This is a genomic window from Mycobacterium sp. NGS26 (assembly GCF_059813025.1).
The window spans coordinates 56,702-513,856 of the sequence record NZ_JCALDU010000001.1; the positions used below are offsets into that span (position 1 = coordinate 56,702).

Annotated in this window: 410 protein-coding genes, 3 tRNA genes, 8 pseudogenes and 2 riboswitches (2 of these 423 only partly in view); of the genes and pseudogenes, 197 read left to right on the top strand and 224 right to left on the bottom strand. The window is 68.4% G+C overall.

The features are described 5' to 3' along the window. On the top strand, position 1 holds a 1-nt sliver of the coding sequence (locus AC5Y6X_RS00295; RefSeq protein WP_499983385.1) for a PaaI family thioesterase. Its footprint begins 407 nt before the window's first position; only 1 of the gene's 408 nt is visible here; the start codon falls outside the window, past its left edge; the stop codon is cut by the window's left edge — 1 of its three bases falls inside, at position 1. Between the two features lie 74 nt (positions 2-75). Here the strand turns inward: AC5Y6X_RS00295 and AC5Y6X_RS00300 are convergent, their stop codons facing one another. Next, the gene (locus AC5Y6X_RS00300; RefSeq protein WP_324676342.1) at positions 76-567 is read right to left on the bottom strand and encodes a beta-class carbonic anhydrase; all 492 of its coding nucleotides are present in this window, start codon (positions 565-567) and stop codon (positions 76-78) included. Positions 568-702: 135 nt separating this feature from the next. Between AC5Y6X_RS00300 and AC5Y6X_RS00305 the strand changes: the two genes are divergently transcribed. Genes AC5Y6X_RS00305 through AC5Y6X_RS00320 form a run of 4 tightly spaced genes read left to right on the top strand, consistent with a single transcriptional unit; the run spans position 703 to position 6,077 of the window. Beyond that, a complete protein-coding gene (locus AC5Y6X_RS00305) occupies positions 703-1,677 on the top strand; it encodes an ABC transporter permease (protein ID WP_499983388.1) in 975 nt (324 codons plus the stop codon). Positions 1,678-1,709: 32 nt separating this feature from the next. Then, a complete protein-coding gene (locus AC5Y6X_RS00310) occupies positions 1,710-2,591 on the top strand; it encodes an ABC transporter permease (protein ID WP_499985141.1) in 882 nt (293 codons plus the stop codon). After that, on the top strand, positions 2,588-4,420 hold the full coding sequence (locus tag AC5Y6X_RS00315) for a dipeptide ABC transporter ATP-binding protein (protein WP_499983389.1): 1,833 nt from the start codon (positions 2,588-2,590) through the stop codon (positions 4,418-4,420). Before AC5Y6X_RS00310 ends, AC5Y6X_RS00315 begins: the two co-directional genes overlap by 4 nt. After that, complete coding sequence (locus tag AC5Y6X_RS00320) at positions 4,413-6,077, top strand: ABC transporter family substrate-binding protein (protein WP_499983391.1); 1,665 nt, start codon at positions 4,413-4,415, stop codon at positions 6,075-6,077. The genes AC5Y6X_RS00315 and AC5Y6X_RS00320 overlap by 8 nt, the downstream gene beginning before the upstream one ends. Here the strand turns inward: AC5Y6X_RS00320 and AC5Y6X_RS00325 are convergent. From AC5Y6X_RS00325 to AC5Y6X_RS00340, 4 genes are read right to left on the bottom strand one after another with little or no spacing between them, the layout of a single operon-like run. After that, positions 6,064-7,311: an alpha/beta hydrolase gene (locus AC5Y6X_RS00325; RefSeq protein ID WP_499983392.1), complete on the bottom strand. Its 1,248-nt coding sequence runs from the start codon at positions 7,309-7,311 to the stop codon at positions 6,064-6,066. The two genes, AC5Y6X_RS00320 and AC5Y6X_RS00325, sit on opposite strands and share 14 nt — an antisense overlap. Positions 7,312-7,353: 42 nt before the next feature. Then, positions 7,354-8,967: a GMC family oxidoreductase gene (locus AC5Y6X_RS00330; RefSeq protein WP_499983394.1), complete on the bottom strand. Its 1,614-nt coding sequence runs from the start codon at positions 8,965-8,967 to the stop codon at positions 7,354-7,356. A gap of 52 nt (positions 8,968-9,019) precedes the next feature. Next, complete coding sequence (locus AC5Y6X_RS00335) at positions 9,020-11,647, bottom strand: AAA family ATPase (RefSeq protein WP_499983396.1); 2,628 nt, start codon at positions 11,645-11,647, stop codon at positions 9,020-9,022. Further along, a complete protein-coding gene (locus AC5Y6X_RS00340; RefSeq protein ID WP_499983398.1) occupies positions 11,644-12,783 on the bottom strand; it encodes a metallophosphoesterase family protein in 1,140 nt (379 codons plus the stop codon). Before AC5Y6X_RS00340 ends, AC5Y6X_RS00335 begins: the two co-directional genes overlap by 4 nt. A 231-nt stretch (positions 12,784-13,014) precedes the next feature. Between AC5Y6X_RS00340 and AC5Y6X_RS00345 the strand changes: the two genes are divergently transcribed. The 3 genes from AC5Y6X_RS00345 (at position 13,015) to AC5Y6X_RS00355 (ending at position 15,862) form a co-directional block, all read left to right on the top strand. Beyond that, entirely contained in the window at positions 13,015-14,388 is a 1,374-nt protein-coding gene (locus AC5Y6X_RS00345) for an HNH endonuclease signature motif containing protein (protein WP_499983400.1), read from the top strand. 153 nt (positions 14,389-14,541) lie between these two features. Then, positions 14,542-15,336: an alpha/beta hydrolase gene (locus tag AC5Y6X_RS00350; protein ID WP_499983402.1), complete on the top strand. Its 795-nt coding sequence runs from the start codon at positions 14,542-14,544 to the stop codon at positions 15,334-15,336. A gap of 22 nt (positions 15,337-15,358) precedes the next feature. Next, the gene (locus AC5Y6X_RS00355) at positions 15,359-15,862 is read left to right on the top strand and encodes a SixA phosphatase family protein (protein WP_499983403.1); all 504 of its coding nucleotides are present in this window, start codon (positions 15,359-15,361) and stop codon (positions 15,860-15,862) included. Between the two features lie 65 nt (positions 15,863-15,927). Here AC5Y6X_RS00355 and AC5Y6X_RS00360 read toward each other — a convergent pair whose 3' ends face one another. Together AC5Y6X_RS00360 and AC5Y6X_RS00365 are read right to left on the bottom strand one after the other, a co-directional pair. Next, positions 15,928-16,425: a DUF3558 domain-containing protein gene (locus AC5Y6X_RS00360; RefSeq protein ID WP_499985142.1), complete on the bottom strand. Its 498-nt coding sequence runs from the start codon at positions 16,423-16,425 to the stop codon at positions 15,928-15,930. Between the two features lie 38 nt (positions 16,426-16,463). Then, positions 16,464-17,012: a DUF3558 domain-containing protein gene (locus AC5Y6X_RS00365; RefSeq protein WP_324676374.1), complete on the bottom strand. Its 549-nt coding sequence runs from the start codon at positions 17,010-17,012 to the stop codon at positions 16,464-16,466. A 185-nt stretch (positions 17,013-17,197) separates the two neighbouring features. On the opposite strand from AC5Y6X_RS00365, the gene AC5Y6X_RS00370 reads away from it, so the two are divergent. From AC5Y6X_RS00370 to AC5Y6X_RS00385, 4 genes are all read left to right on the top strand, one after another. Then, positions 17,198-18,952 carry an ABC transporter ATP-binding protein gene (locus tag AC5Y6X_RS00370; protein ID WP_499983405.1) on the top strand — a complete coding sequence of 585 codons (1,755 nt, stop codon included), beginning with the start codon at positions 17,198-17,200 and terminating at the stop codon, positions 18,950-18,952. Continuing rightward, complete coding sequence (locus AC5Y6X_RS00375) at positions 18,949-20,868, top strand: ABC transporter ATP-binding protein (RefSeq protein WP_499983407.1); 1,920 nt, start codon at positions 18,949-18,951, stop codon at positions 20,866-20,868. Before AC5Y6X_RS00370 ends, AC5Y6X_RS00375 begins: the two co-directional genes overlap by 4 nt. A 62-nt stretch (positions 20,869-20,930) precedes the next feature. After that, positions 20,931-22,073 (top strand): ATPase/transcriptional regulator EmbR, encoded by a 1,143-nt coding sequence (gene embR, locus AC5Y6X_RS00380; RefSeq protein WP_499983411.1) that lies wholly within the window; start codon positions 20,931-20,933, stop codon positions 22,071-22,073. A gap of 185 nt (positions 22,074-22,258) precedes the next feature. Further along, on the top strand, positions 22,259-24,130 hold the full coding sequence (locus AC5Y6X_RS00385; protein WP_499983413.1) for a serine/threonine-protein kinase PknH/PknJ: 1,872 nt from the start codon (positions 22,259-22,261) through the stop codon (positions 24,128-24,130). A gap of 72 nt (positions 24,131-24,202) precedes the next feature. Here AC5Y6X_RS00385 and abmR read toward each other — a convergent pair whose 3' ends face one another. Then, the gene (abmR, locus tag AC5Y6X_RS00390) at positions 24,203-24,772 is read right to left on the bottom strand and encodes an ATP-binding transcription factor AbmR (protein ID WP_324676384.1); all 570 of its coding nucleotides are present in this window, start codon (positions 24,770-24,772) and stop codon (positions 24,203-24,205) included. A gap of 293 nt (positions 24,773-25,065) precedes the next feature. Then, positions 25,066-26,229 (bottom strand): adenylate/guanylate cyclase domain-containing protein, encoded by a 1,164-nt coding sequence (locus tag AC5Y6X_RS00395; protein WP_499985144.1) that lies wholly within the window; start codon positions 26,227-26,229, stop codon positions 25,066-25,068. Positions 26,230-26,237: 8 nt separating this feature from the next. Here AC5Y6X_RS00395 and AC5Y6X_RS00400 point away from each other — a divergent pair, with 8 nt between their 5' ends. Then, complete coding sequence (locus AC5Y6X_RS00400; protein ID WP_499983414.1) at positions 26,238-26,732, top strand: DNA-deoxyinosine glycosylase; 495 nt, start codon at positions 26,238-26,240, stop codon at positions 26,730-26,732. Between the two features lie 18 nt (positions 26,733-26,750). Here AC5Y6X_RS00400 and AC5Y6X_RS00405 read toward each other — a convergent pair whose 3' ends face one another. Then, positions 26,751-28,148 carry an amidase gene (locus AC5Y6X_RS00405; protein ID WP_499983416.1) on the bottom strand — a complete coding sequence of 466 codons (1,398 nt, stop codon included), beginning with the start codon at positions 28,146-28,148 and terminating at the stop codon, positions 26,751-26,753. A 182-nt stretch (positions 28,149-28,330) separates the two neighbouring features. Here AC5Y6X_RS00405 and AC5Y6X_RS00410 point away from each other — a divergent pair, with 182 nt between their 5' ends. From AC5Y6X_RS00410 to AC5Y6X_RS00420, 3 genes are all read left to right on the top strand, one after another. Beyond that, a complete protein-coding gene (locus AC5Y6X_RS00410; RefSeq protein WP_499983417.1) occupies positions 28,331-28,759 on the top strand; it encodes an HIT family protein in 429 nt (142 codons plus the stop codon). 10 nt (positions 28,760-28,769) lie between these two features. Next, complete coding sequence (locus tag AC5Y6X_RS00415; protein ID WP_499983419.1) at positions 28,770-29,216, top strand: nitroreductase family deazaflavin-dependent oxidoreductase; 447 nt, start codon at positions 28,770-28,772, stop codon at positions 29,214-29,216. A 103-nt stretch (positions 29,217-29,319) separates the two neighbouring features. Beyond that, positions 29,320-33,237: a diguanylate cyclase domain-containing protein gene (locus tag AC5Y6X_RS00420; protein ID WP_499983421.1), complete on the top strand. Its 3,918-nt coding sequence runs from the start codon at positions 29,320-29,322 to the stop codon at positions 33,235-33,237. A 3-nt stretch (positions 33,238-33,240) separates the two neighbouring features. Here AC5Y6X_RS00420 and AC5Y6X_RS00425 read toward each other — a convergent pair whose 3' ends face one another. The 3 genes from AC5Y6X_RS00425 to AC5Y6X_RS00435 form a co-directional block, all read right to left on the bottom strand. Further along, positions 33,241-34,272, bottom strand: a complete 1,032-nt coding sequence (locus AC5Y6X_RS00425; protein WP_499985145.1) for an LLM class flavin-dependent oxidoreductase — start codon at positions 34,270-34,272, stop codon at positions 33,241-33,243. 133 nt (positions 34,273-34,405) lie between these two features. After that, positions 34,406-35,524: an FAD-binding protein gene (locus AC5Y6X_RS00430; RefSeq protein WP_499983423.1), complete on the bottom strand. Its 1,119-nt coding sequence runs from the start codon at positions 35,522-35,524 to the stop codon at positions 34,406-34,408. A gap of 6 nt (positions 35,525-35,530) precedes the next feature. Continuing rightward, on the bottom strand, positions 35,531-36,358 hold the full coding sequence (locus tag AC5Y6X_RS00435; protein WP_499983425.1) for a uracil-DNA glycosylase: 828 nt from the start codon (positions 36,356-36,358) through the stop codon (positions 35,531-35,533). A gap of 72 nt (positions 36,359-36,430) precedes the next feature. On the opposite strand from AC5Y6X_RS00435, the gene tap reads away from it, so the two are divergent. Further along, entirely contained in the window at positions 36,431-37,663 is a 1,233-nt protein-coding gene (gene tap, locus AC5Y6X_RS00440) for a multidrug efflux MFS transporter Tap (RefSeq protein WP_499983427.1), read from the top strand. Between the two features lie 13 nt (positions 37,664-37,676). Here tap and AC5Y6X_RS00445 read toward each other — a convergent pair whose 3' ends face one another. Continuing rightward, a complete protein-coding gene (locus tag AC5Y6X_RS00445; RefSeq protein ID WP_499983428.1) occupies positions 37,677-38,273 on the bottom strand; it encodes an SHOCT domain-containing protein in 597 nt (198 codons plus the stop codon). Positions 38,274-38,338: 65 nt separating this feature from the next. On the opposite strand from AC5Y6X_RS00445, the gene AC5Y6X_RS00450 reads away from it, so the two are divergent. The 6 genes and pseudogenes from AC5Y6X_RS00450 to AC5Y6X_RS00475 form a co-directional block, all read left to right on the top strand. Then, positions 38,339-39,706 (top strand): FAD-binding oxidoreductase, encoded by a 1,368-nt coding sequence (locus AC5Y6X_RS00450; protein ID WP_499983430.1) that lies wholly within the window; start codon positions 38,339-38,341, stop codon positions 39,704-39,706. 42 nt (positions 39,707-39,748) lie between these two features. Then, positions 39,749-39,976, top strand: a complete 228-nt coding sequence (locus AC5Y6X_RS00455; RefSeq protein WP_499983432.1) for a ribbon-helix-helix protein, CopG family — start codon at positions 39,749-39,751, stop codon at positions 39,974-39,976. Beyond that, on the top strand, positions 39,973-40,275 hold the full coding sequence (locus AC5Y6X_RS00460; RefSeq protein ID WP_324676408.1) for a toxin: 303 nt from the start codon (positions 39,973-39,975) through the stop codon (positions 40,273-40,275). The genes AC5Y6X_RS00455 and AC5Y6X_RS00460 overlap by 4 nt, the downstream gene beginning before the upstream one ends. Before the next feature lie 202 nt (positions 40,276-40,477). Then, the gene (locus AC5Y6X_RS00465) at positions 40,478-41,722 is read left to right on the top strand and encodes a cytochrome P450 (RefSeq protein WP_499983434.1); all 1,245 of its coding nucleotides are present in this window, start codon (positions 40,478-40,480) and stop codon (positions 41,720-41,722) included. Further along, positions 41,713-42,297 carry a TetR/AcrR family transcriptional regulator gene (locus AC5Y6X_RS00470; RefSeq protein WP_499985147.1) on the top strand — a complete coding sequence of 195 codons (585 nt, stop codon included), beginning with the start codon at positions 41,713-41,715 and terminating at the stop codon, positions 42,295-42,297. Before AC5Y6X_RS00465 ends, AC5Y6X_RS00470 begins: the two co-directional genes overlap by 10 nt. 154 nt (positions 42,298-42,451) lie before the next feature. Continuing rightward, positions 42,452-42,985 (top strand): annotated as a pseudogene (locus AC5Y6X_RS00475) (PPE family protein); the annotation flags it as partial. A 22-nt stretch (positions 42,986-43,007) separates the two neighbouring features. On the opposite strand, the gene AC5Y6X_RS00480 reads toward AC5Y6X_RS00475, so the two are convergent. Continuing rightward, positions 43,008-44,147 (bottom strand): acyltransferase family protein, encoded by a 1,140-nt coding sequence (locus tag AC5Y6X_RS00480; RefSeq protein WP_499983435.1) that lies wholly within the window; start codon positions 44,145-44,147, stop codon positions 43,008-43,010. Continuing rightward, the gene (locus AC5Y6X_RS00485; protein ID WP_499983437.1) at positions 44,144-45,817 is read right to left on the bottom strand and encodes a DEAD/DEAH box helicase; all 1,674 of its coding nucleotides are present in this window, start codon (positions 45,815-45,817) and stop codon (positions 44,144-44,146) included. The genes AC5Y6X_RS00480 and AC5Y6X_RS00485 overlap by 4 nt, the downstream gene beginning before the upstream one ends. Positions 45,818-45,887: 70 nt before the next feature. Between AC5Y6X_RS00485 and AC5Y6X_RS00490 the strand changes: the two genes are divergently transcribed. Together AC5Y6X_RS00490 and AC5Y6X_RS00495 are read left to right on the top strand one after the other, a co-directional pair. Then, on the top strand, positions 45,888-46,526 hold the full coding sequence (locus AC5Y6X_RS00490) for an LppP/LprE family lipoprotein (protein WP_499983439.1): 639 nt from the start codon (positions 45,888-45,890) through the stop codon (positions 46,524-46,526). Between the two features lie 41 nt (positions 46,527-46,567). Further along, entirely contained in the window at positions 46,568-49,978 is a 3,411-nt protein-coding gene (locus AC5Y6X_RS00495; RefSeq protein ID WP_499983440.1) for a TM0106 family RecB-like putative nuclease, read from the top strand. Here the strand turns inward: AC5Y6X_RS00495 and AC5Y6X_RS00500 are convergent. Beyond that, on the bottom strand, positions 49,975-51,906 hold the full coding sequence (locus AC5Y6X_RS00500; protein ID WP_499983442.1) for an MFS transporter: 1,932 nt from the start codon (positions 51,904-51,906) through the stop codon (positions 49,975-49,977). The two genes, AC5Y6X_RS00495 and AC5Y6X_RS00500, sit on opposite strands and share 4 nt — an antisense overlap. 256 nt (positions 51,907-52,162) lie before the next feature. Between AC5Y6X_RS00500 and AC5Y6X_RS00505 the strand changes: the two genes are divergently transcribed. From AC5Y6X_RS00505 to AC5Y6X_RS00515, 3 genes are all read left to right on the top strand, one after another. Beyond that, positions 52,163-52,954: a hypothetical protein gene (locus tag AC5Y6X_RS00505; RefSeq protein ID WP_499983443.1), complete on the top strand. Its 792-nt coding sequence runs from the start codon at positions 52,163-52,165 to the stop codon at positions 52,952-52,954. Between the two features lie 177 nt (positions 52,955-53,131). Beyond that, a complete protein-coding gene (locus AC5Y6X_RS00510; RefSeq protein WP_499983445.1) occupies positions 53,132-56,818 on the top strand; it encodes a multifunctional oxoglutarate decarboxylase/oxoglutarate dehydrogenase thiamine pyrophosphate-binding subunit/dihydrolipoyllysine-residue succinyltransferase subunit in 3,687 nt (1,228 codons plus the stop codon). Between the two features lie 103 nt (positions 56,819-56,921). Further along, the gene (locus AC5Y6X_RS00515; protein ID WP_499983447.1) at positions 56,922-57,749 is read left to right on the top strand and encodes an SDR family NAD(P)-dependent oxidoreductase; all 828 of its coding nucleotides are present in this window, start codon (positions 56,922-56,924) and stop codon (positions 57,747-57,749) included. On the opposite strand, the gene AC5Y6X_RS00520 is transcribed toward AC5Y6X_RS00515, so the two are convergent. The 3 genes from AC5Y6X_RS00520 to AC5Y6X_RS00530 are packed head-to-tail and all read right to left on the bottom strand — an operon-like array spanning position 57,746 to position 60,851. Continuing rightward, positions 57,746-58,615: a glycine betaine ABC transporter substrate-binding protein gene (locus tag AC5Y6X_RS00520; protein WP_499983448.1), complete on the bottom strand. Its 870-nt coding sequence runs from the start codon at positions 58,613-58,615 to the stop codon at positions 57,746-57,748. The genes AC5Y6X_RS00515 and AC5Y6X_RS00520 overlap by 4 nt on opposite strands. After that, positions 58,612-59,811 (bottom strand): NAD(P)-dependent malic enzyme, encoded by a 1,200-nt coding sequence (locus AC5Y6X_RS00525; protein ID WP_499983449.1) that lies wholly within the window; start codon positions 59,809-59,811, stop codon positions 58,612-58,614. Before AC5Y6X_RS00525 ends, AC5Y6X_RS00520 begins: the two co-directional genes overlap by 4 nt. A 50-nt stretch (positions 59,812-59,861) precedes the next feature. Continuing rightward, the gene (locus AC5Y6X_RS00530) at positions 59,862-60,851 is read right to left on the bottom strand and encodes a malate dehydrogenase (protein ID WP_499983451.1); all 990 of its coding nucleotides are present in this window, start codon (positions 60,849-60,851) and stop codon (positions 59,862-59,864) included. Between the two features lie 177 nt (positions 60,852-61,028). On the opposite strand from AC5Y6X_RS00530, the gene corA reads away from it, so the two are divergent. Then, on the top strand, positions 61,029-62,132 hold the full coding sequence (gene corA / locus AC5Y6X_RS00535; protein WP_499983452.1) for a magnesium/cobalt transporter CorA: 1,104 nt from the start codon (positions 61,029-61,031) through the stop codon (positions 62,130-62,132). A gap of 76 nt (positions 62,133-62,208) precedes the next feature. Here corA and AC5Y6X_RS00540 read toward each other — a convergent pair whose 3' ends face one another. The 6 genes from AC5Y6X_RS00540 to AC5Y6X_RS00565 are packed head-to-tail and all read right to left on the bottom strand — an operon-like array spanning position 62,209 to position 67,644. Beyond that, the gene (locus AC5Y6X_RS00540) at positions 62,209-62,793 is read right to left on the bottom strand and encodes a suppressor of fused domain protein (RefSeq protein ID WP_499983453.1); all 585 of its coding nucleotides are present in this window, start codon (positions 62,791-62,793) and stop codon (positions 62,209-62,211) included. Beyond that, positions 62,790-63,962, bottom strand: coding sequence for an ABC transporter ATP-binding protein (locus tag AC5Y6X_RS00545; RefSeq protein ID WP_499983454.1), 1,173 nt, complete (start codon positions 63,960-63,962; stop codon positions 62,790-62,792). The genes AC5Y6X_RS00540 and AC5Y6X_RS00545 overlap by 4 nt, the downstream gene beginning before the upstream one ends. Positions 63,963-63,966: 4 nt before the next feature. After that, positions 63,967-64,791, bottom strand: a complete 825-nt coding sequence (locus AC5Y6X_RS00550) for a carbohydrate ABC transporter permease (protein WP_499985148.1) — start codon at positions 64,789-64,791, stop codon at positions 63,967-63,969. 1 nt (position 64,792) lies between these two features. Further along, complete coding sequence (locus AC5Y6X_RS00555; RefSeq protein ID WP_499983456.1) at positions 64,793-65,692, bottom strand: carbohydrate ABC transporter permease; 900 nt, start codon at positions 65,690-65,692, stop codon at positions 64,793-64,795. After that, a complete protein-coding gene (locus AC5Y6X_RS00560; protein WP_499983458.1) occupies positions 65,689-67,098 on the bottom strand; it encodes an extracellular solute-binding protein in 1,410 nt (469 codons plus the stop codon). Before AC5Y6X_RS00560 ends, AC5Y6X_RS00555 begins: the two co-directional genes overlap by 4 nt. 18 nt (positions 67,099-67,116) lie before the next feature. Continuing rightward, positions 67,117-67,644: a YflT domain-containing protein gene (locus AC5Y6X_RS00565; protein WP_499983460.1), complete on the bottom strand. Its 528-nt coding sequence runs from the start codon at positions 67,642-67,644 to the stop codon at positions 67,117-67,119. A gap of 16 nt (positions 67,645-67,660) precedes the next feature. Here AC5Y6X_RS00565 and AC5Y6X_RS00570 point away from each other — a divergent pair. From AC5Y6X_RS00570 to AC5Y6X_RS00590, 5 genes and pseudogenes are all read left to right on the top strand, one after another. Next, positions 67,661-68,155, top strand: a pseudogene (locus tag AC5Y6X_RS00570) (DUF4190 domain-containing protein); the annotation flags it as partial. A gap of 64 nt (positions 68,156-68,219) precedes the next feature. Further along, positions 68,220-69,527, top strand: a complete 1,308-nt coding sequence (locus AC5Y6X_RS00575) for a magnesium transporter MgtE N-terminal domain-containing protein (protein ID WP_499983462.1) — start codon at positions 68,220-68,222, stop codon at positions 69,525-69,527. Further along, entirely contained in the window at positions 69,524-70,066 is a 543-nt protein-coding gene (locus tag AC5Y6X_RS00580) for a DUF1003 domain-containing protein (protein ID WP_499983464.1), read from the top strand. Before AC5Y6X_RS00575 ends, AC5Y6X_RS00580 begins: the two co-directional genes overlap by 4 nt. A 123-nt stretch (positions 70,067-70,189) precedes the next feature. Further along, the gene (locus AC5Y6X_RS00585) at positions 70,190-71,479 is read left to right on the top strand and encodes a lytic transglycosylase domain-containing protein (RefSeq protein WP_499983465.1); all 1,290 of its coding nucleotides are present in this window, start codon (positions 70,190-70,192) and stop codon (positions 71,477-71,479) included. Positions 71,480-71,514: 35 nt separating this feature from the next. Next, the gene (locus AC5Y6X_RS00590) at positions 71,515-72,672 is read left to right on the top strand and encodes an Mrp/NBP35 family ATP-binding protein (RefSeq protein WP_499983467.1); all 1,158 of its coding nucleotides are present in this window, start codon (positions 71,515-71,517) and stop codon (positions 72,670-72,672) included. Positions 72,673-72,681: 9 nt separating this feature from the next. Here AC5Y6X_RS00590 and tatB read toward each other — a convergent pair whose 3' ends face one another. From tatB to sigE, 4 genes are all read right to left on the bottom strand, one after another. Further along, the gene (gene tatB / locus AC5Y6X_RS00595) at positions 72,682-73,074 is read right to left on the bottom strand and encodes a Sec-independent protein translocase protein TatB (protein WP_499983470.1); all 393 of its coding nucleotides are present in this window, start codon (positions 73,072-73,074) and stop codon (positions 72,682-72,684) included. Between the two features lie 8 nt (positions 73,075-73,082). Beyond that, positions 73,083-74,594: a serine protease HtrA gene (gene htrA / locus AC5Y6X_RS00600; RefSeq protein ID WP_499983472.1), complete on the bottom strand. Its 1,512-nt coding sequence runs from the start codon at positions 74,592-74,594 to the stop codon at positions 73,083-73,085. A gap of 93 nt (positions 74,595-74,687) precedes the next feature. Beyond that, positions 74,688-75,080, bottom strand: coding sequence for an anti-sigma E factor RseA (gene rseA / locus AC5Y6X_RS00605; protein WP_499983475.1), 393 nt, complete (start codon positions 75,078-75,080; stop codon positions 74,688-74,690). Between the two features lie 108 nt (positions 75,081-75,188). After that, the gene (sigE, locus tag AC5Y6X_RS00610) at positions 75,189-75,995 is read right to left on the bottom strand and encodes an RNA polymerase sigma factor SigE (RefSeq protein ID WP_499983479.1); all 807 of its coding nucleotides are present in this window, start codon (positions 75,993-75,995) and stop codon (positions 75,189-75,191) included. 203 nt (positions 75,996-76,198) lie between these two features. Between sigE and AC5Y6X_RS00615 the strand changes: the two genes are divergently transcribed. The 6 genes from AC5Y6X_RS00615 to AC5Y6X_RS00640 all read left to right on the top strand — a co-directional run bounded on the left by AC5Y6X_RS00615 (position 76,199) and on the right by AC5Y6X_RS00640 (position 82,555). Continuing rightward, positions 76,199-76,870, top strand: a complete 672-nt coding sequence (locus AC5Y6X_RS00615; protein ID WP_324676462.1) for an O-methyltransferase — start codon at positions 76,199-76,201, stop codon at positions 76,868-76,870. An 84-nt stretch (positions 76,871-76,954) separates the two neighbouring features. Then, positions 76,955-77,593: a TetR/AcrR family transcriptional regulator gene (locus AC5Y6X_RS00620; RefSeq protein WP_499983481.1), complete on the top strand. Its 639-nt coding sequence runs from the start codon at positions 76,955-76,957 to the stop codon at positions 77,591-77,593. Beyond that, complete coding sequence (locus AC5Y6X_RS00625; RefSeq protein ID WP_499983483.1) at positions 77,583-78,539, top strand: ABC transporter ATP-binding protein; 957 nt, start codon at positions 77,583-77,585, stop codon at positions 78,537-78,539. The genes AC5Y6X_RS00620 and AC5Y6X_RS00625 overlap by 11 nt, the downstream gene beginning before the upstream one ends. Continuing rightward, positions 78,536-80,179, top strand: coding sequence for an ABC transporter permease (locus tag AC5Y6X_RS00630; RefSeq protein WP_499983485.1), 1,644 nt, complete (start codon positions 78,536-78,538; stop codon positions 80,177-80,179). Before AC5Y6X_RS00625 ends, AC5Y6X_RS00630 begins: the two co-directional genes overlap by 4 nt. Then, entirely contained in the window at positions 80,176-80,850 is a 675-nt protein-coding gene (locus AC5Y6X_RS00635) for a methyltransferase family protein (protein ID WP_499983487.1), read from the top strand. Before AC5Y6X_RS00630 ends, AC5Y6X_RS00635 begins: the two co-directional genes overlap by 4 nt. A gap of 22 nt (positions 80,851-80,872) precedes the next feature. After that, a complete protein-coding gene (locus AC5Y6X_RS00640; RefSeq protein ID WP_499983489.1) occupies positions 80,873-82,555 on the top strand; it encodes a CocE/NonD family hydrolase in 1,683 nt (560 codons plus the stop codon). Positions 82,556-82,622: 67 nt separating this feature from the next. On the opposite strand, the gene glgC is transcribed toward AC5Y6X_RS00640, so the two are convergent. Next, positions 82,623-83,837 carry a glucose-1-phosphate adenylyltransferase gene (glgC, locus tag AC5Y6X_RS00645; protein ID WP_324676475.1) on the bottom strand — a complete coding sequence of 405 codons (1,215 nt, stop codon included), beginning with the start codon at positions 83,835-83,837 and terminating at the stop codon, positions 82,623-82,625. A 164-nt stretch (positions 83,838-84,001) separates the two neighbouring features. Between glgC and glgA the strand changes: the two genes are divergently transcribed. After that, entirely contained in the window at positions 84,002-85,165 is a 1,164-nt protein-coding gene (glgA, locus tag AC5Y6X_RS00650; RefSeq protein ID WP_499983491.1) for a glycogen synthase, read from the top strand. Positions 85,166-85,200: 35 nt separating this feature from the next. On the opposite strand, the gene AC5Y6X_RS00655 is transcribed toward glgA, so the two are convergent. The 7 genes from AC5Y6X_RS00655 to log all read right to left on the bottom strand — a co-directional run bounded on the left by AC5Y6X_RS00655 (position 85,201) and on the right by log (position 91,017). Next, positions 85,201-85,368 carry a DUF3117 domain-containing protein gene (locus AC5Y6X_RS00655; protein WP_003406247.1) on the bottom strand — a complete coding sequence of 56 codons (168 nt, stop codon included), beginning with the start codon at positions 85,366-85,368 and terminating at the stop codon, positions 85,201-85,203. Between the two features lie 166 nt (positions 85,369-85,534). Continuing rightward, positions 85,535-86,122, bottom strand: coding sequence for a DNA-3-methyladenine glycosylase I (locus tag AC5Y6X_RS00660; protein ID WP_499983493.1), 588 nt, complete (start codon positions 86,120-86,122; stop codon positions 85,535-85,537). Between the two features lie 2 nt (positions 86,123-86,124). Beyond that, entirely contained in the window at positions 86,125-86,484 is a 360-nt protein-coding gene (locus AC5Y6X_RS00665; protein WP_499983496.1) for a DivIVA domain-containing protein, read from the bottom strand. Positions 86,485-86,516: 32 nt separating this feature from the next. Next, positions 86,517-87,455: a glucosyl-3-phosphoglycerate synthase gene (locus tag AC5Y6X_RS00670; protein ID WP_499983497.1), complete on the bottom strand. Its 939-nt coding sequence runs from the start codon at positions 87,453-87,455 to the stop codon at positions 86,517-86,519. Beyond that, complete coding sequence (gene folP / locus AC5Y6X_RS00675) at positions 87,452-88,426, bottom strand: dihydropteroate synthase (RefSeq protein WP_499985149.1); 975 nt, start codon at positions 88,424-88,426, stop codon at positions 87,452-87,454. Before folP ends, AC5Y6X_RS00670 begins: the two co-directional genes overlap by 4 nt. Positions 88,427-88,619: 193 nt before the next feature. Beyond that, the gene (gene fadD6, locus AC5Y6X_RS00680) at positions 88,620-90,401 is read right to left on the bottom strand and encodes a long-chain-acyl-CoA synthetase FadD6 (RefSeq protein ID WP_499983500.1); all 1,782 of its coding nucleotides are present in this window, start codon (positions 90,399-90,401) and stop codon (positions 88,620-88,622) included. 52 nt (positions 90,402-90,453) lie between these two features. Continuing rightward, entirely contained in the window at positions 90,454-91,017 is a 564-nt protein-coding gene (log, locus tag AC5Y6X_RS00685; protein ID WP_324676485.1) for a cytokinin riboside 5'-monophosphate phosphoribohydrolase, read from the bottom strand. A gap of 59 nt (positions 91,018-91,076) precedes the next feature. Here log and AC5Y6X_RS00690 point away from each other — a divergent pair, with 59 nt between their 5' ends. Beyond that, a complete protein-coding gene (locus tag AC5Y6X_RS00690) occupies positions 91,077-93,227 on the top strand; it encodes an AAA family ATPase (RefSeq protein ID WP_499983502.1) in 2,151 nt (716 codons plus the stop codon). A gap of 12 nt (positions 93,228-93,239) precedes the next feature. Here AC5Y6X_RS00690 and dapE read toward each other — a convergent pair whose 3' ends face one another. Further along, a complete protein-coding gene (gene dapE / locus AC5Y6X_RS00695) occupies positions 93,240-94,304 on the bottom strand; it encodes a succinyl-diaminopimelate desuccinylase (RefSeq protein WP_499983504.1) in 1,065 nt (354 codons plus the stop codon). A gap of 86 nt (positions 94,305-94,390) precedes the next feature. Between dapE and dapD the strand changes: the two genes are divergently transcribed. After that, the gene (gene dapD / locus AC5Y6X_RS00700) at positions 94,391-95,344 is read left to right on the top strand and encodes a 2,3,4,5-tetrahydropyridine-2,6-dicarboxylate N-succinyltransferase (protein ID WP_499985150.1); all 954 of its coding nucleotides are present in this window, start codon (positions 94,391-94,393) and stop codon (positions 95,342-95,344) included. Between the two features lies 1 nt (position 95,345). Here the strand turns inward: dapD and AC5Y6X_RS00705 are convergent, their stop codons facing one another. The 5 genes from AC5Y6X_RS00705 to AC5Y6X_RS00725 all read right to left on the bottom strand — a co-directional run bounded on the left by AC5Y6X_RS00705 (position 95,346) and on the right by AC5Y6X_RS00725 (position 102,918). Next, complete coding sequence (locus AC5Y6X_RS00705) at positions 95,346-96,668, bottom strand: MFS transporter (protein ID WP_499985152.1); 1,323 nt, start codon at positions 96,666-96,668, stop codon at positions 95,346-95,348. A gap of 174 nt (positions 96,669-96,842) precedes the next feature. After that, positions 96,843-98,264 (bottom strand): acyl-CoA synthetase, encoded by a 1,422-nt coding sequence (locus tag AC5Y6X_RS00710; RefSeq protein WP_499983507.1) that lies wholly within the window; start codon positions 98,262-98,264, stop codon positions 96,843-96,845. A 9-nt stretch (positions 98,265-98,273) separates the two neighbouring features. Next, positions 98,274-99,179: an alpha/beta fold hydrolase gene (locus tag AC5Y6X_RS00715; protein WP_499983511.1), complete on the bottom strand. Its 906-nt coding sequence runs from the start codon at positions 99,177-99,179 to the stop codon at positions 98,274-98,276. Between the two features lie 59 nt (positions 99,180-99,238). Further along, positions 99,239-101,452 carry a CaiB/BaiF CoA transferase family protein gene (locus tag AC5Y6X_RS00720; RefSeq protein ID WP_499983514.1) on the bottom strand — a complete coding sequence of 738 codons (2,214 nt, stop codon included), beginning with the start codon at positions 101,450-101,452 and terminating at the stop codon, positions 99,239-99,241. Beyond that, on the bottom strand, positions 101,449-102,918 hold the full coding sequence (locus AC5Y6X_RS00725) for an aldehyde dehydrogenase family protein (RefSeq protein ID WP_499985153.1): 1,470 nt from the start codon (positions 102,916-102,918) through the stop codon (positions 101,449-101,451). The genes AC5Y6X_RS00720 and AC5Y6X_RS00725 overlap by 4 nt, the downstream gene beginning before the upstream one ends. Before the next feature lie 203 nt (positions 102,919-103,121). On the opposite strand from AC5Y6X_RS00725, the gene AC5Y6X_RS00730 reads away from it, so the two are divergent. The 9 genes from AC5Y6X_RS00730 to AC5Y6X_RS00770 are packed head-to-tail and all read left to right on the top strand — an operon-like array spanning position 103,122 to position 110,876. After that, the gene (locus AC5Y6X_RS00730) at positions 103,122-104,297 is read left to right on the top strand and encodes a cytochrome P450 (RefSeq protein ID WP_499983516.1); all 1,176 of its coding nucleotides are present in this window, start codon (positions 103,122-103,124) and stop codon (positions 104,295-104,297) included. A gap of 3 nt (positions 104,298-104,300) precedes the next feature. Further along, positions 104,301-105,503 (top strand): acyl-CoA dehydrogenase family protein, encoded by a 1,203-nt coding sequence (locus tag AC5Y6X_RS00735; protein WP_499983519.1) that lies wholly within the window; start codon positions 104,301-104,303, stop codon positions 105,501-105,503. Further along, positions 105,500-106,042, top strand: a complete 543-nt coding sequence (locus tag AC5Y6X_RS00740; RefSeq protein ID WP_499983522.1) for an FAS1-like dehydratase domain-containing protein — start codon at positions 105,500-105,502, stop codon at positions 106,040-106,042. Before AC5Y6X_RS00735 ends, AC5Y6X_RS00740 begins: the two co-directional genes overlap by 4 nt. After that, the gene (locus AC5Y6X_RS00745; protein WP_499983524.1) at positions 106,042-106,440 is read left to right on the top strand and encodes a Zn-ribbon domain-containing OB-fold protein; all 399 of its coding nucleotides are present in this window, start codon (positions 106,042-106,044) and stop codon (positions 106,438-106,440) included. Before AC5Y6X_RS00740 ends, AC5Y6X_RS00745 begins: the two co-directional genes overlap by 1 nt. A 9-nt stretch (positions 106,441-106,449) precedes the next feature. Beyond that, positions 106,450-107,571 (top strand): acyl-CoA dehydrogenase family protein, encoded by a 1,122-nt coding sequence (locus tag AC5Y6X_RS00750; protein ID WP_499983527.1) that lies wholly within the window; start codon positions 106,450-106,452, stop codon positions 107,569-107,571. Beyond that, positions 107,568-108,026: a MaoC family dehydratase gene (locus AC5Y6X_RS00755; RefSeq protein ID WP_499983529.1), complete on the top strand. Its 459-nt coding sequence runs from the start codon at positions 107,568-107,570 to the stop codon at positions 108,024-108,026. Before AC5Y6X_RS00750 ends, AC5Y6X_RS00755 begins: the two co-directional genes overlap by 4 nt. Continuing rightward, positions 108,023-109,192 carry a lipid-transfer protein gene (locus AC5Y6X_RS00760; protein ID WP_499983531.1) on the top strand — a complete coding sequence of 390 codons (1,170 nt, stop codon included), beginning with the start codon at positions 108,023-108,025 and terminating at the stop codon, positions 109,190-109,192. The genes AC5Y6X_RS00755 and AC5Y6X_RS00760 overlap by 4 nt, the downstream gene beginning before the upstream one ends. Before the next feature lie 11 nt (positions 109,193-109,203). Beyond that, positions 109,204-110,274 carry a zinc-binding dehydrogenase gene (locus AC5Y6X_RS00765; protein WP_499983534.1) on the top strand — a complete coding sequence of 357 codons (1,071 nt, stop codon included), beginning with the start codon at positions 109,204-109,206 and terminating at the stop codon, positions 110,272-110,274. Further along, complete coding sequence (locus AC5Y6X_RS00770; protein ID WP_499983538.1) at positions 110,271-110,876, top strand: TetR/AcrR family transcriptional regulator; 606 nt, start codon at positions 110,271-110,273, stop codon at positions 110,874-110,876. Before AC5Y6X_RS00765 ends, AC5Y6X_RS00770 begins: the two co-directional genes overlap by 4 nt. Before the next feature lie 131 nt (positions 110,877-111,007). Here the strand turns inward: AC5Y6X_RS00770 and AC5Y6X_RS00775 are convergent, their stop codons facing one another. Beyond that, complete coding sequence (locus tag AC5Y6X_RS00775) at positions 111,008-111,964, bottom strand: proline dehydrogenase family protein (RefSeq protein ID WP_499983542.1); 957 nt, start codon at positions 111,962-111,964, stop codon at positions 111,008-111,010. Beyond that, positions 111,964-113,595: an L-glutamate gamma-semialdehyde dehydrogenase gene (pruA, locus tag AC5Y6X_RS00780; RefSeq protein WP_499983547.1), complete on the bottom strand. Its 1,632-nt coding sequence runs from the start codon at positions 113,593-113,595 to the stop codon at positions 111,964-111,966. Before pruA ends, AC5Y6X_RS00775 begins: the two co-directional genes overlap by 1 nt. A gap of 83 nt (positions 113,596-113,678) precedes the next feature. Here pruA and AC5Y6X_RS00785 point away from each other — a divergent pair, with 83 nt between their 5' ends. Continuing rightward, a complete protein-coding gene (locus AC5Y6X_RS00785; RefSeq protein WP_499983549.1) occupies positions 113,679-115,277 on the top strand; it encodes a PucR family transcriptional regulator in 1,599 nt (532 codons plus the stop codon). A 27-nt stretch (positions 115,278-115,304) separates the two neighbouring features. Here the strand turns inward: AC5Y6X_RS00785 and AC5Y6X_RS00790 are convergent, their stop codons facing one another. Continuing rightward, complete coding sequence (locus tag AC5Y6X_RS00790) at positions 115,305-116,690, bottom strand: NHL repeat-containing protein (RefSeq protein ID WP_499983552.1); 1,386 nt, start codon at positions 116,688-116,690, stop codon at positions 115,305-115,307. Between the two features lie 13 nt (positions 116,691-116,703). Next, on the bottom strand, positions 116,704-116,985 hold the full coding sequence (locus AC5Y6X_RS00795; protein ID WP_499983555.1) for a hypothetical protein: 282 nt from the start codon (positions 116,983-116,985) through the stop codon (positions 116,704-116,706). 216 nt (positions 116,986-117,201) lie between these two features. Between AC5Y6X_RS00795 and cysD the strand changes: the two genes are divergently transcribed. Further along, positions 117,202-118,119: a sulfate adenylyltransferase subunit CysD gene (cysD, locus tag AC5Y6X_RS00800; RefSeq protein ID WP_499983558.1), complete on the top strand. Its 918-nt coding sequence runs from the start codon at positions 117,202-117,204 to the stop codon at positions 118,117-118,119. Next, on the top strand, positions 118,119-119,999 hold the full coding sequence (gene cysC / locus AC5Y6X_RS00805; protein WP_499983561.1) for an adenylyl-sulfate kinase: 1,881 nt from the start codon (positions 118,119-118,121) through the stop codon (positions 119,997-119,999). Before cysD ends, cysC begins: the two co-directional genes overlap by 1 nt. Here the strand turns inward: cysC and AC5Y6X_RS00810 are convergent. The 3 genes from AC5Y6X_RS00810 to fdxA all read right to left on the bottom strand — a co-directional run bounded on the left by AC5Y6X_RS00810 (position 119,996) and on the right by fdxA (position 123,934). Further along, entirely contained in the window at positions 119,996-122,362 is a 2,367-nt protein-coding gene (locus AC5Y6X_RS00810) for an APC family permease (protein WP_499983563.1), read from the bottom strand. The two genes, cysC and AC5Y6X_RS00810, sit on opposite strands and share 4 nt — an antisense overlap. Before the next feature lie 109 nt (positions 122,363-122,471). Continuing rightward, on the bottom strand, positions 122,472-123,581 hold the full coding sequence (gene dapC, locus AC5Y6X_RS00815) for a succinyldiaminopimelate transaminase (protein ID WP_499983565.1): 1,110 nt from the start codon (positions 123,579-123,581) through the stop codon (positions 122,472-122,474). 26 nt (positions 123,582-123,607) lie between these two features. Then, the gene (gene fdxA / locus AC5Y6X_RS00820; protein WP_007168467.1) at positions 123,608-123,934 is read right to left on the bottom strand and encodes a ferredoxin; all 327 of its coding nucleotides are present in this window, start codon (positions 123,932-123,934) and stop codon (positions 123,608-123,610) included. Between the two features lie 458 nt (positions 123,935-124,392). On the opposite strand from fdxA, the gene AC5Y6X_RS00825 reads away from it, so the two are divergent. Continuing rightward, the gene (locus AC5Y6X_RS00825) at positions 124,393-124,716 is read left to right on the top strand and encodes a hemophore-related protein (protein WP_324676694.1); all 324 of its coding nucleotides are present in this window, start codon (positions 124,393-124,395) and stop codon (positions 124,714-124,716) included. An 11-nt stretch (positions 124,717-124,727) separates the two neighbouring features. Here AC5Y6X_RS00825 and AC5Y6X_RS00830 read toward each other — a convergent pair. The 4 genes and pseudogenes from AC5Y6X_RS00830 to mshB form a co-directional block, all read right to left on the bottom strand. Continuing rightward, a pseudogene (locus AC5Y6X_RS00830) lies at positions 124,728-125,000 on the bottom strand (maleylpyruvate isomerase N-terminal domain-containing protein); the annotation flags it as partial. A 105-nt stretch (positions 125,001-125,105) separates the two neighbouring features. Further along, positions 125,106-127,691, bottom strand: coding sequence for a bifunctional FO biosynthesis protein CofGH (locus AC5Y6X_RS00835; RefSeq protein WP_499983567.1), 2,586 nt, complete (start codon positions 127,689-127,691; stop codon positions 125,106-125,108). Between the two features lie 109 nt (positions 127,692-127,800). Next, positions 127,801-128,262 carry a hypothetical protein gene (locus AC5Y6X_RS00840; protein WP_499983572.1) on the bottom strand — a complete coding sequence of 154 codons (462 nt, stop codon included), beginning with the start codon at positions 128,260-128,262 and terminating at the stop codon, positions 127,801-127,803. A gap of 91 nt (positions 128,263-128,353) precedes the next feature. Beyond that, entirely contained in the window at positions 128,354-129,256 is a 903-nt protein-coding gene (mshB, locus tag AC5Y6X_RS00845) for an N-acetyl-1-D-myo-inositol-2-amino-2-deoxy-alpha-D-glucopyranoside deacetylase (protein WP_499983578.1), read from the bottom strand. 86 nt (positions 129,257-129,342) lie between these two features. Between mshB and AC5Y6X_RS00850 the strand changes: the two genes are divergently transcribed. Next, a complete protein-coding gene (locus tag AC5Y6X_RS00850) occupies positions 129,343-129,951 on the top strand; it encodes a TetR/AcrR family transcriptional regulator (RefSeq protein WP_324676539.1) in 609 nt (202 codons plus the stop codon). 23 nt (positions 129,952-129,974) lie between these two features. On the opposite strand, the gene AC5Y6X_RS00855 is transcribed toward AC5Y6X_RS00850, so the two are convergent. The 8 genes from AC5Y6X_RS00855 to AC5Y6X_RS00890 form a co-directional block, all read right to left on the bottom strand. Further along, positions 129,975-131,888, bottom strand: coding sequence for an ABC transporter family substrate-binding protein (locus AC5Y6X_RS00855; RefSeq protein WP_499985155.1), 1,914 nt, complete (start codon positions 131,886-131,888; stop codon positions 129,975-129,977). 46 nt (positions 131,889-131,934) lie between these two features. After that, positions 131,935-133,809 (bottom strand): translational GTPase TypA, encoded by a 1,875-nt coding sequence (typA, locus tag AC5Y6X_RS00860; RefSeq protein WP_499983582.1) that lies wholly within the window; start codon positions 133,807-133,809, stop codon positions 131,935-131,937. Positions 133,810-133,860: 51 nt separating this feature from the next. Then, positions 133,861-134,592 carry a respiratory nitrate reductase subunit gamma gene (narI, locus tag AC5Y6X_RS00865; protein ID WP_499983588.1) on the bottom strand — a complete coding sequence of 244 codons (732 nt, stop codon included), beginning with the start codon at positions 134,590-134,592 and terminating at the stop codon, positions 133,861-133,863. 11 nt (positions 134,593-134,603) lie between these two features. Further along, positions 134,604-135,278 carry a nitrate reductase molybdenum cofactor assembly chaperone gene (gene narJ, locus AC5Y6X_RS00870; protein WP_499983590.1) on the bottom strand — a complete coding sequence of 225 codons (675 nt, stop codon included), beginning with the start codon at positions 135,276-135,278 and terminating at the stop codon, positions 134,604-134,606. A gap of 2 nt (positions 135,279-135,280) precedes the next feature. Continuing rightward, on the bottom strand, positions 135,281-136,969 hold the full coding sequence (gene narH / locus AC5Y6X_RS00875; RefSeq protein ID WP_499983593.1) for a nitrate reductase subunit beta: 1,689 nt from the start codon (positions 136,967-136,969) through the stop codon (positions 135,281-135,283). After that, the gene (locus AC5Y6X_RS00880) at positions 136,969-140,649 is read right to left on the bottom strand and encodes a nitrate reductase subunit alpha (protein ID WP_499983597.1); all 3,681 of its coding nucleotides are present in this window, start codon (positions 140,647-140,649) and stop codon (positions 136,969-136,971) included. Before AC5Y6X_RS00880 ends, narH begins: the two co-directional genes overlap by 1 nt. Positions 140,650-141,057: 408 nt before the next feature. Beyond that, entirely contained in the window at positions 141,058-141,450 is a 393-nt protein-coding gene (locus AC5Y6X_RS00885) for a (deoxy)nucleoside triphosphate pyrophosphohydrolase (RefSeq protein WP_499983599.1), read from the bottom strand. 38 nt (positions 141,451-141,488) lie between these two features. Continuing rightward, the gene (locus AC5Y6X_RS00890) at positions 141,489-141,737 is read right to left on the bottom strand and encodes a hypothetical protein (protein ID WP_499983601.1); all 249 of its coding nucleotides are present in this window, start codon (positions 141,735-141,737) and stop codon (positions 141,489-141,491) included. A gap of 170 nt (positions 141,738-141,907) precedes the next feature. Here AC5Y6X_RS00890 and AC5Y6X_RS00895 point away from each other — a divergent pair, with 170 nt between their 5' ends. After that, positions 141,908-142,192 (top strand): 4a-hydroxytetrahydrobiopterin dehydratase, encoded by a 285-nt coding sequence (locus tag AC5Y6X_RS00895; protein WP_499983603.1) that lies wholly within the window; start codon positions 141,908-141,910, stop codon positions 142,190-142,192. On the opposite strand, the gene AC5Y6X_RS00900 is transcribed toward AC5Y6X_RS00895, so the two are convergent. Continuing rightward, positions 142,179-143,507, bottom strand: a complete 1,329-nt coding sequence (locus AC5Y6X_RS00900; protein ID WP_499985156.1) for a mannosyltransferase — start codon at positions 143,505-143,507, stop codon at positions 142,179-142,181. The genes AC5Y6X_RS00895 and AC5Y6X_RS00900 overlap by 14 nt on opposite strands. A gap of 88 nt (positions 143,508-143,595) precedes the next feature. On the opposite strand from AC5Y6X_RS00900, the gene AC5Y6X_RS00905 reads away from it, so the two are divergent. Further along, positions 143,596-144,216: a hypothetical protein gene (locus AC5Y6X_RS00905; protein WP_499983606.1), complete on the top strand. Its 621-nt coding sequence runs from the start codon at positions 143,596-143,598 to the stop codon at positions 144,214-144,216. Between the two features lie 43 nt (positions 144,217-144,259). Then, positions 144,260-145,270 carry an Rv1157c family protein gene (locus AC5Y6X_RS00910; protein WP_499983608.1) on the top strand — a complete coding sequence of 337 codons (1,011 nt, stop codon included), beginning with the start codon at positions 144,260-144,262 and terminating at the stop codon, positions 145,268-145,270. A gap of 99 nt (positions 145,271-145,369) precedes the next feature. Here AC5Y6X_RS00910 and AC5Y6X_RS00915 read toward each other — a convergent pair whose 3' ends face one another. Genes AC5Y6X_RS00915 through AC5Y6X_RS00930 form a run of 4 tightly spaced genes read right to left on the bottom strand, consistent with a single transcriptional unit; the run spans position 145,370 to position 147,487 of the window. Next, a complete protein-coding gene (locus AC5Y6X_RS00915; protein WP_007776396.1) occupies positions 145,370-145,516 on the bottom strand; it encodes a hypothetical protein in 147 nt (48 codons plus the stop codon). Then, positions 145,513-146,094, bottom strand: coding sequence for an HhH-GPD-type base excision DNA repair protein (locus tag AC5Y6X_RS00920; RefSeq protein ID WP_499983611.1), 582 nt, complete (start codon positions 146,092-146,094; stop codon positions 145,513-145,515). The genes AC5Y6X_RS00915 and AC5Y6X_RS00920 overlap by 4 nt, the downstream gene beginning before the upstream one ends. Before the next feature lie 43 nt (positions 146,095-146,137). Then, positions 146,138-146,848, bottom strand: coding sequence for an adenylate/guanylate cyclase domain-containing protein (locus AC5Y6X_RS00925; RefSeq protein ID WP_499983614.1), 711 nt, complete (start codon positions 146,846-146,848; stop codon positions 146,138-146,140). A gap of 45 nt (positions 146,849-146,893) precedes the next feature. Then, complete coding sequence (locus tag AC5Y6X_RS00930; RefSeq protein ID WP_499983615.1) at positions 146,894-147,487, bottom strand: alpha/beta fold hydrolase; 594 nt, start codon at positions 147,485-147,487, stop codon at positions 146,894-146,896. Between the two features lie 129 nt (positions 147,488-147,616). Between AC5Y6X_RS00930 and AC5Y6X_RS00935 the strand changes: the two genes are divergently transcribed. Further along, the gene (locus AC5Y6X_RS00935; RefSeq protein ID WP_499983617.1) at positions 147,617-148,270 is read left to right on the top strand and encodes a nitroreductase family protein; all 654 of its coding nucleotides are present in this window, start codon (positions 147,617-147,619) and stop codon (positions 148,268-148,270) included. A 42-nt stretch (positions 148,271-148,312) separates the two neighbouring features. Here the strand turns inward: AC5Y6X_RS00935 and AC5Y6X_RS00940 are convergent, their stop codons facing one another. Together AC5Y6X_RS00940 and AC5Y6X_RS00945 are read right to left on the bottom strand one after the other, a co-directional pair. Further along, a complete protein-coding gene (locus AC5Y6X_RS00940) occupies positions 148,313-148,489 on the bottom strand; it encodes a DUF5302 domain-containing protein (RefSeq protein WP_499983619.1) in 177 nt (58 codons plus the stop codon). Positions 148,490-148,531: 42 nt separating this feature from the next. Continuing rightward, positions 148,532-148,975: a PPOX class F420-dependent oxidoreductase gene (locus AC5Y6X_RS00945; RefSeq protein ID WP_499983620.1), complete on the bottom strand. Its 444-nt coding sequence runs from the start codon at positions 148,973-148,975 to the stop codon at positions 148,532-148,534. Between the two features lie 75 nt (positions 148,976-149,050). Between AC5Y6X_RS00945 and AC5Y6X_RS00950 the strand changes: the two genes are divergently transcribed. Continuing rightward, on the top strand, positions 149,051-149,581 hold the full coding sequence (locus AC5Y6X_RS00950) for a DUF1697 domain-containing protein (RefSeq protein WP_499983622.1): 531 nt from the start codon (positions 149,051-149,053) through the stop codon (positions 149,579-149,581). Further along, on the top strand, positions 149,578-150,411 hold the full coding sequence (locus AC5Y6X_RS00955; protein WP_499983623.1) for a class I SAM-dependent methyltransferase: 834 nt from the start codon (positions 149,578-149,580) through the stop codon (positions 150,409-150,411). Before AC5Y6X_RS00950 ends, AC5Y6X_RS00955 begins: the two co-directional genes overlap by 4 nt. On the opposite strand, the gene AC5Y6X_RS00960 is transcribed toward AC5Y6X_RS00955, so the two are convergent. After that, complete coding sequence (locus AC5Y6X_RS00960) at positions 150,408-150,785, bottom strand: Rv1152 family transcriptional regulator (RefSeq protein ID WP_499983625.1); 378 nt, start codon at positions 150,783-150,785, stop codon at positions 150,408-150,410. The genes AC5Y6X_RS00955 and AC5Y6X_RS00960 overlap by 4 nt on opposite strands. 37 nt (positions 150,786-150,822) lie before the next feature. Here AC5Y6X_RS00960 and AC5Y6X_RS00965 point away from each other — a divergent pair, with 37 nt between their 5' ends. Continuing rightward, on the top strand, positions 150,823-151,536 hold the full coding sequence (locus AC5Y6X_RS00965; RefSeq protein WP_499983626.1) for an NAD-dependent deacylase: 714 nt from the start codon (positions 150,823-150,825) through the stop codon (positions 151,534-151,536). 27 nt (positions 151,537-151,563) lie between these two features. Here the strand turns inward: AC5Y6X_RS00965 and AC5Y6X_RS00970 are convergent, their stop codons facing one another. Together AC5Y6X_RS00970 and AC5Y6X_RS00975 are read right to left on the bottom strand one after the other, a co-directional pair. Then, on the bottom strand, positions 151,564-152,211 hold the full coding sequence (locus AC5Y6X_RS00970) for a methyltransferase domain-containing protein (RefSeq protein WP_499983627.1): 648 nt from the start codon (positions 152,209-152,211) through the stop codon (positions 151,564-151,566). A gap of 32 nt (positions 152,212-152,243) precedes the next feature. Beyond that, positions 152,244-154,541, bottom strand: coding sequence for an MMPL family transporter (locus tag AC5Y6X_RS00975; RefSeq protein ID WP_499983628.1), 2,298 nt, complete (start codon positions 154,539-154,541; stop codon positions 152,244-152,246). A 258-nt stretch (positions 154,542-154,799) separates the two neighbouring features. Between AC5Y6X_RS00975 and AC5Y6X_RS00980 the strand changes: the two genes are divergently transcribed. Further along, entirely contained in the window at positions 154,800-154,931 is a 132-nt protein-coding gene (locus tag AC5Y6X_RS00980) for a hypothetical protein (RefSeq protein WP_139329413.1), read from the top strand. A gap of 194 nt (positions 154,932-155,125) precedes the next feature. Here AC5Y6X_RS00980 and AC5Y6X_RS00985 read toward each other — a convergent pair whose 3' ends face one another. Beyond that, a complete protein-coding gene (locus AC5Y6X_RS00985; protein ID WP_499983630.1) occupies positions 155,126-155,878 on the bottom strand; it encodes a 3-hydroxyacyl-CoA dehydrogenase in 753 nt (250 codons plus the stop codon). A gap of 52 nt (positions 155,879-155,930) precedes the next feature. After that, the gene (locus AC5Y6X_RS00990) at positions 155,931-157,010 is read right to left on the bottom strand and encodes a CaiB/BaiF CoA transferase family protein (protein ID WP_499983631.1); all 1,080 of its coding nucleotides are present in this window, start codon (positions 157,008-157,010) and stop codon (positions 155,931-155,933) included. A 98-nt stretch (positions 157,011-157,108) separates the two neighbouring features. Between AC5Y6X_RS00990 and AC5Y6X_RS00995 the strand changes: the two genes are divergently transcribed. Further along, positions 157,109-157,915 carry an enoyl-CoA hydratase gene (locus AC5Y6X_RS00995; RefSeq protein WP_499983632.1) on the top strand — a complete coding sequence of 269 codons (807 nt, stop codon included), beginning with the start codon at positions 157,109-157,111 and terminating at the stop codon, positions 157,913-157,915. Between the two features lie 15 nt (positions 157,916-157,930). On the opposite strand, the gene AC5Y6X_RS01000 is transcribed toward AC5Y6X_RS00995, so the two are convergent. The 3 genes from AC5Y6X_RS01000 to AC5Y6X_RS01010 are packed head-to-tail and all read right to left on the bottom strand — an operon-like array spanning position 157,931 to position 160,354. After that, the gene (locus AC5Y6X_RS01000; RefSeq protein WP_499983634.1) at positions 157,931-158,653 is read right to left on the bottom strand and encodes a CPBP family intramembrane glutamic endopeptidase; all 723 of its coding nucleotides are present in this window, start codon (positions 158,651-158,653) and stop codon (positions 157,931-157,933) included. Further along, entirely contained in the window at positions 158,650-159,798 is a 1,149-nt protein-coding gene (locus AC5Y6X_RS01005; protein WP_499983635.1) for an NAD(P)H-binding protein, read from the bottom strand. Before AC5Y6X_RS01005 ends, AC5Y6X_RS01000 begins: the two co-directional genes overlap by 4 nt. A 10-nt stretch (positions 159,799-159,808) precedes the next feature. After that, complete coding sequence (locus tag AC5Y6X_RS01010; RefSeq protein WP_420715859.1) at positions 159,809-160,354, bottom strand: gamma carbonic anhydrase family protein; 546 nt, start codon at positions 160,352-160,354, stop codon at positions 159,809-159,811. A 121-nt stretch (positions 160,355-160,475) separates the two neighbouring features. Between AC5Y6X_RS01010 and AC5Y6X_RS01015 the strand changes: the two genes are divergently transcribed. Further along, complete coding sequence (locus AC5Y6X_RS01015) at positions 160,476-160,976, top strand: isoprenylcysteine carboxyl methyltransferase family protein (protein ID WP_499983637.1); 501 nt, start codon at positions 160,476-160,478, stop codon at positions 160,974-160,976. Positions 160,977-161,025: 49 nt separating this feature from the next. Beyond that, a complete protein-coding gene (locus AC5Y6X_RS01020; protein WP_499985158.1) occupies positions 161,026-162,042 on the top strand; it encodes an NAD(P)/FAD-dependent oxidoreductase in 1,017 nt (338 codons plus the stop codon). Here the strand turns inward: AC5Y6X_RS01020 and AC5Y6X_RS01025 are convergent, their stop codons facing one another. Further along, on the bottom strand, positions 162,043-162,834 hold the full coding sequence (locus AC5Y6X_RS01025; protein ID WP_499983639.1) for a crotonase/enoyl-CoA hydratase family protein: 792 nt from the start codon (positions 162,832-162,834) through the stop codon (positions 162,043-162,045). It abuts the gene before it with no gap. Next, positions 162,831-163,976 carry a thiolase family protein gene (locus tag AC5Y6X_RS01030; RefSeq protein WP_499983640.1) on the bottom strand — a complete coding sequence of 382 codons (1,146 nt, stop codon included), beginning with the start codon at positions 163,974-163,976 and terminating at the stop codon, positions 162,831-162,833. The genes AC5Y6X_RS01025 and AC5Y6X_RS01030 overlap by 4 nt, the downstream gene beginning before the upstream one ends. A 147-nt stretch (positions 163,977-164,123) precedes the next feature. On the opposite strand from AC5Y6X_RS01030, the gene AC5Y6X_RS01035 reads away from it, so the two are divergent. Next, entirely contained in the window at positions 164,124-164,483 is a 360-nt protein-coding gene (locus AC5Y6X_RS01035; RefSeq protein WP_499983642.1) for a hypothetical protein, read from the top strand. A gap of 88 nt (positions 164,484-164,571) precedes the next feature. Here the strand turns inward: AC5Y6X_RS01035 and AC5Y6X_RS01040 are convergent, their stop codons facing one another. The 7 genes from AC5Y6X_RS01040 to AC5Y6X_RS01070 form a co-directional block, all read right to left on the bottom strand. Then, positions 164,572-166,056, bottom strand: a complete 1,485-nt coding sequence (locus tag AC5Y6X_RS01040; RefSeq protein ID WP_324676605.1) for an aldehyde dehydrogenase family protein — start codon at positions 166,054-166,056, stop codon at positions 164,572-164,574. A gap of 79 nt (positions 166,057-166,135) precedes the next feature. Beyond that, positions 166,136-167,353, bottom strand: coding sequence for a cytochrome P450 (locus AC5Y6X_RS01045; protein ID WP_499983647.1), 1,218 nt, complete (start codon positions 167,351-167,353; stop codon positions 166,136-166,138). A 2-nt stretch (positions 167,354-167,355) separates the two neighbouring features. Continuing rightward, positions 167,356-168,345 carry an SDR family oxidoreductase gene (locus AC5Y6X_RS01050; protein WP_324676608.1) on the bottom strand — a complete coding sequence of 330 codons (990 nt, stop codon included), beginning with the start codon at positions 168,343-168,345 and terminating at the stop codon, positions 167,356-167,358. Beyond that, the gene (locus AC5Y6X_RS01055; RefSeq protein ID WP_499983651.1) at positions 168,338-169,465 is read right to left on the bottom strand and encodes a spirocyclase AveC family protein; all 1,128 of its coding nucleotides are present in this window, start codon (positions 169,463-169,465) and stop codon (positions 168,338-168,340) included. Before AC5Y6X_RS01055 ends, AC5Y6X_RS01050 begins: the two co-directional genes overlap by 8 nt. 1 nt (position 169,466) lies before the next feature. Next, positions 169,467-170,585: an ABC transporter substrate-binding protein gene (locus AC5Y6X_RS01060; RefSeq protein WP_499983653.1), complete on the bottom strand. Its 1,119-nt coding sequence runs from the start codon at positions 170,583-170,585 to the stop codon at positions 169,467-169,469. A gap of 84 nt (positions 170,586-170,669) precedes the next feature. Continuing rightward, positions 170,670-171,515 (bottom strand): CbbQ/NirQ/NorQ/GpvN family protein, encoded by an 846-nt coding sequence (locus tag AC5Y6X_RS01065; protein ID WP_499983655.1) that lies wholly within the window; start codon positions 171,513-171,515, stop codon positions 170,670-170,672. Positions 171,516-171,584: 69 nt separating this feature from the next. Continuing rightward, entirely contained in the window at positions 171,585-173,357 is a 1,773-nt protein-coding gene (locus AC5Y6X_RS01070) for a nitric oxide reductase activation protein NorD (RefSeq protein WP_499983657.1), read from the bottom strand. A gap of 98 nt (positions 173,358-173,455) precedes the next feature. Between AC5Y6X_RS01070 and AC5Y6X_RS01075 the strand changes: the two genes are divergently transcribed. From AC5Y6X_RS01075 to metE, 8 genes and pseudogenes are all read left to right on the top strand, one after another. Then, positions 173,456-174,607, top strand: coding sequence for an acyl-CoA dehydrogenase family protein (locus AC5Y6X_RS01075; protein WP_499983660.1), 1,152 nt, complete (start codon positions 173,456-173,458; stop codon positions 174,605-174,607). Further along, on the top strand, positions 174,604-175,704 hold the full coding sequence (locus AC5Y6X_RS01080; RefSeq protein WP_499983662.1) for an acyl-CoA dehydrogenase family protein: 1,101 nt from the start codon (positions 174,604-174,606) through the stop codon (positions 175,702-175,704). The genes AC5Y6X_RS01075 and AC5Y6X_RS01080 overlap by 4 nt, the downstream gene beginning before the upstream one ends. Continuing rightward, positions 175,701-176,630, top strand: coding sequence for an SDR family NAD(P)-dependent oxidoreductase (locus tag AC5Y6X_RS01085; RefSeq protein ID WP_499983664.1), 930 nt, complete (start codon positions 175,701-175,703; stop codon positions 176,628-176,630). Before AC5Y6X_RS01080 ends, AC5Y6X_RS01085 begins: the two co-directional genes overlap by 4 nt. Next, complete coding sequence (locus AC5Y6X_RS01090; RefSeq protein WP_499983667.1) at positions 176,630-177,277, top strand: nitroreductase family protein; 648 nt, start codon at positions 176,630-176,632, stop codon at positions 177,275-177,277. Before AC5Y6X_RS01085 ends, AC5Y6X_RS01090 begins: the two co-directional genes overlap by 1 nt. A 135-nt stretch (positions 177,278-177,412) precedes the next feature. Then, positions 177,413-178,717 (top strand): TetR/AcrR family transcriptional regulator, encoded by a 1,305-nt coding sequence (locus tag AC5Y6X_RS01095; protein ID WP_499983669.1) that lies wholly within the window; start codon positions 177,413-177,415, stop codon positions 178,715-178,717. A gap of 104 nt (positions 178,718-178,821) precedes the next feature. Further along, on the top strand, positions 178,822-179,664 hold the full coding sequence (locus AC5Y6X_RS01100) for an SDR family oxidoreductase (protein WP_499983671.1): 843 nt from the start codon (positions 178,822-178,824) through the stop codon (positions 179,662-179,664). Between the two features lie 88 nt (positions 179,665-179,752). Continuing rightward, positions 179,753-179,941 (top strand): annotated as a pseudogene (locus tag AC5Y6X_RS01105) (NAD-dependent dehydratase); the annotation flags it as partial. A gap of 93 nt (positions 179,942-180,034) precedes the next feature. Continuing rightward, positions 180,035-180,201: riboswitch (cobalamin riboswitch) on the top strand. 131 nt (positions 180,202-180,332) lie between these two features. Further along, the gene (gene metE, locus AC5Y6X_RS01110; protein ID WP_499983674.1) at positions 180,333-182,627 is read left to right on the top strand and encodes a 5-methyltetrahydropteroyltriglutamate--homocysteine S-methyltransferase; all 2,295 of its coding nucleotides are present in this window, start codon (positions 180,333-180,335) and stop codon (positions 182,625-182,627) included. Between the two features lie 55 nt (positions 182,628-182,682). Here metE and AC5Y6X_RS01115 read toward each other — a convergent pair whose 3' ends face one another. Next, positions 182,683-184,422: a DUF3556 domain-containing protein gene (locus AC5Y6X_RS01115; RefSeq protein WP_499983677.1), complete on the bottom strand. Its 1,740-nt coding sequence runs from the start codon at positions 184,420-184,422 to the stop codon at positions 182,683-182,685. A gap of 122 nt (positions 184,423-184,544) precedes the next feature. Between AC5Y6X_RS01115 and AC5Y6X_RS01120 the strand changes: the two genes are divergently transcribed. Then, positions 184,545-184,766 carry a hypothetical protein gene (locus AC5Y6X_RS01120; protein WP_499983680.1) on the top strand — a complete coding sequence of 74 codons (222 nt, stop codon included), beginning with the start codon at positions 184,545-184,547 and terminating at the stop codon, positions 184,764-184,766. 88 nt (positions 184,767-184,854) lie between these two features. Here the strand turns inward: AC5Y6X_RS01120 and prpD are convergent, their stop codons facing one another. Next, positions 184,855-186,348 carry a 2-methylcitrate dehydratase PrpD gene (gene prpD, locus AC5Y6X_RS01125; protein WP_499983685.1) on the bottom strand — a complete coding sequence of 498 codons (1,494 nt, stop codon included), beginning with the start codon at positions 186,346-186,348 and terminating at the stop codon, positions 184,855-184,857. A gap of 125 nt (positions 186,349-186,473) precedes the next feature. Here prpD and AC5Y6X_RS01130 point away from each other — a divergent pair, with 125 nt between their 5' ends. Then, the gene (locus AC5Y6X_RS01130) at positions 186,474-187,850 is read left to right on the top strand and encodes a flavin monoamine oxidase family protein (RefSeq protein ID WP_499983689.1); all 1,377 of its coding nucleotides are present in this window, start codon (positions 186,474-186,476) and stop codon (positions 187,848-187,850) included. Between the two features lie 17 nt (positions 187,851-187,867). Here the strand turns inward: AC5Y6X_RS01130 and AC5Y6X_RS01135 are convergent, their stop codons facing one another. Next, positions 187,868-188,377, bottom strand: a complete 510-nt coding sequence (locus tag AC5Y6X_RS01135; RefSeq protein ID WP_324674947.1) for a DoxX family protein — start codon at positions 188,375-188,377, stop codon at positions 187,868-187,870. Positions 188,378-188,456: 79 nt separating this feature from the next. Here AC5Y6X_RS01135 and AC5Y6X_RS01140 point away from each other — a divergent pair. The 4 genes and pseudogenes from AC5Y6X_RS01140 to AC5Y6X_RS01155 form a co-directional block, all read left to right on the top strand. After that, a pseudogene (locus AC5Y6X_RS01140) lies at positions 188,457-188,693 on the top strand (NAD(P)-binding domain-containing protein); the annotation flags it as partial. 33 nt (positions 188,694-188,726) lie between these two features. Further along, positions 188,727-189,059 (top strand): NADPH-dependent F420 reductase, encoded by a 333-nt coding sequence (locus tag AC5Y6X_RS01145; RefSeq protein ID WP_499983694.1) that lies wholly within the window; start codon positions 188,727-188,729, stop codon positions 189,057-189,059. A 64-nt stretch (positions 189,060-189,123) separates the two neighbouring features. Then, positions 189,124-190,695 (top strand): pyruvate, phosphate dikinase, encoded by a 1,572-nt coding sequence (locus AC5Y6X_RS01150; RefSeq protein WP_499983696.1) that lies wholly within the window; start codon positions 189,124-189,126, stop codon positions 190,693-190,695. Continuing rightward, positions 190,692-191,261, top strand: a complete 570-nt coding sequence (locus tag AC5Y6X_RS01155; protein WP_499983698.1) for a MarR family transcriptional regulator — start codon at positions 190,692-190,694, stop codon at positions 191,259-191,261. Before AC5Y6X_RS01150 ends, AC5Y6X_RS01155 begins: the two co-directional genes overlap by 4 nt. Before the next feature lie 16 nt (positions 191,262-191,277). Here the strand turns inward: AC5Y6X_RS01155 and AC5Y6X_RS01160 are convergent, their stop codons facing one another. The 3 genes from AC5Y6X_RS01160 to AC5Y6X_RS01170 form a co-directional block, all read right to left on the bottom strand. Further along, complete coding sequence (locus AC5Y6X_RS01160; protein WP_499983700.1) at positions 191,278-192,528, bottom strand: WS/DGAT domain-containing protein; 1,251 nt, start codon at positions 192,526-192,528, stop codon at positions 191,278-191,280. Further along, positions 192,529-193,434, bottom strand: a complete 906-nt coding sequence (locus AC5Y6X_RS01165; protein ID WP_499983702.1) for an alpha/beta fold hydrolase — start codon at positions 193,432-193,434, stop codon at positions 192,529-192,531. 94 nt (positions 193,435-193,528) lie between these two features. Then, positions 193,529-194,005: a VOC family protein gene (locus AC5Y6X_RS01170; protein WP_499983704.1), complete on the bottom strand. Its 477-nt coding sequence runs from the start codon at positions 194,003-194,005 to the stop codon at positions 193,529-193,531. A gap of 137 nt (positions 194,006-194,142) precedes the next feature. On the opposite strand from AC5Y6X_RS01170, the gene AC5Y6X_RS01175 reads away from it, so the two are divergent. After that, the gene (locus AC5Y6X_RS01175; protein WP_499983707.1) at positions 194,143-195,000 is read left to right on the top strand and encodes an alpha/beta fold hydrolase; all 858 of its coding nucleotides are present in this window, start codon (positions 194,143-194,145) and stop codon (positions 194,998-195,000) included. On the opposite strand, the gene gnd is transcribed toward AC5Y6X_RS01175, so the two are convergent. Both gnd and AC5Y6X_RS01185 read right to left on the bottom strand, forming a co-directional pair. Next, the gene (gene gnd, locus AC5Y6X_RS01180) at positions 194,997-196,019 is read right to left on the bottom strand and encodes a phosphogluconate dehydrogenase (NAD(+)-dependent, decarboxylating) (RefSeq protein WP_499983711.1); all 1,023 of its coding nucleotides are present in this window, start codon (positions 196,017-196,019) and stop codon (positions 194,997-194,999) included. The two genes, AC5Y6X_RS01175 and gnd, sit on opposite strands and share 4 nt — an antisense overlap. Before the next feature lie 13 nt (positions 196,020-196,032). Then, positions 196,033-197,442: a glucose-6-phosphate dehydrogenase gene (locus tag AC5Y6X_RS01185; protein WP_499985159.1), complete on the bottom strand. Its 1,410-nt coding sequence runs from the start codon at positions 197,440-197,442 to the stop codon at positions 196,033-196,035. Between the two features lie 131 nt (positions 197,443-197,573). On the opposite strand from AC5Y6X_RS01185, the gene AC5Y6X_RS01190 reads away from it, so the two are divergent. Further along, entirely contained in the window at positions 197,574-198,404 is an 831-nt protein-coding gene (locus AC5Y6X_RS01190) for an adenylate/guanylate cyclase domain-containing protein (RefSeq protein ID WP_499983713.1), read from the top strand. On the opposite strand, the gene AC5Y6X_RS01195 is transcribed toward AC5Y6X_RS01190, so the two are convergent. Next, positions 198,380-198,565, bottom strand: coding sequence for a hypothetical protein (locus tag AC5Y6X_RS01195; RefSeq protein ID WP_499983714.1), 186 nt, complete (start codon positions 198,563-198,565; stop codon positions 198,380-198,382). The two genes, AC5Y6X_RS01190 and AC5Y6X_RS01195, sit on opposite strands and share 25 nt — an antisense overlap. Before the next feature lie 332 nt (positions 198,566-198,897). Here AC5Y6X_RS01195 and AC5Y6X_RS01200 point away from each other — a divergent pair, with 332 nt between their 5' ends. Beyond that, positions 198,898-199,581, top strand: a complete 684-nt coding sequence (locus AC5Y6X_RS01200) for a guanylate cyclase (protein ID WP_324674925.1) — start codon at positions 198,898-198,900, stop codon at positions 199,579-199,581. On the opposite strand, the gene AC5Y6X_RS01205 is transcribed toward AC5Y6X_RS01200, so the two are convergent. The 6 genes from AC5Y6X_RS01205 to ychF all read right to left on the bottom strand — a co-directional run bounded on the left by AC5Y6X_RS01205 (position 199,574) and on the right by ychF (position 203,224). Beyond that, on the bottom strand, positions 199,574-199,897 hold the full coding sequence (locus AC5Y6X_RS01205; protein ID WP_499983717.1) for a putative quinol monooxygenase: 324 nt from the start codon (positions 199,895-199,897) through the stop codon (positions 199,574-199,576). The genes AC5Y6X_RS01200 and AC5Y6X_RS01205 overlap by 8 nt on opposite strands. Positions 199,898-200,144: 247 nt before the next feature. Continuing rightward, complete coding sequence (locus AC5Y6X_RS01210; RefSeq protein ID WP_499985160.1) at positions 200,145-200,774, bottom strand: peptidoglycan endopeptidase; 630 nt, start codon at positions 200,772-200,774, stop codon at positions 200,145-200,147. A 100-nt stretch (positions 200,775-200,874) separates the two neighbouring features. Then, on the bottom strand, positions 200,875-201,228 hold the full coding sequence (locus tag AC5Y6X_RS01215) for a hypothetical protein (RefSeq protein ID WP_499983719.1): 354 nt from the start codon (positions 201,226-201,228) through the stop codon (positions 200,875-200,877). 129 nt (positions 201,229-201,357) lie between these two features. Then, entirely contained in the window at positions 201,358-201,798 is a 441-nt protein-coding gene (locus tag AC5Y6X_RS01220; RefSeq protein WP_324674919.1) for a PIN domain-containing protein, read from the bottom strand. Further along, a complete protein-coding gene (locus tag AC5Y6X_RS01225; protein WP_324674917.1) occupies positions 201,795-202,034 on the bottom strand; it encodes an AbrB/MazE/SpoVT family DNA-binding domain-containing protein in 240 nt (79 codons plus the stop codon). The genes AC5Y6X_RS01220 and AC5Y6X_RS01225 overlap by 4 nt, the downstream gene beginning before the upstream one ends. A gap of 116 nt (positions 202,035-202,150) precedes the next feature. Next, on the bottom strand, positions 202,151-203,224 hold the full coding sequence (gene ychF / locus AC5Y6X_RS01230) for a redox-regulated ATPase YchF (protein ID WP_499983722.1): 1,074 nt from the start codon (positions 203,222-203,224) through the stop codon (positions 202,151-202,153). 200 nt (positions 203,225-203,424) lie between these two features. On the opposite strand from ychF, the gene AC5Y6X_RS01235 reads away from it, so the two are divergent. Continuing rightward, positions 203,425-204,597, top strand: a complete 1,173-nt coding sequence (locus tag AC5Y6X_RS01235) for a DUF6542 domain-containing protein (RefSeq protein WP_499983723.1) — start codon at positions 203,425-203,427, stop codon at positions 204,595-204,597. A 23-nt stretch (positions 204,598-204,620) separates the two neighbouring features. Here the strand turns inward: AC5Y6X_RS01235 and AC5Y6X_RS01240 are convergent, their stop codons facing one another. Then, positions 204,621-205,628, bottom strand: a complete 1,008-nt coding sequence (locus AC5Y6X_RS01240; protein WP_324674911.1) for a 4-hydroxy-3-methylbut-2-enyl diphosphate reductase — start codon at positions 205,626-205,628, stop codon at positions 204,621-204,623. 96 nt (positions 205,629-205,724) lie between these two features. On the opposite strand from AC5Y6X_RS01240, the gene AC5Y6X_RS01245 reads away from it, so the two are divergent. The 5 genes from AC5Y6X_RS01245 (at position 205,725) to AC5Y6X_RS01265 (ending at position 210,199) form a co-directional block, all read left to right on the top strand. Then, complete coding sequence (locus tag AC5Y6X_RS01245) at positions 205,725-206,324, top strand: lipid droplet-associated protein (protein ID WP_324674909.1); 600 nt, start codon at positions 205,725-205,727, stop codon at positions 206,322-206,324. Continuing rightward, positions 206,321-207,583: an exodeoxyribonuclease VII large subunit gene (gene xseA, locus AC5Y6X_RS01250; RefSeq protein ID WP_499983726.1), complete on the top strand. Its 1,263-nt coding sequence runs from the start codon at positions 206,321-206,323 to the stop codon at positions 207,581-207,583. Before AC5Y6X_RS01245 ends, xseA begins: the two co-directional genes overlap by 4 nt. Continuing rightward, complete coding sequence (locus tag AC5Y6X_RS01255) at positions 207,573-207,821, top strand: exodeoxyribonuclease VII small subunit (protein WP_499983728.1); 249 nt, start codon at positions 207,573-207,575, stop codon at positions 207,819-207,821. The genes xseA and AC5Y6X_RS01255 overlap by 11 nt, the downstream gene beginning before the upstream one ends. A gap of 63 nt (positions 207,822-207,884) precedes the next feature. Further along, positions 207,885-208,988, top strand: a complete 1,104-nt coding sequence (locus AC5Y6X_RS01260) for a 3-beta-hydroxysteroid dehydrogenase (RefSeq protein ID WP_499983729.1) — start codon at positions 207,885-207,887, stop codon at positions 208,986-208,988. Positions 208,989-209,050: 62 nt separating this feature from the next. Continuing rightward, positions 209,051-210,199 (top strand): AI-2E family transporter, encoded by a 1,149-nt coding sequence (locus AC5Y6X_RS01265; RefSeq protein WP_499983731.1) that lies wholly within the window; start codon positions 209,051-209,053, stop codon positions 210,197-210,199. On the opposite strand, the gene AC5Y6X_RS01270 is transcribed toward AC5Y6X_RS01265, so the two are convergent. Genes AC5Y6X_RS01270 through AC5Y6X_RS01280 form a run of 3 tightly spaced genes read right to left on the bottom strand, consistent with a single transcriptional unit; the run spans position 210,200 to position 213,249 of the window. After that, complete coding sequence (locus AC5Y6X_RS01270) at positions 210,200-211,744, bottom strand: carboxylesterase/lipase family protein (RefSeq protein WP_499983732.1); 1,545 nt, start codon at positions 211,742-211,744, stop codon at positions 210,200-210,202. 15 nt (positions 211,745-211,759) lie between these two features. Then, complete coding sequence (locus AC5Y6X_RS01275) at positions 211,760-212,557, bottom strand: dienelactone hydrolase family protein (RefSeq protein ID WP_499983734.1); 798 nt, start codon at positions 212,555-212,557, stop codon at positions 211,760-211,762. A 23-nt stretch (positions 212,558-212,580) separates the two neighbouring features. After that, positions 212,581-213,249 carry a DUF4245 domain-containing protein gene (locus AC5Y6X_RS01280; protein ID WP_499983735.1) on the bottom strand — a complete coding sequence of 223 codons (669 nt, stop codon included), beginning with the start codon at positions 213,247-213,249 and terminating at the stop codon, positions 212,581-212,583. A gap of 80 nt (positions 213,250-213,329) precedes the next feature. On the opposite strand from AC5Y6X_RS01280, the gene glpX reads away from it, so the two are divergent. Genes glpX through AC5Y6X_RS01295 form a run of 3 tightly spaced genes read left to right on the top strand, consistent with a single transcriptional unit; the run spans position 213,330 to position 216,792 of the window. Further along, a complete protein-coding gene (gene glpX / locus AC5Y6X_RS01285; RefSeq protein ID WP_499983737.1) occupies positions 213,330-214,400 on the top strand; it encodes a class II fructose-bisphosphatase in 1,071 nt (356 codons plus the stop codon). Positions 214,401-214,423: 23 nt separating this feature from the next. Then, entirely contained in the window at positions 214,424-215,827 is a 1,404-nt protein-coding gene (locus tag AC5Y6X_RS01290) for a class II fumarate hydratase (protein WP_499983740.1), read from the top strand. Beyond that, on the top strand, positions 215,824-216,792 hold the full coding sequence (locus AC5Y6X_RS01295; RefSeq protein ID WP_499983743.1) for a hypothetical protein: 969 nt from the start codon (positions 215,824-215,826) through the stop codon (positions 216,790-216,792). Before AC5Y6X_RS01290 ends, AC5Y6X_RS01295 begins: the two co-directional genes overlap by 4 nt. 94 nt (positions 216,793-216,886) lie before the next feature. Here the strand turns inward: AC5Y6X_RS01295 and AC5Y6X_RS01300 are convergent, their stop codons facing one another. From AC5Y6X_RS01300 to glyA, 5 genes are all read right to left on the bottom strand, one after another. Beyond that, the gene (locus AC5Y6X_RS01300) at positions 216,887-218,347 is read right to left on the bottom strand and encodes an adenylate/guanylate cyclase domain-containing protein (protein ID WP_499985162.1); all 1,461 of its coding nucleotides are present in this window, start codon (positions 218,345-218,347) and stop codon (positions 216,887-216,889) included. A 55-nt stretch (positions 218,348-218,402) separates the two neighbouring features. Next, on the bottom strand, positions 218,403-219,278 hold the full coding sequence (locus AC5Y6X_RS01305) for a polysaccharide deacetylase family protein (protein ID WP_499983745.1): 876 nt from the start codon (positions 219,276-219,278) through the stop codon (positions 218,403-218,405). 90 nt (positions 219,279-219,368) lie between these two features. After that, positions 219,369-220,670, bottom strand: a complete 1,302-nt coding sequence (gene phoH2 / locus AC5Y6X_RS01310) for an RNA 5'-3' helicase PhoH2 (RefSeq protein ID WP_499983746.1) — start codon at positions 220,668-220,670, stop codon at positions 219,369-219,371. Positions 220,671-220,923: 253 nt separating this feature from the next. Continuing rightward, the gene (locus AC5Y6X_RS01315; protein ID WP_499983748.1) at positions 220,924-221,751 is read right to left on the bottom strand and encodes an acyl-ACP desaturase; all 828 of its coding nucleotides are present in this window, start codon (positions 221,749-221,751) and stop codon (positions 220,924-220,926) included. 110 nt (positions 221,752-221,861) lie between these two features. Continuing rightward, entirely contained in the window at positions 221,862-223,142 is a 1,281-nt protein-coding gene (gene glyA / locus AC5Y6X_RS01320; RefSeq protein WP_499985163.1) for a serine hydroxymethyltransferase, read from the bottom strand. 112 nt (positions 223,143-223,254) lie between these two features. Here glyA and coaA point away from each other — a divergent pair, with 112 nt between their 5' ends. Then, positions 223,255-224,193, top strand: coding sequence for a type I pantothenate kinase (coaA, locus tag AC5Y6X_RS01325; protein WP_324674873.1), 939 nt, complete (start codon positions 223,255-223,257; stop codon positions 224,191-224,193). A 29-nt stretch (positions 224,194-224,222) separates the two neighbouring features. On the opposite strand, the gene AC5Y6X_RS01330 is transcribed toward coaA, so the two are convergent. From AC5Y6X_RS01330 to AC5Y6X_RS01345, 4 genes are all read right to left on the bottom strand, one after another. Beyond that, positions 224,223-224,636, bottom strand: coding sequence for a hypothetical protein (locus tag AC5Y6X_RS01330; protein WP_499983752.1), 414 nt, complete (start codon positions 224,634-224,636; stop codon positions 224,223-224,225). A gap of 198 nt (positions 224,637-224,834) precedes the next feature. Continuing rightward, complete coding sequence (locus AC5Y6X_RS01335) at positions 224,835-225,920, bottom strand: methyltransferase (RefSeq protein WP_499983753.1); 1,086 nt, start codon at positions 225,918-225,920, stop codon at positions 224,835-224,837. Between the two features lie 12 nt (positions 225,921-225,932). Next, entirely contained in the window at positions 225,933-227,303 is a 1,371-nt protein-coding gene (locus AC5Y6X_RS01340; RefSeq protein WP_499983754.1) for a hypothetical protein, read from the bottom strand. A gap of 30 nt (positions 227,304-227,333) precedes the next feature. After that, on the bottom strand, positions 227,334-228,122 hold the full coding sequence (locus tag AC5Y6X_RS01345; RefSeq protein WP_324674865.1) for a (2Z,6E)-farnesyl diphosphate synthase: 789 nt from the start codon (positions 228,120-228,122) through the stop codon (positions 227,334-227,336). A gap of 106 nt (positions 228,123-228,228) precedes the next feature. On the opposite strand from AC5Y6X_RS01345, the gene trhA reads away from it, so the two are divergent. Beyond that, a complete protein-coding gene (gene trhA, locus AC5Y6X_RS01350) occupies positions 228,229-228,966 on the top strand; it encodes a PAQR family membrane homeostasis protein TrhA (RefSeq protein WP_324674863.1) in 738 nt (245 codons plus the stop codon). Between the two features lie 11 nt (positions 228,967-228,977). On the opposite strand, the gene AC5Y6X_RS01355 is transcribed toward trhA, so the two are convergent. The 4 genes from AC5Y6X_RS01355 to mca are packed head-to-tail and all read right to left on the bottom strand — an operon-like array spanning position 228,978 to position 232,572. Next, positions 228,978-229,361, bottom strand: a complete 384-nt coding sequence (locus AC5Y6X_RS01355) for a nuclear transport factor 2 family protein (protein WP_324674861.1) — start codon at positions 229,359-229,361, stop codon at positions 228,978-228,980. Positions 229,362-229,383: 22 nt separating this feature from the next. Further along, complete coding sequence (locus AC5Y6X_RS01360) at positions 229,384-231,405, bottom strand: thioredoxin domain-containing protein (protein ID WP_499983760.1); 2,022 nt, start codon at positions 231,403-231,405, stop codon at positions 229,384-229,386. Next, positions 231,392-231,703, bottom strand: coding sequence for a hypothetical protein (locus AC5Y6X_RS01365; RefSeq protein ID WP_324674857.1), 312 nt, complete (start codon positions 231,701-231,703; stop codon positions 231,392-231,394). Before AC5Y6X_RS01365 ends, AC5Y6X_RS01360 begins: the two co-directional genes overlap by 14 nt. Then, positions 231,700-232,572, bottom strand: coding sequence for a mycothiol conjugate amidase Mca (gene mca, locus AC5Y6X_RS01370; protein WP_499983767.1), 873 nt, complete (start codon positions 232,570-232,572; stop codon positions 231,700-231,702). Before mca ends, AC5Y6X_RS01365 begins: the two co-directional genes overlap by 4 nt. A gap of 106 nt (positions 232,573-232,678) precedes the next feature. Between mca and AC5Y6X_RS01375 the strand changes: the two genes are divergently transcribed. Both AC5Y6X_RS01375 and greA read left to right on the top strand, forming a co-directional pair. Beyond that, a complete protein-coding gene (locus tag AC5Y6X_RS01375; RefSeq protein ID WP_499983769.1) occupies positions 232,679-233,122 on the top strand; it encodes a DUF4307 domain-containing protein in 444 nt (147 codons plus the stop codon). 204 nt (positions 233,123-233,326) lie between these two features. Continuing rightward, positions 233,327-233,821: a transcription elongation factor GreA gene (gene greA / locus AC5Y6X_RS01380; RefSeq protein ID WP_324674851.1), complete on the top strand. Its 495-nt coding sequence runs from the start codon at positions 233,327-233,329 to the stop codon at positions 233,819-233,821. A 79-nt stretch (positions 233,822-233,900) separates the two neighbouring features. On the opposite strand, the gene AC5Y6X_RS01385 is transcribed toward greA, so the two are convergent. From AC5Y6X_RS01385 to AC5Y6X_RS01400, 4 genes are all read right to left on the bottom strand, one after another. Further along, positions 233,901-235,067: a cystathionine gamma-synthase gene (locus tag AC5Y6X_RS01385; protein WP_499983772.1), complete on the bottom strand. Its 1,167-nt coding sequence runs from the start codon at positions 235,065-235,067 to the stop codon at positions 233,901-233,903. Positions 235,068-235,121: 54 nt separating this feature from the next. After that, complete coding sequence (locus AC5Y6X_RS01390) at positions 235,122-235,766, bottom strand: RDD family protein (RefSeq protein WP_499983773.1); 645 nt, start codon at positions 235,764-235,766, stop codon at positions 235,122-235,124. A gap of 116 nt (positions 235,767-235,882) precedes the next feature. After that, positions 235,883-237,274 carry a cystathionine beta-synthase gene (locus AC5Y6X_RS01395; RefSeq protein ID WP_499983774.1) on the bottom strand — a complete coding sequence of 464 codons (1,392 nt, stop codon included), beginning with the start codon at positions 237,272-237,274 and terminating at the stop codon, positions 235,883-235,885. 74 nt (positions 237,275-237,348) lie between these two features. After that, positions 237,349-238,416, bottom strand: a complete 1,068-nt coding sequence (locus AC5Y6X_RS01400) for an alpha/beta hydrolase (RefSeq protein WP_499983776.1) — start codon at positions 238,414-238,416, stop codon at positions 237,349-237,351. A 244-nt stretch (positions 238,417-238,660) separates the two neighbouring features. Here AC5Y6X_RS01400 and AC5Y6X_RS01405 point away from each other — a divergent pair, with 244 nt between their 5' ends. Next, positions 238,661-239,599, top strand: a complete 939-nt coding sequence (locus tag AC5Y6X_RS01405; RefSeq protein ID WP_499985165.1) for an SGNH/GDSL hydrolase family protein — start codon at positions 238,661-238,663, stop codon at positions 239,597-239,599. A gap of 85 nt (positions 239,600-239,684) precedes the next feature. Beyond that, a complete protein-coding gene (locus AC5Y6X_RS01410; protein ID WP_324674841.1) occupies positions 239,685-240,902 on the top strand; it encodes an acetyl-CoA C-acetyltransferase in 1,218 nt (405 codons plus the stop codon). A gap of 77 nt (positions 240,903-240,979) precedes the next feature. Here the strand turns inward: AC5Y6X_RS01410 and AC5Y6X_RS01415 are convergent, their stop codons facing one another. Beyond that, positions 240,980-241,825 (bottom strand): Bax inhibitor-1/YccA family protein, encoded by an 846-nt coding sequence (locus tag AC5Y6X_RS01415; protein WP_324674837.1) that lies wholly within the window; start codon positions 241,823-241,825, stop codon positions 240,980-240,982. Positions 241,826-242,038: 213 nt separating this feature from the next. On the opposite strand from AC5Y6X_RS01415, the gene AC5Y6X_RS01420 reads away from it, so the two are divergent. Genes AC5Y6X_RS01420 through AC5Y6X_RS01430 form a run of 3 tightly spaced genes read left to right on the top strand, consistent with a single transcriptional unit; the run spans position 242,039 to position 245,616 of the window. Continuing rightward, positions 242,039-243,097 (top strand): enoyl-CoA hydratase/isomerase family protein, encoded by a 1,059-nt coding sequence (locus AC5Y6X_RS01420; protein ID WP_499983780.1) that lies wholly within the window; start codon positions 242,039-242,041, stop codon positions 243,095-243,097. Positions 243,098-243,108: 11 nt separating this feature from the next. Next, positions 243,109-243,882, top strand: coding sequence for an enoyl-CoA hydratase (locus tag AC5Y6X_RS01425; RefSeq protein ID WP_324674833.1), 774 nt, complete (start codon positions 243,109-243,111; stop codon positions 243,880-243,882). Positions 243,883-243,891: 9 nt separating this feature from the next. After that, entirely contained in the window at positions 243,892-245,616 is a 1,725-nt protein-coding gene (locus AC5Y6X_RS01430) for an alpha/beta hydrolase (protein ID WP_324674831.1), read from the top strand. Here the strand turns inward: AC5Y6X_RS01430 and AC5Y6X_RS01435 are convergent, their stop codons facing one another. Both AC5Y6X_RS01435 and AC5Y6X_RS01440 read right to left on the bottom strand, forming a co-directional pair. Continuing rightward, positions 245,617-246,063 carry a rhodanese-like domain-containing protein gene (locus AC5Y6X_RS01435; protein ID WP_324674829.1) on the bottom strand — a complete coding sequence of 149 codons (447 nt, stop codon included), beginning with the start codon at positions 246,061-246,063 and terminating at the stop codon, positions 245,617-245,619. Further along, positions 246,060-246,638, bottom strand: coding sequence for a cupin domain-containing protein (locus AC5Y6X_RS01440; RefSeq protein WP_499983786.1), 579 nt, complete (start codon positions 246,636-246,638; stop codon positions 246,060-246,062). The genes AC5Y6X_RS01435 and AC5Y6X_RS01440 overlap by 4 nt, the downstream gene beginning before the upstream one ends. Before the next feature lie 157 nt (positions 246,639-246,795). On the opposite strand from AC5Y6X_RS01440, the gene AC5Y6X_RS01445 reads away from it, so the two are divergent. Both AC5Y6X_RS01445 and AC5Y6X_RS01450 read left to right on the top strand, forming a co-directional pair. Then, positions 246,796-247,197, top strand: coding sequence for a lipoprotein LpqV (locus AC5Y6X_RS01445; RefSeq protein WP_499985168.1), 402 nt, complete (start codon positions 246,796-246,798; stop codon positions 247,195-247,197). A 101-nt stretch (positions 247,198-247,298) separates the two neighbouring features. Beyond that, positions 247,299-248,369, top strand: coding sequence for a patatin-like phospholipase family protein (locus AC5Y6X_RS01450; RefSeq protein WP_499983788.1), 1,071 nt, complete (start codon positions 247,299-247,301; stop codon positions 248,367-248,369). 5 nt (positions 248,370-248,374) lie between these two features. Here the strand turns inward: AC5Y6X_RS01450 and AC5Y6X_RS01455 are convergent, their stop codons facing one another. The 11 genes from AC5Y6X_RS01455 to AC5Y6X_RS01505 form a co-directional block, all read right to left on the bottom strand. Then, a complete protein-coding gene (locus AC5Y6X_RS01455) occupies positions 248,375-249,244 on the bottom strand; it encodes a patatin-like phospholipase family protein (RefSeq protein WP_499983790.1) in 870 nt (289 codons plus the stop codon). 29 nt (positions 249,245-249,273) lie between these two features. Continuing rightward, positions 249,274-249,963: a cutinase family protein gene (locus AC5Y6X_RS01460; protein ID WP_499983794.1), complete on the bottom strand. Its 690-nt coding sequence runs from the start codon at positions 249,961-249,963 to the stop codon at positions 249,274-249,276. 80 nt (positions 249,964-250,043) lie between these two features. Further along, on the bottom strand, positions 250,044-250,370 hold the full coding sequence (locus AC5Y6X_RS01465) for a hypothetical protein (protein WP_499983798.1): 327 nt from the start codon (positions 250,368-250,370) through the stop codon (positions 250,044-250,046). Positions 250,371-250,566: 196 nt separating this feature from the next. After that, positions 250,567-251,451, bottom strand: coding sequence for a class II glutamine amidotransferase (locus tag AC5Y6X_RS01470; RefSeq protein WP_499983800.1), 885 nt, complete (start codon positions 251,449-251,451; stop codon positions 250,567-250,569). A gap of 4 nt (positions 251,452-251,455) precedes the next feature. Then, positions 251,456-251,929 (bottom strand): SRPBCC family protein, encoded by a 474-nt coding sequence (locus AC5Y6X_RS01475; RefSeq protein WP_499983801.1) that lies wholly within the window; start codon positions 251,927-251,929, stop codon positions 251,456-251,458. Positions 251,930-251,943: 14 nt separating this feature from the next. Then, positions 251,944-253,008 carry an NAD(P)H-dependent amine dehydrogenase family protein gene (locus AC5Y6X_RS01480; RefSeq protein WP_499983805.1) on the bottom strand — a complete coding sequence of 355 codons (1,065 nt, stop codon included), beginning with the start codon at positions 253,006-253,008 and terminating at the stop codon, positions 251,944-251,946. Positions 253,009-253,041: 33 nt separating this feature from the next. Continuing rightward, positions 253,042-254,673, bottom strand: a complete 1,632-nt coding sequence (locus AC5Y6X_RS01485; protein WP_499983808.1) for a fatty acid--CoA ligase — start codon at positions 254,671-254,673, stop codon at positions 253,042-253,044. 132 nt (positions 254,674-254,805) lie between these two features. Continuing rightward, positions 254,806-255,933: a YncE family protein gene (locus tag AC5Y6X_RS01490; protein ID WP_499983810.1), complete on the bottom strand. Its 1,128-nt coding sequence runs from the start codon at positions 255,931-255,933 to the stop codon at positions 254,806-254,808. Positions 255,934-256,371: 438 nt separating this feature from the next. Next, entirely contained in the window at positions 256,372-257,151 is a 780-nt protein-coding gene (locus AC5Y6X_RS01495; protein ID WP_499983814.1) for a DUF427 domain-containing protein, read from the bottom strand. Positions 257,152-257,158: 7 nt separating this feature from the next. Next, positions 257,159-257,431, bottom strand: coding sequence for a DUF6295 family protein (locus AC5Y6X_RS01500; RefSeq protein WP_499983815.1), 273 nt, complete (start codon positions 257,429-257,431; stop codon positions 257,159-257,161). A gap of 12 nt (positions 257,432-257,443) precedes the next feature. After that, complete coding sequence (locus AC5Y6X_RS01505; protein ID WP_499983817.1) at positions 257,444-258,199, bottom strand: dienelactone hydrolase family protein; 756 nt, start codon at positions 258,197-258,199, stop codon at positions 257,444-257,446. A 101-nt stretch (positions 258,200-258,300) separates the two neighbouring features. Between AC5Y6X_RS01505 and AC5Y6X_RS01510 the strand changes: the two genes are divergently transcribed. After that, complete coding sequence (locus AC5Y6X_RS01510) at positions 258,301-258,813, top strand: nitroreductase family deazaflavin-dependent oxidoreductase (protein WP_499983820.1); 513 nt, start codon at positions 258,301-258,303, stop codon at positions 258,811-258,813. Between the two features lie 11 nt (positions 258,814-258,824). Here AC5Y6X_RS01510 and AC5Y6X_RS01515 read toward each other — a convergent pair whose 3' ends face one another. Together AC5Y6X_RS01515 and AC5Y6X_RS01520 are read right to left on the bottom strand one after the other, a co-directional pair. Next, complete coding sequence (locus AC5Y6X_RS01515; RefSeq protein ID WP_499983823.1) at positions 258,825-259,619, bottom strand: hypothetical protein; 795 nt, start codon at positions 259,617-259,619, stop codon at positions 258,825-258,827. Positions 259,620-259,665: 46 nt separating this feature from the next. Then, complete coding sequence (locus AC5Y6X_RS01520; protein ID WP_499983825.1) at positions 259,666-260,331, bottom strand: winged helix-turn-helix transcriptional regulator; 666 nt, start codon at positions 260,329-260,331, stop codon at positions 259,666-259,668. A gap of 79 nt (positions 260,332-260,410) precedes the next feature. Between AC5Y6X_RS01520 and AC5Y6X_RS01525 the strand changes: the two genes are divergently transcribed. Next, positions 260,411-260,914: a methyltransferase family protein gene (locus tag AC5Y6X_RS01525; protein ID WP_499983826.1), complete on the top strand. Its 504-nt coding sequence runs from the start codon at positions 260,411-260,413 to the stop codon at positions 260,912-260,914. 16 nt (positions 260,915-260,930) lie between these two features. Here AC5Y6X_RS01525 and AC5Y6X_RS01530 read toward each other — a convergent pair whose 3' ends face one another. Next, the gene (locus AC5Y6X_RS01530) at positions 260,931-261,431 is read right to left on the bottom strand and encodes an Rv2253 family sensor-like surface protein (protein ID WP_499983828.1); all 501 of its coding nucleotides are present in this window, start codon (positions 261,429-261,431) and stop codon (positions 260,931-260,933) included. A 125-nt stretch (positions 261,432-261,556) separates the two neighbouring features. After that, a tRNA-Leu gene (locus tag AC5Y6X_RS01535) sits at positions 261,557-261,630 on the bottom strand. Positions 261,631-261,987: 357 nt separating this feature from the next. Between AC5Y6X_RS01535 and AC5Y6X_RS01540 the strand changes: the two genes are divergently transcribed. The 13 genes from AC5Y6X_RS01540 (at position 261,988) to AC5Y6X_RS01600 (ending at position 275,700) form a co-directional block, all read left to right on the top strand. Further along, on the top strand, positions 261,988-262,890 hold the full coding sequence (locus AC5Y6X_RS01540) for a PPE family protein, SVP subgroup (protein WP_499983831.1): 903 nt from the start codon (positions 261,988-261,990) through the stop codon (positions 262,888-262,890). Between the two features lie 50 nt (positions 262,891-262,940). Then, positions 262,941-264,110: a PPE family protein gene (locus AC5Y6X_RS01545; RefSeq protein ID WP_499983833.1), complete on the top strand. Its 1,170-nt coding sequence runs from the start codon at positions 262,941-262,943 to the stop codon at positions 264,108-264,110. Between the two features lie 151 nt (positions 264,111-264,261). Continuing rightward, positions 264,262-264,558, top strand: coding sequence for a WXG100 family type VII secretion target (locus AC5Y6X_RS01550; RefSeq protein ID WP_324674753.1), 297 nt, complete (start codon positions 264,262-264,264; stop codon positions 264,556-264,558). 50 nt (positions 264,559-264,608) lie between these two features. Then, positions 264,609-264,893, top strand: a complete 285-nt coding sequence (locus tag AC5Y6X_RS01555) for a WXG100 family type VII secretion target (RefSeq protein ID WP_324680932.1) — start codon at positions 264,609-264,611, stop codon at positions 264,891-264,893. Between the two features lie 196 nt (positions 264,894-265,089). Beyond that, entirely contained in the window at positions 265,090-265,863 is a 774-nt protein-coding gene (locus AC5Y6X_RS01560) for a response regulator transcription factor (RefSeq protein ID WP_499983838.1), read from the top strand. After that, the gene (locus tag AC5Y6X_RS01565) at positions 265,860-267,374 is read left to right on the top strand and encodes a sensor histidine kinase (protein WP_499983840.1); all 1,515 of its coding nucleotides are present in this window, start codon (positions 265,860-265,862) and stop codon (positions 267,372-267,374) included. Before AC5Y6X_RS01560 ends, AC5Y6X_RS01565 begins: the two co-directional genes overlap by 4 nt. Before the next feature lie 182 nt (positions 267,375-267,556). Then, positions 267,557-267,640, top strand: a complete 84-nt coding sequence (locus tag AC5Y6X_RS01570) for a potassium ABC transporter ATPase (RefSeq protein WP_499985169.1) — start codon at positions 267,557-267,559, stop codon at positions 267,638-267,640. Next, a complete protein-coding gene (kdpF, locus tag AC5Y6X_RS01575; RefSeq protein ID WP_324674745.1) occupies positions 267,637-267,726 on the top strand; it encodes a K(+)-transporting ATPase subunit F in 90 nt (29 codons plus the stop codon). The genes AC5Y6X_RS01570 and kdpF overlap by 4 nt, the downstream gene beginning before the upstream one ends. Continuing rightward, entirely contained in the window at positions 267,726-269,396 is a 1,671-nt protein-coding gene (gene kdpA / locus AC5Y6X_RS01580; RefSeq protein ID WP_499983843.1) for a potassium-transporting ATPase subunit KdpA, read from the top strand. Before kdpF ends, kdpA begins: the two co-directional genes overlap by 1 nt. After that, complete coding sequence (gene kdpB, locus AC5Y6X_RS01585) at positions 269,396-271,558, top strand: potassium-transporting ATPase subunit KdpB (protein ID WP_499983846.1); 2,163 nt, start codon at positions 269,396-269,398, stop codon at positions 271,556-271,558. The genes kdpA and kdpB overlap by 1 nt, the downstream gene beginning before the upstream one ends. A gap of 1 nt (position 271,559) precedes the next feature. Next, positions 271,560-272,444 carry a potassium-transporting ATPase subunit C gene (locus AC5Y6X_RS01590; protein WP_499983848.1) on the top strand — a complete coding sequence of 295 codons (885 nt, stop codon included), beginning with the start codon at positions 271,560-271,562 and terminating at the stop codon, positions 272,442-272,444. An 11-nt stretch (positions 272,445-272,455) separates the two neighbouring features. Then, positions 272,456-275,023, top strand: coding sequence for an ATP-binding protein (locus tag AC5Y6X_RS01595; protein ID WP_499983849.1), 2,568 nt, complete (start codon positions 272,456-272,458; stop codon positions 275,021-275,023). Beyond that, the gene (locus tag AC5Y6X_RS01600) at positions 275,020-275,700 is read left to right on the top strand and encodes a response regulator (RefSeq protein ID WP_324674735.1); all 681 of its coding nucleotides are present in this window, start codon (positions 275,020-275,022) and stop codon (positions 275,698-275,700) included. Before AC5Y6X_RS01595 ends, AC5Y6X_RS01600 begins: the two co-directional genes overlap by 4 nt. Positions 275,701-275,710: 10 nt before the next feature. On the opposite strand, the pseudogene AC5Y6X_RS01605 reads toward AC5Y6X_RS01600, so the two are convergent. The 9 genes and pseudogenes from AC5Y6X_RS01605 to AC5Y6X_RS01645 form a co-directional block, all read right to left on the bottom strand. Then, positions 275,711-276,038: pseudogene (locus AC5Y6X_RS01605) on the bottom strand (hypothetical protein). 101 nt (positions 276,039-276,139) lie between these two features. Continuing rightward, positions 276,140-277,084, bottom strand: a complete 945-nt coding sequence (locus AC5Y6X_RS01610) for a Ppx/GppA phosphatase family protein (RefSeq protein WP_499983852.1) — start codon at positions 277,082-277,084, stop codon at positions 276,140-276,142. Continuing rightward, on the bottom strand, positions 277,078-277,566 hold the full coding sequence (locus AC5Y6X_RS01615) for a DUF501 domain-containing protein (RefSeq protein WP_499983854.1): 489 nt from the start codon (positions 277,564-277,566) through the stop codon (positions 277,078-277,080). Before AC5Y6X_RS01615 ends, AC5Y6X_RS01610 begins: the two co-directional genes overlap by 7 nt. Then, positions 277,559-278,155, bottom strand: coding sequence for an FtsB family cell division protein (locus AC5Y6X_RS01620; protein WP_499983856.1), 597 nt, complete (start codon positions 278,153-278,155; stop codon positions 277,559-277,561). The genes AC5Y6X_RS01615 and AC5Y6X_RS01620 overlap by 8 nt, the downstream gene beginning before the upstream one ends. 1 nt (position 278,156) lies before the next feature. Continuing rightward, the gene (gene eno / locus AC5Y6X_RS01625) at positions 278,157-279,446 is read right to left on the bottom strand and encodes a phosphopyruvate hydratase (protein WP_499983858.1); all 1,290 of its coding nucleotides are present in this window, start codon (positions 279,444-279,446) and stop codon (positions 278,157-278,159) included. Between the two features lie 44 nt (positions 279,447-279,490). Beyond that, complete coding sequence (locus AC5Y6X_RS01630; protein ID WP_499983859.1) at positions 279,491-280,231, bottom strand: lytic transglycosylase domain-containing protein; 741 nt, start codon at positions 280,229-280,231, stop codon at positions 279,491-279,493. A gap of 124 nt (positions 280,232-280,355) precedes the next feature. Beyond that, a complete protein-coding gene (locus AC5Y6X_RS01635; protein WP_499983861.1) occupies positions 280,356-281,366 on the bottom strand; it encodes a nucleoside triphosphate pyrophosphohydrolase in 1,011 nt (336 codons plus the stop codon). Continuing rightward, the gene (gene mfd / locus AC5Y6X_RS01640; protein ID WP_499983862.1) at positions 281,363-285,034 is read right to left on the bottom strand and encodes a transcription-repair coupling factor; all 3,672 of its coding nucleotides are present in this window, start codon (positions 285,032-285,034) and stop codon (positions 281,363-281,365) included. Before mfd ends, AC5Y6X_RS01635 begins: the two co-directional genes overlap by 4 nt. A gap of 53 nt (positions 285,035-285,087) precedes the next feature. Then, on the bottom strand, positions 285,088-285,681 hold the full coding sequence (locus AC5Y6X_RS01645) for a TetR/AcrR family transcriptional regulator (RefSeq protein ID WP_324675078.1): 594 nt from the start codon (positions 285,679-285,681) through the stop codon (positions 285,088-285,090). A 137-nt stretch (positions 285,682-285,818) separates the two neighbouring features. On the opposite strand from AC5Y6X_RS01645, the gene AC5Y6X_RS01650 reads away from it, so the two are divergent. The 5 genes from AC5Y6X_RS01650 (at position 285,819) to AC5Y6X_RS01670 (ending at position 289,564) form a co-directional block, all read left to right on the top strand. Next, positions 285,819-285,890 (top strand) — tRNA-Gln (locus AC5Y6X_RS01650). Positions 285,891-285,979: 89 nt separating this feature from the next. Continuing rightward, on the top strand, positions 285,980-287,467 hold the full coding sequence (gene glmU, locus AC5Y6X_RS01655; protein ID WP_499983864.1) for a bifunctional UDP-N-acetylglucosamine diphosphorylase/glucosamine-1-phosphate N-acetyltransferase GlmU: 1,488 nt from the start codon (positions 285,980-285,982) through the stop codon (positions 287,465-287,467). A 97-nt stretch (positions 287,468-287,564) separates the two neighbouring features. Further along, positions 287,565-288,545: a ribose-phosphate diphosphokinase gene (locus tag AC5Y6X_RS01660; RefSeq protein ID WP_324674718.1), complete on the top strand. Its 981-nt coding sequence runs from the start codon at positions 287,565-287,567 to the stop codon at positions 288,543-288,545. Further along, complete coding sequence (gene arsC, locus AC5Y6X_RS01665) at positions 288,546-288,902, top strand: arsenate reductase (glutaredoxin) (protein WP_499983868.1); 357 nt, start codon at positions 288,546-288,548, stop codon at positions 288,900-288,902. Next, positions 288,899-289,564: an LpqN/LpqT family lipoprotein gene (locus AC5Y6X_RS01670; protein ID WP_499983870.1), complete on the top strand. Its 666-nt coding sequence runs from the start codon at positions 288,899-288,901 to the stop codon at positions 289,562-289,564. Before arsC ends, AC5Y6X_RS01670 begins: the two co-directional genes overlap by 4 nt. Before the next feature lie 76 nt (positions 289,565-289,640). Here AC5Y6X_RS01670 and AC5Y6X_RS01675 read toward each other — a convergent pair whose 3' ends face one another. Continuing rightward, complete coding sequence (locus AC5Y6X_RS01675) at positions 289,641-292,889, bottom strand: LuxR C-terminal-related transcriptional regulator (RefSeq protein WP_499983872.1); 3,249 nt, start codon at positions 292,887-292,889, stop codon at positions 289,641-289,643. Between the two features lie 200 nt (positions 292,890-293,089). Here AC5Y6X_RS01675 and AC5Y6X_RS01680 point away from each other — a divergent pair, with 200 nt between their 5' ends. The 4 genes from AC5Y6X_RS01680 to pth all read left to right on the top strand — a co-directional run bounded on the left by AC5Y6X_RS01680 (position 293,090) and on the right by pth (position 296,714). Further along, positions 293,090-294,322 carry a cytochrome P450 gene (locus AC5Y6X_RS01680; RefSeq protein ID WP_499983875.1) on the top strand — a complete coding sequence of 411 codons (1,233 nt, stop codon included), beginning with the start codon at positions 293,090-293,092 and terminating at the stop codon, positions 294,320-294,322. A gap of 23 nt (positions 294,323-294,345) precedes the next feature. Beyond that, positions 294,346-295,215 carry an oxidoreductase gene (locus AC5Y6X_RS01685; RefSeq protein WP_499983877.1) on the top strand — a complete coding sequence of 290 codons (870 nt, stop codon included), beginning with the start codon at positions 294,346-294,348 and terminating at the stop codon, positions 295,213-295,215. A gap of 242 nt (positions 295,216-295,457) precedes the next feature. Further along, a complete protein-coding gene (locus tag AC5Y6X_RS01690) occupies positions 295,458-296,126 on the top strand; it encodes a 50S ribosomal protein L25/general stress protein Ctc (RefSeq protein WP_499983880.1) in 669 nt (222 codons plus the stop codon). A gap of 12 nt (positions 296,127-296,138) precedes the next feature. Then, the gene (pth, locus tag AC5Y6X_RS01695; protein WP_499983882.1) at positions 296,139-296,714 is read left to right on the top strand and encodes an aminoacyl-tRNA hydrolase; all 576 of its coding nucleotides are present in this window, start codon (positions 296,139-296,141) and stop codon (positions 296,712-296,714) included. Between the two features lie 72 nt (positions 296,715-296,786). On the opposite strand, the gene AC5Y6X_RS01700 is transcribed toward pth, so the two are convergent. From AC5Y6X_RS01700 to AC5Y6X_RS01715, 4 genes are all read right to left on the bottom strand, one after another. Continuing rightward, on the bottom strand, positions 296,787-298,421 hold the full coding sequence (locus tag AC5Y6X_RS01700) for a fatty acyl-AMP ligase (RefSeq protein WP_499983884.1): 1,635 nt from the start codon (positions 298,419-298,421) through the stop codon (positions 296,787-296,789). A 367-nt stretch (positions 298,422-298,788) separates the two neighbouring features. Beyond that, entirely contained in the window at positions 298,789-299,748 is a 960-nt protein-coding gene (locus AC5Y6X_RS01705) for a 4-(cytidine 5'-diphospho)-2-C-methyl-D-erythritol kinase (RefSeq protein ID WP_499983886.1), read from the bottom strand. Positions 299,749-299,757: 9 nt separating this feature from the next. Further along, complete coding sequence (gene rsmA, locus AC5Y6X_RS01710) at positions 299,758-300,726, bottom strand: 16S rRNA (adenine(1518)-N(6)/adenine(1519)-N(6))-dimethyltransferase RsmA (protein WP_324674698.1); 969 nt, start codon at positions 300,724-300,726, stop codon at positions 299,758-299,760. Then, the gene (locus AC5Y6X_RS01715; RefSeq protein WP_499983890.1) at positions 300,690-301,778 is read right to left on the bottom strand and encodes a resuscitation-promoting factor; all 1,089 of its coding nucleotides are present in this window, start codon (positions 301,776-301,778) and stop codon (positions 300,690-300,692) included. The genes rsmA and AC5Y6X_RS01715 overlap by 37 nt, the downstream gene beginning before the upstream one ends. Positions 301,779-302,363: 585 nt before the next feature. Between AC5Y6X_RS01715 and AC5Y6X_RS01720 the strand changes: the two genes are divergently transcribed. Together AC5Y6X_RS01720 and AC5Y6X_RS01725 are read left to right on the top strand one after the other, a co-directional pair. Then, positions 302,364-304,046 (top strand): endo-1,3-alpha-glucanase family glycosylhydrolase, encoded by a 1,683-nt coding sequence (locus tag AC5Y6X_RS01720; RefSeq protein WP_499983892.1) that lies wholly within the window; start codon positions 302,364-302,366, stop codon positions 304,044-304,046. A gap of 75 nt (positions 304,047-304,121) precedes the next feature. Further along, a complete protein-coding gene (locus AC5Y6X_RS01725; RefSeq protein WP_499983894.1) occupies positions 304,122-305,741 on the top strand; it encodes a glycoside hydrolase family 71 protein in 1,620 nt (539 codons plus the stop codon). Between the two features lie 93 nt (positions 305,742-305,834). Here AC5Y6X_RS01725 and AC5Y6X_RS01730 read toward each other — a convergent pair whose 3' ends face one another. Then, on the bottom strand, positions 305,835-307,040 hold the full coding sequence (locus tag AC5Y6X_RS01730; RefSeq protein WP_499983896.1) for an MATE family efflux transporter: 1,206 nt from the start codon (positions 307,038-307,040) through the stop codon (positions 305,835-305,837). Positions 307,041-307,208: 168 nt separating this feature from the next. Here AC5Y6X_RS01730 and AC5Y6X_RS01735 point away from each other — a divergent pair, with 168 nt between their 5' ends. Next, on the top strand, positions 307,209-307,952 hold the full coding sequence (locus AC5Y6X_RS01735) for a class I SAM-dependent methyltransferase (RefSeq protein WP_499983899.1): 744 nt from the start codon (positions 307,209-307,211) through the stop codon (positions 307,950-307,952). Positions 307,953-307,962: 10 nt separating this feature from the next. Here AC5Y6X_RS01735 and AC5Y6X_RS01740 read toward each other — a convergent pair whose 3' ends face one another. Next, a complete protein-coding gene (locus AC5Y6X_RS01740) occupies positions 307,963-308,805 on the bottom strand; it encodes a class I SAM-dependent methyltransferase (RefSeq protein WP_499983901.1) in 843 nt (280 codons plus the stop codon). A 20-nt stretch (positions 308,806-308,825) separates the two neighbouring features. Continuing rightward, positions 308,826-310,241 carry a glycosyltransferase family 4 protein gene (locus tag AC5Y6X_RS01745; protein ID WP_499983904.1) on the bottom strand — a complete coding sequence of 472 codons (1,416 nt, stop codon included), beginning with the start codon at positions 310,239-310,241 and terminating at the stop codon, positions 308,826-308,828. 237 nt (positions 310,242-310,478) lie between these two features. Here AC5Y6X_RS01745 and AC5Y6X_RS01750 point away from each other — a divergent pair, with 237 nt between their 5' ends. From AC5Y6X_RS01750 to AC5Y6X_RS01770, 5 genes are read left to right on the top strand one after another with little or no spacing between them, the layout of a single operon-like run. Beyond that, a complete protein-coding gene (locus tag AC5Y6X_RS01750; protein ID WP_324674682.1) occupies positions 310,479-311,213 on the top strand; it encodes a hypothetical protein in 735 nt (244 codons plus the stop codon). Between the two features lie 3 nt (positions 311,214-311,216). After that, on the top strand, positions 311,217-314,027 hold the full coding sequence (locus AC5Y6X_RS01755) for an MATE family efflux transporter (RefSeq protein WP_499983907.1): 2,811 nt from the start codon (positions 311,217-311,219) through the stop codon (positions 314,025-314,027). Further along, on the top strand, positions 314,014-314,763 hold the full coding sequence (locus AC5Y6X_RS01760) for an SGNH/GDSL hydrolase family protein (protein ID WP_499983912.1): 750 nt from the start codon (positions 314,014-314,016) through the stop codon (positions 314,761-314,763). Before AC5Y6X_RS01755 ends, AC5Y6X_RS01760 begins: the two co-directional genes overlap by 14 nt. Then, on the top strand, positions 314,760-316,139 hold the full coding sequence (locus AC5Y6X_RS01765) for a hypothetical protein (protein WP_499983914.1): 1,380 nt from the start codon (positions 314,760-314,762) through the stop codon (positions 316,137-316,139). The genes AC5Y6X_RS01760 and AC5Y6X_RS01765 overlap by 4 nt, the downstream gene beginning before the upstream one ends. A 19-nt stretch (positions 316,140-316,158) precedes the next feature. Continuing rightward, the gene (locus AC5Y6X_RS01770; protein WP_499983917.1) at positions 316,159-317,424 is read left to right on the top strand and encodes a YveK family protein; all 1,266 of its coding nucleotides are present in this window, start codon (positions 316,159-316,161) and stop codon (positions 317,422-317,424) included. On the opposite strand, the gene AC5Y6X_RS01775 is transcribed toward AC5Y6X_RS01770, so the two are convergent. The 3 genes from AC5Y6X_RS01775 to AC5Y6X_RS01785 all read right to left on the bottom strand — a co-directional run bounded on the left by AC5Y6X_RS01775 (position 317,415) and on the right by AC5Y6X_RS01785 (position 320,233). Further along, positions 317,415-318,140, bottom strand: a complete 726-nt coding sequence (locus AC5Y6X_RS01775; protein WP_499983920.1) for an FkbM family methyltransferase — start codon at positions 318,138-318,140, stop codon at positions 317,415-317,417. The two genes, AC5Y6X_RS01770 and AC5Y6X_RS01775, sit on opposite strands and share 10 nt — an antisense overlap. Continuing rightward, positions 318,137-319,306 carry a glycosyltransferase gene (locus AC5Y6X_RS01780; protein ID WP_499983923.1) on the bottom strand — a complete coding sequence of 390 codons (1,170 nt, stop codon included), beginning with the start codon at positions 319,304-319,306 and terminating at the stop codon, positions 318,137-318,139. Before AC5Y6X_RS01780 ends, AC5Y6X_RS01775 begins: the two co-directional genes overlap by 4 nt. A 99-nt stretch (positions 319,307-319,405) precedes the next feature. After that, entirely contained in the window at positions 319,406-320,233 is an 828-nt protein-coding gene (locus AC5Y6X_RS01785; protein ID WP_499983927.1) for a class I SAM-dependent methyltransferase, read from the bottom strand. Positions 320,234-321,129: 896 nt separating this feature from the next. On the opposite strand from AC5Y6X_RS01785, the gene AC5Y6X_RS01790 reads away from it, so the two are divergent. The 4 genes from AC5Y6X_RS01790 (at position 321,130) to AC5Y6X_RS01805 (ending at position 328,723) form a co-directional block, all read left to right on the top strand. Further along, entirely contained in the window at positions 321,130-322,497 is a 1,368-nt protein-coding gene (locus AC5Y6X_RS01790) for a PPE family protein (protein WP_324674666.1), read from the top strand. Between the two features lie 82 nt (positions 322,498-322,579). Further along, positions 322,580-323,164: a dTDP-4-dehydrorhamnose 3,5-epimerase family protein gene (locus AC5Y6X_RS01795; protein ID WP_324674664.1), complete on the top strand. Its 585-nt coding sequence runs from the start codon at positions 322,580-322,582 to the stop codon at positions 323,162-323,164. Between the two features lie 54 nt (positions 323,165-323,218). Further along, positions 323,219-324,781 (top strand): sugar transferase, encoded by a 1,563-nt coding sequence (locus AC5Y6X_RS01800; protein ID WP_499983931.1) that lies wholly within the window; start codon positions 323,219-323,221, stop codon positions 324,779-324,781. Further along, positions 324,782-328,723 carry a non-ribosomal peptide synthetase gene (locus AC5Y6X_RS01805; RefSeq protein ID WP_499983933.1) on the top strand — a complete coding sequence of 1,314 codons (3,942 nt, stop codon included), beginning with the start codon at positions 324,782-324,784 and terminating at the stop codon, positions 328,721-328,723. Positions 328,724-328,752: 29 nt separating this feature from the next. Here the strand turns inward: AC5Y6X_RS01805 and AC5Y6X_RS01810 are convergent, their stop codons facing one another. Next, positions 328,753-329,637 carry a methyltransferase domain-containing protein gene (locus AC5Y6X_RS01810; protein ID WP_499983934.1) on the bottom strand — a complete coding sequence of 295 codons (885 nt, stop codon included), beginning with the start codon at positions 329,635-329,637 and terminating at the stop codon, positions 328,753-328,755. 364 nt (positions 329,638-330,001) lie between these two features. Here AC5Y6X_RS01810 and AC5Y6X_RS01815 point away from each other — a divergent pair, with 364 nt between their 5' ends. Next, a complete protein-coding gene (locus tag AC5Y6X_RS01815) occupies positions 330,002-331,279 on the top strand; it encodes an MATE family efflux transporter (RefSeq protein WP_499983936.1) in 1,278 nt (425 codons plus the stop codon). Here AC5Y6X_RS01815 and AC5Y6X_RS01820 read toward each other — a convergent pair. Next, entirely contained in the window at positions 331,243-332,106 is an 864-nt protein-coding gene (locus AC5Y6X_RS01820) for a TatD family hydrolase (protein WP_499983938.1), read from the bottom strand. The genes AC5Y6X_RS01815 and AC5Y6X_RS01820 overlap by 37 nt on opposite strands. A 24-nt stretch (positions 332,107-332,130) precedes the next feature. Between AC5Y6X_RS01820 and metG the strand changes: the two genes are divergently transcribed. Beyond that, positions 332,131-333,684, top strand: a complete 1,554-nt coding sequence (gene metG, locus AC5Y6X_RS01825; protein ID WP_499983940.1) for a methionine--tRNA ligase — start codon at positions 332,131-332,133, stop codon at positions 333,682-333,684. A 163-nt stretch (positions 333,685-333,847) separates the two neighbouring features. Next, the gene (locus AC5Y6X_RS01830) at positions 333,848-334,210 is read left to right on the top strand and encodes a PAS domain-containing protein (protein ID WP_324674650.1); all 363 of its coding nucleotides are present in this window, start codon (positions 333,848-333,850) and stop codon (positions 334,208-334,210) included. Positions 334,211-334,222: 12 nt separating this feature from the next. Here the strand turns inward: AC5Y6X_RS01830 and AC5Y6X_RS01835 are convergent, their stop codons facing one another. Next, positions 334,223-334,927, bottom strand: a complete 705-nt coding sequence (locus AC5Y6X_RS01835; RefSeq protein ID WP_499983941.1) for a TetR family transcriptional regulator — start codon at positions 334,925-334,927, stop codon at positions 334,223-334,225. Between the two features lie 102 nt (positions 334,928-335,029). Then, on the bottom strand, positions 335,030-335,707 hold the full coding sequence (locus AC5Y6X_RS01840) for a TetR family transcriptional regulator (protein WP_499983943.1): 678 nt from the start codon (positions 335,705-335,707) through the stop codon (positions 335,030-335,032). A 396-nt stretch (positions 335,708-336,103) separates the two neighbouring features. Here AC5Y6X_RS01840 and AC5Y6X_RS01845 point away from each other — a divergent pair, with 396 nt between their 5' ends. After that, a complete protein-coding gene (locus AC5Y6X_RS01845; RefSeq protein WP_499985171.1) occupies positions 336,104-338,074 on the top strand; it encodes a hypothetical protein in 1,971 nt (656 codons plus the stop codon). Positions 338,075-338,083: 9 nt separating this feature from the next. On the opposite strand, the gene AC5Y6X_RS01850 is transcribed toward AC5Y6X_RS01845, so the two are convergent. After that, on the bottom strand, positions 338,084-339,754 hold the full coding sequence (locus AC5Y6X_RS01850; protein ID WP_324674644.1) for a hypothetical protein: 1,671 nt from the start codon (positions 339,752-339,754) through the stop codon (positions 338,084-338,086). Positions 339,755-339,761: 7 nt separating this feature from the next. Next, on the bottom strand, positions 339,762-341,627 hold the full coding sequence (locus AC5Y6X_RS01855) for a putative bifunctional diguanylate cyclase/phosphodiesterase (protein WP_324674642.1): 1,866 nt from the start codon (positions 341,625-341,627) through the stop codon (positions 339,762-339,764). A 228-nt stretch (positions 341,628-341,855) separates the two neighbouring features. Between AC5Y6X_RS01855 and AC5Y6X_RS01860 the strand changes: the two genes are divergently transcribed. The 3 genes from AC5Y6X_RS01860 to AC5Y6X_RS01870 are packed head-to-tail and all read left to right on the top strand — an operon-like array spanning position 341,856 to position 345,215. Continuing rightward, positions 341,856-343,025, top strand: a complete 1,170-nt coding sequence (locus AC5Y6X_RS01860) for an NAD(P)/FAD-dependent oxidoreductase (RefSeq protein ID WP_324674640.1) — start codon at positions 341,856-341,858, stop codon at positions 343,023-343,025. Next, complete coding sequence (locus AC5Y6X_RS01865) at positions 343,022-343,918, top strand: RNA polymerase sigma-70 factor (protein ID WP_499983948.1); 897 nt, start codon at positions 343,022-343,024, stop codon at positions 343,916-343,918. The genes AC5Y6X_RS01860 and AC5Y6X_RS01865 overlap by 4 nt, the downstream gene beginning before the upstream one ends. A gap of 49 nt (positions 343,919-343,967) precedes the next feature. After that, the gene (locus AC5Y6X_RS01870) at positions 343,968-345,215 is read left to right on the top strand and encodes an aminodeoxychorismate synthase component I (RefSeq protein ID WP_324674636.1); all 1,248 of its coding nucleotides are present in this window, start codon (positions 343,968-343,970) and stop codon (positions 345,213-345,215) included. Here the strand turns inward: AC5Y6X_RS01870 and rsmI are convergent. Further along, the gene (gene rsmI / locus AC5Y6X_RS01875; RefSeq protein ID WP_499983950.1) at positions 345,212-346,054 is read right to left on the bottom strand and encodes a 16S rRNA (cytidine(1402)-2'-O)-methyltransferase; all 843 of its coding nucleotides are present in this window, start codon (positions 346,052-346,054) and stop codon (positions 345,212-345,214) included. The two genes, AC5Y6X_RS01870 and rsmI, sit on opposite strands and share 4 nt — an antisense overlap. A 25-nt stretch (positions 346,055-346,079) precedes the next feature. Here rsmI and AC5Y6X_RS01880 point away from each other — a divergent pair, with 25 nt between their 5' ends. Beyond that, positions 346,080-347,666 carry a dolichyl-phosphate-mannose--protein mannosyltransferase gene (locus AC5Y6X_RS01880; protein ID WP_499983951.1) on the top strand — a complete coding sequence of 529 codons (1,587 nt, stop codon included), beginning with the start codon at positions 346,080-346,082 and terminating at the stop codon, positions 347,664-347,666. A gap of 102 nt (positions 347,667-347,768) precedes the next feature. Here AC5Y6X_RS01880 and arcA read toward each other — a convergent pair whose 3' ends face one another. Continuing rightward, positions 347,769-348,977, bottom strand: a complete 1,209-nt coding sequence (arcA, locus tag AC5Y6X_RS01885; RefSeq protein ID WP_499983953.1) for an arginine deiminase — start codon at positions 348,975-348,977, stop codon at positions 347,769-347,771. A gap of 58 nt (positions 348,978-349,035) precedes the next feature. Between arcA and AC5Y6X_RS01890 the strand changes: the two genes are divergently transcribed. Next, entirely contained in the window at positions 349,036-349,632 is a 597-nt protein-coding gene (locus AC5Y6X_RS01890; protein WP_499983954.1) for an alpha-ketoglutarate-dependent dioxygenase AlkB, read from the top strand. A gap of 6 nt (positions 349,633-349,638) precedes the next feature. Here the strand turns inward: AC5Y6X_RS01890 and AC5Y6X_RS01895 are convergent, their stop codons facing one another. From AC5Y6X_RS01895 to pat, 3 genes are read right to left on the bottom strand one after another with little or no spacing between them, the layout of a single operon-like run. After that, positions 349,639-350,295 carry a DUF5642 family protein gene (locus tag AC5Y6X_RS01895; protein WP_499983957.1) on the bottom strand — a complete coding sequence of 219 codons (657 nt, stop codon included), beginning with the start codon at positions 350,293-350,295 and terminating at the stop codon, positions 349,639-349,641. A gap of 27 nt (positions 350,296-350,322) precedes the next feature. Continuing rightward, on the bottom strand, positions 350,323-351,003 hold the full coding sequence (locus AC5Y6X_RS01900) for a DUF5642 family protein (RefSeq protein ID WP_499983960.1): 681 nt from the start codon (positions 351,001-351,003) through the stop codon (positions 350,323-350,325). 11 nt (positions 351,004-351,014) lie between these two features. Continuing rightward, positions 351,015-351,965 (bottom strand): acetyltransferase Pat, encoded by a 951-nt coding sequence (pat, locus tag AC5Y6X_RS01905; protein WP_499985173.1) that lies wholly within the window; start codon positions 351,963-351,965, stop codon positions 351,015-351,017. Positions 351,966-352,209: 244 nt separating this feature from the next. Here pat and AC5Y6X_RS01910 point away from each other — a divergent pair, with 244 nt between their 5' ends. Beyond that, the gene (locus tag AC5Y6X_RS01910) at positions 352,210-352,950 is read left to right on the top strand and encodes a class I SAM-dependent methyltransferase (RefSeq protein WP_499983962.1); all 741 of its coding nucleotides are present in this window, start codon (positions 352,210-352,212) and stop codon (positions 352,948-352,950) included. A 13-nt stretch (positions 352,951-352,963) separates the two neighbouring features. Here the strand turns inward: AC5Y6X_RS01910 and AC5Y6X_RS01915 are convergent, their stop codons facing one another. Further along, positions 352,964-353,215 carry a hypothetical protein gene (locus AC5Y6X_RS01915; RefSeq protein ID WP_324674620.1) on the bottom strand — a complete coding sequence of 84 codons (252 nt, stop codon included), beginning with the start codon at positions 353,213-353,215 and terminating at the stop codon, positions 352,964-352,966. A 254-nt stretch (positions 353,216-353,469) separates the two neighbouring features. Here AC5Y6X_RS01915 and AC5Y6X_RS01920 point away from each other — a divergent pair, with 254 nt between their 5' ends. Beyond that, on the top strand, positions 353,470-353,778 hold the full coding sequence (locus AC5Y6X_RS01920; RefSeq protein WP_324674618.1) for a hypothetical protein: 309 nt from the start codon (positions 353,470-353,472) through the stop codon (positions 353,776-353,778). A 110-nt stretch (positions 353,779-353,888) separates the two neighbouring features. Here AC5Y6X_RS01920 and AC5Y6X_RS01925 read toward each other — a convergent pair whose 3' ends face one another. After that, entirely contained in the window at positions 353,889-355,811 is a 1,923-nt protein-coding gene (locus AC5Y6X_RS01925; protein WP_499983969.1) for a chloride channel protein, read from the bottom strand. A gap of 173 nt (positions 355,812-355,984) precedes the next feature. Further along, positions 355,985-356,461, bottom strand: a complete 477-nt coding sequence (locus AC5Y6X_RS01930; protein ID WP_499985174.1) for a MarR family winged helix-turn-helix transcriptional regulator — start codon at positions 356,459-356,461, stop codon at positions 355,985-355,987. A 216-nt stretch (positions 356,462-356,677) separates the two neighbouring features. Here AC5Y6X_RS01930 and AC5Y6X_RS01935 point away from each other — a divergent pair, with 216 nt between their 5' ends. Together AC5Y6X_RS01935 and AC5Y6X_RS01940 are read left to right on the top strand one after the other, a co-directional pair. Then, positions 356,678-357,493 carry a class I SAM-dependent methyltransferase gene (locus tag AC5Y6X_RS01935; protein WP_499983971.1) on the top strand — a complete coding sequence of 272 codons (816 nt, stop codon included), beginning with the start codon at positions 356,678-356,680 and terminating at the stop codon, positions 357,491-357,493. A gap of 110 nt (positions 357,494-357,603) precedes the next feature. Continuing rightward, positions 357,604-357,993, top strand: coding sequence for a nitroreductase family deazaflavin-dependent oxidoreductase (locus tag AC5Y6X_RS01940; protein WP_499985176.1), 390 nt, complete (start codon positions 357,604-357,606; stop codon positions 357,991-357,993). 300 nt (positions 357,994-358,293) lie between these two features. On the opposite strand, the gene AC5Y6X_RS01945 is transcribed toward AC5Y6X_RS01940, so the two are convergent. From AC5Y6X_RS01945 to AC5Y6X_RS01970, 6 genes are all read right to left on the bottom strand, one after another. After that, positions 358,294-358,593, bottom strand: coding sequence for a PE family protein (locus tag AC5Y6X_RS01945; protein WP_324674612.1), 300 nt, complete (start codon positions 358,591-358,593; stop codon positions 358,294-358,296). A gap of 17 nt (positions 358,594-358,610) precedes the next feature. Beyond that, positions 358,611-359,999, bottom strand: coding sequence for a PPE family protein (locus tag AC5Y6X_RS01950; RefSeq protein ID WP_324674610.1), 1,389 nt, complete (start codon positions 359,997-359,999; stop codon positions 358,611-358,613). 78 nt (positions 360,000-360,077) lie between these two features. Continuing rightward, positions 360,078-360,350: a hypothetical protein gene (locus AC5Y6X_RS01955; RefSeq protein WP_499983974.1), complete on the bottom strand. Its 273-nt coding sequence runs from the start codon at positions 360,348-360,350 to the stop codon at positions 360,078-360,080. Positions 360,351-360,401: 51 nt separating this feature from the next. Next, positions 360,402-361,640 (bottom strand): PPE family protein, encoded by a 1,239-nt coding sequence (locus tag AC5Y6X_RS01960; protein WP_499985178.1) that lies wholly within the window; start codon positions 361,638-361,640, stop codon positions 360,402-360,404. 1,846 nt (positions 361,641-363,486) lie between these two features. After that, the gene (locus tag AC5Y6X_RS01965) at positions 363,487-364,011 is read right to left on the bottom strand and encodes a lipoprotein LppJ family protein (RefSeq protein WP_499983977.1); all 525 of its coding nucleotides are present in this window, start codon (positions 364,009-364,011) and stop codon (positions 363,487-363,489) included. A gap of 45 nt (positions 364,012-364,056) precedes the next feature. After that, positions 364,057-365,916 (bottom strand): putative alpha/beta hydrolase, encoded by a 1,860-nt coding sequence (locus AC5Y6X_RS01970; protein ID WP_499983979.1) that lies wholly within the window; start codon positions 365,914-365,916, stop codon positions 364,057-364,059. A gap of 426 nt (positions 365,917-366,342) precedes the next feature. Here AC5Y6X_RS01970 and AC5Y6X_RS01975 point away from each other — a divergent pair, with 426 nt between their 5' ends. Continuing rightward, positions 366,343-367,038, top strand: a complete 696-nt coding sequence (locus tag AC5Y6X_RS01975) for a hypothetical protein (protein ID WP_499983980.1) — start codon at positions 366,343-366,345, stop codon at positions 367,036-367,038. 194 nt (positions 367,039-367,232) lie between these two features. Here AC5Y6X_RS01975 and AC5Y6X_RS01980 read toward each other — a convergent pair whose 3' ends face one another. After that, the gene (locus AC5Y6X_RS01980) at positions 367,233-367,718 is read right to left on the bottom strand and encodes a zinc ribbon domain-containing protein (protein WP_499983981.1); all 486 of its coding nucleotides are present in this window, start codon (positions 367,716-367,718) and stop codon (positions 367,233-367,235) included. Positions 367,719-368,286: 568 nt separating this feature from the next. Between AC5Y6X_RS01980 and AC5Y6X_RS01985 the strand changes: the two are divergent. After that, a pseudogene (locus AC5Y6X_RS01985) lies at positions 368,287-368,361 on the top strand (DUF2510 domain-containing protein); the annotation flags it as partial. 42 nt (positions 368,362-368,403) lie between these two features. Here AC5Y6X_RS01985 and AC5Y6X_RS01990 read toward each other — a convergent pair. Both AC5Y6X_RS01990 and AC5Y6X_RS01995 read right to left on the bottom strand, forming a co-directional pair. Continuing rightward, positions 368,404-368,832, bottom strand: a complete 429-nt coding sequence (locus AC5Y6X_RS01990; RefSeq protein WP_499983984.1) for a hypothetical protein — start codon at positions 368,830-368,832, stop codon at positions 368,404-368,406. Between the two features lie 3 nt (positions 368,833-368,835). Further along, positions 368,836-369,048, bottom strand: coding sequence for a hypothetical protein (locus AC5Y6X_RS01995; RefSeq protein ID WP_499983987.1), 213 nt, complete (start codon positions 369,046-369,048; stop codon positions 368,836-368,838). 190 nt (positions 369,049-369,238) lie between these two features. Here AC5Y6X_RS01995 and AC5Y6X_RS02000 point away from each other — a divergent pair, with 190 nt between their 5' ends. Then, on the top strand, positions 369,239-369,469 hold the full coding sequence (locus tag AC5Y6X_RS02000; RefSeq protein ID WP_499983991.1) for a helix-turn-helix domain-containing protein: 231 nt from the start codon (positions 369,239-369,241) through the stop codon (positions 369,467-369,469). Positions 369,470-369,784: 315 nt separating this feature from the next. Here the strand turns inward: AC5Y6X_RS02000 and AC5Y6X_RS02005 are convergent, their stop codons facing one another. The 3 genes from AC5Y6X_RS02005 to AC5Y6X_RS02015 form a co-directional block, all read right to left on the bottom strand. Beyond that, positions 369,785-370,852 carry a PQQ-binding-like beta-propeller repeat protein gene (locus AC5Y6X_RS02005; protein ID WP_499983993.1) on the bottom strand — a complete coding sequence of 356 codons (1,068 nt, stop codon included), beginning with the start codon at positions 370,850-370,852 and terminating at the stop codon, positions 369,785-369,787. A 99-nt stretch (positions 370,853-370,951) separates the two neighbouring features. Beyond that, positions 370,952-371,185, bottom strand: coding sequence for a hypothetical protein (locus AC5Y6X_RS02010; protein WP_499983997.1), 234 nt, complete (start codon positions 371,183-371,185; stop codon positions 370,952-370,954). 106 nt (positions 371,186-371,291) lie between these two features. Continuing rightward, entirely contained in the window at positions 371,292-371,933 is a 642-nt protein-coding gene (locus tag AC5Y6X_RS02015; protein ID WP_499984000.1) for an 8-oxoguanine DNA glycosylase OGG fold protein, read from the bottom strand. 198 nt (positions 371,934-372,131) lie between these two features. On the opposite strand from AC5Y6X_RS02015, the gene AC5Y6X_RS02020 reads away from it, so the two are divergent. Next, a complete protein-coding gene (locus tag AC5Y6X_RS02020) occupies positions 372,132-373,940 on the top strand; it encodes a protein kinase domain-containing protein (RefSeq protein ID WP_499984002.1) in 1,809 nt (602 codons plus the stop codon). Positions 373,941-374,080: 140 nt separating this feature from the next. Further along, positions 374,081-374,674, top strand: coding sequence for a recombinase family protein (locus tag AC5Y6X_RS02025; protein ID WP_499984003.1), 594 nt, complete (start codon positions 374,081-374,083; stop codon positions 374,672-374,674). Between the two features lie 196 nt (positions 374,675-374,870). On the opposite strand, the gene AC5Y6X_RS02030 is transcribed toward AC5Y6X_RS02025, so the two are convergent. Beyond that, complete coding sequence (locus tag AC5Y6X_RS02030; RefSeq protein ID WP_499984005.1) at positions 374,871-375,200, bottom strand: hypothetical protein; 330 nt, start codon at positions 375,198-375,200, stop codon at positions 374,871-374,873. Positions 375,201-375,658: 458 nt separating this feature from the next. After that, positions 375,659-375,770, top strand: a riboswitch (SAM riboswitch). A 36-nt stretch (positions 375,771-375,806) separates the two neighbouring features. Between AC5Y6X_RS02030 and AC5Y6X_RS02035 the strand changes: the two genes are divergently transcribed. Next, complete coding sequence (locus AC5Y6X_RS02035; RefSeq protein ID WP_499984007.1) at positions 375,807-376,319, top strand: hypothetical protein; 513 nt, start codon at positions 375,807-375,809, stop codon at positions 376,317-376,319. 36 nt (positions 376,320-376,355) lie between these two features. Beyond that, positions 376,356-377,507, top strand: coding sequence for an AlbA family DNA-binding domain-containing protein (locus AC5Y6X_RS02040; protein ID WP_499984009.1), 1,152 nt, complete (start codon positions 376,356-376,358; stop codon positions 377,505-377,507). A 389-nt stretch (positions 377,508-377,896) separates the two neighbouring features. Here AC5Y6X_RS02040 and AC5Y6X_RS02045 read toward each other — a convergent pair whose 3' ends face one another. After that, positions 377,897-378,949, bottom strand: a complete 1,053-nt coding sequence (locus AC5Y6X_RS02045) for a hypothetical protein (RefSeq protein WP_499984013.1) — start codon at positions 378,947-378,949, stop codon at positions 377,897-377,899. Positions 378,950-379,126: 177 nt separating this feature from the next. Here AC5Y6X_RS02045 and AC5Y6X_RS02050 point away from each other — a divergent pair, with 177 nt between their 5' ends. After that, positions 379,127-379,318, top strand: coding sequence for a hypothetical protein (locus AC5Y6X_RS02050; RefSeq protein WP_499984017.1), 192 nt, complete (start codon positions 379,127-379,129; stop codon positions 379,316-379,318). A 451-nt stretch (positions 379,319-379,769) separates the two neighbouring features. Here AC5Y6X_RS02050 and AC5Y6X_RS02055 read toward each other — a convergent pair whose 3' ends face one another. The 7 genes from AC5Y6X_RS02055 to AC5Y6X_RS02085 form a co-directional block, all read right to left on the bottom strand. Further along, on the bottom strand, positions 379,770-381,836 hold the full coding sequence (locus AC5Y6X_RS02055; protein ID WP_499984019.1) for a bifunctional DNA primase/polymerase: 2,067 nt from the start codon (positions 381,834-381,836) through the stop codon (positions 379,770-379,772). Between the two features lie 938 nt (positions 381,837-382,774). Further along, positions 382,775-383,914 (bottom strand): tyrosine-type recombinase/integrase, encoded by a 1,140-nt coding sequence (locus tag AC5Y6X_RS02060; protein WP_499984021.1) that lies wholly within the window; start codon positions 383,912-383,914, stop codon positions 382,775-382,777. Between the two features lie 88 nt (positions 383,915-384,002). Next, a tRNA-Ala gene (locus tag AC5Y6X_RS02065) sits at positions 384,003-384,075 on the bottom strand. A 50-nt stretch (positions 384,076-384,125) separates the two neighbouring features. Beyond that, positions 384,126-385,172 (bottom strand): divisome protein SepX/GlpR, encoded by a 1,047-nt coding sequence (sepX, locus tag AC5Y6X_RS02070; protein ID WP_324674606.1) that lies wholly within the window; start codon positions 385,170-385,172, stop codon positions 384,126-384,128. Positions 385,173-385,349: 177 nt separating this feature from the next. Next, a complete protein-coding gene (locus tag AC5Y6X_RS02075) occupies positions 385,350-386,003 on the bottom strand; it encodes a GNAT family N-acetyltransferase (protein ID WP_324674604.1) in 654 nt (217 codons plus the stop codon). Between the two features lie 21 nt (positions 386,004-386,024). Next, entirely contained in the window at positions 386,025-387,314 is a 1,290-nt protein-coding gene (gene glp / locus AC5Y6X_RS02080; RefSeq protein ID WP_324674602.1) for a molybdotransferase-like divisome protein Glp, read from the bottom strand. A 43-nt stretch (positions 387,315-387,357) separates the two neighbouring features. After that, positions 387,358-388,266: a UTP--glucose-1-phosphate uridylyltransferase gene (locus AC5Y6X_RS02085; protein WP_324674600.1), complete on the bottom strand. Its 909-nt coding sequence runs from the start codon at positions 388,264-388,266 to the stop codon at positions 387,358-387,360. Positions 388,267-388,342: 76 nt separating this feature from the next. Here AC5Y6X_RS02085 and AC5Y6X_RS02090 point away from each other — a divergent pair, with 76 nt between their 5' ends. The 3 genes from AC5Y6X_RS02090 (at position 388,343) to AC5Y6X_RS02100 (ending at position 390,081) form a co-directional block, all read left to right on the top strand. Further along, entirely contained in the window at positions 388,343-388,933 is a 591-nt protein-coding gene (locus AC5Y6X_RS02090; protein WP_324674598.1) for a 5-formyltetrahydrofolate cyclo-ligase, read from the top strand. 74 nt (positions 388,934-389,007) lie between these two features. Then, complete coding sequence (locus AC5Y6X_RS02095; RefSeq protein ID WP_324674597.1) at positions 389,008-389,334, top strand: FmdB family zinc ribbon protein; 327 nt, start codon at positions 389,008-389,010, stop codon at positions 389,332-389,334. 66 nt (positions 389,335-389,400) lie between these two features. Then, complete coding sequence (locus AC5Y6X_RS02100) at positions 389,401-390,081, top strand: SAF domain-containing protein (protein ID WP_324674595.1); 681 nt, start codon at positions 389,401-389,403, stop codon at positions 390,079-390,081. Between the two features lie 34 nt (positions 390,082-390,115). On the opposite strand, the gene AC5Y6X_RS02105 is transcribed toward AC5Y6X_RS02100, so the two are convergent. The 7 genes from AC5Y6X_RS02105 to rpmF all read right to left on the bottom strand — a co-directional run bounded on the left by AC5Y6X_RS02105 (position 390,116) and on the right by rpmF (position 395,496). Beyond that, positions 390,116-390,538, bottom strand: coding sequence for a large conductance mechanosensitive channel protein MscL (locus AC5Y6X_RS02105; RefSeq protein WP_324674593.1), 423 nt, complete (start codon positions 390,536-390,538; stop codon positions 390,116-390,118). Between the two features lie 158 nt (positions 390,539-390,696). Then, positions 390,697-390,852 (bottom strand): hypothetical protein, encoded by a 156-nt coding sequence (locus AC5Y6X_RS02110; RefSeq protein WP_324674591.1) that lies wholly within the window; start codon positions 390,850-390,852, stop codon positions 390,697-390,699. 22 nt (positions 390,853-390,874) lie between these two features. Next, positions 390,875-391,432, bottom strand: coding sequence for a MogA/MoaB family molybdenum cofactor biosynthesis protein (locus AC5Y6X_RS02115; RefSeq protein ID WP_324674589.1), 558 nt, complete (start codon positions 391,430-391,432; stop codon positions 390,875-390,877). Continuing rightward, positions 391,432-392,880 (bottom strand): S1C family serine protease, encoded by a 1,449-nt coding sequence (locus tag AC5Y6X_RS02120; protein WP_324674587.1) that lies wholly within the window; start codon positions 392,878-392,880, stop codon positions 391,432-391,434. Before AC5Y6X_RS02120 ends, AC5Y6X_RS02115 begins: the two co-directional genes overlap by 1 nt. A 102-nt stretch (positions 392,881-392,982) precedes the next feature. Further along, the gene (locus tag AC5Y6X_RS02125; RefSeq protein WP_324674585.1) at positions 392,983-394,527 is read right to left on the bottom strand and encodes a HAMP domain-containing sensor histidine kinase; all 1,545 of its coding nucleotides are present in this window, start codon (positions 394,525-394,527) and stop codon (positions 392,983-392,985) included. Then, on the bottom strand, positions 394,527-395,213 hold the full coding sequence (mprA, locus tag AC5Y6X_RS02130; RefSeq protein ID WP_324674583.1) for a two-component system response regulator MprA: 687 nt from the start codon (positions 395,211-395,213) through the stop codon (positions 394,527-394,529). Before mprA ends, AC5Y6X_RS02125 begins: the two co-directional genes overlap by 1 nt. 109 nt (positions 395,214-395,322) lie before the next feature. After that, positions 395,323-395,496: a 50S ribosomal protein L32 gene (gene rpmF / locus AC5Y6X_RS02135; RefSeq protein WP_324674581.1), complete on the bottom strand. Its 174-nt coding sequence runs from the start codon at positions 395,494-395,496 to the stop codon at positions 395,323-395,325. A 319-nt stretch (positions 395,497-395,815) separates the two neighbouring features. Here rpmF and AC5Y6X_RS02140 point away from each other — a divergent pair, with 319 nt between their 5' ends. The 10 genes from AC5Y6X_RS02140 to AC5Y6X_RS02185 all read left to right on the top strand — a co-directional run bounded on the left by AC5Y6X_RS02140 (position 395,816) and on the right by AC5Y6X_RS02185 (position 407,243). Next, a complete protein-coding gene (locus AC5Y6X_RS02140; RefSeq protein WP_324674579.1) occupies positions 395,816-397,525 on the top strand; it encodes an acyclic terpene utilization AtuA family protein in 1,710 nt (569 codons plus the stop codon). Continuing rightward, the gene (locus tag AC5Y6X_RS02145) at positions 397,522-398,670 is read left to right on the top strand and encodes an acyl-CoA dehydrogenase family protein (RefSeq protein ID WP_324674577.1); all 1,149 of its coding nucleotides are present in this window, start codon (positions 397,522-397,524) and stop codon (positions 398,668-398,670) included. Before AC5Y6X_RS02140 ends, AC5Y6X_RS02145 begins: the two co-directional genes overlap by 4 nt. After that, complete coding sequence (locus tag AC5Y6X_RS02150; protein WP_499984032.1) at positions 398,667-400,262, top strand: acyl-CoA carboxylase subunit beta; 1,596 nt, start codon at positions 398,667-398,669, stop codon at positions 400,260-400,262. Before AC5Y6X_RS02145 ends, AC5Y6X_RS02150 begins: the two co-directional genes overlap by 4 nt. 5 nt (positions 400,263-400,267) lie before the next feature. After that, entirely contained in the window at positions 400,268-402,250 is a 1,983-nt protein-coding gene (locus AC5Y6X_RS02155; RefSeq protein ID WP_499984035.1) for an acetyl/propionyl/methylcrotonyl-CoA carboxylase subunit alpha, read from the top strand. Then, positions 402,247-403,413 carry an acyl-CoA dehydrogenase family protein gene (locus AC5Y6X_RS02160; protein ID WP_499984037.1) on the top strand — a complete coding sequence of 389 codons (1,167 nt, stop codon included), beginning with the start codon at positions 402,247-402,249 and terminating at the stop codon, positions 403,411-403,413. The genes AC5Y6X_RS02155 and AC5Y6X_RS02160 overlap by 4 nt, the downstream gene beginning before the upstream one ends. Further along, positions 403,413-404,195: an enoyl-CoA hydratase family protein gene (locus tag AC5Y6X_RS02165; protein ID WP_499984039.1), complete on the top strand. Its 783-nt coding sequence runs from the start codon at positions 403,413-403,415 to the stop codon at positions 404,193-404,195. Before AC5Y6X_RS02160 ends, AC5Y6X_RS02165 begins: the two co-directional genes overlap by 1 nt. A 112-nt stretch (positions 404,196-404,307) precedes the next feature. Continuing rightward, positions 404,308-404,907: a DUF1707 SHOCT-like domain-containing protein gene (locus AC5Y6X_RS02170; RefSeq protein ID WP_324674567.1), complete on the top strand. Its 600-nt coding sequence runs from the start codon at positions 404,308-404,310 to the stop codon at positions 404,905-404,907. Between the two features lie 112 nt (positions 404,908-405,019). Next, on the top strand, positions 405,020-405,349 hold the full coding sequence (locus tag AC5Y6X_RS02175; protein WP_499984042.1) for a hypothetical protein: 330 nt from the start codon (positions 405,020-405,022) through the stop codon (positions 405,347-405,349). Then, the gene (locus tag AC5Y6X_RS02180) at positions 405,346-405,975 is read left to right on the top strand and encodes an Rv0964c family protein (protein ID WP_499984045.1); all 630 of its coding nucleotides are present in this window, start codon (positions 405,346-405,348) and stop codon (positions 405,973-405,975) included. The genes AC5Y6X_RS02175 and AC5Y6X_RS02180 overlap by 4 nt, the downstream gene beginning before the upstream one ends. A gap of 92 nt (positions 405,976-406,067) precedes the next feature. After that, positions 406,068-407,243 (top strand): LLM class flavin-dependent oxidoreductase, encoded by a 1,176-nt coding sequence (locus AC5Y6X_RS02185; protein WP_499984048.1) that lies wholly within the window; start codon positions 406,068-406,070, stop codon positions 407,241-407,243. Positions 407,244-407,324: 81 nt separating this feature from the next. Here AC5Y6X_RS02185 and AC5Y6X_RS02190 read toward each other — a convergent pair whose 3' ends face one another. From AC5Y6X_RS02190 to AC5Y6X_RS02215, 6 genes are read right to left on the bottom strand one after another with little or no spacing between them, the layout of a single operon-like run. After that, positions 407,325-409,313, bottom strand: a complete 1,989-nt coding sequence (locus tag AC5Y6X_RS02190) for a VWA domain-containing protein (RefSeq protein WP_499984051.1) — start codon at positions 409,311-409,313, stop codon at positions 407,325-407,327. Continuing rightward, positions 409,306-410,691: a sigma 54-interacting transcriptional regulator gene (locus AC5Y6X_RS02195; protein ID WP_499984054.1), complete on the bottom strand. Its 1,386-nt coding sequence runs from the start codon at positions 410,689-410,691 to the stop codon at positions 409,306-409,308. Before AC5Y6X_RS02195 ends, AC5Y6X_RS02190 begins: the two co-directional genes overlap by 8 nt. Positions 410,692-410,732: 41 nt before the next feature. Then, positions 410,733-412,304 (bottom strand): bifunctional phosphoribosylaminoimidazolecarboxamide formyltransferase/IMP cyclohydrolase, encoded by a 1,572-nt coding sequence (gene purH / locus AC5Y6X_RS02200; protein ID WP_499985179.1) that lies wholly within the window; start codon positions 412,302-412,304, stop codon positions 410,733-410,735. 8 nt (positions 412,305-412,312) lie between these two features. Continuing rightward, positions 412,313-412,942 carry a phosphoribosylglycinamide formyltransferase gene (gene purN / locus AC5Y6X_RS02205; protein WP_499984057.1) on the bottom strand — a complete coding sequence of 210 codons (630 nt, stop codon included), beginning with the start codon at positions 412,940-412,942 and terminating at the stop codon, positions 412,313-412,315. Positions 412,943-412,986: 44 nt separating this feature from the next. Continuing rightward, a complete protein-coding gene (locus AC5Y6X_RS02210; protein WP_499984060.1) occupies positions 412,987-414,318 on the bottom strand; it encodes a cell division protein PerM in 1,332 nt (443 codons plus the stop codon). Between the two features lie 39 nt (positions 414,319-414,357). Beyond that, on the bottom strand, positions 414,358-415,224 hold the full coding sequence (locus AC5Y6X_RS02215) for a DUF5336 domain-containing protein (protein WP_324674551.1): 867 nt from the start codon (positions 415,222-415,224) through the stop codon (positions 414,358-414,360). A gap of 242 nt (positions 415,225-415,466) precedes the next feature. On the opposite strand from AC5Y6X_RS02215, the gene AC5Y6X_RS02220 reads away from it, so the two are divergent. Further along, positions 415,467-416,315 carry an LLM class F420-dependent oxidoreductase gene (locus AC5Y6X_RS02220; protein WP_499984064.1) on the top strand — a complete coding sequence of 283 codons (849 nt, stop codon included), beginning with the start codon at positions 415,467-415,469 and terminating at the stop codon, positions 416,313-416,315. 55 nt (positions 416,316-416,370) lie between these two features. Here the strand turns inward: AC5Y6X_RS02220 and AC5Y6X_RS02225 are convergent, their stop codons facing one another. From AC5Y6X_RS02225 to sucC, 3 genes are read right to left on the bottom strand one after another with little or no spacing between them, the layout of a single operon-like run. Further along, positions 416,371-417,900, bottom strand: a complete 1,530-nt coding sequence (locus AC5Y6X_RS02225) for an acetyl-CoA acetyltransferase (RefSeq protein WP_499984067.1) — start codon at positions 417,898-417,900, stop codon at positions 416,371-416,373. 15 nt (positions 417,901-417,915) lie between these two features. Then, positions 417,916-418,818: a succinate--CoA ligase subunit alpha gene (gene sucD, locus AC5Y6X_RS02230; protein ID WP_324674548.1), complete on the bottom strand. Its 903-nt coding sequence runs from the start codon at positions 418,816-418,818 to the stop codon at positions 417,916-417,918. 15 nt (positions 418,819-418,833) lie between these two features. Next, complete coding sequence (gene sucC, locus AC5Y6X_RS02235) at positions 418,834-419,997, bottom strand: ADP-forming succinate--CoA ligase subunit beta (protein ID WP_324674546.1); 1,164 nt, start codon at positions 419,995-419,997, stop codon at positions 418,834-418,836. 328 nt (positions 419,998-420,325) lie between these two features. Between sucC and AC5Y6X_RS02240 the strand changes: the two genes are divergently transcribed. Together AC5Y6X_RS02240 and AC5Y6X_RS02245 are read left to right on the top strand one after the other, a co-directional pair. After that, complete coding sequence (locus AC5Y6X_RS02240) at positions 420,326-421,372, top strand: M23 family metallopeptidase (RefSeq protein WP_499984074.1); 1,047 nt, start codon at positions 420,326-420,328, stop codon at positions 421,370-421,372. Position 421,373: 1 nt separating this feature from the next. Beyond that, the gene (locus tag AC5Y6X_RS02245) at positions 421,374-421,967 is read left to right on the top strand and encodes a hypothetical protein (RefSeq protein WP_499984077.1); all 594 of its coding nucleotides are present in this window, start codon (positions 421,374-421,376) and stop codon (positions 421,965-421,967) included. Here AC5Y6X_RS02245 and pcrA read toward each other — a convergent pair. Continuing rightward, entirely contained in the window at positions 421,964-424,288 is a 2,325-nt protein-coding gene (gene pcrA / locus AC5Y6X_RS02250) for a DNA helicase PcrA (protein ID WP_499984083.1), read from the bottom strand. The two genes, AC5Y6X_RS02245 and pcrA, sit on opposite strands and share 4 nt — an antisense overlap. A 314-nt stretch (positions 424,289-424,602) precedes the next feature. On the opposite strand from pcrA, the gene AC5Y6X_RS02255 reads away from it, so the two are divergent. Next, positions 424,603-424,920 (top strand): chorismate mutase, encoded by a 318-nt coding sequence (locus AC5Y6X_RS02255; protein ID WP_324675059.1) that lies wholly within the window; start codon positions 424,603-424,605, stop codon positions 424,918-424,920. Positions 424,921-424,998: 78 nt separating this feature from the next. After that, a complete protein-coding gene (pgi, locus tag AC5Y6X_RS02260) occupies positions 424,999-426,663 on the top strand; it encodes a glucose-6-phosphate isomerase (RefSeq protein ID WP_499984090.1) in 1,665 nt (554 codons plus the stop codon). A gap of 82 nt (positions 426,664-426,745) precedes the next feature. Here pgi and AC5Y6X_RS02265 read toward each other — a convergent pair whose 3' ends face one another. Continuing rightward, positions 426,746-427,315 carry a TetR/AcrR family transcriptional regulator gene (locus tag AC5Y6X_RS02265; protein ID WP_499985181.1) on the bottom strand — a complete coding sequence of 190 codons (570 nt, stop codon included), beginning with the start codon at positions 427,313-427,315 and terminating at the stop codon, positions 426,746-426,748. A gap of 96 nt (positions 427,316-427,411) precedes the next feature. Here AC5Y6X_RS02265 and AC5Y6X_RS02270 point away from each other — a divergent pair, with 96 nt between their 5' ends. Continuing rightward, on the top strand, positions 427,412-428,737 hold the full coding sequence (locus AC5Y6X_RS02270) for an oxygenase MpaB family protein (protein ID WP_499984093.1): 1,326 nt from the start codon (positions 427,412-427,414) through the stop codon (positions 428,735-428,737). A 79-nt stretch (positions 428,738-428,816) separates the two neighbouring features. On the opposite strand, the gene AC5Y6X_RS02275 is transcribed toward AC5Y6X_RS02270, so the two are convergent. The 4 genes and pseudogenes from AC5Y6X_RS02275 to cobF all read right to left on the bottom strand — a co-directional run bounded on the left by AC5Y6X_RS02275 (position 428,817) and on the right by cobF (position 431,202). Further along, positions 428,817-429,566: an SDR family oxidoreductase gene (locus AC5Y6X_RS02275; protein WP_499984097.1), complete on the bottom strand. Its 750-nt coding sequence runs from the start codon at positions 429,564-429,566 to the stop codon at positions 428,817-428,819. 16 nt (positions 429,567-429,582) lie between these two features. Then, the gene (locus AC5Y6X_RS02280) at positions 429,583-430,050 is read right to left on the bottom strand and encodes a zinc finger domain-containing protein (RefSeq protein WP_499985183.1); all 468 of its coding nucleotides are present in this window, start codon (positions 430,048-430,050) and stop codon (positions 429,583-429,585) included. Between the two features lie 153 nt (positions 430,051-430,203). Further along, a pseudogene (locus AC5Y6X_RS02285) lies at positions 430,204-430,446 on the bottom strand (DNA-formamidopyrimidine glycosylase family protein); the annotation flags it as partial. 3 nt (positions 430,447-430,449) lie between these two features. After that, entirely contained in the window at positions 430,450-431,202 is a 753-nt protein-coding gene (gene cobF, locus AC5Y6X_RS02290; RefSeq protein ID WP_499984100.1) for a precorrin-6A synthase (deacetylating), read from the bottom strand. A gap of 110 nt (positions 431,203-431,312) precedes the next feature. On the opposite strand from cobF, the gene AC5Y6X_RS02295 reads away from it, so the two are divergent. The 4 genes from AC5Y6X_RS02295 to AC5Y6X_RS02310 all read left to right on the top strand — a co-directional run bounded on the left by AC5Y6X_RS02295 (position 431,313) and on the right by AC5Y6X_RS02310 (position 435,696). Further along, a complete protein-coding gene (locus AC5Y6X_RS02295) occupies positions 431,313-432,218 on the top strand; it encodes an AurF N-oxygenase family protein (protein WP_499984105.1) in 906 nt (301 codons plus the stop codon). A 281-nt stretch (positions 432,219-432,499) separates the two neighbouring features. After that, positions 432,500-433,477: a DUF4873 domain-containing protein gene (locus AC5Y6X_RS02300; RefSeq protein WP_499985185.1), complete on the top strand. Its 978-nt coding sequence runs from the start codon at positions 432,500-432,502 to the stop codon at positions 433,475-433,477. Between the two features lie 467 nt (positions 433,478-433,944). Next, positions 433,945-434,718 carry an STAS domain-containing protein gene (locus AC5Y6X_RS02305; RefSeq protein ID WP_499984109.1) on the top strand — a complete coding sequence of 258 codons (774 nt, stop codon included), beginning with the start codon at positions 433,945-433,947 and terminating at the stop codon, positions 434,716-434,718. Between the two features lie 108 nt (positions 434,719-434,826). After that, a complete protein-coding gene (locus AC5Y6X_RS02310) occupies positions 434,827-435,696 on the top strand; it encodes an LLM class flavin-dependent oxidoreductase (RefSeq protein WP_499984114.1) in 870 nt (289 codons plus the stop codon). Positions 435,697-435,699: 3 nt separating this feature from the next. On the opposite strand, the gene AC5Y6X_RS02315 is transcribed toward AC5Y6X_RS02310, so the two are convergent. The 3 genes from AC5Y6X_RS02315 to AC5Y6X_RS02325 all read right to left on the bottom strand — a co-directional run bounded on the left by AC5Y6X_RS02315 (position 435,700) and on the right by AC5Y6X_RS02325 (position 440,839). Then, a complete protein-coding gene (locus AC5Y6X_RS02315; protein ID WP_499984116.1) occupies positions 435,700-436,506 on the bottom strand; it encodes an enoyl-CoA hydratase/isomerase family protein in 807 nt (268 codons plus the stop codon). 125 nt (positions 436,507-436,631) lie between these two features. Beyond that, on the bottom strand, positions 436,632-438,572 hold the full coding sequence (locus AC5Y6X_RS02320) for a fumarylacetoacetate hydrolase family protein (protein WP_499984117.1): 1,941 nt from the start codon (positions 438,570-438,572) through the stop codon (positions 436,632-436,634). Continuing rightward, complete coding sequence (locus AC5Y6X_RS02325) at positions 438,569-440,839, bottom strand: ATP-dependent DNA ligase (RefSeq protein WP_499984121.1); 2,271 nt, start codon at positions 440,837-440,839, stop codon at positions 438,569-438,571. The genes AC5Y6X_RS02320 and AC5Y6X_RS02325 overlap by 4 nt, the downstream gene beginning before the upstream one ends. Before the next feature lie 150 nt (positions 440,840-440,989). Between AC5Y6X_RS02325 and AC5Y6X_RS02330 the strand changes: the two genes are divergently transcribed. The 7 genes from AC5Y6X_RS02330 to AC5Y6X_RS02360 all read left to right on the top strand — a co-directional run bounded on the left by AC5Y6X_RS02330 (position 440,990) and on the right by AC5Y6X_RS02360 (position 450,231). Continuing rightward, positions 440,990-442,528 (top strand): mannitol dehydrogenase family protein, encoded by a 1,539-nt coding sequence (locus AC5Y6X_RS02330; protein WP_499984125.1) that lies wholly within the window; start codon positions 440,990-440,992, stop codon positions 442,526-442,528. A gap of 8 nt (positions 442,529-442,536) precedes the next feature. Continuing rightward, positions 442,537-443,373, top strand: a complete 837-nt coding sequence (locus AC5Y6X_RS02335) for an HAD family hydrolase (protein ID WP_499985187.1) — start codon at positions 442,537-442,539, stop codon at positions 443,371-443,373. A gap of 66 nt (positions 443,374-443,439) precedes the next feature. After that, positions 443,440-444,837 carry a mannitol dehydrogenase family protein gene (locus tag AC5Y6X_RS02340; protein ID WP_499985189.1) on the top strand — a complete coding sequence of 466 codons (1,398 nt, stop codon included), beginning with the start codon at positions 443,440-443,442 and terminating at the stop codon, positions 444,835-444,837. Continuing rightward, positions 444,834-445,766, top strand: coding sequence for a carbohydrate kinase family protein (locus tag AC5Y6X_RS02345; RefSeq protein WP_499984127.1), 933 nt, complete (start codon positions 444,834-444,836; stop codon positions 445,764-445,766). The genes AC5Y6X_RS02340 and AC5Y6X_RS02345 overlap by 4 nt, the downstream gene beginning before the upstream one ends. 61 nt (positions 445,767-445,827) lie before the next feature. Beyond that, on the top strand, positions 445,828-446,763 hold the full coding sequence (ku, locus tag AC5Y6X_RS02350) for a non-homologous end joining protein Ku (RefSeq protein ID WP_324674512.1): 936 nt from the start codon (positions 445,828-445,830) through the stop codon (positions 446,761-446,763). 18 nt (positions 446,764-446,781) lie between these two features. Then, the gene (gene pstS / locus AC5Y6X_RS02355) at positions 446,782-447,900 is read left to right on the top strand and encodes a phosphate ABC transporter substrate-binding protein PstS (RefSeq protein ID WP_324674511.1); all 1,119 of its coding nucleotides are present in this window, start codon (positions 446,782-446,784) and stop codon (positions 447,898-447,900) included. A gap of 270 nt (positions 447,901-448,170) precedes the next feature. Next, positions 448,171-450,231 carry a serine/threonine-protein kinase PknD gene (locus AC5Y6X_RS02360; protein WP_499984129.1) on the top strand — a complete coding sequence of 687 codons (2,061 nt, stop codon included), beginning with the start codon at positions 448,171-448,173 and terminating at the stop codon, positions 450,229-450,231. On the opposite strand, the gene pstA is transcribed toward AC5Y6X_RS02360, so the two are convergent. The 3 genes from pstA to pstS (AC5Y6X_RS02375) are packed head-to-tail and all read right to left on the bottom strand — an operon-like array spanning position 450,228 to position 453,239. Then, the gene (gene pstA / locus AC5Y6X_RS02365; protein ID WP_499984131.1) at positions 450,228-451,130 is read right to left on the bottom strand and encodes a phosphate ABC transporter permease PstA; all 903 of its coding nucleotides are present in this window, start codon (positions 451,128-451,130) and stop codon (positions 450,228-450,230) included. The two genes, AC5Y6X_RS02360 and pstA, sit on opposite strands and share 4 nt — an antisense overlap. After that, the gene (gene pstC / locus AC5Y6X_RS02370) at positions 451,127-452,113 is read right to left on the bottom strand and encodes a phosphate ABC transporter permease subunit PstC (RefSeq protein WP_499984134.1); all 987 of its coding nucleotides are present in this window, start codon (positions 452,111-452,113) and stop codon (positions 451,127-451,129) included. Before pstC ends, pstA begins: the two co-directional genes overlap by 4 nt. A 10-nt stretch (positions 452,114-452,123) precedes the next feature. Beyond that, the gene (gene pstS, locus AC5Y6X_RS02375; RefSeq protein ID WP_499984137.1) at positions 452,124-453,239 is read right to left on the bottom strand and encodes a phosphate ABC transporter substrate-binding protein PstS; all 1,116 of its coding nucleotides are present in this window, start codon (positions 453,237-453,239) and stop codon (positions 452,124-452,126) included. A gap of 279 nt (positions 453,240-453,518) precedes the next feature. On the opposite strand from pstS (AC5Y6X_RS02375), the gene AC5Y6X_RS02380 reads away from it, so the two are divergent. The 4 genes from AC5Y6X_RS02380 to AC5Y6X_RS02395 all read left to right on the top strand — a co-directional run. After that, the gene (locus AC5Y6X_RS02380) at positions 453,519-454,310 is read left to right on the top strand and encodes an SDR family oxidoreductase (RefSeq protein WP_499984139.1); all 792 of its coding nucleotides are present in this window, start codon (positions 453,519-453,521) and stop codon (positions 454,308-454,310) included. Between the two features lie 10 nt (positions 454,311-454,320). Beyond that, a complete protein-coding gene (locus AC5Y6X_RS02385) occupies positions 454,321-455,397 on the top strand; it encodes an NAD(P)H-dependent amine dehydrogenase family protein (protein WP_499984141.1) in 1,077 nt (358 codons plus the stop codon). Between the two features lie 57 nt (positions 455,398-455,454). Continuing rightward, positions 455,455-456,696, top strand: coding sequence for an Nramp family divalent metal transporter (locus tag AC5Y6X_RS02390; RefSeq protein ID WP_420715823.1), 1,242 nt, complete (start codon positions 455,455-455,457; stop codon positions 456,694-456,696). Positions 456,697-456,799: 103 nt separating this feature from the next. Beyond that, positions 456,800-457,155: the 5' portion of a hypothetical protein gene (locus AC5Y6X_RS02395; RefSeq protein WP_499984143.1), read on the top strand. The gene runs 283 nt beyond the window's last position; the window shows 356 of its 639 coding nt (coding positions 1-356); the start codon lies at positions 456,800-456,802; its stop codon lies beyond the right edge, outside the window.

Below are 457,155 nucleotides of genomic sequence, written 5' to 3' on the forward strand. Positions count from 1 at the left end.
AATCGTCGCCGAAAGTGAAACTGCTGCGAAACTTGTGCCGATTTTTCGCGACGGCTTCACTCTCGGCGAAACGTTCTAGAGGGTGACCTCGTTGAGCTTGCCGGTGGCGACGTCGAAGACGAACCCGCGCGCCGAAACGTGCTTGGTCACGAACGGGCTGCTTTCGATGCGCCGCAACGACTGCCGGACATCCTCCGCGGGATCCGGGAACGCCTCGGCGGCCCACGGCGGGCGGATCCCGGTCTCGTCCTGAATGCTGCGCCTGAAGTCGTCGTCGGTGAACGTGAGCATCCCGCAGTCGGTGTGGTGAATCAGGATGATCTCCCGCGTGCCCAGCAATCGCTGGCTGATGGCCAGCGAGCGGATGGCGTCGTCGGTGGCCACCCCGCCGGCGTTCCGGATGACGTGGGCCTCACCCTCGTTGAGGCCCAGCATGCGATACACGTCGAGCCGGGCATCCATGCACGCGAGGACCGCGACATGCTTGCTCGGCGGCATGGGCAGCGGTCCGTTGAAAGTGCTCGCATACTGTGCGTTGTTGGCCAAGTAGTCATCGGTAACCGTCACACCAGCCTCCTGGGGTATCGCGTGGATCCTAATTGCGGGCCATCCCCAATTCACCCATGAAAATCAGCCGGATCACAAGGACCGCCCCGAGACGCTTTAGCCTGTCCCAATGCGGCACGGGCGGCTCGGTCGGGCATGATTCGCTTCCTGGCGCGCCGGCTGCTCAACTACCTGGTGCTGCTCGCGCTGGCGTCGTTTCTGACCTACTGCCTGACTTCGCTCGCGTTCTCGCCGCTGGACAACCTGTTGCAGCGCAATCCGCGCCCACCGCAGGCCGTCATTGACGCCAAGGCCCACGCGCTCGGCCTGGACCAACCGATACCGATCCGCTACGCGCACTGGGCCTCGCACGCCGTCCGGGGCGACTTCGGCACGACCATCACCGGCCAGCCCGTCGCGACCACGCTGTGGCGCCGCATCGGAGTCAGCCTGCGGCTGCTGATCATTGGCTCCGTGGCCGGCACCGTGCTGGGCATCGCCGCCGGGGCGTGGGGCGCGATCCGGCAGTACCGGATCAGTGACCGCGTCGTCACCACGCTGGCGCTGCTGGTGCTGAGCACCCCGTCGTTCGTCATCGCGAACCTGCTGATACTCGGTGCCCTGCGGGTCAATTGGGCCGTCGGCATCCAGCTGTTCGACTACACCGGGGAGACGTCACCGGGCGTGGTGGGCGCGGGGCACGAGCTGCTGGACCGGTTGCGGCATTTGATCCTGCCGACGCTGACGCTGGCGCTGATCGGCGCGGCCGGCTACAGCCGATATCAGCGCAACGCGATGCTCGACGTCCTGGGCCAGGATTTCATTCGCACCGCCCGCGCCAAGGGGCTGACCCGCCGGCGCGCGCTGCTGAAGCACGGGCTGCGCACCGCGCTGATCCCGCTGGCCACCCTGTTCGCCTACGGGGTGGCCGGGCTGGTCGTCGGGGCGGTGTTCGTCGAGAAGATCTTCGGCTGGCACGGCATGGGCGAATGGCTGGTGCAGGGCATCTCGACGCAGGACACCAACATCATCGCCGCGATCACCCTGTTCTCCGGCGCCGTGGTGTTGCTGGCCGGCCTGCTGTCCGACGTCATCTACGCGGCGCTCGACCCGAGGGTGCGGGTGTCGTGACCTCTGGTACCGAAACGACTGCCGCCCAAGGGATCTCCGGCCCGGAGTTCGCCTCGCGCCGCACCCTGGTGCTGCGCAGGTTTGCCCGCAACCGGCTCGCGGTGGCGTCGCTGACGCTGCTGGTGCTGCTGTTCGCGGGCTGCTACCTGCTGCCGTCGCTGCTGCCCTACTCCTACGACGACCTCGACTTCAACGCGCTGCTGCAGCCGCCGAACGCCCGGCACTGGCTGGGCACCAACGCGCTGGGGCAAGACCTGCTGGCGCAGATCCTGCGGGGCATGCAGAAGTCGATGCTGATCGGTGTCTGCGTGGCGTTCATCTCCACCGGCATCGCGGCCACCGTCGGGTCCATCGCCGGCTATTTCGGCGGATGGCGGGACCGGGTGCTGATGTGGGTGGTGGACCTGCTGCTGGTGGTGCCCGCCTTCATCCTCATCGCCATCCTCACGCCGCGGGTCAAGAAGTCGTCCAGCATCCTGCTGCTGGTGCTGCTGCTGGCCGGCTTCGGCTGGATGATCAGCTCGCGCATGGTCCGCGGCATGACCATGAGCCTGCGCGATCGCGAATTCATCAGCGCCGCACGGTACATGGGGGTCACCAGCCGCCGCATCATCCTCGGCCACGTGGTGCCCAACGTGGCGTCCATCCTGATCATCGACGCCACGCTCAACGTCGCCTCGGCCATCCTGGCCGAAACCGGCCTGAGCTTCCTCGGTTTCGGCATCCAGCCGCCCGACGTGTCGCTGGGGACCCTGATCGCCAACGGCACCCAGTCCGCGACCACCTTCCCCTGGGTGTTCCTGTTCCCGGCCGGCGTCCTGGTGCTGATCCTGTTGTGCGCCAACCTGACCGGCGACGCGCTGCGCGACGCGCTGGACCCGGGCAGCGCGACGCTGCGGGGTGGCGCCCGGTGAGCCCGCTGCTGGAAGTGGCCGACCTGGCCGTCACCTTTCCCACCGACAGCGCACCGGTGACCGCGGTGCGCGGCATCGGCTACCACATCGAGCCCGGCGAAGTGGTGGCCATGGTCGGCGAATCGGGGTCGGGCAAGTCCGTTTCCGCGATGGCGGTGGTGGGCCTGCTGCCCGAGTACGCCAGGGTGCGCGGCTCGGTGCGGTTGCACGGCACGGAGCTGCTGGGGCTCGGTGACGACGCGATGTCGCGCTTCCGCGGCAAGGCGGTCGGCATGGTGTTCCAGGATCCGATGTCCGCCCTGACACCGGTCTACACCGTCGGCGACCAGATCGCCGAGGCGATCGAGGTCCACCAGCCGGACGTGAGCCGCAGGGCGGCCCGTCGGCGCGCCGTGGAACTGCTTGAGCTGGTTGGCATCTCGCAGCCGGAGCGACGGGCCCGCGCCTTTCCGCACGAGCTGTCCGGCGGCGAACGGCAACGGGTTGTCATCGCGATTGCGATCGCCAACGACCCGGACCTGTTGATCTGCGACGAGCCGACCACCGCCCTGGACGTCACCGTACAGGCGCAGATCCTCGAGGTGCTCAGGACCGCGCGCGACGTCACCGGCGCCGGGGTGCTCATCATCACCCACGACCTCGGCGTGGTCGCCGAGTTCGCCGACCGGGCGCTGGTGATGTATGCCGGCCGGGTCGTCGAGTCCGCCGGCGTGACCGACCTCTACCGCAACCGCCAGATGCCCTACACCGTGGGACTGTTGGGATCGGTTCCCCGGCTGGACGCCGCGCAGGGCACCCGGCTGGTGCCCATACCCGGTGCGCCCCCGTCGCTGGCCGGGCTCGACCCCGGATGCCCGTTCGCGCCGCGCTGCCCGCTGGTGATCGACGAATGCCGCAGTGCGGAACCGGATCTGATCGAGGTCGGCGTGAACCATCGGGCGGCCTGCATTCGCACCGACCAGGTCGGCGAGCGCAGCGCCGCGGACATCTACGGGGTCAACACCGCCGCGCGTGCGGCGCCGGCGGGCGATTCGTCGGTGGTGGTGCGGGTGCGCGACCTGGTCAAGACCTACCGGCTGACCAAGGGCGTGGTGTTGCGCCGCGCCGTCGGCGAGGTCCGCGCCGTCGACGGCGTCAGCTTCGAGCTGCGGCGGGGCCGCACCCTGGGCATCGTCGGTGAGTCCGGCTCGGGCAAGTCGACCACCCTGCACGAGATCCTGGAACTCGTTGCGCCGCAATCGGGTTCGATCGAGGTGCTGGGCAACGACGTCGCCGTGTTGAGCCCGGCGAGCCGGCGCTCGCTGCGGCGCGACATCCAGGTGGTCTTCCAGGACCCGGTCGCGTCGCTGGACCCGCGGCTGCCGGTCTTCGAGCTGCTCGCCGAGCCGTTGCGGGCCAACGGGTTCGGCAAGGCCGACACCAACGCGCGGGTCGCCGAGCTGCTCGAGACCGTCGGATTGCGCCGCGCGGACGCGGCCCGCTACCCGGCGGAGTTCTCCGGTGGGCAGAAGCAGCGCATCGGCATCGCGCGGGCGCTGGCGCTGCGGCCCAAGATATTGGCCCTCGACGAGCCGGTGTCGGCCCTCGACGTGTCCATCCAGGCCGGGATCATCAACCTGCTGCTCGACCTGCAGGAGCGGTTCGGCCTGTCGTATCTGTTTGTCTCTCACGATCTTTCGGTGGTCAAACATCTGGCCCACCGGGTGGCGGTGATGTATGCCGGTACCATTGTGGAGCAGGGCGACAGTGACCAACTCTTCGGCAATCCGCAACACGACTACACGCGGCGGCTGCTGGGCGCGGTGCCGCACCCGGGGAAGTATGTCTAGGGCGGCGGTTCTGTTGGTGGTCGCCGGCTTGGCGCTCACCGGGTGCTCGCCGGCCATAGACCTCGCGCCGTTGACCGGCAACGCCGCGTCGATCGGCACCACCAGCGATGTCAATCCGCGGGATCCCGCCACGCTGCGGGACGGCGGCGACCTGCGGCTGGCGCTCAGCGACTTTCCGCCGAACTTCAACATCCTGAGCATCGACGGCAACTCGGCCGAGGTCGCCGCGATGATGAAGGCCACGCTGCCGCGGGCGTTCGTCATCGGGCCGGACGGCTCGACGACCGTCGACACCGACTACTTCACCAGCGTCGAGCTCACCGGGACCAACCCGCAGGTGGTGACCTACACCGTCAATCCCAAGGCCGTGTGGTCGGACGGCACACCGATCACGTGGCGCGACATCGCCAGCCAGATCCACGCCCTCAGCGGTGCCGACAAGGCCTTCGAGATCGCGGGCCTGTCCGGCGCCGACCGGGTGGCGTCGGTGACCCGGGGTGTCGACGACCGGCAGGCCGTCATGACCTTCGCCAAGCCGTATGCCGAGTGGCGTGGCATGTTCGCCGGCAACGGGATGCTGCTGCCGGAGAGCATGACCGCCACGCCCGAGGTGTTCAACAAGGGCCAGCTCGACGGTCCCGGCCCGTCGGCCGGCCCGTTCATCGTGTCGTCTCTGGACCGGACCACGCAGCGGATCACGTTGACCCGCAACCCGAAATGGTGGGGGCCGCGGCCGCGCCTGGACTCCATCACCTTCCTGGTGCTCGACGACGCCGCGCGGCTGCCGGCCCTGCAGAACAACACGATCGACGCGACGGGCGTCGGCACGCTGGACCAGCTGACCATCGCGCAGCGGACCAAGGGCATCTCGATCCGGCGCGCGCCGGCCCCGAGTTGGTCGCATTTCACGTTCAACGGGGCCCCGGGTTCCATCCTCGCCGACGAGAGGCTGCGCGTCGCGGTGTCCAAGGGCATCGACCGGCAGACCATCGCCAAGGTGGTCCAGTACGGCCTCACCGGCACCCCGGTGGCCCTCGGCAACCACATCTACGTCGCCGGTCAGGAGGGCTACCAGGACAACAGCGCCGTCGTCCCGTACGACCCCGCGGCGGCCAACCGCGAGCTCGACGCCCTGGGCTGGAAGCGCAACGGCCAGTTCCGGGAGAAGGACGGCCGCCAGCTGGTCGTCCGGGACTTGTTCTACGACGCGCAGGGCAGCAAGGTGTTCGCCCAGATCGCCCAGCACAGCCTGGCCCAGATCGGGGTCAAGCTCGAGCTGGTGGCCAGGTCCGGCAGCGGCTTCTTCACCAACTACATCAACGTCGGCGCCTTCGACATCGCGGCGTTCGGCTGGCAAGGCGACGCGTTCCCCCTGTCGGGGCTGACCCAGATCTACCAGTCCGACGGGGCGAGCAACTTCGGCAAGATCGGCAGCCCGGAGATCGACGCCGCGATCGAGCGCACGCTGGAAGAACTCGATCCCGTCAAGGCCCGGGCGCTGGCCAACGACCTCGACAAGCTCATCTGGGCCGAGGGGTTCAGCCTGCCGCTGACCCAGTCCCCGGGCGACGTCGCCGTGCGCAGCACGCTGGCGAATTTCGGCGCGCCGGGGCTGGCGGACCTGGACTACACGGCGATCGGGTTCATGCGGACCTGAGCCGCCGCAACGGAGCCACCGCCGGCGGCGGCAGGGCGCCCTCGGCGATGGCGGCCACCTCGATTGCCTTCCACAGCAAGCGCACCGTGGCGCGCGGGGGCATCTCGTCCAGCGCCGGCGCCTGGGCGGCCAGCCCGTCGAGCTCGCCGCGGAACGCGGCGCCGGCGATGGCCAGCGCGGCGGGCTCGCGGAAGTCCAGTGCGCTGTGCGCCATGGTGGGCAGCTTCAGCAGCGCGGCGTTCGGCACCAGCGACGCCACCCGCTCGGCCACCGCGGGTGGGGTGATCAGGTCGCGGCCGCCGGAAACCACGACGGTAGGCCACCCGAAGTTCGGCATCTCGGCCGCCAGGTCGTACGGCTCGTCTTCGAAACTGACTCGCTGCGTGCGGATTTCGCGTTCGGCCACGGCCGGGTCGAGCGGGAGGCCGTCGGGTTCGGCGGCGTAGTCCAGCTCGCGGAACGCGATGCGGCTCACCAGGTCTTCCTCGTAACGGTATGGGAGGTTGGACAGCGTGGTGAATCGGGATAGGGCCCACCACAGCAGCTTTCGCCCGTCCAGCAGCAGATCCAGTTGACGGTCCAGCAGGGTGGGGCCGCCGTGCCCGTAGATCGTCGCGACGATCTGCGTCGCCGACGCGGTCATCACGCCGGCATCGACGAGCTTGCGCACCTTCGGCGCCAACGGCGCGGTTTCGGGGCTGTCGCCCCGCAGTAGGAGCCGACGAATCGCGCGGCGCACGATCACGATGTCGTGCCGCGACAGCAGCGGTGAGTCGAGGACCATCGCCCGCACCCGGCCCGGATGGCGCACGCCGACGCCGGCCGCGATGTAGGTGCCGTACGACGTGCCGTAGAGGACGGCGGTGTCCGCGCGGGCGTCGTCGAGCACGGCGGCCACGTCGTCGACGACCTGGTTCACGGTGAGCGCGCGCGGCGGCAGGTCCGCGCCGGAGTCGTCGTGGCGCGACATCCCCACCCCGCGGTGCTCGATCATGATCACGTCGAGGCCGGCGGCGACCGCCCGCCGTCGCAGCCCCTTGTACATCTGCACCGACGCCACCCCCGGGCCGCCGGGGATGATCACCAGCGGGTGGGCGGACCGGCGCCCGGCGCGCACGTAGAACAGGTCGAACTCGTCGCTGCTGCCCGGCGACACCGGCCGCCGCACCGGGCGCACGCCGGGCAACCCCGCCAGCTTTTCCTGCATCCGGCGCCGCTTCGCGTCCATGGTCATCGGTGTCGGCCCGCCATGGACCCATTCTGCCGACACGCAGGGTCAGCCGCGGATCAGGTCGGCCGCCACCTCGCCGATGAGCACCGACGGCGCGTGGGTGTGCCCGCGGACGGTGCTGGGCATCACCGAGGCGTCGGCCACCCGGAGCCCGTAGACCCCGCGGACGCGCAGCTGCGGATCCACCACGCTCGCTTCGTCGTTGCCCATACGGCAGGTGCCCAGCGGGTGATACAGGGTGTGCGAGTTGGCGCTGAGCGCCAGCTCCAGGGTGGCCTCGTTCAGCTCGGTGCAGCCGCGCGGCCGGGCGATGGGGCCGAGCAGGTTTTTGAGGGCGGGGGCCGCCGCGATCCGCGCGCATATCCGCAGCCCCTCCATCATCGCGGCGCGGTCGACGCCGCCGGGGTCCGACAGGTAGCGCGGTTCGATGACCGGCTTGTCGTGCGGGTCGGCGGACCGCAGCGTGATCTGGCCGCGGCTTTCCGGTGCGACGAGGATCGGCCCGAAGACCACCCCGTGGCCCGGCGGCTTGGCCAGCAGGCCCTCGTCGTAGAACGGCGCCGGGGCGAAGATCAGCTCGAGGTCGGGAAGGTCCAGCTCGGGTCGGCTGCGCACGAATCCGTAGGCCTCGCCGACGTTGGAGGTGAGCATCCCGCGGCGCCGCAGCAGGTATTTGAGCATCTGCGTGGGCTTTTGGGCGGCGGCGAGGCTGTCGCCGTCGACGTCGAAGCCCAGCGGCGTGACCAGGTGGTCGAGCAGGTTCTGCCCCACCTCGGGCGAGTGGTGGACGGTGTCGATGCCGAGATCGGCGAGGTGGTCGCGATTGCCGATGCCGGAAAGCATCAGCAGCTGGGGGCTGTTGACGGCGCCGCCGCAGAGCACCACCTCGCGGCGGGCATGCGCGACGCAGCGTTCGCCGTGCCGTTTGGCGCGCCGCCCGCCGCGCCGCTCGAATTCGACGCCGACCGCGCGGGGCCCGTCGAAGACCACCCGGGTGACGGTGGCCCCGGTGAGCACGGTGAGGTTCTTGCGGCGCATCGCGGGCTTCAGGTATGCGTCGGCGGCGCTGAATCGGGCGCCCCGCCGCTGGGTGACCACCGTTTCGCAAAAGCCCTCCGGCCGAGGCGAATTCGGTTGTGCCGGAGGAAAGCCACACTCGCGGGTCGCGGCCAGCCAGGCCGCCGTCGAGGGACGCGGGCTGCGTTGCCGCGAGATCTGCAGCGGGCCGGTGACCCCGCTGTCGTCACCGCTGACGAAGTGCCACGCCGCGGTGACGTCCTCGATGCGCCGGAAGTACCCGAGCACGTCGGAGTAGGACCACTGCTGTCCGGCTCGCACCGCCCACTCGTCGTAGTCGGCGGCGAATCCGCGCACCCACATCATCGCGTTCATCGACGACGACCCGCCGAGCACCTTGCCTCGGGGCCAATAGATCTCGCGGCCGCCGAGCTCGGCCTGCGGTTCGGTCAGGTAGTCCCAGTCGATCTCGCTGCGGAAGAGCTTGGAGAAGGCCGCCGGGATCGGAATGAATCGGTTGTTGTCCGGCGGGCCCGCCTCGAGCGCGACGACCGAGGTGGCCGGATCGCTGCTGAGCCGATTCGCCACGACCGCCCCGGCCGAGCCGGTGCCGACCACTAGGTAGTCGCACTGAATGTCCATGGTGCACTCCCGTTTCGGGGTGAGTGTAAGACGGTCGGGACCGCCGACGGCGCTAAACGTTCAGATCGATGCGCAGCGCGCCCTTGACGCCGTCGTAGCGGTCGGGGCTGCATGTCAGCACGATCACCTGACCGTCCGCGCCCACGGTGTCGAACACCTCACCCATCTTGGCCAGCCGATCCGGATCGGTGAAACCCAGCGCGTCGTCGACGACGACCGGAACGGAATCCTCCTTGGCCACCAGCGCCGCGCCGGCCAGCCGCGCCAGGATGCCGAGTTGCTCCTTGGCTCCGCCGGAAAGCGATTCGTACGGCACCGTGACGCCGTCCAGGGTGCGGCTGCGGATGCACAGGTCGCTGTCGATGTCGACCTCGAACGTGGGCCCGAACACCGGACGCCCCAGCCGCTGCAGCTCCGCGCGGTAGGGCTCGACGTAGCGCAGCCGGGTGGTGTCGCGGTGGCGGGACATCACCGACCGCAGCAGCTGCGCCGCGCGGGCCCGCTGGCCGACGCGGGTGTGCTCGCCGGCGGCGTGCTCGCGTTCCGTCTCCGCCGCGTCGAGCTTGCCCTGACGGCCCTCGCCGCCGATGACCGAGAGCTCGATGCTGATCTGGCGCAGGGCGCCCGCGCGATCCTCGTAGCGGTCGCGCAGCGCCTCGTCCGCGGCGGCGGCCTCGGCCAGCTCGGCGGCCACCGCGTCCGGCGCGGCGGCGGCCAGTTCGTCGGCCAGCTCGGCGGCCCGTTGCTGCGCGGCGGTCGCGGCCCGCTCGCTCGACTCCGCCGCGGCCGACAGGTCTTCGTCGCCGACCGACGCGCGCTCGCGGGCCAGCTGGTCGGTGACGCTTTTCAGCTCGGCGCGTTGGGTCGTGAGCTTGTCGAGTAAAAGCGTTGTCCGGGTGGTTGTTTCGGCGAGCCGGGACGCGGCTTCGGCCGCCGTTTGACGGCGGGTCTCGCAGTCGGCTTCCGCGGCCACCCGAGCGGCCTCCGCCGCGTCGAGCTCGGCGCGGGCCGCGGTGATGTCCGTTGCGACGAGCTCGGGTTCCGCCTGGCCCGTCTGCAACGCCGCCAACCGTTCGCGCAGTTGGTCTTGTGACTCGTCGCCGCACAGGCCGGACAGCGTGGCGCTCAACTGGTCCCGGCGGCTCTGCAGTTCGCGACGCCGTTGGTCGGCGCGGCGTGCCGCGTCGAGGTCGGCGACACCGGCCGCGGCCTGCGCTGCCGCCAGCGCTTGTTGTGCCGCAGCGTGTTTGGCATGAACATCGAGCGCGGTCGCGCCCGGGGTGATCCGGGCGGTCAGGATCCCGGGCACGTCGACCTCGGTCGGGCCGGTGGCGGTCGTGGACCAGGCTTGCCCTGCCGACAACATCACCCGCTGGTCGCCGGCGACGAGCTCGATGTCGGTTGCGGCGGTGAACTCGACGGCCGCCGACATCGACGCGAGCTGGTCGGCGGTGCGATCGACCGCCGCCGCGGCGTCCTCGACGCGCTGCAGCAGCTCGTCGGTCAGCACGACCGCGGAGAGCTCTTCGCAGACCGCGTCGCGGTCGCTCTGGGTCACGTCGATCCTGGCGAGCCGGGCGCTCAACCGGTCGGCCTCCTCGCGGTCGGCCAACCGGTCTACCGTGCGCCGGGCGGATTCGACGCGGCGGTGCAGGTCCGCCAGGGCCCGCGCGGCCTCCTCGACCGCCGCGGCGGACGCCTCGGCGGCGGTCCGCGCCCCCGCCTGCGCGTCGGCGGCCCCCTGCGCCTCCGCCTCGGTGGCGGCCACAGTCGCTGTGCGGGTTTGGATTTCGGCGAGCAGCCTTCGCCGTCCGGTGTGCGCCGCGGTCGCCGCGGCGCTGGTGGCCGCCGCGGCCTCGGCGACCAGCTTGGCCTCACGCGCCTGGCGGGTGAGTTCCTCGATGTTCTCGGCGGTGGCCCGAGCGGCGGCCAGCCGCGGGCCGGCGGCCAGCCTTAGCTGCGACAGCTCGGCCACTTCCTCGGTCAGGGCGGCGTGGCGACGGACGCGGTCGTCGACCTCGGCGACCGCCGCGGCGCATTCGTCGACCGCGGCCTCGGCGTCCTCCAGCCGGGAGATGGCCGACGACCACTCCCCGGTGGGTCGGCCGGTGGGGGTGAAGTAGCGCGCATACTCGGCGTCGATCCGCTCGATCAGCAACGGCTCGGCGCCGGACAGCGCCGCGGCGCTGTCGGATTGCGCGGCCGCGACGTCGAGGGCGCGCGACAGCGCGTCGCAACCGGACAGGTCCACCGCGGCGGTCGACGCGGCCTGCAGGACCCGCTGGGCGCGCCACAGTTCGGTGTCCACCGTCTCGGCGAGCATCGACCGGACGCGCTCGTGGGCCTCGTCGCCGGTCAGCTGCTCGCGGCGCGGCGCCAGCACCGTCAATTCCGTCTCGCACTTCTTGTGGAACCGCTTGCGGTAGATGAAACGGTAAGTGCCGCAGCTTATTTCGGCGGTGACCTCGGAGCCGACGTCGCTGTGGGTCGGTTTGACCTGCTTGACCTCCTTCTTCGTCGAGCGGTCCCTGGCCTCCAGCAGCAGGTCCAGCGCCTCGATCATCGACGACTTGCCGACCTCGTTGGCGCCGTTGACCACGACCACGCCGTGGTCGGGAAACTCGATCTCCCGGTGCGCGATGCCGCGGTAATTCGTCAGGACCAGCCGATGCACCTTCATGCGGCACCCCTGTCGGCCAGTCGCAGCAGCAGCGCCAGCGCCGCCTGCGCGTCGACCGCCGAGTCGGCGTCGCCGTCGCGCGCGGTGGCCACCAGCTCGTCGACGGCCGCCGCGGCGAACCCGCCGATGCCGAGGTCGCTGAACTCGCCGTCGGCCGGTATCACGGCCAGGTCCGTGTGGCTGTCCCAGGTGCGCAAGTGCGCGAACAGCCGCGCGTATCTGTCCAGGCACGCATCCAGCGACGCGCGGTCGGTGACCGTCAGCGAACCGGTCAGCGCCAGCCGCACCACGGTCCGGTCCTTCTCGGTCATCAGGTCCAGGTTCATGTCGAGATCGGCGATGTCGCGGCTGGAGTCGACCTGGCGCTGCAAGGTCACGAACCGCCAGCGGCCGACGCGCCGCGATTGCACACTGACGCCGTTGTCGTCGATGTCGACGACGAGGACGTGGCCGGGGTCGGACTCGACGTCGTCGAAGTTGGTGACCTCCGGCGACCCGGAGTACCAGACTCGGCCGCTGTCGCCGACCCGGGTGAGCGAATGCTTGTCGCCCAGCGCCACATAGTGAACCGCGCCGCGGGCCAGCGCGTCGTCGAGCCGTGCGAGCCGAATCAGCGAGGGCTTGTCCTTGTCGGGGTCCAGCACGTCGACGCCGCCGTGCGCGACGAGCACGCGGGTGACGGGGCCCGGGTCGAGGCCCTCGAGGACCTCGGCGACCAGGTCGGTGGTCGGGGCCTTGGACCGCCACGGCGCGGCCACGATCTCCACGCCGGGCCGAACCTCGTGGACGCCGGGCCGATCGAGGACGACGACGTTGTCGGGGCGTTCTTTGGTGAACAGCGCGCTGGTGTACACCGACGACGCGTCCAGCGGGTCGTGGTTGCCCGGAAGCAGGTACACCGGAATCCTGATGGCGCGCATGGCTTCCAGTGACTGGCTGATCACCTTGGGGGCGAGCTGGTTGTGTTCGAAGACGTCGCCGGCCACCACGACGAACTCGGCGCCCACCTCGGCCGCCAGCGCGCCCAGGCCGGCGACCGCGTCCCGGCGGGCGGCCGAATACCGCGGCTGGGCGTCGCCGGCAAGGAAGTGCCTGGTCATTCCCAGCTGCCAGTCGGCGGTGTGCAGGAATCGCATCCCGGCGGCCCCCTTCCGAAACTGCGTGGCTATCAAGGCACCGCGAGTCTAGGTCTGGACACCGACAAGTCCTGGGACGCGCACCGGCATGCCTCGAGTCGGGATTTCGACTTGGTGTCGTTTTGTCCACCTTCGCGCGACAAGTGCAGCTCCTGAAATCTTTTGTGTCACTTTGGTTTCTGTGGTCACAGGGCGGGGTTTTGTGTCGGTGGCCGTGTCTAGGTTCGCCTTATGGGTTCCAGCGGTGTCGATCGTGAGGCGGTGACGGCGGCTTTCGATGCCGCCGAGGCCGCGCTCGACGGTCTGGCCGCGCTGGACAGCGACGCGTTGACCACCCCGGAGTGGCTGGCCTGGCTGGCGCGCTGCGAGCGGCTGCGCCGGCGGCTGCCCGCCCTCGAACACCAACCGATCAACCACCTGGCCCGCCAGGCCAGCCCCGAAGAACTGGGCGGCCCGCTTTCGCACGCGATCGCCGAGCACACGTTGATCAGCCGCGCCGAAGCCGGGCGACGGATTAAAGAGGCCGCCGATCTGGGGCCGCGGCACACCCTGACCGGTGAGCCGCTGGCGCCGGTGTTGGCCGCCACCGCGGCCGCCCAGCGCGACGGCACGCTCGGCGCCGGGCAGGTCGCGGTGATCCGCCGTTTCCACCACCGGCTGCCCGGCTGGATCGACCAGACCACCCGCGAGCACGTTGAAGCCAAGCTGGCGCACGAGGGCACCCAGTATCGGCCCGAGCAACTCGCGGCCCTGGCCGACACGCTGGCCGAGTGCCTCAACCCCGACGGCACCTACACCGACGACGACCGCGCCCGGCGCCGCGGCCTGACCCTGGGCAACCAGGGCGCCGACGGCATGTCGCAACTGCGCGGCTGGCTGACCCCCGAGGCCCGCGCCACCCTGGAAGCGGTGTGGGCCAAGCTGGCCGCCCCTGGCATGTGCAATCCGGACGACGACACCCCGACCGTGGACGGCGCCCCCTCTCAAGAGGCCATCGACGGTGATGCCCGCTCGACCGCTCAGCGTCAGCACGACGCGCTGAACGCCGCGCTGCGCGCCCTGTTGGCCTCGGGCGAACTCGGTCAACACAACGGGCTGCCGGCCGCCATCATCGCGTCCACCACCCTGGCCGAACTCGAAGCCGCCGCCGGGCGCGCCCTGACCGGCGGCGGCACCATCCTGCCCATGAGCGACGTGATCCGCCTGGCCCGCCACGCTCACCACTACCTAGCGATTTTTGACAAGGGCAAGGCCGTGGCGCTCTACCACACCCGACGGCTTGCCTCGCCCGGACAGCGAATCGTGTTGTATGCGAAGGATCGCGGCTGCACCGCCCCGGGGTGTACCGTGCCCGGCTACTACAGCGAAGTCCACCACATCACCGACTACGCCACCTGCCACACCACCGACGTCAACGACCTCACCTTCGGCTGCGGCCCCCACCACCGCCTACTTCAACCCGGCGGCTGGACCACCCGCCGACGCCACAACGGCGACACCGAATGGATCCCACCCCCGCACCTCGACCGCGGCCAACCCCGCACCAACACCTACTGGCACCCCGAAAAACTCCTCCGCGATGGGGACGACGATGACGCACCGTAACGGCTATCGCCTGAGCCCGCCACGCGCACTGCGCAAGTCGTCGACCAACGACGTGTATGCCTGCTCGCGGTAAGGAGAACTTGCGAATTAGACAAACCGAGAGCACAAATGGCTAGCACCTGAGAAGATTTCAAGCGGTGTTCAGCGGGCCGAATGGCGAGACAAGTGCTTGAAGTGGTCGAGAAGGGTGCTTGCAGCAAATCGCACCCCGTACCGCTGCTCTTCGTCCACGGCGCTGCCGTCGCGGCGTGGTGCTGGGACGAGCATTTCCTGGACTTCTTCGCCGACAGGGGCTACCGCGCCGCGGCGCTCAGCCTTCGCGGCCACGGTGCCAGTACCCTGGCCAAGCCCCTCAATTCTTGTTCCGTTGCCGACTACGCCGATGACGTAAACGCTGTTGTCGCCGAGCTGGGTTCTTCCCCAGTGCTCATCGGACATTCTCTGGGCTGTTGGGTCGTGCTCGATTACCTTGTGACGCACGGTGCCCCGGCCGGGATTCTCATGGCGCCCGGCACACCGCAGGGACTACGGCGTTGGGTGTTCCGCTCAATCCGCCGTCACCCGTGGAAATTTCTACGCGCCAACATCGTCGGCAGCCCAGAAGATCTCTTCAACACTCCGGCCCTTGCTCGTGAATTCTGCTTCAGCGCGAGCACCCCAGAAGCCACCGTTAGTGCCTGTGCGGCCCGTTTGGAATCCGAAAGCACGGGCGTCAGACGAGATTTGATGAAGCGCCTTCCCGACGCCGGCCTCGTCAAGGCGCCGATGCTTGTTCTCGGAGCACAGGATGACGGCATGCGAATCGACGGGGACGCGTCTGCCGTGGCCGACATCTATAAGGCAGACGTGGAGATCTTTCCCGACATGGGCCACATCATGATGCTCGAACCAGGATGGCAAGCAGCCGCCGACAGGATCGACAGCTGGCTCACGGCCCGAGGGCTGTGAGGGCGAGACTAGCGTGGGTCGGATGATCCCCCGGCGCACCCTGCTGCTGATGCGGCACGCGAAGTCGTCGTACCCGCCGGGCGTGGCGGACCACGACCGGCCGCTGGCGCCGCGCGGCATCCGCGAGGCCGGGCTAGCCGGTGACTGGTTGCGGGCCAACGCGCCCGCCGTCGACGAGGTGCTGTGCTCGACGGCGACGCGTGCGCGGCAGACGTTGGCCGACACGGGAATCGACGCCCCGGTGCGCTACGACGAGCGGCTCTACGGCGCGACGCCGGGCACGATGCTCGACGCAATCAACGGCGTCGCCGAGGCGGTCAACACGCTGCTCGTCGTCGGGCACGAACCGACGATGTCGGACCTGGCGATCGGACTGGCGGGCGCGGATGGCACCGATGCGGCAGCGGTGCAACGCATTTCGGAAAAGTTCCCGACGTCGGCGATCGCGGTGCTCAACGTCGCCGGCGACTGGAAGGGCCTGGAACTCAACGGCGCCGCGCTGATCGGCTTCCAGGTTCCGCGCTGAGTCTCGATTGACCGGCTCCTCCTCGGCCCGCTGCACGGGCCGCATCGTCGCCGCGCTGAACCCGGCTAAGAGTTGGTGGCCAGCGTCAACTCCATGAGCTTGATGGCCTGCCCGCACGCGTCGATGCCGGGCGCCTGCGGGTTGACCCACCAGCCGACCACCCCCGCGGCGTCACTGGCCACCCCGCACGCGCCGTTGGGGTCGTCGGGACGCATCACGATGGAGTTGATGCCCGCGATCTGACGGCTCTCGACCTTGTACTTGAGGAACTCGGCAACCTTGCGCTCGTTGCTGAGGCCGCCCTGTTCGAACCAGAACCGGGTGATGTCGATCAGGCCGGCCGGGTTGGCCGCCTGCCACCGGCAGATCGCGCCGACAAACGTGCTCTGGATGTCGAGCGGATCTGCGCCCACGGTTTTGGCCAGGATGTCGGTGGTCAGGACCTCGCATTCCTTGAGCAGGTTCGGGTATTGCTGCTGGGAGTTGTTGTTGCGCGACGGCCCGCCCGCCTTGACGGCGGTGCCCCCGATCGACCTCGAGCAGCCCGTCATCACCAGGGCCATGACCAGCAGAGCCACACCCGCGCGGAGGATTCTTCTGCTCATTTCGCGTTCGCAATCGACTGGCGGGTCAGTTCTTTGGCTATGTCGCACGGCGGCGGGAAGGGCTTCTGGCTGAAGCTGATCGACCACTCGATGAAGTCGTCCTGGAACTGGATGCCGACCTCGCACAGCGAGTCACCCAGGTTCGGCTCGTTGCCGACGGCGATGAACCCGCCGTGGCCGTTGATGTTGATGTCGTCGACGCTCGCCCGCGACAGCTCCTCGGTCTTGCGTTCGCGCCCGATCGGGCTGCCGCGGTACCACGAGAAGGAAAAGTGCGGGCCGAGAATTCCGCCGCCGGCCAGCCACTGACACCCGACGGAATTGCGGGCGGTGTTGATCAGTCCGTTCACCTTGGTCAGTTCGGCCACCGTCTGATCGCTGACTCCCCCGCATTGCGGGAACATCGGCCCGTGGTGCCCCTCGGCGTTTCCCGACTCCGACGACGTCGTCGCCCCCGGTTTGTTGTCGCCGGAACCCGAACACCCCGCAGAAACCAGAATCGCGGCCGATGCCGCAAGCGCCAGCGCCGTCACGTTACGCCGCACCGATACCCCGCCTCGCCCGCGCCTGCTGCTGGTCCACACGATGCACTGTAGCGGCAGCCCAGCGGGTCAACCACCGACGCGCCCCCTGAGCAGGCAATTCAACGCCCTCGCCGCATCGGCCTCGAGCGCGCAACCATCCGGCGGTGCTCGGCACCGGGACGCCCGCCATGTGCGACAGTTACCAAATGCTCCTGGCACTGCTGCGCCAGTACATCCGGCCGTACCGCCGGCTGGTCGCGGTGCTGTTGGCGCTCCAGCTGATCAGCATCCTGGCGACGCTGTACCTGCCGACGGTCAACGCGGCGATCATCGACGACGGCGTCGCCAAGGGCGACACCGCCACCATCGTCCGGCTCGGCATGCTGATGCTCGCGGTCACCGGGGTGCAGGTGCTGTGTTCGGTCGGCGCCGTCTACTTTGGCTCGCGGACCGGGATGGGGTTCGGCCGCGACCTGCGCCGGGCGATGTTCGAACACGTCACGACCTTCTCCGAGAGCGAGACCGCCCGGTTCGGCGCGCCGACACTGCTGACCCGCAGCACCAACGACGTCCGGCAGATCCAGTACCTGGTCCAGATCGGGGCCACCGTGCTGGTCACCGCGCCCATCATGTGCGTCGGCGGCATCTTCATGGCCTTCCACCAGCAGGCCGCGCTGACGTGGCTACTGCTGGTCAGCGTCCCGGTCCTGGCCGTGACCAACTACTGGATCATGTCGCACATGCTGCCGCTGTTCCGCAGCATGCAGAGCCTGATCGACGGGATCAACCGGGTGATGCGCGACCAGCTCGCCGGGGTGCGGGTGGTCCGCGCCTTCACCCGCGAGCACTTCGAGCGCGACCGGTTTGCCCGGGCTAACGCGGCGCTGTCGAATGCGTCGCTGGGCGCCGGCAACTGGCAGGCGCTGATGCTGCCGGTGACCACGCTGACCATCAACGTGTCCAGCGTCGCGCTGATCTGGTTCGGCGGGTTGCGCATCGATCGCGGCCAGATGCAGGTCGGCTCGCTGACCGCCTTCCTGGCCTACTTCACCCAGATCCTGATGGCGGTGTTGATGGCGACGATGACGCTGGTGGTGCTGCCCCGGGCGTCCGTGTGCGCCGAACGAATCACCGAGGTGCTGTCCACCCGCCCCGCGATCGGCGATCCGCCGCGCCCCCGATTCCCCGGCGGCGGCGTCACCGGCGTGGTGCGCCTGGACAACGCCACATTCACCTATCCGGGCGCGGAGCGCCCAGTGCTGCAAGACATTTCGTTCACCGCGCTGCCCGGAACCACCACCGCCGTCGTCGGGAGCACCGGCTCGGGCAAGTCGACGCTGGTGTCGCTGATCTGCCGGCTCTACGACGTGACCGCCGGTGCCGTCCTGGTCGACGACGTCGACGTCCGCGACTACCACACCGAACGACTCTGGTCGGCCATCGGGCTGGTGCCGCAGCGCGGCTACCTGTTCTCCGGGACCGTCGCGGACAACCTGCGCATCGGCGCCGCCCCCGGCCGGGTGGTGACCGACGACGAGATGTGGGAGGCGTTGCGGGTGGCCGCGGCCGACGGCTTCGTGCGCGCGCACGACGACGGCCTGGACATGCGCGTCGCGCAGGGCGGAATCAATTTCTCCGGCGGGCAGCGGCAGCGGCTCGCCATCGCCCGCGCGGTGATCCGCCGCCCGGCCATCTACCTGTTCGACGACGCGTTCTCCGCGCTCGACGTGCACACCGACGTGCGGGTCCGCGCCTCGCTGCGCGAGATATCCGCCGATGCCACGATCATCGTCGTCACGCAACGGATCTCAGCCGCCGCCCAGGCCGACCAGGTGATCGTCGTCGACGACGGGAAGCTGGTGGGCGCCGGCACGCACGAATCGCTGCTGGCCGACTGCGCCACCTACGCGGAATTCGCCGACTCGCAAACGGTCGGCGCCGGGGTCGGGGACGCGCCGTGACGACGGTGACCAGCAGGCCCACCCGCGGCGCCGCCCCGGCTCCGGCGGGGCGGTCCCGCGACTTCTGGGGTTCGGCGGCCCGGCTGGTGAAACAGCTTGCGCCGCAACGCGGGCCGGTCATCGCGGTGATCACGCTCGGCATCACCGGCACGGCGATCGGCGTGGTCGTTCCGCGGATCCTCGGCCACGCCACCGACCTGCTGTTCAACGGCGTGATCGGCCGCGGGCTCCCCGCGGGAATCACCAAGGCCCAGGCCGTCGCGGCGGCCCGGGATCGCGGCGACAAGGCCTTCGCCGACCTGCTGTCCGGAATGAACGTGGTGCCGGGCCGGGGAGTGGACTTCGACGCGGTGGCAAGGACGCTGGCCGTGGCGTTGGCCCTGTATGTGCTTGCCTCGCTGCTGATTTGGGTGCAGGCGCGGCTGCTCAACGTCATCCTGCAGCGCACCATGGTCGCGCTGCGCTCCGATGTCGAGGACAAGGTGCACCGGCTGCCGCTGGCCTACTTCGACGGTCGCCAGCGCGGCGAGCTGCTGAGCCGGGTCACCAACGACATCGACAACCTCCAGTCGTCGTTGTCGATGACGATCAGCCAGCTGCTGACGTCGGCCCTGACCGTGGTGACCGTGCTTGCGATGATGGTGTCCATCTCGCCGCTGCTGGCGCTGATCACCCTGCTGACCGTGCCGGTCTCGCTGCTGGCCACCCGCGCGATCGCGCGCCGCTCGCAACGCCTGTTCGCGGCCCAATGGCAGAGCATCGGGCGGCTCAACGCCCACATCGAGGAGACCTACAGCGGGTTCACGGTGGTCAAGACGTTCGGCCACCAGGCCGCGGCGCGCGAACAGTTCCGCATGCTCAACGACGACGTCTACCACGCCAGCTTCGGTTCGCAATTCTTCTCCGGGCTGGTGGCGCCGGCGACGACGTTCATCGGGAACCTGGGCTACGTCGCGGTCGCCGTGGTGGGCGGCGTGCAGGTCGCCACGGGGCAGATCACCCTCGGCAGCATCCAGGCGTTCATTCAATACGTGCGGCAGTTCAACGCGCCGCTGAGCCAGGTCGCCGGGATGTACAACACCCTGCAATCCGGAGTGGCCAGCGCCGAGCGGGTTTTCGACCTGCTCGACGAGCCGGAGGAACCGCCGGATCCCGTGCCGGTGCCCGAACCGGCGCGGCGAACCGGTCGGTCGGGCGTGAGCGGGCGGGTCGAGTTCGAACGCGTGAGCTTTGCCTACCGCCCAGGCGTCCCGGTGATCGAGGACCTGTCGATGGTGGCCGAGCCGGGCAGCACGGTGGCGATCGTCGGGCCGACCGGGGCCGGCAAGACCACGATGGTGAACCTGCTCATGCGGTTTTACGACGTCGACTCCGGCCGGATCCTGATCGACGGTGTCGATATCACCACGGTGAGCAGGCAGGCGTTGCGGTCGCGCATCGGCATGGTGCTGCAGGACACCTGGCTCTTCGACGGGACCATCGCGGAGAACATCGCCTACGGGCGACCCGGGGCCGGCGAAGACGAGGTGGTCGAGGCCGCCAAGGCGGCCTATGTCGACCGGTTCGTGCACACCCTGCCGGCCGGTTACGACACCCGGATCAGCTGGGACGGCGGCAACATCAGCGCCGGCGAGAAGCAACTCATCACCATTGCCCGCGCCTTCCTGGCTCGCCCGCGGCTGTTGATCCTGGACGAGGCGACCAGCTCGGTCGACTCCCGCACCGAGGCCCTCATTCAGCGCGCCATGTGTGAGCTTCGTCAGGATCGAACGAGTTTCATTATCGCGCATCGTCTTTCGACCATCCGCGATGCCGATCGCATTCTGGTGGTGCAGGCGGGCCGGATCGTCGAGCAGGGCAGTCACGCCGAACTGCTGGCCCGCCGGGGTGCGTACTACGCGATGACCCTGGCGTAGCTCGCCCTGGCGTGTATCACAATGACGTGTAACGACCCTTACCGGAAGGGCTGGTAAGCGCGATGGCGGACAAGCGTCTCGAACTGGGTCTGCTCGGACCGTTGGAGATGAGCGTCGACGGCGCCCTGGTGCCGTTGGGCACGCCCAAGCAGCGAGCGGTGTTGGCCATGCTGCTGATCAACCGCAACAGTCCGGTCGGCGTCGACAGGCTCATCAACGCCGTGTGGGACGAATGGCCTCCGTCGGGGGCGAGGGCGAGCATTCACTCCTACGTGTCCAACCTGCGCAAGCTGCTGAGCGGCGCCGGGATCGATCCGCGCACGGTGTTGGCGGCGGCGCCGCCGGGTTACCGGCTCAGCATCGACGAGAACGCTTGCGATCTCGGGCGGTTCATCACCGAGAAAACCGCGGGCGTGCACGCCGCGGCCGCCGGCCGCTTCGAACAGGCCAGCCGCCACCTGACCGCCGCGTTGGCGCAGTGGCGCGGATCGGTGCTCGACGACCTGCGCGACTTTCAGTTCGTCGACACCTACGCCACCTCGCTGGCCGAGGAGAAGATGCTTGCCCACACCGCACGGGCGGAGGCCGAAATCGCTTGCGGACGCGCGGCGAACGTCATCGCCGAGCTCGAGGCGCTGACGGCCGAGCATCCCTATCGCGAGCAACTGTGGGCCCAGCTGATCACGGCCTACTACCTCACCGACCGGCAATCCGACGCGTTGGCCGCCTATCGCCGCGTGAAGACGACACTCGCCGACGACCTCGGCATCGACCCGGGCCAAACCCTGCGCGACCTCAACGAGCTCATCCTGCGTCAGGAGCCGTTGGACGCCGAGAAATCGGCCAAGACCACCGCCGTCGGCACGATCAGCGCGCTCGGTCAGCGGGTGTCGGGCCAGGAAGCCGTGGCGTATCTGGACGACGCCTCGGGCCGCCGCTACCCGCTGCGGGCCGCGGCGACACGGATTGGGCGGCAACGAGATAACGACATAGTCCTGGACAGCCCCAACGTCAGCCGGCACCACGCCGTCATCGTCGACACGGGCACCAGCTACATCCTCAACGACCTCCGGTCGTCGAACGGCGTGCACGTGCAGCGGCGGCGGATCCGCTCGGCGGCCACCCTCAACGACGGCGACCACATCCGCATCTGCGACCACGAGTTCACGTTTCGGATCGCCGCGGGCGACAAGACCGAGGTCTAGGTTCCGAATACTTCTGCCGTGCAGTGCTTTCCGCCGGGGAGGCGGCCGCCCTGCCACACGGCGGGGCTGGAACGGCCCTACCGCATGGTTGCTGGGGCCGCCGGTGGCAACGCGTGGATCCGGGCAGATTCGGGCGAATTTGTTGGTATGGTCGGCGGGTCTGGGGTTGGTTTGGAGGTTTTTTGATGAGCGACGGTCAGGCCTCGCGGGTGGGGTCGATGTTTGGGCCGTATCACCTGAAGCGGCTGTTGGGCCGTGGTGGCATGGGTGAGGTGTATGAGGCCGAGCACACCGTCAAGGAGTGGACGGTGGCCGTCAAGTTGATGTCGGACAGCTTTAGCCGTGATCCGGTGTTTCGGGAGCGGATGAAGCGCGAGGCGCGCATCGCCGGGCGTTTGCAGGAACCCCATGTGGTGCCCATTCATGACTACGGCGAGATCGATGGGCAGATGTTCATGGAGATGCGCCTGATCGAGGGCACCGATCTGGATTCGGTGCTCAAGCGGTTTGGGCCGCTGACCCCGCCGCGCGCGGTGGCCATCATCACCCAGATCGCCTCGGCGCTGGACGCCGCGCATGCCGCGGGGGTGATGCATCGTGACGTCAAGCCGCCCAATATCTTGGTCACCCGCGACGATTTCGCCTATCTGGTTGATTTCGGGATTGCCAGTGCGACCACCGATGAGAAGCTGACCCAGTTGGGCACGGCGGTGGGCACGTGGAAATACATGGCGCCGGAACGGTTTTCCAATGATGAGGTCACCTACCGCGCCGACATCTATGCGTTGGCGTGCGTGTTGTATGAGTGCTTGACCGGGTCGCCGCCGTATCGGGCCGACAGCGCGGGCACGCTGGTCAGCGCGCATCTGATGGAGCCGATCCCGCAGCCCAGCGCGACGCGTTCGGGCATCCCGAAGGCCTTTGACGCCGTGATCGCGCGGGGCATGGCCAAAAAGCCCGAGGACCGTTTCGCCAGCGCCGGTGATCTGGCCCTGGCCGCTCACGAGGCGCTGTCGGATCCCGACCAGGACCACGCCGCCAACATTTTGCGGCGCAGCCAAGAGGCCACCCTGCCGGTGGGCACGCCCACCGAGGCGCCGGCCACCCCGACCGAGGCGCCCCCCAGCACGCCACCGCCGTCGTCACCCACACCGGCACCACCGTCGTCACCCACACCGGCACCGCCGTCGTCACCGGCGGCGCCGACCGCGGCGGCCCAGCCGGCGGCCGGGCAAAGCGGCCAATCCTGGGGGCCGCCGAGCGGGCCCATCCCGGCATCCGGCCAACCCACCCCGGCCCCCGGGTATTACCAAGCCGCCGGCCCCACCTGGGGGGCCACCCCCTGGCAGCAACCACCCAAACCCAAACGCAACCCCTGGCCCCTCATCGCCGCCGCCATCGCCGCCGTCGTCCTCCTCACCGCCGGCGGTGTGGGCGTCTGGCTGATCGCCCGGCCCAAGCCGGCGCCGCCACCTCCCGACCCGATCCCGGCGCAGCGTCTCAGCGCGCTCCTGTTGAGCCCGTCGGAGATCAACGCGATCATGGGTTCGTCGACCATGGAGCCCGGTAAGCCCATCCAGTCGATGGACACCTCGTCGGTGACGCTGTCGTCGCCGGACTGCCAGGGCGCGCTCTACACCAGCCAGGACCCGGTGTACGCGGGGTCGGGCTATACCGGTGTGAGCGGGCTGGTTTCGTCCGAGCCCGGCGACAACTACGACCACTGGGTCAACCAGGCCGTGATCCTGTTCCCCTCGGCCGAGAAGGCCAAGTCGTTCATGCAGACCGCGGCCGGCAAGTGGAAGGGCTGCGCCGGCAAGACGGTGACCGTGACGAACAAGGGCAAGACGTACAGGTGGACGTTCGCCCAAATCAACGGCGCCCCACCGAAAATGACGGTGCTGGACACCCAGGAAGCCGCCGACGGCTGGGAGTGCCAGCGCGCGATGAGTCAGGCGAACAACGTGATCGTCGACGTCAACGCGTGCGGCTATCACATCAGCGATCAGGGCGGCGAAATCACCGACAAGATCGTCGCGAAGATCGACAACGAGTAGCCGGACCGTCGGCCGGCCGACACCGCGTCAATGCCGAAGCGGCACTGCGTCTTTCGTGAAGGCTAGTGAAGGCTAGAGGTCCGGACCCTGCGCGCGCAGATCGTCCACCGCAGACATCGCGCTGCGCAGCTTGGCGAGCCACTCCTCGGTGTGCTCGCCGACCAGCTTGACCGCCCAGGCCAGCGCGTCGGCGCGGGACCGGGCGACCCCGGCGTCGACCAGGGTGTCGAGCACTTGGCGTTCCGGCTGCTTCAGGCGCGTCATCACCGGTACCGCGATGTGCGTGAACAGGATTCGCTCCGTGCCGTCTTTGGTGCCGACCTCGACGCCCCAGGAAACCTTGCGCCGGTAGCGATCCTGCGCCTCGTCGGCGATGCGCATCCGCTCGGAGCGGGTCTCCTCGCGGAACCGGGACACCCGGCCTTCGACGCGGGCGTCGCTCTCCTCGCCATCGGGCTCGGGCAGCTTGCCGATGACCGTGATCTCCTCGCGGTCGACGATCACCGTGGGATCGCCGTCGAACCACTTTTCGGGCAGTCGTCCGGCGAACCATTCCGCGGCGCCGCTGGCATCGGGTTGCTGGGCCTGCTGCCAGCCCCCGGGGCGGCCGTAGCGCCGGCCGCCGGTGTGATGTGATTTCATAATTACATGATTACATCTTTGCACGCTTAATGGAATCGCGTTCACTCGCAGCGAACCGAGTCTCGGCTTCCGGGCGGCCCGCCCCCGGCGATACGCACGCGAAAATCGCTGGCGCGGCGCCGTTATCCGCCGCGGAAAAGCGTTGATATGCATCGTCGGAGGGCGTATTTTTGGGAGCTGAAGCAGGCCCGGAAGCGACCGTGTCGAAGTGCCGGAACAAGGGGTTAGAAACCGGCCGCGTGGACAAAAGTCCAACGCCCCCCAAGAGTCGCCCGGGCCTGCCCCTATTCGTGCTATGTCGTTGAGGTCGCGCGGTTGCGCGAGGCGTCGGGGTCACCGCCGCGACGAATCCGGAACAGCTTGACCTCGTTCTTGATGCCCTTGAGGCGGCGCGCCCCGGCGAACGACCCGTCGAAATCGCCGGCATCGCCGAGGGCCTCCCAGACCGAGTCGGCGACCAGCACGGTGCCCGGGCGCGCCACTCCGGTCACCCGGCTGGCGATGTTGACCGGACTGCCGAACCAGTCCCCGGCCCGGCTGACCGCCATCCCCGAGGCGACTCCCGCCCGCAACCGGGGAAAGTCGTTGTCGCTGTCGACGGTGTCGACGAGCTTCAGCACGACATCCAGCAGTGGCTCCGGTTCGGGACAGACGAACATCACCGCGTCGCCGATCGACTTGATGAATCGGACCGGCGGTGCGGTCACGTCACGGGCGAGGTGGCCCAGCCGGCTGGCGAGGTGACCCAGGTCTTCGGCCGGGATCGCCTCGCCGAGCCGGGTGAAACCGACGAGATCGGCGAAAGCGACGGTGACCTGGCGCGCGCCCGGCAGCGGCTTGCCGGCGGCCCGCTCCGCGGCGTTGACCGCCTCGGTTTCCATCGTGTGGCGCAGCTGCATGAACAGCATGTTCTCGACCAGCGGTCCGAGCAGCGGCGCGATCCGGCCGACCAGCGCCTTGGATCCCTTGGCGATTTCCAGCTCGGTGGCTCCGGGCCGCATGATCGCCGACAACGCGGTGAAACGCATGACCTCAGCGGTGCGCGACAGGCCTTCGGCGAGCACCCGGACCACGAGCACCAGCTTGTCGGGGTCCAGCCCGAGTTCGAGGAATCGCTGGGTCAACGCGGCGGCCTCGCCGTCGGCGCGCATGTGCACGGCCGCATCGGGATCGTCGACGCGGGCCAGGCCGATGGCGCGCTGCACTCGCTGCAGCAGCTCCAGGTCGATGCCATAGGTTTCGCTGATCTCCCGCGTGGACACGTAGGTGCCGTCGTCGCCGATCAGGTGGCGGCTGGCCAGCAGCAGCGGGGGGTTGGTCGTCCGGATCTCGTCCGCGGTGATGCCCTGCTCGAGCAGCCACTCCACGAGTTCCGCACGCTCTGCGCGCGCTGTGCCCTCGAGCCCGTCGAGCAGATCCTCGTCCACGTGGCCAACGTACAGCGCCTGCGCGATGATGTGCAGCGATGAGCGCACCGCTGCTTCGGGGACTCCCGCCGGTCGTCGACGACCACGCCTCGGTGTTGATCCTGGGCTCGTTTCCGAGCGCCCGATCGCTGTCGGCCGGACAGTATTACGCGAACCCGCGAAATGCGTTCTGGCCGATCGTCGGTGAGCTTTTCGGGATCGACGCCAACGCGGCGTACGACTCGCGGCTGGCCGCGTTGCGATCCCACGGCATCGCCCTCTGGGATGTGCTGCGCGCGTGCCATCGGGTCGGCAGCGCCGACTCGGCAATCGACCCGAAAACCGTGGTAGTCAACGACTTTGGCGAGTTCTTCGCCGACCACCCGGCCATCGCGCGGGTCTACTTCAACGGCGCCAAGGCCGCGGACCTGTACCGCAGGCTGGCCCGTCCCGTCGAGCGCGTCCACTATCAGCGGCTGCCGTCGACCAGCCCGGCCCACGCCATGGGGCCCGGCGCCAAGCTGGCCGCCTGGCGGGTGATTTCGGCGCGTTAGGCAGGCGTCATGACACCGTCATGACACGGGCGGTCGGCGATGGGCCCACGGCCTCGCCGCCTCGATCTGCGCGGACAGCGACAGCAGCGTCGCCTCGTCGTAGGGCCGGCCGACCAGCTGCACCGCCAGCGGCAGCCCGTCGCCGTCGAAGTCCCACGGCACGGCCGCGGCCGGCTGGCCGGTCAGGTTCCAGACCTGTTGGTAGGGAACCCGCTGCGACACCGCCATCAGCGTCCACACCGCGCCGTGGCGTTGGTAGGCGCCGATGCGCGACGGGCCCGCCGCGTTGCCGGGGGTCACGACGACGTCGACGTCGTCGAAGATCGACTGGACGCGGTTGGCGAGCGAAGCCTCCCGGGTGCGCAGCGCGGCCATCCGCCGGTCGGAGAAGAACGATCCCGCGCGGGCCATGTTTCGGGTTCGCGCCTCGAGCCGGTCCGGGTGGGGCTGAGCGTCCGCGTCGTCGCAAATGCCGCGCAGATAGCGGGGCAGGTAATTCGAGTAGAGCGCGGCCGGATATGCGGGGTCGCGCGTGACGACCTCGTGGCCCAGGTCGCGAAGCAGCGCGCCGGCCTCGTCGACCGCCGCACACTGTCGCGTCCCCACTCGGGCGGGCAGCGGCGTTGGGACCTTGGTGCTCAAGGCGATTCGCAGCCTGGCGGGATCACGCGCCGCCGCGGCCACGAACTCGCCACTCGGGCCGGATACTTCGGGAACCGTGGCCGTCGCGTCCAGGAACAGCGCGGCGTCCATCACCGACCGGGCGAGCGGGCCGTTGACGCTCAGCCCGTACCACGCGTCGTCGTGCGGCTCCAGCGAGATCCGATCGCGTTGCGGCTTCAGCCCGAACAACCCGCACCACGTCGCCGGGATCCGGATCGAGCCGCCGCCGTCGGATCCCAGCGCCAGCGGAGCCAGCCCGGCAGCTACCGCGGCGGCGCTACCCCCGCTGCTGCCGCCCGGGGTGCGCCTGGGGTTCCACGGATTGCGGGTCGCCCCGAACGTCAGCGACTCGGTGTAGGGGAACATCATCAGCTCGGGCACATTGGTCTTGCCGAGGATGACCGCGCCCGCCGCGCGCAGCCGGCGAACCACCTCCGCATCGGAGGTCACGGCCGGGCCGTGAGCGCCGGTGCCATACGTCGTCACCTCGCCGGCGACGTCCACGTCGTCCTTGATCGCGACCGGCACACCCAGCAGGGGCAGCCGCTCACCGGCGTCGAGCCGGTCCTGCGCCGCCGCGGCCTCGTGGCGGGCGCTGTCCGACAAGACGACGCGGTAGCAACGGAGCTGGCTGTCCAGGCGCGCGATGCGTTCCAGGTAAACCTCGAGCAGCTCCGGTGCGGTCAGTTCGCCGTCGGCCAGCATCCGGGCCTGCGCGGCCGCGCCGGCGAAGGCGAGATCGCGAGCATCCACTGCGGCAGCGTATCCCGCCGTCCCCTGGCCCCGGCATTGACTGTGAGCCCACGGCTTTGAAAGTGAAGCCTGGGCGCAAATCCGGCGGGCGACTTCAGCCGTTGGCTCACTGCCAAAGCCGTGGGCTCACAGTCAAAGCCCTGGCCGCACGCCCAGACCGGGCGAACCAGTACCGTGGCGGCATGTCCTGCGTATTCTGTGCGATCGTCGCCGGGGAAGCACCGGCCATCCGGATCTACGAGGACGAGGACCATCTCGCGATCCTGGATATCCGCCCGTTCACTCGCGGCCACACCCTGGTGCTGCCCAAACGCCACACCGTCGACCTCACCGACACCCCGGCGCAGACGCTGGCCGAGATGATCGGCATCGGCCAGCGCATCGCCCGCGCGGCCCGCGCGACCGAGCTGGCCGACGCGACGAACATCGCGATCAACGACGGCCCGGCGGCCTTCCAGACGGTGATGCACATTCATCTGCACGTGCTGCCGAGGCGCAACGGCGACAAACTCACGGTCGCCAAGGGAATGCTGCTGCGCCGCGACCCGGACCGGGACGCCACCGGCCGGATCCTGCGCGAGGCCCTGGCCCGGATCGACGCCAGTCAGTAAGACTGGGCGGATGACCAACCCGTTAGAGCAATTCGTGGGCGTGCCGTTATTGCGTCTGCACGACATGATCTACCGAAAGACCAACGGCCGGATCGGGCATCGCATACCGGGCGCGCCACCCAGCCTGCTGCTGCACACGGTCGGCGCCAAAACCGGGCAGCCGCGCACCACCTCGCTGACGTATGCGCGCGACGGCGACTCGTATCTGATCGTCGCATCCAACGGCGGCGCCGAGCGCTTCCCGGGCTGGTACCACAACCTGCGCAAGCGCCCGGAGTGTGAAATCAACGTCGGCCCCAAGCGGTTCGGAGTGACCGCACGCCGGCTCACCCCGGACGACGCCGACTACCCGCGGCTGTGGGAACTGGTCAACAAGAACAACTCGGATCGCTACACCAGCTACCAACGCCGGACGTCGCGGCCGATTCCGATCTTCGCGCTGACCCCGCATCGGTAGACCTGGTAGTGGCCCCCGAGCGCGTCCGGCGGTTTATTCTGCACTAGCGCGCAGTGACGCTTTTCCGGCGTCCACCGCAAAGCAAAGACGGGTTTGGGCGGCTATGAATCGCTGGACGGGAAGTCCGTGGCGGCGCCTCGGGCTGCCCGCGCGCGTCGGCTGGCTCGTCGTCGGGGGGTACGGCGCCGCGGCGGCGCTGATCGCGGCCTCGTCGATGTCGGGGTGGAACGACGCGCACATATCTCGGCCGGTCGACGAGATGGTGTTGGTGGGCTGCCTCGTGGTCGCGGCGGCCGCCGCCGGCCATGCGGCTCGCGCAGCGGTCGAACGTCGCCGCAGACTCGGCTGGCTGACGCTGATGACGGGCCTCCTGGGCTGGGCGGCGGGCACGGTGATCTGGGCGGTTTACGAGGTTCGCCCGGAAGTGGAGCACGCCATGCACCCGGCCACGGCCGAGGCCGCGTCGCTCCTCTATCCGATCGGCGCGCTGGCGTCCTTGGCGCTGTTGTCCCATCTCTCCCGCCACAGTCCGCGCCGGGTGGTGCTGGACGGTCTCATCCTGGCGACGTCGTTGTTCGTCATCTCGTGGGCATTCGTCCTCGACAAACAATTGCGCGTGGACACCGGCTCGCGGCTCGCGACGATCACGCAGGTTTTCGCCGACGTCGTTCTGATGACGACCGCGATCCTGATGCTGTCGAGGGCGCGTCCCGGCGACCGGCCGAGCCGAAGCCTGCTGGCCGGCGGAATCGGCACGATCGGCGTCGCCGACATCGCGATGGTGTTCGAGACCGGGATCGGCAGCTATCACGGCGGCACCCTCGCCGACCTGGGCAGGGTCGCCGGACTGGGAATGATGACGCTGGCCGGCCTGGCCAGCGTCACCGAGTCGCCCACGGCGGAACCGCGGAAACACACGTTGGCACCCGCGCTGCTGTGGTTGCCTTACCTGCCGCTGCTGCTGGCCGTCGGGGTCGGTTGGCGCTACACGGTGAACCAGGCGGGGCACGGGCCGCTGCCCATCCTGGCGGGGATCCTGGTCGCCGCGGTGCTCGCCCGGCAGTTCGTGGTGCTCGTCGAAAACCAGAGTCTGCTTTCCGAAGTCGCGCGGGAGGCCTTTCGCGACAGCCTGACCGGCATCTCCAATCGCGCGCACTTCATCCAGCGAATGGAACAGGCCGTTGCCCGCCAACGGCACGACGCGGCGCCGATCGCGGTGTTGTGCCTCGACCTCGACAACTTCAAGTTGGTCAACGACGCCCTGGGCCATCCGGCCGGCGACGAGCTGCTCATCCGGGTCGCCGGGCGGATCACCGCCGCGCTGGGCGAAACGGGCACCGTCGCGCGCCTCGGCGGCGACGAATTCGCGGTGCTGATCGAGGGTTCCGTCGAGGAATCGCAGGCGGCGGCGCAGCGGGTTCTCGACGCGTTCGCACCGGCGATCGTGATCGACGGCGTTCCGGTGGCGGTGCGCCCGAGCATCGGGTTCACGGCGGCCACCGCCGCGTCCGGCTGCACCGTCGACCAGCTGCTCCGGCACGCCGACCTGGCCATGTACGCCGCGAAACGCGAAGGCGGCCAATGCATCCGGAGCTTTGTTCCCGATCTGCCCTTCCCCTACAGGTTCCCGCAGGTGACCGGCTCACCGGCGGCGGGCGGCGAGCGGGCGCCGGCGTCCACGTTGATCCCCGAAGCCGCACCGGCAAAACCGGAGCGAACCACCGATGCGTCGAAAGGCGTTCCGCGGACCCCCACAGCAATCCGGATCGCCTTCGCAATCCTGGCGATCGGTGTGATCGCCTTCGCCACGACGAGCATTCTCAACCCGAGCGCGGGCCACAGCATCTTCTCCAAGTCCGCGTACGCGGCGTTGAACCTGTTGGCGGCGGCGCTGATTGCGGTTCGCGCGTACCGCATCGCGGCCGACCGGTTGGGTTGGGTTCTGATCGCGGCCGGTATGGCATGTTCGGCGATGGGCGACGTCGCTTACGACCTCTGGGTGCCCGAAGGTCAGTCACCATCGGTGGCCGATCCGGCGTACCTGATGTTCTACCCGTTGGTGTTTGCCGGGCTGATGCTGGTCCTGCGGGAACGCCTGACGCGGGTGCCGACCCCGATCCGGCTGGATGCGCTGGTGTGCGGGCTGACCACCGCCGCGGTGGCCGTGGCGCTGTGGGCGGGACCCATCCACGCGGCCGCGACCCGCGTACCGGCGACCGTGCTGATGGGTTTGGTCTATCCGTGCGGTGATCTCGTGCTGTTGGCCGTGGCCGCCGGGATGCTGCCGATACTCGGCCGGCGCAACGGGTTTCGCTGCGGTCTCCTCATCGCGGGCTTCATCGGTTTCGCGATCGCGGATACGGCGTATCTCTTCCAGACCTCCGCGGGCTCATACCGGGTCGGCAGCGCGCTCGACGCCCTGTGGCCCGCTTCGTCCTTACTGGTGGCGATGGCCAGTTGCCCACCCGGCTCTGCCGCAACAGCCGTGCCGCGGCGCGGGCTGGGCTCCTACGCCACGCCGGTGGCGTGCACGGTCGTGGCGCTGGGGGTCGTCGTCCTGAGTCACCGCTCGGGCCTGGCGGCGACGCTGGCCGCGTTGAGCCTGATCGCGGTGACCGCGCGATTTTCGGTGACCTTCCGGGACGTGAGCATGCTGGCCGAAAGCCACAAGCGCGCGATGACCGACGAGCTGACCGCGCTGCCCAATCGGCGATCACTGGCGACGGCGCTGACCGCGCTGTCCGCCGAATCGGCGGCGCCCGCCCCGGCCCGCGCGTCGACGCGGGGGACGCCGGCACGTCAAGCGCTGCTGATCGTGAAGCTCTGCGAGTTTCACGAGATCAACGACTCGATCGGCCGCCACTTCGGCGACGAGCTGTTGTGCCACATCGCAAATCGCCTGTCGCGGTGCGTGCGTCGCGAGGATCTGCTCGCCCGCACCGGCGACGACGAGTTCGCAATCCTGATGAGCGAGGGTTCCGACCTCATCGCCGCACGCGCGCAGGCGGGTCGCCTGCTCGAGGCCCTGAGCGAACCGTTCGCGCTGGATCCTATCACCATGCAAGTCGACGCCTGCATCGCCATCGCGCTCTGCCCGGACCATTGCGACCATCCGCAGGAGCTGCTGAGTCGGGCCGAGACGGCCGTGCCGCAGGCCAAGACCGCCAAAGGCAAGATCGCGGTGTATGACACGGCGTTCGAGCTGTACCGCGACAACGACCCCAACCTGATCGAGGAGCTGCGCGCCGCGCTGCTCGACGGCGACGAGCTGACGTTGTATTACCAGCCGAAGATCAACGCGAGCGATGGCAGCGTGCACAGCGTCGAGGCGCTGCTGCGCTGGCATCATCCGACCCGCGGATTGCTGCTGCCGGAGGAATTTCTGCCCGCCGCCGAACGCGCCGGGCTGATGCGGAAGGTGGCCAAGCGCACCGTCAGCCGCGCCCTCGAACGGATCGATTCCTGGCGCGCGCAGGGCATGCCGCTGACCGTCGCGGTGAACCTTTCGACGACGAACCTGCTCGACCTCGAGTTGGTCGGCACCATCGAGGGGCTGTTGCGAGCCCACAACCTGCCCGCCGACGCCCTGATCGTCGAGATCACCGAGAGCGCGCTCGTCGACTCGGTGCGATCCCGAAACACCGTGGCCGAGCTGCAGCGCATCGGCGTTCGCATCTCGATCGACGACTACGGCACCGGGTGGTCGTCGCTGGCGCGCCTGCAGGATGTCTCGGTCGACGAGCTGAAACTCGACCGGATATTCGTGGCGCGGCTGGCCCAGGACCCGCGGTCGGTGGCCATCGTGCGGTCCACGGTGGCGTTGGCCCGCAGCCTCGGCGCCGAACTCGTCGCCGAGGGAGTCGAAGACGAGATCACGCTGAGCGCACTGCGGCGCTACGGCTGCACGATCACGCAGGGCTTCGTGCACAGCCCGCCGTTGCCCGCCGACGAGTTGCGGCGGTGGATCGTCAGCCACGTTCCCGGCTCGGATTCGAAATCCGAAGCGGGAGTGAGCGACTGATCATCAGAAGAGCTCTTTGGCCAGCAGCTCCAGCGTGGCCACCCGCGCCGGCGCCGTGGCGGGTGCCGTGCCGCGGTGGGCCGAGGCGACCGGGTGCACCATCACCTCGTCGACGCCGAAGCGTTCGGCAAGCGTCCGCATCTGCTCGGCGGCCTCCGCGGGCGTGCCCAGCACGGCGCGTTGCAGCCCGCTTTCCACGATGCGCTGCTGCTGCGGCGTCAGCTCCGCGACCTGGGCCTCCTCGACCAGCGGCACCGGTCCGAGCGGTTCCCCGGTCCGCAGCCTGGCCATCATCTGCAGGTTGGGCAGCATCAAAGCCGTTGCCTCGTCGTGGGTTTCGGCCACGGCGGCGTTGACCGTCAAGAATGTCACCGGCTCGGCCGCCAGCTTGCTGGGCACGAAGCGGGATCGGTAGAGCTCGAGCGCCTCTTCGGTGCCCTTGCCGGAGAAGTGGTGGGCGAACACGTACGGCAGCCCCTTGGCCGCCGCCAGGTGCGCCGAGTACATCGACGATCCCAGCAGCCACAGGCGCGGTTCGGTCGCGGCGGCCGGGGTTGCCTTGAGGACGTAGTCCCCGGAGCGCAGCGGCACCCGCACCCCGCGCGGGCTCATCAGTGCGGCCACGTCGTCGAGGTATTCGGGGAAGTTCTCGATGTCGCGATCGTCCCGCCCGCCGCGCAGCGCGTACGACGTCACCGGGTCGGAGCCCGGCGCCCGGCCGATGCCCAGGTCGATCCGGCCCGGGGCGGCGGCCTCCAGCAGCGCGAACTGCTCGGCCACCGCGAGCGGCGCGTGGTTGGGCAGCATCACGCCGCCCGACCCGAGCCGCACCCGCGAGGTCTGCGCGGCGAGGTAGGCGATCAGCACCGGCGGGCTGGTGGCCCCCACGGACGGCATGTTGTGGTGTTCGGCGACCCAGTAGCGGGTGAAACCCAGCCGGTCGGCGGCCTGCGCCAGCGCCACGGTGGCCGCCAGCGCGTCGGAGGTCGTCTGGTCGGTGCGCACCGGGACGAGGTCGAGGACGGAGAGTCGCACGATGACGTCAACGCCCGCGGCCGTGCGAACGTTCCCGCGGGCGCCCGGCACCTGCGGCTTTGACTCTGCGGTCAGGGCGGACCCCACTCGCAAAACTCCTCCCTGAGCGCAGAGTCAACGCCGTGGATAGCGGTCAGTAGTCCTTGAGCGCGATCGAGCCGACGACGGCGTCGAACTGCTCCTGCGAGATGGGCGCGCCGCCCGGAATGTTGTCGGTGGCCAGCCACTGGGTGCGTTTGACGTAGCCGTTGAACTCCCTGAAATAGCTGGCGAAGCCGAGGCCGTGGTCGTCGCCGGCGGCCGCGAGCTCGCCGGCCAGGATGTAGGCGCCCAGCAGCGCGACGCTGGTCCCCTGGCCCGACAACGGTGAGCAGCAGTAGGCGGCGTCTCCCACCAGGGCCACCCTGCCGATCGACCAGTGGTCCAGCACGATCTGCGACATCTCGTCGAAGTAGAAATCCGGTGCCGCACGCATGTACTCGAGCAGTTGCGGGCGCACCCAGCCGTCGCCGGTCATCCGTCGTTCCAGCTCGGCGAACTGGGCCTCGGTGTCGCGGTAGTCGATGCTCAGCTCGGGGTCCATGAAGCCCAACATGGCCCGCGCCTCGGTGTTGTCGCGCGCGCTGTAGACCCCGGCCAGCGAGGCGTCCCCGTAGTGCCAGACCTGCCAGTGGTCCAGGTTCAGGAAGTTGGGCACCGTGAAGATCGCCGCGAATGTCCCCAGCCGCTTGATGAACCGCTCCTCCGGGCCGAAGACCAGCCCGCGCACGTTGGAATGCAGGCCGTCGGCGCCGATGACCAGGTCGAAGCTGCGGTCGGGCGCGCGTTCGAACCTCACGTCGACCGATGCGCCTCGGTTGTCCAAATCGACGATGCTGTCGTCGAACACGTACTCGGCCCCCGATTGGCTTGCCCCGTACAGCAATTCGACCAGGTCGTCGCGCAGCAGCTCGATGTCGGGGTTGTCGATGGGACCACCCGTCGGGGTCGACTCGGTGTCCCGGGACAGCTCGTTGCCGTCCCGGTCGACGACGGAGGCACCGCGGATTCGCGTCTTGCGCTCCTCGGCGGCGGCCAGCAGGCCCATGCGGTCCAGCACGGTCAGCGCGGGGCCGCGCACGTCGATCGCCTGACCTCCCGGGCGCAGGCCCGGATGGCGCTCCACGACGGTGACCGAATGGCCATGGCGGGCAAGCCAATACGCCAACGTCGTGCCGGCGACGCTGGCTCCCGAGACCAGCACCTCAGACATGCGGGATCACTTGATTCCTGCCAGCCTCTTGGCGTCGATGAAGATGTCGTCGAGCATCGAGGGAGTCAGCCTACCGGTGAACATGTTTTGCTGGCTCGGGTGGTAGCAGCCGAGCAGGCGCACGCCCGACGGCAGCTCCGCGACGGCGCCGTGGCCGAATTTCGGCTTGGGCCGCGCGGCCGCACCCGACATGCGCAGGGCGACCTGCCAGCCGAACCCGCCCAGGGCGACGATGGCGCGGACGTCGTCGGACACCAGGCCCCATTCGGCGTCGAGCCAGGGCGAGCAGGTGATGCGCTCATCCGGCGTCGGGGCGTTGTCCGGTGGCGCGCACCGCACCGGCGCGGTGATGCGGATCCGATTGGCGCGCAAGCCATCCGCGGCGTCGACACTGGTCGGCTGGTTGACCAGACCGGCCCGGTGCAGCGCCGCATAGAGCTGATCGCCGGACCGGTCGCCGGTGAACATCCGTCCGGTCCGGTTGGCGCCGTGGGCGGCGGGCGCCAGGCCGACGATCAGCAGCCGCGGGTGCTCCGATCCCCAGCCCGGCACCGGCCGCCCCCAATACGGCTGGTCGGCGAAGGCGCGCCGCTTGACGACGGCGACCTCCTCGCGCCAACGGACCAGCCGAGGGCAGGCCCGGCACACGCTGATCACGGCGTCGAGCTCCGGTATGGAGCCGGCCCGGGCCGCCAGCGTGACGACCTGGGCGGGATCGGCCGCCACCGGGGTCCGCGGCGTGGCCGGGTCGCCGGGCCAACCGCTGCCGGGCGCGACGGGAGAGCCGAACCGCTGGCCGGTGTTCGGATGGGCGAGCACATGAACATCCTGCATTCACGCGCGGACGGCGGCGAAATTCGGTGGTGGCTGGTATCGGTTTGGCGCTACATTCAGCCGCGATATCCCATGAAGAGCAGCGGGCCGGCGTTACTGATCCTGTTCGCCACGCTGATGGCGACGGCGGGTACCGGCATCTCGATCGTCGCGTTCCCGTGGCTGGCGCTGCAGCACCAGCACAGCGCGCGCGACGCGTCGGTCGTGGCCGCCGCCATGACGCTGCCGCTGGTGGTCTCCACGCTGGTCGCCGGCGCGGCGGTCGACTTTTTCGGGCGCCGCCGGGTTTCGCTGGTCTCCGACTCGCTGTCGGGCACCGCGGTGGCCGCCGTCCCGCTGAGCGCCTGGTTGTTCGGGCCCGGGGCGATCAATCTGGCGATGCTGGCCGTATTGGCCTTCTGCGCGGCCGCTTTCGACCCGGCCGGGACGACGGCGCGCCAGTCGATGCTGCCCGAGGCCGCCGCCCGCGCGGGCTGGTCGCTCGACCGGATCAACAGCGGCTACGAGGCGATTCTCAACCTGGGCTTCATGGTGGGCCCCGGCATCGGCGGCCTGATGATCGCCACGGTCGGCGGCGTCAACACGATGTGGGTCACGGCGGGCTTTTTCGGGTTGTCGATCCTGGCGATCGGGGCGCTGCGGCTCGAGGGCGCCGGCAGGCCGCACCACGCGACCCGGCCCGACGGGTTGGTGTCCGGCATCGCCGAGGGGATGCGATTCGTCTGGAATCTGCGGGTGCTGCGCACCCTCGGGTTGATCGACCTGACCGTCACCGCGCTCTACCTGCCGATGGAAAGCGTGCTGTTCCCAAAGTATTTCGCCGACCGGCACCAGCCCGCGCAGCTGGGCTGGGCGCTGATGGCGCTGGCGATCGGCGGCGTGGCGGGCGCGCTGGGCTACGCCGTGCTGTCGAGGCACACGCGGCGACGCTCCGCCCTGCTGACCGCGACCCTCACCTTCGGCGCCGCGACGGCCGGCATCGCGTTCCTGCCGCCGCTGCCGGTGATCCTGGCGCTGTGCGCGCTGACCGGCCTGGTCTACGGTCCGATCCAGCCGATCTACAACTACATGATCCAGACGCGCGCCCCGCACCGCCTGCGCGGCCGAGTGGTCGGGGTGATGACGGGGCTGACCTACGCCGCCGGCCCGGTGGGCTTGCTGGTGGCGGGTCCGCTGGCCGACGCCGCCGGGCTGAAGGCGACGTTCTTGACGCTGGCGGTGCCCATCCTGGTGCTCGGGCTCGTCGCGTGCGGGCTGCCGTCGCTGCGCGAGCTGGACCGCGCACCGGTACGCGACAAAGCCTGAATTCCCCGCCGGGTCAGTCGCCGAGGATCCTGCGCTTCTGCTGTTCGAATTCCTCGTCGGTGAGCAGCCCACGGTCTTTCAGCGCGGCCAGTCGCTCAAGCCGATCGACCGGATCAGCGGCCGGTTGGGCCTGCGCCGCCTGCATCGCGCCGAACGCCTGCTGTTGCATCTCGGCGCCGCGCCGCATCATCTCTTCGCGGAACGCGGTGGGGTCGGCGATGGCCCGGCGGATGACATCGGTCATCGGCATGCCCATGACCTGACCACCCGCCAGGTCGGGGCGGGCCGAGGTCACGGCGTCAATGGCCGCATCGGCCGTGGCGCCCGGCCGGCGATCGAGTTGCACGCGGCTGTGGTCATTCGGGTCGTAGAGCACCGGCAGCCTCAGGCCCGGGCGCGGCGGGCTCAGCTGTGGTAGCAGCGCCGCGACGGTGGCCTCGAACGGCGCGTCGGCCTCGGGGATGACCCGCAGCAGCAGCTTCCAGCGAACCTCGGTGTTGCCGACCAGGTTCGGGTTGCCGACGGTGACCGAGACCGCCGACTGCTCGGCGGCCAGAACCTCCGCGAACGCGCGGGCGCCGACTTTGCTGAGATCTCTGCGTCCGAACACCGTTGACCCGACCTTTCGGAGAATCGCTCAACTGTACAGCGCCGACAGGCCCGTAGGATCGGGTCGTGACTGCTGACGTCCTGGCCGAGCTGATCGCCGGGCTGCCCGACGGGACCGTCGTCACCGATCCCGCCATCACCGAGGGCTACCGCCAGGACCGCGCCTTCGACCCGTCGGCCGGCAAGCCGCTGGCCGTCGTCCGGCCGCGGAGCACCGAGGAGGTGCAGACGGTGCTGCGCTGGGCCACCGCCAACCGGGTGCCGGTGGTGCCCCGGGGCGCCGGCAGCGGCCTGTCGGGCGGGGCGACCGCGCTGGACAACGGGATCGTGCTGTCGACGGAGAAGATGCGCGGCATCACCGTCGACCCGGTCACCCGCACCGCGGTATGCCAGCCCGGGCTGTTCAACGCCGAGGTGAAGAAGGCCGCCGCCGAGCACGGCCTGTGGTATCCGCCCGATCCGTCGTCGTTCGAGATCTGCAGCATCGGCGGCAACATCGCCACCAACGCGGGCGGGTTGTGCTGCGTCAAGTACGGCGTCACCACCGACTATGTGCTGGGCGTGCAGGTGGTGCTGGCCGACGGCACCGCGGTCCGGCTGGGCGGACCGCGGCTCAAGGACGTGGCGGGACTGAGCCTGACCAAGCTGTTCGTGGGCAGCGAGGGCACGCTCGGCGTCATCACGGAGGTGACGCTGCGGCTGCTGCCCGCGCAGAACACCTCGAGCGTCGTGGTGGCCACCTTCGCCTCCGTCGAGTCGGCGGTCGACGCGGTGCTCGGGGTCGCCGCGCGGATGCGGCCGGCGATGCTGGAATTCATGGACTCGGTGGCGATCAACGCCGTCGAGGACACGATGCGCATGGACCTGGACCGCGGCGCGGCCGCCATGCTGGTGGCCGGCTCCGACGAAAGGGGGCGCGCGGCGTCGCAGGACGCCGAGCTGATGGCCGCGATATTCGCCGAAAACCATGCGACGGAAGTGTTTTCGACCGACGACCCCGACGAGGGCGAGGCATTCGTCGCCGCCCGCCGGTTCTGCATCCCGGCGGTGGAGGCCAAGGGGTCGCTGCTGCTCGAAGACGTCGGCGTGCCGCTGCCGGCGCTGGGCAAGCTGGTCACCGGGATCGCCCGCATCGCCGCCGAGCGCGACCTGATGATCTCGGTCATCGCCCACGCCGGTGACGGCAACACCCACCCGCTGATCGTGTACGACCCCGCCGACGCCGCGATGACCGAGCGCGCCCACGTCGCGTTCGGCGAAATCATGGACCTGGCCGTCGGCCTCGGCGGCACCATCACCGGTGAGCACGGCGTCGGCCGGCTGAAGCGACCCTGGCTGGACGGCTACCTGGGACCCGAGGCGATGGACCTGAACCGGCGCATCAAGCGGGCGCTGGACCCGTTGGGCATCCTCAACCCGGGCGCGGCGATCTAGTTCGCGCATGATGATTGTCCTACTCAAAGTAGGATATTTGGTATGGCGAAAGACAAGATTTCAGTGACGATCGATCAGGCCGTACTGGCGGCGGCCGATGCGGACGCCCAGGCGGCCGGGCTGAATCGCTCAGAGATGATCGAACGAGCCCTGCGCAATGAGCATCTCCGAATCTCGCTGGAGAACTACACCGCACACACTGTGCCAGCCCTCGAGATCGACGCCTACGCGGAGAAGGTTTATCGGGCGAATCGGGCCGCCGGGCTGTGATCACGCCCGGAGACATCACGCCACGTCGCGACACCGACCAGGAGCTGTATGTGATCGTCCTCTCTAACGCGATTCACCTCGCAGCCGCTACCGGGCGAGTCATCACCTGCCCCTTTGTTCCCGGTGAAATCCCCAGCGGCACAATGGCTATGATCGTGACGGTGCAGCAACCCAAAGGGGTTGTCTTACCGGAGCTCATCCAGTGGCTCCCTGTCGCCGCCCTCGATGAACCCATCGGTAATATCGGCGCCCCGGCGCTCGCTGAAACGACTACGACCGTCACAGCACTCGTTACCTGACAACTCAGCGCAATCGGATATCGGCGGCATTGTCGCCACAACCATGGGACCCTGCTTTCGCACAACTGGCCTTCGACGCCGCGGCAACAGCCGGACCCCAGCTTTGCGGCTGACCGCGGGCATCTAGATCATCGGGCCGGCGGATTCGGGCAATGGGGCTGGCAGCGTTGACATATCTATCGGGATGCCTTACATATAAGACATGTCGGTAGATATGTCTCACAGCGCACCGGTTCGGTTCGAGCTGGCAACCGCCGACACCTGGCCTAACCCGTGGCCGATGTACCGCGCGCTGCGCGACCACGACCCGGTACACCACGTCGTTCCCCCGAGACACCCCGGGGACGACTACTACGTGCTGTCCCGGCACGCCGACGTGTGGGCGGCGGCGCGGGACCACGAGACGTTCTCGTCGGCGCAGGGGCTGACGGTCAACTATGGCGACCTGGAAATGATTGGGCTGCAGGACAATCCGCCGTTCGTCATGCAGGATCCGCCGGTGCACACCGAGTTTCGCAAGCTGGTGTCGCGCGGGTTCACGCCGCGTCAGGTGGAGGCGGTGGAGCCCAAGGTGCGCGAGTTCGTCGTCGAGCGCATCGAGAGGCTGCGCGCCGACGGCGGCGGCGACATCGTCACCGAGCTGTTCAAGCCGCTGCCGTCGATGGTGGTCGCGCACTATCTGGGTGTGCCCGAGGAGGATCGGTCGCAATTCGACGGCTGGACCCAGGCCATCGTCGCCGCCAACACCGCAGAGGGCGGCGTCGCCGGGGCGCTGGACACCCTCGGCGACGCGGTCGGGTCGATGATGGCGTACTTCACCCGGCTGATCGAGCGGCGCCGGACGGAACCCGAGGACGACACCGTCTCGCACCTGGTCGCCGCCGGGGTCGGCGCCGACGGCGACATCTCCGGCACCCTGTCGATCCTTGCGTTCACGTTCACGATGGTCACCGGCGGCAACGACACCGTGACCGGCATGCTGGGCGGGTCGATGCCGTTGCTGCACCGGCGTCCCGACCAGCGAAAGCTGTTGGTGGACAACCCCGAACTGATCCCCGACGCCGTCGAGGAGCTGCTCCGGATGACCTCGCCGGTGCAGGGGCTGGCGCGCGCGGCCACCCGCGACGTCACGATCGGCGACACGACGATCCCGGCCGGCCGCAAGGTGCTGCTCCTCTACGCGTCGGCCAATCACGACGAACGCCAATACGGCTCGGACGCCGGCGAGCTGGACGTCACCCGGTGCCCGCGCAACATCCTGACGTTCAGCCACGGCGCGCACCACTGCCTCGGCGCGGCCGCGGCGCGGATGCAGTCCCGGGTGGCGCTGACCGAATTGCTGGCCCGCTGCCCGGATTTCGAGGTGGACGAGTCCGCGATCGTATGGGCCGGGGGCAGCTACGTGCGGCGTCCGCTGTCGGTGCCGTTCACGGTGAAATCCCGATGACCGACTGGCTGGCCTCGCACCGCGGCGAAGCGGCCGTGGACCGGATCCTCGATGCCGCCGAGGAGCTCTACACGCTGCGCGACCAGGCGTCGATCGGAATGAACGAAATCGCCAGGGCCGCAGGCTGTTCCCGCGCGACGCTGTACCGCTACTTCGAGAACCGCGAGGCGCTGCGCACCGCGTACGTGCATCGCGAGGCGCGCCGCCTCGGCCGCGCGATCAGGGAGAAGATCGACGGCGTCGACGACCCGCGCGAGCGACTGGTCGCCAGCATCACCGCGACGTTGCGGATGGTCCGCGAGAGCGCGGCGCTGGCGTCCTGGTTCGCCACCACCCGCCCCCCGATCGGCGGCGAGGTGGCCGAAAAGTCGGAGGTGATCACCGCCCTGGCCGCCGCGTTCCTCAGCTCGCTCGGTCCCGAAGATCCCGCGACCGTCGAACGCCGGGCTCGGTGGGTGGTGCGGGTGATCACCTCGCTGCTGATGTACCCGGGCCGGGACGAGGCCGACGAGCGGGCGATGATCGAGGAGTTCGTCGTCCCGATCGTCACGCCGGCCGGCGCCCGTCGTCGCTAGCTTGGCATCTCAAATCGGGCGATTCCGCCAAACCGCCCAACTGGGCGGCGGGGCCGCGCTATGTTGACCAATTGACCGTCGCAGAACGGTCGGTGGGGACAAGACCTGGAAGTTGCAGTGGTCTTTTGCGCGCGCCACTGAGGAAGGACGGGCAGTGACTTATCCCTGTTTGCCGCCCGAGGTGAATTCGGCACTCATACAAACCGGTGCGGGTTCGGCGCCCATGCTCGCGGCCTCGTCGGCCTGGAGTGGCCTGGCCGCCGAACTGCGGGCGGCGGCGAACGCGTTCGGGTCGGTGACGTCGAACCTGTCGGGACAGACATGGCAGGGACCCGCCGCGGCGGCGATGGCGGCCGTGGCCGCGCCCTACACCGCATGGCTGATCGCGGCGGCCGGCCACACCGAGCGGGCGGCCGCCCAGGCCGCGGCGGTGGCGGCCTCGTTCGAGGCGGCGCAGGCCGACACCGTGCCCACGCAGGCGGTCGCGGCCAACCGGACCCTGCTGGCGACGCTGGCGAGCACGAACTTCTTGGGGCTCAACACCCCGGCGATCGCGGCCACCGAGTCCCACTACGAGGAGATGTGGGCCCAGGACGTGACGGCGATGACCAACTATCACGCCGGCGCCTCGTCAGCCTGGGCCGGCCTGGCCCCGCTGGAGCCGCTGCGGGAGAACCTCCCCACATTGGTGGCCGTGTAGCCGACCGCGCTCAGTCCCGCACGCGGGTGAACCGGTGCAGCAGCCAGGCCAGTGGGACGGTCACGACCAGCGTCGCGACGAACAGGTACAGCATCGAGCCGGTGTAAACGCGGGCGCGCACCACGTAGTCCATGGCGAATTCCATGGTCACCAGGTGGATCAGGAAGATCTCGTAGGAGATCTCGCCCAGCCACACCATCGGCCGGCTGGCCAGCAGCCGCGAATACAGCCCCTGGTTGCCCAGGGCCAGGGGCGCCACCGCCAACACGGCGATCACCGCGTAGAAGCACGTCTTGTACAGCGCCTCCCCCAGCGTCGCCGGCGACGTGGTGGGCGCCCCCGCGATCGGGGTGGAGACGATGAAGTAACAGATGATTGCCAGCGGTATCGCCATGAACGCGTAGCACCGCACGCCCATCCGCTGCAGCACCGTCAGCAGCATGCCGCCGAGGAACCAGGCCAGGTAGGTCGGCAGCCACAGCCGGGCACCGTCGGGGAACCAGTGGTCGGTGTGCACCAGGACCAGCCAGGCCGGGCTGATCAACGCCATCGCCGCCAGGGCGCCGATCACCAGCCTCGGCTGCCAGCGCCGCCGGGAGACCAGCACCAGCAGCACGTATGCCAGCGCGGGCAGCACGAGGTAGAACGCCGCCTCCACGGCCAGGCTCCACATCTGGGTCAGGCCCTGATGCAGGTATTTGCCGAGGTAGCCGTCGGTGTAGATCTGCGTCAGGGTGAGGTTGCGCAGCAGCCCCATCCACGAATGTCCGGGGTTGGGTCCGGCCTCGCGGAAGTGGTACAGGACGTAGGCAATCAGCACGGTGATGACGTAGGCGGGCATGATGCGGCGAACCCGGTGGCGCGCATAGCGACTCAGCGAAGGTGGCGGTCCAGCCGTCGCCGCCGATTTCACCCACGGACCAAACAGCAGGAAGCCGGACAGCACGAAAAAGATCGGCACGCCGATCTCCATCCGGGAACCGACCAGGCCCCAATAGCCGTGGGTGTACTTGCCGGTGGTGTATGCGGCGTGAGTGCCGACGACCAGGATGGCGGCGACCGCGCGGATGCCGGTCAGCGACGCGACCCGGTCCACGTGGGCGACCTGTTCGAGGCCGCCCTGGGCGTCTCTTTCCTCGGACAGGGTCATCCGGCACGTTTTCCGCGTTGTTTGGTCTTGCCGGGCGACCGGTCGGGCCGAAGGTCGATGAGAACGCCCGAGATGCGGGTGCGTTCAAGCTTTTTCAGCGTCGCCTTCGGCAGTTTCGCCGGCAGCTCCACCAGCGAGAAATCCGGCCCGATGGCGATGTGGCCGAAATCGCTGCGGTGCAGGCCGCCCTCGTTGGCAATGGCGCCGACGATCGCGCCCGGCCCGATCTTGTGCCGCTTGCCCACCGAAATGCGGTAGGTGCTGAATAGCCGTGTCTGCCTTGGCTTCTCGCGGCGATCCCGATGTTCGCTGCGCCGCTCGGGCGGCGGGTCGGGCGCCATCAGGAACTCCTCGCCGTCGCGGGACTGCAGCGCCAGCGCCGCGGCGATGTCGGCCATCGGGACGTCGTGCTCACGTCCGTAGTCCTCGACCAGCTTGCGAAACAGTTCGATTCCCGGGGCGCCGAGCGCGTCGGTGATGGAATCGGCGAATCTCGCCACCCGCTGCGCATTGACGTCCTCGACGGTGGGCAGCGCGGCCTCGGTCAGCGTTTGCCGCGTTGCCTTTTCGATCGCCTTGAGCAGGTGGCGTTCCCGCGGGGCGACGAACAACAGCGCCGTCCCCGAACGCCCGGCCCTGCCGGTGCGCCCGATGCGGTGCACATAGGACTCGGTGTCGTGCGGGATGTCGTAGTTGACCACATGCGATATCCGCTCCACGTCCAGCCCGCGGGCGGCCACATCCGTGGCGACCAGGATGTCGATGCCGCCGTCCCTCAGCGCGGCTATGGTCCGCTCGCGCTGCGCCTGCGGGATGTCGCCGTTGATGGCGGCCGCGGAAAACCCTCGGGCACGCAGCTTTTCGGCGACCTCCTCCGTCGCCTGCTTGGTGCGCACGAACACGATCATCGCCTCGAACGGCTCCACCTCGAGGACGCGGGTGAGCGCGTCCATCTTGCGCGGCCCGGCGACCTGGATGTAGCGCTGCGAAATGTTCTCGGCGGTGGCGGTTTTCGCCTTTGTGCTGACTTCCAGCGGATCGTGCAGGTACTTGGCGGTGAGCTTGCGGATCGGTGCCGGCATGGTCGCGGAGAACAGCGCGACCTGCTTGTATTCCGGGGTTTCGGAAAGGATGCGCTCGACGTCGTCGGCGAAGCCCATGGCGAGCATCTCGTCGGCCTCGTCGAGCACCAGGTAGTCCACCCGCGACAGGTCGAGCGTGCCGCGTTCCAGGTGATCGATGACCCGTCCGGGGGTGCCCACCACCACCTGGGCCCCGCGCCTAAGCCCGGCCAGCTGCACTCCGTACGACGACCCGCCGTAGATCGACAGCACGTTGACCTTGGGGAGGTGGGCCCCGTAGCGGCTGAACGCCTCGGCGACCTGCAGCGCCAGCTCCCGGGTGGGCGCCAGCACCAGGGCCTGGGTCGCGTTGCTGGTGGCGTCGATCCTGGACAGGATCGGGATCGCGAAGGCCGCCGTCTTGCCGGTGCCGGTCTGGGCCAGTCCCACCACGTCGGAACCCGCCATCAGCGCCGGGATCGTCGCCGCCTGGATGGCCGTCGGTGACTCGTAGCCGACGTCGGCGACCGCCCGCAAGACGGAGGGATGGATCTGCAGGTCGGCAAATGTCGTAGAAACAGCCTCGGCCGGGCTGTCGGGGAAGGTCATCGTCCATGAAGTCTAGTGGGGATCGCGAGCTCAGCGGACCCGAGCGCGGGCGAGCGCGGCCGGGCGCGGCATGCCTGCCACACCCGCGAGCCCGGTGACGGTACGGTGCGCGATTGTGTGGTCGCTGCGTTGCCCCGTCGAGCCGCTGTCCGCCCTGTCCGTTGCGGCCGTGATCGGCGCGACGTTGACCGGCTGCGGTTCGGGGGACTCGACGGTCGCGAAGACCCCGCAGGCGACGACCCCGACCACCTCGGCCGCGGCCGGCGGCGCGCCCGGCCAGCCGTCGGGTGCGGCCGCCTCGCCCGGCGGCGGCGCCCCGGCGGACCCGTGCGCGGTCAACCTGAGCTCGCCCACCATCGCGAAGGTGGTGTCGGATCTGCCCCGCGACCCGCGCAGCCAGCAGCCCTGGAACCCGGAGCCGCTGGCCGGCAACTACAACCAGTGCGCCCAGCTGTCGGCGGTGATCGTCAAGGCCAACACCAACGCCGTCAATCCGACCACCCGGGCGGTGCTGTTCCATCTGGGCCAGTTCATCCCGCAGGGGGTGCCCGACACCTACGGTTTCAACGGCATCGACGCGTCGCAGACCACCGGCGACACGGTGGCGCTGACCTACCCCGGCGGCATCAACGGCCTGAACACCGTTGTGCGGTTCCATTGGAACGGCAGCACGGTCGAGCTCATCGGCAACACTCCCGCCGGCCGCTGAGCGCGGCGTCGCTGTCACCCGCCTCACCTACAGTTGCTGCTGTGTTCGTCACCGGCGACAGCATCGTTTACAGCGCCTCGGATCTCGCGGCCGCGGCGCGCTGCGAGTACGCCCTGCTGCGCGATTTCGACGCGAAGCTGGGCCGGGGCCCCGCCGTCGCCGTGGAGGACGACCTGCTCGAACGCACCGCCGCCCTGGGGCGGGAACACGAGCGGCGCGAGCTGGACCGGCTCCGCGGGGAGTTCGGCGACGACGTCGCGGTCATCGGCCGTCCCGCACACACGCTCGCCGGGCTGACCGCGGCGGCCGAGGCGACCCGGCGCGCCATCGCCCACCGCGCTCCCGTGGTGTATCAGGCCGCGATGTTCGACGGCCGCTTCGTGGGATTCGCCGACTTCCTGCTCCGCGACGGCGAGCGCTATCGGCTCGTCGACACCAAGCTGGCCCGCTCCCCCAAGGTCACCGCGCTGCTGCAGCTGGCCGCCTACGCCGACGCGCTGGAGGGCATGGGCGTCCCGGTCGCGCCCGACGCCGAGCTGCGGCTGGGCGACGGGTCGGTGCTGCGGTACCGCGTCTGCGACCTGATCCCCGTCTACCGATCCCAGCGCGCGCTGTTGCAGCGCCTGCTCGACGAGCACTACGCCGCGGGCGCCGCGGTGCGCTGGGAGGACGAGGGGGTGCGGGCCTGTTTTCGCTGCCCGTCGTGCGAGGAACAGGTGCGCGGCACCGACGACCTGCTGCTGGTCGCCGGCATGCGGGTCAGCCAGCGGGACAAGCTCATCGACGCCGGCGTCGCCACGGTCGCCGACCTGGCCGTCCACCGCGGGCCGGTGCCCGACCTGGCGCCGAGCGCACTGGCCAAGCTGACCGCGCAGGCCAAACTGCAAGTCCTGCAACGCGAGACCGGCGAGCCGGTGTTCGAGATCGCCGACCCGCAGCCGCTGGCCCTGTTGCCCGAGCCCGACCCGGGTGACCTGTTCTTCGACTTCGAGGGCGATCCGTTGTGGACCGCCGACGGCCGCGACTGGGGGCTGGAATACCTCTTCGGTGTCCTGGAAGCCGGGCCGCAGGGGTGCTTTCGACCGTTGTGGGCCCACAACCGGGCCGACGAGCGCAAGGCGCTGACCGATTTCCTTGCGATGGTGGCCAAGCGCCGCAGGCGCCACCCCAACATGCACATCTACCATTACGCGCCCTACGAGAAGACGGCCCTGCTGCGCCTTTCCGGGCGGTACGGGGTCGGCGAGGACGAAGTCGACGAGTTGCTGCGCAGCGGGACGCTTGTCGACCTGTATCCGTTGGTGCGCAAGAGCATTCGGGTGGGCGCCGAGTCGTTCGGCCTCAAGGCGCTGGAGCCGCTCTACATGGGGGCGCAGCTGCGCTCCGGTGACGTCACCACCGCCGCCGACTCGATCACCTCCTACGCCCGGTACTGCGAGCTGCACGACGACGGCCGCGCCGACGAGGCCGCCACCGTGCTCAAGGAGATCGAGGACTACAACCACTACGACTGCCGGTCGACCCAGGAGCTGCGCAACTGGCTGCTGGTGCGTGCGTGGGAATCCGGTGTCACACCCGTTGGCGCCCAACCGGTTCCCGACGGTGGCCCCGCCGAGGAGCACGACCGGGTGGCGACGGTGCTGGCGGCGTTCGCCGGCGACGCCGCCGTCGGCGAACGCACCGCCGAGCAGACGGCGGTCGCGCTGGTGGCCGCGGCGCGCGGCTACCACCGGCGCGAGGACAAGCCGTTCTGGTGGGCGCACTTCGACCGGCTGAACTTCCCGGTCGAGGAGTGGGCGGACAACACCGACGTCTTCGTCGCCGATCACGCGTCGGTCGACGCCGACTGGCAGCTGCCCCCTCGCGCGCGAAAGCAGCAGCGGCGGGCGCGGCTGCGCGGCGAGCTGGCCCGCGGCGACCTGCTGACGAACGTGTTCGCCCTCTATGACGCCCCGGCCCCGCCGGGCATGACCGACAACCCCGACCGCCGCGCGGCCGGGCGGGCCGTGATCGTCGAGGCCGACGATCCCGTGGTGCCCACCGAGGTGGTCATCCTTGAGCGAGTCGGCAACGACGGCAACACATTTCACCAGCTGCCCTTCGCGCTCACCCCGGGACCGCCCGTCCGCACCACGGCGCTGCGGGACTCGATCGAATCGACCGCCGCCGCGGTGGCCGCCGGGCTGCCGCAACTGCCGCGCACCGCGATGATCGACATCCTGCTGCGCCGCCCGCCCCTAACCCGCAGCGGCGCTCCGCTGCCGCGCGGCGCCGACGCGATCGCCGACATCACGGCCGCGGCGCTGGACCTGGACTCGTCGTATCTCGCGGTGCACGGGCCGCCGGGGACCGGCAAGACGTACACCGCCGCCCAGGTGATCCAGCGCCTGGTAACGCAGCGTTCGTGGCGCATCGGCGTGGTCGCGCAATCACACGCCGCGGTGGAGAACCTGCTGGACGCCGTGATCGATGCCGGGCTGGACGCCGCCCGGGTCGCCAAGAAGGCCCACGACCACCACGCCCCGCGCTGGCAGGAGATCGACAGCGGCGACTACGCCGCGTTCATCGTGAACACCGCCGGATGCGTGATCGGCGGTACCGCATGGGATTTCGCGAATCCCGCGCGGGTGCCGACCGGCAGCCTGGACCTGCTGGTGATCGACGAGGCGGGCCAGTTCTGTTTGGCCAACACGATCGCCGTGGCACCGGCGGCCGCGAATTTGTTGCTGCTCGGCGACCCGCAACAGCTACCGCAGGTCAGTCAGGGCACCCATCCGGAGCCGGTGGACACGTCGGCGCTGGATTGGCTGGTCGACGGTCGGCGCACGCTGCCCGACGAGCGCGGCTACTTCCTGGGCCGCTCGTACCGGATGCACCCGGCGGTCTGCGCCGCGGTCTCGGCGCTGTCCTACGAGGGCAGGCTGCGGCCCCACGCCGAGCGCACCGCCGCGCGCCGCCTCGATGGACACGAGCCCGGTGTGCGCGTGCTTTCCGTTCGGCACCAAGGGAACTCGACCGAGAGCCGGGAGGAGGCCGATGCGATCGTCGTCGAGATCCGGCGGTTGGTCGGCGCCCGTTGGACCGACGAGTGCGGAACCCGGCCGCTGGCCGCCTCCGACGTGCTGGTGCTGGCGCCGTACAACGCGCAGGTGGCGCTGGTGCGCCGCCGGTTGGCGTCCGCCGGCATGGGCTCGGTCCGGGTCGGAACGGTCGACAAGTTCCAGGGCGGGCAGGCACCGGTGGTCTTCGTCTCGATGACGGCCTCGTCCGTCGACGAAGTGCCGCGCGGAATCTCGTTCCTGCTCAACCGGAATCGGCTCAACGTCGCCGTCAGCCGCGCGCAGTACGCGGCGGTGATCGTTCGGTCCGAGCAGCTGACCGAGTACCTGCCCGGCACGCCCGCGGGCCTGATCGACCTGGGCGCCTTCCTGGCGCTGACGGAGCGGGCCTAGCGACCGGACGAGTGCCGGCCGTAGCCGGTGGGGTCGTCGTCCGGATCGGCACGGTAGTGCTGCCCTCCCGGCGCCTCGCCCGCAGACTCGAATGCACGCCGCGCGACCTCGGCGATGGGACGGAACCGCCGCTCGTGGTCGACATGAGAGCCGTTGTGCGCGAAGCCAATCGGTTGTGCACGCGGCGGCGGGTCGGCGAACGCTTTGCGCGGTGCGTCGACAGGGTCGTCGTCGCTTTCCGGTTGGTACCCGAGGCTCACCGGCGCTTCCCGCGGGGGCGCGACATCGGGTTCGCGACGCAGGATGAACTCGACGTAGTCCTCGTAGTCGTCGTCGTAGCCGTCGTCGTCGTCATAGCCGTCGTAGTAGTCGTGGTGGCCGAGGCGAGCGTCGGACGATGGCGACGGCGCAAAACCGACCAGGAACAGCGCGGCAACGATCCCGAACAGCGCGACGAACGCGGGCAGCAACATCGATTGCGACATCGCGGCGGAGAACGGCTCGCGGAAGAATTCGGGCAGCTGCAGGCCGACGGCGCCGTCGGCGGCGCCGCCGACGACTCCCGGCATCTGGGCACTGATCCGCCATGTCATGAACGCGGCCATGGCGGCGCTGCCCAGCACGGCGCCGAGCTGGCGCACCGAGTTGTACACGGCCGAACCCGCGCCGGCCAGGTGTGGCGGCAGGTTGCGCGTCGCGGTGGCGGTCAATGGCGACCACACGAACGCGCTCCCGGCGCCGATGACGGCGAACGGCAACAACAACCGCCAGATCGGCGTGTCCGGGGCCATCTCGAAGACGAGCCACGTCAGCCCGATCGCCAGCAGCGAAAAGCCGAAGCCCAGCACGGGCCGCGGGTGGTATCGGTCGACGAGCACGCCGACGAACGGCGCGAGCACGCCGTTGGCGACCGCCATCGGCGCGATCACCAGGGCCGAACGCATCGGCGACAGGCCGCACACCGCCTGTGTGTAGAACATCAGCGGCAGCATCGTGGCCGTCGTCGCGAACGCGATGACGCCCACTCCGGCGTTGCAGAGGCTGAAGTCGCGGTCGCCGAAGATGTCCAGCGGGATCAGCGGCTCGCGGGTGTTGACGGCCTGCCAGTAGACGAACACCGACATGCAGCCGACGCCGGCGACGATCGTCGCCCAGATCCACGGTTCCCAGTGCGCGGCCTGGCCCTGCTGCAGGCCGAACACGATCAGGAACATGCCCACCCCGGACAGCGCCACCCCGACCAGGTCGAAGCGGTGCGCCTGGGTCGGCAACACCGGCACCAGCCAGTGCGCCATCCCCAGGCCGACGACGCCGATGGGGACGTTGACGAAGAAGATCCACTGCCAACCCAGCCCGTCGACCAGCGCGCCGCCGGCCAGCGGCCCGACCAGGGTGGCGACCCCGGCGGTGGCGCCCCACAGGCTGACCGCGACGCCGCGCCGCTCGGGCGGGAAGGTCCGGGTGATCGTCGACAGGGTCTGCGGGGTGAGCACCCCGGCGCCGACGCCCTGCACCGCGCGCGCGGCGATCAGCATGGCGGCGCTGCCGGACAGCCCGCACCACAGCGAGGCGGCCGTGAACACCGCGAGGCCGGCCAGGTAGAGGTTCTTGGTGCCGAACCGGTCGCCGAGCCGCCCGGCGACCAGCAACACCACCGCGTACCCCAGCAGATAGGAGCTGGTCACCCAGACCACGGTGTCGTACCCGGTGTGCAGGTCGACCATGATGGTCGGGTTGGCGACGGCGACGATGGTCGAGTCGACCATGATCATGAAGAAGCCGATCATCATCGCCCATAGCGCGTTCCACGGGTTCGCGGAATGCGACGGGCTCGACGGGACGGTGAGTTTCCAGCGCCCGGCGAGGCCGGCACGGCTCTGCCCCGGCCGCCGGGTTCCCCCGGCCCACCTGGGCGTCGCCGTGGTCATGCACTCACCTCGCTTCAGCTCCGGGACGATGCTCTCCGGCGTACGTGGCTGAATCCCTATCGGGCCGACAAACGGGCCGCCGCCGACTGCATCCAGCCTGCATTATCCCGGCCGGCGCAATCGGCTGCGCGGCCGCTGACCGAATGCGCGGCCGAAACGTCCCACTCGGCCGGTGTTCAGCAAAACGCGCGTTAGCCTGAAAGGGACGCCAAACGGGAGAGGCAGGCGGGAGAGGCAAGAGGTCAGGGAGTTGATCTTGAAAAGATCCGGGAAACGATCCGAGCAAAGGTCCCCGAACGCGCCCGGGCGCAGGTCCGCGCCGGACCCGCTGGCGGCCCCGGCGGACGGGCGGCCCAAGGCGTCCGCGCGGGCATTGGCGCAGGTCATCGAGCGCAGCTCGCGGCTGCAGGGCCCGGCCGCGGAGGCCTACGTGGCCCGGCTGCGGCGGGCCCACCCCGGCGCCGGCCCGGCCGAGATCGTCGCCAAGCTGGAAAAGCGCTACCTGGCCGCGCTGACGGCCAGCGGCGCCGCGGTGGGCTCGGCGGCGACGTTCCCCGGGATCGGGACGCTGACGGCGGTGTCCGCGGGCGCCGGCGAGACGGTGTTCTTCCTGGAGGCCACCGCGGTCTTCGTGCTGGCGCGCGCCGCGGTCCACGGCATCCCGGCCGACCACCGCGAACGGCGCCGCGCGCTGGTGCTGTCCGTGCTGGTCGGCGACGACAGCAGGCGAGCCGTCGGCGAGCTGATCGGACCCGGGCGCACCAACGGCGGCTGGCTGGCGGAGGGCATGGCCTCGCTGCCGCTGCCGACGCTGTCGCGGTTGAACACGCGGATGCTCAAGTACTTCGTCAAGCGGTACACGGTGCGACGCGGCGCGCTGATGTTCGGCAAAATGCTGCCGGTCGGCATCGGCGCCGCCGTCGGCGGGGCCGGCAACCGCATCGTGGGCAAGAAGATCGTCCGCAACGCCCGTCAGGCATTCGGCACCCCGCCGGCGCGCTGGCCGGGCACCCTGTACGTGTTGCCCCCCGTCCACGAGGCCGGCTAGCCGTTCGCCCCGGTTGGGCGGTCCGTCTGGCGAATTGCCGGGGAAGCGATAGCCTTTATGGGGCGAAAACGTCGAGGAGCGCCACGGGTGTGAAGTGTCCCCTCAACCGAGGTGCAAGAAGTCGCAGGCGCCGGGCAATGCGCTTGCAAAACAAAGGAATTGAGGCGAACAGCGGCCGTGAGCAATATAAGTTCACCATTCGGGCAAAACGAATGGCTGGTCGAGGAGATGTACCGCAAGTTCCGCGACGACCCCTCGTCGGTGGACCCGAGCTGGCACGAGTTCCTGGTTGACTACAACCCCGAACCCACCGCCCAATCGACCCAGGAGACCGCGAGCCCCGGCGACGGCCAGGCCGCCGCGACCGCCCCACAACCACAACCACAGCCGACCGCCCCCGTTGAGCCACAGCCAAAGCCCGCCGAGCCGCCCGCCCAAACTTCCGCACCCGCCAAGGCTCCCACTCCCCCGCCGGCCGAGGGCGACGAGCTACAGGTACTGCGGGGCGCCGCCGCGGCCGTCGTCAAGAACATGTCCGCATCCCTCGACGTGCCGACCGCGACCAGCGTGCGGGCCATTCCGGCCAAGCTGCTGATCGACAACCGGATCGTCATCAACAACCAGCTCAAGCGAAATCGCGGCGGCAAGATCTCGTTCACGCATCTGCTGGGCTACGCGCTGGTGCAGGCGGTCAAGAAGTTCCCGAACATGAACCGGCATTACGCCGAGGTCGACGGCAAGCCCACCGCGGTCACCCCGGCCCACACAAACCTGGGCCTGGCGATCGACCTGCAGGGCAAGGACGGCAAGCGCTCGCTGGTGGTGGCCGGCATCAAGAACTGCGAGAACATGCGCTTCGCGGAGTTCGTCTCCGCCTACGAGGACATCGTGCGCCGCGCCCGCGACGGCAAGCTGACCGCCGAAGACTTTGCGGGCGTGACGATTTCGCTGACCAACCCCGGGACCATCGGCACCGTGCACTCGGTGCCGCGGCTGATGGCCGGCCAGGGTGCCATCATCGGCGTCGGAGCGATGGAATACCCCGCCGAGTTTCAGGGCGCCAGCGAGGAGCGCATCGCCGAACTGGGCATCGGCAAGCTGATCACCCTGACGTCGACCTACGACCATCGCATCATCCAGGGCGCGGAATCCGGCGACTTCCTGCGCACCATCCACGAGATGCTGCTCTCGGATGCGTTCTGGGACGAGATCTTCCGCGAGCTGGGCAACCCATACCTGCCGGTGCGCTGGAGCACCGACAACCCGGACTCGATCGTCGACAAGAACGCCCGCGTCATGGAGTTGATCGCGGCCTACCGCAACCGCGGGCACCTGATGGCCGACATCGATCCGCTTCGCTTGGACGGCACCAGGTTCCGCAGCCACCCGGACCTCGAGGTGCTGACCCACGGCCTGACGTTGTGGGATTTGGATCGGGTGTTCAAGGTCAACGGCTTCGCCGGCTGTGAGTACAAGAAGCTGCGCGACGTGCTGGGCCTGTTGCGCGACGCCTACTGCCGCCACATCGGCGTCGAGTACACCCACATCCTCGAACCCGAACAACAGCAGTGGCTGGAAGAGCGGATCGAGACCAAACACGTCAAACCGACTGTGGCCGAACAGAAATACATCCTGAGCAAGCTCAACGCCGCCGAGGCCTTCGAAACGTTCCTGCAGACCAAGTACGTCGGGCAGAAGCGGTTCTCGCTGGAGGGCGCCGAAAGCGTGATCCCGATGATGGACGCCGCGATCGACCAGTGCGCCGAGCACGGCCTGGACGAAGTCGTGATCGGGATGCCGCACCGCGGCCGGCTCAACGTGCTGGCCAACATCGTCGGCAAGCCGTACTCGCAGATCTTCACCGAGTTCGAGGGCAACCTGAACCCGTCGCAGGCGCACGGCTCCGGCGACGTCAAGTATCACCTCGGCGCCACAGGCGTGTACCTGCAGATGTTCGGGGACAACGACATTCAGGTGTCGCTGACCGCCAACCCGTCACACCTCGAGGCCGTCGACCCGGTGCTGGAGGGTCTGGTGCGGGCCAAGGAGGACCTGCTGGACAAGGGCGACAGCGAGGACGGCTTCTCGGTGGTGCCGATGATGCTGCACGGGGATGCCGCGTTCGCGGGCCAGGGCGTGGTCGCCGAGACGCTGAACATGGCCCTGCTGCCGGGGTATCGCGTCGGCGGCACGATCCACATCATCGTCAACAACCAGATCGGGTTCACCACCGCGCCGGAGTACTCCCGGTCCAGCGAGTACTGCACCGACGTCGCGAAGATGATCGGCGCGCCGATCTTCCACGTCAACGGCGACGATCCGGAGGCGTGCGCGTGGGTGGCGCGGCTGGCCGTGGACTTCCGGCAGAGGTTCAAGAAGGACGTCGTCATCGACATGCTGTGCTACCGCCGGCGCGGGCACAACGAGGGCGACGACCCGTCGATGACCAACCCGGCCATGTACGACGTCGTCGACACCAGGCGCGGCGCCCGCAAGACCTACACCGAGGCCCTGATCGGCCGCGGCGACATCTCGATGAAGGAGGCCGAGGACGCGCTGCGCGACTACCAGGGCCAGCTGGAGCGGGTGTTCAACGAGGTCCGCGAGCTGGAGAAGCACGGCGTGCAGCCGAGCGAATCGATCGAGTCCGACCAGATGGTCCCCGCGGGGCTGTCCACCGCGGTGGACAAGGCGCTGCTGGCCCGCATCGGCGACGCGTTCCTGGCGGTGCCGGAGGGCTTCACCGTGCACCCGCGGGTGCAGCCGGTGCTGGAGAAGCGCCGGGAGATGGCCTACGAGGGCAAGATCGACTGGGCCTTCGCCGAGATGCTGGCGCTGGGGTCGCTGGTGGCCGAGGGCAAACTGGTGCGGCTGTCCGGCCAGGACACCCGGCGCGGCACCTTCTCCCAACGCCACTCGGTGATCATCGACCGCCACACCGGCAAGGAGTTCACGCCCCTGCAGCTGCTGGCGACCAACCTCGACGGCACCCCGACGGGCGGCAAGTTCCTGGTGTACGACTCGCCGCTGTCCGAGTACGCCGCCGTCGGCTTCGAATACGGCTACACCGTGGGCAACCCGGACGCGGTGGTGTTGTGGGAGGCGCAGTTCGGCGACTTCGTCAACGGCGCGCAGTCCATCATCGACGAGTTCATCAGCTCCGGCGAGGCCAAGTGGGGGCAGCTGTCCAACGTGGTGCTGCTGCTGCCGCACGGCCACGAGGGGCAGGGGCCCGACCACACATCGGCGCGGATCGAACGCTTCCTGCAGCTGTGGGCGGAGGGTTCGATGACCATCGCGATGCCCTCGACGCCGTCGAACTACTTCCACCTGTTGCGCCGGCACGCGCTCGACGGCATCCAGCGCCCGCTGATCGTGTTCACGCCGAAGTCGATGCTGCGCAACAAGGCGGCGGTCAGCGACATCAAGGACTTCACCGAGATCAAGTTCCGGTCGGTGCTGGAGGAACCCACCTACGAGGACGGCATCGGCGATCGCGGCAAGGTCCGGCGGATCCTGCTGACCAGCGGCAAGCTCTACTACGAGCTGGCGGCCCGCAAGGCCAAGGACGGCCGCGACGACGTCGCGATCGTGCGCATCGAGCAGCTGGCGCCGCTGCCGAAACGCCGGCTGGGCGAGACGCTCGACCGCTACCCGAACGTCGGGGAGTTCTTCTGGGTGCAGGAGGAGCCGGCCAACCAGGGCGCCTGGCCGCGGTTCGGCCTGGAGCTGCCCGAGCTGCTGCCGGACAAGCTGACCGGCCTCAAGCGCATATCGCGCCGGGCGATGTCGGCGCCCTCGTCGGGCTCGTCCAAGGTGCACGCCGTCGAGCAGCAGGAGATCATCGACACCGCGTTCGCTTGATCGGCGCGGCCGCGGCGGGCGTCGCGAGCGTGCGTAGAGTGTCAGCGATATCGGCGTGCCGCTGGACAAACACGCACGCTCGCGAGGGGAAAGGGAGGCGCTCATGCGGGGATTCGCCGGCAAGGTCGCGGCGGTGACGGGCGCGGGTTCGGGTATCGGGCAGGCGCTGGCCGTCGAACTGGCCCGGTCGGGCGCCAAGGTGGCGATCAGCGACGTCAACCTCGAGGGCCTCGCCGACACCGAGCAGCAGCTCAAGGCGATCGGCGCGCAGGTCAAGACGGACCGGCTCGACGTCACCGAGCGCGAGGCGTTCCTGCTCTACGCCGACGCCGTCAAGGAGCACTTCGGCAAGGTGAACCAGATCTACAACAACGCCGGCATCGCCTACACCGGCGACGTCGAGGTCACCCCCTTCAAGGACATCGAGCGGGTGATGGACGTCGACTACTGGGGCGTCGTCAACGGCACCAAGGCCTTCCTGCCGCACCTGATCGCCTCCGGGGACGGCCACGTCGTCAACGTCTCCAGCGTGTTCGGGTTGTTCTCGGTGCCCGGGCAGGCGGCCTACAACTCGGCCAAGTTCGCCGTCCGCGGCTTCACCGAGGCGCTGCGCCAGGAGATGATCCTGGCCCGCCACCCGGTGGCGGTGACCACGGTGCACCCCGGCGGCATCAAGACCGCGATCGCCCGCAACGCCACCGCCGCCGAGGGTCTCGACCGCGACGAGCTGGCCAAGCTGTTCGACAAGCGGCTCGCCACGACCAGCCCGCAAAAGGCCGCCCAGGTAATCCTGGACGCCGTCCGGAAAAAGAAGGCGCGGGTGCTGGTCGGCAACGATGCCAAGGTCTTGGACCTGATGGTGCGGGTGGCCGGCCCGTACTACCAGCAGCTGTTCGGGCCCGTGATGGGCCGGCTGATGCCGAAGGTCTAGCGACCCAGCGGGTGCTCGGCCAGCCACCCGCCCGCCACGGCCTGCGGGTCGGCGCCGCCGGCCACCTGCCGGCGCATGTCGGCCAGGGCCGCGGTGTCCAGCACGCCGGCCACCTCGTTGATCGCCAGCAGTTGCCGGTCGGTCAGCGCGTTGCGCCGATACAGCGGCACCACGTTCTCGGCCTGGATCAGCGCGGGTTTTCCGTCGGCCAGCGATACCAGGTCACCCGGAATGGCGGGGTCGGCGGTGGTGGCCCAGCCCGCGGTCAGTTGTCCGGCCCGCACTGCGGCGAACATCGTTGTGCCGTCGCCAAATTCGCGCGGCGCGGGCAGCCGGCAGGAGCCGACCGACGCGGGTGCTTGGTGGCCGGCGACGATCCCGACCGTCAGCCCGTCGCAGTGTTTGGGCAGCGCGCTCAGGTCGGCGCTGAGGTCGGTGCCGGCCCAGGCCTTGGCGGTGGGCTGGCTCACCAGCAGCACGGGTTTGTCCTCGGCGGCGGTGGTGTAGTCGCCCGCCAGGATGCCCTCGGGCAGCGCCGCGATCATGGCGCGGTAGACGGCGGGGTCGGAGAGGGCCGACGCGCCGGGCTGCAGGGCGCGCAGCACCTGACCGGTCAGCGCGGGGACGATGGTGACCGCGCCCGAGTCCAGCCGCGCCATCGGGTCGTCGGCGGTCTCGGTTTTCGCCCCGAAGCCGTAGGAATGCAGGGCGGCGGCGTAGATCGCGGACAGCAGCACCGACTGGGAGTCGCGCCCGGACCCGACCACCAATTCGGCTGTGGGCCGGTGATTCTCGGTCGCGCAGCCGGCCGCTCCGAAAACGAGTGCGGCGGCGACCAGCGGCACGACCAGCCGGCCGGCTCTCACCCCGGGCTGTCGGCGGCGCCGGCCACCGCGGCGGCCACCGCCTCCCCGACGCGCAGGTCCAGGGGGCTGGGCACGATCCGGTCGGGCGCCAGGTCGTCGCCGGCCACCGAGAAGATCGCCTCCGCTGCGGCCACCATCATCTTCTCGGTGATCCGGCGTGCCCCGGCGTCCAGCGCGCCGCGGAATAGCCCCGGGAAGGCCAGCACGTTGTTGATCTGGTTGGGGAAGTCGCTGCGGCCGGTGGCCACCACCGCCGCGTATTTGGCCGCGACGTCGGGGGGTATCTCCGGGTCCGGGTTCGACAGCGCGAACACGATCCCGCCGGGCGCCATGGTGGCGATCAGTTCCTCGGGAACCACGCCGGCCGACAGCCCGAGGAACATGTCGGCCCCGTCGAGCGCTTCCACCATGCCGCCGGTGCGGCCGTCGGGGTTGGTGCTGCGCGCCAGGTCCGCCTTGACGGTGTTCATGTCGTCCCGGCCGGCATGCAATATGCCGCGCGAGTCCAGCACCGTGATGTCCGAAACTCCCATTACAAGAAGGAGTTTCGAGCATGCGACGCCCGCCGCCCCGGCGCCCGAGACCACCACCCGCAGCGAGGACATGTCACGGCCCAGCACCTTGGCGGCGCCCATCAGCGCCGCCAGCACGACGATCGCCGTGCCGTGCTGGTCGTCGTGCATCACGGGGCAGTCCAGCGCCTCGACGGCGCGGCGTTCGATCTCGAAGCAGCGCGGCGCGGAGATGTCCTCGAGGTTGACCGCGCCGAAGGTCGGGCGCAGCCGCACCAGCGTCTCGATGATCTCGTCGGGGTCCTTGGTGTCCAGCACGATCGGGATCGCGTCCAGGCCGGCGAACTCCTTGAACAGCCCGCACTTGCCCTCCATCACCGGCAGCGACGCGGCGGGCCCGATGTCGCCGAGGCCGAGCACCGCGCTGCCGTCGCTGACCACCGCCACCAGCCGGCTCGCCCAGGTGTAGCGCGAGGCCAGGGTGTGGTCGGCGGCGATCGCGCGGCTGACCTGCGCCACGCCCGGGGTGTAGGCAATCGACAGCCCGCGCTGCGTGTCCAGCGGGGCCGTCGGACCCACGGAAAGCTTGCCGCCCATGTGTGCCTCGAAGATGTCGGCGTCGCTGATGACGCCCTCCTCGCCCTCCTCGGTGGGAGTCTGTATCGATTCAAGCAATTCGGACACGCGCCTCAGGGTACTGACTACTCGTTTAGTGGGCCTAATCGACGGGGATCTCAGATCAGGCCGAGCTCGGTGACCGCCTTGCGCTCGTCGGCCAACTCCGCGGTCGACTTGTCGATCCGGCCGCGGGAGAAGTCGTCGATCTCGAGGCCGGTGACGATCTTCCAGTTGCCGTCCTTCGTGGTCACCGGGAACGAGGAGATCAGGCCCTCGGGCACGCCGTACGAGCCGTCGGAGATGACCGCCATCGAAACCCAGTCGCCGTCCGGGCTGCCCAGCAGCCAGTCCCGGGCCGCGTCGATGGTGGCCGACGCGGCCGAGGCGGCCGACGAGGCGCCGCGCGCGTCGATGATCGCCGCGCCGCGCTTGGCGACCGTCGGGATGAAGTCGTTCTCGATCCAGTTCTGGTCGCCCACGACCTCGGCCGCGTTCTTGCCCTTGACCTCGGCGTGGAAGATGTCGGGGTACTGGGTGGCCGAGTGGTTGCCCCAGATGGTCATCTTCCTGACGTCGGTGACGGCCGCGCCGGTCTTGCGGGCCAGCTGCGAGATCGCCCGGTTGTGGTCGAGGCGGGTGAGCGCCGAGAACCGCTCGCGCGGGATGTCCGGCGCGTTGGACATCGCGATCAGCGCGTTGGTGTTGGCGGGGTTGCCGGTGACGCCGATGCGGATGTCGTCGGCGGCAACCGAGTTGAGCGCCTTGCCCTGCGCGGTGAAGATCGCGCCGTTGGCCTCCAGCAGGTCGCCGCGCTCCATGCCCGGTCCGCGCGGGCGGGCGCCGACGAGCAGCGCCAGGTTCACGCCGTCGAAGATCTTGTTGGGATCCGCGCCGATCTCGACGCCCGCCAGCAGGGGAAATGCGCAGTCGTCGAGTTCCATCACCACGCCCTCGAGCGCCTTGAGCGCCGGCTCGATCTCCAGCAGACGCAGCTCGATCGGGCGCTCGGGCCCCAGCAGCGAACCGCTGGCCAGGCGGAACAACAGGCTGTAGCCGATCTGGCCGGCAGCGCCGGTGACGGCGACCTTCAGGGGACTTGCACTCACTTCTGCTACTCCTAGGGAGTCGGGATGTAGGAATTCGGTCCGCGTCGAAACTAGCGCACCCCCACCCGGCGGCAGTCATGCACCCGCGGCTGCCAGGCACTTTCCCTGCCGTGCCGGGCCCGGACGCGTAGCATTGACCACCGCTCGACCAGGCCTGCGCTGTGATGGGAGGTTGCGGTGTTCCAGGGATTCGACGCATTGCCGGAAGCGCTGCGACCGATCGCAAAGCCGCGGCCGGCCCCGCACCACGAACACCCCGACCCCCCACCCGCCGAGCCCCTGGTCGACTGCGGCGTCTACGTCGACGGCCACCGGATCACGGGCAAGTACGGCTACTCCTCCGCACTGGACAAGGTCCGCGAGATCGAGGCCGGCGGGCAGGCGGCGTTCGTCTGGGTCGGGCTCTACGAGCCCGACCAAACCCACATGCAGGACATCGCCAACGTTTTCGGCCTGCACCCGTTGGCGGTCGAGGACGCGGTGGTGGCCCAGCAGCGCCCCAAGCTGGAGCGCTACGACGACCTGCTGTTTCTCGTCTTGAAGACGGTCAATTACGTCCCGCACGAGTCGGTGGTGCTGGCCCACGAGATCGTCGAAACCGGCGAGGTGATGATCTTCGTCGGCAAGAACTTCGTCATCACCGTCCGCCACGGCGAGCACGGCGGCCTGTCGGATGTGCGCAGGCGGCTCGACGCCGACCCCGAGCATCTGCAGCTGGGTCCCTACGCGGTGATGCACGCCATCGCCGACCATGTCGTGGATCACTACCTCGAGGTGACCGCGCTGATGGAGACCGACATCGACGGCGTCGAGGTGGTGGCGTTCGCGCCCGGCCGCAAGATCGACGTCGAACCGATCTACCTGCTCAAGCGGGAGGTCGTCGAGCTACGCCGGTGCGTGAACCCGTTGTCGGCCGCGTTCCAGCGGTTGCAGACCGAGGGCAAGGACCTGATCTCGAAGGAAGTTCGGCGCTACATGCGCGACGTGATCGACCACCAGACGTCGGCCGCCGACCAGATCGCCAGCTACGACGACATGCTCAACTCGCTGGTGCAGGCCGCGCTGGCCCGGGTCGGCATGCAGCAGAACAACGACATGCGCAAGATGGCGGCGTGGGCCGGTATCTTGGCGGTGCCCACCATGATCGCCGCCATCTACGGCATGAACTTCCATTTCATGCCCGAGCTGAACTGGACGTGGGGCTACCCGGGCATCATGGCGTTGATGATCCTGTCCTGCCTGGCCCTGTACTTCCAATTCCGCAGGAACAACTGGCTTTAGCGCGCTCTCGCGCGCTTCGCCCCCCTCGCCGAGAGTGAAGCCGTTGCGAAATCTCGGCGAGGAACTCGCAACAGCTTCACACTCGGCGAAGGGCCGGGCGATTCGGGTCCAGCACGTCGACGCCGTCGTCCCGCCACGCTCGCCGCATCGCCTCGGCGCCCTTGAGTCGCACCCAGGCCGCCTCGGTCGCGGTGATGGGCGTGACCGACAAGAAGCTCACCGGGTCACGCGGCGGCTCCAGCGGAAGATCCGGAATGTCGCTGCGGCCCAACAGCATCGCGGTGAACGACGCCCGCCCCGACGGCCGCGCCCACAGCGGCGTGCCGAGGTCGATCAGCGCGTCGGCGGTCAGCACCACACCGTCGACCGCCGGCGTGGCCGCCAGCACGGCCAGGCTGCGGGCGATCCCGGTGACCGGACCGGGATCTCGCAGCCGCAGCACGACCTCGGCGCGCGGACCGCGCAGCGGGTCGACGAGGATCTCGGTCGGATCGCCCATCGGGTGACGCGAGCAGCCCAGCGACACGTAGTGCACCAACCCGTCGCAACGGAATCGCAGCACCTCGATGGTCTCGGTGCCCAGAAACGTCACGCTCGCCGAATCGGGCTCGGCACCCGCGAAGTGCCCGCGCACATGCGCGCGCACGAGGTCGGTGATCACTCGTCGGGCGGAATCGTCAGATTGGCCCCGGAGTCCCCGTCGAACACGGCGAGCTTGGTGGTGTCGAGCGCCAACTCGACCGACTGGCCCATGGCCGCCTTCGATTCGGCGGGAACCCTTGCCACGAAATGGTTTTCGTGCGCCTCGCCCTCCGCCTCCAGCTCGTCCAGCTGCGCGGCGTGCACGGCCGGACCGGGGCTGGTGAAGTACAGGTACTTGTCGGCGCCCAGCGATTCGACCAGGTCGACCTTGACCTCGAAGGTCAGCGCCCGGATGCGTTGGTAGCCGTCGATCAGCGCGGCGTCGGACAGGTGCTCGGGCCGCACCCCGACGACGACGTTCTCCGGCTCGGGGTGCTGCGCGATCACCTCCTGGACGTCCGGGGTCAGCGTCACCTCCCCCAGCGGCAGCGTCAGGCCGATCGGCGTCAGGGTGGCGGGGAAGAAATTCATTGCGGGCGAGCCGATGAATCCCGCGACGAACAGGTTGGCCGGGCGCTCGTAAAGCTCGTCGGGCGTGCCGATCTGCTGGGCGACGCCGCCGTGCATCACCACGACGCGATCACCCAGCGTCATCGCCTCGGTCTGGTCGTGCGTGACGTAGACGGTGGTGGCGCCCAGCTTGCGCTGCAGCCGGGCGATCTCGCCGCGCATCTGCACCCGCAGCTTGGCGTCCAGGTTGGACAGCGGCTCGTCCATCAGGAAGGCCTTGGGATGGCGCACGATCGCCCGGCCCATCGCCACGCGCTGCCGTTGCCCGCCGGACAACTGGGAGGGCTTGCGGTCCAGGAGTTCGTTCAGGTCAAGGATTTTCGCGGTCTCCTCGACCTTGCGCGCGATCTCGGGCTTCTTCATCTTCGTCAGGGTCAGCGGGAAGGCGATGTTCTGCCGCACCGTCATGTGCGGGTAGAGCGCGTAGGACTGGAACACCATGGCGATATCGCGGTCCTTGGGCGCCTTCTCGTTCACCCGCCGGCCGTCGATGCGCAACTCGCCCGACGAGATATCCTCAAGCCCGGCAATCATGTTCAGCGTCGTGGTCTTGCCGCAGCCGGAAGGCCCGACCAGGATCAGGAATTCGCCGTCGGCGATGGTGACGTTCAGGTCGCGCACCGCGGTCGACCCGTCGGGGTAGGTCTTGGTGACGTGCTCCAGCACAATCTCGGCCATCGCGCTATCCCTTCACCGCGCCAGAGGTCAGCCCGGCGACGATCCGTCGTTGGAAGATTAGAACAAACACGATGATCGGGATCGTAATCACGACCGCGCCGGCAGCGATCGATCCGGTCGGCTCCTCGAACTGCGAACTGCCGCTGAAGTTCACGATCGCCACCGGCGCGGTGATCGCGGCCTTGGTGGCGGTCAGCGACAGCGCCAGCAGCAGGTCGTTCCAGGCGAAGATGAACACCAGGATCGCCGCGGTCACCAGCCCGGGCGCCGCCAGCGGGACGATCACCTTGCGAAAGGCCTGACCGGGCGTGGCGCCGTCCATCTTGGCCGCCTTCTCCAGGTCCCATGGAACCTCGCGGAAGAACGCCGTCAGCGTGTAGATGGCAAGGGGCAACGCGAAAGTGATGTAGGGCAGGATCAGCCCGGGCCAGGTGTCGAACAGGCCGAGGAAGCGTTCGATGTTGAACAGCGGGGTGACCAGAGAGATCGCCGGGAACATGGTGATCAGCAGCGCCGCGCCGATGAGCGCCCGCTTGCCGGGAAAGGTCAGCCGGGCGATCGCGTAGGCCGCCATCGCGCCCAGCACGACCGCGATCGCGGTGGTGATCAATCCGATCCCGATGGAGTTGATCAGCGCCGAGCTGAAGACGTCGCCGCGGAAGATGCCGCGATAGTTGGCCAGGGTCACCGACGACGGAATCAGCTTGCCGTCCTTGATGGTTGACGTCGGTTTGAGCGACAGGCCGAGGATCCACAGCACCGGAAGCAGCGCGTACACCACCACCGCCGCGTCGATGACGGCCCACGCGGCGGCGCGCCGCCCGCCCAGCTCAGCGGCCATCGACGTCACCACCCGGCGCCGCGGCGCCGAAGACCTTGATGTAGATCAGCGCGATGATGCCCACGCAGACGAAGATCAGCACGCTGATGGCTGAGCCGACCCCGACGTTGAAGCCCTTGAACAGGTTGTCGTAGCCCAGGATCGACACTGAGCCGGTGTTGTTGTTGCCGTTGGTCAGGACGTAGATGTTGTCGAAGATGCGGAACGCGTCCAGCGTGCGGAACAGCAGCGCGACCACGACGGCGGGCTTGATGATCGGCAGGGTGACCCGCGTCAGCCGCCGCCACGCGCCGGCGCCGTCGACCTGGGCCGCCCTGAGCAGATCCTCGGGAACCAGCGCCAGGCCGGCCAGCAACAGCAGCGACATGAACGGCGTGGTCTTCCAGACCTCGGCGAGGACGACGATGGCCAGCGACGGGATCTGTGCGGTCAGCGGCGCGCTCCCCTGCGGCAGCAGGTTGGCCAGGTATCCGGTGCCGGGCGTCCAGGCGTAGTACCAGCTGTACGACGCGACCACCGTGACGATGCCGTACGGGATGAGCACCGCGGTGCGCACCACGCCCCTGCCCACCAGCGTGCGGTGCATCACCAGCGCCAGCGCCAGGCCGACCACGAATTCGATGGACACCGAAACCACCGTGATCGCCAGCGTCACGGCCAGCGCCGTCCACCAGTACCGGTCGGTCAAGATCGTCTGGTAATTGCCCAGGCCGATGAACGCGGTGTCGTTGGGCGTGGCCAGGTTGTTGCGCTGCAGGCTGAGCCAGACCGCGTAGCCGATCGGGTAGGCCGTCACCGCCAGCATGAGCGTCGCCGCGGGCGCGACGAGCAGGAACGCCAGGCGCCGTTCCGGCGGCCGGCTCCGGGCGCGCGCGACGAGGGCGGTCACGGCAGCAACCCCTTGCCGTCGATGGCCTTCTGCACCTGGGCGGTCAGCTCGTCGGCCGTCCGGTCCGGGTCGATCGCGGTGATCGGGCTCAGCACCGACGCGAGCCGGATGGCCACCGCCTGATACACCGGCGTCGCCGGTCGCACCGCCGCGTCGGTGAGCTGCTGGCGGATGACCGTGTACATCGGGTACTTGGCCTGGAACTGCGGGTCGGAATACAGCGAGGTGCGCACGGCAGGCAGGCCGCCCGCTATCGAAACGTACTTCTGGCTTTCCAGGCTGCGCAGGCAGCGGACGGCCTCGAACGCCTCGGCGCGGTGCCGGGTGGTGGCGGCCACCGCCAGGTTCAGCCCGCCGAGCGTCACCTTGGCCGGCCGGCCGGGCGCCACGCCGGGATAGCGCGCGAAACCGAACACCTTCTGGCTGGCGTTGTAGGCGATGCGGAACTGCTCGTCGTTGGGCACGAACGCGCCGGCGCTGTCGATGGCGCCGGCCACCTCGGGATTGCGGTTGAGCGGCAGGAAGTCCACACCGCCCTTCACCGCGTTCTCCAGCATGGACGCCAGCACGAACGGCCAGTTCACCTCGAGCGCGGCCCTACCCTGTTCAACCGCCAGCCGCGCGGTGCCCTCGTCGGTGCGGGTGATCGACGGATCGGCGCCGGGGGCGGTGGCCACCGACTTGAGGATGCGCAGCGCGTTGACGGTGGCGGCGCGGTGGGCGGGGGTGTCGGTCAGGGTGACCTGCCGGCCGTCCTCCGAGAGCACCTGGCCGCCCCCGCTCACGAGCAGCGTGTTGAACCACACCACCAGCCCCTCGCCCTCGTTGGCCTGCACGGCGATCCAGCCGGGCTTGCCCGCGGCGTGCAACCGCGTCGCCTCGGCCACCATGCCGTTCCAGTCGCGCGGCGGAGAAGCGACCAAATCCGGTCTGTACCAAAGCAATTGGGTGTTGGTGGTGACGGGCGCGGCGTAGATTTTGTGCTTCCAGCGCGCCGTCGCCAGCGGCCCGGGCAGGGTGTCGACGGTCGCATCGTCCTCGGCCTGCCCGGCCGGGTCGTCGGACAGCGGCAGCGCCCACCCCGCCTCCGCGAACTCCGCGGTCCAGATGACGTCCAGCGCCATCACGTCCAGGCTCCGGTCGTGGGCGGTCAGCCGGCGGGCCAGCTGCAAGCGTTCCTCGCCCGGCGCCCTGGCCAGGCTCGTCTGCGCGATCGCGAACCGGCCGCCGAATTCCTCGGTACACCGGCGAGCCACCTGGGTCCAGGTCCCGCCGTCGGTGGCCGGCGTGTAGAAGCTGATGACCAGCTGGTGGCCGCCCGAGCCGCAGCCCGACACCGATGCGATGGTCAGCGTCGCGAGGGCGAGCGCGCCCAATCGGCTTGCGCGCCGGCGACGACTCACCACAAGACCAGCCTCCGCGCGTCAGATCGCCAGGCGCGCCAACAGATCCCGCGCTTTCTCCGCGTTCTGGGGGTCGCAGAGTACGTCGTAGCGGCCCGCCACCAATTGCATCGTCGAGCTGAAATCCCTTGTGCCACGGGCCATTGCGTACGGAACCGCCGAGGTGATCAGGCCGAAGAACACCCCGGCCACCAGACCGGTGGCCAGCGCCGCCCACGGGTTCGGGCTGAAGAAGCCGAGCACCAGCCCGATGAACAGCCCGAGCCAGGCGCCGCTGAGCACCCCGCCGCCGAGCACCTTGGGCCAGGTCAGCCGGCCGGTGACCCGCTCGACCTGCATCAGGTCGACGCCGACGATGGTCACCTGCTGGACCGGGAACTGCTGTTCGGACAGGTAGTCGACGGCACGCTGCGCCTCGGCGTAGGTGGGATACGACCCGACCGGCCAGCCCTTCGGGGGAGTCGGCAATCCGGGCACACCGCGCCGTCCCGCGCCGGCGCCGGTCGGCGTCGCGCCGGGAACCTGCCCGGGCTGGAAAGGACTAGTCATCGACGCTCATTCTCCTCCGCCTGCAACGGCTTTACCCCCACCCTATCGAGGCGGCCATCGAGGTGGCCGCCGAGCGACCGCGCCCGCTACCAGCGCGGAGGCTAGATTGAACACCATGACGGCTCCCGGCGGCCCCGGCGACGAGAGCGCCCGCGGCGGCGGGCAGCCGCCCTGGCAGCCGCCCTGGGGTGTACCGGCACCGCCGCCCTCCCATCCGGGTTATCCGGGCTATCCGGGCGGCTACTACCCGCCGCTGGACTACCCGGGAGGCTACGGGCCGCAGCTGCAGCCGGGCATGAACGGGCTGGCGATCGGCTCGCTGATCTCGTCGTTCACCGGAGTGTTCTGCTGCATCGGCGGGATCCTGGCCATCGTGCTGGGCGCGCTGGCGATCGGCCAGATCAAGCGGACTCGCCAGGAGGGCTACGCGTTGGCCGTCGCCGGCATCGTGATCGGGGTCGCGACCATGATCGTCAACCTGGTCGTCGCGATCTTCGCGCTGCAGCGGTAGCGGCGCCGCTCGGGGCCGATACCTTCGGCTGCCATGCGGCCCCCGGCTGCCTAGGCTCTCTTTCATGGGATCGGTCAACAGGGTGTACATCGCGCGGCTCGCGCGAATGTTGGTGCTGGGTCCGCTCGGTGAGAACTTCGGCCGCGTCCGCGACGTCGTGATCAGCATCAGCATCGTCCGTCAGCAACCGCGGGTGCTGGGCCTGCTGGTCGACCTGGCCACCCGCCGCAGCATCTTCATCCCGATCCTGAGGGTCGCCGCGATCGAGCCCGACGCGGTGACCCTCAACACCGGCAACGTGTCCCTGCGGCACTTCGAGCAGCGGCCGGGCGAGGTGCTGGCGATCGGCCAGGTGCTCGACACCCCGGTGAAGGTCAACGATCCGGAACTGCCGGAGCTGGCCGGCCTCGACGTCGTGATCACCGACCTGGGCATCGAGCAGACCCGAACCCGCGACTGGATGGTGAGCCGGGTGGCCGTGCGCGCCCAGCGCCGGCTGGGACGGCGCGGCCCGGTGCACGTCGTGGACTGGCAGAGCGTGCAGGGGCTTACCCCGTCGGCGCTGGCCCTGCCTGGCCAGGGGGTGGCCCAGCTGCTGGAGCAGTTCAACGGGCGAAAACCGGTCGACGTGGCCGACGCCATCCGCGCGCTGCCGCCCAAACGGCGCTACGAGGTGCTCAAGGCGCTCAACGACGACCGGCTGGCCGACATCCTGCAGGAGCTGCCCGAGCTGGATCAGGCCGACGCGCTGTCCCAACTGGGCACCGAACGGGCGGCCGACGTGCTGGAGGAGATGGATCCCGACGACGCCGCCGACCTGCTCGGGGTGCTGAATCCCACCGACGCCGAGATCCTGCTGACCCGGATGGACCCCGGCGAATCCGACTCGGTGCGACGGCTGTTGACGCATTCGCCCGACACCGCCGGCGGCCTGATGACCTCGGACCCGGTGGTGCTCACCCCCGACACCGCCGTCGCCGAGGCGCTGGCCCGGGTCCGGGACCCCGACCTGACCCCCGCCCTGTCGTCCATGGTGTTCGTGGCCCGCCCGCCGACGGCCACCCCGACCGGTCGCTACCTGGGCTGCGTGCAACTGCAGCGGCTGCTGCGCGAGCCGCCGGGCGCGCTGGTCGGCGGGATCGTCGACAACGACCTGCTCACCCTGACGCCGGAAACCCCGCTGGGTGGCGTGACGCGCTACTTCGCCGCCTACAACCTGGTGTGCGGGCCGGTGGTGGACGACCAGAACCACCTGCTGGGCGCCGTGACCGTCGACGACCTGCTCGACCACCTGCTGCCCCACGACTGGCGCGTGGACATGCAGGGGCCGGAGCCCGCCGCCCGCCTGGAAGCACTTGGAGGATCCGCGTGAGCAAATCCACGGCGCCGCGGCGGCTGTACACCCCGCGCACATCGCGCAGGTACTCGCCGCGCATGGACCCCGAGACCGTCGGGCAGATCACCGAGTCCATCGCGCGCTTCTTCGGCACCGGCCGCTACCTGCTGCTGCAGACGATCGTGGTACTGGTCTGGATCGCGGTGAACCTGCTCGCGGCCAGCGTGCGGTGGGACCCGTACCCCTTCATCCTGCTCAATCTGGCCTTCTCCACGCAGGCCGCGTACGCGGCGCCGCTGATCCTGCTGGCCCAGAACCGTCAGGAGAACCGGGACCGGGTGGCGCTCGAAGAGGACCGTCGTCGCGCCGCACAGACCAAGGCGGACACCGAGTTCCTCGCCCGCGAGCTGGCCGCGCTGCGGCTGGCCGTCGGCGAGGTGGCCACCCGGGAATACCTGCGTCACGAGCTCGAGGACCTGCGCGCGTTGCTGGTCCAGCTGCAGCCGGAGATGCCGGACGCCGACGCCGCGCGGGCGGCCGATGACCTGGAGCGGACGGCCAAGAAATCGCGGTGAATGGCAAATCAACCATTGCGCCACTCCCGTCACGGGAGTTATGTATGGTGAGCAAGTTCACGAAGCTGAGATGAGGTTTCCGGCAGCTCACGTACAACCGGTAGCTCACATAAGGACGGTCGAGTGCGCATTGGGGGACGCTGGGGTGCACGCCCGGCCGCTACGGCGGTCCGGAAGCGGGCCGTCGGCGTAACGCGGACACCGGCATTCGGGGTAGCGGTGATCACGCCGCTGGTGCTGGCCGGAGCGGTTGGCGGGGCGCCTTCCCCGTCGCACGGAAAGAACCCGATCCCGTCGGTGCATGCCGTGGTCAGTCCGGTGGCCGCCGTATCGCCCACCGTCCCCGACCTTTCCGGCCCGTCGGTCATCGCCATCGAGCACGCGCCGACGGCCTTCCACGTCGCCGCGGGCTCCGCTTCGGCGCCGCCGCCGCCGATGATCGTGAACGCGCCGGGTGCGCTGGGCATCCCGATGATCGCGCTGTCGGCCTACCGCAGCGCCGAACAGAAGATGGCCCTCGAGGCGCCGGGCTGCGGTGTCAGCTGGAACCTGCTGGCCGGGATCGGGCGCATCGAGTCCGGCCACGCGGGTGGCGGCGCGGTCGATGCGCGCGGCACCGCGGTCGTCCCGATCTACGGCCCGGCGCTGGACGGCACGCTGCCCGGCAACGAGGTCATCCTGCAGAGCAGCGTCGGCAACCGGGTCACCTACGCCCGCGCGATGGGCCCGATGCAGTTCCTGCCCGGCACCTGGGCGCGCTACGCCTCGGACGGCAAGGGCGACGGCACGGCCGATCCGCAGAACCTGTTCGACGCCACGCTGGCGGCCGCCCGGTACCTGTGCGCCGGCGGGCTCAACCTGCGCGACCCGGCGCAGGTGATGGCCGCGATCCTGCGCTACAACAACTCGATGCCGTATGCGCAGAACGTGCTGGGCTGGGCGGCGGCGTATGCGACCGGCGTCGTCCCGGTCGACCTGCCGCCGATCACCGGGCCGCCGCCGCCGCTGGGCGACGCCCACGACGAGCACCCGGAGGGGCTGGGTCCCGGTCTGCCGATGAACATCAACGGCCTGTCGGTCGACGATCCGATGGCGCGGATGCCGCTGATCGACTTCGGCCCGCCGCAGCCGCTCGGGCAGCCGCCGATGTTCCCGTGGATGCCGGCCAACACCCCGGTGCCGGGGCAGACGCGACAGCCCGGCTGCACGCTGATCTGCATCGGCCCGCAAAGCCAGCCGCAGCCCGGGCAGTTCCCGCCGCCTGCCCCGCCACCCCCGCTGGCGCCGCCACCGCCTGAGCCCGCCCCGCCGGCCGCGCCGCCGCCCGCCGCGCCGAACCCGGCCGGCCCGACGCCGAACGCGGCGGCCGGTTCCCAGGCGCACCACCAGCCCGCGCCCGCCCCGGCGGCCTGACCCGTCGGCCGACCGGCCGCCTACACTCGGCGGTGATGTCCAGTCATGACGCCGCCGATCCGCAAACCGACCTGAGCGCGGCCATCCGCGCCGCCCTGGGCAAGGTGATCGACCCCGAATTGCGGCGTCCCATCACCGAACTCGGCATGGTCAAGAGCATCGACATCGCCCCCGACGGCGGTGTGCACGTGACGATTTACCTGACCATCGCCGGCTGCCCGAAGAAGAGCGAAATCACCGAGCGGGTGACCAGCGCGGTCGCCGACGTTCCCGGCACCGGCGCGGTGAAGGTCAGCCTGGACGTGATGAGCGACGAGCAGCGCACCGAGCTGCGCAAGCGGCTGCGCGGGGACGCCGGCGAGCCGGTCATCCCGTTCGCCCAGCCGAGCTCGCTGACCCGCGTGTACGCCGTCGCGTCGGGCAAGGGCGGGGTCGGCAAGTCGACCGTCACGGTCAACATCGCCGCGGCGATGGCCGCGCGCGGCCTGGCGGTGGGTGTGCTCGACGCCGACATCCACGGCCATTCCATCCCGCGGATGATGGGCACCACCGACCGGCCCACCCAGGTGGAGTCGATGATCCTGCCGCCGATCGCCCACGAGGTGAAGGTCATCTCGATCGCGCAGTTCACCCAGGGCAACACGCCGGTGGTGTGGCGGGGGCCGATGCTGCACCGGGCGTTGCAGCAGTTCCTGGCCGACGTGTACTGGGGCGACCTGGACGTGCTCCTGCTCGACCTGCCGCCGGGGACCGGTGACATCGCCATCTCGGTGGCCCAGCTGATCCCGAACGCCGAGATCCTGGTGGTGACGACGCCGCAGCTGGCCGCCGCCGAGGTCGCCGAGCGGGCCGGCAGCATCGCGCTGCAGACCCGGCAGCGCATCGTCGGCGTGGTGGAGAACATGTCGGGGCTGCAGCTGCCGGACGGCTCGACGCTGCAGGTCTTCGGCGAGGGCGGCGGCCGCCAGGTCGCCGAGCGGCTGTCGCGGGCGACCGGCGCGGACGTGCCGCTGCTGGGCCAGGTCCCGCTGGACCCCGCGCTGGTGGCCGCGGGCGACGCCGGCACACCGATCGTGCTGAGCGCGCCCGACTCGCCGGTGGGCAAGGCGCTGGCCGGCGTCGCCGACGGACTGTCGACGCGGCGGCGCGGGCTGGCCGGGGTGTCGCTGGGCCTCGACCCGACCAAGCGCTGAGCGCCCGGTTCAGGTCGCGTCGGTGTCGAACGGCGCCGGACCGTGCTGCGGCGTCGGCTCCGGCGTTGAGGGCGTTGACGGCTTCGGCGGCGCGCCGTTGACCGGCCGGTCGAAATTCCCGGTGAAAAAGGAGTCGTCGCCGTCGAGCAGGTGCTTGGTCAGCGCCGCGCGCGGCGTCATGCCGCGCAGCCTCTGCAACTCACTCAGCGGGGCGCGCAGCTCGTCGAACTCGGGCCCGAGGTCCTGGCGCAGCTGGCTCGTCATGCCGCTGAGGTAGTCGCGGGCCTGCCGCAACGCGTTCGACGTCCACCGGATGGCGCCCGGCAGCCGCTCCGGGCCGAGGATCACCAGCCCGACCACGACGAGGACGGCGATGTGCTCCCAGCTCAGGTTCCCCAGCACCCAGCCCCCTAGCCGTTGTCCCCGTCCGGCTTCACCGTCAGCGTGACGTGCCGGCCGTCGCGGACCACCTCCACCGGGGCGTCCTGCCCGATGTTGAGCTGCCGGACCGCGACGACGAACTCGTCGGAGTCGGCGACCTTGCGGTTGCCGATCTTGACGATCACGTCGTTCTCCAGGATCCCGCCCTTCTGCGCGGGGCTGCCGGCCTTCACGTTGGCGACCTGGGCGCCGGACGCGATCGCGTTGCTCACCGAGCGGGTGCTGACGCCCAGCGTCGGGTGCACGATCTTGCCGTCCTTGATCAGGGTCTGCGCGACCTCTTTGACCTCGTTGATCGGGATCGCGAAGCCCAGCCCACTTGCGCTGTCCGACAACGACTTTCCGGCGGTGTCGATGCCGATCACATCGGAGTTCATGTTGATCAGCGGGCCGCCGGAGTTGCCGTGGTTGATCGAGGCGTCGGTCTGCAGCGCATCGATGACGGTGTCGGTGTCGGAGCCCTCCCCCGACAGCGGGACCGGGCGGTGCAGCGCGCTGATGATGCCGTGGGTCACGGTGCTGCGCAGGCCCAGCGGCGCGCCCGCGGCCAGGACCTCGTCGCCGACCCGCATCTTGTCCGAGTCACCGAGCCGGGCCACGCTCAGGTTGTCGACGTTGTCGACCTTGAGCACGGCCAGGTCCGTCTTGGGGTCGCGCCCGACGAGGTTGGCGGGCACCTCCTTGCCGTCGTTGAACACCACCGTGGTCTTGAACTGGCTGGGGTTGTTGGCCGCCTCGGAGATCACGTGGTTGTTGGTGACGATGTAGCCGCGGCCGTCGATGACGACGCCGGAGCCCTGCATCCCCTCCTGGTCGCTCTTCGACTCGATGGTCACGACGGAGTCGGCCGTCGCGGCGGCGACCTTGGCGAACCGGCCCGCCGGCCCCTCGCCGTTGCCGGTGGTCGACAGCGTCACCTTCGAGGTGGTGAACGCCTCGACGACCTCGGCCGTCTTGCGGCCGATCACCCCGCCGAGCAGCCCGATCACCAGGGCGATCAGCATCAGCACGGCCAGCGCGAGGTAGGAAACCTTGCCGCCGAACAGCACGTCGCGCACGCCCAGCTTGCCGCCGTGGCCGAGCGCGGAGCGCGGCGGCGCCGGGGTGACCGCCGGGGATCCCAGCCCGGCCGGGGCCCCGGGGTCTCGCCACGGGTCGTCGAGCTCGTCCGGCCCGGCACCGTCCCTCTCCGCGGTCAGCGCGCCGGCGTCGACCGGGTGGCGCTGCAGCGACTCGCCGACTCCCACGGGACGGCTGAACGCCTCCTCCAGGACGGGGTCGGCCGGTTCGTCGTGCGGCCTGAACTCGGACTGCTCCCGGTACTTCTGCGGGCGCACACGCTCCGCCACGAAGGACCCCCGCAGCCCGGCGGGACGGCCGAAGGCCTGCCGCGACGCGGGGTCGACGGGCGGCCGGGAGATGGGGCGCGGCGCCAGGCGGTTGCCGCCGTCGTTGCCGCCGTCGTTCTGGTCGGAGGTCACGTGATCCTCTTTTAAATCCTCGTCCGAGCGCTCGAGACGCGCCTGATACAGGCCACCCTAGTATCCACGGTTTCGTGGTCGCGGGATCCCAAGCTACCGGCGCTTACGCCGGTCGCGCGCGTCGCGGTCGAGCAGGCCGTCGGGCATCCGGGAGGTGTCGTCGGGCGAACTGTGCGGAATGTCGGCGAGCATCCCCAGCAACGCGGTGGGGATGCGGATCGGCTGCGAGTCGCGCAACGCGGTGCGCGCCCGGCTCTGATCCTCCACTTCGGCCGCGCACTGCGGGCACAGCGAGAGGTGATGGGCGGCGCGCAGGTGTGCGTTCATCCGCAGCTCGCCGTCCACGAAGGCGGCGATCGCCTCGACGGACAAGTGCTCGGTGGAACCGAACTGGCGCGGCGCGCCGACCGGTGCGTCACTTTGGGAGGCGAATTGGGCGGGCAGCCAGGAGAACGCGCGGCGGAACACATGTCCTCGGTCGGCCATCGCCGGCTCCTTTCGCTGCCACGTACACCTCGAATGTAGCGCGGCGAGCCGCCCGACACCCGTCGCGAGCGCGCAAAACCGCCCGATTGTTGCCTGGGGACCGGGGGGCTACGCCGACTTGCTGTGCAACGTTTCGGGCCGGCCGCCGTGTTCCGGGTGCGCGGCGAGGTAGTCGCGCAGCGCCTGGCGCCCGCGGTGGATGCGGCTGCGCACGGTGCCCAGCTTCACTCCCAGGGTGGCGCCGATCTCCTCGTAGGACAGGCCCTCGATGTCGCACAGCACCACCGCGGCACGAAATTCCGGCGGCAGCGAATCCAGGGCGGCCTGCAGGTCGGGGCCCAGCCGCGCGTCGTGGTAGATCTGCTCGGGGTTGGGCTCGTCGGCGGGCACCCGGTCGTAGTCCTCGGGCAGCGCCTCCATCCGGATGCGCGCGCGCCGGCGCACCATGTCCAGGAACAGGTTGGTGGTGATGCGGTGCAGCCAGCCCTCGAAGGTCCCGGGCTGATAGTTCTGCACCGACCGGAACACCCGGATGAACGTCTCCTGCGTCAGGTCCTCGGCGTCGTGCTGGTTGCCCGAAAGCCGGTAGGCCAGCCGGTAGACCCGGTCGGCATGCTGGCGGACCAGCTCGTCCCACGACGGCATGGTCGACTTGTCCCCCGTCGCGTCGAACACCGCGGTTCCCTGCAACGCGTCGGGAACCTCCACCCACTCGTCGTCTCGGCACTCCTGGGCATGAGACATGCTGGTCGGGCTCAAAAGCGTGGTGATGATCGGATCCTCCGGGTTTTCCCTGACGTTGTCCCTGGCGTTTACCGTGGCGTTTCCCGTGGCGTCAGGGCCTGACAATTCGTCGCAAGCGGCAACGCGAAGCGGCCACTGCCTATTCCCGGACCAGTACCCGCCGCGTTCCATACGGAAACCGTCGCGCATCGGCGTATGCGCGACATAGGAGCAGACTGAAGTTTGCCTGAGAAACAATATCGTTACCTGTGTTAAGCAGGGCGAATTCGTCTCGGAGTGAGCTTCGTCGCGTTGCGCCGCCCGGGCGTGTCGCGGCGGCCCGGCTCAGGCGCGCCTGACGTATCGCGCCGCGAATCCGGCATACGCTGCGGGACATGGACGGTACCGACAACGGTTCGATGACACTGGACCAGGCGGCCCCCGGCGCCGAGGCGCTGTGCGCGCACGCCGAGGGATCGATTTCGGAGGACGCGATCTTGGCGGACGCCCGCGAGCGCGCCGTGGACATCGGCGCCGGCGCGGTGACGCCCGCGGTCGGCGCGCTGTTGAGCCTGCTGGCCAAGCTCAGCGGCGGCAAGGCCGTCGCCGAGGTGGGGACCGGCGCGGGGGTCAGCGGGCTCTGGTTGCTGTCGGGCATGAGCGACGACGGCGTCCTGACGACGATCGACATCGAGCCCGAGTATCTGCGGCTGGCCAAGCAGGCGTTCACCGAGGCCGGCATCGGACCGTCCCGCACCAGGCTGATCAGCGGCCGCGCCCAGGAGGTGCTGACCCGGCTCGCCGACGAGTCGTACGACCTGGTGTTCGTCGACGCCGACCCGGTCGACCAGCCCGATTACGTCGTCGAGGGGGTGCGGCTGCTGCGCCCCGGCGGGGTCATCGTCGTGCACCGGGCCGGGCTGGGCGGGCGGGCCGGCGATCCCGCGGCGCGCGACGCCGAGGTGGTCGCGGTTCGCGAGGCGGCCCGGCTGATCGCCGAGGACGAGCGGCTCACCCCCGCGCTGGTGCCGCTCGGCGACGGCGTGCTGGCCGCGGTCAGGGACTAACTCCCTCTAGCTCCCGAACCTTTACGGATCCTTAGCGGCGTGTCCCATTGACCTTCGGCTGAACGTGCGTTTAATGTACTGAACATGCGTTCAGCCGACCTGACCGCCGCCGCCCGGATCCGCGACGCGGCCATCGAGCAGTTCGGCCGGCGCGGCTTCGACGTCGGGCTGCGCGCGATCGCCGAGGCCGCCGGGGTGAGCGCCGCGCTGGTGATCCACCACTTCGGCTCCAAGGACGGCCTGCGCAAGGCGTGCGACGACTTCATCGCCGAGGAGGTCCGCAGCGGCAAGACCGAGGCGATGCGCTCGACCGACCCCGCGACGTGGTTCGGGCAGCTGGCCGAGATCGAGTCCTACGCCCCGTTGATGGCCTACCTGGTGCGCAGCATGCAGACCGGTGGCGACCTGGCGAAGACGTTGTGGCAGAAGATGATCGACGACGCCGAGCAGTACCTCGACGACGGCGTGCGAACCGGATTGCTCAAGCCGAGCCGCGACCCGCAGGCCAGGGCGAAGTACCTGTCGATCACCGGCGGCGGCGGCTTCCTGCTCTATCTCCAAATGCACGAGAACCCAACGGATCTGCGGGCGGTCCTGCGCGACTATGCCCGCGATATGGTGCTGCCCGCCCTCGAGATCTACACGGACGGGTTGATGGTCGACAGCACCATGTACGACGCATTCCTGGCCGCAGACGATCAAGGAGAATCACATGCCAGCTGAACACTCCGCGAATTCCGCACCGATCGAGATCCGGAACCTCACCAAGAATTTCGGAGCCGTGCGGGCGCTGGACGGCCTCGACCTGACGGTGCGCGCCGGGGAGGTGCACGGGTTCCTCGGGCCCAACGGGGCCGGCAAGTCCACCACCATCCGCATCCTGCTGGGCCTGGTGAAGGCCGACGGCGGCAGCGTGCGGTTGCTGGGCGGCGACCCGTGGACCGACGCGGTCGAGCTGCACCGCCAGATCGCTTACGTGCCGGGCGATGTCACGCTGTGGCCCTCGCTCACCGGCGGCGAGACCATCGACCTGCTGGCCCGGATGCGGGGCGGCATCGACGTCAAGCGCCGCGACGAGCTGATCGAGCGCTTCGACCTCGACCCGCACAAGAAGGCACGCACCTACTCGAAGGGCAACCGCCAGAAGGTCTCCCTGATCTCGGCCTTCTCGTCGCGGGCCGGGTTGCTGCTGCTGGACGAGCCGAGCAGCGGCCTGGACCCGTTGATGGAGAACGTGTTTCAGCAGTGCGTCGCCGAGGCGCGAGACCGCGGCGCGACGGTCCTGCTGTCCAGCCACGTCCTGGCCGAAACGGAGGCGCTGTGCGAGCGGGTCACCATCATCCGCGCCGGCCGGACCATCGAGAGCGGTTCGCTGGACTCGATGCGCCACCTCAGCCGCACCTCGATCAAGGCCGAAATGACCGGGGACCCCGGCGATCTCAGCCGGATCAAAGGGGTCGAGGACGTCAGCATCGACGGCAACACGCTGCGCGCCCAGGTCGACAGCGAAAGCCTCGGGGAGCTCATCCGGGTGCTCGGCGACGCCGGCGTGCGCAGCCTCGTCAGTCAGCCGCCGACCCTCGAGGAGCTGTTCCTGCGCCACTACGACACCACCGAGACCGCCAACGGCCAGCCTGAGCACAGCACCGGGAAGGTCTCCGCGCGATGAGCACCACGATCCTGGAACGGCCACGGCCTCCGGCGCGGCCCGGACCGCAACGCGGTTCGAATTTCTCCGGAACGCTTGGGATGCTGCGGCTCTACCTGCGCCGCGATCGCATCTCGTTGCCGCTGTGGGTGCTGCTGCTGTCGCTCCCGCTGGCGTCCGTTTACGTCGGCAGCATCGAAAAGGTCTACCCCACCCAGGCCGGGCGCGCCGGATTCGCGGCCTCCATCATGGCCAGCCCGGCCCAGCGCGCGCTCTACGGGCAGATCTACAACGACAGCCTTGGCGCCGTTGGCATTTGGAAGGCGGGCATGTTTCATACGCTGATCGCGGTGGCCGTCATCCTCACCGTGATCCGGCACACCCGCGCCGACGAGGAGACCGGCCGGACCGAGTTGCTCGACTCGACCGCGGTCGGTCGGTACGCCAGCCTCACCGCGGCGCTGATGCTGTCGTTCGGGGCGTCCATCGCGACCGGCGCCATCGGCGCGGCGGGATTGCTGCGCACCGACATCCCGGCCGGCGGGTCGGTGGCGTTCGGGGCGGCGCTGGCCGGCTCCGGCGTGGTGTTCACCGCCGTCGCCGCGGTGGCCGCGCAGCTGTCACCGAGCGCGCGGGTCGCCCGCGGCACCGCGTTCGCCGTGCTGGCCGCCGCGTTCACGCTGCGCGCCATCGGTGACGCCGGTTCGGGCACGCTGTCGTGGCTCTCACCGCTGGGCTGGTCGCTGCAGGTCCGGCCCTACGCGGGCGAGCGCTGGTGGGTGCTGCTGCTGCACCTGGCGACCGCGGCCGTGCTCACCGCGCTGGCCTATCGGCTGCTCGCCGGCCGCGACGTCGGCGCCGGACTCATCGCCGAACGCGCCGGCCCGGCCACCGCCGCACCGGCGCTGGGCAACGTGTTCGGGTTGGCGTGGCGGCTGGACCGCGGGGCCCTGGTGCTGTGGACCGTGGGCCTGTGCCTGTACGGCCTGGTGATGGGCAGCGTGGTGCACGGCATCGGCGACGAGATCGGCGACAGCACCGCGGTGCGCGACATCGTCGCGCGGATGGGCGGCACCAGCGCCCTGGAGGAGGCGTTCATCGCGGTGGCCTTCGCCATGATGGGCATGGTGGCCGCCGCGTTCGCCGTCTCGCTCACGCTGCGGCTACACCAGGAGGAATCCGGTCAGCGGGCCGAGACCACCCTGGCCGGTGCGGTGTCGCGGACCCGTTGGCTGGCAAGCCATTTGATCGCCGCGCTGGCCGGGTCCGCGTTCGCGATGCTGGCCTGCGGCGTGGTGGGCGGACTCGTGTACGGCGCCGCGGCCGGCGATATCGGCGGCAAGTTGGCCACCGTGGTGGCGACCGCGGCCGTGCAGCTGCCGGCGGTCTGGCTGCTGTCGGCGGTGACGGTCGCATTGTTCGGTGTGGCACCGCGGTTCACGCCGGTGGCCTGGGGCGTGCTGGTGGGATTCGTCGCGCTGTACCTGATCGGTTCGTTGGCCGGCTTCCCGCAGTGGGTGCTCGACCTGGAGCCGTTCGCCCACGTTCCGCGGGTCGGCGGCGACTTCACCGCCGTGCCGCTGGTGTGGCTGCTGGTGATCGATGCCGCGTTGATTGCGCTGGGGGCCATGGCATTTCGACGGAGGGACCTGCGATCGTGAAGACCGGTGTTCGAGCGGCCACCGCCTCGGTGTACGGACTCGCCGTACTGGGTCTGATCCTGTTTCTGCCGGCCGGCACGGTGAAGTATTGGCAGGGATGGGCTTTCGCGGCCACGTTCGTCGCGGTGACGATCCTGCCGACCGTTTACCTCGCGCGGAAGAACCCGGCGGCACTGGAGCGCCGCATGCACGGGGGGCCACTGGCGGAGGCCAGGACGCTGCAGAAGGTGTTGATCATCGGCGCGTTTCTGGCGCTGTTCGCGATGGTGGTGCTCAGCGCGTACGACCACCGGATGGGCTGGTCGTCGGTGCCCGCCTGGGTGTCGGTGCTCGGTGACGTCCTGGTGGCGACCGGGCTCGGTCTCGCGATGGTGGTGGTCTTGCAGAACTCCTATGCGGCAGCGACTGTCACGGTCGAGACCGGTCAGACGCTGGCCTCGGGCGGTGTCTACAAATTGGTGCGGCACCCGATGTATGCCGGCAACCTGATCATGATGATCGGCATTCCGCTGGCGCTCGGCTCCTACTGGGGGCTGCTGTTCGTCATACCCGCCCAGGCGGTGATCACCCTCCGCATCCTGGACGAGGAGAAGCTGCTCACCCAGCAGCTGGCGGGCTACCGCGAATACACCCGACGAGTTCGCTATCGGCTGGTGCCTTACGTGTGGTGACCGGGCGCCGTAAGGTATCGGCGTGGCGCGAAACCCGGCACCCACTCTGGACCGGCCCTGGCGACGACGCGGCGCGCTGCGATACGCGCTGGCCCGGCTTCGCGGCATCGCCAAGCCCCCGGTTACCGTCACCGACCCGCCGCGCGGCCTGCTCATCGACGTCGACGTCACCGTGCCCACCCGCGACGGAACGGCGTTGCGGATCAACGTCTTCCGGAAAAGTAACGATGCCGCCCGGCCGGTCGTCCTGAGCATCCACCCCTACGGCAAGGACAACCTGCCGAAGCGGCGGGGCAACAGGTGGGCGTTCTCGGCGCAGTACCGGATATTGCGCCAGCCGGCGCCGGTGCGGTTCTCGGCGCTGACCGGATGGGAGGCGCCGGACCCGGCGTGGTGGACGGAGCGGGGTTTCACCGTGGTGAACGCCGACTCGCGCGGCTGCGGCCATTCGGAGGGCACCGGGAACCTGCTCTCGCACCGGGAGGCCGAGGACACCTACGACCTCGTGCAGTGGATCGCCGACCAGCCGTGGTGCGACGGCAACGTCGTGATGCTCGGCGTCTCCTACCTGGCGATCAGCCAGTACGCCGTCGCCGCCCTGCGGCCGCCGGCGCTGCGGGCGATCTGCCCGTGGGAGGGCTTCACCGACGCGTATCGCGACCTGACCTTTCCCGGCGGCGTGCGCGAGACCGGCTTCACCAAGATGTGGTCGCGCAACGTGCGTCGCGACACGCGGCAGTCCTACGACCTCGAGCGGATGCAGGACGAACATCCGCTGCGCGACGACTTTTGGCGCTCGCTGGTGCCCGACCTGTCGGCCATCACCGTCCCGATGCTGGTCTGCGGCAGCTTCTCGGACAACAACCTGCACAGCCGCGGCTCGGTGCGGGCGTTCGCGCGCGCCGGCTCAGCCCACGCCCGCCTCTACACCCATCGCGGCGGCAAATGGGCGACGTTCTACTCCGACGCCGCGCTGGCCGAGCAGCTGAACTTCTTTCGCGCCGTGCTGGACGGCGCGCCCGCCTCCCGCAGCGTTCGCCTGGAGGTCCGCGAGGACCGCGACACCGTCGCCGCGGTGCGCGAGGAGGCCGAGTGGCCGCTGCACCGAACCCGTTGGCGGCCCTTGTATCTGTGTGCGCGCGGGCTGCTGACACACGATCAGCCCGCGGACGCTGGCAGCGTGAGGTTCGAAACGCATTCCAGCGCAGCATGTTTCAGCTGGACCGTGCCCGAAGACGTCGAGCTGACCGGCCCGATGGCCGCGCGACTGTGGGTGGAGCTGGACGGCTGCGCCGACGCGAACCTGTTCGTCGGCGTGGAGAAGTGGCGCCGGGGCCGGTTCGTCGAATTCGAGGGGTCCTATGGCTACGGCCGCGACCGGATCACCACCGGCTGGCAGCGCGTCGCGCTGCGCGCGCTGGACCCCGAGCTCTCGCAGCCCTGGGAGCCGGTCGCGGCCTGCACCGAGCCGCGGCCGCCATCGGCCGGCGAGGTTGTCGCCGTCGAGGTCGCGTTGGGCCCGTCGGCGACGCTGTTCCGCGCCGGCGAGCAGCTGCGGCTGGTGGTCGCCGGACGCTGGCTGTGCCCACGCAACCCGCTCACCGGCCAGATCCCGGCGGCCTACCAGAACTCGCCGCGCGGCCGGGTCAGGTTGCACTGGGGCCCGGGCCACGACGCGCACCTGCTGATCCCCGAGATCCCGTAGCCCTGCCGAGCAGACGCAAAAGCCCCCAATTTCGTGCCGAAATGGGGGCTTTTGCGTCTGCTCGCCGCTAGATCCAGACGCCCTTGCCCACCGCGACCACGCCGCCGGCGCTGATCGCGAAGCGTTCGCGGTCCTTCTCGAGATCCACCCCGACCATCTCGCCGGGGCCGACGACGACGTTCTTGTCCAGGATGGCGTGGCGCACCACCGCTCCGCGGCCGACCCGGGTGCCCGGCATGATCACGCTGCCCTCCACGATCGCGCCGTCGTCCACCACGACGTTCGACGACAACACCGAGTTGCGCACCGAGGCGGCCGAGATGATGCTGCCCGCGCCGACCACCGACTCCTGGGCCGAGCCGCCGTTGACGAACTTGGCCGGCGCCAGGTTCTCGGTCGCGCCGCGGATGGGCCAGCGCCGGTTGTACAGGTTGAACACCGGGTGCACCGACACCAGGTCCATGTGCGCGTCGTAGAACGCGTCCAGCGTCCCGACGTCGCGCCAGTAGGCCCGGTCCCGGTCGGTGGCCCCGGGCACCTCGTTGTCGGAGAAGTCGTAGACCGCGGCCATCCCGTCGTCGACCAGTCGCGGGATGATGTCACCGCCCATGTCGTGATCGGAGTGGTCGTCGTCGGCGTCGGCGCGAATCGCGTCGATGAGCACCTTGGTGGTGAAGATGTAGTTGCCCATCGACACGAACGCCGTCTCCGGGTCATCCGGGGTTCCCGGCGGTTCCAGCGGCTTCTCCAGGAAACCGCGGATGCGGCCGGAGTCGTCGGCATCGATGCAACCGAACGCGGTGGCCTCGGCGCGCGGCACCCGGATGCCGGCCACGGTGGCGCCGGCCCCGCTGTCGATGTGGAACCGCACCATCTGCTCGGGATCCATCCGGTACACGTGGTCGGCGCCGAAAACCACTATGTAGTCCGGGTCTTCGTCGTAGATCAGGTTGAGCGACTGGTAGATCGCGTCGGCGGAGCCGGTGTACCAGCGCGGGCCGAGGCGCTGCTGCGCCGGCACCGGGGTGATGTACTCGCCGGCCAGGCCCGACAGCCGCCAGTTCTGCGAGATGTGGCGGTCCAGCGAGTGCGACTTGTATTGGGTGAGAACGCAGACCCGCAGATAACGGGCGTTGACGAGGTTGGAGAGCACGAAATCGATCAGCCGGTAGGCGCCGCCGAAGGGAACCGCGGGCTTGGCCCGGTCCGCGGTCAGCGGATACAGCCGCTTGCCCTCACCGCCGGCCAGGACGATGCCCAGCACGTGTGGCGCTTCCCTCATGGGTTCAAACCTATCGGCCACCGCGGGCCGCGGCCAGGGGAAACCGCCGATCGGCCCGCGCTGACGGGCTGTCCGTCAAGGTATTTGGCCCGGTTGGGTGCGCCGACGACGGATCGCCGCGCCCGACTCGCGGGAGGTGCCGTCACCGAACTACCGTGCGGTGTATGCGGGTGGCGATGATGACGCGGGAGTACCCGCCGGAGGTGTACGGCGGGGCCGGCGTGCACGTCACCGAACTCGTCGCGCAGCTGCGCCGGCTGTGCGCGGTCGACGTGCACTGCATGGGCGCCCCGCGCCCCGGCGCGTTCGCCTATCAGCCCGACCCGCGGATCCACGGCGCCAACGCGGCCCTGTCCACCCTGTCCACCGACCTGGTGATGGCCAACGCGGCATCCGCGGCCACCGTCGTGCACTCGCACACCTGGTACACCGCGCTGGCCGGGCGCCTGGCCGCGTTGCTCTACGACATCCCGCACGTCATGACCGCGCATTCGCTCGAGCCGATGCGGCCGTGGAAGGCCGAGCAGCTCGGCGGCGGCTACCGGGTGTCGACGTGGGTCGAGCACACCGCGGTGCTCGCCGCCGACGCGGTGATCGCGGTCAGCTCCGCGATGCGCGAGGACGTGCTGCGGGTCTACCCGGCGCTGGATCCCAGCCTGGTGCACGTCATTCGGAGTGGGGTCGACACCGACGTGTGGTATCCGGCGGGCCCGGCGAGCACCGGGTCGGTGCTGGCCGAGATCGGCGTCGACCCGGGCCGGCCCAGCGTGGCCTTCGTCGGGCGGATCACCCGGCAGAAGGGCATGGCACACCTGCTGGCCGCCGCGCACCGATTCGCTCCCGAGGTGCAGTTGGTGTTGTGCGCCGGCGCGCCCGACACCCCGGAGATCGCCGACGAGATCCGCTCGGCCGTAGCCGCATTGGCCCGCGACCGCACCGGCGTGTTCTGGATCCGGGAAATGCTGCCCATGGTTCAGCTACGCGAGATACTTTCGGCGGCAACCGTTTTCGTGTGCCCGTCGGTGTACGAGCCGTTGGGCATCGTGAACCTGGAGGCGATGGCCTGCGCCACCCCGGTGGTGGGCTCCGACGTCGGCGGCATACCCGAGGTGGTCGCCGACGGCGTCACCGGATCGCTGGTGCATTACGACGCCGACGACGCGGGCGGCTACCAGGCCGGGTTGGCCGAGGCGGTCAATGCGCTCGTCGCCGACCCCGAGAGGGCGGAGCGCTACGGCCGCGCGGGGCGCCAGCGCTGCATCGACGAATTCTCCTGGGCCCGCGTCGCGGAGCAAACGCTGGAGATCTACCGGAAGGTGGGTGCGTAACTCACCCGGCAGACCTCAACCGGTCCTAGCCGGTCCTAGCTGGTGACGCCCTTGAGTTCGTCGCCCAGCGCGGCGGCCTCGTCCGGCGTCAGCTCTACGACAAGACGACCACCGCCCTCAAGTGGTACCCGCATCACGATGCCGCGCCCCTCCTTGGTTGCTTCCAGAGGACCGTCGCCGGTCCGGGGCTTCATCGCCGCCATCGAGTGCTCCCTCCAGGTTCGAACTGGCCCGCCCTCACGGACCGGGTCGGCGCCGAGCACGCCCCGCCGGTGGATTTCCAGCCATACCCGACATTGAACTGCCAAATCACTCCCCCATTGTTCCCTATTCGGGTCGGCAGTCACACAAAGACCCGGCCCTGGGGCCTCACCGGGCTTGCGCGGGCACCCAGCAATCGCGGATGTGGTCGTCCACCATGCCGGTCGCCTGCATCAGCGCATAGGCGGTGGTCGGCCCGACGAAGCGGAACCCTCGCCGTTTCAGCTCGCGCGCCATGGCCGTCGATTCGTCGGTGGCCGAGGGGATTTCGGACGCGTCGGCGGGCCGGGGCCGCGGCGGCGGCGCGAACGACCACAGCAGCTCGGACAGGTCCTGCGGCGTTCCCAGGTCGGCCGCCGCGCGGGCGTTGGCGATCGTCGCGTCGATCTTGGCCCGGTTCCGGACGATCCCCGCGTCGCCCATCAGCCGTTGCACGTCGGCATCGGTGTAGCGGGCGACCTTCTCGATGTCGAATCCGGAGAAGGCGCGCCGAAAGTTCTCCCGCTTGCGCAGGATCGTCAGCCACGACAGGCCGCTCTGGAAGGCCTCCAGGCTCATCCGCTCGAACAGCGCCACCCCGTCTTGCACGCGCCGGCCCCACTCCCGGTCGTGGTAGTCGCGGTACAGCTCGGCGTGGGGTCCCGGCCGCACACCCGCCCAGCCGCAGCGAACCAGCTCTTCACTTGAGTCGCTCACACCTAGTCCTGACGATCCTGGCCGCCCTCGGGTTCCACGGCCTCGGGCCCGGTTTCGGTCTTTGTCTCGGGTTGGGGCTCGGCGTGCGCCGCCGCCAGCTGGCCGCGCAGCGCCTCCAGCTCGCGGGCCAGCCGGTCCAGCACCCAGTCCACCTCGCTGGTCTTGTAGCCGCGCAGGGCCTGGGTGAACTTGACGGCGTCGACGTCGGCGCCCGTGACGCCGTAGGCGGGCAGCACGGTCGCCGTCGTCCCGCGGGGCAGCGGCGGCAGCTGCTCGCCGCGACCGAACAGCAGGCTGGCGGCGCCGAACAGCACGATCGCCACCAGCACCAGCACCACCAGGTAGAGCAAGACCAACGCCACGTGAACGATATTGCCCTATGCGGCCGACAAACCTAGCGCGGCCGCAGCCCGTTCATCGGCGGCCGGTCGTTCAGCGACACCGGGCTGGTGTGCGGGGTGTAGCCGTCGCCGTCGGGGCCGTCGGCGAAGAACTGCGTCAGCCCGGCCCCCGAGTCGGGGATGCCGCACCGCGCGAACAGCGTCGCGATGACCTGCCGGCTCATCGCGCCCAGCTCGGACAGCGGCCGGTTGCGGTGGGCCCGTACGCCCAGGTTGACCTGAGCGATCGCGTCCAGGCCCAACCGGTCGAAGGTGTCGACCAGCAGGCCGATCTCCACGCCGTAGCCCGGGGCGAACGGCAGCGACGTCAGCAGCTCCCGGCTGGCCGCGTACTCGCCGCCCAGCGGCTGCAAGATGCAGCCCAGCTCCGGCCGCAGCGCGGCCAGCAGCGGCCGGGCGACCAGTTCGGTGACGCGCCCGCCACCGGTGGCGCCGGCGTTGAGCGGCCGTCGGTAGAAGCTCTTTACCAGGTGGATGCCGTCGCCCGTCAGCAGCGGGCCGACCAGCCACGGCACGAACATCGGGTGCGGGTCGATAAGGTCGGAGTCGACGAACACCACGATGTCGCCGCTGGTGGCCGCCAGCGAGCGCCACAGCGCCTCGCCCTTGCCGGGCCGCGCCGGGACCTCGGGCAGGGCCTGTTCCCGGCTGACGACGCGGGCCCCGGCGGCGATGGCGCGGATCTCGGTGTCGTCGGTCGAGCCGGAGTCCAGCACGATCAGCTCGTCGACCAGACCGTCGGGGCCGTCGACCAGCGGCGTGATGCTGTCGATCACCGATTCGATGGTGTCTTCCTCGTTGAGGGCGGGCAGCACCACCGAGATCGTCCGCCCGGCCTTGGCGGCGACCAGTTCGGCGACCGTCCAGGTGGGGCGGTTCCACAGCAGCCTGTCGTTGCCGAGATCGGCGGCGATCAGCTCGGATGCGGTCATGCAAGTCCCCTCACGGTGCGCGCCGGTGCGCGCACGCCCTGGATCGAGGCCACCATTTCCAGCACCCGGCGGGTGGCCGCGACCTCGTGCACCCGGAACATGCGGGCCCCGGCGGCGGCCGCCAGCGCGGTGGCCGCCAGCGTGCCCTCCAGGCGTTCGGTCAATCCCACCCCCAGAGTCTCCCCTACGAAGTCCTTGTTGCTCAAAGCCATCAGGACGGGCCACCCGGTCTTAACAAGATCGCCAACGTGGCGCAACAACGCCAGCCCGTGGAAGGTGTTCTTGCCGAAGTCGTGGGTCGGGTCGATCAGTATCGCCTCGCGGGCCACGCCGGCCGCGACGGCCCGCTCGGCGGCCGCGGTGACCTGGCGAATCACGTCGTCGACCACGCCGCGGGTGGTGGTGCCGTAGCTCACCCGGAAGGGACGCGTGCGGGGCCGCGCCCCGCCGGTGTGCGAACACACCAGGCCCGCGCCGAACTCCGCGGCCACCTCGGCCAGGGCGGGGTCGTGGCCGCCCCAGGTGTCGTTGATCAGGTCCGCCCCCGCCGTGCACGCCACCCTGGCCACGTCCGAGCGCCAGGTGTCCACGCTAATCAACTGGTCGGGGTATTCGCGGCGGAGCCACTCGATGAACGGCACCAGCCGGGCGGTCTCGGTGGCGGCGTCGACGTCGTCGCCCGGGCCCGCCTTGACGCCGCCGACGTCGATGACGTCGGCGCCCTCGTCGACGGCCCGGCGCGCGGCGGCCCTGGCGTCGTCGTCGCTGAAGGTCGCACCCTTGTCGTAGAACGAGTCCGGGGTGCGATTGACGATCGCCATGATGAGCGGGCGATCCGCGGCGACCGGCCGGCCGCACAGGGTTGACTGCACACGTATATGGTGCCTGGCCACCGGCGCGGGCGCGGCCCGGGGACCGAGTGTGAAGCCCGGGCTTTGAGTGTGAACTGTGGGCTTTGGGTGTGAACGCAGGGCTTTGGGTGTGAACGCAGGGCCGGATTCGCGGCCTTATCTGCGCCGACGCTTCACAGTCAAAGCCCACACTTCACAACCGAAGCCCACGCTTCACAATCAACGCCAAGGGGCGGCGGCTGAGCCTTTGGGTGTGCACTCAGGGCGGGATTCCGTCCTGTCTTCACCGTCAGCCCATACCGCCAGCGCACCCTCAGCCCTGCGGCCGCTTACCCGCCGCGACCTCGTCGGGATATTCGTCGTAGTAGGGCACGTAGCCCTCGTCGCGGCCGGCCAGCACGTACAGCGGGTCGTCGACGTCGGGGCCGTAGGCCTGCTCGCGCAACTCGACCTTGCGGCTCTTGAACGTCGTGGTGTGCTGCAGGGCCGGCACCACCCGCACGAACAAGGGCAGGGCGTAGCCGGGCAGCTGCTCGTAGACGGCGTCGGCCAGCGACTTGCCGTCGAACTCGGCGCCGTCGCGCAGCTTGATCGCGGCCATCCCGGCGCGGCCCCCGGTGCGGGGAATCTCGACGCCGAAGACCGTGCAGTCCTCGACCGACCCCTCGGACGTCAGCGCCGCCTCGACCTGGGTGGTGGCGACGTTCTCGCCCTTCCAGCGGAAGGTGTCGCCGAGCCGGTCGACGAACGCGGCGTGCCGCATGCCCTGCGGGCTCATCACGTCGCCCGAGTTGAACCAGCAGTCGCCCTCACGAAAAGCGTTGCGCACCAACTTCTTTTCGCTCGACTCCTGGTCGGTGTAGCCGTCGAAGGGCTGCAGCCGGTTGACCGGGCTGATCAACAGGCCGGGCTCGCCGGGGGGCACCTTGCGCACCCGTCCGTTCTCGTCGCGCAGCGGGGCGCCGGTGTCGGGGTCGTACTCCACGTAGGCCAGCTGCGTCGGCGAGATGCCCGTCGTCCGGGGCACATTGAAGATGTTGATGAACGCGGTGTTGCCTTCGCTGGACGCGTAGAACTCACACACCCGCGGGATGCCGAACCGGTCGGTGAACTCGTGCCAGATCTCCGGCCGCAGCCCGTTGCCGGCGATCAGGCGCACCTGGTGCGCGCGGTCGGTGGACTTGGGCGGCTGGTTGAGCAGGTAGCGGCAGATCTCGCCGATGTAGATGAACGCCGTGGCCCGGCTGGCGATCACCTCGTCCCAGAACCGCGACGCCGAGAACGACTTGCCCAGCGCGAGCGTCGCCCCCGAGTTGATCACCGACGACAGCGCGACCGTCAGCGCGTTGTTGTGATACAGCGGCAGGCAGCTGTACAGGGTGTCGGAGCCCTTCAGCCGCAACCCGAGCCCGCCGAACGCCGCCAGCGCGGCCAGCCACCGGCGATGGGTCATCACGCTGGCCTTGGGGAACCCGGTGGTGCCCGAGGTGAAGATGTAGAACGCGGTGTCCTTGGCCAGCACCGCCGAGGCCGAGGCCGGGTTGGTGGCCGGGGCGCTCACCGCGAAGCGCTCCACGTCCTCGATGGTCAGCGTCTCCGTGGCGCCCGGGGACTCGCACTCGGCGACGTAGCTGACCAGGTCGGTCTCGGCGACCAGCACCTTGGCGTCCAGCAAGCCCAGGCTGTGGGCCAGCACCTCGCCGCGCTGGTGGTAGTTGAGCATCCCGGCGATGGCGCCGCACTTGACGGCGGCCAGCATCGCCAGCACCGCGTTGGGCGAGTTGCGCAGCATGATCGCGACGACGTCGCCGTGGCCGACACCCCGGGCGGCCAGCACCGCCGCGTAGCGGTTGGCGGCCGCGTTGGCGTCGCGGTAGGTCAGTTGCTGGTCGCCGAAGCGCAGGAAGACCCGGTCGCCGTAGCGGGCGGCCCGGTCGGCGAACACCGTGCCGATCGACTTCTTCGAGTTCGGAAAGGCCAGCAGCCCGGTCAGCACGCCGCGCACGATCGACGGCAGGTCGGCCAGTACGCCCGGCGCCTTGACGGCGATGTCGGTCAGGCCGACCGCCGCGCGCGTTCCCCCGTCACTCGACACCTGATCCCTCGATTCCCCTCGGCAGTGTGCCCTTCGAGCCAAGCCCCCGACGTCAGGCGGGGGCGCACGCCTCCACTGCGGCACCCACCTTATCGACCAGGACCAGCCGGTCCATCGCGACCTGCGAGATGTAGCCCGCGTCGAGCAATCCGTTCAGCCAGATCCACAGGCCCTCGTAGTGCCCCCACGGGTCGAGCAGCACCACGGGCTTGTGGTGCATCCCGAGGTAGCCCGTCGTCCAGGCCTCGAAGAGCTCGTCGAGGGTGCCCACGCCGCCCGGCAGCACGATGAACGCGTCGGAGCGGTCCTCCATGATCTGCTTGCGCTCGCGCATGGTCTCGCTGACGATCAGCTCGTCGGCCTCGGTGTCGGCCAGCTCGCTGCGCATCAGCTGCTGCGGGATCACCCCGACGGTCCGGCCGCCGCGCGCCCGCGCCGCGCTGGCCACCGCGCCCATCGCCGAGACGTGGCCGCCGCCCCACACCAAGGTCCAGCCGCGGTCGGCGATGGCCTCGCCGAGTTCGGTGGCCAGCTCCAGCAATTCGGGATGCGTCGGGACGGAGGCGCAGTACACGCACACCGCCCACGCGCTCGGCGAATCGCGTTCCACGGGCATAACCGAAAGGTAGACCACGCCCGGTGCGGCACGCACACCGCGCGCACTAAAATCCGGCGGTGCCGATTCGATGGAACGTCCCCCAGCACGCGGCCGCCCTCGAACAGCTCGACGCCACGCTCGGTGACGCGGCCCGCGGCGGGGCGGCGGTGCTCGGACCGGACGGCTGCGGCAAGTCCACCCTGGCGCGATTGGCCGCCGAGCGGTTCGCCGGCCGGCACCCGGCCACCGTCACCCGCTGGGTCACCGGCACGCCGACCGAGCGGCTGGTGCCGTTCGGGGCCTTCGGCCACCTGCTCGACTCCTCCAGTTTCGGGCACGACATCGGCAAGCCGGCCGCGATGTTGCGGGCGGCGCGGGCGGCGCTGGGCCGGCCCGATTCGCCGGGCGATCTGCTGTTCATCGTCGACGACGCCCACGACCTCGACATCCTGTCGGCCACCCTCGTGTACCAATTGGCGCTGGCGGGCACCGCGCGGATGATCGTCACCGCCCGCGGCCCGGACTCCGGGGCCGCGCCCGAGGCCATCGCGGCACTGTGGACCGACGGGCTGCTGGAGCGCATCGACATCGAGGCGCCCGGCGGGGCGACCACCCCGGGGGAGGTCGACGCGTTCATCGCCGAGCTGCCCGCCCCGGCGCGCGCGGTGCTGGACTACCTCGCCGTGCAGGAGCCGCTGTCGCTCGCGGATCTGACCGCCCTCGCCGGCGACGGCGCGGTCGGCGAGGCGGTCGAGTGGGGCGCGGCCGAAACCCGGGTGCGCGACGCGCACGCGAGCGACCCGGTGGTGTACACGGCGCACCCGTTGTTCGCCGAACGCGCGCTCGCGGCGCTGGGCGGCGACAGCGCGCGCCGGCGGCGCACCGAGCTGGTCAAGCTGCTGTCCGAGCATCCGCCGGACCACCTCATCGACCGGCTGCGGCTGGCGTCGCTGGCGCTCGACAGCGACGCCCCGCAGCCGACGGCCGAGGTCGCCGCCGCCGCGCAGCAGGCGCTGCGGCTGGGCGACCTCGCCCTGGGCGAGCGGCTGGCCCGGTCGGCGCTGGAGCGGTCCGGCGGCCTGGCGGCGCGGCTGGCGCTGGCGAATGCGCTGGGGTGGCAGGGACGCGGCCGCGAGGCCGACGCGGTGCTGGCCGCCGTCGACGCCTCGGCGTTGACCGAGCCGGCGCTGATGGACTGGGCGCTGCTGCGGGCGGCCAATCAGTTCTGGATGCTCGGCGAGCCGGAGCGGGCCACCGCGTTTCTGCGGACCACCCGCAATCGGGTTTCCGACGCAGGGCTGCGGACCACGCTGGACGCGCTGGGCGCGACCTTCGCGATGAACGCGGGCAATGTCGGGCACGCCGTCAAGGTCGCGGGCGACGTGCTGGCCTCGCCGTCGTCCGGCGACCAGGCGGTGGCGTGGGCGGCCAGCGCCGCCGCGCTGTGCGCGGCGCGGCAGGGCCGTTTCGGCGACGTCGAGCCGCTGGCGCAGCGCGCCCTGGCCGCCGAGCATCCCGGGCTGCTGCGCTTCACGATCGGGCTGGGCCAGACCACCGCGCTGTTGATGGCGGGCCGGCTCGACGCGGCGCGGGAGCTCGCGCAGCAGTTCACCGACTTCGCGGAGCTGCAGCAGCCGGGACGCGCGATCGGCGAGGTGCTGCTGGCGCACGTGTTGATCGCCGACGGCGAATTCGCCCGTGCCGCAGCGCTACTCGGCCCCGCGGCCGCCACGCTGGAACGCACCGGCTACTCGTGGGGGCCGTTGTCGCTGATGCTGCTGGCGACCGCGCTGGCCCAACAGGGCGACACCGCCGCCGCGGCAAAAGCGTTGAGCCGGGCCGAATCTCGGCACGGGACCAAGTCGGCGCTGTTCGCCCCGGAGCTCGGCGTGGCCCGGGCGTGGCGGCTGGCCTCGGCGCGCGATTCGCACGAGGCGGTGGCCGCCGCCCGCGACGCCGCCCGGGCGGCCGAACGCGGCGGGCAGTCGGGGGCGGCGCTGCGCGCGTGGTACGAGGCCGTCCGGCTCGGCGACATCCGGGCGGCGGATCCGCTGGCCCGGCTGGCCGGCGAGATCGACTGCGTCGTGGGCGGTCTCGCGCTGGCCCATGCGCGGGCGTTGGCGAGCGGTGACGGCGCGGCGCTGGCCGCGGTGTCGCGGCAACTGGCCGACGTCGGGATGCGCGCCGCCGCCGCCGATGCCGCCGCGCAGGCGCAGCGCTGCGGCTGACGCGTCAGACCGTCAACCGGCCAGGTAGGGCCGCAGCATCGCCGCGGCGGCGGTGATCGCGGCGACCGGCACCCGTTCGTCGCGCCGGTGTGCCAGGTTCGGGTCGCCCGGCCCGAAGTTCACCGCGGGGATGCCCCGGGCGGCGAACCGGGACACGTCGGTCCACCCGTATTTCGCCCTGACCTGCCCGCCCGCGGCCTCGACCAGGGCCTTGGCGGCGGGTTGCGACAGGCCCGGCAGCGCGCCCGCGGCGGCGTCGGTCTGCTCGATCCGCACGTCGAGCCCGTCGAACACCTCGCGGACGTGTCGCAGCGCCGCGTCCACCGAACGATCGGGGGCGAAGCGGTAGTTGACGGTCACCGAGGCGGCGTCGGGGATCACGTTGCCGGCCACCCCGCCGTCGACCCGCACCGCCGACAGGCCCTCGCGGTAGGTGCAGCCGTCGATCTCGACGGTGCGCGCGGTGTACGACGCGAGCCGGTCCAGCACGGCGCCCAGCTTGTGAATTGCGTTGTCGCCCAACCAGGGACGCGCCGAATGCGCGCGGGTTCCGGTCGCGCCGATCACCACGCGCAGGGTGCCCTGGCAGCCGGCTTCGATGTAGCCGCCGGTGGGCTCGCCCAGGATGGCCACGTCGGCGGACAGCCAGTCCGGCAGCTCCCGCTCGATGCGCCCCAAACCGTTTGCGGCCGCGTCGATTTCCTCGCAGTCGTAGAACACCAGGGTGAGATCGTGCGCGGGTTCGGCGATGGTGGCGGCCAGGTGCAGAAAGACCGCGTCGCCGGATTTCATGTCCGCGGTGCCGCAGCCGTGCAACTCCCCGTTCTCGCGGCGGCTGGGCAGGTTGTCGGCGACCGGGACGGTGTCCAGATGCCCGGCCAGCAGCACCCGTGACGGCCGGTTCCGGTGGGTGCGCGCCAACACCGCGTTGCCGTTGCGGACGATCTCGAAGCCGGACGTCTGGGCGCGCAGCGCGGCCTCCACCTCGTCGGCGATGCGGGCCTCGTCCCTCGACTCGCTGGGGATGTCGACCAGCGCCGCGGTCAGCTCGATCGGGTCCCCGCGCAAGTCCAGCACGCCACCAGTATGCCGAGCAGACGCAAAAGCGCCCATTCTTGGCCCAAAAAGGGGGCTTTTGTGTCTGCTCGCCAAAGGAAAGTAACCTGTGCGCCGTGACTGGAGCTGCGGGCATCGGGCTGGCGACGATCGCGTCCGACGGATCGATCCTCGACACCTGGTTCCCGGCACCGGAACTGACCGGACCGGGCACCGGCGGCACGTCGCGCCTGGCGCTCTCCGACGTTCCCCCCGAGCTGGCGGCGCTGGTCGGCCGCGACGACGACCGCGGCACCGAGACCGTCGCGGTGCGCACGGTCATCGGCTCCCTGGACGCTGTCGCCGCCGACGCACACGACGCCTACCTGCGGCTGCATCTTCTGTCGCACCGGCTGGTGGCGCCGCACGGGCTGAACGCCGGCGGCTTGTTTCCGGTATTGACCAATGTGGTCTGGACTAATCACGGGCCCTGCGCGATCGACGGATTCGAGACGGTCCGGGCGCGGCTGCGCCGCAAGGGGCCGGTGACCGTGTTCGGCGTCGACAAGTTCCCCCGGATGGTCGACTACGTCTTGCCCACCGGCGTGCGGATCGCCGACGCCGACCGGGTGCGGCTGGGCGCCCACCTGGCCCCGGGCACGACGGTGATGCACGAGGGCTTCGTGAACTACAACGCCGGCACCCTGGGCGCGTCGATGGTCGAGGGCCGCATCTCGGCCGGCGTGGTGGTGGGTGACGGGTCCGACATCGGCGGCGGGGCGTCGATCATGGGCACGCTGTCCGGCGGTGGAACGCAAGTCATTTCGATCGGCAAGCGGTGCCTGCTCGGCGCCAACGCGGGTTTGGGCATCTCGCTGGGCGACGACTGCGTCGTCGAGGCCGGCCTCTATGTCACGGCGGGCACCAAGGTCGTCACGCCGGACGGCAAGTCGGTCAAGGCCCGGGACCTCTCGGGCGCCAACAACGTACTGTTCCGGCGCAATTCGGTCACCGGCGCGGTCGAGGTGGTCGCCCGCGACGGTCAGGGCATCACGCTCAACGAGGACCTGCACGCCAACTGAGCTAACGGTCGCCGCTGGGCAGTTCGACCTCCGCCCGCCCATGCCCGACGTGCACGCCCTGCGTGGTTCGAAGCGCCGTTCCGTTTGTCTCCGGAAGCAGAAACGTGCACACCAGGCTGGTCGATGCGAGGGCGGCCAACATCAGACCGATCGCCCAGCTGCCGTAGGTTGCCAGCAGCGTTCCGGCGATCAACGGCGGCAGGGCGCCACCGATGACACCGGCGAGGTTCACCGACAGCGCCGATCCGCTGTAGCGGTTGCGGGTGGAGAACAGCTCGGGGATGAATGCTGCCGTCGGCCCGGCGCCGGTCGCGGCGGCGGCGTACATCCCGACGACGGCCACCGCATACAAAATTGGTTGGCCGGTGTCGATCAGCGGGATCGCCACGAACGACCAGGCAAGGCACGCGGCCCACGCCACCAACATCATCCTGCGGCGCCCGACTCGATCGCTCATGGTGGCGGAGAACGCGACGGACCCGATGCTCGCCAGTCCGCCCAGCACACCGACGAACAGGACGACGTTGCGGGAGTACCCCAGGTGGGAGTGGGCATAGGTGGTCAGATAGGTGCCGGCCATGTAGACGAAGCCGAAACCGCAGATGACGCCTCCCGCGGCCAGGGCGATCTCCCGGCGATGAAGCTGTAGCACCTCCCTGAGCGGCGCTTTTGGCACCGAGTGTTGGGCCTTTTCCTCGGCGAACAGCGGGGTCTCGTCGATCTTGAGCCACACGTACAGGGCGATGACGATCAGCGCCGCGCTGATCAGGAACGGAAGCCGCCACCCCCATTGCATGAACGTGGAGCTGTCTTCGCCGATGGTGTAGTTCACGCCCAGGAAGGTCGAGCTGTTCAGCACCAACGCGGTGCCGCCGCCGAGCGCGGTGAACATGCCGTACCGGCCACGTTTGGCGGGCGGCGCATATTCGGCGCTCAGCAGCGCGGATCCCGCCCAATGGCCGCCAACGGCAAACCCTTGCAGCAGGCGCAGCGCGACCAGGATCAACGGGGCCGCGGTCCCGATGGCCGCCGTGCTGGGAACCAGCCCGACGCTGATGGTGGACACGGCCATGAGCAGCAGCGTGGCGATCAATGTTTTTTTGCGGCCCAGCCGGTCCCCGAAGTTCCCGAACACGGCGGCGCCGACGGGTCGGGACAGAAAAGCCGCGCCAAAGGTCCCCATCGAAGCGATCGTGGCCACGGTGTTGCTGAGGTGCGGGAAGAACACGGTGGGAAACACCAGCGCGGCCGCGGTGCCGTAGATCAGGAAGTCGTAGAACTCGATGGCGGAGCCGACGAGGCAGGCGGCCGCGACTCGCCGCATCGGTGTGGGCCCGGGAGTGGCGACAATCGTCGCAGCGGGTCTCTCGCGTCCAGTCACGCCTACGACGGTAGGGGAAGGTTCGTGGTCTCGCCCACCTGGCGAGCGTGCGTGTCCGTACGGCGGCACGCCGCGCCGGGTGTACAACTGCGCACGCTCACCACAGTCGGCAGACCGTCAGCCGTCGGCGAGCAACCGCTTCTTGAGGACCTTGCCCATCGCGTTGCGCGGCAGCGCCTCCACGATGCGCACCTCGCGCGGTCGCTTGTGCACCGACAGCTCCCGGGCGACGTGGTCGATCAGCTCGTCGGCGCTCAATTCGGAGGAGCCGACGACGAACGCGACGATGCGTTGGCCCAGGTCCTCGTCCGGCAATCCGACGACGGCCGCCTCCTGCACACCGGGATGCCCGAGCAGCGACGTCTCGATTTCGCCCGCGCCGACGCGGTATCCGCCCGACTTGATCAGGTCGACCGACTCGCGGCCGACGATGCGGTGCATGCCCTCGCCGTCGACCACCGCGACGTCGCCGGTGCGATACCAGCCGCCGGGCTCGAACGCCTCGGCCGTGGCGTCGGGCCGATTCAGGTAGCCGTCGAACATCGTCGGGCCCCGAACCTGAAGCCTGCCAACGGTTTCCCCGTCGCGGGGCACGGGGCCGCCGTCGTCGTCGACCAGCCTGGTTTCCACCCCGGCGACCGGTAGGCCCACCCAGCCCGCGCGGCGTTCACCGCCCACCCGGGTGGAGATCGTGATCAACGATTCCGAGGTGCCGTACCGTTCGATGGGCCGGTGGCCGGTGAGTTGCGTCAGCCGGTCGAACACGGGCACCGGCAGCGGCGCGCTGCCGGACACCAGCAGCCGCGCCGGCCGCAGCGCCTCGGCCGCCGACTCGTCCGCCACCACCCGCGACCACACCGTGGGGACCCCGAAATACAGCGTCCCCCCGGCCTCGGCGCGGGCCCGGGCGTAGCCCTCCGGCGTCGGTCTTCCGGTGTGCACGAAGCGATTTCCGATCCGCAGCGACCCGAGCAGTCCCAGCACCAGGCCGTGCACGTGAAACAACGGCAACCCGTGCACCAGGACGTCGTCGGCGGTCCACTGCCAGGCCTGCGCCAGCGCGTCGAGGTCCGCGGCGATCGCCCGCCGGCTCAGCACCACCCCCTTGGGCAGCCCGGTGGTGCCCGAGGTGTAGATCACCATCGCGGTGGACTCGGGCGCCGGCTCCGGGTAGCGGTGCCAGGAGCGGGCGTGCGGCCGAACCGGGATGTGCGGCAAGCCTTCCAACTCGTCGGGCTGCGGGCCAAGCCAGGCCTGCGCGCCGGAGTCGGTGAGCATGTGCCGGCGTTCGGCCGCGCCGACGTCGGAGGGCACCGGCACGAAGGGCACGCCGGCGATCAGGCATCCGGTGACGGCCAGCACCGTCGACGCGGTCGGCTTGGCCAGCACCGCGACCCGCTGGCCGCCGGCGACGCGCTCGGCCACCGACGTCGCGGCGCCCACCAGGTCGCTGCGGCTCAGCACCGCGCCGTCGATGCGCACCGCGTCGGGAATGTCGGTGGCGGTGACCGCCGAGGTATTCAGGGAAGCCAGCAGCACCTGAGCAGGTTACTGCTCGTCCCAGATCTTCATCAGGGTGGACAGGATCTCCTCGCCGCGGCCCAGCCCCGCCAGATGGCTTTCGCCGGGCAGCACGAACAGCTCGGCGTCGGGCAGCAGGGACACGACGTGCTGGCCGTGGGCGAACGGGACGATGTGGTCGCTGTCGCCGTGCCACCAGCGGACCGGGACCTTGACCTCGTCGAGCCGGAAGCCCCAGTCGCGGGTGAACAGGATGACGTCGTTGAACGGGGCCGCCAGCTGCTTGCGGCTGCCGTTGAGCAGGTCGTCGAGGAACATGGCCTTGAACTCGGGCCGGGTGAGCAGGCGCCGGTCGGCCTCGGGGGAAATCGCGGCATACAGATACAACGCGGGATTGGCGACGGGCCGGATCATCCGGATCATCAGGCTCGCGCCGATACGCAGCGGGTCGCCGCCCAGCCGCAGCAGCGGCGCCGCCCGCTTGCCCAGGTTCATCAGGCCGCTGGTGATCCCCTCGTCGCCGAGGAACGGCGCGACGCCGCCCAGCACGCCGGCGGCGACGACGCGGTCAGACAGAACCGCGGCGGACGCCAGCGCGTACGGGCCGCCGCCGGACAGGCCGATGACCGCCATCTTGTCGATGCCCAGCGTGTCCGCGATCGTCCGCAGGTCGTCGCCGAACGCCCGGATGTTCTTGTAGCGATGGGGCGTCGACGAGCCGATGCCCGGCCGGTCGATGCCGATCAGGCGGATGTTGTGCTGCTCGGAGTAGACCCGCGCCTCGATCGGGATCTGCCGGCGGGCGCCGGGAGTCCCGTGCAACCAGAAGACCGCGCGGCCCCAGGGGGCACCGAACTCGGCGAAACCGATTTGCCGGTCCTCACCGACCGCGATGTTGCCTTCGAGCTTGGGACGGGCGATCGCGATGGCCATACCCGGCAGCTTTCCATGTGACCTGTCGTTTGCGGAAGGCGCCTGGGTGCCGCGGCCCGTCACGCGTTCAGCGGCCGCTCGCCGACGACCCGTTCGGCCCGCAGCGCGGCCACCTCGTCGCCGGACAGGCCCAGCCCGCGCAGGATCTCGTCGTTGTGCTGGCCCAGCGTCGGCGGCGCGGTGCGGTGGTGGCGGCCCGGCCCGGGGGTGATGCGAAACGGCCAGCCGGGATAGCGGTGCGGTCCGGTGATCGGGTGCTCGAGCTCCTCGTAGTATCCGCGCGCGTCGAGTTGACCGATCTCGTACATCCGGTCGCCGGTGATCACTTCCTCCGCCGGGATTCCTTGTGCCCGAAGGGTTTCCACGACCTCCGCGGCGGTCTGGGTGCGGGTCCAGGCGGCGACCGCCTCGTCGAACGCGTCGTGGTCGACCTGCCCCTCGTCGGGCACCGACAGCGCCACCCACGAATCGCTGGTCGGGTAGACGCCCTGCAGGTAGCCGCGCCGGCGGTTGCCCTCGCGCGGTTGGACGACGCCGTTCATCGAGTACTCGATCACCGGCTCGGCGGTCACGCACGCCGCGACCTCGATCTGGGCGACCTCGACGAGTTGGCCCGCGCCGGTGCGGGCGCGGTGCTCGAGCGCGGCCAGCAACGCGACGCCGGCGTGCACGCCGACGACGGGGTCGGCGGGCCCCTGCGGGTTGCACGGCGGCCCGTCGGGATAGCCGGTGACGGCGGACATCCCCGAGGTCTGCTCGATGTTCAGCGCCCAGCCCACGTAGTCCCGCCACGGGCCCTGCAACCCGAAACCCGGCATCCGGGCCACGATCACGTCGGGCTTCACCGATGCCAGCGAGCCGTAGTCCAGGCCGAACTGCTCGACCACGCGCGGCGAGAAGTTCTCCACGACGACGTCGGCCTGCGCGGCCAGCCGCCGCGCGATGTCCAGGCCGGCCCGCGAGGTCAGGTCCAGCGTGAGGTCGCGCTTGTTGAGGTTGGTGGCCTGCCAGAGCGCGCTGCGCTCGTACCAGTCGTCCCCCTCGAAGGGAAACGCGCCCGAATACCGAAACCCGTCGGGCCGCTGGATGGACTCGACCTTGACGATGTCGGCGCCGAACGCGCCGAGGTAGCACGTCAGATACGCCCCCGCCCAGAACGTGGTCAGGTCGAGCACCTTGAGTCCCGCGAACGGTTCGGTCGGCGAGTGTGACGGTGCGACCTCCGGCGCGGAATCTCGCGGTGCCGTTACGCTCGCGCCCAACCGGAAGGGCGCCCCCGGGCGCCGGAAGCCGGCCTGCTCGACGAAGAATCCCCGCTTGGCATATTGCGGGCAGTCCAGCACGGTGGCGCCGTCGTTGACCGGGGCGGTCGGAATGCGCAGCGCCTGGCCCAGTTCGACGATCTCCGCGACGGTTTGGCCGGCCAGCACCGGCTCGGCCTTGGCGAAGAACTCGGCGCGCTCGGGCCCGCCCATCATGATCGCGATCTGATGCTCGCCGAACTCGGGCAGGCCGAGCATCGCGCACACGTCGAGCCAGTGCTGTCCCGTCAGGCAGTTGATCCCCACCCAGCCGTCGGCGGCGCGGACGACACCCAGCATTGGGGCCGACCGCGCGTCGGCGGGCAGGCCCAGCCGTCGCATTCGCTGCGCCATCAGCATCGGGTACGGCAGCGTGGACAGCAGCGCCTCCAACTCGGAGACGTCCACCACCGTGACGCGGCCCGCGGTCCGGCACCGCAGTGCGGTGAGCGCGCCCAGCGCGCCGTAGGCGCCCGCGACGTACTCGGAGATCCTGGCGCCGACCTGGACCGGTGCACGCTGCGGATCCCGGGCGCTGACCCAGCCCGACGCCGCCTGCATGGTCAACGGCGTGGCCCGACGGTCCCGCCAAGGCCCGGACTGGCCGAAGTGAGATATTCGGAGCCACACCAGGTTTGGGTTGAGCCGTTGCAGTTCCTCGATGCCGAGCCCCCGGCCCTCCAGCGTTCCGGGCGGAAGGTTCTCGACGAGCAGGTGTGCGTCCGCGATGAGCTCACGGACGTCCGCGGGGCCGGCGCCGCGCTTGCCGGCGTTGAGGTACTCGAACAGGCCGCCGCGCTTCGGGTCGACAACTCCACCGGGGAACGGGCCCCACCGGCGCAGCGGGTCCCCGCCGGGCGGCTCGACCCTGGTGACCTCGGCGCCGAGATCGACGAAAAGCTTTGTGGCGTAAGGACCCGAGATCTCGCTGGCGATTTCGACGACGTGCAGCCCGGCGAGGGGACCCGTCATGCCGGGATCCCGATGGCCTTCACCTCCATGTACTGATGAAGTCCGCTGACCCCGCCGCTCTCCCGGCCGAACCCGCTCAGCTTGAAGCCGCCGAACGGCGCGTCCCCGGGACCGCAGCCGTTGACCGCCACCTGGCCGGTGCGGATGCGGCGGGCGACGTCGACGGCCCGGTCCACGTCGTCGCCCCACACGGCGCCGGAAAGCCCGTAGCGGGAGTTGTTGGCGATCGACACCGCCTCATCGTCGTCGCGATAGCGGAACACCGTGAGCACCGGCCCGAAGACTTCTTCCTGCGCGATGGCCGAATCCGGGTCGACGTCGGTGAGGATCGTCGGTTCGAAGTAGAAGCCGACGTCCAGGCCCGCCGGGCGGCCGCCGCCGGTCACCAGCTTCGCCCCGTCGTGCACCGCGCCGTCGACGTGCGCCTGCACCCGCTGCCGCTGCGCCGCACTGATCAGCGGACCCATCTGCGTCGCTGGGTCTTTCGGGTCGCCGACCTTGATGTCGCGGGCCAGCGCGACCAGCCGATCGACGACGTCGTCGTGCAAAGCGTCGGGCAGCAGGAGCCGGCTGTGCAGGATGCAGGCCTGCCCCGCGTGCAGCGAGCAGCAGTCGAACAGCATCTGCTGCAGCATTTCGTCGGTCACCCGCGCGTCGTCGAGAATGATGCTCGCCGACTTCCCGCCGCATTCCAGGAGGAGCCGCTTCATGGCGTCGCCCGCGGCCCGCATCACCTCGCAGCCGACGGCCGAGCTGCCGGTGAAGCTGATCATGTCGATGCGCGGATCGGTGGTCAGCAGCTTGGCGGCCTCGAGGCCGGACGGCGTGACGACGTTGACCACCCCCGGTGGGATGTCGGTGTGCTCGTCGATGATGCGGGCGAGCGCCAGCCCGGCCAGCGGGGTCAGCGGCGACGGCTTGAGCACCACGGTGTTGCCCGCCGCCAGCGCGTTGTTCGCCTTCATGACGTTGAGGCAATGCGGGAAGTTCCACGGCGTCAGGATCGACACCACGCCGAGGGCCTCCCGGCGAAGCACCGTCGTTCCGGCGCCGATGCCGGTCACGGGCTCGTCGACCAGCTTGGTGGCGAGCTGGGCCGCGTGCATGGACATGTACCCGGCACCGTCGATCTGCATCATGCGTTCGTTGGCGACGCAGCCCCACTCGACCTGCGAGAGGGCGAAGAACTCGTCGGCGTGCTTGACCAGGGCGTCGCCGAGCTGATTGAGGCAGCCGGCCCGGTCCTCCGGGGTCGCGGACGCCCACGGTCCCTCGTCGAACGCCCGGCGCGCGGCGGCGATCGCCTCGCCGACCTGCGCGACGCTCGCGTCCGGCGCGGTGGCGATGGCCCGTTCGGTGGCCGGGTCGATGTCGTCGTAGCGGCCGTCGGCCGGCTCGACCCATCTGCCGTCGATGTAGAGCTGATAGGTGTCGACAAGGGATCCCGGAGGTGGTTTCTCGGCCATCTGCTTCCTCACCCGAACGTCGGTCATCTAGTCGATCAGTGTTCACCGCCCGCGCTCCGGCGTCAATCGTCAATTGAGCGAATCCCACTTTGTTTCATTGCGTTGTCGGTGTATTGACACGGACGGCCGTGGCGGAGTAGACACAACGTCGCAAGACACATTGCTGCGATGTGTCGGATCGCCCCGGTCGAGGGAGGCTCGCCGTGCAGACCACCTTTCCCCTGCACTCCCCCGACTTCTACGCGGGCGATCCCTACCCCGCCTACCGGGAGCTGCGCGCGACCTCGCCGGTGTGCTGGAACGACGTCACGAACTTCTGGGCGCTGCTGCGCTACGAGGACATCCGCTTCGTGTCGAGCAACCCGGCGCTGTTCTCCTCGACCAAGGGCGTCACCATTCCGGATCCGCACGTGCCCAGCCCGGTCCAGCCGGGCAGCCTCATCTTCACCGACCCGCCGCGGCACCGGCAGATGCGCAAGCTGATCAACTCGGGGTTCACCCGGCGGCGGGTGGCCGTGCTGGAGCCGAAGATCCGCGAGATCGTGCGCGGGATCCTCGATGGCGTGCAACCCGATTCGGTTCACGAATTCGCCGAGGAGATCGCCGCTCCGCTGCCCACCCGGATGATCGCCGAGCTGATCGGCGCCCCGCCCGATGACTGGGAGCAGTTCCGGGCGTGGTCGGACGCCGCCACCGGAACCGCCGACCCGGAGATCGAACTCGACCCGTTGGTGGCCATGGGGCAGCTCTTCGAGTATTTCCAGAAGCTGATCGCGGCCCGGCGCGCCCAGCCGCGCGACGACCTGCTGTCGGTGCTGGCCGGCGCCGAGATCGACGGGCAGCGGCTCACCGACGAGGATCTGCTGAACTTCGCGTTCCTGCTGCTGGTCGCGGGCAACGAAACCACCCGCAACCTGATCGCGCTGGGCACGCTGGCGCTGATCGCGCATCCCGCCCAATGCCGTTTGCTGATCGAGGATTCCACGCTGATCCCCGGCGCCGTCGAGGAGATGCTGCGGTGGAACAGCCCCGTGGTCCACATGGCGCGCACCGCGACGGCCGACGTCGAGATTCGCGGTCAGCGGATCGCCGAGGGCGACGTGGTGGTGATGCTGTACGGATCCGCCAACCGGGACGAGGAGATTTTCGGCCCGGACTCCGAGGAGTTCAAGGTGACCCGGCACCCGAACCCGCACATCGCGTTCGGGTGCGGCGAACATTCCTGTGTCGGTGCGCAATTGGCGCGCCTGGAGGCATCCGTCATGTTCGACGAGCTGCTGCGCCGCTTCCCCCGTATCGAATTGGTGGGTGAGGTGGACCGGATGCGGGCCACCATGGTGCCCGGGGTGAAGCGCATGCCGGTACGGCTGGGAACCTGACGGATGGACCTGGAGTACACGCCGGAACAGGAGCGGCTGCGCACCGAGATTCGCGCCAGCCTCGAACGGGTGATGACACCGGAACGCATCGCCGCGCTGGACGGACGCATCGAGGGCGGCCCCGAGGTCCGCGACTGCGTCCGCGCCCTGGCCGCCGAGGGCCTGCTCGGCGTGGGCTGGCCCAAAGAGTATGGCGGACGGGGGTTCTCGGCGATCGAGCAGTTCATCTTCTCCGAGGAGGCGCGCCGGGTCAACGCGCCCATCCCGCTGGTGACGCTCAACACGGTCGGGCCGACGCTCATGCAGTGCGGCACCGAGGAACAGAAGCAGAAGTTCTTGCCGGCGATCCTCAACGGCAGCGTCGAGTTCGCGATCGGCTATTCCGAGCCGGGCGCGGGAAGCGATTTGGCATCGCTGCGCACCGTCGCGGTGCGCGAGGGTGACGAGTGGGTGATCAACGGCCAGAAGATGTTCACCAGCGGGGCCGCGTACGCCGACTACGTCTGGCTCGCCGCGCGCACCGATCCGAACGCCAAGAAGCACAAGGGCATCTCCATCTTCATCGTTCCGACGTCGTCGGCGGGATTCTCCTGGCGGCCGCTGCACACCATGCCGGGCATCTCGACCTTCTACACCTTCTACGACAACGTGCGCGTTCCGGCGAGCGCGCTGGTCGGCGGGGAGAACCGGGGCTGGCAGCTGATCACCACGCAGCTGAACTTCGAGCGCGCGGCCCTGGGCAACCTCGGCGCGCTCGAGCCGCTGTTCGAGCAGACGCTGGACTGGGCCCGCACGACCGAACGCGACGGGGGCCGCGTCATCGACCAGGGCTGGGTGCAGCTCGCGCTCGCCCGGGTCGAGGCCCAGGTCGCCGCATACAAATTGGTCAACCTGAGGGTCAACGCGGCCATGGCCAAGGGCGTGCTCAACATGGGGGAAGCCTCGGCCGCGAAGGTGTTCGGCACCGAGCTGACCCAGCTGGTCGCCCGCCAACTGCTGGAGGTGCTCGACCACAACGGGTCCCGCCGCGGCGCCGACGCCCCGCTGCGCGGGGCCCTGGAATCCGCGTACCGGTTCGCGGTGATCAACACGTTCGGCGGCGGCGCCAACGAAATCCAGCGTGACATCATCGCCATGGCAGGCTTGGGCATGCCGCGAGCCCCACGTGATCTCCGAGCCCCGGATAAAGGAGGAGTAGCCAAGTGAGCGACCAAGAGCTCCGCGACAAGCTGCGCGCGCTCGTCGGCCAGCCCACCGGCGGCACCGGAAAGCCCTCGGTGGCACCGGATCCGGTGAACCAGCCGATGATCCGGCATTGGGCGTACGCGCTGGCCGACATGAACCCGGTGTACCTCGACCCGGAGTTCGCCGTCGCGTCGCGGTTCGGCGGCATCGTGTCACCGCCGGTGATGCTGCAGACCTGGACGATGCCGTCGCCGAAACTGGAGGGCATCGGCGAGCGCGGCGGCGCTCCGATGGAGATCACGAACAACCCCACGGCGTTCCTCGACGAGGCCGGCTATACCAGCACCGTGGCGACCAACTCGGAGTTCGAGATCGAGCGCTATCCCCGGCTCGGCGACGTCATCAGCGCGACAGCGGTCTACGAGTCGGTCTCCGACGAGAAGAAGACCGCGCTGGGCACCGGCTTCTTCCTCACCTGGTTGACGACCTACACCGACCAAAACGGTGAAGTGCTGGGGCGCCAGCGATTTCGGGTGCTGCGATTCAGGCCGGAACGCTGATGGCGAGCCGACTGGCACCGGCGATCAGCCCGGACACCGAGTTCTTCTGGAACGGGCTGCGCGAGCACAAGCTGCTGATCCAGCGGTGCGGCGGCTGCGGAACGCTGCGCCACCCGCCCCGGCCCATGTGCCCCAACTGTCGCTCCCTGGACTGGGCGGCCATCGAGTCGTCCGGCCGCGGCACCGTCTACAGCTACGTGATGCCGCACGAACCCCGGTTTCCCTTCTTCGAATATCCCTACATCGTCGCGCTGGTGGAGCTCGACGAGGGGGTTCGGCTGGTCTCGAACCTGTGCGGCATCGACCCGGCGGACGTCACCGTCGGGATGCCGGTCGAGGTCTTTTACCAGAGCTTCGATGGCGACCTTGTGCTGCACCAGTTCCGGCCCCGCAGCTAGGAATTCGCCGTGGACTTCACCTTCACCGAAGAACAAGAGACCATCGCCAAGCTGGCGCGCGAACTGTTCGAACGACGCGCCACCCCCGAGCGGCTCACCGAAGTCGAGGCCGGAGAGGTCCGCTACGACACCGCGCTGTGGAAGGAGCTCGCGGACGTCGACCTGCTGGGCACCGGGTTGCCGCAAGAGTTCGGCGGTAACGGCGGTGGCTTCGTGGAACTCGGGGTCCTGCTGGCCGAGGTGGGGTGGGCCGTGGCTCCCGTGCCGGCCTACCCGACCCTGGTGCTCGGCGCGGAAACGATCGCCCGCCACGGAAGTCCGGAGCAACAGCAGCGGTTCCTGCCCGGCGTCGTCGCGGGAGCCCGCATCCTGAGCGCGGGCCTGGCCGAACCCGGGCGCTCCGACCCGACGGCGCCGTCGACCACCGCGCGTCGCGACGGCCCGAACTGGCGGCTGGACGGGGTCAAGGAGCTGGTGCCCGCCGCCCAACTCGCCGACACCGTGGTGATCCCCGCCGCCACCGGCGGCGGCGACGTCGGGCTGTTCCTGCTGCCGACCGACGCCCACGGCGTCGAGGTTCGGCCCGTGCCGACCACCAACCACGAGCCGCACGCGGACGTATTCCTCGACGGCGCAATGGTTTCCGGCCAGGACCGGCTCGCCGGCGGCACGATCGAATCGCTCCACACCCGCGCCCTGGTCGGGCTGTGCGCCATCCAGCTCGGCGTCTCGGACCGCGCGTTGCGGATGGCCGCCGAATACACCAGCGGCCGTGAGCAATTCGGCCGACCGATCGGCAGCTTTCAGGCGGTGCAGCAGCGGATGGCCGACGCCTTCATCGACGTGGAAGCGATCCGGTGGACCACCTGGCATGCGGCGTGGCTGATCGCGCAGGGCCGGCCCCTGGAAGAGGCGCGACGGGCGGCCCGGATCGCGAAGTTCTGGGCCGCCGAGGCCGGCGCGCGCGTCGCCGCCACCACCCAACACGTGCACGGCGGGATCGGGATCGACACCACCTATCCCCTGCACCGCTACTTCCTGTGGGCCAAGCACAACGAGCTCACGCTCGGCCCCGCCACCGCGCAGCTGGCCGCGATCGGCGGCACCTACCCGACAGAAGGAAACCGATGACGACCACCAAAGCTGAGAACTTGAAGACCCTGAAGTGGGCCGACATCAACGTCGGCGACGAGGTGAGCCCGCTCGAGATCCCCATCACCACAACGATGATCGTCGCCGGCGCGATCGCCTCGCGCGACTTCATGCCCGTGCACCACGACCGCGACTACGCGAACAAGCAGGGCTCGCCCAACCTGTTCATGAACATCCTGACCAGCAACGGGTATTGCGTGCGCTTCCTCACCGACTGGGCCGGGCCCGAGGCGATGGTCAAGAACCTGTCGATCCGCCTCGGGGTGCCCTGCTTCCCCGACGATCCGCTGCGGTTCACCGGCGCGGTGAGCGCCAAGACCGAGGGGTCGGGCGGCGAAAACTTCGTCGAGGTGACCTTCAAGGCGTCCAACAGCCTCGGCGATCACGTCTCCGGCACCGCGGTCCTGAGCCTGCTCGACGGGGTGGGCGCATGAGCAGTTCGCTGGGCGGCGCGGCGGCCATCGTGGGGATCGGCCAGACCGAGTTCTCCAAGGAATCCGGGCGCAGCGAGCTGCAATTGGCCTGCGAGGCGGTCAGCGCCGCGCTCGACGACGCCGGCCTGACGCCCGCCGACGTCGACGGCATGGTGACCTTCACCATGGACGCCAGCGACGAGATCGACATCGCCCGCAACGTGGGGATCGGGGACCTGAGCTTCTTCTCCCGCGTGCACCACGGCGGCGGCGCCGCGGCCGGCACGGTGGTGCACGCGGCGATGGCCGTCGCCACCGGCGTCGCCGACGTGGTGGTGTGCTGGCGCGCGTTCAACGAACGCTCCGGCTTCCGGTTCGGCGGCAGCGGACGCACCAGCGCCGAAACCCCGTTGTTCATGGCGCATTACGCGCCGTTCGGATTGCTCACTCCCGCGGCCTGGGTCGCGCTGCACGCCCAGCGCTACATGTCGACCTACGGGGTCACCAACGAGGACTTCGGCCGCATCGCCGTCGTCGACCGCGCGCACGCGGCCAAGAACCCCGACGCGTGGTTCTACCGGCGCCCGATCACCCTGGAGGACCACCAGAACTCGCGCTGGATCGTCGAACCCGTGCTGCGGCTGCTGGATTGCTGCCAGGAAAGCGACGGCGGCGTCGCGCTCGTGGTCACCAGCGCCGAACGCGCCCGCGACCTACGCCAGCCGCCGGCGATCATCACCGCGGCCGCGCAGGGCGCCGCCGCCAACGGCGAGATGATGACCAGCTACTACCGCGACGACATCACCGGCCTGCCCGAGATGGGGGTGGTGGCCCGGCAGCTGTGGCGCGACTCGGGCCTCAAACCGCAGGACATCCAAACCGCCTTCATCTACGACCATTTCACGCCGTTCGTGTTCACCCAGCTCGAGGAGCTCGGCTTCTGCGGGCGCGGCGAGGCCAAGGACTTCGCCAGCGTCGAGCGGCTTACGCTAGGGGGTGAATTCCCGATCAACACCAACGGCGGGCTGCTCGGCGAGGCGTACATCCACGGCATGAACGGCATCACCGAGGGCGTCCGGCAGGTGCGCGGCACCTCCTGCAACCAAGTCGACAACGTCGAGCACGTCCTGGTCACGTCGGGCACCGGCGTGCCCACCAGCGGCCTGATTCTCGCACCCGCCGACTGAGGAGGACCGTCATGCCCAAGCTCGCACTGTTGACCGCGCACGGCGGGCCGATCGAGCTCGCCGAATTCCCGCTCACCACCCCCGCGCCCGGGACCGCCGCGCTGAAGCTGCGCATGGCCGGGATCTGCGGATCCGACCTGCACATCTTCCGCGGCGAGCTGCCGCTGCCGTGCCCGCTCGCCATGGGTCACGAGATGGTCTGCGAGATAGCCGAACTCGGCGACGGGCTGAGCACCGACGCGGCCGGCCAGCCGCTGGCGGTGGGTGACCGCGTCGTCACGCCGTACTTCTGGTTCTGCGGGCAGTGTCACGCGTGCGTGCGTGGCAGGTCGTACGCGTGCCAGAACCTGATGGGCGGCGAGTACCGCACGCACGACCAGGCGCCGCACTTCGTCGCCGCCTACGGCGAGTACTACTACACCACCCGCCGGCAGCCGCTGTACAAGGTGCCCGACGATCTGCCCGACGAGGCCGTCACCCCGCTCAATTGTGCGCTGGCCCAGGTGTTGTTCGCGCTGCGCGACGTGCGGCTGGGCGACACCGTCGTCATCCAGGGCGCGGGTGGGCTGGGCATCAACGCCGCGGCCGTGGCGCGCACCGCCGGGGCCGCCGAGGTCATCGTCATCGACAAGATCGCCGAACGACTCCATGTGGCAGCTGATTTCGGCGCCACCAGGTGCATCGACGCCAGCGGCCTGTCGACCTGGGAGGTCACCGAGCAGGTGCACAAGCACACCGACGGGATCGGGGCCGACTGGGTGCTCGAGGTCGTCGGCGTACCCGGCGTGATTCCCGACGGCGTCGGCCTGCTCAACAACGGCGGCACCCTGCTCGAACTCGGCAACGTCGGGATGGGCCGGACCTTCGAGATGGATCCCAGCGTTCTCGTCTACGGCAACAAGTCGATCCGCGGCGTGGCTTTCTACGAGCCGGTCACGCTGGCGATCGGCCTGTCGTTCCTGCAGCACACCAACTTTCCGTTCGACCGGCTGATGCCCAAGCCGTTCCGGCTGGCCGACGTGAACGATGCGTTCGCCTCGGCCGATGCCGGGCTGGTGCCCAGGGGTGCTCTGGTGCCGTGACTCACGCGTTGACCACCGACACCCGCGAGCTCATCGTGGAGTCCGCGTACGCCTGTTTCCGCAAGCATGGAATGCAGAAGGCGACGATCGTGGACATCGCCAGGACGGCCGGCGTCTCGCGCAGCACGATCTACGAGTACTTTTCCGACAAGGCCGCCATCGTCGAGGCGTGCGCGGAACACGCCTCCGAGCGCTTCTATCGGGAGATGTCCAAGGCGATGGAACGGGGCAGCACGCTGGAGGAAAAGCTCAGCTGCGCAGCGGTATTCGTGACCCAGGCGCGCCGGGCCATCGCCTCCGAGAAGTACTTCGACGAGGAGGCCATCAGCCTGCTGCTGACCAAGGACGCCGCGGTGCTGCTGCGCGAGTGCGTCGACTTCTTCGCGCCCTACCTGTCCGCCGCGCGGCTCACCGGCGAGGTCCGCAAGGACCTCGACGTCGAGGCCGCCGGCGAATGGTTCGCGCGGATACTGTTCTCGCTGTTCAGCACGCCGTCGTCGACGCTGGACATGGACGACCCGGAAGTGGCGGCCGAGTTCGTGCGGGCACACGTGGTGCGCGGATTCGCCAGCGAGCGCCCGCGGACGCGGCGCGCACAGTGACCGAGTTGGGACGGCGTCGAGTGTGAATCCTGGGCGTTGAGCGTGAATCCTGGGCTTTCGGTGTGAACCGTTGGCGGGCCTGATCGGCGTGTCGCCTACCGGTGTTCACACTCAATGCCGAGAATTCACACTCAACGTCGCGCCAGGGCCCGCAGGAAGAACGCCAAATTCGCCGGCCGCTCGGCCAGGCGCCGCATGAAGTATCCGTACCACTGCGAGCCGAACGGCACGTACACCCGGACCTGGTTGCCCGCGGCGGCCAGCCGTCGCTGCTCACCGTCGCGGATGCCGTACAGCATCTGGTATTCGAAATCGGCGGCACCGCGGCCGGTTTCGCGGGCCAGGGCGGGAACGGCGCCGATGATCGTCGGGTCGTGCGAGGCCACCATCGGATAGCCCGATCCGGCCATCAGCACCCGCAGGCAGCTCAGGTAGGACTCGGCGATCGCGGCGCCACCGCGATATGCCACCGACGCCGGTTCGTCGTAGGCGCCCTTGCACAACCGGACCCGTGCCCCGGCGGCGGCCAGATCCTTGCAATCGCCGAGCGTGCGACGCAGGTAGGCCTGCACAACCGTGCCCAGCCAATCGAAGTCGACGCGCAGGTCACCCGAGATCGACAGCGTGGAGTCGGTGGTGGTGTGGTCCTCGGCGTCGACGGTGACCCAGACGCCCACCCGCTCGGCGCGCTCGCAGATGGTGCGGGCGTTCTCCAGCGCGATCTTGTCCCCGTCGCGATCCAGCGCCTGCCCGAGCGCGGAAAGCTTCACCGACACCTCCAGCGGCCGCACGCTCGACACATCGGCCCGCCGGCCCAGCGCATCGAGCAGCCGCAGGTACGCCCGCACCGTCGCCGCGGCGTCGTCGGCGTCGGTGACGTTTTCGCCCAGGTAGTCGATGCTGACATAGCGACCGGAATCCCGCAGCGCCGCAACGATGTCCAGCACGCCCTCGAGCGTTTCCCCGGGCACGAAGCGGCGCACCACCTTGCGGGTGACCGGGGACCGTTCGACGGTGCGACGCAGCCGGTCGGCCCGGCTGGCCGCCAGCATCGCCGGCCGCAGGGTATGGGCGAACACGCCGGCCATCAATCGGCTTCCATGTGCGGGTAGCTGTGGTCGGTGGCGGGGACGAACGTCTCCTTGATGGTGCGGGCCGACGTCCAGCGCAACATGTTCAGCATCGAGCCCGCCTTGTCGTTGGTGCCCGAGCCGCGCGATCCCCCGAACGGCTGGCGGCCGACCACGGCGCCGGTGGGCTTGTCGTTGACGTAGAAGTTCCCGGCGGCGAACCGCAGCCGGTTCTGCGCGGTCAACACGGCGTCGCGGTCGTCGGCGATGACGGCGCCGGTCAGCGCGTAGCGGGACCCGGTGTCGATGACGCCGAGGATCCGCTCGTACTGCTCGTCGGGGTAGACGTGCAGCGACAGCAGCGGGCCGAAGTACTCGGTCGAAAACGATTCGTCGGTCGGGTCGTCGGACAGCAGCACGGTCGGGCGGACGAAATAGCCGACGCTGTCGTCGTATTCGCCCCCGACCGCGATGGTGACGCCGGGCGCGCCCTTGGCCCGCTCGATGGCGTCGACGTTCTTGATGAACGCGCGGCGGTCGATCAGCGCGCCGCCGTAGTTGGTCAGGTCGGTGACGTCGCCGTAGCGCAGCGCGGCCGTCGCACCCAGGAAGTCGTCACCCATCCGCTGCCACACCGAATGCGGGATGAACGCCCGCGACGCCGCCGAGCATTTCTGGCCCTGGTAGTCGAACGCCCCGCGAATCAGCGCCGTGCACAACACATCCGGGCGCGCCGAGGCGTGCGCGACCACGAAGTCCTTGCCACCGGTCTCGCCGACCAGCCGCGGATAGCTGTGGTAGTGACCGATATTGGTGCCCACCTGGTACCACAGCCGCTGGAATGTCGCCGTCGATCCGGTGAAGTGGATACCGGACAGCCGCCGATCGGCCAGTGCCACATCGGAAACCGCGAAGCCGTCGCCGGTGAGCAGGTTGATCACCCCGGGCGGCAACCCTGCGGCCTCGAGCAGCTGCATGAGCAGATACGCCGACAGGGTCTGGGTGATCGACGGCTTCCACACCACGGTGTTGCCCATCAGCGCCGGCGCGGTCGGCAGGTTGCCCGCGATCGAGGTGAAGTTGAACGGCGTTATCGCATAGACGAATCCGTCCAACGGGCGGTAGTCGCTGCGGTTCCACTCCCCGGGCCCGCTGACCGGCTGCTGGGCCAGGATCTGGCGGGCGAAAGCCACGTTGAACCGCCAGAAGTCGATCAGCTCGCAGGGCGCGTCGATCTCGGCCTGGTAAACCGACTTGGACTGGCCGAGCATCGTCGCGGCGGCGATCCTCTCCCGCCACGGCCCCGCCAGCAGGTCGGCCGCCCGCAGGAACACCGCGGCGCGCTCGTCGAACGGCATCGCCGCCCAATCGGGTTTCGCCGCCAGCGCGGCCTCGATGGCCGCGGTCGCGTCGGCGTGCACCGCGTTGGTCAGGGTGCCCAGCCGCGCGGCGTGCCGATGCGGCTGGACGACGTCGATGCGCTCGCCGTCGCCCATGCAGTGTTTGCCGCCGATGACGTGCGGGAGGTCGATCGGGTGGTCGGCCAGCGCGGTCAGTTCGGCCCGCAGCCGAGTGCGTTCGGGGGATTTGGGGGCGTAGTCGTGGACCGGCTCGTTGGCCGGCAATGGCACCTGGGTGATCGCGTCCATGTTGCCAGGATCCTCGCCACACCACCCGTTCTTATTAGCTGATCGGACAAGATAGAGCGGATTGTGTAGTAGGATCGAACAACATGCGACTCTCTGGTGTCGGGCTGGGTCGGCTGCTGCTGGCGCTGGACGCGACGCTGGTCAGCCTCGTGGACGCGCCGCGGGGCCTGGACCTTCCGGTGGGCTCGGCGGCGCTGATCGATTCCGACGACGTGCGGCTGGGCCTGGCGGCCGCCGCGGGCTCGGCCGACGTCTTCTTCCTGCTGGGCGTCACCGACGACGAGGCGCGGCGGTGGATGGACAAGCAGGCGCGCGAGCGGGTGCCGGTGGCGATCTTCGTCAAGGCGCCGTCGGACGCCCTGGTGGCCGCGGCGGTCGCGGCCGGGTCGGCGGTGGTGGCCGTGGAGCCGCGGGCCCGCTGGGAACGGCTCTACCAGTTGGTCAACCACGTCCTGGAACACCACGGGGACCGCGACGACCCGGTGGACGACTCGGGCACCGACCTGTTCGGCCTGGCGCAGTCGCTGGCCGACCGCATCCACGGCATGGTCAGCATCGAGGACGCCCAGTCGCACGTGCTCGCCTACTCGGCCTCCAACGACGAGGCCGACGAGCTGCGCCGCCTGTCCATCCTGGGCCGGGCCGGCCCACCCGAGCATCTGAAGTGGATCGGCCAATGGGGCATCTTCGATGCGCTGCGGGCCGGCGGCGAGGTGGTGCGCGTCGCCGAGCGACCGGAGTTGGGCCTGCGCCCGCGGCTGGCCATCGGGATCCATCGGCCCGACGCCCGGCGGCCGCCCGCGTTCGCCGGCACGATCTGGGTGCAGCGGGGCTCGGCGCCCCTGGCCGACGACGCCGAGGAGATGCTGCGGGGCGCGGCGGTGCTGGCCGCGCGGATCATGTCGCGGCTGGCGGCCCGGCCGTCCACGCACGCGCGGCGCGTGCAGCAGCTCCTCGGCCTGACCGACGACGAACCGGCCGACGTGGCCGCCGTCGCCGCCGAACTCGGTCTCGCGACGCACGGCAACGCCGCGCTGATCGGCTGGGACACCACCGACATCCCGGACACCGGCGCCCGTCCCGCCCGCCTGGCCGACGTCTTGGCGTTGAGCGCCAGCGCTTTTCGGCGCGACGCTCAGGTCGCATCGCACGGCTCGCGGATCTATACGCTGCTGCCGCAGACCCAGCCGCGGTCGGTCACCTCGTGGGTTCGCGGCACGATCGGCGCGCTGCGCACCGAGCTCGGCGTCGAGCTGCGGGCCGCGATCGCCGCGCCGGTTGCGAGCCTGGCGGAGGCCGCCGCGGCGCGCGTCGAGGTGGACAGGGTGCTCGACAGCGCTGAGCGACACCCGATTTCGGTCGGGCAGGTGACCTCGCTCGCCGAGGCGCGCACGACGGTCCTGCTCGACGAGATCGTCACCCTGGTCGGAGCCGACGAGCGGCTGGTCGATCCGCGGGTGCGCGAGCTGCGTGAGCGCGATCCGGTGCTGGCCGAGACGCTGCTGGTATACCTGGACAGCTTCGGCGACATCGGCGCCGCCGCGCAGCGGCTGCGAGTGCATCCGAACACCGTTCGCTATCGGGTGCGGCGCATCGAGAAGCTGTTGTCGACCTCGCTGGCCGACCCCGAGGCGCGGCTGCTGTTCTCGCTGGGGCTGCGGGTGCTGGAACGCTCGGCCTGAGTCCTGAGGCCGGCTATCCGGGCCGGCCTATCCGGCGGTCAACTTCACCACACGGTTGTTGCCATAGTCGGTGACGTAGATGCTCCCTGCGGAATCAACCGCCACGCCGCTCGGGCCATCAAGACCGGTGAACGGTAGCAGCCGGTGCGTCCCATTCCGCGCCGCCAGTTCCATGACCTGATAACCCTTGTGATCAAAGGACTGGGTTGCATAGAGATTGCCTATCGAATCGACCGCCACCGCACCAGGATTGAACAGGTTTGGGAACCGCAACGTGCGCTGACCCGCCGAATCGGGCGCCAACACCTCCACCCGATCGGTGAGTTGCTCAACGACATAGACGTTTCCGGCCGAATCAACGGCCACACTTCCGGGACAGTTGAGTCCGGTGAACCCCAATACTTGCTGCGCGCCCGATCCCGCCGCCAACTTCACCACCCGATGAAGAAGACATTGCGCAATGTAGAGGTTGCCGGCCGAATCGACAGCCATCCCGGTGGGTGACTCGGGGCCAGCCAACGGGATCACCCGCTGTGTGTTGTGCCCCGCCACCAACTCCACCACCCGATCGCCTTTATCGAAGGCGTACACGTTTCCGGCGGAATCGACGGCCACCGAGAAAGGCTTGTTGAGGTCGCGGAAAGCGAGCACCTGCTGTGCGCCCGATTCGGGCGCCAACTTCACCACCCGGTTGTTGGCGCCGTCGGCTACATACACGTCGCCGGCTGAATCCACTGCCAACCCTTCTGGGCCAGAAAGACCTCTGAAGGGCAACGCGGTCTGCGACTGGACGTTGGTTCGCGCCGAATGATCATTGTCCGAGGACCGCGGTAGCTTTTGATGCCGGTCGTACACCACCAACCCGGCGATGACCGCCATGCTTGCGACCAGCACCAGTAGGAAGATGCGAATGCGGTTGCGGCCGATCCGTGGTGAAACGTGCACTTGCCGATACCGTTGACGCCGCAACTCAGCGGGCTGGTGTCGGGGTCGGCGCCGGCGTCGTGGACTTTGCGATGTCTTCGGGATCGCATTTCGGAGTTGGAGGCGGGGTCGTGGTCGTAGTCGTCGGATCATCTTCAGGGAAGGTGATATTGCCGATTCCGTTGAGGGCGGTAGCGGTTCGGCGTGCGACTTGCTGGTCCACGCCGACCAATTGCACCGCGCTTTGGCGGCGTGCAACTGCTCGATCAACCCGCCGACTTTCATCTTGTCGCCGTAGGTCCGGGTGTGCAGCGCCTCAGCGGCTTTGCCGCTCCAATCGATGGACACGCTGTCACGCCAGATTCCCGTGAAGACCTCATCGCATTGCTCGCCGGTGGCACGCCAAGACTCGGCCGCTTGGATGAGATGCTCAGTGGGCCAGGCTAAAAGCTCTGACAAACTCGGAAACGATCCGCTGGTGGCCGCCATAGCTACACCAGGATCATGGACCGGCGAGGGCGGCGAGTTTCGCCGACGAGCCGACCTCATTGGCGACGAAGCGGGCATCGGCTTCGGCGACTTTGGTCGCGCCGGACTGCACCCGCTGTCTCAGCGACGCCGCCGCGACTTCGATGGCGAGGTGCCCCGCGTTGACCGTCACGGCGGTGGGCTGACACGGCAACCCCGACGTCGGTGGCGCACTAACGCCCAGCGTGGCGGCCTGTGCCTGCCAGCGGACCGACATCGTCTGCAGGTCCTCTACACCCACCCGCAGGTCCTCCATGCGAGGAGTGTACGACTTGTCGGGGTTTCGCGTATTCGCTCGCTTTCGGATGCTGGCATGAGTGCCATTGGTCGATCGACCCCCTCAAATGGCGGCAAGCCGGCGAGGCACAAGATTTGTTCTCAGCGTGAACGTAATTCACGGCGTCACTCCGGTTTTCCGGGGCGGTTAGTCTTTCTTGATGGCACCCGGATCGTCCGGCCCCACCAGCCGGAAATGAGCTCGCCGAACGGGGAGCGGCGCGTCGACGAACTGCGCCTGCTGGAAGCCGAGGCGGTGCACATCATCCGCGAGGTCGTCGCCGAGCTGGAGCGGCCGGTCCTGCTGTTTTCCGCCGGCAAGGACTCGATCGTGCTACTGCGCCTGGCGGAAAAGGCCTTTCGGCCGCTGCCGCTGCCATTTCCGGTGATGCACGTCGACACCGGCCACAACTTCGACGAGGTGATCGAATTCCGGGACCGCAGGGTCACCGGCCACGGGCACAAGCTGATCGTCGCCTCCGTGCAGGAATCCATCGACAGCGGACGCGTGCCCGACCCGGGGCCCGGGGCTTCGCGCAACCGGGCGCAGACCCGCACGCTGCTCGACGCGTTGGACGCCGGCGGCTTCGACGCGGCCTTCGGCGGCGCGCGCCGCGACGAGGAACGCGCCCGCGCCAAGGAACGAATCCTGAGCTTCCGCGACGAGTTCGGCCAGTGGGATCCCCGCGCTCAGCGACCCGAGCCCTGGTCGCTGTACAACGGCCGGATCAAAAAGGGCGAGCAGGTGCGGGTGTTCCCGCTGAGCAACTGGACCGAGCTCGACGTCTGGCGCTACATCCAGCTGGAGGGTCTCGAGCTGCCGTCGATCTACTTCGCCCACGAACGCGAGGTGTTCGAGCGCGACGGGATCCTGCTGGCGGTGTCGCAGTACGCCGGGCCGCGGCCCGGGGAAACCTCCGCCGTGGAGTGGGTGCGCTACCGCACCGTCGGCGACCTGACGATCACGGGGGCGGTGCGCTCGCACGCCACCGACATCGGCCGGGTCATCGTCGAGATCTCGGCGGCGACGGTGTCCGAGCGCGGCGAGACCCGCGCCGACGACCGCACCTCGGCGGCCGCGATGGAAGACCGCAAGCGGGAAGGCTACTTCTGATGGCCGCCGTAACGCGCCAGCTGCTGCGCATCGCCACCGCGGGATCGGTGGACGACGGCAAGAGCACCCTGATCGGGCGGCTGCTGCACGACACCGACAGCCTGCCGCTGGACCACCTGGAAGCCGTCACCGACGACGAGGGCATCGCCGACCTCGCGGCGCTGTCCGACGGCCTGCGCGCCGAACGCGAACAGGGCATCACCATCGACGTCGCCTACCGCTTCTTCGCCACCGACACCCGCAGCTACATCCTGGCCGACACCCCCGGCCACGAGCGCTACACCCGCAACATGTTCACCGGCGCCTCCAACGCGCACGTGGCCATCCTGCTCGTCGACGCGCGCGCCGGGGTGCTGCGCCAGACCCGCAGGCACGCCCGCATCGCAAAGCTGTTGGGCATCAAGCACTTTGTCGCCACGGTCAACAAGATCGACCTCGTCGAATTCGACCGGGACAGGTTCACCGCGGTGGAGGACGAGCTGCAACAGCTCGCGGCGCGCCTCGGCGGGGTGGACATCACCGTCGTCCCGATCGCCGCCAAGCACGGGGACAACGTCGTGCACCGCTCCGAGCGCACGCCGTGGTACACCGGTCCCACGCTGCTGCAGTACCTGGAGGGCGTCGAACTGGCCGCGCCGCAGGCCGAGCCCTCGCGCCTGCGGCTCCCCGTGCAGTGGGTGTCGCGCCCGACCGCCCAGGCGCGCCGCCGCTACACCGGGCGCCTCGCGGCGGGAACGCTCGCCGTCGGCGACCCGGTGGTGACACTGCCCGCCGGCACCCGTTCGACGGTCACCGCGCTGGACACCCTCGACGACGAGCGCACGACAGCGGTTGCGCCGCTGTCGGTTTCGATCGAGCTGGCCGACGACATCGACGTGGGCCGCGGCGACGTGTTCGTCAGCGGCGCCGACGACGCGGTCCCGCCGGTGCTGGCCCGCGAGCTCGACGCGACCGTGTGCTGGTTCGCGGACTCGCCGGTGCGGGCGGGCGATCGGCTGGCGCTCAAGCAAACCACCAAGACCGTGCGGACCACCGTGCAGGAACTGCACACGAGGCTGGACCCGGAGACGCTCGACGAGCTCGACGGGCCGGTCGAGCTGGCGCTCAACGACATCGGCACCGTGACCCTGCGAACCAGCTCCGTCGTCATCGCCGACAGCTACACCGACAATCGCGACAGCGGCGCGTTCATCCTGATCGACGAGGCCACCAACGACACCGTCGGCGCCGGCACCATCGTCGAGGCGCGCGAGGTCAAGCCGGGCACCCATCCGCGCACCGATATCCGTTGGCATCCCTCGTCGCTGGACCGCGGCTACCGGTGGCGGGCCACCGGGCAGCCGGGCGCGACGATCTGGTTCACCGGCCTGCCCGCGTCGGGCAAGTCGACGATCGCGGTGGCCGTGGAGCGCGCCCTGGTGGAGTCGGGGCGGGTGGCCTACCTGCTCGACGGCGACAACCTGCGCCACGGCCTGTCCGACGACCTGGGCTTCTCCCCCGGCGACCGCGCCGAAAACATCAGGCGGGTGGGCCATTTGACGCGGCTGCTGGCCGACGCGGGCGTCGTCGCGCTGGCATCGCTGGTGTCACCGCTGAAGTCGGATCGCGAAATAGCCCGCGCCCTCAACGAGGCGGCCAGGCTGCCCTTCATCGAGGTCTACGTCGCCACCTCGCTGGCCGAGTGCGAAAAGCGCGACCCCAAAGGTCTTTACGCGCGCGCCCGCAGCGGCCAGCTGTCCGGCATGACGGGTGTGGACGCCCCGTACGAGCCGCCGGAGAACCCGGACCTGATCCTCGACACCACCAGCGCCGGCATCGACGACCTCGCCGCCCGGGTCATCGACCTGCTCAACCAGCGTAGTCCGCGCCCGCCGGTCTAACCGCCGTCCCCGGACTCGGCCGAGGCACCGGGCCTGCCGGCCTTCGCCGGGTCCTCGATGATCTGATACATGGGATCGACCAACGACATCGGCCGGTTGCCGGTCTGCTTGGGCTTGCCGGTGATTCGCAACAGCTGGCCGGGCTGGATGTCGCCGCCGCCGTGCCCGGGACGGAACGTCACGCTGATCTCGCCGCTGTTGTCGCCGACGACGATCCACCGCAGCGTGCGCCGGCGTTTGGTGATGTCCTCCACCTGGTTCACCCGTCCCTCGAAGGTGGCGCGCTGCCCCGGGATCAGGCCGGCCACGGTGATCACCGACGGCGGCCGTTCGGGATGCTCGTAGGCCGCGACTTCCTGGTCCTCGCTTTCGGAAACCCACGCCTCGACCTTGTCGAGTTCGCGCACGATGCGTTGCTCGAAGCGTTCCGGGAACGCCTCCTTGATCCGCGACTGCACGTCGTACGGCACGATGGTCGCGGCGGCGTCGGGGATCATGCTGACCGCCCGCGCGATCTTGTCCGCGGTGCGGTCGTGCAGCAGCCGCCCCAGCAGCGGGGCGTATGTGCGACGCGGCAGCAGCACCGTCACGTTGGTGTCCGGATGCTCCTGGCGCGCCTTGGCGACGAGCAGCTGCGCGGCCCGGTTGACCCGCCGGTCCGGGCAGTCCACGACCCGCAGCCGGGTGTCGAGTTCGTAGTGATCCCAACGCTTTCGCAACTGCGCGGCATGTGCGGCGTCCACCATGAAATGCACGGCGATGAGCTCGTCGGACCGTAGTCCCTTGCCGTATCGCAGCGCCTCGATCACCGCGAGGTCGACGGAGTTCACCAACACGAACACCCGGTGCCGGGCGTACTTCACCAGCTCTGGGTGGTCGGTGCGGAACATCTCGAGAATGGCTGCCTCCGCGCGATATTCGCGGTTCAGCCGTATCAGGATGAAGACCAGCACCGGAAAGACGACGACCACCAGCCACGCGCCCTCGGTGAACTTGGCGACCGCGAAGATGCCGACCACGATCGTCGACAGGATCGCCGCGGACAGGTTGATCGCCAATCGGTGGCGCCATCCCGGTTCGCGCTGTGTCAGATGGTGTCTGGTCATGCCGTAGCCGGCCATCGAGAACCCGGTGAACACGCCGATCGCATAGAACGGCACCAGTGCGCTGACCGAACCGCCGGTAGCCACCAGCAACGCCACCGACAGCGCGGTGAGGGTGATGATCCCGTTCGAGAACACCAAGCGGTGACCGCGTTTCATCAGCTGCCGCGGCAGGAATCGGTCCTCGGCGACGAAGCTGGCCAACGCCGGGAACCCGTTGAAGCTGGTGTTCGCGCCGGTGAAAAGGATTGCGGCGGTGGCCCCCTGGACCAGGACGAAGAAGATGTTGCCGATGGGTCCCTGGCCGAAGACCGCGCGCCCGACCTGCGACAGGACCGACGGATACTCGCTGACGTACGGCGTCGCGTGGGTGACGTACGCGAGGTAGGCGACGCCGGCCAGCAGGAACCCGAGGATGGCGGCCATCGCGGTAAGCACCCGGCGTGCGTTGACGCCCTGCGGCTTTCGGAAGACGTCGACGGTGTTGGAGATCGCCTCGACCCCCGTCAACGACGAGCCCCCGTTGGCGAACGACCGCAGCAACACCAGAACCGTTGCGCCCATTACCAACCCGTTGCCCTGGTGCACCGGCACCGTGCCGGGCATCTGATGCGGGTCGTATACCGGTAGATCGCCGAAGATCACGCGCGCAACGCCGACCACGATGGTCAGGCCGATCATGATGATGAACGAATACGTCGCGATCGCGAACGGCATGCCCGCTTCCTTCAGGCCGCGCAGGTTCGCGTAGCAGATGAAAAGCACGACACCGACAGTGATTTCCAGGCTGTAAGGCCCCAGCACGGGGACCGCCGACACCACCGCGACCGTCCCGGCCGCCGACTGGACGGCGACGGTCACGACGTAGTCGATCAGCAGCGCCGCGGCGGCGACCTGCGCCACCCGCGGCCCGAAGTTCTCCCGCGCCACGATGTAGGAACCGCCGGCCCGGGTGTAGGCCATCACGACCTGCCGATACGACGCGGCCACCAGCACCAGGATCAGCAGGATGACACCGGTGACGGGGAGCAGCAGGGCGAACGCCGCCAGCCCGGCGTGCGGCAGCAGCTCGATCAGGATCTGCTCCGGGCCGTACGCGGTCGACGAGATCGCATCGGGCGAAAGTGCGCCGAGCGCAACCGGGTTAGACAGTTTTTCGGACGTCAGCTCCTCGGTGATCAGTGGCTTGCCCAGGAAGATCCGCTTTGCCACGTCGCCGACCGTCAGTGGGATGCGCAGCTTGGCAGTCGAAGTTGTCACAACCACATTCCTTACCCGAGGTCGAAGCGCTGGCACTTGGTCTCGCCTGCGATGAATCCTGCGATGAATTCTGCCGCCCGCCCCCGCCGGCGCGACAGGGAATGGACGATCAGGCCGCGACGGGCGCGGTGAGCCGGCCCACGGCGGCGGAAATGCGCTCGTCGGTGGCGGTCAGCGCGACGCGCACATGCTGCGCGCCGGCCGGGCCGTAGAACTCGCCGGACGCCACCAGGATGCCGCGCCGGGCCAACCACGCGACGCTGTCCCGGCACGGCTCGCCGCGGGTGGCCCACAGGTACAGGCCGCCTTCCGAATGGTCGATCACGAAACCGGCCGAGCGCAGCGCGGGTGCCAGCGCGGCCCGCCGCCGGGCGTATCGCTCGCGCTGCAGCCTGTCGTGCGCGTCGTCGTCCAGCGCGGCCACCATCGCGGCCTGCACCGGCGTCGGCACCATCATGCCGGCGTGCCTGCGCACCGCCAGCAGCTCGGCGACCAGGCCGGGATCCCCCGCGACGAAGCCGGCCCGGTATCCCGCCAGCGACGAGCTCTTGGACAGCGAGTGCACCGCCAGCAGCCCGGTGTGGTCGGCGTCGCAGACCGACGGGTGCAGCACCGACACCGGAGGTTCCGGTCCCCAGCCCAAACCGAGGTAGCACTCGTCGGAAGCCACCACCACACCGCGCTCGCGCGCCCAGCCGACCACCTTGCGCAGATGGTCGGGGCCGAGCACGCGCCCGGTCGGGTTGCTCGGCGAATTCAGGTAGATCAACGCCGGGGATTGCGGGCCGAGCTGGGTCAGCGAGTCCGCGCGCAGCACCTGCGCTCCGGCCAGCCGGGCGCCGACCTCATAGGTGGGATACGCCAGCTCCGGCACCACGATCGCGTCGGCGGCGCCCAGGCCCAGCAGGGTCGGCAACCAGGCGATGAACTCCTTGGTGCCGATCACCGGCAGCACGGCACCCGCGCCGAGCCCGGTGACGCCGAAGCGGCGGCCGAGGGCCGCCACCGCCGATTCCCGCAGCCGCGCGGTGCCGGCGGTGGCCGGGTACCCGGGCGCGGCGCTCGCGGCCGCCAGCGCCTCCCGGATCACGGGGGCGACCGGGTCCACGGGGGTGCCGACGGACAGGTCGACGATGCCGTCCGGATGCGCCCCGGCCAGCGCCTTCGCGTCGGCCAGGGTGTCCCAGGGGAACTCCGGCAGGGACGCCGAAACCGGCATCCCGGGCTGCCGCGGCACCGGCCCGCTCAGTCGCCCTCGCCCTGCGGGGGCAGGTCCTTGACCACTTGCGGGTCGTTCTCGGTCATGCCGACCTTGGCCGCACCGCCCGGCGAGCCCAGCTCGACGAAGAAGTCCGCGTTGATCTGCGTGTATTGGCTCCACTGTTCGGGCACGTCGTCTTCGTAGTAGATCGCTTCGACGGGGCAGACGGGTTCGCAGGCCCCACAGTCGACGCACTCGTCGGGGTGGATGTAGAGCATGCGGGCGCCCTCGTAGATGCAGTCGACCGGGCACTCCTCGATGCATGCCTTGTCCTTGATGTCGACGCAAGGTTCGGCGATCGTGTACGTCACAGACGTCTCCTCAAGTCTTCTCCGGGTACTGCTTCCAGTACTGCTCGATGTGGGCTGCCGTTCGCCTCGCCGCGGCGCGTGAAGGCCCGCAACAAGCAAAGCTTTCGGTTACTGATACTAGACGTTGCACATACACGTCAACTACTCGGCACGCCCTGGAGGACTGGCGTTCTGAAAAACCTAGTTTGCCTGGAGGCCCGGGGCGGCATCAAAGCGCCGTCGAAGCGGGCGCCGCAGTGGTGGCCAAGCTGTGAGTCGGATTAGCGTTTTCGCCCAATATCGCGATGCCACTGGGTCTTTGACCTGCAAAGAGTTACATGCCGGGCATGACGCTCGATAATTATCGCGATGGGAGAGTGCTCAGCGGGCCTGGTAGCCTCAACGAAGACGGCAAACCGCTGAGCAGATGTCGTCGCCGTCAATAGCGGTGCACTAACTGGGGAAGGTGTCCATAAATGATGAGGCTGTCGTTGGGCAAGTTGGCTGCCGCAGTTGGCGGCGCGGCCGTGGCGCTGAGCGCCGCGACCGGGGTCGCATCGGCCGATCCGATCATCGATACAACTTGCAACTACGGGCAGGTGATGGCGGCGCTGAACGCGACCGATCCGGCCACTGCCGCGCAATTGAACCAATCGCCGGTGGCGCAGAACTACCTGCGCCAGTTCCTGGCGTCACCGCCGCCCAAGCGCGCGCAGATGGCCGCGCAGATCCGGGCCATGCCGCAGGCGCAGCAGTTCATGGGCACCATCGAGAACGTCGCCGGCGTCTGCAACAACTACTGAGCCGAGATAGTTCAGTAGCCGCCCAATAGCCGGCGCACGCGACCCAGGGTCGCGGCGCCGGCTCGGCTGCAGATCCTGGACGGGTCGCCGGGCCGGCGGCCCCACAGCAGCAGGACTCGCGCCGCCGCATCGGTTTCCAGCGTCGCCGCGCCCACCGCGTCGGTGAATTCGACGGTGGTGCGCCCCGCGTCCGCGCTGAGGAAGACGTCGTCGGTGTCGGGAACCCGCAACCGGGCCTCGATTCGTTCACCCGGCTCCAGCTCCTTGGCGCCCTTGGCGAGCAAACGGGCGCGTACCCACCCGCGCGCGGAGAACGCCGCGAGCGTGCACAGAATGCCGCGTTTACCCGCGTGTCGCTGTGCGGACGCGCACGCTCGGCGAAAGGGCGGTCAGGCCGCCCGCGGCGCGTAATCGGTGGTGCGCTGGCGCGCGGGGCGTCCGATGCCCGCGGCGATCGCGGTCAGCTCGGCCACCGTTTTGGCCGACCCGTGTTCCGAGCCGGCCATCCGGGAGATGGTCTCCTCCATCAGCGTGCCGCCCAGGTCGTTGGCCCCGCCGTTGAGCATCACCTGCGTGCGCGTCACGCCGAGCTTGACCCAACTGGTCTGGATCTGGGAGATGCGGCCGTGCAACATGATTCGCGCCAGCGCGTGCACCGCCCGGTTGTCGCGGTGGGTGGGCCCGGGACGGGCCGCGCCGGCCAGGTACAGCGGCGAGCTCTGATGCACGAACGGCAGCGGCACGAACTCGGTGAAACCGCCCGTGCGGTCCTGGATTTCGCGTAGCACGTTGAGGTGGCCGACCCAGTGCCGTGGGCTGTCCACGTGCCCGTACATCATCGTCGACGACGACCGCAGACCCACCTCGTGCGCGGTGGTCACGATCTCGATCCACAGCGACGTCGGCAGCTTGCCCTTGGTGAGCACCCAGCGCACCTCGTCGTCCAGGATCTCGGCGGCGGTGCCGGGGATGGTGTCCAGGCCGGCCTCCCGCAGGCTGATCAGCCACTCGCGGATGCTCAGCCCGCTCTTGGTCACGCCGTTGGCAATCTCCATCGGGGAGAACGCATGCACGTGCATCGACGGCACCCGGGCCTTGACGGCGCGGACCAGTTCGGCGTAGCCGGTGACCGGCAGCTCGGGGTCGATGCCGCCCTGCATGCAGACCTCGGTGGCGCCCGCGACGTGCGCCTCCCAGGCGCGGTCGGCGACCTCCTCGGTGGACAGCGAGTACGCGTCGGCGTCGCCCTTGCGCTGCGCGAACGCGCAGAACCGACAGCCGGTGTAGCAGATGTTGGTGAAATTGATGTTGCGGTTCACCACGAAGGTGACGTCGTCGCCGACCGCGTCGCGTCGCAACGAATCGGCCAGCGCCGCAACCGCTTCCAGCGCGGGACCGTCGGCGGTCGCCAACGCCAGGTACTCGTCGTCGGTGCAGCCGGCGGGGTCACGTTCGGCCGAGCGCAGCGCGGCCAGCACATCGGTGTCCAGGCGTTCCGGCGCTTTGGCGCCTTGCGCGGCGAGCTCGTGCACGTGGGCGCGTATCGATTCCCAATCACCGAACGCGCTGTCGAGGTCGCTGCGGGTTTCGGTGTTGCGCCCCTCGGTGTCGATCGCCGCGTTGAGGTCGATCCGGCCGGCGGACTCGACGTCGTCGGGCTCCTGCCAGGGCATGCCGACCGGGTTGACATCGCGGGCCAGCCCGGTCGCCGGATCGGCCAGCGCCGCAACGTGCCCGCGCACCCGGGGGTCGATCCACGCCGCGCCCGCCTGCACGTATTTGGGCTGCGCGGTCAACCGCTGCACCAGGTCGTATCCGGCCTCGGCGGTGACGGCGGCCAGCTCGTCCAGGGCGGGCCAGGGCCGTTCCGGGTTGACATGGTCGGGCGTCAACGGTGAGACCCCGCCCCAGTCGTCGACGCCGGCGGCCACCAGCGCCAGGCACTCGTCGCGGGACACCAGGTTCGGCGGCGCCTGGATGCGCATGCCGGGACCCAGCACCAGCCGCGCGACGGCGATCGTGGCCAGGTAGTCCTCGATCCCGGCGTCGGGGTAGCCGGCCATCGCAGTGTGTTCCTTGGCCCGGAAATTCTGCACGATCACTTCTTGGACATGCCCGAATTCCTTGTGCGACTTGCGTATCGCGTGCAGGGTGTCGGCCCGCTCGGGCAGCGTCTCGCCGATGCCGACCAGCAGCCCGGTGGTGAACGGAATCGACAGCCGCCCCGCGTCGGTGAGGGTGCGCAGCCGGACGGCCGGATCCTTGTCCGGGCTGCCGTGGTGCGCAAGGCCTTTCGTCTCGAACAGCCGCCGCGACGTCGTCTCGAGCATCATGCCCATCGACGGCGCGACCGGCTTGAGCCGCGACATCTCCGACCAGCTCATCACGCCCGGGTTCAGGTGCGGCAACAGCCCGGTTTCCTCCAGCACCCGGATCGCCATCGCCCGCACATAGGACAGCGTGGAGTCGTAGCCTCGTTCGCCGAGCCAGTCGCGGGCCTCCGGCCACCGGTCCTCGGGTCGGTCCCCCAGCGTGAAAAGCGCTTCCTTGCAACCGAGTTCGGCCCCCCGCCGGGCGACGTCGAGGATCTCGTCGGGCTCCATGTACATGCCGGCGCCCCGGGCCCGCAGCCTGCCCGGCACCGTGACGAACGTGCAGTAGTGGCAGCTGTCGCGGCACAGGTGGGTGACCGGGATGAACACCTTGCGCGAATAGGTGATCGGCAGCCGGCCGCCGGGGCCGCGGCGCCCGGCCGACTCCAGGCCCGCGTCGCGCACCCGCGCGGCGCTGGCGCACAGGTCGGCCAGGTCGGCGCCGCGCGCGGTCATCGCGACGGCCGCCTCGTCGATGTTCAGGGCGACGCCGTCGCGGGCGCGCCGCAGCACCCGTCGCAGCGCCGACGGGCTGGGCGCCGAAATGGCCGCAGCCGGAACGACAGGGCTTGGCAAAGCGGTGGACTCCGGAGTCAGCGGCACGTTGGTGTAACTTCCCCACGATCGAATTTCATCCGCGCGTCCCAACAACAGTAGCCCCAGGCCGCGCCCGGCCCGCGCCCGCGGTCCCGGCGGGAAACCCCATCGCCCGTCAGCGCCGCAGGCCGTACCGCCCCAGCACCATTACCGGCGGCACGACACCCAGCACCAGCAGTATCAAAGCCCCGTAGGCCATCAGCCCCTTGCCGCCCAGGATGACGTCGTCGGCGGGACCGCCCATGCTGATCGCCGCCACCGTGAGCAGCCACGTCCACAGCGGCAGCGCGGCCACCCGCGGCGACGTGGTCCACCGCCCGGCGGCCCAGACCAGGGCGGCGTTGACCAATCCGCTGATCAACCCGCTGATGGGAAACGGGATGGTGCCGATATAGATCGGCAGCAGCAGTGCCCCGGCCAGGGCGGACAGCACCCCGTCGACAGCCAGGAGCGCCAGGACGACGACGCGAATTGCGGGGTCTGTGGTGCCGCTGTCTTCGACGGACGCGGCGCGCGGTTTCGTTTCGGTCAGGTCGGGACGCTGTCGATATTGGAGAGGATGGAGCCGATAACCCATTGCAGGCTGTCCAGCCGGTCCTGCCAGTGCTGCAGGTTAGGGTCCAGGTCGGGGTCCATGCGAAGTCCTTCCGTGGCTGCCTTGTCGCAGCCTACCGCGTGCCGGATCCGTTGAGACCCAGTCCCGCGAGCAGATCCGTCTCCCAGCCGCGCTCGTCGCGATCCCCCGCCGTGCCCGCGACCAGGACGTAATGCTCGTCGGCCAGGATCGGCAGCGCCATGTTGTTCGACAGGGCGCAGGCCCGGCCGGTCGGGCCGACCACCACCTGGGTTTCGTGCGCGGCGAGCGCCGCGGTCTTGGCAGCGAGGGCGCCCGGGCCGGCCTCCACCACGGCGTCGATGTCGGAGTCCGGATAGCCGAAGTCGAACTCGTCGGCGGGCGGGATCGTCCACCCGGGCAGCAGGTCGTCGCGGCTCAGCGCCCGCCAGCCCGCCGTGAACGCGTTTTCCGCGATGACCGACCAGTAGAACTTCGGCACCGTCCACGGCTCGCCGGGGTAGTCACCGGTGCCGGCGGCGGCCACCGCGGCCGTGGTGACCGCGTGGGTGTGGACGTGATCGGGATGCCCGTATCCGCCGTTGGGGTCGTAGGTCGCCACGACGTGCGGGCGCCGCTCGCGAATGATGGCGACCAACGCGCCGACCGCCTCGCGTTCGTCGGCGTCGACGAACCTCTGCTGTCGCCGTGGCGCGGTCCCGGCCATCCCGGAGTCGCGCCAGCGGCCCGCACCGCCGAGGTAGACGGGCCCGGCGACGCCGAGCGCGCGCAGCGCCGCGGTCAGCTCGCCGACCCGGTATCCGCCGAGTTGGTCCGCGTGGTCGACGGCGAGCCGGGCCCAGCGGTCGCCGATGACCTCGCCCTCCTCGCCGAGGGTGCAGGTGACCACGCTGACCTGCGCGCCGCGGGCGGCGTAGTGCGCGATGGTGGCCCCGTTGCTGAGGCTCTCGTCGTCGGGATGCGCATGAACGAACAGCAGCCGCGGGGTCTCGGGCATTAACGCACCCTACCCGCGGGCCGATTCGGCGACCGTTCCTCGGCGTTAGCGCAGTGGATAGGAACGCGTGCGGCTACTATCGAGAAATGCCGCAGCTCACACAGAAGAACGGCAGCCGAAGCCGCCGCAGGGGCGAGGTCCTCGAACGCGCGCTCTACGAGGCCACGCTGGCCGAACTGACCGAGGTCGGATACGGCGGGCTGACGATGGAAGGGATCGCGGCGCGCGCCCACACCGGCAAGGCCGCGCTGTACCGCCGCTGGGCCACCAAGTGCGAGCTGGTGCACGCCGCGCTGGTCTTCGCGCTGCCGCCGGTGCCCGAGCCGCGCTCGGGGCGCTCCCCCAGGGAAAACCTGCTGGCGATGTTCACCGCCCACCGCGACATGCTGGCCGGCAAGACCGCCTTTCCCGGCCTGGACATCATCCAGCAGCTCCTGCACGAACCCGAGATGCGTGCCATCTTCGCCGACGCCGTGGTGGCCCCGCGCCTGAAGATCGTCGAGGCGATCCTGCGATCCGCCGTCGACTGCGGCGACATCGACCCGGCCACCGTCACGCCGCTGACCGCGCGCGTCGGGCCGGCGCTGATCAACCAGCACTTCCTGCTCACCGGGGAACCGCCGAATCGGCGAGAGCTCGCGCTGATCGTCGACACGGTGATCCCGCCCCGAGCGACGCAGGCACCCGCCGGCTAACAGCCCACCGGCGAAAAGCCTTGTCAGGGCCCGGTTTTGATCCACTGCCCGGCGTCGCCGACGATGCCGACCGGGACCGCGCCGGACAGGCTGACGTTCTGCACGCTGGGCCCCGCCGCGACGATCGTCGTGTCCTGCAGGATCGGCAACACGGTCGACATGTTCCACAGCCGCGGTTCGACGGCCGTGATCACGTCGTTGATGCTCTTGGTGCCGTTGAGGGCGGCGTCGATGTTCGACTGGATGCTGCGATCGCAGATCCCGGTGAGGTTCGACGGGGCCTGCAGCAGCGCGCCGGGGTCGGGCGGGCGGCTGGGCGGGGTCGACGTCGGCGTCGTGGCGGGGGTGCCGGGCCCGGCGGGTTGCGGCGGGGCGGCGGGTGAGGGAGCCGGAGCGTTGGCGGTCGGCACCGCCGTCGCCTCCAGCCCGGGGCAGCCGTAGCGCGAGGCCAGCAGGGTCGCCAGGTTCCCGCCCGCCGGGTGCCATCCGACGATCGCGTCCACCTCGTTGTTGTTGAGCGCGTCGCGGTACAACTTCACCGGGTCCAGCGCCAGCACCGTCGCGGCGATGCCGACGTTGCGCAGCTGGTCGGCGGCCGTGTTGGCCACCGCGACCGCGGTCCCGTCATTCGCCGCCACCCCGATGACCAGCGACAGCTGCTGGCCGTCCTTGCTGATCCGGCCGCGGATGACTTCCGGCGGCCCGGTGCTCGCAGGCGGCGTCGCGCTGGGCGGCGGCGGCACCGGTGACGCCGACGTGCTGCTCTCGACCTGGTATCCGGACGCCGTCAGCAACGCCAGCGCCGCCGGCGTCGTCATCGCGGGCGGCGCCGTCGGCTCGTAGCCGGGGTCGCTGGGCGACCGGATCTGGGCCTGGTCCAGCGTGACGGTGTTGTCGCTGCCGGCGCCGACGGCGGCGAGCAGGTCGACGTCGAGCAGCCCCAGGATCGCCTTGCGGACCTGCGCGTCGGCCAGCTTGGGCACATTGGCGCGCAGCGTCAGCTGCATCACCCGCGGTGTCACGATCCGCGCGGTCCGCACGTCGGGAATGGCGGACAACTGCGCGAACGCCGCGGACCCGCCGTGCACCTGGGCCACCTGGGTGTCGCCGTTGCGCACCGAGTCGGCCAGCGCCGCCGGGGCCCCGGCGCGGCGGAACAGGATCAGCGCCGGCTTGGCCGGCGGGCCCCAGTAACGGTCGTTGCGGGCGATCAGGATCTCGTCGCGCTGCGGGTCGATGTTCTCGACCCGGAACTGCCCGCCGGTCACGGGCAGCGCCCGCGCCAGCCCGGCGGCGAAACCGCCCGGCACGTCCTTGACGATGTGCGCCGGCAGGATGTTGCTGAACAGCTCCTTCCACGCCGGGTAGGGCTGCGCGAAGGTCACCACCGCCTGTTTGCCGCCCTCGAGCGACTGCACGCCGGTGATGAGGTCGTACCCGGCCGGGTCGACCACCCCCGGCTGGCTGACCATCTGGTGCCACAGGTACCAGAAGTCGTCGGCCGCGATCGGGGCGTTGTCGGTCCACTGCGCCTCGGGCCGGATCTTGTAGGTGACCGTGAACGGGTTCTGGTTGGTCACCTCCGCCGACACCAGCAGGGTGGGATCCATCTCCCAGCGCGAACCCGTCGGCGTCCCGGGATCGGGCACCGGCCGAAACGCGCTGGGCAGCACCAGCGCACTGATCGCGGCGTTCACCGGGGACAGGTCGGACAGCAGGTGCGGGTTGAACCCGGCCCCGATCGAGTCGATGCCCATGATGATCTGGGTGGGCCGCTGCGGCGGCGGCGGCGAGTTGTGGGGCGTATCGGTGCTTTGCGGCGCCGGCGGGGGGCTGACCGTGCACGCCGCAACCGCAAACCCAATCACCGAGACCACACCGACCATCGTGGAGCCGACCCTCACGAAGAAGCGGCGTGGTCGTCTCGGCACGCCCAACAGGGTATCGAGCACCCGCACAGCAACGCGCCCGACCACGCGCGGCCTAACCCCTGGCCTTCGCCCGCGCCCGGCTGCGCGCCCGGGCGGTGGCGTCCAGCTCGACCTTTCGGACCCGCACCACCTCGGGGGTCACCTCGACGCATTCGTCGGGCGCGCAGAACTCCATGGCCCGCTCCAGGTCGAGCTCGAGCGGCTTGGCCAGCGTCTCGATGACGTCGGCCGTCGACGACCGCATGTTGGTGAGCTTCTTCTCGCGGGTGACGTTGATGTCGAGATCCTCTGGGCGCGGGTTGATTCCGACGACCATGCCCTCGTAGGTCTCCTGGCCGGGCTCGACGAAGAACTGCCCGCGATCGGCGAGCTGCAGCAGCGCGAACGGCGTGATGGTGCCGGACCGGTCGGACACCAGCGACCCGGTGTGCCGGGCCCGGATCTCCCCCGCCCACGGCCGGTACCCGTCGAACACGGCGTGGCCGACGCCGGTGCCGCGGGTCTCGGTGAGGAAGTCGGTGCGCCAGCCGATCAGGCCGCGGCTGGGCACGACGAAGTCCATGCGGACCCAGCCGGTGGTGTGGTTGGCCATCTCCACCATGCGGCCCTTGCGTGCGGCCATCAACTGCGTGACCGCCCCGACGTACTCCTCCGGGCAATCGACCGTCATCGCCTCGAACGGCTCGTGCAGCCTGCCGTCGATGGTCTTGGTGACCACCTGCGGCTTGCCCACGGTCAGCTCGAAGCCCTCCCGGCGCATCTGTTCGACGAGCACGGCCAGCGCCAGCTCGCCGCGGCCCTGCACCTCCCACGCGTCGGGCACGCCGATGTCGACGACGCGAATCGACACGTTGCCCACCAGTTCTTGGTCGAGCCGGTTGCGCACCATCCGCGCGGTCAGCTTGTGGCCGGCCACCTTGCCGGCCAGCGGCGAGGTGTTGGTGCCGATGGTCACCGAGATCGCCGGCTCGTCGACGGTAATGCGCGGCAGCGCAACGGGATTCGTCAGGTCGGCCAGGGTGTCGCCGATCATGATCTCCGGCAGGCCGGCGACGGCGACGATGTCGCCGGCGACGGCCTCGTCGGTGGGGCTGCGTTCCACCCCCTCGGTGGCCAGCAGCTCGGTGATCTTGGCCGTGGCGGTGCCCCCCTCGCGGATCCACGCGACCTGCTGGCCCTTGCGGATGCGCCCGTTGTAGATGCGGATCAGCGCCAGCCGGCCCAGAAAGCTCGACGCGTCGAGGTTGGTGACCAGCGCCTGCAGCGGCGCGTCCGGGTCGCCCTTCGGCGGCGGCACATGCTTTTCCAGCACCGCGAACAGCGGGTCCAGGTTGGTCCCGTCGGGAACCTGGCCGTCCGGCGGCCGCGTGGTGCTGGCCACCCCGGCCCGCCCGGACGCGTACAGAGTGGGCAGGCCCAGGGCGTGCTCGGCGGCCGCGGCCGCCTCGTCGTCCAGGTCCGACGCGACGTCGAGCAACAGGTCGTGGCTGGCCTCGACGACCTCGTCGATGCGGGCGTCGGGCCGGTCGGTCTTGTTGACGACGAGGATCACCGGAAGGTGGGCGGCCAGCGCCTTGCGCAGCACGAACCGCGTTTGCGGCAGCGGGCCCTCGGACGCGTCGACCAGCAACAGCACCCCGTCCACCATGGACAGGCCGCGCTCCACCTCGCCGCCGAAATCGGCGTGCCCCGGGGTGTCGATCACGTTGATCACCGTCACGGTCCCGTCCGGGTCGTGACGGTGCACGGCGGTGTTCTTGGCCAGGATGGTGATGCCCTTCTCCCGCTCCAGGTCGCCGGTGTCCATCACGCGTTCCTGTACCTCGCCGCGCTCGTGCAGCGCGCCGGACTGCCGCAGCATCGCGTCGACCAGCGTGGTCTTGCCGTGGTCGACATGGGCGACGATGGCGACATTGCGGAATGGCACGTCGGTGATTCTGGCAGCGGGGGCGTCAGATAGCGAACCGGCCCAGCGGCGTCACCAGCCGCGGCGGCGCGGCACCGAGCCGACCAGTTCCGGTTTGTCGGCCACTTCCCGGCTGCGGTACACGATGTAGGGCCGGAACAGGTAGGCGATCGGCGCGCTGAAGGCGTGCACCAGGCGGGTGAAGGGCCACAGGGCGAACAACGCGAGCGCGATGAACACGTGAATCTGGTAGTAGAACGCCGCGTGCGCCATCAGGTCCCCGCGCGGGTCGAGGATCCAGATCGACCGGAACCAGACGGACACCTTCTGCCGGTAGTCGTGCAGCTCGCCGAAGTGGGTGGCGCCGGCGAGGGTGCAGCACATGCCCGCCACCAGCGCGCACCCCAGCACCACGTACATCAGCTTGTCGTTGCGGCTAGTGGCCAGGTAGACCGGCGCGTTCTTGCGCCGCCGGTAGATCAGCAACCCGATGCCGAGCAGGGTGGCGAACCCGGCGGGCACGCCGAGCAGCAGCGCCTGCAGGTGATAGATGTGATCGCTCATCCCGGCCGCGCGCGTCCAGGATTCCGGGATGAACAGCCCCATGACGTGGCCCATGATGACCGCCAGGCTGCCGAAGTGGAACAGCGGGCTGCCGATCGACAGCAGCTTCGACTCGTAGAGCTGCGACGAGCGGGTGGTCCAACCGAACTTGTCGTAGCGATACCGCCACCAGGTGCCGACCGCCGCGATCGACAGCACGACGTAGGGCACGTCGTCCCAGAAGATCTCGAGCAGTTTCATGTGGACCAAAGTCAGCCTCTTTCGGTGCGCTTCGGCGGGACGGTCAGGGTAAACGGTTGCAGCCCAACGGCTTCCGCGGGGGGACCGGCCTTCGCCAGCCGTTCCGCGCGGCGCGCGTCCTGATCGGTTGCGGCGGGCAGCGTTTCGCACACCGCCGCCACGGCGTGCCGGTAGGGCGACTCGGCGTCGATCAGCGCCCCGTGCAATACGTCGATCGGGACCCGGTGCGCGATCAGCAGCCGCCGGCCCGCCCCGGGGTCGACGGTCGCGGCGAACTCCAGCACCACGGGCAGGTGATCCGGCGCCTCCTTGCGCGGCGGCTCGACCCCGGCGTCGCGGTAGGCGGTGGCAAAGGCCAGCATCTCCCTGCCGCGGTTGCGGGTATCCCCGGCGGTCCAGTACGTCAGGTACATCGTGGCGCGGCGCCGCATGTCGAAGGTCTCGACGTAGTCGGCCGCGGCGGTCATCAAATCGCGGGCACGCAGCGCGGTGAGCGTTTGTTCGAGCAGTGGCGCCGCGGGCCCGTCGACGTGTCGCAGCAGCGCCTCGACGGTGTCCAGCCGTTCGGGCTGCCCCTCGTCGGGATAGGCCAGCAGCAGCGACGCGGCCTGCCACACCAGCCGGTCCTGCAGCTCCCGGGACGCCGCGCGCTCCCGGGTGCCGGACAACATGCCGGGCAATCTCATCGCTACACCGAGTCCTGCCGGTGCGAATCCGGGAACAGGCCCGCGGGCACGCCGTTGCCGTCCCAGTTGAGCAGGTTGATCCTGGAGCGGCCCCCGCCGCCGCGCGCCGCCGCGCCCCCGTCCCCGCCGGCCTCGCCCATCTGGCGCTGCTGCAGCGCGTGGAAGGTTTCCACGGCGACCGGCACCGGGGCGCCGCTGCCCTCCCCGAACGGGCCGGATTCGTACATGCCCGGTCCGCCCTCGAACGACAACGAGCACCCCATCTCGTCGGCCGTCGCGGCCGCGGCGGGCACGTCCGCCACATACGACGTCGGAATCACATAGCGCTCTTCGTATTTGGCGATGGCGAGCAGCCGGTACATGTTGTAGATCTGTTCCTCGGTCATCCCGACGGCCTCGGGGATGTGCGGTTGCGTTTCGCGGCCCAGGTTGATGTCGCGCATGTAGGAGCGCATCGCGGCCAACCGCTTCAGCACGCCCGCAACCACTTCGGAATCGCCCGCGGTGAACAGCTCGGCCAGGTATTGGATGGGAATGCGCAGCGCCTCCAGGGCGCCGAACAGATTGCCCAGGTCCTCCCCGTCGTGGCCGTCGTGGCTGACCGCGTCGACCACCGGCGACAGCGGCGGGATGTACCAAACCATCGGCATGGTCCGGTATTCCGGATGCAGGGGCAGCGCCACCCGGTAGGTGTTGATCAGCGCGTACACCGGTGACCGCTGCGCGGCCTCGATCCACTCGGTCGAGATGCCCTCGGCCCGCGCCGCGGCGATCACCCCGGGATCGTTGGGGTCCAACAGGATCTGGCGCTGCGCCTCGTACAGGTCGGTGTCCTTTTCCACCGACGCCGCCTCGAGCACCCGGTCCACGTCGTAGAGCACCAGCCCCAGATAGCGCAGGCGCCCCACGCAGGTTTCCGAGCACACCGTCGGCAGCCCGACCTCGATGCGCGGATAGCACAGGGTGCACTTCTCGGCCTTGCCGGTCTTGTGGTTGAAATACACCTTCTTGTAAGGACATCCGGACACGCACATCCGCCAGCCGCGGCAGCGGTCCTGATCGACGAGCACGATGCCGTCCTCGGTGCGCTTGTACATCGCGCCCGACGGGCACGACGCCACGCACGACGGGTTCAGGCAGTGCTCGCAGATCCGCGGCAGGTAGAACATGAAGGTCTCTTCGAGCTTGAGCTTGACCTCTTCGCTGACCTTCTTCAAAACCGGGTCGTTGGGCACGATCTCCGGCGAGCCCGCAAGGTTGTCGTCCCAATTCGATCCCCAGGACACCTTCATGCGCTCGCCGGTGATCTGGCTTCGCGGCGCGGCGGTGGGGAACGTGTCACCGGCCGGGGCCTGGGTCAGGTTCTCGTAGTCGTAGGTCCACGGCTCGTAGTAGTCGTCGATGGTGGGCAGCTTGGGGTTGGCGAAGATGCGCAGCAGCTTGTGAATTCGGCCGCCGTCGCGCAGCCGCAACCGGCCCTTCTTGTCGCGTATCCAGCCGCCGCGCCAGCGGTCCTGGTCCTCGTAGGTGCGCGGATAGCCGACGCCGGGGCGGGTTTCGACGTTGTTGAACCACACGTACTCGGTGCCTGAGCGGTTGGTCCACGCCTGCTTGCAGGTCACCGAGCAGGTGTGGCAGCCGATGCATTTGTCGAGGTTCATCACCATCGCCATCTGCGCCATGACTTTCATCAGTAGTGCACCTCTTGGCTGCGGCGGCGCACCACGGTCACCTCGTCGCGCTGGTTGCCGGTGGGACCCAGGTAGTTGAAGGCGAAGGCGTGCTGACCGTAGCCGCCGGCCAGGTGGCTGGGCTTGATCCGCACGCGAGTCAGCGCGTTGTGGTTGCCGCCGCGCTTGTTGTTGGTCTCGGTGCGTGGCGTGTCCACCGTGCGTTCCTGCACGTGGTAGACGAACACCACCCCGTCGGGCATCCGGTGCGAGACGATCGCCCGGCACACATAGATGCCGTTGGCGTTGATCGCCTCGACCCAATCGTTGTCGCGCACTTTGATTTTCGCCGCGTCGCCGGGGCTCATCCACATCGTCGGGCCGCCACGCGACAGCGACAGCATGTACAGGTTGTCCTGGTAGGTCGAGTGGAACGACCACTTCGAGTGCGGCGTCAAATAGCGCACGGTGAGCCCGATTCCGTCGTCGGTCGGGCCCAGCTCGGGCTGGTCGAACAGCCGCGCCATGTCCAGCGGCGGCCGGTACACGGGCAGGTGTTCGCCGAGCTCCTCGACCCAGTCGTGGGCGAGGTAGAAATGCATCCGCCCGGTCAGGGTGTGGAACGGCTTGAGGTGTTCGATGTTGATCGTGAACGGCGCGTAGCGGCGCCCGCCCGTCTCGCTGCCGGACCACTCCGGGCTGGTGATCACCGGGACCGGGCGGGCCTGGGTGTCGGCGTAGGTGATTCGCCTTTCCTCGCTGCCCTCGGCCAGGTGCGCCAGCCGCTGCCCGGTGCGCTTCTCCAGCTCGAGGAAACCCTCGACGGCCAGCCGGCCGTTGCACGTCCCCGACAGCGTGAGGATGACGTCGGCCATTCGCGCGGCGGTGGTGATCGCCGGACGACCCGCCGCCGCACCGGAATTCATCACGCCGAACTTCGCGGCCAGCTCGCCGATCTCGCGGAACGGATGGACGGTCACACCCTTGACCGTCATGCCGAATTGGTCGACGAGCGGTCCCAGCGTCACCCACTTGTCGTAGATCGCGGTGTAGTCCCGCTCGACGACGGTGAGCTTGCTCATCGTCTTGCCCGGCACCGGCACGTCGTCGCTGTGTAGCCAATCGCGTTCGGTGCCATCGGGATACGCCATCGCATCCGGCGTGTCATGCTGCAGCGCGGTCAGCACGACGTCGTTGCGCGTGCCGAGATGCTGCCGGGCCATGCCGCTGAAAACGCGGGCGATCGCGCCGAATGCCTCGAAGTCCGAACGGGTTTCCCACGGCGGGTCGATCGCGGGGCTGAACGCGTGCACGTAGGGGTGCATGTCGGTGCTGGACAGGTCGTTCTTCTCGTACCACGTCGCCGCGGGCAACACCACGTCGGACACCAGGGTCGTCGACGTCATCCGGAAGTCGATCGACATCATCAAATCGAGCTTCCCCTCGGGAATCTCGCCGTCGCGGGCCACATCGGTGGGCAGTACGCCGGCGGCCTTGGGCTCGGCCTGGATGTTGGAATCCGTGCCCAGCAGATGCTTAAGGAAGAACTCGCCGCCCTTGCCCGACGAGCCGATCAGGTTGGACCGCCAGACGCTGAGCACCCGCGGCCAGTTCGCGGGATCGTCGGGATCGGTGATCGCCAGCTTCAGCTTGCGTTCGGCGAGCTGCTCGCTGACGTACTCGGCGACGTCGCGCCCGGCCTGCGCCGCCTCGTCCGCGACGTCGAGACTGGACCGGTCGAACTGCGGATAGAACGGGCTCCAGCCCATCGCCGTCGCGGACGCCATCACGTCGATCGTGTGCCTGCCGTCGAACCTGCCCCGGCCCAACGGGCTGGCCAGCTTGGCGGCCCCGTAGGAGTCGTAGCGCCACTGGTCGGTGTGGACATACCAGTACGAGGTTCCGGGCACCTGGCGCGGTGGCCGCGACCAGTCGGAGGCGTTCGCCATGGTCTGCCAGCCGGTCAGCGGGCGCACCTTCTCCTGCCCGACGTAGTGGGCCCAGCCGCCGCCGTTGCGTCCCATCGACCCGGTGAGCATCAGCAGCGCGAGCACCGAGCGGTACATGACGTCGCTGTGGAACCAGTGGCAGATGCCGCCACCCATGATCACCATGGACCGGCCGCCGGATTCCTCGGCGTTGCGGGCGAATTCCTTGGCGACGCGGATTGCCTGCGCGGCCGGCACGCCGGTGATCGGTTCCTGCCAGGCCGGGGTGTTCTGCTGGCTGGGGTCGTCGTAACCGGTGGGCCATTCGCCCGGTAGCCCGTCGCGCCGCACCGCGTAGTGGGCCAGCATCAGGTCGAACACCGTGCACACCAGGTGCTTGCCGACCCGGCGCACCGGCACGCCGCGTCGCACGGTCTCCCCGTGGCCGTCGATGGTGTCGAAGCTGGGCAGGGTGACCAGTTCCGCGTCACCCGCTCCCTGCATGCTGAGCGCCGGCACCACCGGCCCCAGGTCGAGGTTCCATTTCCCCACGCCGTCCTCACCGAACCGGAATCCCAGCGAGCCGTGCGGCACGATGACCGCGTCGGTGACCTCGTCCACCAGGGCGGGTTTGAACGCCGCGTTGTCGACCTCCTCGCCGATGTCGGCCGCGGTCAGGAACTTCCCGGGCACCAGCGAGTCGCCGCGGTTTTCCAGCTTGATCAAAAACGGCAGGTCGGTATAGCGGCGAACATAGTCGATGAAGAACGGAACCTGCTGGCGCACATAGCATTCCGAAAGGATCACGTGTCCCATCGCCATCGCCAGCGCGGCGTCGGTACCGGCGGCACACCGCATCCACTCGTCGGCGAACTTGGTGTTGTCGGCGTAATCCGGGCTCACCACAACGACTTTGGTGCCGCGGTAGCGGGCCTCGGCCATCCAGTGCGCGTCGGGGGTCCGGGTGATCGGGACGTTCGAGCCCCACATCATCAGATACGACGCGTCCCACCAGTCCCCGGATTCGGGCACGTCGGTCTGGTCGCCGAACACCTGCGGCGAGGCCACCGGCAGGTCGGCGTACCAGTCGTAGAACGACGTCATCACCCCGCCGAGGAGCGTTACGAACCGCGAGCCCGCGGCGTGGCTGACCATCGACATCGCCGGGATCGGCGTGAAGCCGGCGACCCGGTCCGGGCCGTACGTCTTGATGGTGTGCACATGGGCCGCAGCGATCATCTCGGTGGCCTCGGCCCAGGTCACCCGGACCAGCCCGCCCTTGCCGCGTGCCTGCTGGTAGCGCCGGCGGCGCTCGGGGTCGGCCTGGATGTCGGCCCACGCGAGCACGGGGTCACCCAGGCGAGCCTTGGCCTCGCGGAACATCTCGACCAGCACGCCCCGGGCATACGGGTAGCGCACCCGGGTGGGCGAGTAGCTGTACCAGGAGAACGACGCGCCCCGGGGGCAGCCGCGCGGCTCGTATTCGGGCCGGTCCGGCCCCACCGACGGGTAGTCGGTCTGCTGGGTTTCCCAGGTGATGATCCCGTCCTTGACGTAGATCTTCCACGAGCACGACCCGGTGCAGTTGACCCCGTGGGTGGAGCGGACGACCTTGTCGTGGCTCCACCGGTCGCGGTAGAACACGTCGCCCTCGCGGCCGCCCTGCCGGGTGACGGTGCGCAGGTCGGCCGAGAACTCGCCGGGGGTGAAGAAGCGCCCACTGCGCTCCAACAGCTCCTCGAGCGGTCCACCAATGTGAGGTGTGACGGTCAAACGGTAAACCCCCTACTCAAAACGGCGTCGCGCCTCGCTGCCGGGTTCGAACGGGTTCGAGCCCCTTGCTTTGTGTTCCGGGCCGCGCCGGCGGCCCGCCCCGGGCAGCGGTCGAGCCTCACGGATCGCCCATCACGGTAGGTGCCGGATGACAGTCCTACCACACCATCCACGCGGAGCCTGTGAGTAACAATTGGTGCCATCAACGTGGGGGTTCTGTATTCGCGTATGCCGGACCACGGCGTGGAAACGGGGCCCACGCCGTCGGGACAACCATCGCGATCGCTACCGGCATGCAAATCGAGGTTAGGGTCTGTTTTGGGTTGTTAGCTTCCAGTTTCACGCGTGTCAGCTGCAATGGCGCTGTACGTTCCCTGGTGAAAAACTGTGGACTTTGTCCGGAGCTGCTCAGAGCGCTCGAGTTAGGTCCGCCAGCCAGCCGCGGTCGGCCGGCACCCAGTCGACGTCGTGCAGTTCGGCCGCCGTCACCCAGCGCAGCGCCCGATGGTCACGCGGGTGCGGTTCGCCGCGAATCAGCCGCACGCGGTACGCCCGCAGCGTCGTCGCGCCGTCCAACCGAATGTCGTCGCCAAGGCGGTCGCCGACCGCGACGTCGCGGGCGTCGAGGCCCAGCTCCTCGGCCAGCTCACGGGCCAGCGCGGCCCGCTCGGTCTCGCCGGGTGCGACCTTGCCGCCGGGCAGCTCCCAGCGGCCAGCCAGCTCCGGCGGCCGGACGCGCTGGGCCACCAGGAGGGTCGAACCGGCGATGACGGCCCCGGCGACGACGATCTGGGTCGGCATGGCCAGTGACGGTATACCGTCTCCGCGCCGACGGCTGGCTAGCTGAGGTTGTGCTTGCCCGGGTTGGCGGCGAGACCCGCCAAGATCCCCTGCTCCAGTTGTCCCGTCATCGTGATGGGCGGAGCCGCCTGCGGGGAGCCGCAGCTGAGGGCGGCAAATGGGTTCGGGTCGGGGCTGGCCGGCTTCACGTCGGCGCCGGCGGGCGCTGCGCCGGCGACGCAGGAGCCGAGAGCAATGGCGGCGCTGACCAGAAGCTTCGCGATCGCGTGGCGGTTACCAGTCAGCATGTCGTCCTCTTCCCTTGTGTTGAGACGGTACTCCCCGTATGCACCTGTAGCCACCACGATTTCGCGTCCTTACTTGGTGTGCAACGCGATTGGCCGATCACATAGGCGGTTCATGCTTTTGACGGTTCGGAGCGGGCCGGCGTTCCCGGTGCCCAGAGTATGTTCGGGGTATGGCTGTGTTAACGGATGAACAAGTGGACGCCGCACTGCCCGACCTCGACGGCTGGGAGCGCGCCGAGGGCGCCCTGCGCCGGTCGATAAAGTTTCCGAGCTTTTTGGCCGGCATCGACGCGGTGCGTCGGGTGGCCGAACACGCTGAACGCAAGGATCATCACCCGGATATCGATATCCGTTGGCGGACAGTGACTTTCGCGCTGGTGACGCACTCGGAGGGTGGCATCACCAAGAACGACATCGAGATGGCGCGCGACATCGACCGCATCATCGCGGACTGACCGGCCCGTCGGGCGCGGCGGTTCGCCTACCGGCGGCGGCGACCCAAACCAGGGTCGCCATCGCGGCCACGATATAGACCAGCCCGGCCCAGGCCAGGTACCACGGGCGGCCGATTTGCCAGATGGTCGGCTGCGCGAAGCTCAGCAGCCAGGGCACGCCGATGATGGTGAGCGCCAGCCAGCCCCAGCCGACGAAGGGCGCGCCGGCGCTCCGGTGTAGCGGCCCGTGAATGGCCCAGATCATCAGCGGCACCAGCCACACCCAGTGATGGCTCCACGAGATCGGCGAGAGCAGCAGTCCGAACAGCTCGACCACCAGCAACTTGCCCAGCCGGTCGGAGGGATCCAGCGCCCGCCACGCCAGGACGGCCAGGACCGCCGTGACGGCAATGGCGGCCAGGACCAGCGGACCGAAGCCGGCGTCGTGGCCCAGGATCCGGGAGATGCCGCCGCGCCAGGATTGATTGAACGACGTGGCGATCGGCCCCACCCGATGCGCGTCGCCGAGCAGGTCGGTGAAGTAGTAGCGGGCCTGATCGCCGACGACGAGCAGCGATATCCCGACGGTGGCAAGGAACACGACCGCCGACGTCACGGCGGCGCCGAAGCGCCGGACGCCTAGCAGGTAGACGCCGGCGATCGCCGGCGTCAGCTTGATCCCGGCCGCCACGCCGACCAGTAGGCCCGCCAGCCACCCCCGCGCGGTGTAGGCGGCCCACAGCACCGCGACCATCAGCAGCACGTTGATCTGCCCGTAGTCGAAGGTGCTGCGCAGCGGCTCGATCCAGATGGTGATCGCCGTCCATGCCATCGCCGCGCGGCGGCTGGTGCCGCCGGGATCGGCGCTCGCCCCCATCAGCCGCTGGCTGATCCGAACCGCGCCGTAGAGCGCCGCGATGGTCGCGACCTGCCACAGGAAGGCGACCACGCCGAACGGCAACAGGTGCAGCGGGTAGAAGACGACGGCCGCGAACGGCGGATAGGTGAACGGCAGCGGGAAGTCCGGCGTCTGATCGGCGTAGGTGTAGCTGTACAGGGTGCCGGGGTGGTCGATGGCGGCCGCGCCGCCCAGGTAGACGTGCAGGTCGACGAAGTTTGCGCCGTGGGGCGTCAGGTATGTCCAGGCGAGGCGCGCGGCGACGCTGACGACGAGCAGCGCCGGCGCGGCCGCGCCGAGCAGGCTCGCCAGCCGCCGGGTGGCGGGCGCCGCCGGGGCGGCCGTGGTGTCGATGGTGGGGTCTATCTGCCCGACTTTAGCGATCGCGGCCTTGTCGACCGGCGCCGCATCACCGCCGTCACTCGGATCCGTAACGATCAAATAAATGCCACACGTGTCACTTGAGTCACACCAGCATCAAAGTACCTTCGGGCCGGGACCTTGTCGTCGAACACCAGGGAGAATCATGCCAACCATTTGGACCTACTTGCGGGCCACCGCCGTCGTGGTCGGTTCGTCCGCCGCGCTACTGACGGGCGGTATCGCCCATGCCGACCCCGTGCCGGCTCCGGACGTGCAGAACATTCCGCAGCAGCTGATCGCTTCCGCGGCCAACGCGCCGCAGATTCTGCAAAACCTCGCGACCGCCCTCGGGGCGACCCCGCCGGCCGCGCCGGCGGCTCCCGGCATCACCTTTCCGGGACTGACCCCGGCCGCGGCGGCGCCCGCGGCTCCCGCGGCCAGCTCCGCGATCCCCGGGCTGAGCTCGATTCCCGGACTGGCACAAACGGCGCCGGTGGCCCCCGCCGCGCCGGCGGCCCCGACGGTTCCGGGCCTGCCCGTTTCGATCCCGGGCGTGCCCGCCACTCCGGCGGCTCCGGCCGTGCCGGCGGCTCCGGCGGCGAGGGTGAACATGCCGGCGCTGCCCGGCCTGCCGCTGAATGTGCCACCGCAGATCTCGCTCCCGACGGATCTGCAGGCGCTAGCCAACGGCGGCGTCCCGGGTGCACCGGCCGCGCCGGCCGCGCCCGCACCCGCGGCGCCCGCTCCGCTGACCGCGCCGTCGCTGCTTTCGGCCCTGCCCTGAGCCGCGAAATAGACAGCTAGCCCAACTAGGACTGGAGAACATCGTGGCAAGCACTTGGAACCTGTCCAAAGGTTTGGCCGCTGTCGTCACGGCATCGGCGGCCGCGTTCGGGCTCTGCCCGAGCGCGGCCGCCGACCCGGCGGCGCCACTGCCGACACCGCAATCGAACTCCGCTCAGCAGCTGCCGGGCCTGCCGGCGCTATCGCAGCTGAGCCCGATAATCCAGCAGGCGGCGAGCAACCCCGGGCAAGCGACGCAGCTGCTCATGGCCGCCGCCCAGGCATTCACCCACAACCCGACCGCACCGACCGAATCCAAGAACGTGGCCGCGTCGGTGAACCAATTCGTCCAGGAGCCCGGCGCACCGCTTCCCGGCGCGCCGGCCGCGGCACCCAACGGCGTCACCCCGCCCGAGACCGGACCGGTGCCGCACGTGCCACCGGAAGGCCTGGTGCCGGGTGTGCAGGCGCACCTGCCGACGGGCATCGATCCCGCGCACGCGGCGGGGCCCGCGCCGGTGGCGGCGCCCGCGCCGACGCCTCCGGCGCCGGAGGCCGCTCCAGCGCCGACACCGGAACCCGCCGCGGCCCCGGCGCCGGAACCCGCGCCGGCCGCCGCCGCGGCGGCACCGGGTTTCGGCCCTGACGCCCCGCCCACGCAGGACTTCATGTATCCGTCGATCGGCACCAATTGCCTTGCGGACGGCAGCAACGCGATCGCGACTGCGCTGTCGGTGGCGGGGCCGGCCAAGATTCCGCTGCCGGGTCCCGGGCCGGGCCAGACCGCCTACGTGTTCACGGCCGTCGGCACCCCCGGACCCGCCGAGGTGCAGAAGCTGCCGTTGAACGTCACGTGGGTGAACCTGACCACGGGCAAGTCGGGGAGCGTCACCCTCAAGCCGCGCACCGACATCAACCCGGACGGTCCGACCACGCTGACCGCGATCGCCGACACCGGGTCGGGCAGCATCATGTCGACGATCTTCGGGCAGGTCACCACCAAGGAAAAGCAGTGTCAGTTCATGCCCACCATCGGCTCGACGGTGGTGCCGTAGCACCGCTTTCCGGCGCCGTCTGGCGCGAACGTGCGCAGTTGTACGCCCGGCGCGGCTGTCATCGGGCGAACACGCACGCTCGCGCCGAGGGTGGGCGCGTCAGTAGGCCATGAACAGGATGGCGTCGCGGTCGTACTCCAGGCCCGGATGAGCGCTGGCAAGGTGGGCCTGGGTCAGTTCGACCAACTCGTCCTCGTCCTTGCCGACGATGGCTTCGCCGCACGGGCACGTCAGGTGTGTCTTCACGTTGCCGCCTTTCCCTTCGCTGCTGCCTTCATCTGCTTCTTGTGGGATCGCACCTGTCCAAGCGAACGGGCGTCGACGATATCGGCGACGGATAGGTAGGTGCCGGGCTTGCCGAAGTCGCCGGCCGCCGCCCGCCACCCCGTCGGCGTCACGCCGTACTGCTTGCCCAGCAACGCCAGGAAGATCTTCGCCTTCTGCTCACCGAAACCGGGTAGGCCCTTGAGCCGCCGCAGCAGCTCCTTGCCGTCGGGGTCGCCGGCGGTCCACAACCCGGCCGCGTCGCCGCCGTAGCGGTCCACGATGATCTGAGCCAGGGCCTGGATCCGCTTGGCCATGGACCCCGGAAAGCGGTGTATCGCAGGCCTTTCCGCGCACAGCGCGGCGAACTTGTCCGGGTCGCAGACGGCGATCTCCTCGGCATCCAGGCCGCCCATCCGATCCGCGATCTTCTTCGGCCCGGCGAAAGCGGTCTCGAACGGCACCTGCTGATCCAGCAGCATGCCGACCAGCAATGCGAACGGGTCGTCATCCAGCAACGCGTCGGCGGCGGGATCCTGGGCGAGCTTCAACCTCGGCACGCAGGTCAGTCTAGACTGCGCTGCGGCAGGCCGTTTCAGGCGATTACGCCGTGACGTCGACGACGCGGTAAAGCTCACACGGCGCGGAGATGCCCTTCAGCGTGTGCGTACCGCGTGCCTCGAGCGTGATTCCGGAAGCGGCGAGAAGGCTTCTGACGGAGGAAGAAACGACCACCTCCGAGCCTTCGGCCACACCCTGAACCCGCGCGGCCTGATGCACGGTCAATCCTGCGACGTCATCGCCGCGTGTCTCGATCTCGCCGGTGTGCAGCCCGGCGCGTATCTCGATGCCGAGCTCGGTTCGGATGCGATCGGTTAGCGCCCATGCGCACCGGACCGCGCGGCTCGGGCTGTCGAACGTTGCCAGCAGTCCATCGCCCGTGCTCTTCACCCAGCGGCCTCCGCAGATGCCGATCTCTATCCGGCTTAGGTCGTCGTGGCGGTCCAAGAGGTCGCGCCATGCCGCGTCACCAACTCTTTCGGCGTTCACGGTCGAGTCGACAATGTCGGTGAAGAGAACCGTTGCAAGCTTCCTTGAGTGATCGGCATTCGGACTCGTGCCGGTAAGGAATTCCTCTATCGCGTCGAGGTAGACATCCTGGGCGCCGAACCAGGGTGCATGGTCGCTGGTAGGCAGTTCCAAGAATCGTGCACCCACAATGTGGTCGGCCAGATAGCGGCCGCTGCGGAACGGGACCACACGATCCCGGCGGGCATGCATTACGAGGGTGGGCGCGTAGATGGAAGACAGCACGTGGCGGATGTCAAGTTGCGTGTTAATCCGCCCGAACGGAACGACCTATGAGCGAGATATGGACTCACGTTCATATCGAGCCGCCCAACGCCGGAAGCCCGGCTGGCCGGCCATGGACGGGGCGGCAAGCCTGACCGCGAAGTCGCCCGTGCCCCAGATCCATGACGCGAGCCGGAGTCTTCGCAGCTGCTGCCGCAGGGTAGGTGCCCAAGGATGATCCTCACGACGCACCCAGCTCGCAAAGGTGCCGCTGAGAATCAAACCCTCCGTTCGCTCCGGATACGTTGCGGCAAAGAATGCCGCCATCGTGCCGCCCTCCGAGACTCCGGCGATGACGGCTCGATCTACGCCTTCTGCCTGCGCGACCGCAACGAGGTCCTGAACTCGCGCGTCAAGTGACGGCGGCGGAATATTGCGATCCGACGTGCCTGTGCCTCGCTTGTCGAACGTAAGGACGCGGCAGAAGGATCCGAGCCGTTCGAAGAAGGCCGCGGACCGCGGGTTTTCCCATATCACGTCGATGTTCTGCGCGAACCCGGGAACTCCAATGAGCGTTCGCTTTCCCGAGCCGTAGGTCTGGTAGCCGATGCGCACCCCGTTCACCTCGACGTGGCGGGTTTCGGGACGAGCGAGGGTCACGTCGCTGACTCTAAATGTCCGCTTACGCGCTGAGCGCGAAGCCGCACAGAACATCGTCGAAGCTGGCAGCCAGTGGTCGACTGAGCAGTCACCCGAAGGATCCCCGCCGGCCTGTGTTGGAATCGTGGCATGACGCATCCGGAGCCCTTGACCATGCCGCTCGAAGAGGCCATGCGCACCCAGCGTGCTATCCGCCGGATCAAGAGCGACCCCGTCGACGACGCGCTGGTGCTACACCTCCTCGAACTCGCGATGAAGGCGCCCACCGGTTCGAACGCGCAGAATTGGGAGTTCATCGTCGTCAAGGACCGCAAAGTCGTCGCGCAACTCGGCCAATTGAATCGCCGCGCCTTCAACGTGTACAGCGCGATCGGCAAACGCGTGCTCGAGCGCCGCGGCGACGACAAGATGCTCCGGGTACTGAAGGCCGCCAGATGGCAGGCGGACCACTTCGACGACATTCCCGTCGTCGTCGTGGCATGCCTCAAGGGTGTTATCCCACCCTGGCCGTCGGCGGCGACGAGCAGCGCCTACGGTTCCATTTTTCCGGCGGTGCAGAACCTGTTGCTGGCGGCGCGTGCGGCCGGGCTGGGCGCGGCATTGATCACCCTGCCGCTGTGGAACAAGCTGCTGGCGAGGCGAGCCCTGGGGCTGCCGTGGAACGTCACTCCGTGTGCGGTGATCCCGCTGGGCTGGCCGATCGGCAAATACGGTCCCACGACGCGCCGGCCGGTCGGAGAGCTCGTCTCGCTCGACAGATACGGCAATCGGGCTTTCCTGTAGGTCGGCCCTAAATCGGGTTGCGGCGCAACGGATTACGAAACACTATCCGCTCTTGCGGCGGAATTCCCGGCGGCTCTCGACCGGGCCGTGCGCGCGCGGCTGCTTGTCGCCGCCGTTCTTGTGGTCGGATCCGCCCGCCGACTTGGCCTTCTTGCGGTCGAGCGCTTCGCGGAACTTGCGCTTGGTGTCGTCCTCTTGCCGCGCGTCCGATTCAGCCATGACGGCAGCCTAACCCGGACAGCCCGCGCCTGGCTCGTCGTTTTACCGCTTACCCGGCGGCATGCCGTACACGTGCGAGACCCGCAGCGTCAGCAACACCCGCCGGTCGGTGACCATCGCCTCGCGGAACTCGTCCCAATCCGGATGTTCGCCGGCGATGTCGCGATACAAGGCGACCAGCCCCTCGACGGTGTCGTCGTCGGGCGCGGCCGCCGGGGCCGTCAGTTCCGCCGTGCCCTCCGCCACGGCGTAGGACCATCCGTCGTCGGCATCCACCAGCAGCGACGCCCGCGGGTCGCGGCGCAGGTTTCGGGTCTTGGCCCGCGGCTCGGCGATCGATACCCGCACGGCCAGCTCGCGCGGGTCGAAGTGGTAGCCCACGTTGGACAGCTGTGGGCGCCCGTCGCGCTTGATCGTGGCCAATACCCCGAGGGAGTTCCCACTGATCACGGCCAACAGTTTGTCGTCGAAGACTTGGCGTCCCATGCCGAAAGCCTACGTCGCGCGCCCGGCGGGGCACCGCCCGTCCGCGTCGAGAACCCCACCTGATGGAATCGGAGCATGACCAAGTACGCGGCCTTCCTGCGCGGGGTCAACGTCGGCGGCGTCAATCTCAAGATGGCCGATGTCGCGGCCGCGCTGACCGACGCGGGATTCGACAACGTGCGCACGATCCTGGCCAGCGGCAACGTGCTGCTGGAGTCCGCCGGCACCGTCGCCGCGGTGCGGAAGAATGCCGAGACCGCCCTGCGCGAGAGATTCGGGTACGACGCGTGGGTGCTGGTCTACGACATCGACACGGTGCACGCCGTCGTCGACGCCTACCCCTTCGAGCGCGAGGTCGACGGGTATCAGTCCTACGTCACGTTCGTCGCCGACGCCGCGGTGCTCGACGAACTCGCCGCGCTGAGCCACAAGGCCGGCGCGGACGAGAAGATCAGCCGCGGCCCCGATCCCCTCGGCGTCGTCTACTGGCAGGTGCCCAAGGGCGCCACCCTGGACAGCACGATCGGCAAGACGATGGGCAAGCCGCGCTACAAGCCGTCGACCACGACTCGCAACCTGCGGACCCTGGATAAGGTGCTGCGGTGAGCGGCCACGAGCCATCGAAACAGCACGTCGCCCTCGGCGGTCTCTCCGAGACGGCCCTGCTGACGCTCAACGCACGGGCCCAGGAGGCCCGCCGCCCAAATCCCGTCCTGGACGATCCGCTGGCCATCGCGGTGGTCGACTCCATTGCGTTCGACTTCGCAAAGTTCGGTCGGCCACGCCAGGACACCGCGCTGCGCGCACGGGCCTACGACGCCCAGGCACTGGCCTATCTGGATCAACACCCGACCGCTACCGTGGTGGCACTCGCCGACGGCCTGCAGACGAGCTTCTGGCGGTTACAAGCGGCCCGACCCGACGGCCAATTCCGTTGGCTGACAGTCGATCTGCCAGAAGTCATCGATCTCCGCAACCGGCTGCTCCCCAGCTCGCCGCGGGTGCGCAACTGTGCCCAGTCCGCACTGGACTACAGCTGGATGAAATTGGTAGACCCCTCCGCCGGGGTGTTCATCACCGCCGAGGGGCTGCTGATGTATCTGCAGCCCGAGCAGGCGCTTGGATTGATCACCCAGTGCGCCAAGGCTTTCCCCGGCGGTCAGATGCTCTTCGACCTGCCCCCGGCCTGGATTGCGAAGGTGAAGCGCTCCGGAATACGAACCTCGCGGACCTACAAGAGCCCGCCGGTGCAGTTCAGGCTGTCGCGCAAGCAGGCGGCCGACCTGGCCAACACCGTGCCGGGTATCCGCGCGGTCCGCGATCTGCGCCTGCCCCCGGGACGGGGCCGGGTGTTCAACGCCGCCCTGTCGATCATGTACCGCAAGCGTTTTCTCGCCCCGCTGCGGCCGATCTTCACGCTGCTCGAATTCGGCTAGCCCGCGTCTTCATCGTCGGGCACTTCCTCGATGTAGCGCAGCGCGTCGGCCTTGCCCAACCCCAGGCCGCGGGCCACCCGGACGTATTCGCGGGCCGCGGCGGCCATCGCCGCGTCGGTCGGGTCGTAGCGGGCGACGAAAGTTCCGAAGCGGCCCCGGGTTTCGACGATGGCCGCGGTTTCCAGCTCCCGGTACGCGCGGGCCACCGTGTTGACCGCGACGCCGAGTTGGCCGGCCAGCTCCCGGACCGTCGGCAGCCGGGAGCCCGGCGGCAACGCGCCCTCGCGGACCCCATCGATGACCTGCGTCCTGAGCTGGTCGAACAACGGCTTGCCCGCCTTCAGGTCGACCTTCAGCCAGTCCGCCAGCTGCACGTACCCAGTATCACCCAGGCACCGCTATCTTGGTGGGATGCGAGTGACGGTGCTCAGTGGCGCGGGGATCTCCGCGGAGAGCGGCGTGCCGACCTTTCGCGACGACAAGAACGGGTTGTGGGCCCGCTTCGACCCGTACGAGTTGTCCAGCACCCAGGGGTGGCGCGACAACCCCGAACGGGTCTGGGGATGGTACCTGTGGCGCCATTACCTGGTCGCCGACGTCCAACCCAACGCCGGGCACCGGGCCATCGCCGACTGGCAGGATCACGTCGACGTCAGCGTCATCACCCAGAACGTCGACGACCTGCACGAGCGCGCCGGCAGCGCCCCGGTGCATCATTTGCACGGAAGCCTCTTCGAATTCCGTTGCGCGCGTTGCGATATGCCCTACAACGAGACATTGCCCGAGATGCGCGAACCGGCGCTGGAAGTCGAACCGCCGGTCTGCCGTTGCGGCGGCTTGATCCGGCCCGACATCGTGTGGTTCGGGGAGGCGTTGCCCGACGAACCGTGGCGGCGCGCGGTCGAGGCGACCGAGGCCGCCGACGTGATGGTGGTGGTGGGCACCTCGGCGATCGTCTACCCGGCGGCCGGCCTACCGGAACTGGCGCTGTCGCGCGGCACGGCCGTGATCGAGGTCAACCCCGAACCCACCCCGCTGACCCGCAGCGCCACCCTCAGCATCCGCGAGACCGCGAGCCAGGCGTTGCCCGGGCTGCTGAAGCGGCTGCCGGCCCTGCTCGGCTGACGGCCGGCGGCTGACCCGCGCGAAACGCTAGCACCGGCGCGCCCGGCCCAGCACCAACTCCGACACCGGCAGCGGCGCCCAGACCGGCAGCGTCCACTCCCGCCGGGAGCTGTCCACCTCGAATCCGGCGTCGAGGATGGCGCGCTCGGTGTCGCGGTGGGTGTGACAGTTACCAAACAGCCTGGGCCACAACGTCGAATCCGCAAGGCGCTGCAACCGGCCCCGCGCACCCGCGCTGGCCACATGCTCGAGATACCGAAGCTCCCCGCCCGGGCGCAGCAACGAGCGCAGCCGCCGCAGCACCGCGACGGGTTCGTGCACCGAACACAGCACCAGCGAGCACACGACCGCGTCGAAGGGCTTCTCGCCCTCGAACGCCTCCACGGTCTGGCCGGTCACCGCGATCGGAACGGGCGCGGCGGTGGCCGCGGCCCGGGCGCGCGCCGCCAGCCGCGGCTCGGGCTCCACGGCCACCACTTGCTCGACGGATTCCGGATAGAGGGCGAAGTTCGTCCCGATGCCCGCGCCGACCTCCAGCACCCGGCCCGACAGCCCGGCCACATTGTCCCGGCGCAGCACCCGCACCGCCTCGACCTCGCGGGCCGCGACGAGGGGCCAGATCCTGGCGAAGAACGGATTGTCGACGGTGGATGCCGATGCCGCCGCAGCCGTCATGGTCGGACTCCCTCACGATGTCGATGTGTCGGCTAACCAACCCGGGTCGCCGACTCCCACACTTCGTGCCCATTGTGCTGCACCGAGACCTCGACCGGGTCGAGTTGGACCTCTTCCGGCGGCCCCTCGCCGACGCCGAACCGCTCGTGCAGCCGCGCCAGCGGCTTGGGCGCCCACCAATTCCACCGGCCCATCACATGCATGAACGCCGGAACAAGCACCATCCGCACCAGGGTCGCGTCCGCGGCCACGGCAAGCGTCAGGCCGAGGCCGAACATCCGCATGAACGAGACGTGTGCGGCGATCAGCGCGGCGAACGACATCGACATCACCAGCGCGGCCGCGGTGATCACCCGCCCGGTCCGGGCGACGCCCAACGCGACACTCTCGTCGTTGGCGGCAGACGCCAGCCAGTATTCGCGGATCCGTGAAACCAGGAACACCTCGTAGTCCATGGACAGGCCGAAGGCGATGCAGAACAGCAGCACCGGCATGTTGGCGACCAGCGTGCCGCTCGGGGTCGTTCCCAGCGCGCCGAGATGACCGTCCTGAAAGATCCACACCAGCGCGCCGAACGCCGCGGTCAACGACAGGACATTGCACATCAGCGCCTTCACCGGCAACACCACGCTGCCGGTCAGCAGGAACAGCAACACGAAGGTGACGGCGGCCATCAGACCCAGCACGGTCGGAAGTCGATTCGTCACCGCGTCGACGCTGTCGCGGTTGACTTGCGCGACGCCGGCCATCTGCACGGGTCGGCCGGCCGGGCCGGGCACGGCGTGCAGGCTCTTCAGCTGAGCGTCGGAGGCCGCCGAGAACAGCGGCGCCACGCTGCTCACCGTCAGGAATGCGCTGCCGTCGGCCACCCCGGTGGCCGCCGCCGGCGGCCCCGCTCGCTTACCGCTCACGTACGTCCCACCCGGCGCCGACACCGCCGACACGTCGGGCACCCGGGACAGGTCGGCGGCGTACCGGTCCAGGTCGGCTCCGCTCACGCCGCTTGTGTCGGGAATGACGACGGGCACCGACGTCGAGGAATCGTGCGCGAAATTGGTGCGCAATTCGTCGCCGACCTGACGCGCCGACGCCGAACGTGGCAGCACCCGGTCGTCCGGGAACCCCCACTTCACCGAAATGAAGGGAAGCCCGAGCAGCACCAGCAGCGCGGCCACCGCCAGGCCGATCGGCAGCCAGCGGCGCATCACGAACCTGCTCGACCGGTACCAGAACCACTGCTCGACCGGCCTGCGCATCGGGTCGGGCCGGCGGAACACCCGCCGCAGCAGCCGGCGCACGTCGAGCGCGTTCAGCCGCGGCCCCAGCAACACGATCGCGGCCGGGGTTATCAGGATCGACGCCGTCGCGACGAAGGCCACCGTGGCCACGCCCGCGTAGGCGAACGACTTCAGGAAGTACATCGGGAACAGCGCCGTCGCCGACATCGACAGCGCCACGGTGACCGCCGAGAACAGCACCGTGCGGCCGGAGGTGGCCATGGTCCGGATCAGCGCCTCGTCGGGGTCACCGCCCTCGGCCAGCTCGTCGCGATAGCGGCTGACGATCAGCAGGGTGTAGTCGACGGCCAGCGCCAGGCCCAGCGCGGTGCTCAGGTTGAGCGCGAAGATCGACACCTCGGTGGTGAAGGTGACCAGCCGCAGCACGGACATCGAGCCGACCACCGCCAGCGCGCCCAGGATCATCGGCAGCGCGGCGGCCAGCAGGCCACCGAACACCCAGACCAGCACCAGGAAGCTCAGCGGGATCGCGATCGCCTCCATGACCAACAGGTCGTCCTGGTTCTGCCGGTTGATCTGGGCGTATTGCATCGCCGAGCCACCGGCGCGGACCGTGACGCCGTCGCGGTCGTGGACGAATTCGTCGGCAAGGGTTTGGGCGTTTTTCTGCGCGTTGTTCTCGCCGCCCTTGAGGTTGACCACGATCAGCCCGGACTTGCCGTCCTTGCTGACCAGATCGGCCGACGCACCGGGCGCCTCGGGAGGTCCCGTCCACGCCGAGGACACGTTGTAGACCAACGACGAGCGCCGCAACAGGTCGACCAGCTCGGTGCCCACCCTGCGGGCCGGTTCGCTGTCGGCGCCCGCGGGCGCCGCCACCAGGATCAGCATCTGCTGGCCGCTCTGCCCGAACGTGTCGGTCAGCACTGCGATGGCGTGGGCGGACTCCGAGCCGGGATCTTGAAAACCGCCGGGCGCCAGGCTCTTGGCGACGGGGATGCCGAACACCGCGGCGGCGATGAAGACCAACACCGCAACCGCGATGATGCGCCGCGGCGCCGCGATCGCCAGCCGGGCGGTCGCTTGCAGCATGTTCGTCCTATCCAGGCCACTAAGTTACAGGTGTCAAACAACACCTTCCCTGAGCACGCAGCCGGGCACCCGGATGGTTCAACGGCACGTCAAACCCGCATGACCATAAGAGTCCGGGAAGAAAAGCGGGTCGCGATCAGGCCGCTCACCGGCCCGATCCGTGGCCCGACGCGGGCGAACCTACCCGTCAGTAAATTGCCACCATTTTCCGAATCGTGACTCAAAGATTCCTTAATGGTGGCCCATACGCTCATCCTCATGTGGATCGACGACTCGAGTGCCGACGTCATCAAGGCTGACTTCGAGGCCCTTTACCACGGCGACATGCTGGTGGAAGGTGAGACCTCCGAGCAGTTCGAAGACTCGCACCCGCTGCCTACGGCAAGCTGACCGCCATGAGCATGGTCGCGCGGCTACTCATGGCCGATTCCGCCGTTATCCGATGGTTCCGTCGATAACCTTCGTTCTTGATTCCTAGACAGCCCTCCGCATGCGGGGGGCTTTCTTTTTGCCGGCGAGCAGACGCGAAAGCGCCCGAAAACGTTCGTTTTCGGGCGCTTTTGGGTCTGCTCGGCCTCGACCCGTCAGCGCGGCGCCATCCGGATGGCGCCGTCGAGGCGGATCACCTCGCCGTTGAGCATCGGGTTCTCGACGATGTGCACCGCCAGCGCGCCGTATTCGTCGGGCTTGCCCAGCCGCGACGGGTGCGGCACCTGCTTGCCCAGCGACTCCCGGGCCGGTTCCGGCAGGCCCGCCAGCAGCGGGGTGTCGAACAGGCCCGGCGCGATCGTCACGACCCGGATCGCCTTGCTGGCCAGGTCGCGGGCGATCGGCAACGTCATGCCGACCACGCCGCCCTTGGACGCAGAGTAGGCGGCCTGCCCGATCTGGCCGTCGAACGCGGCCACCGAGGCGGTGTTGATGATGACGCCGCGTTCCTCGCCGATCGGTTCGGTCTTGGCGATCCGCTCGGCCGCCAGCCGCAGCACGTTGAAGGTGCCGACCAGGTTGATCTCCACGATCTTGCGGAACGCGTCGAGCGGGAAGACGCCGTCCTTGCTGAGCACCCGGATGGCGTTGCCGGTGCCGGCGCAGTTGACCACGATGCGCAGCGTGCCCATCGACTCGGCCGCGTCCAGCGCGCGGGAGACGGCGGCCTCGTCGGTGACGTCGGCCTGGGCGAACCGCGCCCGGTCGCCGAGCTCGCGAACCGCGTCCTCGCCGCGCAGGTCCAGCACCACCACCTGCGCGCCGGCATCCAGCAGCCGCTTGGTGGTGGCCAGGCCCAGGCCCGACGCGCCTCCGGTGACGACCGCTACCGCGTCCTTGATCTCCATCCGAGTCCTTCCCCTATCGTCCGACCCATCCTGCCAACCAGTTGGTTGGGAACTATACCCAGTCGCGGAGTACGGCTTCGGCATCGGCCACCGACGCGGGCCGCGGGGTCTCGGGCGCCGTGCGCGAGAACCGCGGAGCCGGCCGCGGCTGCAGGCCGCCGTTGACCTCGTAGAAGGTGTTCCGCTCGGTGATGTGCGGCTCGGTCTGCACCTCACCGAATGCCAGCACCGGCGTCACGCAGGCGTCGGAGTCGGCGAACACCTTCGTCCAGTGATCGCGGTCGTGGGCGGCGAACGCGTCGGTCAGCACCGCCCGCAGCTCGGGCCAGCGGGTGGTGTCGTTCTGCGCCGGCAGCTTGGCGGCGTCCAGGCCGAGCCCGGCCAGCATGGCCGCGTAGAACTGCGGTTCGATGGCGCCGACGGCGACGTAGCGGCCGTCGGCGCACTCGTAGGTGTCGTAGTAGGGCGCGCCGCCGTCGAGCATGTTGGTGCCGCGCTCGTCGGTCCACATGCCGGACGCGCGCATCTGCCACATCATCTGGATCAGCACGCTCGACCCGTCGACCATCGCGGCGTCGACGACCTGACCCTTGCCGGAGCGCTGCCGCTCCCACAGCGCGGACAGGATGCCGACCAACAGGAACATCGAGCCGCCGCCGAAGTCACCGACCAGGTTCAGCGGCGGCACTGGCCGCTCGTTGGCCCGGCCGATGGCGTGCAGGATCCCGTTCAGCGAGATGTAGTTGATGTCGTGGCCGGCCTGCTGACTGCGCGGGCCGGTTTGACCCCACCCGGTCATTCGGGCGTAGATCAGCCCGTCGTTCACCGCGGCGCACTGCTCGGGTCCGATGCCGAGGCGCTCGGTGACGCCGGGGCGATACCCCTCGATCAACACGTCGGCCTTGGCGACGAGTTTGAGCAAAAGTTCGCGTCCCTCGTCGGACTTGAGGTCGGCGGCCACGATGCGCCGATTGCGGCTCATCGCGTCCTTGGCCACACCCCCCGGGGCGCCCGACGGGCGCTCGACGCGCACCACGTCGGCACCCAGGTCCCCCAGGATCATGGCGGCATGCGGCCCGGGCCCAATGCCAGCCAGCTCCACAACACGTAGTCCACTCAGCGGTCCCGCCATGGTGTAGCCCCTTGGTCTGCTTTGGTCTGCTTCCGACGTCGTTCGCATCTTCGCAGCCGCGTTCTTCGGCCGCGCACCCGGTCGCCTAGGGTGAGCGCATGCCGCAATCCGTAGTCGACGCACTGGCCCCCGTCGCGGGCCTCGACGTCACGCTGGCCGACGGCGTGCTGTCGGTGACCATCGACCGCCCCGACAGCCTCAACTCGGTCACCACGGCGGTGCTGGCCGGCATCGCCGACGCGATGGAACGCGCGGCCACCGATCCGGACGTCAAGGTGGTGCGGCTGGGCGGTGCGGGCCGCGGCTTCTGCTCCGGAGCGGGCATGGGCGCCGACGACGTCGGCAGCGGCGGCCCGGGTGCCGAGATCATCGCGGAGGCCAACCGCGCGATTCGGGCCATCACCGCGCTGCCGCGGCCTGTCGTCGCCGTCGTGCACGGGCCGGCGGCCGGCGTCGGCGTCTCCCTCGCCCTGGCGTGCGACCTCGTATTGGCTTCTGACACAGCGTTTTTCATGCTTGCCTTCACGCAGGTCGGGTTGATGCCCGACGGCGGCGCGTCGGCGTTGGTCGCGGCGGCGGTCGGCCGGATCCGCGCGATGCGGATGGCGCTGCTCGCCGAGCGGCTGCCGGCCGACGAGGCGCTGTCGGCGGGCCTTGTCACCGCGGTCTATCCCGCCGAGGAGTTCGACGCCGAGGTCGACAAGGTGATCTCGAAGTTGTTGCGGGGACCCGTCGTCGCGTACGCCAAGACCAAGGAAGCCATCAACGCGGCCACGCTGACCGAGCTCGACGGCGCGCTGGAACGCGAATTCCGCGGCCAGTCGGCGCTGCTGCGGTCGCACGACTTCATCGAGGGCGCAACGGCATTCCAGCAGCGCCGCACCCCCAACTTCACCGACCGCTGAGGGCTTTTCGCGGTTCTAGACGCCGAACAGCGGGGGCAACGCCAGCACCATGATCAGCCCCCACACGAAGTGGGTCAGGATCGGGGCCAGCACGCCGCCGCTGGCCCGGCGCTCCAGGGCACACACCGTCCCCAGGACGATCGCGGCGAACCCGAGCATGAGGTTGCCACTGGCCATCGTCGCGCCCGTGTACAGCAGGGTCGAAATCACCGCCGGATGGTAGCGGCCCAACGCGCTGTAGAGCGCGCCGCGGAAGAACACCTCCTCGGCTACGCCGTTGATCACCGTGATCGCCACGATCGGCCAAAACGATCCGTGATGGGCGAACGCGAGCACCCGGCCGATCGGCCCGGCGACGGCCGGAATCTCCCGCACGATCATGCCGCCCAGCACGAACGCGCCGCCGAGGACGAGACCGATGGTGGTGCCGGTGATCACCGGGCGCTGGTTGCGCCCGCGCCAGCAGATGCCGCCCAGGTGCAGCGGACCCGAGGTGAATCCGCCGACGAACCACACCGCCGCCAGCGCCAGGGTCAGCCAATAAAAGCTCGATTCGCCCGGATGACGCCGCAGCGAGAATCCCAGCACGGCGGCGCCGATCACCAGCGTGACGCCGACGACGATGCGCCGGCGCCGCACCACCGCGGGCGATTCGTTATGTGGCACAGCGACATTGGTGACCGCGCGGCGCAGCTCGGAAAGCACACTGGCGCGGTAGGGGGTGCTGGGCTGGCTCATGCTGGGCGCACTTTCGGGGTGAGGGTGACCAGGATGTCGAGGCCGGTTCGAAGCGCCCCGGCGATGGGACCGGGAATGACGTTCAGCAACCCGAGGGTGGGCCGCGCCGGCGGCGGCGTCACCGCGCGCGCGAGCCGACCGATGCGCAGCGCATCCCCGCCGGCCCAACCGGGATCGGTGTCGGCGAGGCGATGGGGATCGGCCAGGGCGTTGACGGGCGGCGGCGGGCGGTCGGTTCGGTCGGCCAAGGCCAGCGCGATGGCATCGTCGACGGACAGCAGGCCGCCGGGCGGGTCGGGGACCAGGTCGCGCAGGCCGCTGCCGGACGCGACCATCGGGTGATCCAGCGACTCGACCAGCTCGCCGGCCAAGCCCGGCGGCACCGGCAGCGCGATGCCGGTGATCAGTGACGCCAGCGCGGTGTCGACCACCCCGCCGACCGGGACGGCGGCATGCCACCGGCCGGAAATGCGCGCATACGTCTGCAGCAGCTCCCGGTAGGACGTGGTGTCGGGGCCGGCGATGTCGTAGCCGCCCGCGGGAACCCGCTCCGGGTCGGCGGCAGCAACCAGATAGTGCAGCGCGTCGCGAATGGAGATCGGGTCGATGGGGTTGGTCATCCAGTCCGGTATCGGCATCAGCGGGAACCGATCGCCGACGTAGCGCATCATCTCGAACGACGTGGAGCCGGCGCCGATGATCATCGCCGCCCCCAGCCAGACCAGTTCGGGGCCGCCCTCGACGGTCAGGGCGTCGGCGACCTCGGCGCGGCTGGCCAGGTGCTCCGATATTTCGCCGTCGGGCACGAAGCCGCCCAGGTAGACGATGCGTCGCACGCCGGCGTCGCGGGCCGCGGCCGCCACGTTGTACGCCGCGGCCCTGTCGGCGTCCCGGAAATCGCGCTGCCCGATCGCGTGTACCAGGTAATAGATCACGTCGACGCGACCCGCTGCGTCCAGAGCCGCCCGCGCCGACGCCGGATCGCAGGCATCCATCCGGACCGCCGCGACGTCGTCGAACCACCCGAAACGGTTGAGACGCGCCGGGTTTCGACTGGCCGCCACCACCTGGTGCCGGTCCGCCAGCAGCGCCGTGACCAGGCGCGACCCCACATAACCCGTGGCGCCGGTGACCAGAACCCGCATACTCCCGACCCTAGCGGGCGGCGGGGTCCGTCGAGGCGCGGTGCAGGTCCAGCAGCCGCCGGTACACCTCGGCGTTGTGCATGTTGTTGGCGACCTCGGCCGCGCTGAGCTCGCGTTGCACCCGGGCCGGCACACCGGTCACCAGCGACCGGGCCGGCACCACCATGCCCTGCGGCACCACCGCGCCGGCGGCCACCAGCGCGCCGGCGCCGACCAGTGCGCCGTTGAGGATGACCGCCCCCGAGCCGATCAGCGCGTCGTCCTCGACGGTGCACCCGTGGATGACGGCGTTGTGCCCGACGCTCACCCCGGCCCCGATGCGCACCGGGAATTCCTTGTCGACGTGGACGGTGACGCCGTCTTGGATGTTGGTTCCGAACCCGACCTCGATCTGCTCGGCCTCCGCCCGCAGCGTCGCGGAATACCAGACGCTGACCCTGGCCGCGAGGCTGACCTTTCCGATCACGCTGGCGTTGGGCGCCACCCAGGACTCGGCGTGCAGCACGGGCGCATGGCCCCGAATGGAGACAATCAGCGGCGCGGACATGGACGTCATCGTAAATGCCCGCAAGCCAACCGTTTACCGGGCTGCGCTTGAACCGATTCCGGGGCCCCACCGTCAACCGGTATGTGGACCCCGCTGGCGTGGTAGTGCCCGCCCACGAGATAGTGAAGAGATGTACTACCTGCTGATCCTGGCGGTCGGGATCGAGCGCGTGGCGGAGCTGGCGGTCTCCACGCGGAACGCGCGGTGGTCTTTTGCCCAGGGCGCCAAGGAGTTTGGTCGTGGGCACTACGGGTTGATGGTCGCGATCCACACCGCGCTGCTGCTGGGCTGCATCGTCGAACCGTGGGCGCTGCACCGGCCGTTCATCGCCTGGCTCGGCTGGCCGATGCTGGCCGTGGTGGCGCTGAGCCAGGGGCTGCGCTGGTGGTGCATCGCGACGCTGGGGCGGCGGTGGAACACCAGGGTGATCGTGTTGCCGGACGCGCCGCTGGTGCGGGCCGGCCCCTATCGGTGGCTGCATCACCCGAACTATGTTGCAGTGGTGGCCGAAGGATTTGCGCTGCCGTTGGTGCACACGGCGTGGCTGACCGCGGCCGTTTTCACCGTCGCCAATGCGGTGTTGCTGAGGGTGCGCGTGCACGTGGAGAACTCCGCGCTGGGCTACACATGACGAACCGCGCCGGCGACGATGCAGAGCGAAGCGATGAGGAGGAACGGCGCTGATGTCCTACGACACCGACCTGCTCATCGTCGGCGCCGGCCCGGCGGGCCTCGCCACGGCGTTACATGCGCGCGGGCAAGGACTTTCGGTGATCGTCGTCGAGCCGCGGGAGAGCCCCATCGACAAGGCGTGCGGCGAGGGGCTGATGCCCGGCGGGCTCGGCGAGCTGATGTCGTTGGGGGTGGACCCGGTCGGCATGCCGTTTCACGGCATCGCCTACGTCAGCGAACATCGTCGGGCCGAGGCGCGGTTTCGCGGCGGCCCGGGCCGGGGCGTGCGGCGCACCACGTTGCACGCGGCGCTGGCCGCGCGGGCCAAAGAGCAAGACACCGAATGGATCCGGGCGAAGGTGACGACCGTCGAGCAGGACGCGCGCGGCGTGACGGCCGCCGGGGTGCGTGCGAAATGGTTGGCGGCGGCCGACGGATTGCATTCGGCGGTGCGACGCGCGGTGGGCATCAAGGCGGTCGCCGGAAGACCGCGGCGTTACGGCGTGCGCCGGCATTACCGGGTACCGGTGTGGTCGGAGTTCGTCGAGGTGTACTGGTCGCGCTGGGGTGAGGCGTACGTGACGCCGGTGGAACCGGATCTGGTGGGGGTGGCGATCCTGTCTCGCGGACAACCCGACCTCGCCTGGTTCCCGCGTCTGGCGGGGCACCTGGCGGGCGCCGACCGCGGACCGGCACGGGGCTGCGGCCCGCTGCGACAGGTGGTCTCCCGCCGGGTCGCGGGCCGGGTGCTATTGGTGGGCGACGCGGCGGGCTACGAGGACGCGCTGACCGGCGAGGGCATCAGCCTCGCGGTCAAGCAGGCGGCCGCGGCGGTCGGGGCGATCGTCGACGACGCTCCGTCGTCATACGAGGCCGCGTGGCACCGGATCACCCGCGATTACCGGCTACTGACGCGCGCGCTGGTGCTGGCCAGCACGCCCCGGGTGATGCGCCGCGCCGTCGTGCCGGCGGGTGTGCTGCTGCCCGGCGCGTTTCGGGCCGGGGTGAACGTCCTGGCGCACTGATCAGCGAGCCTTCCAGACCGGCTCCCGCTTCTCGGCGAACGCCAGCGGGCCCTCCCTGGCGTCCTCGGACCTGATCAGCGAACGCATCTCGCGCACGGTGCGCTCCCAGCCCGCTTCGTCGTCGGCGATGACGCCGTCGTCGACCCCGTAGGCGATGCGCTTGCTGGCCTGCACCGACAGCGGCGCGTTGACGGTCACCCGCGCCGCCAGGGCCAGGGCCGCATCCAGCACCGAGCCGTCGGTGACCACCTGGTTGACCAGGCCCCACTCGCACGCGTCGGATGCCGTCAGCGGGTCACCGGTCAGCAGCAGCTCCATCGCCACCTTGCGGGGCAGCTGTTGCGCGATCCGGAACACCCCGCCGGCGGCGGCGATCAGCCCGCGCTTGACCTCCGGCAGCCCGAATTGGGCGCGCTCGTGGGCCACCACCAGGTCGCTGGCCAGCGCCAGCTCGGTGCCGCCCCCGAACGCGGTGCCGTTGACCGCGGCGATGGTGGGCTTGTCAATGAAGTGGTGGACGTAGCCGGCGAAGCCCCACTCGGGATGGTCGGGGTGATACAGGTTTTCCCGCCGCGAGATCGCCTTGAGGTCGGCGCCGGCGCAGAACGACTTGTCGCCGGCGCCGGTGAGCACCACCGCCCGCACCTCGGGGTCGTGCTGCGCCTCCTCGAGGGCGTCGCCGACGCCGATGCTGACGGCGGCGTTCACCGCGTTGCGCGCTTCCGGCCGGTTGATGGTTATCACCATCACGTTGCCGCGGCGCTCGGCCAGGGCCCCCGGCGCGTCGGTCACAACAGTTCCACGATGGTGGCGTTGGCCTGGCCGCCGCCCTCACACATCGTCTGCAGGCCGTAGCGAATTCCCTTGTCCCGCATGTGGTATAGCAGCGTGGTCATCAGCCGCGCGCCCGAACCGCCGAGCGGATGACCGAGCGCGATCGCCCCGCCGTTGGGGTTGAGCTTCTTCTCGTCGGCGCCTATGTCCTTGAGCCAGGCCAGCGGCACCGGCGCGAACGCCTCGTTGACCTCGTAGGCGCCGATGTCGCCGATGGACAGCCCGGACTTCTTCAGCACCTTCTGCGTCGCCGGGATCGGCGCGGTCAGCATGATCACCGGGTCGGCCCCGGCCAGCGTCGCCGTGTGCACCCTGGCCAGCGGCTTGAGCCCCAACGACTTGGCCTTCTCGGCGGACATGAACAGGATGGCGGCCGAGCCATCGGAGATCTGCGAGGAGTTACCCGCGTGGATCACGCCGTCTTCCTTGAACGCCGGCTTCAGCGAGGCCATCTTCTCCATCGGCGTGCCGCGGCGGATGCCCTCGTCCTTGAGGACGACGTTGCCGTCCTGGTCCTTGATGCCCACGATCTGGTCGTCGAAGGCACCGGAATCCTGTGCCGCCGCAGCCTTTTCGTGCGATCCCAGCGAGAACTCGTCGAGCGCGAGCCGGTCGAGGCCCCACTGCTCGGCGATCATCTCGGCGCCGATGCCCTGGTTGGGCGTCTGGCGGTACCGCTCCTTGAAGGCCTTCGGGTACGGGTTGCCGCCGTTGGCCAGCGACGAGCCCATCGGGGTCCGCGACATCGACTCCACACCGCCGGCGACGACGACGTCATAGTGCCCGGCCACCACGCCGGCGGCGGCGAAATGGATCGACTGCTGGCTCGACCCGCACTGGCGGTCGACGGTCACGCCCGGCACGGTCTCCGGCCAGCCGGCCGCCAGCAGCGCGGTGCGGCCGATGTCGAGGGCCTGTTCGCCGGCCTGCATGACGCAGCCCCAGATGACGTCGTCGACGATCCCGGGGTCGATGCCGGCCTTGTCGACCAGACCGTTGAGTACCTGCGCGGACAGGTCGGCCGGGTGCACCCCGGACAGCCCGCCGTTGCGTTTCCCGATCGGTGAGCGCACTGCCTCGACGATGACGGCTTCAGCCATGATGATGTCTCCTTTGACTCCGGGGTCTTGCGTCGATTGTCAACCAACGCGTTGGGCGGTTGCTGAGCGGGGTGGTCCTGGGAGCGTTTGACGTCGGCTGCTCGCGGTGAGAAAGTGCCGGTCTGCGGCATCCACGAGGTGGTCAAGGTGGTCCAAGGCGAAGTGCGGCGCCCCCTGGCGGTCTTCGCGTGCGTAGCCTGCGCCGCGGCCGCGCTGTTGCTGGCGTTCATGGCGGGCTGGGATCTGTACCTGACCGGCTTTCCCGATTCGCACTTCACCGACTACGACAAGGCGGCCGCCGCGCCCAAACGGATCCTCATGTGGGCGGAATGGGGTTTCGTTGTCCTGTTTCTGATCCTCGGCTGTTCGCCGATCGGCACCCGGGCGCGGATCGCGGGATTGCTCGTCGCGCTGGCCGCGTTGGTTCTCGTCGCCGCGGTCCAACTGCTCGGCATCCCTTGGTATTTCATCACCCATCTCGGTCTCGACAACGGAACCGGCGGCTAGCCCTTCTCTCACACCCGCCGAGCGTGCGCAGAATGCCGCGCGGCGCGGCGTGTCTGTGCACAGACACGCACGCTCGCGCCGATCGCAATCAGCCGGCCGGATACGCGACCGATTTGATTTCGGTGTACTGGTCGAACCCGGCGACGCCGTTCTGGCGTCCGACCCCGCTGTACTTGTATCCGCCGAACGGGGTGTCGGCGCCGTACGGCGCGCCGCCGTTGACGCCCATGAAGCCGGCCCGGATCCGGCGGGCCACCGCGAGCGAGCGCTCCAGCGAACCCGACATCACGTTGCCGGCCAGGCCGTACTTGCTGTCGTTGGCGATTCGGATCGCGTCCTCCTCGTCGTCGAACGGGATGACGGCCAGCACCGGGCCGAAGATCTCCTCCTGCGCGATCGTCATGGAGTTGTCGACGTCGGTGAAAAGCGTTGGCCTGACATAGAATCCCTTGTCGAAGCCGGTGGGCGCGTCGGGTCCGCCGACCAGCGCGGTGGCCCCCTCTTCGACGCCCTTGCGGATGTAGCCCATCACGCGGTCGCGCTGGACCGCCGAAATCACCGGGCCGCACAGCGTTCCGGGATCCTGGGGGTCACCGCACGTGACGTTCTCGTAGATGCCCTTGAGGATCGCCACGCCCTCGTCGTAGCGGGACCGCGGCAGCAGCATCCGGGTGGGGTTCGCGCAGCCCTGCCCGGCGTGCATGCACGGCGCGATGCCGATCGCACACGCCATCCCGAAGTCGGCGTCCTCCAGCACGATGGTCGCCGACTTGCCGCCGAGCTCCAGGAACAGCCGCTTCATGGTCGCGGCGCCCTTCTCCATGATCCGCTGCCCGACCACCGTCGAGCCGGTGAACGAGATCAGGTCGACCTTGGGCGAGAGCGTGAGCTCTTCTCCCACAAAGTGATCCGACGCGGTGACGACGTTCACGACGCCCGCGGGGATGTCGGTCTTCTCGGCGATCAGCCGGCCCAGCCGGGTCGCGTTGAACGGGGTGTTCGGCGCCGGCTTGAGCACCACGGTGTTGCCGGTGCCCAGCGCCTGGCCGAGCTTGTTGAGGGTGACCTCGAACGGGAAGTTCCACGGCACGATCGCGCCGACCACGCCCACCGGCTCGCGCCAGACCTTGCGGGTGGTCAGCGTGCCGGTCAGGCTGATCACCTTGTCACCCAGGTCGGTCTCCCAGGCGTACTCGTCGATCAGCCTGGCGGGATACTTCAGCCCGTCTTCGAGGGGGGCGTCCAGCTGGGGCCCGAAGGTGATCGCCCGCGGCGATCCCACCTCGAGGATGAGCTCCTCGCGCAGCTCCTCCTTCTCGGACTCGATCGCCTCGTGCAGCTGTAACAGGCAGCGCTTGCGCAGCTCCCGGTTGGTGGACCAGTCCGTCTCGTCGAAGGCGCGCCGGGCGGCGTCGATGGCCCGGTGCATGTCCGCCTTCGACGCGTCGGCGACCTCGCCGAGCGACTCCTCGGTGGCCGGGTTGATGTTGGTGAAGGTGCCGGCCTGGCCGTCGACGAGCTTGCCGTCGATCATCATCTTCGGCTCGAAGCGGACCTTTACAGCCTCAGTCATGTTTGTCACTCTCTTCTGACTCGTTGCAGGGGCTACGGAGAGCCTTACTGGAAACTAGCCGATTGGCAAGCTGCCGGGATCATTGGGGATCGAACAACACCGGCACCGCGGTCGGCGACCGGAATACCTGCCCGCGGATGTGCGGGTCTTCGGCGTCGGGGTCCAGCCGCAGATTCGGCAGCCGGTCCAGCAGCAGGTTGATGGCGGTGCGCATCTCCAGCCGCGCCAGGTGCATGCCGAGGCACACGTGGACGCCGTGCCCCCACCCCAGGTGCGCCCGGGCCTCTCGGTGGATGTCGAACCTGTTGGGATCGGGATAGCGGTCCTCTTGCCGGTTCGCCGAACCGAGCATCGGCATCACCGTCGCCCCGGCCGGAATCGCCACGCCGCCGAGTTCGGTGTCGCGGGTCGCCACCCGGGTGATGGTCAGCAGCGGTGATTCCCACCGCACGCCCTCCTCGATCGCCTGCGGCAGCAGCGACCGGTCCGCGCGGATGGCATCCAGTTGCGGCGGATCCTTCAACAGCGCGAGCAGCAGGCTGCCCAGCGCGCGATACGTGGTCTCCACGCCGGCGGGCAGCAGCAGCCGCAGGAACGAGAAGATCTCCTCGTCCGCCAGCTTCTCCCCGTCGATCTCGGCCGCGCCAAGCGCGCTGATCAGGTCGTCCTTCGGCTCGGCCCGGCGGGCCTCGAGTATCGGCGCGAAGTAGTCGCACAACGCGGCCGAGGCCGCCAGCCCGCGCTCGGGGTTCATCAGCCAGCTCAGCAGCGAAATCGACCACCGCTGGAACTGTGGGTAATCCTTTTCCGGCAAGCCCAGCAGGCCCGCGATGATCTGGCTCGGGTAGTCGAAGGTGAATTCCTTCACCAGATCGGCCTTGCCGTTGGGCGCGAACTTGTCGATCAGGCCGTTGGCCACGCGGCCGACCAACTCGTCCTGCCAGCGCGCCAATGACTTCTGCGAGAACGCCTTCGACACCAACGAGCGCAGCCGCCCGTGGATCGGCTCGTCCATGCCGAGCATGACGCCCTCCCCCAGCACGGGGCCGAATGCCGCGATGACGGCGGCCGAGGAAAACGTCTCGTTGTCGCGCAGCATCTGCTGGATGTCCTCGTGCCGATACACGATGAATATCGGCAGCCCTTCCTCGTGCGGAAGGGCTCCCGACGTCTCGAGCCGCTGCACCGGTTCCTCGCGGCGCAGCCGCGCCAGCTCGGTGTACGGATCACGCACGTCACCGGATATGGCGTCGTCGAAGGCGCCGAAATCCTCCAGATCGTCGAAAAGCTGTTCCATTGCTACCCCTCGTTTCCCTTGCGGCGCTTGGCCGCCAGCGACGCCAGGCGCTGCAGCACCGGCGCCGGAAGAACGCGCGCGACGACCACCATGGCCCGTTGAGCCGCCGTCAACGGCCACGCCCCGCCCCGCATCGAGCCCTGTCTGGGTATGCCCAGCACGATCCGCGACACGTGGTGCATGCCGGAGGCCGGGAGGATCCTGTTGGCGGCCAGCAGCATGGCGACGTCCGGGCCGACACCGCGGCGCCGGAACGGTTTCCGGTCGTCGAGCGCCTTGACCAGTCCGTCGGTGAACCGCTCGGGTGGCCGGGCGAAGCGGATCGCGAACCTGCCGCGGGTGTCGATGGTGTTGTGCAGCCGCGCGTACGGACCGTCGAAATCACGGTCGTCGATGGTGCCCGCGTCGGTGATGATGTCGGTGTCGTACATGCCGCTCACCAAAACGGTGACACCGAGACCGAACGGCGCGATCTCGCACGCCATGGACTCCCCCCACCGCTCCAGCGCTCCCTTGGCCGCCGAGTACGGCGCGGTGTTCGGCTGACCGCGCACCCCGGCCGCGCTGGATATCAGCACGATGCGCCCCTCGCCGGCCGCGCGCATCGCGGGCAGCAGGACCTGGGTGAGCGCGACCGGGCCCAGGACGCTGGTGGCGAACATCTTCTGCCAGAGCTGCATATCGGTTTCCTCCACCATTCCGGCGGCGGAGATCCCCGCGTTGTGCACCAGCGCGTAGGGGGCGCCCACGGCTTCCTCGATTGCCTTGGCCGCGGCGGTGATTGACGCGTTGTCGGTGAGGTCGAGCTGCACGCCGATCAGCCGGTCGTCCTCTTCGCCTGCACCGGTCGCCTCACGAAGGTGCGCCATCCCTTTCTCCGGCGTGCGCATCGCCGCGACCACCCGCCAGCCCTCACGGTAGAGGCGAACCGCCGAGGCGAAGCCCAGACCGCGAGAGGCGCCGGTGATGACGACGCTGCGGGGCTCACCCATTCTTGCTCGGTGTCGCGCAGGCACCTTCGCCGGGCGGCGGCGGCTGCACATCGGGTCGGCCATTCGGTTGCCCGCTCATCCAGGTCGACCAGATGCCGACCGAGTAGGGGCCCTGCGCGCCCGCCTTCTCGTAAAAGCCTTGCGGGTCATAGACTTTGGCTTCCGGATACGGCCACGGGCAGGCGACCGAGGTCGCCGCCTTGGTGGCCTTGATGACGGCGAACCAGGTGCCGTAGGCGAAGTAGGACACGTTGATGATGGCGAACATCACCAGGAACGTCCCGAGCACCGGGCGCGTCGGGAATATCTTGGCCTTGGCGGCCAGCTTCTCCGCCACCGACTTACCGGTGTCGTCGCGATAGACCAGGATCGCCGCGGGCACCATCACGAAGGTCACCGAGAACGACTCCCAGATCAGCGGGAACTGGAACGTCGTGCCGGTGAACACCGAGCCCCACGGAATGACCTGCGAGTAGATGTACATGCCCATGTGGACCAGCTGGATCTCCAGCCACGCATCGAAGACGAAGCCGATCGCACAGGTCAGCAGGCCCAGGCTGACCAGCGGGTGACGCGACACGAACGCCGTCGGCCCGTACTTGGCCTGCAGCTTGCGCAGGATCCAGACCGCCGGGAAGTACGGCCCGAAATAGAAAGTGACATAACCGAATACGACGAACGGTTCGACGGTCGGCGACAGCGACACCAGCGGCCACGACTCCGGCCAGTGGATCAGGTCCGGGTTGTACACGGCGAACGGGGCCCAGTTCATGATCGGGTCCTGCCACACGATCAGCGTGGTGCACAGGAACATCAGCATCACCGGGCTACCGGGGTTGCGCCGCCAGCCCCTGACGAACACCACCAGCAGCACCAGCAGCATGATGACGGTGGAGATGTGCAGGAAGGTGATGTAGTCCAGGCCGAAGATGAACCTGACCGGGCGGGGCCGGCCCTGGACATTCGGGTTGGCCACGCGCGGGTCGAGGGCTACGCGACAGTTCGCGATGAAGAAGAGCGCGAACGCCGCGAGGGCGGCGCCGGCGATCCATCCGCCCCAGCCGCGCTTTGCCCGCGGCGCCTCGTCCGGCCGCCCGAGTACGGACTGTTCCGTGGCCATCTCAGCCCTCCGCTCCGAAGCGATCGACCAGGTGCGAGTTGGTCCCGTCGGCGTCCAGGGTTCGGGCCACCAGGTAGCCCGCGCCCATCCACCCGCGCCGCGTCCACTTGCCGAAGGAGACCCGGGTGCCGGGGGCGCCGGAGGCGGCGGGCATCATCTTCACCCGCTCCAGCGCCTCTTTGACCCCGCGTGGGCTCAGCGGGTGCGCGTCGGCAAAGGCGCGCACGAGCGTGGCGGCGACGTCGTGGTTGACCACCGGCACGCAATATTCGGGACGGCTGCCCTCGTACTTCTCGGCGTAACGGTCGAGGAAATCCTGGCCGACTCGATTCGCCTCGTCGTACTGATCGACCCCGACCCAGCCCATGAACGCGTTCCACATGATCGGGTTCACCCACGCGTTCTGGAAAGCCGTGGTGGTGAATCGCGGCGGGTCCCACTCGACGGCCTCGAGCGCCGGGTTGATGAACACGATGCCGAAGCCGAAGCCCAGATGCACGATCGCCTCGGCCTTCGCGTCGTGCAGGGTGCGCACGGCCTCGTTGATGTCCTGCGCGGTCTGTGCGATCGGGGCCTCCGCGACGATCCGAATGCCGTTGCGGCGGCACGCGCTTCGCAGGTTTTTGAGATAGCTCTCGCCGATCAGGTTCTGCTCGACCAGTACCCCGATTTCGGTGAGCCCGCGCTTCGCGACCAGGTCCGCGATGAAGATCGGCTCGTCGGTCATCGAACCCTGCGGGAAGGAGAACGTCCATTCGCCCAGCCAGTCGTCGGTGCCGGTGACGCTGATCGCGGGGACCTTGAACCGCTCCTCGATCGCCTCGCGGGTGGGCACGCAGTTGTCGGTGATGTGCGGACCGAACACCACCAGGCAGCCCTCGTCGACCAGCTCCCCGAAGGCGTCGATCACCGCCTTGACCGATCCCTTGGGCAACCCCTCCACCTCGCGGTAGATCATCTGCACTGGGCGATCGATCAGGCCCTGTTCACGGGCTTCTTCGAAGACGAGGTCGAAGCACCGCGTGAAACTCGCCAACAATTCTTCCGGGAATCCCGGCGGCAGCGTGAAGTCCATCAGGTAGCCGACCTTGATCGGCTCTGCGGTGCTTTCGTAGGACATCTGACCTCCCGGGGTGGCAGCCTCGCGCGCCCGATACCGAAAACCTAATATTTGTTCAGACCCTAGCGGGGCCCGTATGCAGCGTCAATCCTCATCGGAAGCACCCAGGTAGATGTCGATCATCTCGTTGAGGGCTTTGCCGACGGCCACGTCGTCGGTCAGCGGCCCGGCGATCGCGGCCCGGGCGGCCTCCCGCATCGTCAGGCCCTCGGCGACCAGCCTGCCCGCCGCGATCAGCACGCGGGTGGACGCGACCTCACGCAACCCGCCGGTCTCCAGCCGGCGGATGGCTTGCCCCAGACGCACCAGCTCGGCGGCGGTCGCGTCGTCGACGCCCGCCTCGTGCGCGACGATGCCCACTTCGACTTCGGGTGCGGGGAAACCGAATTCGACGGCGACCATGCGCTGACGCGTCGAATCCTTCAGGTCCTTGAGCACGCTCTGATAGCCCGGGTTGTAGGACACGACGAGACCGAAGCCGGGCGCGGCGTCCAGCGTGATGCCGAGCCGCTCGATGGGCAGCTGCCGCCGGTGGTCGGCGAGCGGGTGCAGCACCACGGTGGTGTCCTGGCGGGCCTCCACCACCTCGTCCAGGTAGCAGATCGCGCCCTCGCGCACCGCCCGGGTGAGCGGGCCGTCCACCCACACCGTCTCGTCGCCCTGCAGCAGGTACCGGCCGACCAGGTCCGCGGTGGTGAGGTCGTCGTGGCAGGCGACGGTGATCAGCGGCCGGCCCAGGTCGTAGGCCATCGCCTCGACGAAGCGGGTCTTGCCGCAGCCCGTCGGCCCCTTCAGGACGAGCGACAAGCCCTGCCGGTAGGCCGCCTTGAAGATGGCTTCCTCGCTGCCGATCGCCTTGTAGAAGGGACGTGCCATCTCCGCCTCGGGGGTCACGCCGTTCCGGTACACAGTCCCGGACTCATTGGCCATAGCTTCCCTTCCGCTTCCCTCCCGCTTGGTGTGGAGCCTAACCGGAACAGATGTTTGTTTCAACGGCCATCACCGCCCGCGAACGTGCGCAGATGTACGCGGTCGGCGGCGTGTCGCCGCACCGACACGCACGCTCGCCGTCGACTGCCCCGCGCTCGCGACGGGTCGGCGGCGAACCTCGGCCGAGCGCAGCGCGGACCGGAACAGCGGTCCGATCACGCCGGCGAGTTGATCCGGGCGGGCGATCGTCGCATGCGCGGTGCTGCCGAATACCCGCCGCAGCGATTGCACGTCGGTTCCGGCGCCGATCGTCAGGCACACGCAGCCGGTGCCGCGGCGGCGGGCCTCGATCAGGGCGCGGCGCGCATCCGCGGCGCCGTACGGCCGCTCGTACCCGTGGTCGTAGGCGAGTCCGTCGGACAGCACGACCAGGAGCCGCCGTGAGGTTCCCCCGCGCGCCTCCAGGACCGCCGAGCCGTGGCGGATGGCCGCACCCAGGCGGGAGTAGGCGCCGGGCTCGAGGCTGTTCAGCCGCTTCATGACTCGGGAGTCGAGGTGATCGTCGAACCGTTTGACGGGCACCAGGCTCACCGCGCGCCGGCCCTGCGAGTAATAGGCGTAGAGCGCGACCCGGTCACCCAGATCATGAAGCGCCACAGCAAGATTGGCGGCAGCCGCGCGCTGTTGCTCGTGCACCGTCCGGCCCACCGTCCCCGGTTCCCCCGCCGACCCCGACACATCGAGCAGGAGCAGCACCGACAGGTCGCGCCGGCGCCGCAGGCTGTCGAGGTACACCGCCTCGTCGGGCACCGACCCGGCCAGCACCTCGACGCGGGCTTCGACCGCCGCGTCGATGTCGATGTCATCACCCTGCGACTGGCGGTGGCGGCGGTGCAGACCCATCCCGAGCCGGGACAGCGGGCGCCGCAGGCCGATGGCGTCGTCGATCGCATGGGTCGCGGATGCCTTTATTTCGGACTCGATTTCGCGAACGGTGCACCACGCCGGCCGGTAGCAGTTGCGCGCGGCGTCCCACTCCGGATACGTCAGGCCGTCGGCATCCTCGGCATCCTCGCCGTCCTCGCTCGGGGTCGACGCCAGCGACGACACGGCGTGCAGACCGCGGTTGGCGGCGTTGGTCCGGTGCGTCGGGGTGTCGGCGCCGGGCGGTCCGCCGCGGCTGCCGGTCTTGCGCGCCGAGGACAGCATCTTCTTCAGCCACTTGCCGATGAAGCCACCCCCACCGACCGGGCTGGTGAACATGTCGGGATCGTCGGAATCGTCGACAGCGCCGTCGTCGAGTTCCTCGAGCTCTTTGGGGCCGCCGCGTGGGATGTGTTGGGGGTCTTCTCGGTCCGCCCGCTTGGCCGCCGCCGAGCACGCGGCCAGCACCTTCGCCGGACGGATCGCGCCGAATTCCGGCGGCGGGTCGTCGATCGCCACCCGCCCGCCGGCGAGTCGCAGGGACGCGGCGGGTGAGTCGCTGCGGCTCGCGATGTCGCGATCGCCCACTGACGTCAAGGCGCGCGGCAGCAGGTAGCCGTTGGCCACCAGCGCCCGATGGCCCTCGAGGGCCAGGTAGCGCCTGGCCTGCCGCGGGTGGCGGACCAGGGCGCGAACGACGTCGGGATCCAGGCTGCCGGCCGCGATCATCGAGGCGTGCACGGCCACCGCTTCGAGCTTCGCGCGGTTTCGCGCGGAGGAATCCAGGTAGATCGTCTGGCCGTCGGTCCACGGGGGTTCGCCCGGCCGCTGTTCGGCGACCGCCAGGGGCCGGCCGGCGAGCGCGGAGGCGAGCAGGCCGAGGGCCTGCAGCCGATCGCCCGGAGCTTCGCCCGCCACGCGCCACCTCCGAACCCCGCGACTCGTTGACCAAATATCTGTTCCAACGTAAAGTCCGGGACTTGGCCCAGTCAATCGCGCGAGGTAAACAAGAGGACGTGGATTTCTCCTACCCGCCGGAGGTGGAACGGTTCCGCGCCGAGCTGCGCGAGTGGCTGTCGGCGAACCTGACCGACGAGCTGATCGCCGCCCGGCGGCCCTCCGGCCGCGACGACGCGACGTTCGCGATGCTGCGGGACTGGAACCGCACCATGGCCGACGCCGGATGGGCGGCCGTCTCCTGGCCGCGCGAGTACGGCGGCCGCGGAGCGACGGTCCTGGAGCAGCTGGTCTACACCGAGGAAACCACACGCGCTCGGGCACCGTTGCCGCTCAACGTTATTGGCATGAACAACATCGCGCCCGCGATCATGCAGTACGGCACCGAGTCGCAGAAGACGACGCTGCTCCCCCGCATGATGCGCGCGGACGACATCTGGTGCCAGGGGATGTCGGAGCCCGAGGCGGGGTCCGACCTCGCGGCGCTGCGCACCCGCGCGGTGCGCGACGGGGACGACTTCGTAGTCAACGGGCAGAAGATCTGGACCTCGCTGGGGCATCGCGCCGACTGGTGCCAGCTGTATGTGCGCACCGACCCCGAGGCGGCGAAACACAAGGGGATCTCCTGCCTGATCGTCGACATGACGCTGCCCGGCATCGAGGTCCGACCGCTCGTCACGCTCAACGGTGACACCGACTTCGCCGAGCTGTTCTTTCGCGACGTGCGGGTCCCGGCGGACGCGTTGCTCGGACCCCTCGACGGCGGTTGGCAGGTGGCCACCACCACGCTGAGCCACGAGCGCGCCGGTGCCGCGCGGCTCTACGCCGAGATGCAGGTGCGGCTCGAGGAACTGGTGGCCGACTTCGCCGCGTCCAATGCCGGTCAAGACCCAGTGACACTGCGGCGCCTCGGCGAAATCGGGGTCCGCATCAAGTATCTCGAATTGCTTTGCCAGCGCTCTATTTCCGCGACGCTGCACGGCGGCTCGGACAAGGCAGCGCTCGGTTCGGCCAGCCTGGCCAAGACCGTGTGGGGCGAGATCGGGCAGGACATGGCCGCGCTGGCCTTCGACGTGCTGGGCACCGGCGGCGAGAAGCACCGGTGGGCCGATTACCGGCTGACGTCGCGATCGCTGACCATCGCGGGCGGCACGACCCAGATCAACAAGAACATCACCGCCCAACGGGTGCTGGGGTTGCCGCGCCAATGAACCTCGAATTGACCGACGAGCAAGTTGCGCTGCGCGACACGGCGCGGCGGTTTCTCGCCGAGAAGGCGCCGATCTCGGGCCACGTGCGCGCGCTGCTCGACGACGCGACCGGCACCACCGGCGCCGTCTGGCGCGGCCTCGCCGACCTCGGGACGACCGGCCTGCTGGTGCCGCCGGAATGCGGCGGGGCCGGGATGTCGATGGTCGAGGCCGGCATCGTGGCCGAGGAGCTCGGCGCGGCGCTGCACCCGGGACCGTGGCTGTCGAGCGCCGTCGGCGCGCCGCGCGCCCTGGCCCGGCTCGGGGCCGAGGGCGCGGCCGCCGAGCTCTTCACCGGAATCGCCGACGGCACCACCATCGCCACCGTCGGGCCGCTGCAGCGCAACGACGGTGCCGTCACCGCCGCCGACCGAGGCCCGGAGGTGGTGCTGCGCGGTGCGGCCGAGATCCCCGACGCCGCCGCGGCGGACGTCCTGCTCGTGCTTGCCGAGAACGGAGGCGGGACCGGGCTTTTCGCGGTGCGGGCCGACTCGTCGGGCGTTTCGGTGACCCCCGACAGCGGTATCGACCCCACCCGCAAGCGATTTCGGGTCGCGCTCGACGACGCGCCCGCACGCCGGCTGGCCACGCCGTCCCCGGATGCCATTGCGGCCGTCGTCGACGACGTGCTCATCGCCACCGCCGCCGACGCGCTCGGCGCCGCGCGGGCCGTGATGGACCTGGCCGTCGAATACGCCAAGGTGAGAAAGCAATTCGGCCAGGCCATCGGCTCGTTCCAGGCGATCCAGCATCTGTGCGTCGACATGTACGAAACCGTCGAGCTGGCCCGCAGCGGGGTGATCCACGCGCTGTGGGCCGCCGACCACGCCGACGCGCAGGAGCGGCACCTGTCCGCCTTGCGGGCCAAGGCGTTCGCCGGACGGTTGGCCACCGTCGGCGACACCGCCATCCAGGTGTTCGGCGGCATCGGCTACACCTGGGAGCACGACGCTCACCTGTACCTCAAACGCCTGCTGGGCTGGAGCGCGTTTCTCGGTGGGCCCGACGAGTATCTCACCGAAGTCGGTGCGCGCCTTGCGAAACGGAGCAGTTCATGATCGATTTCACCGGCCAGGTTGCGATCGTGACGGGCGCGGGCCGCGGCCTCGGCCGGTTGTATGCGCTGGAGCTGGCCCGGCGCGGCGCCTCGGTGGTCGTCAACGACCTGGGCGGCACCATGCACGGCGACGGCTCCGATGTCACCGTCGCGGACCAGGTCGTCGCCGAGATCCAGGGCGAGGGCGGCGTCGCGGTGGCCTCGCACGACTCGGTCGCAAGCCCGGGGGGTGGTGAGGCGATTGTCGAGCAGGCCGTCGAACGCTTCGGCCGGCTCGACGCCGTCGTAAGCAATGCCGGGATTTTCAACAGCATTCCGTTCGACGAGCTGAGCGCGGACGACTGGCGCAGGATGCTCGCCGTGCATCTCGACGGCGGCTTCTATCTGAGCCGGCCCGCCTACCGGGTGATGAAGAAGCAGCGCTACGGCCGGTTCGTGTTCATCTCCTCCTCGGGAGGCATGTTCGGCCAGCCGCTGGAGGCCCACTACGCGGCGGCCAAGGCGGGCCTGGTCGGCTTGTCGAACGTGATCGCGATCGAGGGCGCCGAGCACGGCATCCTTTCCAACACCGTGCTCCCGTTCGGCTTCTCGCGGATGGTGACCGAAACGGTCGGAGACCCGAAAGCCCTTGAGGAGATTGGTTTCTTGAGCGTGATCAGGCCCGAGTTGGTGGTGCCCATGGTGGTGTTCCTGGCGAGCCGGGCCTGCGAGTTCGGCCATCGGAACTACTCGGCCTGCGCCGGTCGTTTCGCCCGGGTCTTCGTCGGACTCGGCGCGGGCTGGCTCGCGGACAAGGACGGCAACCCGACCGCCGACGACATCGAGGCCCACCTTTCCGAGGTGTCGGCGACCGAGCCGTTCACCGTGCCCGATTCGATCTTCGAGGAAGTCTTCGCTGTGGCGGCCCGGCTCGGCGTGAGCACCTGATGGACATCGAGTACCTGCTGACCGCCACCCGTTCCGCGCGCAAGTCGCTCGACGTGGACGCGCCGGTCGACATCGACGACATTCGCGACTGCCTGCGGATCGGGTTGCAGGCGGCCAACGGCTCGAATCAGCAGTCGTGGCGGTGGCTGGTGATCACCGATCCCGCGTTGCGGGACAAGATCGCCGGGCTGTACCGGGAGGCCTATCTGCTGCGGGTCGGCGGGCAACTGCTCGCCGGCATGCTGCCGGCCGGCACGCCGGAGGGCCGGCTGATGTCGTCGACGGAGTGGTTGGTCGAGAACATGGCGAGGGTGCCGCTGCTGGTGATCCCCTGCTATGAGCCGTATCTGCCGCGCATCGACGGTGACGAGTCGTTTCACCGGGCGACGCTGTACGGATCGATCTTCCCGGCGGTGTGGAACTTTCAACTGGCGCTGCACACCCGCGGCTACGGGACGTGCGTCACGACGCTGCACCTGCACCGCGAGGACGAGGTCCGGCGGCTGCTCGGGATTCCGCCGACCTACGTCCAGGGCTGCCTGCTGCCGGTGGGCCGCCTCAAAGCCGGGCACACGTTCCGGCCGGCCCGCCGGCGCCCCGTCGAGGAGGTGGTCGCGCGCGACCGCTGGGACGGGCCCCCGCTTTAAAATGGGTCTTTCATCGCTTTGTACAGCGGATTCCTTTGCACCCGGTCTGATAGCCTCTAACAAAGATTTGGTTCGGACGGGAGGACGAATGCGCATGCCGTCAAAGCGCTCGTCCGCGCTGGCGTACCACTAGTCATGGCCAAGGCCGAATCCTTGGCATCCAGGCGGCCGGCCGATCGCCTGGATGGGGCCGGCGCCGACGACTCCGGGACGCGCCGCACCGAGATCCTGCAGACCGCGGCATCGCTGATCGCCTCGTCCGGACTGCGCACGTCGCTGCAGGAAATCGCCGACGCGGCAGGCATTCTCCCGGGAAGCCTGTATCACCATTTCGAGTCCAAAGAGGCGATCCTCGTCGAGCTGATACGCCGCTATCAGGACGATCTGAACCGCATCGGGCTCGCGGCCCAGGCCAGGCTGGACGAACCCGACTCGCGACCCGTCTCGGAGAAGATCCTCCAGCTGGCTTCGGCGATCGCCAAGTGTGCCGTCCAGCATCGGGCCGCCCTGCAGATGTCGTTCTACGAGGGACCGAGCGCCGACCCGCAGCTCATGAAGCTCACCCGGCAGCAGCCGACCGCGATTCAGGAGGCGATGCTGCAAACGCTGCGTGCCGGCCGGTGGAGCGGCTACATCAAGCCCGACATCGACCTTCCCACGCTGGCCGACCGCATCTGCCAGACCATGCTGCAGGTCGGGCTCGACGTCATCCGGCACACCGCGTCCGCCGACCAGGTGGCCCAGCTGCTGTGCCGAATCATCTTGCAGGGCTTGGCGGCCCGGCCGCCGACCGACTCGGCCCTGGATCGATCCCAGGCTTTGAAGGGCGCGAGCGACGTGATCGAGACGTGGGCCGACGACCGCGAGGCGGACCCCGCCGACAAGGCGGCCCACGTACGGGCCGTGGCGCGCGCGGAGTTCGGCCGCAAGGGGTATGAGGTCACCACCATCCGGGACATCGCGTCCGCGGCGGGTCTTGGCACCGGAACCGTGTACCGGGTGATCGGGTCCAAGGACGAACTGCTGGACTCGATCATGCGCTCGTTCGGGCAGAAGGTGGAGGCGGGGTGGGTCGCCGTGTTGCGCTCCGATGCCACCCCCATCGAAAAGCTGGACGCGCTGAGTTGGGTCAACGTCAATGCGCTGGACCAGTTTTCCGACGAGTTCAGGATCCAGCTCGCCTGGATGCGGCAATCGCCGCCGACGGCCAACCCGGGGTGGTCGTACGCCACACGACTTCGGCAGATGAAATCACTGCTCTCCGAAGGGATTCGGTCGGGCGAGATCCAGATCGACACGCCCTCCACCGCGATGCTGGCGCGGTGCGTCATCGGGGTGCAGTGGATACCGGAGAACATTCTTCGCGCCATCGGCCGCCGCGCGGCGCTGATACACGCCCGCGACACCTGCCTGCGGGGCGTCGCCGTTCGCGGGAAGTAAGACCGTCTAACTCAATCCGGGACCCCGGTATTGAACCAAATAACTGTTACCCATACAGTTGTCCAATTAGAACCGGGTTGGCAGTTACCGAGAAGGGGATTTCCATGACCATTGTCGATCGGTTGCGCTACGACGGCAAGCGCGCGCTCGTTGTCGGCGGTGCGACGGGCATGGGCGCCGCGGCGGCCAAGTCAGCCGGCGAGCTCGGCGCCGAGGTCATCGTGATGGACTACGCGCCGGTGAAGTATGACGTCGCCAAGTCCATCCAGGTGGACCTGCGCGACCCCGCGTCGATCGACGCCGCCCTCGAGCAGGTGGACGGCCCGGTCCACGCCCTGTTCTCGGCCGCCGGCATCGCCGACGGGACAACCGACCTGATGGCGATCAACTTCCTCGGCCACCGGTACCTCATCGAGCGCCTGCTCGAGAAGAACCAACTGCCCTCGGGCTCGGCGATCTGCTTCATCTCCTCGGTCGCCGGCATGGGCTGGGAAAACGACCTGGACCTGCTGAACGAGTTCCTCGCCACGCCGGACTTCGCCGCGGCACAGGAGTGGGTCAAGGCGCACGAGCCGGAAGGCATCATCCACTACGGCTTTTCCAAGAAGGTCGTCAACGCCTACGTCGCGACCCAGGGCTACCCGCTGCTGAAGAAGGGCATCCGCATCAACGCGATCTGCCCGGGCCCCACCGACACCCCGCTGGCCCAGGCCAACGCCGACCTCTGGCTCACCTTCGCGCAGGACTACCGCGACGAGACCGGCTCCAAGGTGCACACCCCGGAGCAGATGGGCGACGTCATGGCGTTCCTCAACAGCGCCGCCGCCTTCGGCATCAACGGCATCACGCTGCTGGTGGACTACGGGCACACGATGGCGTCGCTGACCGGCGCCTACCCGCCCGGCAAGCCGATCATCGATCTGATCATGGGGCGGGTGAAGCTCTAGCCCGTCGTCTCCCCGCGAGACTGCAACGGCCGACGGGTCCACTCGGCGTTTGCGTCGGTAACTGCAGTCTCGCGGTTGAGTAAAGGTCGTGCTGCAGCTCGCCCGCATCCTGTCCGAGCGCAGCGACGAGGTGACCTCGGTCTTCCGCAACCCCGACCACTCCGACGACGTCGCCGCCACCGGCGCCCACCCGGTGGTGGCCGACATCGAGCGGCTCGACACGGACGCGCTGGCCGACGGCTCGACCGTCCACCGCACCATCGAGTTCAACAACGGAGACATCCCGATCGCCGAGGCGCTGGCGGGCTGACTAAGCTGCTTCTCGCAGCTGGTCTGCCGTCGCCGCAGCCGCGGCGCCGGCATCGAGCGAGGCATGTTAGTCATGCGTCGCAAGAGGGAACCCGGTGAGAGTCCGGGACTGTCCCGCAGCGGTATGCAGGAACGAACGCCGTCACCAAGCACTGGTCTGAAAGACCGGGAAGCGACGGCCAGTAGGAGCACCACCGGGGTGCGCGCCTGCGAGTCCGAAGACCTGCCGGCTGTGCCGGGCGCGCCGCGTCCGGCGGGCTCATCGCCTCGTGGAATGGGCGTTTGGCCGTGGCCGTTGCGGTTTGTGTACCGCCAACGGCATCGGCTGCGCGTCCGCCGGCGGTGAACCGAACCGTCGAATGAAGGACGAAATCGTGACCCCTGTAAGCAGTCAACCATTCACCGCCACGGTCACAGGCTCGCCGCGCATCGGCCCGAAGCGGGAACTCAAGCGCGCCACCGAGGGCTATTGGGCCGGGCGAACCAGCCGAGCGGAACTGGAGTCCGTCGCCGCCACACTGCGCCACGACACGTGGGCGGGCCTGGCGGCCGCCGGCCTGGACTCGGTGCCGGTGAACACCTTCTCCTACTACGACCAGATGCTGGACACCGCGGCCATGCTCGGCGCACTGCCGGCCAGGGTCGCGCAAGTCCCCGACGAACTCGACCGATACTTCGCCGCCGCGCGCGGCAACGACGAGGTCGCGCCGCTGGAGATGACCAAGTGGTTCGACACCAACTACCACTACCTCGTTCCCGAGATCGAGCCCGCAACCCAGTTCGCGCTGAACCCGGACAAGGTGCTTTCCGAGCTCAAAGAGGCGCTCGGACAAGGCATTCCGGCGCGCCCGGTGGTCATCGGACCGGTCACCTTCCTGCTGCTGAGCAAGGGCGCCGATGGCGGGGGCGCACCCATCGAGCGGCTGCAGGAGCTGGTGCCGATCTACTCCGAGCTGCTGTCACTGCTCGCCGACAACGGCGCGCGGTGGGTGCAGCTGGACGAGCCGGCGCTGGTCACCGACATCTCCCCCGACGCGCCCGCGCTGGCCGAGGCGGTGTACAACGCGCTGGGCGCGGTCAGCAACCGCCCCGCCATCCACGTCGCCACCTACTTCGGCGACCCGGGCGCCTCCCTGCCGGCACTGGCCCGCACGCCGGTCGAGGCGATCGGGGTCGACCTGGTCGCCGGGGCCGACACGGCCGTCGCGGCCATTCCCGAGCTGGCCACCAAGACGCTGGTGGCCGGCATCGTCGACGGGCGCAACGTCTGGCGCACCGACCTGGAGTCGGCGCTGGGCAAGCTGGCGACGCTGCTCGGCTCGGCGGCCAATGTCGCGGTGTCCACGTCGTGTTCGACGATGCACGTGCCGTACTCGCTGGAACCCGAAACCGGGCTCGACGACGCCCTGCGCAGCTGGCTGGCGTTCGGGCGGGAGAAGGTCGACGAGGTGGTGACGCTGGCGCGCGCACTGCATGACGGGCCCGACACGGTCGCCGACGCGATCGCGGCGTCCAACGCCGCGGTGGCCTCGCGCAAGAAGGACCCGCGGCTGCACAACGACGAGGTTCGGGCCCGGATCGACGCGATCCTCGCCTCGGGCTCGCACCGGGGCGACGCGGCCGCGCGCCGCGCGAGTCAGGAGGCCCGGCTGCAGCTGCCCCCGCTGCCGACCACGACGATCGGCTCCTACCCGCAGACGTCGGCAATCCGCAAGGCGCGCGCGGCTTTTCGGGCCGGCGAGATCGACGAGGCCACCTACGTCGGCAAGATGCGCAAGGAGATCGCCGACGTCATCGAGCTGCAGGAGGAACTCGGCCTGGACGTGCTGGTGCACGGTGAGCCCGAGCGCAACGACATGGTGCAGTACTTCGCCGAGCAGCTCGAGGGCTTCTTCGCCACACAGAACGGCTGGGTGCAGTCCTACGGCAGCCGCTGCGTGCGTCCCCCGATCCTCTACGGCGACGTGGTTCGCACCCACCCGATGACGGTCGAATGGATCACCTACGCACAGTCTTTGACCGACAAGCCGGTGAAGGGGATGCTGACCGGGCCGGTCACCATTCTGGCCTGGTCGTTCGTCCGCGACGACCAGCCGCTGGCCGACACCGCCAACCAGGTGGCCCTGGCCATCCGGGACGAGACCGTGGACCTGGAGGCCGCCGGCATCGCCGTCATCCAGGTCGACGAGCCGGCGCTGCGCGAGCTGCTGCCGTTGCGCCGCGCCGACCAGGACGAGTACTTACGTTGGGCCGTGGGCGCTTTCCGGTTGGCCACTTCCGGGGTCGCCGACTCGACGCAGATCCACACGCACCTGTGCTACTCGGAGTTCGGTGACGTGATCGGGGCGATCGCCGACCTGGACGCCGACGTCACGTCGATCGAGGCGGCACGCTCGCACATGGAGGTGCTGGACGATCTGAACGCCGCCGGCTTTTCCAACAGCGTGGGCCCGGGCGTGTACGACATCCACTCGCCGCGGGTGCCGAGCGCAGACGAGATCGCGGAGTCGCTGCGCGCGGCGCTGCGAGCCGTTCCGGCGCAACGACTCTGGGTCAACCCCGACTGCGGGCTGAAGACCCGCAACACCGACGAGGTCACCGCCTCCCTGCGGAACATGGTCGCCGCGGCGCGGGAAGTCCGCGCGAGCGCCTAGTGCTCCGGCGAGCGTGAAACTGTTGCGAATCCGCCGCCGGGATCTCGCAACAGTTTCACACTCGGCGGTTCAGGTCGGACAGCACCTGGACGGGAACGTCGTCGTCCCACGGCTGCCGGGTGACCATGTCGGCGACCCGCACGATGCCCCGCTCGAACTCGCCGGTCGCCGCATCCACCAGCCGATACTCCTGCATCTGCTTGTGGATCGGCTGCGCGTCCAGCAGGACCACGCGCACCTCGCCCGGCTCGAAGTGGCAGCGCTCCTGCATCGCGGCGATCAGCTGCTCGTTGTGCATGTGGCCGTCGCCGAAGTTCCAGCCGATGGCGGTGCTGCAGATCCGCTCGCCGTCGGTGATGACGTAGTCGTCCTCGTTCTGGCCGGCCATCGCCCGGTGCGCCAGCGTGAACAGCGCCCGGCCGTGCGTGTTGAAGCCGCGGAACGCGTACCCCATGTAGATCGGGATCTGCGCGGCTTCCGGGCTGCCGTAGAACCGCTCCAGCTGGGCCTGCGGCATGCTGGCGATCGCCACGATGCCCCGGCTGATCTTGTCGTTCGCGGAAGGCTTGATGCACCACAGCGTGGTGTCCCAGTTTCCGGCGTAGTAGCGCATGCCCGGCAGGAACGAGATCTTGCGCGGGAACATGTTGCCGAGCACGACGATGCCCGCGATGACGGCGAATAGGATCGCCACCGGCACTGGGTGTTTCAGGTCGCTCAATCCCAGGCGGGCGTGCGCGACGAACAACGACAGCACGCCGAAGATCATGAACACGTTCCACTCCAGCGGCACCCCCATCGGGATCGACACCAGGATCCCCAGGTGGAAGCACACCATGACGATCGCCGCGATGGTGGTCGGCCAGCCGCCGTGGCAGAAGAACAGCGGCAGCGGCACCAACATCTCGATCGCGGTGCTGAGGTGAGCCAGCATCCGTGACAGCCGTCCGGGCCGCAGGTCGTCCGGGAACTTCTCGAAGAAGCGCCGTTTCAGCCACCGGGGCCGCATCAGTGGGTTGTTGGACATCATGGTGGAGATCACGAACGGGAAGTGCCTGTTGAGCTTCGACGTCGCCGCGCCCACCCAGATCACCAGGAACACCACCTTGGACGCGACGATCATGTCGGCGCCGCCGAACAGGAACGTGACCGTCATCGTCACGTACACCTCGCCGCGGGCGGCCAGGAAGATCACCTTGTCGCGCAGCCCCAGCACCGCGACGATCACCAGGATGGTCACGATCTCCCACGTCGGCAGCAACCCGATCGTCGTGCCGAGCTCGGGCACCGGTCCGGTGCCGTCCGAGAACAGCGCCCGCAGCGTCACCAGCAGCAGCAGTGCGTACAGGGCGACGTCGAACGGGGTGCGCTTGGTGCCGCTGGTCCCCGGGACGCGATCCGGCCACGGTGGCAGCCGGATGGTGCCGAAACGCATCCAGTACAGGATCGAGCCCATCGGCGGGAAGAACCGGTTGTTCAGCGGGCCGAAGCCGCAGCCCAGCCCGATCACCTCGAACAGCATGGTGTAGAGCACGACCTTCTCGAACACGATCGGTTCCGACCACCACGACGCGACGTTGGTGAACCCGCCAATTCCCTTGGTGGCCGACGCAAACAGCCACGCGAAGAGGATGTACAGCAGGATCTTGACGACGTAGAACAGGTGCAGCGCGACCGGTGTTCCGAAACCCACCTCGGCCCAGTGCCTCGCCATCGGGCGGATCTTCTCGCTGCGGGTGCCCTTGCTCCACTCGGCCATCTCGATCTGCGGCAGATCAGGCTTGAGAAATCCCATGGTGTCACAGACTAGAACGTGTTCTAGGGGCGTGGCTCGGGTTGGGGCCAAGAATCTTTGCCCGCGGCCCCGGCGCCGGATACGGTGACGTTGGGTCGGCACGTTCCGGGGAGACGTCCATCATGAGCAAACTTCGATTCGCCATCGTGGCAACGGTTGCGGCCGTCTCAGCGATCGCCGTCACCTTGGGGGCCGGCACCGCTCGCGCCGACCCGCCCGCGCCCGGCGACGGCTGCACGGTATTGCACGCGACCGCCAAAGACGCCAACGGCCGGATGATGTGGTGCAACCCGACCATGACCGGCGACCACAGCCTGGTGTGGCAGTACGGCGGCCCCGCCTGAGAAGGGCCCGCCGCCGAATGTGAAGCTGTTGCGAATTTCCGCCCGGAATTTCGCAACAGCTTCACGCTGGGCGCGCAAGCGATTTCAGTCAGCGAAAGATCCCCGGCGGAATGACGGGCGCGCGATTCAGCACCCGCGGGTCGACCACCACGTTCAGCGCGTCCACGACATCCAGGTCGCCCAGGGATTCCACGGCGGATAGGAACCGGCGCTGCTCGGCGGGTTCCACGATGCCGTCGGCGAGTTCGGAGAACTTCTGCACATACTGCGGGCGTCGAAAAGGTCGCGCGCCCAACGGATGGGCATCGGCGACGGCCAGTTCGTCGGAGATCACCTCGCCGCTCTTCAGCGTCACCTCCGCACGCGCTCCGAACGCCTGCTCGGCCGGATCCGTCGAGTGGTAGCGACGTGTCCACTCCTTATCTTCGACGGTGGAGATCTTGCGCCACAACTCAACGGTGTCGCGCCGGTGGGCCCGTTCCGCAGCGTAGGACCGTTCGTGATGCCAGGAGCCATCCTGCAGCGCGACGGCGAAGATGTAGGGCAGCGAATGATCCAGCGTCTCCCGTGACGCGTCGGGGTCGAACTTCTGCGGATCCCCCGATCCCGTCCCGATCACCACGTGGGTGTGGTTGCTGGTGTGCAGCACGATCGCCGCGATCTGGTCGAGGTCGCCGATGCGCCGCCGCAGCCGCCGGGCCAAATCGATTGGCGCCTGACTCTGGTACTCCGCGGAGTGCTCCTTGGTGTAGCTGTCCAAGATGGCGCGCTTGGGTTCGCCGGGACCGGGCAACGGCACGTGGTATTCGCGGTCGGGTCCGCCAAGTAGCCGGGCGATCACGGCGTCCTCACCCTCCCAGATCGGCGCCGGCGACCGCTCGCCGCGCATCGCCCGGTCGACCGCCTCGACGGCGATCTTTCCGGCGTGCGCCGGCGCGAACGCCTTCCAGCTCGAGATCGACCCCTTGCGGGATTGGCGAGTGCTGGTGGTGAGGTGCAGCGCCTGTCCGACCGCCTCGTAGATGGTGTCGGTGTCCAACCGCAGCATGGTCCCGATCCCCGCGGCGGCCGAGGGACCGAGATGCGCCACGTGGTCAATCTTGTGCTCGTGCAAGCATATTCCGCGCGCCAGGTCGATTTGGATCTCGTATGCGGTGGCCACACCACGGATCAGGTCGGCGCCCGACACACCAAGCTGCTGCCCGACGGCGACAAGCGGAGGGATGTTGTCACCCGGGTGTGAGTATTCGGCGGCCAAAAAGGTGTCGTGGAAATCGAGTTCGCGCACCGCGACGCCGTTGGCCCAGGCCGCCCATTCCGCCGAATAGGTGCCGTCGACGCCGAAGACCGTAGCGCCCTGTCGCGTGGAATGAGCCAGCGCCTGCCGGCGGGCCACCGTGACCGGGCGGCGCAACACGGCCGCGGCGCTGACGGCGGCGTTGTCGATGATCCGGTTCGCCACCATCTCCGCGGTTTCCGGTTCGACGGCCACCGGATCGGCGGCGACTTCGGCAATCTTGGCGGCCAGGTGTTCAGCGCGTGGGAATTCGTCGGAGCTGCGCCGGGTCCGCACCGTATGCATCAACACAATTCGCACACTAGGACGCCGGCGCCGGTTTGACCGCCCGGAAAATCATCTAACGCGCTCCTGCCGCACACGTGATCGGTGTAGTTTGCTGCTGGGGCGGGCTAGGTGAGGAGCCAGTCGTGGCCGAGGTCGATTATTGCGTGGTCGGTGCCGGATTCGCAGGGTTGACCGCGGCCCTGCGGTTGAAACAGGCGGGCCGTTCGGTGGCCTTGCTGGAGGCGCGGGATCGGGTCGGCGGCCGCACGTTCACCGTGACCCGTCCCGACGGGACGTGGATCGATCGCGGCGGCGCGTGGATCGGGCCGGGCCAGGACCGGATCTACGCGTTGATGAGCGAATTCGGTGTGCCGGAATACAAACAGCACCTCGACGGTGACGCGATGATGATCGTCGGCGGCAAGAAGCACCGCTATGGCGGCACCATCCCGTGGACGATGAGTCCCTGGGCCGTCACCAACCTTGGCATCGGTTTGCTCTCGTTCGACAAGATGTGCAAATCGATCCCGCTCGAAGCGCCGTGGGAGGCAAAGCACGCCGCCGAGTGGGACCGCATCACCGTTGGTGAATGGATCGCGAACAACACCATGTCCAAGCAAGCCCGCGAGATGCTGGACATGGCGCTGGCCGGCACCTACACCTCGGCGGGGTCGGAGACGTCGCTGCTGTGGGCGCTGACGCAGATGGGGTCCTCCGGCGGGGGTGCGACGTTCGTCATTTCAGTCAAGGGCGGCGCCCAGGATGCCCGGCCGGTGGGTGGGATGGCCGCCTTGCACCGCCCGATGGTGGCCGCACTGGGCGACGCGCTGCACCTTTCCCGGCCGGTCCGGCAGATCAGCCAGGACGACGACGGGGTCACCGTCGCCGCGGACGGCCTGACGGTGCGGGCTCGGCGGGCCATCGTGGCGATACCGTTGGCGGTCGCCAGCTCGATCGTCTACGAGCCGATGCTGCCGGTGGATCGGGCGCTGCTGCATCAGCGGATGCCAAGCGGCGCGGTCATCAAGATCTCGGCCATCTACGACGAGCCGTTCTGGCGCGCCGATGGGCTGTCCGGTCAGTCGGCCGCACCGGGAACCCCGGCCTCACTGACCATCGATGCGTGCACGGACACGGGCGACCCCGGGATCATGTGCGTCATCACCGAGGGGCCCGCCGCGCGTCGGCTGACCAAGCTCGACGAGGCCGAGCGCAAGGCGATAGTCATCGGCGAACTCGTCGACCGGTTCGGCAGCAAAGCCAAAGCGCCGCTGGAATTCCACGAGCAGAACTGGACGACCGAGCGCTATTCCGGTGGCGGCATGATCAGCCACGCCCCAACCGGCGTGCTCACCGAGTTCGGCTACACGCTGCGGCAGCCCTGCGGCCGCGTGCACTGGGCCGGGACGGAGAGTTCGGCCGTCATGTGCGGCTGGATCGACGGCGCGATCCGCTCCGGCGAACGCGCCGCGGCCGAGGTGATGGCGACCGAGACCGCGGCCGTCGCCTCGACGACCTGACGGCGAACTCGCGGAACCTACCCGGCTTGCTTGGCCGGCGGCCGGTAGAAGATCAGCAACTGGCCGATGGCCCCGGCGAGGCCGAGCCCCACCGACAGCACCAGGCCCGGCCACCCGTCGAGCCAGTTCTTGCCGAAGATCAGCCAGTCCAAGCTGAGCCTGCCGGCGCCCAGCGTGGCCACCGCGACGGCGCTGACCGCGAGCACCAGGTTGTACTCCCAGCCTTCCTTGACGATGAAGAAGCCGTTGGGACGATGCACGGTCCAGGCCGCGACCAGCATCAACGACACGAAGCCCGCGGCCGGGATCGGCGTGAGCAGCCCGGCGGCCAGACCCAGCCCGGCGGACACCTCCGTGGTGGCGGCCACCGCGGCGTGAAACTTACCGGGCTTCATGCCGATACTCTCGAACCACCGGGCGGTGCCCGGTATCCGGCCCCCGCCGAAGAACTTGTTGAAGCCGTGCGCGGCGAGTGTCAGTCCCAGCACCAGCCGCAGGATCAGTAACCCGACGTCATACACATTCATAGGTGCAAACCTAGATCATTGAATCCGCGCGCTCGCGAGTAGCGCTCACCCGCGGAAGGAGCCCGACATCAAGATCGCGATCATCGGGGCCGGCAATGTCGGCAGCACGCTGGGCACCGCCTGGCGCAATCGCGGCCACCAGGTCACATTCGGTGTCCGACACCCCGAAGACCCCAAATACGCCGCGCTCGACGGCGTCCAGACGAACGAGTCCGCCGCGTCGGCCGCCGATGTCGTCGTCCTGTGCACCCCATGGCAGGGCACGCAGTCGGCCCTGCGGAGCTGTGGCGACCTGGCGGGCAAAGTCCTCATCGATTGCACCAATCCGCTGACCCCCGACCTCGCGGGCTTGGAGGTCGGGCTGACCACCTCCGGCGGAGAGGAGGTGGCGAAGTGGGCCCCCAGCGCCCGGGTCTGCAAGGCGATGAACCAGATCGGCGCCGCGCTGATGGACGCGCCGCAATTGGCGGGCACACCGGTGATGTTTGTCTGCGGTGACGATGAGCAAGCCAGGTCGGTGACCGCCGGGCTGGTCGCCGAGCTCGGCTTCGAGACAATCGACGTCGGCGAACTGAAGCTGGCGCGGCTGCTCGAGCCGTACGGGCTGCTGTGGATCCACCTGGCGCTGCGGCGCGGATTCGGCCCGAGCTTTGGCTTCGGGCTGCTGCGCGGACCGTCCTGACATACTCGTCGAGGCCCGCCGGGAAGGTCCCATCAGGCCGAGCCGCATGACGAGGGGGTGCACCGTGGCGGTCGTCTTGCTCGATGGCGAGGCGAATCTCCCACGCGAGCTGCTGGGCAACAAGGGCCACGGCATCAACGTGATGCGCCGACAGCACTTGCCGGTGCCACCCGCGTTCTGCATCACCACCGAGGTGGGCCTTCGGTACCTCGCCGACCCCACGGCGACGATCGACGCGATATGGGACGACGTGCTCGACGCGATCGGCCGGCTGGAGGCGGCCACCTCGCGCACATTCGGGCGCGGCCCGCGTCCGCTGTTGGTGAGCGTGCGGTCGGGAGCCGCGCACTCCATGCCCGGCATGATGGACACCATCCTGAACCTGGGCATGAACGACGCCGTCGAACGGGCGCTGGCCGCGTCGGGGGCCGCGTTCGCTCGCGACACCCGGCGCAGGTTCACCGACATGTATCGACGCGTCGTGGGCGACGACGTGCCCGCCGACGCGTACGCGCAGCTGCGGGCGGGCATCGAAGCCGTGTTCGCCTCGTGGAATTCGTCGCGCGCCCTCGCCTATCGCGCCCACCACCGCATCGACGACCGGGGTGGCACCGCCGTGGTGGTGCAGGCCATGGTGTTCGGTAATCAGGGCCCCAATTCCGGTGCGGGAGCACTCTTTTCGCGCAACCCGATCACCGGCGCCGACGAGCCGTACGGCGAATGGCTACCCGGCGGCCAGGGCGACGACGTGGTATCCGGGCTCGTCGACGTGGAGCCGATCACCGCCCTGCGCGACGAGCAACCCGGCGTCTACGACGAGCTGACAAACGCCGCCCGCCGCCTGGAGCGGCTCGGGTCCGACATGCAAGAGATCGAGTTCACCGTCGAGGACGGCACGTTGTGGCTGCTGCAGACGCGGGCGGCCGAGCGCTCGGCGCAGGCGGCGGTGCGCCTGGCGCTGCAACTGCGGCACGAAAGTCTCATCGACGACGCCGAGACCCTGCGCCGGGTGACACCGGCACACGTGGCGGCCCTGCTGCTTCCGGCGCTGCAGCCCGAAACACGTTTGGCCGCACCACTTCTGGCGAAGGGCCTGCCAGCCTGTCCCGGCGTGGTATCGGGCACCGCGTACACCGACGTGGACGCGGCGCTGGACGCCGCGGACCGGGGCGAGCCAGTCATCCTGGTGCGCGACCACACCAGGCCCGAAGACGTCCGCGGCATGCTGGCCGCGCAGGGCATCGTCACCGAGGTGGGCGGGGCCGCCAGCCATGCGGCGGTGGTCAGCCGCGAACTCGGCCGGGTGGCGGTGGTGGGCTGCGGCCGCGGAGTGGCCGCGTCGCTGGCCGGCCTGCGGATCACCGTCGACGGCTACGAGGGCGAAGTGCGCGACGGGGATCTGACCGTGTCCGCCTGGTCGGAGACCGACACACCCGAGCTGCGCGAGCTCGCCGACATCGCGCGGCGGATCAGCCCGCTGCGCGCCCACACCACCGGCGACCACCCGAGGCTTGACGACACCTCCGAGGCCGCGGTGCGCGCGGCCCTGGACGGCGGGCACACCGACGTGGTGTCGGCGGCCCCGCTTATCGTCATGCTGACCGCACTGCGGCTGACGGGGAAGGCCGGCCCGTGACGGAACTGGCTGTGCTACAAGCGGTCCGGCTCAAGGGCCGGGTAACGCCCGCCGAACTGGCGGCGACGTTGGGCGAAGACCTCGAAGCCGTCACCGCCACCGTCGAGCGGCTGACCGCGTCGGGCCTACTCGTCGATGGCACCACGCTGAAGATCAGCCCCGACGGCCGGGCCCGGCTGGAGAGCCTGCTCGCCGCGGAGCGCGCGGGCATCGACGCGGCAGGGATGGCGGCCGCCTACCACGACTTCCGCTCCGTGAACGCCGATTTCAAGGCCCTGGTCACGGACTGGCAGCTCAAGGGCGGCCCGGTGCTCGCCCGCCTCGACGACCTGCATGCCCGGGTGGTCCCGATCATCGACGCGGCCGCCGCCCAGCTACCGCGGCTGACCGCCTATGCGTCGAAATTGCGTGTGGCACTGGACAAATTCCGGGCCGGCGACACGGCGTGGCTGACCAGGCCACTGATCGACTCGTACCACACCGTGTGGTTCGAACTGCACGAGGAGCTGATCGGCGCCATGGGCCTGACCCGCGAGGAAGCGGCCAGGTCCGGCGACGCCCAATAGGCACCCAAATAGGCCGCTACAGCGCGGCGTCGAGAAGCTCCACATAAGCGTCGATGTCGGCACCTTCACGTTGGAACGCCGACTCCGCCGCGTGCACGCTGACCGCGACGGTGTCGCCGATGCCATGCACCCCGTGCGTCAGGCTCATCGCCGGAGACAGCGCCGGATATCCGGCCGTCAGCAGCACCGGTGCACCCCCGAAACTCAGGTCGGCGGGCCCGCGATTGACGCTGGACACCACGGTGTTGCCGGCGACCTGCGCCGGCCGCGCGTCGGCGTCGAATTGGGAGATGCCCCAGCGCAGCAGCGCGGCGGGCACCGCGGCGAACGCCCGATCCGCGGAGCGCATCGCCGGGTGCTCGAAGCGACGACGCCCGTCGGCCAGGTCGGCGGCGATCCGCCGCATCCGGGCATCGCGACCGAGGCCCGGGTACAGCCCGACGACGACGTTTCCGAAATGGTTATGTGCCAGTGGCACACCGGGTTTCGCCATCGGCACCTCCGCCCCCAGCGAGTCGGTGTCGCCCAGCAACGCGGACAGCGCCGTGGACACCGCCGACAGCACCCCGACCGTCACCGTGGGCCCGGGCAGTTGCGAGCGGCGCCGCACCAGCGTGCGCACCGAGCGGGCGCCTTCGGGGCGCGCATTGGTGGACAGCGGCGGGCGCGGCCCGGGCCCCCGCGCCACCACCCCCGCGCGGGTATCGCGGACCAGCCGGCGATGGGCGCGGGCCGCGTCGACCGCCCGCCACGGCAAGAAGCCCGGCCGCGGCGGCCGCACCTCGGGCACCGGCGCCCCCCGGCCGAACAGCCAGGCCGCCATCGCCGAGGCGCGAGCGCCGTCCCCCAACGCGTGCGCGACCTGCAGGACGGCGACGGAGCCCGGGCCGCCGGCACCCGGAATGCCACGCACCGGCGCGAACACGTGCAGCCGCCACGGCATCCGGCGCGCGTCGAGCTGATCGTCGGCGAGCGCCACGACGGCCGCGAGGCAGCCGCGCCAATCCCGGTCGAGCAGGTCGTGACAGACCACCTGCTCCGGCGCGACGGCCGCAGGGACCCACCGCGGATACGTCAACCGGATCCCGTCGTCGACCCTGATCCGCAACTCCGCGCAGGCGCCGGCCCGACGGCGGACCTGCTCGACGGCATGCCCGAGATCCGTTGGCGCGCCGTCGAATGCGTAGAGCAGGAACTGGTCGTTCGGCAGTTTGGCCGACATCCAGTAGAACTGTGCGTCGACGGCCGCCATGCGCTGCGCCGACATTCAGCCGGGCGAGCCGATAAACGCAAGCACCAGGTCGGCGACCTTGTCGGGCTGTTCGAGCTGCAGGAAGTGGCCGGCATGGTCGACGATGGCCGCCTCGCTGCCGGCGGGCAGCGCCTTTTCCGTCCAGTGCGTGAAAGCCGACGTCATGCAACCGTCGTCGCGACCGTGCAGATACAAGCTCGGCAGGATGGGTGGCTCGGTCCAGAGCCGGTTCAGCTCGGCGTATCGCTCCGGAACGCGGGTGCCTCGCAGCGTGGCCCGGTACGGCCCCAGCGCCGCCCGCCAGCTCTCCGGCGCCCCGATCGCGGCGTCGACGTGGCGCAGATCCTCGTGCGCGTGATAGCCGGGCGACCATCGCCGCCACAGCAGCGGCAGCACCCAGGAAGCGGAACGTTCGGGCAGCCAAGGCAATTGGAAGTAGAAGATGTACCAGCTGCGTAGCAGCTGATGCGGTATGAGCCGGGCCAGCCGCCCGCGCTCGGTCACCCGGCCCAGCGGGCGGAACGCCGCGGAGACCGGCACCGACATGATCACCGCCTTGACGAACGGGCTGTCCGGCATCGCGGCCAGGCCCGTGGCCGCCATCGCGCCCCAGTCGTGACCGATCACCACGTCCCGGTCGGTGCCGCCGGCGGCCGCTCGGACGCGCAGGGCATCGTCCATCAGCGCGCCCACATGAAAGCTGCCGTCGGCCGGGATCGCCGACGGGGCATAGCCGCGCATGAACGGCGCGACGACCCGCCAGCCGGCCTCGGCCAACCGGGGAGCCATCTTGCGCCACCCGTAGGCGGTGTCGGGGAAGCCGTGCAGGCACAACGCGATCGGGGCGTCGCGCGGACCCCAAGTCAGCGCCTTGAGCTCCGCACCGGGGCCCGGCACGTCGATCCAGCGTGGCTCACCCATCATCACTCCCCGTTCGGCGCGTCCGCACGGACCAACCTAACTCGTGCGGAGCCAAGACGGGACCGACCCGACGACGGGTGGATGATCGGGCGGCCTACCGGATGAGCTCCGCCGCCCTATCCAGCTCCGCGATGACGATCTTGCGCATGCCATACATCGCCTGGGTGGCCGCCGCCGCGCGAGCGCGATCGGGATCACCGATCAACTCGTAGAGCCGATCCGGGACGATCTGCCAACTCAGGCCGAAGCGGTCCCTCAGCCAGCCGCACTGGGATTCCTCGCCACCGTCGGTCAGCCGGTCCCAGTAATAGTCGACCTCGTCCTGGTCCTTGCAGTGGACCGTGAACGACACCGCCTCGCTGAACCGGAAGTGCGGCCCGCCGTTGATCCCGATGAATCGGGTGCCGTCCAGCACAAAGCTGCCCGACAGCACCGTGCCCGGCTCGCCGGGCCCGGCATCGGTGGTTCGGTTGAAGCCCTCGATGTGCGAGTTGGGGAACACGGAGGTGTAAAACCTGGCCGCTTCCTCGAGGTTGTGGTCGAACCACAGCGAGGGCGTGATCGATGGCATGCCGCCTCCTAAGGGTTGGATCGGGGTCTCGGTTGATTGACCCCGCCGACGGCAAAAACTCACCGCCGGCCGGGCCAGCTCGAGGGTGAATAGACAACCTAGGTAACGTCAGGGGGCGACCTACCGAGAGGACGCGGATGAGCGCCGTGAGCAGCAGCCCCCAGACGGTCGAGTTTTCCGGTGCCGGCGGCATCACGCTGGTCGCCGACGAGTGGAACCGTGGGTCGACCGACCGCCCCACCATCCTGATGCTGCACGGCGGCGGCCAGAACAGGTTTTCCTGGAAGAACACCGGACAGATCCTCGCCGACGACGGCTTTCACGTCGTGGCGCTGGACTCCCGGGGCCACGGCGACAGCGATCGCGCGCCCAACGCCGACTACGACGTCGAGACGCTGACCGACGACGTCATGCAGGTCCTGGACGCGATCGGCCGCCCCGTCGTGCTAATCGGGGCCAGCATGGGCGGGCTGACCGGCATCCTCGTCGCCCACCGGGCCGGCCCCGAGCGGGTGACGCAACTGGTGCTCGTCGACGTGGTGCCGCGATTCGAGAAGGGCGGCAGCGCCCGCATCCGCGACTTCATGTTCAGCGGCCTGGACGGGTTCGACTCGCTGGAGCAGGCGGCCGACGCCGTCGCCGCCTACCTGCCCTACCGGGAGAAGCCGCGCAGCCCGGAGGGGCTGAAGAAGAACCTGCGCCTGCGCGACGGGCGCTGGTATTGGCACTGGGATCCGGCGTTCATGACCAAGCCCGGCGACGACCCCGAATTGCGCACCGAGAAGTTCGAGCAGGCCGCGACGAGCCTGACGATCCCGGTCCTGTTGATCCGCGGCAAGCTCTCCGACGTCGTCAGCCCCGAGGGCGTCCAGCATTTCCTGACCCAGGTGCCGCGCGCGGAGTTCGTCGAGCTGTCCAACGCCGGGCACACCGCGGCCGGCGACGACAACGACGCCTTCAGCCAGGCCGTGGTGGCGTTCGTCGAGCGCAGCTAGTTCGCCGGCTTTTCGGCGTGCCCGCCGAATTGCTTGCGCATCGCCGACAGCGCCTTGTTCGCGAAGTCGTCGAGTGAACGCGAGGCGAAGCGGGACTGCAGCGCGGTGGTCAGCACCGGCGTGGGAACGCCCTCGTCGATCGCCGCGATGGAGGTCCACCGGCCCTCCCCCGAGTCCGAGACCCGCCCGGAGAACTCCTTCAACTCGGGCGACTCGTGCAGCGCGATGGCGGTGAGGTCAAGCAGCCAGGAGCCGATGACGCTGCCGCGCCGCCACACCTCGGCGACGTCCGGGATGTCGAAGTCGTACTGGTAGAACTCGGGATTCGACAGCGGCGCGGTTTCCGCGTCGCCCTCCTGCACGTGCTTGCCGACGTCGGCGTTGCGCAGAATGTTCAGCCCCTCGGCGAGCGACGCCATCATTCCGTACTCGATGCCGTTGTGCACCATCTTGACGAAGTGCCCCGCGCCGGACGGCCCGCAATGCAGGTAACCCCGCTCCGATTGGGTGACCTCGCCGTCGCGGCCGGGCGTGCGCGGCGCCGCGTCGACGCCGGGCGCGACGCTGGCGAAGATCGGTTCGGCGTGTTCGAACGCGTCCGTGTCACCGCCGATCATCAGGCAGTAGCCGCGTTCCCGGCCCCACACCCCGCCGCTGGTGCCGCAGTCCAGTAGCCGAATACCGTTCTGCGACAAGGTGTTCGAGTGGCGGATGTCGTCGCGGTAGTAGGAGTTCCCGCCGTCGATCACGATGTCCCCGGACTCGAGCGTCCTGGCCAGCTCCTCGATCACCGACGTGGTGATGGTGCCGGCGGGCACCATCACCCAGACGACCCGTGGCGCGTCGAGCTTGTCGCGCAGCTCGGACAGCGACGTCACCCCCGTCGTGCGTTCCTCGCCGGCCATCGCCTTGACGGCGTCGGGGTTGTGGTCGTACACCACGCATTCGTGTCCGTCCTTGGCCACGCGGCGCACGATGTTGGCGCCCATCCGGCCCAGTCCGATCATGCCTAGCTGCATCGCTTTCGTCTCCTTAGTCGCTTGCCTGCCTGCTGCCGGGTAGCCACGGTTCCTGCCACCTGCGGTGACCGTGCAGCAGTGACTGCGCGGCCTCGGGTCCCCAGCTGCCGGGGTCGTAGTGGTGGATCCGGCCCGGCTTGTCCAGCAGCGGCTGCACGATCCGCCACGTCTCCTCGATGGCGTCCTCGCGGGCGAACAGCTGGCGATCGCCGATGAATGCGGCGTACAGGAGCCGCTCGTAGGGCCGCACGGCCTCCCCGAGGTCCTCGGCGAACGACGAGTCGAGGTGGACGTCGTGCCACGAGTTGCCGACCTGCGCGGACAACTGCAGGCGCATCCCCGGGTCGGGGTCGATGCGCAGCACGATCTGATTCGGCTCGGGCGGCCGGCGGTTGGGCAGAAAGGAAAACCCGGGAACGTGATGGAGGAACATCCGGACCTCGGTGACCTTCACCGGCAGCGCCTTGCCCGCGCGCAGGAAGATCGGCACGCCGGCCCAGCGCCAGTTGTCGATCTCGGTCCGCAGCGCGATGTACGTCTCGGTCTGCGAATCCTTGGCCACCCCGGGGACGTCGGTATAGCCGCGGTACTGGCCCCGCACGCAACGCTCGGGGTCCAGCGCCGGCATCGCCCGGAACACCTCCGCCTTCTTGTCGTTCAGGTCGTCGGCGCCCGGGCCGACGGGGGGCTCCATCGCCACCAGCGCGAGCACCTGCAGCAGGTGGTTTTGCACGACGTCGCGCACCGCGCCCACCGCGTCGTAGAACTTGCCGCGCTCCTCGACGCCGAAGTCCTCGGCCATGGTGATGTGGATTTCGGAGATGCTGTCGCGGTCCCACACCTTGGCGAGACCGTTGTTGGCGAAGCGCAGGTATTGCAGTTCCTCGACGGGTTGTTTGCCCAAAAAGTGGTCCACGCGCAGGATTTGGTCCTCGTCGAGCACCGCGCGCAGCCTTGTGTTCAGGTCGCGCGCGGACGCCAGGTCGTGACCGAACGGCTTTTCCACCGCGACGCGCGCGCACTCCAATAAGTCGGCCTGCGCGAGGTTTTCGACGATCGGCGCGAACAGATCCGGTGGCATCTCCAGGTAGTACAGCGGACGACAGCCCGAGCCGATCCGTTTGGCAAGCTGCTTGTAGAGCCCGGGATCGGTCACGTCGCCGTGCAGGTAGGACAGCCGCCCCGCCAGCCGCTCGAACACGGCGTCCTCGAGCTTCTCGCCGGACGCTTTGATTGCATCCCGCGCCCGCTTGACCAACTCCTCGACCGAGATGTCGTCGCTGGCAACACCCAGGACCGGGCAATCCAGCAGCTTGCGGGACTCGAGCCGGTACAACGCCCGGAACGTCATCTTGCGGGCCAGATCGCCGGTAATTCCGAAGATCACCAGCAGATTTGACGAACCACCACCGTCGTCGGCCAAACCGAACCTCCCAGAAGTCACCCAATCGGCTCACTTGAGAGTTCATTACCCGGGCCGTCCGGAGTCAACCCTAGACACTGCCGGTAGGCCCGACAACCTCAACCGACGTCGGCCTTGGCAGGATGCCTGACGTGGGTCCACAAGCGGGAAGCGCGCTGCATATCGCGCTCTACGCGCTGGCCGGGGTCGCCGTCGTCGAAGCCGGCGCGCTCGTGGTGCTGTGGCAACTGCTCGCCCGCAGCCGCCGCGAGCTCAACGAGCTGCGGCGCCGCACCGACGCCCGCAACTGGCTGCTGTCGGGCGGCCGCGAGGCCGTCAAGACGGTGTGGAACACCGCCAACCTGATGCGCAAGGAGGGCTTCGGCGCGGCCGTGCGCAGCTCGATCGAGGACCTCGCCGACTGGGCCGAAGTCGAGCGGCCCGACCTCGCCCGGGTCACCCCGGACGGCCGGGTGGTGATCCTGTTCTCCGACATCGAGGAATCCACCGCGCTGAACGAACGGATCGGCGATCGCGCGTGGGTCAGGCTGATCGGCTCGCACGACAAGCTGGTCTCCGGACTCGTGCAACGGCGCTCCGGGCACGTGGTGAAGAGCCAGGGCGACGGGTTCATGATCGCCTTTTCGCGCCCCGAGCAGGCGGTGCGGTGCGGTATCGATCTCCAGGACGCGTTGCGCAGGGACGCAAAACGCAAGCGGCACGAGCAGATTCGGGTCCGGATCGGCATCCACATGGGCCGCTCGGTGCGCCGCGGCGACGATCTGTTCGGCCGCAACGTGGCGATGGCGGCACGGGTCGCCGGGGAGGCCGCCGGCGGCCAGATCCTGGTGAGCGAGCCGGTGCGCAACGCGCTGAGGGATTGCGACGACGTCGCGTTCGACGAGGGTCGCGAGGTCGAGCTGAAGGGCTTTTCCGGCAGCTATCGCCTGTTCGCGGTTCAGACCGAATCCGACTTGGATTGAGAGCCCTCCGGATTGGCCTCGGCGAACCGCTGATGCAGCCTGGCGCGGATCTCGTCGGCCGTGTAGGCCCGGCGCTTCCGTTGATCGCGCGCTACCAGGACGCCGCCCGCGACGACGCCGGCGACACCGGCCAGGCCGATCCACTTCCAACTGTTGCGCACACTCGACAGGCTATTACCGCCCATGGACACCCTCCGCGCCGAGGTCGCCGTCATCACCGGAGCGGAAGGCGTTCGGAGGTCGGATTGCTGACGAACGTTGTGCCCCAAGATATTCCGTCTGCCGAATCAGTGCACACTCGACTCCGACCTGGAGGCGGCTGCCGTGGACGGCGACGAGGCCTCAGAAGTCATCGCGGTCACGCTTGCCGTTGGGCAGGTCGGCATGCCAACGTGACACATGTGGCGGTCGGGTTCCTTGTCAGCGCACCACGGGGCTACACCGGCTACCCCGGTGCCGTCACCGCGCGCGCCCTCGGACGCGAGGTACGCAGGTGCTGACCCTGGACCAGGCGCTGGAAGAGACGCGGACCGGCGACCTGTGGCTGTTCCGCGGCCGCTCGCGCCCCGACCGCGCGATCCAGACCCTGACGAACGCCCCGGTGAACCACGTCGGCATGACGGTGGCCATCGACGACCTACCGCCGCTGATCTGGCATGCCGAGCTGGGCGACAAACTCACCGACATGTGGAGCGGCACCAACCACCGCGGGGTGCAGCTCCACGATCTGCGCCAGGCCGTGCTGCAGTGGACCGAGCGTTACCACCAGCGCTGCTGGCTGCGTCAGCTGACGCCCTACGCCACCCGCGAACAGGAGGACAAGCTGCTGCGGGTCATCGCGCGGATGGACGGCACCCCATTCCCGACCACCGCTCGCGTGACCGGCCGGTGGTTTCGCGGGCGCCTCCCGACCATCAACGACTGGGTACGGGGAATCCCGTTGGTGGACAAGAAGGTTCGCGAGCAGACGCAGCGACGCCGGGAAGAGCGCAAGATGAGCCTGGAGACGGCGTACTGCGCTGAGACGGTGGCGATCACCTACGAGGAGATGGGACTGCTCGTCACGGACAAGGATGCGCACTGGTTCGACCCGGGCAAGTTCTGGAGCGGTGACACGCTGCCGCTGGCGCCCGGCTATCGGCTGGGCGAGGAGATCGCGATCTCGGTCGTCAGCTGACCGACATCTCCCCCATCTCGGACCACCCCGTCGCGTCGATCGTCTGACTGATGATCTTGGGCGTGGACCTCAGGGCCTGCGGCAGCTCCTGCATCGCGCGCTTGAAGTGGTCGCTGTTGACGTGCATACCGCCCGCGTCGGCGTCGCGGAACGCCTCGACCAGTACGTACTCGGCAGGGTTGTCGAGGCTGCGTGACCACTCGAACCAGAGGTTGCCCGCCTCGGCGCGGGTGGCCTCGGTGAACTCGGCGACCAGTTCCGGCCAGCGATCGGCCCACTCGGGTTTGGTGTCGAACTTGACGACGATGAAGATCATTGCCGCTCCCTCGCCTCTGCTCAGCACTCTCGGTGCGCCAGGATACGTGCATGGCGGTGTGAGCCGCAGCGGCGATATGGATTCTTATTCGCTATTGACGGCACAGCAAATTCGATGGTGATGTGGCACACAAATCAAGTGCGTTCGGTGCTCTTTCACTTTTCCCAGGCGCGCAAGGCGAGCAGCGCGATCAATGTTGCGCATCGGTCGGCCGCATTGATCGACACACGCGCAACCCGCTTTCTCATCAATTCGCAATTCCCGGGTCGCCGGGCGGCGGCAAATCGGGCGCCGGCGGCGGCGGCGCGGGAGCCACGGCGCCCACCAAAACGGGCGGCGCATCCGGGGCCGGGGGCGCGTCCGGCGGCGGGGCCGGTGCCTCGGGCGGCGGAGCCGGCGCGCCGAGGAACGGAAACGGTGCGTCCGGCGGCGGCAGAACGCCCTCGCCCTCGGGTGACATCGGCAGGAACATGTGGTGCGTGAAACCGGCCTGGTAGGCGCCCGGGCCGCCGATGTGCACCCCACCGCGCTCACCGCTGGACACGGCGGTGCCGTCCGGCAGGGTGACCGCGGTGTGGCCACCGTTCCAGCCGATCACCAAGGCGTTCGGGGCGGTCCCGTATTGAAAGCCCCGCGCCAGCAAAGCGGCTTCCTCATTCCCGGTGTTAAAGCGATTGCCAAACACCGGCCGGTCACTTGCCGCATTCGCAACCCAGGAGGCAAGTCCTGAACAGTCGGTCCCGGCGGGAGAATCTCCACCCGGAATATAGGGCGTCCCGGAGACCTGGTTAATGAGCGACATCAACGTGGCTAGAACAAACATGGCCAGGGACATTAGCAATGGGATAGTTAGCAAGCCAAAATTTGTGGCGGGCATCACGTATTGCCCAAAGAATGGCTTGCGCCGCATATCCAGCAAATTTATTACACGAAAGTCTATTTACGGATACAAAATTGCTGCGGGCCCGTCGGCGGCGTTACTGGTAGTCCCGGTTTCGCTCGGTGTTGGCCATCTCGCGCCAGACGTCGGCCTGCTCGCGCCTGGCACGGGCTTTCAGGCGGTCCACCCGCTGGGCTATGCGCTGGAGCCGATCGCGTTCACGCGCCGCCGACGTTCCCTCGCGCTCGTCAGCGCGACGCTCCCGCTCGTCCGCCAGTTGCTCGCGCTCGTCGGCGATCCGGTCCCGATCATCCGCGACGCGATCCCTTTGGACCGCGAGCCACTCACGCTTTCTAACCTCGGCCTCACGTTTCGCAAGGGCCTCCTCGCGCTCGTCAAGCGTGAGGGCCCTGCGTTCGAGTTCGTCAGCCACATGGCCGTCGGCGACCACAATTTCACCTTAACGCCCGGGGGAAGGGCTCGCCCGTGTGCGAGAGGGAAAACCCGGGCCTCACCGCTTGCCTCCGTTCTATTTGTCTCGTTTACGCGTTGAAACGAAACCCCACCGGATCGCCGGTGGTCACCGAACGCCCCCAACGTCGCCGACAAGCACTTGGACGGCAACACCAAGCGCCTCGTAGGTAGACCGCGCCCGTGCATCTCGAGTGGCCAAAGCGGCACCGTGCTCGCGAGCCGCCAAAGCCACCAACCCGTCGTACGTCGCGCCACCGGCAATACCTCGTCGTGCGAACTCGCGATGTGCGGATCGCGAGGCACGTGCACCGAGTTGCAGCGACGCAGTGAAGTTCGCATCGATCAATGCCACTGCATCGGCAGCATCGACGCGAGCATCGCCGGGCAACCGGGTCAGGACCGAGTACGTCTCCGCCAGGGCATGCCCGCAAAGACCCAGGGTTCGCCCCTCCGCCCACGCAGCGATCACCCCGTGGTGTCGGTGCGATGTCATCAGCAGCGGGACCGCGACACTGGTGTCGACCCCCGTGACAAGGACAGTTGTCAACGTCGCCCGGAGTCGATCAGAGCGAACATCATCTCGTCGGTGACCTCGGTGTCAGCGCGAGCCACCAAGCGTCCGTTCGCATCCCGCTCCAGCCGCGCTGTCCGGCCAGCGGGTGTCACCTGCAATCCGGTCCCGTACGGCGAGATGTCCACCGTCGTACCCGGCGTCAAGCCGAGCGCGTCACGAAGGTGCTTGGGAAGCACCACACGTCCCCCGGAATCGATCACCGCTTCCATTGGGAACATGCTACCAGTGAAATCCCATTCCCATGGGCGGGCGCCCCGCCGTTGACTCTGCGGTGAGGGCGCAGAAGTGCGAGAGCACATCGCCATAGCCGCAGAGTCAACGAGCGCTAGACGTTGAAACGAAACTCGACCACGTCGCCGTCGGCCATGACGTAGTCCTTGCCTTCCATCCGGACCTTGCCGGCCGCCTTTGCCGCCGCCATCGACCCCGCGGCGATCAGGTCGTCGTACGAAACGATCTCGGCCTTGATGAAGCCCTTCTCGAAGTCGCTGTGGATCACGCCGGCCGCCTTCGGCGCGGTGTCGCCCTGGTGGATGGTCCAGGCCCGCGCCTCCTTCGGGCCCGCCGTCAGGAACGTCTGCAGCTTGAGCGTGTGAAAACCCGCCCTGGCCAGCGCGTCCAGGCCGCGTTCGGTCTGCCCGATGGATTCCAGGAGCTCGGCGGCCGACTCGTCGTCGAGCTCGGTCAATTCGGCTTCGATGGCGGCGTCGAGGAACACCGCATCCGCGGGCGCGACGAGCCGGCGCAGCTCGGCGACCCGCGCGGCGTCGGTGAGCACCGCCTCGTCGGCGTTGAAAACGTACAGAAATGGCTTGGTGGTCAACAGGTTCAGCTCCCGCAGCACCGAGGTGTCCATCCCCGCGGCGAACAGCGTCTTGCCGCCGTCCAGCACCTCCCGCGCGGCGAGCGCGGCCTCGTAGACCGGCTTGCGTTCCTTGTTGTTGCGGGCTTCCTTCTCCAGCCTGCCCACCGCGCGCTCCAGCGTCTGCAGATCGGCCAGGATCAGCTCGGTCTCGACGACCTCGATGTCGGACTGGGGATCGACCTCCCCGGCCACGTGGGTGACGTCCTCGTCGGAGAACACCCGGACCACTTGGCAGATCGCGTCGCACTCGCGGATGTGGGCAAGAAACTTGTTGCCGAGCCCGGCGCCCTCGGAGGCACCCTTGACCAGGCCGGCGATGTCGACGAACGTCACCGGCGCCGGCACGATGCGCTCGGATCCGAAAAGCTCCGCCAGCTTGGCCAGCCGGGGATCGGGCAGCGAGACCACGCCCTCGTTCGGTTCGATCGTCGCGAACGGGTAATTCGCCGCCACCACGTTGTTCCGGGTCAGGGCGTTGAACAGGGTCGACTTGCCGACGTTGGGCAGGCCGACGATTCCCAGGCTCAGGCTCACGGGGAACCAAGTCTAGGGCGCCTCGGCGGGGCCGGCGGCCGTGGACCGTTCCCGCCCGAAACGCACGGCACGCCCTGCGCCGCTACAAGGTGTTTACCGGCGTTTCGTCCCATTGCCGGTACGGTCTACATGTGTCAGCAGAGCGGGTCAGAGCGGCGGTGGAACCTTCCCACCGCTCGATCCACCCAAACATCCCGGGCGTGCCGTGGTGGGCAGCCCTCGTCATCGCTGTCACCGCCACCGCCATCGGGTATGCGATCGACGCCGGATCGGGCCACAAGGAGCTGACGCACGTCTTCGCCGGCCTCTATATAGCCGGCTGCCTCGCGGCGGTGCTGGCGGTCCGCCAGGACGGCCTGTTCACCGCGATCATCCAGCCGCCGCTGATCCTGTTCTGCGCGGTTCCCGGCGCCTACTGGCTGTTCCACGGGCGCAAGATCGGCCACCTGAAAGACCTGCTGATCAATTGCGGGTATCCCCTCATCGAGCGTTTCCCGTTGATGCTGGGCACCGCCGGCGTCGTCCTGTTGATCGGGCTGGTCCGGTGGTATTTCGGGATGTCGAACCGAACGACGTTGGCGGCCAACAAAACCGGCGACGCGACCACCGCCGCCGCCTCCGACGTCAAGTCGTTCGTCGGCGGCATCGTCGCGAAACTGAACTCGTACCTCGGCATCGATTCCGGGGACGACGGGGCCGACGAGGCCGCCCCCGGGTCGAAGCCTGCGCGCGCGAGCGCCCGGAAGGCCGCCCCGAAGTCCGGCCGGGGGGCGCGCGCCGGCCGTTCCGCCGGTCGTGCCACCACGGCATCGACCCGGTCGCGCTCCCGGCATGCCCGGCCGTCGCTGGAAGACCACGCCGAACCCGAGCGCCCCCGGCGTCCAAGCCGCAGAGGCCAGGCACCTCCCCGCGACTTCGACCCCGGTGACGAGCCCCGCCAGCCCCGCCGGCCGCGCCGGCGCCCCAGGCCCGAAGACGATCCCGACTTTACCCAACCGCCGCGGGAAGGCCGCCGGGACCCACGGACCCGCCGCAGCCCGTACGAGCGGCCGGTGCCTCGCGGCGGTCGTTTCGACGGCTACGACGCGTACGAGCGGCCCGCGACGCCCGAGCGCTTCGGCCGGTACGACCCCTATGAGCCGTACGAGCCCTACCCACCCTCGTACGAGCCCCCGCGGCGTCGTCGCCCCCCCGGCGGCGGCTCGAACGGCGCCACCCCGACGCACCACCCGATCTCGCGCGTGCGCTACCGCGGCGAAGCCCCCTTCGAGGAGCCGAGAGCAGAGCCGAGGGCCGAACCGCGGCCCGAACGCCGGGGCCGATCACGGGCGCATGGCCGGCCTCCGGCCGACTCCTGGGAGTACGACGTCTAGGTCCCTGACCGGCGAGCGAGCCGTCAGGTCATCGACCGGATCTCGCGGGGCAGGGCGAACACCAGCGTCTCCTGCGCCGTCGTCACCGGCTGCACCACGCCGAAGCCGTAATCGGCGAGCCGCTCCAGCACGCCCCGCACCAGCACCTCGGGCACCGACGCACCGGAGGTGACGCCCACCGTCGTCACGCCCTCCAGCCACGCCGGGTCGATATCGTCGGCCCAGTCGACCAGGTGGGCGGCCGCGGCGCCGCCGCCCAACGCGACCTCGACCAGCCGCACCGAATTCGACGAGTTGCGGGACCCGACGACGATCACCAGCTCACACTCGGGCGCCATCGCCTTGACCGCGACCTGCCGGTTCTGGGTGGCGTAGCAGATGTCGTCGCTGGGCGGATCCTGCAGCTTCGGGAAGCGCTGCCGCAGCCGCTCGACGATCTCCATGGTCTCGTCGACCGACAGCGTCGTCTGCGAGAGCCAGACCACCTTGTTCTCGTCGCGGACCGTCACGTTGTCCACGGCGGCGACCCCGTCGACCAGCTGCACGTGCTCGGGCGCCTCCCCCGCGGTGCCGATGACCTCCTCGTGGCCCTCGTGGCCGATCAGCAGGATGTCGTAGTCGTCGCGGGCGAACCGCCTGGCCTCGTTGTGCACCTTGGTCACCAGCGGGCAGGTGGCGTCGATGGTGTGCAGGTTGCGTTCGGCGGCCGCGGCGTACACCGTCGGCGCGACGCCGTGCGCGGAGAACACCACGATGGCGCCCTCGGGAACCTGGTCGGTCTCCTGGACGAAAACCGCACCGGCCTTGACCAGGGTGTCGACGACGTGGCGGTTGTGCACGATCTCGTGTCGCACGTAGACCGGGGCGCCGTGCTTCTTCAGGGCGCGCTCCACCGTCTCGACGGCCCGGTCCACGCCGGCGCAGTAGCCACGCGGCTCCGCGAGGAGCACCCTCTTGCGGGTCGGGTCGTTGGCTGGCGGGCTCCCCGACTTCACAGCACCGGGAATCCCCACATCGACAGTCGGCGGCATGACATTCAGGGTACTTTCCGCCGGCACATAGGGCACATTGCCTGCTGCGCGGGGGCGGGCTTGGAGTTATCCGCCGCTGCTGGCAGTCTTGGACCCATGGCCACTGCACCGTACGGAGTTCGGCTTTTGGTCGGCGCGGCGACAGTCGCCGTCGAGGAGACGATGAGGCTGCCGAAGACGATTCTGATGTACCCGATGACGTTAGCCAGCCAGGCGGCGCACCTGGTGATGCGCTTCCAGCAAAACCTTGCCGAGCTGGTCATCAAGGGCGACAGCACGTTGGAATCCATATTTCCGCCCAAGGACGAAAAGCCGGAATGGGCGACGTTCGACGAGGACTTGGGTGAGGACGCCGACGGCGGTCCCGCCGCGGTGCCGGAAGGCGCCGACGTCGATCGCCGCGCCGAGGGGCGGTTCGCCCTGTACTCGGTAAACGACGCACCCGGGGCCGATGCGTCGATGAAGCCCGCCCGGATATCGACGAAGTCACCGGCGGCCGACCCGACGATTCCGGCGCCGGCGGTGGCGGCCGAACTCGACTATCCGACGCTCACGCTGGCCCAGCTGCGGGCCCGGCTGCCGTCGCTGGACGTCGACGAGCTCGAAGCGCTGCTGGCCTACGAGCAGGCCACCAAGGCCCGGGCCCCGTTCGAGACGCTGCTCGCCAACAGGATCACCCGCGCGAACGCGAAGTGACCCGAGCGGCGAATTCGGAGCCGAACTCCGCCGAGAACCCCTTCCCGGTGCGCGCCGTGGCGATCCGCGTCGCGGGCTGGATCGACCGGCTGGGCACCGTGTGGGTCGAGGGGCAGCTGGCCCAGATCAACCTGCGCAGCGACTCCAAGACCGTGTTCATGGTGCTGCGCGACCCGGCGGCCGACATGTCGCTGACCGTGACGTGCCCGCGCGACCTGGTGCTGGGCGCGCCGGTCAAGTTGGCCGAGGGAACGCAGGTGGTGGTGTGCGGCAAGCCTTCGTTCTACACCGGGCGCGGCACGTTCTCGTTGCGGCTCAGCGAGATTCGCGCCGTCGGCGTCGGCGAGCTGCTGGCCCGCATCGAGCGGCTGCGCCGGCTGCTGGACGCCGAAGGACTCTTCGACCCGCGGCTCAAACGCCCAATTCCCTTCCTGCCCAACATGATCGGGCTGATCACCGGGCGCGCGAGCGCCGCCGAGCACGACGTGACGACGGTGGCGAGCGCACGCTGGCCCGCCGCGCGTTTCGCGGTGCGCAACACCGCGGTACAGGGGCCCAACGCGGCGGCCCAGATCGTCGAGGCGCTGCGCGACCTCGATCGCGACGGTGACGTCGACGTGATCGTGCTGGCCCGCGGCGGCGGCAGCGTCGAGGACCTGCTGCCGTTTTCCGACGAGACGCTGTGCCGCGCGATCGCCGCCTGCCGCACGCCGGTGATCAGCGCGGTCGGTCACGAACCCGACAATCCGCTGTGCGATCTGGTCGCCGACCTGCGGGCCGCCACCCCCACCGACGCGGCCAAGCGGGTGGTGCCGGACACCGCCGCCGAGCAACGGCTGATCGACGAATTGCGGCTGCGCAGCGCTCAGGCGCTGCGCAACTGGGTGTTCCGCGAGCAACGCGCGCTGGCCCAGCTGCGCAGCCGCCCGGTGCTGGCCGAGCCGCTGACAGCCCTGACCGCGCGCGCCGAAGAGATCCACCGCGCGCGCTCGGCGGTTCGCCGCGACATCACGCGGCTGATCGGCGCCGAGACCGACCGCGTGGGCCACCTGGCCGCCCGGCTGGCGACGCTGGGCCCGGCGGCCACCCTGGCCCGCGGTTACGCCGTGGTGCAGCGGGTCCCGGCGGATGGGGCGCCCGCGGAACCGACGCAGGTGCTGCGGTCGGTGCGCGACGCGCCCGCGGGCACCCGGCTGCGGGTGCGGGTTTCCGACGGCGCCGTAACGGCGGTGAGTGAGGGGCTGACCGATGGTCACTAAGCAAGGCGCCGACGAGGGCGGCGGGGTTACGCCTATTAGTCGGCTCGGCTATGAGGCTTGCCGCGACGAGCTGATCGAAGTCGTGCGTCAGCTGGAGCAGGGCGGGCTGGACCTCGATTCGTCGCTGAAACTGTGGGAAAGGGGCGAACAGCTGGCAAAAAAGTGTGAGGAACACTTAGCCGGCGCCCGCAAGCGCGTCGAGGACGCGCTCGCCGCGGGCCAGGCCGAGGACGGTTGAGCGCGGCCCTTCCGCGAAACCGGTCGCCGAAAATTTCTTCCCAAACTGGAACACGTTTCAGTTATGCTTCGCGCCATGGGTGATCCATCACTGACAACCGAACTCGGTCGCGTCCTGGTTACCGGCGGCTCGGGGTTTGTCGGCGCCAACCTGGTGACCACCTTGCTCGATCGTGGCTACCAGGTGCGTTCCTTCGACCGCGCGCCCTCGCCGCTGCCGCCGCACCCGCAGCTGGAGGTGTTACCGGGCGACATCACCGACACGACGGTGTGCGCCCGTGCGGTGGACGAGATCGACACCATCTTCCACACCGCGGCGATCATCGAGCTGATGGGCGGCGCGTCGGTCAGCGACGAATACCGACAGCGCAGCTTCGCGGTCAACGTCGGTGGCACCGAGAACCTGGTGCACGCCGGGCAGGAAGCCGGGGTGAAGCGGTTCGTCTACACCTCGTCCAACAGCGTGGTGATGGGCGGTCAGAACATCGCCGGCGGCGACGAGACGTTGCCCTACACCAGCAGGTTCAACGACCTGTACACCGAGACGAAGGTGGTCGCCGAGCGGTTCGTGTTGTCGCAGAACGGCGTTGGCGGCCTGCTGACGTGCGCGATCAGGCCGAGCGGGATCTGGGGCCGCGGCGATCAGACGATGTTCCGCAGGCTGTTCGAGAGCGTGGTCGCCGGCCACGTCAAGGTGTTGATCGGCCGCAAATCGGCCCGGCTGGATAACTCCTACGTGCACAACCTGATTCACGGTTTCATCCTGGCCGCCCAGCATCTGGTGCCCGGCGGGACCGCACCGGGTCAGGCGTACTTCATCAACGACGCCGAGCCGATCAACATGTTCGAATTCGCCCGCCCGGTCATCGAGGCCTGCGGGGAGAACTGGCCCCGAATCCGGGTCAACGGCCCAATGGTGCGCGCGGCGATGACCGGTTGGCAGCGGATGCATTTCCGCTTCGGGATGCCCGCGCCGCTGCTGGAGCCGCTGGCCGTCGAACGGCTGTATCTGGACAACTACTTCTCCATCGACAAGGCACGGCGCGACCTGGGCTATGAGCCCCTGTTCACCACCGAAAAGGCGATGGCGGAATGCCTGCCCTACTACGTGGACATGTTCAAGGAGATGAAGAGCCAGGCGCAGGCCGCCAAGGCCGCCGCGGGCTGAGCCGCCGGTGCGCGTGGCGCTAAGGTTCAGCCAACAGCGACGCGGAGGGCGGCCCGGTCCCGATGAACACCGAATTCACGCTCACCCAGAAACGAGCGCTCGCGATCTGCACCCTGGTCGCCGTGTTGTTCGGCGCGTACTTCCTGCGCAACTATTTCGTGCTCATCGTGGTGGCCGCGGTGGGGGCGTACCTGTTCACGCCAATGTTCAACTGGTTCAACAGACGTCTGGGCACGGGCTTGTCGGCCGCCTGCACACTGTTGTCGGCGCTGGCCATCGTCGGCCTGCCGGTCGGGCTCCTGGTGGTCCTGGCGTTCGTCCAGATTTCCCGCATGGTCGACAGCATCTCCGGATGGGTCAAGACGACCGACCTGAGCGGGCTGGGCGCCAAGGTCCTGCAAGCGGTCAACGACCTACTGGCCCGGGTTCCGTTCGCGCACACCACGATAACCGCGGAGACGCTCCGGAAGGCGATGGTGACGGTGGGGCGCAACGTGGGCGAATGGGTGCTGCACTTCTTGCAGGGCGCCATCGGCGGCATCGCCGGCGCCGTCGCGTCGGCGATCATCTTCCTGTACGTGTTCGTCGCGCTCCTGGTGAACCGTGAGAAGGTGCGAACGCTGATCGGCCAGCTCAACCCGCTCGGCGACGAGGTCACGGACCTGTACTTGAAGAAGGCCGGAGCGATGGTGCGTGGCACCGTCAGTGGCCAGTTCGTCATCGCGCTCTGCCAGGGCGTCGCCGGCGCCGCGTCCATCTACGTCGCCGGATTCCACCACGGCTTCTTCATCTTCGCGATTCTGCTGACCGCGCTGTCGATCATTCCGCTGGGCGGCGGCATCGTGACCATTCCGTTCGGCATCGGAATGATCTTCTACGGCAACATCGCCGGTGGCGCGTTCGTCGTCCTATGGCATCTGCTGGTGGTCACCAACATCGACAACTTCCTGCGCCCGATCCTGGTTCCCCGCGACGCCCGCCTGAATCCGGCGCTGATGTTGCTCTCGGTGTTCTCCGGTATCGCCATGTTCGGTCCCTGGGGCATCGTCATCGGTCCGGTGCTGATGATCCTGATCGTCACCACCGTCGACGTCTACCTCGCGGTGTACAAGGGCGTCGAACTCGACACGTCCGACGAGCAACCCGCGCGCCGCAGTTGGCTGCCGCTGCGCAAAGCCAAAGCGGGCGCGACACATTCGGTCACCGAATAGTTAGCGGAAGCTCACCATCTCGCTGCCCCAGGCGGCACGGATGCGTCGGTCTACATCGTCTGCCAGGGTGTCGCGCCTGTCGATGATCAGGCAGGCGCGATCGCCATCGCGGTAGGCCGTCCAGTCCGGCTCGCCGGCTAGGCCGATGGGCTTGCCGTGGCTGGCGAAGTTGATCCACCTGGTGCGCACCCGTTTCGAGACCGCCTTGGCCGTCTTGGCGCCGCCGAGCTTCAGCGTCGGGTCCTTCGGCGTCCCCAGATTGCCCCAGACGTAAGGTAATTCGGTGGCGTGGGCGGCGCTGGCCAGCAGCACTTTGAGCAGTGGGGTCGCGTAGTCGAACCGGTACAGATGCACCGGCGCCACCCTGCTGTGGCCCTCGGCCAGCCACACCGAGGGCATGCGGAAGCCGACGTCGGTCGCGATGCTCAAAGACCTTGCCTTGCGGCGCATCCGGGAATACGCCGACACGATCTGCTCCTGGGTGGGCAATTGCAGGTCGGGCTGTTCGGCGGCAATCTGGGTGAACACCGACGTGATCGCGCGCGGGGTGATCGGCATCAGCGGCGAGCGCATCAGCCGGAAAAGCGCCGCCTCATGCTTGTTGGTGCCGATGATCAACGGGATCGGGTGCGAGCGGCCCTGCTGCGCGAGCCTGACCGGGTAGTCGCTCAGCAGATCCCCGTCGACGATCGGCACGAACGCGAGCGTGCCCGGGTTGCGGACCGGCACCTCGTCGAACACCTTTCGCGACGCGGCCACGATCGCCGCGATCGGCGCGTCGCGCAGCGCAGCCACGTCGGACGGGGCGATCGCGAGCTTGTCGAGGACGCTGACGGCGACGTGGCGGGCCCGTTCGCGGTCGTACACCGATGTGGCGGGCGAGCTCTGGGCGATCGCGCGGGCGAACAGGCCCTCGGCCGCCGGGGCGGCCAGCAGCGTGGTGACGATCCCCGCGCCGGCCGATTCACCGAACAGCGTGACCCGCTGCGGATCTCCCCCGAACGCCGCGATGTTGTCGCGCACCCAGCGCAGCGCGGCGAGCACGTCGTGCAGCCCGATGTTCGAGTCGAAGCGGCGCCGCGCGGTGCCGAAGGAAGACAAGTCGAGAAAGCCCATCGCCCCGAGCCGGTAGTTGATCGTCACCACGACCACCTCGCCGCCGCTGACCAACCGCCGGCCGTCGTAGAGGGGCTGGCTGCCGGATCCCAGGACGTAGGCGCCGCCGTGTAGCCACACCATCACCGGCTTGGCGTCGCCGGGCTCGGTGTCCGCCGACGCCCAGACGTTGAGCCGCAGGCAGTCTTCGCCCCGCGGCGCACCGAGGTCGATCGGCATGTTGGGGAAGACCGGTTGGGGGCAGGCGGGCCCGTAGGCGGTGGCCCCGGCGACCTCCGCCCACGGTTCGGGTGGTTCCGGTAGCCGGAAGCGCAGGTCGCCGACGGGCGGCGCGGCGTACCGGATGCCCTTCCACGTCCTGACCTCACCGTCGTCGGCGCCGCGGACGGGACCGAAAACGGTTTCGACCACCCGCTCGTCGATCGTCATCCCTGTCGAGCTTCCCTAACTGAGCCGCTGGGTCAGGAATTCGACTACTCGCTTGCGGGCCTCGTAAGCGGGGTGACCGTCGACCTCGCGGACCTCGTCGGTCAGCACCGAATGCGCACCCTTGGCGAAACCGCCCTCGTTGCCTGGGCCCGAGTCGATCTCGATGACCTCGAACGCGTCGCCGAGCCGCTCCTTGAGCGCCGCGAACCGTTCGCGCGGCACGACCCTGTCCTCGCTGAACCGCAGGCCCATCGCGCACAGGCCGTCGTTGGCGCAGCGATCGGCGACGGTGGCCAGCTCGGCCTCGCTGAGCCCCGGGTCGGCGCGTCGCGCGCGGCCGAGCGGCAGCGGCACCGACGGCTGGGACAGCACCGGGGCGAGCACGCTGTCGTCGACCGCGGCGGCCAGCGCGAAGCCCCCGGTGAAGCACTGGCCGATCACGCCGACGCCGTTGCCCGGTGTCGACGCGTTGAGGTCGCGGGCCAGCGCGCGCAGGAACAACGACACCGGCCGCTGCTTGTTGGTGGCGAACGCCGCGAATTCCCTTGCGACGCAGGCCCGCCCGATCGTGGTGAAGATGTAGCCGCCCGTCGCCGGCTTGCCCGGCTCACCGAACAGCGACGGGATCGCGACGGTGAACCCGTTGTCCACCAGGTGATTACCCAGGGCCAGCACACCGGGATGGATGCCGGGTATCTCGGGAATCAGCACCACCCCCGGGCCGGTGCCCTTGCGGTAGACGTCATGGGTGTAGCCGCCACCGGTGAACGGTGACGCGGACCAGCCGGACAGGTCGGCTTCGGGTGCGGTCACGCGGGTCCTTTCTGTTCGGCCGTCTATCGAGTCGGCAGCGGTGGCTGGGATTGGGTCGCCGCGGCCAGCGTACGAAACTGGTCGGCGCTTCCGGCGCCGGTGATCGCCAGCTGGGTGGCGCCGGCCGGCGCGGTGAGGCGGGTGGTCCACACCAGCTCGGCGTCCGCGCCGCTCTCGCCGGCGCCTTGATAGACGACCCAGCGCGTGCCGGAGACGTCGACGGCTCCGGTCGGATACGCGGCCCGGTGGATCGAGCCGACCAGCTTGTCCTCGTCGGCGTTGCTCTGGGTCAGGCTCAGATACATCCCGGTCGGGCTGAGGTATCCGACGGTCGACGTCGCCGCGTCCAGCCGCCGGCCCGTCGACGGGTCGGTTCGCCCGTTCTGGATGCCGCCGCGGCCCCCGGAGTTGGGCTGCCAGCCCGCGGGCAGCTGCGGCTGCCGGATCGGGAACCCGAGCGTCTGCGCATCCGCCCGCAATGCCGCCGCCGCGTCGTAGGACGGGACCGTCCCCCGGTTTGTCCCGCCCGGCTGGAACGAACACATCCCGACCAGGCCCGCCAGCAGGATGCAGCCCAGGACCAGCGGCGCCAGCGACCAGAACATGTCGCGGCCGTCCTGCAGCAACCGCGGTTTGGCCGGCCTTGGAACGGGGCCGGCCGCGTCGGCGCTGGGCTGCGGCTCCTCGGTCACCCTGTGAGTATCCCAGCCGGTCGTCGACAGCCGCAGCCCAGCTCCAGGGGGCCGATTCGTTTCTGGGACAATCAGCAACCATGACAGTTCAGGGCGACCGCTCGACGGGATCCGGGGCCTCGCAGTCGCGGCCGCGCGGCGAAGCGCCGGACCGCAACCTGGCCATGGAGTTGGTCCGGGTGACCGAGGCCGGCGCCATGGCCGCCGGCCGCTGGGTCGGCCGTGGCGACAAGGAGGGCGGCGACGGCGCCGCGGTCGACGCGATACGCGAACTGGTCAACACGGTGTCGATGCGCGGCGTGGTGGTCATCGGCGAGGGCGAGAAGGACCAGGCCCCGATGCTCTACAACGGCGAGGAGGTCGGCAACGGCGACGGCCCGGAGTGCGACTTCGCCGTCGACCCCGTCGACGGCACCACGTTGATGAGCAAGGGCATGCCCAACGCCATCTCGGTGCTGGCGGTCGCCGATCGCGGGGCGATGTTCGACCCGTCGGCGGTGTTCTACATGAACAAGATCGCCGTGGGGCCCGAGGCCGCGCACGTGCTGGACATCACCGCGCCGATCGCGGAGAACATCCGCGCCGTCGCCAAGGTCAAGGCGTTGTCGGTGCGCGACATGACCGTGTGCATCCTGGACCGGCCGCGGCACGCCCAGCTGATCAAGGACGTGCGGGACACCGGCGCCCGGATCCGGCTGATCACCGACGGCGACGTCGCGGGGGCGATCTCCGCGTGCCGGCCGGAGTCGGGCACCGACATGCTCGCCGGCATCGGCGGCACCCCGGAGGGCATCATCGCCGCCGCGGCGATCCGCTGCATGGGCGGCGCGATCCAGGCGCAGCTGGCGCCCAAGGACGAAGCCGAACGCCGCAAGGCGCTCGACGCCGGCTACGACCTGGATCAGATCTTGACCACCGAGGACCTGGTGTCCGGCGAGAACGTCTTCTTCTGCGCCACCGGGGTCACCGAGGGCGACCTGCTCAAGGCCGTCCGCTATTACCCCGGCGGCTGCACCACCCAGTCGATCGTGATGCGCTCGAAGTCGGGCACCGTCCGGCTGATCGAGGCCTACCACCGGCTCTCCAAGCTCAACGAATACTCCGCGATCGACTTCACCGGCGACAGCTCCGCCGCCTACCCCCTGCCCTGACGACCATCGAGGACTCCCATTCCATGACGGACACCGAATACCGCATCGAGCACGACACCATGGGGGAGGTCCGGGTACCCGCAAAGGCGTTGTGGCGGGCCCAAACTCAGCGCGCGGTGGAAAACTTCCCGATCTCGGGCCGCGGCCTGGAGCGCACCCAGATCCGCGCGCTGGGCCTGCTGAAGGGGGCCTGCGCGACGGTGAACCGGGACCTGGGCCTGCTGGCACCGGAGAAGGCGGACGCGATCATCGCCGCGGCGGCCGAGATCGCCGACGGCAAGCACGATGACCAGTTCCCCATCGACGTCTTCCAGACCGGCTCGGGCACGAGTTCCAACATGAACACCAACGAGGTGATCGCGTCCATCGCCGCGGCCAACGGCGTCACGGTGCACCCCAACGACGACGTGAACATGTCCCAGTCGTCCAACGACACCTTCCCGACCGCGACCCACATCGCGGCCACCGAGGCCGCGGTGCGTCACCTGATTCCGGCGCTCGAGGTGCTGCGCGACGCCCTGGCGGCAAAGGCCGGCGAGTGGCGCACGGTGGTCAAGTCCGGCCGCACCCACCTGATGGACGCGGTGCCGGTCACGCTCGGCCAGGAATTCAGCGGATACGCCCGCCAGATCGAGGCAGGCATCGAGCGGGTGCGCGCCACGCTGCCGCGCCTGGGTGAGCTGGCGATCGGCGGGACCGCGGTGGGCACCGGCCTCAACGCGCCCGACGGCTTCGGCGCTAAGGTCGTCGAGGCGCTGATCGACAAGACGGGCCTGAGCGAATTACGCACCGCGGCAAACTCTTTCGAGGCCCAGGCCGCCCGCGACGGGCTGGTGGAGGCCTCCGGGGCGCTGCGCACCATCGCGGTGTCGCTGACCAAGATCGCCAACGACATCCGCTGGATGGGTTCCGGCCCGCTGACCGGCCTGGCCGAGATCCAGCTGCCGGACCTGCAGCCGGGCAGCTCGATCATGCCGGGCAAGGTGAATCCCGTTCTGCCCGAAGCGGTTACACAGGTCGCCGCCCAGGTGATCGGCAACGACGCCGCGGTCGCCTGGGGCGGCGCGAACGGCGCCTTCGAGCTCAACGTCTACATCCCGATGATGGCCCGCAACATCCTGGAGTCCTTCAAGCTGCTGACCAACGTGTCGGAGCTGTTCGCCCAGCGCTGTATCACCGGGCTGTCCGCCAACGTCGAGCACCTGCGTGAGCTGGCCGAATCGTCGCCGTCGATCGTGACGCCGCTGAATTCGGCCATCGGCTACGAGGAGGCCGCAGCGGTGGCCAAGGAAGCGCTCAAGGAGCGCAAGACGATTCGTCAAACCGTCATCGACCGCGGCCTGATCGGCGACAAGTTGTCGCTCGAGGAGTTGGACCGCCGGCTCGACGTCTTGGCGATGGCCAAGGTCAAGCCGGAGCAGCGATGACGACACCCCCGGGTGGCCCCTACGGCCAGGACCCCTACGGAACCAATCCGTATGGGCAGGAACCGCATTGGGGCGGCCAGCCGCAGGGCACCCCGTACCCCTACCAGCAGGGCGGCCCCTACCCGTACCCGCCACCCGGCCAGTACCCCGGTCCGTACCCGCCCCAGCAGTACCACCCGCCCGGCCAGCAGATTCCCCCCGGCTGGCCGGGCGGGCCCTACCCGCCGGGACCACCGCCGAAGGGGCCGGGTTCGAAGGCGCCGTGGCTGATCGTCGGCGCCCTCGCGGTGCTGGGCGTGATCGCGCTGGTGGTGACGCTGATTGTCGTGTTCAGCGGCAACGGGAACAAGTCCACCAACGCGACCCCGCCGGGGCCGTCGGTGTCCACGAGCGCCCCGACCTCGCAGCCCAACGGCTCCGGGCAGACCGCGACCGACTGCACCCCCAACGTGTCCGGCGGTGACAAGCCCGCGGGCGGCGCCCCGGTCAGTGCGGGCAAGCTGTCGTTCCCGACGACCGCGGCACCCGGATGGATGCCGTTCTCCGACGACCAGACCCCGAACCTCATCGGCGCGGTCGGCCTCGCCCAGGAGGTGCCTGGCGCCAGCCAGTGGGTCATGCAGGCCGAGGTCGCCGTCACCAACTTCGTCAGCAGCATGGACGTCGGCGCGCAGGCATCGAAGCTGATGCAGTGCGTGGCCAACGGGCCCGGCTACTCGAACGCGTCACCCACCCTGGGCCGGACGAAGACGTCGTCGATCACGGTAGACGGGACCAAGGCCGCGCGGGTGGACGCCGACGTCACGATCGCCGACCCCTCCCGCAACGTGAAGGGCGACTCCGTCACCATCATCGCGGTCGACACCAAACCGGTCACCGTCTTCCTGGGCGCGACACCCATCGGCGATGCGGCGTCGGCGGCCACGCTCAGCCAGGTCATCTCGGCGCTCAAGGTGTCGAAGTGACTCGAAACCGAGCGCCGAGCGTGGGGGATATGGCGGAAAATCGGTGGCCTTGTGTCCCTATCCCCCACGCTCGACGCGGTTTTGGCTCACGCCGCTAGCCGGGGCCCGCGGGCGCCGAGACGTGGGTGGCCTCGGAGCGTCCGCGCAGCACGGTGGAATAGCACTCGGCCCAGTGCGCCCGCTCGGCCTCGCCGGCGCGGTCGATGGCTCCCGCCGAGCACAGGATTCGCCGGTCGGTCGTCTTGGCCAGGTCGGCCAGCCGGGCGGCCTCGTTGACGGCGTCCCCGATAACCGTGTATTCATAACGGTTTTCGGCTCCGATGTTGCCGGCGAAGACCCGGCCCGCGGAGACGCCGATGCCGAAATCGACCACGGGCAGCCGGCGCAGCTGCGTGCCCAGCGCGCGCGCCGTCGCCAGCGCCGCCGATGCCGGCTCGCTGGTCCGCAACGGCGCCCCGAAGACGGCCAGGGCCGCGTCGCCCGCGAATTTGTTGATCAGCCCGCTGTGTTCGTCGACGGCTTCGACGACGATCCGGAAGAAGTCGTTGAGCACCGCGGCAACCTCTTGCGGGGGGCGGCTTTCCGCGAGCTGCGTGGAACCGACCAGGTCGATGAAGAGCACCGCCGCCTCGACCACGTCGCCCGACAGCGAGGCGCCCTCCTCGATGGCGCGCTGGGCGACGTCGGTTCCGACGTGGCGCCCGAACAGGTCGCGCAGCCGGTCCCGCTCGGCGAGGCCGGCCACCATCCGGTTGAATCCCGTTTGCAGACGCCCGATTTGGGAGCGCTCATAGGCGCCCACATAGGTGTCGATGTGGCCGTGCTCGACCTCCGCCATCGCGTCGGCGACCTCGGACAGCGGATCGGCGATCGATCGCGACGTCAGGATCATCGTCGGCAGCCCGAGCAGCAGCGCCGCCAGCGACACCACCAGGACGGGCACGTCCAGCGACGCGGACTTCTGGATGAGCCAGCCGTATGAGCGCAGGACCACCAGGGTCGCGATCACCCCGATGGGCAGCGCGCTGCACAGGAACCACAGCAGAACCAGCCGCGCGAACACGCCGGGCACCGCCAGCCGCGGCTCGGCACGCAGCGTGGCCGCGGTCATGATGGGGCGCAAGGTGCGCTGGGCGAGCAGCATCCCCATGCCGGCGGCGGCCGGTCCGCCGAACAGCACGCCGAGCAGAATGGGCAGCAAAAACCTCGACCCGCCAGCAAGATTCAGCAGCGCGAAGATCGCCCCGGCCGCGGCCCAGGCCAGCAACAGGATTACCGACTGGCGGCCGGCCAGCTTCATCGCCGCTTCCCGCTGCTCCTGCGTCGGATCAGCCCCGGCGGCATACCAGCGCAGTGTGGGTGCCAGGCTCACCACGCCGGCCACCGCGACGCCGACGACCCCGAGCGCGACGAGCACGATGACCGTCGTGGTGTTCTTCTGCGCGAAGTCGGCGTCCACCGCGGCGGACGTGTGGCCCCGCAGCGGGATCAGGATGGCGGCCGCGTCGATGGCGGCGATGATGTAGGCCGCAGCGAGGTCGATCCCGTATTGAATCGATAACCTGCGGGCGCTTTTTCGTCGCCCGGTGCTCGCCGAGTCCGCGTTTCGGCTAGGCACCGTTGTTCGGCCCGCCGGAGTTCTGGTCGGGTATGTCGGTGATCGGGAAGTTGGGCATCGGCTTGGGCGAGGGGGTGTTGGGCAGCGCCGGGATCTCGCCGGCCGGGATGTCGTGGAGCTGGTTGGCGGGCGGACCGTTTTCCCGGCCGCCGTAGCTGCTGCCCGGGGCCCGCGGCCCGAGCAGTTCGCTGACCGTCACCAGCCGGTAGCCGTTGGCCTTGAGCACCGGGATGAACTGGTATACCAGGTCGACTGTGCTCGAGTAGGTGTCATGGAACAACACCACCGAGCCCGGCTTGATGTAGGTCATCAGCATGTACCGGGTCGCCGCCGTGTTCGAGTCGTTCGCCCAATCGAAAGGGATGACGTCCCAAAGGATTTCGGCGAGCCCGAACTTGGCCGCGGTCTGGCGGACCGCTTCGGTGGACAGCCCGCCGGCCGGGCGGTACAGGGTCGGGGTGCGCCCGGTCGCGGCGGCGATCGCGTCGTTGGCCCTGGAGAACTGCCCGGCGACGTCTTCGGCGGGGATCGTCGTCATGTTGGGGTGCTCCCAGGTGTGGTTGCCGATCTCCATGCCGGCGTCGGCGATGCGCTTGGCGCCGGCCGGGTTGGCCGCCACCTTGTTGCCGATCAGGAAGAAGGTGGCCTTCGCGTCGTTGTCCTTCAGGATTTGCAGCAGCCGGTCGTCGAACGGGCTCGGCCCGTCGTCGAACGTCAGCGCGACGCACTTGACCACCGAGCAGCTCAGGTTGTCGGCGCGCGTCACGTGGCCGGTGAGGCCGCCGATCACCAGGACCGCGCCGGCCGCCACCACACCCAAAACGGTCCGCCAGTAGCGCCAGGCCTGGCTGTCGGGTCGTTTCGGCACGGTAAAAGCGTACTCACCGCGAGACTGCAACTAGCGACGCATATCGCGAGTGGACCCGTCGTGGAATACAGTTTCGCGGCGAGAAGGGGCTCAGTGCGGGCCGGCGATCTCCTCGAGCATCTCGGTGACCAGCGCGGCGATCGGCGACCGCTCGCTGCGCAGCAGGGTGATGTGGGCGAACAGCGGGTGGCCCTTGAGCTTCTCGATCACGGCCGCCACCCCGTCGTGCCGGCCGACCCGCAGGTTGTCGCGCTGGGCGATGTCATGGGTCAGCACCACCCGCGATCCGGCGCCCAGTCGGGACAGCACGGTGAGCAAGACGTTGCGCTCCAGCGACTGCGCCTCGTCGACGATGACGAACGAGTCGTGCAGCGAGCGGCCGCGGATGTGGGTCAGCGGCAGCACCTCGAGCATGCCCCGGGACAGCACCTCCTCCAGCACCGCCGGGCTGGCCAGGCCCTCGAGGGTGTCGAAGACCGCCTGCGCCCACGGGCCCATCTTTTCGCTCTCGCTGCCGGGCAAGTAGCCCAGCTCCTGCCCGCCGACGGCATACAGCGGGCGGAAAACCACCACCTTGCGGTGGGTGCGGCGTTCCAGCACCGCCTCGAGGCCCGCACACAGCGCCAGCGCCGACTTCCCGGTTCCGGCCTTGCCGCCCAGCGACACGATGCCCACCGACTCGTCGAGCAGCAGGTCGAGCGCGACCCGCTGCTCGGCGGAGCGGCCGCGCAGCCCGAACACCTCGCGGTCGCCGCGGACCAGCTGGACACGCTTGGCCGGTGTGACCCTGCCCAGCGCATGGGAGCTGCCGCCGAGCAGCCGAATCCCGGTGTGGCAGGGCAGGTCCCGCGCTTCGGCCAGGTCGATCTCGCCCTCGGCGAACAACGCGTCGATGTCCTCGGCCGCGGTCTCGAGCTCGTGCATCCCCGACCATCCGGAGACGATGACGTCCTGCGCGTGGTATTCGTCGGCGGCCAGGCCCACCGCCGCGGCCTTGACCCGCAGCGGAATGTCCTTGCTGACCAACGTGACTCGCCTGCCCTCGGCGGCGAGGTTGGCCGCGCAGCTCAGGATGCGGGAGTCGTTGCTGTCGGTGCGGAAGCCGGCGGGGAGCACCGCCGGGTCCGTGTGGTTGAGCTCGACGTGTAGCGTACCGCCTTGTGCCCCAACGGGAATGGGCTGATCCAACCGGCCGTGCTCCAGGCGAAGATCGTCGAACAGGCGCAACGCCTGACGGGCGAACCACCCCAGCTCGTGGTGGTGGCGTTTGGCCTCCAGCTCGCTGATCACCACCAGCGGGACCACCACCTCGTGCTCGGCGAACCGACTGCACGCCCACGGGTCGGACAGCAGCACGGACGTATCGATCACATAGGTCCGGGTATCGGTCACGAAGCGCTCCTCGAGCGGGGTGAGCCCGCGCGGACCCGCGCGGGCATGTCGGCGGGAAACACGGCACCAGGACCGGGGCCGGTCCTGCCGTAGTCGTGACGGAAGGTGCCGCCCTGGCAGCAGATTTTGTCGCTGGCCATCGAGAAACGACGCTACTCTCGTGGCCGCTGCTGCGCCGCGCAGGCGCGCCGAAACGGGCGGCGCGGGCCGCGCGGTCGAGCCGCGAAATGTGCGCCGGTGGGCGAAGGTTGGGTCAGCCGATCACGAACTGCTTCAGCGCGGGCTCGTCGGCCACGCCCCACGCGGTGATGCGATCCGAAATCGCCTGCCGCAGCTCGGCCGGGCCGAAAATGCCCGCGTCGGCGACGTTGCGCACCTTGTCCTGGTACGCGTCGATGTCGGCGCCGACGACCTGGAGATCCGCCGCGCGGGCGGCGATGGCGGCGATCGTCTCGTCGCGGGTGTATTCGAGGCAGTGCGCGACGAGCTTGGCGAAGATCTCCTCGTGGCGCGTCTCGTCGCGGGCGATCCGGTCGATGAGCCCGGCCAGCACGGGCTCCTCGATCTGCGCGGCGAGGTTGCGGCAGAAGACGGCCTGGTTGCGCTCGGTGAACGCCATGTACACCAGGGTCTCGACCTGGGTGTACATGTCGCCGCGGTAGCCCTTCATCACGTGCTGGACGCGGGCCTCCTCGTTGGCGGTGGGGTCGACCTCGCGGGTCACCACCAGGTATTCACGCAGCGCGATGGCGTGCAGGTGCTCCTCGGCGGTCCACCGGCCCAGCCAGCGGCCCCACCACTCCTCGAGGATGAAGTGCTCGACGAGCTCGCGGTGGTGGGCGGCGAGGTTGTCCTTCAGCAGCAGCAGGATCTCGCAGGCGTCCGTGACGGTCCTGGGCAGCGTCGTCTGGGACGGGTCCCAGTCGTGCCCGCCCAGGAAGGCGAAGTTTTCGCCCTGGTCGAACGGCACGTAGTCGTGGGCGAACCAGAGTTCCTCGGTGTTGAGGTGGTGGTCCATGAGCTGTTCGACCACCGGCTCCAGCTCCAGGGTCAGCGCGTTGGGAACAGGTTTCTGTGCCATGCGGTTACTGTAACCCGCGTACACAGGTTCCGTAAAATCCTTGCCGCGTGTCGTCGCCGAATGGTGACCTTGGTCCTTTTGGCGGTCCTTTGGCGGTCCTTCGGCCGTGGCTAACGGTCGACCAGGGTCCAGTCCTCCAGCCCCTCATACAGCGGAAATTCCCTGGTCAGCTGCGTCACCCGGTGTCGCAGCGAGGGCAGATCGGCCGCGCTTCCCGCCGCCAGCGCGGTGGCGATGATGTCGGCGACCTCGGTGAACTCGGCGTCGCCGAAACCGCGGGTGGCCAGGGCCGGGGTGCCGACGCGCAGGCCGGAGGTCACCATCGGCGGCCGCGGGTCGTTGGGGACGGCGTTGCGGTTCACGGTGATGCCGATTTCGTCGAGCAGGTCCTCGGCGGCCTTGCCGTCCAGCGCGGAGTCGCGCAGGTCCACCAGCACCAGGTGGACGTCGGTGCCGCCGCTGACCACCGAGACACCGGACTTGGCGACGTCGGCGGCCAGCAGGCGCTCGGCGATGATCCGGGCGCCGGAGAGCGTGCGCCGCTGCCGGTCGGCGAACTCGGGCGTGCCGGCGATCTTGAGCGCGACCGCCTTGCCCGCGATGACGTGCATGAGCGGGCCGCCCTGCTGGCCGGGGAACACCGCCGAGTTGACGATCTTGGCGTACTCCTGCTTGCCCAGGATCATCCCGGACCGGGCGCCACCGAGCGTCTTGTGCACAGTCGTGGACACGACATCCGCGTGCGGCACCGGGTTCGGGTGCAGGCCCGCGGCCACCAGACCGGCGAAGTGCGCCATGTCCACCCACAGCTTGGCGTCGACCTCGTCGGCGATCGACCGGAACGCCGCGAAGTCGAGGATGCGCGGGTAGGCCGACCAGCCGGCGATGATCACCTTGGGCCGGAATTCGAGCGCCTTGGACCGGACCGCGTCCATGTCGATCAGATGCGTCGTCGGGTCCACGCCGTAAAAACCGACGTCATAGAGCTTGCCGGAGAAGTTGAGCTTCATGCCGTGCGTCAGGTGGCCGCCGTTGGCGAGGTCCAGGCCCAGCAGCCGCTCCCCCGGCGTCATGAGCGCGTGCAGGATGGCCTCGTTCGCCTGGGCGCCCGAATGCGGCTGGACGTTGGCGAACTCGGCGCCGAACAGCGCCTTGGCCCGGTCGCGGGCGATGTTCTCCACGACGTCGACGTGCTCGCAACCGCCGTAGTAGCGCCGCCCCGGGAGACCCTCGGCGTATTTGTTGGTCAGCACGCTGCCCTGGGCCTGCAGCACCGAGCGCGGCGCGAAGTTCTCCGAGGCGATCATCTCCAGCGTGTCGCGTTGCCGGTGGAGTTCCTTGTCCAGCAACTCGGCGATGTCGGGGTCGACTTCGGCGAGGGGTGCCGACATCAGGGAGGCGGTACGGGCGTCGGGTGCGGCGGTCACGGGCGCCAGTCTATCGACCGGCCGCATTCGCCAGCCCACCCGATCGACGCGCGTCGGTCCCTGCAACACTGGCACCATGCCGCGGCTGAGCGAGCCGAGCCCCTATGTGGAGTTCGACCGGAAGCAATGGCGCGCGCTCCGCATGTCGACGCCGCTGGCGCTGACCGAAGAGGAACTGATCGGCCTGCGCGGTCTGGGCGAGCAGCTCGACATGCTCGAGGTCGAAGAGGTTTACCTGCCGCTGTCCCGGCTGATCCACCTTCAGGTCGCCGCGCGCCAGCGGTTGTTCGCCGCGACCGCGGAATTCCTCGGTGAGCCGCAACAAAACCCGGACCGGCCGGTGCCGTTCGTCATCGGGGTGGCCGGCAGCGTGGCCGTCGGGAAGTCGACGACGGCCCGCGTGCTGCAGGCCCTGTTGGCTCGCTGGGAAAACCACCCCCGGGTGGACCTGGTCACCACCGACGGCTTTCTGTACCCGAATGCGGAACTGGATCGACGAAACCTCATGCACCGCAAGGGTTTTCCGGAGAGCTACAACCGCCGGGCGCTGCTGCGGTTCGTGACTTCGGTGAAGTCCGGTTCCGACTACGCGTGCGCCCCGGTGTACTCGCACCTGAAGTACGACATCATTCCGGGCGCCAAGCACGTGGTCCGGCATCCCGACATCCTGATCCTGGAGGGCCTCAACGTCTTGCAGACCGGTCCGACCCTGATGGTGTCGGACTTGTTCGACTTCTCGCTGTATGTGGACGCCCGGATCGAGGACATCGAGCAGTGGTACGTGTCGCGGTTCTTGTCGCTGCGCGGCACCGCGTTCGCCGACCCGGAATCACACTTCCACCATTACTCGGCCCTGAACGACACCAAGGCCATCGCCGCGGCGCGTGAGATCTGGCGGTCGATCAACCGGCCGAACCTGGTCGAGAACATCCTGCCCACCCGTCCCCGCGCCACCCTGGTGCTGCGCAAGGACGCCGATCACTCGATCAACCGGCTGCGCCTGCGCAAGCTGTAGCAGGCCGGCGCGGGGCGGGAGCCCAGAGGTCAGGCCGCGAGGCGGCGCACCCCCAGGTATTGCAGCGCGGCGAAACCCGCGGTGTAGACGCCACTGGCCAGCGTCGCGGCGACCCCGATCGCGGTCATGGGCACGACTTCGGCGGCCACGATCGCGGCCAGGGTGTACACGACGTTGGCCACGACGACGCCGATCCCGGCGCGGCGCAAGTCCGTCGCGGCCGCCAGGCCGAACACCAGCAGGCCGTAGAGCACGAAGAAGGCGCCCATCGAGTATTCCTGAAGGGACGTCAGCCCGGTCAGCGACGAGAGCGGGTCGGCGACGAAGGCGACCGCAAGGCCGAGCAATCCCGTCAACGTGGCATCGGCACGCATGGCGAAACGCAACAGCGAGTCGGTCGAGTCGTACAGGGGGCGGGTTGGTAGACCAGATACAGCGGTCATGTGATTACTCCTCGCGATGGCAGTAGTCGAACAGGTTTGAGCGTGCCGCCCACGCACTGCCGTATCGACTCGTGGCGCTGCCAATTGCTGCCACGGATAGAAAGACCAGCTAGTTCCCGCGGGTATTCCCCGGCGCAGCGACAAAGCCGAAGGCGTCCCGAAACGTGGGGCCGGTGGCCGAAACGGCGGGCACCCGGGTTAGACCGCCTGCCCCTCGAGCACGCTGAACGGCGAGGCGGTGTCCACCACCCGCGTCATCCGGAACCCGGCACGTTGGAACAGTCGCTCGAACTCGGCGGCGGGGCGCTCCCGCGCATCCAGCGCGACCAGCATTTCCAAATCCAGCCAGTTGCCCATGTATTCGCGATGGTGGTCGGGGACCACGAACTCGACGAGCAGAACGTGACCGCCGACCGCGACCGCATCACGCACGTTGCGCAGGATCCGCACGGCGTCGTCGTCGGGCCAATCGTGAATCACGCTCTTGAGAACGTAGGCGTCGCCGCCGGCGGGCACCGACTCGAAGAACGACCCCTCGACGATGCGGATCCGGTCCTGCACCCCGAGTTCGGCGAGCACGGCCGGAGCCCCCGCGACGACTTGAGGTTGATCGAACAGCACGCCGCGCGCCCCGGGCGTGGCCGCAAGGATCTCGGCCAACAGGCGACCGTGACCGCCCCCGACGTCGACGATGGTGGCGAAGGGGCTGAAGTCGTAGGCGGCGATCACCGGTCCGATCGAGAGTGCGGACCCGCCCGTCATCGCCTCGTTGAAGATCTCGCCGAGCTCCGGCTCGGACGCCAGGTATTCGAACGCCGTTTTGCCGCGCAACGTGGGGATGACGGACCGGCCGGTACGAATGGCGTCGGCGAGGTGGCTCCAGTGTTCGCGGTGTTGGGGCGAGCCCAGCCATCGGGCCCAGCCGGCCATCGGTACCTCCGCGTCCCGGCGGAGAGTGTCCGCGAGCGGGGTGAGGTCGTAGCGCCCGTCACGGCGTTGCCGGAAGACGCCCCGGCCGCTCAATGCCCGAAGCAGGCGACTGACCGCGTCGGCGTCGGCGTCGACCGTGGTCGCCAACTCCTCGGCCGACAACGGACCCTTGGCGAGCGCGTCGGCGATACCCAGCTGGGCCGCCGCGGTGATCGCTTGCGCCGCCCACGTTTCGGCGATCATTTCCATCATCGCCACGGGCGGCGGGACCATGCGGCGGTGCAGCCGGGCCAGGTGATGACGAACTGCTTCGATTACCCGCACCACTTTGGCGGGCGGGACCTTTGAGGTCATGGGTCCGTTAGCTTAATCGCTGGCAACCGCGACGCGCCCGCGCAGATCGGCCGCGATGAGCCGGGCCGCCGCGTTTTGCCAGTTGTGCAGCGAGCGCTGCGGGACCTCGGTCACCAGCCACTGCCAGGCCCGCCGGGCGGTCGGGTCCAGACCGGCCGCGGTGGCGTTCTGCGCGTACGCGCGCACCCCGACGACGTAGGGGAAATACAGCGAGTTGTAGTAGCGCCACTGCTCGGTGGTCCCGAAATCGCCGCCGTCGCGGGGCTTGAGCCGCCCGATGCCGTCGGCGAGGACGGCCTTGAGCTCGTTGGCCCGCTCCAGCGGGTGGTCGGGCGCTCCCCGGGCCGCCAGCCGCTCGTCGATCACCGGCAACGCGGTCAGCGGGCTGGCGACCAGCTTGGTCAGGTCACCGTAATGGCTCAGGGCCCGGCGGGTGAGCCGGGCGAACGTGTCGTCGTCGACGTCGCTCAGGGGATTGTCGGACCGCAACGGCAGCGCCGCCCCGGTGTGCCGCAGCGCGGCCCGGTCGGCCCGCAGGGTGGGCGACTTCGAGAACGCCAGCCGGTCGAGCACCCCGGCCAGCGGGTCGGCCAGCACCTGCACCACGATCGCGATCGCCAGCGTGGTGAACAGCAGCATCGTCAGCGTGATCTGCGCGGTCGGGTCGTGGCGGGTGACCGCCAGGCCGATCAGCGCCTGGCCACCGAACAGCACGGCCACCGCCGCCGACCCGGCGAACGACCGCAGCATGTCGGCGCGCAGCGCCTGGCCCTCGTCGAAGGCGTCCCACAGGGCCACCGCCACGCCCAGCGCCAGCACGTCGAAGCCCGTCGACGCCAGCGCCAGCCAGCTGGGCACCAGGCCCAGCGGGATGATCACGATGGCGTTGGCCAGCGCGAAGAACAGGGTCGCGACGACCACCACGCCCGCGACGGGCGTCGGCTGGGCGGGGCGCCGCACCGCGACGACCATCGCCCCCAGCGTGGACACCGAGATCACCGCCATCATCAGCACGTGACCCGGCCGCAGCGGTCCGTCGACGCTACCGGCCATCGTCGCGCCGAACACGATGAGCGCGGCGACACCCCCGACGAGCAGCAACTCGCCGGTGCGCGCGCGCCAGCGGTCGCCCGGGCGGGACAGCTCGACGAGCACCGCGAACCACGCGATGCTGGGGACGGCGACGAGGTAGATCTCGAGCCGACCGAACAGCGCGAGGTGGGCGGCCCCGGCGGTGCGCACCGCGTCCAGCGCCACGACCAGCGCGAAGCCGCACAACCCGACGGCCGCCAGCGCCAGCACCGGCTTACGCGGATCCCGGGCCAGCAGGTACAACCCCAGCCACCCGCTCAGCGTGAACACCACAGCCGACAGCGCAGCCATGCGTCTAGTTTGTCACGGGCTCCGGACTTCTCACTTGCCGTAGCGGCGGTGGCGCTGGCTGTAATCGCGCAGCGCGCGCAGGAAGTCGACGCGGCGGAACGCGGGCCAGTGCGCCTCGCAGAACCACATCTCCGAGTACGCGCTCTGCCACAACAGGAACCCGGACAGGCGCTGCTCGCCCGACGTGCGGATGACCAGGTCGGGATCGGGTTGCCCAGAGGTGTAAAGGTTTTCGGAGATCGCCTCGACGGTCACCGCGTCGACGAGTTCCTCGGCGGTGGCGCCGTTGGCGAGCTCCTTGCTCAACAGTGCGCGCACCGCGTCGACGATCTCGCGGCGCCCGCCATAGCCGACGGCGACGTTGACGTGGAACGGCGCCACCGCCGGCGTGGACTCCACCGCCCCCCGCAGCCGCCGGGCGGGTTCGTCGCCGAGCAGCTCCAGGTCCCCGACGGTGCGCACGCTCCAGCGGTTGGCCGGCGCGCAGATCTCCTCGACAACATCAGTGATGATCTCGATGAGCGCGGCCAGCTCGTCGGGATTGCGCTGCAGGTTTTCGGTGGACAGCAGGTAGACGGTGGTCATCTCGATGCCCGCCTCCTGGCACCAGCGCAGCATCTCGGCGATCTTGGCCGCGCCCATCCGGTAGCCGTAGCTGACGTCGTCGTAGCCCGCGTCGCGCGCCCAGCGCCGGTTTCCGTCGCACAGCACCGCGATGTGCCGGGGCAAATCGGATTTCGAAGCGGCCAAACCCTGCCGCAGCCGCAGCTCGTAGATGCGATACAACGGCTCCTTGAGCCGCGGCGGGATTATCTCCACGAAGAGTCACCCTACTGTGAGCTGCACCAGTTTCCGGGTTGCATTTCCGGCAATCTCACCGCACGTCTGACGCGGCCCGGGCCCGTCGACGGCTATCTTTGGCAATATGAGCGGCCACACCACCACGGTCACCCATCCCGATCCCGAAGCGCAGGGCCCCGCGGCCCACGCCGCCCAGCACCTGGTCGACGGCGTCGCGCGGGTGCTGGCCAAGCCGCGCTTCCGCGGCTGGATCCACGTCTACTCCGCCGGGGCGGCCGTCGCCGCGGGGGCGTCGCTGATCGCGGTGTCGTGGGCGCTCGGGTCGACCAAGGCCGGGCTCGCGACGTTCGTCTACACCGCGGCCACCATCGTCATGTTCACCGTCAGCGCCACCTACCACCGCGTCAACTGGCAATCCGAGGCGGCGCGTACGTGGATGAAGCGGGCCGACCACTCGATGATCTTCGTGTTCATCGCCGGCAGCTACACGCCGTTCGCGCTGCTGGCCATGCCGCCCGACGCCGGGCGTGCGGTGCTGTCCATCGTGTGGGGCGGCGCGGCGGCCGGGATCCTGCTGAAGATGTGCTGGCCGACGGCGCCGCGCTGGGTGGGCGTGCCGCTGTATCTGCTGCTGGGCTGGGTCGCCGTGTGGTACACCGGCACGATCCTGCACAACGCCGGGGTGGCCGCGATGGTGCTGCTGTTCGTCGGTGGCGCCCTGTACAGCATCGGCGGCATCCTGTACGCGCTGCGCTGGCCCGACCCGTGGCCGAACACGTTCGGCTACCACGAGTTCTTCCACGCCTGCACCGCGGTCGCGGCGATCTGCCACTACATCGCGATGTGGTTCGTCGTCTTCTGACGCTGGGTCTTCTAAAGCTGGGTGACGTCGGCCGCTGACCAGTAGGCCTTCATCGCGGCGACCTTGCCCTGATCGTCGAACACCATCACGTCGATCGGCTCGATCACCATCCGGTGCCCGCCCGCGGTGACGGTGAGCCGGAAGTGGAAAGCCGCCTCGTTGCCGGCCACCCGCAGCGTGACCAGTTCGCACTCCCGCTGCGCATCGTCGAGCGCCGAGTAGAAGCCGTGGATCGCGTGGCGACCGATGTGCACCTCGCCCCCGACGGGGTCCTCGACTGTCGCGTCGTCGGCGTACAACTCGACCAGGTCGTCGGCGCTGCCCTTGGCGACCAGCTCGATGTAGCGGTTGACGGTGTCGGTGATCGCTTGGGTTTTGTCCGTGGCATTCGGCATGGCACGCAGGGTAGCCCGCGGGCTACCGCCCGGGAACACCCAGGGCGGCCGCCAGTTCGGCGGTCCGCGTGACCGGCAGGTCGCACACCCGCCCGCGGCACACGTAGGCGGCGTCGGCGTCGGCCATCCGGCCCCGCCCGGTGAGCAGGACCGACGAGTCCCGCTCGCCGCCGACCACGATCGCCCCGCCCGGGGCGAGCCGGCGCGCATCGGCCAGCAGCGCCGAGCGGGACGGGTCGCAGGCGACCGCGACCTGTAGCGGTCCGCGAACCGCGGATTCGGCTGCGGCGAGCCAATTTCCGGCCGACCGCGGTGCGCGCGCCAGCAGCACCGAGTGCGCGCTCAGCGCGTCGGAGGAGGCCTGCAGGTAGCGCCCCGCCCGCTCCCCGTCGACCAGGTGCGCCGCGGTCAGCAACGCCTCGGTGATGCTCGATGCGCCCGACGGCGTCGCGCCGTCCAGCGGGTCGGCGGGCCGCAGCATCAGCCGCTCGGCGTCGTCGGCGGTGTCGAACCAGCGGCCGGGCCGCTGCGGATCGGCGAAGTGCGCCAGCGCGATGTCGAGCAGCTCGGTCGCCGCGGCCAGCCAGGCGTCGTCGGCGGTCAGCTGGTACAGCGCGAGCAGCCCGGTGGCCAGCATCGCGTGGTCCTCCAGGATGGCCGCGCTGTCGCCGGCCACCCCGCCGAGGCTGGCGCGCCGCAACCGGCCGCCGACGACGTGCAAGTCCAGCAGGGCCGCGGCGCAATCCCGTGCGGCACGGGCGAACTCGGGCTCGTCCAGCGCGACGCTGGCCTCGGCCAGCCCGGTGATCGCCAACCCGTTCCAGGACGTGACGACCTTGTCGTCGCGTCCCGGCTGGGGCCGGGCGAGCCGGGCGGCCAGCAGCGCGGTCCGCACGCGTTCCAGCCGTTGTGCGTCGGGATCGGCGGGCAGCTGCAGCACCGACGCCCCGTGTTCGAACGTTCCGGATCGGGTGACCGCGAAAACCTCTGCGGCCCAACGCCCGTCGTCGGCGCCGAGCACCTCGGTCAGCTGCTCCGGCGTCCACACATAGGTCGAGCCCTCGCGCCCGGCGGCGTCGGCGTCCAGCGACGAGGTGAACATGGCGCCGTCGGCGAGCTCGTCGAGCAGGAACCGCGCCGTCTGCGCGGCGACCCGGCGGGCCAACGGATCCCCGGTGCGCCGCGCCCAGTGCGCGTATGCCCGCAGCAGCAGCGCGTTGTCGTACAGCATCTTCTCGAAATGCGGTACCACCCAGGCGTTGTCGACGCTGTACCGGGCGAAGCCGCCGGCCAGCTGGTCGTAGATGCCGCCGCGGGCCATCGCGTTGCCGGTGCGCGACACCGCCTGGAGCGCCGCCGCTGAGCCGGTGCGCTCGTAATGGCGCAGCAGCGCCTCGAGGATCGCCGACGGCGGGAACTTGGGCGCGCCGCCGAAGCCCCCGTGCACCGTGTCCTGGTCGGCCAGCACCGCCGCGACGGCATCGTCGCACAGCGAGGGCGCGACGTCCGGGCCCCCGCCGGGCACCCCTGGGAGCCCCTCAGCCATCTTGCGCAGCTCGCCGGCGATGTGTTCCGACGCCTCGTCGACCTCGCCGCGGCGGCTGCGCCACGTCTCGGACACGGCCGAAAGGAGTTGCAGGAAGCCGGCTTTCGGGTAGTACGTGCCGCAGAAGAAGGGGCGGCCGTCCGGCGTCAGGAAGCACGTCATCGGCCAGCCACCCTGACCGGTGAGCGCGACGGTGGCGTTCATGTAGACCGCGTCGATATCCGGCCGTTCCTCGCGGTCCACCTTGACGCACACGAATCCCGCGTTCATCACCGCGGCCACCTCGTCGTCCTCGAACGACTCGTGGGCCATGACATGGCACCAATGGCACGCGGCGTAGCCGACGGACAGCAGGATCGGCACGTCGCGCGCCGCCGCCTCCGCCAGCGCTTGCGGCCCCCACTGCTGCCAGTGCACCGGGTTGTCGGCGTGCTGGCGCAGATACGGGCTGGTGGCCAACCCGAGGGTGTTCGTCCCGGAGTTGTCAGCCGGGCTCATCGCCGGGCCCTGGCGGTGCCGATCCGCCACCCTGCCCGGGCGGTTGCTCCGGTGCTTGATCCGGCGCCTCGCCGACGGTGTCGGTGCCCTCGTCGGCGGCCTGATCGGGCTCGGGGTGTTCGGGGTCGAACGTTTTGGGGACCTTCTTCAGTTGCCGGTTCATCGATCGCAGCAGCAACAGCGTGGCGATCAGCAGCAGCACCACAACCAGCAGCCCCAGCGGGCTGGCCTTGCCGAAGTCCGGGCCGTGGTTGTGTGGCGTGCCGTCGGCAATCACCGCGAGCAAGGCGCTGCTCATCCGTCGTTCTCGATTCCGGCGAACAGGTCGTCCTCGGGCAGCCGGACGGGCACCCGCGAGCGGGCCAACTCGAATTCCTCGGTCGGCCAAAGCCGCTGCTGCCATTCGATCGGGGCGGCGAAGAACTCGGCGTTCGGGTCGATCTGGGTGGCGTGGGCGCGCAGCGCGTCGTCGCGCTGGCTGAAGTACTTCGAACACTCCACGCGCGTCGTCACCCGAGACTCGAACGGATCGTGCTCGGGTTTCCAGTGCTCGAGCCACTTGCCGAACGGGCCCTCCTCGCCACGCTTGGCGAACTCGTCCTGCAGCAGCTGCATTCGCTGGCGCAGGAAGCCGTGGATGTAGTACAGCTTGGACACGTTCCACGGCTCGCCGGCGTCCGGGAAACGCGCGTGGTCGCCGGCCGCCTCGTAGGCGGCGACCGAAACATTGTGGCAGGCAATGTGATCCGGGTGCGGGTAGCCGCCGTTCTCGTCGTAGGTGGTCATCACGTGCGGCCGGAACTCGCGGACCACCCGCACCAGCGCCTCGGTGGACACCTCCAGCGGGACCAGCGCGAAGCAGTCCTGGGGCAGCGGTGGCGGCGGATCGCCCTTGGGCAACCCCGAGTCGACGAAACCCAGCCAGGTGTGCTCCACGCCGAGAATCTCGGCGGCCTTGGCCATCTCGTCGCGGCGGATCTCGGCCATGTGCCCGTGCACGTCGGGCAGGTCCATCGCCGGGTTGAGGATGTCGCCGCGTTCGCCGCCGGTCAGCGTCACCACGAGCACCCGATGGCCTTCGTCGGCGTACCGGGCAAGGGTGGCCGCCCCCTTGCTGGACTCGTCGTCGGGGTGGGCGTGCACCGCCATCAACCGCAGTTCGCTCACATGCCCCCTTGTCGGTCTGCTGGACGCCCGGTTTCGACCCTATAATTCCAGCTGCCGATCGTGTCGGCCGAGGTCCGGCAGTCGGTCAGCCCAGGCATACCCACCCATGACCGAAAACCCCATCGCTCGTCCCGAGTCCCGCTACGGGCGGTCGCGGCTGCCCCGCGCGCCGCGGCGCTGGCTCGTCGTCGCCGTGGCCGTGCTGGCCGTCGCGGCCGGCCTGGTGATCGCCGTCATCGGCTACCGGCGGCTCGGCACCCGCGACGTGTCCGGCTCGCTGGCCGGCTACGCGGTGATCGACGACGAGACGGCGTCGGTGACGATCAGCGTGACGCGATCCGACCCGTCGCGGCCGGTGGATTGCATCGTGCGGGTGCGCGCCAAGGACGGCAGCGAGACGGGCAGGCGGGAGGTGCTGGTCCCGCCGTCGGGCCAGGCCACCGTGCAGGTGACGACGACGGTGAAGTCCTCCCAGCCGCCGGCGATGGCCGACATCTACGGCTGCGGCACCGACGTGCCGGGCTATTTGCGGCCGCCCGATCGACGATAGAGAACTGCGAATATGTGGCCATCGGCCGTTTCCGCAGTGGTAACATGGATGAATGCACGGTTCCTGCTGGGACCGTGTATTGCTGCTTAGAGGCCGTGAGCAGAACGGCGCCGAGCACCCGGGGTCGGACCCGGACACCCCGACAGCGGGGCTGTCGAAGCTTACGCGGATACGCGGAACCGATAAGACGAGGAGCACCAGGAGATGACGGACACCCAGGTGACCTGGCTGACCCAGGAATCGCATGACCGGCTCAAGGCGGAGCTCGATCAGCTGATCGCCAATCGCCCCGTCATCGCCGCGGAAATCAACGACCGGCGCGAGGAGGGCGACCTCCGCGAGAACGGTGGCTACCACGCCGCCCGCGAGGAGCAGGGGCAGCAGGAGGCGCGCATCCGCCAGCTGCAGGACCTGCTCAACAACGCCAAGGTCGGCGAGGCGCCCAAGCAGTCCGGCGTCGCGCTGCCCGGTTCGGTGGTCAAGGTCTACTACAACGGCGACAAGTCCGACACCGAGACCTTCCTGATCGCCACCCGCCAGGAGGGTGTCAACGAGGGCAAGCTCGAGGTGTACTCGCCCAACTCACCGCTGGGTGGTGCCCTGATCGACGCCAAGGTGGGCGAGACCCGCCGCTACACGGTGCCCAACGGCAACACCGTCGAGGTCACGCTGGTCAGCGCGGAGCCCTACCACTCCTAGGGGCGGGCTCCCCACCGCGAGCAGACGCAAAAGCACCCAAACGCGGCGTGTCGGGGGCTTTTGCGTCTGCTCGCGGTAGCTAGGCGAGGGCCTGCTCGAGATCGGCCAGCAGGTCGGCGACGTCCTCGATCCCGACCGAAAGCCGCACCAGGTCGTCGGGCACCTCCAGCTGTGAGCCGACCGTCGACGCGTGCGTCATGGCGCTGGGGTACTCGATCAGCGACTCCACCCCGCCCAGCGATTCGGCCAGGATGAACACCTTGGTGCCGGCGCACAGACTTTCGGCGGCCGCCCGGCCGCCCCGCATGCGCACCGACACCATGCCGCCGAAGCCGCGCATCTGGCGCGCCGCGATCTCATGTCCGGGGTGGGTGGGCAGACCCGGGTACAGCACCGCGCTCACCGCGGGATGCCCGGCGAGGAATTCCGCCACGGCATAGGCGTTTTCGCCGTGCCGCTGCATCCGCAGCACCAGGGTCTTCAGGCCGCGCATCGTCAGGTAGGCGTCGAACGGGCCGGGCACCGCGCCGGCCCCGTTCTGCAGGAAACCGAACGCGTCGTCCAGCTCCTCGTCGCCGGTGACCAACGCCCCGCCCACCACGTCGGAGTGGCCGCCGATGTATTTGGTGGTCGAGTGCAGCACCACGTCGGCGCCCAGCGTCAACGGCTGCTGCAGCGCTGGCGAGGCAAAAGTGTTGTCCACCAACACCTTTGCTGAATGCTGTCGGCCGATTTCGGCGATGGCGGCGATATCGGCGATGGACAGCAGCGGGTTGGTCGGCGTCTCGACCCACACCAGCCGGGTCCGCGGTGTGATCGCGTCGCGCACGGCGTCCAGGTCCGACAGCGCCACCGGCGTGTACCCGACGTTCCACTGCGTGAAGACCTTGTCGATCAGCCGGAATGTGCCGCCGTAGGCGTCGTTCGGGATGACGACGTGATCGCCGGGCCGCAGCATCGCCCGCAGGGCGCAGTCGGTGGCGGCCATCCCGGAGCTGAACGCCCGCGCGAAGGCGCCGTCCTCGACGGCGGCCAGCGAGGTTTCCAGCGCCGACCTGGTCGGGTTGCCGGTGCGCGCGTATTCGAATCCGCCGCGCAGTCCCCCGACGCCGTCCTGGGCGAACGTGCTGCTCGCATAGATCGGGGCGTTCACCGCCCCGGTCGCGGGGTCCGGGCGGTAGCCGGCGTGGATGGCCTTGGTGGCCAGGCCGCTGATTCCTCGGCCTGCCTTATCGTCGTCGCTCATCGACGATCAGCCTAACGACGTCCGCGGCGGCCAGTTCGCCGCCGCACGGCGCCGTCACTGTTCGATCGGCAGCACCACCGTCGTCATGATCTTGTCGGCCAGCGTCTGCCGCTTGGCGTCCCACAGCGGAAACAGGAAACCGATGTAGCAGATGACCGCGTCGACGAAGTGGGCGAGTTGGCGCACGAGCGACATCCCGAAACCGAGGGGCTGCCCGGTGACCTCGCTGACCACCTTGACCTTCATCACGGACTTGCCGAGGCTCGACCCGGTGGTGCCCTGGCGGTAGCCGTAGTTCCAGACGCCGTAGGCGAGTATCGCCAGCCACGCCAGCCCCTGCACGAGTAGGCCGAGCATCGATTGCTGCGTGTAGCAGTACTGGCTGACGTCGTACTGGCTGATGTTCGACACGCAGGACGACTGCCGGGTGAGCACCGCGATCACCCACGCGATGCCGTAGACGACCGCGATCGGGACGTTGTCGATGAGGAAGGCCAGCACCCTGGTGGGCCACGGCGTGTAGGCCTCGGTCGGCAGCGCACGGATCGCCGGTCCGGGCGGCGGCGGCGCGTAGCCACCCGAAGGCGGCGGGGGCGGGGGATAGGAACCGCCGCCGGGTGGCGGTGGCGGCGGAGGTGGCTGGAACCCGCCTGGCGGTGGAGGCGGCGGCTGGAATCCGCCGGGCGGTTGATCGGTCATGGGCTACCTCCACTCCGGTTTGCGCTGAACCAGGCGGGATTACAGTACCCGAGCGCGGGCCGCCCGGGCGAGACTTGCGCAACGCGCCGATCGGCGTCGCGACGAGGCGGCGCGCGCTAGTGTCGCGGTGGCTCCGACAGGAATCCGAGCAAGTCGTACCGGGTGATCACGCCCACCGGTTTGCCCTGCTCCACCACCATCAACGCGTCCCACTCGCGCAGCGCCTTGCCGGCCGCGGTCACCGACTCGCCGGCGCCGATCATCCGCAGCGGCGGGCTCATGTGTTCGGAGACGGCGTCGGCCAATTTGGCGCGCCCCTCGAAGACGGCCGAGAGCAGTTCGCGTTCCGAGACACTGCCGGCGACCTCGCCGGCCATCACCGGCGGCTCGGCGCCCACGACCGGCATCTGGGAGACCCCGTACTCGCGCAGGATGCCGATGGCGTCGCGGATCGTCTCGGACGGGTGGGTGTGCACCAAATCCGGTAGCGCGCCGGACTTTCCGCGCAACACGTCGCCGACGGTCGGCTGCTCGGTCGAGCCGTCGAGGCGGCTGCGCAGGAATCCGTACGACGACATCCACGCGTCGTTGAAGATCTTCGACATGTAGCCGCGACCGCCGTCGGGCAGCAGGACGACGACCAACGCGTCGGGCCCGGCCTCCTCGGCCACCTTCACCGCGGCCACCACCGCCATCCCGCACGAGCCGCCCACCAGCATCGCCTCCTCCCGGGCCAGCCGCCGGGTCATGTTGAACGAGTCGGAGTCGGAGACTGCGATGATCTGGTCGGGCACCGTCGGGTCGTAGGCCGCCGGCCAGAAATCCTCGCCGACCCCCTCGACCAGGTAGGGCCGGCCGCTTCCGCCGGAATACACCGAGCCCTCGGGGTCGGCGCCGACGATGCGCACCCGACCACCGGACACCTCCTTGAGGTAGCGGCCCGCGCCGGTGATGGTCCCGCCGGTGCCGATGCCGGCGACGAAGTGGGTGACCTTGCCGTCGGTGTCGGCCCAGACCTCCGGGCCGGTGGTCTCGTGGTGGCTGGCCGGGCCCTCCGGGTTGGCGTACTGGTCGGGCTTCCACGCGCCGTCGATCTCTTTCACCAGCCGGTCGGAGACGCTGTAGTAGCTGTCCGGGTGGTCGGGCGGCACGGCCGTCGGGCACACGACCACGTCGGCGCCGTAGGCGAGCAGCACATTGCGCTTGTCCTCGCTGACCTTGTCCGGGCAGACGAATACGCACTTGTAGCCGCGGTGTTGGGCGACCAGGGCGAGGCCGACGCCGGTGTTGCCCGAGGTGGGTTCGACGATCGTGCCGCCCGGCCTGAGCAGCCCGGCGGCCTCCGCGGCGTCGATCATCTTCACCGCGATCCGGTCCTTGGAGCTGCCCCCGGGGTTGAGGTATTCGACCTTTGCGACGACGGTGCCGGCGCCGGGGGGGACGACGGAGTTCAGCCGGACCAGCGGCGTGCCGCCGATGAGGTCGCTGATGTGCTGCGCGATTCGCATGCGTTCATCGTCTCAGGCGGTTTGCGGCTCGGGGAATTTGGGCATACCCGCGCCGACCGGCGCCGGGCGCGGCGTCAGCCGGTGGCTTCGCGGATGTAGTCGCCGATCTGGCGCAGCGAACGGATCGCCTCCGGCACCAGCGGCGCGGCCAGCTGGAAGTCGTGAATCTGGCCGGGCCACACCCGCACCTCTGCCGGCACGCCGACGGCCGCCAGCCTGGTCGCCGCCAACTGCGCGTCGTGCAGGAGCACCTCGGAGCCGGACACGTGAATCAGCGTCCGCGGCAGGCCCGGTTTGATGTGCTCCAACGGCTCGTAAATCTCTTCCGGCTTGCCGTCGACTTTGTTCTTTTCGGCCGCCCCAGCAACCAATGCGACGAGCGCGTCGAACACCTGTGGCGGGAACATCGCGTCGGTCTTGATGTTGGGGTGCGCCTGCTTGTATTCCTTTGCTAGCTGCAGCAGTGGCGAGATAGCCACCAGCGCCGCCGGTTCCTCGCCCTCCTCCTGGAGCAGCTGCGCGAGCGCGAGCGCCAGATACCCGCCCGCGGAGTCGCCGGCGAGCACGATCTGGTCGGGCTCGTACCCGCGGTGGCGCACCCATTGGTAGGCGTCATGGCAGTCGCCGAGCGCCATCCCGACCGAGTGCTTGGGCAGCAGCCGATAGTTGACGATCATGACGGGCGAATCAGCAAACTTCGAAAGCGACTCGACGAGCCGTCCGTGCGAGTTTGCTCCACAGGTCAAGAACGCCCCGCCGTGGAAGTAGAGGACCATCCGCCGGGTGCCGTCCGCGGGCAGCACGCCGGGGGCACGCACCAACTGCGCCGAGGCATTTGGCAAGTTCACGGTCTGTCGGACCGTGGCGGTGACGGGAAGCACGACCCGGGACGCGAAGTCGATGAGGCCCCACGGCCAGGGCAGGTTCGGGGCGTGGCTCCCGGCGGCCAGGATCGGCCGGATCGTCAACCGCGACGCCAGGTTGGCAAGCCGCGCAGCAACGCTCGGCCCCGACTCGAGGACCTCGACCGGCGCCCCGTCGCTGATCGCGAACTTGCGTGCTTCAACTCTACGTGCCCGGAGGACGTCGTGTGTGCAAATCGCTCTCGGGGCGGAACCGGATACCTTGCTCGGTGCGGTCATGCTCAACACTTCCTACGCCGTTGTAGTCCGATACAGCATGTGACGAGGCGGCCAAGCGTCCGGTTCATCTGTGTTCGCCGAGTCGTTCAGCCAACTCGCTCAATTTAGCTTGACAGGCTTTTTCCGGTGCAACATTTGACGAGTCTGATTTGATACCACATGTGATTCACAACGTGATCACATTGTTTGTCAGCCGCCCGCGCAAACACCGAAGCCGACCTAAACTGATTGTGTGACCATCCGGGTGCCGCGTCGCTCGACGATCGCCCTGGCCACAGCGGGTGCACTCGCCTCGACAGGTACGGCGTACCTGGGCGCTCGCAACCTGCTCGTCGGCCAGGCGACGCACGCGCGCACCGTCATCCCGAAGGCGTGGGACACCCCGCCCCGCGCCGACGGCGTCTACGGCCCGGGCGGCGGGCCGGTGGAGCGTTGGCACCGCGGCGTGCACGCGGATCTGCACCTGATGATCTTCGGGGACTCGACGGCCACCGGGTACGGCTGCACGAGCGCCGAGGAAGTGCCCGGCGTGCTGATCGCGCGGGGGCTGGCCCAGCAGACCGGCAAGCGGATCAGGTTGAGCACCAAGGCGATCGTCGGGGCGACCTCGAAAGGCGTTCTGGGCCAAGTCGATGCGATGTTCGTGGCCGGGCCGCCGCCGGACGCGGCCGTGTTGATGCTGGGCGCCAACGACGTCACCGCGCTCAACGGGATCAGCCAGTCCGCGCAGCGCCTGGGCACGACGGTGCGTAGGTTGCGCAGCCGCGGCGCGGTGGTGGTCGTCGGCACCTGCCCGGACCTGGGCGTCATCACCGCCATCCCGCAACCGCTTCGCTCACTGGCACACGCGCGGACCTCGCAGCTCGCCCGGGCCCAGGCCGCTGCCGTGCGGGCCGCCGGCGGTGTGCCGGTCCCGATGGCGCGACTGCTGGCACCGGAATTCCGCACCCGGCGCGAGCTGATGTTCTCCGCCGACGGCTACCATCCCTCGCCGGCCGCGTACGCGCTGGCGGCCCGGGCGCTGCTGGTCGCGCTCTGCGACGAGCTGGGCGAGCAGGTCGACGGGCCGGCAGCCCCCGCCCCGTCCCCAGCCCCGGTGCTCGGCACCGCGCACACCCGGCGCAGCGTCATGCCGCGGCTGTGGCAGCGCCCGGTGCGCGGTTCGCACGCCCCGTCGTCGTAGCCGGCGGTCGGCACCGACTAGATTTGTCCTAGCCCGTCGGGGCACCCGTGCGTACAGAGCCCGCGTCCCATTGGAGAGAATCGTCATGCCCGAAGCCGTCATAGTCTCCGCTGCCCGTTCGCCGATCGGCCGCGCCATGAAGGGGTCGCTGGTCTCCATGCGGCCCGACGACCTGGCCGCCCAGATGGTGCGGGCCGCGCTGGACAAGGTGCCCGCGCTCAACCCGCACCACATCGACGACCTCATCCTGGGTTGCGGCCTGCCCGGCGGCGAGTCCGGCTTCAACATGGCGCGCGTCGTCGCCGTCGAGCTGGGCTACGACTTCCTGCCGGGCACCACGGTGAACCGGTACTGCTCGTCGTCGCTGCAGACGACGCGGATGGCGTTCCATGCGATCAAGGCCGGCGAGGGCGACGCGTTCATCTCCGCGGGAGTGGAGACGGTGTCGCGGTTCGGCAAGGGCAACTCCGACTCCTGGCCGGACACCAAGAATCCGCTTTTCGACGAGGCCCAGGAGCGATCGGCGGCCGCGGCCGCGGGCGCCGACGAATGGCACGACCCCCGCGCCGACGGGAAGCTGCCCGACGTCTACATCGCGATGGGCCAGACGGCCGAAAACGTCGCGATACTCACCGGCATCAGCCGCGAAGACCAGGACCACTGGGGCGTGCGCAGCCAGAACCGGGCCGAGGAGGCCATCAAGAACGGGTTCTTCGAGCGCGAGATCACCCCGGTGACCCTGCCCGACGGCAGCACGGTCTCCACCGACGACGGCCCGCGCCCGGGCACCACCTACGAGAAGGTCAGCGAGCTCAAACCGGTGTTTCGCCCCAACGGCACGGTCACCGCGGGCAACGCCTGCCCGCTCAACGACGGCGCGGCCGCGTTGGTGATCACCAGCGACAAAAAGGCCAAGGAGCTGGGCCTGACGCCGCTGGCGCGGATCGTGTCCACCGGCGTCAGCGGCCTGTCGCCGGAGATCATGGGCCTGGGCCCGATCGAGGCGTGCAAAAGGGCGCTGGAGCGCGCCGGCATGTCGATCGGCGACATCGACCTGGTCGAGATCAACGAGGCCTTCGCGGTGCAGGTGCTCGGCTCGGCCCGCGAGCTGGGCATCGACGAGGACAAGCTGAACGTGTCGGGCGGGGCGATCGCGCTGGGCCACCCGTTCGGCATGACCGGCGCTCGCATCGCCACCACGCTGCTGAACAATTTGCAGACCCACGACAAGACGTTCGGCCTGGAAACCATGTGCGTTGGCGGCGGCCAGGGCATGGCGATGGTGATCGAGCGACTCAGCTAATCGCTGCGTTGACTCTGCGCCTATGGCGCAAAAGTGCGAGTAGGGCGCGCCACTAGCGCAGAGTCAACGCAGAAGAACTAGTCGTTCTGCAGATAACTGAGCAGGCGCAGGATCTCGATGTACAGCCAGACCAGCGTCACGGTCAGGCCCAGCGCGATGCCCCACGCCGCCTTCTCCGGCGCGCCGGCGCGGATCATCTGGTCGGCCGCGTCGAAGTCGATCAGGAAGCTGAACGCCGCGATGCCGATGCACACCAGCGAGAAGATGATCGCGATCGTTCCGCCGCTGCGCAGACCCAGGCCGGTGCCGCCGCCGACATGGAACATGGCCAGCACGAAGTTGCCGAGCATCAGGGCCAGCACGCCGAACAGTGCGGCCACCACCATCCGGGTGAACTTGGGGGTGACCCGGATGGCGCCGGTCTTGTAGACGACCAGCATGCCGAAGAACACCCCGAAGGTGCCCATGACGGCCTCGCCGATCAGGGCGCCGGCGTTGGCCGACGACACCGAGAAGTTGGCGAAGACGAAGGAGACGGCGCCGAGGAACAGGCCCTCGAGGACGGCGTAGCTGAGCACGATCGCCGGGCTGTCCTGCTTGCGCCCGAAGGTCGCCACCAGCACCAGCCCCAGGCCGCCGAGCGCGCCGACCAGGGTGAGCGGCATCGCCAGCGCGACGTTGGACGCCACCAGGAAATAGGAGACGATCGCGGAGACGGTCAGCACGCCCAGTGTGATGCCGGTCTTGGTGACAACGTCGTCGATGGTCACCGGGCGCGATACCTTGGCCTCCTGGTAGGGAGCCGCGTAGGGGTCGGCTTGGTAATACCCCTGCTGCACCTGGGCCGCGCCAGTGCCGAACTGCGCGTATCCGCCCCTCTGCTTAGGCAGCGAACGAAATACCGGGTTACTTGTCTCCCGCACCGTCGGATCCTCTCTCAGTGGCTGGAGCTGTGCGAACACATGCTCAACGATCGGTGACCCGCCCGGGTTCCCCAGCGGAGCTGGGGTTTTGTCTTCAGGTCCGGGCCCGGACGATGTCGTCCGGTTAAAGATAAACCCTACCCGCGGGTATTGCGCCCGGCAGTGACGATCTAGATTGCTGGTCGAGACCGGGCGGCGATGGAAGGCGGGGCGTTGACTGAGGAATCCGACCACCAATCCGACGAAGTCCTCACCCGGATCGACGGCGGCGTCGGGTTGATCACGCTCAACCGCCCCAAGGCGATCAACTCGCTCAACCACGCGATGGTCAAGGCGCTCAGCGCCATCCTCACGGCTTGGGCGGCCGACGACGCGGTGCGCACCGTGCTGCTGTCCGGCGCCGGGGACCGCGGACTGTGCGCCGGCGGCGACGTGGTGGCGGTCTACCACAGCGCCCGCAAGGACGGCGTCGAGGTGCGGCGGTTCTGGCGCGACGAGTATCTGCTCAACGGCCAGATCGGGCGGTTCGCCAAACCGTATGTGGCGTTGATGGACGGCATCGTGATGGGCGGCGGCGTCGGCGTCAGCGCGCACGCCAACGTCCGGGTGGTGACCGACACGTCCAAGATCGCGATGCCCGAGGTCGGCATCGGGTTCATCCCCGACGTCGGCGGGGCGTTTCTGCTGTCCCGGGCGCCGGGCGCGCTGGGCCTGCACGCGGCCCTGACCGGCGCGCCGTTTTCCGGGGCCGACGCCATCACGATGGGGTTCGCCGACCACTACGTGCCGCACGCCGAGCTCGACGCGTTCACCGCGGCCATCGTTTCCGACGGCGTCGAGGCGGCGCTGGCCGCGCACGCCGTCGAGCCACCGCCCAGTGCCCTTGCCGCGCAACGCGACTGGATCGACGAGTGCTTCTCCGGCGAGACCGTCGAGGACATCGTCGCGGCGCTGCGCGCCCATGACGCCGGACCGGACACCGGACCACGAGAGGCCGCCGACCTGATCGCCACCCGCTCCCCCATCGCGGTGTCGGTGGCGCTGGAGGCGGTGCGCCGGGCCGCCAAGATGGACACGCTGCAAGACGTTCTGGTGCAGGACTATCGGGTGTCGAGCGCGTCGGCGCGCTCGCACGACCTGGTGGAGGGCATCCGCGCGCAGATCATCGACAAGGATCGCAATCCGAAGTGGTCGCCGGCGACCCTGGCCGCGGTGACCGCGGCCGATGTCGACGCGTATTTCGCGCCGGTCGACGACGACCTGAGTTTCTAGAAAGGCAAGGCATGGCGTACGAAACAATCCTGGTCGAGCGCGACCGGCGAGTCGGGATCATCACGCTGAACCGGCCCAAGGCCCTCAACGCGCTCAACAGCCAGGTGATGCGCGAAGTCACCGATGCCGCAACGGAATTGGACAACGATCCCGGCATCGGCGCGATTGTCATCACCGGTTCGGCCAAGGCGTTCGCCGCCGGCGCCGACATCAAGGAAATGGCCGGCCTGACGTTCGCCGACGCCTTCGACGCCGACTTCTTCGCCGCCTGGGGCAAGTTGGCGGCCGTGCGCACCCCGACGATCGCCGCGGTGGCCGGCCACGCGCTGGGCGGAGGATGCGAGCTGGCCATGATGTGCGACCTGCTGATCGCGGCCGACACGGCGAAGTTCGGTCAGCCGGAGATCAAGCTCGGCGTGCTGCCGGGCATGGGCGGCTCGCAACGCCTGACCCGGGCCATCGGCAAGGCCAAGGCGATGGACCTGATCCTGACCGGGCGCACCATCGACGCCGCCGAAGCCGAACGCAGCGGCCTGGTTTCGCGCGTGGTGCCCGCCGACGACCTGCTGACCGAGGCGAAGGCCGTCGCCACCACCATCTCGCAGATGTCGCGCTCGGCCGCCCGGATGGCCAAGGAAGCCGTCAACCGCGCCTTCGAATCCACACTGGCCGAAGGGCTTCTCTACGAACGCCGGCTCTTCCATTCGACCTTCGCGACGCACGACCAGTCCGAGGGAATGGCGGCATTCATCGAGAAGCGCGACCCCGACTTCACCCATCGGTAGGGTGCTGAGATGAGCGAACCGGAGGTCGACGTCGAGGAGTCCACGGACTCCGATACCGAAACCGAAACCCAAACCGAAACCGCCAAGCCCCGGCTGCGCGAAAGGGATTGGTGGGTAAGGCATTACACCTTCACCGGCACCACGGTGGGGCTCATCTTCGTGCTGTTTTCGTTGACGCCGTCGCTGCTGCCGCGCGCCGCGTTGTTCCAGGGGCTGGTCAGCGGGATCTCCGGCGCCATCGGCTACGGGCTGGGGGTGTTCTCCGTCTGGCTGATCCGCTACATGCGCACCAAGAACTACAGCCCGCCGGCGCCGCGCTGGGCGTGGCTGGTGATGGTCCCGTGCGGCGCCATCGGCATGGTGCTCATGGCGATCCGGTTCCACGTCTGGCAGGACCAGGTGCGCGACCTGATGGGCGTCGAGCACCTGAAGTGGTACGACTACCCGATCGCCGCCGGCCTGTCGCTGGTGGTGCTGTTCACGCTCGTGGAGATCGGTCAGTTCATCCGCTGGCTGATCGCCTTCCTTGTCGGGATGCTCGACCGGATCGCGCCGTTCCGCCTCTCGGTCACCATCGTGGTGGTGTTCCTGCTGGTGCTGACCATCACCCTGCTCAACGGCGTGGTGCTCAAGTTCGCGATGCGCACGATGAACAACACCTTCGCCTCGGTCAACAACGAGATGAGCCCCGACACCGCGCCCCCGAAAACACCGCTGCGATCCGGCGGTCCGGAGTCGCTGGTGTCCTGGGAGTCGCTGGGCCACCAGGGCCGCATCTTCGTCAACGGCGGCCCCAGGCTCGACGAGCTGACCACCTTCAACGGGGCCCCCGCCACCGCGCCGATCCGCGCCTACGCGGGACTGAACTCGGCGGACGGCATCACGGCGGCCGCCGAGCTGGCGGCGCGGGAGCTGCAGCGGGCCGGCGGGTTGCAGCGCGCCGTCGTCGCCGTCGCGACGACCACCGGGACCGGCTGGATCAACGAGGCCGAAGCCTCGGCGCTGGAATACATGTACAACGGCAACACCGCGATCGTGAGCATGCAGTATTCGTTCTTGCCGAGCTGGCTGTCGTTCCTGGTGGACAAGGAGAACGCGCGGCACGCCGGGCAGGCGCTGTTCGAGGCCGTCGACCGGCTCATCCGCCAGATGCCCGAGGCGCAGCGCCCCAAGCTGGTGGTGTTCGGCGAGAGCCTGGGATCGTTCGGCGGCGAGGCGCCGTTCATGAGCCTCAACAACGTCCTGGCCCGCACCGACGGCGCGCTGTTCAGCGGCCCGACCTTCAACAACACGATCTGGACGGACCTGACGTCCACCCGCGACGCCGGTTCCCCGGAGTGGTTGCCCATCTACAACGACGGCAAGAACGTCCGGTTCGTCGCTCGCCCAAGCAATCTCGCGCGCCCGGACTCGGCCTGGGGCCACCCGCGGGTGGTGTACTTGCAGCACGCCTCCGACCCGATCGCCTGGTGGACGCCCGACCTGCTGTTCAGCAAACCGGATTGGCTGCGCGAAAGGCGGGGCTACGACGTGCTGCCGCAGACCCGCTGGATCCCGGTGGTCACCTTCCTGCAGGTCTCGGCGGACATGGCGGTCGCCCAGAACGTGCCCGACGGGCACGGGCACCACTACGTCGCCGACGTCGCCGACGGCTGGGCGGCCGTGCTGTCGCCGCCGGGGTGGACGCCGCAGAAGACGGACAGGCTGCGGCCGCTACTGCACGCCAACGGTTAGCTACATCCAGCGGCGACCGGTCGTCCCGGCCTCCGCCAGCCCCGACGGGCGCGGGTCGATCGCCGCACCGGCGAGCCGTTCCAGCACACCGGCACCCGCCAGCGCGTGGTAGCCGCCGACGACGTCGGTGGCGCGGTGCAGGCCGATGTCGAGCAGCGCCGCCGCGGCCAGGCTGGACGTGTAGCCCTCCGAGCACACGATCACCCACTCGACGTCGTCGCCGACGGCCTCCGGCAGCCGGGCGTCGCTGGTCGGGTCGCAGCGCCATTCCAGCACGTTGCGCTCGACCACCAGGGCGCCCGGGATCTCGCCCTCGCGGAATCGCTGGGCCTGCGGCCGGATGTCGACCAGCACCGCGCCCCGTCGCACCGCGTCGGGCACCTCGGCGGCGGGCAGGCGGCGATAGCGGCGGCGGGCGGACCTCAACACGACGTCGATGCGGCTCATAGCGTCCCTTCCGGCTGGTCGGTCAGTTCGGTGCGCCGGCGGCGCAACCGGTTGCGGTCGGTGACCTCGTAGTACGACATCGCGGTCAACGGCGGCGAGTAGGCATGCACGCTCAGCGTCGGCTCGACCGGGCCCCTGCTGGCGGGTGCCGGCGCGGCGACGGCCCGGGGCGCCCACACCACGTCGTGCACCCAGCCCAGCGGGAAGCCGGCCTGGTCGCCCGCATCCAGTCGGCGGCGGCGCAATCCTCTTCCGTCCCAACGGAATTCGTTGAGCGAACCCGACAGCACGGTCAGCGCGCCGAGGGAGCCGCCGTGGTCGTGCAGCTCGGTGGCGCGGCCGGGAACCCAACTAATCAGCCAGATGTCGAGCTCGTCGTCGCCGTGGATGCGGGCGAACCAGCGCTGGGCCCCGGGCACGCCGCCGTCGGGCAGCAGGTGGTCGCAGCGCCCGCTGAGCACGTCGTCGGCGGCCTGGTCGGTGGCGTGCAGCAGGTCGGGCACCCGCAGCCGGGTGGGACCCGGGGCCGGGACATGGGGGCGCAGCTCAATCGAAGAGGCGACAGGCAAAGACATCGAGGAGTGCTCCAGGGAGAACGGATCGGGACAAGCGGCGGCGGGCTAGGGCCGACAACACTCGCAAAATCCGAAGCGCTCCATCACGGCAGCCAGTGTTGCATAGATTGACATCGTGCGCCGGTGCAGTCGTTGGCTCCTGCCGTGTACCGCGGTCGTGGTGGCGACCGGCTTGTCGGCGGTCGCCGGGTGTTCGCACGGCGAGCGCGACGGCACGGCCGCCTCCTCGTCGGCGCGGCCGTCGGGCATCCCCGTCGGCCCGGCCTCCGTGCCGCCGGGTGCCATCGGCCGGTCCCCCGCGGGCGTCACAACCCGGGTCGACGTTCCGGCGGATTCCACCGAGGAGGAGTACTACCAGGCCTGTCACGCCGCAAAAGTGTGGATGGACGCCCAACCCAAGACGGGTCAGCCCATGTTCGAGCCGTATCTGGCGATGGTTCAGGCGTCGCAATCGGGCACCGCGGGCAGCTGGAACGTCCGGTGGGCGGAGCTGACCCTGGCCCGGCAGGCGGCGTTGATCACCGCGGCGCGCGCGGCCGCCAACGACGAATGCGGGTAGCGCGCAGGCCCACGTTTGCAGCCGCCGGGTAATTGCGATCACGGCTGAAAAAAGTGCCCACCCGGCCGGTGACGGCGGGTTGCGCCGCGCAGACTGTAGGGGTGGCTGGCGAAGTGGTCGCGCGTGGATCGGCACCGACGCGGGTGGCGTTGGCGCTCGGCAGCGGGGGCGCCCGCGGCTACGCCCACATCGGCGTCATCGAGGTGCTCGCCGAGCGCGGCTACGACATCGTGGGGATCGCCGGCTCGTCGATGGGCGCGGTGGTCGGCGGTCTGCAGGCCGCCGGGCGCCTCGACGAGTTCGCCGACTGGGCCAAGTCGCTGACGCAGCGCACGATCCTGCGGCTGCTGGACTTCTCCATCAGCGCGGCCGGCGTGATGCGGGCCGAGAAGATCCTGGACACCGTTCGCGACATCCTCGGGCCCGTCGCCATCGAGCAACTGCCCATCCCCTACACCGCGGTGGCGACCGACCTGCTGGCCGGCAAGTCGGTGTGGTTTCAGCGCGGCCCCCTCGACGAGGCCATCCGGGCGTCGATCGCGATTCCCGGGGTGATCGCCCCGCACGAGCTCGACGGGCGACTGCTCGCCGACGGCGGGATCCTCGACCCGCTGCCGATGGCCCCGATCGCCGGGGTCAACGCCGATCTGACCATCGCGGTCAGCCTCAACGGCAGCGAGACCATCGTCAGCCGCGCCGAGGAGCCCGGCGCCACCGCCGAGTGGCTGAACCGCATGGTGCGCAGCACTTCCGCGCTGCTGGACACCACCGCGGCCCGTTCGCTGCTGGACCGGCCCGCGGCGCGGGCGATGCTGAGCCGATTCGGCGGACCGGGCGGGGAATCGGATGCCTGGCCCGACGATGCCGAGGGCGACCCCGAACCCGGCGCGGACGCCCTCGCCGCCCTGGGCGAGGCTCCCGAGGTTCCGAAGCTGGGCAGCTTCGAGGTGATGAACCGAACGATCGACATCGCCCAATCGGCGCTGGCCCGCCACACGCTGGCGGCCTATCCGGCGGACCTGCTGATCGAGGTGCCGCGCTCGACGTGCCGGAGCCTGGAATTCCACCGGGCGGTGGAGGTGATCGCCGCGGGCCGCGAGCTGGCCACCCAGGCCCTGGACGCCTTCGAACGCGAGGATGACGAGCCGGTTCCCCCGGCGGTCGAGGGCTGACGCTTCTAGACGCCCAGGAACTGCGCGACGGCCGCGGCCTCGCGCCGCCCCTGCGCCCGCCCGGCCAGCGCCGACGGGATGCGGCAGCGCGGATCCAGCGCGTTGGGCCCGAAGGCCGCCAACGACTCGGCGTCGGCGAACACCGAGAACACGGCGCCGGCGAAGGCCGCGATCTCGGCCGCCGGCCCGGCGCCGAACGGCGACGGGGCGTCCACGCCGGAGGGCACCAGCACCACCGCCTCGTCGCAGTCGGCGGCGACGCCGAGGTTGACCGAGCTGCCGACCCCACCGTCCATGTACCGCCGGCCGGCGATCGTCACCGGCGGCCACGCTCCCGGCACCGCGCAACTGGCGGCCACCGCGTCCACGAGCGCGACGCCCGACTCGTTGTCGAAGACGGCCAATTCGCCTGTGGCGGTGTCGATCGCGGTGAGCCGCAGCGCCCGGTCGGGCCAGTCGTGCGACGGTAGGCGTTGCGCGATCACCCGGCGACGGACCGGTTCGGCGACGGTTTGGGTCGCCACCGCCACGGCCCCGATGCGCCGCAGCTGCTGGCGGGTCTTGTCTTCTGTGTTGTCGTAGGGTCCGGCCAGGGCCGCGAGGAAAAGCCCGGCGATGTCGTCGACGTCGACGCCGGAGTCGATCTCGGCGGATTCCTCGGCAACCTGCCGGTCGTACAGCTCCTCGAGCGTGCTGCCGCTGCCGATCTGGGCGGCGACCGCCGAACCGGCCGAGGTGCCCACCAGCACGTCCGAATTCAGCAGCAGCCGTGCGGCTTTCGGCGACTCATCGGCGATCCCTCGTAGAACGCCTGTCTCCCAGGCGATTCCCGCGATGCCTCCGCCGGCGAGCACGAGCGCGCGTCTGGTTGCCACGCCCACCCACTCTGCCAGACGGCGTGCGCTTAGAGACGACCCGCCACGAAAGTCGCGGCCTGACTGGGCATCCCGGACTGCTGATAGGAAAGGTGCGCGGGGGAGAACATCTCGTCGTGCGACGGCAGCGTCAGGGGGGCGCCCGGCGAGCACACCGGATCGCCGGGCGCACACAGGTCCACGGCCTTGGCCCCGTACCACGGGCTGAGCTGAGTTATCGGCGCCCCCAGAAATCTGCCCGACGGGTTGCCGAAGGTGGCGACCGCGGCGACGTGATCGGCCTCGTCGGCGGTGAGGATGTCGGGGATCAGGCCCGCGACCGGCGCCTGGGCGATCGTGATCAGGTCTATCACCCCCGCCCCCTGGGAATATCCGCCGAGCACCAGCTTGGTGTTGGGACAGGTCGCGACCATGGACCGAACGTGGGCGTGCGCGTCGTTGGCGCCGGCGTTCGCGGACGGGGCGATGTCGTCGCCGGCGGGGTAGTTGACGGGATACACCCCGACGGAGCGACCCTTGGCCTGCGAGCGCAGCGAATCGATGAACTCCTGCCCGACCCCGCCGACGCCGGGAGGCTCGCCGGTGCCGCGGGCGAACGTCACCTCGGCGTCGGGGCAGGGATCGGCGGACGCGGGGCCTATCAGTATCGGTGCGCTCAGCGCCGCCCAGCCCGTCACCACCGCGGCGCCCAGTAGACAAGCGCATTGCCGTGCGTTCACGTCACAATGCTGACACATCGCGGTCGCTTCTGAAGCGTGCCGCCGAGTCGCAAAGCTTGCTTGCGGGTCGCCCTCAGGCGTTAGCGCGGTTCGTTTGCCACCACACACTGCACTTGCGTAACGGCATCGTTCGGCTTGACCCCCATACCCTCCAAGGTCTGAACTATTTGGGCTGGGGATTCACCAGAATCGAGATCCGTCTCAATGCTTCGAACGAGGGGAAACCAATCTCCTGGACGCACCCCCGGGGGCGGGGGCGCCGCATCGCTGTGCATGCAGCGGAGGTAACCATTGACACCGGTGTCGGCGTGAGCAGACGACGCCCCGATCAGCAGAACGACCGGGGTCATGAACAGGACGGCGATGGCCATGCCGACCGCCGCAGCAACATAGATGATGACGCGCATGCTCACATGTACCCAGCAATGGCGACGGTTAACCAACTTATTTGACACGGGGCCTCGCGCCCCACAACACCCGAGTCGCGCCCGGGGTTTTTCCATCAAAATTCCGGGTCAGACGCGCGTGAGAGCAGGCGACTTATTAAACATATATCCAGTAGTGCCTTTTAAGCATTTGCTGCGAACTCGACGCCACCCGGCGTCAGGCGAGCCGCCGGGTGTTGGGCAGGGCGTGCTGCGCGTCTTGGACCGGCCCGCTCAGATCCTGCCGACGGAGCAGATGCCCGGGCGGGTCGGGGAGCGCCACACTGCGGGTGACCCGCAGCGCGGCGTCGACGTGGACCAGCTCCCCCGGGCCGAGCAGGCGCCAGCCCGGGTCGTCGTCCATCGGCTCGGACGCGAACACCACCGACGGCCGGGTGCACAGATGTTCCGACCGCGCGCGAATTCGCTTGGTGCGCAAGTCGAATTCGGGACCGCCGGGCGCCGTCTGGCGTTCCAGGATGTACAGCTCGTGGGTGTCCGGGTAGCGCAGGGCCCACATGTCGGTCGCCGTGCTCAGCAGCACGTTGACCGCGTAGATCGGCACATTCGCCGCGAGCCACCTCATCGCGTCGACCAGGCCGGCCGTCACGTCGCCATCGTGCGCGCGGACCGATCCGGTGATCAACGCGAACACCCGCTCGGAATCGGTGTCGCCCCGCACCAGGTCATCGGTGCCAACCGCGCGCAGCCGCTCGTCGATGACGTCGAGACCCTCGAGCACGCCGTTGTGCGCGAAGATCCGGCCGTCCTGCAGGAACGGGTGGGTGTTGCGGACGTCGAGCGAGCCGGTCGTCGCGTAGCGGACGTGCGCGACGAACGTCGTCCCGGTCACCTCGTGCGCCTCGGTGGCGAACGCGGCGTCCTGCCAGGCCGCGATGGGCTGCTTGTCCACCACGGGCCGGCCGTGCTCGTCGAAGACACCCAGGCCCGTGCCGTCCGGGTTCCTCCTGCTCTGCTCGGCGAGGCTGTCGGGGGCGTCCAGCAACCAAAACGTCGCCGTGCAGGCGTCCGTCCCGGCGTGCAGACCGAACAGTCGGCACATGAACTCAGGCCGTCAGCGTCGTCGCGAGATCCTGCAGGGCCTTGCGCGCGTAGCCCTTCCAAAGCGTGCCGAACACCGGGAGCAGCCACGACGTCAGCGGCGACGTGGAGTGGATGTTCCAGCGCCAGGTGACTTCGGTTCCGCCCGTTGCCGGGGTGAAGATCCATTCGCCTTCGACGTGGTCGACCAGCAGCGCCATCGGACCGGTGACGTTCGTGAGCCGGTAGCCGAACGACCGCGGCGGGTCGACGCTGGTGAGTTCCTCGCGGGTGCTGCCCCCGCCGACGAGCACCACGGTGCGGGTCTGGCCGGCGGCGTCCCATGCACCCGTCTGCTCGCGCACCTCCTTGATCGGCGGGAAGGGGCCATGCCAGCGCTTGAAAACCTGCGGCAGCGGGGCCGGCAGCGTGTTGTGGAACGCCTGCTCGACGGGGACGGGGATGACGAGCGATTCCTCGACGGCGAGTGATTTTGCCATGGGTACAACGCCTTTCAATTGTCCGCTCGCAGGCCCGCGGCGGCCCGGCCGGTGAACAGCGGCAGATCGAAGAAGCTTTGGATGCCGGCCGGCGCGGCGCACGTCGCGGGGACGGCATTGACGCAGTGCGCCGCGGTCGCGACGATCCCCGGGTTGCTCTTCAGCCCCGCCTCCACACTCTCCGGCTGCCATCCCTTGACCGTCACGAAGGCATCCGGGTTGCCGTGCACCTCGATCTCGTAGCGCTCCCCCTCGGGCCCGAAAGACCAAGGCGGATCGAGGTTTTCCGAACCCATCAGCCAGTTCACCGTGATCCGGACGACCACCTTGTCGCCGACGATGGCCTCCCAGTGGAAGCGACGGCCGGCGACCTGCCCCGGCTCGATCACCCCGATGGGCGACTCGATCGGCGCCGTCGCGACGGCAACCTCCTGCGACGAATGGACGCCGGGATCGGCGGCGAAGCCCAACCGGTCGACGCAGAGCCGCACCGACTGGATGAAGCCGCCGTCGAGCAGCTTTTGCATCGGCCCGGTCAGGGCGCTGTCGGGCGTTCCGCCGAAGCCCATCACATAGCGCAGCACGTCGGGTGAACCATAGGTACGCAGGTCCGAAAACTCCTCGGCGCGAACGAAAGTCACGCCGGTGGACATCATGGTGAACAGCAACGGGAACAACTCGGTGGCCGCCCCGGGTCCGATGCCCGCACCGTGCAGGGTCGCATTGCCGGCCTGCGCGGCGACCTCCAGCGGGGCGCCCTCCTTTTCGCTGGGATAGAACCAGCCGAGCGGGGTGACGACGTTTTTCCCCGACCGCAGCAGTGCCGCGACCTCGTCGGCGTTGGGCAGCAGCGGCGCGTAGATCACGGCGTCGGCGTCCATCGCCAAAACGTCGTCGACGTTGTTCGTCGCCGTCACTCCCAGCGGCGCCGCACCGATGATCTCACCGACGTCCTTGCCGGCCTTGGCTTCGGAATGCACCCAGCAGCCGGCGAGTTCGAGCTCGGGATGCTCCAGCACGCCCTTGATCGCCGCCACGCCGACCGACCCGGTTGCCCATTGGACGACCCGCAGACCCATGAACTCGTTCTACACCATCGGCGCGGGCGTCCCTCAATCCCGCGCCTCGACCACCCAGTAGCCGCGCTCGGCGTATCGCGACCGAATGGCCTTCTTGTCGTACTTGCCCACGCTGGTCCGCGGGATCTCGTCGACGAACGTCCACCGTTCCGGCAACCACCACCGAACGACCTTGTCCGCCAGAAACGTTCGCAGATGCTCGGCGCTGACCGAGGTGCCTTCCTTGGTCACGACGACGGCGAGCGGCCGTTCCTGCCAGCGCTCGTCGGGAACCCCGACGACCGCGGCCTCCAGCACATCGGGGTGGCCGATCAGGCAGTTCTCCAACTCGACCGACGAGATCCACTCCCCGCCGGACTTGATGACGTCCTTGGCCCGGTCGGTCAGGGTCACGAAGCCCTGCTCGTCGATGCGGCCGACATCGCCGGTGCGCAGCCAGCCGGAGTCGAACTTGGACTCGTCCCGGCCCCGGTAGTAGGCCCCGGCGATCCACGGGCCGCGGACCTCCACCTCGCCCACCGACCTGCCGTCGTTGGGCAGCACCCGCCCGTCGTCGTCGACGATCCGCATTTCCACGCCGCATACCGGCTGGCCCTGCGTCGCGCGAAACGCCCAGTGCCGGTCCTCCGGCGCTCCCGGCGGCGGCCAGGCCATGGTGGCCAGCGGCGAGGTTTCCGTCATGCCCCACAACTGCCGGATCTGGACGTCGTACTTCTCCTCGAAGGTGCGCATCAGCGACACCGGCACGGCCGAGCCGCCGCAGGCCACCAGGCGCAGCGACGACATGTCGTGGCCGGGGTCGTCCTCGAGGTGATGCAGCACGTCGTTCCAGATGGTCGGCACCGCGCCGGCCACGGTGGGCCGCAGGTTCTCGACCACGTCGATCAGCGACCGGGCGTCGAGGTGGCGGTCGGGCAGCACCAGGTCGGCGCCCGCCATCAGCGCCGCGTAGGGCAGCCCCCACGCGTTGGCGTGGAACATCGGCACGATCGGCAGCACGCGATCGTTGGATCCGATCCCTATCCCATTCGCCGAGCACGCCGCCATCGTGTGCAGAAAACTCGAACGATGGCTGTAAACCACACCTTTGGGGTGGCCGGTGGTGCCGCTGGTGTAGCACATCGCGGCCGCCGACCTCTCGTCGACGGCTGGCCAGTCGAACTCCGTCGGCTCGTCGTCGATCAGCTCGGCGTAGCGCAGCACGCTCTTGCCCGATTCCTGCAGCGGCGCTGCGTCGCCCTCGCCGACGGCGATCACCGTGTGGACGGTTTCCAGCTCGGCCAGCACCGGTCCGAGCAGCTTGGCCAGGGACAGGTCGACCAGCACGACCTGGTCTTCGGCCTCGTTGGCGACGTAGGCGATCTGCTCGGGGAACAGCCGGATGTTGAGGGTGTGCAGCACGGCGCCCATCGAGGGCACCGCGAGGTAGGCCGCCAAGTGCTCGGCGTTGTTCCACATGAACGTCGCGACCCGCTGGTCCCCGGTGACGCCGAGGCGGCGTAACGCGTTCGCCAGCTGGGCCGCCTGCCGCCCCAGTTCGCGGTAGCTGATGTGCCGGTAGCCGTCGTCGGTGGCGGTCGTGACCGTGCGCGCCCCGTGGACGCCGCAGCCGTGCCGCATGATCGCGGCGATCGTCAGCGGAAAGTCCTGCATCGTGCTGTCCATCGATGTACCGCCTTATGGGTCTCGGCGCAGCACCGCCTGATGATCGATCGGGCGAATGCTATCGCCGCGCGCGACTATGAGAAACGGGTTCCCCCGACAAGGCGCGTTTTACCCACGCTGGAGGCCGGAAGTTCAGGCGAGCGCCGGCTGCAACAGCTCGGGCGTGACCCAGTCGGTCGGGACTTGGGTCTCGGGCGCGGTGCTCTCGGTGCCCAGCGCCACGATCGATGCGACCGCCGCCACGGTGACCGCGCCCGAGTAGTCGGCGATGTACAGGAACTTGGCGTCCGGGCTCTCGACCACGCACGACGGCTGATCGGTCACCGTCACCGTGCCGACGACGTCGTGGGTCAGCGTGCACAGCACCGCGATGCCGTCGTCGCTGACCAGGTAGGCGCGATCGCCGTCGCGGCTGAGCGTCAAACCGGTGAGGACGCCGCCGATCTCGCCGAGCTTGCGGGTGCCGACGATCTTGTTGGTGGCGGTGTCGACGACGTCGACCACCGCGCCCAGTTCGGGCTCGCAGCTGGCCACGTAGGCGACGGCGCCGTTGGGGGACACCGCGACGTCGCGAACGGGCAAACCGACGTCGATGGTCGCGACGACGCGCAAGCCGGTTTGCCCGGCCTCGGATCGGGACGGGCCCCGCGCGCCGATCACGATCAGCCGGCCGCCGGTCGGTCCATTGGTGCCGACGTACAGGCGGGCCCCGTCGGGGCTGACCCGCACGCACGCGGTGGTGTTCCCCGGCGCGGTGGCGACCTCGAGCGCCTCGACCTCGCCGGTGGCGGTGTCCAAGGCGGCGACGTCGGCGCCGCGGGCACCGTTTCGGCTGGTGTAGACGTGGCGTCCGTCGGGGCTTATCGCCAGGTCACCGACGCTGAGCGCAAGCGGATGCGTCGCGACCACCGTGTAGGTGGGCACGTCGACGACCGCGATCGAGTCATACGCCGTCGAGACGGTGCTGACGTAGGCGCGCTCGGCGTCCTCGCTGCCCATGGCGATCGCGAACGGCTCGCCGAGTCCGGCGATGGTGTGCACGACGCGGCAGGTGTCGGTGTCGATGACCGAGACGCTGTCGCGGCCGTAGTTGGTCACCAGCACCCGGGTGCCGTCGGGGCTGGTCGCGATGCCGCTGATGGGGCCGTTGCGCACGGCGATCTCGGCGACGATCGGGAACCCCGGCGCTTCGCCGAGCTCGAGGACCTCGGGCACCCGGTCGTCATGGGCGGCCGTTCGGCCGTTCGCTCTGCTGCTCATGCTGGTACCGCCTTTCGTCGGGGCCCATGCGCGCGACGATCAGGACCACGAGGGGTCTGCGTGACATGGGATCAACCGGATTCCAGCACCTGAAGGTGACTGCTCCCGAAGATGACTGCTTTGGTCAAATTTTAGCGACGGGATATCGGCCCAAAAGGAGCGAATTCTTACGCTGTAACCCACGTCACGCCGACCACACAGGCTGCGCTTAGATTGCGCTTATCGGGCAATCGTGGGCCCGGCCGATGGCGAACGCCAGATGCCCACCCGCACAGGCGATTTGAGTGCCGCGGCGAACCAACGACGCGCACGCTTCGATGCTCGCCGACTAAGAACTTCTTAGAATCCAGCGCAAAAAGAGAAAAACGTCACATTTATGCGTTCTCCCGCGTGTCGGGAACCGAATCCGGCCGCGTCAGCTAACTTCTCGCCCGCCGATTAGCTGAACTGCGTCCGCGGCCGGGACAGGGCGGCGCCGTCGACGGTGATGTCGAGCTTCTCGTTGTAGAAGGCCACCAGGCCGGCGATCTGACCGACGGCGGGCAGCGGGTAGTGGTAGGTCCACGCGAGGTCGGGACGCACCGTATCGCCGACCCGCACCGACCAGTAGCCCGACGTCGCTCCCTTGTACGGGCACAACGTCTGCGTCGGGCTGGGCTCGAGGTGCTCGAAGGCGATGTCGGTCGGGTCGATGTAATACCTTGTGGGTAAACCGGTTTCGAACAGTAGGACCGGGGATCGGGTGTCGGCCAGCACAATTCCGTCGAGTTCCACCCGGACGTGCCGGTGTGAGCGCAGCGCGTCGACCCGCGAATACGGATTGCGCGGGTGGCCGTAGATCGGCTCGTCTTCTTCGAACCACCGCAAGGGATTCCATTCGAACCGCACCGTGCCCGCGACCGCGGTCCCGCCGTCCGCGTCGAACACGCGGGCCGCCGATGGGTAGGTTTGGCCGGCGCCGATTAGGGAGTGCAGCCGCGACGGGCCCAGCTGCACCTGCTGCGGATGGTCCTCGTCGCGCAGGTAGCCTTCTCGGACATCGGCCAATGGCACGTAATACGCTGGGTAGTAAGGCAATTCCCACACATAGCGTGCCGAGGTGGTGTCGAAGACCAGCTCGTTGCCGAGGAAGCCGCGCACCCGGCGGGGGGCCGGCTCGACCCGTCCGCGCGTGGCGGCCATTTGGGGGTAGTCGCGGTCACCGAAGCCGTCGGTCATCTGACACCTACTGATCCTTCGAGGCCAGCCCGGCCGGGGCGTGGGCGATCGCTTTTCGGATGGCGTCGGCCAACGCCAGCGCGCTCTCCTCGGTGAGTTCGAGCGCGACCCGCGCCGACGGGCCGAGTCGCGGGTTGATGACGTCGATGTTGACCGTGTGGCCGTAGGGCGCGTGCACGGGATGGTCGACGTACACCGTCGCGGTGCTGGCGCCGAACCATCCCGTCGCGCCCTTGCCGCTGCCGTCGATCTCGACGTGTTCGGTGAGATATGTGCACATGCGTTCGGGCACCTAGCCTTTCAGGTGGGTCGCGAAGAACTCGTCGATGCGGCGCCAGCCGTCGACCGCCGCCTCCACCCGGTACGCCGGCCGGTCGACGGAGAAGAACGAGTGGCCCGCGCCCTCGTAGGAGTGAAACTCGTGCGGCTTGCCGAATTTGGTCAGCTCGGCGTCCAGCGTGGCCACCCCGGCCGGCGCCGGAAACCGGTCCTCGGCACCGAACAGGCCCAACATCGGACAGCTCAACTGCGGCGCCAGGTGCAGGATCGGCTGCATGGTCTTGGGCATGCCCTCGGGCGGATCCTCGACGACGAAGGCGCCGTAGCAGTCCACCGCGGCGTCGAACCGCAGCGAGCACGCCGCCAGGTAGGCGTGCCGTCCGCCCGAGCAGTGCCCGATGACGCCGAACTTCCCGTTCGCGCCCGGCAGCGAGCGCAGGTGCTCCACCGCCCCGGCAACATCGCCGACCAGCCGCTCGTCGGGCACCCCGCCTGCGGCCCGCGCCGCCGCGGCCGCGTCGTCGGGCGCAGCGCCCGGGGCCTCGCGCGAATACAGGTTCGGCGCGACCGCGTGATAGCCGTTCACCGCGAGCCGCCGCACGAACTCCTTTGTCTCCCGGTCGTAGCCGGGCATGTGATGGATCCAGACGACTCCGCCGCGCGACCCCTCGGCGAGCGGCATGGCCCGGTAGGCCTCGATCTCGTCGCCGTCGCGGCCGGTGATGGTGATCGTCTCGGCGCGAATGGCATCTGGGCTGGGCGCATTCATCGCGTGCTCCTCTTCGGCCGCAGGCGGGGCAGGTGCCCCGCGCCCCAACGTATCCGATTCGCGTCGGCCGCGTCCGGTGGCGAATCGAGTACTGTCGACCCGTGGCTTTACGACGGGAAAGCCCCATTCGCGGGCGGCGGCTGCGGCTCGACGAGGCGCTGTTCGAGCGCTTCGCCATGAGCCGCCCCGGCTACCTGTTCGCACTGCACGTGGCGCCGCGCATCGACATGGCGCTGATCCCCCGGACCAACGGCCGCCTGAGCATCATGGGCGTCGACAGGGTCGGGCTCGTCACCACGACGGGCGCCAAGTCCGGACAGCCCCGCACGCACCCGCTGGCCCTGCTCGACGACGGCGACGGGCTGCTCGCGATCGGCTCCAACTACGGGCGGCCCAGCCATCCCGCCTGGAGCGCCAACCTGCTGGCGCACCCCGAGTGCAACGTCGAGTTCAGGGGTCCGCCCAGGCCTTATCGGGCCGAGTTGCTCACCGGCGAGGCCCGCGCCGCGGCCTGGGCGAAGGCCGTCGACTTCTACGCCGGTTACGAAAATTACCGGACCAGCTGCGCGCCCCGCGAGATCAGGATCTTCCGCCTGCGGCCCGTCGGCGGCTGACCGCACGCCATTCAGTGCCGCTTGTCGCGCACCTTGTAGGTCGAGGGCCACGACTTTCGCGACTCGTCTCCGGTCAGCGGGGTTCCCATGCCGCCGACCTTGACGCTGTAGGCCTCCTTGCCCGGGCCGACTTCGCGGTTGGCGTGTTCCTGGGCGAGGTAGTACAGCTCGTCGATGGTGGCTTCGTCGTACGCGACGAACGAGGTTTCCCGCGCGATGTCGTCGATCCCGGCGAGCATCCGGTCGGGCAGGTACCGCGACGCCAGGGCCGCGGCGCCCAGCAGGGAGAACGGAATGACCCAGTAGCAGACGAACGACAGCGGCGTCTTGGTGTCGAGGATCGTCGCTTCCTCCCCACCGAGGCGCTGCACGATCGGCGGGATCGCCGACGACACCGTCATGCCGGCGAAGGCCGCGATCCAAATCCAGGTCAGGACCGCGACGACCCGACCGAACACCTCGGTCTTGGCGACGTCGGCGGGCTGCTCGGCCGCGGCGAAGTCACGCACGAACGGCTTGCCGACCAGCAGGCTGCTCAGCGCCACCAGGAAGATCCCGGCGTTGCTCAACGGCTGTATCCAGCCCTGCATGAAGGAGTCGCTCAACGTGAACGTGAGCACGGTCAGCACCAAAAACGTTGCGACAGCACCGATGTCGAGCGTGCGACCCGGCTTCCCGGTGGCGCGCCCGACGACCAGCACGGCGACGGCGATCGCCAGCGCGACCAGCACCGCCGCCGCGAACGGGACGTTACCGACAAGCACCCAATAGACGATCCACGGCGCGAATCCGAACAGCATGCCCACGAGGGGTCAGTGTATGGCCGCCGATTCGGGGCGCGGCGGCCGCGTCTCACCGCCGCGACGGCTGCGCATCCGAGAGCCCGAACAGTTCCGCGCACCGCTGGGCGGCGGCCGGGTCTCCCTCGAGGGTGAGGGTGCCGGCCTCGATGGCCGCAGCGGGCTTGATCCGGCCGGTTCCGAGCCCGGCGAAGGTTTGCGTGTCGGTGTGCATCACGACGGCGGGCCTGTCGGCCGGCCCCTGACGGACGTCGACGTTTCCGGCCTTGACCGTCACGGTCATCGCCTCGTCGGCGACGCGGAATTCGTACTCGTCGTCGACGTCGGTGGGGGGCGATTGCGCGCGGACGGCGGCCTGGACGGCGGGAAGCCAGTAGCTGGCCTTGACGGTGTCGTGCGCGCCCGGCGTGCCGACGACATCAAGGCCCCATTCGAAAAGTGCGCGCACCACCTGGCGCAGGCCGTCGCCGCGTTCGGTGAGTTCGTACACCGTCGATGCCGCCGGCGGGGGAAGGCGCCGCTTGCGTATCAGGCCGTTCGCCTCCATCGACTGCAAACGGGCGGCGAGCACGTTGGGACCGATCCCGGGAAGCCCGTCCTGCAGGTCGGTGTAGCGCTTGGGCCCGAACAGAAGCTCCCGGACGATCAACAGCGTCCATCGCTCGCCGACCAGGTCCAGCGCCCGGGCCGTCGGGCAGAACTGCTGATAGCTGCGCATAGATGCATGCTAGCAATCGAAAAGTCAAAACTAAATTTCTAGTTGCCTTTACTTATCTATTAGTAGTAGAGTCCACGCTATGCGGCAGGATGATGTGACCAAAGACGCCGGCTCCGAGGGTCCGGGGGCCGAGACCCCGCGGGTGATCGCGCCCCCGCCGCTGATCTACCTCGCCGGCCTGGCGGCCGGCTTCGCTCTCGATGCCGTGCTCCCGCCGGTCTCGATCCCGGCCGCAGTCGCGGTGCCGGTGGGCTGCGCGCTGCTGGTGGCGGGCGGCGCCCTCGCGGTGTCGTTCATTCGCGCGTTCGCGCGCGCCCGCACCACGATCAACCCGTACCAGCGGTCCAGCGCGCTGGTGACGACCGGCCCCTACCGGATCACCCGCAACCCGGGCTATCTGGGCATGGCGCTGACGTACGCCGGAATCGTCGTCCTCGCAAGTGCCCCTTGGGCATTCATCGCCCTTGCCGGCGTCCTGGTCGTGGTCGACCGCGGCGTCATCGCACGGGAGGAGCGGTGCCTGGAGGCGACGTTCGGCGAGTCGTATCGGCGCTACAAGCGCCGGACCCGAAGGTGGCTCTAGGCGGAGCTCCGTACCTTTACGCCCGTTCGGCCGTCATGTTGATGTCAAGCGTGCCCTGACAGGGGCCGCTCAGGATGTCGGCGTGCATGGTGCCGGCAAGCGACCCGTTGGGTTGGGGCGTGTAGCGGGTTTCGCCGTGGGCCGGGGCCCACTGGATCGAGGTGTCGGGCATCATGCAGTCCCATTGGAAATCGGTGACTCGCGTCCATGACGACCCGTCCCAGGTGAATTGGACGGGTTGCGGAACCGTCGGGTTCCTCGGCGGCGGGCCGTCGACGATCGTGGCGATGCACTTTCCGCTCGCACAGCTCGAACGGAATGTGTAAGTGTCGGTGTACTGCCCCTCGGGCTGAGAGGCCGCCACGCTTGTCCCGTCCTTGGGGCCGACGATGAACGTGATCGCGTACCGGCCGTTCCAGGACGGAGTATCCGCGGAGGCAACCAACGGAGGCGACAGGGCGATCGCGAGCGACGCAGCGCATAAACCGATGCGACTTCTCAGGCTGTCCGGGGCCATCGGTTCCTCCTCTGGGTCCGCACCCCCTCTACATCCTGTTATGCCGCTGCCATCGCCGACAAGCTTCTCGGCCGCAAAAAAGGGCAGCCCCATGTTCGCCCTAGCGCGCGACTCCGAACGGTTCGTGCCCCCAGTCGGACTCGAACCGACACTGGGCGGATTTTAAGTCCGCTGCCTCTGCCAATTGGGCTATGGGGGCCCGGCGGCGAATGTAGCGCCCGGACGTGGGATCCGGGGCGCCGCGTCGCACTCGAATCTTCGCCGAATTCTCGAGATGCGCAACCGGCGGACCTCGCCTAAAATGCCCGCGCCCGCGCGCGACGGCTGATTTGTCACCCCTAATCAGATGACGCCGCTATGTCGCCCGGCAGGAGCTTGTTAAAACTGCCGACGTTCGCGTTAAGAAGCCGTAAACGGCTGTCACCCTGGCGCTTTCGATCGGGAATGTGGAGACGGGGGTGTTTAGCCTTACGCGAATACACAGGGGTTCATATGCCAACGGACAGGGTCGGCCCAGCACGTTGGGTCGGCGTGGTTCACACACTAGGAGCAATAGATGTCGTTTCTGACAACACTGCCTGAAGAGTTGCTACTCGCACAGGGCCTGCTCGAGGGCATCAACACGAACCTGGCGGCGCAGAACGCGGGCGCCGCGGCAGCGACCACTGCCATCGCTCCCGCTGCCGCCGACCCGGTGTCGGCACAGCAGGCGGCGATCTTCTCGGCATACGGCACGCTGTACCAGCAGATTGCGGCCGAAGCGCAGACGATCCAAGAGCAGTACGTGAGCACGTTGGGAATCAGCTCCAACAGCTACAGCGGCACCGAGGCCGCCAACGCGGCCGCGAGCACCCTGTCGAGTGCCGCCGCCCCCAACCTCGCTGCGGCCCCCAGTCTCGCCGCCGCCACGCCGTCGAACACTCCTCTTGACTACCTTGCATATCTGCTCGGGAGCACCGGCAACGGCACCAACCCGAACATGTTGGGTGGGATGTTCGGCCTGTCCAGCAACGGTGCCAACATCTTGAACATCGGCGCCGGGAACTGGGCCTCTGCCTCCTCCAACCTGCTCGGGATGGCGAGTGGTGGTCTGCTGGACACTTCCGTTGGTGACGCCGCCGCCGGCGCGGACCTCGCGGGAACGACGGCGCCGGTGGCGCCGGCCGGTGGCATGGCCGGCATGGGCGCGATGCCGATGGCCGCGGGGGCGGGCCAGGCGAGCTTGGTCGGCAAGCTGTCGGTGCCGCCGAGCTGGACGGGCACCGTCACCCCGGTCGCGGGTACCAGCGCCGCACCGCTTGAGACGGTGGGCTGGACCGGCGCCGCGCCGCAGGCCGGAACGGGCACGGTCATCCCGGGGATGCCCGGCGTGGGCGCGGCCGCCCGCAACAGCGCCGGATTCGGCGCGCCGCGCTACGGCGTCAAGCCCATCGTCATGCCCAAGCCGACCGCCGTCTAAGGATCGGCACAACCAGCCAAATTCGCTCAACTGAAACGGGATACAGAAAAATGGTTTTGGATTTCGCAGCCGTACCACCTGAGATCACCTCGGCGCTCATGTACACCGGCGCCGGCGCGGGACCGCTCATGGCGGCAGCGGCGGCTTACAACAACCTGGCTGCCGAGCTCAGCGCCACGGCGACCCAATGGGAGTCGATAATTTCGCTGCTGACCACCGAACAGTGGACGGGTGCGGGTTCGGCCGCCGCGGCGGCGGCGGCCCAGCCCATCGTGTCCTGGCTGACTACCTCGGCGGCAGCGCTCGAGGAGGCGGGTGTCCAGGCCACAGCGTCGGCGGCCGCCTATGAGGCGGCATTCGCCGCGACAGTGCCCCCGCCGGTGATCGCGGCCAACAGAACGCTCCTGGCGACGCTCATCGCGACGAACTTCCTGGGTGTCAACTCGGCCGCGATCGCCGCCACCGAGGCCCAGTACGCCGAGATGTGGGTGGCAGACGCCACGATGATGGCCGCCTACCAGGCCGCTTCGGCGGCGGCCGGGGTCCTTCAGCCGGTCACGCCGCTGACGTCGGCGCCCAACCCGGATGCCGCGGGGCTGCAAGGCCTGGCGGTCGCCAATGCCTCGGCGAACGCCCCGGTCCAGGCGCTCGCCGGCCCGATCTCCGCGGCGCCCTTGGCGCCCGCCGCGGCACCCTTGGCCTCCGCGCCCACCCTGCCCTTCCAGACCACGGGCCTGCTGTCCTCGATCGACAACTTCCTCGGCACTCCGTCCGTGCTGAACGCCATCAATGGCGCGGTCAACACCGGGGCCTGGTTCACATTTGCCGCCATCCCGAACGCGTTATCACTGGGGAAGACCGTTGGCACCGTGCCGGGGATCCCGTTCGCCCTGTCCGACGCCGTTGCGCCCGCCCCCGGCGCGGCCGCCATAACGCCAGGCACCATGGTGGGCGCGACGGCGTCCGCGAGCCTGGGCGAGGCGTCCGCGGTCGGCGGCCTGTCCGTGCCCGCCGGCTGGAATGCCGCCGCCCCCGCGTCGCTGGCCTCCTCCACCGCCCCGCTGGAGGGCTCGGGCTGGACCGCCGCCGCCGAGGAGCCCGTCGCGGCGATGCCCGGCATGCCGGGGATGGCCGCGGCCGCCAAGGGCGCGGGCGCCTACGGCGCCGGACCGCGCTACGGGTTCAAACCGATCGTCATGCCCAAACAGGTCGTCGTCTGATGCGCGAAAAAAGGGGGTACATGTCACGCATTTGAGGCCAGCTGTTAACCGCCACGCCGTAATCTATCCGCGATACGGCCACCACCACCTACCGATAGCAACCGCGGAAGCCTCGACAAAGTGAAGGCTTGAAAGACAAGGAGATAGGCAAATGCCAGCACGTTTTATGACCGACCCGCACGCGATGCGGGCCATGGCGGGCCGCTTTGAGATGCACGCTCAGACGGTGGCCGACGAGGCGCGCAAGATGTGGGCGTCCTCGCAGAACATCGCCGGCGCCGGCTGGAGTGGGCAGGCCCAGGCGACCTCCTACGACACCATGGGCCAGATGAACCAGGCGTTCAACAACATCGTCAACATGCTCCACGGGGTCCGCGACGGGCTGATCCGCGACGCCAACAACTACGAGACCCAAGAGCAGGCCTCGCAGCAGATCCTCAGCCACTAACCCGCCAAAACCCCTGCCGCTTAACACTTTCCATCAGGAGGACATGAACAATGACGATCAATTACCAGTTCGGCGACGTCGACGCCCACGGTGCGCTGATTCGCGCGCAAGCCGCCTCGCTGGAGGCCGAGCACCAGGCCATCGTGCGCGATGTGATTGCCGCCGGTGACTTCTGGGGTGGCGCCGGTTCGGTGGCCTGCCAGGAGTTCATCACTCAGTTGGGCCGCAATTTCCAGGTGATCTACGAGCAGGCCAACGCCCACGGGCAGAAGGTGCAGACCGCTGGCAGCAACATGGCCAGCACCGACAGCGCCGTCGGCTCCAGCTGGGCCTGACAACCGCTTAGACCGTAGACCGGGGCCGCACACCGCTCGGTGTGCTGCCCCGGCGTTTGCTTGTCGCCGTCGAACTCAAAACCATTTCAGCGCTGCTCATCTCGATTTGCCCGCGGAAATTCCGGCCCGCGCTAAGATTTGAGCTTTCTATGAAGTCCGTGACAGTTCGATATGTGTTTTGCGAGAATGTGGGGACATGACCGCAACGTCCGGATACGCAGGCAGCCAGCGGCCGCGCCAGGCCATCCTCGGACAGCTGCCCAGGATTTACCGCGCCGACGGGTCGCCGATACGCGTTTTGCTGGTGGACGATGAGCCCGCGCTGACCAACCTGGTCAAGATGGCGCTGCATTACGAAGGCTGGGTCGTCGAAACCGCCCACAATGGGCGCGAAGCCATGGCGAAGTTCGACAGGGTCAACCCCGACGTGCTGGTCCTCGACATCATGCTGCCGGACGTGGACGGGCTGCGAATTCTGCAGCGGATCCGCGAATCCGACGCCTACACTCCCACGCTGTTCCTCACCGCGCGCGATTCCGTCATGGACCGCGTCACCGGGCTCACCGCGGGCGCGGACGATTACATGACCAAGCCGTTCAGCCTCGAGGAGCTGGTCGCCCGGCTGCGCGGGTTGTTGCGCCGCTCCGGCCAGCTGACCCCGCCCACCCCCGAGGCCCTCAACGTCGGCGATCTTCGAATGGACAGTGCCAGCCGCGAAGTCAGCCGCGACGGGACGCCGATCTCGCTGTCGTCGACCGAGTTCGAATTGCTCCGCTTCCTCATGCGCAATCCGCGCCGTGCCCTGAGCCGCACCGAGATCCTGGATCGGGTCTGGAACTACGACTTCGCGGGACGCACCAGCATCGTCGATCTGTACATCTCGTACCTGAGAAAGAAGATCGACTCCGGCAGGGAGCCGATGATCCACACCGTCCGCGGTGTCGGATACATGCTGCGGCCACCGGAATGACGCCGGAGCGCAATACGCCCCGGTGGTTCCCCCGGTCGTTGCGCCGGCAGTTGCTTGTAGGCGTATTGGCCGTTGTCACAGTGGTATTGGTGACGGTCGGCGTCGTCTCGGTGCTGAGCCTGCGCGGCTATGTCACCACGATGAACGACGCGGAGGTCGCCAAGTCCCTGCACGCGTTCGACAACTCCTACACCAGATATCGCCATGCCGACCAGACTTGGGTGCACAGGGGCACTCCCCCGGTATCGCAGGCACTGCTGGAGTTCACCGGGCAAACCCCGGGAAACCTGATCGCCGTGTTGCACGACGGCGTGGTGATCGGCTCGGCGGTCTTCTCCGAAGACGAACCGCGACCCGCGCCGGCCGACGTCGTCCGCGCGCTCGAGGGGCAAAAGTGGTATGACGGCCCGCCCCACAGCGAAAAGCTCGGCAGCCTGGGGCACTACCGGGTGGACTGCCTCATCGACGGGCCCGACGTCCTCGTCGTCGGCGTGCCCCTGAACCTCGCCGACCGGATCATCGCGCGCAAGAACATCACCACCACGGCGCTGATCACGGCCGCCCTGCTCGTCACCGCGGGACTCACCGTTTGGGTGGTCGGCTACACCCTGCGCCCGCTGCGCCGGGTCGCGGCGACCGCCGCGGAAGTCGCCGCAATGTCACTCACCGACGACGACCACCGGATCGGTGTGCGGGTCCGGCCGGAGGACACCGACCCGGACAACGAAGTAGGCATCGTCGGGCACACGCTGAATCGGTTGCTGGACAACGTCGATACCGCGCTGGCGCATCGTGTCGAATCCGACCTGCGCATGCGGCAATTCATCACCGACGCCAGCCACGAGCTGCGAACCCCGCTGGCCTCCATTCAGGGCTACGCGGAACTGACCCGCCAGGACAGTTCGGCGCTGCCCCCCACGACCGAATACGCGCTGGCCCGCATCGAGTCGGAAGCCAGGCGCATGGCCTTGCTCGTCGACGAGCTGCTGCTGCTCTCGCGCCTGGGCGAGGGCGAAGACCTGCAGACCGACGACGTCGACCTCGCCGACCTGGTCATCAACGCGGTGAACGACGCGGCGGTCGCGGCGCCGACCCACGAGTGGGTCAAAGACCTGCCCGACGGGCCGGTTTGGGTCCGCGGGGATCCTGACCGGCTGCACCAGCTGGTCAGCAACCTGCTCAGCAACGCGCGGTTGCACACGCCGCCGGGAGTCACGGTCGTCACCGCGATCACCTGCCAACGCACGCGCGCCGACGGGGCCTACGCGGAACTGACTGTCGCCGACGACGGGCCCGGCATCGACGCGGACCTGCTGCCCCGGCTGTTCGAGCGCTTCGTCCGCGCGGACACGTCGCGGTCCGACGGCTCCGGCATCGGGCTCGGGCTGGCCATCGTGAGCTCGATCGTCAAGGCGCATCACGGCTCGGTCACCGCCGAATCCGCCGCCGGCCGAACGGTGTTCCGGGTGCGGCTGCCGCTGATCGACAGCCCGACCACGCGCAGCGGCTGACCCGCGCGTGGCGTAAAGAAACCGTAAAGGTGCACTGCGACGCCGTTAGGAAAGTGTCAACCAAACGGCCCATCCGGCCGGCCCCGCCTAATTTCAAGCTGACATTACCTCCGGGGACCGCGCTGCAGCGGACTCGATGAGGTCCTTTCGTATGCACGCGATCGGCGCGGAACGGAGACAAGGTGGGCGTGTTCGTATACATCGTCCTGACGGTGGCGATATTCGCCGCGCTCGGCCTGGCGCAGAAGCTGGTCGAGCGGCTGTGAACTACGAAAACATCGTCGGCTTGGCGCTTTCCATCCTGCTCGCGGTATATCTCGCCGGCGCCCTGCTGTTCCCGGAGAGGTTTTAGTGAGCGCAACGGTGGCCGGGATCATCTTCCTCGTCGTTCTCGTCGCGGCACTTGTCGCGGTGCATGTTCCCTTGGGCGACTACATGTATCGGGTGTACACGTCGCAGAAGGACCTGAATGTCGAGCGGCTGATCTACCGGCTGATCGGTGTAGATCGCCGCTCGGAGCAGACGTGGGGCGCATACGCGCGCAGCGTGTTGGCGTTCTCCTCGGTCAGCATCCTGTTTCTGTTCGTGTTGCAGCTGGTGCAGGACAAGTTGCCGTTGCACCTGCACGATCCGGCGACCAAGATGACGCCGGGGCTGGCGTGGAACACCGCGGTCAGCTTCGTCACCAACACGAACTGGCAGGCGTACTCCGGCGAGTCGACGCAGGGCCACCTGGTGCAGATGGCCGGGCTGACGGTGCAGAACTTCGTCTCGGCCGCCGTCGGCATGGCCGTGGCGATCGCGCTGGTGCGCGGGTTCGTCCGCCGGCGCACCGGGGATCTCGGGAACTTCTGGGTCGACCTGGTGCGCGGGACGCTGCGAATCCTGTTGCCCATCGCAATCATTGGCGCGATCGTGCTGGTGGCGGGCGGAGCCATCGAGAACTTCCATCTGAACGATCAGGCCGTCACCACGCTGGGCGGCGCGCAGCAGACCATCACCGGCGGCCCGGTGGCCAGCCAGGAAGTGATCAAGGAGCTCGGCACCAACGGCGGCGGGTTCTACAACGCGAACTCGGCGCACCCGTTCGAGAACCCGGCGACGTGGACCAACTGGGTGGAGATCTTCCTGCTGCTGGTGATCGGCTTCTCGCTGCCGCGCACGTTCGGGCGCATGGTGGGCAGCAAGAAGCAGGGCTATGCGATCGTATCGGTCATGGCGACCCTGGCTGCGATCAGCGTGTCGTTCATGCTGTGGTTCCAGTTGCAGCACCACGGCACCGTGCCCACGTCCCTCGGCAGGGCCATGGAGGGAGTCGAGCAGCGATTCGGCATCGCCGACTCGGCGGTGTTCGCCGATGCGACGACGCTCACCTCCACCGGCGCCGTCGACTCGGCCCACGACTGCCTCACCAGCGTCGGTGGCATGATCACGATGTTCAACATGCAGCTCGGCGAGGTCGCCCCCGGCGGCACCGGCTCGGGCCTGTACGGCATGTTGATCCTGGCGGTGATCACCGTCTTCGTCGCCGGGCTGATGGTCGGGCGGACTCCCGAATACCTCGGCAAGAAGATCAACCCGCGCGAAATCAAGCTCGCCGCAAGCTATTTCCTCGTCACACCGCTGATCGTGCTGACCGGCAGCGCGGTGGCGATGGCGCTGCCGGGCGAGCGCGCCGGGATGCTGAACACCGGCCCGCACGGGCTGTCGGAGGTCCTGTACGCCTTCACCTCCGCGGCCAACAACAACGGCTCGGCGTTCGCCGGACTGAGCGCCAACACCAACTGGTGGAACACCGCCCTCGGGCTGGCCATGGTCTTCGGTAGGTTCCTGCCCATCGTGCTGGTGCTCGCGCTGGCGGGCTCGCTGGCCAGACAGGGCGTCACCCCGGAATCGGCCGGAACGCTGCCCACTCACCGGCCGCAGTTCGTCGGAATGGTCGCCGGCGTCACGGTGATCCTCGTTGCCCTCACTTTCCTGCCCATGCTCGCGCTCGGGCCTCTCGCCGAAGGAATCCACTGATGACCGCGACTGCCGTCGACTCGTCCGAGCAGACGCAGGCCGCGACAACCGCTGGCACCAAACGGGTTCAGGGCGGACTGCTCGATCCGAAGATGCTGTGGAAGTCGACGCCGGACGCGCTGCGCAAACTCGACCCGCGCACGCTGTGGCGCAACCCGGTGATGTTCATCGTCGAGATCGGCGCCGCGTGGAGCACCGTGTTGGCGATCATCGACCCGACATGGTTCGCGTGGCTGACCGTGGCCTGGCTCTGGCTGACCGTACTGTTCGCGAACCTCGCCGAGGCGGTGGCCGAAGGCCGCGGCAAGGCCCAGGCCGAGACGCTGCGCCGGGCCAAGAGCCACACCGTGGCGCGGCGTCTCAAGAACTGGGAACCGGGCGCACCCGCCGTCGAGGAGGAAGTCGCGGCGGCGCTGCTGCGGCAGGGCGACATCGTCGTCGTCGAGGCCGGCCAGGTGATACCGGGTGACGGCGACGTGGTGGAAGGCATTGCCTCCGTGGACGAATCGGCCATCACCGGCGAGTCGGCGCCGGTGATCCGCGAGTCCGGCGGCGACCGCTCGGCGGTCACCGGCGGCACCACCGTGCTGAGCGACCGGATCGTCGTGCGGATCACCCAAAAACCCGGAGAAAGCTTCATCGACCGGATGATCGCGCTCGTTGAGGGGGCCAACCGGCAGAAGACGCCCAACGAGATCGCGCTGAACATCCTGCTGGCCGCGCTCACCGTCATCTTCGTGTTCGCCGTCGCCACCCTGCAACCGCTGGCGATCTACTCCAAGATGAACAACCCGGGCGTCGCGGATACCCAGGCGCTCAACGCCAATGGCGTCACCGGGATCGTGATGGTGTCGCTGCTGGTGTGCCTGATCCCGACGACGATCGGCGCACTGCTGTCGGCGATCGGGATCGCCGGCATGGACCGGCTGGTGCAACGCAATGTGCTCGCCATGTCCGGACGCGCGGTCGAGGCCGCGGGCGATGTCAACACCCTGCTGCTCGACAAGACGGGCACCATCACGCTGGGCAACCGGCAGGCCGCGGCCTTCGTCCCCCTGGACGGAGTCACCAGCGAGCAACTCGCCGACGCCGCGCAGTTGTCCAGCCTCGCCGACGAAACACCGGAGGGGCGTTCGGTTGTCGTGTTCGCCAAGCAGCACTTCGGGCTGCGCGCGCGCACCCCGGGCGAACTCTCGCAAGCCCACTGGGTCGCCTTTTCCGCCGCCACCCGGATGTCGGGCGTCGACCTCGACGGGCACCAGCTGCGCAAGGGCGCGGCCAGCTCCGTCGCGGAATGGGTGCGCGCCCAGGGCGGCACGGTTCCCCTGCGGCTCGGCGAGATCGTCGACGGCATCTCCGCCGGCGGCGGCACTCCGCTGGTCGTCGGCGAATGCCGGGGTGGCGAAGCCGACAAAAATGCACGAGTGCTCGGCGTCATCCACCTCAAGGACGTCGTCAAGCAGGGCATGCGCGACCGCTTCGACGAGATGCGGAAAATGGGCATCCGCACGGTGATGATCACCGGGGATAACCCCTTGACCGCCAAGGCGATTGCCGACGAGGCCGGCGTCGACGACTTCCTCGCCGAGGCCACGCCGGAGGACAAGCTCGCGCTGATCAAACGCGAGCAGGAAGGCGGCAAGCTGGTCGCGATGACCGGCGACGGCACTAACGACGCGCCGGCGCTCGCTCAGGCCGACGTGGGCGTGGCGATGAACACCGGCACGTCGGCGGCCAAAGAGGCCGGCAACATGGTCGACCTCGACTCCGACCCGACCAAGCTCATCGAGATCGTCGAGATCGGCAAGCAGCTGTTGATCACCCGGGGGGCGCTGACCACCTTCTCGATCGCCAACGACATCGCGAAGTACTTCGCGATCATCCCGGCGATGTTCGTCGCGTTGTTCCCCGGGCTGGACCTGCTCAACGTCATGCGGTTGCACAGCCCGCAGTCGGCGATCCTGTCGGCGGTGATCTTCAACGCGATCATCATCGTCGCGCTGATCCCATTGTCGCTGCGCGGGGTGCGCTACACGCCGAGCAGCGCGTCAAAACTGTTGAGCCGCAACCTCTACATCTACGGGCTGGGCGGAATCGTCGCCCCGTTCATCGGTATCAAGCTGATCGACTTGATCGTCCAATTCGTCCCGGGGATGTCCTGACATGAAGTTCTCGAATTTCGTCCGCATGCACTGGGCGGCGTTGCGCGCGCTGCTGGTGCTGACGGTGATCACCGGTATCGCCTATCCGCTGTTCGTCTGGCTCGTCGCGCAGCTGCCCGGACTGCACGACAAGGCCGAGGGGTCGATTCTGACCGCCAACGGCAAGCCGGTCGGCAGCCGGCTGATCGGCCAGCTGTTCACCGACAAGGACGGCAATCCGCTGCCGCAGTACTTCCAGAGCCGCCCCTCGGCCGCCGGCAACGGCTACGACCCGACTTCGTCGGGCGCGAGCAACCTCGGCCCGGAAAGCGTGGTCGACGTTCCCGGCGATCCGGCCAAGCCGAGCCTGCTGACGCAGGTGTGTTCGCGCAGCGCCTCGATCGGTCGGCTCGAAGGGGTCGACGGATCGCGCCCGTTCTGCACCGGCGGCGGCGTCGGCGCCGTTTTGTCGGTGATCGGGCCCCGCGACTCGCGCGGCTACGTCACCCACCCGACCCGGGTCGTCAGCGTCAACGAGCCGTGCGGCACGACACACCAGCCCTTCCTGGACTTCTACCAAGGCGTCCGGGTGGAGTGCGCCAAGTCCGGCGAGGACTACACGATCGGCCGGATCGTGCCCGTCCGCGGGACCGCGCCCGCCGACCCGGCCGTGCCCGCCGACGCCGTCACCGCCAGCGGCAGCGGGCTCGACCCGGACATCTCCCCGGCGTACGCCGATATCCAGGTCGCCCGGGTGGCCAGGGCCCGCCACGTCGGCCCGGACCAGATACGCGCGGTGGTGGCGCACTACAGCCGCGGCCGCGACCTCGGGATTTTCGGCGAGCCGGCGGTGAACGTGCTGCAGCTCAACCTCCAACTGGATCAGCAGTATCCGGTCTCGGGCTAGCGCCATGGGGGATGATGGTTGACGTGAGCGAGACCGACCACCGTCCCAAACGCGGGGAGCTGCGCATCTATCTCGGTGCGGCACCGGGTGTCGGCAAAACCTACGCGATGCTCGGCGAAGCCCATCGACGGTTGGAACGCGGCACCGACGTGGTCGCGGCTGTCGTCGAGACCCACGGGCGAGCGAAAACCGCTGAGCTGATTGAGGGCATCGAGGTCGTCCCGCCACGCTACATCGAATATCGCGGTGGCCGCTTCCCGGAACTCGACGTGCCCGCCGTGCTGGCGCGGCACCCGCAGGTGGTGCTGGTCGACGAACTCGCCCACACCAACACGCCGGGCAGCAAGAACGAAAAACGGTGGCAGGACGTCGAGGAACTGCTCGACGCCGGGATCACGGTGATCTCCACGGTCAACATCCAGCACCTGGAAAGCCTCAACGACGTCGTCGCCCAAATCACCGGCATCGAACAGCAGGAAACGATTCCGGATTCGATCGTGCGCCAGGCCTCGCAGGTCGAACTCATCGACATCACCCCGGAGGCGTTGCGCCGCAGGCTATCCCACGGAAACGTCTATGCGCCGGAAAGGATCGACGCGGCGCTGTCGAACTACTTCCGCCGCGGAAACCTCACGGCATTAAGGGAATTGGCGCTGCTGTGGCTGGCCGACCAGGTGGACACCGCGCTGGCCAAGTATCGCGCGGAGAACAAAATCACCGACCTGTGGGAGGCGCGCGAGCGGGTGGTGGTGGCGGTCACCGGTGGCCCGGAGTCGGAGACGTTGGTGCGGCGCGCATCCCGGATCGCGTCCAAGTCCAGCGCCGAGCTGATGGTCGTGCATGTCATCCGCGGTGACGGGCTGGCCGGCGTGTCCGACCGCAAGATGACCAAGATTCGCGAGCTGGCAAGCAGCCTGGACGCCTCCCTGCACACCGTGGTCGGTGACGACGTGCCCACCGCCCTACTCGATTTCGCCCGCGAGAACAACGCCACCCAGCTGGTGATAGGAACGTCGCGCCGGCCCCGCTGGGCCCGCCTCTTCGAGGAGGGGATCGGCTCGACCATCGTGCAGCGGTCCGGCAAGATCGACGTGCACATCGTCACCCATGACGAATCCAACCGCGGCTTCCACATCGGGTCGCTCGCGCCCCACGAGCGACGCGTCGCGTCCTGGCTGGCGGCGTTCGTCATACCCTCGGCCATCTGCGCGGTGACGGTCACCACGCTGGACCGCTACCTGGACACCGGCGGCGAGAGCGCGTTGTTCTTCGTGGGCGTGCTGCTGGTCGGCCTGCTGGGAGGCGTTGCCCCGGCGGCACTTTCGGCGGTGCTGTCCGGGTTGCTGCTGAACTACTTTCTGATAGCCCCGCGACACAGCTTCACCATCGCCGAACCCAACAGCGCCATCACCGAGTTGGTGCTACTGCTGATCGCGGTCGCGGTCGCGGTCCTGGTGAACTTCGCCGCCAACCGCGCCCGGGAAGCGCGGCGCGCCTCCCAGGAGGCCGAGCTGCTGACGCTGTTCGCCGGATCGGTGCTGCGCGGCGCCGACCTCGAAACGCTGCTCGAACGCGTGCGGGAGACCTACTCGCAGCGCGCGGTCAGCATGCTGCGGGAGCCGGGCGAGGAAGACCGCGCCGCCGGGAAGAAGAGCTACGTCGTCGCCTGCGTGGGCAAAGATCCTTGTGTGAGCGTCGATTCCGCTGACACCGCGATCGAGGTCGGCGACGACGAATTCTGGATGCTGATGGCCGGCCGGAAACTCTCGGCCCGCGACCGCCGGGTGCTCACCGCGGTGGCCAAGCAAGCGGCGGGTCTTATCCGGCAGCGCGAACTGGCCGAGGAGGCCGGCCGGACCGAGGCGATCGTGCGGGCCGACGAGCTGCGCCGCTCGCTGCTCTCGGCGGTCAGCCACGACCTGCGCACGCCGCTGGCCGCGGCCAAGGTCGCGGTGTCCAGCCTGCGCGCCGAGGACGTCGCCTTCTCGGCCGAGGACACCGCCGAGTTGCTGGCCACCATCGAGGAGTCCATCGACCAGCTGACCGCGTTGGTCGGCAACCTGCTCGATTCCTCGCGCCTGGCCGCCGGCGCGGTTCGCCCGGATCTGCACCGGGTGTATCTCGAGGAGACGGTGCAACGGGCGCTGGTCAGCATTGGCAAGGGCGCCACCGGCTTTTACCAACCCGCCATCGACCGCGTCAAGGTCGACGTCGGTGACGCCGTCGTGATGGCCGACGCCGGGCTACTCGAGCGGGTCCTGGCCAACCTGATCGACAACGCGCTGCGGTACGCGCCCAACAGCATCGTGCGGGTCAACGCGGGCCGGGTCGGCGATCGCGTCCTGATCAACGTCATCGACGAGGGCCCCGGGATCCCGCACGGGGCCGAGGATCAAGTCTTCGAAGCGTTCCAGCGGCTCGGCGATCACGACAACACCACCGGTGTGGGCCTGGGCATGTCGGTGGCGCGCGGCTTCGTCGAGGCCATGGGCGGCACCATTGCGGCCAGCGATACCCCGGGCGGCGGGCTCACCGTCGTGGTGGATCTGGCCGCCCCGCAACAGGTTGGCGCGCGATGACCCGGGTGCTGGTGATCGACGACGAGCCGCACATCCTGCGGGCGCTGCGAATCAACCTGTCCGTGCGCGGCTACGAGGTCATCACGGCCTCGACCGGCGCCGGTGCGCTGCGTGCCGCCGCCGAGCACAAGCCCGACGTGGTGATCCTCGACCTCGGCCTGCCCGACATCTCGGGCATCGAGGTGCTCGGGGGTCTGCGCGGCTGGCTTTCGGCGCCGGTGATCGTGTTGTCGGCGCGCACCGATTCGTCGGACAAGGTGGAGGCGCTGGACGCCGGCGCCGACGACTACGTCACGAAACCGTTTGGGATGGACGAGTTCCTGGCCCGGCTGCGCGCCGCGGTCCGCCGCAATGCGGCCGCGTCCGAAATGGATCAGCCGGTGATCGAAACCGACGCGTTCACCGTCGACCTGGCCGCCAAGAAGGTCACCAAGGACGGCGTCGAAGTGCACCTGACCCCGACCGAATGGGGCATGCTCGAGGTGCTGGTTCGCAACCGCGGCAAGTTGGTCGGCCGCGAGGAGCTGCTCAAGGAGGTGTGGGGGCCGGCGTACGCCACCGAAACCCATTATCTGCGAGTGTATTTGGCGCAGCTGCGCCGCAAGCTGGAGGACGACCCGTCGCATCCCAAACACCTGTTGACCGAGTCGGGCATGGGCTACCGCTTCGAGGCGTGAGTCACATCCGTCACTTTCGTCGCCCGAGGGAGGCGGTGCTCTTGTTGCCCGCCTCACAGCGACTTGGCCGCGGCCCGCAACGCCAGCACGCGCTGGTGGATCCGATGTTCGGTGCCACGCGGTATATATCCCGGGCCATACCGGCCCCGCCCCAGCCGCAGCACCCTGCCACGTTCGATTTCCCACCGCAACGCATCGGAGATGACCTTCGATGGCCTGCCGCGCAGGCAAAAGCCGTGCCATTTCAGCGCGTCGATCAATTCGGCTATGGTCGCCGGCCCATGGACGGCCAACTGCAGCGAGAGCACGTACCGCAGCTCAATTCCGCGAAGGTTCATTGTCGAACCGTCGCACACGGGTACGACACCCCACGTTGTCGCTCCGAGGCGGGCAAAAAGGGTGCCGCCTCCTTTGCAGAGGCCAATGTGGCGGATGTGACTCAACCGGCGATCGACAGCACGATGCCGTCCAGGATGTCGTGTTCGCTGACGGTCAGCTCGTCGATGCCGGCCCGGGTGCGCAGTTCGCGCGCCAGTTCCTCGACCACGATCGCCCCGCCCCCGATCACGTCGGCGCGGCCCTCGTGCATCGGCGGCAGCGCCGCACGCTGGGATCGTGTCATGCCGATCAGCCGCTCGCAGACGGCCAGCAGGTCTTTGGCGTCGACGCGCGAAAGATGAATCGCCGCAGCGTCATACGTCGTCATACCATGGGCCAGCGCGGACAGCGTCGTCATCGTTCCGGCCAGCCCGACCCAGGTTCGGGCCCCTTCGACGGGCACCGCGCGCAGCGCGACGTCGAGCCGCTCGCGCACCACCTCGCGGGCCGCCGCAACTTCCTCTGGTGTCGGCGGATCCGAGTGCAGGCAGCGTTCGGTCAGCCGGACACAACCGATGTCGGCCGAGTGGCTGGCCGTCACCGCGTCGCCGCCGACAACGATCTCGGTCGACCCACCACCCAGGTCGACGACGACGAAAGGCCGTCGCGCGCTGTCCAATTCGCCGACCGCACCGCGGAACGACAGCTCGGCCTCTTCGGCGCCGGTGATCACCTCGGCGACCGCGCCGGGCAGCACCGCGCCCAGCACGTCGGCCGTCATCGCGAAGAAGTCGTCCCGGTTGGCGACATCGCGGGCGGCCGACGTCGCCACCATCCGCACCCGCTCGACGCCGTGCCCCCTCAGCAGGGCGGCGTAGTCGGCCAGCGCGGCGGCGGTTCGGTCGAGCGCGTCCGGCGCGAACCGGCCGGTCGCGTCGACACCCTGGCCGAGCCGCACGATCCGCGTCTCGCGATGCACGTCGCGCAGCCGGCCCGCGTCGACGTCGGCGATCAGCAACCGAATCGAGTTGGTGCCGCAGTCGATTCCCGCGAGCCTGCTCACCACTGCCCCGCCACCAAGACCGGCGCCATCCCGGGCTCGCCGGCCAGGATCGCCACCGCCTCGTCGCCGAGCGGGTTCACCCCCGGGCCCTTGGCCAGCGAATGCGCGATCAGCACGTGCAGGCATTTGACCCGGTCCGGCATGCCCCCGGCGGAAAACGTGGTGCCCAGCGGCTCGATCGCGTCACGCTCGGCCAGATACGACTCGTGCGCCCGCCGATACGCCGCCGCCAACTCGGGGTCGCGCCGCAACCGCTCGGTCATCTCGCGCATCAGCCCCGTCGTCTCCAGCCTGCTCGCGGCCACGGTGAGCACCGGGTGGGTGAGGTAGTACAACGTCGGAAACGGGGTGCCGTCAGGCAGTTTCGGCGCCGTCTTCACCACGCCGGGTTCGCCGTTGGGGCAGCGGTAGGCGATCTCCAGCACCCCGCGCGGCTCGCGACCGAGCTGGCGCGCCACCGCTTCCAGGTCCGCACGATCAACCACCGGGAGCCGTGGGGGTGGGCGACAAGGCGTTCGACGGCGGCAGGTGCGGGGCGTCGGCGATCGTATGCCACAGCGCGGTGTACCACGGGTCGCTGCTGGCGGGTTTGGCCGTATCGGACCCGGGTTGCGGGGTCGCCGCCGACGGCGGCAGCTGGACCTGGAACGGGATGTCCCCGGGTTTCACGAAGCCGAGGCGCTCGCGGGCCTGCGCCGCGATGTAGGCCGGGTCACCGAGCTTGACCTTCTTCTGCTCGAGTTCGGCGATCTGGCGCCGCAGCGCGGCCTCGCTGGCGGCCAGCTGACTCATCTCGGTGCGCTGTGCGAAGTAGGTGCGCACCGGGCCCGCGATCGTCAGCGTCAGCACGCAGATGACCGCGGCGAGCACCGCCGCCCGCCGGGCGGTGAACCCCAGGCGCTGATCCGACCGTTGCTCGACGGATTCGGCGAGCTGCCGCTTGATGGGTTCGACGACGTGCTCACGCAGCGTGGCCCTGGAGGTCCCGGTGGAGCGGCGGCGCCGACCCGAATCGCCGGCCTTCCCCGGGCGCGATGCCGGGGAACGCCGCTTCGGATCAAGCTTGGCGGCCAAGCTATTTGGCCTCCAGCGCGAACCGCGGGAACGCCAGGTCGCCGGCGTAGCGGGCGGCGTCGCCGAGCGCCTCCTCGATGCGCAGCAGCTGATTGTATTTGGCGACGCGCTCGCTTCGGGCCGGCGCGCCCGTCTTGATCTGACCGCTGCCGACCGCCACCGCCAGGTCGGCGATCGTGGTGTCCTCGGTCTCGCCGCTGCGGTGGCTCATCATGGTGCGGTACCCGCTGTGGTGCGCCAGCACGACGGCGTCCAGCGTCTCGGTCAGCGTGCCGATTTGGTTCACCTTGACCAGCAACGCGTTTGCCACGCCCTTTTCGATGCCCTCCTCGAGGCGCTCGGGGTTGGTGACGAAGATGTCGTCGCCGACGATCTGCACCCGCTCGCCGATCGACGCCGTCAGGGCCGCCCAGCCGTCCCAATCATCCTCGGAGAGCGGGTCTTCGATGGACACCAGCGGGTAGGAGCCGAGCAGGCCGGCATAGAACTCGGTCATCTGCTCGGCGCTGCGGGTGCTGCCCTCGAAGGCGTAGCCGGTGCCGTCGGTGTAGAACTCGGTGGCCGCGGCGTCGAGTGCCAGGGCCACGTCGACGCCGGGTTTCAGGCCCGCCGAGTCGATGGCCGTGCTGATCAGGTCCAGCGCCGCGGTGGTGCCGGCCACGTCGGGGGCGAAGCCGCCCTCGTCGCCCAGGCCGGTGCTCAGTCCCTGCTTCTTCAGCACCGACTTGAGCGCGTGGTACACCTCCGCGCCCCAGCGCAGCGCCTCGCCGAAGCTGGGCGCGCCGATGGGCGCCACCATGAATTCCTGGATGTCGACGGCGGTGTCGGCGTGCGCGCCGCCGTTGAGGATGTTCATCATCGGCACCGGCAAGATGTGCGCGTTCGGCCCGCCGAGATAGCGAAAAAGCGGCAGCTCGGCGGAATCGGCGGCCGCCTTGGCGACGGCGAGCGAGACGCCCAGGATCGCGTTGCCGCCGAGCCGGGACTTGTCCGGGGTGCCGTCGAGGTCCACCAGCGCCTGGTCGACCAACCGCTGATCGTCGGCGTTGAGGCCGATCACGGCCGGGCCGATCTCGTCCAGCACGGCCTGCACCGCCTTCTGCACGCCCTTGCCGCCGTAACGCTCGCCGCCGTCGCGCAGCTCGACCGCCTCGTGCTCCCCGGTCGACGCGCCGGACGGCACCGCCGCGCGGGCAAACGTCCCGTCGATCAGAGCTATCTCGACCTCGACCGTCGGGTTACCGCGAGAATCGAGGATCTCGCGGGCCCCGACCTGTTCGATAATCGGCACTGGGTTCTCCTTGTCGTAACTGGCGCCGTCAGCGATACATCCTGCTACAGCGGGTGGCCCGCGGCGTAGGCGGTCGCCCAGTCCCGGACGGCCCGCGCGTAGATGCCGGAGTTGTTGTAGGCGCGCAGCGCGGTGATCCAGCCCCGGGGGGTAGCGAGATCCTTTCCGCGCCAACACAAATAGCCCGCCGCCGAGAGCGCCGCGTCGTCGATGTTGTCGGGACTGAGACGGCCGTCGTTGTGGGCGTCGACCCCGTACAACCGCCACGTCTCCGGGATGAACTGCATCGGGCCCATCGCGCGCACCACCCCGACACCGCGATCCGAACCGCCCGTGGTGTCTTCCTCGCTGTCGACGATCCGCAGCGTGCCGCCGCTGCCGTCCAGCCGAACACCCCGAATCGGGGGACTCACATCGCCGTTGGGCGCCAGCGTCGCGCCCCGGTACGTGCCGTGATGGCTCTCGACCTGCCCGATGCCCGCCAGCGTGGTCCACGCGATGTGGCACTTCGGGTTCTCCACCTCGGCGACCCGGGCGGCATACGCGTAGGCCTCCAGCGCGATGACCGGAATCTCGAGACCCGCCGACCGTTGCTGCGCCCACTCCCGCAACTGGTCCGCGGGCCGGCCGCTGGCGTGGGTGTCCACCGGCGGCACCGCATCCCCGGCCGGGGGCGGCACACCGTCGGGGATGAAAAGGCTGAGCTGCCAGGTACAGCTGGACGCCATGAGCATCGCGGTCGCGCCGATCACAGCGGCCGCGCGCAACCAACGCCTCGGCGACACCACGCTCCCCTTAAGTTCCCTACGTCAACTTCGCCACCACCATCGTCCCATGAGTTTCGGGACTGCCCGGTCGGTTGGGGGGCCCGGCGCAGCGACACGCCGCAATACCAGCTGATTGCCGGGCTCAGCGGCGGCCGCGCCGCTTCTTCGAGCCTTTGGGCGCGACGGCGGGCTCGACCGGCTCCGCATCGACGGCCGGGCCGGCGGAGGGCCAGTGCTCGCGCCACTCCTCGTCGGTGATCTCGCCCAGCGGGGCCACGTCGAACTCCTCGGGCACGCCGTCTCCGCGCCGGGTGGCGGCGATCGCCTTCTCCACACCGCGAACGGTGTCCACAAACTCCAAAACCGCCGTCCGCAGCGCGCTTTCCGCGTCGACGTCGGCCGACACGGAGATCGTGGTGATCTCGTCGGGGATCAGGTCGGCCGGCAGCCCGGCCTTCTCGGCGCGTTGAATGACCTTCTGCGCCAGCGCCAATGACGGCTGCCCGGTGTGCACCTCGTCCATGACCGAGCGCCGCGGCTTCTCGGCCGCCTTGCGCTCTTCCCACTGAGCCAGCTGGTCCTCAAGCGAAATGGATTGGCCCGCAAGCACTCCCGGAACCCGGTTGCCCAGCTTGCGCATCAGCGCGGCGGCGACGTCGTCGATGGTGAACGGGTGCTGCGGCGCATCCTCGGCGATGCGGGCGTGGAAGAGAACCTGCAGCAACACGTCGCCGAGCTCTTCGCGCAGCTGGTCGGCGTTGCCGCTGCGGACCGCGTCCAGCAGCTCATAGGTCTCCTCGAGCAGGAACCTGCGCAGCGAGTCGTGCGTTTGCTCGCTTTCCCACGGCCCGGCGGTGCGCAGCTTGTCCATCATCGCGACGGCGTCGACCAGCCGTTCGCCGCGCGGGCTGTCCGGCGCCGAGATCAGCCGGGCCCCGGCGGCCAATCGGGCGACGACGGCGGGGTGGTCGGGGTCGGACGACAGCAACACCGGCGCGTCATCTCCGGTGTGCACCGGGCGCGCCGCGGGCAGCGACCAGGGCACCGCGACGGGCATCTCCTCGGTGTACTGCACCTCCCCGGTGAGGTGCTCGACGGCTTCGACGGGCACCAGCGAGGGGCGGCGGGGATCGAACAAGACGACGATCGTCATCGCGCTTGCCGCTCCTCACCGGACATCGCCGCAGGTGAACTCGCTGTGCCAATATCCTGTTGTGGCTTGCCCTGCAGTGCCGTCACCACGTTGGCCACCATCTGGACCAACTCGACGTCGCGGATGCGTGGCGCGCCGACACCCCCGGCTCGCGGAATCGGAACCTGGACCGTGGCGGTGGTGGCCCGGTAGCGCGCGCCCGGATACATCCTCGCCAGGCGCACCTGAGCCGAATCTAGCAGCGTTATCGGCGACAGCCGCACGGTCGCCGCGGAGGCGGCCGACACCTCGGTGACGCCGGCGGCGCGACACAGCAGCCGCAGCCGCGCCACGGCCACCAGCCGGCGGGCGGGTTCGGGCAGCGGCCCGTAGCGGTCGGTGAGCTCCTCGACGACGCCACCGATGGCCGCGTCGTCGGCCGCGGCGGCCAGCCTTCGATAGGCCTCCAGCCGCAGCCGGTCGCTGGCGATGTAGTCCGGCGGCAGGTGCGCGTCGACCGGCAGGTCGATCCGCACGTCCTTGGGCTCCTCCCGGGCGGTGACGGTCTCCCCGTCGGCGGCCGCCCGGTAGGCCTCGACGGCCTCGCCCACCAGCCGCACGTACAGGTCGAACCCGACGCCGGCGACGTGGCCCGACTGCTCGACACCCAGCACGTTGCCGGCGCCGCGGATCTCGAGGTCCTTCAGCGCGACCGCCATGCCCGCGCCCAGCTCGTTGTTCTGCGCGATGGTGGCCAGCCGGTCGTAGGCCGTCTCGGTCAGCGGCACGTGCGGCGGATACAGGAAGTAGGCGTAGCCGCGTTCCCGGCTGCGCCCGACCCGGCCGCGCAGCTGGTGCAGTTGGGCCAGCCCGAAGGTGTCGGCGCGCTCGACGATGAGCGTGTTGGCATTCGAGATGTCCAGCCCGGTCTCGACGATCGTGGTGCAGACGAGGATGTCGTATTCGCGGTTCCAGAATCCCTCGACGGTCCGCTCCAGCAGGTCCTCGGGCATCTGCCCGTGCGCGACGGCGACCCGCGCCTCGGGCACCAGCTCGCGCACCCGGGCGGCGGCCCGGTCGATGGAGCTGACCCGGTTGTGCACATAGAAGGCCTGCCCGTCGCGCAGCAGCTCCCGGCGCAGCGCGGCCGCGATCTGCTTGTCGTCTTGCGGCCCAACGTAAGTCAGCACCGGGTAGCGCTCTTCGGGCGGCGTCAGGATCGTCGACATCTCGCGAATGCCGGCCAGGCTCATCTCCAGGGTGCGCGGGATCGGGGTCGCGCTCATGGTCAGCACGTCGACGTGGGTGCGCAGCGACTTGATGTGCTCCTTGTGCTCGACGCCGAACCGCTGCTCCTCGTCGACGACGACGAGGCCCAGGTCCTTCCAGCGCACCCCGGTCTGCAGCAGCCGGTGCGTGCCGATCACGATGTCCACCGACCCGTCGGCCAGGCCGTCGATCACGGCGCGGGACTCGGTGGCGTCGGTGAATCGGGACAGCCCCTTGACCACCACCGGGAAGCCGGCCATCCGCTCGCGGAAGGTTTGCAGATGCTGGTCGGCCAGCAGCGTGGTGGGGACCAGCACGGCGACCTGCTTGCCGTCCTGCACCGCCTTGAACGCCGCGCGCACCGCGATCTCGGTCTTGCCGTAGCCGACGTCGCCGCAGATCACCCGGTCCATCGGGATCGGCTTTTCCATGTCGGCCTTGACCTCGGTGATCGCGGTGAGCTGGTCGACGGTCTCGGTGAAACCGAACGCGTCCTCCATCTCGGCCTGCCACGGGGTGTCCGGCCCGAACGCGTGCCCGGCGCTGGCCTGCCGTTTGGCGTACAGCGACACCAGTTCGCCGGCGATCTCCCGGACCGCGCGGCGGGCCTTGGTCTTGGTGTTGGCCCAGTCGCTGCCGCCCAGCCGGCTCAGCGCCGGGGCCTGCCCGCCGACGTACCGCGACAGCTGGTCCAGCGAGTCCATCGGGACATACAGCCTGTCGGCCTGCTGGCCGCGCTTGCTGGAGGCGTACTCCAGCACCAGGTACTCGCGCCGGGCGCCGCCGACCGTGCGCTCGACCATCTCGACGAACCGCCCGATGCCGTGCTGGTCGTGCACCACCAGGTCGCCCGCCGTCAGCGCCAGCGGGTCGACGGTGTTGCGCCGCTTGGCCGCCAGCCGCTTGCCCTCGACGGCGGTGGCCCGGTTGCCGGTCAGGTCGGTCTCGGTGATCACGACCAGGCTGGCGCCGGGCACCACGACGCCGTCGTGCAGCGGTCCCTTGAGCACCCCGACGATGCCGGGCTTGGGTGCCGCGCCCGATTCCAGCATGGCGGCCGGCGCGTCCGATTCGGCCAGCCGCTCCGCCACCCGGTGGGCCGTTCCAGCGCCGGGCGCGACGACGGCGGCGTACCCGCCCGTCGTCACGTGCGCGCGCAGCATCGCGAAGATGCCGTCGATGTCATGCTGATGCCCGCGGGCCGACGGCGCCGCCCGGATGTCCAGCTCCACGGCCGACTCGTCGGACAGCTGGCTCAGCGTCCACCATGGGTGACCGGACCGGGCCGCCGCGGCCCGCACGTCGTCGAGTTCGGCGAAGCCCGACCCGCCCAGCTGCGCGACGTCGACGGGCGCTTGGCCTTGCGAGCCGCCCAGGGCGGCGACCGACCACGACGCCTCGAGGAACTCGCGGCCGGTCTTGATCAGGTCGGCCGCCCGGCTGCGCACCTTCTCCGGGTCGCACAGCAACACCGGGGTGCCCTCGGCCAGCTGATCGGTCAGCAGGACGTGGGCCCCGTTTTCGGCGGGCCGGAGCACCGGCAGCAGCGCCTCCATGCCGTCGACCGGGATGCCCTCGGCAAGCTTGGCAAGCATGTCGGTGAGGCTGCCCGTGATCGCCCCGTCGCCCGCGGGATGCTGCGCGGCCAGTTCCGCCGCCCGCGCCCGCACGTCGTCGGTGAGCAGCAGCTCGCGGCAGGCGACGGCGACCAGCGTGTCGACGTCGAGCTCGGGAATGGAACGCTGGTCGGCGACCGAGAACATCCGCATCTCGGTGATCTCGTCGCCCCAGAACTCCACGCGCACCGGGTGTTCGGCGGTCGGCGGAAAGAGGTCGAGAATCCCTCCGCGGACGGCGAATTCGCCGCGTCGGCCGACCATGTCGACCCTGGTGTAGGCCAGCTCGACCAGCCGGGCCACCACGCCCTCGAAGTCGACCTCCTCACCGGCCCGCAAGGTCAGCGGTTCCACCAGGCCCAGCCGCGGCGTCATCGGCTGCAGGAGCGAGCGAACCGTCGTGACCACGACCCGCAGGGGCGTGCCCAGCCTTGTGTCGTCGGGATGGGCCAGCCGGCGCAGCACCATCAATCGGGTGCCGACGGTGTCGACGCCGGGCGAAAGTCGTTCGTGCGGCAGCGTTTCCCAGGACGGGAAGAGCGCCACCGCGTCGCCGAACACGCCTCGCAGCTCGGCGGTCAGGTCGTCGGCTTCGCGACCGGTGGCGGTGACCACCAGCAGCGGCCCGAGCCGCGCCAGCGCGCCGGTGACGAACACCCGGGCGGCGGCCGGGCCGACCAGGCTCAGTTCCGCGGGCCGGGCGGCGGCGCGCTCGATGAGCTGCTGGAAAGTCGGCGCGGTCAGCGCAAATTCGATGAGCCCCGCGATCGGGGTTTCTGGGCGAGCAGGCCCCGGTGCGGTCATGATGAGGCCCATTCTAGGGACGCCAAACGCGGTCGACCGGGTGCGGTCAGGGGCTACTCGTCCTGCAGCTTGGGGTCGGCCTCCAGGTGTGTGAGGCCGTTCCACATCAGGTTGACCAGGTGCGCGGCGACCACTTCCTTCTTGGGCTCGCGGGTGTCGAGCCACCACTGGGCCGTCATCGACACCGAGCCCACCAACGCCTGCGCGTAGAGCGGTGCCAAATCCGGGTCCAGGCCGCGGCGGGCGAAGTCGCCGGCCAGGATGGAACTGACCTGGCTGACCGCGTCGTTGAGCAGGCTGGAGTAGGTGCCCGAGCTGATCGCGGCCGGCGAGTCGCGGATCATGATCCGGAAGCCGTCGGTGCGCTCCTCGACGTAGGTGAGCAGCGCCAGCGCGACGCGTTCGACCCGCACCCGGGAGCGGTTGTTGGTCAGCGACGAGGTGATGCCGTCCAGCAGCGCCGACATCTCGCGGTCGACGACGACGGCGTACAGGCCCTCCTTGCCGCCGAAATGCTCGTAGACGACCGGCTTGGACACGTTGGCACGCTGCGCGATCTCCTCGATCGAGGCCCCCTCGTAGCCGCGCTCGGCGAACAGCGAGCGCGCGATGCCGATGAGCTGGTGCCGTCGCTCGCTGCCGGTCATCCGGGCGCGCGGCGCCCGCACTTCTTTATCCGGGGCTGCCACGTATCTCAGGGTATCGGTTTGCGCAGGTGAAGATAGTGTCTAGAGTCTTGTTGGCGCGGTCGGCGAACGGGCGCCACCCCGCCGTGGCAGGCCAATCCGTCGTGGTGTAATCGGCAGCACCTCTGATTTTGGTTCAGAAAGTTCAGGTTCGAGTCCTGGCGACGGAGCACAGCTCTTTGCCGCGAGCGTGCATGAAATGACACGATTGACGGCGTGTCGACATACAGACACACACGCTCGCGCGGAAGGGAGAAGCGTGGCGTTTCGTGGTGACACCGCGGTCCTGGTCTTGGCGGCCGGGCCCGGCACCAGGATGCGATCCGACACCCCCAAGGTGCTGCACGCCATCGCCGGCCGCAGCATGCTGTCCCACACGCTGCACGCGGTCGCCAAGGTGGCGCCCCAGCGGCTGGTCGTGGTCCTCGGCCACGACCACCAGCGCATCGCGCCGCTCGTCGCCGAGCTGGCCGAGAGCCTCGGACGCCCGATCGACGTGGCGCTGCAGGACCGGCCGCTGGGGACCGGCCACGCGGTGCTGTGCGGGCTGTCGGCGCTGCCCGACGACTACGCCGGCATCGTCGTCGTCACCTCGGGGGACACGCCGCTGCTGGACTCCGACACCCTGGCCGACCTGATCGCGACGCACAACGCGGCCTCGGCCGCGGTGACCGTGCTGACCACCACGCTGAGCGAACCCTTCGGCTACGGCCGCATCCTGCGCACCCAGGACGACGAGGTGATGGCGATCGTCGAAGAGGCCGACGCGACGCCCTCGCAGCGGGAGATCCGCGAGGTCAACGCGGGTGTCTACGCGTTCGACGTCGCCGCGTTGCGCTCCGCCCTGGGCCGCCTGCGCTCCGACAATGCCCAACGGGAGCTCTACCTCACCGACGTCGTCGCGATCCTGCGCGGCGACGGCCGGTCGATCCTCGCCCAGCACGTCGACGACAGCGCGCTGGTCGCCGGCGTCAACAACCGCGTGCAGCTCGCCGAGCTCGGCGCTGAGCTGAACCGCCGGATCGTCGCCGCCCACCAGATGGCGGGCGTGACCGTCGTCGACCCGGCGACCACCTGGATCGACGTCGACGTCACGATCGGCCGCGACACCGTCGTCCATCCCGGGACGCAGCTGCTCGGGCGCACCCGGATCGGCGGTCACTGCATCGTCGGCCCGGACACCACGCTGACCGACGTCACCGTGGGCGACGGCGCGTCGGTGGTTCGCACCCACGGCTCCTCGTCGTCGATCGGCGACGGCGCGACGGTCGGCCCGTACACCTACCTGCGGCCGGGCACCGTGCTGGGGGCCGACGGCAAGCTCGGCGCGTTCGTCGAGGCCAAGAACTCCACCATCGGCGCCGGCACCAAGGTTCCGCACCTGACCTACGTCGGCGACGCCGACATCGGCGAACACAGCAACATCGGCGCGTCCAGCGTGTTCGTCAACTACGACGGCACCACCAAGCGGCGCACCACCATTGGCTCGCACGTGCGCACCGGGTCGGACACCATGTTCGTGGCGCCGGTGACCGTCGGCGACGGGGCCTACACCGGCGCCGGCACCGTGGTGCGCGACGACGTCCCGCCGGGTGCGCTGGCGGTTTCCGCGGGCCCGCAACGCAACATCGAGAACTGGGTACAGCGCAAGCGGCCGGGCAGCGCGGCCGCCAAGGCCGCCGAAAAAGCCGCCGAAAAGGCCGCCCAGCAGCCCCAACCCCCACCCGACCCCGATCCGACGCCGTGAACCCGCGACGTGGCAATCCGGCATCCCATCGAAGCCCTTCGCTTACGATGGGGCGTTCCGTTTCCGATCTCGACCCCGATACGGCGAGGGCAGCACCGTGAGCCACGACTGGACCGACAACCGCAAGAACCTGATGCTCTTCTCCGGCCGCGCCCACCCCGAGCTGGCCGAGCAGGTGGCCAAGGAGCTCGACGTCCACGTCACGGCGCAGACCGCGCGCGAGTTCGCCAACGGGGAGATCTTCGTGCGGTTCCACGAATCGGTCCGCGGCTGCGACGCGTTCGTCCTGCAGTCGCATCCGGCGCCGGTGAACGACTGGCTGATGGAACAGCTGATCATGATCGACGCGCTCAAGCGCGGCAGCGCCAAGCGGATCACCGCCGTCATGCCGTTCTACCCGTACGCCCGCCAGGACAAGAAGCACCGCGGTCGCGAACCGATTTCGGCGCGGCTGGTCGCCGACCTGCTCAAGACGGCGGGAGCCGACCGGATCGTGACCGTCGACCTGCACACCGATCAGATCCAGGGCTTCTTCGACGGGCCCGTCGACCACATGCGCGGCCAGAACCTGCTGACCGGCTACATCCGGGACAACTACCCCGACGGCAACATGGTCGTGGTCTCCCCCGACTCCGGCCGCGTGCGCATCGCCGAGAAATGGGCCGACGCGCTGGGCGGCGTGCCGCTGGCCTTCATTCACAAGACCCGCGACCCGCGGGTGCCCAACCAGGTGGTGTCCAACCGCGTCGTCGGCGAGGTCGAGGACCGCACCTGCGTGCTGATCGACGACATGATCGACACCGGTGGCACCATCGCCGGCGCCGTGCAGCTGTTGCGCGACGACGGCGCCCGCGACGTGATCATCGCCGCGACCCACGGCGTGCTGTCGGACCCGGCCGCCGAGCGGCTCGCCGCCTGCGGCGCCCGCGAGGTGATCGTCACGAACACGCTCCCAATTGGCGAGGAGAAGCGTTTCCCTCAGCTGACGGTTCTGTCCATCGCGCCGCTGCTGGCCAGCACCATTCGCGCGGTCTTCGAAAACGGCTCGGTCACAGGGCTGTTCGACGGGGACGCGTAGATGGCCTCCGGTTCACGCGACACCGTCATCTATCACAATCCCAAGTGCAGCACCTCGCGCAAGACGCTGGACCTGTTGCGGGACAATGGTTTTGAGCCCACCATCGTCGAATACCTGAAGACGCCGCCGTCGCGCGACGAGCTGGTCAAGATGATCCGCGACGCCGGCATCGATGTGCGCATCGCGGTGCGCAAGCGGGAACCGCTGTACACCGAACTCAACCTGGCCGACGCGAGCGACGACGAACTGCTCGACGCCATGGCCGAGCATCCCATCCTGATCGAACGGCCGTTTGTCGTCACACCGAAGGGGACCCGGCTGGCCCGGCCGATCGACGCGGTCCACGAGATTCTGTGACCGCTCGCCGCACGGTCGCGACCGCTCTGGCCGCTGTGGTCGCTTTCGTCGCTCCGATGTCGGTGGCCGGCTGCGCCCCGAAGGCCCCCGACTACTCGTCGGTCTTGGGGACGACGTCGGCGACCACTACCACCACGACGACTCCCAAACCCGTTCCCCTGTCGCAGTATCTGGAGAGCATCGGGGTCACCGGGGAGCCGGTGGCGCCGAGCAGCCTCACGGATTTGACCGTGTCGATACCGACGCCGCCGGGCTGGTCGCCGTACACAGACCAGAAGATGCCGCCGACCACGGTGATGATCTCCAAGCCCAGCAAGGTTCCGAACGCCATGCTGGTGGTGTTCAGGCTGCACGGGGACTTCGACGCGGCGCAGGTCATCAAGCACGGCAACGACGATGCCCAGCTGCTACCGGGTTTCACTCAACTGGATGCGTCGACCGCCCCCTTCAACGGGTTTCCCTCGTCGATGATCCAGGGCAGCTATGGCGCCAACGAGATCCGGCTGCACAGCTGGAACCGGATCGTCATCGCCACCGGGTCGCCGCCCGCCAAGCAGCGGTACCTGGTTCAGCTGACCATCACCAGCCTGGCCGCCCAGGCGGCCGCGCAGTCGGCCGACATCGAGGCGATCATCCGCGGCTTCGTCGTCGCCGCAAAGTAACCCTCACCGCGAGACTGCAACTGGCTACGCATTTGTCGAGTAGGGCCGTCGGTAGTTGCAGTCTCGCGGCACTCTTTCAGCCCTGGCGACCCGCTTCTTGGACCAGCTGAACGCGGGAGGCCAGGCCGAGCTTGGCGTAGACGTGGGTGAGGTGGGTCTGCACGGTGCGCGGCGAGATGAAAAGTCGCGCGCCGATGTCCCTGTTGCCCAGCCCCTCACGGACCAGACGCACCACGTCGTTCTCCATGGGCGTCAGCGATGCCCAACCATTTGTCGGGCGCTTGCGCTCGCCGCGTCCCCGCTGCGCGAAGGCGATGGCCTCCTCGGGGGACAGAGCTGCGCCTTCAGCCCACATCAGGTCAAAATCCTTCTCGCCCAACGCTTCCCGGGCGGCCGCGACCGTAATGTCGTAGCCGGGTTGGTACATCGGGTAACGGGCCTGCCCCATTCGTTCCCGGATGCCGTCGGCTGCGCCCAACAGGCGCGCCGCATAGGAGTGATTGCCGCCGTCGACCGCCAGCCGGGCCAGGCATTCCAGGGTGTCGGCCACTCGCAGATATCCCTGCGAGCGAGCGGCGGCCCCAAGAGCCTCGTGGGCATCGCGCTCCGCCTGGTCCGGCTCACCCTGCGCGATCGCGACAAAGGCGCGCACCGTGCGCGCGACCACTTGGTGCCAACCCGGTACCACAGCAACGCAATCGTCGGCCCAGTTGCGCGCAGTCACCAGATCACCGCAGGCCAGCGCGGCCTCGCCCAACGGATTGACGCTTCTGGTGAAGACTTCGCGCACCGGCACGGTGAGGCGCCAGGCCACCTCCGCGGCGTCCCTCGCCCGGGCGGGGTCACCGGCCGCCAGCGCGGCTTGCGCAGTGACCGCGGCCACCGCGTCTGCCCACTGACCGCCCACCTCCTCGGCAATCACTCGTGCGGATTCGGCCGCCGCTTGAGCGGTATCCGCCCGTCCCTGATATGCGAGCACCACGGTGCGACCCACGTCGCCGAAGACTTTCATCGGCTTGTCCCCGGCCGCTTCGGCCTCCTCGACCAGATCGTCTTCGACCAGAGCGGCGTGGGCCAGATTTCCCTGCATCATCAGCGCGATGGCCAGCCACGCCCGGGAGTGACGCGAGAAGAACCCGAAGCCCAACGCGTCGGCGAGGTCACGTCCCTCCTCGGCCGCGGCGCGCGCGCCCGTCGGTTGACCCGCCATGCAGCCGATGGTCGCTCGATAGCTGAGAATTTGGCACAGGCTCCAGCGATCGCCGGTCGCGCGGGCCAGTTCCATGGCCTCGGCGAGGTGGAGCTCGGCCATCTCGGGGTTGTAGAACGCGAGGGCCCCGCACCCCATCAGGACTCGAGCCAGCAGTACCGGATCCCCGAGTTCGCGCGCGGCGGCCAGGGCGTCCCGTGCCCGGTCCTCGTTCGCCGGGACAACCGCCCACCCCGTGAGCGTGCTCTGGTCGGCGACCGCGCGAATCCACACCGCCCGTTCGACTTCCGCGCAGCGGGCATCGCTCAGCACCATTTCAAATCCGGATATTCCTTCGCGGAACCGGCCGGCAGCTATCCAGACCAACTGCAACGTGGATAACAGCCGCAGCGCCGTGTCGAGGTCGTCATTCTCGCGACTCCACGTGAAGGCCGCCCGCAGGTTCTCGACCTCGGCTTGTGCCCAACCCAGCAGCAACTCGTCGCCGCTTTCGTGGCGTGATTCCAGCTCGGTTGCGGTGGAGGTGTAGTAGTCGCGATGCCGAGTGCGTACCTCGTCGGCCTCACCGGACTCGCCGAGCTTTTCCTGCGCGTATTGGCGCACCGTCTCCAGCAACCGATACCGCATCCCGTCGCCGGTGTCGTCGGCGACCACCAGCGATTTGTCGACCAGCAGGCTGAGCTGATCGACCAGTTGGTAGCGCTCCATTTCGCTGTCGGCGCCGACCGCCAGGGCGGCGTCCAGGTCGAACCCTCCGGCGAACGCCGCCAGCCGGCGAAACAACACCCGCTCCGGTTCGGTGAGCAGCGCGTGCGACCAGTCCACCGAGGCCCACAGCGTCTGCTGGCGCCGCACCGCGGTGCGCGCACCCCCGGTCAACAGCCGGAACCTGTCATGCAGGCTGTCGGCGATCTGCGCCAGCGACAGCGCCCTGACCCGCGCGGCGGCAAGCTCGATCGCCAACGGCATACCATCCAGCCGCCGGCAGATCTCTTCGACCACCGCGGTGTTGTCTTCGGTGATGGTGAATTCGGGGCGGGCCCGCCGGGCGCGGTCGGCGAACAGCTCGACGGCCTCGTCGGCAAAATTCAGCGACGGGACCCGCCAGCTCAGTTCGCCGGGCACGCCGAGCGGCTCACGGCTCGTCGCCAGGACCGTTAGCCGCGGGCAGGCCGCGAGCAATTCGACGACCAGCGTCACGCACGCGTCCAGCAGATGCTCACAATTGTCGAGCAGCAGCAGCATCTTCTTTTCGCCGAAGAACCGTTGCAGCAGCTCCATCGTGGAGCACCCCGGCTGATCGGGCAGGCCGAGGCTGCGCGCCACGGTCACCGGTGCCACGGCGGAATTGGTGATCGGCGCGAGGTCGATGTACCACACCCCGTCGCAAAACTCGTCCGTCAGTAGCGAGGTGAGTTCCATGCCAAGGCGGGTCTTGCCCGCACCCCCGGCGCCGGTCAGGGTCACCAGCCGGTTGTCGGCCACCAACCGCCGCAACTCCGCCATTTGTGCTTGGCGCCCAACGAAACTCGTCAACTGGGCCGGCAGGTTGTGCGACACCGCGACCTGGCGGACACGAAGCGGCGGAAAGTCGTTGCGCAAATCGGGATGACACAACTGCAGCACCCGTTCCGGGCGCGGCAGGTCGCGCAGCGGATAGTGGCCCAAGTCGGCCAGCCACACCCCGTCCGGCAGCCGATCGGCCACCAGCGGTTCCGTCGCACCGGACAACACGGTCTGCCCGCCATGGGCCAGATCACGCAGCCGCGCGGTCCGATTGATCGTCGGACCGGCGTAGTTGGCGTCGTCGCGCAGCTGCACTTCACCGGTGTGCACGCCGATGCGCAGCCGGATCGGCCCGAGCGGGGCACGCTGCAGCGCCAGTGCGCACGCCACCGCGTCGGACGCGCGCGCAAAACCGGTCACAAAGCTGTCGCCCTCGCCCTGCTCCAGCGGGCGCACCCCACCATGCGCGGCGACGGCCTCATCCACCGTGCGGTTCAGCACCGCCAGGGCGGCGCTCATCTGTTCGGGCTTGGTCTCCCACAGCCGCGTAGAGCCCTCGACGTCGGCAAGCAGCAACGTCACGGTACCGGTCGGCAGCAACTCGGTCACGCTCAAACGCTCCAGGTCAGCAGCGGCATCTCCGCGTGTTGGCTCATAGTAGCCAGCAACGCGGTCGCAAACCAGGCAAAAACCTGGGCAATTGGGCACGGATCCAACAAACGCCCCCGGCGAGGTTACGACCGGCGCCGCGCGGATCTACGCGCCAAGGCGGATGGTCTTCGTCGCGCGACACCGGATAGTCGAGTTCCATGACGACCCTGCTCAGCAATTGCCCCAGCGTTTTCGGCGCCGGGCTGCCCGCCTTCGCCTACGACCACCTCACCGATCCCGACGACGCGCACGCGATCATCGGGGACGCGCGCAACCGGGCCCCGATCGCGATCGGCCCGCACGGCCCCGAGATGTTGAGCCACGAGCTGGTCCGAACGACGCTGCGCGACGGTCGATTCGTCACCGCACGCGGCCTCGGGCTCGACCTGCAGGGCGTGACGTCGGGCCCGCTGTGGGATCGGGCGATCAGCAACATCCTGGGCCTCGACGGCGCCCGCCATCACCGGCTCCGCCGGCTGGTGTCCAAGGCGTTCGCGCCGCGCGGCGCCGAGCGGCTGCGCAGGTTGGTCGTCGAGATCATCACCGGGCTGGTCGATCCGCTGACCGCCGTGGGGCACTGCGACGTCGTCTCCGACATCGCCCGCCGCTACCCCACGCCGGTCATCTGCGCGCTGTTGGGCGCGCCGCCCGAGGACTGGCAATTGTTCAGCGACTGGACCGACGACATCAAGAAGATCTTCGACTGGAACGTCGCCGAAGACGGCCCGGCGATCCTCGCGGCGTGGGATCAACTGGACGCCTACCTCGAGGACCTGATCGCGCGCCGGCGCGCGTCGCTGGGCGATGACCTGATCTCCGAGCTCATCCGCACCGAAGACGACGGCGACCGCCTCACCCACGACGAGCTGCTGATGCTGTGCGCCACCCTGCTCGGCGCGGGCACCGACACCACCCGCAACCAGCTCGCCGCGGCGGTGCAGGTGCTGTCCGCCCACCCCGACCAATGGGCGCTGCTGGGCCAGCATCCCGAGTTGGCGGCCGACGCCGTGCACGAACTGATGCGTTACTACCCAATAGTTTTCGGCGCCGCACGCAAAGCCGCCGAGGACGTCGAGCTGGGCGGGGTCTGCATCCCCGCTGGCACCCTGGTGCTGGCCAACACCGCCGCGGCCAATCGCGACCCCGATGTCTACACCGACCCGGATCGCCTCGACATCACCCGCCGAGACCCACCGGCGATGCTCACCTTCGGCGGCGGCGTGCACTACTGCCTCGGCGCGCACCTGGCGCGCCTCGAGCTCACCGAAGCGCTTCGGGTCATCACGCGGCGCATGCAGAACCCCCGTCGGATCGGCCCCGCCCCGTGGAAGGCCATCAGCGGCATCACGGGCCCGACCACCCTGCCCCTGGCGTTCGACGCCGGGCACTGAGCGGGCGCCATTAGGCTCGGCGCATGACCGACTGGACCGCCGCAGACCTCCCCTCGTTCACCGGGCGCACCGTCATCGTCACCGGAGCCAACAGCGGGCTGGGCGCGGTGACCGCCCGGGAGCTCGCGGCGAAGGGGGCCGGGATCGTGATGGCCGTCCGCAACACCGAGAAGGGTGAGGCCGCCGCGCGGCAAATACCCGGCCAGGTCGAGGTGCGCCGGCTCGACCTGCAGGACCTGTCGTCGGTGCGGCAGTTCGCCGACGGGGTGGACAAGGCCGACGTGCTGATCAACAACGCCGGCATCATGGCGGCGCCGTACGCGTTGACCAAGGACGGCTTCGAGAGCCAGATCGGCACCAACCACTTCGGCCACTTCGCGCTGACGAACCTGTTGCTGCCCAAGCTCACCGACCGCGTCGTCACGGTGTCCTCGATGGCGCACTGGCCGGGCTGGATCGACTTCGACGACCTCAACTGGGAGAACCGGCGCTACTCGCCCTGGCTGGCCTACAGCCAGTCGAAGCTCGCCAACCTTCTGTTCACCAGCGAGCTGCAGCGACGCCTCGGCGCGGTCGGGTCGCGGCTGCGCGCGGTGGCGGCCCACCCCGGCTACTCGCACACCAACCTGCAGGGCGCGTCCGGCCGGAAGCTGGGCGACGCGCTGATGTCGGCGGCCACCCGGGTGTTTGCCACCGACGCCGATTTCGGCGCCCGGCAGACGCTGTACGCGGCGTCGCAGGACCTGCCGGGCGACACGTTCGTCGGGCCCCGGTTCGGCTACATCGGCCGGACGCAGCCCGTGGGCCGCAGCCGGCGGGCGCGGGACGCGGCCACCGCCGCCAGGCTCTGGGAGCTGTCCGAGCAGCTCACGGGCACCAAATTTCCGCTCTGAGGGGCTGGGTGGAAATTGACTCTGCGCTGGTGGTGACGGCTACTCGACAAACTGCACCATGACCGCAGAGTCAACGCGCACCTGAGCCCGAAATTTCCGCTCTGAGCCGCCCATGCGATAACCTGGCCGGGCGTCACGGCGAGGGTGGCCGGCCGCTTGGCCGGCACCGTTATCGACGGAGACCGACGGATTAATCGTCGATCCTGGCCGTGCCCCGGAACCGAGCACACAGGAGCGACACGATGGCCAAGTCGGCAGTCAACCAACTCACAGCCACGGTGCGAACCGAGACCGGCAAGGGCGCGTCGCGGCGCGCCCGGCGCGACGGCAAGATTCCCGCCGTCCTCTACGGTCACGGCGAGGCCCCGCAGCACCTCGAACTGCCCGGGCACGACTTCGCGGCCGTGCTGCGGCACTCCGGCACCAACGCGGTGCTGACCCTAGACATCGCCGGCAAGGAACACCTGGCGCTGACCAAGGCGCTCGACATCCACCCGATCCGGCGCACCATCCAGCACGCCGACCTGCTGGTCGTGCGCCGCGGTGAGAAGGTGGTCGTCGAGGTCAGGGTCGTCATCGAGGGCGACGCCGTCCCTGGCACCCTGGTCACCCAGGACACCAGCACCATCGAGATCGAAGCCGACGCCATGTCGATCCCCGAGCAGTTGACCGTGTCCGTCGAGGACGCCGAGCCGGGCACCCAGTTCACCGCCGGACAGATCACGCTGCCCCGCGGCGTCAACCTGATTTCGGACCCGGAGATGCTGGTGGTCAATGTGGTGAACGCGCCGACCGCCGAGGACCTCGAGGAAGAGGGCGCGGGCGAGGCCCCCGAGGGCGAGGAAGCCGCGGAAGCCCCGGCCGAGGAAGAGGGCGGCGAAGCCGAGGCCCCCGCCGCCGAGTCCGAGTAGGCGGCTCACGACGTGGCCGAGCCGCTATTGGTGGTCGGCCTGGGCAACCCCGGGGACAACTACGCCCGGACCCGGCACAACCTGGGATTCATGGTCGCCGACCTGCTCGCCGCGCGGGTGGGCGCAAAGTTCAAGGCGCACAAGCGTTCCGGGGCGGAGGTCGTCAGCGGCCGGTTGGCCGGGCACTCGATCCTGTTGGCCAAGCCGCGCTGCTACATGAACGAGTCCGGCCGCCAGATCGGGCCGCTGGCGAAGTTCTACTCGGTGGCGCCGGCGGACATCGTCGTCATCCACGACGACCTCGACCTGGACTTCGGCCGCATTCGGCTCAAGATCGGCGGCGGCGAGGGCGGTCACAACGGCCTGCGGTCGGTGGCAGCTTCCTTGGGCACCAAGGACTTTCAGCGGGTGCGCATCGGGATCGGTCGTCCACCCGGACGCAAGGACCCGGCGGCTTTCGTGCTGGAAAACTTCACCGCCGCCGAGCGCCCGGAGGTCCCCGCGATCTGCGAGCGGGCGGCCGACGCCACCGAGTTGCTCATCGAAATAGGTCTAGAGGCCGCGCAAAACCGCGTCCACGCCTGGTAACCCCCCGGCGAGCAGACGCAAAAGCCCCCATTTCGCGCCGAAATTGGGGGCTTTTGCGTCTGCTCGCCGGGCTTAGCTGACCAGGGTCACCGAATTGGACCGGCGCAGCTTGCCCGACGGCGTCTTCGGAATGGTGCCCGGGCCCAGCACCACCACATTGCGGGGGCGCACGTCGACCTCGCTGACGACCTCGTGCGCGACCCGATGCTCGATGCGGCGCACCTCGGCCGGGTCCTGCCAGGCGTTGGACTCGACGGCGACGGCGAACGTCTCGCGCGAGTGGCCGGCGTCGAGCCGCACCGCGACGGCGCAGCCGGGCCGCACCCCGTCCACGCGGCAGGCCGCCCGCTCGATGTCGGTCGGATAGATGTTGCGCCCGGCCATGATGATCACGTCCTTGACCCGGCCGCACACCACGATGTGGCCCTCCTCGGTGATGTAGCCGAGGTCACCGGTGTCGTACCAACCATGCTCGTCCTGGGCCGGGATGAAGCCGCCCATAGTGAGGTAGCCGGGCGTCAGCGACTCACCGCGCAGCTCGATGACGCCCACGCCCCGCGGGGGCATCACGTCGCCGTGCTCGTCGATGATCCGGGCCTCGAGGTCCTGCAGCAGCGGCCCCAGCGTCGCCAGCCGGCGGACGTTGCCCTTGCTGGCGGGCACCGCCCGGCGCAGCGCGGCCAGCAGGTCGGCGTCGACCTCGTCGACGACGAGGCCGGCGTTGCACTCCGAGAACGACACGGCCAGCGTCGTCTCGGCCATGCCGTAGGCCGGCAGGATCGCGGAGGGCTTGAGCCCGAACGGCTTTCCCGCGTCGAGCAGGTCCTCGACGTCGGCGGGCTCGACGGGCTCGGCGCCGGACAGCGCGAAGCGCAGGGTCGACAGGTCGAAGTCGCCGGGCTTGGCGTTGCGGCGCAACCGCTTGGCCAGCAGCGCGTAGGCGAAGTTGGGCGCCGCGGTCATGGTGCCCTTGTACTTGTCGATGAGCTTGGCCCACAGCAGCGTGTCGCGCAGGAAGTCCATCGGCGTGACCTTGACCAGCTCGGCGCCGAAGTACATCGGGATGGTGAGGAAGCCGACCATGCCCATGTCGTGGAAGCAGGGCAGCCAGCTGACCATGACGTCCTTGTCGACGTCGTACTGGGCGCCGATGAACATCGCCTCGGCGTTGGAGTAGATGTTGCGATGGGTGATCTGGACCGCTTTGGGTGAACCGGTGGAGCCCGACGTCAATTGCATCAGCGCCAGGTCGTCCTCGCCGACCTCGACGGGGTCGACCGGGTCCGCCGCCAGCAGGTCGGCGACGGTGAGGACCTTGATCCCCTTCTCCTCGAGGACGGGGACGGCCACCAGGAAGGGCTCGGAGACGATGACGGCCTTGGCCTCGATCATGCCGATGACGGTCATGGTGTCCTCGGCCCAGATCGCCAGGTCGGTGCGCGGCGTGGGCTGGTGCAGCATGGTCAGGCTGGCCCCGCGCATCCACAGGCCCTGCGCCGTCGGGGCGATCTCCACCGGCAGGCCGGCCAGCACGCCGAGCGCGTCGCCCAGGCCGATGCCCGCGGCGGCCAGCCCGCCCGCGATGCGCCGGGCGCGCTCGTGGACCTCGCCCCAGGTGTGGCGGACGGGTTCGTGGGGTTCACCGGTGACCATGCCCGTCGTGGCGGTGCGGGCATTGCGGTACATCTTCTCGGTAAACCTGCTCACAAGGGCCTCCTCGGTCCCGGCACATTCTCTACCGCCAGGAATCTCATGTTCCGCCTGCTGGGGGCTACTTTGAAGCAGGCGCGCGAGCACAGTTGGGCAGCGGTTGGGTCTCGAAACAGTGATGAGCCGGCAACACCGCGCTCGGCTACCCGATCGGCAGGAGCGTGACCCGTCGAACCCGGCCGGTGTGGATGCGTTGGCCGTCCACCGCAGCTCCCGGTGGACGGCGAAATCGAGTGGTCCTGCTTACCGCTACTCGTCACCGCGAGTATCTTAAACTCCTCTTAAGTAACCGCCAAACTGTGGCGGCGTGTGAGTCGGATCTCACATTTTCGGTTCGGATTCGGTTCGGATCCCTCGGTTCGGATCAGACTTCGGTCATCGGTGCGGGCACCACCCGGGCACCGGGTACCGGCCCGCTGGCGACCCGGACCGTGCGGCAGACGCCCGCTCCCGACAGCTGGGTGCCGATGTCGACCGCCTCGGACGCCGAGGTGCACAGGAAGGCACACGTCGGACCCGAGCCGGACACGATGCCGGCCAGGGCGCCGGCCTCCACGCCGGCGCGCAGCGTGCGCCGCAGCGACGGGTCCAGGCTCACCGCGGCGGCCTGCATCTCGTTGCCCAGCAGCGGCGCCAGCTGCTCCGGGTCGCCCGCGGCCAGGGCCGCCAGCACCGGGCCGGGCTCGGCCAGCCGCGACAGCTCTCCGCCATCCCGGAGCCGGTCGAGCTCGCGGAACACATCGGGGGTGAGCAGCCCGCTGTCCGCGAACGTCAGCACCCAGTGGAACGTGTTGCGGGACAACACGGTGGCCAGCTCCTCGCCGCGTCCGGTTCCGAGCGCGGTGCCGCCGTGCAGCGCGAAGGGCACGTCGCTGCCCAGTTGCGTGGCGAGCATGCGCAGGTCGCGGCGGGGCACGTTGAGCTCCCACAGCGAGTTCATGGCGACCAGCACCGCCGCCGCGTCCGCGCTGCCGCCGGCCATGCCGCCGGCCACCGGGATGGACTTGTCGATCATGATCGAGACGTCGGGGGCCCGGCCCACGTGGTCGGCCATCAGCTCGGCGGCCTGCCAGGCGAGGTTGCGTTCGTCGGTGGGCAGCGTGTCGGCGCCCTCGCCGACGAGCTCGAGCGACAACACGTCGGCGTTGCGCACGGTCACCTCGTCGAGCAACGAGACGGCCTGAAACACCGTCGTCAGCTCGTGGTAGCCGTCCTCGCGGCGATCGCCGACCGCCAGGTACAGGTTCACCTTCCCGGGCACCCGAACGGTGACCGACCCGGTGGGCACCCACTGCGTGGCGGTGTTGCCGTCAGACGCGGACACCGCAGCAGACTATCGCGAAGCCCGCCCCGAAGCGTGCCGCAGCGCGGTGTCGGGGCGCGCCGGGCCGCTGCCGTCGTCCGGATCGCCGGAGCGCCGCAGCAGCCGCACGAAGTCGTCGATGGACAGCGTCTCGCCGCGGCGGGCGGGGTCGATGCTGGCGGCCAGCAAGCGGTTCGCCGACTCGTTGCCCGAGCCGGCCCACTCGGCGAACGCGTTGCGAGACGTCTTGCGGCGCTGCGCAAACGCGATGTCGATCAGTTCGAACACCCGCCGCCGGAACACCGCGTCGGACGGCCACAGCGGTTTCGCGTACCGGTCGATGCGGACCAGCCCGGAATACACGCGGGGGATGGGCCAGAACACCGTCGGTGAAACCATTCCGCAGCGGGTGACGCGACCGAAGAATCGGACCTTGACGCTGGGCACGCCGTAGTCTTTGCCACCCGGCTCGGCGGCCAGCCGCTCGGCGACCTCGGCCTGCACCATCACCGTCACGGCGTTGATCGACGGGAACTCGGCGAGCAGGTGCAGCAGCGCCGGGACAGCGACGTTGTAGGGCAGGTTGGCCACCACCGCCGTGGGCTCGGGCGCGCCCGCGAGGTCGTCGGGGCGAAGGGTCAGGACGTCGCGGTTGAGGACCGTCAGCCGCTGGATTTCACTGTGCGAGTGCTCCGCGACCGTCTGCGGCAGCCGGGCGGCCAGGACGGGATCGATCTCGACGGCGGTGACGGTGGCACCGCGGTCGAGCAGCGCCAGCGTCAGCGAACCCAGGCCGGGACCGACCTCCAGGACGTGGTCGGAGCGGCCGACCCCCGCGACGGAAACCACTCGCCGCACCGTGTTGGCGTCGTGGACGAAATTCTGGCCGAGTGCCTTCCGTGGCCGAAATTCAAGTTCCTTGGCCAGCCGCCTGATCTCGGTGCGCCCGAGCAGCCGGATGGTCAGCGTGCACCAGCTCTTCCGCTGCACACCGGCCACGCGCCCCAACCCTGACGCTCCCGCGTCACCTCGGCGACGGCGATCTGCTCTTCGCGCGTCGCGAGGTCGGCGCGCGGAGCGAACCGCGTCCCGCCGTTGCGCTCCCAGGTGCCCTGGTCGAATTGCACACCACCGTAATACCCGTTGCCGGTGTTGATCGCCCAGTTTCCGCCGGCCTCGCAGCCCGCGATGGCGTCCCAGATGGATCCGTTGGTCACCGCGGGCACATCGGTGCCGGGCTTGGTGCCGATGCGCACCACGGATTCGCGGGACGGCGTGATCACGACGTTGGCGACGGGGATGCGGCCGGTCTCCACGCCGTTGACGGTGGCCACCGCGTACGTCACGTCCTGCGTGCCGGGGCTACCCGGGTCCTCGACGACCTGGCGGCTCATGTTCATGTCCGGGTCCTCGACCCGACGGGCGTTCGGCGGCAGTGGAACCCGCTCGGTGACCCGTTGGATCCGGTTGCGCGTCACCTGGATTTCCATGCCGTCGACGATCGGCGACGACGCGGCCGGGGTCACCTGGTCGCTGTCGAGCAGCGGTGCGCCGGCGGCGCTCAGCAGCCCCGCCACGTTCGGCGCCGGCAGGTGCACCGTGCGGACCGCGCCGCCGTCGTTGATCCTGACGGTCTTGGCGCTGACGACGGGGAGGGACATCCCCGCCAGCGGAACGCGGCTGCCGCGCGAGGCCGCCGCGGGGGCGGTGTCGGTCATCGCCAGTTGGGCCAGCGCCTCGTCCACGGTGGACGCCGTCGTCCACACCTGCTTGGGATCGCGGCCGTCCAGTGAGATCTGCAACGGCCGGCTGCGCCGCAGCACGATGTTCGCGGCGTCGCGCACCTGCACATCACCGGCGGGATAAAGGTCGTCGCGCTGGTCGACCGTGTAGCCGTTCTCCTCGACGATGTCGATCACCCGCGACTTCATGGTTGTCACGCGCATCGCGATGCCGTCGACGGTCAGCGTCACGGTCTTGCTCGCCGAGACGGCGAAGCCGCCGGCCAACGCCAGTACTAATAGGAACCCTGCGACCACGAGCCGCAACATCGGTGATGGGGACTGATGAAGTTTCGCTACTACACTCAACGCGCTTTTACCCCGACCTCAGCAACCAGTTAACGACCTAGACAGCACGAATGGGCCCGCCGGCCCACCTTTCGATCACAAGACGGTAACGAACCAGCCAAGTTTCGGCAACTCCTGGCCAAACGTGGCTCAGGCGTTGGACAATCTCGACGTCCGATCTTGTTGTGCGTGCGTTCAACAAGAGGAGGCCGCGACGAAACACGCGGTGGCGTCAACACGAACGCTCGTCCGAGCACTCCCGTGGACGGTGGCTGGCGTATCGGCCGGTGGTCCGGTTCGCCACACGATAATCGATCGCGCAGGCCTTCTTTGTATGCGTAGCCGCTGGCGTGTCGTCGGGCACGCCGGCGGCGTTCTGTGTCCCGCGAAATCCTCACCGCGACGAACCGTTTTGAGGGGCGTGCTATGGGCGCATTACTTTTCGTGCTTGGGTCCGCGGCGGGGGCGGTTCTCGCCTGGCTGGCTAGCCGCGGTCGACTGAGTCGGTCAGCCGGTTTCGCGCTCAGTGGCGTCGTCAGCGCCGCCGCATGTGGATTGCTCAGCGGTTTGGCCTCGGCAAGCGACGACGCGAACGTCCCCGCGATCGGGACCTATGTCGCCTTCCTCGGCACGGCGGCGCCCCTGGCGTTCTGCATCACACAACTATGCGTGGCGGCCAGCCCCACGGGATTCTCGTCTGTGCTGGGCCACGGCGCCGCATTCGGACTGGCTTTGGCGGTCGGAACAACCTACGCGACCGCGGGTGTCGTCTCGTGGCACGGCGTACACACGGTCCACGCTATGCCGTCGCAGCCGATGGCCGTCGCGCCGTATTCACCCGCCGGCCTCAAGCTTCCTGCTGTGCCCGCACAGCCGACGGCGGTGACGCCGTTTCTTCCCTTCGACTTGGTGAAGGCAAATGGTGGCCGGAAGGTTTTCGCCGACTACATGCCGAACTTTCCGATTTCGATCGACAACAAGGACGCGGACAAGGACTACTACGCAACGCAATACCTCACGGTGCAGGGCGAAAAGGGTGTGCACGCCCCATACGGGGGATATCTGCGGGACAGGCCGCTGCCCCGGGCCCACAGCACCAGGCCCGATTGGCGACAGGCGGACCTGGAAACCGAGATCCAACAAGCCAAAAGCGTGGGCATTGACGGATTCGCCGTCGATGTTCTGCAAGCCGGCCGCGCCGCCTCCGATGTCATCGATCGGATATTGCAGGCCGCGGCCGCGGTGGGCGACTTCTCGATTCTGACCTCCGCCGACATAGACGGCGGCGAGTTGGAGCCCATGAGCCCCAACGACTTTGCCGCCGCTGTCGCACCGTATCTGAAAGCACCGGCGGCGTTTCGCCTGCCCGACGGCCGATCCGTGCTGGGCGCCTTCGCCGCCGAAAATCGACCGCCGACGTGGTGGGTCAGCGTGTTGGGCATCCTGCGCGACAAGTTCAATATCGCTGTCGCGTTCGTGCCGACCTTTGTTCACGTGGCCGACAACTTGGAGGCGTTCGCTTCCTTCAGCTACGGATTCAGCGCGTGGGGAGGCCGAGACCCGCGCGCGATGACCGTCGCGAACACCGGCCGCGGTTCCCCGGTGGATGTCATCCAACGCACGCATCGACTCGGCAAACTATGGATGCAACCCGTTGCCTTCCAAGACATCCGCCCGCGCAGTGCGACCTTTTGGGAATCCGACAACGGTTTGACCAACCGGCTGGCCTGGCAGCTCGCCGACCAGCACGACGCCGAGTGGGTGCAGCTGATCACCTGGAACGACTACTCCGAATCCACCGCAATGGCCCCGTCGGTGGTGCACGGCTGGCGCCTGCTGGACATGAACGCCTACGACATCGCCACGTTCAAGTCGGGCCGACCTCCTGGCATCGTCCGCGACGCGCTCTACGTGTCGTATCGCAACCAACCGGTCAGCGCCCGCCCGGTGGACCCGCAAACCTTGCTCATGCGCGTCGTGCCGACCAGCGCGCCCCCGCGCGACGTGATCGAGGTGGTGGCCTTTGCCAGTGCGCCTGCGCAGGTCTTCGTCAGGACCGGAACCCAGGACTATTCCTGCGACGTCCCGGCCGGCCGAACGGTTTGCACCTTCCCGTTGAGCCTCGGGCCGATCAGCGCCGTCATGTCGCGCGACGCCGTCGTGGTCACCACAGCACAGTCCAACGCCGACGTCACCGACACCCCCCGAATACAAGACCTGCAATACCGCGTCGTCGGAGGCCTGCGATAACGACGCAAACGTTGCCGCGCCATTCGAGCCGCTTCGTTTACTGTCGATCGCGTGGTGGCATCGCGAGCAACGCTCGTGCGTGAGTTCGCATGGGCGGCGGCGGGGGCGGCGGCCGGGAGCTTCGTATGCTTCTGGGTCGACCAGCTGTGGCCCCGACGCGGGTTCGCGTCCGTGCTCGTGGTCGCCGCCGTCACGGCACTATTGGTCGGCCTCGCGCTTGTCGCGTTGATCCGGGCGCCGCTGAAGACGGTGCTGATCGCCGCGGTCCTGAGCCTGCCGTGGGGGCTCCCACCGCAGTGGGCCGAGCCATTGCGTGCCCGATCGACGGCGGTGACGCCGTACCTTCCCTTCGACTTGGTCAAGGCGAAGGGCGGCCGGAAGGTTGTCGCCGACTACATGCCGAACTTTCCGATTTCGATCGACAACAAGGACGGGGACAAGGACTACTACGCAACCCAATACCTCACGGTGCAGGGCGAAAACGGTGCGCACGCCGCGTACGGGGGATATCTGCGGGACAGGCCGCTGCCCCGGGCCCACAGCACTCGGCCCGATTGGCGCCAGGCGGACCTGGAAACCGAGATCAGACAAGCCAAGAGCGTGGGCATCGACGGGTTCGCCGTTGATGTTCTGCAGGCCCGCGCCGCCTCCGATGTCGTCGATCGGATGTTGCAGGCCGCCGCGTCGGTGGGCGACTTCTCGATTCTGACCTCCGCCGACATCACCGGGGGCGAGCTGGGGGCGATGAGCCCCAACGACTTTGCCGCCGATGTCGCACCGTATCTAAAAGCACCGGCGGCGTTTCGCCTGCCCGACGGCCGACCGGTGCTGGGCGCCTTCGCCGCCGAACAGCGGCCGCCGACGTGGTGGGTCAGCGTTTTGGGCATCCTGCGCGACAAGTTCAAACTCGCTGTCGCGTTCGTGCCGACCTTTGGCGACGTCGCCGACAACTTGGAGGCGTTCGCTTCCTTCAGCTACGGGTTCAGCGCGTGGGGCGGCCGCGACCCGCGCGCGACGACCCTCGCCGACACCCGTCGCGGCTCCCCGGTGGACGTCATCCAACGCACACATCGACTCGGCAAACTATGGATGCAACCGGTCGCGTTCCAAGACGCCCGGCCGCGCAGTGCGACCTTTTGGGAATCCGACAACGGTGTGACCAACCGGCTGGCCTGGCGACTCGCCGACCAACACGACGCCGAGTGGGTGCAGCTGATCACCTGGAACGACTACTCCGAATCCACCGCCATGGCCCCGTCGGTGGTCCACGGCTGGCGCCTGCTGGACATGAACGCCTACGACATCGCCACGTTCAAATCGGGCAAACCACCAAGCATCACCCGCGACGCGCTCTACGTGTCGTATCGCAATCAACCGGTCAGCGCCCGCCCGGTGTATCCACAAAGCTCGCTCATGCGCGTCGTGCCGACCAGCGCTCCCCCCCGCGACACGATCGAGGTGGTGGCCTTCGCGCGAGCGCCCGCGCAGGTCTTCATCAGAGCTGGAACACAAGACCATTCCTGCGACGTCCCGGCCGGCCGAAAGGTTTGCACCTTCCCGTTGAGCCTCGGACCGATCACCACCATCATGTTGCGCGACGGCGTCGTCGTCGCCACCGCACACTCGAACGCCGACGTCACCGACACCCCCTACATCCAAGACCTCCAATACCGCGTCGTAGGAGGCCTGCGATAACGACCAGACCCGCGAGCGCGCCCATTTGTACGCCGAAACGCCGTCCAGGCCCGGCATTTTGAGGACGCCCGGCAAGCGAATTGATGCTCCGAGTCAGGGCGTGACCGGGAATTCGGGAGTTCCGGGCTTCGGGGCAGCACGCACCTCCCACGGCGCGTAATAGGCCAGTCCGAGCGAGGTCACCAGAATCGTTCCCACGGCCAGCCCCACAGCGACACCCCGTACGTCGTGGAACAGCAACGCGGCGCAGGCGGAGGCCACCAGCAGCGCCAACCCCGCCGCGAGTTTGAACCGCATCGCATCCGAGCTCCGATTGAACGTCCTCAAAAAAATGCCCAACCCGAACGCCACCAGGGTCGCGCAATACTCCACGACCACAACGGGAAGCACATACTGGGCCAGTTCGAACGACTGCCCCAAGAAGTAAGCCCCCACGCTGACGGGCAACCGACACAGCACCACCCCGGCAAGCACGGCAAGCCCCGCGAGTCCGACGGTCAATCGCAACGCGGCACGCCACACGGCCCGGGGTTGTGCGGAATTGCGGGTGCTCTCGGAGATGACGACGAGCTGAACGGCGGCCGCCAATATCGTGATGGGCGCCAACAGGAGTGTCGCGCCGCGAAGTGCCGCCGCGGCGGTGGGGCTCAGCACAACCGTCGCCATCGCGAGAACAAGGAAGCTGGTGGTCTGGTCGACCCCGGCGTCGACGCCATACCTGATGCGGTGTTGCCAACCGGCCCTGGCCCACTTCGTGAAGCCGTGCAGCCGGGGCAGAGTCCGAAGATCCGCCGCCATACCGGCAAAGGCGATCAGGCCGAGGCCCGCCCATCCCCCGATCAACCAGGACGCGGTCGAGAGCTTCAGCCAGGCCGAAACGAGGAGCAGAACGGTTCCCACGAACCAGACGCCATCCCACGTCGCCGCCACGTGCGGTCTGCCCTCGGCGATGGCGACATGCCTCAGAATGTCTTGGCACGACACGATCGGCGCGGAGACGGCGAGGAAAACCGCGGGCGGGCCGACCTGGTATCCGATGGTGACCATCACGGCGAGGGCGGCCGAACCGATCACCAGGCCGGCGAGCAACGCAAAGGAACCCTCGCGGCGTATTCGCTCGGCCGTTTGACCGGACTTCAACATCAGGGGAATTCCCACGGCGCCTCGTTGAGCCGCGAGTATCGCGACGAGGGCCGTGATCATCAGGGCGATCTCGCCGAACGATTGTTTGGTGGACACAACTGCGACAGCGAATGTGAAGATCCCATTGCTGGCGCTGGAGAAGACTTGGTCGAGCATTGCAGACCAAACACGTGTCCTGCGGTTCGACATCGAGGGCGCCACTCATCCTCGCAACACGTCATCGGGCCCGATCATCCGCGCCACGTGCCAAGTTTTACCAGCGCACAAGCTTCTCATGAAGAAGCGCGTCGCGTTGCGCCAATTGTCGCGCCTTACACTCGTGCCGTGGCAACCACCGAAGAATTGGTGCACCGTTTCTACCCCGAGTCCAATGCCGGCGGGTTCAGCCATGTCGATGGCACGGTCGTATTTTTCAATCAGGTTGCCGCGTTGCTTCGTCCGACCGATCGCGTACTTGATTTCGGCGCCGGGCGCGGCGAGCCGATCGCGGACGACCCGGTGCCCTATCGCCGCCAGTTGAGCGACATCAGGGGACGATGTGCGCGCCTGGAGGGCTGCGACGTCGACGAAGTCGTCCTTGACAATCCGTACCTGGACCACGCCGAGGTGATAAGTCCGGACTCATCGCTGCCATATCCCGACAATCATTTCGATCTCGTCGTCGCTCGATCGGTTTTCGAGCACATCGACGACCCGACTCACGTGGCAGCTGAGCTGTTGCGGATTGTCAAGCCGCGCGGGTGGATAGCGGCTCACACGCCCAACAAGTTCGGCTACATTGCGGTGGGCGCACGGCTGATACCCAACCGACTGCACGTGCGTTCGCTGAGAGTGGTTCAGCCAGAGCGCAAGTCGCAGGATGTCTTCCCCACCCGCTACCGCATGAACTCGCGCTCGGCTCTTCGGAAGGCTTTCGGTGGCGGTGCGGACATGTTCATCACCGGGTGGGCGTCGGAACCCTGCTACCACTTCGGTAGCCCCTTCATCTACCGGGTGGTGAAATGGACACACAGGCATCTGCCCGCGGGCCTGCAGCCGATACTTTTCATTTACATTCAAAAGCGTTAGGCCCCAGCGGTCAGTGAGCCAGCTCGGCCCACGACTTCAGGCCCGAGAACTTTCGGAACTCCTGGTCGTCGATTTCGGTCTTGGGCGTCCAACCGACCGGCTTGCGGGCCACCATCAACCACGTGTCGCGCGTGGACGGAGCGAGCCGGCTTGCCGCAAGGTAGACGCGCAGCAGTCGACGAGGAACCTTTTGCAGCATCTGATGCATTCCTCGTAGCTCCACCACCTCGAGCCCAAGAACTCGCGCCAGGGCGACGCAGTCCCCGCGCGTGTATTCACGCACGTGTCCGCGAAACTTGCCGGGGTACCAGTAATAGATCTCGTATTTCTGATGGCTGGTTTTGCCCAGCAGCACCGCGATCCGCTTCCGCAGGTTCACATGGTTGGGAACGGTGATGAAGAGGTACCCGCGATCACGCACGCGCGAGAGAAGGTCGTTCAGCAGATCTCTTGGTGAGTCATGCAGGTGCTCGAGAACATCGTGCAGCATCACCATGTCGAATTCACGGTCGGCGGGCAATTCATGCTTGTCCAACGGGATGTACTCGACGCCCATGCCCTTGGCGAACTCGAGAATCTTCCGTTTGGCGTCGCCGCGTTGGTGCCACTCGTCGCCGAGGTCGTCGACGGCCGTGCACTTGTAGCCCAGCATCGCCAGGATGGCTGTCTTGTCGGCCGGCCCCGCACCGAAATCCAGCACGCGGGATCCCGTCTCCAGGTGGCGCATCACGGTTTGGGCCATGTCCAGATGCCCCGAGAGAAACGGGTCGAAGTAGTCGGGAAACGGAAACCTCTCCAGGACCTTATCCACGGCGCCTTTCAATGCCATCTGATCCACCTGACTGGGCTCCATCGTAAGTGCCTCCTAGGATTTCAAAACCGCGGCCTGGCGTGCGATGCGAGCGCGCCGGCAATGTCACTCAACAACGATTCAAACCGTTCGCCCACGCGCTTCACCTCGAATGTGCGTTCCGCATAGCAGCGAGCCGCGGTCCCCATCCGATCTCGCGCATCGGCATCCGACAGCAGGTTCCTGAGCGCTGCGGCCGCGGAATCAGCGTTCTCCGGAGCCACCACGAGCCCCGCCCCCGCCGTTTCGATCATCTGGGCGACCGCGTTGTCCCCCGGCAGCAGCCCCAGCACGGGGCGGCCCGCACAGAAGTAGTTCAGAACCTTGGACGGCACCGAGTAGCGGCTGGCGTCACTTTCCAGCACGACGAGCAGCACATCGGCGCTCGCGAGCATGTCCGGCAGCTGCTCGTACGGCTGGTAGTCGAGCAGCATCAGGCCCGGTACCTCACCCGCCTCCGATTCCAGCCAGTCGCGGCCACTTCCCTCGGACACCACGACCATCCGGGTGCCCGCCGGCGCCGACCGTGCGAGCGCGGATATGACGGACGGGTCGTGCTTCAGGCCGAGAGTTCCCGCGTACATCACGACGGGCATGCCCACCAGGCCGTGAGCCTTCGCCCAGGCATTGTCGCGCGGCCGCATGGGCATCTCGTCGATCGCGCCCCAGTTGGGCACGACGTGCACTTTGCTCGGCCGAACTCCCCAGGCGGCGAGTTGCTCGATGAATGTGTCGCTGATGGCGACGACGGCCGCGGCACCGCGCGCGACCTGACGCTCGGCACGGTCCGCGGCGTAGCCGATCGGGTATCCCAACCGGCCGTACCGATCGCGGGCGATGACCCTGATCGCTTCGCTGTAGACGTCCTGCTGCCAGAAGACGTATGGGATCCGGCGCACGCGGAGAGAGAAAGTCAGGATGAAGAGAGACAGCAACGGGATAGTGGACAGCACCGCGACATCGGGTCGCGCCGCCAGGACGGCACGGGTCGCCATGCGGGCATACCGCAGCTCCTGCCAGAGCCGAACGAACGGCATGTAGCGGGCGAATTCGCTGCTCAGCTCGATGGGCCGCACGGTGAAGGACTCGGGATCGCCGCAACGCCGCTCGGTCGCGCCCCGGCCGCTCGGGAACGACGCGCAGTATTGGTGCTCGACACGATGCCCTCGGCGGGCCAGCTCCCGACTCAGGTGGACCGGGCCGGGGTGGCCGGAAAAATCGTGGATGACCAGCCTCAAGTCAACCTCTCGAACCGGCGGTGCACGTCGCCCGCGTGAGGCATGGCTCCGCGGCGTCGAGGCCAAGGGCGGCTTGCGGTCTGGTTTCCACCTGATATCCCGGATATTAGAATGTTTTAATAGGCGCCAGGATACTATCAGTCTGTTACGGTGCGTGGGTTTCCATATAGTTATGTGACCTGCTGGGCTCAAAAGGATCATCGGTGTAGATGGAATCGATCCTCTGGCGCCGCGGTGGCCGCGGCCCGTACTCGGGACATGCACTCCGCCCGGCGCCGTCGCGCACCGTGTCGGAATTCAATCCCGGACGGTTTCGCTCGTATCGTGCTGCCGTGGAATCGGTGACGCAACCCTGCGACGGCCGGAGCGGATCTGCGGCCGGACCCTCGAGCAGGGATCGCGGTGGCAACCCTTAAACCGGGCCGCTCGTATCACACCTTGGCCCAGGTGGTCTTCGCGTTGGCGCTGGCGGTCGTGGTGGCGGTGGCTCTCTGGTGGGGGTTCCTGCGAGAGCACGCGCCGATGGCCGCGCGCGGCATCCGCGTTCAGGCGGATTTCACCGCTCTGCCCAACGGGCCCGTGCCGAACCATTTCGACGGCGGCCAGCCCGCGATGGTCATGGCCGCCTCCGATGACCCCGGTGATCAATTCAGAATCCAAGACGGCCGATTGACGTATCAGCCCACGAGCCAGGGAAGCGCGGCCGCGTTCTTCAGTTCCCCCGACCTCGGTTCGTCGGTGAAGGGTATGGGCGCGCGGTTCGTCTTCAGGCCCGGATCGGGCACCCCGGGTGCGATCACACTTGTGGTGTCGCGGGGCGTCGAGAAACGCGTTCCACCGATGGTCCGGCCGCTGGCGATGCAGTTCGTCGTGACGCCGATCAACTGGAATATCAGCGTCGCGCGCAACGACGTCGCGCCGCTGGACGTCGTCGCGGCCGAGTTTTTCCCGCAACCGCTGCATGAAGATGGGCGAACTCCGTACGACGTACGTTTGACCATCGACGGTGCCCAAGTGACAGTGGATCTGCCCGGGACACACCGAATCGTGTCGGATCCGCGCTTTTCCGAGTGGCAGGGAAGTTTCGCGACATTCGAGCTCTACTCGAACCACGGAGCCACTGACTCCATCGGAGCCTTCGAGAAAATCTGGGCGACGGGCAACAGGGACTGAGACATGACCGAGGGTTTGTCGATCAGAGAAGTCCGCGCCGTTTCGAGTCCCGCCGACCGGATCTTCTTCGCCCTTAGCAACGTCTTGATCATTTTTGCGATCGCGGTGGTGTCCAGCCCGCGGCACTTCGGCCAGATTGCGGTTCTTCTGACGCTGCTCGCCGCGGCGGTCGGCGTCTTGCACGGTGCGCTGGGAACGCCCCTGCTGCTGACCGCGGGACGCAGCCCGGCCGAGATCCGGCGGGAAGGCTCGTTCGCCGTGACCACCGCCCTGCTGGTCAGCCCCGTCATCGGCGGCGTCATGTGGGCGGTCAAGGGGCAGGCGCCTCAGTTGCCGGCAACCTTGATCATCATCGCGACACCGATCGTGCTCGTCTTGGATGTCCTGCGTTACGTCGCCGTCGCCCAGGGCCGCCCACACGTTGCGACCCGCTGGAGCGGGATGTGGTTGGCGGGTTCGGCCGCGCTGCCGGTGGCGACGTGGCTGCGCCTGCCGGTGGCCACGACCAGTCACCTCATCGGCGCGTGGACGGCTCTCGCATTAGTTGCGCTGACCGGAATGCTGGCCGCCGTTCGCACCGGCCCGCGGCTCCACGGCTACCCGGCTTGGATCTCCGACGGCTGGCAACGTCGAGCGCGGTACGGAATGGACTCCGGCGTCGGGCAATTGGGACTGTTCGCGGTGCTGTTGTTCGCGACCGTTGTCTTGAATCCGGACGTGACCGCCGCGCTGCGTGGTGCCACGGCATTGCTGGCGCCCGTCGCCGTCGCGGCGTGCGCGGTTTCGTCGTCGGCGATCCCACGCACGCCGCCGCGGCGAGCGTGGAGCTCATCGGCCCGAACCGCTTCGATCGCCACGTCCGCGACGATCCTCGTCGGCGCGACGTTGTTTTTATTGCCCGGCAAGGTCGGTGAACTCGTCCTCGGCCCCACATTCAAAGAGGCACAGGCGATTATCCCGATCGTCGCACTGGACAACGCGATGGCGGCGTGGGTCATCGCCGTCACGATGCAGCTGCGCGCCGTGCATCGAAGCGCCGATGCGCTGAGGCTGCGGCTCGGCTACGCGGTCGTCGCGCTCGCGGCGGCGCTCGGCGGCGGGCTGCAGTTCCGCACCGCGGCGGGGATCGCGGTTGGTATCGCGACAGCGACGACATTCATCACGGCGCTCGCGCTGGTTCGGTACAGGCCGTGGGCCGAGCCGGCGGCCGGACGTCGCGGCGCGGCCGTCGAGTTTGTGACCGGCCAGGACTTTCTGAAGGTCGGCGCGCCGAGGCCCATGCCACTCGCGACGGGGCTGCGGCTGCGCGAATCGACACCGGTGGACGGGGCGCTCATCACCCTGTGGTCGTTTGCGGCATTGGCGGTGTTCATCCCCGCGGCGATCATCCGCTTCAGTGGGATTCCCACCGACAGGACCTGGCTGTGGTTGATCCCGACCATCACGATCTCCGCCGCGCGGCTCGCCTGGCTGATCGGGAATGGCGAACGGCGGCTGTTCGAAACCACGTTCTGGCTTTTCAGCTGCATCTTCATGGGCTTGACGCCGTTGGCTCAGGTTCGCGAGAACGAATGGCCCTACACCGACCCGCACATCGATTCGACCCTCGTCGTGCCGGCCGTGATGATCGTCCTTGTCGGATTCGGCGCATTTCTGGCCGGCGCCGGTTTGGACAACGTGAGGTGGCCGCAACGGCGCTGGCATGCGGCGCGGCGCACCCGGCCTAACCAGGACTTCACGATCAACTATCCACGCACCGTACTGCTTGTCGTGTTCGCCGTTCTCGTCGACATGTACTACCTCTCCCGCGTCGGCTGGTTGCAATTTCTGATGAGCCGCGCCGACCTGCTTGCGGCCTACGATGCCGCTTGGCCGCGACTGAGCCCGGGCGTCGTGATGATGCCGCTCACCCACATGGCGTTGCTGGTCGCCTTCATCGCGCTGATGCGCTTCCGCAGAGAGGCGAACAAGGCACGTGCGCGGGGAGAGGACATCTCCTCGACGGTCATGCGCAGCAACATGGCGCTGATCGTCTTGATCGGAATCCTGTTGGCGGACACCATGAATCCGATATCGAACGCGCGTTACCTTTCCGGCACCGCGATATTGGCTGCCGCCACGGCATTCGGGCTGTTTGCCACCAGGCGGCGTTTCCGTGTTGCCGTGTGCGGGCTCCTGTTCGGAATGCTCATCGTCTTCCCGGTGTACTCCAATGCATTTCGCTACACCACGCACGCGGAGATCGAACTGGAGAACCCCGTCAAGGCGCTGCTGTCACCCGACTACGATTCCTTCGACCAGCTGATGAACGGCTATCTGGTCACGGCGCGCGAAGGGAACGTGCCCGGCAAGCAATTCATGGGTGTGCTGCTCTTCTGGGTGCCAAGGGCGGTATGGGGTGACAAGCCCGTCGACACCGGTGTGTACATCGCGAACGAGCGCGGCTACTCCTTCACCAATCTGTCCGCACCCTTGTGGATCGAGTTCTACATGAACGGCGGTTGGGTGCCGCTTGCCATTGGAATGTTCGCTCTGGGATTCGGCCTGCATCGCTGGGACACGCGACTGAACGCTTCATTCGACGTCGACCGGATGCCCAGCCTGATCGGCTGCATCCTGCCGTTCTATCTGTTGATCCTGCTGCGCGGTTCGCTCCTGCAGGCCACGTCCTTCGTATTTTTCATCCTGGTGTTCTCATTCTTTGTCCGACAACGAAAGAACGTAAAGATCCGGCCCCGCGCACCCGCAGCGCGTCCGGAACCGCCACCCGCGTCACGCGTGCTGCAGCCAGGGGCGAGTTATGTCCCCGCCTAAGGCGCCGACGAGCGCGCGGCGCGCGATCCTGCTGGCCGTCGCCGCGACGTTGGCGTTGAGTCTCGGCGTCCTGACCTACCGCGAATTGCACGCCGCCGGCCGCTCGGAAAGCCGAGGCAGGTCGTCCGACATCGGCGCCTGGGTATCGCCGCCGTCCCCCTCGACGATGTTCGACTACAAGCCCACGTTGCTCGCCGTCGGCGACTGGTCCACCCCGTTCATCCCCTATCTGGTCACCGAAACCTTGGGCTGGAAGCTGGTTCTCGCCGCCCAAGGCGGCACCGGCTTCATTCGTGGCACCGACAACCCGTCACCTCCGCGAGTGCCATTCATCGACGGCCTGGACCAGGATGCGGCGACCTATTACGTCGATCATGTTCTGATCGACGGCGGCCGCAACGACATCGGCGAACCGCCGGAACGGGTGACGGCCGCAGCCGACGAGTACCTCAAGAAGGTTCACTCGGTCTGGCCGTACGCCAAGCTCATCGTCGTGCTCCCCGCCCCCGTCGCACCGGAGGTGGCTCCGAACTACCCCGCCGTGGCGGACGGACTTCGCCAGGCCGCGGGAAGCCTCGGGGCCTACGTGATCGATCCGGTGGCGCAGCAGTGGTATCTCGGCGTCGACATGAAGCCGCTGCTCTCGCCCGACGGCCTGCACCTCAACGACAACGGCGAGGTCTACTACGCGAGCAAGATCGTCGCGAGCCTGAGACAACTGGGGTTGACGCCGTGACGGGAATGCTGGCGTTGCTCGCGGCCGTGCGCGGCAAATTGTTGCTCCTTCTCATATGGACGTTGGCGGGCGCCGCCGCCGCGGGCGGAATCAACCTGCTGCTGCCCGTGGTCTACGAGGCAACCGCGAAGGTCGTCGTTGCGACGCCGTACTGGAACGACTCCACCGCGCTCGACGACCCGAATTTCGGTGGAGCCACGAACCTCGCGTTCGGTGACGAGTTCACCCAGCAACGCATGACGAGCTACTCGCGGCTGGTCACGACGCCGATGGTCACCGGCCGCGTTGCCGACCGCCTGCGGCTGAGCGAGTCCGCCGACGAGCTGGCCAAGAAGCTGACCGGCCACGTCGTTCCCGAGAGCGTGATCCTCGACGTCAAGGCCGAGGACGCCTCCCCGGCTCGGGCCGCGATGATCGCCGATGCGGCCGCGCAGCAGACCATCTACATCATCAAGGACGTCGAACGCCCGCCCTATACCCTGGTGTCTCCGGTGCAGCCGCTGCTCTTCCAGCCCGCGCCCGTTCCATCACACCCCATCTCACCGCGAACGTTGCTGAACGTCTTCTCGGGAGCAATCTTGGGTCTGCTGCTCGGGCTGACCTATATCGCCGCCTATGCCGCCGCGAAAGAACGGCGCCGGTTCGCGCGAATCCGGGGCGGCGACGGCACCCTCGCCGACGAACTCACCGGCGCGCTCGGTGTGGTCACCGCCGACGAGCAACCGCCGGCCGGCGGCAGCAACACCGACATGAAGCTGCTGCGCATCGAAGTCGCGCACCTCCTGAATCAGGCCGGCGCCCAATCGGTTCTGACGACGGCGCCCCGTGCCACCGCGGCCACCGGCAGGATCGCCACGCTGCTCGCGACCGCTCTGATCGAAGCCGGCTCACCCACCATCGTGGTAAGCGCCGACTTCACCGCCGAGCACGACGACCCCCGGGTCGGGTTGGGTGACCTGCTGCGCACGGCCTCGACTCTCGACTCGGCCATCGAAACGGACGACCGCACGGGCCTGAGCTGGATTCCGGCCGGAACCCCGCCCGAAGACCCGACACGGGAACTCACGGGCACGAAGATGCGCGATCTACTCGGTGACCTGGCCACTCGCTACCGCTACGTCATCGTCGTGGGGCCGGCGACGCTGGAGCTGGCCGATGCGGTGGACATGGCGAGTGTGACGGGTGCGTCGATTCTGGTCGACCCCGTCTCGCAAACCACCGCGGGGGAGGTTCGCGAGAGCGAACGGCTGCTGCGGCTGGCCCGCGGCACATACCTGGGGCGGGTCGCCGTGATCGATCAGTCTTTCTCGGAGGAGCTCGAGACGCCGCGGTCCGATCCGCGACGTCCGGCTACGAGTGGTCAGCAAGCACCGTGAACGGAGAACGATGGAGTTAGTGACGCGAGGCTGGGTGATCTTCAGGCGGCGTTGGCCAATCCTGCTTGCGTGCCTGGCGATTGCGACGGTCGGTGTGGCGGTTTACAACGTCAGCGCCGGCAAGAACTACGTCGCGTCCACCGAGGTGTTTCTCCGGGCCCCCGACGTGAAGACCTCCGTCACCGCATACCAGGGCGACCTGTTCTCCCGGCAACGCGCGCAAACATACGTCAAGACGTTCCAAAGCGACGAGCTGGCGCAGATGGTGATCGACAAGCTCGGCCTGAAAATGACGCCCCGACAGTTGTCGTCCCGGGTCTCGGCGAGCTACGTGAAAAACACTGTGCTGATGGTCGTTTCGGTCACCGACCCCGACCCGCAGCGCGCGGCGAACATCGCCAACGAATACGGCAATCTGCTGGGCGCCTACATCGCCAAGCTGGAGAACGTCAGCAACGACCCGAATTATCCGCCCCTGATTCAGGTCGTGGCAAAGGCGAACCCCGCCAGCGTCAAGCATTCCGGGTTTCCAACGTGGATGGTCGCGTTCGCGGCGGGCGCCATGGCCCTTTTCGTTGCGGCCGCTTTGATCTGGTTCCTGGAGCATTTCGATACCAAAGTGATCTCCCGACGGCAGGTGGAGGAGATCACCGGAAGCGAGATCATCGGCAAGCTGCCCAAAGTCTCGGATGTCAAGGCTCTGCGCAAGTCCGAGAAACTCCGCCAGGCGGCGTTGCGGCTCAGCCTGAACGTCGACTCCGTGCTGCAACGACTACCCACTTCGGGATCGCCACCCAAGGTCGCCGTCGTGGCCGGCAACCTCGATGATCGGGGCACCATCGCGACCTCGGCGCTCGCGCAGGCGTTCGCCGACCGTCGACGACTGGTAGGCGTCGTCCGTTTCGCCAAACGCAGGCAGCAGCCGGACGCGACCGACCCGGGCACCGTACGCTCCGCGCCCAGGCACGACCAAACCAATCCGGTGACGACCGTGATCAACGTGACGGCAGGGCTGACGCCGGACAGCGTCGGCCGCGAACTGGAGCAGCTGCGCCCGAGCAACAACGTCGTGTTGATCGACACCCCGCCGTTTCACGAGTCGACCGATGCGCAGCTGGCTCTCGGCGCGGCGGACGCCGCGATACTCGTCGTGCGGCCGGTCGCCACCACGACGGCTTCGCTGGCGGAACTGGTCGCCGGGGTCAAGGTGCTCGGCAAGCCCATCCTTGGTGTCGTCGTCAACATGGCGAAGGAGACGGCGACCGTCGACGGGCTCTACCTCTGACGGGTTCGCGACTCAAACAACATGTCCGCCTGGATCTTTCGCCCCCGCTCATCGCTGACGGCGCCGTAGGTGCGGACAGGCTCATAGCCGCGGTCACGGAGCCAGCCGACCAACTCATCGGCCAGCACCTGCCCTTCGTATAGCTCGACGAACGAGGCCTCCGCGCAGACGTAGGCGAACTTGTCGAGCAGCTCCCCGCACGCGCGCAACGCCTCGAGCTCGTAACCCTGGACGTCGAGCTTCAGCAACGCCGGCTCCTCGATGGAGCCGGCGTCGAGAAACTCCGACAGCGGGCCGGTCCGCACCGCCTCGGTGCGCACTTCGCCGGTGCCCCGGAAGACGCTTTCCTGTGTGGCGGTGATGGGCAGCAGGGACGACGAGTCATCGTGACGCGACACGTGCATGGTGGATTGCCCGCTCTCGGGCCCGAGCGCGGCATGGTGCAGCGTGACCCGCGGCTCGTTGGCAAAGACGCGGCGGAACGTTGCGGCGGGCAGCGCCAGCGGCTCGAGCGCGACGATCTTCGCGTCGGGAAATGCGCGCAGGGCGAAAAGCGTGAACTGACCGCGGTTGGCGCCGACATCGACGACGGTACGCAGCTGCAGCCCGCCGAGCGCCTCCTCATGCTCGACGGCCGCCGCCACCCGGTGCCGCAACAGCGCGGCTCGATAGCTCCCCACCCTCAGGATGGCGATGAGTTTCGCCGAGCGCCTCATGCCGCGCCGGCCTTCCCGATCGCCCCGGCTATCGACGTTACGAAACCGAGTGCGGCGCCCCGCGCTTCGAAGTTTTCGAGGAAGCAGGCCCGGGCGCGCCGCCGCATTTCTGCGCGGCCGGCGTCCGACAGGTCCATCCAGCGGTTCAGCAGCGAGGCGGCGCCGGCGACGGTATCGCCGTCGACAAGACCCGCCCCGCAGCGTTCGATCTCGCGCCAGATGTTGACCTTGTCGCTGATGAGGACGGGCAGCCCGCACGCGAGCGCCTCGGCGACGACGACGCCGAAGTTCTCCGAGTGCGACGGCAACACGAACGCGTCGGCAGCCCGGTATGCGCCCCACTTGGCATCGCCGTTCAGCATCCCGGTCCAGGTGATGCGGCCCGTCACTCCACGCGACTCGGCCAGCGCCCGCAGCCCGGCCTCCGATCCCGATTCGTCGGGTCCCGCCACGACCAGGTGCAGGCTCTCGTCGCGATCGCACACCCGCGAGAACGCCTCGATCAGCAGGTCGCACCCCTTCTTCGGATGCAGCCTGCCGAGGAAGAGCAGCCGACGCTTGTCTCGCAGGTGCGGGTTCGCCGACAGGAAGGCCTCCCGCTGCAGCGCCGGGTTGCCGTGCGGCTCTTCGATTCCCAGGCCGACGATGGCCTCCCGCGCGTGGTACGGCGTGAACGCGGTCCGGGCCAGGCGTCGCTCCTCCTCGCAGGTGTATAGGACGGCCCGGGCGTCGCGAAGCGTACGGTGCTCGAAAAGTCGCCAGTAGAGCGCCTTCTTGGCGTGCTTGCCGGGATAGCGCTCCCTGAACCACGGGTCCAGCGCGCCGTGCACGAAAAGAAAATATGGCACCCCGGCTTTGCGGCACGCCGCGCGCACCGCCTGGCTTTGGTACTGCCAGATACCGTGGACGGTCACGGCGTCGTAGCCGGGCGCATGCCGCTGTAGCCAGGGCCTCAAATGCCTTGTGTACCCGTACTTTCCGAGTCCAGGGCCGAAGGCGCGGGGTGAGCCGGGCAGATCGGTGAGCCACGGCGCGGACGGGGGGTCCAACGTGATCACGTCGACCGAGTGGCCCAGGTCGATGAGGCTGCGGGTGAGTTGATTCACGACGACGCACGGCCCTCCGTAAGCGGGGTCGAGTGTGCCCGCAACCTGGAGCAGGCGCACCGGCGGGATCCTCACCGGCTCCCGTACCGTCGCGACGTGTCGATGACGCCGACGCGGGGTACTGCGATCACATCACTCACAGCGGTGAGGCTATACACCTCAGACCCGCTCTTTGTGTCCCGACGCCACGATGCCGAAAGTGTTGTCCGGAAAGAACTTGGCGCCGATCGCCTGAAGCAACGCCGACTGGGTCGAAAAGTAGCGGTCTATTTCCACGTTGTCGAACCGCTCCCGCAGCAAATCGACGAGCGCCAGCTCATCCACACCCTGCCTGACCACGTGGTATTCGACGACGTCCGACGGTTCGGATTCGTCATATACCCCCCTGAGGCGCCGCCAACGCGTCTTGAGCCCGCGCTTGATCTCCCCTTGTGTCGCGCGCCAGGCGAAATACGACCCCCACGACAAAACTCGCGCCGTCCGGGTCTGGCGCGGATACCACAGCGGGTCCTGGAATGTCACCATGGCACCGCCCGGACGCAGCACCCGGTCGCAAAGGCTGGTGACCGCCTCGATGTAGTCGGGGATGTGGTGAATCACCGAAATCAGCAAGATGACGTCGAATTGCGACCCCACCCGCAGCGGTGCACTGCCGTTGGCGTCATAGATCACCGTCACGTTATGTTGACCCGCGAACTTGTGCTCCAGAAATTCGAAGCTCGCCTTCGACATCTCGGTAACGGTCGGGGTCCCGCCGGCCGCGAGAACGACTTCGGTCACGGAGCCGTGCCCGGCGCCGATCTCCAGCACGGCGCAGGTTCCCCGTCGGCTGACCACCTCGGCGACAACCGACGCGATCTTGGCGTTCAGGCGCTCATGCAGGGCGTCGTGTCGCAGGTGGGGGTTGCTGGCGTAGTCATGACCCTCGCCGTGCGAAATATCCTGAAAACGAAAAACAGCGGCGCGTTGTTTATCGCTCAAGCCCACTTTTCACCTGCTCGCTTTGGTGTAGACGCCAAAACCGCTCCAACTCCTTGTCGCCAGTCGGGTTTCGGCCCCTCATCAAAGGTAGTGTGGCCGCGACCGGAATGATATCCCAGAAGTACGGCGCATCAACCGATTTCGATGCCGAGAGCATGCGGCGGCGATTTCGCGGCGCATTCGGGTTCCCGGGAAGGCGGTGGGCAACCCGCGCCGTTGTGCGGGACGGCTTGGGATTTTGCTGGTCAATCAGATCTTCGCGCCGTTCGTGTGGGAGAAGCCATCAAACCTTCCGTGTTTTCACAAGTCGAATCATGTATTCCCGTGCCTCGGCCGATTTCAGACTCCCCGGGAGTCAGTGCCAGCATCCGTAAGCCACCCAAAAGCGCGGCATGCTTTCTCACATGTATTTCAAAGTTCCCATGCCAAAATAAATCTATAAATGGATGGACCGCGAACTAAAGCATCGCCGGCATCTTCCAATTGCGCTCGGCGATGCGCGGTTATTCTCCACCACCGCGGCCTTCCTGCTCGAACGATCACCGACACGCTTCGCCCGGGTCGGCGCCGGCTTCCTCGAGTCCCCCGGCTGGCCCGCAGTCTGTTCTATGCGGTGTATCCCGTGTGTGAGCATGCGCTCAGCATCAAGTTATACCATATGTCCCTAGTTAGCTTCCAAAACGGTCTAAAAGTATGTATCCTGCCCCATAGGGACATGAACGGTATATGAGTCCCGTACACCCAGGTGCCGCACTAACCCCAGCCAGCCTCCGGGTCGGCTTGCTTCCGTAGGAGGAAGGACATGTCGTTCGTGGCCGCGCGGCCAGAGCTGATTGCGTCCGAGGCCTACACCGCTACCGAGGCCGCCGACGCGGTGGCAGCCGGCTGAGGGACGGGTGTCTGTGGCGATCGACTTTGGAGCATTTCCCCCCGAGTTCAACTCCGCGCGGATGTATGCGGGTCCCGGCCCGGGATCGATGGCCGTGGCCGCGGCGCTCTGGGACGAGTTGGCCGCCGACTTGTATTCCGCCGCGAGTGCCTACCGATCGGTGATCACGGGCTTGACCACCCAAGGGTGGATGGGTCCCTCGTCACTCGCCATGGCATCCGCGTTCGGTCCCTATGCGGCCTGGATGGCCGGGGCTGCCGCGCGCGCAGCCGAGACGGCCAGCCAGGCCCGGCTTGCCGTGGAGGTTTGGGAAGCCGCCTTCGCGATGACCGTGCCACCAGTGGAGGTCGCCGCCAACCGGGCTCGACTCGCGGCGCTGGTCGCCACCAACATCTTGGGTCAGAACACCGCGGCGATCGCGGCCACCGAGGCCGAATACGCCGAGATGTGGGCCCTGGACGCCGCGGCGATGTACGGCTATGCCGCGGGGTCGGCAGAGGCCGCGATGCTGACAGGGTTCACCCCAGTGCCCGACGTCGTGAACCCGGCCGGGGTGGAATTGCAGGAGTCCGTGCAGGGAGCCCAGGCCGGCACGTCGACCAGCGCCGGAGCGCAGTCAGCGATCTCACAACTGATGTCCGCGCTGCCCACAACGCTCAACAGCCTCGCGTCACCCCTTGCGGCGCCCCTTACGGACGCGGGCGCCGGTGGGTCGTCCGCGGCCGCCGCGACCGGACTTTTCGGAGGAACGACCGGTTTGAGCAGCATTGCCCAAAGCGTGATCGCCTCGTACGCCGTGCTCCCGGGGTGGGCTGCGATGTTCTTCGGGGGCGACGCGCTGGGGCCCCTGATGAACCCCGATGTCTTCCTGCCCTTCGCGGCTTCCGCGGCGGCCGCCGCACCCGCGGCCGCGGCTTCGACCACCGCCCCGGCCGCGTTGGTGTCGACGTTGGCCGGGACCACGGGCGGTTTGGGTGGTGGTATGGCCGGCCTGGGCCAAGCGGCTGCGGTCGGCGGGCTGTCGGTACCGGCGAACTGGGGCTGGGCCGCGGGAGGTCCGGCGATGCTGGGCGGCATGCCGTTGGCGTCGCCGGTGCTGCCGTTGCCGGGCACCGGTCTTGGCACCGGGCTTGGTGCGCCACTGATGTTCGGTGCGCTGCCGCGGGCCGCGGCGGCGGGCTCAGGCGGTACGGCCGCCGCCAAGTACGGGCCACGCATGAGCGTCGTGGCGCGCCCGCCGGCCGCCGGATACCCGGCGTCCGCGACACCCCTGCCCGCCGCGGGTTATTCGATGCCCGCCGGACTCCCGCCGCCGGCACCCGGATACACGCCCGCAATCGTGTACCTCCCCACCAACGGACATGCGACGGTCCCAGAGTGATGCGAAGGAGGGCGCCCCACAGCACTGCGCCGTCACTGGTTCTCAGCCAAATCGACGAGCGACTGCCTCGGAAGGAGATGCAGTGAAGTACATGCCCACGACCGTCGCCGGGGTAACGGTCATCGACGTCGAACCCGACCGAGACCACCGCGGCTTCGTCTACCAGTCGTTCTGCGCGGCCGAATTCGTCTCCCGCGGCCTGATTCCCGACGTCTCGCAGACGCATGTCTGCTTCAACCACACCCGGGGCACCCTGCGCGGTCTGCGTCGCCAGGCACCGCCACACGCCGTGGCCACACTGGTTCGGTGCACCCGCGGCGCGGTTGCGAGCGTCGCGGTGGACGTCCGCCCCGAGTCGCACACCTATGGCGGCCACGTGATGGTGGAGTTGAGTGCGGACAACCGCCGGGCGCTGTTCCTGCCGCCGGCCGTCGCACACGGCTTCCAGGCGTTGACCGACGACACCGAACTCATCTACCAGGCCAGCGGTCCGTACGAGCCGGCGAGTGAGCAGGGATTCCGCTGGGACGAACCGGAATTCGGCATCGCGTGGCCGTTGCCGGTCACCGTGATCTCCGAACAGGACGCCAGCTGGCCCTACCTGCAACGGCGCCGGCTTGCCCCGACTCGCGCCGAGGATGAGGTCGCCAGGAGCGAGGCATCATGACGCCGCTCGCGGCCGCGTGCCGGCACCGCGGAGAGCAATCGGGATAGGTCGGCCATGGCCCGCGAAGTGCTCTCCCCGGTCGCGCCGAAATACTCTGCGCCTCAGCGCAATCGGCGATCGCACATTCACCGCCGAAACGGCCAGCCGCCCGTCACCGCGCAGTCGGCGCCGGCAGTCCACGCCGGCCCCGCGCGCCGCTGGCAGCACCAGTATTCGCGGCTGTTGTTCATCACCGATTCGCTGATCGTATGCGCGTCGGTGATGCTTGCGCAGTACGCCCGGTTCGGTGATTCACCGGGTAGTCCCGGTCATCCGCGCCAGTGGATCACACTGTTTTCGGTTGTGTTCATCGCACTGTGGCTGTTGTGCCTGACCGTGTTTCGCACGAGATCGATCCGTGTCATCGGTGACGGTATCGAGGAATATCGGCGCATCGCCAGCGCATCGTTCTGGACTTTCGGCATCATCGCGATGACAACTCTGCTCGCGAAGATCTTCCTGGCCAGAGGCTACTTGGCGGTCGCGCTTCCGGTGGGCACCCTGGGATTGCTGGTGAGCCGCCGCTTGTGGCGCTACTACGTTGCCAACCAACGGGCGCACGGCAGATATCAGACGCGGGTATTGGCGATCGGGGACCTCGCCGCCGTTTCCCAGCTGGCAGAGGAACTGACTCGCAATTCCCGGGGTGGCTACGTCGTCGTCGGGGTCGGAATTCCGGGATACGGGCCACCCCGCGGCCAGAAACTCCTCGTCCACGACAGGGAAATTCCCGTGCTCGGTGACGAGGCGCACGCGCTGGCTGCGATCGATAGTTGTGGGGCGGACACCGTGGCCTTGACCGGAACCGACTGTTTCGGCGTGCGTGGAATCAGACAGCTGATGTGGCAATTGGAAACCCTGGACATCGACCTTGTGGTGGCCCACGGGGTGATGGACGTCGCCGAAGCCCGGCTGGCCTTGCGCCCAGTCGCCGGGTTCCCGATGCTTCACGTCGAAAAGCCGCAATACCGAGAGGCTCAATCCTTCCAGAAGCGTGCCCTCGACATCTGTTTCGCGCTCACCGCACTTATCGTTGCCTCGCCCTTCCTCTTTGCCGCGGCGATCGCGATCAAGCTGACGAGTAAAGGGCCTGTCTTCTACCGAGCCGAACGCATCGGAATCGATGGCAAGCCGTTCATGATGCTCAAATTGCGGACGATGGTCGACGGCGCCGACGAACAGGTCGAGCACCTGCTACCCCTGAACGGGAGCGCTGGTGGTGTGCTCTTCAAGATTCGGCAGGACCCCCGGGTCACACGCGTGGGCCGCATACTCCGGAGATTCAGCATCGATGAGTTCCCCCAATTCATCAACGTGCTCAAGCAGGACATGAGCGTCGTCGGACCGCGGCCCCCGCTGAGGCGAGAAGTGGACAAGTACGACGGCGATGTGAGGCGACGGCTGCTCGTCAAACCGGGCGTCACCGGGCTGTGGCAGGTGAGCGGTCGTTCGGATCTGTCGTGGGAGGAATCGGTACGGCTGGACTTGTCGTACGTGGAGAACTGGTCGATGGCCGGTGACCTCATCATCATCGCCAAGACCGTCAAGGCGGTCTTGACCAGGCGAGGAGCGTACTGAGTGGGCGTCGACAGCGGCGTGGCCAGTGCGCGCTCGGTGACCGAGACGCGTTCCGGCAGTTCAGGATCCGCGTCGGACCTGTTGCCGCTGTCGGTATCGCAGACCGGGCTGTGGTATGTGAGCCAACTCGCGCCGGACTCACCGGCGTACAACGAGTTGATCGTGATCCGCAAAACCGGTCCGCTGGCGGTGGAAGCACTGCGCCGGGCGCTTACCGAGGTTGTGGCGAGGCATGCGGCGTTGCGCACCTCCTTTAGGACCGTCGACGGCATGCCCTATCAATTCGTCCGGGAGCCCGCCGATGTCGATCTGCCCCTCACAGATCTGTCAGACCTGGGTCCCGACCGCGCCGTTGCTCGTGCAACCGAGATCGCCGCCGCCGACACGATGCGTCGTTACGACCTTGCCGACGGAGCGTTGATACGTGCGCGGCTGATTCGCATCACCGATCAGGACCATCGCCTCTACCTGGGCCTGCACCATCTGGTGTGCGACGGTACAACGCTGAACCGCGTCGTATTCCCCGAGCTGATAGCGCTATACCGCAACTACGCCACAGGCGCGTCCTCGTCGCTGCCCGACCCGGAGGCGCAGTACGCCGACTACACGATGTGGGAACTCGATTGGGTTCGCGGACCCGAGGTGGCCAACCGAATTGCTCACTGGCGCAAGCGTCTTGACGGCAGCGCGGCCACCCAGCTGCCGCTGGACCACCCGCGACCGCTGCGTCAGAGTCTTTCCGGCGGGACGATCCCGCTCACGATTGACAGCAGCACCGTTTCCGGGCTACGCCGGGTGGCTGAACCCGCGGGAGGCACCCTTTTCCACGCGCTGGCCGCCGCGTACGCGTGGTGGCTTCATCTTTACGGCGAGTCCGCCGACGTCGTCTTCGGCACCACGGACGACCTGCGCCGCTGCGACGGCCTGCCGGGGGTGGCCGGATACTGCGTCACGCCGGTGGTCCTGCGATGTGGCGTGTCGGGCGACGAGTCCTTCACCACATTGGTAGGCCGAATGCGTGGCGTGGTCTCCGAGGCGCTCGGCGAGCTGGTGCCGTTCGACACCCTGGTGGCCGACCTGGGTCTGCCCCGAGATCCGCGCAGCAATCCCCTGTTTCAAGCAACGTTGGAACTTCAGTCGTCGCTGACGCCGGCAGCCGAGGATTGGTCACTGCACGTGATGGCACCCGACGTGGGCGACGCGGTGGCATCGGCGAAGTTCGACATCAGCATCCAGCTCGACGAGCGGCCGGAGGGGCACGTCGAGGGAGGGTTCGTCTTCAGCACGGATTTGTTCCACCGTGCGACAGCAGAGGAGATGGCCATCCACTGGTGCCGGTTGCTCGACGTTGTCGCGGCGGCACCCGGCATACCGATGGCCGAACATGACTTGGTAACCCCGGATGAGCGGCAGCGACAGCTCGGCTGGAATCGGACTACCCCGCAAGGCAATCCACCGCAATCCATACACGACGTCATCAGCGTGCAGGTCGAACGCGCACCCGACGCGCCGGCCGTGCGGGTCGGCCAAACGACCCTCACCTACCGCCAACTGGACGACCGCGCGACGGTCATCGCATCGGAATTGATTCGGGCGGGTGCCGCGCCCGGCACGGTGGTGGCCTTACTGCTGGACCGCACACCCGACCTGGTGGCGGCCATCTTGGGAGTTCTCAAATCCGGTGCGGCGTTTCTGCCGCTGGATCCCCGTCAGCCGACCTCCCGGAACAGGTTCTGTATCAACGACACTGGCGCCAGCATCGTGCTTACCGACCGCGAGCTGCCGACCGGCGGAGAGACCGTCGTGGCCACCGTTATCGACCTCCGCGATGTGGGGCCGGGCGAACCCCGCGGTGATGCGCTGTCACGCACCGTGTCTCCGGTGGACCTGGCCTACGTGATCTATACGTCCGGCTCCACCGGTCGCCCGAAGCCGGCGCTCATCGAGCATCGCGGCGTCACGAACCTCATGTGCACCATGTTTCGTCAGTTCGGTGTCACCTCCTCCGATACCGTGCTGTCGGTTGCCTCCATCGCCTTCGACATGGCGCTCGGCGACATCTTCTGCGCGTTGGCGTGTGGAGCACGCGTGGTGCTTGCCACGGCCATGGAGGCGATGGACCCGGCCGCGCTGATCCGGCTGATGGCGGATGCCCGCGCGACCTACATGATGGCCACGCCGGCCACCTGGACGGCGCTCATCGCCGCCGGGTGGAGCGGAGATCGGAACCTCACCGCAGTGCCCGCCGGCGAAGCGCTGACGGATACGCTTGCCGCCGCACTACTGCAGCGGTGCCGGGCGGTCTGGAACGCCTACGGCCCCAGCGAAACCACGGTCGTCACCAACGTCGTGCGTCTGGCCCCGGGGGACACCGTCACGGTGGGCAGGGCCTTGCCGAACGTCCGGGTGTACATCACCGATCCCCGCGGGCGACTCCAACCGATCGGCGTTCCCGGGGAAATCGTCATAGGTGGCGTCTCGGTGGGTCGCGGCTACCTCGATCGCCCCGAGTATGCGCATCGGTTCGCAGACGATCCGTTCCATGCCGGTGGACGTATATACCGGACCGGCGACCGGGGCAGGTTCTTGCCCGACGGCCGCATACAACACCTGGGGCGCTACGACGAACAGCTCAAGATACGCGGATTCCGCATCGAGCCGGGCGAGATCGAGTCCGCCCTGTGCGAGCACCCAGAGGTGAGAGGCTGCGCGGTGGTCGCTCGCGAGACACCCAGCGGCGAACAGCAGTTGGTCGCGTATGTCATCGACAGTTCCGGATGCCCGGGTGACGCACAAGCACGCGATTGGCTGCGCCGCCGCCTGCCCGAGTACATGGTTCCCAACGCATTCGTACGTCTGAGCGCACTGCCCACGAACGCCAGTGGAAAGCTCGACAAGGCCGCCCTGCCCACGCCCTCGGCACCGAGAACCGATCTCATCGGCGCTCGGCCTCCGCGCACCGACACGGAAAGGCGCGTCGCCGGGTTGTGGGCTGAGCTGCTGGTCATGCCGGTAACCGACGTCGAGGCCGACTTCTTCGACATGGGCGGTCATTCGCTGTTGGCGGCGCGACTGATCTCCGAAGTCGAGCGGGCATTTGGTGTCGAGCTGTCGCTTGCTGCGTTCCTCGACTATGGCAGGACCGTTGCGCAACTTGCGGAACTACTCGACGCGGACGGCCGGGTCGGGAGCGACGAAGCAACCTCCCGCGCACCGCTGCACTTCATCTTCTCCGGTCTTTCGTCGGCGATGAGCCTGCGACACTTCACGGCTCAGTGGGGTGCCGCGCAGCCGGTACACGCGTTGGTCCCCGAACAGCCGGGTGGCCTATTCGACCGATCCATGACCATCGAGCAGCATGCCACCCAGGCCCTTTCGGCGATCCGCAGCCGGCAGCCGGACGGCCCGCTCGCGCTCGTCGGCTACTCGTTCGGCGGGCTCGTGGCCTACGAGGTCGCCCGGCAGGCCGTCGATGCCGGCCAGCACGTCGAGTGGCTGGGCGTTCTCGATATGCCGGCACCATCGATGGAAAAACATCTGCGGGCGGAGATGACGCTGCGATGGCGGCTTCGCCGGTTGCGGCGACGTCCGGCACAAGAGCGGTGGGCCAAGTACCGCGAGGTCGCGCTCCGGGTGCTTCGCGGCGGCCCGCTGTGGCCGGAGAACGACTTCGATTATCGCGGCGCCGCGGAGATCATATTCCGCTATCAGCAAGCCGGGCACGAGGTGCCGATGCACCTGTTCGTGAGCGAGGTAACGGCGGAGGCTGCGGAAGCAGATCTGTTGGGCTGGGACGAATTTCACAAGGGGCCGCTGACCGCCCATCGTATTGCCGGTGACCACACGGCGGCGCTCGATCCGCCGGAGGTCCAGCGGGTTGCAAGGATGATGCTCGACTCGCTTCGCGCAGCGAGGGCATCGAGACATTCAGATCCGTTGTAGTCCAGCGGAATTCACCAGCCGGTGGCCAACTAGTCCACGAGCTCGGCGCGCATGCCGAAGGTTGTCACCACAATCCGCCGGTCTACCCCTTCGCGAGCACTCACGCGGGGATTTTTTCTATCCTGCCAGATGATCACGGTATCGGAAGAGTCTGGGCCGGTTCCTATTTCCGCCGGGTCGTATGGAAGTGATTCGGCGTAGATCCGGCTCAGCATCGAGGAGCCGTCGAAAATGTGGCCGCACACCGGGTTGATGTAGACAACGTAAATGCTGCTGTCTCGCTCCCGCAGCGCGGCCTCGATCTTGTTCAGAAGCTGTGTGATCAGAACCTTTTCGAAGGGATTGAACAAGAATATGACGAGATTGCCCGGTGGAAGCGCATAGTCCAGAACGTCCCCTTCGACAACGGATATCGGCGTTCGCTGCGGGTGGTTCCGGCGCACCACCAGAGCATTCTCACTGGCAACCTCGGCGAGCTCGGGCGATATTTCCACGCCGACGATCGACCCGAACGGAAACTCGGACGCCACCACCAAAGCACGCCCTTTTCCGCAACCCAGGTCGACGAAAGTTGTTCCACTATCAACGGGGAGAATGTTCAAGGCCCGGCGAAGGATGCTCGGCTGCACACCGAGATAGCCGACGCGACCGGTGGTCGCTTTCAGGGGATAGCCCAGCCGGAGAACGGATCCGGGCAGCACGCCGCTGGTTTTTATTGCGTACTCGTTGTCAAATGGGTGGGCGGGAGCCAGACGCATGAATCTTTTCGATCTTTGATCGTAGTACTCGAAAAGTGCCCGGCGGATCGGCTCGAACCGGGAGGCGATTTCGAGACTACGGCCAACCAATCTGGTGCCACGACGAACCCAGGTGGGCCTCACATTCGCCCCGCCGACGGAACGATTCTTCTGCATACAACGCCCTCACATCGCGGCGATTCGGTCGCGTTGGAAGAACCCTAGCAAGAAGGCGGCAGGGGCGAGATTTTTGCGTACCGACCGCGTCACCGTGATGGAGCGCAATAAGGCGGGACGGCGGTCCCGGGTGACGCTACGATGAGGCGGTGCTGAAAGTACCGCCTCGGCACCGGGGCCGATAAACCGATGAATATGCGGCTCGCGGCGCGAATTGTCATCGCGCTCGTCGTAACGATGTTAGCCGCGCTGGCACTGTATTTCGTTTTCCTCCGGGGCGAGCGACCGGCTCACGGTGACGTGAATGATCCCATCCGGTCATCATCGGTTTCGGCGGTTGAAGGTTCCCAGTGAATGAGATGTGGTGAACGGCAGGACACGCATCTGGTCTGCGGTGGTCGACCAAGTCTTCTCCAGCGCCAGCAACGGAATCTTCACATTCGCCGTCGCGGTGGCGTCCAGCACGCGATCGTTCGGCGAAATCGTTCTGATGATCACGGCACTCACCGCCCTACTGGGAGCGCAGCGCGGTGCCCTCGGAACCCCACTGCTGCTGAAATCCGATCAAACGACCGTGCAAATACGCCGCGAGGGTTCCCACGCGCTGCTCGCCGGCCTGGTGGTCGGCTGCGTCGTTCTGGGCGTGATGGTGGCCTTCGGATACGCACTCGGCTTGCCCGCGGTGTTGCTGTCCGTCTCCGCGCCGATTGTGTTGTGCCAAGACATCTTGCGATATGTCGCGATCTCCGGTGGCAGGCCGCAAGTCGCGGCCACCTGGGACGGCGTCTGGTTCCTCGGAACGGTTCTGTTACTCGTTTCGGCGTGGCTGAAGCTTTCGACCGTGCCGTGGCTGATCGGGGGGTGGGCGGGCCTCGGCCTGATCGCTCTCATCGGGATGGCGGCGGATCTTCGGATGCTGCCCCGACTCGACGGCTTCGGGCGGTGGCTGCGGGCCGGCTGGCAGCACCGCATCAGATACGGCATCGACGCGGGCCTCGAGCAAACCAACCTGTTCCTGGTCCTCGGAATGGTGACGGCGGTATTGAGTCCGGCGGCCACGGCGGCGCTTCGCGGCGCGACGCTGCTCTTGGCGCCCATTGGGATTCTCGTCGGCGCCCTGCAGCTGGTCGTCATTTCCGAAGCCACCCGCAACACCGCGCAGCCCCGGACGGTCTGGTACGCCTCACTGCGATGGTTCGCCGGCGTCGCGGCATTGGCCGTGGCCGGCGGTGTGGCGCTGTGTTCAGTGCCGGGCCGCGTGGGGGGCTACGTCCTGGGCCAGTCATTCGGACCGGCCCAACATGTCCTTCCCATCATCGTGATCGAGTACTGCGCAAGCGTGGTCGCGTTCGCGCTGTGCATCTTCCTCAAGACGTTCAATCGGAGTCTGGACGTGTTGCGGTTCAAAATCGCGTGGATGATGGTGACGCTCGTGACGTGCACCGGCGCCGCCTTGCTGTTCCGCAGCGCAAGCGGCGTGGCCGTCGGCCTGGCGGTGGGATCGATACTGGTGACCTCCCTGGGGCTGGCCTACTACGCACCGTGGGAGGCCTGCACCCGCGCGTCGTCCGTGGACATCACGGCGGGGACCAAAGAGCTTGGCGCTCAAGGTGATTGCGAACCGACCGATTCTAACTTGTAGACGCGCCGAGCGTTGCTCGTGGTGATGTGCGCGACGTCCTCCGGCTGACGATCCAGAAGTTCGGCCACGGCGCGCACGGTGTACGGAAGGCAGTACGGCTCGTTGACCATGCCCCGATACGGGTGCGGCGTCAGAAACGGCGCGTCGGTTTCCACCAGCAGCTGCTCCGGCGGTATCAATCGCACGGCCTCGCGCAGGGCGTGTGCATTGCGAAAGCTCACCGTCCCGGACAGGCTGAGCAACCACCCGGCGTCCACGCAACGGCGGGCCATCGCACTGTCCGACGAAAAGCAGTGGAAGATCACGGCGTCGGGTGCCCCCTCGGCGGCCAGCACGTCGAGCACCTCGGCGTCGGCATCGCGGTTGTGGATCATGAGCGGTTTCCCGCAGCGCTTGGCCAGGTCGATGTGCCAGGCGAATGCCTCGCGCTGGACATCGGGTCGGGCGCAGCCGTCCAGGCGCCCCGGCCAGTACAGGTCCATGCCCGTCTCGCCGACTGCCACGACCCTCGGGTGGACTGCCAGTCCCTCGATTTCGGCTCGCGCCGAATCGTCCAGCGCGTCGGCGCGGGTGGGGTGCAGCGCCACCGCCGCGTACACCCGCCGATCCCACTCGGCGGCCCGCGTCACCCAGCGCGCCGAGTCCAGATCGTCGGCGATGGTGACCATCGCGACCACCCCGACCGCCGCGGCGCGTTCCACGATGGCGCGCAAGCCGACGGCGTCACCGGCGCCGCACGCGTCGAGGTGGGTGTGGGCATCGACCAGGGGCGCCAACGGCTCCGGGGCGGGCGGCGCTTCTCGTTCACCAGATCGGTAGGAGCTCACGCGGACACAATAGGGTGGTTCTCGATGAGGCCCTACTACGTCACCACCGCGATCACGTACCCCAATGCCGCACCGCACCTGGGGCACGCCTACGAGTACATCGCCACCGACGCGATTGCCCGGTTCAAGCGGCTGGACGGCTTCGATGTGCGCTTCCTGACCGGGACCGACGAGCACGGCCTCAAGGTCGCCCAGGCCGCGGCGGCCGAGGGGCTGCCCACCGCCGAACTGGCCCGGCGCAATTCCGACGTGTTCCAGCGGCTGCAGGAGAGGCTGAACATCTCCTTCGACAGGTTCATCCGCACCACCGACGCCGACCACCACGAGGCCTCCAAGGAAATCTGGCGGCGGATGTCGGCGGCCGGCGACATCTACCTCGACGCCTACTCCGGCTGGTACTCGGTGCGCGACGAGCGGTTCTTCGTCGAATCGGAAACCAGGCTCCTCGACGACGGGAACCGCATCGCCGTCGAGACCGGCGCCCCGCTGACGTGGACCGAGGAGCAGACGTACTTCTTCCGGCTCTCGGCGTATGCCGACAAGCTGCTGGCCCACTACGAGGCCAACCCGGACTTCATCGCGCCCGAGGTGCGGCGCAACGAGGTCGTCAGCTTCGTGTCGGGGGGCCTGCGCGACCTGTCCATCTCGCGCACCTCGTTCGACTGGGGGGTCCAGGTGCCCGATCGCCCCGATCACGTGATGTACGTCTGGGTCGACGCCCTGACCAACTACCTGACCGGGGCCGGCTACCCCGACACCGACTCCGAGTTGTTCCGGCGCTACTGGCCGGCCGACTTGCACATGATCGGCAAGGACATCATCCGGTTCCACACCGTGTACTGGCCGGCGTTTTTGATGTCGGCCGGAATCGAGCTGCCCCGAAGGGTTTTCGCGCACGGGTTTCTGCTCAACCGCGGCGAGAAGATGAGCAAGTCGGTGGGCAACATCGTCGACCCGGTGACCCTGATCGACACGTTCGGCGTGGACCAGGTGCGCTATTTCCTGCTGCGGGAAGTCCCGTTCGGCCAGGACGGCAGCTACAGCGAGGAAGCCATCGTCACCCGGATCAACGCCGATCTGGCCAACGAGCTCGGCAACCTGGCCCAGCGGTCGCTGTCGATGGTGGCCAAGAACCTGGGCGGTGTGGTGCCCGAACCCGGCGAGTTCACCGCCGCCGACACCGAACTGCTGAAGACGGCCGCGGGTCTGCTGGATCGGGTGCGCGCGAGCTTCGACGCCCAGGCGATGCACCTGGCCCTCGAGGCGATTTGGCTGATGCTCGGCGAGGCGAACAAGTACTTTTCGGCCCAGCAGCCGTGGGTGCTGCGCAAGAGCGAGTCCGACGCCGATCAGGTGCGGTTCCGGACCGTCCTCTACACCACCTGCGAGGCGGTCCGCGTCGCGGCGCTGCTCGTGCAACCCGTCATGCCCGAATCGGCCAACAAGCTGCTGGACTTGCTGGGCCAGGGCGAAGACCGGCGGGCATTCGCCGCCGTCGACGCGCGGCTGGTGCCCGGCACGCCACTGCCGGCGCCGACGGGTGTGTTCCCCCGTTACCAGCCTTCCGAAGTCGAGTGAGCGGAACGCAGTGACGGGAACGAGACGAGCATCCAGCACCGACGTCGAGTGATCATGCGAATGAATTGCGAATGCATTGGGGGAAAGCTCCCCACACAGCCACTGCTACGGCCATAATCTGCGCGTGGACCGACGACGTAATCGGCAACAGGACCAATCACCGATGGCCACGTTGCAGGAACTGCCGGCGTCGCTCGTGCTGGAGCGGATCCCGGTTCCCGTGCTGGCCGTCGCGCACGACGGCAGCATCATCTTCACCAACACCGCATTTGCGGAGATGGTGGGCTACGAGCCGGACGAGGTCTTGTCGCTGGGCTTCCACCAAATCTTCAGCCAGGCCCAGACCGCGGAGTCCCCACTGTCGCTCGTCCACGCCCTGGCGAACGAGGTCGTCGAACTGGTGCACAAGGACGGCTCCGTGGTGCGCGCTCTGATGAGCAAGTCCGCGATGAAGCGGGCGGACGATCAATTTGCCCTCGCCACGTTCCAGGACCTCACCGAGCAGTTGTGGCAGGACGAGCGCTAAAAGCGCGGGCACCTAGCGGGTCGCCGGCTCGACCGTGGCGTCGTCGCGAGCAACCGCGACCTTCGCATGGCGCAGCGCTTCGCGGTGCAGGAATTGCTGGAAATATGACAACGACGCTTCCACCGCGATGCCGGGCAGCAGCAGTTCCCAGATCTGTGTCAACCGGCCGGTGAGCCCGCCGCCCGCGGCCATGTCATTGCCGGACTTCGCGTTGAACACCAACCGCGTTCCGAACATGGCGCCGATTATCGACTCACTGACCATTTCCGGATCGACGTGCTCCCGCAGATCTCCTTCGGTGATTGCCCGCCGGGCCTCGGCCGCCACCTGGTTCACCAAGTTTGCGTAGAAGCCGGAAGCCGTTTCATTGAACCCGCTCAGGGCGGCGGCCAGTTGCTCGGCCGCGGCGGCCGTCTTGTCCGAGCCGAGCACGTTCGCCACCGCCAGCGTTCCATGGATCATGTTCTCGAGCGCCGGCGAACCCGGTCTGCACACATTGCGAAAGGCCCCGAGGAGCGTGCCGGAGCCTTCTTCGATGATCGCGGACGCCAGCGGTTCCTTCGCATCGAAGTGGTGGTACAGGGCGCCCTTCGTCATGCCCGTGCGCTCGACGATCGTGCCCCACCCGGCGGCCGTGTACCCGACCTCCATGAACACGTCGATCGCGGCGTCGAGAATCTTTCGCCGGGTCAGCTCGGATCGAACCTGGCGCGCCACCGCTGTACCTCCGGAATTTGGACCGGCCTACACGCCGAACCTCGGTGCCCTACATCCTCCCCCGGTCAGCGGGTCAAGCGTAAGCGAACCGCCCTAACGGGGTTAGTCGTGAGTTGCGCCGGCGGTCGTGGCGCTGTTCGCAAGTGCTGCGCGCCGGCCGATGAATTGCCGGAAGTAATCGATTCGGTCCGGTCGCAGGATCCCGGGCAGCAGCAGGGCCCAACTCTTCTCCAGATCGTGGAGAAACCGCTCCGGTTCGTCCAGGTTGCTGGTATGCCGCAACCCCAGGTAGAGCGACACGATGAGGCGCCCGACATCCTCCGGATCGCACCCTTCGTCGACATCACCGTCGGCAATCGCGTCCTGCACCACGCGGGCGAAGGTTTGGATCCACCCGCCCAACAGCGTCGCGTGCAGGTCTTCCACCCGCCCGATCGCCTCCACCAGGTGCAGCGATGCCCTGGTCACGTCCTGCGTGATGTCCTCAACGGCCAGCCAGAAGACGAGGTCCACGAGGGTTTCCAGGCCCGAAAGCTCGCGGGCGAACAGGTCTGCGAACGCGGCGGTACCGGTGGCGATCTGTTCTTCGATGACCGCGATCGCCAGGGCGTGCTTCGACCGGAAGTGGAAATACATGGCGCCCTTGGTCAATTCGGCCTCGGCGAGGATGTCGTCGAGGCCGACCTCGTGGTAGGCGCGGCGCGCAAACTGGTGCGCGGCGGCGCCCAGAATCTGTCTCCGAGTGGTGTCCGCTCGGCTGCCGGTCGGACGTTCGGTCATCGCACCCGCAAGGCTGGTTTGTGTAGCGCCGGAACGGGGACGGCTGCGCCGACGTGCGCATGGTGTTTCACGTTCGCGATGCCTTCCTCGGAAAACGCCCCCATCTGCAAGCCGCCGGTCCCAGTAGCCACCGGTTGGCATTCATCGGACGGCATGGGAGCGGCGCTTCGAATGTAGTTTAGGTGCCTTCGTTCGGCGGGCGGAGTTTCAAGGCCTTAGCGGGCCGATTGTCCCAACATACTTAGATACCTTATATCGGCGGTAACCGCTCTCATCATACAAAAAGTATGTATGATCCCTCCATGCTAGCGGTGGAACATCGCCCTGCGATGGCCGGGACGCTCTCGGCCGTTGGCGCCTCGAGCCCGGTGGCGGCCAGCTGAAGTTGTTCCGGTGATGCATGGGAGATGTGTGCGCGGCATCGTTGCGCTGATCGGTGTGTTCGCAATCTTGACCGCGAGCGCCCCGCCGTCGTGGGGTACGCCCGACGAGCCGGGCACCCCGACTGACTCGATGACCCTGCCGTTAACCGACCTGGGGTCCGGTTCGATCCTGACCTTCTGGGGCCAAGAAGGCTGGGTGCCGCTGACGCTGCCGGTTCCGCGCGGGCTGGCACCGGCCGCTCTGAACGCGACCGTCCAACCGCCCTTCAATCTGCGGTCGGGAGTGATGGTCGTCACACAGGGCGACCGCACCATCGCGAAGGTGGACCTGCCCACCACCGACGGAGCGCCAATCGTCCTCCCGCTGGGCGCGGCGGAAGTGACCAACGGCTACCTGGCCCTGACATTGCGTTCCTATCTGCAGCAGGCAGAGGGCAACAACTGGTGCGACCACGGGAGCCCGCTGCGCTTGTTCGACGCGGCGGTCAGGTTCACCGGGGTCGAACAGCCGCCCGACACGGTGGCCCACTTCCTGCCGCCAATGCTGCGGAAGCTGACCATATTTCTGCCGCAATCGCCGTCGACGGTGGAGTCCGACACGGCGGTTCAACTGGCGGCCTCCGCGGCCACGCACTACAGCTCACAGTTGCCCGAGATTGCCGTGGTCCCGCTGACCGAAGGGCAGGTGGCGCCGCCGTCGCCGCCGGGACCGCTGGAACGCCAGATCCTCGTCAAAGAGGGACCGAGCAACGGGCTTTCCATCCAAGGCACGACGCACCCCTGGCTGCTGATCTCGGGACCGCTGCGGCGAACCGACGAATCGGACGCGGCCGTGCTGTTCAACAACGACCTGTCCCAGCTGGCGCTCGCCCCCAAGGCTGTCGTGGGATCGCTGCAGCCCAGCGTCCGACTGCCCGGCGACACCACCACGCTGCGCGAACTGGGGCAGCCCGACTTGACGTCCGCCACGCTGCAGCCCCGGGTATCGATCACGTTGAACCAGACCGGGTTTGGCAGATCCATCCACGCGGTGCGGGTGCATCTGCGGGGGTCCTACACCCCCACGCCGGCCAATATGGGCGGCCAGATCACGGCAGCGATCGGATCGGAGACCATCGACCAGTGGCCCACCGACGGCCGCGGCCTCATCGACCGCTGGATCGACGTCCCGGATCGGCTGCTGGGGCGATACACCCGTCTCGATGTGACGCTCACCGTTTCGGGGAACTATGGGCCGTGCGGGGACTACACCGCCCTCGGGCCCGGGGACCGGCTCCTCACGTTGACCATCAACGGCGACAGCGCGGTGCAGAGCAGCCCCGCCAAACCGCCGGTGCCCGCGGGCCTGCTGTCGGTGCCCCAAACACTGCTGCCCCGGGTCCTGGTGGGCATCGAGCCCCGCTCGTTCAGTGACACCGCGCGCGCCGTCGCGATCATGGTGGGCCTGCAGCGAATGAGCGCGATACCGATCGAGACCGCCGTGACGAGCGTGCAACAAGCGATCGATTCGCCAAGCCCCGCGATACTGATCGCCGCCAATGGGTGGAATCACCCCGACATCGTGCTTCCGGTGTCCGCGGGATCCACCGGGCCCATCACCGTCAACGCCCTTGGGCCGGAGGGCAAACCCACCACTCTCGCATTGGACCCGCCGGTGCCGTTCGCTTCCCTTCAAACGGTGTTGAACCGCGGCCGAACGCTGTTGATCGCGACGTCCACCGGGGCACCCGGGCAGCTCGACGAGCTTCTCCGACGGCTCAACCACGACGCCGCGGGCTGGCAAAGCCTCAAAGGCGCGGCGATCATATCCATGCCCGGACAGGATCCGGTGACCGTAGACAACCCGGCCAATCCGGCCCCACCGACCGAGCGTTCGGCGAGCTGGGGATGGCTGTGGTGGCTGGGCGCGGGGTGGCTTGCCGTGGCCGTCGTCGGCGCAGCGGTCATCCTAGTGCGCAGCCGGCGCGGATCGCACCGCGGCTGACGCGCGCGGTCATCGACCGTTCGCCGTCGTGGACTCGCGCGGAATATCCAGCGTCGCAACCGGATACAGACCCGAGCCGTCGCGACCGTCCCGGGCCAACGCCATCGGGGCGTAGTTCACCACGTGTGACGCGCCCGGCTTGTGCTGTTGCCAGTCGACGGATGCGCGCAGCGTGTAGTGCCCCGGCGCCAGGCCCGTCAGGTCGACGCGCACCGACTCGGTCGACGGCGCCGGGACCGCCTCCTCGCGCGATTGGCTGGAATCGTCGTGAACAAGCGTCTTGAGGTTCACCGTCGCCGGCAGGGTCCGGACCACGGCTCCCGAGAAATCGATCAGCTTGTAGCCGGGCGACCACTGCTCCGTTGCGGCCGCGGAGCCGTAGTTGGTCCAGACGACCGAAATGCTCGCCACCCTGCCCTGGATCGATTGCGACCCCGGCCGCGCCTCCACCGAGTACTGATAGCCCGCGGAGGCGTTGGCCTGGGCCCACAGCGCATACAGGTTGGGGTCCATCGCCGAAGTCGCGTCCCGGTCCGGGAATTTGGTGCTCGACGTCATCGACACGTGGTACCTGATGACATCGTGCAGGCCCTTCTCGTAGTAGGCGCGCGGGTCGGTTCCGTTCGGCATCCGGCACCATTCGCTGATCACCGGCGCCGAGGTCAGCCGCTGCTTGATCGCGTTGACGACGGCATCGTTGGACCGCACATAGTGTGAGTCGCCGGCCTCGGCCCAGGCCGGCAACGGCGCCTGCACGCCCAGGCAATCCGCGCGGATGCCCACCGGCGCGGACAGTTTCTTGGTGACGTCGTCGCCGAGCAACTCGCGCACGATCTCCGGGTTCTGCGGCGTGACCACCAATTGCGTGTGGGGGAACGCGTTTGCGTTGGCCGCGACCAGCCGCCGGATGGACGCGGCGGTGATGCTCTGATCGCGAAACTGGCTGTAATACCCCAACATCGACACGCTGTCGTCCGGCGACGGGCCCGGCGCCCCCAGCGAATCACGCAGATAGGCGATGTCGTTGCCGCTGGCGTCCCCGTAGCCGGAGAACTCGAAAACACTGAGCCGCTCGTCGCCGTCGTAGCGGCGGCCCAGCGCGGCCAGCAGCTGTCCGAAGGCGTCCAGGTAGCCGGGGTTGTTCCAGTCGGGCACCACCTGCGTCACCCCCGCCGTGTTCGGCGGCCCCGGGTAGCTGGTGGCCACCGAGCGCATCCAGTCGGGGATCGCGATGTTCGCGTTGTCCGAATAGGAGTCGTTGCAACACGAGTCGTAGGCGTACACGCGAAGGATCAGCCGCATGTTGCGGCTGGACAGCTTCGCCAGCGCGTCGTCGATGACGCTGAAGTCGAACTTGCTGTCGTCCGGCGCGTCGGGCGGCAGCGTGCGCGGATCGGTAGGCTGCAACCGCCGCCACGACACGCGCAGGCTCGCGTCATACGACGCCGGCCAAGCCGGGTACCGCTGCTGGGCCGGATTGCCCTGCGGGAAAAGGGGATTCAAAAGACCTTCGTACTGTCCGCGCAGCGGGTTGGCGATCGCTTGAACGCTCGGCGGGATGGCCGGACTGATCATCGCGGAAAACGGCCCCGGGTTGGGATGCCCGCCGCACGCGTCCAGCATCAGCGTCACCGCGCACAGGGCAACGGCCAGCACACGTTTCATCGATGGAGCGAACATCGGTGCGTCAGATCACGCCCAACGACAACGCCTCGCGGTCGGCGAGGAACGGCATCGGCATCCAGCGCGCGGCGAGCAACGCCTCCATCGCATCGCCCGGAACGGGACGCGACAACAGGAATCCCTGCGCGCGGTGGCACCCGTGTTGCATCAATGTCAGTGCGGCAGCGGGTGTCTCGACGCCCTCGGCGACCACCTGCAGGCCGAAGGCCTCGGCGAGCCCGATGATCGCCCGCACTATGGCGAGGTCGCCGGCGTTGTTGCCCAGGTCGCGAACGAACCCGGTATCGATCTTGAGCATGTCGACCGGCAGCGACTTCAGGTGCGACAGAACGGCGTAACCGGTGCCGAAGTCGTCGATGGCGATCTGGACCCCGACCTCTTTGAGCTCGGTCAGGGTCTTGCGAGTGGTCTCGATGTCGTGCACCACGGCCCGCTCGGTGATCTCCAGGCAGATCGATCCGCCGTCGATGCCGAATTCGTCGATGGTGTCGGCGACACTGCGAACGAATCCCCGAGTGATCAATTGCACGGGCGACACGTTGATGCGCAACACGGCGCTCTGCCCGACACCGTTGGCCCGCCACCGGCTGAATTCCGCACAGGCGCTTCGCATCACCCACTGGCCCAGGTCGGCCGCAAGATTCGTCGTCTCGGCCACCCCGATGAACGAATCCGGCAGCAGCAACCCCCAGATCGGATGCCGCCAGCGGACCAATGCCTCCGCGGCCACGATGGCACCCGTCCACAGGTCGACCTCGGGCAGGTAATGCAACAGCAGCGCTTCGCTCTCGATATCGCCTCGCAAATGCAGCTCGATGTCGTTGCGGAAGGCGCTTTTCAGCGACATGTCATCGTTGAACATCGCAACCTGGTTGCCGCCCCCGCGCTTGGCGGTCAGCACGGCCTCGTCGGCACGGCGCAGCAGTTCGGCGACGTTGTCACGCCCCGGTATGCCCATCGCCAGCCCGATGCTGGCGGTGCGGGTGATCATGTAGCCCCCGACGGCCAGGCGTTCGTGCAGCATCGCCCCCATCCGACGGGCCAACGACTCCGCGGTGCCGGTCGACATCGGCTGGTCGGGGATGACGACGAACTCGTCCCCACCCAACCGCGCGATAAAGCTCTGAGGGCCCGCGCAAACCCGAATGCGTTGCGCGAAGACCTTGAGGAACCAGTCACCGGCGGCGTGGCCGAGGTAGTCGTTGATCGGCTTCAGCCGATCGAGGTCGAGATACAAGACCGCGACCGGCCCCGTCCTTCCCTCCGCAAGCCTTTCCGAGAGATGCGCCACGAGCGCCCGACGGTTGTACAGGCCGGTCAGATCGTCGTGGTCGGCCAGGTGGCGCAGCTTTTCTTCGGCCGCGAGACGGGCTTGAAGCTGCGCAAACAGCGCGGCGACGGCTTCGAGGGTGTTGATCTCCGTTTGGTTCCACTTCCGTGCGCCGAGCTTGACGAAGCCGAGTATGCCGGTGACCGTGTCGCCCGAGACCAGGGGCGCGGCCGCCACCGAGGGCGAGGGGTGCCCGTTGGCCCGGTGCAGCCAGCGCTGCAGGAAACCGCCATCCTGCTCGCCGCGCATCACTACCGGTTTCCTGCTGCGCTCGCATTGGGCGAGCACCGGGTCGGTGCTGGTGAAGTGGATGACGGCGATGGGATCCGGGTCCGGAACGTCAGTTCGCGGCGGCCATTCCGCAACCAACACCGAGGCCCGGATCTCCTGGTCGTTGTGGCGCAGGAAGCTGCTGTCCATGTCGAATTGCTCGACAAGCTGCTCGAGGATCTTTTCGCTGACCTGGGTCGCGGTGGATCTCGTGGCCTGCATCAGCTGGGTGGCTACGGAGGTGACGACGAGATCCAGACTGCGCGGCACGGGCTCCTCCGACGTCGGGCAAATATCCCGTCTGGGCGGCTGGCCCAATCAGTATGGCGAAGCGTATCATGCGCGACCCGGCCCACCCGACGTTCCGATCGGCCTGAAAACGAACGGTTTCGAGCGCGACCTGGCAGTGAGACAGCTCACAATCCGGCCCCGGCCTGTCACACCCGCCCGGTCCGCGGTGTCTCAAGGGCACTAGGCCCGCGAGAATAGGAGACACAAATGAGCGAGGTCGCCCGCAAGAGAACCCATGTCGTCGTTGTCGGCGGCGGATACGCCGGAACCCTGGCCGCGAATCACTTGCGGCAGCGTCCGGACATCGATATCACCCTGATCAATTCCCGTCCGGTCTTCGTCGAACGGATTCGGTTGCACCAGTTGGTCGCCGGCACCGGCGTCGCGACCGCCGACTACGGCACACTGCTCGGTGACGGGATCCGGCTGATCGTCGACACCGTGGACCGCATCGAGGTCGGCGCCCGGCGGGTCCTGCTCGACTCGGGCGCCGAGCTGGCCTACGACTATCTGATCTACGCCGTCGGGAGCACCGGCGCGACGGCGCCCGAGTTCGCCTACTCGATAACCGATTTCGAGAGCGCGCAGCGGCTGCGGCACGCGCTCGCCGACCTGCCCACCAACGGCCCCATCACCGTGGTCGGTGGCGGGCTGACGGGCATCGAGACGGCCGCCGAGCTGGCCGAACGGGGACGCCCGGTGACGCTGGTCTGCGGGGCCATCCTCGGGCCGTCGCTGAGCAACCGGGGCCGGCGTTCGGTAGCCAAGCGCCTGCGCAAGCTCGGCGTGAACGTGCTGGAATCCGTTGCGGTGAGCCAGGTCCGCTGGGACGCGGTGGTGCTCACCGACGGCGTCGTGCTGCCCAGCGCCGTGACGGTGTGGACGGCCGGTTTCGCCGTGCCGGACCTGGCCGCGCGCAGCGGGTTGCGCACCGACGCCGAGGGCCGGCTGCTCACCGATGAGACGCTGACCAGCGTCGACGACGAGCGCATCGTCGCCGCGGGGGACGCGGCCGCGCCGTCGGGCCGGCCGCTGCGGATGAGCTGCCAGGCCGCCGGGCCGTTGGGCGCCCAGGCCGCCAACACCGTGCTCAGCCGCATCGCCGGGGAGGAGCCAGCGCCGCTCAACCAGGCGTTCGTCGGGCAGTGCATCAGCCTGGGCCGCGCCCACGGCGCCTTCCAGCTCGCGCGCACCGACGACACCCCGGTGAACGTGGTCGTCGGCGGCCGCAGCGCGGCGTCGATCAAGGAGGCGATCTGCAAGGGCACGCTGTGGGGCATCCGCCGCGAGGCCGCCAAGCCCGGCTCGTACTTCTGGCTCAAGGGCGGCAATCGGCCCGCCCAACTGGCGGCCGGCGAGCAGGTCGCACTGCGATGACCGCCACCGGTGAGCACGCCGAACGGTTCACCCTGCTGCGGCCGTTGCTGTTCACCATCGCCTACGAAATCCTGGGCTCGGCAACCGAAGCCGACGACGTGCTGCAGGACAGCTACCTGCGGTGGGCCGGGGTGGACCTGGCGACGGTGCGCGACACCAAGTCCTACCTGGCCCAGCTGGTCACCCGCCAGGCGCTCAACGCGCTGCGGGCCGACGCTCGTCGCCGCGAGGAGTACGTGGGGCCGTGGCTGCCCGAGCCGCTGTTGACCGACGATCGGGACCCGTCGACGGATGTCGTTCTGGCCGAATCGGTTTCGATCGCGATGCTGGTGCTGCTGGAGACGCTGAGCCCGGACGAACGAGCCGTGTTCGTGCTGCGGGAGGTGTTCGGTTTCGACTACGGCGAGATCGCTGCGGCGGTCGGGAAACCGGCCGCGACGGTGCGGCAGGTTGCGCACCGGGCCCGCGAGCACGTGCGGGCGCGGCGCAAGCGATTCGACGGGATAGACCCGCAACGCAACGCGGAGATCACCGCCCAGTTCCTGGCCACCGCGGCCAGCGGCGACGTGCAGGCGCTGATGACGATGCTCGCCCCGGACGCCACCTGGATGGCCGACAGTGGCGGCAAGGTTTCCGCCGCCCGCAGGCCGGTGGTCGGCGCCGAGCGGGTGGCCAGGGCGATCACCGGGCTGATGCGCCGGGGCGCGGCGGCGCTGCGCGTGGAGATGGTGACCTGCAACAGCGCCCCCGCGGTGTTGTTCTACCTCGGCGAGCGGCTCGAGGGCCTGATCACGCTGGAGATCGCCGATGACAAGATCACCAACTTCTACGTGATGCGCAACCCGGACAAGCTGGTGGCGCTGGCGACCGCTCGCGACATCAGCCGCGGCTGACGACCCGGGCCCGGCGCGCGCAAGTCGCGCGTTCTGTCAAGCTGGGTCGGTGCGAATCGACCGGCTCGGCGACCTCGGCGACGCGCCCTCGGTGCTGCGCGCCGTCGCTGCCGCTGCGTGCCGGTTGGGCCTGCCGCCGCCGGCCGCGCTGACCGGCGACTGGTTCGGCGCGCTGGCCGTCATCGCGCCGAGCCTGTCGGCCCGACCGGTCGGCGTCGACGACGCGTTCGCCGTCCCGTCGGTCGCGCAGCCGCCCGACTCCGGGGCCGTGGGCGGTGGCTGGGTCGGTTACCTGTCCTATCCCGACGGGGCCGCCGACGGCCTGCCGAACCGGATCCCCGAGGCCGCGGGCGGCTGGACGGACTGCCTGCTGCGCCGTGCCCGGGACGGACATTGGTGGTACGAAAGCCTGTCCGGGGCGCCGATACCGGATTGGCTGACCGCGGCGCTGGCCGCGCCGCCGGCGCCCGCGCGCGATTGCCGGATCGACTGGGCCGCGCCCGATCGGGGGGCCCACCGCGACGGGGTTCTCGCCTGCCTGGAGGCGATCCGCGCCGGCGAGGTCTACCAGGCGTGCGTGTGCACGCAATTCACCGGAACCGCCGCCGGGGAGCCGCTGGATTTCTTCGCCGACGGCGTCGCGCGCACCTCCCCCGCCCGGGCCGCCTACGTGGCCGGACCGTGGGGCGCGGTGGCGTCGCTGTCCCCGGAGCTGTTCCTGCGGCGCCGGGGTGGCGTCGTGACGTCCAGCCCGATCAAGGGCACCCTGCCGCTGGACGCCTGGCCGTCCGCGTTGCGGGCCTCGGCGAAAGAGGTGGCCGAGAACATCATGATCGTGGACCTGGTCCGCAATGACCTTGGCCGGGTGGCGATCACCGGCACGGTCACCGTGCCCGAGCTGCTGGTGGTGCGGCGCGCGCCGGGTGTCTGGCACCTGGTGTCGACGGTGGCGGCGCGTGTTCGGGCCGACCTGCCGACGTCGGCGCTGCTGGACGCCGCCTTCCCGCCCGCCTCGGTGACCGGCACACCCAAACACCGTGCCCGCCAACTGCTTTCGAGTTGGGAGCAGCGTCGCCGCGGGATATATTGCGGCACAATCGGTTTGGCGTCGCCGATCGCCGGGTGCGAACTCAACGTCGCGATCCGCACCGTCGAGTTCGACGCGGCGAGAGGCGCCGTGCTGGGGGTCGGCGGCGGGATCACCGCCGACTCGGATCCCGACGCCGAATGGGAGGAATGCCTGCACAAGGCGGCCCCGGTCATCGGCCTGCTGCCCCGCGCGGTGCCGGTCGGTTAGCCCGGCTCGCGGCGTGACCGCAGGACCGCGGCGTAGAGCTGGCGCGAGCGCACTCCCGGATGCGCGGCGGCCACCTCGCCGCAGGCGTCCTTGACGCGGGCGCCCGCCGCGACGAGCTCCTCCACGTCGGCCACCAACGACGGCAGGTCGGCGCGCGGGGTCGCGCCGGCCAACACGACGGTGATCTCGCCGAGCACGCCGCCGGCCGCCCAGCCGGCCAGCTCGTCGAGCGACCCGCGCACCACCTCCTCGTGCACCTTGGTCAGCTCGCGGCAGACGGCCGCCGCGCGCGCCCCGCCGAGCTCCTCGACGGCGTCGCGCAGGCAGGCGGCCAGCCGGCGCGGCGACTCGAAGAACACGACGGTGCGCCGCTCGTCGGCCAGCGTGCCCAGCCAGGTCCGGCGCGCCGAGCCCTTGCGCGGGGCGAAGCCCTCGAAGCAGAACTTCTCCGACGGCAGGCCGGACACGGCCAGCGCGGTCGTCACCGCGGAGGGCCCGGGCAGGCACGTCACCGGCAGCCCCGCGTCGACGCACGCCACCACCAGGCGGTAACCCGGGTCGCTGATCACCGGCATCCCGGCGTCGCTGACCACCAGCACCGTCGCGCCGGCCTTGACCGCGTCGAGCAGGGCGGGCACCCGCGCCGCCTCGACCTGGTCGAACAGGCTGACCACCCGGCCGCTGATCCCGACGCCGAGGCTTTTCGCCAGGGTGCGCACCCGCCGGGTGTCCTCGGCCGCCACCACGTCGGCACCGGCGAGCGCGTCGATCAGCCGCGGCGAGGCGTCCGACGGCCGGCCCAGCGGGGTCGCACCGAGCAACAGGCGACCATAGGACATGACGGACAGCCTACGATCGACACCGATGTCCGCCCCGCCCCGCGAAACCTCCCTGAACGTGGAGGGCGCCCTCCAGGAGCGCGTCGTCCCCGTCGTCAGCCCGGGCCCGCTGGTCCCGGTCGCCGATTTCGGGCCCACCGACCACATCCGCGGCTGGGTCGTCACCGGCGTGATCACGGTGCTGGCGGCGGTGACCCGGTTCATCAACCTGGGCTCACCGACCGATGCCGGCACACCGGTTTTCGACGAGAAGCACTACGCGCCCCAGGCGTGGCAGGTCCTGCACAACCACGGGGTGGAAGACAATCCCGGGTTCGGCCTGGTGGTGCACCCGCCTGTCGGCAAGCAGCTGATCGCGTTCGGCGAGGCGATCTTCGGCTACAACGGGGTGGGCTGGCGGTTCACCGGGGCGCTGCTCGGCGTGCTGATGGTCGCGCTGGTGCTGCGGATCGTGCGGCGGATCAGCCGATCGACGTTGGTGGGCGCCATCGCCGGGGTGCTGCTCATCTGCGACGGCGTCAGCTTCGTCACCTCGCGGACCGCGCTGCTCGACGGCTTGCTCAGCTTCTTCGTGGTCGCCGCGTTCGGCGCGCTCATCGTCGACCGGGACCAGGTGCGCCAGCGAATGCACGTCGCCCTCGTGGAGGGCCGCACCGGCGAAACCGTGTGGGGCCCGCGGCTGGGTGCGCGCTGGTGGCGCTTCCTCGCGGGAATCCTGCTCGGATTGGCTTGCGGGACAAAGTGGTCCGGCCTCTACTTCGTGCTGTTCTTCGCCGCGATGTCGTTGGCTTTCGACGTGGCGGCTCGGCGCCAGTACCAGGTGACCAGCCCGTGGCGCGGGGTGGTCCGGCGTGACCTGATCCCCACCGGGTACGCGCTGGCGTTGATCCCGTTCGCGGTCTACCTGGCCAGCTACGCGCCGTGGTTCGCCTCGGAGACCGCGATCGACCGGCACGAGGTGGGCCAGTCGATCGGCCCCCACTCCGTCGTTCCCCTTCCCGACGCCATTCGCTCGCTGTGGCACTACACGGCCAAGGCCTTCCAATTTCATGCGGGCCTGACGAATTCGGCCGGCAACTACCACCCGTGGGAGTCCAAGCCGTGGAGCTGGCCGATGTCGTTGCGACCGGTGCTGTACGCCATCGACCAGCAGAACGTGGCCGGCTGCGGGGCGCAGTCGTGCGTGAAGGCCGAGATGCTGGTGGGCACCCCCGCGATGTGGTGGCTGGCGGTGCCGGTGTTGCTGTACGCCCTGTGGCGATCGGTCGTGCGGCGGGACTGGCGCTATGCGGTGGTGCTGGTCGGCTACTGCGCGGGATGGCTGCCCTGGTTCGCCGACATCGACCGGCAGATGTACTTCTTCTACGCGGCGACGATGGCGCCGTTCCTGGTCATGGGGATCGCGCTGATCTGCGGCGACATCCTCTACTCCCCTCTTGCGGCTCGAGGCCCGGGTCAGAGCCCGGAGCGCCGGACGCTGGGCCTGATGGCCGTGAGTTTTTATGTCGCTTTGGTGGTGACCAACTTCGCCTGGCTGTTCCCGGTGCTCACCGGTCTGCCCATCTCGCAACAGACCTGGGACATGGAGATCTGGCTGCCCAGCTGGCGCTGACTTCACAGCCGCCACAGTCGCCGCGAAACTGCAACTAACGACGGCGCTACTCGAGAAATGCGTCGGCAGTTACAGTTTCGCGGCGGTGTCAAAGCGGTGCTGTCAAAGCGGGTCGCGGGCGACGGGGCAGCACATGCAGCGCGGGCCGCCGCGGCCGGTGCCCAATTCGGAGCCCGCGATGGTCAGCACTTCGATGCCGGCCTCCTGCAGGCGGGCATTGGTCTGCATGTTGCGTTCGTAGGCGACGACGACCCCCGGCCGCAGGGCCAGCGTGTTGTTGCCGTCGTCCCACTGCTCGCGTTCGGCGACGACGGGATCGAGGCCGGTGTCGATGACGCGCAGCTTGTCGATCTCCATGGCCTTGGCCGCCGCCTCCAAGAAGGGGGTCTCATCGCTGATGCTGACGCCGTCGGGCGTGCGCTGAATGGTGAATGCCGAGAGCGTGTCGACGACGTTGGCGTACATCACCACGGTGTCGATGTCGACCATGGTGCACACCGTGTCCAGGTGCATCTGCGCGCGCTTCTGGGCGATCGGCACGGCGAGCACCGTGTTGGCGAGGTCGTCGTCAAACAGGCTGCGCGCCAACGCCTCCGCGCCGGCCGGGGTGGTCCGCTCGCCCACCCCGACCGCGAGCACGCCGGGCGCGAGCAGCAGCACGTCACCGCCCTCGACCGGAGCGGTGCGCGACTCGTAGGCGCGCCGCACACCGGTGAAGCGCGGATGGTGCGCATAGATGAGGTCGGTCAGCGACGCCTCGCGAACCCGGGCCCGCAGCGCCAGCGTCGGGATGACGACCCGCGGCCCGATCCATATCGACGAGTCGCGGGTGAACACCAGGTTGGGCAGCGGCTCGATGACGAAGTCCCCGCCATGATGCATGCGCAGCACCAACGACACGTCGGTGCGGGTGTCGGGCGGGAGTTCGTTGAACGTCATCCCGGCCATCAGGACGTTGGCCAGCAGCACCGGGTCAAGGCCCCGCAGGTAGGCCGAAAGCTCTTGCGCCAGAGGCGTTCCGAGCCGGCGGGCATCGACCGCGGCGGCAACGCCCTGCATCCGCGCGGCCCCGCTGTGGCTCAGCGCCTCGGTCAGCAGGTCGGACAGCAGCAGCACCTCCACGCCGGCCGAACGCAGCAGCTCGGCGAACCGGTCGTGCTCCTCCTGCGCGCGGGCGACCCACGGCAGCCCGTCGAACAGCAGCTGGTCGTTGTTGCGCGGGTTGAGCCGCCGCAACTCGGCCCCGGGGCGGTGCAGGATGGCGACGCGCAGCGTGCCGACCTCGGAATCGGTGCTCAGCTCAACACCCACAGTTCAAACCGTAGCCGGTCACCTTCTGATCGAACGGGTGTGCGATAGACTGGCCGGCGTGAGCATCGCGGTCCAGGGCTCGCTGTTCCAACACACCGAGCGCAGACAACTCGGTGACGGCGCCTTCATCGAGGTCCGGGCCGGCTGGTTGAAGGATGCCGACGACCTGCTGCAAGCCCTGCTGTCGACGGTGCCGTGGCGGGCCGAGCGCCGCCACATGTACGACCGGGTGGTCGACGTCCCGCGGCTGGTGAGCTTTCACGACCTCACGGTCGAGGACCCGCCGCACCCGCTGCTGGCGCGGCTGCGCGTGCGGCTCAACGACATCTACGCCGGCGAGCTCGGCGAGCCGTTCACCACGGTGGGGTTGTGTTGTTATCGCGACGGCTCGGACAGCGTCGCCTGGCACGGCGACACCATCGGCCGCAGCAGCTCCGAAGACACCATGGTGGCCATCGTCAGCCTGGGCGCCACGCGCACGTTCGCGATGCGCCGGCGCGGCGGCGGCCCGTCGCTGCGGCTGCCGCAGGCACACGGCGACCTGCTGGTGATGGGCGGGTCGTGCCAACGCACCTGGGAGCACTCGGTGCCCAAGACGTCGGCGCCCACCGGTCCGCGGGTCAGCATCCAGTTCCGGCCCCGCGACGTCCGCTGAGCACGGTCAGCTCCGAACCGCGGTCACCGCCTTGACGAGCAGGTCCCGGGCGCGCTGCGTGTCGACCTTGGCCACCGGCTGGTCGGGCACCACGAGCGGATTGGCGATGACGATCACCTGGTAGTCGCCGAACTGGGCAGAGTAGTCGTAGAGCTCGCCGGTGCGGGCCGTGTTGCCGACGAGCGCCTGCAGGACGCGGTGCACCCCGAACGTGTGCGTCCCGTCGATGTGCGGCGCGTCGATCACCTCGAGGCCGCCGCGCACCTGGCCCCCGGAGAACGCCACCTTGGCGCAGTCCTTTCCCGGATCCTCGACGGGCACCGGCTTGGAGGTCTCCACCGCGATGACGACGTATCGGTTGCCGTTGCCCTCGGCGGACACCGCGGCCATGTTGCCCTGCAGGTCCGGCGGCATGGTCGGGCCGAGCGCGGTTTTCGCGCAGTTGGGGGGATCGAAGTTGAGCCCCTCGGGCAGCTTGCGGGCGGACAAGAACTTGGGATCGATTGCCCGTTCGCTGATGTCGGTGACCTTGAACTCGGGACCGAAGCTCGACTTCACCCCGGAGACCTTGGCGATATCGACCTTCGTCGATGCGGTATCGGTACCCGATGAGCAGCCGGCGAGCACACCCACCGACGCGATCGCCAACACCACCTTCAACATCGTGGCCAATCTACCCAAACCCGTGGCTCAACTGCGCAACGTGGACACCGTTTTGACGAGCAGGTCGGCGGCGAATTGCGGCGGCAGCGCCGGCACCGTCGAGCCCGGGTCGGTGGTCAACGTGGTGAACGTGTAGTAGTTGCCCAGGTAAGCGGTGAATGTGTATGTCCGCGAATCGATTTCGGCGCCCGACTCGACGGCGGACCTGATGTCGGCGACCATGCCGAGCGTTTCGGCGCCGTCGATGCGCGGAGGGTCGGTGAGGTGAACGCCGACCGTGGTGTGCCCGGCGGTCATGGTCCACTGGCCGCAGGCCGCGACCAGATTGTGGTCGAGGCCAACGGGGCCCGGCAGGGCGACGACGATCGCGTCGACGATGCCGCCCGCGCCCGAGGCGGACAGGCCCTGCGCGGACTGGTCGCGCCCGCCGCCCGGGTCGGCGAGGGCGGCACACTGCGCCGGCTTGGCCCTCATGTCCGCCGCGTCGGCCCCGAGGCTCCAGATCACCCGGGGCGAGGCCGCGCCGGGGATGCCGGTGCTGACCTCGTAGTTGGGCGGCAGGTCGCGCACCACCCGCTTGATGTTGGCGGGGTTGACGGCCGCGGCGTGCGCCGACGACGAGGGTGGGCCCGGCGGTTTCGGCGCGCGCGAATGAACGCACGCGGTGATCAGCAGGGCGAGCACCACGCCAATCCAGAACGGCCGCATGCCCGTTCCTATCAGCCGACCGCTTCGATCACCTGGCGGGCGACGCGCTCGATCCGCTCGGCCATGTCCCGCTTGAGGTGCAGGTCGCGCCGGCGCGGCACGTCGATGACGGTGGTGATGACGCCGACGTCCTCGCGCTGCCACACCGCGCCGTAGTGGTCCATGATGGTGCGCATCGGCAGATTGTCGGAAAGCATTCGCGCGGAGAACTTTTCGATCCCGTCGACGCGTGCGGCGATGGACAGCGCGCCGATCAGAAAGCTACCGATCCCCCGGCCCTGGTAGGCGTCGGCAACCGTGAACGCGATCTCGGCGCTCGCCGGATCGGCCTCGTCGCGCACGAAGCGCGCGTCGGCCACCGGGTCGCTGCCGTCGGTCACCACCCAGACGAAGTGGTCGACGTAGTCGACCTCGGACAGGTAATGCATCAGCGCCGGGCTGGGCAGGCGGGCCGTCATGAACCGGCGATACAGCGTCTCGCTGGAGAATTGGATGTGGCCGTGCACCGTGCGTTCGTCGTCGCCGGGCAGGACCGGGCGCAGCAGCAACTCGGTTCCGTCGCGGACGCGCACCGGGATCGGGGTGATGAACGCGGCGAGGCGCTGGCGGACGGTGCGCAGCAGCCGCGGCAGCACCTCGGGGATGTGCACCATCCTGGTGAACGCGTCGTTGTCGCCGATCCAGCCGGTCAGCGGTTCGGCCGTGGTGACCGTCGCGATCCGGGGACGGTTGCGCAGCAGGGCGATCTCGCCGACGATCGTCCCCGCGGATGCCTCCCCGGCAGTTACCGTGCCGTCCGACCCGGTGTGTTTGATTTCGGCGGTGCCCGACGAGATCAGCAGGAACGAAACCGCCTGCTCCCCTTGCTGCATCAGCACCTGGCCGGCCGCGGCGCGCAGCGGCTGGACGGACGCCGCCAGCGGGGCCAGCTCCTCGGTGGGACATCCCTCGAAGATGTCCATCGCCGCCAGCTCTTCCACCCGCGCACCGGTCAATCCGGCCACTGGACCTCGAGTCCCGATGACCGTTTTGCCATGACCAGCCCTTTGTCGCCGTCGTCTACCGCGCCAGCTCAGGTTATGAGGTGGCTCGGGCCCCGGCAAGGATCGCTGCGGGCGGAGCCCGGCCGCACCCGGGCCAACGGCCCGGTGACACCGCCCACTAGCCTGACGGCGTCATCCCGCGCCGCCCAACGAAAGCAGCATGATGAGTCAGGATCCGGTCGAGTTGACCCGTGATCTCCTCGACGAGCCCGCCGTCCTGCGGCACGGTTTCCTCGACGTGTTGGGCGAATCGACGAGCGCCCCGGTTCCCACCGTCGCCCAGCGCGCCATGAACAGCCCGTTCGTTGCCACCGTGTACGAGCGGCTGTGGCGCCCGACCGCTTTCTACCTTGCCAGCGGCGTCACCCACCGCGCCGAGCAGCATCGCGCCGCGTCGGCCCTGCGCCTGTCCACCGCGCGGCGATTGCTCGACGTCGCCTGCGGCCCAGGCAATTTCACCGGGCCGCTGGCCGAGGAACTGCCCGATGGCGGCCTGGCCGTCGGATTCGACATCTCCGCGCCGATGCTGACCCGGGCCGTGCTGGACAACAGCGGGCCGCAGACGTGTTATGTCCGCGGCGATGCCCGCAAGTTGCCGTTCGGCGACGAAACGTTCGACGCCGTCTGCTGTTTCGGTGCGCTGTACCTGATGCCCGAACCGTTTCGGGTCGCGCGCGAGATGATCCGGGTGCTCAAGCCGGGGGGCCACATCGCGATCCTGACCAGTTACGCCCGCGAGGTCGCCCCGATCAGGCAGGCCCTGACCGTCGGTGCGCGCGCGATCGGGCTCACGATGTTCGACCGGACGGCCTTTGTCGACCTGTTCTCGTCGGCCGGGCTGGTCGACGTCAAACAGCAGACGCAGCGCGCGTTGCAGTTCGTTGCCGCCGGCAAGCCCGGCTGAAAGGTGTTTGTGATCAGGAGGCGGCTTTGCAGACGCCGACGATCCGGACGACGGGGGTGCCCTCTTCGCACTCCACCACCCATGGATCGCCGCCGTTGACGGGCTCCGAGGTGAGCGTGAACATCACCGGCCGGCCGGCCCGCCGGGACATCTGCGTGCATTCCACCTGGAACAGGCGGTAGTCGCCGTCACGGTGAACGGCCAGCGAAAAGCCCGGCTGGACGGACTCGACCGGTACCTTCTGCAGGTAGTACTTGGTGCTCATCGGCTCGACATTAGAGCCGGCACCGTGGCTAATCCCGCCCCGCCACGCGGTCTTACCGAATGTTCAGCAAATTTTTGGCAGCGCATCAGTTTTGGGCTCGCCCTACGCCAGGCAGCGTTGGCGATCAGCAAAGCGCTAAAGCGTTGCGCCGCAATCCAATTGCCAAACGGAGTCCCTTGCGCAGCAAGGCATCTCACCGCGCGGGCGCCTCGATTTTCCTTTGCCTCCGGCATGCTCGGCGATACTATCGAAGCATGCGTTCCACCTATGTCGCCGCGGCGGCCGGCATGCCCACCGCCGTCCTGTTATTCGCCCCGGTTGTGCTCATGGGGGCGTCGCCCGCTCACGCTGACCTCAGCGGTTACCGCCGCTGCGTGGGCAACATCAAGGAAGTCCCGCTGGCCCAACCAGACCCGCAAAATTTGCAGCTCGTCGGACTCATCGAGATGGATCTCAAATCCGGTGTCTCCCCCGCCGCGGAAGCACAGAAAATAGCCCGGACGGGCTTTGACACGCGCGTGGCCAACGGGGTTGTGCAATGCGTCGTGCAGGAGAACCCGTAAGAAAGCCGAGGCGAAACGGCCTAACCGGGTGCTGGTGTCGCTTGAGTGGCCTTGCTACCAAAGTGATCGGGCCCCTGCCCATCCAGATCGACATAGGGCCTCGGGCCTCATTACCGCGTCGGTCGACCCGCTGCACCTGGGTTGCCAATCACCGTGGGGTCGGTGGTCCCGATGTCGGTGCTGTCGACGTTAGTGCTGTCGACGTTAGTGTTGTCGACGGCAGGGACGAGGATGTTGATGCGGTCCCCCTTGGCGAGCCGGACTGTTGGGTCGGCCTCGACGAGCTGGCGGTCGTGGAGGATCGACACAGGGAGGTGACCGGCTGGCCAGTCGAGTTCACCGAGGGTACGGCCGACGGCAGACGAGTCGGGTCCGAGCGTGCGTTCGACGATGTGGTACCCGGCGAGCTGGCTGCGCGGATCATGTTCGGCCCCTCCGGCTTTCGGGTTGGCCCACTCGGCGACCTGGTGACTGGCGGCTATGTGGGGTTGGACATCGGCGAGGTGGGTGCCAACCGCGCGCAGCACATTCTGGTTGGTCAACCAGCCCTGGACGTGCCGGGCGTCGGTGTCGATGACCGGTAGGCCGTCACGGCCGTAGAGGACGAGCTGTCGCAGGGCTTGAGCGAGGCTGTCGTTGGTGAATAGCGCCTGTGGTTCGCGAATGCGGGTAACGGGGCCGAACAAGGTTGTCCAGTCCCGGCGCGGGTTTACGTCGCAGGTGAGATCCACCGGAACGGTGAACCGGTGCATGGCGTCAGCGGCGGTGAGATCGGCGAACGCATGGGTGGAAGTCGGCCGGTCGATGTCGATACCGCGACGCAGCAGTTTCGTGGTGTAGATGGTGCCGTAGGACAGTGCGCGAGACACCGTCGTGCCGACGGCGACGGCCAGCATGACCGGCAGGGTGAGTGTGAAGTCGCCGGTCATTTCGACGGTGCTGGCCAGCGCGGTGAGCGGGGCGCGTGCCGCGGAAGCGAAGACAGCGCCCATTCCGACAATTGCGTAGAGGGCGGGTTCCCCGACCCCCGGCCCGATCAACTGGTGGACGGTTAGCCCGAAGGCCATGCCGGAAGTAGCACCGACGAACAGCGACGGCGCGAACACACCGCCTGAGCCGCCGATGCCGATGGTCAGGCTGCAGGCCAACATCTTGCCCGCGGCGAGGATCACCAAAAACCAGAGTGCATAGTGGCCGGCGAAGGCGGCGTACAGCACCGGGTAGCCGACCCCGTACAGTTGCGGCACCGCCAGGAGCAGAACCCCGAGCGCGATCCCGCCAACTGCCGGCCTTGCCCAATCCGAACGGTGACGCCACGCCCGGTCGCACAAATCCTCGGTCTTGTATAAGACGTTTTTGAAGACAACCCCGATCAGTCCGGCGACCGCTGCGAGAAGGGCCACCAAAAGATAGTTGGCGATATGGTCCAGCTCGATGCCGGCGGGGAGCTGAGTGAGGAAGGGGGCGGAGCCGAAGAAGACCCGAGCGATCACGTCCGCAACCATCGCCGAGAGCATGATGGTGAAGATCGCCTCGACGGAGAGCTCCCGCAGGATCAGCTCGATGGCGAAAAATACCCCGGTGATTGGGGCATTGAACGTGGCCGAGATACCGCCGGCGGCGCCGCAAGCTACCAGCACCCGCAGCCGGTTCTCCGGCATCCTGACCCACTGGCCCAGACTGGACGCCAGCGCCGCGCCGATCTGCACGATCGGACCTTCTCGGCCAACCGACCCGCCCGTGCCGATGCACAGAGCCGAGGCGAGTGCTTTCACCATCGTCACCCGCGGACGGATGCGACCGCCGTTCTCCGCCACCGCGATCATGACTTCTGGCACGCCGTGGCCCCGAGCCTCGCGGGCGAACCGGGAAATCAACGGCCCGTACAGCAACCCACCGACGACCGGGATGACCACAAAGAACCCAACCCCGAGCCAGGGCAGGTGGTCGCTGGCGACCCAACCCTGCCGGCCAAACGAGTTGTGCCCTGTCGCTAGCCAGGTGAAGCCATAGATCAGGTATCGAAACGCCACCGCGCCGAGCCCTGAACCAATCCCTACTACGATCGCCGCACAGAACATCCCGAATCGGTTCGCGCGCGACCAACCGGCCACCCGCCCCGCCGCACGGGATACCGATCGCGGTAGCCGCACCGGATCAGCTGCCGTCTTTTTCCGTTCAGTTCGCCGTCTGCACATGAGCTGACCTATAAGTCCGTGTCGACGCGAGCGGTGGGCTCACCCCCGGCGGCGGTAAACGCGGTCAGCGCACGCACGAGTCCGAGCCGTTCCTGCGACGGCATCTTTTCCACGATCTGGGCGATCTGGCTGCGCCGATGCGTAGTGACCTGCCGCATGACCTGACGTCCGCACGGGGACAGGGTGGCCAGCAGTTCACGGCGAGAGGTCGGGTGCGGTAGGCGATCAATCAGGCCGGCGCCGACGAGTCGGTCGACCATCCGGCCGGCGGCCGGCGGTTGCACGCCAAGCGCGCCAGCCAGCGTGGCGAGATTGACGGGACCTCGATTGGACAAGATCACCAGGGTCCGGAACTGCGGAATCGTGATGGTCTCGTCGACCTGAGCGATCGAATGAGCAGAGATCGCCACTAGCAGCCGTGATGCGGTCAGCAACGCGCCGGTGATGGCATCGAGTGACTCATCGGTTGCCGTCGTGTTTTCGATGGGTGCTTCCCTTGTCCGAGCCGGTCGACGTTCTCCGTAGATCACAGACGCTGCGATCAGAATAGTGTAGCAAGTGCATACAATAATAGACAGCAATTATTTCCTAGTAATACTATCGGCCCCACGGCATTCTTCCGTAAGGGTTTCGCCACGCGCTGTCGCGCCGACAACGACGTCGCGGTAGACGATCCCTCTCACTTTTCTTTGGAGGCCAGGATGGATATCGAAACCGCCACAGGCGAAGACCACACATTGGCGAGCGACCATCGTGCGGTGTGGGCGCTGGGCGACTACGCGCTGATGGCTGAGCAGGTGATGGCCCCTTTAGGCCAGGTTCTGGTGGGCGCCACTGGCATTGGCCCCGGCGATCGGGTGCTTGACGTCGCCGCGGGATCAGGCAACATCTCGATCCCGGCCGCCAAAACGGGCGCTGCCGTCGTTTCCACCGACCTCACACCGGAGCTGCTGGAGCGCTCCCGGAAAAGAGCTGCCCAACAGGGCGTCACGCTCGAGTGGCGGGAAGCCAACGCCGAAGCCCTACCGTTCGCTGACGGCGAGTTCGACACGGTGATCTCCGCGATCGGCGTCATGTTTGCACCGCATCATCAGCTCGCGGCCAACGAACTGGTCCGGGTCTGTCGGCCCGGTGGCACTATCGGTCTGATCAGCTGGACACATGAAGGATTTTTCGGCCAGATGCTGACCACTATCAGGCCGATCATGTTGCCAGGCGTGCCACCGGCGGCGCTGTGGGGACGTGAGGACTATGTGGTTGGGCTGCTCGGGAATCGAGTCAGCGATATCAGCACCCAGCGGGATACGTTGCGGGTGGACCGGTTCGGCAGCGCCCAGGCAGTCCACGAGTACTTCAAAACCCATTACGGCCCAACGATCAACGCCTACCGCAACATCAGCGGCAATTCCGTGCTTACCGCCACCCTCGACGCCCAACTCGTCGAACTCGCCCAGCACCACCTCCGTGACGGTGTCATGCAGTGGGAGTACCTGCTCGTCACCGCAGAAAAACGATGAGCCGCAGGTAGCCAATCGTGAAGATTGTCAAGAACGTTCAGCCACCGGCCGGACTAACGCGGTTCCTGTTTCGGATTCCTATCCACCTGTATCGGCTCAGGCTCGGGTGGGTGTTCGGGAGCCGCCTTCTACTGCTCAACCACATCGGCCGTGTCTCCGGCAAGCCCCGACGGACCGTCCTCGAGGTCGTCGAGCACGACGGCGACAGCTATGTCGTCGCCTCGGGGTGGGGACCTACCGCCGCGTGGTACCGCAACATTCTGCACACCCCCGACGTCACCATCCAGGTGGGGGGTCGAACGATACCCGTGACCGCCATGCCGCTCACGGGGGAGGAGGGAGCACAGGTCTTCCTACGGTATGCGTCACGGCATCGCCGTGCGGCCAAGTACATGCTTCCCCGCGCACTCGGATTCTCGGTCGACGGATCAGACGCAGACTTTCGCGCTGTCGGACACCACTTGCCCTTCATCCGGTTCATCCCCCGGGCAGAAGTTTGAGGTCAGACCGCTATGCCGCCAGGACCGTCGCTACGAACCGGCCATCAGGTGGCGGAAATAAGCTTGGCCTCGAACCGCTTTCCCGCATCGGGAGACGATCGGTGCCGACACCGCGCGCAGAGTGCAATGTTGGGTGTGTCAGCGGCAGCAGCCGTAGCACTGGCGCTCCTCTGCGTTTCCACCAGCACCCGGTTATGAATAACGCCACTGCGTTGAGTAGAACCGACATGTTGGCTCACTGCCCAAAAACCCGGCATGGCAATCTCGTTCGTTCAAAGTCGCTTCGGCCAATACGTTTTGCTAGCCGGTCGCGATCGCATTGGCGGTCTCGGTGGCCGCATACGAACCAGCGCTGGTCGCCAGCGTGTTCACGAACATTTCGTGAATCGCGGCGGCTTGGGTGCTGATCGCCTGGTAAATCTGGGCGTGCGCGACAAACTGTGTCGCTGTTAGCGCTGATACCTCATCGGCCGCAGCAGGAACCACGCCTGTGGTCGGGGCTGCTGCGATCATGTTCTCGGCCCACATCGCCGAGCCGATACCCTGCAAATCTCCGGCCGCGGCGGCCAGCAGCTCCGGTTGTGTGGTCACGAAAGACATTGGCTCTCCGTTTCTAGCTATCCCCATTTGGCCTGGGGTGGCGTGGGTTTGGACCTGTTGGCGGAGGACAAGTGCACCGCGTGCACGCCCGGTTTCTTCGACAGCTGGTCCAAGAGGCTCTCCAGGTGCTCCTTGTCGGTGTGCCAGTGCTGCACCGACTCGGGCTTCTGCGACAGTTCTGCGAGGACACGCCTGAGTTTGTCCGGCGTCTTGTTGTCCTTGTCGGGGCGGCCTACTCCTCGGGCGGCGTTTCCGGCTGTCGCACGGGGAACGGTGCCGCCCAGCGCGTTTCCGGCCAAGCCTGCCAGGGCCATTTCGCCGTATAGGGTTCCCGCGCTGTCCGCGACCGCTGGGGCGGCGGCCGCGCTGGTGCCCTGCAACACGGTGGCGGCCAACCTTATCGTCGGAGTGGCCTCGGCCCAGCTCGGCGGCACCGACAACGCCCCCACCAGGCCCGCGCCACCGGTGCCCGCCGACACCGTCGACCCGCCCGCCGCCAGGCCCGCTGCCCCCAACACGCGCGTGCCCGCACCAAGCTGCGCGAACAGCGGACCCTCTAGTTCGACCGCCCTGTCATTGATGGTCCGCGCCGCTGCCACCAAGGCCACGCTGTTGCTGACCATCGCGTCGCTAGCCGGGGTGGCTCCTTTGGCGATGAACTCAATGTTCCCGGCGGCGAGCGCCAACGGGGATGAATTCAGGCCGGTCAGCAGACTCGTCAATGATGGCGGCGACGGCGGATCAGCGGCCGCGGGCGCTGCGAGGCTTTGCAGCGCTTGCGGCGTCGCCGACATCAGCTGCGGCAACATCGATTGTGCGTTCGTGCCGGCGGAAGTCCCGGTGGCTTGGGCGACCGCAGCGGCCTGGCCGGCAGGGCCGTCCGCGTTGGTGGTCTGCGGCGGTGGGCTGAACGGTGTCAGCCGGGCGATGGTCGCCGAGGAACCGGCATAGCCGTACATCGCGGCGGCGTCTTGGGCCCACATATCCTCGTACTGCGCCTCGGTGGCCGCAATCGCCGGCGTGTTCTGCCCCCAAACATTCGTCGCCACCAGTGACGCCAGCTGACTGCGGTTGACCGCGATCACCGGCGGAGGCACCGTCGCCGCAAACGCAGTCTGGTAGGCGGCCGCTGCCGCCCTGGCCTGAGTGGCGGCCTGCTCGGCCTGCGCGGCGGTGGCGCTCATCCACGCCGCGTACGGTTCGACCGCGGCCGCCATCGTCGCCGACGACGGACCCTGCCACCGAGCAATCAGTCCGGAGATCACCGACCGGTAGGACGCCGCCGCCGAGTGCAGCTCGGCGGCCAGCCCGTCCCACGCCGTCGCGGCAGCCAGCATCGACCCTGACCCGGGACCGGCATACATGTGAGCGGAGTTGATCTCAGGCGGCAACATTCCGAAATCCATCACTGCCCCTTAGCCGTTCGCAACCGTGTCAGCGGCCTCGGTGTACGCATGGTCGCCGCCGCCAACATTTCCGGCTGTTTAGTTCCCACCAACAGGTGTCCTTCCTATGTCGTGGTTTGAGACCGGGCTCGAGCCGAGCACATTGTCGGAGTCGGCCCATGGTGTTGCCCACAGCGGACCGAAAGGTGCGCTGCGGTATAAACGCATCGCTGTTGTTGATCCGGCACTGTCTGCAAACGCCCGAGCGACAATCAGTTTGCGAACGATCGTCACCCTGCGTTCGGCCTGCAACGCCGTGGCCGCCGAGCCTCTGCTGGCGGGGCCGAAGTCGATCTGGCGGTCGAAGGTCATCTAACGTCTCCAAAATTTCAGGTCAGGGCCGGCAGTCCGCGGCAAGTGCAGCTATTCCTCCGCGTCGTCGGCGGGTATCACGATGATGGTGGCCGTCGTGGCCGGCCCCCCGCAGCCAGCGCCGCCGAATACGCTGAGGGGCCGGGCAGCGGTAGCACCGTTACCGGCCATGGCGCGTCCGGCCAAACTCGACAAAGCCATATTGCTGAACAGGCTTCCCTGACCGTTTGCTGCGAGCGCCGCTGGCGCGGTAAACAGAGTCGTTTGCGGCAACGCTACGGCGACCGGCCGCACCGCCGGGGCGGCCGCGGCCCAACCTTGCGGCACCGAGAGACCCCCGACCAAGCCGGCACGGCCCATTCCCGCCGAGACTCCGGGTCCACCTGCTTCGCCCACCACACGCGCCCCCAAACCAAGGCCGGGGCCCAGCCCCGACTTCAACCGGTCCCTTTCGAGCCTTTCGGCCGCGCTGGTCAGGTTCGCCCCGTTTTGGGGCAGCAGATAACCTGCCAGACCTAACAGATACGGGCCGCCGCCAATGCCGTACAGCGAGGTGGGCCCTAACGGACCAATGAGCAACTGGTCGAGTGAGAGCAGCGACGACAGCGGAGCCGCCGCGGCGGGCGGATCAGCCGCAGCAGGCGCTGCGAGGCTTTGCAGTGACTGCGGAACCGCAGACATCAATTGTGGCAGCGCGTGAGCATGCGTCCCGGCCGCCGTCCCGGTGGCTTGGGCGACCGCAGCAGCCTGGCCGGCAACCCCGACCGGATTGGTGGCCTGCGGTGGCGGGCTGAACGGGGTCACCGAGGAGGCGGTCGCAGAAGAGCCGGCGTAGCCGAACATCGCGGCGGCGTCCTGGGCCCACATCTCGGCGTATTGGGCCTCGGTGGCCATGATCGCCGGGGTGTTCTGCCCCAGAAAATTGGTCGCGATCAGTGCCATCAACTGCGCACGGTTGGCCGCAATCACCGGTGGTGGCACCGTTGCTGCGAACGCGGTCAGATAGGCGGCTGCCGCGGCTCTGGCCTGGGTAGCGGTCTGCTCAGACTGGGCAGCGGTGGCGCTCATCCACGCCGTATACGGCGCGGCCGCGGCTGCCATCGCGGCCGACGATGGACCCCGCCACCCAGCGGTCAGGGTGGAGATCACCGACCCGTAGGAACCCGCCATGGAGTGCAGCTGGGCTGCCAACCCATCCCACGCCGCTGCGGCCGCGAGCATCGGTCCCGCCCCGGGACCGGCATACATACGACCGGAATTGATCTCTGGCGGCAATAAACCGAAATCCATCACCACCACCCCCCCTTGCCGGGACAGCATGCGAGTTGTTCTCTTTGGCCCACACGACTTACCCGTCCCAGATGACGGCGAAACGTGGCTCGCTCCATATTGTTTGACTGAGTCACGTGCCCGCCTGTCGTGACAATGCTTGGCCGCCAACCGGATACAGCGCACATATCAACGCCACAGGGCGAGTATATCGTGAATATCCTTTGTTCTCAACAACTTTGCGGCTGACCTTAAATTGTAGCAACCGCAGGGCGTCTTAAACCTCCGTCGTCACCAATGTGCGACGGATCTCAAACCGGTTTGGTGGCAAGCGGTGTCGTCATCGAGGCTTGCTATTAACGGCTTTGCAATTCAGCTGGGGATGGTCGCGGCCCGCTCGACCGAATGCACATGCAGCAACTGCTTGCACTGCCGCTGTAAACCATTTGGGTAAGCTTGTCGGTGTTACCTCCGGTGTTTAGACAGCATTGGGTCAAGACCCTCCATGACGTTTCGTTGCCTCGATTGACCACCAGCGGCTTCCGCGAAATGGTGTGCAGCACTGCCGCCGGGTGGAGATGCGGCATCATCACAAGGTCTGACGCATGTGGCCAATGCCGACTGCTGGTGTCGGTTCCGTGCGGGTCGCGCGGAGATTGCGCACGACATCGGCCACAGTTCGGCGAAGCCACGTTAGCGTCCACGTCGATAGGCCAGCGCATGACGCATCCAGCGGCGTGCGAACGATATCGAACCCTTTACCCGATTCGCGCATAGCATCATCGGGCGATTGACTGCGTTCGCCTAGTCGCTGACGCCACCGAGCGCTAGGAACCGCGACTGCGCCACTGCCGATGTCGTCGGCGCTGCAGATACGCCTCAATGCCACTGTGACGGTGCGCCGATCGGCGCCAGTCGTGCCCACTGCGGCAGCAATATTCGGGCGCTCTTGCGCCCCGTACTTCGGCTCCGAACACTGCTCGGCTCCTTGGTCACCCCGTACTCCTGCAGAGCGTCGGGGCCAATGACATACCCCACTGACCGGCCGGGTAAACCAATCCAATCGGAACCTACTCCGACCGACGCACAAATCGACAGGGCAGCGCTTATTGGTCGTCAATCTGGTCACTGAACGTCGCAGGCGCCAGCTGGTGGCCGCGCGGCGAATGCAGCCGCGGCGTGGTTCGTGTTGCGGGTGTCCGACTTCGAAATGCTGCGCCGCCGGATGAACGTATCGCTGTCGGTTACTGAACGCGGCGCTCCGGTCAAGGGCATGTCAAAGACGTGAGACACGACCTGCACCGCACGGCGGCGGCGCCGATTGAATTTGCTCCATACCGCCGGCGTACCGGGCAACCAACGGCCGGATCCAGCTGACCGTGAATGCCCAGCTGGTGTTTATCGGTGGAGCTAAGGGGATTCGAACCCCTGTTCGACCAGGGGGAATGCGGATCTATCTGCGCTTTCGTTCCGACCCAATGCGTCTGCGTCCCGCCCGTTACCTGCGAATTCGCTTTCAAGTCTTGACGGCGTCAAGAGCATCGAGCCCGCTCAGGATCTTGTTGGGCACGGTGAACCTTAATCGTTTAGGCCGAGCGCTGGCGCGGATGCTCTACTCGATCAACGCCGCCAGCTGACCGGGCTTCCCGTCCTGACCAGATGCCTGAGGGGTGTGAAAACACTTCATCGGCGCCGCTGGGAAACAGATCGGCCAAAACCAATGCCTGGATAGTTGGTCGGACCCCCTGCTCTCCTCGGGCGGCGCCAGTCTGGATCGATGCGCCTTTACTATTTGCTGACTACAGGCTGCGCTACTCGGCCAACTGATCGAACCGGGCGCTGGAGCGGGGCCCGGCCGCTATCAATATCAGGGCTGGATTTCCTTGCTGATATCGACTGGCGCTGTGGAGCCGTCGGTGCGGTGGTCGGATGTGTCGCGGCATTCGCCGTTGATATCGGCCCCGACGTGACGGACAGGGCTGATCGAAGGCGGAGGCTGCGGCGCAATCGTCAGGATTACGTTTACGCCGTTCTTCTTCAGCGTCGGCCCATGGGATTTGAAATCAGAATCGGTGCTCCAACCATCAGCGACCAGGCCTTTGATCACCGCCTGCGGGTCGGCGGATTGGTTATGCGCGACACCAGGCATCCAGAACGAGACGTTCACAACACCGCGAAATGGTGCCTCTCCCTGGTCATTACACGATTCGTAAGAGAACGTCGCCTCGGTCACCTGGGCGTGCAGGGCGTTGACGATGTCGCGAGCGGCGTCGACGACCTGGGCGCGGGCCTGCGCCGGGGGCATCGGGTGACTCACGCTCTCACCACACCCACTGAGAGCGAAGCCAATGCTTACCGCGCCGATGGCGATCCTGGCTGTCAAAGTCCACACTCGTCACTTTCCTTCCCCATGCCCTGATGTAGTAGCGGTTTGCGGTTACCCCGTTGGCGCGCTGTGGGTATGTCCGGTAGTCGCTGATCGCCACGCTTCCGGGTCGACCCATTCCGGAAGCCCGTATTCGCCGCGATGGTGTGCGGTCAGGCCGTCGTGCTGCAGCGCATCACCGTGCCCCGAAACCACATCGGCCATGGCGAACAACGACTCCGAACCTTTGTCGAAATAATGAGAATGATCGAAGATCGGATTACCAGTGTATTGAGGGTTTTCGGCTTGAAATCGAGTGGAGCCAAAACCGTCAACCGAGGGATCGTCCCCGAGGCCGCCCAGAGTTGGACCGATCAGGCCCGGCCCTGTCACATGACCCGGCGACCAGGTCACCGCATCGCCTGAGGCCGCCCCGACGTAGAGATGCCCGCCGGGCGCCAGATGGAAGTCGGCCGCCGAATGCGCCAGGTCGGTGCCCGGGCAGCCCACCAGTACCACATCGTTGGTGCGCATGCCGTACGCGGCCGCCGCATCGGAGACGACGGTGGAGCCGTAGGAGTGGCCGACCACGGTCATGTGCGATGGTGCGCCGAGGTGGGTGACCGGCAACGCGTTGACGTCGGCGGCCAACGACTGGGCTCCGGTGCGAGCCATGTTCGGCTCATAAAGACCCGGGTCCGCAACGGTATTCGGCGCGTCGTATCCAACCCACATCACCACAGCGGTCTCCCTGCCCCAATCAGCGCGGGTGGACTCCTCATACAGGCGCACCCCGTCGGGGTTGGACAGCGTGCCTTCCCGTACGCCGGAGCCCAGTCCCTTGACCAAGACGGCGGTGTTGGCTGCGGTGTCGGGGTTGCCCATCGCGATAGCTGCGGACCCCTCACCGCCGAAAGCCTCAGGCTGATACTTCAGCAAATACAGCGGTGGATGACGACCGAATGCGTCCACAGCTTTTGAGTCGGTAGCCAGACCGTTCCTTGCCTGGACGGCGTTGTTGTAGCGCATGATCGCCGTCGGGGACAGCCCATACTTGCCCGGATCGTTGAGTACGTCTTGGGGCGAGACGCCATTGTTCTTGGCGATGTCTTCCACCCGGTGAAGGTCGTCGTTCATTACGGCCTCGTTGATGTCACTGCGGGCGGCGACAGGCACGCCGTTGAGATTGCCAAGTTCTTCGGGATGCTCAGCGATGAGGTGCTGGCGTTCCTGCGGTGTCAGCGACGTCCACCATTTGTGCACGTCCTCAGCGCTGGTGCCCGGTGGCGGAATCTTCGTATCCGCGTCCACCCCCCGCAGAAGGCCGTCGTCTGCATACCCGTCGGTGCGCAAAGTCGCAGTTGCTCGTTGCAGGTATGCGGAGTAGCCGTCGCGGAGCGAATTGAGTTGGCCCAGCGCCGCTCTGGTGTCGTCAATGGCTTTCTGTTCAAGACTGGCGATCAGCGCCTCAAGCGCCCGCCGATATCCTTCGGTGAGGTGGATGTCTTTCTCCTCTTCCACCGCTTCGCCGATTTCGTTGTCGAGCTGCTGCAGCTGGCTTTCTAGGGTCGAGATCAGGGTTGTGCCGGTTCGCTGGGCCTCGGCCAGGGCGGCGGCGATGTTTTCCAGATCGGCACCGATCTTGGGTAGCTGTTCGGACTGTGCACCGAGCGCCTGGGCGGTGCGCTGAACTTCGGCGGAATCATTGATCGGATTCTCCCCGCTTTCCCGGTTCCAGGCCGCCTCGAAGCGGCGACGGGCTTCGTCGAAGGCTGCATTGGACTCTGCGGTGGACCGGCCTGCAGCGTGAAACGCCTGCGCCAAGTCAGAAATCTGGGCCGGGCGCCCCGCTTGCAGGCTTTGGTTGATCGCCCAGGGGTCACCGCCAGCCTCGCCGATCAGCAGCGGGACGCTTATGTAGCGCAGCTGCATCGCACCGCCAACGGCTCCCGGGGTAGCTGATCAGCCCCATCGTGAGCATAGCCACCCGCGAGCCCATGCTCGCGTGTGATAGACCGGCGAAAACCAGAACCTGAAGACATCGCCACCCCTCCTGAGCTGCTGTAACCCTACAACCGCGCATCCCTCTGTCAATTCACGTGGGATTGACGGATCGGGAGCCACTCAGGCATATCCCTGTCCACCGTGGTCACCGGGAACCCGCCGTCTAATGAAGACCTCGGCACGACGGTCTGGTCGTCACCGGTATCGCGGTCGGCGTCGATAGCCAGCTCGGCTCGGGAATTCGGTTGGCCAAAGCTTGCTTTCAACCCTGTCTGAGACAGCCCACGGCGCGCCCAATAAGTGCAGGGAAGTACCGAGAAAAGACCACAATGCGCGATTCCAAATGGAGGAGACATGGCGGTGTCCGTGATGGAGACGGTCGGCGACGTTGTCGACAAGTCAATGGAGCTGGCCCCGAGCATCGATGGGTTCCATATCGAGCCGCGATGCCGGGTGTGCAGAAACGACGAAGTTCGGAAAAAAGTCAACGACTTGCTGGCGACCGGATCCAGCTACGCCATGATCTTGCGCGCCCTCGAAGACGCGAATGCCACCCTCGACAAACGTGATCGGGTGAGCACCGATTCAATCCGTAACCACACTGCTCGGCATTTCCCAGTCCAGCACGTTGCCCGCGCTGCGTACCGGGAAATCCTCGAACGTCGGGCTAAGGAAAACAGCATCGACTTCATCGAGGGTGTTGCCACGGCCATCACGCCGATGGCCTTCTTCGAAACCATGATGGTGAAGGGTTATGCGACCTTGGTCGATGAGGAGACCCAGGTGAGCTACCGCGACGGTATGGCGGCCGCCCTCAAGCTCGCCGAGGCATTACGCCAGGCAGTGGACGAGATCGACGTCGCCCAGATGAATGTCCAGATCGGTCGAATGATCGACGCGATGCGCAGATTCATCCCAGAAGAGAGGTGGCCCGAAGTTCAGGCCAGGCTGCGCGGTGACCCACCCCCTTACTCGCAGACGGCCACCGACCGAGTACCGCATACGCCTATCGGGATGGTTTCGATTAGTGACTGCGCCGACGAAGACTGACTGAGGCGAATCGGTTATCACGTACGCAAATCCAAATGCGAATCAGACCGAATCACAATCCAATGACAAATTATGTCAAGCGCGGGTGCCAACGCTGGTAATTGCCCAGGCACCCGAGAGATCCGGGCCCTGGGTCTATGAGGTGCGATTTAGCCATAACGGGCTGCACGTCTACCTCGTGAAGATTCACAGGGCTACAGATTGGAGCCGCAGTAGCGGCACTTTATGGCTGCTGCCTTGATAGTCTCCGCGCAGTATGGACATAACTTCTCGTCGGCGGTCAGTTGGTGTTGCACCTGCGCGGTAATCGCGGGTTGCTGATGCGCCGCTTCTATTTGCTGGACCACGGGCGCCAAGAGCGTTGCCCATTGGGCGGGCGGCAGCCGCGTGTTGAGCAGGGTCACGCTCCCCGAGTTCCAATTGAGGTGGAATATCGTTTCTATGTGGTGGTGCTCGATGGTTGTGAGTGCGTTCAAAATCGTGGCGAGTCCGACGCCCTCGGCGATGCCGCGTAGACCAAAGCCACCGCCCCACCAACCTCCGCCTGAAGTGGTCACAAATTCTCCGCGACCGGTGATCTGGAGCGAAGTGATATCCGAGTAATTGAGCCGACGCTGGTTGGACACGGTCCCAATCATCACCGTAACAAACTCCGCCATGAAGTCGCGGTCGAATATCACAGTGCAATCGCCTGTCGTAATTCCAGAGACGCCAGTCGCCGACAATATCGAGCCGTTAATTCTTCGCCGTCCAGGATCCGATATTGCTGCACACAACCGCTCTCCGTAGAGAGCCAGCGCCCACTCACTAGGGGTTTCAGGGAATACGGAAATCGGTGCGGCTGGCCACCGGCGCCGACCCGTCGTCTTTCGGCAGCCGGTGCACTTCCAGACCAGGGTGTCTGCACTTATCAGGTTCGCCGGGATACGAAGTGCCTTATTGCAACGTGGACACCGCCTATACGCGGTCACGCTACCGCATGCGCAACACTGCCATTCTGATGCGGTTGGATGTACAACATTCCCTGCGCCGCACAATCTACAATCGATCGCGATTCCACCAGCGGCCCGCAACTCACCAGCCACGATTTTGCCTCCACGTGCCCGCTCGTCTCCGAGATCAATCCCAAGGGAATCCCCCCCCGCCAACTGCGCCCGTCACCAATGGCAACCGATCCTCTATCTCCGCCAGCCGGTGCAGTAAAGCCAACCGCCGCCTCCACCTCCCGGGGCAGTTAAGCGTGGTTGGTACCCCGACCCGGCTGGTACTGGGAAGCAAAGGTATTGGAACGGCAAGCGGTGGAGTGATCTGCTACTGCGGTAATTGGTCAGCAGCCAGCAGCCCTTCGCTATCGTCGCCTTCATTTCACAAACCCCCTCTGTGCGTAACGGTGTAGCCAAACTGAGCTAGGGGCTGTAAGGACTGCCCACTGGGATCCTTGGTAGAGAAGAAAGCCGAAACCTTACCGTTGTCGTCGCGAGTCGCCATGCTGCCGGTGTTATAGGTCACCGCATCCCCACCCATAGCGTCCATTGACGAGTACTGGCCGATGAGTATCGGGTTGCCCTTGAACGATGCGCAGAATCCTTGTTCATCCGCGAACTGCAGGAATTGGCGGGCACCGTAGGTGAAACTGCCTGGGCGGCATACGGCTTCGATCTCGTTGTTCGGCATGGCATGAGCGGATGCAGAACTCGTTAACGCCATCGCGCCGATCATGGCTGCGACCACTGCCGTCATCCTTATCGCAACGGCATCTGCTTCAACCGTCATCGATCTCGGCGCATTGCCCATCGGTCACCTCTCATAGTTGTCTAGGTGCACCTGGCAGTAGGAGACCAAGAGGTAATGTTCGTATTTGACAGTGGCGGGGAACCACTTGCCGTTGTTCTCCTGGGCTGCAATGCAACGGTGCAGCTTCTGCCCGGGTGAGTTGTACCAGGACAGGACACCTATCAGGAGAATCGCCGCGACCAGACCGGCGAGCAGCCATTTCGCTTTGGTGCTCACCAGCCCCGCCCCCATCGCAGCCGGGTCATCTCGGTCGGGCCGTCCGCGTAGCCCTGCCTATAGGCTGCGTCAGTGCCCTTTTACGGGCGTGAATCATTTCGTCCACCCGAAAGTTCCTAACCGGACCTGACAACCAAGAGAATCAATATCCTAAATTGGGATATTCCTGGGTGCAAGGTGCGCTGGCCGAGTGGAGAAATCCATCTACTCGGAGCAGTACCAGCAGCTATGCACATTGCTGCGGCAGCTGCGCCGGGAAGCCGGACTCACTCAAGTAGACGTCGCCAAGAAGCTCGACGTCCCCCAATCTTTCGTCAGCAAGTACGAGTCGGGCGAACGCCGACTCGATGTCATCGAACTCCAGCATGTCGCTGAGGCGCTCGGCACGACTCTTGAGATCGTGGTCTCGCACCTGGACTGAACTCCGTCACTTACCTCGCGGTCTTTCAATGCGCTTCTGGGACATTGCCTCGTTACCCTTTGAGCCACGAAGCTACTCGTGGCCACTCGTCCCGTATTGGGTACCCGCCTCCACTCGCCACCGCCGCCGGTTACAGCCCCCGCCGATGTGGACCTGGTGCTACTTGTGCCACCGACAACGAGCCCAAAAGCAGGTGGTACCTCTTCGAGAGGGTCCCACAAACGCAACCACCAAGTCGATAATCTCGGTTCATCGCAATCACGCTGGCCATCAACATTGCGGGCTGCAGTTCGGGACCCACCTGGCCTACCCGGCTTAGAGGTCTCCGTCGTTATCAGGCGAGTTATCTTCTGCCACAGCCAGTTCCAAATTGCGGATCGCGTTAAGCTGATCCCGAGTGAGTTGAACAGTCCTTACATCCAACGTACGTCCCTCCGTCGGGACGATTATTGCCCACATGCGGCCCGGAATCGGAATATTTGAGACTATCGCACCAGCGAATATCTCGCCCGTTGGCACCTTCTCCATTGCGCAGTAGACGAATCGAGAAAACTGCCACCGAAGCTCACCCGAGATGGTTACGGCATCTACACGCTGCAATTTGTCGTCAGGCAGACGGACGTAGACTTCATCGCGGGCGACGTCGAGCGTATGTCCAAACGGCCATTGAGGCTCCTCCGGCATCGGCAACGTCCCGCGACTACGGAACGCATGTATGAGCGGTTCGACACGATCCCTCAACGGCTTTATCGGCCACAATATGTCGGTGGAACGCATCACCATATCGTCCGCAAAGGTTAGGAAGTCTGGATAGTGCGAGTGCCTCTGACCGTGTGCGTCGAAGAGCGGAGCTTTCTGTTCGATATGGAACTCAGGCGCATCAACAGACAGCCAGATGTCCCGCTTTGGCCATGTGAGAAGGAACTGCCCACCCCTAATGACCTCCTCTGGAATACCCTTCATCGGAGCCAGGTCCGGGAACTGCTCTTCAAGTGGTGTGGTCCAGTTTTTGATTGCATATAGGTCGATGCCGTGGTGCTCAGCCTTCCTGATCGCAGGCTTGTAATACCCGGATGTCGAGACGATGCCGCGATGGGTCACCGCTGGCATGTCCTTGAGCTTCATCGCCAGCTGTTCGACGTGGGAAGCGTTGAGAGGCTTTTTCCAATGCTTAACCTCGTAGCCCATAAATGCGTACACCCCCTCGGGAGTGTCGAGCGTGACAGTCACGTCAACGTCGCGTGGCGTACCCGTTGCCTCATCGAGGACCATGTCGCCGAGGACGGCGTTCACAGATGCTGCTCCTCCCCACTTCAACATGCATAGTCCGACGAGGTACTGAACGAGCATCGGCGACAGCGGCAACTTCTCTGACTGCGGCATAACCCCAAATGTAATTTGTGTCGGCTTCGGGTAACCACGCGAGGCTCGGCCTCGCCACGGTGGAGGCCGGAGCCGTCTGCTGCCCGGCGCCGACGGCTATCACAGTCTCGAAAGAGACGGGTTTCTGAGATCCTTGCCGAGACACTTTATGAATTGGCAAGTCTCCCAGAGCTTCTCCCGAGATTCAGGTGGCCACTCTGTCAGCGGCGGGACGGTCAGGATGGCATCGACCAGCTTTTCGCGCTTCTCATCGTTGTCGGTGTTCTCGGCGGTGAGGGCCAGAAGGGCTTGAACCGCAGCGTCACCAGGGTCAACAACGTAGTCGTAGTGCACGTCGGGCAGCGTAGGCAGGGGTACCGACGGTCCGGCCCGCAAAGAAGTGCTACATCAGAGTCATCAGATCGTTCGGCGCGTGCATCCACCCGGATGGCCAACCTAGTCACAAGGCAAAGAGGCCATATTCCACGACTTCGGGCGTCTGCTGCCACGACGGATCAGCTGCCCATTCCTCAGCCAGGTCCAGGTAACGAAGGTAGTCGGCCTGGTGTACCAAACCCTTTGATGGCACGGTCCCCGGCGCAATATCTGGTTCATTAAGTGCTTTCCGGACCCGCTCGTCGAGCACCAGCGGTCGTGGACGGTGCTCGGTTGTGTACCCGGCGAAGTAGATCAGCTTGGTACCGAAGGACATGTTCAGGCCGTCAACCTTGTGGGTATTGAGGAGCGCGTGCCAGCCAGGCCCGGCGCCTTCAGCCCTCGTGATGGTAACGATCGACCGGATCTTGTCCTCCGCTCCATCGGCGTCGAGGACTTCCCGAACGCGGTGCGGCCCATAGTCCTTCGGTTTGTATCCCCACGCCATAGCCATCAGGAATATATCGATCGGATCACCACCGGCTTGGTCGTGGATGAACTTGCGAGCGATTCCACCCTCGGTTTCTGAATGGGCAGCCAGCTTCCTGTGGGCACTCTCGTGGCCTTCGAATGCGGCGGTCCAGCGCTCGGGCACCCACCTGATTCGCTGCGCGTCGACATCAACGAGGGTGTACTTCAGTATCCGGTCAGGCACACCATTGTTCATCTTACGACCTCCAACAAGACGATTTAGCTGGCTCGCTTCGGCTATCAGGCTCGAAGGCAGTGTCCGGTCCGCCAGCGGTGAGGCTACGCAACCTCAACGACACATGTGGGCACGTCTGCCCGATTTATTGCTTCAGCTTCCAAAGACTTGTCGTCGGCTTAGGGTTACCCCGACCACTGTTTGCCTGGGAGGGATGACGTGGAGGGGACGCTGTTCGGCCGATACCGCCTGATCGAGTTGTTGGGCCGAGGCGGCATGGGTGAAGTGTGGCAGGCTCATGACACCGTCACCGACCGTGTCGTCGCCATCAAAGTCTTGCCTGCAAATCTGTCTGAGGATGAGGACTTTCAGCGGCGATTCCGCCGAGAAGCCCACGCCGCCGCTCGGTTAGATACTCCGCATGCGGTCCCGATCTACGACTATGGGGAGATCGACGGTCGCCTGTTCGTCAGTATGCGGCTCATCAAGGGCCGCGATCTACATACCGTGCTCGCTGGGGGCCCACTGGATCCCGCCCGGGCGGTGCGGATCATCGACCAGGTCGCTAAAGCCTTGCATGCCGCGCATCGCGTTGGTGTGCTCCATCGGGACATCAAGCCCTCCAACATCTTGCTCGATGACGACGACTTCGCCTACCTGATTGATTTCGGTATCGCCCATGCTGCCGATGAAACCCGGATGACCAAGTCCGGCCACATGATCGGGACTTTCCAATACATCGCACCCGAGCGGCTCGACAGCCAAATCGAAGAGGATGCCCGTTCTGACGTCTATTCGCTGGCCTGCGTGCTCTATGAAGCCCTGACCGGAGAGCCACCTTTTGCCGGTAGCACTGCCCAGCTCATGTTTGCGCACGTCAACACCGCGCCGCCGCGACCCTCGGCCACCCGACCGGATGTGCCCCCACAGGTCGATGAGGTCATTGCGACCGGTATGGCCAAAGACCCAAGCCAGCGCTACGCCACAACGATCGAGTTGGCCGACGCCGCGCGCGAAGCGATGACCGAGCCCATTCCCCGACCGACACAGCGCCCCCCAACCCTCCCACCGACAGAGCAGGCACCCCTCCCACCGACGCACCGAACAGGGGATCGTGTCACCGCGCAGCCGAGGACGTTGAAGGCCGGTGGTGTCGTTGAGTCGCCCGAAAGCGGAGGGACGGAGCAGCACGACCTGCAAAGCCCATACGTGCCAAGTAGGGCGCTGTGGGTAGGCATCGCCGCAGGAATCGCTTTGATCGCCATCGTCGTCATCGTGGTGCTGGCTTTCGTCAACACCGACCACGGGCCAGCGTCATCGTCGTCGACCAGACCATCGACAACGGCAGTATCGAATACCACGATGGTCCCGCGATCTAGTGGGCCAGGCGCTGCCGCATTGCCGCCGTTCAATCCCCCAGCCGCTCTCGGCGAGAACTGCGCCTATTCGGCGACCGCCGATGCCGCCGTCAAACAAGTCACCCCACCTCATTCGGGAAAGATACCGACCGAGCCGACAGAGGTTAGCGCCACCATGGTGACCAACCAAGGGTCTATCGGCATCCAGTTGAACAACGGAATGGCGCCCTGCACCGTCAACAACTTCGCGAGTCTGGCCCAGAAGGGGTTCTTCGATAACACTCCTTGTCACCGGTTGACGTCGGCGCCAACATTGGCCGTGCTGCAGTGTGGTGACCCCACCGGCCAGGGAGCGGGTGGGCCCGGCTATCAATTCGCTAATGAATACCCTACAAATCAATATGCATCGAATGATCCTGCGCTGCAGCAGCCGGTCGTGTACCCACGGGGCACCGTTGCCATGGCCAACGCGGGACCGGGGACGAACGGGAGTCAGTTCTTCCTGGTGTACAAGGACTCCGAGCTTCCCCCGGAATACACGGTCTTCGGCAGCGTCAACGAAACGGGATTGGCAACCCTTGACAAGATCGCCGCAATGGGTGTCGCCGGTGGCGGTGAGGACGGCACGCCCGCGACACCGGTCACAATCAAATCAATCCGTTTAGATTGAGCCTCTTTCCTCCGCGTCTCTAAATAGACCACAAATGAGACACCGTCCGGGGAACCCGAACTGGCCGCGTTCCCCGAGGCCTAGTTGTCTCGAAAGTTCGTCTCGGAAATAACTTTCTCGAATTTGCGATTCCAGTACTTATGAGTCATGCCCCCGGCGTCGATGGACACACGGTTGGCCAACATGTCGGGTATACCCGGGTCTCCACGGTCTCCCAAACCCTCGACCAACAGAACGAGGCGCTCATCAACGCCGGGGTGTCGAAGACTTTCGAGGACGTGATGTCCGGCGCCCGCGATGACCGCCCAGGCCTGGCCGCGCTAATGGAGTACGTACGCGAGGGCGACACCGTCGTGGTCTGGAAGTTGGACCGACTTGGCCGCAATATGTTGCACATCCTGCACACCGTCAAAGAGCTGACCGATCGTGGCGTCACGTTGATCTCCACCACTGATGGAATCGATTCTTCGACTGCGGCGGGTCGGATGATGATCGGGGTATTGGGCTCTCTCGCTGAATACGAACGGGAGTTGATCAAAGAGCGTACTGCGTTGAAAAGAACAGCATCTCGCGCCAATGGCACTAAGTTCGGTAGGCCCCGCAAGGTTCGGGAGATCCAGGACCTTGCCACAGCCAAGCGTATGAAACAAGACGGGCACACGGGTCGGGACATAGCCAGATACCTCGGGATAAGCAGGGCGACGCTGTACCGGTACCTGGCCGACGACGTCTAGCTGGGCAGCCCCGGCGCTCGGAACCAGCTAAAGCCGAAATGAGGGCGGTTGGGCCCACCCGGAATGGGTGCCTGCGCCGTGCCCGGCCCCCTTTGTTCGTGTCAACCCGGTTTAGTCGCCCAGGGATGCCGCGCCAACGGATTGACGCTCCCGGTTCCGGTCCCCATCTCTTAACCCGCGTCGATCACACTGCTCATCATTTCGGCAGCCCGCACTGGTTGTAGGGCCATGTGGGGTCCTGCCAGTTCGGTGAGGTATGTGACGGGTCGATGCCATTGGGACACGGGTTTGGCACCGGTCGGGCGTTCGTCGGAAACGGGTCGGTGTACTCTCCGGGATTGCCGGGAGAACCGGGAGCGCCGCGAGTCACGCAGTCCATGATCTGTCCCAGCGCGTCCAACTCGCAACAGGTGCCCTGATTGTTGCAGACCTGACGGGTCTTGAACGGATTGCCAGCATGCGCTGCCGGTGCCGCCATGACCGCGACCCCGATCAGGCCCGCCGCGAACGCCGCGGTGATTTTCATTTGCGGCTCCTTCCCCCGGTGCTGAATGCCACCACACCGCCAGCGGAAGCTCACAGCGCATTGGGGGCAGCATAGGCTCTCGCGTGTGTACCGGTATAGGGCCGATGAACTCTATTTGTGAATCCCCGCGCCAGTCAGTCAACTCTGACCATTCTCGCCTTGACGCGCGTGGTCGCGGTCATCGTCGGTACCTCGGCCATTAGGGACGCCACCTTGCGCCATTCGTCGGGCGTCAAGGTGATTAAGCGGTTGTTGGTGGGTCTGCCTGGGTGGGCGCTGCACGGTCGTCGGCTGCCTCTGCGTCGACAATCCGTTCATGTGAAAATATATTTTGGCGTGCGCGGATGCTGGTGCGCGATGCTGGGATTGAACCAATAATTGCACCAGGCGGTCCGCTTCTTCACGGGCTGTGTTTCCCTGCGAGGACAGCGTCGGTTCGTTCTCATACACTGACGTTGCTTCACGAGTTGCGCCATCAAGCCCCGGCTTGGCGCACACCAACCCCAATTGCTCACGGGTGGTCCGGGTGACGAAGCGGCTGGCGCCAACCGGTGTCGGCAAGAGCGCCTCCCTTTACGGAGGCCCGGTTTTTCGGGAGTTCTGGCTATGACAGACGTACCCAAGTTCACGCGGGAGCAGCTCCTTGCCCTAGCCCGCGAGCGCGGCATCTACCCGCCGAAGGACGCCAGCGATGAGGAGATGGAGGTGGTGAAACGGCGGTTGTCCGCCGAACGCGGATGGATCATTCTGCCGCGACCCAACCCTCACAGAGTGGAAGCATGGGCGGAGCGGCATCGTCGTGACGGTCACCATCCCCACCCGGCGCCGACCGCCGAGAACCCCGAGCGCTGGGATTGTGACTGCGGCTACATTTGGCGCATCCTGACGCCCGCGCAGATCAGGCAGAAGTTCGCCCATCTGAGCCAGCGGAATATTGCGGCGCGCAGGACCGACCCGGAGGCGCGGCGTCACATCAAGGAGATCCAGGCAGAGCAGGAGCAGCGCAATGCCAAATTGCGCAAGATCGACCACAGTGACATCCCGCCCCTGCCGATCGCCGCCCGGTATGCCGCTGGGAGGCCGGGTCGCGGCGGCTTCCAAATCCGAAGCCGGGAGTAGTTCAACACCGGCAGCGACTAATGCAGGATGGGCGTGATGGCAGGCAAGCGCGTCCGCTTTAGTCCACAATACGATTCCATGCACGTGGAAGGCGTGGGCGACGCAATGCTGATGGATAGCGACCACACTTTCTCGTCCCTAGAGGTAATCGGTCCGGCAAGCCTCTCGTCGCTTCGCCAAGCGATGATGGCTGTCTACCCGGAATGCGATTACAAGGCCGAAGATGACCCGCTCGCGGACCTGCCGCGGTTCTTCGTTCAGTGGTCGCTCGATAGCGCCGCACACTTTGATGACGATCTTTCGCTGGCGGAGCCAGTCAGCGTTGCCCTGATGCGTGACGGAACAGTCGTGATCGAGTGTGATGTCGAGTCTGCACCTCCTCCACGCACGGAGAAGGACACCTGGGACGAAGCTACGGACATTCTAGAAGCCTGGCTCGGGCCTCGCCGCGGTCGATTGGTTTCCTTCACGCCGTACCCTGGCTACCGCGGGTACTGGACCGTTCGATTTGAAGTACCAATTCGGGGTCTTACAGTAGCGGACGCACACCAAATTGGCAGTGACGCAATCGCAGTCGTGGAGGCATATGCCCACGGCGACGGTGCTACCTCGATCGAGTCCCTCGTTGCACTGCTCCGCGCAGGTCATGCCAAAGCTCTGCTCGGCCTCAACGAGCACCAGTTGCTCGAAGCCAAGCGAAGCCTTCACCTGGTTGACCAAAAGGCTCGCTTGGAATTAGCGAAAGACGTTTCCGCTATGGCCAACTCGCATACCGGCGGACTCCTTGTCGTCGGTTTGGAAACCAAGCCGAAGTCCGGCCGGGATGTAATCACCGCGGTTCACCCGATGCCCGATACTGGACAGGTCCGCGCCATCCGGAAAGTTATAGACAGGCTCGTTTATCCGCCCATCGAGCATTTGGATGTATCGCTCGTCCCTGCTGACCCGACGCGTCCTGCCGGCCAGCACTTGCTTTTAATCGCCGTCCCGAAGCAGCCCCGCGAACTCTTTCCTTTCTTGGTCATCGGAGTGGTAGCCAGCGGGCAGTTACTCGGGAATTACGTCGGTATGTTCGAGAGAAGGGGCGAAGACACCTTCGCGTCTGGGGCAGCGTCCATCCATGCTGGACTGTCGGCAGGGCTTGCTCTCCTCCGGAGAGGAAGCTCTGGCTCTGCCGCCGACCAATAGTTGCCGCCGGTTATTCGTCCAGGCGGAAGAACTCGATCGAGAACTTCCTCCGGAGAATGCGCTATGACCCTTCCCGTCGAACGGAAGCCGCCGGGCTAGCGCCAACTCCGGCGCGGCTTACGTGATGCGGGGAAGAATGTCGGCCATGGCCGCTGCACCGCTGAGGCAGCAGGCGGTGGTGTTGTAGGCAGCCCGCACGGCAGGGGCGAAAGCGAACGTATCCTCGGACCTCACCGAGCGGTGGTCACCGGAGTACACCGTGTGAAAGCCGTGATCCCCTAGCGTTTGGACCCCGGTAGGACCAAGTCGGGATGCCACTGGTGCCTGGAATGACCGGGACCTTGGCCAACCCCGATTGCGAAAGCGGCCGACGCGCCGGTTTAAGAGGTTTACCCGTCGTCCACGAGGTATTGCAGCCTGGGCGGAACGGGGGAATCTCTGAGATGTTTTCTGACGATCTCAAGGGCACGGCTCCCGTAATCGGGCCCTGGCGAGGCCGGGTAGGTCAGGCGTAATGCGCGCTTGTCTCCGCGTCGACTGTCGGGGATTTTGCCGCGTGTCCGATCATCCGGGTCGTATATCTCTATCAGACCAAACTCGCATAACTCATGCACGGAGGCGTAGGCCTCATGGGCCAAGCCGTAGTCACGCCACTTCAACTTGTCGGGGATGGCAACACCCTCGTGGGCGTCGAGTGTTCTCCCACCGTGGCGGAGCAGGCGAGTGTGCTCCATGATGACGAGCAGCGTCGCCATTTCTTCAGCGGTCAAGACCAAATGCCAGCCCGCGAGAAAGAAGGCGGCCGGAAGCACGACGGTGTCTGTCGTCGAGGTTCCCGGAACGTGGTAGGGGCGACGGGACCCGTCGTCACAGTTGAGACGAAACCCGTCGTACCGGTGAGGGTTACCGGGTTCTGCGACCGTGACTAGGCCATACCGGTCTAGCTTATTGAGGGCACGGGTAATCCGGAGATTGAGTTCGCGGGTTTCCACGCCGCGTGTTCGCAGACCGCTGAGATCGGCCCATCCACGGGCGCCGTTGTGGTGGCGGTTTTCGACGCGGACGCCTGGATCGAATTCCTGGTGGACGACATAGATGGCCGTGAGGTAGGCCTGCTGAGCGTTGCCTGGCCGATTAATGAGCTTGGTGTTCGGCGGTCTGGTAGCCGCATCAGCCCCACGCCGTGCAAGTGGTGTGCCCGCTTCGCGGGGAGCACGCGACTGTTCTAGTCGTATGAAACTGCTGCGGATGCGGATGTCGGGATGATCCCCGGTGTCGAGGGCTCGGTAAAGATTGGTGGCGATCTCGATGCCGTATGCGCGAGCGTTGAGGTTCTCCAACCGCTTCTGCCTGATGGCTTCGGCATTGGCGAGCGCCTTTTTGTCGTCCTCTTTCTGCTTCTTCAGACGAGCCGCTTCTGCGAGCCAATCGAACTTTTTCATCCCGCGTCACGCGCCGGTGAAAACTTCTTGGGTAACCCCTAGCGGGTTACCTGCTGGCGGCATATAGGTCATATTCTGAGTATAGGTTACGTGCCGCTAGCGATTACCCAACATACCGCTAGGAGCTATCCGACCGCTGCGCGACGTGGAGACCAGGCGCGCCACACAATGTCGACCATGACCAACCGCGACGCCAAGAAAAGCGAACTGGAACGGGTGGCGGCACGCGGCTGGCTGTTCACCTTCCGCTACGTCCTACTGCTACAGGCGAGCACCCCATCCACTCGGCTAAGCAAGTGGGCCACCGCGTTCGGCGCGGCTTTAGGGTCAGGTCTCATCAGCGTCGCGGCAGCGCGAGGTTATCGATAGTGGCGAGTTCCGTTGATCGACCTGGTGACGTGAGAAACCGCACGAAGACCTCGCCGAGTTGATGGGCGACGTCGACTAGCTCTACTGAACGGTGGGTGCCATTGGCCAGTACCGCCGTCATGGTGGACATGCATAACCAGACAGGAAGCAGCACACAGCCGACACCACAAGCGCGAGGTAGTCACGAGCCGGGCCCGAGCGGCGGGCGCGGAACCCTGGGTAATGCGCTCTATTTTTCTTCATGTTCGTTCCCCTGCCCCTAAAGGGGCAGTGGGAAACGTGAACGGTTGTCGTGATCGTATTCCGTGAACGCTTTGTGATCGTTCTACCTGCAACTACGCCAAAGCCGTGATCGACGATGATCGGTTCGTGAACGCTCCCGTGATCGAAATCTTCCGTGAACGCCCGACCAGCGGTTTTACCGGAATCGTGATGGCTGCGTGAACGGTCGTCATGCCACGACCCAACTCGTCGCAGTCCCACCAGCCGGGCCTCCCGTGGTACCCGGAATACATCTGAGGCTGCCTTCATTTGTGCATTTGGTCAGCTGGCGGCGGGCCTTCTCGATCTCGGCACTCTTCGGCTTGGAGGTGTCGAACATCGCCATGGCCAATGCCCTGGCGGTGATGCCCTCATCACCAGCTTGCTTGGCAAGCGCCACCGGATCCGTGCTCGACAGGATCGCGATGGTTCCGGTGCCCTCGTCGTGGGAGAGCATCAGCGGCCCGATCTCCTCGGCAGGCTGCTTGAGGTGACGAAATCCCACTATGGGGTCACCGGGCTGGCCATTGAGCAGGACCACGGAACCAGCTCCGGCGGTCAACCACGCGGAACCGTAGACATCGCCAAGGCCAGGTACAGCAGGGAGCCGCTTGACGAGATGGTGTAGCTCAACCAGCTGGATATTGCGGTTGAGAAGGATCTGCCGGGCCCGGTTGTATCGGGCGCCGACCTCATCGTCAGACAGGCCCAGGGCACCGTCCTTGAGTGAATCGAGATACACCACCGAAGCACCAGCACGTTCAGCTAGTTCGACCAGAAGCCGTGGGTTACTGGCGATATCACCTGGCGGCGGCCCTTCCCAGATCACCAGCCGCTCACGGAGCACATCGCGATAGGAGTCGTCGAACTGACGGTGTAGCGACCGGGCAATCTGTGCGGGGCGGTCCATCGCCAAGTAGAGGATCTTGCCCTCCACCGGCACCACGGGTAGATCGAGGACGTACTCCTCGATTCTCCCAGTACCGCCGAAAATTCTCCCCATACCCCCCAGCTGGGCTCCGATGAGCATTCCCGCCAGCGTCGTCTTACCGAGGCCCGGTAGCCCGCAGATCATCAACGACTCGCCCTCTGGCCACAACACCTGCTGGCCACTACCCCACAACGCCGGGATCTCGTTGGGCACGTCGAGGATGAACGAAGCACCGTCAGTGAAGGTCTGGGTATTGCCAGATCCCCTGTCACCGTTGTCGTGCTCGGTGATCTGTGACGGCGACGTTGCGGCAACCAGGGCAGCCGCACCCTGGGTGAAGCGCAGAAACTCGGCCTCAGCCACTGACTGGGGCCGAGTGTCGGTGACTTCAAGGACATACGCCTTGTACAACTGATCCAAGGCATTGGGAACCCCGACGCGACCCACAGCTGCAAGGCGCATTAGGGCGCCAACACGATCGCGAGTGGTGTCATACCGGCTACCGGTGTGCTTACTCAGATCGGCCATTGCCTGATCCAGCTGTGCCGCAACGACGCTATCGGGCGGTGATCCGTGGTCATGTTGAGAAATCAGCTTTTGATACAGCTCTTCGTTGATCTTCGCCCGCTGTGCCACAGTGCGGTTCGGTGCCGAGCCGTCAAAGACCTCGTCCAGCACCGAATCCCGGCTCAGCTCCTCAACCCATTTCGCTGGCAGCTCCGGCAGATCCTGCACGCGGGGCACCTGCCCCTCCGGGAGCAACGCACCGTCAGGCCCATACCACCGGTACTGGCCCCCGATGGGGTGAATGGATGGCCATGCGGTGATGTGGCGGTGGTGGGGCTGAACGATGTCGACGTTGCCGATACCGAGGTCATCAAACTTGAGACCACCCCGAAACAGCACGCCTTGGGGTACTCGATAGGGGCGGATACCGCTCACAGCGTCGTCACCGCGAGAGCTACTACGGTACGTGGGCGACAAAGCGCCCCAGAGTTTTTCGGCCTCGTCAAGGGTGCGACCGCCGGACTTGCCGCTGTAGGCATCCACGTCGATGCCGATCACACCGTGATGAACCCGGAGCATGAGGTTGGCATCAGCGGGCTGGTTCTTGATCCACGCAGCGATCTGCTCGTCGGTAGGCCAGACACCGTCATAGCCGGTGAATCCCGCTAGGTGAGGTACCTTCTCCCGGGGCCGCAAGGGCAGCACACCCAGCCAGCCAGCATCTCGATAGATCGGGGCTGCGTCCCTATAACCGACAAATTCGGCCCCTTCGATTGCGCTTATTTGCGTTTCTGCTGCAATTGGTTTATTATTATTCACAGTTTCTTCTTTCCAGCCCCCCACTTCGGTAGGGGCTGGTTTAATTCTTGGGTAGTACTTCCAGCCCTCATAAACTCACGAAGGACGTGGGTGAATTACATTAGGCGCCTTGGAGAACGACGCTTCGCGTCGACGGTGTAGCCGAGGCTGCGTAATTCGGCCGCGAGCCCTACGGCATACCCAGGGTGGATACGCCAGACCTTCGCGTCGGCATCCCAATCCCGGCCCCACGGCGGTAACGCTCTGATTGCCCTCGCCGCTCGCTCGGCGTGTTCGAAGCTGACCAGCGCATCGTCGTAGTACTGGCCTAGACGCTCGAACCAGACGCACTTTTTATACGATTTTTTTGGTGGTCGCCTCCTCGCCGGAGGCGACTTTGTTTTGTCATACCAATTCCTTCAAGTTCGACCAGTAACCCAGAAGGCTGCGTTACAGGGGCGGCCCACGTCGTTGAATCCGGCGAGCTGTGGTTTTGGTCATCGACGATGAAGTTGCAATACCAGCGGAGGAATTGACAGAGAAAGCTGATTCGGGGGCGACCTTGCAAATTTCGAGGATGGCAGCGATATCATCGTCCCCAAGTAACCATTTGCGCCCGATTTTCCGGGCAGGAAACTGGCCAGCTCGCAGTCGATCTGCGAGCCAGCGCTCGCTACAGTGCAGCTCGGAAGCGGCTTGACGTAATTCCCGGAGAGTCATTCCCGCGTCGGCTCCTTCGATAATGATGAAGACGACCGAATGCTATCGGGAAGACATTGCACACGGAAATAAGCAAACCGGCATCGGGGGATGAGTTCTCAAGGCCGTGTCAAAGCCTTATCAAATCGCGACCAAATCCTTGTCAAATCAAATTTCAAAAGCCCAGGGGAATTTCGAACCAGTGGCAACTTGAGCACGTGATGAACATCACACAAGCGATTTGGAGCCGGGCGAAAAAATCAAGCGTCGACCGAATCGTTTTGCCGCCCCACGGATCCATTCGTCTTCAATGCCTTGCCGACGACATCGGCCACAACCCGTGACGACCTCCGGTCCAAATGGCCGTAACGGTCCACTGTCGTCTGAATGCTTTCGTGGCCGAGGTGCCGTTGGATCACCGGCAGCGGTACACCACCGGCGATCAACCACGAGGCGTTGGTGTGTCGGAGATCGTGGGGTCTCGGCGACTTGCTGAGCCCCTTCTCTTTGGCCCTGATTAATGCAGGCACCCAGGCGTTAGTGTGAAAGTTCTGGGCCCGCACAGGATCATTGGGTCCTCCGCGCCAGCCTCTACCGGAGTTTCTGAAGGTCCACTCGCCGGTCAGATCGAGCTTGGCCAGGGTGTCGGCCGCAACGTCGACAGTGCGGACGGCGCGCCTGGTCTTGGGGGGCCCCAGCTGGTAGCCGTCACCGGGGACATAGCGCCAAGCGCGTTGTATTCGGACGGTGCCCTCGGCAATGTCGATGTCGCCCGGCTTGAGCGCCGTGGCTTCACCGAACCGGGCGCCGCTGGCGACCAGGAACTCGACCAGCGGCTGCCAATAGTCACCGACGCACGAATGCAGCAGAAAGAACTCCTCGTGGGTGAGGAATACCATCTCGCGAGCTTCGTCACGGGGCAGCCGGTTGCCGTCACAGGGATTTGCCGAAATGTGGCGGGCCCGCACCGCCGCGTTGAGAGCACCGGCCAAGAAGCCATGCTTGTTCGCAGCAGTCTTCGCAGAGCCGGTCAAACTGTTGAGCCACTGGGCAGCATCGGCGTTGGTCAGTGCCGCCAACGGCAAGGGCCCGATCTTGCTGGGGGCAATGTCGTTCGCGATATACCGCCGGTACCGGACGCGGGTTGCCTCATTGACCCCCGTCAAGTGGTCCACATGGCGGGTGCACCAGCTGGCCACGGTAAAGCCATCGGCACCGGGCGTTTGGGTTGCCCAGACTTCCAACGCCTTGGCTGGGCTGGTCTTGTTGGCCAGCTCCTGAAACCTCACAGCCTCGGCGTGATTGTTGAACGAGGACGAGGTCTGCTTGCCGTTCAATATGTACAGCACCGCCGTATAGGTGCTGCCGTCCCTGCGCTGGCGAATTCTGAGACTTGCCACGGGCGCATCCTACGCCGAGTCTTGACGGGGATCTTGACGCGGAAGCTGTGCCGAATAGATTTATTGCTCTGACCTGATGATTTCGTAGTGGAGCTAAGGGGATTCGAACCCCTGACCTACTCGATGCGAACGAGTCGCGCTACCAACTGCGCCATAGCCCCTGAGTGCTAGCAGGCTACCAGTTCCGCCGCGGCCGGCGCCCCGCCAGGGGCTACTGACCGACGGCTCGCGGCAGGTCCCTGGGCCACCCGTAGTTGCGCATCGGCATCGCGTAGTCCAGGTGCTCGAAGATCGGGTCCTCGTCGTCGATCTCGAGAACCACCGCGCCCGGGCGCCGCAACCGCGAGGGGACCACGTCGTACTCGCGGTCGTGGGCGTTCTCCACGCCGAACCGCGCCCGCGCCATCCGTTGCATCCGGCGGCGGCGCACCTTCTCCTCGATGCGGGTCTGCCGGCGCAGGTAGCCGAGGTAGAGCACGGTCACCGCGGTGGCGCCGCCGCATACCCACCAGGCGGTCGGCGTCACTTTGAATGCGGCCGTGGCCGAACCGATCAGGACGAGCGCCATCACCATCAGCACGCGCTTGCGGAAGGCGTATTTGCGGGCGCTGACCGCGGCGGCGGTCTTGGTGTCGAATCGACGCCGCCGCCGCGCGTCCGCCGATGGGACACGCGCCCGCAAGTCCTCTTCCTCTTCGGAGTCCTCCTCCGGCTCCAAGCCGGACGAATCCTCCATGTATTCGTAGCGGTCGCTCAGCTCTTCGTCGACCTCCGCCTCGGCGAACGCGTCGGTCTCGTCGGCCACCCCTTCCGCATCGGCCTCGTCGGCCTCGTCGGCCTCGTCCACGGGCACCGCGGCGCCGGCGCCCGCCGGAAGGGCGCCCGAATCCTCGACGACGTCGACGTCGAGGTAGTCGGGTTCGGCATCCTCGGCCGGGGCGACCTTCATGACGACCGGACGCGCGCTCTGCAGATCGTCGGTATCGGCTTCCTCGTCCGGGCTCTCGTCGGCGTCGTCGGCGAAGTCCTCGTCCGCCGTGTCTTTCTCCGGCTTCCAATCGGGGTCACTGCGATGACCCGCGGCCGGACCGCCGCGCCTGAGCAGACGGGAAGCGCCGCCGTTGAGCACCCGGGTCGCCAGGGCGACATCACTGGTTCGGCGCACCGCGTCGCGTTTGCTGATGAGCATCGGAACCAACACGAACAGCCAGAGCACCACGAGCGAGATCCACAACAACGATTGCGGGATGCTTGGCATGATGACCTGCTCCTTCTGGTCTGTATCCCCGCGAGGCTCATCGGCGGCCAGCGCGGCCGGGTCACAGCGACCAGGACAATTACACACCTGTAATTTGCCCCCTACAAGCACCAAACGTCACTCGTGTCGCGCTAGTCACAGCCAATGGTGGCCGCGGGCGCCGTCAGCGGCTACCGGTCACGCCCAACTCGCGTGGCCCGCGCGGACCAGTGTCGATGCCACCGAGCCGTACACCTCTTCGATGGTGATGGCCATCAACAGGTGGTCCCGCCATGCCCGGTCCACCTCGAGGTAGCGGCGCAGCAAACCCTCCTCGCGGAAGCCGACCTTCGCCAGCACGGCCCGGCTCGCGGCGTTCTCCGGACGCACGGTGGCCTCCACCCGGTGCAACATGACGGGGCCGAAGCAGTGGTCGAGACCCAGCGCCAACGCTCCGGTGGCCACCCCGCCGCCGGTCGCCGACCGGGACACCCAGTAGCCGATCCACGCCGACCGCAACGCGCCGTGGGTGACGTTGCCGATGGTCAGCTGACCGCAGAACCGCCCATCGAGCTCGATCACGTACGGCAGCATGCGCCCCTTGCGCGCCTCCGCCCGCAGCCCCGAACACAACGCCGGCCACGCCGAAACCGCATGCCGGCTGGTCCAATCCCCCTCCGCGCTGGGCTCCCACGGCTCGAGGTGCGCGCGGTCGGCCAACCGGATCCGGCTCCACTGCGCGCCATCGCGCATCCGCACCGCCCGCAACCGGACCACGCCGGCCGGGACGCGCAGCGGCCCGACGTCCAAGGGCCAACCGGGATGGCGGGAATTGGTGCGCAACAGGTTCACGGGCGTGTGCAGTCGTTGCGCTCAGCCGCGCTGGGCCAGGAAGGCGACGTCGACGATCTCACCGGTACGAATCTGCTCGGCCCCGCTGGGAACCACAACCAGACAGTTCGCCTCGGCCAGCGTCGCCAACAAGTGCGACGCCCCGGGCGCCCCGCCCAGCGCCTGCACCAGGTACTCACCGGTGTCCTGGTCGCGCATCAGCTGGCCGCGCAGGTAGCCCTTGCGCCCGGCCACCGAGGTGATCGGCGACAGCGTGCGCGCCTGCACGATCCGGCGCATCGGCTGCCGCTTACCCAGCGACAGCCGGATCAGCGGCCGGACCATCACCTCGAAGACCACCAGCGCGCTGACCGGATTGGCCGGCAACAGAAACGTCGGGACGCCCTCGCGGCCCAGCTGCCCGAAGCCCTGCACGGAGCCGGGATGCATGGCGACGCGGACCACCTCCATGTCGCCGAGCTCGGCGAGCACCGACCGCACCGCCTCGGCCGCCGCGCCACCGACCGCGCCGGCGATCACCACGATCTCGGCGCGATTGATCTGGCCCTCGACGACCTCCCCGAGTTCCTTGGGGTTGTTGCTGACGATGCCGATGCGGTTGACCTCCGCGCCGGCATCGCGACCGGCGGCCGCCAACGCGTAGGAGTTGACGTCGTAGACCTGCCCGTTGCCGGGGGTGCGCGAGATGTCGACCAGCTCGCCGCCCACGGCCATCACCGACAACCGCGGGCGCGGGTGCACCAGCACCCGTTCGCGGCCGACCGCCGCCAGCAACCCCACCTGGGCCGCGCCGATGATCGTCCCCGCTCGCACGGCCACGTCGCCGGGCTGCACGTCGTCCCCGGCGCGGCGTACATAGGCGCCCGACGGCGCCCCGCGCAGCACCCGCACCCGCGACGTTCCGCCGTCGGTCCATTTCAACGGCAGGACCGCGTCGGCCAGCGTGGGCAGCGGGGCGCCGGTCTGCACCCGGACGGCCTGGCGGGGCTGCAGCCGGCTGGGTGTGCGGGCGCCGGCCTCGATGGTTCCCATCACCGGCAGGACCAGCCCGTCGCGCGCTTCCTCGTCGGCGAGCGCCTCGCCGGTGTCGTCGTCGTGCGCCTCGACGCCCAGCTCGCCGACGCCCAGCACGTCGACGCTGCGCACCGCGTAGCCGTCGATGGCGGCCTGATCGAAACCGGGCAGGGGCCGTTCGGTGATCACTTCCTCGGCGCACATCAACCCCTGCGCCTCGGCGATGGCGACACGGATCGGCCGCGGGGCCACCGCGGCGGCCGTTATCCGGGCCAGCTGCTCCTCCACAGAACGCACAAGCGCGCCTCTCTGCCCTCAAGCCCTGACGGCGCCGGGCCCGCTACTGCTCGGTCAGGCCCAGTCGCGCCACCAACCACCGCCGCAATTCCGGGCCGTAGTCGTCACGATCCAATGCAAAGTCAACCGCAGCCTTGAGGTAGCCGCCGGGATTTCCCAAGTCGTGTCGAGATCCCCGATGCACGACGACGTGGACGGGGTGGCCCTCCTTGATCAGCAGCGCGATCGCGTCGGTCAGTTGCATCTCACCGCCGGCCCCGCGGTCGATGCGGTGCAGCGCGTCGAAGACGGCACGGTCGAGCACGTAGCGGCCCGCCGCGGCATACATCGACGGCGCGTCCTCGGGCTTGGGCTTCTCGACCATGCCCTTGACCTTCAGCACGTCCGGGTTGCCACCGGGAACGGACTCGACGTCGAAAACGCCGTAGGCACTGATCTCTTCGGGCGTCACCTCGATTGCGCACAACACGGTGCCGCCGTATTCGGCGCGCACCTTCGACATCGTCTCCAGCACACCCGTCGGCAGCACCAGGTCGTCGGGCAGCAGCACCATGACGGCGTCCTCGTCGGCCGCCAGCGTGGGCTCGACACAGCTGATGGCGTGTCCCAGCCCGAGCGGTTCGGCCTGCACGACGGACTCGACCTTGATCAGCTGCGGCGCGCGCCGCACCTTGTCGAGCATCGCCTTCTTGCCGCGGGCCTCGAGCGTGCCCTCCAGCACCAGATCCTCGACGAAGTGCGCGACGACGCCGTCCTTGCCCTCGGAGGTGACGATCACCAGACGCTCGGCGCCGGCCGCGGCCGCCTCGGCCGCGACCAGCTCGATACCCGGGGTGTCGACGACGGGCAGCAGCTCCTTCGGCACCGTCTTGGTCGCCGGCAGGAAGCGCGTGCCCAGGCCGGCCGCGGGAACGATCGCCGTGAACGGGACCGGGACTTCTGGGCGTGACATCGTTCACACCATAGCGCTCATAACGTTTGCCGCCTCTGCATGGCAGGCCGAGTACCCGTGCTGTCATGGTTGACGCATGGCAACGGTGACCAAGGCCGCGTTGCGGGAACAACTGCTGGCGGCCCGCGACGACGTTGCCGACGACGTTCGGGCCGCCGAGGCCCGCCGGCTCACCGAGCTGTTGGAGCCGGTGGTGAGCGGGGGCAGCACGGTCTGCGCGTACGTGCCGGTGGGCACCGAGCCCGGGTCGATCGAGATGCTGGACATGCTGCTGCGCCGCTCGGCACGGGTGCTGCTGCCCGTCGCGCGCACCGCCGCCGACGGCATCCCCATGCGGCTGCGGTGGGGCGAATACCGGCCGGGCACACTGGTTTCCGGCCCCTGGGGGCTGCTCGAGCCGCCCGCGCCCTGGCTGCCGGAGTCGGCGCTGGCCGAGGCCGCGCTGGTGATCGTGCCGGCGCTGGCGGTCGACCGCCGGGGCGTGCGGCTGGGCCGCGGCCGCGGCTTCTACGACCGGTCCTTGGACGGCCGGAACGCGCGGGCGCGCCTGGTCGCGATGGTGCGCGACGCGGAGCTGGTCGACGAGTTGCCCGCCGAGCCGCACGACGTGCCGATGACCCATGCGCTCACCCCGCGCCGCGGGCTGGTCGCACTCGGCGGGGAATGAGACCGATCATGCGGCGGTTCTAGCACTTGAGCATGTAGAGTGCTAACCAGGCTTACATTCACGGAGGTTATCCAGTGCCGACCTACAGCTACGAATGCACCGAGTGCGGCAACCGCTTCGACATTGTGCAGGCCTTCACCGACGACGCGTTGACGACGTGCGAGCAGTGCTCCGGACGGCTGCGCAAGCTGTTCAACTCGGTCGGCATCGTGTTCAAGGGCAGCGGCTTCTATCGCACCGACAGCCGGGAGTCCGGCAAGAAGGTGAAGAGCTCCACCAACGGGTCGTCGACCGACTCCGGGTCGGCGTCGACGGATTCGGGGTCCGCGTCCACCGACTCGGGGGCGAGCGAGAAGTCTGCCAAGAGCTCCACGCCATCCACCGCGGGCGCCTCGGCCTAACGCGTTATCCACAGCGGGGTTTCACCGGCGCCACCGCGCCGGCGGGACCCCGCTTACTGTTGCGGCGTGGGTCAATCCTCGCTGAATCCAACGCTATTGCGCCGGCTGTCGGCGGCGCTGCGGCCGGACTGGACCCGGACGGTGTTGGCCCGCCGGGTCGCCGCCGGCGCACTCGTGGTGTTGGCCGGCGTCGCCACGTTGCGTTCGAACCCCGACGGTGACCGCGTCGACGTTGTGGTGGCCGCGCGTGACCTCACCCCCGGCATCGCGTTGACCGCCGACGACGTTCGGATCGAAAAGCGTTCGGCCGCAACGGTTCCCGACGGGGCGCGGAGCGACCTGAGTGCGGCGGTGGGTGCGACCCTGGCCAGCCCGACGCGGCGCGGCGAGGTGCTCACCGACGTGCGGCTGCTGGGCAGCCGGCTCGCCGAGGCCGCGCTCGGGCCGAAGGCCGGGCCCGGCGCCCGCATCGTGCCGCTGCACCTGGTGGACAGCGCCCTGATCGACCTCGTGCGCGTCGGCGACGTCGTCGACGTGCTGGCCGCCCCCGACACCGACGCGTCGGCGGGCGCCCCGGCCGCGACCAAAGTGGTGGCGACCGACGCGGTCGTCGTACTCGTTTCGGCCAGGCAGAAGGCCCAGGCCGCCGACGGCGACCGCGTGGTGTTGGTTGCGCTGCCGGCTCGCGTGGCGAACACTGTGGCAGGCTCGGCGCTGGGCCAAGCGGTGACCCTCACCCTGCACTGATCCTCTGGCCGCTGCCCGCCACACCCCGTATGGATCAGGAGGACGTCTGGGGACTGGCGCAGTATTTGCACTTGTGCGCGGCCTCCGGGATGTCGGACATGCACTCCTGACATGCCTTGGTCGCCGGTTCGTCCCCGAACACGGTGACCCCGCGGCGGGCCTGGATGTGCTTGTAGGGCACCACGATCATGAAGTAGACGGCCGTCATGAAGACGATGAAGTAGATGATCGCCGAGATGAACGATCCGATGTCGAGGAAGGTCGCCTTGTTGCCCGCGTCGCCGAGCTGCCAACCCAATCCGAACTGGGTACCGGGCTGCACGGCCGCGACCAGCGGATTGATCACGCTGTCGGTGAAGGCCTTGACGAGGTTCGAGAAGGCCAGGGCGACGACCAGACCGATGGCCACGGTGATCACGTCACCACGCATCACAAAACTCTTGAATCCCTTGAACATGCGCACACCTCCCGTAGCGCCAATTAGGGCGACGCGCCGCCACCCGAGAAAACGGTATGCCACGTTGTGGGCTATCACACATTTCCCGGACAATAAGTCACCAAAGGTTGACCGCGTGGTGACGTCGGCCAACGGAACCCCTTAGCCGACTCCCCTACTCAACTGTGGTGTGGGGGCACGTTCTCCCGCAACCACTGCTCGTGCTCGTAGGCGTCCGAGTCGAACCCGTCCGTCGACTCCTGAACTCCTGAACCCAATTCGGTTCCGAAAACCGTGTTGGCCCCGTGCGGGTCGTGACCGGAATGTGTGATCACAGCAGATCCTCGGGAAAGAAAGTCAGATCTCCAGGCTCGACAGCTGGCCGATGATCTGCGCCGCGAGCGGATTCAGCGTCGCCATCCCGTCGCGCACGGCGTAGCGGGAACCCGCGAGGTTGACCACCAGCGTGCTGCCGGACACGCCGGCCAGCCCTCGTGACAATCCGGCGTCGATGATTCCCGCGGAGAGCCCCGAGGCGCGGATGGCCTCGGCGATGCCCAGGATTTCGCGATCCAGGATGTCGCGGGTGGCCTCCGGCGTGACGTCGCGCGGCGTGACGCCGGTCCCGCCGACCGAGACCACCAGATCCACCCCGCCGATCACCGCCGTGTTCAGCGCGTTGCGGATCTCGACCTCGTCGGCCGCGACCGCGACCACACCGTCGACGACGAATCCCGCCTCGGTCAGCAGCTCGGTGACCAACGGCCCGCTGTGGTCCTCGTCCCCGTGGGCGGTGCGGTCGTCGACCACCACGACCAGAGCCCGGCCGACTACCAACTCCGCACCAGTTTCCATGGGTGCCACCGTATATCCGAGCTCCGACAGCGGCTCGTTCAAGGGCTCCTCGACTCTCATCACTGATCCGCCTTGCCCAGCGTCACCTGCACGGTGCGGCTGGCGCCGCCGGGATCCTGGAAGGTCAGCGTCACCTTGTCGCCCGGCGCCTTGGACCGCACGGCGGCAACCAGCGCGTCGGCGTTGTTGATCGGGCGGTCGTCGACCTTGGTGACGACGACACCCTTGGGCAATCCGGCGGTCGCGGCGGCACCGCCCTGAACGACGTCGACGACCTTGGCGCCCGGGGTGGCCTTGTCACTGGTCACTTGCACGCCGAGCGAGGCGTGGGTGGCCTTGCCGGTGCTGATCAACTCGTCGGCGATGCGCTTTGCCTGATCGACCGGAATCGCGAAGCCCAGGCCGATCGATCCGCTCTGGGCGTCGGGCGAATCGGCGCCCAGGGTGGCGATCGCCGAGTTGACGCCCACCAGCTGGCCGCTCATGTTGACCAGCGCGCCGCCGGAGTTACCGGGGTTGATCGCGGCATCGGTCTGGATCGCGTCCAGCACCGTGTTCTGGTTGCCCGACTCGCCGGTGGTCGACACCGGCCGGTTCATCGCGCTGATGATTCCGGTGGTCACCGTGCCCGACAGGCCCAGCGGCGACCCGATGGCCACCACGGGCTGGCCGACGCGCAGGTCCGACGAGGAGCCCATGGATATCGGTGTGAGGTTGGGGACTCCCTGCACCCGGATCACCGCGATGTCACTGGTGGGGTCGGCGCCGAGCACCGTGAACGGCGCGGTGCGGCCGTCGGAGAACGTCACCGTCGTCTTCGGCGGCGGACCACCGGGTGCGCCCGGCACGCCGGGGGAGTTGGGCGGCTTGGCCGCGGCCGCGACGACGTGGTTGTTCGTCAGGATCAGCCCGTCGGCCGACAGGACGATGCCGGAGCCCTCCTCGGAGGCCCGGCCCATATCGGTCTCGAGCATCACGACGCTGGGCACCACCTTGGCGGCGACCTGTTCGACGCTGCCGGGCGGCATGTTGGCGGCCGGCACGCTGGGGGCCGCCCCCGGGATCAGCCCGGTCCCGCCGCTGGCGGTGGAGTGCGTACCCAGCTCGACGACCGTGGCCGCGGCCCCGCCGATGCCGGCCGACACCACCGCGATCGAGACCGCACCGACCGCCAATATGCCCGCGCGGGAACGCCTTTGGGGCTGAGGGGGAGGCATCGGCGGCAGCATCCCGGGTATCGGGCCGGTGCCGGTGCCCCCCGGGATCGGACCCGTACCGGTCCCGCCGGGTATCCGGCCCGGCCCGGTGCCGTTGAACGGCTCGTAGGGCTGACGGAACTGCGTGGTCTGCGAGGGTTGCGACTGCTGCGGCGTCCGATAACGCCAGTCGTACTGCTGGTTGTACGGCGGCTGGGGCCCCTGGGCATAAGCGGGGGGCGCCGGCTGATTAGGCGCGGTACGGTATCCCGGCTGCTGCGGCGGTGGCGAATACCTCGGGTCATTCGTCATGTCGCTAAGTCGCTCTTCCTCTATATCGGCTATATCGGCTCATGTCGGCTCTCATCGGCGCGTGCCGGCTCGACTTGGCTCGATTTCCAACACTAACTGCAATTACCTTGCCTGCGCCGACTGAGAGTCCACTGAGATAACGTTCGCCGAATCCCGAGAGTTCGCCCCATTGCCGGCCGCCGGTGCCGCGGGGTCGGTCCTTTGGTCCTTGGCGTCGGAAGTGGGCGTCGGGCCCGTCGAAACCGGCATCGGCCGGCCAGGCAGCAGCACGTAGATCGATGTTCCCGGCGGCTGCCCTCCCGAAACCGTGTCTTCGACACGAAGTAACCCGCCGTGATTGAGGACCACCTTCTTGACGATGGCCAGGCCCAGTCCCGAGCCGGGCATCGCCCGCGCCGTCGTCGACCGGTAGAACCGCTCGAAAACCAGCCGGCGTTCGTGCGGCGGAATTCCCGGCCCATGGTCGGAGACCACCACCTCGGCGTGCGACGCGTCGAGTTGCCTCATCCTGACCCCGACGTGGCCGCCCGGCGGGCTCCACTTGGCCGCGTTGTCCATGAGGTTCAGCGCCGCTCGCGACAACCCGGCGGCGTCGCCGTAGACCTGCCACCCGATCACATCGACATCGAAGTGAATATCGTTGCGCCGCCGCCGGACTCGCTCGAGGCTGCGATCGATGACCTCGGACATGTCAACGGGCTCGTACACCACCTGACCGGCGTCGTCCCGGGTCAGATCCACCAAATCGCCTACCAGCGTGGACAATTCCTCGATCTGCGCCAGCACATCGGCTCGCAGGTCGACCATCTCCTGTTCCGGCAGCCGCGGCGCTCCCGGTTCCATCGAGGCCATCAGCAGCTCCACGTTGGTGCGCAGCGATGTCAACGGGGTGCGCAATTCGTGGCCGGCGTCGGTGACCAGCCGCGCCTGCCGTTCCCGCGACTCGGCCAACGCCCGCAGCATCAGGTTGAAGGCCTCAGTGAGCCTTGCCAATTCGTCACTGCCGAACACCGGGATCGGACGCAGGTCGTCGGTCCGTGCCACCCGCTCGGTCGCCTCGGTCAGGCGAGCCACCGGGCGCAGCCCGGCGCGGGTCACCATTCCCCCGGCGACGGCGGCGACCGCGACGCCGATCCCGCCGACGAGCAGCAGCACCCAGCGCAGCTTGGTCATGACCGCTTCGGTCGGCTTGAGGCTCTTGGAGATCAGCAGCGAGCTGCCGTTGGGCAGGTGGATGGCCAGTATCCGTTGGTCGGAGGCGGTGCGCCGCGACATGAACAGGTCGCCGCGGATGACGGCCTTCTCGGCCGGTCCGACCGGCAGCGTCTGGCCGGGCTGGTTGGCGGTGTAGATCGAGTGGCCCGGGTTCACCAGCATCGCGTTGACATCGGAATAGGCGGTCCCCTCGATGGCCTTCCCGGGATCGGCCGCCAGCGAGCCGCTGGTGATCAGCAGCTGCGCCCGGCTCTCGAGTTGGTTGTCGATGTCGCTGTACAGCGCCCTGGAGATCACCGCGTAGACGGCGCATGCCATCAGGACGACGACCATCGCCACCATCGCCATGGCCAGCAGCATCACCCGCCACCGCAAGGACAACGAGCTGGTCGCTCGCAGCGGCGCCCCCCGGCGGTGGTGTTGGCGGACCATCAGGGCGGCGTCTCCCGCAGGACATAACCCACCCCGCGCACGGTGTGGATCAGCCGCGGCTCACCGTCGGCCTCGGTCTTGCGGCGCAGGTACCCCACATAGACCTCGAGCGCGTTGCCCGAGGTGGGAAAGTCGAATCCCCACACTTCCTCGAGGATGCGGCTGCGGGTGAGCACCCGGCGCGGATTGGCGATCAGCATCTCCAGCAGGGCGAACTCGGTGCGGGTCAGGCTGATCCGGCGTTGCCCGCGGGTGACCTCGCGGGTCACCGGGTCCAGGGCCAGGTCCGAGAACGTCATGGCGACCGAATCGGTGGCATCGTCGGGCTTGGTGCGGCGCAGCAGCGCGCGCATGCGGGCCAGCAGTTCTTCGAGCGCGAACGGCTTGGGCAGGTAATCGTCGGCGCCGGCGTCCAGCCCCGCGACCCGCTCGGAGATCGAGTCGCGGGCGGTGAGCACCAGGATCGGCAGGTCGTCGCCGGTGCTGCGGAGTTGACGACAGACCTCGAGGCCGTCCAGCCGCGGCATCATCACGTCCAGGACCAGCGCGTCGGGCCGGTCGCTGGCGATCTTGTCGAGGGCCTCGACGCCGTCGTGGGCCAACTCGACCGAGTAGCCGTTGAACGAAAGCGACCTGCGCAGCGACTCGCGCACCGCGCGATCGTCGTCGACGACAAGAATCCGCACGGCCACTAGTTTCGTCCCAGCGTCTGAGAGCGGCCTGAGAGGCGCGCCGTTCTACAGCGATGCACTTTCACACCGGCCACACCGGCGACGTGTCTGCCCGTCGGGGCCCCTAGCGCCGGTCGAGGTCGATCAGACCGAGGCGGGCCGCCTTGAGCAGCCGGCGGGGCAGTTTGTGCTGCTGACCAGCAACCGTGACACTGACGAGCTCGGGCTTGGCGGCCTTCCACTGCGCGCGGCGGCTCCGGGTGTTCGCGCGGGACATCCTGCGCTTGGGTGTGGCCATGGTCGGGCCTTACTCCTCGATCGGGGCTTCGGTTCGCCGAACGGCGATTTCCTACCAGAATTGCCTCTCAGGATAGTCGGTGGCCCGGCGGGCGCCAAAACGCCGACGGCCGCGCGCCACCGGCCGCGCGCCAGCCGCGCGCCGAAACTTAAACCGCTGCGGTCCACATCGGGGTGTCTTGTGCGTGGTTTAAGTGTCGCGGTGGGTTTCAGCAGCCCAGGGGGACGGCGCATGCTGGTATTCACGCCGCCGTCGGCGTCCGGCTATGCTGACCTACCGGTTGGTTGGTTCGGCTCACGGTAATCCCAGCGAGGGGAGGATGCGCATGGCTTCTGGCGCCGCCGCTGCCCGGATCGCGAACTGCTCGGGGTTCTACGGCGACCGGCTTTCGGCGATGCGCGAGATGCTGACCGGCGGCGATGTGGACTATCTGACCGGCGACTACCTGGCCGAGCTCACCATGCTCATCCTCGGCCGGGACCGGATGAAAAATCCCGACCGCGGCTACGCCAAGACGTTCCTGACCCAGCTCGAGGACTGCCTTGGCGAGGCCTGCGACCGCGGGGTGCGCATCGTCGCCAACGCCGGCGGCCTCAATCCAGCCGGCCTGGCCGACGCGGTCCGGGCGCTGGCCGAGCGCCTGGGCATTGCGGCGCGGGTCGCCCACGTCGAGGGCGACGACCTGGCGCCCCGCGCGGCCGACCTGGGGCTGGGAACGCCGCTGACCGCGAATGCCTACCTGGGTGCGTGGGGCATCGTCGACTGCCTCAACGAGGGCGCCGACGTCGTGGTCACCGGGCGGGTCACCGATGCCTCGGTGATCGTCGGGGCCGCCGCCGCGCATTTCGGCTGGGGCCGCACCGACTACGACGAACTCGCCGGGGCCGTGGTCGCGGGCCACGTCATCGAGTGCGGAGTCCAGGCCAGCGGCGGCAACTACTCGTTCTTCACCGAAATCCCCGACCTGACCTACGCCGGCTTCCCACTGGCCGAGGTCAACGCCGACGGCTCGTCGGTGATCACCAAGCACCCCGGCACCGGCGGACTGGTCAGCGTCGACACCGTCACCGCGCAGCTGCTCTACGAGATCACCGGCGCGCGCTACGCCAACCCCGACGTCACGGCCCGGATGGACAGCGTCGAGCTTTCCGCCGACGGGCCCGACCGGGTGCGCATCGGCGGCGTGCGCGGCGAACCGCCGCCGCCCACGCTGAAGGTGTCGCTGAACAGCATCGGCGGGTTCCGCAATGCCATGACGTTCGTGCTGACCGGCCTCGACATCGAGGCCAAAGCCGAATTGCTGCGCCGGCAGCTCGAGGCCGCTTTGACGGTGAAGCCCGCCGAGCTGGAATGGACGCTGGCCCGCACCGATCACGCCGACGCCGACACCGAGGAAGCCGCCAGCGCGTTGCTGCACTGCGTGGTCCGCGACCCCGATGCCGCCAACGTCGGTCGCCAGTTCTCTTCGGCCGCAGTGGAATTGGCGCTCGCTAGTTATCCGGGCTTCCACGTCACCGCCCCGCCGGGCGACGGCCAGGTCTACGGCGTCTTCACGCCAGGTTACGTCGACGCCACCCAGGTGCCGCACGTCGCGGTGCACGCCGACGGCAGCCGCACCGACATCCCCTGCGCCACCGAGACTTTGGAGTTGAAGCCCGCCGGTCCCCCGCCGTTGCCCGACCCGCTGCCGGCCGGCCCGACGCGCCGGGTGCCGCTGGGCCGGATCGCCGGGGCCCGCAGCGGCGACAAGGGCGGGTCCGCGAACGTCGGCGTGTGGGTGCGCACCGACGAACAGTGGCGCTGGCTGGCCAACACGCTGACCGTCGAACTGTTCAAGGAGCTACTGCCCGAGGCGGCCGGTTTCGGCGTCACCCGCCATGTGCTGCCCAACCTGCGGGCGGTGAACTTCGTCGTCGACGGCATTCTGGGCCAGGGCGTCGCCTACCAGGCACGATTCGATCCGCAGGCCAAGGGGCTGGGCGAATGGCTGCGCAGCCGCCACGTCGACATCCCGGAAAGGCTGCTGTGAACATCTGGACCACGCCGGAGCGCGAACAGTTGCGAAAGACGGTGCGCTCCTTCGCAGAACGCGAGATCCTGCCCCACGTCGACGAGTGGGAGCGCAGCGGCGACCTGCCGCGCGACCTGCATCGGCGCGCCGGGGCCGCCGGGCTGCTGGGCGCCGGCTTTCCCGAGGCGGTCGGGGGCGGCGGCGGGGACGGCGCCGACTCGGTGATCATCTGCGAGGAGATGCACCAGGCCGGCGCGCCGGGCGGCGTGTTCGCGTCGCTGTTCACCTGTGGCATCGCGGTGCCGCACATGATCGCGTCGGGCGACCAACGGCTGATCGACACGTTTGTAAGGCCGACGCTGGCCGGCGAGAAGATCGGATCGCTGGCCATCACCGAGCCTGGCGGCGGTTCGGACGTGGGACACCTGCGGACCAGCGCGGTGCCCGACGGCGACCACTACGTGGTCAACGGCGCCAAGACCTACATCACCTCCGGGGTGCGCGCCGACTACGTGGTCACCGCGGTGCGCACCGGCGGCCCTGGCGCGGCGGGGGTTTCGCTGCTGGTCGTCGAGAAGGGCACGCCCGGATTCGAGGTGACCCGCAAGCTGGACAAGATGGGCTGGCGATCCTCCGACACCGCCGAGCTGTCCTACACCGACGTGCGAGTGCCGAGGGCCAACCTCGTCGGCGCCGAGAACAGCGGATTCGCCCAGATCGCCCAGGCGTTCGTCGCCGAACGGATCGGCCTTGCCGCGCAGGCGTATTCGAGCGCCCAGCGCTGCCTGGACCTGACCGTGCAGTGGTGCCGCGACCGGGGGACCTTCGGCCGGCCGCTGATATCGCGCCAGTCGGTGCAGAACACGCTGGCCGAGATGGCCCGGCGCATCGACGTGGCGCGGGTCTACTCGCGCAATGTGGTCGAACGGCAACTGGCCGGCGAGACCAACCTGATCGCCGCGGTGTGTTTCGCCAAGAACACCGCCGTCGAGGCCGGGGAATGGGTTGCCAACCAAGCCGTTCAGCTGTTCGGCGGCATGGGTTACATGGCCGAGTCCGAAGTCGAACGCCAATACCGGGACATGAGGATCCTCGGCATCGGCGGCGGGACCACCGAAATCCTCACCGCACTGGCCGCGAAAACCCTGGGATATCAATCGTGACGGTATTGCAGTCCACCCTGGATCCCAAGGCCGACACCTACGCCGAGGCGGCGTGGGCCGCGAACACCAGGCTGGCCGAAATCGAGGCCGAGCTCGCCAAAGCGCTTGCGGGCGGCGGACCCAAGTATGTCGAGCGCCATCACGGCCGCGGCAAGCTCACCGCCCGAGAACGCATCGAGCTGCTCGTCGACCCGGACTCCCCGTTCCTGGAACTCAGCCCGCTGGCCGCCTACGGCAGCGCCTTTCAGATCGGCGCCAGCACGGTCACCGGCATCGGCGCGGTGTCCGGTGTGGAGTGCATGATCGTCGCCAACGACCCGACGGTCAAGGGCGGCACCAGCAACCCGTGGACGCTGAAGAAGATACTGCGGGCCAACCAAATCGCGTTCGAAAACCGGCTTCCCGTCATCTCGCTGGTCGAATCCGGCGGTGCCGACCTACCGACGCAGAAGGAGATCTTCATCCCCGGCGGGCGGATGTTCCGCGACCTGACCAGGCTGTCGGCGGCCGGGATCCCCACCATCGCGCTGGTGTTCGGCAACTCCACCGCGGGCGGCGCCTACGTTCCCGGCATGTCCGACCACGTGGTGATGATCAGGGAACGCTCGAAGGTGTTCCTGGCCGGCCCGCCGCTGGTGAAGATGGCCACCGGCGAGGAATCCGACGACGAATCGTTGGGCGGCGCCGAAATGCACGCACGCACATCGGGTTTGGCCGACTACTTCGCCGTCGACGAGCTCGACGCGCTGCGGATCGGGCGCCGCATCGTCGCCCGGCTGAACTGGGTCAAGCACGGCCCCGCCCCCGGGCCCGTGACCGAGCCGCTGTTCGATGCCGAGGAGCTGATCGGCATCGTGCCACCGGACCTGCGCATCCCGTTCGACCCGCGCGAGGTGATCGCCCGCATCGTCGACGGCTCGGATTTCGACGAGTTCAAGCCGCTCTACGGGCCGTCGCTGGTCACCGGGTGGGCGCGGTTGCACGGCTATCCGCTGGGCATCCTGGCGAACGCGCGCGGCATCCTGTTCAGCGAGGAGTCGCAGAAGGCCACCCAGTTCATCCAGCTGGCCAACCGGTCCGACACGCCACTGTTGTTCTTGCACAACACCACCGGCTACATGGTGGGCAAGGACTACGAAGAGGGCGGCATGATCAAGCACGGCTCGATGATGATCAACGCGGTGTCCAATTCGACGGTCCCGCATATCTCGCTGCTGATCGGCGCGTCCTACGGCGCCGGCCACTACGGCATGTGTGGGCGCGCCTACGACCCGCGGTTCCTGTTCGCCTGGCCCAGCGCGAAGGCCGCGGTGATGGGCGGCGCCCAGCTGTCGGGGGTGCTGTCGATCGTGAGCCGGGCCGCCGCCCAGGCCCGGGGGCAGCAGGTCGACGAGGAAGCCGACGCCGCGATGCGCGCCGCCGTCGAGGGACAGATCGAGGCCGAGTCGCTGCCGCTGGTGCTGTCCGGGATGCTCTACGACGACGGCGTCATCGACCCGCGCGACACCCGCACGGTACTGGGAATGTGTTTGTCCGCCATCGCCAATGGCCCGATCAAGGGGACGTCGAACTTCGGCGTCTTCCGGATGTGAGCCCCATGGTCACTCGAGTGCTGGTCGCCAACCGCGGCGAGATCGCCCGGCGGGTCTTCGCCACCTGCCGGCGGCTGGGCCTGGGCACCGTCGCCGTCTACACCGACCCGGACGCCGCCGCCCCGCACGTCGCCGAGGCCGATGCGCGGGTGCGGCTGCCCAACACCAACGACTACCTGAACGCCGATGCCATCATCGCGGCCGCCCGCGCCGCCGGGGCCGACGCGGTGCATCCCGGCTACGGATTCCTCTCAGAGAACGCCGAATTCGCCGCCGCGGTGCAGGAGGCCGGCCTGACCTGGGTGGGCCCGCCGGTGGCTGCGGTGCGCGCGATGGGCTCCAAGATCGAGGCCAAGAAGCTGATGGCCGCCGCGGGCGTCCCGGTGCTCGACGAACTCGACCCCGACACCGTCACCGAAGCCCAGCTGCCGGTGTTGGTCAAGGCATCGGCGGGCGGCGGCGGGCGCGGCATGCGGGTCGTTCACGAATTGTCCGCTCTCCCCGCCGAAGTCGCCGCGGCACAGCGGGAGGCGCAGTCCGCGTTCGGCGACCCGACCGTGTTCTGCGAGCGCTACCTGCCCACCGGGCACCACGTGGAGGTTCAGGTCCTCGCCGACACCCACGGCACCGTGTGGGCCGTCGGGGAACGCGAGTGCTCGATCCAGCGCCGCCACCAGAAGATCGTCGAGGAGGCGCCGTCGCCGTTGGTCGAGCGCACACCGGGCATGCGCGCCAAGCTGTTCGACGCGGCCCGGCTGGCCGCCGGCGCCATCGGCTACGCGGGTGCCGGGACGGTGGAGTTCCTCGCCGACGATGACGGCGAGTTCTACTTCCTGGAGATGAACACCCGGCTGCAGGTCGAGCACCCGGTCACCGAGGAGACCACCGGGCTCGACCTCGTCGAGCTGCAACTCGCCGTCGCCGCCGTGGAGCGGCTCGACGCCGACCCGCCTGCGGGCGAGGGATATTCGATCGAGGCCCGGCTCTACGCCGAGGATCCGGCGCACGGCTGGCAGCCGCAGGCCGGTGTGGTGCACACGGTCGACGTGCCCTCGGTTGCCGCCGAGTTCGGCTCGCTGGGGCGGCGCACCGGGATCCGGTTGGACTCGGGCATCGTCGCCGGCTCGGCGGTGTCGATCCACTACGACCCGATGCTCGCCAAGGTCATCTCCTACGCGCCGACGCGCCGGCAGGCCGCGCTGGTGCTCGCCGATGCGCTGGCCCGTGCCCGCCTGCACGGTGTGCGCACCAACCGCGAGCTGCTGGTGAACGTGCTTCGCCATCCGGCGTTTCTCGACGGCGCCACCGACACGGCGTTTTTCGACACGCACGGCCTGGCCGAACTGTCGGCCCCGCTGGCCGACGACGCGACGGTCCGGTTGTCGGCGATCGCGGCCGCGCTCGCCGACGCCGCGCACAACCGCGCGATGGCGCAGGTGTTCGCCTCGATCCCGAGCGGCTGGCGCAACCTGGCGTCCGGCTTCCAGGTGAAGAGCTACCGCGACGACGCGGACAACGAGCACGGGGTCGAATACCGTTTCACCCGAACCGGATTGGTGCTTGCCGGAGACGAGCCGGTGCGGCTGGTCTCGGCGGCGCACGATGAGGTCGTGCTGGCCGACGGCGCCGGTGTGGCTTGCGGTTTCGCCGTCGCGCGCTTCGGCCAGGACGTCTACGTCGACTCCGCGCGCGGGCCCGTCCACCTGGTCGCGTTGCCACGGTTCCCCGAGCCGGGTTCGGCCGTCGAGCAGGGATCCCTGGTCGCACCGATGCCCGGCAACGTCATCCGGCTGGGCGCCTCCGTCGGCGATGCCGTCACCGCCGGTCAGCCGCTGATCTGGCTCGAGGCGATGAAGATGGAGCACACCATCACCGCGCCGACCGACGGTGTGCTCGCGCAGCTCGACGTCACGACCGGTCAGCAAGTCGAAGTAGGCGCCGTCCTCGCACGAGTGGAGGCGCCGTCCCAAGAAGGAGATCCGAAATGACCGATACCAGCTTCATCGAGAGCGAGGAGCGCCAGGCGCTGCGCAAGTCGGTGGCCGCATGGGCGTCCAACTACGGCGCCGAGTACTACCTGAGGAAGGCGCGCGCGCACGAGCACACCGACGAGTTATGGGCCGAGGCAGGCAAACTCGGCTTTCTCGGGGTGAACCTGCCCGAGGAGTACGGCGGCGGCGGCGCCGGCATGTACGAGCTGTCACTGGTGATGGAGGAGATGGCCGCCGCGGGCAGCGCGCTGCTGCTGATGGTGGTGTCGCCCGCCATCAACGGCACGATCATCAGCAAGTTCGGCACCGAGGAACAGAAGAAGCGCTGGATTCCCGCCATCGCCGACGGCTCGCTGACGATGGCGTTCGCCATCACCGAGCCGGACGCCGGATCCAACTCGCACAAGATCACCACCACCGCCCGCCGCGACGGCAGCGACTGGGTTCTCAAGGGCCAGAAGGTGTTCATCTCCGGCATCGACCAGGCCCAGGCGGTGCTGGTGGTGGCCCGCACCGAGGAGGCGAAGACCGGCAAGCTGCGCCCCGCGCTGTTCGTGGTGCCCACCGATGCGCCCGGCTTCACCTACACCCCGATCGACATGGAGCTGATCAGCCCCGAACGGCAGTTCCAGGTCTTCCTCGACGACGTCCGGCTGCCGTCGGACGCGCTCGTCGGCGCCGAGGACGCCGCCATCGCACAGCTTTTCGCCGGCCTGAACCCCGAACGCATCATGGGTGCGGCCAGCTCGGTGGGCATGGGACGGTTCGCGCTGGAGAAGGCCGTCGACTACGTCAAGACCCGTCAGGTCTGGTCCACCCCCATCGGCGCGCACCAGGGCCTGTCACATCCGTTGGCGCAGTGCCACATTGAGGTCCAGCTGGCCAAGCTGATGATGCAGAAGGCGGCGACGCTCTACGACAGCGGCGACGACATGGGCGCGGCCGAGGCCGCCAACATGGCCAAATACGCTGCGGCCGAGGCGGCCACCCGCTCCGTCGACCAGGCCGTCCAGTCGATGGGCGGCAACGGGCTGACCCAGGAGTACGGCGTCGCCGCCATGCTGACGTCGGCGCGGCTGGGCAGGATCGCCCCGATCAGCCGTGAGATGGTGCTGAACTTCGTCGCCCAGACCTCGCTGGGCCTGCCCCGCTCGTACTGATGGACACGCTCGTCGACTACACCGGCCCGGCCGATGCCGGCGGCCCGTTCGCCCGGCTGACGCTGAACTCACCGGCCAACCGCAACGCGCTCTCGACCGCGCTGGTCGGCCAGCTGCATCAGGGGCTGCGGGACGCCGCCGCGGATCCGGCGGTCCGGGCGGTGGTGCTCGGGCACACCGGCGGCACGTTCTGCGCCGGTGCCGACCTGAGCGAGGCCGGCGGCGGCGACCCGTTCGACATGGCGGCGGCCCGGGCCCGGGAGTTGACCGCGTTGCTGCGCGCCATCGTCGAGTCCCCGCTGCCGGTGATCGCCGCGATCGACGGGCACGTGCGGGCCGGCGGGTTCGGACTCGTCGGCGCGTGCGACATCGCCGTCGCCGGTCCGCGCAGCACCTTCGCGCTGACCGAGGCCCGCATCGGCGTGGCCCCGGCGATCATCTCGCTGACACTGCTGCCGAAGATGTCGGCGCGCGCCGCCGCCCGCTACTACCTGACCGGCGAAACGTTCGACGCCGCCGAGGCCGCGGAGATCGGGTTGATCACCATGGCGGCCGACGACGTCGGCGCCGCGGTAGCGAAGCTGGTGGCCGACGTGAGCCGGGGGTCTCCGCAGGGGCTCGCGGCGTCCAAAGCGTTGACCACGGCGGGTGTGCTGGAGGGGTTCGATCGCGACGCTGAGCGGCTCAGCGAGGAGTCGGCGCGGCTGTTCGTCTCCGACGAAGCCCGCGAAGGCATGCTCGCATTCCTGCAGAAACGCCCGCCTAGTTGGGCAAACGTCTAACGGCCAGCCGGGGCGCCGGAAAAGGCCCGTCGCTCAGGAGCGGCCCGGGAAGAAGGTTGCAGTTTAGCCAACCCGCTTGCAGCAAAACTTCTACGTCGTACGCTCGTGGATGATGAGCAACCCAACGCAACGTGACGAAAACGACACACGCGACGAATCGTCACGTGCGGGCGACACCGATCGGATCCAGATCGCGCAGTTGCTGGCCTACGCCGCCGAACAGGGCCGACTGCAGCTCAAGGACTACGAAGACCGATTGACCAAGGCGTACGCGGCGACCACGTACGCGGAGCTCGACGAGCTTCGGGCCGACCTGCCCGGCGCGCCGATCGTCCCGCGCCGGGGCGGCAAGCTCAATCCCGCGCCGTCCACCCTGCTGCTGGCGCTGCTGAGCGGATTCGAGCGGCGGGGCCGATGGAACGTCCCGAAGAAGCTGACCACGTTCACCCTGTGGGGCAGCGGGGTGGTGGACTTGCGCTACGCCGACTTCACCTCGACCGAGGTTGACATTCATGCGATCTCGATCATGGGCGTCCAGAACATCCTGCTGCCGCCGGAAGTGAACGTCGAGATCCACGGGCGCGGTGTGATGGGCGGCTTCGACCGCGACGTCGTCGGCCAGGGCACACCGGGCGCGCCGAAGGTCAACATTCGCGGCTTCTCGCTGTGGGGTGGCGTGGGCATCAAGCGCAAGGCCCGCAGGCCCCGCTAGCAGCGGGCAAACGGGCTGGTCAGCCGCGGAGGGTAACTGGCTCGAGCCCCCGGCTCGTGCAATACTCCGCAGGAGCGAAGCCACAGGATCTCATTCAGGGCGGGGGCGAGTCATGGCCGAGGAATTGCGCGCGCAGCCGGACGTACTGAGCCACGTGGGAACCCAACTCGCCAACCACGGTGAGACGTTGCTGGCCGTTCAGCAGGCCTGCCTCGGCGCGGCCGCGGACGCGCAGTCGGGTTGGGTCGGCTCGTCGGCGGGCGCACTATCGGGATTGCTCGACGGTTGGGAGACCGCCGGCACGACCCACATCGGCCGCTTCGGCGAGCATTCGTGCGGCATGCATTTCGCCGCCGTGGAGCTCACCGAGATGGAGCAGCGCACCGCCGCGGCACTGGCCGAGGTCGGCACCACCGATGGGGACGCTGCGCGCGGCGTATGACGAACAGCCTGGCCGACATCGAGCGCTGGGATCCCGCGGCGATCAGGGCGGTCTTCGATGCCGCGATCAAGCGCTCGCACGGCACCCGCACCGCATCGGCGGCGCTGACCGATACCATGCGGCTCCTGGATTTCGGCGGTGACGCCGCCGAAGCGGCGCACGCGGCGACGCATCGCACCTCGCAAATCCTCGACACGCACGCCGACGCCTGCGAGGCCGTCGCTCGCGCCGCCGAGAAATCGGCCGATGAGGTTGCGGCAATCAAGGTGCGGCTCAACGCGATTCGCGACGATGCGCGCTCATCACCCGACGATCGACGACGCGACCGGCCTCGCATACGGGTCGCGGGCCATCGCCGGGTCCAACGGGTCGAAGTCCGTGATCTCAACGTGCTTTGGGGCACGGCCGCCGGCCAACCTCGACTGGGCCTTCCTGGCGGCGGTGCGCGCCAGTACTTTTGCCGCCATCGGCGCGCACGCCCGGGCGAGCTGCGCGTCGCGCCGCAGCGTTGCGGTCACGGGTGCGAACCCACCAATGAACCCGGTCGCGTCGTGCGTCGCCGTCATCGGCCCTCGATCCAAGGCAGGATTTGGACAGTGCAACGATACCGGCGCTCATCGCGATAAGTGCGTCGTTAGCCTGTTGTTTACGAATCCTCGTGTCGTCGTTAACAGGGGTCGCCACCGACTCGACGCCTGGCCTGGCGGGGACCGCTACGATGCTTCAACCACTGCGGAAGGCGACGCGTGTGAATCCGGTCCGAGTCGGGCTGAGCGTTCAGCTCCTCAATTCTCGATACTCCGCGACCGCGCTCGCCCGCGCCAACATGCTGATGGCCACGGCCGGCGGCGTCGACTCCTACTGGGTGGCCGACCACCTGAATTCGCTGTTTCCGCGCTCGATCGCCACGCCGGGCCACCTCGGTGTCGCCACACTCGTCCCGAAGGTCGACGCGCAATTCGAACCGTGGACCATGCTCGGATATCTCGCCTCCCACAACCGCTTTGCGCGTCTGCGCCTTGGCGTCGGCGTTACCGATGCCAATCGCCGTCACCCGGCGGTCACCGCGCAGGCCGCGGCCACGTTGCAGTTGATCACCCGCGGCCGCGCCATCCTGGGCCTCGGCGTGGGAGAACGGGAGGGCAATGAGCCCTACGGAGTGGACTGGACCAAACCCGTTGCGCGCTTTGAAGAGGCGATCGCCACGATCCGTGCGCTGTGGGAATCCGGTGGCGCGCCCGTCTCGCGTGACTCGCCGTATTTCCCGTTGCGTGACGCGGTGTTCGAGCTGCCGCCCTACCGTGGCAACTGGCCCGAGATATGGATCGCCGCCAAGGGACCGCGGATGCTGCGGGCCACCGGGCGCTACGCCGACGCGTGGTTCCCCGGGTTGTTGTCGGGACCCAAGGCCTACGCGTCCGGTCTCGAAGCAGTGCGCACGGCGGCCTCCGACGCCGGGCGCGATCCCGCGTCGATCACGCCGGCAATCTCGGCCTTTGTCATCACCGGACGCAGTCGCGACGACGTCGAGCAGGCCCTGAATTGTGCTGCGGCAAAAGCCTTCGCGCTCATCGCTCCCGGGGAGATGTGGGCCGAGCACGGCGTGCAACATCCACTCGGACATGAGTTCGCCGGCGCCCAGGACCTGATCCCGCAAACGTTAGACCTTCGGACCGTGTTGTCCTACACCAAGGACGTCCCGGTATCGCTGCTCAAAGCCGCCGTTCTGGCCGGGACGCCCGACGAGGTCGTCGACCGGGCCGCGCAATGGCGCGGCCACGGAGTGCGCTACTTCGTCGTCAACAACCTCAGCTACCTGCAGCCGAGCCTGCGGAAGGGCCTCGCTTCCAGCGCACCATTCGTCAGGATTCTGCGCGGCCTCAAGAGGCTGTGAGGTCGAGTTAGTGCGCGCGAGCAGACGCAAAATCGCCCAAATCTTGCGAAATTTGGGTGATTTTGCGTCTGCTCGCGCAACTTACCGGCGGCGCCGCCGGGAGCGCAGGTAGTCGCCCACCACGGCGGCGCCCAGGCCGTCGAGATCGGGCACCACGACGCGTCCCTCGACGCGGCGCGCGACCTGGTCGATGAACCGGGCCAGCCCGGGGTCGCTGCCCAACCGGAAGATGGTGACCTGCGCGCCCAGCCGGGCCATCTCGTCGAACCCGCGCACGGTGTGGGCGATGGTCCGCGGATGCGGCGGATAGTCGAAGAACACGGCGGAAGACCCCTGACCGTCGACGTCCTCCAGGTGGGCGGTCGGCTCGCCGTCGGTCACCACCAGCACGACGGGCTGCGCGTTGGGGTGCCGGCGCAAGTGACGGCCCGCCAGCGCCAGCGCGTGATGCAGGTTGGTGCCCTGCTCGTAGACACCCTCCAGACCTGTCAGCTCGGCCGCGGTCACCGTCCGCGCGTACCGCCCAAACGCGATGATCTGCAACGCATCCGACCGAAACCGGGTGCACACCAGGTGGTTGAGCGCCAGCGCGGTCTGCTTCATCGGCAGCCAGCGATTCTCCATCACCATCGAAAACGAGGTGTCCACCAGCAGCGCCACCGCGGCCTGGGTGCGGGTCTCGGTCTCGGAGACCTCCACGTCGTCGACGCTTATCCGGATCGGGCCGGCCCCGCCCTCCAGGGTCGCGGTCCCCGCCTCGCGCAGCACCGCATTGGTCAGCGTGCGCGAGATGTTCCACGGCTCGGTGTCACCGAATTGCCAGGGCCGGGTCGCGCCGGTCAGCTCGCCGGCCGCGCCGGCACGCCGATGGTCGCGCTCGCCGTGGCGGCCGGAAAGCTGTTGCGCCACATCGCGTAACGCCGTCTCGCCGAGCCTGCGCATGGCCTTGGGCGACAGTCGCCACTGGCCGTCGGAGCCACGATCCAGGAACCCCTGGTTCACCAGCGCGCGTTCCAGTTCGGCCAGCGTCCGGGCGTCGATGGCGGCCTGGTCGCCGAGCTGGCGTGCCAGCGCGTCGAGGTCGACGTCGTCCATGGTGGCGCCCGGGTAACTCTGCGACAACTGCTCGGCCAGCTGCTCGAGCTCGCCGATGTCGGCCAGCGCCTGGGTGCCCTCACCCATGCCCAACGGGTTGTCACCGGAGAACTGCTCGGAGCCGGTCCAGTCCTCCCCCGGCCGGGCGGCCTGCAGATGCGCGTCGAGCCGGTTCAACGCCTGCATCAACGACGGTGAGCCAAAAGCCTGCTGCGCCAAGGCATCCAGCTCGGCGCGCTGCTCGGGGCTGAGGCTGTTGCGGAAGCGCTGCGCGGCGGCGGCGCGCTTGGCCAGCGAGTCCAGCAGCTCCTCGACGTTGCGCGGGTTCTCCGGGAAGAACTCGCCGTGCTTGTCCATGAAGTCCTGGAAGTCCTGTGGCGTGTCCTGACCTCTTGCGTGCTTGTCCAGCAGCTCGTTGAGGTCGTCCAGCATCTCGGTGACGCGCTGGCGATCCTCGTCGGTGGCGCCCTCCAGCGCTTGCTTCATCCCCGCGAAGCGCTGGTCCAGCATCTCGCGGCCCAGCAAATCCTTGATCCGCTCGTACTTTTCGCGCGCCTCGGCGCTGCGCCAGTTGTAGTCGGAGAGCTCCTGCACGGCCTTGGCCGGCGAGGCGGGCAGCGAGTCCAGCTGCAGTTCGCCGAAGCGGGCGTCGTCGTCCAGCGCGCGGGCCAGTTCCTTGCGTTCGGCCAGCACGGCCTCGTCGAGCAGCTTCTTGATCTCCTGCAGCGTGCCGTCCAAGTTGTTGCGGCGCAACAGGTCCCGCCGCCTGCGGTTGGCGTCGGCCGCGAGCCGGTCGGCGCCGGGCATGTTGTTGGTGCCGCGGCGCAGCAGCTCGGACAGCGCCCGGCGCGGCGAGGTGCCTCCCATAACGTCCTGCCCGATCTGTTCGAGCGCCTCGCGCAGGTCCACCGGCGGGGCCAGCGGGTCGGGTCCGCCGGTGTACGCCGAGTAGCGCGAGGAATGCCCTTTAGCCATAGACGGTTTGGCCCTCCCCGGACACCTTGTCGATCCGCTTGGCCAAATACAGCGCCTCCAGCGCGAGCTCGAGCGCCGCGGCGCGCTCGCCCTCGGACTCGGCGCCCAGCTTTTTGGCGATCTTGTCGACGACGGGCAGCCCGGGCACCGCGGCCAGCACGTCCTTGGCCGACACCCGCTCGCCCGTCGTCACCGCCGAACCGGCCTCGACGGCGGCCACCAGGGAGCCGACGTCGACGCCGCCGAGCACCCGCGACGCGGTGTCGGCGGTGGCGCGGCGCAGCAGGTGTTCGAGCACCGCCTGCTCGCGGCCCTCCTCGCCGGACTCGAATTCCAGCTTGCCGCGCAGCACGTCGATCACCGTGCCCAGGTCGACCACGCGGGCCACCGGGTCGGTCTCGCCCAGCACCGCGCCGCGATGCCGGGCCGCGGCCGCGACGGTCTCGGCCGCCGCGATGGCGAACCGCGCCGACACCCCCGAGCGCTGGTCGACCGAACTGGACTCGCGCAGGTACCGGGCGAACCGGGCCAGCACCTGGATCAGGTACTCGGGCACCTGCGCGCTCAGGTGCGCCTCCTGGGCTATCACGCCCATCTCGGCCTCGAGCTCCAGCGGGTAATGGGTCCGGATCTCGGCGCCGAAGCGGTCCTTGAGCGGGGTGATGATGCGGCCGCGGTTGGTGTAGTCCTCGGGGTTCGCGCTGGCCACCACGAGCACGTCCAGCGGCAGGCGCAGCGTGTAGCCGCGGACCTGGATGTCGCGCTCCTCCATCACGTTGAGCATCGACACCTGGATGCGCTCGGCGAGGTCGGGCAGTTCGTTGACCGCCACGATGCCGCGGTGCGCACGCGGGATCAGCCCGTAGGCGATGGTCTCCGGGTCACCGAGGCTGCGGCCCTCGGCGACCTTGATCGGGTCGATGTCGCCGACCAGGTCCGCGACGCTGGTGTCCGGAGTGGCCAGCTTCTCCGTATAGCGTTCGCTGCGGTGCTTCCACTCCACCGGCAGATCGTCCCCGAGCGTGGCGGCCCGCCGGATGGACTCGGGCGTGATCGGCGTGTAGGGGTGCTCGCCCAGTTCCGCCCCGCCGATCACCGGCGTCCACTCGTCGAGCAGCCCTACCAGCGCGCGCAGCAGCCGGGTCTTGCCCTGGCCGCGCTCGCCGAGCAGCACGACGTCATGGCCGGCGATCAGCGCCCGTTCCAGCTGCGGGATGACGGTCTCGTCGAAGCCCAAGATGCCGGGCCAGACCTCGTCCCCGTCGGCCAGCGCGGTCAGCAGATTCTCGCGGATTTCCTGCTTGACTCCCCGCTCACGATGGCCTGCGGCACGCAGCTCGCCGACCGTGCGGGGCAGGTTGCTCGGTAATGGCACCACTCCACGCTACGCGTTGCTGGTCCGCGCGCGATGCCTGGTGTTCAGTGAGCGAAGTGGCGCGCGCCGGTGAGGTACACGGTGACACCCGCCCTGGCCGCGGCCTCGGTCACCTCGTCGTCGCGCACCGATCCTCCCGGGTGCACGATCGCCCTCACCCCGGCCGCGGCCAGCGTCTCGAGGCCGTCGGGGAACGGGAAGAACGCGTCGGAGGCCGCGACGGCGCCCCGGACCCGATCACCGCCGCGCGCGACGGCCAGCCGGGCCGCGTCGACACGGTTGACCTGGCCCATCCCGACGCCGATGGTGGCGCCGTCCGCGGCAATCACGATCGCGTTCGACTTGACCGCGCGGCACGCGCGCCACGCAAAGACCAAGTCGGTCAACGTCGCCGGATCGGCCGGTGACCCAGTCGCCAGCGTCCAGTTCGCGGGATTGTCGCCGTGCGCGTCGAGCTCGTCGCGCTGCTGCATCAGCAGCCCCCCGCTGACCGCTCGCAGCTCGGCACCGCCGGTCAGCGGCTCGGAGGCCACCAGCACCCGGACGTTCTTCTTGCGCGTCAGCGCATCGACGGCGCCCGGCGCGTACGCGGGTGCGACGATCACCTCGGTGAAGATGGTGCTGACATATTCCGCCATCTCGACGCTGACTTCGGTGTTCGACGCGATGACTCCCCCGAAGGCGCTCAGCGGATCGCACTCGTGCGCCTTGCGATGCGCGTCCGCGACCGAAATCGACGAGATGGCGATCCCACATGGGTTGGCGTGCTTGATGATTGCCACACACGTCTGCTCGTGGTCGAAGGCCGCCCGCCAGGCCGCGTCGGCGTCGGTGAAGTTGTTGTAGGACATCTCCTTTCCGTGCAGCTGCTCCGCCTGCGCCAGGCCGGGCCAGGCGCCCGGGTCCACGTACAGCGCCGCCTGCTGGTGCGGGTTCTCGCCGTAGCGCAGCATCGCCGAGCGGCGCCAGCCGCGGCCGAACCACTGCGGGAACGCCGTCGGCGGATGCTCGGGCGCCAGCGTCGACTCCATCCAGCTCGCGACGGCGATGTCGTACTCCGCGGTGTGCTGAAAGGCCAGCGACGCCAGCCTTTTGCGCTCGGCGAGCGTGAATCCGCCGTTGCGCACCGCGGCGAGCACCCCGTCGTAGCCCAGCGGGTCGGTGACCACCGCGACGCTGGGATGGTTCTTCGCGGCCGCCCGCACCATCGACGGCCCGCCGATGTCGATCTGCTCGACGCAGTCGTCGATGCCGGCGCCGGAGTCGACGGTCTCGCTGAACGGATACAGGTTGACGACGACCAGTTCGAACGCCGCGATCCCGAGCCGCTCGAGCGCCGCGGCGTGCTCCGGCTTGCGCAGGTCGGCCAGCAACCCGGCATGCACCCGCGGATGCAGTGTCTTGACCCGGCCGTCGAGCACTTCGGGAAAGCCGGTCAGTTCCTCGACCGGTGTCACCGGGATGCCCTTGCCGGCAATGGTTTTGGCGGTCGATCCGGTCGAGACGATCTCGATGCCGGCCGCACTGAGACCCTGGGCGAGTTCGATCAGCCCGGTCTTGTCGTAGACGCTGATCAACGCGCGGCGAATCGCCCTTCTTGACTCGTCGGTGCTCACGGGAGTGCTCATCCCAGGGTCGCCTTTCGTCCGGTCCAGGTCACGCCGCGGGTTGCGATCGCGGCCACGACGTCCACCAACAGCTTCCGTTCGGTGACCTTGATGCGTTCGTGCAGTGTCTCCTCGGTGTCGCCGTCGAGCACCGGGACGGACTGCTGCGCCAATATCGGTCCCGTGTCGGTGCCGGCATCCACCAAATGCACCGTACAGCCGGTGACCTTCACGCCATAGGCCAACGCCTCGGCCACCGCGTGCGCGCCGGGAAACGCCGGCAGCAGCGCCGGGTGCGTGTTGAGGATGCGGCCGCAGTATCGTGAAAGATACTGTGGCCCAAGTAGTTTCATGAATCCCGCGGATACGACCAGATCCGGCGAGTGCGCGGCGGTGGCTTCGGTGATGGCGGCGTCCCAGGCCTCGCGGCTGGCGTGGTCGCCGAGCCTGACGGTGAAGGTCGGCACCGATGCGGCCTCGGCGATCTGCAGGGCCAAGCAGTCGCGGTCGGCGCCGACGGCGACCACGCGGGCCGGGTAGCCGCCGACGGCGGCGGCGAGCAGCGAGCTCAGCAGCGACCCGGTGCCCGACGCGAGCACCACCAGCCGCGCCGGTGCGCTCGGGGGCACGTGGAGCGGTTGCTGCACATCGGCGAGCCTACTGGGAGTGATGGGCGCCATACGGTTTGCGTCTATTCCTCCGCGTCGCGGTCGGTCGCGTCCTCCTCGGCCGGGGCTGCGGCCGGCTCGTCGTCGCCGACCGGCCCTTCGGGTTCGGCCGGGGGCTCAGCGGGCTCGGGTTCGGGTTCGGCCGGGGGCTCAGCGGGTTCGGGTTCGGCCGCGACCGCGGGTTCGGGTCGCTTCGGTCGCCGCGGTCGGCGCCGGATCCCGCCGCTCATCACCACCGTGACCCAGCCGACGACCGCGAACCAGAAGAACACGCCGACGACCAGCGCACCCTGGTCCACGCCGACATCGCCGAAGTTGCCCAGCCGGCCGCTGCCGGCGTATGCGACCAGCGACATGACCAGCGCCCCGGCGACGGACGCGACCAGCAGCTTGGCCAGCGCCGGAAGCAGCGGGAGCGGACGCCGCGCGCACTGCTGCCCGACCGCCACACCGGACGCCGCGCCGACGATGAGCAGCGCCACCCACACCGGGCCGAGCGGCGGCCGCGGCACCGCGGCCAGCACCGGCAGCGCGGGGATGTCGCCGCCGAACACGGTGAACGAACTGAACGTCGCGAAGCCGAGGTGGGCGCTGGACCCGACCGCGACCGCCGCGGTGCCGACGATGACGTTGGGCGCATACAACACCGACAGCACGGTGAGGTTGAACTGACCCCAGATCGAATCGGTGATCCCGTAGAGCTCCTGCATCGTCGCCCAGTGCACGACCAGAGACCCGGCAGTCACCATGCCGGACAGGCCGACCAGCGCCAGCACGCCGGCGGCCGCGGCACGCGCGGAATCGCCGAGCCAATCAGGCAGCGGCGACGCCGCCAGCGCCCGTCGGCCCACCCGGGAGAACACGCCGATCGCGGCGCCGATGGCGTGCACCACCAGCACATTGACGAAAGCCCGCAGGGCGCTTGGTGTTTGCAGCTCGGTGATCACCGACGACGCGTCGTGGATCACCGCCAGCGCGATCGCCGCCATCAGCAACGGCCCGCCCAGCGCCGAGGCGAAAACCCAGCGGGCCACGAGCCACGACGACTGCGGGGAGGTGGCCCGCGCGGTGCTGCGCGCGGTGGCCCAGATCATCAACATGACCGGCAGCAGCGGCAGCACGCCGAGTTCGCGGCCGCCGATCGAGATCGGCACCTGGTGCACGCCGAGCCACATGCTGGCGATGGCGCCCAGCGCGCCGGTCATGTCGCTGTTGGCGATCAGCAACTGCAGCAGCGTGACCGCGGCGATGATGCCCAACGCCACCACGGCCGGGCCGAACGCGACCCTGACGAGGTCACGCGCCTGGCGAGCGCCCGCCGCCCGGTCGTCCGCGCTTTCCGACACCCTTTTCACTCTTGGCGAACGTGCCCGACTAGGCGCGAAGGCGCGCGGTCAGGCCGGCGCCGGCCCAGCCGGTGACGACGGCGACTGCTCCTGGCCCTGGCCGGAGGACTGCTGCTCGCCGGCCGGGTTCGCCCCGCCGCCCTGCGGGGGCGGGCTGAAGCTCGGGAAGCCGGTGGGCGGTGTGGACGACCCCTGCTGCGCCGCGGGCTGGGCGCCCGACGACGCGTTGAATCCGCCGGTCGACGGGTTCGGGATCGCGGCGTTCTGGGTCGGCGCCTGGCTCGACTGATAACCGCCGTACTGCGACCCGTATGGGGCGTGCTGCTGGGCACCGGGCTGGCCGTAATACCCGCCGGGCGGCTGCGCGCCGTACCCGTACTGCCCGTATTGGCCATACTGCGCGTAGGGGTCGTACTTGGGCCGGGGCGTCGGCGCGGTGATGACGCCCGCATCCAACAGGATCACGACGACGGCGGCGATCGCCTGGAAAATGCTGCAAGCCACCAGAGGCCACATCGCCCAGCCGATCGCAAAACCCGACGGCGTGTTGATCGTCTCCGAGATCGCCAGTAAGGCACCCAATGTGGCGATCACACCGACAATGCCCGCGTAGCTCTTCGCCTTGGGCAGCAGGCCCAGCCCGGCGAGCAACGCGGCCAGCAACGCGACGAGGACCGCGGTGCCGGCATCACCGGCACGCCCGCCGGCGCCCGGCCCGAGGTCGGCCCCGATGGTGAACGTCGGCCCGAAATTCAGCAGGTACACCGCCAGGCCCAGCACCACCACCGCGATGTTCAGGTACAGCGGAAGGCTGCTCTCCACGTTCTCGTCCTTGGCGAACGACGGTGTGGCGGCTGGGTAGGAGCCGCCGGGTTGCGCTGGTGGATATCCGGGACTACCGGGCGAGTAGGTCATGACTCCTCCTGTTGCTTCCAGTGCCTTGAAGGCCTCCGCGGCGCCAGCCTTGCAGTGCGACGCTGTGCTCCCGGCGCGCCGTTCCATAGCCACCGGCCTTGCTGCGCTTTCGGTGCGACGCGATCGATGAACCACGCTAGCGCACGTTCGGGTGCCTTCGCCGGGGCCACCGGAGTGTCGGGGCGCCCGTCCGCGCGAGGCCCGCTTGCCCCCGCTAGGTAGAACACGTTCTAATCCTGTGCATGGATTACGGCCTTGTGCTTTTCACCAGCGACCGTGGCATCTCCCCGGCGGCGGCCGCCAAGCTCGCCGACGACCACGGCTTCAAGACGTTCTACGTGCCAGAACACACCCACATCCCGATCAAGCGCGAGGCGGCCCACCCGACGACGGGTGACGCGTCGCTGCCCGACGATCGGTACATGCGCACGCTGGACCCGTGGGTGAGTCTGGGCGCGGCGTGCGCGGTCACCTCCCGGGTGCGGCTGTCCACCGCGGTGGCGCTGCCCGTCGAGCATGACCCGATCACGCTGGCGAAAAGCATCGCCACCCTCGACCACCTGTCCGGCGGCCGGGTCAGCCTGGGCGTCGGGTTCGGGTGGAACACCGACGAACTCGCCGACCACAACGTGCCGCCGGGCCGGCGCCGCACCATGCTGCGTGAGTACATCGAGGCGATGCGGGCGCTGTGGACCGAGGAGGAAGCCGCCTACGACGGCGAATTCGTCAAGTTCGGCCCCAGCTGGGCCTGGCCCAAGCCGGTGCAGTCGCACATTCCGGTGCTGGTCGGCGCCGCGGGCAACGAGAAGAACTTCAAGTGGATCGCCCGCAGCGCCGACGGGTGGATCACCACCCCGCGCGACTTCGACATCGACGAGCCGGTGAAGCTGCTGCAGGACACCTGGGCGGCCGCCGGCCGCGAGGGCGCGCCGCAGATCGTGGCCCTGGACCTCAAGCCGGTGCCCGACAAGCTGGCGCGCTGGGCCGAGCTCGGGGTCACCGAGGTGCTGTTCGGCATGCCGGACCGCCCCGAAGACGAGATCGCCGCGTACGTCGAGCGGCTGGCCGGCAAGCTGGCCGCCCTGGTGTGACGAGCAGACGCAAAAGCACCCGCACGCCCGGCGTGTCGGGTGCTTTTGCGTCTGCTCAGCGTGGAAAGCAGCGGTTGCCGTAGTCGAAGGAGCGCACCCGAACCTCGCGACCCAACGGGTCGCCGTCGGTCAGCAGCGCGATCAAATCGTCGTCCTCGGTGGTCGACAGGAATCGGCTGCCGTCTTCGGCCAGCCGGCCGACGATGATCCCGGTCAGCCGCCCCGAATCGCGCCGCACGGTGTAGGTCTCGACAGTGGCGGCGCCCTCGGCCGTCTCGGTCACCGCCTGTGTGGGCGATCCGCCGATCTGCGCCTGCAGCGCGGCGCTGCGGTCCGGCTTCCATTCGGTTGGGGTGGTCGAGTAAATGCCGACCGAGTACTTGCTCAGGATGCCGCCGTTGGCACCCACTAGGCCGAATTCGCCTGGCGCGCTTCGCATTCGGGCCACAGTCTCGGCGACGCCGTGCATCGAGTAGTTGTTGCCGGCGCCGCCGAAGAAGGGCAGCCCGCCGGTCAGGGTCAGGCCGCGCGGATCGTCGGGCGCGATGCCCATGCCGTCGCAGATGTTGAACACCGGCACCGGGAAGCAGCTGTAGAGGTCGAAGGTGGCGACGTCGTCGATGCCGATGCCGGCCACGCGCAGCGCCTCACGCACCGCCATGACGGCCGACGGCGCGTGCCCGAGGTCCGGGCGTTCCAGCAGCGGCTGCTCCTCGAGGTCGGCGTGGCCGTGCAGGTACACCCAGTTCTCCTCGGGCACGCCCAGCCGCCGCGCGGCCTCGACCGACATCAGCAGCGCGGCCGCGCCCTGATTGACCTGATCGCGGGCGACCAGCAGCCGCGGGTAGGGCTCCGAGATCATCCGGTTGCTCTCGGTCACGGTGATCAGCTCGTCGACGCTGCGTTCCACCGGCGCGGCGGCGAACGGATTACCGGCGGCCACCTTGGTGAACGGCGCGAACAGCTCGCCCATCCGCCGCAGGTATTCCGTTGGGCCCAGCCCGGTTCCGGCGCGGCGGGCGTTCTCCAGCAGCGCGTACTGCGTCGGCGCGTCGACCAGCCCGTGGACGACCGTGTAGCGCGTGACGAGCCGGTCCAGCCCGTAGCCGCGGTCCTCGAGCGAGCCGTCGACGGTCTCGGAGAAGTCCGGACGGTTGTCGGCCCCGGCGAAGTACCGGGTGGTCGACGTCGCGTCGGAGCCGAAGATCAGCGCGACTTCCGAACGGCCGGCGGCGATCTCGCCGGCCAGCTCGGTGATCAGATGCTGCGGGCCTTGGCCGCCGACGACCTCGAGGATGGCGCGGGCGGGGTCCGCGCCGATCCGGTTGGCCACCGATCGCGGGTATTTATTCGACTTGCCCAGCACCGGCTGGGCCGGCCCGGAGATCTCGAATTGCCTTACGCCCGCGACGGTGTCGATCGTCGCCGCGACCTTGGCGACGTCGGCGCCGCAGTCGTCCAGCGCGGCACGCACTGCGGCCGTGGCCAATTCGACGCCCGACATCGCGCGGTAGTAGGCGTCGTCGATGCGCTCGGCCGCCTGCCCAACACCGACGACGACGGGCGTGCGCGGGTCCAGTGTCACTGTGCGAAACCGTCGTTACAGGCTGGTCAGGATCTCCCGGGCCAGCGCCGCCGTCGCCGACGGGGTCTTGCCGACCTTGACCCCGGCCGCCTCCAGGGCCTCCTTCTTCGCGGCGGCGGTGCCCGAGGAACCGGACACGATCGCGCCCGCGTGGCCCATCGTCTTGCCTTCTGGCGCAGTGAATCCCGCGACATAGCCGACGACCGGTTTGGACACGTGCGCCTTGATGTAGTCGGCCGCGCGCTCCTCGGCGTCACCGCCGATCTCGCCGATCATCACGATGACCTTGGTGTCGGGATCCTTCTCGAAGGCCTCGATGGCGTCGATGTGGGTGGTGCCGATGATCGGGTCGCCGCCGATGCCGATGGAGGTGGAGAAGCCGAGATCGCGCAGCTCGTACATCATTTGGTAGGTCAGCGTGCCGGACTTGGACACCAGCCCCACCGGTCCCGGGCCGGTGATGTTGGCCGGCGTGATGCCCACCAGCGCCTGGCCCGGGGTGATGATGCCGGGGCAGTTCGGGCCGATGATGCGGGTCTTGGCGCCCTTGTGCAGGTTGTAGGCCCAGGCATATGCGCTGTCCTGCACGGGGATTCCCTCGGTGATGACCACCAGCAGCGGGATCTCGGCGTCGATGGCCTCGATGATGGCGTCCTTGGCGAACTTCGGCGGCACGAAGATGATCGACACGTCGGCGCCGGTCTGTTTCATCGCTTCGGAGACGCTGCCGAACACCGGCAGCTTGATCATCCGGCCGCCCTTGTCCTCGTGCGTGACGGTGGTGCCGGCCTTGCGCGCGTTCACACCGCCGACAATTTGCGTGCCCGCCTTGAGCATTCGCGCGGTGTGCACGGTGGCCTCGCTACCGGTGATGCCCTGGACGATGACCTTGTTGTCTTTGGTCAGGAAGATAGCCATGTTTCAGTGGTCCTTTCAGGCGCTCGCCAGCTCGGCGGCCTTGTCGGCGGCCTCGTCCATCGTCGGCACCAGCGTCACCAGCGGGTGGTTGGCCTCGGCCAGGATGCGCCGGCCCTCGTCGACGTTGTTGCCGTCCAGCCGGACCACCAGCGGCTTGTTCGCCTCGTCGCCCAGGATCTGCAGCGCCTGCACGATCCCGGTCGCCACGGCGTCACACGCCGTGATGCCGCCGAACACGTTGACGAACACGGCCTTGACCTGCTTGTCGCCCAGCACCACGTCCAGGCCCGCGGCCATCACCTCGGCCGAGGCGCCGCCGCCGATGTCCAGGAAGTTGGCCGGCTTGACCCCGCCGTGCTTTTCCCCGGCATAGGCCACGACGTCGAGGGTGGACATCACCAGGCCCGCGCCGTTGCCGATGATGCCGACCTGCCCGTCGAGCTTGACGTAGTTGAGGTCGTGCTCCTTGGCCTTGAGCTCCAGCGGGTCGGTGGCGTCGCGGTCCTCGAACTCGACGTGGCCGGGCTGCCGGAAGTCGGCGTTGGCGTCCAGGGTGACCTTGCCGTCCAGCGCCAAAATCCTGTCGTCCGGCGTGCGCACCAACGGGTTGACCTCCACCAGCGTGGCGTCCTCACCGACGAAGAGCTCCCACAGCTTGGAGATGGTGACCGCGGCGGCGTCGAGCACCTCGGCCGGCAGGTGACCCTGCTCGGCGATGGAACGCGCAGTTGCCAGATCCACGCCCTCGACGGGGTCCACCGGGACCTTGGCCAGCCGGTCGGGCTTGGTCGCCGCGACCTCTTCGATCTCCATGCCGCCCTCCACCGAGCACATGGCCAGGTAGGTGCGGTTGGCGCGGTCGAGCAGGAAGGAGATGTAGTACTCCTCGGCGATGTCGCTGGCCTCGGCGACCAACAGCTTCTTGACGACGTGCCCCTTGATGTCCAGGCCGAGGATGTTCTTGGCGTGCTCGTAGGCGTCTTGCGGTGTCGCGGCGAATTTGACGCCACCGGCCTTGCCCCGCCCGCCGGTTTTGACCTGCGCCTTGACCATCACCGGCCGCCCGATCTCCTCGGCGATGGCCCGCGCGCCCTCCGCGGTGTCCGTCACCCGCCCGGGCGTACTCGGTACGTTGTGTTTGGCGAACAACTCTTTGGCTTGATACTCGAAAAGGTCCATGGGCTCACTGTCTTCGCTCGGCTTGCTGCTAAGGCCTGTACCTGGGCGGCGCCGGATTCGGCAACGCGCACGGACGAACTTTATCCACCCACCGAACGGCTGCCATCGCCGCATCCCACCCATGTGGCACAGCTCACGACATACCGCCGGGCCTGAAACGTGATGCGAATCACAATATTGGTCGGGATATTGCCCCGAGGTTGCCAGCCCCGTCCGTTAACCGATACCTTCCTTAGGTCCAGATAACGTTATGGTCACGATACGAGGACATTTCAGCTTGTCCCAGCACCGTTTGGCTCGTTCTTCTGCCGATTTTGGCGTGGTGAGAGTGGGTCGCGCAGCGGGTGGCCGGCGGGCGGAGCCTCACCACAACGAAGTCACCGAGATCCTTCCGCTCGACGGGTTCGACTTCGACGGCCTCGAGTTCGCCGACGACCATGGCGAACTTCTCGACCTGGACTTCAGCAACGACTCGCCCTTCGACAACGAAGCCCGGGTTCTGCTCGCCCCCGAGCTGGACGACCTGCACGACGTGGACGACCTGGGTCCGCTGGTGCTTGCCGCCCCGGCCGCGGCGCCGGTCCCGGCGCGCTCGGCGCCCGACACCGATGGGCCGGCCCGCTCGAACCCCAGCGACATCACCGACGTCATCGGTGTGATCCGCCGCGGCGGGCAGCACCGCAAACAGCCGACCAGCGCGGCCAGGGGCCGGGTGCTGATCTCGGCGATGGCCGCGGGCGCGGCGGCCGCGGCGGCCCACACCGCGACCAGCCATGCCGACACCCCCAAGACCGAAGCGGTGCTGACCGCCAACGCGTCGGCCCTCACCGGCGGGTCGGCCGGCAACCCGACCCGGGGCGCTCAGGTGATCACCGTCCAGCCCGCCGCCAACGCCGCGGTGCACAACGCGGAGCTCGCCAGGGGGGTCGCGTTCGCCAACGACCGCGCCCAACGCGAGGCACGGCTGCAGCAGCCGCTCTACGTCATGCCCACGCACGGCATATTCACCTCGAACTTCGGCTACCGCTGGGGTGTCCTGCACGCCGGCATCGACCTGGCCAACTCGATCGGAACACCGATCGTCGCGGTGTCCGACGGGGTCGTCATCGAGGCCGGGCCGGCCGCCGGCTACGGGGCGCTGGTCAAACTGCGCCACGCCGACGGCACGGTCACGCTCTACGGCCACGTCAACAGCACGCTGGTCAGCGCCGGCCAGCGGGTGATGGCCGGCGACCAGATCGCCACCATGGGCAACCGGGGCAATTCCACCGGCCCGCACCTGCACTTCGAGGTGCTGCAGAACGGCACCGAAAGGATCGACCCGGTGCCGTGGCTGGCCAAGCGCGGCATCAACGTCGGCAACTACGCTGGATGAGGTGACCGCGCCGAACGACCCGCCTCCCGCAGCGCAACTGTCCGAACCGCCGGACCCACCCTCCGAAACAAGGACGCGGATCATCCGGCGCGCGCCGACGGGACCGATACCGACGATCCCGGAGCCGGCGACCACTCAGATTCCGCCACCGGCGACGTACGCGCGAGCGAGCGGGCGGGCGGGCCTTGCCGCCCCGCCGGCCGTCGAGCCCAACAGCCGGATCGTGGTCGCCGCCTGTGCCGTCAGCATCGTCAGCGGATGGGCCACGTCCGTGGTTGCCACGGATCTGATCGCCGGCTGGTGGAAGTCCGACCGGTTGTTCTGCATCGCGGTCGCGTTCCTGGCCCTGGTGTTCGCGTCGACCACCATTTCCGGCGTGATCATGCTGCTGCAGCACCGGGGGCTGGGGCGCTACCTGATCGCGGCCGGGGCGGTGGTCGCGGTGCTGACGTACGGCGGTGTGTTCATCGCGGGGGCCCACGTCGCGTGGATCGTGTACACGCTGTGGGTGCTGCCGGTTGCCAGCGTGGTGCTGGCGTTTTTCCCGCAGATCAAGGCGCTGGCCGAGCGGATAGCCGCGAGCATTCGGCGCTAGAGCTTGCTGAGCGGGGCGTGGTTGTGCATCAGCTTCACACGTCCCGAGCTGCCGAAGTCGATCAGCGACATGGCCGATTCGCCGACGCCGGAGACCTCCTCGACCCGGCCCAGCCCGTACTTGTCGTGGGTCACCCGGTCGCCGGGCTGCAGCACCAGCAGCGGGCGTTTGCTCGCTCCCGAGCGGGTCGGTGCCGCGCGCGGCGTGCCGAACCGGCCGGCTCCGCTCACCGGCGCACTGAACGACGGGGCGGGCGCGCTGCGGCGCCAGTCGATGAGCTCCTGCGGGATCTCGCGCAGGAACCGCGACTCCGGATTGAGCATCGGCTGTCCCCAGGACGACCGCACGATGGCCCGGCTCACGTACAGCCGCTGCCGCGCCCGGGTGATGCCGACGTAGGCCAGCCGCCGCTCCTCGGAGAGCTCGGTGGGGTCGTCGAGCGCCCGCATGTGCGGGAACATCCCGTCCTCCCAGCCGGTGACGAACACCACCGGGAACTCCAGCCCCTTCGCGGTGTGCAGCGTCATCAGGGTGACCATGCCGGCGCCCTCTTCGGGGATCTCGTCGCTGTCGGAGACCAGCGACACCCTTTCCAGGAATGCCGCCAGCGCACCGGTGTCCGGCACGTCCTCGTCCTCGGGCATCTGCAGGGACTCGTCAAGGGCGGCGGAGTTGGCCTGGTCGATGCTGAATTCGTGTGCGACGCTGACCAATTCGTTCAGGTTGTCCAGCCGGGCCAACTCCTGCGGGTCGCTCGAGGACTCCAGCTCCCGGCGGTACCCGGTGCGTTCCAGCACCGACTCGACGAGGTCGCCGAGGTCGTCGTCGAGGCGGCCCCGTAGGTCGTCGAGCATCTCGACAAAACCCGCGATCGCCTTCTCCGCGCGGGTGTTCAGCATCGGCACTTTGCCCTCGGCGGCGGCGACCAGCGCGTCGGCGAAGCTGGCGCCGGTGTTCTCCGCGTAGACCGCCACGCAGGCCTCGGCCCGATCACCGATGCCCCGGCGCGGGGTGTTGAGGATGCGCCGCATGCTGACCGCGTCGCCGGGGTTGTCCAGCACCCGCAGGTAGGCCACGATGTCGCGGATCTCCTTGCGCTCGTAAAAGCGCACTCCCCCAACGACTTTGTACGGAATCCCGGCGCGGATGAACACCTCTTCCAGCGACCGCGACGAGTTGTTGGTGCGGTAGAAGACGGCGACATCGTTGTAGGTGATCTCGCCGCGGTCGGCGAGCGCGTCGATTTCCTCGGCGACGAACCTGGCCTCGTCGTGCTCGTTGTCGGCGACGTAGCCGACGATCAGCTCCCCTTTGCCGGCATCGGTCCACAGGCGCTTCTCCCGGCGCCCGGAGTTGCGGGCGATCACCGAGTTGGCCGCCGACAGGATGTTCTGCGTCGAGCGGTAATTCTGTTCCAGCAGAATGGTTGTCGCGTCGGGGTAGTCGCGTTCGAAGTCCTCGATGTTGCGGATGGTGGCGCCGCGGAACGCATAGATCGACTGGTCGGCGTCGCCGACCACGCACAACTCGCCGGGCGGAACGCCGTCCACGGTCTCGGTGCCCACCAGCTCCCGCACCAGCACGTACTGCGCGTGGTTGGTGTCCTGGTATTCGTCGACCAGCACGTGCCGGAACCGCCGCCGGTAGTACTGGGCGATCTCCGGGAAGGCTTGCAGCACCGCCACCGTCTCGCCGATCAGGTCGTCGAAGTCCAGCGCATTGGCCGCCCGCAGGCGGCGCTGATACTCGCCGTAGACGGAGGCGACGGTGCGGGCCAGGTCGTCGGACTCGTCGGCCAGGTTGGCCACGGCCCGGTCGGGGTCGATCAACTCGTTCTTCAGGTTGGAGATGGCGTTGGCCAGCAGCCGCGGCGAATACCGCTTGATGTCGAGCCCCATGTCGCGGCCGATCATCTGCAGCAGGCGCCGCGAATCGTCGGCGTCGTAGATCGAGAAGTTGGAGTTGAGGCCCTTGATCAGGGACGCCTGGTTGCGCAGGATGCGCACGCAGGTCGAGTGAAACGTCGACACCCACATCGCGCGGGCCCGGGGGCCCACCAGCCGCACCACCCGGTCGCGCATCTCGGCGGCGGCCTTGTTGGTGAAGGTGATGGCCAAGATCTGACCGACCCCGACGCCCCGCGCGGCGATCAGGTACGCGATGCGACGCGTCAACACCGCCGTCTTGCCCGAACCCGCGCCGGCCACGATCAGCAGCGGTGAGCCCTGATGCACCACCGCTTGGCGTTGTTGGGGGTTGAGGTCGTCGAGCAGACGATCCGCTTCGGGAGCGGGCTTGGTATCGGTTGCGTGCACACTCATGTCTGTCCAAACTTACCGCCGCCCGCCGACGCCGGATGGCCGGTTCGGGCGCCGCGACCGACCTTTTTCGGGCCGGGCCGCCCCGCGTTTGCTGATGGGCGGCCGCGGTCAGCCGGCTTTTGCAGACGGCCTTTACATCGCGTTTTGCAACGGGTGCGCCCCTCAGTGGCTAGACTCGGTTCCGTGCTCAACGCGCGTCGCCGATTTTTCTATGGGTACCGGCCAGCGGTGCCCGTGGTCTAGCGCTGTCGCAGAGCCCCGTGGTCCGCTTTCCGGATTCGGGGCTCGTCTCTTTTGTGAGGCCTGATTACCGGATGAGACCAGAACCCCCACATCACGAGAACGCGGAGTTTGCAGAGATGAACATGGAAATGCTCGAAACGGAAGAACTCGCCGGCATCGACGAGTTGCGCGCGGAGATCGACCGGCTGGACGCCGAGATCCTCGCCGCGGTGAAGCGGCGCGCCGAAGTGTCACAGGCGATCGGCAAGGTCCGGATGGCCTCCGGCGGCACCCGGCTGGTGCACAGCCGCGAGATGAAGGTCATCGAACGCTACAGCGAGCTCGGTCCGGACGGCAAGGATCTGGCGATGCTGCTGTTGCGCTTGGGCAGAGGCAGGCTCGGCCACTGATTCCCGTCTGATTCCCGTCTCCGCCGGGGCCGGGCGCGAACCTGGCTGCGTCGCGCCCGGCCGCATTAGGGTCGAACCATGACCTCCCTGCAAACGATCCCGGACATCACCGCCACCCCGGCGTGGGAAGCCCTGCGCAGGCATCACGATCAAATCGGACGAACCCACCTTCGCCAGTTCTTCGCCGACGATCCCGATCGCGGCCACGACCTCACCATCGCCGTCGGCGACCTCTACATCGACTACAGCAAGCACCGCATCACCCGCGAGACGCTGCGGCTGCTGATCGACCTGGCCCGCACCGCCGGCCTCGAGGAGCGCCGCGACCAGATGTTCTCCGGTGCACACATCAACACCTCGGAGGACCGCGCGGTGCTGCACACCGCGCTGCGGCTGCCCCGGGACGCCGAGCTGGTCGTGGACGGGCAAAACGTTGTCGAGGACGTGCACGCCGTGCTGGATGCGATGGGCGACTTCACCGACCGGCTGCGCAGCGGCGAATGGACCGGGGCCACCGGCAAACGGATCAGCACGGTGGTCAACATCGGCATCGGCGGTTCGGACCTGGGCCCGGTGATGGTCTATCAGGCGCTGCGCCACTATGTGGACGCCGGGATCTCGGCGCGCTTCGTGTCCAACGTCGATCCGGCCGACCTCATCGCGAAGCTGGCCGATTTAGACCCCGCCACAACGCTTTTCATCGTCGCGTCGAAGACGTTCTCCACGCTGGAGACGCTGACCAACGCGACCGCCGCACGCCGCTGGCTGACCGACGCACTCGGCGACGCGGCCGTGTCAAAGCATTTCGTGGCCGTCTCCACCAACAAGCGCCTGGTCGACGACTTCGGCATCAACACCGACAACATGTTCGGGTTCTGGGACTGGGTCGGCGGCCGCTATTCGGTCGATTCGGCGATCGGCCTGTCGCTGATGGCGGTGATCGGCCGCGAGGCGTTCGCGGACTTCCTGTCCGGATTCCATCTTGTGGACCGGCATTTCAAGACCGCACCTTTGGAATCCAATGCGCCTGTGCTGCTCGGGCTCATCGGGCTGTGGTACTCCAACTTCATGGGCGCGCAATCGCGCGCCGTGCTGCCGTATTCCAACGACCTGGCCCGTTTCGCGGCCTACCTGCAGCAGCTGACCATGGAATCCAACGGCAAGTCGACCCGCGCGGACGGCACCCCGGTCACCACCGACACCGGCGAAATCTTTTGGGGCGAACCGGGAACCAACGGCCAGCACGCCTTCTACCAATTGCTGCACCAGGGCACCCGATTGGTGCCGGCCGATTTCATCGGCTTCAGCCAGCCGCTCGACGACCTGCCCACCGTCGAAGGCACCGGCAGCATGCACGACCTGTTGATGAGCAACTTCTTCGCGCAGACCCAGGTGCTGGCGTTCGGCAAGACGGCGGAAGAGATCGCCGCCGAGGGCACCCCCGCCGACGTCGTGCCGCACAAGGTGATGCCCGGCAACCGGCCGTCCACCTCGATCCTGGCCGACCGGCTCACCCCGTCGGTGCTCGGCCAGCTGATCGCCCTCTACGAGCATCAGGTGTTCACCGAGGGCGTGATCTGGGGCATCGACTCGTTCGACCAGTGGGGCGTGGAGCTGGGCAAGACGCAGGCCAAGGCGCTGCTCCCGGTGATCACCGGCGATGCCTCGCCCGCACCCCAGTCGGACAGCTCGACCGATGCGCTGGTGCGCCGCTACCGAACCGAAAGGGGCCGCGCGGGCTGACCCGGCGAGCAGACGCAAAATCCCCCATTTCGTGCCGAAATGAGGGGCTTTTGCGTCTGCTCGCGCCGGCCGGTGTGCGCTCTCAACCGGTGGGCACCACGAGCTCGGACCCGAAGCGCCGCACAAAGGTTCGCAAGCGCTCCACGGTCGCGGTCTCCGGGTCGCTGAGGTGCAGCTGCAGCAGTTCGCGACCGGCGGCATGCAGGATGCGGGCGGTGTATTCGGGGTCGTGCAGGTGGGGATTGATGCGCAGCAGTTCGCGGACGAAGAACTCGAGCACGACCGCCTGGGATTGAGCCAGGCGGGCGTACAACTCCGGCGGGGCGCCCTGCGGCGGGAACAGGAACAGCCGCCAGGTCGCCGGGTGAGCGTCGACGGCCGCGAGCACCCCGTCGAACGCGAGCACAAGAGTGTCGGCGCCGGCATCCAATCCGGAGACCGCATCGGCGAACTGCGCGCCGGCGCGCGCCGCCTCGCGGTCGATCAGGGCGACGAAGAGCCCGGCCGGGTCGCCGAAGAGCTGATAGATCAACGATCGATTGACGCCGGCCGCGGCCGCGATGCGGTTGGGTGTTGCCGCGTGGAACCCTTCGGCGTCGACGATCGCGTGCGTGACGTCGAGGATCTGCTCGCGCCGCCGCTCGGCGGGCATGCGCCGCTTCGGGCCGTCCGGATGCACGCTTGACAGCATAACTAACAACTTGTGAGGATTACTCACTAACTGTTAGTTAGCGGGAGGTTGCCTGCCATGCAAAGGGTCGCGTACTACCCCGAACTCGCGCAGCGGGTCCGCAGCCAGCGCGACTTGCAGCCGGACCTCTACGGGGATTTCGACTTCGACCTTCGGCCGGATCGCCTGGCCACCGAGCCCGAGGCCGAGTCGGCGCTGCCCGCCTGGGTCGCCGACCGCGCGCCGATCCTTGAAGACGACCGCGTCACGGAACTGATCAGCACGGCCACCCTGCTCGGCGACGTCGTCGCCGATCCCTACGCGGCACTGATGGCCACGCACAGCGTCGCGCACCTGATCGACATGCTCAAGACCGCCTGCCGCGAGGGAATCGAGGCGGTGCCCGACGCGCCCCCCGAGCTCGCGGCGTTCATCGCCGCGATGGAGGCCACCCCGGAGTGGATCGACTTCGACCTGGTGCGCGAGGGCGCCCGGCAGGAGCGCATCCCCGCGGCGCTGCTGGCGCCCTTCATCACGCGGGGAGCCTTCATCGCGACCTTCACCAACTCCTACGCCGCGCTGCCGATGGCACTGACCGGCGCGCTGTCGGGCAAGCGGGCCGCCCGGCGGGTCAACGAGACGGCCAGCTTCTTCGCCGTCACCACCCTGCCCGGCGCGCTGGACCGTTACGGCCCCGGCTTCGAGGCAGCTGCCATGGTCCGGCTGATGCACTCGATGGTCCGCTACAACGCGCTGAAGAAATCCGACAAGTGGGACACAGCCGTCTACGGCATGCCGGTGCCGCAGGTCGACCAGATGCCCGCCGGAATGATCGGCCAGTACCTGCTGGCCCGCAAGGCGCGCCAGCAGGGCCGGACGAAGTTCAGCAAGGAGGAGCGCGCCGTCGTCGAATTCGCCAGGTATCGCTGCTTTCTGCTCGGCCTGCCGGAGGAGCTGCTGCCCTCCGAACCGGCCGACATCATGCACGTCATGCACGCCCGCTCGGCGCTGCTGCGCCACGGGTTCGACAGCATCTGCCAGGAACTGGTCCGCGGCACCATGGCGGCCTATCTGCGCCCGGGCACCACGCTGTTCGACCGTTGCGCCGAGGCGGTCGAAAAGAGTTTCAGCAAGCTCACTTTCGTCCAGACCTTCTGCGGTGGCGACAGCGAGATCGCCGCGGCCATGGGCGTCTCGCTCGCGCCGACGGACCTGCTGCGCGTCGCGCTCACCGCGCCGTTCATCTTCGGGCGTTTCACCGCCGTGAGCCAGGCCAGCCGCATCCCCGTGCTTCGGGACATCACCGACGCGTACGTCATCGGGCTCCTCAAGCTCCGGCTGGCGACCTACGGCAAGCCCGAATTCACCACCGACGCGGCGCATTACACTCCGGTCCCACACTGAGTTTGTGTCGCGAGCGTGCGCAGATGTACACGATCGCGCGGTGTGTCGCGTACAAACACGCACGCTCGCGGATGGTTTGCTACGCAAACCTTTTGGTCAGCGGGGGTGGTAGCACCCGCATCAGCTGGACCATCGGCGCCCAGGGCCACCACGGCACGACGGCCCGGCCGGGCTCGCGTTCGATCGCGTCGACGAGCGCCCTGACGCCAGTTTCGTTGTCCACCATGAACATCGTGCTCGCCGATTTCGCCGTCATCTCCGACTCGATGTAGCCAGGCTCGATCACCGAGACCTTGATCGGGCCCTTGCGGTATTCGGCGCGCAACGATTCACCCAGCGAGCGCATTCCGGCTTTGCTTGCGGCGTAAGCGGCTTTGACGCCCGGCACACCCTTGTTGCCCAGCACCGACGAGATCAGCACCAGATGTCCCGAACCGCTCTTGGTGAACATCTCCAGCGCGGCCTCGATCTGCACGAGTGCGGCCACCAGGTTGGTCTCGAGCGTCGCCTTGTTCGCCCAGAGCTTGCCCGAGCCCAGCTTCGCGCCCTTGCCGATGCCGGCGTTGACGACGATGCGGTCGACGCCACCGAGCTCGTCGGCGATCTCGGCGAACACCTTGGGCACCTGCTCGTGATCGTTGACGTCCAGCGCCGCCACGGCGATCCTGATACCCGGATACCGTTGTGTCAGTTCGGCTTTCAACTCGTCGAGCCGGTCGGTACGACGGGCGCACAGGCCCAGGTCGCGGCCCTTGGCGGCGAAGGCACGCGCCATTCCCGCGCCCAGGCCGGAGCTGGCGCCGGTGATCAGGATCTTCTGACGAGTCATCCCGGCAGCATATCGGCTACTTGAGCAGCCGGGACAACCGCCGGTCGGCCAGCACCTTGCCGCCGGTCTGGCACGTCGGGCAGTACTGAAAAGACTTGTCCGCGAACGACACTTCGCGCACCGTGTCGCCACACACCGGACACGGCAACCCCGTTCGCGCGTGCACCCGCAACCCGGAGCGCTTCTCCCCCTTGAGCGTGGCCGCCCCCTGGCCGACGGAGCGGGCCACCGCGTCGGTCAGCACCGAGATCATCGCGTCGTGCAGGGCGGCGAGCTGCTCGCCCGTCAGCTTCGCGGCGGTCGCGAACGGCGAGATCTTGGCGACGTGCAGGATTTCGTCGCTGTACGCGTTGCCGATGCCGGCGATCACCTTCTGGTCGGTGATGACGGTCTTGATCCGGCCGGTGTTGCCGGCCAGCAACCCGGCCAGATCGTCGGCGCTGAGGTCGAGCGCGTCCAGGCCGAGCGCGGCGATTCCCGGCACCTGCCGCGGGTCGTCGACCAGCCACACGGCCAGTCGTTTCTGCGTCCCGGCCTCGGTGAGGTCGAAGCCCGGCGCGGCTCCGGGGATGCCGAGGTGCACCCGTAGCGCGATCGGCCCCTTGCCCGGTCGCAGCGGCGCCGCGGCCAGCTTGTCGGACCACCGCAGCCAGCCCGCGCGCGACAGGTGGGTGATCAAGAACAGCCGGTCGGCCTGCAGACCAAGGTATTTGCCCCACCGCCCGGCGCCGGCCACCGTCCGGCCGTGCAGCGCGTCGATCGGCGGGTCGAAGGTCTTCAGCACCGACAGCGCCGCGACGTCGACGCGACCGATCGGCAAGCCGACGGCGTGGCGGCGCAGGTGGTCGGCCAGGGCCTCGACCTCGGGAAGTTCGGGCACGCGTCAAGTCTGCCAGCCGGGCGCCCGCAGCAAATAGGTGTCCATGATCCAGCCGTGCCGCGCGCGGGCCGCGGCCCGCAGCTCCACGATGCGGGCCCCTACCTCCCCTACGGTCCCGGCCACCAGCAGTTCGTCCTCGGTGCCCAGGTAGGCGCCCCACCAGATGCCGGTGTCGTCCGGGCAATCCCGGAACGAACAGTCGGCGTCGAGCAGCACCACCGCCGAGCCGGACAGCCCGTGCTTGCGCAGCTGCCTGCCGGTGGTGAGCAGGACCGGCTCGCCGACCTCGTTCAGCGGAATGCGGTGGCGGGCCGTCAGCGCCTGCACCGCGGTGATTCCCGGGATCACGTCGAAGGTGAACTCCACCTCCGCCGCGACCGCATCGAGGATGCGCAGCGTGCTGTCGTACAACGACGGATCGCCCCAGGCCAGGAAGGCCCCGACGCCGTCGGGCCCCAGCTCGGTGGAGATGGCCGTCGCCCAGATCCGGGCGCGCGCCGCGTGCCAGTCCGCCACCGCCTCCCGGTAGTCGGCGTCGGGGGCCCGCTTCGGGTCGGGCAGCTCGACGAAGCGGTAGCCGGGCTCGCGGATGAACCGTGCACAGATTTGCCGCCGCAGCTCCACCAGGTCGCTTTTGGCCTCGCCCTTGTCCATCGCGAAGAACACCTGGGTGTCGTTGAGCGCCTCGACGGCCTGGGCGGTCACGTAGCCGGGGTCGCCCGCGCCGATGCCGATCACATGGATATGCCGACCCACTGCGCCCTCCTCGTTTGAATCAGGTTGCCGAATCGACCCCCCAAGGGCCTAGCCGGGACCCTAAGTACCCGATACCATGGGTACCGTCTGACGACCCAATGGAGGGATCAATGACCACTGCGATGAAGCCGGCCGGGCCGAGTCGTGAAGAGTTCTCCGACCGCCTGCTGAAGGGCTCGGTCAAAAAGTCCTACGAGCCTGTCGTCGACATCGACTGGGACGCGCCGCTGGACCCGGACAAGTTCTACCTGCCGCCCCGGCTGGTGTCGCTGTACGGCACGCCGATGTGGGACGAGATGACCCGCGAGCAACAGATCGAGCTATCGCGGCAGGAACTGGTCAACACCCTGTCGGCCGGGATCTGGTTCGAGAACATGCTCAACCAGTCGTTGTTGCGCACCATCATGCACGAGGACCCGACCAGCCGGTCGACGCACTACAAGCTGACCGAGCTCGGCGACGAGACCCGCCACATGATCATGTTCGGCAAGGCGATCGAACGCGTCGGCGCCAAGCCGGTGTGGCCGCGGCGGTTGCACCGCTACATCATCAACATGCTTCCGCTGGCCTTCCAGCGGGGCTCGATGCTGTGGGTGGCCGCGCTGATCGGCGAGGAGATCTTCGATTCGCTGCAGCGGCAGATGATGAACGACCCGGAACTGCAGCCAATCATCCAGCGGCTCATGCGGATTCACGTCACCGAAGAGGCCCGGCACATCCAGTTCGCGCGGGACGGCGCCCGCAAGCGGGTGCAGGAGATGCCCCGGCTCAACAAGTGGTTCATGGCCAACATCAACGGGCTCGGCGGGTACTTCTTCCGCTACCTGTTCACCAATCCGGTCCCGTATGCGCGGGCGGGGCTGGACGCCAGGCGGGCACGAAGAATTGCGCGCAGCAGCCCGCACCGTCGCGAGATACAGGTGGCCGGGTTCGCTCCGCTGGCGGCGTTCTTGACCGAGGTCGGCCTGCTGGGCCCGATCGCGCGCCGCGGCTGGCAACGCACCAGGTTTCTGTGAGCCGCACGCGCCTCGTCGTCATCGGTGCGGGAGCGCGTGGCCGTTGCGCCGCAACGGAATTGCTGTCGGCCGGCATCACCGACATCGTGATCCTGGACGGCGCGCCGGGCCAACCGCATGACTGGCCGACGGCCCTGGACGGGCTGCTGCTTCCCGGCCGCGAAGTGGTCGGCGCGCGGTTCGACGACGACACCCACACCTGGGAATTGCGGACCACCTCCGGCGAGACCTTCCACGGCGGTGTGGTCATCGCGGCCCACCCGTCGGTATTCGTTCCATGGATACCGGAGTTGCCCGGGCGCAACGACTTCCGCGGCCCGTCGTTTCACGCCGCGCAGTGGGATCCGGAGTTCGATCCGCGCGGCAAGCACATCGCGGTCATCGGCACCGACGCCGCCGCCGGCAACCACATCGGGCGGTTGGTCGAATCGGCGGCGTCCGTCACCGTCTTCGCGCATCCGCCGCGCCGGATCGTCGACGAATTGCCGTTGCCGGCAACGCGCGTCAAGCGGTGGTTACGTCGGCGGCCCGCGTCCAAAGGCCGGCGGTCGCGGCCCACGCCGGTGAAGTCGGCGGTCAGCGAAATCACCCCGTCGGGCATCCGCACCAGCGACGGCGCCGACCACCGCGCCGACGCCATCGTCTACGGCACCGGTTTCGCGATTTCCGATCGGACCCCCGACACGGCGCTGGTCGGCGCCGGCGGGCTGAGCATCCGGCAGGCCTGGAACGACGGCATGGAACCGTTCCTGGGAGTCGCCGTCCACGGCTTCCCGAACTACTTCTTCGTCGCCGGGCCCGATAGCGCCGCGCGGGCGCGCTACGTCGCCGAGTGCGTGCGGCACATGAAGCACGCCGCCAGCACCCGCATCGAAGTGCTTCGCAGCAGCCAGCAGGTGTTCAACGAGCGCGCCCACGTCGGGGCCCCGCAGCCTTTCCCGGTGCTCTCGGCGTTCGACCTTTCGTCGGGCGCCGCCGACGACGAGACCTACGACGGCGCGGCGACGCTGACCATCGCCGGAATCAGCCATGCGGTGCGCGTCCGGCTCACCGGCCACCTCGACCCGATCGATGGCCGCTACCACTGGCAGGGGACGGTTTTCAGTTTCCCGGCGCAACCCCTGCCGGCCGACGCGCTCAAGGCGCGAAACGTGACGGTGACGGTGGGCGAGCGCACCGCGCCCGCGCGCATCGTCGAACGGACACCGTGGGGCACCCATTCGGTCGCCGGGGTGGGCGCCCCGCCGTACACGCCGTAACGCGCCCCCGAAGAGCGATAAACGCACACCTCCCAAACTGCCGTGCGCCGGCAAAATCCGCGGGTTTGCCGACTTTTACGTCGGGGTAACCCGGTTAGGCTGATTCACCCAAACTGGGGGGCTGGCCGCGCTGGGTAGGCGGTCATGGTGGGGACGCGTGCTGCGGCAGGCGACGAGACAAAAAGAGATTGTTTGGCGTGGTGGCGGCGATGCTTTGCACAGGCGGGGGTCGGAGGCGCATCCCAGTCGCACGCATCTTGCTGCCCGGCCATCGTCGTTTCTCGGGCTCAGAAACTTCGGCCGCCATGGGGGCGGCTCTTCAGAAAGTCAGCCGGCCGAACTCAAGGAGCGGGGATGGAACCGGACCATGCAAGCGCGGGGAGCCAATCGCAATTCGGACACAACCGTTCGCAAATGACTTGCTCACTGATCGCGGTCGGCGAAAATGGTCCCGGTAGCGGAAAGGGGTGGCTGCGGTGAGTGCGGTATCGGAGTCGCCGAACTCGCTGGCCGTCGCGGCGCGGACGGACAAGTCGGTGGCCGTGCTGACCGTCGAGGGCGTGCTTGACGCCGGCAACTTCGCGCCGCTGCGCGACAGCATCACCAAGGCCACGCTGGACAAGCCCTCCGCGGTGGTCGTCGACATCAGCGCGCTTCGAGTGCCCGAGGAATCGGCGTTGTCGGCTTTCATCAGCGCGCGCTGGCAGCTCGAGGCCCAGCCGGACGTGCCGATCGTGCTGGTCTGCGCGCATCGCGCCACCCGCGAGGCGGTCACCCGCGGCGCGGTCGCGCACTTCATGCCGGTGTATTCGACCGAGGCGGCGGCGATCAAGGCCCTCGACCGGCTCACTCGTCGCCCGGTCCGGCGCGCCGACGCCGAGCTGCCCGCAAACCTGACCAGCCTGCGCGAGTCACGCCGCCTGGTCCGCGAGTGGCTCACCGCCTGGTCCCAGTCAGCGCTCATCCCGGTCGCGCTGGTCGTGGTCAACGTGTTCGTGGAAAACGTGCTGGAACACACCGGCAGCGTCCCGCTGATGCGGCTCGAGACCGACGGCTCGACGGCGACCATCGCGGTGGCCGACGACAGCACCACGCCCGCCGTGCGGCTGCCGTCGCCGGACAAGGGCATCGACGTGTCCGGCTTGGCGATCGTCGAGGCGTTGTCCCGCGCGTGGGGCAGCACGCCCACGTCGAGGGGCAAGACCGTCTGGGCCGTCATCGGCCCGGAGAACCAGCTCTGACTTCCGGAGCCTTTCGGAGCCTTTCGGAGACTTTCGGACCCCGGGCGCGGGTCAAACTAGAACACGTTCTAATCTCGTGTTATTGCCCGTTGACGGAAGGTGGACGACGTGCGGTTCAGCTTTGCGGAGTCACTGACCGACCCTTCGTTTTACATCCCGCTGGCCAAGGCCGCCGACGCGGCCGGCTACCACAGCATGACGATCGCCGACAGCATCGCCTACCCCTTCGAATCCGACTCGAAGTACCCGTACACCCCCGACGGCAACCGCGAGTTCCTGGACGGCAAGGAGATCGTCGAGGCGTTTGTGCTGGCGGCGGCGCTGGGTGCGGTGACGACGAACCTGCGGTTCAACTTCTTCGTCCTCAAGATGACCGTCCGGCATCCCGTGCTGACGGCCAAGCAGGCGAGTTCACTGGCCGTGCTGACCGGCAACCGGTTGGGACTCGGCGTCGGCACCAGCCCGTGGCGGGAGGACTACGAGCTGTTGGGGATCCCGTTCGCCAAGCGCGGCAAGCGGATGGACGAATGCATCGAGATCGTGCAGGGCCTCACCACGGGCGAGTACTTCGAGTTCCACGGCGAGTTCTACGACATCCCCAAGGCCAAGATGAGCCCGGCCCCGACCCGGCCGATCCCGATCCTGGTCGGCGGCCACGCCGATGCGGCGCTGCGCCGCGCGGCGCGCCTGGACGGCTGGATGCACGGCGGTGGCACCGACCCCGAGGAGCTCGACCGGCTCATCGCCCGCGTGTTGAAATACCGCGAAGAGGAGGGCAAGACGGGCCCGTTCGAGATCCACGCGATCTCGACGGACGCCTACACCGCGGACGGCATCAAGCGCCTCGAGGACAAGGGCGTCACCGACGTCATCGTGGGCTTCCGGTACCCCTACATCAACGGACCCGACACCGAACCGCTGGAGGACAAGATTCGCCACCTGGAACGGTACGCCGAAAAGGTGATGTCGAAAGTCTAAGCGTCACAGCGGATCCCACTTCGGTGCCCGCTTCTCCCGATGCGCCTTGGCGGCCTCGACCGGGTTGTTGGTGAAACCGGACAGGATCTGCGTTCGGTTCTCCAGCTCGATGGCATGCCGCAGGCTCGGCGCGTCCAGCGCCGCGTTGAGGCCAATCTTGGTCTGCCACACGCCATAAGCGTTATTCTCGGCGATCGAGCGGGCCAGCCGCAGGGCCGCCGGCATCAGCTCGTCCGGCGCCACCACCTCGTGCACCAGCTTGATGCGATAGGCCTCGGCGGCGTCGATGATCCGGCCGGTCAGCATGAGCTCGCGCGCCACGCCGGCGCCGACGATTTTCGGCAGCAGGTAGCTGGTGCCCATGTCCATCGACGAGAAGCCGGCCTTGATGAACGCGGACCCGAACCTGGCCTGCTCGGACGCGACCCGGATGTCGCTGACCAACGCGAACGCCAGCCCGCCCCCGACGGCGACGCCGTTCACCGCGGCGATCACCGGGATGTCGAGCTCGTAAAGCCGGGTGAACAGGTTGGCCAGGCGGACCTGGGAGTCGTAGTTGACCTTGAATGCGGGGCTGGTCGGTTTGGCCTTGGTCCACGCCTGGCCGGTGCCACTCAAATCGGCGCCGGCGCAGAATCCGCGACCGGCGCCGGTGAGGATCGCGACCCGAAATTCACCGCCGCCGAGCGCATCCAGGGCATGGTCCACGCCGTCGATCAGCGATCCGTCGATGGCGTTCAGCCGCTCCGGCCGGTTCAGGGTGATGCGGGCGATATTGTCCTCGATTTTTTCCAGTTCCACTGCTGACATACCCAAACCGTATGCGGCCGCCGCAGCGAAGGAGAAGCCATTCGATACCTCCGCCGACCTGACCGCGAGACTGCAACTGGCGACGGCTCCACTCGGGCGATGTGTTGCCAGTTGCAGTCTCGCGGTCAGAGCGAGCGCTTGGCCAGCCACTCGGCCTGCATCGTCAGCAGCGCCATGACCTCCAGCTGCGGGGTCGCGGGGTCGAGTTCGCGGTAACGCTGATAGACGTTGACGACGACGCGCTCGGCGTCCAGCCACGTCGCATACTCCCCGAGGTCGATGCTGTCTGCGGCCTCGGCCCACGTCAGGCCCTTGCGGTAGGCGGCCTCGGCCTGCGCGGCGACGTACGCGAGATAGCCACGCACGGCGCGGATTCCGTCGGGGTCGGTGACCGGCCCGTGGCCGGGCACCACGATCGGGGCGTCCAGCGCGATCATCACATCGCAGGCGCGTATCCAGTTGGCGATGGGGCCGGCCCACACGATCGGGGTGCAGCCGATGAACAGCAGGTCCCCGCCGAACAACACCCCCGCGTCGGGAACATGCACCACCGAATCGGCGGCGGTGTGGGCGGGGCCGAGGTTCAGCAGGTCGACCCGCCGGCCGCCGACCTCGATGGTCAGGTCGCCCTCGAAGGTCTGGTCGGCGTTGCGCAGCTTGATGCCGCTGAAGTCGAAGTGCCCGAACCGGTCTCGCACGTACGGCGTCGCGACGGGGCCGAGGTTGGCGGTCTGCGCCATGGCCAGCATCTCGGGCGCCATCCCGTGCGCGATCTCGTAGGCGGTGCCCCGCGCGGCGATGATCCGCACCGAATCGTCGAGCAGTTGATTGCCGTGGGTGTGGTCGCCGTTGGAATGCGTGATCAGGGCGTCGGTGATGGGCGCGGAGCCGGTGATCGGTCGCATGGCGGTGAGCATTTCGCGGGTCAGCGCCAGGTCGAACAGGGTGTCGACAAGCAGCGACGCGCCGTCGCCCGCGACCAGCCCGGCGTTGCTCCAGCCGTAGCCGCCGTCGGGCAGCGTCCACGCCCACACCCGGTCGGCGACCTCGTGCAGGCCCCGGGTGTACGGCACCCGCGCGTGGGCCGGGTTGACCCGGGCGGCCGGCGGCGCGGTGTCCGGGTTGGGCCGCACCGGCAGCGGATGCGGCGCGGCGCTGGCGCGCACCGTTTGCCGGGTCTCCCCCAGCCCCTGCACCCGCAAAGTCACGACGTCGCCGTCGTGCAGCCAGCCCGGAAAGGATTCCAGCGCAGCGGGATTGAGGTGCTCGACCAGCGTGCAGGTGGGCACGGTGCCGGAGCCGATGACGTCGCCGGGGCGCAGCGTCACCCCGCGGGACACGTAGGAGATGACCTCACCGAAGCTCCAGTCCATCTGGGCGGTGGACCCCGAACCGATCACGGTGTCGTTCACCAGCGCGGTCACCTGCAGATCGAGCCTGCCGTCGCGAAGGTACGACTGCAGCTCGTCGGGCGTGACGAGGTAGGGCCCCAGCGTGACCCCGCTGTCCTTCCCCTTGCCCTGCCCGATCCCGAGCTGGCTCTCCAGCTGCTGCAGGTCCCGCGCCGACCAGTCGTTGAAGATCGTGTAGCCGATGATGGCCAGCTCGGCCTGCTCGACCGTCAGGTCCTTGCCGCCGGCGCCGATGACCGCCGCGATCTCCAATTCGAAGTCTTGCCAAGCGCTTCCGGGCGCCGTCGGCGCGTCGTCGTAGGGGCCCAAAACCGTTGTCGGGCAGGCGAAGTAGAAGGCGGGGATGCGATACCAGGTGTCGGCGAGCACCCGGCCGGCGCCCAGCGCGGCCTGGCAGTTGCGCATGTGGTCCAAGAAGCACAGCGAATCGCGGATCGAGGGCGGGCGCGGGATCGGCGCCATCAGCGTCACCTCGCCGAGCGGCACCACCGCCGACGGCGACCGCAAGGCGTCCTCGCCGGCCTGTCGCAGCCCGTCGGCGCCGCGCCCGATCAGGTCGAGCAGCGCCACTCCCGGCGGCATCGCGTGGATCGTGTCACCGGAGAGGACCCCGGCCCGTTCGCCGTCGGCGCCTCGATACGTCACCCATTTCATTCGCGGATCACCTCACTCGGTTCCTTGTCCGGACGCAGCCCGCGCCAACTCGGTTGGCGCAGCCGGTTATCCGGGGTCCACTCGCTGTAGCGCACCTCCCCGACCAACACCGGCTCGACGAAGGTCACGCCCTTGGCGTCACGCGTCGGAAGGCGGGTGTCGAAGGGAGACTGGTCGGTGTGCAGCGGCGCCAGCATCTTCTTCAGCTTGGCCAGGTCGCGTTCGGTGAAGCCGGTGCCGACTCGCCCGGCGAAGCGCAGCCCGCCGGGGCCGGGGATGCCGACCATCAGCGAGCCGATGCCGCTGCTGCGCCCGCCCTCCCCGGCCTTCCAGCCGCCGATGACGACTTCCTGCGTGTGCCAATGCTTGTCCTTCAGCCACGACGACGAGCGGCGCCCCGGCTGGTAGGTGGAGTCCCGTTTCTTGGCGATCACGCCCTCCCAGCCGCGCTCGCGGGAGTGCTCGAGAGCCTCGGCACCGTCGCCGGGCAGCAGTTCGGGAACGATGAGACTGCCCGCGCCGGCCAGGGTTTCCAGCAGCTTTCGCCGGTCTTGATATTTGGCGCGCAACAGCGAGCGGCCGTCGAGATACAGCAGGTCGAACGCCCAGTACTGGATGTGGGTGCCGCGGCCGCGGTTCTGCATCGCGTGAAAGCTGGGCACGCCCGAGGCGTCCAACACGACGGCCTCGCCGTCGAGCACCACGTGATGATCGGCTAGATCGGCTGCCAGCGAACGCAATTCGGGGTATTCCCCGGTGACCTCGCGGCCGCGTCGAGACCGCACCCGCAGGTGGCCGTGGTCGGCCTCCACCAACAGCCGGTAGCCGTCCCACTTGCCCTCGAAGGCCCACTGGCCGGCCGGCAAGGCCGCCACCGACCGCTCGGTGGCGAGCATGGGCGTGATCTCGTCGAATTCGAAGACCTTCTGGTCCTTCATCCGGTGGGCCAGCCATTGGTCCCCGTTGGTCTGAATCAGCGCGTAGCGCCCGGAAATTCGTTTCCCGTGCAGGTTGACGATGACCTCTCCGTTTTCGGCGGGGTCATCGCGGAACTTCTCGGCCTCGTAGGTTCCGGCGTCCCAGATGATCACCTTGCCGGCGCCGTACTCGCCCTTGGGAATGGTGCCCTCGAAGGTGGCGTATTCCAAAGGGTGATCCTCGGTGTGCACGGCGAGGTGGTTCACCGACGTGGTCTCGGGCAGGTTCTTCGGCACCGCCCACGACACCAGCACCCCGTCGCGTTCCAGCCGGAAGTCGTAGTGCAGCCGACGGGCGTGGTGCTCCTGGATCACGAACGTATTGCCCTGGCCGGTGGCGGGTTTCGCCAACGGCACCGGCTCGGGGGTCTTCGACGGGTCGCGCATGCCGCGGTACTTGGCCAACCGGTCCGCCGCGGGCAGGTCGGCGTCCAGCGCCGCCAGCAGGTCTCCGTCACGGGCCACCCGGGCCAACACCTCGTCGTAGCGCAACTGGCGCACCTCGGGGTCCTCGAGCTCCTCCCAGGTGCGCGGCGCCGCGACCGTCGGATGCTCCCGGCCGCGCAGCGAATAGGGCGCGATGGTGGTTTTGGCGCCGTTGTTCTGGCTCCAGTCCAAGAACACCTTGCCCGCCCGCAGGCTCCTGGTCATGGTCGCCGTGACCAGCTTGGGCATGGTCTTCTCCAGTTGCTGCGCAACCCGTTTGGCCAACACCGCCGCGCCCCGGCTGCTCACCGGCTGATCCAGCGGCGTGTACAGGTGCAGCCCCTTGCTGCCGCTGGTGAGCGGGAACGTGGTCAGCCCGATGCCGGTGATCAGGTGCCGCACCGCATGCGCCACCTCGCAGAGCTGGGCCATCGTCACGCCCTCGCCCGGATCCAGGTCGAACACCAGTCGGGTCGCCGGGCCCGGCTTGAGTTCTTCGGCCCGGCTTCGGGTCCACTCGGCCACGAACCGCCACTGTGGCACGTGCACCTCCAGCGCCGCCTGCTGCGCGATCCAGGCCAGCGCGTCGCGGCTGCCGATGATCGGATACGTCGTCGTACCCGACCGGTGGGTCACGCTGGCCCGCGGCAGCCAGTCGGGCGCCGACGACGCCAGCTGCTTTTCGAAAAACGACGCCTGCTCGACTCCGTTGGGCCAGCGCTTGCGCGTCGCCGGGCGGCCCGCGATGTGCGGGAGCATCACGTCGGTGATGCGGGTGTAGTAGTCGAAGACGTCACCCTTGGTGGTTCCGGTGGCGGGGTAGAGCACCTTGTCGGCATTGGTGAGCTTCACCCGCGGCGACATGGTGTAAACCTACGCCGGGCCATGACGGCGCATATCGGTGTGGCCAAGTTCACGGTATCGGCGAAACGGCTGATGAAGACGCAATAGAGGCCACAACGGCTACCCGCTCGCTTCGCGAATTGCGTTCACCGTGGGTAAGTTCGGCCAGCGATGCGCCACGCCGACTGTCTTACGAACGTCGTCACTCAGGGCTGCACGACCGGGGTTCCGCTGAGCGACGCCACCCTGCCCCTACACTCTCCGCGGATCGATGTGCCAACCTATGACAGATCGGCCCTGCGGCCCGGTGTCGTTCACATCGGGGCGGGTAACTTTCACCGCGCGCACCAGGCGGTGTACTTCGATGACGTTGCCCGCTCGGGCATTTCCCGCCAGTGGGGGGTCACCGGTGTCAGTCTGCGCTCCCGCGACGTGAAAGACCTGCTGTCCGCCCAGGATGGGCTCTACACCGTCGTGCAGCGCGGCCATGACCACCAAACGGCCCGCGTCGTCGGCTCGATCGCGTCCTATCACTACGCGCCCAACGACAACGCCGCGGTCCGGGCCGCCCTCGCCGATCCCCAAACCCGCATCGTCAGCCTGACGGTCACCGGCAACGGGTACTACCTGGATCCGGTCACCTGCGAGTTCGACGCCACCCATCCCGACGTGCGGGCCGACCTTGTCGCGTCGAATTGCTTTGTCACCGCGTGGGCGTACCTGGCCGAGGCGCTCGACCGGCGCCGCCGCGCCGGAATCGCCCCGTTCACGGTTCTCTGCTGCGACAACATTCCCGGCAACACCCAGGCGGCCCGGACGGCGCTGGTGTCGTTCGCGGCGCTGAAGGACCCCGGGCTCGCCCGCTGGATCGACACACACGTCGCGTTCCCGTCGACCATGGTCGACCGCATCACCCCCGCGACGTCGGACTCGGAGCGCGAATTCGTCGAGCGCACGTTCGGCGTCGCCGACAACTGGCCGGTGCTGACCGAACCGCATTGCCAATGGGTGATCGAGGACGCGTTCAGCCACGGCCGCCCACCGCTCGACGAGGTCGGCGCCCAGTTCGTGGCGGACGTCAGCGACCACAAGCTCGTCAAGACCCGTCTGCTCAACGGGACCCATATCGCGATCGCGTGCCTGGCCACGCTGGCCGGCTACCGGCGCACCGACGAGGCGATGGGGAACCCCGTCATCTTCGATTACGTCGAGCAGCTCATGCGCGATGAGATTCAGCCGCTGCTGCCGGCGGTGCCCGGGATGAACACGCCCGGCTACCGCAACACGTTGCTCAGCCGGCTCAGCAATCCCCGCATGAGCGACCAGCTCTCGCGGCTGGCGCGCCGGGGGTCGACGAAGATGTCGTCGTTCCTGCTGCCCTCCCTGCAGGAGGCGATCGCGAAGGGCCGGCCGCACAATCTGCTGATGCTGGCGGTAGCCGGGTGGGCGCGCTACCTGCGCGGCGATGACCTGAACGGCCGCAAGATCCGCATCGACGATCCGCAGGAGGAATTGCTGACCAGGCTGGCGACCATGGGACGCAACAACCCCGCTCCGTTGCTGCGCCACGAGATTTTCGCCGAACTGCGTTTCGTCCCCGGTTTCAGCGAGCGCCTCGGCGAGATGATCGCCGACATCGACGAGCGCGGCGTGATACCCGCGCTGCGCCGATCGTTGCGGGACAACGTGCGGGAGCTGGTGTTGCAGTGAACCAGCCGATGTTTGTGCGCCAATTCGACCCCGCACCGATAACGACGTTGCTCTGCGACGCCGACGACAACCTGTTCCCTTCCGAGAAACCGGCATTCGCGGCCTCGGTCGAGGTGATCAACCGTTTCCTGGCCAGGTTCGGCGTGCGGGCCCCGTTCACCGCCGAGGAGCTGCGCAGGCAGGCCGTCGGAAAGAACTTTCGCAGCACCGCCCTCGATCTGGCCGTGGCGTCCGGGGTGCCCCTGGAGCCGACGCTGGCGCAGGGCCACCCGACCGCCGTCGTCGCCTCGGATGGCGATGCGGCAGCCGATCGCGCGCTGTGCGCCGACGAACTCGAGGACTGGGTGCGCCGGGAACGCGAGCACGTCACCGCGCACCTGGCCGCCACCCTGAAACCCGATCCCGAGGTGCTTGCTCCGCTGCAGGCCCTCGCGTCGCGGTACACGTTGGCGGCGGTCAGCTCCAGCGCCAGCAAGCGCCTGGCCGCCTGCTTCGACGTCACCGGCCTGGATCCGCTCATTCCGGCGGGTCTGCGCTTCAGCGCAGAGGACTCGCTTCCCACGCCGACGAGCAAGCCCAACCCCGCGGTGTATCTGCATAGCGGCGAGGTCATGGACGTCGACGCCGAGCAGGGCCTGGCCATCGAAGACTCCGTCGCCGGTGTCACCTCCGCGGTCGGGGCCGGCTTCGCCACCGTCGGCAATCTGATGTTCGTCCCGGCCGACGAAAGGCAGTGCCGCCGAACGGAATTGATCGATGCCGGCGCGGTCGCGATAGTCGACTCGTGGCGCGCCCTGGCCGACGTCCTCACGTTGTCGCCCGCGACGGGTGGGGTTTCCGGCTAATCTGGGCATCGTCACCGACGATCCGGGTCGTGCCCCGGGAGGAGTTGGCCAATGGTGGCTAGCGCGATGGATCTGAACAACGCGACGCTGACCAAACTGCCGATCGCCACGCCGAACTATGACCGCGGCGGCGTCGGCGTCGGCATCGCGCACATCGGGGCCGGTCACTTCCACCGGGCGCATCAGGCCATGTACATCGACCGGTTGCTGCAGCGGGGCCTGGCGCGCGAGTGGGGCATCTGCGGGGTCGGGGTGATGCCCGGCGACTGGACGATGCGCGACGTGCTGCGCGACCAGGACGGGCTGTACACGCTGATCCTGGAGAACCCCGATGGCAGCCGGGACGCCCAGGTGATCGGCTCGATCATCGACTACCGCTACGCGCCCGACGATCCGGAGGCGGCGGCGGAGCTGCTGGCCGCGCCGACCACCCGGATCATTTCGCTGACCATCACCGAGGGTGGTTACCGCGACGTGGACGGACCCGCGTTCGCGTTGATCACCGAGGCGCTGGACCGCCGCCGCGGCCGCGGGATCGCCGCGCCGACAATCGCGTCGTGCGACAACATCGAGAGCAACGGCGAGGTCGCCAAGCGCGCCGTCCTCGCGAACGCCGAACAACGGGATCCCGGGCTCGCCGAGTGGGTGGCGGAGCACAGCCGGTTCCCGAGCTCGATGGTGGACCGGATCACCCCGACCACCACGCTGGAGATGGCCGAGACGGTGCGGCGCGACCTGGGTGTCGCCGACCGGTGGCCGGTGGTGGCCGAGCCGTTCAGCGCCTGGGTCCTCGAGGACGACTTCTGCGACGGCAGGCCGCCTTTGGAGCAGGCGGGCGTGTTGCTGGTCGACGACGTCGCCCCGTACGAGGCGATGAAGCTGCGGTTGCTCAACGCCGGGCATCAGTGCCTGTGCTACTTCGCCCACCTGTGCGGCTTCGAGTACGTGCACGACGCGGCGCGCGATCCGCTGTTCGCCGAATTCCTGCTCGCCTACTTCGATTTCGAGGCCATTCCGACGCTGGCGCCGGTGCCCGGGATCGACCTGTACGAGTACACGCGGAAACTGATCGAGCGGTTCGCCAACCCCGGCGTGCGCGACACCATCGCGCGGCTGTGCGCCTACTCGTCGGACCGCATCCCGAAATGGCTGCTGCCGGTGATCCGCGACAACCTCGCCAACGACGGGTCGGTTCGGCTGGCGGCGGCGACGGTGGCCAGCTGGGCCCGCTACGCCGAAGGCGTCGACGAATGGGGTGAGCCGATCGAGGTGGTGGATCAGCTGGCCGACTCGCTGGTACCGATCGCCCGGTCGCAGTACGAGCAGCCCACCGCGTTCATCGAGATCACCGCGGTGTTCGGGGACCTGGCCCAGCAGCCGAGCTTTGTGCAGGCCTACCGCTGGGCGCTGGATTCGTTGCACCGCAAGGGAGCTCGGGCGACGCTGCAGGCCTTGGTGCGATGACCCGAGGGCTGGTGATCGGCGAGTCGCTGATCGACATCGTCGACGGCGACCCCCCGGCCGAACATGTCGGCGGCAGCCCGCTGAACGTCGCCGTCGGTTTGGGCAGGCTGGGCCGAGACGTCGATTTCCTGACGCACATCGGCGACGATCCGCACGGCCGGTGGATCGCCGACTACGTCGATTCCGCAGGGGTGCAACTCGTTTCGGGGAGCCGGGGTGCCGACCGAACGCCGACCGCGCGATTGACCGTCGGCGAGGACGGGTCGGCGGAGTACGCGTTCGACCTGGATTGGCGGCTTTCCGGCACACCGGTGGTAACGCCGCCGCTTTTCGTGCACACCGGATCGATTGCCGCCGTGCAGGAACCGGGCTGCCTGGCGGTCGCCGCGCTCGTCGACACCTACCGCGTCTCGGCCACCGTCACCTTCGATCCCAACGTCCGCCCCTCGCTGATCGTGGACCGGGACCTGGCCCGCGAACGCATCGAGCATCTGGTGGAGCGCAGCGACGTCGTGAAGGTCAGCGAGGAGGATCTGCGCTGGATCGACCCCGACCGTCCGCCCGAGCGAATCGCCGAAACCTGGCTGGCGCTGGGTCCCGCCGTCGTCGCGGTGACGATGGCCGACCGGGGAGCGACGGCGCTCTGCGCGGCCGGCCGGGCGCGGGTTCCCGCCCGGCGGGTGAACGTGGTCGACACCGTCGGCGCCGGCGATGCGTTCATGGTCGGCCTGATCGATGCGCTTTGGGGATCCGGCCTGCTGGGCGGCGACCGGCGCGACCGGCTGCGTCGCATCGGGCTTGACGCGCTGACCGCCGCGCTCGAGTCGGCCAGCCTGTCGTCGGCCCTGACCGTCGCCCGCGCCGGCGCCGATCTGCCCGACCGCGCGGCCCTGCGGGCGCAGGCCGCTCCGCCTGGTCGTTCCTGCTAGAAACCCCGGCGCGCGGGCCCGCGCGCTGTTTTGCCACCGGCGGTATGGGCATACTTGCTGCATGCGCTCCATCTGGAAGGGCTCCATCGCGTTCGGGTTGGTTAACGTGCCGGTCAAGGTGTACAGCGCCACCGAGGACCACGACATCAAGTTCCATCAGGTGCACGCCAAGGACAACGGCCGCATCCGCTACCAACGCGTGTGCGAACTCGACGGCGAGGTCGTCGAATACCGGGACATCGCCCGGGCCTTCCAGTCCGACGACGGCCAAATGGTGGTCATCACCGACGACGACCTCTCCACCCTGCCCGAGGAACGCAGCCGCGAAATCGAGGTGCTGGAGTTCGTCCCGGCCGGCGACGTCGACCCGATGTTGTTCGACCGCAGCTACTTCCTGGAGCCGGATTCGAAGTCGTCGAAATCCTATGTGCTGCTGGCGAAGACGCTGGCCGAGACCGACCGGGTGGCCATCGTTCATTTCACGCTGCGCAACAAGACCCGCCTGGCTGCGTTGCGCGTCAAGGACTTCGGCAAGCGCGACGTGATGGTGGTGCACACGCTGTTGTGGCCCGACGAGATTCGTGATCCCGACTTCCCGGTGCTGGACAAGAAGGTCGAGGTCAAGCCTGCCGAGCTCAAGATGGCCGGGCAGGTGGTGGAATCGATGGCCGAGGAGTTCAACCCGGACCGCTACCACGACACCTATCAGGAGCAGCTGCACGAGCTCATCGAGGCGAAACTCGAAGGCGGGGAAGCGTTTACCACCGAGGAGCAGCCCAAGGAGTTGGACGAGACCGAAGACGTCTCCGACTTGCTCGCCAAGCTGGAAGCCAGCGTGAAGGCGCGATCCGGCAACGGAAAGGCGCCGGCGAAGAAGGCGCCGCCGAAGAAAACCACCGCGAAGAAGCCGGCCGCGAAGAAATCGCCCGCGAAGAAGGCGCCGGCCAAGAAGACTGCCGCCAAGAAGACCGCGGCCAAAGCCTCGTCGAAGTCGTGAGTCGTCTATAACAGTGCCATGAAGCTCACTCGATGCGGCGCCGGACTGAACCTGTTGCTTGTCGGCGCGCTGGTGCTGTCAGCCTGCGGCGGCCATTCCAACCAATCGTCGTCGTCGACCGGAACCAGCGCCTCGTCGGTGCCGGTGGCATGCGGCGGCAAGAAGAAGCTCGTGGCCAGCGGCTCGACCGCGCAGAAAAACGCGATCGAGCAGTTCGTCTACGCCTACATCCGCGCCTGCCCCGGCCACACGCTGGACTACAACGCCAACGGCTCCGGCGCCGGGATGAAGGAGTTCCTGAGCAACCAGACCGACCTGGCCGGCTCGGACTCGCCGATGGACGCGTCGAGGGGCGAGCCGGACCGGGCGGCGGAGCGCTGTGGCTCGCCGGCGTGGGACCTGCCGGTGGTGTTCGGTCCGATCGCGGTCACCTACAACGTCAACGGCCTGGGTTCGCTGAACCTCGACGGGCCCACCACCGCGAAAATCTTCAACGGCGCCATCACCCGATGGGACGACCCGGCGATCAAGGCACTCAACGGGGGAAACAACCTGCCGCCGACGCAGATTCACGTCGTTTTCCGCAGCGACAAATCCGGCACCACGGACAATTTCCAGAAGTACCTCGACGCCGCGTCCGACGGCGCGTGGGGTAAAGGCACCGGTCAGACGTTCAACGGGGGCGTCGGCGAAGGGGCCGCCGGCAACGACGGCACGTCGACGGCCCTGAAACGAACTGACGGGTCCATCACCTACAACGAGTGGTCATACGCGGTGGGCCATCAGCTGAGCATGGCCCAGATCATCACGTCGGCGGGCCCCAATCCGGTGACGATCACCACCGACTCGGTCGGCAAGACCATCGCCGGGGCCAGATTCAAGGGACAGGGCAACGACCTGGTGGTGGACACGTCGTCGTTCTACAAGCCGACCCAGGCCGGCGCCTACCCGATCGTGCTCGTGACCTACGAGGTCGTCTGCTCGAAGTATCCGGACGCCCCGACCGGAACCGCCGTGAAGGCGTTCATGCAGGCCACGATCGGGGACGGCCAGAAGGGTTTGGACGAGTACGGCTACATCCCGCTGCCGAACTCGCTGCAATCGAAGCTGGTTTCGGCGGTCAACGACATCTCGTGATCGCTGCGGACGACTCCGCCGCCGCCCGGCAGCCTGGCAAAATGCCCGTGTTGCGGGCGTAGCATTTAGCTAAAGTAAAGATGTCCTGCGGGGCAAAACCGCGTCTGTCACGTGCGAGTCGTGTTTCAGAGTTCGCTGTGAGAAGCCTGTATTTGTGGTAGTTACCCTCGCCTACGATTTACCGTGTGGTAACCAGCCGTTCAGACGCGGCAGCGCTGCATCGCGCCGCGGTCCGCGGCCGATCGGATCTGGGCGAAAGGGGCGACGACGGTGAACGACACCGTTTCGCGAGTAGGGACGCAGTTCGGGCCCTACCAGCTGAGGCGGCTCTTGGGCCGCGGCGGCATGGGCGAGGTCTATGAGGCCGAAGACACCCGAAAGCACCGGATCGTCGCGCTGAAGCTGATCTCGCAGCAATTCTCCGGCAACTCGGTGTTCCGGGCCCGCATGCAGCGTGAGGCCGACACCGCGGGGCGGCTCACCGAGCCGCACATCGTTCCCATCCACGACTACGGCGAAATCGACGGCCTGTTCTTCGTCGAGATGCGCATGATCGACGGTGTCTCACTGCGCACGCTGTTGACGAACTACGGTCCGCTGGCCCCGCCGCGGGCGGTGGCCATCGTGCGCCAGATCGCGGCCGCGCTGGACGCCGCGCACGCCAGCGGCGTCACCCATCGCGACGTCAAACCGGAAAACATCCTGGTCACCGGCAACGACTTCGCGTATCTGGTGGATTTCGGCATCGCCCGCGCGGCGACCGACCCGGGGCTGACCCAGAGTGGAGTCGCCGTGGGCACCTACAACTACATGGCCCCGGAGCGGTTCACCGGCGACGAGGTCACCTACCGCGCCGACATCTACGCGCTGGCCTGTGTGTTGGGCGAGTGTTTGATCGGGGCCCCGCCGTATCGCTCGGACAGCGTGGAACGGTTGATCGCCGCCCATCTGCTCGAGCCCGCGCCGCGGCCCAGCCAGCTGCGGCCCGGGCAGGTGCCGGCGGCCCTGGACGCGGTGATCGCCAAGGGCATGGCCAAAAACCCCGCGGAGCGCTATTCGACCGCGGGTGATTTGGCCGCAGCCGCCCACGACGCGCTGACCGCGCCCGAACAGCACCAAGAGGCCACCATCCTGCGGCAAGAGGGCGACAACGCGACCCTGCTGCCCAACGCGATGGGCAGTGGCCTGGGTCGCGCCTGGACCCATTACGACGGCTCGGTCGCCGGTCCCGCGACCGCACGCGCGCAGGCTTCTCAGGGTCGTTATGCCGGCGACGAAACGATGGCCCGGCCCGTGCCGCCCCCCAACGGGGTGTGGCCGTCGAACCCGAACGCACAAGGCCAGTGGGCACCGGCCCCGAGCACCGGCAGCTGGCGCAGCAAGCCGCCCAACCGGCCCCCGGTCGCCTCCACGCGCCCGCCCACGCTTGACCACCAGATCGCGGCGGCGCAGCCCGGAGACAGACGGAAGATGTGGGCGATCATCGGGGCCATCGCGGTCGCCGTGGTCGTTGTCATCATCGTGGCCGGATTTCTGATTTCGCGGCCCTCGTCGCCGTCCAAGCAGGCGAGCGGACAAACCGTGCTGCCGTTCAACGGCCTGAACTTCCGCCTCTCCCCGGGCGGCGTGGCGGTGGACAACTCCGGCACCGTCTACATCACCAACCAGGGCATGTACGGCCGGGTGGTGACGTTGCCGGCGGGATCGACGACGCCGGTGGTCAAGCCGTTCGCGGGCCTCTACGAGCCGCAGGGGGTGGCGGTGGACGGCGCTGGCACGATGTACGTCACCGACTTCAACAACCGGGTGGTGACGTTGGCGGCCGGGTCGAACAACCAGACCGTGCTGCCGTTCAACGGGCTCAACTACCCCGAGGGCGTCGTGGTGGACGGCCAGGGCAACGTCTACGTCGCCGACCGGGGCAACAACCGCGTGGTGAAGCTGCCCGCCGGCTCCAACGCTCAGGTCGACGTGCCGTTCACCGGCCTGAAGAATCCGGACGGGGTGGCCGTGGACACCGCCGGCAACGTCTACGTCACCGACACCGACAACAACCGGGTGCTGAAGTTGGACCAGGGGTCGAACAACCAGACCGTGCTCCCGTTCCCCGGCCTGAGCATCCCGTGGGGCATCGCAGTCGACAACGCCGGCGACGTGTTCGTCACCGAGCACGACAACAATCAGGTGCTGAAGCTGGCGGCCGGATCGAACGCCCCGACCGTGCTGCCGTTCAGCGGCCTCAACACCCCGCTGTCGGTGGCGGTGGACAAGGACGGCAACGTCTATGTCGGTGACCGCGGGAACAACCGAGTGCTGAAGCTCGCGCCCTAACGTCGCCGGGTCGCCAGGAAACGAAACGCCGTGGCCAACAGGTTGATCACGGCGACGATGATGATCAGCGTCAGCGCCGCACCCCAGATCCGCAGATAACCGGCGTGCTCGGGGTTGGTGAGTTCGGTGTAGATCAACAGCGGCAGCGAGGCCATGTTGCCGTTGAAGATGTCGAGGTTGATCGAACGGCTGTAGCCGACCAGCACCAGCACCGGCGCGGTTTCCCCGATGACGCGGGCGACGGACAGCAGAACACCCGAGAAGATGCCCGGCATCGCGATCGGAAAGACAATCCGCACAATGGTTTTCCACTTGGCGACGCCCAACGCGTAGCTGGCTTCCCGCAGCTCGTCGGGCACCAGGCGCAGCATCTCTTCGGTGGATCGCACCACCACCGGCAACATCAGCAGGACCAACGCCAGCGACACGGCGAAGGCGCTCTGCGGAAATCCCAGGGTGGCGATCCACAGGCTGAAAATGAACAGCGCCGCCACGATCGACGGAACCCCGGCGAGCACGTCGACCATGAAGGTGGTGACCCGCGCCAACCGGCCGGCACCGTATTCCACCAGCAACACCGCCGTCATCAGGCCGAGCGGCACGGCCAGGACGGTGGCGACCGCGGCCTGCGCCAGAGTGCCGTACAGCGCGTGGTAGATCCCGCCGGCGAACTCCTCCGGCAGCACGCCGCGCAGGGAGTGGGTCCACCAGCCCGACCGCGTCACGGCATACCAGCCCCGCGCGACGACCACCGATAGCAGCCACACCAGCGGCACCAGCGCGATGACGAACGAGGTGAGGAAAAGCGTTGTGGCGAGATGGTTTTTGAGGCGCCTCTTGATGCTGAGCGGGCGGTACAGCGCGGTCTTGACCGGCCGTTCGAGCGCGTCAACGGTCATGCGTTGACCTTCCCGCCGGCGACCATGCGGGCGGCGGCGTTGACCACGAAGGTCAGGACGAACAGCGCGAATCCCGCGGAAATGTAGGCCCCCGTCGGCAGCGGTTCACTGAATTCCGATGCCGCCGAGGCGATCTTGGAAGCGAACGTGTAGCCGCCGTCGAACAACGACCAGTGGCCGGGTTGGGCCGCCGAGCGCAGGATGATCAGCACCGCCACCGTTTCGCCCAGGGCGCGGCCCAGGCCCAGCATCGACGCCGCGACGACACCGCTGCGCCCGAACGGCAGCACGGTCATCCGCACCACTTCCCACTTGGTCGCGCCGAGCGCCTGCGCCGCCTCGATCTGGATGCGCGGGGTCTGCCGGAAGACCTCACGCGACACCGAGGTGACGATCGGCAGGATCATCACCGAGAGCACGATCCCGGCGGTGAAGATGGTGCCGCCGCCGGCCAGGGACACGTTGCCCTGCTTGAACAAGAACAACCACCCCAGGTTGCGGTTGAGCAACTTCGCGAACGGCTCGAGCTGGGGCGCCAGCACGAAGATGCCCCACAGCCCGAAAACGATGGACGGGACCGCGGCAAGCAGGTCCACGATCGCCCCGAACGGGCGCGACAACCGTCTCGGCGCGTACTGGGTGAGGAACACCGCGATCCCGACCGCGATGGGCACGGCCAGTACCAGGGCGAAGATCGAGCTCAACAGCGTGACCATCAACAGGTCGCGGATGCCGAACGCCAGGTGGTGGGCGTGGACGGTGTCGAACGTGGCGCTGGTGAAGAAATTCGCGTGGTTGGCGCGCAACGACGGGACGGCGCGCACCAACAGGAACACCGCGATCAGCACGATCGCGATCACGATCGTCGACCCGGCGGCGGCCGCGGCCGCCTTGAACAGCCGGTCGCGCCGCCGCACCTTGCCCAGATCGACGACGTCCAGCACAGGTTTCGTCCCGAGCTGGGCGAGCGCTTCTCGGGACATCAATCCCCGATCACGCGATGGCGTTGACCGACGCCGACAACCTCGACTTGAACGCGTCCGGGATGGGGATGTATCCGTTGTCCCCCAAGCCATTCTGGCCGCCACCGATTGTGCTCTGCAGGAACGCCTTCACGGCCGTGCCGACCTGGGAGTCGGGATACTTCGAGCAGACGATCTCATAGGTCGCCAGCACGATGGGGTAGGAACCGGGCTGCGTCGGCTTGTAGAACGAGTTGGTGTCCAGCACCAGGTCGTTGCCCTGCCCGCTGACGGTGGCGCCCGAGATCGTCTTGCCGACCGAGTCGGTGCTGATCGCCACCGCGTCCGGACCGGCCGACGTAATGACCTTAGCCATGTTCAGCTTCTGCGCCTGGGCGAACGACCATTCGTTGTAGGTGATAGATCCCTCCGTGGCCTTGATGGCGGCCGAGGTGCCGTCGTTGCCCTTGGCGCCCTCACCGACGCCGCCGTTGAACGTCTTCCCGGCGCCCTTGCCCCAGGCGCCGTTGGAGGCGGCATCGAGGTATTTCTGGAAGTTGTCCGTGGTCCCCGACTGGTCGTTGCGGAACACGACGTGAATCGGCTCGGCGGGCAGCGCGGTCCCGGCGTTGAGGTTCGCGATCGCGGGATCGTTCCAGGTGGTGATGGCGCCGTTGAAGATCTTCGCCGCCGTCGGACCGTCCAGGCTCAGCGAGCTCAGGCCCTTGACGTTGTAGGTGATGGCTATCGGGCCGAACACCACGGGCAGGTTCCACGCGGGTGAACCGCAGCGCTGCTGCGCGGCGGCGTACTCGTTCGGGGCCAATGGCGAGTCCGACCCGCCGAAATCGGTTTGGTTGCCGGTGAATTCGCTAATGCCGGCGCCCGAGCCATTGGCCGTGTAGTTCAGGGTCTGGCCCGGGCAGGCCTGCTCGAACGCGTTGACGAAGCGGGTCATCGCGTTGGCCTGGGCTGTCGACCCGCTGGCCTTCAGCGTCTTCTTCCCGCCGCAGGCCACCTTGCCCGACGGTGCGCCGCTCGTCGCGCTTCCGCCGGTGGCGTTGTTGTTGTCACTGCCGCACCCCGACAACATCAGCGCACCGGTGGTAAGGATGCTCAGCGCGGCACTAAATCGATTGAGGTTCAATTCAATTCCCCTAAGACGGTACGGATGAAATGTGCGTCGCCGCAGCCGGTGGCCGCGGTCCGCCGCCCTGCCGTGTTGCTCGCAGCCATGAAGCTAACAGTAGCAAGGTTAACGTTCGGCAAATCTATGTGTTATGGGCCTGATACGGCTTCCCCCTGGTGGTGGGCGCCGAATCGGCGCGCCCGTGTGACAAACTAGAACCTGTTTCAGAAATGCCTTTCTTCGGGGCCGCGAGGCTTGCTACCGTTTCGTCCGACAACTCAAAAGGAGAGGCCGCAAATGATCCTCGACAGGTTCCGTCTCGACGACAAAGTCGCCGTCATCACTGGTGGCGGCCGTGGCCTCGGCGCGGCCATCGCGCTGGCTTTCGCCGAAGCGGGCGCCGACGTCCTCATCGCCTCGCGGACACAATCCCAACTAGACGCCGTCGCAGAACAGGTCCGCGCGACCGGCCGCCGGGCGCACGCCGTCGCCGCCGACCTGGCTCATCCCGAAGCGACCGCCGAACTGGCAGGTCAGGCCGTCGAGGCGTTCGGAAAACTCGACATCGTCGTCAACAACGTGGGCGGGACCATGCCCAACACCCTGCTGACCACCTCGACCAAGGACCTCAAGGACGCCTTCACGTTCAACGTCGCCACCGCCCACGCCCTGACGGTCGCGGCGGTGCCGTTGATGCTCGAGCACTCCGGCGGCGGGAACATCATCAACATCACCTCCACCATGGGCCGGCTGGCCGGGCGCGGCTTCGCCGCCTACGGCACCGCCAAGGCGGCGCTGTCGCACTACACCCGGCTGGCGGCGCTGGACCTGTGCCCGCGCATCCGGGTCAACGCCATCGCACCCGGGTCGATCCTGACCTCCGCACTGGACGTGGTGGCCTCCAACGACGAGCTGCGCGCGCCGATGGAGAAGGTGACGCCGATGCGCCGGCTCGGCGATCCCGTCGACATCGCGGCCGCGGCAGTGTATTTGGCCTCGCCGGCCGGCGAGTTCCTGACCGGAAAGACGCTGGAGGTCGACGGCGGCCTCACCTTCCCCAACCTCGACATACCCGTCCCGGACCTGTGAGGAGCCCCTGATGGCCATACCCGTCGTTCAACTCGGCACCGGCAACGTCGGTATCCACGCGCTGCGTGCGCTCATCACCAACCCCGAGTTCGAACTGACCGGCGTCTGGGTCTCATCGGAGGCCAAGGCGGGCAAGGACGCGGCCGAGCTTGCCGGACTTGAGGATTCGACCGGCGTGCGGGCCAGCACCGACCTTGACGCAGTGCTCGCCACCGGGCCGCGATGCGCGGTTTACAACGCGCTGGCCGACAACCGGCTGGCCGAGGCGCTGGAGGACTACCGGCGCGTTTTGGCCGCCGGGATCAACATCGTCGGCAGCGGCCCGGTCTTCCTGCAATACCCGTGGCAGGTGATACCCGAGGAGCTCGTCTCACCGCTGGAAGATGCTGCACGCGAGGGCAATTCGAGCCTTTATGTCAACGGGATCGACCCCGGGTTCGCCAACGACCTGCTGCCGCTGGCGTTGGCCGGCACCTGCCAGAGCATCCAGCAGATCCGGTGCATGGAGATCGTCGATTACGCCACCTATAACAGCGCCACCGTCATGTTCGACGTGATGGGATTCGGAAAGCCGCTCGACGAGATTCCCATGCTGCTGCAGACCGGCGTGCTGAGCATGGCGTGGGGATCGGTGGTTCGCCAACTCGCTGCGGGCCTTGGCATTTCGCTCGACGAGGTCGCCGAGGTGTACGTCCGCGAGCCGGCGCCGGAGGACTTCGACATCGCGTCGGGCCACATTCCCAAGGGCAGTGCCGCGGCGCTGCGCTTCGAGGTGTTCGGGATGGTCAACGGCGACCCCGTCGTCGTACTGGAACACGTCACCCGCTTGCGGGAGGACCTGTGTCCCGATTGGCCGCAACCGGCCCAGCGCGGCGGTTCGTACCGCATCGAGGTCACCGGCGAGCCCTCCTACGCGATGGACATCTGCCTGAGCAGCCGCAACGGCGATCACAACCACGCCGGGCTGGTCGCCACCGCGATGCGGGTGGTCAACGCGATCCCCGCCGTGGTGGCCGCACCGCCGGGCATCGTGACGACGCTCGACCTGCCGCTGATCACCGGCCGGGGACTCTACGTCCCGGGGTAGCCCGCGATTAGCTGCGCGGCAATGCGTTCGTTAACCTCACTTTCCTATCGGTAATGGATCGAGGTCGATACGTTGGCGCAAGGCACCCAGGCCTCGCTAAAGACGAGCTGGTATCTGCTCGGGCCGGCGTTCGTCGCCGCCATCGCCTACGTCGATCCCGGAAACGTCGCAGCCAACGTCAGCTCCGGCACGCAATTCGGCTACCTCCTGCTGTGGGTCATCGTCGCCGCCAACGTGATGGCCGGCCTGGTGCAGTATTTGTCGGCGAAACTCGGGCTGGTGACCGGACGCTCGCTGCCCGAGGCGATCGGCACGCGGATGAGCCGTCCGCTCCGGCTGACCTTTTGGGCGCAGGCCGAAATCGTGGCGATGGCAACCGATGTGGCCGAGGTGATCGGCGGGGCCATCGCCCTGCGGATCCTGTTCGGTTTGCCGCTGCCGGTCGGTGGGATCATCACCGGAGTCATTTCGCTGCTGCTGCTGACGATCAGGGACCGTCGCGGGCAGCTGCTTTTCGAACGCGTCATCACCGGCCTGCTGCTCATCATCGCCGTCGGGTTCGCGGCCAGCTTCTTCGTCGCCACCCCGCCGCCCGAAGCCGTCATCGGCGGATTGGTGCCCCGCTTCCGCGGCACCGAGAGCGTGCTGCTGGCCGCCGCGATCCTGGGGGCCACCGTGATGCCGCACGCGGTGTACCTGCACTCGGGTCTGGCCCTGGACCGGCACGGGCATCCCGAAGAGGGCCATCGCCGACGCTGGCTGCTTCGCGTCACCCGGGTGGACGTCGTGCTGGCCATGGCGGTCGCCGGGACGGTCAACGCGGCGATGCTGCTGGTGGCCGCGATCAACCTGGAGGGCCGCGAGACGCGCGGATCCATCGAGGGCGCCTACGCCGCGGTGCACGCCACCTTGGGGACGACGATCGCCGTGCTGTTCGCGATCGGACTGCTCGCGTCCGGGTTGGCCTCGGCGTCGGTGGGCGCCTACGCCGGCGCCATGATCATGCAGGGCTTGCTGCACCGCTCGATCCCGATGCTGGTGCGTCGGCTCGTCACGCTGTGCCCGGCGGTGGCGATCCTGGCGTTCGGTGTCGACCCGACGCGCACGCTGGTGCTCTCTCAGGTCGTGCTGTCGTTCGGCATCCCGTTCGCGGTGCTTCCGCTGATCAGGTTGACCAGCAACCGCAAACTAATGGGCACCGACGCCAACCACCCCGTCACAACGGCCATCGGCTGGGCGGTCGGAACAATGATCAGCGTGCTCAACATCGCGCTGATCTGGATGACCGTGACCGGTTAACCCAAATCGTCGTCAAAAAACTGTCCGGCTCACCTGCGGTGCCTCCTCCTACCTATGAAGCGACCCAGCCCCGGGGCCGCGACCCACCACCGAGGAGCACCCCATGACAACCACGCACGACTTCGATCGGACGGAGTTCGCCCCGCGCGGCGAGGAACCCACCTCGGTGTACGCGTGGGCGTCGAGCCCGCTCGGCGAGCCAGGCGATTCGCTCGCACACCTTCCGTACGAGCAGGAGCTTCCGCCCGGGCCGGTTGCCCCCGAGGCCGGGCCGAGGTCCATCAACAAGGCGATCGTTACCGCCGGCGTGATCGGCCTGATCGGCGCGGGCGCCGCGCTCGGCATCGCCCTGTTGGGAAGCTCGTCGCACCCGCGGCAGGTGGCCGTCGCGTCGGGCGCCAGCCCGATGGCGGCCGACGCTCCCACATCGGCTCCCCCGGCGCCGGTGGTCGCCGTGCC

What these genes read in the sequence shown, in the direction of transcription:
- AC5Y6X_RS00305 (WP_499983388.1), top strand. Translation starts at nt 703, where the DNA reads ATGATTCGCTTCCTGGCGCGCCGGCTGCTCAACTACCTGGTGCTGCTC.
- AC5Y6X_RS00320 (WP_499983391.1), top strand. Translation starts at nt 4,413, where the DNA reads ATGTCTAGGGCGGCGGTTCTGTTGGTGGTCGCCGGCTTGGCGCTCACC.
- AC5Y6X_RS00325 (WP_499983392.1), bottom strand. Translation starts at nt 7,311, where the DNA reads ATGACCATGGACGCGAAGCGGCGCCGGATGCAGGAAAAGCTGGCGGGG.
- AC5Y6X_RS00330 (WP_499983394.1), bottom strand. Translation starts at nt 8,967, where the DNA reads ATGGACATTCAGTGCGACTACCTAGTGGTCGGCACCGGCTCGGCCGGG.
- AC5Y6X_RS00335 (WP_499983396.1), bottom strand. Translation starts at nt 11,647, where the DNA reads ATGAAGGTGCATCGGCTGGTCCTGACGAATTACCGCGGCATCGCGCAC.
- AC5Y6X_RS00340 (WP_499983398.1), bottom strand. Translation starts at nt 12,783, where the DNA reads ATGCGATTCCTGCACACCGCCGACTGGCAGCTGGGAATGACCAGGCAC.
- AC5Y6X_RS00345 (WP_499983400.1), top strand. Translation starts at nt 13,015, where the DNA reads ATGGGTTCCAGCGGTGTCGATCGTGAGGCGGTGACGGCGGCTTTCGAT.
- AC5Y6X_RS00350 (WP_499983402.1), top strand. Translation starts at nt 14,542, where the DNA reads ATGGCGAGACAAGTGCTTGAAGTGGTCGAGAAGGGTGCTTGCAGCAAA.
- AC5Y6X_RS00355 (WP_499983403.1), top strand. Translation starts at nt 15,359, where the DNA reads ATGATCCCCCGGCGCACCCTGCTGCTGATGCGGCACGCGAAGTCGTCG.
- AC5Y6X_RS00360 (WP_499985142.1), bottom strand. Translation starts at nt 16,425, where the DNA reads ATGGCCCTGGTGATGACGGGCTGCTCGAGGTCGATCGGGGGCACCGCC.
- AC5Y6X_RS00370 (WP_499983405.1), top strand. Translation starts at nt 17,198, where the DNA reads ATGCTCCTGGCACTGCTGCGCCAGTACATCCGGCCGTACCGCCGGCTG.
- embR (WP_499983411.1), top strand. Translation starts at nt 20,931, where the DNA reads ATGGCGGACAAGCGTCTCGAACTGGGTCTGCTCGGACCGTTGGAGATG.
- AC5Y6X_RS00385 (WP_499983413.1), top strand. Translation starts at nt 22,259, where the DNA reads ATGAGCGACGGTCAGGCCTCGCGGGTGGGGTCGATGTTTGGGCCGTAT.
- abmR (WP_324676384.1), bottom strand. Translation starts at nt 24,772, where the DNA reads ATGAAATCACATCACACCGGCGGCCGGCGCTACGGCCGCCCCGGGGGC.
- AC5Y6X_RS00400 (WP_499983414.1), top strand. Translation starts at nt 26,238, where the DNA reads ATGAGCGCACCGCTGCTTCGGGGACTCCCGCCGGTCGTCGACGACCAC.
- AC5Y6X_RS00410 (WP_499983417.1), top strand. Translation starts at nt 28,331, where the DNA reads ATGTCCTGCGTATTCTGTGCGATCGTCGCCGGGGAAGCACCGGCCATC.
- AC5Y6X_RS00415 (WP_499983419.1), top strand. Translation starts at nt 28,770, where the DNA reads ATGACCAACCCGTTAGAGCAATTCGTGGGCGTGCCGTTATTGCGTCTG.
- AC5Y6X_RS00420 (WP_499983421.1), top strand. Translation starts at nt 29,320, where the DNA reads ATGAATCGCTGGACGGGAAGTCCGTGGCGGCGCCTCGGGCTGCCCGCG.
- AC5Y6X_RS00430 (WP_499983423.1), bottom strand. Translation starts at nt 35,524, where the DNA reads ATGTCTGAGGTGCTGGTCTCGGGAGCCAGCGTCGCCGGCACGACGTTG.
- AC5Y6X_RS00435 (WP_499983425.1), bottom strand. Translation starts at nt 36,358, where the DNA reads ATGCAGGATGTTCATGTGCTCGCCCATCCGAACACCGGCCAGCGGTTC.
- tap (WP_499983427.1), top strand. Translation starts at nt 36,431, where the DNA reads ATGAAGAGCAGCGGGCCGGCGTTACTGATCCTGTTCGCCACGCTGATG.
- AC5Y6X_RS00455 (WP_499983432.1), top strand. Translation starts at nt 39,749, where the DNA reads ATGGCGAAAGACAAGATTTCAGTGACGATCGATCAGGCCGTACTGGCG.
- AC5Y6X_RS00465 (WP_499983434.1), top strand. Translation starts at nt 40,478, where the DNA reads ATGTCGGTAGATATGTCTCACAGCGCACCGGTTCGGTTCGAGCTGGCA.
- AC5Y6X_RS00480 (WP_499983435.1), bottom strand. Translation starts at nt 44,147, where the DNA reads ATGACCCTGTCCGAGGAAAGAGACGCCCAGGGCGGCCTCGAACAGGTC.
- AC5Y6X_RS00485 (WP_499983437.1), bottom strand. Translation starts at nt 45,817, where the DNA reads ATGACCTTCCCCGACAGCCCGGCCGAGGCTGTTTCTACGACATTTGCC.
- AC5Y6X_RS00490 (WP_499983439.1), top strand. Translation starts at nt 45,888, where the DNA reads ATGCCTGCCACACCCGCGAGCCCGGTGACGGTACGGTGCGCGATTGTG.
- AC5Y6X_RS00500 (WP_499983442.1), bottom strand. Translation starts at nt 51,906, where the DNA reads ATGACCACGGCGACGCCCAGGTGGGCCGGGGGAACCCGGCGGCCGGGG.
- AC5Y6X_RS00515 (WP_499983447.1), top strand. Translation starts at nt 56,922, where the DNA reads ATGCGGGGATTCGCCGGCAAGGTCGCGGCGGTGACGGGCGCGGGTTCG.
- AC5Y6X_RS00545 (WP_499983454.1), bottom strand. Translation starts at nt 63,962, where the DNA reads ATGGCCGAGATTGTGCTGGAGCACGTCACCAAGACCTACCCCGACGGG.
- AC5Y6X_RS00565 (WP_499983460.1), bottom strand. Translation starts at nt 67,644, where the DNA reads ATGACTAGTCCTTTCCAGCCCGGGCAGGTTCCCGGCGCGACGCCGACC.
- AC5Y6X_RS00575 (WP_499983462.1), top strand. Translation starts at nt 68,220, where the DNA reads ATGGGATCGGTCAACAGGGTGTACATCGCGCGGCTCGCGCGAATGTTG.
- AC5Y6X_RS00590 (WP_499983467.1), top strand. Translation starts at nt 71,515, where the DNA reads ATGTCCAGTCATGACGCCGCCGATCCGCAAACCGACCTGAGCGCGGCC.
- rseA (WP_499983475.1), bottom strand. Translation starts at nt 75,080, where the DNA reads ATGGCCGACCGAGGACATGTGTTCCGCCGCGCGTTCTCCTGGCTGCCC.
- sigE (WP_499983479.1), bottom strand. Translation starts at nt 75,995, where the DNA reads ATGGAACGCGGCGGGTACTGGTCCGGGAATAGGCAGTGGCCGCTTCGC.
- AC5Y6X_RS00615 (WP_324676462.1), top strand. Translation starts at nt 76,199, where the DNA reads ATGGACGGTACCGACAACGGTTCGATGACACTGGACCAGGCGGCCCCC.
- AC5Y6X_RS00620 (WP_499983481.1), top strand. Translation starts at nt 76,955, where the DNA reads ATGCGTTCAGCCGACCTGACCGCCGCCGCCCGGATCCGCGACGCGGCC.
- AC5Y6X_RS00625 (WP_499983483.1), top strand. Translation starts at nt 77,583, where the DNA reads ATGCCAGCTGAACACTCCGCGAATTCCGCACCGATCGAGATCCGGAAC.
- AC5Y6X_RS00630 (WP_499983485.1), top strand. Translation starts at nt 78,536, where the DNA reads ATGAGCACCACGATCCTGGAACGGCCACGGCCTCCGGCGCGGCCCGGA.
- glgC (WP_324676475.1), bottom strand. Translation starts at nt 83,837, where the DNA reads ATGAGGGAAGCGCCACACGTGCTGGGCATCGTCCTGGCCGGCGGTGAG.
- glgA (WP_499983491.1), top strand. Translation starts at nt 84,002, where the DNA reads ATGCGGGTGGCGATGATGACGCGGGAGTACCCGCCGGAGGTGTACGGC.
- AC5Y6X_RS00655 (WP_003406247.1), bottom strand. Translation starts at nt 85,368, where the DNA reads ATGGCGGCGATGAAGCCCCGGACCGGCGACGGTCCTCTGGAAGCAACC.
- AC5Y6X_RS00670 (WP_499983497.1), bottom strand. Translation starts at nt 87,455, where the DNA reads ATGACCGCATCCGAGCTGATCGCCGCCGATCTCGGCAACGACAGGCTG.
- log (WP_324676485.1), bottom strand. Translation starts at nt 91,017, where the DNA reads ATGCCCGTGGAACGCGATTCGCCGAGCGCGTGGGCGGTGTGCGTGTAC.
- AC5Y6X_RS00705 (WP_499985152.1), bottom strand. Translation starts at nt 96,668, where the DNA reads ATGCGGCGAGTCGCGGCCGCCTGCCTCGTCGGCTCCGCCATCGAGTTC.
- AC5Y6X_RS00715 (WP_499983511.1), bottom strand. Translation starts at nt 99,179, where the DNA reads ATGGCCATCGCGATCGCCCGTCCCAAGCTCGAAGGCAACATCGCGGTC.
- AC5Y6X_RS00720 (WP_499983514.1), bottom strand. Translation starts at nt 101,452, where the DNA reads ATGACGGGTCCCCTCGCCGGGCTGCACGTCGTCGAAATCGCCAGCGAG.
- AC5Y6X_RS00725 (WP_499985153.1), bottom strand. Translation starts at nt 102,918, where the DNA reads ATGGCCGAGAAACCACCTCCGGGATCCCTTGTCGACACCTATCAGCTC.
- AC5Y6X_RS00735 (WP_499983519.1), top strand. Translation starts at nt 104,301, where the DNA reads ATGGACCTGGAGTACACGCCGGAACAGGAGCGGCTGCGCACCGAGATT.
- AC5Y6X_RS00745 (WP_499983524.1), top strand. Translation starts at nt 106,042, where the DNA reads ATGGCGAGCCGACTGGCACCGGCGATCAGCCCGGACACCGAGTTCTTC.
- AC5Y6X_RS00755 (WP_499983529.1), top strand. Translation starts at nt 107,568, where the DNA reads ATGACGACCACCAAAGCTGAGAACTTGAAGACCCTGAAGTGGGCCGAC.
- AC5Y6X_RS00760 (WP_499983531.1), top strand. Translation starts at nt 108,023, where the DNA reads ATGAGCAGTTCGCTGGGCGGCGCGGCGGCCATCGTGGGGATCGGCCAG.
- AC5Y6X_RS00765 (WP_499983534.1), top strand. Translation starts at nt 109,204, where the DNA reads ATGCCCAAGCTCGCACTGTTGACCGCGCACGGCGGGCCGATCGAGCTC.
- AC5Y6X_RS00775 (WP_499983542.1), bottom strand. Translation starts at nt 111,964, where the DNA reads ATGGCCGGCGTGTTCGCCCATACCCTGCGGCCGGCGATGCTGGCGGCC.
- pruA (WP_499983547.1), bottom strand. Translation starts at nt 113,595, where the DNA reads ATGGACGCGATCACCCAGGTGCCATTGCCGGCCAACGAGCCGGTCCAC.
- AC5Y6X_RS00785 (WP_499983549.1), top strand. Translation starts at nt 113,679, where the DNA reads ATGCGACTCTCTGGTGTCGGGCTGGGTCGGCTGCTGCTGGCGCTGGAC.
- AC5Y6X_RS00790 (WP_499983552.1), bottom strand. Translation starts at nt 116,690, where the DNA reads ATGGCGGCCACCAGCGGATCGTTTCCGAGTTTGTCAGAGCTTTTAGCC.
- AC5Y6X_RS00795 (WP_499983555.1), bottom strand. Translation starts at nt 116,985, where the DNA reads ATGGAGGACCTGCGGGTGGGTGTAGAGGACCTGCAGACGATGTCGGTC.
- cysD (WP_499983558.1), top strand. Translation starts at nt 117,202, where the DNA reads ATGAGCTCGCCGAACGGGGAGCGGCGCGTCGACGAACTGCGCCTGCTG.
- cysC (WP_499983561.1), top strand. Translation starts at nt 118,119, where the DNA reads ATGGCCGCCGTAACGCGCCAGCTGCTGCGCATCGCCACCGCGGGATCG.
- dapC (WP_499983565.1), bottom strand. Translation starts at nt 123,581, where the DNA reads ATGCCGGTTTCGGCGTCCCTGCCGGAGTTCCCCTGGGACACCCTGGCC.
- AC5Y6X_RS00825 (WP_324676694.1), top strand. Translation starts at nt 124,393, where the DNA reads ATGAGGCTGTCGTTGGGCAAGTTGGCTGCCGCAGTTGGCGGCGCGGCC.
- AC5Y6X_RS00840 (WP_499983572.1), bottom strand. Translation starts at nt 128,262, where the DNA reads ATGGGTTATCGGCTCCATCCTCTCCAATATCGACAGCGTCCCGACCTG.
- mshB (WP_499983578.1), bottom strand. Translation starts at nt 129,256, where the DNA reads ATGCCCGAGACCCCGCGGCTGCTGTTCGTTCATGCGCATCCCGACGAC.
- AC5Y6X_RS00850 (WP_324676539.1), top strand. Translation starts at nt 129,343, where the DNA reads ATGCCGCAGCTCACACAGAAGAACGGCAGCCGAAGCCGCCGCAGGGGC.
- narI (WP_499983588.1), bottom strand. Translation starts at nt 134,592, where the DNA reads ATGAAACTGCTCGAGATCTTCTGGGACGACGTGCCCTACGTCGTGCTG.
- narJ (WP_499983590.1), bottom strand. Translation starts at nt 135,278, where the DNA reads ATGAGATTGCCCGGCATGTTGTCCGGCACCCGGGAGCGCGCGGCGTCC.
- narH (WP_499983593.1), bottom strand. Translation starts at nt 136,969, where the DNA reads ATGAAAGTCATGGCGCAGATGGCGATGGTGATGAACCTCGACAAATGC.
- AC5Y6X_RS00885 (WP_499983599.1), bottom strand. Translation starts at nt 141,450, where the DNA reads ATGCCGACCCAGATCGTCGTCGCCGGGGCCGTCATCGCCGGTTCGACC.
- AC5Y6X_RS00890 (WP_499983601.1), bottom strand. Translation starts at nt 141,737, where the DNA reads ATGCTGACTGGTAACCGCCACGCGATCGCGAAGCTTCTGGTCAGCGCC.
- AC5Y6X_RS00895 (WP_499983603.1), top strand. Translation starts at nt 141,908, where the DNA reads ATGGCTGTGTTAACGGATGAACAAGTGGACGCCGCACTGCCCGACCTC.
- AC5Y6X_RS00905 (WP_499983606.1), top strand. Translation starts at nt 143,596, where the DNA reads ATGCCAACCATTTGGACCTACTTGCGGGCCACCGCCGTCGTGGTCGGT.
- AC5Y6X_RS00935 (WP_499983617.1), top strand. Translation starts at nt 147,617, where the DNA reads ATGACGCATCCGGAGCCCTTGACCATGCCGCTCGAAGAGGCCATGCGC.
- AC5Y6X_RS00940 (WP_499983619.1), bottom strand. Translation starts at nt 148,489, where the DNA reads ATGGCTGAATCGGACGCGCGGCAAGAGGACGACACCAAGCGCAAGTTC.
- AC5Y6X_RS00945 (WP_499983620.1), bottom strand. Translation starts at nt 148,975, where the DNA reads ATGGGACGCCAAGTCTTCGACGACAAACTGTTGGCCGTGATCAGTGGG.
- AC5Y6X_RS00950 (WP_499983622.1), top strand. Translation starts at nt 149,051, where the DNA reads ATGACCAAGTACGCGGCCTTCCTGCGCGGGGTCAACGTCGGCGGCGTC.
- AC5Y6X_RS00965 (WP_499983626.1), top strand. Translation starts at nt 150,823, where the DNA reads ATGCGAGTGACGGTGCTCAGTGGCGCGGGGATCTCCGCGGAGAGCGGC.
- AC5Y6X_RS00970 (WP_499983627.1), bottom strand. Translation starts at nt 152,211, where the DNA reads ATGACGGCTGCGGCGGCATCGGCATCCACCGTCGACAATCCGTTCTTC.
- AC5Y6X_RS00975 (WP_499983628.1), bottom strand. Translation starts at nt 154,541, where the DNA reads ATGCTGCAAGCGACCGCCCGGCTGGCGATCGCGGCGCCGCGGCGCATC.
- AC5Y6X_RS00980 (WP_139329413.1), top strand. Translation starts at nt 154,800, where the DNA reads ATGTGGATCGACGACTCGAGTGCCGACGTCATCAAGGCTGACTTCGAG.
- AC5Y6X_RS00985 (WP_499983630.1), bottom strand. Translation starts at nt 155,878, where the DNA reads ATGGAGATCAAGGACGCGGTAGCGGTCGTCACCGGAGGCGCGTCGGGC.
- AC5Y6X_RS00990 (WP_499983631.1), bottom strand. Translation starts at nt 157,010, where the DNA reads ATGGCGGGACCGCTGAGTGGACTACGTGTTGTGGAGCTGGCTGGCATT.
- AC5Y6X_RS00995 (WP_499983632.1), top strand. Translation starts at nt 157,109, where the DNA reads ATGCCGCAATCCGTAGTCGACGCACTGGCCCCCGTCGCGGGCCTCGAC.
- AC5Y6X_RS01000 (WP_499983634.1), bottom strand. Translation starts at nt 158,653, where the DNA reads ATGAGCCAGCCCAGCACCCCCTACCGCGCCAGTGTGCTTTCCGAGCTG.
- AC5Y6X_RS01005 (WP_499983635.1), bottom strand. Translation starts at nt 159,798, where the DNA reads ATGCGGGTTCTGGTCACCGGCGCCACGGGTTATGTGGGGTCGCGCCTG.
- AC5Y6X_RS01010 (WP_420715859.1), bottom strand. Translation starts at nt 160,354, where the DNA reads ATGACGTCCATGTCCGCGCCGCTGATTGTCTCCATTCGGGGCCATGCG.
- AC5Y6X_RS01015 (WP_499983637.1), top strand. Translation starts at nt 160,476, where the DNA reads ATGTACTACCTGCTGATCCTGGCGGTCGGGATCGAGCGCGTGGCGGAG.
- AC5Y6X_RS01030 (WP_499983640.1), bottom strand. Translation starts at nt 163,976, where the DNA reads ATGGCTGAAGCCGTCATCGTCGAGGCAGTGCGCTCACCGATCGGGAAA.
- AC5Y6X_RS01040 (WP_324676605.1), bottom strand. Translation starts at nt 166,056, where the DNA reads ATGACTGAGGCTGTAAAGGTCCGCTTCGAGCCGAAGATGATGATCGAC.
- AC5Y6X_RS01045 (WP_499983647.1), bottom strand. Translation starts at nt 167,353, where the DNA reads ATGGAACAGCTTTTCGACGATCTGGAGGATTTCGGCGCCTTCGACGAC.
- AC5Y6X_RS01050 (WP_324676608.1), bottom strand. Translation starts at nt 168,345, where the DNA reads ATGGGTGAGCCCCGCAGCGTCGTCATCACCGGCGCCTCTCGCGGTCTG.
- AC5Y6X_RS01055 (WP_499983651.1), bottom strand. Translation starts at nt 169,465, where the DNA reads ATGGCCACGGAACAGTCCGTACTCGGGCGGCCGGACGAGGCGCCGCGG.
- AC5Y6X_RS01060 (WP_499983653.1), bottom strand. Translation starts at nt 170,585, where the DNA reads ATGTCCTACGAAAGCACCGCAGAGCCGATCAAGGTCGGCTACCTGATG.
- AC5Y6X_RS01065 (WP_499983655.1), bottom strand. Translation starts at nt 171,515, where the DNA reads ATGGCCAATGAGTCCGGGACTGTGTACCGGAACGGCGTGACCCCCGAG.
- AC5Y6X_RS01080 (WP_499983662.1), top strand. Translation starts at nt 174,604, where the DNA reads ATGAACCTCGAATTGACCGACGAGCAAGTTGCGCTGCGCGACACGGCG.
- AC5Y6X_RS01085 (WP_499983664.1), top strand. Translation starts at nt 175,701, where the DNA reads ATGATCGATTTCACCGGCCAGGTTGCGATCGTGACGGGCGCGGGCCGC.
- AC5Y6X_RS01090 (WP_499983667.1), top strand. Translation starts at nt 176,630, where the DNA reads ATGGACATCGAGTACCTGCTGACCGCCACCCGTTCCGCGCGCAAGTCG.
- AC5Y6X_RS01095 (WP_499983669.1), top strand. Translation starts at nt 177,413, where the DNA reads ATGGCCAAGGCCGAATCCTTGGCATCCAGGCGGCCGGCCGATCGCCTG.
- AC5Y6X_RS01100 (WP_499983671.1), top strand. Translation starts at nt 178,822, where the DNA reads ATGACCATTGTCGATCGGTTGCGCTACGACGGCAAGCGCGCGCTCGTT.
- metE (WP_499983674.1), top strand. Translation starts at nt 180,333, where the DNA reads ATGAAGGACGAAATCGTGACCCCTGTAAGCAGTCAACCATTCACCGCC.
- AC5Y6X_RS01115 (WP_499983677.1), bottom strand. Translation starts at nt 184,422, where the DNA reads ATGGGATTTCTCAAGCCTGATCTGCCGCAGATCGAGATGGCCGAGTGG.
- AC5Y6X_RS01120 (WP_499983680.1), top strand. Translation starts at nt 184,545, where the DNA reads ATGAGCAAACTTCGATTCGCCATCGTGGCAACGGTTGCGGCCGTCTCA.
- prpD (WP_499983685.1), bottom strand. Translation starts at nt 186,348, where the DNA reads ATGCATACGGTGCGGACCCGGCGCAGCTCCGACGAATTCCCACGCGCT.
- AC5Y6X_RS01135 (WP_324674947.1), bottom strand. Translation starts at nt 188,377, where the DNA reads ATGAATGTGTATGACGTCGGGTTACTGATCCTGCGGCTGGTGCTGGGA.
- AC5Y6X_RS01160 (WP_499983700.1), bottom strand. Translation starts at nt 192,528, where the DNA reads ATGTCGGCGCAGCGCATGGCGGCCGTCGACGCACAGTTCTACTGGATG.
- AC5Y6X_RS01165 (WP_499983702.1), bottom strand. Translation starts at nt 193,434, where the DNA reads ATGGGTGAGCCACGCTGGATCGACGTGCCGGGCCCCGGTGCGGAGCTC.
- AC5Y6X_RS01170 (WP_499983704.1), bottom strand. Translation starts at nt 194,005, where the DNA reads ATGCCATCGATCACGCCCTCGCTGTGGTTCGACCACAACCTCGAGGAA.
- AC5Y6X_RS01175 (WP_499983707.1), top strand. Translation starts at nt 194,143, where the DNA reads ATGAGCGCCGTGAGCAGCAGCCCCCAGACGGTCGAGTTTTCCGGTGCC.
- gnd (WP_499983711.1), bottom strand. Translation starts at nt 196,019, where the DNA reads ATGCAGCTAGGCATGATCGGACTGGGCCGGATGGGCGCCAACATCGTG.
- AC5Y6X_RS01205 (WP_499983717.1), bottom strand. Translation starts at nt 199,897, where the DNA reads ATGATCTTCATCGTCGTCAAGTTCGACACCAAACCCGAGTGGGCCGAT.
- AC5Y6X_RS01210 (WP_499985160.1), bottom strand. Translation starts at nt 200,774, where the DNA reads ATGCCCGCCACAAATTTTGGCTTGCTAACTATCCCATTGCTAATGTCC.
- AC5Y6X_RS01225 (WP_324674917.1), bottom strand. Translation starts at nt 202,034, where the DNA reads ATGGAAGCGGTGATCGATTCCGGGGGACGTGTGGTGCTTCCCAAGCAC.
- AC5Y6X_RS01240 (WP_324674911.1), bottom strand. Translation starts at nt 205,628, where the DNA reads ATGCCGCCGACTGTCGATGTGGGGATTCCCGGTGCTGTGAAGTCGGGG.
- AC5Y6X_RS01245 (WP_324674909.1), top strand. Translation starts at nt 205,725, where the DNA reads ATGGCCACTGCACCGTACGGAGTTCGGCTTTTGGTCGGCGCGGCGACA.
- AC5Y6X_RS01255 (WP_499983728.1), top strand. Translation starts at nt 207,573, where the DNA reads ATGGTCACTAAGCAAGGCGCCGACGAGGGCGGCGGGGTTACGCCTATT.
- AC5Y6X_RS01260 (WP_499983729.1), top strand. Translation starts at nt 207,885, where the DNA reads ATGCTTCGCGCCATGGGTGATCCATCACTGACAACCGAACTCGGTCGC.
- AC5Y6X_RS01265 (WP_499983731.1), top strand. Translation starts at nt 209,051, where the DNA reads ATGAACACCGAATTCACGCTCACCCAGAAACGAGCGCTCGCGATCTGC.
- AC5Y6X_RS01270 (WP_499983732.1), bottom strand. Translation starts at nt 211,744, where the DNA reads ATGACGATCGACGAGCGGGTGGTCGAAACCGTTTTCGGTCCCGTCCGC.
- glpX (WP_499983737.1), top strand. Translation starts at nt 213,330, where the DNA reads ATGACAGTTCAGGGCGACCGCTCGACGGGATCCGGGGCCTCGCAGTCG.
- AC5Y6X_RS01290 (WP_499983740.1), top strand. Translation starts at nt 214,424, where the DNA reads ATGACGGACACCGAATACCGCATCGAGCACGACACCATGGGGGAGGTC.
- AC5Y6X_RS01295 (WP_499983743.1), top strand. Translation starts at nt 215,824, where the DNA reads ATGACGACACCCCCGGGTGGCCCCTACGGCCAGGACCCCTACGGAACC.
- AC5Y6X_RS01315 (WP_499983748.1), bottom strand. Translation starts at nt 221,751, where the DNA reads ATGGCACAGAAACCTGTTCCCAACGCGCTGACCCTGGAGCTGGAGCCG.
- glyA (WP_499985163.1), bottom strand. Translation starts at nt 223,142, where the DNA reads ATGTCGGCACCCCTCGCCGAAGTCGACCCCGACATCGCCGAGTTGCTG.
- coaA (WP_324674873.1), top strand. Translation starts at nt 223,255, where the DNA reads ATGCCGCGGCTGAGCGAGCCGAGCCCCTATGTGGAGTTCGACCGGAAG.
- AC5Y6X_RS01330 (WP_499983752.1), bottom strand. Translation starts at nt 224,636, where the DNA reads ATGACCGCTGTATCTGGTCTACCAACCCGCCCCCTGTACGACTCGACC.
- AC5Y6X_RS01335 (WP_499983753.1), bottom strand. Translation starts at nt 225,920, where the DNA reads ATGACCTCAAAGGTCCCGCCCGCCAAAGTGGTGCGGGTAATCGAAGCA.
- AC5Y6X_RS01340 (WP_499983754.1), bottom strand. Translation starts at nt 227,303, where the DNA reads ATGGCTGCGCTGTCGGCTGTGGTGTTCACGCTGAGCGGGTGGCTGGGG.
- trhA (WP_324674863.1), top strand. Translation starts at nt 228,229, where the DNA reads ATGAGCGGCCACACCACCACGGTCACCCATCCCGATCCCGAAGCGCAG.
- AC5Y6X_RS01355 (WP_324674861.1), bottom strand. Translation starts at nt 229,361, where the DNA reads ATGCCGAATGCCACGGACAAAACCCAAGCGATCACCGACACCGTCAAC.
- AC5Y6X_RS01360 (WP_499983760.1), bottom strand. Translation starts at nt 231,405, where the DNA reads ATGAGCCCGGCTGACAACTCCGGGACGAACACCCTCGGGTTGGCCACC.
- AC5Y6X_RS01365 (WP_324674857.1), bottom strand. Translation starts at nt 231,703, where the DNA reads ATGAGCAGCGCCTTGCTCGCGGTGATTGCCGACGGCACGCCACACAAC.
- AC5Y6X_RS01375 (WP_499983769.1), top strand. Translation starts at nt 232,679, where the DNA reads ATGACCGAAAACCCCATCGCTCGTCCCGAGTCCCGCTACGGGCGGTCG.
- greA (WP_324674851.1), top strand. Translation starts at nt 233,327, where the DNA reads ATGACGGACACCCAGGTGACCTGGCTGACCCAGGAATCGCATGACCGG.
- AC5Y6X_RS01385 (WP_499983772.1), bottom strand. Translation starts at nt 235,067, where the DNA reads ATGAGCGACGACGATAAGGCAGGCCGAGGAATCAGCGGCCTGGCCACC.
- AC5Y6X_RS01390 (WP_499983773.1), bottom strand. Translation starts at nt 235,766, where the DNA reads ATGACCGATCAACCGCCCGGCGGATTCCAGCCGCCGCCTCCACCGCCA.
- AC5Y6X_RS01395 (WP_499983774.1), bottom strand. Translation starts at nt 237,274, where the DNA reads ATGCGAATCGCGCAGCACATCAGCGACCTCATCGGCGGCACGCCGCTG.
- AC5Y6X_RS01400 (WP_499983776.1), bottom strand. Translation starts at nt 238,416, where the DNA reads ATGACCGCACCGAGCAAGGTATCCGGTTCCGCCCCGAGAGCGATTTGC.
- AC5Y6X_RS01410 (WP_324674841.1), top strand. Translation starts at nt 239,685, where the DNA reads ATGCCCGAAGCCGTCATAGTCTCCGCTGCCCGTTCGCCGATCGGCCGC.
- AC5Y6X_RS01425 (WP_324674833.1), top strand. Translation starts at nt 243,109, where the DNA reads ATGGCGTACGAAACAATCCTGGTCGAGCGCGACCGGCGAGTCGGGATC.
- AC5Y6X_RS01430 (WP_324674831.1), top strand. Translation starts at nt 243,892, where the DNA reads ATGAGCGAACCGGAGGTCGACGTCGAGGAGTCCACGGACTCCGATACC.
- AC5Y6X_RS01435 (WP_324674829.1), bottom strand. Translation starts at nt 246,063, where the DNA reads ATGAGCCGCATCGACGTCGTGTTGAGGTCCGCCCGCCGCCGCTATCGC.
- AC5Y6X_RS01440 (WP_499983786.1), bottom strand. Translation starts at nt 246,638, where the DNA reads ATGTCTTTGCCTGTCGCCTCTTCGATTGAGCTGCGCCCCCATGTCCCG.
- AC5Y6X_RS01465 (WP_499983798.1), bottom strand. Translation starts at nt 250,370, where the DNA reads ATGCGCGTCATCATCTATGTTGCTGCGGCGGTCGGCATGGCCATCGCC.
- AC5Y6X_RS01470 (WP_499983800.1), bottom strand. Translation starts at nt 251,451, where the DNA reads ATGTGCCGACTGTTCGGTCTGCACGCCGGGACGGACGCCTGCACGGCG.
- AC5Y6X_RS01475 (WP_499983801.1), bottom strand. Translation starts at nt 251,929, where the DNA reads ATGGCAAAATCACTCGCCGTCGAGGAATCGCTCGTCATCCCCGTCCCC.
- AC5Y6X_RS01480 (WP_499983805.1), bottom strand. Translation starts at nt 253,008, where the DNA reads ATGGGTCTGCGGGTCGTCCAATGGGCAACCGGGTCGGTCGGCGTGGCG.
- AC5Y6X_RS01485 (WP_499983808.1), bottom strand. Translation starts at nt 254,673, where the DNA reads ATGGACAGCACGATGCAGGACTTTCCGCTGACGATCGCCGCGATCATG.
- AC5Y6X_RS01490 (WP_499983810.1), bottom strand. Translation starts at nt 255,933, where the DNA reads ATGAGCAGCAGAGCGAACGGCCGAACGGCCGCCCATGACGACCGGGTG.
- AC5Y6X_RS01495 (WP_499983814.1), bottom strand. Translation starts at nt 257,151, where the DNA reads ATGACCGACGGCTTCGGTGACCGCGACTACCCCCAAATGGCCGCCACG.
- AC5Y6X_RS01500 (WP_499983815.1), bottom strand. Translation starts at nt 257,431, where the DNA reads ATGTGCACATATCTCACCGAACACGTCGAGATCGACGGCAGCGGCAAG.
- AC5Y6X_RS01505 (WP_499983817.1), bottom strand. Translation starts at nt 258,199, where the DNA reads ATGAATGCGCCCAGCCCAGATGCCATTCGCGCCGAGACGATCACCATC.
- AC5Y6X_RS01520 (WP_499983825.1), bottom strand. Translation starts at nt 260,331, where the DNA reads ATGCGCAGCTATCAGCAGTTCTGCCCGACGGCCCGGGCGCTGGACCTG.
- AC5Y6X_RS01525 (WP_499983826.1), top strand. Translation starts at nt 260,411, where the DNA reads ATGCGGCAGGATGATGTGACCAAAGACGCCGGCTCCGAGGGTCCGGGG.
- AC5Y6X_RS01530 (WP_499983828.1), bottom strand. Translation starts at nt 261,431, where the DNA reads ATGGCCCCGGACAGCCTGAGAAGTCGCATCGGTTTATGCGCTGCGTCG.
- AC5Y6X_RS01540 (WP_499983831.1), top strand. Translation starts at nt 261,988, where the DNA reads ATGTCGTTTCTGACAACACTGCCTGAAGAGTTGCTACTCGCACAGGGC.
- AC5Y6X_RS01545 (WP_499983833.1), top strand. Translation starts at nt 262,941, where the DNA reads ATGGTTTTGGATTTCGCAGCCGTACCACCTGAGATCACCTCGGCGCTC.
- AC5Y6X_RS01550 (WP_324674753.1), top strand. Translation starts at nt 264,262, where the DNA reads ATGCCAGCACGTTTTATGACCGACCCGCACGCGATGCGGGCCATGGCG.
- AC5Y6X_RS01555 (WP_324680932.1), top strand. Translation starts at nt 264,609, where the DNA reads ATGACGATCAATTACCAGTTCGGCGACGTCGACGCCCACGGTGCGCTG.
- AC5Y6X_RS01560 (WP_499983838.1), top strand. Translation starts at nt 265,090, where the DNA reads ATGACCGCAACGTCCGGATACGCAGGCAGCCAGCGGCCGCGCCAGGCC.
- AC5Y6X_RS01565 (WP_499983840.1), top strand. Translation starts at nt 265,860, where the DNA reads ATGACGCCGGAGCGCAATACGCCCCGGTGGTTCCCCCGGTCGTTGCGC.
- kdpB (WP_499983846.1), top strand. Translation starts at nt 269,396, where the DNA reads ATGACCGCGACTGCCGTCGACTCGTCCGAGCAGACGCAGGCCGCGACA.
- AC5Y6X_RS01590 (WP_499983848.1), top strand. Translation starts at nt 271,560, where the DNA reads ATGAAGTTCTCGAATTTCGTCCGCATGCACTGGGCGGCGTTGCGCGCG.
- AC5Y6X_RS01595 (WP_499983849.1), top strand. Translation starts at nt 272,456, where the DNA reads ATGATGGTTGACGTGAGCGAGACCGACCACCGTCCCAAACGCGGGGAG.
- AC5Y6X_RS01600 (WP_324674735.1), top strand. Translation starts at nt 275,020, where the DNA reads ATGACCCGGGTGCTGGTGATCGACGACGAGCCGCACATCCTGCGGGCG.
- AC5Y6X_RS01635 (WP_499983861.1), bottom strand. Translation starts at nt 281,366, where the DNA reads ATGACGATCGTCGTCTTGTTCGATCCCCGCCGCCCCTCGCTGGTGCCC.
- mfd (WP_499983862.1), bottom strand. Translation starts at nt 285,034, where the DNA reads ATGACCGCACCGGGGCCTGCTCGCCCAGAAACCCCGATCGCGGGGCTC.
- AC5Y6X_RS01645 (WP_324675078.1), bottom strand. Translation starts at nt 285,681, where the DNA reads ATGACCGGCAGCGAGCGACGGCACCAGCTCATCGGCATCGCGCGCTCG.
- arsC (WP_499983868.1), top strand. Translation starts at nt 288,546, where the DNA reads ATGGCCTCCGGTTCACGCGACACCGTCATCTATCACAATCCCAAGTGC.
- AC5Y6X_RS01680 (WP_499983875.1), top strand. Translation starts at nt 293,090, where the DNA reads ATGACGACCCTGCTCAGCAATTGCCCCAGCGTTTTCGGCGCCGGGCTG.
- AC5Y6X_RS01685 (WP_499983877.1), top strand. Translation starts at nt 294,346, where the DNA reads ATGACCGACTGGACCGCCGCAGACCTCCCCTCGTTCACCGGGCGCACC.
- AC5Y6X_RS01690 (WP_499983880.1), top strand. Translation starts at nt 295,458, where the DNA reads ATGGCCAAGTCGGCAGTCAACCAACTCACAGCCACGGTGCGAACCGAG.
- AC5Y6X_RS01715 (WP_499983890.1), bottom strand. Translation starts at nt 301,778, where the DNA reads ATGTTGCGGCTCGTGGTCGCAGGGTTCCTATTAGTACTGGCGTTGGCC.
- AC5Y6X_RS01730 (WP_499983896.1), bottom strand. Translation starts at nt 307,040, where the DNA reads ATGCTCGACCAAGTCTTCTCCAGCGCCAGCAATGGGATCTTCACATTC.
- AC5Y6X_RS01740 (WP_499983901.1), bottom strand. Translation starts at nt 308,805, where the DNA reads ATGGAGCCCAGTCAGGTGGATCAGATGGCATTGAAAGGCGCCGTGGAT.
- AC5Y6X_RS01745 (WP_499983904.1), bottom strand. Translation starts at nt 310,241, where the DNA reads ATGATCCTTTTGAGCCCAGCAGGTCACATAACTATATGGAAACCCACG.
- AC5Y6X_RS01755 (WP_499983907.1), top strand. Translation starts at nt 311,217, where the DNA reads ATGACCGAGGGTTTGTCGATCAGAGAAGTCCGCGCCGTTTCGAGTCCC.
- AC5Y6X_RS01760 (WP_499983912.1), top strand. Translation starts at nt 314,014, where the DNA reads ATGTCCCCGCCTAAGGCGCCGACGAGCGCGCGGCGCGCGATCCTGCTG.
- AC5Y6X_RS01775 (WP_499983920.1), bottom strand. Translation starts at nt 318,140, where the DNA reads ATGAGGCGCTCGGCGAAACTCATCGCCATCCTGAGGGTGGGGAGCTAT.
- AC5Y6X_RS01800 (WP_499983931.1), top strand. Translation starts at nt 323,219, where the DNA reads ATGGCCCGCGAAGTGCTCTCCCCGGTCGCGCCGAAATACTCTGCGCCT.
- AC5Y6X_RS01810 (WP_499983934.1), bottom strand. Translation starts at nt 329,637, where the DNA reads ATGCAGAAGAATCGTTCCGTCGGCGGGGCGAATGTGAGGCCCACCTGG.
- metG (WP_499983940.1), top strand. Translation starts at nt 332,131, where the DNA reads ATGAGGCCCTACTACGTCACCACCGCGATCACGTACCCCAATGCCGCA.
- AC5Y6X_RS01830 (WP_324674650.1), top strand. Translation starts at nt 333,848, where the DNA reads ATGGCCACGTTGCAGGAACTGCCGGCGTCGCTCGTGCTGGAGCGGATC.
- AC5Y6X_RS01840 (WP_499983943.1), bottom strand. Translation starts at nt 335,707, where the DNA reads ATGACCGAACGTCCGACCGGCAGCCGAGCGGACACCACTCGGAGACAG.
- AC5Y6X_RS01845 (WP_499985171.1), top strand. Translation starts at nt 336,104, where the DNA reads ATGCATGGGAGATGTGTGCGCGGCATCGTTGCGCTGATCGGTGTGTTC.
- AC5Y6X_RS01850 (WP_324674644.1), bottom strand. Translation starts at nt 339,754, where the DNA reads ATGTTCGCTCCATCGATGAAACGTGTGCTGGCCGTTGCCCTGTGCGCG.
- AC5Y6X_RS01860 (WP_324674640.1), top strand. Translation starts at nt 341,856, where the DNA reads ATGAGCGAGGTCGCCCGCAAGAGAACCCATGTCGTCGTTGTCGGCGGC.
- AC5Y6X_RS01865 (WP_499983948.1), top strand. Translation starts at nt 343,022, where the DNA reads ATGACCGCCACCGGTGAGCACGCCGAACGGTTCACCCTGCTGCGGCCG.
- rsmI (WP_499983950.1), bottom strand. Translation starts at nt 346,054, where the DNA reads ATGTCCTATGGTCGCCTGTTGCTCGGTGCGACCCCGCTGGGCCGGCCG.
- AC5Y6X_RS01880 (WP_499983951.1), top strand. Translation starts at nt 346,080, where the DNA reads ATGTCCGCCCCGCCCCGCGAAACCTCCCTGAACGTGGAGGGCGCCCTC.
- AC5Y6X_RS01895 (WP_499983957.1), bottom strand. Translation starts at nt 350,295, where the DNA reads ATGTTGAAGGTGGTGTTGGCGATCGCGTCGGTGGGTGTGCTCGCCGGC.
- AC5Y6X_RS01900 (WP_499983960.1), bottom strand. Translation starts at nt 351,003, where the DNA reads ATGCGGCCGTTCTGGATTGGCGTGGTGCTCGCCCTGCTGATCACCGCG.
- pat (WP_499985173.1), bottom strand. Translation starts at nt 351,965, where the DNA reads ATGGACATCTTCGAGGGATGTCCCACCGAGGAGCTGGCCCCGCTGGCG.
- AC5Y6X_RS01910 (WP_499983962.1), top strand. Translation starts at nt 352,210, where the DNA reads ATGAGTCAGGATCCGGTCGAGTTGACCCGTGATCTCCTCGACGAGCCC.
- AC5Y6X_RS01915 (WP_324674620.1), bottom strand. Translation starts at nt 353,215, where the DNA reads ATGAGCACCAAGTACTACCTGCAGAAGGTACCGGTCGAGTCCGTCCAG.
- AC5Y6X_RS01920 (WP_324674618.1), top strand. Translation starts at nt 353,470, where the DNA reads ATGCGTTCCACCTATGTCGCCGCGGCGGCCGGCATGCCCACCGCCGTC.
- AC5Y6X_RS01935 (WP_499983971.1), top strand. Translation starts at nt 356,678, where the DNA reads ATGGATATCGAAACCGCCACAGGCGAAGACCACACATTGGCGAGCGAC.
- AC5Y6X_RS01945 (WP_324674612.1), bottom strand. Translation starts at nt 358,593, where the DNA reads ATGTCTTTCGTGACCACACAACCGGAGCTGCTGGCCGCCGCGGCCGGA.
- AC5Y6X_RS01950 (WP_324674610.1), bottom strand. Translation starts at nt 359,999, where the DNA reads ATGGATTTCGGAATGTTGCCGCCTGAGATCAACTCCGCTCACATGTAT.
- AC5Y6X_RS01955 (WP_499983974.1), bottom strand. Translation starts at nt 360,350, where the DNA reads ATGACCTTCGACCGCCAGATCGACTTCGGCCCCGCCAGCAGAGGCTCG.
- AC5Y6X_RS01960 (WP_499985178.1), bottom strand. Translation starts at nt 361,640, where the DNA reads ATGGATTTCGGTTTATTGCCGCCAGAGATCAATTCCGGTCGTATGTAT.
- AC5Y6X_RS01970 (WP_499983979.1), bottom strand. Translation starts at nt 365,916, where the DNA reads ATGCAGCTGCGCTACATAAGCGTCCCGCTGCTGATCGGCGAGGCTGGC.
- AC5Y6X_RS01975 (WP_499983980.1), top strand. Translation starts at nt 366,343, where the DNA reads ATGGCGGTGTCCGTGATGGAGACGGTCGGCGACGTTGTCGACAAGTCA.
- AC5Y6X_RS01990 (WP_499983984.1), bottom strand. Translation starts at nt 368,832, where the DNA reads ATGGGCAATGCGCCGAGATCGATGACGGTTGAAGCAGATGCCGTTGCG.
- AC5Y6X_RS02005 (WP_499983993.1), bottom strand. Translation starts at nt 370,852, where the DNA reads ATGCCGCAGTCAGAGAAGTTGCCGCTGTCGCCGATGCTCGTTCAGTAC.
- AC5Y6X_RS02015 (WP_499984000.1), bottom strand. Translation starts at nt 371,933, where the DNA reads ATGAACAATGGTGTGCCTGACCGGATACTGAAGTACACCCTCGTTGAT.
- AC5Y6X_RS02025 (WP_499984003.1), top strand. Translation starts at nt 374,081, where the DNA reads ATGAGTCATGCCCCCGGCGTCGATGGACACACGGTTGGCCAACATGTC.
- AC5Y6X_RS02030 (WP_499984005.1), bottom strand. Translation starts at nt 375,200, where the DNA reads ATGAAAATCACCGCGGCGTTCGCGGCGGGCCTGATCGGGGTCGCGGTC.
- AC5Y6X_RS02035 (WP_499984007.1), top strand. Translation starts at nt 375,807, where the DNA reads ATGACAGACGTACCCAAGTTCACGCGGGAGCAGCTCCTTGCCCTAGCC.
- AC5Y6X_RS02040 (WP_499984009.1), top strand. Translation starts at nt 376,356, where the DNA reads ATGGCAGGCAAGCGCGTCCGCTTTAGTCCACAATACGATTCCATGCAC.
- AC5Y6X_RS02045 (WP_499984013.1), bottom strand. Translation starts at nt 378,949, where the DNA reads ATGAAAAAGTTCGATTGGCTCGCAGAAGCGGCTCGTCTGAAGAAGCAG.
- AC5Y6X_RS02050 (WP_499984017.1), top strand. Translation starts at nt 379,127, where the DNA reads ATGACCAACCGCGACGCCAAGAAAAGCGAACTGGAACGGGTGGCGGCA.
- sepX (WP_324674606.1), bottom strand. Translation starts at nt 385,172, where the DNA reads ATGCCAAGCATCCCGCAATCGTTGTTGTGGATCTCGCTCGTGGTGCTC.
- AC5Y6X_RS02085 (WP_324674600.1), bottom strand. Translation starts at nt 388,266, where the DNA reads ATGTCACGCCCAGAAGTCCCGGTCCCGTTCACGGCGATCGTTCCCGCG.
- AC5Y6X_RS02090 (WP_324674598.1), top strand. Translation starts at nt 388,343, where the DNA reads ATGGCAACGGTGACCAAGGCCGCGTTGCGGGAACAACTGCTGGCGGCC.
- AC5Y6X_RS02105 (WP_324674593.1), bottom strand. Translation starts at nt 390,538, where the DNA reads ATGTTCAAGGGATTCAAGAGTTTTGTGATGCGTGGTGACGTGATCACC.
- AC5Y6X_RS02115 (WP_324674589.1), bottom strand. Translation starts at nt 391,432, where the DNA reads ATGAGAGTCGAGGAGCCCTTGAACGAGCCGCTGTCGGAGCTCGGATAT.
- AC5Y6X_RS02120 (WP_324674587.1), bottom strand. Translation starts at nt 392,880, where the DNA reads ATGACGAATGACCCGAGGTATTCGCCACCGCCGCAGCAGCCGGGATAC.
- AC5Y6X_RS02125 (WP_324674585.1), bottom strand. Translation starts at nt 394,527, where the DNA reads ATGGTCCGCCAACACCACCGCCGGGGGGCGCCGCTGCGAGCGACCAGC.
- rpmF (WP_324674581.1), bottom strand. Translation starts at nt 395,496, where the DNA reads ATGGCCACACCCAAGCGCAGGATGTCCCGCGCGAACACCCGGAGCCGC.
- AC5Y6X_RS02140 (WP_324674579.1), top strand. Translation starts at nt 395,816, where the DNA reads ATGCGCATGGCTTCTGGCGCCGCCGCTGCCCGGATCGCGAACTGCTCG.
- AC5Y6X_RS02155 (WP_499984035.1), top strand. Translation starts at nt 400,268, where the DNA reads ATGGTCACTCGAGTGCTGGTCGCCAACCGCGGCGAGATCGCCCGGCGG.
- AC5Y6X_RS02160 (WP_499984037.1), top strand. Translation starts at nt 402,247, where the DNA reads ATGACCGATACCAGCTTCATCGAGAGCGAGGAGCGCCAGGCGCTGCGC.
- AC5Y6X_RS02165 (WP_499984039.1), top strand. Translation starts at nt 403,413, where the DNA reads ATGGACACGCTCGTCGACTACACCGGCCCGGCCGATGCCGGCGGCCCG.
- AC5Y6X_RS02170 (WP_324674567.1), top strand. Translation starts at nt 404,308, where the DNA reads ATGAGCAACCCAACGCAACGTGACGAAAACGACACACGCGACGAATCG.
- AC5Y6X_RS02175 (WP_499984042.1), top strand. Translation starts at nt 405,020, where the DNA reads ATGGCCGAGGAATTGCGCGCGCAGCCGGACGTACTGAGCCACGTGGGA.
- AC5Y6X_RS02180 (WP_499984045.1), top strand. Translation starts at nt 405,346, where the DNA reads ATGACGAACAGCCTGGCCGACATCGAGCGCTGGGATCCCGCGGCGATC.
- AC5Y6X_RS02185 (WP_499984048.1), top strand. Translation starts at nt 406,068, where the DNA reads ATGCTTCAACCACTGCGGAAGGCGACGCGTGTGAATCCGGTCCGAGTC.
- AC5Y6X_RS02190 (WP_499984051.1), bottom strand. Translation starts at nt 409,313, where the DNA reads ATGGCTAAAGGGCATTCCTCGCGCTACTCGGCGTACACCGGCGGACCC.
- AC5Y6X_RS02215 (WP_324674551.1), bottom strand. Translation starts at nt 415,224, where the DNA reads ATGACCTACTCGCCCGGTAGTCCCGGATATCCACCAGCGCAACCCGGC.
- AC5Y6X_RS02220 (WP_499984064.1), top strand. Translation starts at nt 415,467, where the DNA reads ATGGATTACGGCCTTGTGCTTTTCACCAGCGACCGTGGCATCTCCCCG.
- sucD (WP_324674548.1), bottom strand. Translation starts at nt 418,818, where the DNA reads ATGGCTATCTTCCTGACCAAAGACAACAAGGTCATCGTCCAGGGCATC.
- sucC (WP_324674546.1), bottom strand. Translation starts at nt 419,997, where the DNA reads ATGGACCTTTTCGAGTATCAAGCCAAAGAGTTGTTCGCCAAACACAAC.
- pcrA (WP_499984083.1), bottom strand. Translation starts at nt 424,288, where the DNA reads ATGAGTGTGCACGCAACCGATACCAAGCCCGCTCCCGAAGCGGATCGT.
- AC5Y6X_RS02255 (WP_324675059.1), top strand. Translation starts at nt 424,603, where the DNA reads ATGAGACCAGAACCCCCACATCACGAGAACGCGGAGTTTGCAGAGATG.
- pgi (WP_499984090.1), top strand. Translation starts at nt 424,999, where the DNA reads ATGACCTCCCTGCAAACGATCCCGGACATCACCGCCACCCCGGCGTGG.
- AC5Y6X_RS02265 (WP_499985181.1), bottom strand. Translation starts at nt 427,315, where the DNA reads ATGCCCGCCGAGCGGCGGCGCGAGCAGATCCTCGACGTCACGCACGCG.
- AC5Y6X_RS02270 (WP_499984093.1), top strand. Translation starts at nt 427,412, where the DNA reads ATGCAAAGGGTCGCGTACTACCCCGAACTCGCGCAGCGGGTCCGCAGC.
- AC5Y6X_RS02275 (WP_499984097.1), bottom strand. Translation starts at nt 429,566, where the DNA reads ATGACTCGTCAGAAGATCCTGATCACCGGCGCCAGCTCCGGCCTGGGC.
- AC5Y6X_RS02295 (WP_499984105.1), top strand. Translation starts at nt 431,313, where the DNA reads ATGACCACTGCGATGAAGCCGGCCGGGCCGAGTCGTGAAGAGTTCTCC.
- AC5Y6X_RS02315 (WP_499984116.1), bottom strand. Translation starts at nt 436,506, where the DNA reads ATGTCAGCAGTGGAACTGGAAAAAATCGAGGACAATATCGCCCGCATC.
- AC5Y6X_RS02320 (WP_499984117.1), bottom strand. Translation starts at nt 438,572, where the DNA reads ATGAAATGGGTGACGTATCGAGGCGCCGACGGCGAACGGGCCGGGGTC.
- AC5Y6X_RS02325 (WP_499984121.1), bottom strand. Translation starts at nt 440,839, where the DNA reads ATGTCGCCGCGGGTGAAGCTCACCAATGCCGACAAGGTGCTCTACCCC.
- AC5Y6X_RS02330 (WP_499984125.1), top strand. Translation starts at nt 440,990, where the DNA reads ATGCGCCACGCCGACTGTCTTACGAACGTCGTCACTCAGGGCTGCACG.
- AC5Y6X_RS02335 (WP_499985187.1), top strand. Translation starts at nt 442,537, where the DNA reads ATGTTTGTGCGCCAATTCGACCCCGCACCGATAACGACGTTGCTCTGC.
- AC5Y6X_RS02340 (WP_499985189.1), top strand. Translation starts at nt 443,440, where the DNA reads ATGGATCTGAACAACGCGACGCTGACCAAACTGCCGATCGCCACGCCG.
- AC5Y6X_RS02345 (WP_499984127.1), top strand. Translation starts at nt 444,834, where the DNA reads ATGACCCGAGGGCTGGTGATCGGCGAGTCGCTGATCGACATCGTCGAC.
- ku (WP_324674512.1), top strand. Translation starts at nt 445,828, where the DNA reads ATGCGCTCCATCTGGAAGGGCTCCATCGCGTTCGGGTTGGTTAACGTG.
- pstS (WP_324674511.1), top strand. Translation starts at nt 446,782, where the DNA reads ATGAAGCTCACTCGATGCGGCGCCGGACTGAACCTGTTGCTTGTCGGC.
- pstA (WP_499984131.1), bottom strand. Translation starts at nt 451,130, where the DNA reads ATGACCGTTGACGCGCTCGAACGGCCGGTCAAGACCGCGCTGTACCGC.
- pstC (WP_499984134.1), bottom strand. Translation starts at nt 452,113, where the DNA reads ATGTCCCGAGAAGCGCTCGCCCAGCTCGGGACGAAACCTGTGCTGGAC.
- AC5Y6X_RS02380 (WP_499984139.1), top strand. Translation starts at nt 453,519, where the DNA reads ATGATCCTCGACAGGTTCCGTCTCGACGACAAAGTCGCCGTCATCACT.
- AC5Y6X_RS02385 (WP_499984141.1), top strand. Translation starts at nt 454,321, where the DNA reads ATGGCCATACCCGTCGTTCAACTCGGCACCGGCAACGTCGGTATCCAC.